The following is a 461,373-nucleotide window of genomic DNA, read 5'->3' on the forward strand; positions in this document are numbered from 1 at the left end:
ACCCGGCGTTGAATCAGAATGACGGTTATAAACAATAAATGAAGATATAGAATGAGACTGAGACTGAAACAATTACTGTTATGTGGTATGATGTGGATGTGCTGTGTTCCGCTTGGGGCGCAGACATCCAAAGAAGAGATGTTTTCCACTATTGAGAAAACGGGTGGAGTCTATTGGGCCTATCCGCTTGATTTCGCCCCGCAGACCCGGGCTCCCAAAGGATATAAACCATTCTATGTGAGCCACTATGGACGGCATGGTTCCCGTTATCTGATTGGCGACCGTGATTATAAATGGCTGGTGGACCTTTTTGAAGAAGCGCATCGTGAGGGTGCACTTTCCGACTTGGGAGAAGATGCCCGGCAGCGTTTGCTGAAGGTGTGGGAAGAAGCGGAAGGCCATGGAGGTGATCTGACCCCATTAGGTGTCCGTCAGCACCGTGGAATTGCGGAAAGAATGTATGCTGCATTTCCTGAAGCCTTTAAGGGCAGCCCTTCTATTTCTGCCCGTTCTACCGTTGTGTTGCGTTGTGCGATGAGTATGGTGGCTTTTGGTGATCGTTTGAAGGAGCTGAATCCCAATCTGCGCATTTCTTATGAGGCCAGCCATAAGTATATGGACTACTTGAATTACCACACGGACGAATCCAACCGCTTTACTTCTTCCACTGACGGTCCGTGGGCTGAAGAATACAGAAAGTTTGAAGATGTCCACACCAATCCCGACCGGTTGATTGCTTCTTTATTTAAGGACAAGCGTTTCATACTGAAGAAAGTGAATCCGAAGGAAGTGATGTGGGGTATGTACTGGGTGGCGAGTGATATGCAGAATGCAGAGACAAAGGTTTCTTTCTATGATTTGTTTCAGCCCCAGGAACTGTTTGATTTGTGGCAGTGCATCAACTATCGTTTCTATGTGGGCAATGCAAATCATGCCGACGGGAAAGGGATTGTTGTAGCCAATGCGAAATCATTGTTGCAGAATATTCTGGATAGCGCTGATGAGGCTATTCAAAAGGGAGGCATAGCCGCTACCCTTCGCTTCGGGCATGATGGCAATGTGATTCCTTTGGTGGCATTGATGCAGATAGAGAATTGTAATGTTGCCGTAGATGATCCTTACGAGGTGTATAAAGTGTGGAGTGACTTTAAGGTAGTCCCTATGGCCGCTAATGTGCAGATTGCCTTCTTCCGGAATGAAAAAGGAAGTGCGGACGATATTCTGGTTAAGATACTGCATAATGAACATGAAGTACACATTCCGGTACAGACCGACCAGTTTCCTTTCTATAAATGGAGCGATGTGGAGAGCTACTACCGGAACTTATTGAAATAAAGCACAGTTTTAAAGTTAACAATATTGAGACTACTAATTGGGAAGTGTGCCGATGGGATATCGGTACACTTCTTTTGCTAATATAATGTTAATGCTTTCCTGTTTATATGCTATTTCATAAGAAAACCTTTATCTTTGCACCCGAAAATGAAATGTGGAAAGATTTGAGTAGCTTGCAACCACAGAAAAAAATGCTAAAACACATCCTTTTCTGACGATGCTCCGAGCATCGGGATATGCATGTCTACTCACCTGGTCCCCGCTTTTCATTCTTTAATTATTCATTCTTTAATTTAGAAGTATGGGATATTTATTCACATCCGAATCGGTGTCAGAAGGACACCCCGACAAAGTGGCCGATCAAATATCGGACGCTGTGCTTGACAAACTGTTGGCTTACGACCCCAGTTCGAAAGTAGCTTGCGAAACTCTGGTAACTACCGGACAGGTGGTACTGGCTGGAGAAGTGAAAACCAAAGCGTACGTTGATCTGCAACTCATTGCGCGCGAAGTAATTCAGAAAATCGGCTATACCAAAGGCGAGTACATGTTCGAAAGTAACTCGTGTGGTGTATTGTCCGCCATTCATGAGCAAAGCCCCGACATTAACCGTGGTGTAGAACGTCAGGACCCTATGGAGCAGGGTGCAGGCGACCAAGGCATGATGTTTGGCTATGCTACTAACGAAACAGAAAACTATATGCCTCTTTCGCTCGACCTGGCACATCGCATCTTGCAAGTGTTGGCCGACATCCGTCGCGAAGGTAAAGAGATGACTTATCTCCGTCCGGATGCCAAGAGTCAGGTAACTATTGAATACGATGATAACGGTACGCCTGTCCGCATCGATACGATTGTAGTTTCTACCCAGCATGATGACTTCATCCAGCCTGCCGACGACAGCGAAGCCGCCCAGCTGAAAGCGGATGAAGAAATGCTTGCCACTATCCGTCAGGATGTCATCAATATCCTGATGCCACGTGTCATTGCTTCTATTCATGCAGAGAAAGTACTTGCATTGTTCAATGACCATATCACCTATCACGTTAATCCTACCGGAAAGTTCGTTATCGGCGGACCTCACGGAGATACCGGTCTGACGGGACGTAAGATTATCGTAGATACCTACGGTGGTAAAGGTGCTCACGGTGGTGGCGCTTTCTCCGGTAAGGACCCCAGTAAGGTAGACCGTAGTGCCGCTTATGCAGCCCGTCATATTGCCAAGAACCTGGTGGCAGCCGGTGTAGCTGACGAAATGCTGGTACAGGTGTCTTATGCTATTGGTGTGGCTCGTCCCATTAATATCTATGTCAATACTTATGGTCGCGGTCATGTAAACATGAGCGATGGTGAGATTGCGAAGAAGATAGATGAACTTTTTGATCTTCGCCCGAAGGCTATTGAAGATCGCCTGAAGCTTCGTAATCCGATTTATCAGGAGACTGCCGCTTATGGCCATCTGGGACGTGAGCCGCAGATTGTTACCAAGCACTTCAAGTCTCGTTACGAAGGTAATAAGGATGTAGAGGTGGAGCTCTTCACTTGGGAGAAACTGGATTACGTGGACAAGGTGAAAGCCGCTTTCGGTCTGTAATCTTTCTCTGGTTTTGTAATCAGCGTAGCTTTACAAGCTATTTATATAGAAGCCGCCCTGCTTCCTTTCGTATTGCGAAAGGAGGGGGCGGCTTCTTATTGATTCTATGATAGTAAAAATTGATTGGCGGGCATCAGCCGGATATGTTTTCCGTCTTCTTCAAAAGAATCGGTCTGATTAGTTGTTACAATAATACCTTCCGACAGATTGAATGCTTTCATCGCTTCGAGCAGCCCGTTATATTCGCGTGCGAAGTTCTGGTCGGTTATCTGGTGACAGACCTGGATGGCATGCAATACCTTGCCTTTTTCAGCGACAACAAAGTCACATTCTCCTTTTCCTTTGTAATAGCAAATGTTTCCCGGTTTCCTGCGCAGATGCAGGAAGATGAGGTTTTCCAGTTTATGTCCGGTGTTATCCGAGAAGTTGGCAGAGGCTTCGTTCGCCAGCCCTAAATCCATGCTGTAAACCTTCTTGGGGTTTCGGGACTGCACTTTTAGCGAATAACTGAATATAGGTATAAATTCCAACAAATAAGATCGTTGATAGAAAGAGAAATAATCCAGAAAAGTAGATGCCGCTTTTATATCGAACATCCCCACCAGTTTACCGGCTGATACCAGGTTCCCTATGTTGGATAGCAGATATACAGCCAGTGCCCGCAGTGAATTTACGTCTTTTATGGAATTACGGATAGCAATATCTCGTATCAGAATGTCATCAATCAGTGTATTCAGTATTATTTCAGATTCATTTTTCACGTACTCGGGAATGCCACCGTCGCGCAGATAATTTAAGAGTGAATCTTCGTCTGCGGGGCGGCTTTTGAAAGAGAGATATTCTGAATAAGAAAAAGGAAATAGCTCCATGGGGATATGTCTACCGGTGAGGTGAGTGCCCAGTTCGCTGCTTAATAAGGAAGCGTTGGAACCGGTGATGAACAGGGTATATTCTTCATTGAGCATTTGGTGAATGAAGATTTCCCATTTAGGGATGATTTGTATTTCATCGAAGAAGAGCACGCGGACGTTACGCCGTTCAATTTCCCGTTGCAGGCGGGTGAAGTCATCAGTATCAAAGTTGGCGAGGCGTATGTCTTCGAAGTTCAGATAGAGCGCTGAGTCATATTTCCGGGACATCAGTTGGCGCAAAAGAGTGCTTTTGCCACAACGGCGTATACCGGTAATGATAGTGGCAAACGATGGGATGGCAGGCACTGAAATCAGTGCTTCTCGTGGTAAACCCTGCTCTTTCTTGCGAAACATATCGGCTTGTGCGTCCAGTACAGCTGATATCTCTTCTTGTCTAATCATCTTATTTAGAGTTGTTTTTTCGCAAATATACTGTTTTGTTTGTTACTAGCAAATGATTTCATAGTTTATTGGCAAATGATTTCATTTGTTGCCGGCAAACGAATCTTTTCCTTTGGTTGTTTTTAGGGGGGCAAAATGCTTGTGGAGTGAAATGATAAATTGATTTTTATTTATTGATATCTTAATCAAATTGATGCTATTTCTTTGTTTTATGTGATTATGCCCATTTGTCAATCTTGCATTATAGGATATCCTGTGAATAAATAAGGAATGTAAATTCGTTATTTCTGCATATTCTTGCGTGTTTTAGGGCTTCTTATGCAGAAAAGGGTTACTACTTACGGGTGAAAGGGTTACTACTTATAGGTGATATCATTACTACTTACGGTCAAAAGGGTTACTACTTACTAGTAATACACTTATTTGTATTGGCTATTTCTCTTATATTTGTGTTTTTAGGGTGGTGTTTTACTCTAAAAGAAGTGTAAGTATTTCGATATATTATTAATAATCTGTGGCTTGCTGAATTTCGTTTGTTTCTTTTTACCTCCATGGTCAGTTATTCGGGAATAATGCATTCTCAGGCAATTGGAAATACAAAGTGTCAAAATGATAGTGTGATACTAATTATGTTTCAACTGCTTACTTTCTAACTGGCTTTTTCCATGATTTGTTGCTATCTTTGCAGTATTGAAACGAGAAGTCTAATATAGCATGAAAAAACTGTTACCCGCTTTCCTATTCTTTATATCATTTACTATGCTGCTAGGGGCATGCGGAAGAGATTCTCATGCTGTCAGCTCTATTCTGTTATTGGCTGATTCGTTGATGCAATCGCGTCCTGACAGTTCGCTGCAATTATTGGAGGAGGTTTCTGCACCGCAGAAGATGGGGACAACAGACAGGGCATGGTATGCCTTGCTGCTTACGCAGGCGAAGTATAAGAATTATGTGTCGCTGGAGAATGATTCTTTGATACAGGTAGCTGTGGATTATTTTGAAAAGAACAGTGATAGAGAACGATTGGCAAAATCTTATTTTTATAGCGGGTGTGTGCATCGGGAGCAAGAAGACATATCTACTGCCATAAATTTATATTTGAAGTCATTGAGGACTATGCCGCAAGGAGGTGACTCGGTATTTTTGTCGATGGTATATAACGATTTGGGAGATTGCTATACAGACCAAAATATGGAAGAGACAGCAAGAAACATGTATAAGCAGGCTTATGCTATAAATGTGAGTAATCATGATACTTTACGTGCATTTCACAATCTGAATGGTATTGCTGGTACTTTTTTGCTTGAACTTCAACTTGACAGTGCATTAAATTATTATCAACAGGCACTGGAAATGGCACTTTCACTGGATTATCCGGTGTTGTTGGGCGCCATATATAAGAATTTATCCGGAGTTTATAATGAGCAGGGAGAGTATGGACAGGCCAATGATTGTATTTCAAGAGCCATGCCTTATTTGTTAGATATAGAAAGCTTAACCTCTGCCTATTCTTTGAAAGGTGATATTTTGTATAATCTGGGTAAGAAAGACTCAGCCTTTTATTATTGGAATTTAGGAAAGGAATCTTCTGATATATATACAAAGACCTCAAATTATTATAGTATATATCAAGCCAATAAAGAGCTTTCTAATTGGAAAGATGCGATTTTAAATGTTGATTCTTTCATCGTTTATTATGATTCGATTCAGAGAATGAATGACCGTGCGGAGATTAACGAGTTAATGGATAAACATTTATTGGAATTGCATAAGTATAAACTCTCTGTTGAACATAGAAGAACAATGAATCTCCTGATTATATTATCCTTATTTATTGTTTTAGTATTAAGCCTTATATTGATGTGGAGGGATAGATGCAGGAAGAACAGATATATCGTTTTACAGAAACAACTGATGGAGAATCGTGCAGAAATATTGTTACATGGAAAAGATATCTGTGAAGAAGGAAATAGCAAGTTGCATGAATTGAAAGAGTTAAGGATTGATATTTGCATTTCTTTATTTAGATCAACTGAGGGGGGTAGGAAATTGACAGAATTAATGAAAGCAAAACCAAAAGAGCGTATTAGTATTATTCATAACCACAGGGTGTTGATTCTTGATGATATTAGAAGCGCATTTGCAGATATCATGAAGGATTTGAATGCTTGTTGTTCTTCTTTGACTATGAATGATTTGTTATATTGCGTATTAATCATACTTCATTGTCCAAAAGAAATTGTTATGGACGTAATGAATACTACTGCCGACGCAATAAAAACACGGAAAAATAGAATTAAGAATAAAATGGATAAGGGACTTTTTGAGAAAGTATTTATGTCTGATAATGTGTGATTTATATATTGTCTGTTACATACTTGGATTTCTCTGTTACCATTGTTACCACGTAATATTTTGTTGTTAGATGAAAGTTGTGTTTATTCGAGGCATCAAATAATTAAATCTTATACTACATGAAAACAACATTTTTACTTTCGCTCTTATTCGCTTTGTTCTCTCTAAATATTTATGCAGAACAAATGGTATCTATCAAACAGATTAATTTAAAAAAATCTCTTAAGGGAAAGGGAGCGCAACAGCCCGGAACACGTTCTTTAGAACCATTGAATGTCTTTGCCTATTTTAATCCTGATAATACTGCTTTGACTATTAATTTAGATTGCGTATATACTGAAGTAACGGTTTCGGTAAAAAGTATTTTGACAGGTGAAACTATTCAGTCTGAATTGTACTTTACTCCGACCAATATATTTGTGAATATGTCCGAAGTGGAGAATGGAAAATACTTATTAGAAATTTCTTTCGGAGAAACCTTGTTATCAGGAGAATTCAGTATCGAATAAACATTACGCATTATGAAAAAGGATAAACGGATATCTAAACGGGTAGCGCTTATATTTCTGCTATCTGTAGTTTTATCTATGTGGGCAGGTCTGGATATTTGTGCGCAGCGTATCAAATATACCTACGACAATGCCGGAAACCGGTTGACTCGGCAAAAGGAGATTGTCGTACAGACAAGGGGGGCTTTGAGTGATGAAGAGGAGCCATCGGTATACGAAGAAGAGCTTTCGGAAACTAAAGTTACTATTTATCCCAACCCTACCCGTGGTATGCTCAAAGTTGATATCTCAGGAGTTGAGAAGTTTGAGAATGCTCGAATATCCCTCTATGATCTTACCGGAAAGTTGTTGCAGCAGTGGGCGGGTATATCCCAATCCAATGAAATTGATTTATCCGAACGGACTCCGGGAATGTATATCATGCAGGTTGCCTACAATGGCAAGATTAGCAGTTGGAAGATAATTAAAGAATAAGATAACCTTAAAACACACTTCTCCATGAAAACACATTTATTATTCATATTTTCCTTTTTATTATTTCCACTTATTGCCCATGCGCAACAGGGAAATACTAGATCATATCCAATTGAAGTTGGCACTTATAATTCTGAGTTTGATTATTCAGATTCACAAAACACGGAAGATTTTACAAACAATTATACGGGGCGACCTTCCAATGATGTTTTTTATAAATTTACTATAAGTACTAGGATGAAGGTCATCATGAAGCATTGCGAATCAGAGCTTTCTGATACCTATTTGAGCCTTTTGGATGCTTCCGGAAAATTAATTGACTATAACGATGATGCTGACTTTTCCATAGGCTGTGGCGGTGGTGCTGGAGAGGCTTATTTATCAAAGATACTGGATGCCGGCACATACTACGTCGTGGCAGAAGGATATGAAGAGAACGGAGTTATTACTACTCAAATAACTGGGATGTTTTTATCTTCAGAAGGGGATAGTCAGCAGAATGCTATTGACGCCGGTACTTACAACAAGAGTTTTGACTATTCTGATATACAGAATATGAATCTTTTTTCTAATCAGTATGCAGCCGGAGAACAAGAGGATGTTTTTTATAAGTTCACATTAACCCGTAAAATGATTGTAACAATAACTCATTGCGGATCAATGGTTTATGAAACTTGCGCCTATCTGTTGAATGCCGCGGGAGGTGTCATTGCTTCCAATGATTATTATTCAGATGATGGTCACTGTTCTTCATCCTCTCATGCTTTTATACAGAGAACCTTAGAACCGGGCACCTATTATATAGTATCGGAAGGATATGATACAGCGGAACTTATTACTACCAATATTACCGGATATGCCTCGGAAGATTTTGATTATCCGGACATTCCCATCACATATAGTGCGGAACAGGAAGCCGTTGGCTCTCTTGGTGGAACTTTTGATGTATCGGCTACCGGAGCAGCTACGTATTCAATTCCTATTAAAATTCCGCAAGGTGTAGGAGGCATGCAACCTACGCTTGCTATCGTTTATAATAGTCAGGCGGGAAATGGAATGTTGGGTTGGGGATGTAATTTGTCGGGAATGTCAGTTATAACTCGCGGTCCGAAGGATATGTATCATGACGGTACAGCCAAGGCATTGACTTTTTCCGCCGATGAGGCTTATTATCTGGACGGTAAACGCTTGATTTATTCTTCTGGCACTATAGGGCAAGAGGGAGCCATATATTATTTGGAATCCGATCCTTTTACAAAAGTGATTGTTCATGGCACATATACTGCTTCTACAGCTAATACATGGTTTGAAGTGCAGTCTTCTACCGGGCAGATATGCTATTATGGAAATACAACCGGTGCTCGACAAAGCTACACAGCCGGTAATTCCCCCAGAATCTATGCATGGTATCTGGATTACGTGGAAGATCCGTTGGGTAATTACATGAATTATACTTATAATAAGTGGAGTTACTGCATGTACCCCAACACTATAATGTATGGAAATAATAAGAATGGGAGTACTGGTTTACAGAATACGGTTACTTTCAGTTATGAAACTCGCTCCAATGATCCGCAACTATTTGTTATTGAAGGCGTAAAAGGAACCATGGATCGTAGGCTGAAAACCATTACAAGCAAAACGGGAAATTCGGTTTACCGTGTTTATGACTTGCAATACAATACCACCGGTGATGCTTCCGGTACTAAATATTCACGTCTGACAAGTGTTACGGAGAGGAATGGTGCCGGCGATGTTATGCAACCAGTTAAGCTAAATTGGTCTTATTTGCCTTCCCTATATAGTATTCCTGTTTCTCCTCAAGTGAATGCTGCTTCTGTTTATCCAGCAGTCGCATTTTCTGAACAGCAATTTATTGCTGGTGATTTCAATGGAGATGGTTTGACGGATATGATGGGAATCTCTCCTGTAAAGATACCGACAGGTACGAATTCTTGGACCTATGATACTTACGCTTATATATATTGGGCCTCATTGGATTCTTCCGGAAATGTCCGATTTGTTGACGGAACGAATTATCGTCTTGGAGCAAGTTTTCAATTGTCTGACATGCAAGAATACAAAGCGGGATCGTCCGTCATCGATTTTGATGGAGACGGTCTGAATGAATTTGTAGTACCACATGTAAGCATCAATGATCATTGGAAGCAAATAGCTTTTTATGTTTATGGAAACACGGTTCAGGGGGCTTTCGGATACAACTTGCAGCACAGTAGTGAAATGCCCGCCTATGCTACCGGTGATTTTAATAATGACGGAAAAGGAGATATCGTTTTCATAGAAAAGGGACACAGTGGCAACAAGTATCCGGGCGAGATTATTGGACATAATTCCGGAACATCTTTATACCGCACGGCATTTAGCCTTACCTTGCCTTCTAATCCCGATAAGGTATTCGTATCTGACCTTAACGGTAACGGGCTGGAAGATATGATGATAATTTATAATGGAGGCTATACCATTTTTTGGAATCAGGGTAATGGAATTACGGGAACTACTTTTTCGGATGCCAAGAAGACTACAGGAACCAATGTCTCTAAGGTGTGGATGATTCGTTCCGGTGATTTTAATGGTGATGGCTTAATGGATATACTAATGAACAGTACCGGTGAAAGTAGTTGGTATTTTGCCTTGAATAATGGCAATGGAACTTTTACTAAGTCGCAGGCATGCACATTAGGGCTTTACGATCAGAGCTTCACTTCAAAAGATGATTCAAGGTTTGATTGCCTTATATATGATTTCGATCTTGACGGGAAATCGGATGTGGTGATAACCAAGGCCATGTATGATAAGAAGAGCGCTATATTTCAAGGTTCTTGGGGTGAGTTCAATAAAACTTATACCTATTGGATGCATTCTACAGGAAGTGCGCTTACCATAGTGCGTTCGGCGACTTCTAACAGAGATGAAGATGCTCTTTCATCCCGCTATCTGGTGGGTGACTTCAACGGTGACGGTCAGATGGAACTGATGAATTATGGTTACAATTGTTATAATAGTAGTAATTCAAACAGAGACCCTGTATGGCGATTATACCCTAATAGTAGTTACAATACAGACAAAGGTAAGGTAACTTCTGTTACCGGTGGCTATGGTAGTGTGACGAATATTACTTATGCCTCCCTTGTCAATGGCGGTATCTATACCAAAGGTACGGGTAGCAGTTATCCTGTTGCCGATTATACTTTGCCTTTGCATGTAGTAAAGAAAGTAAATTCGGATAATGGTGCGGCAGGCAGAACAATGATAACTAACTATCGGTACAGTGGCCTTAAAATGCATTTGCAAGGAAAAGGGCTGTTGGGAATGTCTTCCATGATAGCTGAGAATATGACGTTGGGGACAGTTTCTGAATCTGGTGTAAAAGCATGGAATACTTCCTTCTACATACCATCTGTTACCTATACTAAAAATACCATAGACGGCAGTACGGCTGAAACTAACTCTACGCTGGTTATCGTGGATAAAGGCTCCAGGAAATACTTTGCTTACCCTTCATCTACTACAGAGAAGGATTTGGATGGCAATATGGTTACTACCACTCGTCAGTTCAATACTACCTACGGTTACATGACCCAGGAAAAGGCAGACTATGGCAATAATATGTATCGTACTGTTCAATATGGCAACTATATCCTTGCCGGAAAAATCTATCAGCCCCAGTTGATCACAAAGGTACAGAAGCATACGGATGACTCGTCGACTTTCACGCAGAAGACGGAAATCACGTATGATACCTCTAAAGGATATAAAACGAAGACTGTTGAAAATTATGGTTCCTCTTTGCCTTTAACTACTGAATTCACCTACGATACTTGGGGAAACGTGAAGACGGAGAAAATCAGTGGCTCTGGAGTTTCCGCCCTTACCAGTAACTATGATTATGATACAACGAAACGTTTTATCGCTAAAACTTCTACTAATCCGTCGTCATCCATTATTGCTTATACATATGATACTTGGGGAAATGTCTTGACGGAAACTGACGAAAGTGATACTTCCAATAAGTTAACAACTAGGCATACGTTTGATGGATGGGGGAACAGACTGTCTACTCTTTTTCCCGACGGTACTAAGAGAAGTTATCTGAGTGGTTGGAATGTCAATTCAAGTAAACGATTCTTTACGCTTGCCCAAGCTACGGGAGAGCCCTGGGTAAAAACTTGGTACGACAATCAGGGGCGTGAGGTATTGGTAGAAACAATCGGTCCCAAAAGTATGTCCATTAAAGAGGCTACGACTTATAACAACAAAGGGCTGATCACTCAGAAAAAGACAGAAACTGGCAATCTTACCACGACGGAGAACTATACGTATGATGCTCGTGGGCGAGTGCTGACCCAAACAAGCAGTGCAGGGAGATCCGTTTCTTACGCTTATGGGAACCATACAGTATCGAGTACCACAAACGGGAAAACTTATACCCGAGTTTATGATCCCTGGGGTGGAGTGAAATCCGTGACCGATCCGGTTTCCAGCATTGCCTATACTTATAAGTCACTGGGAAAACCTCAAAAGATAGTCACAGGTGGAGCTACTTTCACTATGACCTATTATGACACGGGTAAGCAAAAGACGCTGACCGATCCCAATGCAGGTACCATAACCTATACGTATGACGCTGCCGGACGATTGAAAACTCAGGTTGACGGGAAAAGTAAAACCACGACAAATACCTATGATGTGCTGGGGCGTATGACCTCTTCCGCAACGGATGGTGTAACTACTACCTATACCTATGGAACGTCCGGCAACAACTTGCTGCGTCTGACAAAGGAACAGACGGGTAATAATTACACGACTTACACGTATGACAATTACGGTCGTACGAGGACTGAGACGCGTCAAATAGAAGGAACAGGTGCTTTGGCATTTACTTACTCTTATAACTCACAGGGGCAGCTGAGTAATATTGCCTATCCTGGATCTTTGACCGTCAGTCGCAACTATGACGCTTATGGTAATCTGCGACAGGTGCTGGCAGGTACGCAAAATATCTGGGAACTCACGGGAACTACCGGAACTGTCACTACTACCAAACTTGGCGGTACATTGATTTCTACCGAAACCCGTAATTCGCAAGGCTTACTTAGTAACCTGAAGACGATGAAAGGTACTACGTCGCTGCATAATATGAACTATGTGTTTGATGGTGCTACAGGCAATCTTACTTCGCGTACGGGTATGATTGGGCAAACGGAAACCTTCACTTATGACAGCGCAGATCGTTTGACTGTTGTGAAGCAAGGTAGTTCTACAGTCATGAACATGGGTTATCATGCCAATGGCAATATTGTTTCTAAAACAGGCTTGGGTTCATACAGTTATGACAAACCTCATGCGGTAAGTACCGTTGACAATACCGGCGGCCTGATTTCCGAGAATAACCAGACCATTGCGTATACTGCATTTGATAAAGTTTCCTCCATCAGTGAAACGGTCGGTTCGAACAATTACCTGTTGAACATCACGTATGGTCCTGATCGACAACGTTGGAAATCTACGTTGAAGACGAACAATGCGGTTGCACGTACGACTGTATATGCGGGCGATTATGAGATGGTCACCGAAGGCAGTGTAACGAAACAATTATATTATCTTGGTGGCAATAACGGTTTGGTAGCGGTATATGTGAAACAATCCGGCCAGTCTGATAAGATTTATTATGCCCACAAAGACCATTTGGGCAGTGTTGTGAAGTTGACTGATAATGCAGGTACTGAGGTTTTCAAGGCTTCATACGATGTTTGGGGCAGACGTACGGTAGCTAATAACACCTTCAAGTTCCACCGTGGCTATACGGGACATGAACATCTGGATGAGTTCAAGCTGATAGACATGAATGGCCGTATGTATGATCCGTTGCTGGCTCGGTTCTTGAGTCCTGATCCGTTTGTTCAGATGCCTGATTTCTCACAAAATTTCAATCGATATACTTATTGCTTGAATAATCCGTTAATATATACGGATCCGGATGGAGAGTTCTGGCATCTATTTATTGGTGCAGTTATTGGAGGAGCAATAAACTGGGTTGCCAATGGTGCGGATTTAAGCTGGGAAGGATTATCTTATTTTGCTACCGGTGCAGTTTCCGGTGCATTGACTGCCGCTTTCCCCGGTGCCGCTATTGGTATTGCTGCTGGTACCGGTGCTGCAAACTCTGCGATTGGTCAAGGTTTTAACAATGGGTGGAAGAATATCAACCTGCAACAAGTTGCGTTTGATGGCATAATGGCTGGTACGATGGCTTATGTTGGCGGTGAGATTGCCGGTCGGTTTGTCGGTCCTATCGAGAAACTTACCCAAAACATAAAATCTCCAATGCTTCAGAATCTAATTACTCATGAAGTTTCCGGTTTGCCTTTCGGTACTTTGATGGGTGGTGTGATGGCTGAAGTTGATGATGATCCCAATACTTCCTTTCTTGATGGGATGTGGAGTGGTGCCAAGATGAGCTTTATGACAAGCGGATTATCAGCGGTTGGAGCTGCAGCAAACTATTCGCTGGACCATAAAGTGGATATTTGGACAGGTATTTCTGATCAAAGTAAGCAAATACAGCAAACAGCAGCGCAATTAGGTTTGCGTAGTGCACAACAAAGTGTAAAGCAGGATATAGTAGATATGTACTATGAACAGATGAAAAATGGTACTTTTAGTGATAAATCTGGTGCTGCGGGATTTTATCATGAAGGAGTGCGAACCATTACAGATGGTAACCATCGGATGAATGCTGCTATCAGATATTATTTATCAACTGGCAATGACAAATTTGTTAATTCATTACTGAATAACGGAAATTTCACTATTAATAATCCTAAGAATTATGGTTATAGATCATACAGCTTCCCAATCGCCAGATAATTATTATTTTAAAATATATAATCTGGGAAATATAAGTTCATTTACAGCGTTTGCAGGTAGATTTTATGTATGTTTCTCTGCAATACCGAATTTTGGGAAAATTATATCTTCCCAAAACAAGAAGTGCACTTTTCCTCTAAATATCTTTTGCAAGAAGTATACTGATCCTTTTATGGACGAAACAAGGATAGAAGAAAAAGTAGAGATCTATTTTGAGAATTTTAGAATATTCAGGCATATAAGACTTTCTAATTTATTGAAGAAGTATGGCTTTTCTACTAATGAAATCAATCTTTTATTTGAAGAACTTAATTTGGATGATAAAATATATGCAGATAATATCATACATATAAGAATAAAAGCCGCGATATTGATAGATATATTATTTAAGAAAAATGATCTAATCCTCTTTCATACTGCAGGACTTTCATATCCTTCGAGTAAGGTTATTTACCAGAGGATTTATAAGCGTCTACAGGAGCATCCGGAGAAATCTGCTATTGTGTTCGAGTATGGAGAGAAAATTAAACAAATAGTTTTTAAAGAAGTGTCCGTGGATAATATAAGTAATTATGAAGGATGGATGGCAGAGGTTGTAAAGAAATTATTAGATTAAAAAATAGTTCATGGAGACTTTAGCATTGGTGTCAGTGTTGGAGTGTGGAGTGGGTGATAATCATTGGGGATGGAATGCTTCTGCAACCTATAATGGCGTTGGAGTCGGATATGGTTTGACTTATTATGGGAAGACTCAAGGTCCGGACGGAAAATCGAACGCACAAAGAGTTGCTAATATAACGGCATATTGGAAAGGTGGTTCTTTTGCGTTGCAAAATGACATGATATCTTTAGGAGGAGATGGTGACAGATGGAGAACAAATGCGTTTGAATTGAGTATTGGAAATTTTTCATTTGGGTCTTATATCTATACTAATGATGGAAAGGCGGATAGTCAGAAACAACAAGATGAAAATGCACGTAGTCCAATATGGGGTGAAAATAGAAATAAAGGCTATAGTACTTGGAAAAATGGACAGGTTTTCTCTGCTCCTGTATGGATTGGGTATAGAAGAGGAAATCAAATTACGCGCGTTGGTTATAGCCATGAAGCGTTCCAAGACTTGCAGCAGAACGGAATTCACGGGCGAACTGGTTTTGGAAATCAGAATTTTTACCTGAATTATGATAACTTTAAAGCGGGCGGATATTTCTATTCGGGCTATTATAATCCTTTGAGTTTATGGGGAAAATAAAAATGTATTCAATATGAAAAAAGTAATATTTATTTTATGTGCACTGTATGTTCTGTCATCCTGCAGAGGGATTCCTAATGATGTTAAAAAAGCATTTACTTACTGTTATGCAGATGCGTATACAGGGATTGATACCCTTATTAATACCGACGGTTATTATAATCGGCGTACATTCTTCTATAAGAATGGACTGGTTGTTGAAGGGTATTATCCTGAACGTGATCATCTTGAATTGCAAAAGCTGAAAGAGTTTTCAGAAGAACGTTTTACTTCCATGTATTTCATAGGAATTTATAGAATCTATGGAGATACCTTAAAGATACAGTATATACGAGAAACTCAATCTCTAAATGATGCTGGAAGCGGAATAGAAAAGTGGTATAAAATTATCGATAAAAATACGATGCTGTGTATAAACGATTTCAATAATACAACTATTAAAAGAGAGAGAGAACTTTCCAAAAGTTACCCTTCTGATATCGGCGATACTCTTCGGTTTGTTCCTGTTAGTGTGAAAATTCCTCAACCGGACGATAACTTGCTTAAAAGAAAATGGTTCTGGTGTAATGAGCAAGACTGGGAAAATTATATGAAACATCTTAAACAAGCGAAGTAGCTGTTTAAGAAGAAATAGAGTCTTAGGATTTATTTTATTATTTGTATGTTCAATACTTTTATGGTATATTTCCTCTCTGTTTCCTTAATTATATTTCAAATAATCCAATAATTCTAACATGAATATGAAAAAGCACGTTTTATTAGTTCTACTTTTGGGTCTAACAACCTCTTTCTGTTATTCACAAGTAAAAGTCAGTGTACAAGGTGGTGCCGGTTTTAATGGCATCACAAAGGATAAAAATTATAAAGCTGACTTCGGATACCGTTTCGGTATCTGTTTTAGCTTGCAAAGAGCTTGTGAAACAAAGAACAACTAAATAAAAATAATATTATGTTACGGAAAAGATTGTCCTTGGCTATGTTACTGCCGCTGTTTGCAGTCATCGCTTTTGCGCAAAGCAAATATGCCTTGTCGTTCTCCGATTACATGGACGGTAAATTTGTCGGTCTGGAGAATCTTGCTATTAAATCCAGGTCCCAGAGCAAGAGATTCTGGAATGGAGGCGCCGATTTTAAACCGAAGACGGGTGATAAAAAGACAGATAAGCTATTGAAGAAAGAGGTAAAGTATATCATACATCAGGATACCTTGTATGTAAACTGTCGGCAATTAAGATATGAGGGATGCAGGTTTGGCAGTTGGTATGCACCCGGTTTCCGCTTTGGTACAAACAAGATTTGTTTTATCGGTACTAAGATTGGCAAAAAGCAGATAAGTGAGGCTGTTGCGGGGGGTATGCTCTTCGGTGCCATAGGAGGGGCTATCGTAGCGTCTAAGCAACTGAAAAACAAAGTTTGTTATTTGATAGAGTCTGATAGCAAGAAAGTGAAACTCATCACTAAAAACAATATGAGAACTATTTTGCTGAATTATCCTGAGTATTCGCAGGAATATAACGCTTTGCCCGAAGAAAAGAAAGAGTCGGCAATTATAGTTATAGAGTATCTTATCAAAGCGGGATTATTAATGAGATATTAGAAAAATCTATAAAATGAAAGTCATGAAGTATGTGTTATTGATGTTTGGCTTATGCTGCCTGAATGTCAGTGTTTGGGGGCAAGAAAAGAGTGTAGTTCTCATGATGGAAGATGCGGTTGGGATGCAGGAAGCACAAAAAGAGCAGGAGAAGAGGATAAGAGTACCGAGAAACACGTTTATTGTGAATTTCGGCTATGGATGGATAACGAGTGAGGTGGTGATGCGCTCGGGATCTTACAAGTGGAAAGGAGGGGGAGAGTATAAAGTAGCGTATAACTGGGTCGGTGACGGCGGATATGGATTTGGAGTGGAATGTGAGGCTATTACTACTGATTTCCCGGAGGAACTTGTGACGTTGGGTTATGTGGCTCCTGTCTTTGTCTATTGCCAGAAGCTGGGTGAGAGGTGGATGGTCAGGGGAACTGCGAGTATCGGATATACCTGGAACGGTGCGGGCAATGACCGGTTCTCGGGGGTGGCGGCAGAGCTCAATTGGGGAGTGGAATATATGTTGAATAAAGTAATAGGACTGGGGCTGGGTGCGCGATGGTGGCGGGCATCTATCTCCCGTCCTGATGGCATTTACTCAGGTATGATTGTGATTAATGACCGTCATGGAGTAAATCGTTTGGGAATTCAAGGCGGACTGAGATGTTACTTTTAAATCGTTTTCTATAATCGGTGGTTATGTCTTTTTAACCAATCATATCTTACAGTTCTTTCAGCCTCCGTCAACTGCCCTATTCATCGGCTTTCCGGCTGAAAGTATCTCCTGAAGGAAAGATTCTTTGCTTTCAGCTTTCAGCCGATATTGTAATCATGAGATTCTTCATGCTTAATAAATGCTATTTCATTAGAAACTTTAGTATTGGAAAATTCACGTATTTCACTGTATTGGATATATAGATGGAAGGTGTTGGATGTATAGATGGAAGGTGTTGGATGTATAGATGGGAGACGTTGGATATATAGATGCGTCATTGAATTTTATTAGATAGTATTTCTCAGTAAATATCATTGCTTGTTTTGTGGTAAAAGAAGCAATGATAACCATTAAAACATAGCTTCTTTTTCTGCGCATTTTTATGCAAGGTGACTATTCTCCTTGTCAACTAAACCTTTGTTTCACTAAAGAAGTATTGGCTGAAAGCTGAAAGCAAAGAATCTTTCCTTTCAGGAGATCCTTTCAGCCGGAAAGCCGATGAATAGGGCAGTTGACGGAGGCTGAAAGAACTGTAAGATGCAAAACAACTTTTCTTGCTGAAGTAGGTTTGTTACCACTGTTACCATATAATATTTTGTTTTTATGTGAAAGTTGTGGTTATTTGAAGCGTCAATAAAATCTTATATCACATGAAAACAACATTTTTACTTTTAAGAATTCAAACATCTAAACGGATAGTTGCCATATTTCTGCTATTCGCGGTTTTATCTATGTGGGCTGCTGCTGATGCATACGCCCAAAACAAAATCAAATATACCTATGACAGTGCCGGTAATCGGTTGACTCGCCAAAAGGAGATTGTGATTCAGACAAGGGGAGCCTTGAGCGATGATGAAGGAGAGCCTTCCACATATGAAGAAAAACTTTCGGAAACTAAAGTGACAATTTATCCCAATCCTACCCGTGGTATACTCAAAATTGATATTTCAGGAGTTGAGAAGTTTGAGAATGCCCGGATATCTCTCTATGATCTTACCGGGACATTGCTGCAACAATGGGGCAGTATATCTCAATCCAATATGGTAGATATATCTGATCGAACTCCGGGGATGTATATCATGCAGATAGTCTATAATGGCAATACCAGCAGTTGGAAAATAGTTAAAGAATAGAAATGACCTAAAGCTAATACTCTGTTATGAAAAGAAATATATTTTTTATTTTAGTACTGCTATACTCCTTGTCAGGATATACCCAGATTTCAGTAGATCGGGACTCTCTTGTTATAGATTTATCAAAAGATAAATTTATGGAAGAGGCCGATGCGGACGGGTTGTATCAAGTAGTGACAGAAGTCAATGAGTTGTCGTCGGAAGATGGTGATGTCCGAAATAAAGTTCTTCCGTTAGACGCCCCTCTCTTGAAACCCCCGTTGAAACCATTAGATCCGTTAGATCCATTAGAACCGTTAGATCCTCTTTTGCCAGCGCCTCCATCCCTGCCCGAATTGCCAAGCACGGTAGAAATAGACCGGGCAAAAGCAGTAGGTGAAATTCCTATTCAATCGAGAATAGAAAATGGCTCACTCACATACAGTGTACCTATTGAAATATATGGAGGGAAAAACGGACACCAACCCGCTCTTGCCTTATCTTATAATAGTCTGATGGGGAATAGTATTGCCGGATACGGGTGGTGTATAGGAGGATTATCCTATATATCTATTTGTAATTCAAATTATTATTATGATGGAAGTAATGCAAAACCGGCTAGTTTAGATAAGAATTCTGCCTATTCATTAGATGGCAGTAGGCTTATTAAGATATCAGAAACAACTTCTCAAATCAATTATCAGACAGAGCACGGCAATGTGAAAGTTACATTTTATGCACCATCAGGAAAATACTATTTTGATGTTTGGTATCCGGATGGAAAGAAAGTAACTCTTGGATATCCCACCAATACATCGGCACAAATTACTTACCCGATTACTAAAAGTGTAGATGCATTCGGAGGGTATATTGATTTTACTTATCTGTTGGATAATAACGTCTATTATGTCACCGAGATCAAATATGGCAGTAATTCTACTCAATATGGTGCTATAAAGTTTACCTATCAGGCAAGAAGCGATGTTCAATCTTCCTATATAGCAGGGCGGCTGATGAAGGATAGTAAATTATTGTCGAAGATAGATACATATTATCAATCATCAATGCTTCTTAGTACTTATACGCTGAGTTATGACACAAGTATATATAGTTTCTTGTCTAAAATCAGTCTTAAATCGAATGGCAAAGAAGTTAATCCGCTGATGTTCTATTATGGAGGTGAGTCTGATGAAAGTCGTTTCCAGACAAGTACGGCTTTTCTTGAAACTTATTTTGCTAACAGTAAGGCTCCCGATCTTATCCTGCATAAGGGTAAGTTTAATTCTCTTGCCCGGAGTGAGGGGCTTGTCGCCTATCCTAATTTTGAATCTTATGGCATCACCGCTCGTGATAGCAAAGGGAATTACTTATATGGAAGTAGATATGATCCTGCGCAGAATCTGTTGGTTTATAAGAATCTTGGCGACTATTTCTGCTCACCAGTAAAGATTCAGGCAGGTAATGGATTCCAGAAATTATATCCTGTTGATATAGATGGTGATGGAAATGATGAACTGGTTAGAATTAATTATTGGTTGCATGATCAGAACAGTGCCAAAGTAGATATTACTACTTATGATAAGAATATGACAGCCCGGAATGCATCCTTCCTATTAGAAGGAACTTTTGCAGAAGGCAGCAGACAAAGTGCTGTCCCCAGATTATTCATTACCGGAGATTTCAATGGGGACGGAAAGATGGAACTCGTTGCCGTTTCGGGCAATAAGCTACCGAAAGGAGAAACCAGGACATGGTCAAGAACCACTATGTTTAATCTGGAATTAAGGTCTAAGATATATGATCAAACTCCATTCTTATTTGATTATTTTAAAGATGCGCTTTTTGCTGTCGACTATAACGGGGACGGGAGAACGGATATTTGCCTCATAAATGGAAGTGGAACTTATATTTACTCCTATCAGGGAGGTACTTTTGTGCAGATTGCATATACAAGCGGCATCAGGAACACGGATATATCAAGTAGTTCAAAAAGAGAATTACTGGTTGAGGATATTAATGGTGACGGACTCACGGATTTTCTTTTAGGTCCTAAAAGGAATGATTACTGGATTGAAATGAAAAAACGTCCTTGTGGTGAATGTAGTGGCTGTAGAGGTGAGATTATTGATGATCCGATAATAAGGGATCCTTTTCTTCCTGATAATAGTGGCAAGGTTGATATCAATAAGCCTCTTGAACTGACCACTCCGTGTATTAGACCCATTTCTTATCCGGTAACTCATTATAATAGTACATATAAAACCTGGACTGCTTTGTTGGCAACCGGCAGTGGATTTGTAAGCAGCACATTTGAGTTTTTATCTAATTCCGATACCAATTATCAGTTTCTGTTTCATGATCTGAATGGTGATAAACTTCCCGATTTAGCTGTAAAATCCGGAACTCAAATCAGTGTACATCTGAACCAGAACGGTAAACTGAATACTATGGCCGAATCTGCAAAGGTGACTGTAGATTCTGAATCTCATTTTATAACAGGAACTATAGGAGACGGATATAGCTGTAGGACCAGCCAATTGCTAAGTATTAAAGATGCCACTGTCACTCCAATTTCCTTTACACGTAATGATGTCCGGGGAAGAATGCTGACCGGCATGATTAACAGTTATGGAGTGATTGAGAAATTTGATTATGAAAATCTTACTAATGGCAGTATGTATTGGACGACATCTGACTATAGTGTGGGTTTCCCATATAATAAGCTGTATATAGACGTTAATATGGTGAGTAATGCATACTCTATTTATAATGGTAAATATATATCTTCTGTATCGTATTATTATAATGATGCTGTTGCGCATCGTCAAGGCTTAGGCTTCTGTGGGTTCAGGAAAATTAGGATATATGACAATAACAGGGGAATTCAGACTGAACAGACTTTTGATCCCATGAAGTTCGGGTTCATTACTCAAGTGGTCACTCCAACGGCGGAATCGTCTTATAACTTTCATATGGTTACCTTATCAAATAAGGTAGTCAGGATGATTTCGAGCAGCAAGGTAGAAAAAGATAAGTTGAAAAACGTGACAGTAAATTCCAGTTGCGTCTATGATGTTTATAGTAATGTAACGAAAGAAACATCTGTTTACAGCGATGGTCTCACGATAACAACTGATAAGTCTTATCATAACATAGACAATAGCACGACTTATAGAATAGGGCTGTTATATGATCAGGTAACCACTAAAACAAAAGATGGTTTAACATGGGTCGGCAGAAATTACATACCTGTATTTGATAATAATCAGCTTCCGATTGTTACTGTGAACTATGTAAACGGGAAATCAGCCTCTCAAGTCAATCGTTCATATAAAGATGGGCTGGTTACTCAGGAACTTCTGACAGAGTATGGAGCTGCTACTACCTTAAAAACTCTGTATGAATACGATTCTTATGGGAGGGTCATAAAGAAAACGACTCCTTTGAATCTTGTGAGTACGTATGCGTACAATCCGAAGGGATTACTTTACTCTGTAAAAAATCATAAAGAACAGGAAACCACGTTCGAATATGATGATTGGGGTAGAAAAGTAAAAACTGTCTCTCCGGATGGTTCTGTAGAAACTACTTCATATTCTTGGGCTACGGCTCCGGCTTCAGCTTTAAGGCTTACTACCGTTTCTGCTACAGGCGCTCCGACTTCCCGGACTTATTATGATGCTTTAGGGAGGGAAGTAAGAAGTGGAAAACAACGCTTTGACGGGAATTATATTTATACCGATAATGTGTATGACGAGAGAGGGAGGTTGGCTAAAGTTTCCGTGCCGTTCAAGGGAGCCACTCCTGCGCAATGGAATACATATACTTATGATTCTAATGATAGGATCATATCATTAAAATATGCATCCGGTAAGGAGGACACTTTTTCATACTCTAATACAAACGTGACTTCGGTGGTAGATGGTGTTTCAAAAACAGAAAAACAGGATGCTTCCGGAAATATAATATCAGTTACCGACCCCGCAGGTACCACTGCTTATAATTATAGACCAGACGGTCAGATGAATAGCGTAATTGCTCCGGGACAGATTACAACTACATTCGGGTATGATGATTTTGGCAGACGAATTACGATGAATGACCCAAGTTTCGGACTAATCGAATACGGTTATGACGCTATGGGGAATGGAGTTCTGGAAACTGATGCCAATGGAAATACTACGAAGAAAACTTATGATAATTTTCATCGTTTGACAAAAAAGGAGGTTGCCGGACAGACAATAAACTACAGCTATAATACTGACAATCTCATAGAATCTGAGGTAAGTTCAAACGGGACGTCTAAAACCTATACTTATGATGCTTTGATGAGGCTGAGGACTATGAAAGAAACGAATGTGGATGGAAAATGGCTCGAAAAAACATTTACTTACACCAGTGGGCGTATATCAGGCTTGGCGTATGCTTCTAATGTTGGCAGTATTGTGACTGAAAACTATACATATTCCTATGGTAATCTTTCGGAAGTGAAACTTAATAACTCGACATCCATCTGGAAGTTAACTGCTGAAAACTCATTAGGATTAACGACCGGTATAAGCACAGGTATTCTGACCCGTACATATTCTTATGATGCAAACGGGATTCCAACGGGTAGGGTAGTTAAAAACGGTTCTACTGTTATTCAGAATTCCGGATATAATTTTAATGCTAAGACGGGCAATCTGAATTGGAGAAAAGACAATGTGAGGAACATTCAGGAGAGCTTTGGTTATGATAATCTGAACAGATTAACAAGCTTTGCCGGAAAAACGGCTGCTTATAGTAACAATGGAAATATAACCAATATATCTAATGTAGGAGCTTTTGTGTATAATGATGAGAAACCTTATGCAATAGCTTCGATTACTCCTTATGGTACGGAAGTTCCACTTCGGGAACAACAGATTACCTATAATGCTTTAAGAAGACCGGAGACTATTACTGAAAATGGTTATGTAGCAACATTTACATATAATGGGGAAGGTAATAGGGTCAAAATGAATCTGAAGAAGAACAATCAAGTCCAACTCAATAAATATTATTGGGGAAACCAATATGAATTCGAGACAGGAGTTGCGGGTTCAAAAGAAATTCTGTACCTTGGCGGCGACGCATATTCAGCGGCAGCAGTGTATGTGAAAGAAGGTTCAGGGGCTTGGGCTGTTTACTATCTATGCAAGGATTATCTGGGCAGTATAACTCATATCGTTAATTCTTCGGGTGGGCTGAAGCAGGAGTTAAGTTATGATGCATGGGGGAGGTTGAGGAATCCTGCTAACCAAGCTTTATATGCGGTTGGCACAGAACCTACGTTATTCTTGGGCAGAGGTTATACTGGGCATGAGCATCTGACTGCTTTTGGTTTGATTAATATGAACGCAAGGCTTTATGATCCGGTTATAGGCAGATTCCTGTCTCCTGATCCGCAGTTGCAAGATCCATATTTGAGCCAGAATTATAATAGGTATTCTTATTGCTTGAATAATCCATTAAGGTATATTGATGAAGATGGAGAGTTCTTCTTAGGGTTTGTAACAGGCTTTTTCAGAGGATTATTTAAGAAGGGGAATATCTTGGAAAGGATTTCTTCAGCTTGGAAAGAGGGGATTAAGGGAGCGAAAAATGAACTTAAAATTAATTTTGGATTATTTCAGGGTTTGAAAGACTTTAAAATTCTTGATGTTTGGTCGCGCTTTACTTGGGAACTTCCTCAAACAGTAGCTGGTGTAGTATGGTCTCAATATAGAAATGCTATAGGAAATGTAGATAGAGTAGAGTATTTTGATGGGGCAACTTATGTAATAAATGAATGTTCACCAACAAAAAACAATGGTGTTACATTAGGTAGCTTTATTAATATAAATGATGGGAAAAGTGATTATTGGGGTGATGGTAAAATGCCTGTTGACAATGATGGAAACTTTGATCCTACAAAAGATCAACTTTATATGCATGAATATGGTCATTATTTGCAGAGTAAAAGCTATGGGTGGAGCTATTTGGTAAAAGTCGGAATACCTAGTATTATTAGTGTACAAGATAAAAGTTATGTAACAATTGGCAATAAAACTTATCCTTCCCATGACTTAGAAGATTACGAAATGGATGCAAGTAAAAGGGCGAAGAAATACTTTGAGAAACATTATGGAATAATGTGGGACGAACCCAAAAATCCGACTTTTTATCCGCAAGCTATAAATTATAACTTTAAATATTAGAAATATGAAATTGATAAATAAATTACTAATAATATTATTAGGATGTTCTTCCTGCGACCCAAATACACATGAATTTGGCTTCGAGGTGTATAATCAATCGGATAGAGAAATAGATGTGTGTTTAAACATGTGGTATCTGGGTATCCATGATACTTTAGTACCTGCTTATCAAGACTATGATGCTACATCTCAATATAATTATGGATTTACAACCGTGGAAAAAAAATCAGCAAATTTGTTTATAGTACCTGGCTCAATTAGTACAGAAGAGATCTTTAGAATGGCTAATGATACGATACGCATCTTTATTTTTGATACTGATACACTTGCTAAATATTCTTGGGAGGAAATAAGTCGTAGCTATAATATCTTACAACGATATGATTTGACGCTAAAAGATATGAAACTTTTAAAACATGATATCTATTATCCTCCCACTCCCGCTATGCGTAATATAAAAATGTGGCCTCCTTATAATGAAAAAGTATCCATAACGAATGAAGCATTAAATTAATACATAAAATATGAAAAAACAAGTCATTCTATTAGCAATCAGCATCTTGGGAGTATTCTCTCTTCATGCTCAGGAGATAAACAAAAGTCTGACACAATCCAAAAAGGAAGTAAACTCACAGCCACGTAAGGGCACGGACTGGAATAAACAACCTATCGGTTACGTTTTTGCAGGTGCAGGCATAGGATATATTCCATCGGTAGAAAAGGTTGAGGGACTGGCTGCTTCTAATTACGTTACGGGACTTGACTGGAGAGTGGGAATGTCTCGTTACTACAATCGTTGGGGATGGGGAGTACTTGTACAGCAATTTCGTTCCAAGCAATCAGTTGCTTTCTATGATGGTGTACGTGCTATGGCTATGGATGATATAGGGCGGTTATTGTATATTGCCCCTCAATTTACCGGTCGATGGATTTTAGGAGAGAAACTAACCATCTATGGCGCAATCGGTTGGGGGTGGTTACGCTATAAAGAGACAGTGAAAGGAAGCGGATTGGGGGAACTCAGTGGTACAGCCAATGCTTTAGGTGGAAATTTCACAGTGGGTCTTGAATATCGTTTGAGTTCGGTAGTAGGTATGAGCGTAGATCTCGGTTTAATAGGAGGCGAAATAGGGAAACTAAAAGTGGACAATACTGGGCTGCAGGCAGCAATTGATGAGACGTACACCGGTAAAATGGATGTCACCCGCCTATATGCAACGGTAGGGGCACATATTTATATCTGGAAGAAAAAGAGATAACGTCTCCTATCTGGATATGTCCGGGTTGCTTTGAAAAGATGAAAAAAGTGTAGTGCTTGGAAATTATTGAGGGAATCATTTAATGTTTAATTATGCATGCAAAACATTTTCCTCAACTAAAAGGTTATTTATGTAGTATGGTAACAAAGATACTATTTATTTATAATTTGTCATTATCTTTGTAGTCATATCATATCAATGATGTCATTGAGTAAGGAAGCTACACTTTTGAATTGATTAAGAATGAGTAATATCTTTAAAAGACTATTCTCCATATTGGGGAACGATGAAAGTAAACCGGACTTTCGGACCTGCTGTACCCCTATGGAGGTATTTGATAAACAGAAAGTAAAAGCCATTGTAAAACAGTGGCTTTTGTTCATTGCTGAATACGAAACCCTGCCTAATGACATCATTGCATTGAACTTCAACTTGTGGGAAGCTGTCGAAGAAAATGGGCAGAGCTGCTATACACTCGAACTGACAGGCTCTAAACAATATGACGCGGAAAATGATGACTGGGCCTGTGAAGAAGATTTCGATCCGAGAGAAAGGAACTGTGATGCTTTGCAACTTTCCAGCGAAATTCCGTGGGAGGAAGTACTGAACGGCCTGGTGGAAGTTCTGAAAGAGTTAAAGAAAGATCTGAAAGAAATAAGTCTTTTTCAGGTGAAACATATAACAGTTGGGTTTGCGGAAGGCGATCTGATAGTTATAAAATAGAAACCTTCCGCAATGTGTGTAAGCAGATCTGATCCTAAGGTCGTGCTACTTGAAGAATGAACTGGGCGTTTGCTTATATTGTTTCACAAAGCAACGGGTGAAGTACTTGGGATCATTAAATCCCACCCGGTAGGCTATTTCTGATACAATGACGTTATTGGTGCTACTCTCTAATATTTTCTTGGCAATCTGTAGCCTGTATAATTGGATGAAACGTACCGGCGGAAGTCCGGTGAGTGATACGAATTTCTTATAAATCACTGTATAACTGATGTTCAGTCTTTCTGTCAGATCCTTTACACCGAATTGAGGATCAGTATAGTTCTTTTCCAGAATATTCATAACTTCGTTCATGAACTGCTGGTCGGATTGTCCCACTTCCAGCAGAATAGGATTCAAGTCTTGTTCTACGAATTTCTTCTGACGCAAATCCCTGTTCTTCAAGATGGAGTCTATGTGGGCTAATAATACGGATTGTTCGAAAGGCTTGGTGATATATCCGTCTACTCCGTTTTCATAGCTTTCTATCCGGGCAGTCTCACTTGAATTTGCCGTGAGAAGCAGGAAAGGAATGTGACTTAAAAGTTTGTCCTCGCGCAGTCTTTTGCAGAAATCGGAACCATCGCATACGGGCATCATTAGATCGGATACAATGAAATCGGGCACGATATTCTGGGCTGTCTTATAGCCTTGCTCACCGTTGTTTGCTTCAGCGATATTGTATTTTTCTTTTAGCATATTCTTGATATAATGACGCATATCGGGATTGTCTTCTACCAATAACAAAGTCGGCTTGCTCCTGTCTATAGGAATGAACGGCTCGATTTTGTCTTCAACGGGTACGGGCTCTTTATATTCCTCATGAATTTCATTCTCCGCTGCGTCCGCCAGCGTAATGGGGAAATATAATCTGAAAGATACACCTTCTTTTTCCGAACTCTTGACTTTAATCGTTCCGCCTAATAGGTTGATAAGCTCTTTTACGATGTGAAGTCCGATGCCCGTACTGCTCTGTCCGTAGTTTGTATATTTGTTCTGTTCGGGTATCCGGTAGAAACGGTTGAATATTTTGTCTATTTCGTCAGGAGCTATTATGCTGCCACTGTTGGTGACGGAGATAAACTGCATGAGTTTGTTCGACTTGTCGATGAATTGGTTGGCATGCAATGTGATTTTTCCTTTATCGGGAGTATGCTTGATGGCGTTGGATAATAGATTGAACAGTATCTTATGCAGGTTTTCCTTATCAGAATAGATATGGTCACTCTTCAGGCGGTATATCTTTTCAAAGCTGATGTTTCGTTCTTTCATCAGGTTGGAAAAGTCGGTTATTGTTGTGTTCAGGAACTTGCTGAAGTTGAATTGAGAGTAATTGAGCGTTAAGTTTTGGGTATCGATCTTGCGCAAGTCAATCAGTTGGTTGACCAGTGAAAGCAGGTATTGAGCATTCCGGTTGATAATCTGTAAGTCTTCTTTTTCCTTGGGATCGGTAGTTTGCCTGATAAGCTGGCTTGCCGGTCCTTGTATCAGGGTCAGGGGTGTTTTAAATTCGTGTGCGAGGTTGGTGAAATAGGATAGCTTCTCTTTGTTGATAGCCTCCATCTGTTCGGACATGATCTCTATCTTTTCTTTCAGAAGTTTCTGGATATGCTGTTGCCTTGCATTATACCAATAGATGATATAAAGCAGAATGGACATTATCAATATAGCGATAAGTGAGTAGAACCATCCTGTTTTATAGAATGGGGGATGTACAATAATGCTGAGACAGGTGGCCTCGGTAGACCAGGTGTTGTCATGGTTGGTGCATCGTATTTCCAGCGTATATTTTCCCGGCGGCAGGTTGGTGTACTTGGCGTTTCTCTTTACCAATCCTGTGTTCCAGTGCTCCTCCAGTTCATGAATGCGATGGAAGTAGAATACCTTTTCCTGTTCGATATAGTCCAGGCAGCTGAATGTGATTTCAAAGGAATTCTGTGGTGGATATAAATGCAGTTCCTTGGTTGTTGAGATACTTACAGGCAGATTGTCGCTGTTCAGATAAGGTATCAGCTGGTTGCCGTTACAGACAACGCTGGTGAGGGTTATCGTCCGCTGCTTTTGCTTGGGCAGGTTTACCAGCGGGCTGAATGTTACGAAACCATCGATAGTTCCCAGTAACATATTGTGATTGATGGTCTTACAGCCGGATCTTTTATAGAATTGGGGTACCAGCAACCCGTCTCCTTCATCGAACTTGAAGGCCCGTTTTGTATTGATATCGAAGAAGTAAATGCCTTTTAGGGTGCTGATCCATAAGTTCCCGTTCTCATCGTCCAGAATGTTCGAGATGCTGGTGTCCGAAAGACCGCAGCGCACGGCATAGTTTTTGAAGGTATATTTTTCGTTGTTACCGTTGTCTTCCAACAGATAGATGCCATTTCCGAGGCTACCCAGATAAATCTCCCCTTTTTTAGTTTCGAATATACAAGTGATCTTTTCATTGATCTTGCTTTCGGGATCATCCAGTTTGTGCTGATAGTATATACATTCGTAGGTATTCCTGGAATCTTCCAGGTCGATGACGTACACGCCGTTTCCACCAATCCATAATCTTGACTGTGAGTCGATGAAGATTGTATTCATGTTATGAGCGGGTTCTTTGGACTGTGTGTAGAACTTTAGCCGGTTGATGGCTCCCGTAGAAAAATCGAGTGTATTGATATGGTTGCCGTTGCATATCCACAATGCATTCCGGGCAGAGTCCAGGGCTATGTCATGGATGTCATCGGAAGTCAGGGAGGAGTTCAAACTGTTGTAATGTTCGAATACGGGATGTGACAGATTGTTTTTATCCAGTTTATCCAGTCCTCCGCCTATTGTTGATATCCAGTAATTGCCATGCAGATCCTGAATGATACCCGAGATGTTGTTGTGAGCCAGTGAGCGAGGATCTCCCGGATTGTGTTTGAAGAACGAAAAGGAGTCGGCACCTTTCCTCTTAATGGCAAGTCCGCCATCTACAATTCCTGCCAGGATGTTTCCTTCTTTGTCTTCGAGCACCGTGCTGATGATGTTGGGCACTCCTTTCTCATACCCTTGCAGTGAATAATTGAAAGTTATGCGTTGCGGAGCCATGATATTAATTCCGCCGAAGTCGGTCCCTGCCCAGATATTATCATTCTTATCAACAAATATCCGGTTGACGATATTATCATTCAGGGACCGGGCTTGTATACCTCTGCTGAAAGTAACGAATTGGTCATTCCGCTGGTATATGTTCACTCCGTTTCTGGTTCCGATAATGATGTCGCCTGATGAGTTTTTATCAATATCTGTGATGAAGTTGGAGGAAATGCTGTGAGGATCATTGGGGGTATGCTGATAGAGTATGCAGAACTGATTCTGGGTGTTATAGCAGTATAAGCCACTTTGGGTACCGATCCACAGATAGTCACCATACGAAAACAGGCGGTTGAAGATTAACTGTGAAGTATCTAAGTTTGCAACTACGGGTATATTGCTGTAATCCTGTTTACCCGAAGGAGTGAAATGCAATAAACACTTATCGCCTCCCGCCCAGATATCACTTCCATGTTTTACAATGGTTCTGATATCCACGTCTTTTTTCAATATCCGGATATCTTTTATCTGCCTTTCTTCGTCCAGAATGATGTAGGCGAGTCCGTCACTTTTACCTACCCAGAGATTATTGAAATCATCGACAAGCAGGGCCTGAACGGGAGAGTAAAGCACATTATTGTTCTTGCCGGAGTATTCCTTATAGAAGTTGAGATTTTCGTGAAGGAGATCAATGCTCATGATGCCGGCTTCGGAAGCTACCCACAAATAATTGTTGTCGTCTTCGTCAATGTCATTGATGTAATTACTCTCAATAAACAGATACGGTTGCCTGGGAGCTGTGGAGTAGTGTTTCAGTTCGTAACCATCGTAACGGTCGAGCCCGTTGGAGGTTCCGAACCACATGAATGAGTTGTGATCTTTGTGTATGGCTCGGATAGAGTTGTCGCATAATCCGTTCCGGATAGTAAGATAAAGGTAATTGTATTGGTTTGGATTATCCTGAGCAAGCGCTAAACCCTGCCCTTGCAGGAAGCAGAGCAGGGTTATGATTAGCGCTATTGTCTTCGTATACTTCATATCCGGCATGGAGATTTAGTTATTGAAAACTGATCCAGTCGATATCAACTTTACCGTTTCCTTTCAGGGACACATATAAATCGTGAATGCCGGTCGGAGCGGAACGAACCGAGGATTCAATATTTGTCCATTTATCGGTTTTGGGAACTTTTATTTCCGAGATAACCGGACCGTTTGTTCCGTTTATACGTATTTGCAGTGTTCCTCCATTGTCCGAGGTTACTCTTGCTTTCACTTTCCGGGGGGTACTATCTCCGAAGTTCACCCGGTTGTACTGCACCCATGCACCGTTTTTGCTCAATAAAGTTTTCCAGCCTTCGAATTTGTTTGCTTGGTTCAGGTAATCGATGGCTGCTCCCTGATTGCTTAACCGGCTGTAGCGATCCAGTTGAATTTCTTTCCGGGCGTCTGTTATGCCCACTCCGCGCAGGGTGGGGATTACTTTTTGGATAGTGCCGTCCGGGTTGAAGAATAAGGAGTCAATCCGTGCCGATCTGTTTTTATCGAATTCGGGGGAGTAATCGTTGTGGTGATAGAACAGATACCACTGGTCTTTGTATTCCACCAATGAGTGGTGATTGGTCCAGCAGCCGGTTGGTGATTCGTCCATAATGATACCCTTGAACTCAAAGGGTCCCATGGGGTTGTCTCCCATCGCATAAGCCAGAACTTCCGTTTTCTCCTTTACCCAGGGGAATGTAAAGTAATATTTTCCGTTGCGTTCAAAGGCGAAAGGTCCTTCTTTGAAGCCTTCGGGTAACCCTTGAATTTGCATGGGCTCTGAGGCAAGTTCAAGCATATTGTCTTTCAGTTTTGCTACTGACATTCCGCGGCCTGACCAGTATATGTAGGCTTGCCCGTCTTTATCAATGAGCACGCAAGGGTCGATGCCGTTGACCCCTTCAATGGGAGTGGCTTGCGGGGTGAAAGGGCCGTAAGGCTTGTCGGCTATGGCAACTCCGATGCTGAAACCGCGTTTGCCTTCACCTTTAGGGGTGGATGGGAAGTAGAAATAATATTTCCCATTCTTGTATACACATTCGGGGGCCCACATGGAATAGGAGTCAGGAGCTACCCAAGGTACATTTTCCTGGCTTAGGATCACTCCGTGGTCTGTCCAGTCTACCAGATTGTCTGACGAGAAAACATGGTAATCTGCCATACAGAACCATTCTTTCAAACGCTCGATGGGGCTTGGAATGTCATGTGAAGGATAGACATACATCTTGCCTTCAAAAACTTTGGCGGTAGGATCGGCAGTGAACAGATCCGTAATAATGGGGTTCTGAGCTTTTAATGTACCTATTATTACCAGAAATGCGGATAATAAAAATAGTCTTTTGTTTTTCATAAGTTAATTGTTTTTTATGTGCACGGGTTTTCTATTTCTTCATCCGGACACAAAGATAATGCAAATCGAATGTAGAACTTTCATGCTTGCATGAAAAAAATATTTTTATAGTAAAGTGACTTTGACGGATTGCAGGTCCCGGGCTGCGGAACTTGTTCCATAGAATAACTCGTACTCGCCCGGTGCCACACGCATGGTGTTTGTAGAAGGATCAAAACATTCGAATGATTCGGATGGCAACTCTATCTTGACATCCTGTTTGGCTCCTGCTGCGAGTTCTACACGTGCATAGGCTTTCAGGGACTTTAATGGTCCGTCAGCATCATCTGTTTTGCGTATGTAAACCTGTACGACTTCAGTTCCGGACCGTTTGCCTGTGTTGGAGACTGGTACAGTCAAGGTCAGCGACTCATCTGTACGGAGTTGGGTTTTGTTGCAACTGGCTGTACCTACGGCGAAATCCGTGTAACTTAATCCGAATCCAAATGGGAACAGAGGGTCGGACATATACCGGTATGTACGTCCTTTCATGGAGTAATCCTCATAGTCGGGAAGTTGTTTCGTACTTTTGTAGAAAGTGACGGGCAGCTTGCCGGAGGGGTTATAATCACCGAACAGCACGTCGGCTACAGCATATCCACCCAGTTCTCCTCCATACCATGCCTGGAGAATGGCGTCGCAACTTTCCGTTTCGGGCAGTAATGCCATAGACGATCCGGAACAATTGACAAATACTACTTGTTTTCCGGCATCTTTCAGGGCTTTCAGGAAGTTCCGCTGTACAGCAGGTAATTCTATATCCGTACGGTCGCCTCCTTTGAAGCCGGGAATATTCACAGGCATCTCTTCCCCTTCCAGTTGTGGCGAAATGCCGCCTACGAAGACCACTACATCTACGCCTTTAAGTTTCGAAATGCTTTCACTGTAATTGATCGGGAATTCTTTGCCGAGGTTGAACTTCAGGTTTGCAGCCCAGTTTTCTACTTGTGCATAGAGTATTTCTATCTTATATTCTTTCCCTTTCTCCACTTGTAGCATGGTGCGGGTATCGGTGGTTCTCCAGGTGCGCCGTTTAGTCATTGACTTGCCGTTTACCAATAATTCAAAGTAACTGCAACCTTCGAGATTGAGGAGAATTTCGCCTGATTCCTTCGGAGTTAATACGGTTTCGTATTTGGCTGAGAACTTTTCAAGGTTCACTCCCGGGCCGAAAGTATGTAATCCGTATGTAGTCACGTTGATAGGCTGGGTGGTACGGAGCGAAGAGACAGGCTCTCCCTGGCGTTTCGGATTGTTCCAGAATGTAGCTTTTATGCCGGGTTTTCCATCTATGCTGCATTGGTCAAGATAGGACTCCAATGTTTGGTCATTCACCAGATCACAGCCTTTCATGTAGACGATCTGATTCTTTTTCAGCTTACTTTTGAAGCCGTCCAGGATGGTAATGGTCTGATTCGGAGTTCCGTTGTAGTTGCCCCACAGCATAGGTTTGTCATCGGCATTAGGACCGATAACCGCAATCTTGCGGATGGATTTACTTAAAGGCAATACATTGTTCTTGTTCTGTAAGAGTGTCATTGTCTGGCGTGACATATTCAGTGACAAATCTTTGTGAGCCTTACAGTTGACTACCGACATCGGTATTTTTGTCCAGTTCACTAATGACGGGTCATCCATTTCTCCGAGTTCAAAGCGTCCTTCCATCAGGCGGAGCACATGTTTGTCCACTTCTTCTTCCGTTATCAATCCTCTGGATACGGCTTCCGGCAGTTTCTGATAGGCATATCCGTATCCACATTCCACATCTGTACCTGCCATGGTTCCTTTAACGGCTGCATGCACGGCATCGGAGGAACTTTTGTGGGAAGTCCAGAAGTCGGCGATGGCTCCACAATCGGAGACTACGAGATATTTGAATCCCCATTCATCACGGAGTATTTGTTGAAGCAGACGGGTGTTTCCACAACAAGGATCATCGTCCAGACGCTGGTAGGCACACATCACTTCGCGTACATCGGCTTTCTGTACCAATGCCTTGAACGCAGGCAGGTAGGTTTCCCACAGGTCGCGGGGACTGACGTTGTTCAGATTGGCTGTATGACGGCTCCATTCCGGACCACTGTGTACGGCGTAATGCTTGGCGCATGCAAGTAGTTTGCGGTACTTCTCATTTTCAGGTCCCTGCAATCCTTTTACTACTGCAATGCCCATTTGAGAAGTCAGGTAAGGATCTTCCCCGTAGGTTTCCTGACCACGTCCCCAGCGGGGATCACGGAAGATGTTTACATTGGGAGTCCAGACGGAGAGACTGTGGAAACGGACGTCTTCCAATCCATTGCGTACGCGCTCGTTGTGTTTGGCACGCATTTCATCGGAGACTGCATTGAAGATTTCGAATACCAGTTTGTCATTGAATGAAGCGGCCATTCCTACAGGTTCGGGGAAGACGGTTACATTTCCTTGATTGGCTACCCCGTGAAGGGCTTCACTCCACCAATTGAATTTCTTTATTCCCAGGCGTGGAATGGCTTCCGAATCATCACACATCAAGAGAGCTTTCTCTTCTAAAGTCAAGCGTTTCACTAAATCCTTCGCTCTTTCTGCCGGACTTAGTTCAGGATTCTGATACGGCAATGTTTGTCCCCACCCCGATAGGGAGAATAACAAACCACAGGTTACTAATACCTTTTTCATAATGATGTTATTTTCATGGTATAAAATTATGTTTTTATCTAAGGATGATATTTCTCCAGTATTTTAATTTCGTCTCCCGAAATATCGACCTCGAACAATGTTGGTTTTCGTGGCCCCGGGTTCTCGGAGTCGAGGCTTTGGTGATGCAGACACATCAGCAACTTTCCGTCGAATGTACGGAACAACATACCGTGCCCTGAGTTATTGGATATCAGAGGAGTATTGCACTGAACCCAGGGACCGGCAAGTTTATCCGACTTGGAGTAAGCTACTCCCTGCGCACAACGGTTGTTGTTCCAACTGGACCATAGCATACCTAAACGTCCCGTACCCGTCCGGAATAGGAATGGGCCGTCTGCCACGTAGCCTTCTAGCGCCATACCGAAAGTGAGCTCACCTATCGATTTCATTTCTCTTGGCCATGGAGCATCGGATGCTCTGAAAAGGGTGGTAGAGGTTCCCATTGATTCTGATAGATCCGGAGCAAGTTGGATGTAGTTGATTATACCGTTTACGGTTTGCATCCATTCGTGACAAAATACCATATAGGGCACTCCGTCTTCTTCCCAGAAACTACCGTCGAGTGTAGACCAGCCTTCCGGCAGGTAGTTCTTGTCGCTGATGGGGTGGTAGGGGCCTGCTACTTTGTCGGAAGTAAGGATATGGGTAGCACGGCGTTGTACATTGTATCTGTTAGGTACAGTGTCTACTATGATCTTGGGATTGGTGAAGGTGACAAAACAATAGTATTTGTCTTTATATTTATGGAGCTCCGGGGCCCATATTCTTGGAGCGGTCCCAATCCAGGAGGTTGTATCTACAGTAATGTATTGATAGGGGCCTGTCCACATCTTTAGATTCGTGCTTTTCCATAAACTACCGCCACTTCCAACCAGATAATACATTTGTGTTTCTTCATCGGCCAGGATAAAAGGATCGCTTAGCTGCAAAGAGTCAAAGCAAGTGGTGTCTATCTTATCTCCTTCCTTGCCGCCGATAAATGCATATTGCTTTACCGGTTCCGGGCTCTTAATCTGGTTACAGGCAACCAGACTAAGAACGAACAGAGTTATTGTGAAATGAAACAGTATCTTCATAGTTGCAAGTATTATTAAAACTACATCTGTATTATTTGAAGCATCATTTGAATATCAAGCCTGGGCCGGCTATGATACTTTCCAAAATAACTATTCGAATGTTAATGTTAAGTGCAAAAATAACAGGTAATCCCCTTAATAAAGGGTATAAAACTGTTTTTGAGGAGGATTTTTCTTGCTGCCAGGGCGTATATGTGGCACAAGTGTTATATTTGCAGGACACAAATCCATGGCAGCCTGCTTCCTGAAAAACTCAGTCATCTTTTTAAAAGTCTGCTCATTGAAAGTTATAGGACCGTGCTGTCCCTGGGGTACGGTAATAAACTCTTCCAATCGTCCTTTTGCACTTAAAGCATCTTTAAAGAAGACACTCTGGCAATGAGGAACAACGGTATCGGCATCCCCATGAATCACCAAAAACTTCGGGTCCTTTTCGTCGATATAAGTCATCGGATTCAAAAGGGTCAGCACATCCATGTGTTCAGCCGGTGTCCCTCCTATCAAGGCCGCCTCAGGTGAATCTACCCCTTTGGTCGTAGCACAGTTTTCCATGCGCGTCATGTCTATCGGTCCGAACCAATCCACCACTGCATCCACCCGGCTGCTAAAGGAAGTGCAATCTCCCACATTTCCTTCGATGTCCATCTCCGTATCACCCACCTTATATACTTTGACTCCATTGGTAGTGCCGGCCAGTGAAGACAAATGGCCGCCCGATGAAAATCCGGTGATACCGATAAAGGATGTATCGAGCCGGTATTCATCAGCATGGGCACGGATAAAGCGCACAGCTGCCTTCACATCATTGATCTGCGCCGGAAACTTCGCATCGCCACTGGAACGATGGTTGATGGAAACCACCGCAAATCCCCCGTCGAGCAACGGTTTCCCCATCGCCTGGAAAGCCATCTGCTTCATATTATTGGCAAACCAGGCGCTACCGTAGATCAAGACCACCACTTTATATTCAGTCTGTCCTCCATCGGGCAGATAAATATCGAGTTTATGTCCCTCCAGACTGTCATTAGCATAGTTGATATCAGTCCATTGCGTAATCTGTCCGAAAGACATGAATGAATAGAACAACGCACACACAAATCCAAAAACAAGTTTCATATTTTTCAGTTTATTAAAAAGTTGACAATTATTTAAAAAGAAGCGGAGCAAACTCATTCAATGCTCTGCGCCACGTGAGCCATTCATGGGCCGTATCGGGAGATTCATAATACACATATTTAATTCCCTGTTTGTCCATCATCTGCCGGAAAGCCTTCACTACTCCGGGGAAAGGATGCGGTTCGGCCGTACCAAGTCCCAGAAAGAAAACCTTAAACTGAGCGTTTACAGCCTTAGCATCTTTAAACTTCCCATTAAGGAAAGTAGTTGCATCCAGCGGTTCGGTACTCGGATAATTGGACGTACCACTGAAACCACCATAATAGGCAAAATGCCCGGGATTATTCATGGCAATATGCATAGTTTGGTTAGCCCCCATCGACAATCCTGCAATGGCGCGGTCTTCACGACCGGACAAGGTACGAAACTTAGCATCAATCATCGGAATGACTTCGTTCATCAGCACTTCTTCAAAAATAGAAGCAGCAAAAGGCGACTTTTCACCGGGCTTCGTAGCGTATCCATTGTCCATTACCACCAACATAGGAACTGCCTTTCCGGCGGCAATCAGATTGTCCAGAATCAAATTGGTCTTACCTTGTCTTCCCCATCCCGTTTCGTCCTCAAAACTACCATGTTGCAGATAAAGCACCGGGTAACGTTTATCTTTATTATCCCCATATCCCGCCGGAGTATAAACAAAACAACGCCTCCATGCTTTTGTCAGATTGGAATAATAATTCATCTCACTCAGCAAGCCGTGAGGAACATCTTTCAAGGCATAGAAATCGGCATCATGAGCCGGAACCTCTATACCACTGCCCCAACGACCCGCTCCATAGAAATAAATGGTACCCGGATCAGGAACAGCTGCTCCGTCCACATTCAGCTGGTAATAATGGAATCCCTCCTGTTGCGGAGCGGACTCGCCTGTCCACACACCCTTTTCATCTTTGGTAAGGTCATACTTCACGCCACCCAAATCGAGCTGTACTACCTTTGCTTCGGGTGCCGAAATTTGTACACGAACCTTACGCTCCGAATTGACCTGAGGATAAAGCTTCCCCGGTTGATTCACTTCCGATGGTTTGAAATCCTCCACTGTCTGCGCAAAAGATGGTAAGCCTACGCTTACCATCCATGACATCATACTCCAAAATAAAATTTGTTTCTTCATAAATTAGATATTACTTCTTAAATAAATTCGGTAAAAATTCATTCAGACATCTGCGCCAGGTAAGCCATTCGTGGGCTGTTCCCTGCGATTTATATGAAGCTACACGGATATTCATGCCTTGCAGAGCCTCAATAAGTTGTGCGGTTCCCATATTTTCTTCCGTTCCGCAGCCCAGGAACAAGTAATGTACTTTCTTGTTGAAAATATCGGCATCAGCAAACACTCCATTGAAGGCATTCTTTACATCCAGTCCGAAGATAGCTCCACTGAAACTGCCAATATACGAAAATTTATCAAGATTGGTCAAAGTAATGTCGAAAGTTTGCTTGCCACCCCATGACAGCCCCGCCATAGCACGGTGTTCGCGGTCAGTATAAGTACGGAATGTTTTGTCCACCATCGGGATAAGGTCATTTATCATCAGAGTGGCAAAAGAAGAACCATACAGGTTACGTTCATCATTCACATTCTTTCCGGGACGCGGGCGGAATCCCACTTCTACATCGCCACTTTCCATCACCACAATCATGGGCACACATTTACCTTCGGCAATCTGGTTATCGAGAATGTTGTACATGTAGCCCTGTGTGCTCCATCCGGTTTCATCCTCGCCCATGCCGTGTTGCAGATAAAGCACCGGATAGCGTTTCTTTGTATTTTTTTCATATTCGGCGGGAGTATAGACCACGCAACGACGGAAACGCTGCTGGCTTTCAGCATAGTAAGTACAGGTGCGCACCTGTCCGTGGGGCACATTCTGTGGGCGGTAATAATCGCCTTCTTTACCCTCAGGCACTTCTATCCCACTTGCCATACGGCTACAGCCAAAGTATGTGCAACTCATAGGGTCAATAACCGAGAAGCCGTCCACCAACAAGAAATAATAATGGAAACCAACTACCAACGGATCAGTCTTTACTGTCCACCAACCATGTTCATCCTTGTCCATATCATATTTCTTACCACAAATATCCACCTGCAAACGTTTTACATCGGGCGAGAAAATACGGAAATAGGCGCGGCTTTCCTTGTCCAGACGCGGAAAATCACAGCCATGCATGTTTGACGAAGCTTCCACCGTATTCTTCATTATTTCCTCTGTAGTGGGAAGTTCTTTACCCATCATCTTCAACATGGCGGCGGCATAGCGGCGGCCCAAAACGCGATAACCGGCAGCATCAAAGTGCAGATGGTCGGCAGCACAGCTCAAGCCTTTTGACGAAACAACGGCACAGTTCTTTATCACCTGCGGCAAGGTTGCTATGATCGGATTCATGGCGGCACAAGTACCCCCGTGGTCGGCATTCACTACCTCACCGGCCAGTAAAGGAACTTCTTCAGCTTTCAAATTTAAATCAGCCAGCAAGTTGTCATATACATCCTTTACTTTTGCAGGCCATTCCTCTTCTCCCGTGTTCGATTCACCCTGGTGCAATAAGATACCTTTTATCACGCCATCTTTCTGTGCTATTTTAGCCATCTCCACCAAGCGGGCATAAGGATCGTTGTCATACTCCTTGAGCATACCCAACATCCATTGCGGAGCTGTCTTGATATATTCCCCGCGCTTGTCTTTCTGGAAAAGTTCTATCTTGCAGCCGCCCACTGCTACATGCACCACACCCACACGTACATTTTCCGGAAGGTTCTCTATCATTGTCCGCCCAAAGTAGTCTACGGGAGTCAACCCCGTACGCTGACGACACAGCGGAGCACGTGCCGGATACCATTTACCCTTTACCCTGCCCAATTCTTTATTGTCTACAGCTGACAACACTTGGAAACGCGGACTTACCAATGTGTCCTGAGCCTCATAGCGGGCATTCCCTTCCATGTTCGATTGTCCCAGACACAGATAGATATAAAAGTTTGCATCTTGTGCAGATACAGTCAGGCTTGTAAGAAGCAGACCTGCCAACAAAGCCATAATAAGTTTTATACTTTTCATTTTTATTTTATATTGATAATAAATATAATAATTTGCTCTAAGTTTTTCGGCATTGCCGGTGAGTGCGTAAAACAAGCATGCGATAAATAATAACAGCTTTTTCATTCTATTCAATTATAAGGTTTCTACTCGTTTGCTTTCAAATGCAGTAAGTGCATTGCAAAGAAAGACTTTTTTTGCGGTTTAAATCACTTCCCATGTAACATAAACCTTTCTCTATAGCTCATTTCCATAAAAAAGTAGAACTTATCGGGCAATTGGATAAAAGATAAGGTGAAGGATGTGAGGGCTGAAAAGCGGATATATTGATGGTCTACTCATAACGACAAAAAGGCCATACTAATATTTCTTTCAGTATGGCCCTCATGAACTTTACCTATAATATCTATCGTCCTATTGAAATAATGAATATCATTTTTATTAATTTGCCCAACCGCGTACCTGATGTATTTGGTCGTTGATTTCGATTATATTTTGTGGAAGTGGCCAGTATTCGTTCTTGCCCTCAACGAATTTAAGTGTAATGTTAGCTTCGGCATATGGGTGACGTATGTCATACACAAGCTTGTGAGGTCTACTGCCACCGGAAGTCCAATATTCGTCAGTTTGATAAGGAACGTTATCAAGCACCTTGTCGTAGCACTGCTTGGCAATACCCCAACGAACGATGTCGAACCAACGGCAGCCTTCGAACCAAAGTTCATATTGCTTTTCGTTTTGAAGCACTTCGAGGTCAACAGTGGCAGATACGGTTGCTGAACCTGCGCGTTGCTGAATCTTGTTGATATACTTCTTAGCTTCATCCGGCTGACTTGATAAACAAGCTTCTGCATAAATCAGATAAGCTTCACCCAAACGGGCAATGCAGAGGTTTGTATTGTTACAGTTGTCACCTACAGAGAGGTCAGCGTCGTTAGGATGCATCATCATCTTCACTTCCATCACGTCACTACGAGAGAATGAACCATAAGTATTGGTGATACCACGGTTTTCGTCAAATTCTTTATCTGCGCGAGTAGTGCAAGTAGCATCGCTTTTCCAACCGCAGAGTTTTTCATCGTAAAAGAATTCGTCAGAAGTCAAGAAAGTAGCTTTACGACGATAGCTGTCACCATCGTTTGCCAGCATTTTGTGAGCAAACTCATGATTGATAGAGCCACCACCCCAACCACCGGCTGAGCAAATAAGTGGACTCGTACCACCACCTTTAATATCATCACCACGCCAGTTGAGTACGTTGGCCACCATCCAACGGCCACGATTATTACCACCTCTCCATGAGTCTGTACCACCTGCGGCCGCTGTATTAGTAACATAGTTGAATTCGAAAATCTTTTCTTCACAACCATCACCTTCTACGTGGAACAAGTCACGGAAACGTTCACCCGGAACGAGGTCGTAGTTTTGAGACTCTACAAGGGGTTTCATTACGCTAATCACCTTGGCATTGTCACCTGCAAAAAGAGCAGACTTACCGGCTACGAATCGAGCGAAACCTTGAGTTACAACCCAAGCACCTTCTTGATCATTCTTACCTTTACGTTCGGGCAAGTCAGAAAGAGCCTCTTCACATTCTTTCACGCACCAATCAAAGATAGCCTTCTGTGACTCTGCATTCACCGGTTTTTCATCGGTGATGAGGTGATCAATCAAAGGGGGCTGATAATACACCTGTGCAGCCAGCATGTGTGCCCATGCACGCATCACCTTAGCTTCGGCAACAGCTTGTTTCTTAACAGGAGTATCAGCTGTTTCACCAAAATAGTGAATTATCAAGTTGGCAGAATAGATTGCCTTATAGATGTGATTATAAAGCGTACTGATAGGGGCATAGCTGGGATCATAACGGAACTCATTAAGTCTACGGAAATCTGCATGGTCGTCAATGTTACCACCGGCTGCAAACACGTCGTCGGCAGAGTAGTTAAGACCCATGATATATGCATTCCAGATACCTTCAGTAGCACCGATTTCTCCGATATAAGTAGCATACATGGCTGTCAACGCGGATTCGGCATCCGCATCAGTCTTGTAGAAGTTAGCTGTACTGCTGGTTGCTTTCTGTTCCACATCAAGCATGTCTTCACACGCAGTAAACATCATACTTGAAAGCAAAGCGATTGATAAAAATATTTTTTTCATATCTCTTTCGATTAATTATAATTAGAATGTAACACTTACGCCAAATACCATCTTTTTCATGATAGGATATGCACCCTTGTCGAGACCCGGACAGTTGTATTCATTTGTACAGGTTTCAGGGTCGAGACCCGGATACTTGGTGAATGTGAAGAAGTCGTCCAATGATACGTAAAAACGTGCGTTGTCGATGAATACTTTATTGGTGATCCTCTTAGGCAATGTGTAACCAAGTTGAATTTGCTTAATCTTGAAGAACGAGCCATCGTAAACCATGGCAGATGAACGCCAGAATGTACCGCTACCTGTTACAGAAGCTGCGTCAGGAAGTTTGCCAGACTTGAAGTCTTTATAAATACCTTCTGATAAGTTGTTGTAGCCTGAACGATAGAGACCGTAGTAGACATCGTTACCGGCAGCACCGGTACCGAACAAAGTGAAGTCGAACCCCTTGTATTCAGCATTCAAGGTAATACCGTAAGTCAAAGTAGGAAGACCGGAACCGATGTTGGTCATGTCCTCAGCTTGTGGGTCGTTGGTCAATTCGCCATCTTTGGTGTAGTATTGTGCAGTACCGTCAGCAGCACGGCCCGCATACTTAAAACCGCGCATGTACCATATGGGTTCGCCTTGCTCGAAGTAGCAACGAACAACTTCGGGAGATGCACCTTCAACAGTTGCGCCGGAAATACGTTCGATAGATGGATCGAGGTAAGTCACTTCATTGTGAAGTGTGGCCATGTTAGCAGATATGCCATATTTGAAGTCACCGATATGGTCTTTCCAGCTAAGTTCTACTTCGAAACCGCTGTTTTCAACTTTACCGGCGTTCATTGTCATAGAAGAAACACCTGATTCAGGCATAGTGGGAGCACTTACAAGCAAGTCCTTGGTATTCTTCTTGTAATAGTCGAGACCAACGCTCAATCTGTCGTTTAAGAAACGGAAGTCAGCACCCAAGTCGATTTGTTCTGAAGTTTCCCAAGTCAGGTTAGGGTTGGCAATACCGTTAGGCATTGAACCAAAAGTAACGGCACTTGTTGAACCATAGTTATAGAATTGTGAATTCGTATTAATACCGGCTGTATATGCATAGTTACTCAATACGTTTACGTTACCATTCTGTCCCCAAGATGCACGGAGCTTACCGTATGACATGATGCTTGGATTGACGTTATCTTTGAAGAAGCTTTCGTTTGAGAATGTCCAGCCTGCAGATGCAGAGAAGAACTTACCCCAACGGTTGTCTTTCGAAAGTTTAGAAGAGTCGAATGCATCGGCACGGAAGTTAGCCTGAACGCTATAGCGGTTGTCGTAGCTATAAGTTACACGGCCGAAGTAAGAGAGTGCTCGAGTAGTGCCCTTTATGCCGCCGATGTTCTTCGTTGTTCCTTCATTAGCATTTACACAATCGAGGTAGATGAAGTTAGAAGAATAAGCTTTAAGGATGTCCGAACCGGAAGCATTGGCGCTGACAAAATTTGAATCGCTTTGGCGATATGACATACCGGCCATGGCACCTACAGCGTGTTTGCCGGCGAAGATATCGTTATAGTTGGCGAAGTTTTCCCATTGATACCAAGTAGAGTTTCTACTAGCGCCAGAGATAATGTAGTTGTCACCTTTGGTTTGACCATTGAGGTAGTAGGGGTATTGATAGTCAGATTCGTTGTTGAAGGAGATACGATAACCCAAACGAGAAGTGAAAGTCACTTGCTTGACAGGAGTAACGTTCATGTAAGCGGTACCATTAACGTTTACGCCACTGTTGCGTGATTCTGAACGGTCGCGTTGCGAGAAGGGGTTGCCACCGGCAAGACGTTGGTTGAAGTAGGAAGTAGCATAATAGCCGTTTTCATCACCAAAGAGAGTGTAGTTAGAATCACCTGCTTGAATTTTATTGTAGTAGTCACGATATTCACCCAACATTTGTTCCGGTTTTGTCCAGTAGAGCGGAGTCAGCGGGTCAATCAAAAGAAGCATCTCGAAGGAAGAACCATAACCTTGTTCGGATATACCACGAGTACTCCATTTCTCAATAGAGGTGTTGGTACCTACTTTCAACCAATCCTTAATCATATAATCGGCATTGATTTGAGCAGTAAGACGTTCGTACTTATCTTTGCTACCCTTAACGATACCGTCTTGGTTCACATGGTTCACACTTAAGAAATATGAACCGCGGTCGTTGCCACCTTCTAAAGTAAGGGTGTGTTGTTGAGCCCAAGTATCTTCGAAATAAGCCTTCAACCAGTCTGTATTGGTATTAGGATCCCATCCGTATTGAGTTTGAGCATCAGCCAAAGCGGCATTCACAGATTCAGCGCCAAGCTGCATAGTCATCCAGTCCTTGAATTGAGTAGCGTTAAGAAGACTGGGTACGTCACCGAGTGATTGGTTAGTCCACTTGCCGCTATAAGTAATAGAACTTCGTCCTTTTTTACCCGATTTAGTAGTGATAAGAACAACACCGTTACCGGCTTCAGCGCCATAGATAGCAGCCGAAGCAGCATCCTTCAATACTTCCATTGATTCAATCATAGAAGGATCGAGGTATTGGATAGAGCTGACTTGCAAACCATCAACAATCAACAAAGGACCGATGTTGTTTGAGTTTGAAGAATAACCACGAACGCGGATTGATGCGCCTTGACCCGGTTTACCGGAACCATTCAGAATTTGTACACCCGATGCCTTACCTTGCAAAGCAGCGGCAGCATCGGTAGTAGACAAACCTTTCAGCTCATCGGCCTTTACTGAAGCTACCGAACCGGTAAGGTCACTCTTGCGTTGCACGCCATAACCTACAACCACTACTTCGTCAAGTACTTCGGTGTCTTCTTCCAGACGGAAGTTGATTACGTTACGACCACTCACTTTTACAGTCTGTGACTTGTACCCTATAAAAGATGCTTCAAGGGTAGCATTACTACTTTCAACTGATATAGAATAATTACCATTGAGGTCGGTAATACAACCGTTGTGGGTTCCATTCTCCAGAATAGTCACCCCAATCATCGGCTCAGAATCATTGGCCGAGACAACAGTACCCTTGACTTGAAATTGCGCCGATGCTGACATACATGCCAAAAGCATAAGCATAAACAGAAAAGGAATCTTCTGATTTTTTTTGACTACATTTTTCATCATAATTAGTTTAAGAATTAATAATTGCGTTTTTCATTCATCATTAGCTACCGCTACAATAGTTCTCTAGCTATCATCATACATACATTTCATAGTTTTCAATTATTTAAGATTAATATAAGAGAAAGGCAATTCATTTTTTAACTCTGAATCGGCAAGACAACTGCTGAGTCGCATTATTAATTTAAACTGGTTGCCTGAGCCGATTCATTATTTTTGAGTGGGGTTACCCGTTCATAGCACTTTAAGGTAATAGGGTTTGTTGTTAATGATCACGGAAATTCCATTTGGAATTATCACTGTTCATATCGAATTCGCCGAGAGAAGGAGTGCTGTCTCCTACGGATACCAGAACCAGTTCCTTGTCAGTTCCCGGCACTTCTTTGGGCATGATCCGGTAGGTGCCGTCTGTCAACTGGTCGATTCGCCACAGTTGTTCGGGGGCTCCCGTGAACTCAGGAACTGTCACGACTTCCGCATCTGTCGTGGCGGCCAGTGCGCGATTGGTTCCTTCAATCACAATCTTGTAATAAGGGCCGCCCAGATATCCGCCTCCATCGGGCACGGCAGTAATGGTCCACTTCTGATGAGGACGGAACATATAATCGCCGATTCTTACGTTGATTTTTCCTTGTGGCCAAGTCCCGATCACATCTTCCAACGTCTGCGATTTCAAAGGTACGACGGGCGTGTCATCTTTTTCCCAAAAGCGGTGTCTGGTATATTCCATACGTACAAAATCGACGGCAAGTTCAAGGGCATACCCTCTACGCTCGGATTCAATCTCATACGTTCCCTCTTTGAAGACCTCGCCGGCAACGGGCCAGCCGTTCTTCCATAAAAGCGGGCGTATGCCCAGCACACTGCGGCCACCCTGGTCGAAATCGGCCTCAAAGTGGCATGACATCTTCTCCACTCCATCGGCCACTTTGAAAAGCCCGAAGTGTCCCGGACCGGTTTGGCGGTTACCTGCGGCAATCACCATCTTGCCACCGCCTTCCAGCATTTTTCTTCCCATATTATCGACATACGGTCCCGTCACTTTGCGCGAGCGGCCGACAACAATATTGTAGGTGGAGTTCGGGCCATCGCAGCAAGTGCCGTGTGTTCCCAGAAGGTAATACCAGCCATCACGATAGATCAGATCGGTTGCTTCACAGTCAATGGCGATGTCGATTTCTTTGTTGCCCTCCATCCGTTTGCCGGTTGCGGGGTCGAGTTCTACAAGCCTGATAAAGCCGAAATACGTGCCGTAAGACAACCACAAGCGTCCGTCTGTCGGGTCGAGCAGAAGTCCGGCATCAATGGCATCGCAATCTTCATCATTCACTGAGGAGGCCACTTCTATAGGCTCCGTATATTTAAAATCCGGGGAATTGGGGTCTAGAGTTTTATTCCACATGGTTAATACTTTACCGCTGTGTCCTCCGCCGAGCCCTCCTCCTGTGGCACTGTAAGCAATCAGATAGCGGTCGCCAATTTTCACGGCATCGGGTGCGGCGCCTCCGCCGGGCCTTACTCCACCACCATTCCATGTCCAGCCGTCTTCAGATATCAATCCGCCTCCACCTGTGCCGAAAGTGTAATATTTACCATCGCACTCCATGATAGTGGACGGGTCGTGGATGTATGGAGTGCCGATTTGTGCAATTGCTTTTTCAGATGTCAATACAAACATCAGGGCTGCCGTGCCCAGAAGTATAGCTTTTGTTTTCATGATCATTTATAGCTGATAGTAATGTTTTTAACGGGTGTTCCATTCTCATTGAGGAAGCGAACACAGAAATCACTCATTCCGGGACCGTTGATGATGGCTCCGCGAATGATGTTCTTGCCCTTCTTTAAAGTCAGCCGGCGCGAAAGGCAGTCATCCTTGACCATACGCCGGTCGCCCGAAAGAATAACGGCTTCCTCACCGTTCAGCCACCACATGGATGCGGAGTTGGAACCTACTGACATCCGGATGTTCTCCATGTCTTCGGGACATTCTATGACTGTGACTGCCCAGAACAGCACGCCGTACACTTGTTTCTTCAGGCCGGAGGCAAAACGGAAGAGCTTCACGTTGAACAGCTTGCTGTCGAGCGCGTGCCAGGTTAGCTTTTGTTTGCCTACTTTCACTTTATCCCCGTCTTTGGGCAGAACGGTGAATTGATTGGGAAAATACTCGGTTGCAAATGCTTCGCGAATGTAACTGTCGGTAAAGACCGTGTTGGAACGGTTGGGCTTGTCGATGGGTTCCAGCAACAGCCAGCGCTGGATAAAGCCCTCACTGTCAGGTGAAATCATATTCGTGGTTGCCGGAGAAAAGTAGTCTGACAACCGGGGGGACGCTTCATTCTTTTGAGCATAGCCATGTAACCCCATCATAGCCGCGATACAAGCCGCCAACAATGATTTTCGATGGAAGATATTCATCGTTATAGTCTGTTTTATTGATTATACATTATTTCGTTTTAAATAATAGGGGAGCAAACTCTTTCAGACATCTGCGCCAGGTCAGGAACTCGTGGGCAGTGCCCGGAGACTCATAATAGATTGTATTGATTCCTGCGGCCTGCAAGCCGTCACTGAGGTTCTTGGTTCTTTCGGGATGTTCTTCCGAACCGATACCCAGGAAGAAGACGTGTACCTTGTCGTTGAATGCTTTACGATTTTTGAATGCCCCGCCGTACACGGTATCGAGTTGCTTCAGATCGATGCTGCCTGCTCCGCTGAATCCGCCGATATAGGCAAACTTATCCAGATTGTTCAGGGTAGTGTTGAAAGTAAGAAGTCCGCCCCAGGAAAGTCCGGCCATGGCACGGTTGTCCCTATCGGTCAGTGTTCGGAAATTGGAGTCGATATGAGGAATGATTTCATTCACTAAGATAGCAGGAAATTCTGCACCGAATCTTTTTCTTGCACCGTCAGGAGTTTCACCCGGATTGGTCTTGAACACCTCGATATTGCCATTGTCCATGACTACGATCATTGGTTTGGCTTTACCTTCGGCAATCAGGTTATCCATAATGAAATTCATCTTGCCCTGGTTTGCCCAACTCGTTTCGTTTTCTCCCATACCATGTTGCAGGTAGAGCACCGGATACTTCTTGGTAGGGTTCTTGTCATATTCCGCTGGAGTATAGACGATACATCTGCGCCATTCTTTGCGGATATCAGAGTAGTACCAGCTTTGGCTGATCAGTCCGTGAGGCACGTTCTTGATGGAATAGTAGTCCACACCTTTCTCCGGGATTTCAATACCGCTTACCCATTTGCCCATACCGAAGAATGGTTTGCCATTGGGATCGGCGGCACTTACTCCGTCTATTATAACCTGATAGTAGTGGAAGCCTATTACTTCAGGTTCTTTTGATACGAGCGACCAATATCCGTCTGCCTCTTTGGTCATTTCACCTCGGAAACTGATTTCTACTTTCTGGGCGTTGGGAGCGTGTATCCTGAAGTGTACACGTCTGTCCTCACCTATACGGGGATAATCAGCCCCATTGATGTTATGCTCATTGGGAGTGGTTCCTGCCGGAAAATCTTGTTGCTGGGCATTCATTGTGAATGGGAGTACTAACAAAGAAGAAAAAATAAGTTTCAATACATTTTTCATAAGCATTAGAATAAATTAGATATAAAATTAATGATTCAGTGAATTTGTCTATTCAGTGGATGTTGAGCGTAAAATTACTCTGCTAATGCTTTGTGCTGGATTACTATTTTACTTTCGGGGAGGATTTTTTTAGGAGGGTAAGATTAATCCACCGGATAGAAAGAAAAATCCCCTTCCTGATATTGAATAGGAAGGGGATTATAACCCGTCTTTTGCCTTATATGGAAGGGATTTAGTACAACAAAGTCACCTTAACTTTATGCCTTACGCTTGCGATGTCTCCAGCATATTAATCAGTTGTACCCGCTGGATAGAAAAACTATTGCTCTTCTTCTGTACATACTTCAATAATTCAAGCCCATCCTGATGAAGCTTGGATTTCCGCAGCAAGTCGTCTGCTTCCATATCATCAGATATCTTCAGCATAGTCATGGCGGCAAGTTCTATTTTCCCCATTTCATTGGGATCGCCTTTATACCGGTCTACCAGTTCTTGCGTATCCATACTTAACAGCTCATCGGTAGGGAAGCCTAATATCTGCCGGGTCAGACCGTCATATTCAGTCCATTCATTCCAGCGATACTTCTTTTTCTTGAGCAGGGCGTTCACAATCAAAGAAATGATCTCTTGAATCATTCGTATCAGGTAATCTTGTTTAATCATAATTATCTATGTTTTTATAGGTGATGGTAAATCCGGTTAATTGTTTCTCGGAGCTTTGACAATTCCGGCTTTTTATAAAGCAGTACTTTGTGCTCACAAAATTAGTGATATTTTTAAGATATCGCTGAAAATCCATACCTTTGTGCACATTAATAATATAAGGTATAGCAATTTCCATGAATAAGATAACTTCCGTATGCGTATATTGTGCTTCGAGCACCAAGATTGATTCCGCTTATTTTGAAGCCGCCCGCGAATTGGGTACTTTGTTGGGACAGCGCCACATCCGTCTGATAAATGGCGCGGGAGGCATCGGATTGATGAGTGCTACCGCTGATGCAGTGCTGGCGGCAGGCGGAGAGGTGACCGGTGTTATTCCTCATTTTATGGTGGAGCAAGGCTGGCAACACAAGGGGCTTACGGAGATGATAGAAGTGGAAAACATGCACCAGCGCAAGCAAAAAATGGCGGATCTGAGCGATGCTGTCATCGCATTGCCCGGTGGATGCGGCACTTTGGAAGAATTACTGGAAATTATCACTTGGAAACAACTGGGTCTCTACCTGAATCCTGTTGTCATCTTAAACACTAACGGCTTTTTCGATCCCCTCCTGGCTATGTTGCAGCGTGCTATGGACGAAAACTTTATGAGGCAGCAGCACGGTGCCATCTGGCACGTAGCAAGCACTCCGCAGGAAGCTGTCGAACTGATTCATACCATACCTGTCTGGGATAGTTCCATACGTAAGTTTGCGGCAATATGATCGGGCTCTTGTTGACATGGATAGCGGGTTTTGAGGGGATGCCCATTCCTTATTCTCCTAAGTTGGACGATGGGATCACAGTGCTCCTGTTGTGCTGCTTTTTCATGTCAGCCTATGTATTGTCCCGCAGTCGCAAGTTCCTGGTGCAGTTGGTGAAGGACTTCCTTCTCAATCGTGAACGAACCAGCATCTTTGCCGCTACCACCGCTACGGATATGCGCTATATGTTGTTGCTGATTCTACAGACTTGTGTGTTGGCTTCCGTCTGTACTTTCAACTATTTTGTTGATGTCAGGCCGGAGTTGGGCGAACACGTCTCTCCTTACGTTTTGCTCGGGGGATATCTCGTACTGGCTTTGCTTTATCTTTTCTGGAAGTGGGTGACTTACTCTTTTCTGGGCTGGATTTTTTTTGACGCGAGTCGTACCGGTCTTTGGATGGAGTCCTATTCTACTCTACTTTACTACCTTGGATTTACCCTTTTCCCGTTTGCTTTGTTCCTTGTTTACTTCGATTTAAGTCTTCAGGCAACTGTGATAATCGGTTTATTTTTGGTCTTTTTTACTAAAATATTGATGTTATATAAGTGGATAAAGCTTTTTTGTGGCAATTTATATGGCATTTTGCTTTTAATTTTGTACTTTTGTGCCCTTGAAATCATACCTTGTTTTATCATGTATCGAGGTGTGTTACAACTAAATGATTATTTGATAATAAATTTTTAGGACGTTGAAAATTAAGAAAGTACTTGTGTCGCAGCCGAAACCGGCATCAGAGAAATCTCCTTACTACGACATCGCCCAGAAGTACGGTGTGAAAATCGATTTTCGCCCGTTTATTAAGGTGGAAAGTGTATCTGCTAAAGAATTCAGACAGCAGAAAGTGTCTATTCTGGATTACACAGCAGTTATCTTCACATCGCGTCATGCTATTGACCATTTCTTCCACCTGTGTACAGAATTGCGTGTAACCATACCGGAAACTATGAAGTATTTCTGTGTGACAGAAGCTGTTGCATTGTACATCCAAAAGTATGTGCAATACCGCAAACGTAAGATCTTCTTTGGAAATACCGGAAAGTTTGAAGACTTGTTGCCTTCTATTGTTAAGCACAAGACCGAAAAGTATCTGGTTCCGATGTCGGATGTACATACGGATGAGATTAAGAATCTCTTGGATAAAAACAAGATACAGAACGCAGAAGCTGTTATGTATCGCACAGTAAGTAATGATTTTACTTCAGAAGAAGAGTTTGATTATGATATGTTGGTGTTCTTTAGCCCTGCAGGAGTGACTTCTTTGAAGAAGAACTTCCCGGACTTCCAACAGAAAGAAATCAAAATCGGTACGTTTGGCTCCACTACTGCCCAGGCTGTACGTGATGCCGGACTCCGCCTCGACTTGGAAGCTCCCAGTGTACAGGCGCCTTCTATGACGGCTGCGCTGGATATGTTCATCAAGGAGAATAACAAAGGAAAATAATTTTAGAGTTACGAGCTACAAGCTACGGGCTACAAGTGCCATGCGGAAGCAGCATGTCATTTACAGCTTAAACTTGTAGCTCGTAACTTATTTACTGCGAACTACTTGTAGCTCGTAGCTTGTAACTCGTAGCTAAGAATGCTTAATACCCTGCACAAGTCCGAAAGGCTGGATAAGAAGAAAGTCATCGACAAGATGTTTTCAGGCGGCGCACGTTCGTTTTCCGTCTTTCCTCTGCGTGTGGTGTATCTGCCGGTAGAGGAGTTGGAAGCGCCTGTTTCCATACTTGTCAGTGTGTCAAAGCGTCGTTTTAAACGGGCGGTAAAGCGTAACCGTGTGAAACGTCAGATACGTGAGGCGTACCGGAAAAATAAGCATGGATTATTGCAGACGCTTCAGGATGAAGGACGGCAACTTGCTGTGGCTTTCATTTATCTTTCCGACCGGTTAGTCGATTCGGTGGAGATAGAGGAAAGGATGAAGGTTGCATTGGCACGTATCACGGAGAAAGTATTGGCAGATGTTGCTGTGCAGAAAGCCGGAGAAAATGCTGCGTCTGCTGAGGAAACCGGTAGCGCAGGGCAGTCATGAAAAAGCTGCTTTCATACCTGCTGTTGCTTCCCATCTATTTCTATCAGAAGTGTATTTCGCCCCTGACTTCCCCTTCATGCCGTTTCACCCCTACCTGTTCGCAATATGCCGTTGAGGCGATAAAGAAACATGGACCGTTCAAAGGGCTGTATCTGGCAATCCGGCGTATTTTGCGCTGCCACCCCTGGGGAGGTTCCGGATATGATCCCGTTCCATAAAAAACTATTTCCTGTACTATTCGCATGATAATTCCTGTTGATATACATACACATCGGCGGCCACAAGTGCCCGGAACGGCTATTGTGAACTGTTTCCCCGAATCGTTTGTTCCGCAAACGGAAGGCTGGTATTCTGTGGGAATACATCCGTGGTATATCGCTTCTTTCGCAGCTTCCCTGAATGACAGTAAGGCCCGTTTTGAAGAATTACTGGATCATCCCCAGGTGTTGGCTGTGGGTGAGGCCGGATTGGATAAATTGGCTGAAGCACCTTTGACTTTGCAGATAGAAGTGTTTGAATATCAGGCACGTCTGGCCGAAGAGGCGGATAAGCCGTTAATCATTCATCTGGTGAAAGCGGTAGATGAACTTCTGAAACTGAAACAGAAGATACGACCGGTGAAACCGTGGATTATTCACGGGTTTCGTGGAAAAGCGGCTCTTGCAGAAGAATATCTCCGACATGGTTTCTATCTTTCTTTCGGAGAGAAATATCAGGAGGAAGCGTTGCGTATAATGCCGTCTGAACGGTTGTTTATTGAGACGGATGAAAGTACGGCATCTGTCGATACGCTTTATGAACGGGCTGCCATCCTCCGTAAAACTCCCCTTGAGGAACTCAGGAGAACGATTCGTAAGAATGTGAGCGAAATCTTTTTTAGGCAATAAGAGTTGTTAGTTCAGATAAAGAGTCGTACTTTTGCAATTACAAAGTATATCAAATATTTAAATAGTTAATCATTCGATGAATTTTGTAGAAGAATTGAGATGGCGTGGCATGCTCCACGATATGATGCCTGGTACGGAAGAACTTCTGGCTAAGGAACAAGTGACCGCATACATAGGTTTTGACCCTACGGCGGATTCATTGCACATTGGACATCTTTGCAGTGTAATGATACTGCGTCATTTCCAACGTTGCGGACACAAGCCGATGGCACTGATCGGTGGTGCTACGGGTATGATTGGTGATCCTTCCGGTAAGTCGGCAGAGCGTAATCTGCTCACAGAAGAAATCCTGCAACGCAATCTGGATGGTATGAAGAAGCAGTTGAGCAAGTTTCTGGATTTCGAATCCGATGCTCCTAACCGTGCAGAATTGGTGAATAACTATGACTGGATGAAGAACTTCACTTTCCTTGACTTTGCCCGTGAAGTAGGTAAGCATATCACTGTGAACTACATGATGGCGAAAGATTCTGTAAAGAAGCGTCTGAACGGTGAGGCTCGTGACGGTTTGTCTTTCACGGAATTCACTTATCAGTTATTGCAAGGCTACGACTTCCTACATCTGTATGAAACCAAAGGTTGCAAACTGCAAATGGGTGGTTCCGACCAATGGGGTAACATCACGACAGGTGCCGAACTGATTCGTCGTACCAATGGTGGCGAAGTATTTGCACTGACCAGTCCGCTGATAACGAAGGCTGACGGTGGTAAGTTTGGCAAGACTGAATCCGGCAATATCTGGCTTGATCCCCGTTATACTTCTCCGTATAAATTCTATCAGTTCTGGTTGAATGTGAGTGATGCTGATGCAGCACGCTATATCAAGATATTCACTTCCCTGTCAAGAGAGGAGATTGAAGCCTTGACGGCTGAGCATGAAGCTGCACCGCACTTGCGTGTTCTTCAGAAACGTTTGGCAAAAGAGGTGACTATTATGGTTCATTCCGAAGAAGACTATAATGCAGCGGTGGATGCGTCTAATATATTGTTCGGCAATGCAACTTCCGATGCATTGAAGAAGTTGGATGAAGATACCCTGCTGGCTGTGTTCGAAGGTGTTCCCCAGTTTGAGGTTTCCAAGGATGCTGTGTCTGCCGGTGTGAAAGCTGTCGATCTGTTCACGGATAATGCAGCCGTTTTTGCCTCCAAAGGTGAGATGCGTAAATTGGTGCAAGGTGGCGGCGTTTCTCTCAATAAAGAGAAGCTGGAAGCCTTCGACCAAGTGATTACTTCTGCTGACCTTTTGGATGAAAAATATCTGCTTGTGCAGCGCGGAAAGAAGAATTACTACCTGATTATAGCCAAATAAAAGGCAAATTAGTAGCAAATAAGAAAAAATGCCTCGAAATATTTGGATATTTCGGGGCATACTTTTATCTTTGCACCGCTTTTTAACAGAAAGCACCCCGTGTTTGTCCCATGGTGTAATGGTAGCACAACAGTTTTTGGTTCTGTTTGTCTAAGTTCGAATCTTGGTGGGACAACTAAAATGAAAGAGCTCTATAGAGGATTATCTCTGTGGAGCTCTTTTTTTGTATTATTTTCTGTTAAAGAACTTCTATTTTCTTCCATTTGAACAATATTACTATATAATTGGTACAAAAACACAATGTTTCTTCGTTTACTTTTCCTACATTTGCATCGTGTACGTAAACGAAGTATGCCAATAACCGATTATTATCAACTTTAAAACGTAATAGAATTATGAAAACGAACTATGAAATTCGCTATGCAGCGCATCCCGAAGACGCAAAAAGTTATGATACCAAGCGTATCCGTCGTGATTTTCTTATCGAAAAGGTCTTCTCTGCTAACGAAGTAAATATGGTATATTCCATGTACGACCGTATGGTTGTGGGTGGTGCAATGCCCGTGGGCGAAGTGTTGAAACTGGAAGCTATCGATCCGTTGAAGGCTCCTTTCTTCCTGACCCGTCGTGAAATGGGTATTTATAATGTAGGCGGCCCCGGTGTAGTGAAAGCCGGTGACGCTGTATTCGAATTGGATTTTAAAGAAGCTCTCTACCTGGGTTCGGGCGACCGTGAAGTAACTTTCGAAAGCAAGGACGAAAAGAATCCCGCCAAGTTCTACTTCAACTCACTGACTGCTCATCGCAACTATCCTGATAAGAAAGTGACCAAAGCTGATGCTGTAGTTGCTGAAATGGGTAGCCTGGAAGGTTCTAACCATCGTAATATAAATAAGATGCTGGTGAATCAGGTATTGCCTACTTGCCAGTTGCAGATGGGTATGACGGAACTTGCTCCGGGCAGCGTATGGAATACGATGCCGGCACATGTGCATAGCCGTCGTATGGAAGCTTACTTCTATTTTGAAGTACCCGAAGAACATGCAGTTTGCCACTTCATGGGCGAAGTTGACGAAACCCGCCACGTATGGATGAAGGGCGACCAGGCTGTATTGTCTCCCGAATGGTCTATCCACTCTGCTGCCGCTACTCACAACTATACCTTTATCTGGGGTATGGGTGGTGAAAACCTGGACTATGGAGATCAGGACTTCTCTTTGATTACCGACCTGAAGTAATAAATTGAGTAAACCGAGACTTTGAATCGTAATTAGAAACAAGTTATTAATAAACCTAAGTAAATAAATTATGGTAAACTTTTCATTAGAAGGCAAAGTAGCACTTATAACCGGTGCTTCTTACGGAATTGGCTTCGCTCTGGCAACTGCCTATGCGCAAGCCGGTGCAAAAATCGTGTTCAACGACATCAAACAAGAATTAGTGGACAAAGGTCTGGCTGCTTACAAGGCTGAAGGCATTGATGCTAAAGGTTATGTATGCGACGTGACGAACGAAGACCAAGTAAACGCTATGGTTGCCCAGATTGAGAAAGAAGTGGGCGTGATTGATATCCTGGTGAACAATGCAGGTATCATCAAACGTATCCCGATGCACGAAATGAAGGCTTCTGAGTTCCGTCAGGTGATTGATGTGGATTTGAATGCTCCGTTCATTGTATCAAAAGCTGTCATTCCTTCTATGATAAAGAAAGGCCACGGCAAGATTATCAACATCTGCTCTATGATGAGTGAGTTGGGTCGTGAGACTGTATCTGCTTATGCTGCTGCCAAGGGTGGACTGAAGATGCTGACTCGTAACATCGCTTCCGAGTACGGTGAATACAACATCCAGTGTAATGGTATCGGCCCGGGTTATATCGCTACTCCGCAGACTGCACCGCTTCGCGAACCGCAAGCTGACGGTTCACGCCATCCGTTCGATGCATTTATCGTTGCCAAGACTCCGGCTGCACGTTGGGGTACTCCTGAAGATTTGATGGGCCCTGCCGTATTCCTGGCTTCCGACGCTTCTGATTTCGTAAACGGTCACGTACTCTACGTTGACGGCGGTATCCTGGCTTACATCGGTAAACAACCTTAATAATAATTAGTTGACAAGGTTTCAGGGAACAAGTTGTTGAGGAGGGAATACCCTTCCGGCTGACTTGGGGCTGAAACCTTGTTTGCTTTACACTAATATCCTTTCCTTGTCAACTTGTTCCCTGAAGCCTTGTCAACTGAAAGGTGTTTCTCTGAGGTCTTGTTGACTAAAAAAGCAAATTGATTAAGCAATATGAAAAAGTTATTCCTTTTAGTGGCAACAGTTTTATTCTGTTTTGCCTGCACCAACACTAAGGATGTAGTTACCGTAACGGTAAGCAATCCTTTGGCAATGGAGCGTTCCAATGAAATGGTTGAGGTGGCTATGAGCGACATCGCCAACCAACTGAAACTGGCTGACACAGCACAGATTGTGGTTCTGAATGCTGACGGACAACAAGTCCCCTATCAGATTACTTATGATGAAAAAGTGATTTTCCCTGCAAGCGTAGCTGCTAACGGTACGGCTGTTTATACCATTCAGACAGGTACACCTGAAGCTTTTGCAGTAAAGGCTTGCGGTAGATATTATCCTGAACGTGTGGACGATGTAGCCTGGGAAAATGACCTGGTTGCTTTCCGTGCGTATGGTCCGGCTTTGCAAAAGACTGGCGAACGTGCTTTCGGTTATGATGTTTGGACGAAGTACAATACCACCGAACCGGTTGTAGAAGCCCGTTATGCAGGTGAACTGAATCCGGAGACTAAAGCAAAGATCGCTGAATTGAAGAAGACAGACCCGAAAGCTGCACAGGAATTGTATCAATCGGTATCTTATCACGTGGACCACGGAAATGGTCTGGACTGCTATAAAGTAGGTCCTACGCTGGGTGGCGGTACTGCTGCTTTGATGCCCGACGGTGAAATCGTTTATCCGTATTGCTACGCTACACAGGATATCCTGGACAACGGTCCGTTGCGTTTCACTGTGAAGCTGGTTTACAATCCGCTGACTATTAAGGGTGACTCAACAGTGGTTGAAACACGTGTTATCACGCTGGATGCAGGCTCTCACCTGAACAAGACTGCGGTTTCTTTTGATAATCTGAAAGAGACTACTCCCGTGGCTACAGGTATCGTATTGCACGAACCGGATGGTGCTGTTGTAGCTGATGCTGCTGCCGGCTATATCACTTATGTGGATCCTACGGACAATGTGAATAATAATAACGGTAAGATATTCGTAGGTGCTGCTTTCCCGACTACGGTAAAAGAAGCTAAGTCGTTGCTTTTCCCTGAAAAGGAAAAGAACGAACTGCGTGGTGGTGCCGATGGTCATGTATTGGCTATTAGCGATTACGAACCGGGTTCAGAGTATGTTTACTACTGGGGTGCTGCCTGGGACAAGGCTGACATCAAGACACCGGAAGCATGGAATGCATATATGGCAAACTATGCTCAGAAGGTACGCAACCCGCTGACGGTAACGGTAAAGTAATCACTTTACCTCATATCTGTACAGTTATGAATCTTCTCACCACAGAGTAACACTGAGTCTCACAGAGTTTAATCAATTTGAAATCAAAAGAATAGAACTCCGTGAGACTCAGTGTTACTCTGTGGTGAAACTTATTCAACCAGCACGAAGTACGCCCACTTCTCCGGTTCCTTCGGATATCTTTTCACCATTTCCCACTGTGCTGTAATGAAAGCTTTTCGTTTGGATGTCTTAAACTTCCAATTCTGATAAAACAGCGACATGAATTCGGCTGTTTCCTTATCCGGTACTTCCGCCAAAGTCATAATCATGTTTCTTGCTCCGGCTGAACGGAAGGCTCGTTGGAGTCCGTAAACACCTTCTCCGTCACGTATTTCACCCAGTCCGGTGTTGCAGGCAGATAGTACTACCAACTCTGTATTTAGCAGACTCATGCCGAATATCTCGTAAGCAGTGAGCAGACCGTCATCCGGCAAATTCAGTGAGGCGGAGTCTTTCCATGCTGTGCTTGCACCCGATAGAGCCAGTCCGGTGCGTAGGAGCGGATTGTAATAGCCGCTTTTTCCTTCCTGATTCAACCCTTTGTTATTAATGTCCGGGTCGTAGGGCAGATAGAAACCATGTGTGGAAATGTGGAGTATGAATGGTGACTCTTTCCGGGCGGATAAATCTCTAAATGCGGTTTCCGTCGCTTGTCTTCCGGAAAACACTTCCACCTGGCATCCTTTCTCCTTCAGTAGGGCGGAGACGGATGTTATTTCCCTTTTGGAGGATGGCAGGTAGTGAAACCCCTGTCCCCGTACCGGATTCTCCAGTTTGGAGGGCGGAAGTCCGTAGTCTGCCGCACCAAACAGGACGGCCGGTTGCTTCTCCGGATACAGATGATATTTCTTCATCAGCCTGTCGGTGGCGCAGAGATAGAACGATAATACATAGGCATTGCACAGGTATGTATTATTGTCGTCCACTATTCCGGCAAGAGGGATGGTGCTCAGTAACCCAGTGGGGTAGAGGGAGATTGCAGCTCGCTCGCCGAAATGAGCCTGTATGGGCTTCCAGATATTTTTCAGAATGAAGTCGTTCCGCCGGTCATGGTCGGGGGCATTGAGGGCTGCTCTTAACGGTTCTTCATCGCATAGCGGGACAAAGTGCGGAGCTTTATCCGCCTCCGTAAAGACGAGTGCAGCGTATTGCCGCGCACCGTTGTCGGGGCGGTGAAGCAGGACGAACTCCACCATCACTTCTGCGTCGGCTGCTATAATCTTACGCACTGATTCCCACTCGGTGATGCAGTGGTAAGGTTCGTCCACGGTCTCCAGCGCATATGTCACGGCTTCCCTGCTCAGTGCCATGGAGCGCATATTGCTCAATATATGGGGCAGGTAATCCCCCTTGAGGTGCACGTTCATGGCGTCTTCCGTCAGCATAAGTTTGGATTGCCTTTGGCTGAGTTCCCGCAGGTATTCGTCGCCTTGCATGGTAATCATCTTCGGGCTGTATAGGGTAGGAGACACCAGGAAGAATTGTTTCATCAGCTGGGCGTTGCCGTACATGAATTCCGCCATACCTTCGTAGTTGATATGCCGGTAGGCGAAAGTTTGCATTTCGTCGTACCAGGGTTGGAAGAGGTAGAGCATGTTGGTGCGGTCCAGATCTGTATAATAAGGTATATAGCGTCCCAAGGTATTGATGAGGCATTCTTTCATCTCCCGATATGTCTGCAGGCTTTTGCCGATTTCGTTCTGCCGTTCGTAACAGCGGGCTACGAGCGTGAAACTGTCGAAGAAATTGCGCAGGACGTTCAGCCGGTAGAAGTTCATTGAATTCATCGATGCATGATACCTCCTGTCCGCTTCCTTGCGCAGAGTTTCGGCAGTGGTGTAGTCTTTCTTCATGATGGCTATGCAGGCGCGGTTGCATAGGGCGTCCTTGAGGCCGGTTATGGTCCGGGTGGGCGTATCTGTTTCTCTTATTTCACTAAGCACTTTCTCCGCATCTTTATATTTCCCGTGTTGGATGAGCGCCATGATCCATCTGTTCTTTAGTTCTTCCAATTCGAACTCAAGGAATGCCTTTTCGCCCAGTTCGGCAGCTTTCCTGAAGGATTTGATTGCGTCGGCATATCGTTTCTCCTGATAGTAATAATCCCCCTGCAAGGTGTAAGCCTTAGCCTTATTATACTTGGCGTCCGCAAATTTGTATAGGTTTAGGGCGGATTTGAGCATTTGCTCGACATGACTGCGGAGATGGGCATTGTGCATCATGCTTTCTGCCACCAGTGTGTATGCGTTTGCCAGCCGGGCGTATGCGTTGTAGTTGTCTTCGCTCAGGGAATTGCTGTAGTTCATGTCTTCTTCCTTGAAGGAAAAAGACTGTATCAGGGCGGGCAGCAGCAATTTACCGATGGAGTCTTTGATTTGCACGTTGAAGGGGACGGTGAGCGAAGCGAGCAATGCGGCTTCATCGTACATACCCCTGTTGAAACAGTAGAGTGCCGTTCGGTGAAGTTCTCTTGCAAAGGTGATGTTGTCGGGGGCTTTGCGAAGCTTTTCTATCTGGCGTTCGCAGGCTTTTACTTCAGGCTCTTTGCGCTGCGCCTGTAGGGGCATGATGTTTGCCAGCAGTAGGATGAATATTCCCGTGATGTATCGTGCCATAGTAGTTGGTGATTGTTTTAGAACAGGTATTTCTCATTTAATTGTTTCAGAATGGCAGCAGCTTCCGTTGCATACAGTCCGTCTTTCCGGCTGATGGCTTCCGCTATTACTTTGGCCTTTTCCCGGTTGTTGTCGTACAGATAGGCGCAGAGCAATAACCATTCGGCTTCTTCACCATACTCCGAACTGAGCACTTCGGGTGTCAGCAAGGCAATGGCATCTTGTGCACGTTCCTGCTTCAGATAGCCGGATGCGGTGTGGAGTATGGCGGCGGTCTCGTTTCCACCTCTTGACGGTTCGATGACCGGTTCCGTATAATAAGTCAGGAAGATTTCTGCCGGGGCGTAGCGGTGACTGTTGCCGACAAAGAACAGTATACCCAGCACAATGGCGGCTGCCGCACTGCTCCAGAGCCTTCTCAGATGTTTCCTGCGTGAATTTCCGGTCAGTGTGCGGAATGCTTCTTTTTCCGCTTCCCTGATTTCGGCTTCTGCCAGAAGACCGCGTAGCTTGACCTGCTTTTGCAGTTCCCCGTCCGTTTCCAGTTCCCGGATGAAAATTGCGCGTTCTTCCGGCGCCATCTCGTTGTTGATGAAGCGGTCTATCTGTTTGTCTCTGTACGTATCTATCATTTCTTCTCCTTTTTTTTCCAGTGTATATCAATGGTTTCCAGTCTCTTTTGCAGCTCGAAGGTCAGGCGGCGGAGGCAGGAACTTTTCTTGTTTTTGGCTACATCGGCATCTTTGTAATTCATCCGCAGGGCTATTTCTGCCATCGGCAGTCGTTCCCAGTAGAAAAGGGTAAGCACGCGGCGACAGATTTCTTCGGTTTCCTGCACTAATTGTGCCGCTATCTCTTGGGCTTCCCTCCATTCCCGGGGCGTTTCGTTGGCAGCAATCCATTCGGAGAAGAGGCTTTGTTTCTCTTCCGGTTCCATGCTGTTGCTGCGCATCCAGTTGCAGGCTTTCCGCTTGCCTATCTCGAAGAGGTAAGTTTTCAGCGAGGCCTGGCCTTCTGTGTATTTGCCGTCACGCACATTCTGGCATAAGGCTGTGAAACTTTCCTGATATAAGTCGCATGCCGTCTCCTTGTCTATGCCGTAGTATTTGCGGAGGAATGATAGGAATGGCGGTTTATAAAGCTCGTATAAACGGGTTACTTCTTCCTGGCGACCGGTTTTCCCTTTACCGAGTAGTTGTGCGATGATTCCCATAGGCGTGTCAGGGTTTAAGTCCGAGGCGGAAACTATCCTGCGGGTTTGTACACTCCATGTAGGGAGTCTGTTTTCTTTTCTTCTTGTTGGCGGTCAATGCTTGCATCTTTTGCTTCAGCAGCAGGGCGAAACGGTCGACGTTGAGGAGTGTGTGTGCTGTTTCCCGTGCTGCTTCGCAGAAAGCATACGTAAGCAGTCCGTAGTAGCGCGACTGCCGGGTGTCGAAGTATTCGAAGTTGATTTCATCTGCCAGACAGGCGCTGAAAACCACTGTTGGGGCAAGTCCCGCTTCTTGTTTCAGGTGCAGACTCAGTTCCTGGTGTTTGCCTGCGGTGGGCACGTAGTCGTCCGGGGCAAAGATGTAGCCTGTACCGCGAACATAATCATCGGCTTCCGGCAGGCGGTTGCCCGTGCCGCTGTGGCAGGCATCCAGCACTACGGTGACGTGTCCCTGCTCTCCGGCCTTGCGTCGCAGGCGGCGTATCCATTCTCCAAGTTCGTCGTCGCGCAGGTGGTTTTCGCCTTCATATTCTCCCGGCTCGTACCAGAAGAGGGCATCATAAGGTATCAGGGCTTCGTCCAGTCCGTCTTCTTCGTCTCCGTTATCGTCCATCATCTGCTGGCCGTGGCAGGAGAAGTGCAGGTGCACATGGTCGCCTGCTTGCGTGGAGTTGCAGATGTTTTGCAGGGCATGGATGATGCCTCGTTTGGTAGCTTGAGCATCGGTAAGGGTGGCGATACCCGTTTCTTGGTATCCACAGGCTGCGAGCAGGGAGTGCATCAGACGGGCATCATTGTCGGCATGGATATTTTCCCATCCGTTTCCGTCCGGATAATGCGATATGTTGACGAGCAGCGCCCGGTGGGTTTGGGCGGAGAGGGTGAAGATGCTCAGCCATAGGCAGACGAAAAGGCTGCATCGTAATAGTAGTCTGTATTTTGTCATTCTTTCATTGAAATGATTGCTCTGCACAAAAATAGTCTTTTATCAGGTATTTGTGGTAGTCGGGGACGAATATTTTCAAGATAAGTCACTCGTAGCTCGTCACTTGTAGCTCGTCACTTTATGAGCGGCTGCTTAGGATGTGAATTGTGTTTCTTTATGAGTCTGTAATTCTTATCGTTATGAGATAAATATTATTGTCATTTCCTGTTTGTGGAAGAAAAACAGAAACAGTTGTCTGGGTTAAGAAAATCGGAACGGTTCGACTGATGACCAGTAGGAACGCAGGGAAATGAGATTAGCCGGATGCAGATGGAAAGAGGATAATGTCTAAATCGTGCATTTACTCTTTATATTTTGATTATTACTGGCAAATGTACCTGTATTATCTGAATAGTGGAACAGATAGATAGGTCGGGTTTGAAAAAGAATACTTGCGAAATAGCGGAAGTAGCCGTTTCCAATGGAGTTTTTCCCTTTGCATTTTATATAAAAACACCTTTTCTTAAGCAGGGCTACACCCTTTTGGGCGGATGACTACACCCTTTCGGGCAGATAGCTACACCCTTTTGGACGGATGGTGTAGCCCTTCGGACAAGATGAAAAAGGTTATGCAGCTCCGTTTCTCATTATAGGAACTACAATCTCTCTTAATGGGAACGCTCGTTTCTCCTAATGGGAACTGTCGTTTCTCTTAATGGGAATGCTCGTTTCTCTTAATGGGAACGCTCGTTTCACTTGGCGGAAACGCTCGTTTCTGCTATGAAGAAACACTTTAATATGCTATATATTAGAGTGTTATAGGTGATGTGGGAAACGGTAAAGACAAGTATCTGTCCGTCATCTGTATCGTATATCGTGTGGCGACTACAGCAGAGGCGGCAAAGAGAGTCCGGAATGGGCAGTAGAAAAGGAAAACTAAGAAGAAAGACAACAACGAAGAAATTATTTTTCATGAGAGGAGTAAGTTCTGCATTACTTTTTTTCATTTTTCCCTGTTACCTTTTCCTTATTTCGGGTATAGAAGGTAGAAAATGTCCTTTTACCTTGTTTTTGTCCTTTATTATAAAAAGGTGCTTTTAGTGGGTGTACAAGCTATATAAGCCGTTTGCGGAGTAAAACAAGGTAATATTTTTTTTGCAAACAATCTTGTTGCAAATGAAGCTGTAAAGGTAATTAACTTAATTTTGAAACTGTAATAATAGATGGAAATAATGAACGATAAAGCACATATACCCTATCACACGGCAAGGCGTTTCTTGATAGATCTTATTAAGAATAATGATTTCTCGGGTGATGATGAGATCATAAAATTGTTGCATTCTATTTTACAGGGAAAGTCTTGTTTAAATTACTTTACCGATGGGGTTGTAAGCCGCATTCGTATTGATAAAGAAACGCGCATTTTTCTTCTTGATTATTCGGATCAAGAAGTGAAGATGCCTTGCCTGCCCAAGACCGTGTTTCTGCTTTTCCTGATTCATCCCGAAGGAGTGAATTTTAAGGGGATGCGTGCCTACTTGCAGGAGTTATATAATATCTATCAGATTGTGATGAAGAAGAATATTGAAGCGGACAAGATCAAACAGATACTCAGCAATCTGGTAGACCCGATGAGTAACAGCATTTACGAGGCTTGTTCCATTATCCGCAACAGGCTGCTCAAGGTGGCGGGACCTTCGCGGATGAAGTTTTATGATATCACAGGCAAGCGGGGCGGATGCCATCACATCACGCTGGACCGGGAATTGGTGATCATGGAACATGAGAAGCTGGAGAAGATGATGAATAAATGAATTGTATTAATTTATTAGATATTATTATGAAGAACTTAATTAGCGGATTATTATTTATTGGGGCTTTGATATGCTCGGAGATGCATATACAAGCTCAGAACATGAACTTGGCGGGTGTATACGAAGCTAACACGAAAGCCAATGGTGGAGTCAGACAACTTTATGCCGTGCTCGATTTTAATACGAGTCAGGTCAAGGACTTCACCCAGTTGTTTACCGGAAAGACGGCACAATTCAAACTGTTGCCTGAAGACTTTATGAACGTCAAGAAACTGAAGAAGAGATTTGCCGGAAACACCGCAGCAGGCTTTGTGAGGTATCGTGAGAAGTTCTTATTATCTTTCACAGAAGAGTTGAAACTGACCAACCCGCGACTGGAAGCAGGTATGATTGTGGTTGACTGGGAAAATCACTCTGGTGTGAAAGGCAAATGTGGCATCATCGTAAAGGAAGATAACTCCATTGAATTCGTAGGACTGACCAGTCTGGATCGCACCTTGAACCCGGACGGATTGACCGTCACTTGTGTGGAAGACCGTTGTCTGGCTGATGTGCCCCGGGCTAAGAGTACGGCAGAAGGTATAGAAAACTATTTGGCAGAGTATAATAAGAAGCCGGAACCGGCATCGCAGCCGAATGCAAACGTAGCACAGTCATCAGCCGAACCGGCTGCTGCACCTGCTGCCGGCGCACCTGCGAAACCTCATCGGACAGCCAACACCAAACTTATCACTATTGACAGTGACTCACAAGGCGCATACGGCACTCGCTTTTGTGGAGGACTAGCCTATGTGAGGACTAATAAGAATGGTAATTATTATATGGATAAGTCCGGTAATAGAATTTTTGATTATTATCCCCGACAATCTGGTCATATCCCTTCTTTCTCGGATAGCGTAGCTATTGATTGTGAGCAATTCAAAACAGCTATCCTTGTCAATCGTAAGGGAGAAATTATTCGCAAAGTAGCTAACATTCGGAGAGTGACCAACTTTGTGGATGGCATTGCTGCTGTAACAGTTATTGTTCCGGGACGCCCGCTTCCTGACTATCGGAATATGTATATGAATACAAAAGGAGAACTTGTTTTTAAACACCTTTCTGAACCAATGACAATGGAAAATTTGAAAGAGGTACGTCCGATGTGTGATAGTCTGATTGCTTATTATAGTTACGGCAAAAGTCTGTGGGGATTCCGCGACGTAAATGGAAAAGTTATTGTGGAACCACAGTTCATTGAAGCCCATAATTTCAGTGAAGGAATGGCTGCTGTGAAAATAAAGACTAATGGCGGAGCAGATAAATGGGGCTACATAAATAAAGCGGGAATATTTGTTATACAACCGGCTTATTCTAATGAACCGGGTGATTTTCACAACCAAAGAGCCTATGTTCAGAATAAAGAAGGACGTTACTTTTATATTGATTCCACAAGTAAGATTTTAAGTAATCCTTTCATTAGGGTTTCTGATTTTCATAATTCTAAAGCTTTTGTGCAGGGTGATGGGCCTTGTATGTTAGTGGATACGATGTTTAAATCCGTTGCTACTTTAAGAGTTAAAATGGATTATCTGACCCGAGTAATCTATGTGGGAAATGATATTTATTTGGATGATTGTCTTCTTTCTCCTCGTGGCGAAGTGCTGTTGAAAGGAGTGAAAGAACCTTTCTATGAGGATTTGTCAGCGGGTTCTACTACTTCTTATAATTCGGCTGATGAGATTTATCATAATGGGTATATCAACCGAAAAGGAGAATATGTCATCGAGTTTGTAGAATCATCTTTCTGATATGGTTATGGAAAATAAAGCATTTACGAGAAAAGTTTTGATGGTGTGCATATTGCTTGTTTGCTCAACGCATGCCATGTATGCTCAATCATTCCTCAAGAAATTAGGGAAAGCCGTTGAGCGTGAACTCTTTTCTCCTGCCGGCAGTAGTGACGGTAGAAGAGATGTGTCTGCAACCAAAGTCACTTCTCCCGATCCGGAAGTGAAAGTAGAACTTCGGGATTGTGAACAGTCGGGAGATTTTGTAAAAATCAGTTTGCTGATAATAAACCAAAGCCAGTTGGAGTTTGCTTTGCAACTGGAAGCCGATGATGGAGAAAGCATTGCTTTCGACCCCGAAGGGAATGTCTATAAACGCGGCATAACCTTTAAATTTGGTGGTCAGCAGGGAGATGTGGCGCAATGTTTCCTACCCAGGGATACTCCCGTGAAGTGCCTGGTGTCTATTCCTGTGGAAGAACCGATAGATTTGCTCACGAAGGTGATTATCTTCTGCCGGGGGATAAACGCCACTTTGGAGAAAGATCAACTTCAGTTGACGAATGTACCTGTGATGCATAATGAACTTACTTATTAAATTAATGATATGAACGAGAAAGAAAAGAAACAGAAGTTTCTGCAACTGCAATTCTGTATGTTGCTGTTGGCACTTACATTACTGCCCGAATTTAGTTTGACGAGTCTTTTGGGCTTGCCGAGTTTTGACATTCCTGTGTTCTGTTGCCAGTTGGCGGGACTTATTGGCGGTGGCTTGGCACTGTTCCGATTTTATCAGTCTGTCCAAGCGGCTTCTATGCCTCTGCCCATGCCATTTCTGGCTTCTGCTGCCGGTGGTATGCTGGTTGCCTTAGTCACAATGTTTCCCGGAATACCTTCCTGGCTGGAATACATCGGATTGATAGCATTGCTGATTGCTTTGTATTTGGCAAAGGATAGTGTAGGTATCCAGTGGAAATGCTGGGGAAGCCAGGGGGCTTACCTCATTCTACTGGCAGTTTTGCTGCATGTGTACGATGGCATTGGCGATACGTTGCTGACAGGATTAGCCGCTCTTGTCGGACTTATCTTCTATTTTGTCGGATTGGGTAAGCTGAAATCTATACTTGATGATAACGGAATTCAGGGAGTTTCTAAACTGAAAATAGCTGTGATTCTGGGTATCGTTGCTGTAATTATCGGAATGTTGCCGTTGATAGGCGGTATCATTGGGGGAATTATTGCCATTGTTGCTTTTGTTTTCGAATTCATCGGTTACGGAGCTTTGCAGAAGTCAGTCACGGTGGGTCACGAAGGACAGGCCGGGGCAGGGAAGCTGCGTATCAGCATGATTATTGTGCTGGTAGGGGTTATCTTAGGTTTCTTTCCGGGTATAGGCGGCACGCTTCAGGCTTTCCTGTCGTTGGTAGCTTTGTGGCTTGTCTTCCTGGGTTGGAATAAGATACTCTTCGGTTTGGAGGGAGAAGTGGAGAAAACAGTATTAACTTAATAAGAAAAGGAAAATATGAAAGTAATGAAAGTGTGGCTTGTTGCCCTTTGTGGTGTGACTGTGTTGTCGGCATGTGGCGGTGGAACCGTGAAAAAAGAGAAGAAATCGGATCTTGCCGAAATGTTCATGAATGGTAAGGTAAAGGAGTTGACGGAACATACTGAAGGGGCAACCTCCAGCCAGACATATAAGTTTAATGAAAGCGGGTATATTACTGAAGTTTCTCAGACCGATGTGCGCTCCAATAAGAATACTGTATTGGTAAAGAACGAATATGATGAAAAAGGAAAACTGGTTGCAACTTGTTTCTACAACAGTATGGACGGTGGTCTGCAACGGAAGCAGGCGTTCAATGCAGATGGCAATATAACGGAGGAACTGGACTTCAGCCGTAATTATAGTGGCGAAGGCGGCGAATTTATCGTAAGTGGCCGCAGACTCTATAAATATGATGAAAAAGGGCTTTTGATTAGCTCCTGGTCAGAGAATAACGAACAGAACCGTTCCGAATATGAATGTGATGCAGCGGGAAATACCTTAAAACGTACGGATTACTATCAGGATGAACCGAGCCTGATTCTTAGCAATAGCTATAAATATGATGGCGATGGCAATATCACGGAAGAAGTGAAATATTTCCAGGAACTCCCCAAACGGAAAGATAAGGATCTGAAAGCGGGGGAGATAGAGCAGAAGACTGTACGTAAGTTTAACGGCAAGGGACAACAAACAGAGGAAACCATATATTATTATGAGTTCGACACAAAACAGAAGAAGTCCGTTCCATTACGCCGCCAGACGCTGACCTGTGATTATACGGATTTCGATGCCATTCTGAAAAGCGTTTATACCACTTATAAATATAAGGACGGTGAAGAGGAGAAAGTTTCAGAGAAGATTATTGATTGTGTTTATCTGTTGGATGACCATAATAACTGGACGTCAATGGATAATCAGATGGATAATGAAACCGTAAATACGGTGAACCGGACGATTACTTATTACGAATAAGGAAAAGACAAAGGCTGCTTCAAGTCAGATTCAGCAGAAGAGTAATATAAATCTGGTTTGAGGCGGCCTTTGTTATATCTAAGAATGAAATATTTATAGTAACTTAAACTCGTATCCTTCCTCTTCCAGGAAATCCAATGCCCGCGGCAGTGCATATTGCAGGTTGCCGTTATTCCAGGACTTCAGCGAGTCATGAAAAGTGATAATGGACCCGTTCCGTGCATACCGCATCACATTGGCAAGCACCTGCGGACCACGCAGTTTCTTACTGTAGTCACGCGTCACCAAATCCCACATCACTATCTTATAATGCCGCTTCAAGGTGAAATACTGTCCCCAGCGCATGTGACCGTGCGGTGGACGGAAGAGGTCTGTTTTCATCAGCTCATTCGCCTTGTCCGTATTGGCAAGATAGTTGTCGGACAGATATTCGAACCCGCGGATATGGTTGAATGTATGGTTGCCGATGCGGTGGCCGCCATTTACTACCATTTGGAATACGTCGGGATGCTTGCGTATATTGTCTCCCACCATGAAGAAGGTGGCTTTGATGTCATGTTTATCCAATAGTTCAAGTACCCATGGGGTTACTTCGGGGATGGGGCCATCGTCAAAAGTCAGGTAAACGGATTTCTCGTTCGGATCCATTCGCCAGATGGCACCGGGATATAGCTTTCGGACAAACTCGGGAGGCTGTTCTATAAACACGGTTATTTAGTAGTTAGCGGTTAGTGATAAGTGATTAGCGGTTAGTGTGCGATGTTACGGCACAGCCGTTAATCACTTATCACTAACCGCTAATCGCTATTTCTTATTTCATACGGTCAACACACATCTGATACAATTCGTTCAGCTTGCTGTCGTATATCTGAGCCAGTTCGGAATTATACTTCTGCATGAGCTTCACTTCTGAACTGAGGATAGGCAGATGATAGTCGACAATTTCACGGCTGGACATAGCAAAACGTTGGTCGTCCAGGCTCAGATACCAGGTGAGGTATTCCACAGCCTTGTCGGCAAGTACCTTCATGATGCTGTCGGCTTTCTCCGTTTCGCCCAGTTGATAGTATGCTTCTGCCATTTGTACGGCACCGTTCTGCCAGTCGTACGGCACATTGTAGGCAGGAATCATCTTCTCTGCATAGTCCAATGCTTTCTTGGCCTTGTCATTCTTTCCTTCACGTATCAACTGACCTACGAGTTGTGAGAAGATACGCCGGTGAGAATAGCACATACGCATGGCGTTTTCATCAATATAGATGCCTTCCTTGTCGATGCCACCGAACTTGAACTTGTTCATCAGGTTGTCATACATCTTCTCGCTATCCAGTTTGACGCCTGTCTTGTCGGTATCGAACGGAGTGAAGCGATAGGTGAGACCTTCCTGTATGAAGTGATTGCCCATGCCGAGGTGGTTCTCCGTACCTACGCTGACTGCCATGTAGATAGGACGTTCCCAATTGGCTTCTGCCAGCATTTCAAGCATCATCAGCTCGCTCTTATAGAGGGCGCGTTTGCCTTTCAGTGAGATGTGCATGTAATCGGGGATGCTGTCGCCCGGTATCATCATACCGCTGCGGCGTACAGCTTCCTTATCTACCTTCATTACAATGCTGTCCGTAGGAATTACTTTGAGATCTTCGTTTTTGCTGCGTACCCAATATTTCAGGATGTTCTGCAATTCGTATGGGTTTTCACCGAACTCTTTTTTCACATTCACCAGAGCTTCCGGATTGCCGTTCAGTGCCTGCTTCTCAGCTTCGGCATAGAGGGCGTCGATGCTCTTCTTATAATCGGGCTGCACAGGGATGTATTCATTCGTTCCTTCCACGTAATCCATACGGTCCCAAGTGATGGGTAATGATGGGGAATCGTAGGCAGGACGCTTCATCTGGTCGATGTACCAATCCGTCTGCAAGTAACTGAGGTTACAAGTACGTGCATCCGTACGGAATCCCTCTGTTTCCTGGTTGTACCACAAGGGGAATGTATCATTATCACCGTTGGTGAAGATAATCGGATTGCCGGTTTCTTGCAGGGACATCAGATAGTTCTGACCGAAGTCGCGTGCCAGGTAGCGGTCGCTACGGTCGTGGTCGTCCCATGTCTGGCTTGCCATCTGTATGGGAACGAACAGGCAGACAACCGATGCCAGTGTTGCGGCCGGAAGTTCCTTCATCTTGGCGTAGTGTTGCAACAGGCGGATAATGCCTGCCACACCCATGCCTATCCAAATGGCAAAGGCGTAGAATGATCCGGCGTATGCATAGTCGCGTTCACGCGGCTGGCTCGGTGTCTGGTTCAGGTAGAGCACAATGGCGATACCCGTCATGAAGAACAGGAAGAACACTACCCAGAACTGCTGAATACCTTTCTGGCCGCGGTATGCCTGCCATAAAAGACCGATGATGCCGAGCAATAAAGGCAGACAGTAGAAGACGTTGTGTCCCTTGTTGTTTTGCAGTTCCTGCGGCAACAGACTCTGGTCGCCCACCAGGAAGTTGTCAATGAACGGGATACCTGTAATCCAGTTACCATGTTCTATTTCTCCGCTGCCTTGCAGGTCGTTCTGGCGTCCGGCGAAGTTCCACATGAAGTAGCGCCAATACATCCAGTTGAGCTGGTAGGTGAAGAAGAACTTGATGTTTTCCCATTGTGTAGGCATGTTCACCATAACCATTGTCCCGCACTGATCGTAGGGGATGTCTTCGCCCTTAATATCTACCCAGGCTTGATATTCCCTGGCGTGCTGACTGCTGTACATGCGTGGGAAAAGCATATTCTGTGCGTATTCGTATTCGATACGTCCGGGGATTTCGATGTAGCTGTCCTTTTCATCGGGAGTGGCTTTCTCCTTACGGATAAATTTGGTTCCGTTGTACGAGATACGTGGTTCGCAATAGCCATTTTTTACATCAAGGGCTACTTTGGAAGAAAATGCCTGTCCGTAGAACAGCGGGCGGGTTCCGTATTGTTCACGACCCAGATATTCACCCAGCGTGAAGATGTCTTCGGGTGAGTTCTGATCCATGGGTGTGTTGGCCGTAGAGCGGATCACGATAATGGCATAAGAAGAATATCCGATGACAATCATCATGGTACACAACAGCGATGTGTTGAGCGTACGTGCGGAAACACGGTATTTCTCTTTCATGCTTGCCTGCATCTTCGGGCTGAGGTAGAAGAACAGGAAAGCGATAACAATAATACCTATAATTACAGCGCTCGTTCCGTGTCCGTAGAAGGGAATGCCCAGCAAGGCAATCGTCAGTACGAAGGAGATGGACATCCGCATTTTGTTCTTTTCCGTGTAGCTTTCGTATACCCCCCAGATGATGGAGGCTGCCAATACAATGATGTATACCATTACACCGCTGTTGAAAGACATTCCCAGTGTATTCACGAAGAACAGTTCGAACCAGCCGCCTACTTTTACAATACCCGGTACCATGCCATAAAGTACGGCGGCAACCAGAATACCCGAAGCGAGCAATGCCAGTAATGAGCCCTTAGCATTTGCGTTGGGCACTTTCTTGTAATAGTAGACCAGTACGATAGCGGGCAAACAGAGCAAGTTCAGCAAGTGTACACCGATACTAAGTCCCGTCAGGTAAGCGATGAGGATAAGCCAGCGGTCACTGTGAGGTTCGTTCGCCACATCCTCCCATTTCAGTATCAGCCAGAATACAACGGCTGTGAAGAGAGAAGAGAATGCGTAAACTTCACCTTCAACGGCACTGAACCAGAAGGTGTCACTGAATGTATATGCCAGCGCACCCACCAGACCGCTACCCATGATGGTAATCAGTTGTCCGCGGGTAATATTATTTTCATCTGTAACAACAAGTTTGCGCACAAGGTGCGTGATGCTCCAGAACAGGAACAGGATACAAGCGCCACTCATCAGTGCACTCATATAGTTTACCATTTTGGCAACGGTGCTCGGGTCGGAGGCAAATTGTGAGAACAGGTTGGCTACCAGCATGAAGAAAGGTGCTCCGGGCGGGTGTCCTACTTCCAGTTTGTAGCCGGTAGTGATGAACTCCGGGCAGTCCCAAAAGCTTGCAGTCGGCTCAATAGTCATGCAATAGACCGTAGCTGCAATGATGAAAGTAATCCAACCCACAAGGTTGTTTACGGTTCTGTACTGTTTCATTCGGAAAGAATTCGTTATGTTTTTAAGTTATAGCTCTGTATTTTGGTATATACGGCCGCAAATATAGTGATTTAACTGCTAAATGCGTGGAGGTAAGGCATATTTATTAGGATAGGTTAAAAGATATACATTGATTTTTTGTAGAGAAAAGTTTCAAATATTATAGCTCTGATGTTTATTGTTCGCAATTGCAGCATCCACATTCGTCTCCATGTTTATGCTCTGCCAGTATACGATGGGGTAGTGCTCCGTGTCCCAATAACTCTATCGGGCAATTGAAATTCCGTTCCAGCCACTCTTCGCTTACGCCCGTGTCGGGATGATAATCCAGTGTTTCATTCACGCAGGCAATGGACTTCACTTGTTGCAGTACTGTGCCGATGTCATGGCTGACAAGAATGATGGCGCAGTCGTGGTTAATCTCTGCCAATAGTTCGTAAAGGCGGGCTTCGAAACGTTTGTCAATATATGTACTGGGTTCGTCGAGAACAACGAGTTGAGGATCGGAGATGATGGCACGTCCCAGCAAAGCACGTTGCAATTGCCCACCGCTTAGTGCACCGATGGCACGTTCTTCCAATCCTTCCAATCCCATGCGGGCAATCACTTGGCGGGCTTTCTTCCGATGTGATGCGGTGAAGCGTGAAATAAGTGACTTCTGTGAGCTGAGACCAGAAAGGATTACTTCTTCCACTGTGATGGGGAATTTGCGATCTATGCTGTTGTACTGTGGCAGATATCCCATCTTTAGTGATAAGCGGTTAGTGGTTAGTGATAAGTACTGTGCTGTGCTTTCTTGTTTGTCACTAACCGCTAGCCGTTTATCACTATATAATATTTCTCCTCCCGTAGGTTTCAACAGACCGAGTATACATTTGATGAGAGTTGTTTTTCCGCCGCCATTAGGGCCGATGATGCCCAGAAAGTCCCGGTCGTAAACGGTGAGGTTTACGTTGCGTAATACCGTGCGGCTGTCATAGCCGGCACTGAGATTCTTTATTTCAATAAGAGGCGTACCCATTTGTTTACTGCTTGACGATGTCTTTAGTTCTTAACGACCAATTCCTTGGCAATGTTCAACATTTCTTCTTCCCAATCGTAAGAAAGCGGGTTGATAGGGATTACCTTCGTTCCCGTCTGTTTGGCAATAATCTCTGCATTGCGGCGGTCAAATTCAGGTTGCACGAAGATAACACGGACTTTCTCCTTTTTACAAGTGTCTATCAGATTCTTGAGGTGGGAGGGAGAAGGCTCTTTACCATTTTCTTCGATGGAAATCTGATGCAAGCCGTAGTCGCGGGCAAAGTAAGATAATGCCGGATGATAAATCATGAAAGCACGGTCCGCATTGGGGGTCGACAGCATGTGACAAATAAGGCTATCGGTATGTTCAATCTGGTTGCAGAGACTTTTGTAACGCTCCATATAGACTTCTTCATTGCCTTTGTCGATGGCGCACAGTGCATTTACGATATTTCCGGCAATAATCTGTGCATTATAGGCAGAACTCCAAACGTGCGGTTCCACACCAAAAAGATGCTGATGCTCATCGTCTTGGATGGAATCGTGGGCGTGAGGTTCACCGGCATCGTGATGATGATGGGCGTGTGAGGAATCATAAATCAGGTCGATGCCGCGGGAAGTATCGAAGAATTGCAGGTGCGGAGCGTTATCCGTCAGCTTGTCCATCCAGGTTTGTTCAAAACCGATGTAGCCGATCCGGAAGTAGGCTTTGCTTTTGGCAAGATCTACGAGTTGCTGGGGGGTAGGATCGTAGGTTTCCGGACTACTCCCTTTGGGAACCATGCTGATAACGTTGAAGTTATCGCCTGCAATGGCTTCGGTGAAATAGCGTAATGGCTCAATAGTGACGGTGATGACGGGTTTATCGCCTTCACTCTTATTATTCTGGACGCTGCTGTTCTTGCAGGATGCGGCGAGCAAAGCAGCGAGGATGTACAGGAATGTTCGTTTCATTATTATATTTATGGTTTTTATAATTGATTACTCTTTATGGTTTCTCTTTCGTTGCCCTCAGTATCTCCCGCTTTCCCCCCGGAGGTCCCGGAAGGCGCTCCACACGGAAGCCCACAGCTTGCAACATACGGCGGATGACACCTTTGGCGCAATACGTCGTCAATATTCCCCCTGTATTCATATAAACGTAAAGAGAGCGAAATAATTGCTCGTTCCACATTTCTGGTTGCTTTTCAGGGGCGAAAGCATCGAAGTAAACGAGATCAGGAAAAGTATTAGGTATTAAGTGTGAAGTATTAGGTATTAGGTGTGAGGTATTGGTATTTTGTTCACTTCGAATACTTAATACTTCATACTTCATACTTATATTCGCATCTGTCTTTATCTTCCGCAGAGTGAAGTGCGGGGATATTTTTACGTCTTCTTCCCACGGGGCGGTGTGCAGCTGCTTGAACAGCGGGTTATTACTATATCCTAGTGCATCGACTTCTTCCCAGGCGAGGGGATAGAGCTCGATACCGGTATAATGTACGGGACGCGCGTCCTGTTCGGCAGCTTCCAGTGTGAGCAAGGCATTCAGTCCGGTGCCGAAGCCTATCTCAAGAACGTGCGGTTGCGGTGCGGCAGAGGCTTTCAGGCCCATGTCGATAAAGATATGCTGCGACTCTGTACGCGCCCCTTTCACCGAATGATAATGTTCATCCAGTTCGGGCACAAACAGTGTTGCGCTTCCATCTTCCGTACGTTCTATAATTCGTTTCATAACTTAAAACATAGATATTACTCCCTGCAATGCCAGCAGCATCACGGCATACCGTATCAGCTTTCCGGCAAACATGGACGAAGTAGTCAGCCATACATTGCTGCGCATGAAACCCAGTGCAATGGCAATTACTTCGCCCACAAAGGGCAGGAATGCGAAAAAGCCCATCAATGCTCCTTTACCTTGAAGGAAAGTCTGCATCTTGTCTACTTTTTCTTTTTTTACTTTGAAATATTTCTCTATCCAGACTACGTTACCCAGACGCCCCATGTAGTAGCACGTCATACCGCCAATCGTATTACCCAACGTGGCGAAGAATACACACATCACCGGACTGAGCCCTACCTTTACCAGTGCTATCATCACCAGTTCCGAACTGAACGGAACGATGCTTCCTGCCAGTAAGGCGGAGATAAATAAACCGAGATAGCCCCAGTCTATCAAGAGTTGAACCAGTGAGTCTACAAAAGCATCCATACGTTAAATCCGAATAAGAGTATAAGCCCGGCAAGGGCACAAATGAAAAACACATTAGAAGCCCGACTGTTCGTCAGTACCACGAAATGTCCTGTCAGGATGCTGACGCCTATCAGTAGCAAGGGCAGGAGGTGAAACGTTTGTGCCGGTTGCAACAGGATATAAACGAAGATGCAGAACGTCAGGAAAATAAGGAAATGCAGGTAGCTGCGGGTACGTATCTTATCTTCGTAACCTGCCACCAGGCAGTGAACGGAGCTTACTATGAACAACAGGAACAAATAGCCCAATGTAGCGATTTCCCATAATGGGAAGTTCCATAAAGTAATGGGATGGAACGTCACCAGTTCGATGAACGGCTGATAGAATAATTCTATTTCACCATAGAAGTAGGCATGTCCAAACAAGAACCAATAAGGTAGCGTCCAACCGATCAGACCTCCGAAAAAGCTCTTAGGAGTGAGTGCCTGGAAACTGTATGCACCGATCCAGAAAAGGGGAATGAACAATGTCAGTTGCGGGAAGAACAGACTGCCCGCCCCGATAAACAGGAACGAGTAGAACATGGTGCCCGCCGGACGTGGATGTTGATAGCCTTTGAACAGGAAGAACAAGGATATCAGAAACGCTGTCGAGGCAACGTCTCCGGCATATAACTGGTGCATGGCAGGACAGACAGATATCAACAGGAAGTAAATGGCTGTCTGCACGGATGCCCGCATACGGATAATGGCGAAGGTGTTGTTCAGTTCTATCAGGAAGTAACCGATTATACCGTAAAGCAGAAAGCTTAGGGGCGCACTTGCCCATGTCGGAATCCAATCGTTGTAGATAGTTTCCCACAATGGGTAATTGCTTTTCATCACTGGAATCTCGGGTAATAAGATGGAAGTCAGTACCCAGCAGAACAGTGATAGAAAGATAGCAGCGGGGAGGGTGAAGCGTCCCGCTGTAATCCGGTTCTGTAATCGTTTACTTCGTATCATATAAATGAAGAATTGAGAATGAAGAATGAAGAATTAGGCTGCGCGATATGCCGCAGGGAGATTCTTCATTCATCATTCTTCATTAAATTTAGAGATCGAACCCGATGTCGCGGCGGAAATACTTCTTGTCGAAGTGGATCATATCCGCTACTTTATAACTTTTGGCAAGGGCTTCCTCCTTGGTTTCACCATATGAACATACGGCAATCACGCGTCCGCCGTTCGTTACCACTTGTCCGTCTTTCATTGCGGTTCCGGCATGGAAGAGGATGCTGTCCGTAGCTGCGGCAGCTTCAAATCCGGTCATCACTTTGCCTTTTTCGTAAGCTTCGGGATAACCGCCGCTGACGAGCATGACGCAGGCGGCTGTGCGCGGGTCCATCACCAGAGTCTTGGTGTCGAGGTTCACATCGCGTACACCTTCCAGAAGTTCTACAAAGTCGCTTTGTACACGCAACATGACGCTTTCTGTCTCCGGATCGCCCATACGGACGTTATATTCTATCACCATTGGTTCGCCTTTCACACGGATCAGGCCGAGGAAGATGAAGCCTTTGTAAAGGATGTTTTCTTCCTGCAGTCCGTTGATGGTGGGCTCGATGATGCGGGTGCGTACTTTTTCCATGAACTCTTCGTCAGCAAAAGGAACGGGGGTAACGCTTCCCATGCCACCGGTGTTCAGGCCTTTGTCGCCTTCGCCGATGCGCTTGTAGTCCTTGGCTACGGGCAGCACTTTGTAGTGCTTGCTGTCCGTCAGCACAAACACGGAGCACTCGATACCGCTGAGGAATTCTTCGATAACAACTGTGGCGCTGGCCTGACCAAACATACCGCCGAGCATTTCTTCCAGTTCCCGCTTGGCTTCTTCCAGTGTAGGGAGAATGAGCACACCCTTTCCGGCACAGAGGCCGTCGGCTTTCAGCACGTAGGGGGCTTCGAGGCTTTCGAGGAAGGCGAGGCCTTCTTCGAGGTTATCGGCAGTGATGCTCTTGTAGCGGGCGGTGGGGATGTTGTGGCGTTCCATGAAGCCTTTGGCAAACTCCTTGCTGCCTTCCAGTTGGGCACCTTTGGCGGTGGGGCCGATGATGGCGATATGTTGTGTGGTGGCGTCTTCGGTGAAGCTGTCGTAGATGCCTTCTACCAACGGGTCTTCGGGGCCTACCACAATCATGTCTATGTTCTGTTCCAGGGCGAAGGCTTTCAGGGTGGGGAAGTCGGTTGCCTTGATGGCTACGTTCTCGCCTACCGCACTGGTGCCGGCGTTACCGGGGGCGATAAAAAGTTTCTCTACTTTCGGGCTTTGGGCAATCTTCCATGCCAGGGCGTGCTCGCGACCGCCGCTTCCTAATAATAATACTTTCATCTTTATATCTATATGTTTTAGTTATTCTTTCTATTATAAGTTATCTTCAAAGTACCGGGTTATCTTCTCATGCAGATGCACGCGGTCACGTCCTATGACGTTGTGCTTATGGCCGGGATAGATGAACAGGTCGGGATACGTGCGGGCATCCACGCAGGCCTTTATGAACGAGAGCGTGTGTTGCGGCACGCAGGTGTCGTCATGATCATCATGGATCAATAGCAGGTGTCCTTTCAGGTTGCCGGCAAGGTTCTTCAGGTTACCATTCTTGTAACCTTCGGGATTGCTCTGCGGCGTGTCCATATATCGTTCTCCGTACATGATTTCATAATAGCTCCAGTCGATGACCGGGCCGCCTGCAACGCCTACCTTGAATATCTCCGGGTAGCGGAGCATCAGTGCCGTAGTCATGTGTCCGCCGAAGCTCCAGCCGTGTACGCCGATGCGGTTGGCATCCACGTAAGGCAAGGCTTTTAGGAATTCGGCGCCTTTCACCTGGTCCTTTCCCTCTTCGATACCGAGGTTGCGGAAGGTGACGTTCTCAAATTCCAGTCCGCGGTTTTCACTGCCGCGATTGTCGAGGGTGAACATGATGTAGCCTTTGCCTGCCATGTAGATATCCCATCCGCGGGCTTTGTTCTGCCATCCGCCGGTAACCATCTGTGCGTGCGGGCCTCCGTAGACGTAGATGATGGCGGGGTATTTCTTTGCCGGGTCGAAGTCGGCGGGTTTCACGAGGCGGTAATAAAGGTCGGTCACGCCATCGGCTGCCTTGATGGTGCCTACTTCGATGCTGGGCATGGTGAAGCCTTCGAACGGGTCTTTGGCTGCCAGCAGGTTGATGCTTTTGCCGTTTTGGGTGGACATGAGGTTAATGCTGCGCGGCACTTCGGGGCTGGACCAGTTGTCGATGAGGTAGCTGCCGGTTGCACTCAGTATTCCGCGGTGTATACCCTTGCCGTTGTCCAGCGGGGTAATCTTTCCGTTGTTCACGTTCACTTTATATAGGTTGCTTTGCAGGGGCGACTCTTTGGTGGCGGTGAAGATGATTTCTTTCTTCTTCTCATCGAAGCCGAGCACGTCTTGTACAAGCCAGTTGCCGGAAGTGAGTTGTTTCATCCAGGTACGTTCTGTACAGGTGCTTCCTGCCGTAGTGTTTTTTTTGTAAACGTCTGATTTGACATCTATATCGAACAAGTACAGGTGATTGTACCCGTCCCGCTGGCTTTGGTAAATGAACTTGCCGTTATCCCAGGGCAAGAAGATAATGGGATGCTGAGGCTCCACATACTTGGGATGTTCTTCTTCGTAACAGCAACATATCCGTTCGCCTGTCTCAGCATTGTACTGCCAAAGTTCGGCATGGTTCTGGTCGCGGTTCAGCTCAATGAGGTAGAGGCTTTTGGCGTCCGGTGCCCAACTGATATTGGTGAAGTAACGATCCGTGGGGTCGCCCGCGTTCAGATAGATGGTCTTCTGCGTTTCGGGGTTGTAGATGCCTATGGTTACCTTGTGGCTCGTCATGCCTGCCATCGGGTAGCGGACGTTGTTCAGTTCGCCTACCCGTGCGGTGATGTCTACCAATGGATATTGCGTCACCATACTTTCGTCCATGCGGTAGAAAGCGAGCAGGTCACCTTTTGGGCTCCAGTAAGTTCCTTTGCTGATGCCGAACTCGTTGCGGTGTACGCTTTGTCCGCATACGATGCCGTCGGGTTCGCTGGTTACGGCAGTGCCGTTCACGAAAAGATTATTCTGGATGGTGTAGGCCACATTGCCACTTGCGATATGGTAATCCTTGTTGGCGCTCTCTTTTGGGAAGTCCCGTTGGCTGATAATCTTGTCCGCTTCCCAGTCGTAGACAGCGTAGCTTCCGGGCAGGCTGATGAGTATCTGCGTTTTGTTTGCCCAAGGCAGGTTCACTTGATTCAGATGTCTCAGTTTGTCCAGCTTTTCCTGTTCCAGAGCCCGGTTGATTTTCTCGCGCGTCACGAGCAGAGTTTCTTTTCCGGTTTTGGGGTTTATTGCCAGTAAGGAGTCTATTCCGGGCTTGATGCACGTGTCTCCCCACCATTGCACTCCATAGAGGTTTTCAGCAAAGCGATAGGTTTCTCCGCTGGGAAGCAAATCTTCCAGCGTCGGTTTCTTTGAATCTTGTGCCATAATGTTTGTTGCAAAGAGAGTGGGTAATGCCAGTAGCACTATTCCCATCCATTTACCGATTATTTTCATGTGTATAGTCATTTATTATTCATTCTCTTTTCTGAATCCTTTTACTTCTACCCTGCCCCAAGGAGAGCTTTTCACTTGTACCGCAGCACTCAATTTTGCGAAAGCAGAGAAAAGATCATCGAATTGTTTCTCGTAACTGTCTCTGTCGGAAGTGATGTCTTCTTCCAGGTATTCAATACGTTTTCTTAGTTCTTCAAGCTCTTGCTTCGGAGCATGAGAGAGAAGATATTGCCGCATGTGGACGAAGGCACGCATGATGTTGATGTTGACTTCGATGGCTTTGGGACTCCGGAGGATGCCGGAAAACATGGCGACGCCTCGTTTCTATCTCATACATCTCCGCTAAATCAAAATCCAGCATCACCTTCTGTCCTCTGATTTCGTATATCTTATTCTCTATGATGACTAAATCGTTCATTTAAGTATATGTTTTTAAGGTGCCAATTTGGAACCTTATATTGTCTTTAAACAGGCTATCTTCTACTTCCTGACCTGAACCCCTGATTTGGAGTTTCAAGTTGATACTCGTAACTTATCTCTTTTATGTCTTGTCAACTTGAGGTGACAAATTGCAACCTCAAACTGTTTTTCAGTAAGTTACCTTCTGTCTCTTGATGTAGAAGTCAATATTTAGAACCATATTTCCTATTAACCTGTCGCAAATTGCGATAAGTTCCATACTTCTTTTATTCCTCTTCCCTTTTTCTCGGCTTGAACTCTCTCTTCGGCTTAAACTCACCGCTTCCTCCCGGACGGCGTTCCCTGTCAAACGGTTTCCGTTCTCTGTCTCCATCCTTGCGGAATTCTCTCGGCTTGAACTCACCTCTGGGCTTATCTTCTCTCGAACCGAACTCACGGGGTTTGCTGTCTCTTGGTCTGAACTCCCTCGGTCTGTCATCTCTCGATTTGAACTCACCCGGTTTGCGCGGTTCTCTCGGTTTGAAATCCCGTCCTTCTCTCGGTTTAAATTCTCTCGATTCTCTTGACTTGAAGCCGGATTCTTTTCTGTCTTCTCCTTCTTCGTCCTCACCTTCCTGTTTCTTGAATTCCTTATATTTACCGTCGAAAATCTCGTATTTACGGAATTCACATTCCAGTGCACCGTTGAACAGAGGTATTTTGGCAGTCGGTTTCAGTCCTATCTGGTCGAAGCACTCTTCACGATAAGAGAGCACCCATGCCGTGTTTCCGGTGAAAGCGTGTTTCAGACGCTCGCCTATCATCTGGTATAGTCCTAGCAGATTATTGGTAGAAATACGTTCCCCATAAGGCGGGTTGGTGATAATCATGGACTTTTCCGCCGGCTGTTCAAACTGCTGGAAGGGCTGCAACTTCAAGACAATGTCTTTCGATACACCTGCTGCCTTGATGTTGTGCGTTGCTATTTCGTTGGCCTGCGGATTATTGTCGTATCCGTATATCTTATGTGTAAACTCACATTCCTGACTGTCGTCGTTGTAAATCGTATCGAATAAATCCTGGTCGAAATCATTCCACTTCTCAAAAGCAAATTCCTTACGGAATACTCCCGGAGCAATGTTACGTGCAATCAGTGCCGCCTCAATGGGGATGGTACCCGAACCACACATCGGATCAATCAAATCACATTCTCCTTTCCAGCCCGTCATGAGGATCATTCCGGCAGCCAGAACTTCGTTCAACGGAGCCTCTACCGCTTCCTGGCGATAACCGCGGCGGTGTAGTGACTCACCCGATGAGTCGAGCGAAAGCGTACACGTGGTTTGTGCAATGTGTATATTCAGCAGTACATCCGGGCGGTTGATTCGTACGGACGGACGTTTGTTGAATTTCTCGCGGAAATAATCTACAATGGCATCTTTTACTTTATAAGATACAAACTTAGAGTGACGGAATTCTTCGCTGAACACAACGGCATCTACAGCAAATGTTTTCTCCACATTCAGGATGTTTTCCCAGCTGATAGCTTTGATTTGTTCATAGACTTCATCAGCATCTTTGGCAGTGAAGTTCTTGATCGGTTTCAGGATACGGATTGCTGTGCGCAAGCAGAAGTTTGCCTTGTACATCATTTCCTTGTCTCCACTGAAAGACACCATGCGTCGGCCTATTTCTATGTCGTTTGCCCCTAATGCAGTCAGTTCTTGTGCTAATACTTCTTCCAGACCTTGAAAGGTCTTGGCAATCATTTGAAAGGATTCCATCTGTTTATTATTGATTTTACGATTTACAATTTTACGGTTGAAGCTGCTGTAACTTCTTCTGTATCTATTGTTTCTATTGATGATTACTATTCTCTTAATATCCCTTTTACGGAACACTTGTACTTCTCGGATGTAACGCTTGTGTCTCTCTTCCGAAACACTTGTGTTGCTCAGCCGGAACGCTTGTGTCCCTCAACTGGGGCGCTTGCTTGCTGACTGCCGGTTACTTTTTGGCTTTAGTCTGTACAATTCTTGCTCCAGCCGGAACGTCTTCCGTCACCCAGATATTACCGCCTACCGTGGCGCCCTGTCCGATAGTGATACGTCCTAAAATGGTGGCATTGGAATAGACGATGACATTGTCTTCCAGTATCGGGTGGCGTGGGATGCCCTTGATCGGTTTACCGTCCGCATCCAATGGAAAGCTCTTGGCACCCAGAGTTACACCTTGATACAACTTCACGTTATTTCCGATGACGCACGTCTCCCCAATTACAACACCCGTTCCGTGGTCTATGGTGAAGTGGCTGCCGATGGCGGCACCCGGGTGAATATCGATTCCTGTTTCGCTGTGGGCCATTTCAGTGATGATACGCGGAATAAGGGGCACATCGAGTTTCAGTAACTCATGCGCAATGCGGTAATTGCTGATGGCACGTATGGCGGGATAACAACTGATTACTTCTCCGAAACTGTGTGCTGCCGGATCTCCATTGTAGGCGGCTGCCACATCAGTGGCTAACACGCGGCGCATTCCCGGCAAATTGCTGATGAATTTAGCGGCAATCAGTGCCGCTTCTTCACGCTGAAGTTCAGTGCAGCAGGTACATTCTCCGTTTCCGGTGAAGCAAAGACCTGCAAGTACCTGACCGGTCAGCAAGTCGAACAAGCGTTCGATGTTTACGCCGATGTGGTATTTGATGGTGCGGCTGTTGACTGTGGAATTACCAAAATAACCGGGGAAGAGGATGGCACGCGATAGCTCTACAATATCTTGCAGTGCCCTAGCCGAAGGCAATGGAGTGCCGTCCGTGTGCTGATGAAACAGTCCTTTGTAAGATGAGCTTTCCGATAGTTCATCGACTGCCTGTGTCAAAATGTGAGTAAAGTTCAATGGACTCATTGGGATATCCTTTTTATAATAAGGTGGGTACAAAGGTAACTATTCTCAGCGAAAATCCCTCATTTATAGTATGAAAATCCCACAAATATGGTATTTCCTATGAACCGTTAACTCTCTATCTTTGTCATTTAGAAAGAAGAGTATAATTTAAAACCCAATATGTTATGAAAAAGATAGCAAAACAGCTCACGGATCTGGTGGGCAACACTCCCCTGATGGAGCTGAGTAATTACAATAAATCAAAGGGGCTGAAAGCCCGTCTGATCGTGAAACTGGAGTCATTTAATCCTGCCGGAAGCGTGAAAGATCGCGTGGCACTGGCAATGATTGAAGATGCCGAGACTTCCGGTTTGCTGAAACCCGGAGCGACTATCATAGAACCTACCAGTGGAAACACCGGAATAGGACTTGCATTTGTAGCCGCTTCAAAAGGTTATAAGTTGATTCTCACCATGCCCGATACCATGAGCGTTGAGCGTCGCAACTTACTGAAAGCCTTGGGTGCCGAATTGGTACTTACGCCCGGTGCCAATGGTATGAAAGGAGCTATTGCCCGTGCTGAAGAACTGAAAGCAGCTACACCCGGTGCGGTGATTCTTCAGCAGTTTGACAACCCCGCAAATCCTGCCATGCACGAACGTACTACAGGACAGGAGATCTGGCGGGATACGGAAGGTCATGTTGATATTTTTGTTGCCGGTGTAGGGACTGGCGGAACGGTAAGTGGAGTAGGCGCTGCCCTGAAAAAGCATAATCCGGCTGTAAAGGTGGTAGCGGTAGAGCCGACCGATTCTCCTGTACTTTCGGGAGGTGCTCCGGGAACACATAAGATACAAGGTATCGGTGCCGGTTTTGTTCCCAAGAACTACAATCCGGCAGTAGTGGATGAAATATTGCAGGTAACAAATGACGATGCTATCCGTACAGGACGCGAGTTGGCGCAGAAAGAAGGCTTGCTGGTAGGTATATCTTCCGGGGCGGCAGTCAGTGCAGCCACTCGTCTGGCACTTCTTCCGGAGAATGAGGGGAAAACAATTGTTGCATTATTGCCGGATACAGGCGAACGGTATCTCTCAACGTTGCTATATGCATTTGATGAATACCCGCTGTAGAATATAACTTAATTTAAGGTTCGCAGGCAGAAATATGTTCATTCCTGTGCAGTTGAGCTATATTCCCATTAGGACTGAACTGGTGTCCCACTACGGCTAATCTTAGTGGGACACCAAGTACACTATCACACAGGAAGTTATGTTCTTCAGTTTACTCCTATATAATGCATATCGGTATAGAAATGAGGTAAATGATTTTAGCCTATGTATTCAATCTCTTAGACGCAGATGACACGGATTTAAAGGCTGCGCTGTCACATCAATAAATAAAAAATCTGCGTCATCCGTGTCATCCGCGTCTAAAAAATAAATCATCACTTCATTCAAAACCGTATAGAAATAAACATATCATTCCTTGTGATTGTACCAGTCTTCATATCCGGTTTCTCCTTTTACCCATTTGGTGAATCCCGGATATTCTCCTTCCGAACCGATTGTTTTTGTTTCTGTTACCGGAACGAAGTTGTGTATCGGGATATCCATAGCAAACGGATATTTCCCGTCACGATGGATGTAGTAGGCGTCGTCATGTGTGTAGTTCAGACTCTTGTCGGCATAGTCTGTGGGCATTTGCTTAGGCAGATGCACTTCCTGACGGTTGTTTGCTCCCGGCTTGTAGTGTACTATGATATACGGATTATAGGCTTTGAGGTCCTGTTTGTTCAGGCTGCCGCTAAAAGTGCGGGTTACTATGAATTTTTGCTTTTGTACCTCTTTGGCATTCGGGAACACTACAATGGACTGTATTTCTGGTTCATATACAGCGCCCTCAGGTAATGCTAATTGTCCAACCTGGGCGGCATTAATTTGATATGCAAAGGCATTCAGGAATTGGGCGCCATCCCATACAGGAGTAAATGTATCTTTTATTTCTGTCACGACGTTGTTTTTGTCGAAGGTCACAGTACGGGAATATTCAATAATTACATCATTCATGTCATAATCTCCGCCGCTGGGCCAGATGTCTTCAAAAAGTAAGGTTCCTGCGTGAAGTTCGGTAACTGGCTTATCGTCAACAGGCGGAATCACAGGGCGTTCGGGATCGTAGATAGATCCTTTGGGATCTGCTTCAATGTAGAATAGCATATCTTCGTAACTCTTATCTGTTCCGTCCTCTATACCGTATATTACGCGCTCGGTTTCGGAGTCCGTAATGGCGACAAAACTGGATTTTCCATTGCTGTTCCATGCCTGATTAGAGTAAATATACCCCAGATTGCCCATGTATCCCGGTGTCAGGTTCACATCGTTCGGGGTATGATCTTTGCCATAACCGTTGCCATAGCCATTGGATATCAGGAAATATCCGATTGTATAACCGGCTGGAAACTTATCCGTAATTGTTCCGTCTTCTTTTTCAAACAGTAACTTTACTTTGTTTCCTAATGCCAGAGGTGCGTCCAGTCTTCTGTAGAGCCACTGTGGGCTGGTGTTTGCGGCTGGCGAAGCATATTTTTCATTCTCATTGTTCAGCATGACGAAAGGTACATTTCCTGCAGTTGATGCGTTCGGAAAAATGATGAACTTCTTGACAGCGTCCGGGGATATGGGTACTTCTCCCTGTGGGTAATAATAATATCCGATGGTATTCTGATTCCAGGCATTTTCTTCCATGAAAGTGAAATAGATAGCTGCTTCTGTAATGGTAGAAGTCGTTCCATTTTCATTCTTGGCATATTGTGCAATGGTAGTATTTATGTGTGTCACATCTGTAATGAATTTACTATTATCCATTGTGGTGTTATTGGGACGTTCATCTTGTCCGTTCCAGAAGGTGCGTTGTATTTTCTTAATCCAGCTTGCATCCAGCCCGGCGTTCAGTAAATAATCCGTTGGAGCTGTAATGCAACTATGTTCACCCCATTGGCAAAGCGAATACATCTTTTGTCCTTGATCTACCACGTAGACAGGACCCTTACCTGAACTTACCGAACGGGTTCCAAGTGCTGTGATTCCTCGGGTTTCCGTGTAAGTATAGTTGACGCTTCCATTCTCCACTTTTAGGGTTTCACAGATGGGGAGCCCCCAGTTGTTGGGGCAGAGATACAAGGTTGTGGCATCTTTAGGTAAAGTCATTTTGCAGCTTTGACGTCCGGATTTATCTGCATAAATTTTGAATTTAGCTTCAATATCACGCTTCGTATAAGAGCCGTTCTCCGATACTTCATACGGAAACTCAGTGTAGATTTCAATCAATGCATAGGCTCCCAGCGAGCCGAGGTCTACATTCAGGTCTACATCCGCACGTGTAGTGAAATCAAAGTACTCTTCTGCTGTTTTTGTACTGTTCTTCCCGCTGTTAGGGTTGTACACATCATCTACGCAACTTGTCATCCACAGGGTTGCACTAAAAAGGACAAAGGTTTTAAAAGTGGTTTTTCTCATAATACATAATGTATAGTTGTTATTAGACGCCCCAAATCTAAGTACAATATAGATTAGCATTATTAGTAAATGAGTAGAATCTGCAAGTTTTTCTCCGCAACCGTTTGCGATAATCCTCTCATTTACATAGATATAGTGAGAGGGACATAATTAGAGTTGCATTTGATGATATATTACTGAGGGGAGGTGTGGTTTCTTTGTTTTTTTAGGGCTACACCCTTTTAGCGAAAGGGTGTAGCTATTTGTAGTAAAGGGTGTAGCTATCCGGGGGAAAGGGTGTAGCCATCCTGAAATGGCTTTATAACTACTCTGAGGTGACCTCGCTGGGTCGTAGTCCGAAGGATCTGCAAGTCATTTTGTCTATTTTTACTTCCCAAACCTTTACGTTGCGCACGGCAGGTTCGCTGTATTTGAATTCATCGCTTGTATATTGCCGCATGATTATATCAAGCACTTCTCTTTTTTCGTCCATATCTTCGATGAAACGGACGTTTCCGTGGCACATCACGCTGCGCGACTTCATGCTGTAGCTGCATGCCACCTGCCGGTGCATATACACCAGTTCGTGTCCTTCGCAGAAAGTGATACAGACTTGCGGATGCCGTTTCACCATTGCCACTTTGCCGCCTTCGGGGCCGGAGTGCAGGTAGATTACTCCATCCCGGTAAGCGAAGTTCATGGGAATTACGTAGGGATTCCCCTTTAGGTCGGTGATGCCAACCATGCAGTAGGGGCATTTGCGAATGATTGCTTCAATTTCCGTCAGTTCGGTGATTGCAATTGTCTTCATAGGGCTGAATGGGTGTTTTATTCGGTGCAAAGGTAATCATTTTATTGACAAACCCCAGCCGTCTGTTGAAGAAGCGTGCGAAAAGTCCTACGATCAATGCGGCAATGATTGTACCTTCGCGTACACCTTCTATGGTGCCTGCTAATAGGAGCGATGCGGCACAAGCCAGGAGTGCCAACGTTGTATCAAAGCCGATTTTTGTGATTCCGAACTCTTTCCCTGTGCGCAGAGTGATGGCTTTCACAAAGGCTTCTCCGGATAGCATTACTACATTGGCAATTACCTCCATACTTACTCCCAGGCCAAGTATCGCACAGCCAGCTATCAGTGATAGAATCTGCGAGGCATAGCCCGCAGGAGTGAATCCTTCCAGCAAAGCCATCGAGCAATCTATGAAGAAACTGAAGAGTATTGCTACGGGAATTTGTAGAAACTGCTCTTTTCTGAAGTTCCTTTTCAGAAGCCATATTTGTCCGGCTATCAGCACGGCATTCAGCAGAAGCGTGAATTGTCCCAGTGTGACGGGAAATTTTAAACTCAGTGTGTAAGGAAGGCTCGATATAGGCGAGGAACCCAGATTTGCTTTAATAATTAAACTAATACCGAACGCATTTACAAATAAGCCCGCGATGAAAAACAGATACCGGGTTGTTAATTCTCTTTTTGCCATATTACAATCTTTTTTCTTAAGTTCACAACAGACGGGTTATAAATCAGCTACAGACTACGAGCTACAAGTGCCTTTCGGAATATAGCGCAGCTACTTGTAGCTTGTAGCCGGTAGCTCGTAACTAATACTTATATATCCAATCTTTGATGAGCAAATAATCGAAATTATTAACCACTGCAAAGTTACGGCTTCTATTGCCTGTCTCACGGTTCAAAAATCGAAGCGAATTGTTCAAAAAGTGGGATTGTTTTGTTCATAAGCTCCTTTAAGAGTATATTTGTGCTTCAAAAATAGAACTTTATGAGTGAGGAATACCTGTTTCATACCCGCCGGAAATCCGATTTGTTTTCTTATCCTTATCGGATGGAGAGAGGGGAATTGCTGTTTTGCCTGCAAGGAGGAGTACAGCTTTACATTAACCAGCAGAAGTATGCTTTAGCTACCGGAAGTGTAATACTTGTTTTCCCCGAACAGATTACGTTTTATAAAGATGCTACAGATGATCTTGAACTGGCTGTTTTTGCTTTTTCCGCCCAGTTCCGGCATGAGATTTTCTATTCGTTGCCTTCGGATAAGGTATCCTTCATGCGTGAGCACAATTATAGTTCATTCCGGGGTGAAGAGTGGGATGGGATATGCAATCATTATCTTAAACTGCTGCAACAGAAGTCTGTGGACAGCGATAATATATATCAGCGTGAGTTGGTGATTTACTGTTGCCGGATGCTGTTTTATGAGATCTGTAATCAGTCGGAGCGTCTTTACCGGCAAACGAAGCCGAATCATTTGCGTTGGCGGTTGAAGGACCGCTTTATTGCGTTGGTGATAGAGTCGTTCAGGGAGCAGCGTTCGGTAGATTATTATGCGGATAAACTTTGTGTCACTACGCGGCATCTGAGTAAGACGATTCAACAAACGGTGGGATGCACAGCGAAAGAATGGATAGACGATTACGTGATACTTGAGCTTAAAGTGACACTTCACTCTACAGCACTTTCCATACAGGAGATAGCTAATCAGTTTAATTTCCCTGATCAGTCCTATCTGGGGAGATACTTCAAGCATCACACAGGAATGTCGCCCACGGCTTACAGGGAGAATTATGGTGTATAGGAGAACGAAAATTTAGGCGCGGATTACGCGGAATTACACGGATTTCTTTCATTAATCAACAACCCTTGATCCGTGTATTCAGCGTAATCCGCGCCTTTTATTCTACCAGCGCAAAGTCCAACTGTTTCTTTTCCAGATTGGCCCGTGCCACCTTAATCGTAATTGCATCGCCCAAACTGTAGGTACGGTGCTTACGGCGTCCGCGTAGGCAGTAGTTCTTCTCATCGAACTCGTAATAGTCATCGCCAAGATCGCGGATAGGTATCATGCCTTCGCATTTGTTTTCGTTCAGTTCAACGTACAGTCCCCATTCCGTAACACCGGAAATTACACCATCGAACACTTGTCCCAGACGCTCCGTCATAAATTCTACTTGCTTGTATTTGATGGAAGCACGTTCAGCGTTGGCTGCAATTTGTTCCATATTGCTGGAGTGGTCGCAGAGGTCTTCATATTTAGTCTCGGAAACACTGCGTCCGCCATTCAGATATTTCGTCAGCAAGCGGTGTACCATCATGTCCGGGAAACGGCGGATGGGTGAGGTGAAATGCGTATAGTATTCGAATGCCAATCCATAATGTCCAATGTTGTGCGTGGAATAACGCGCTTTTTGCATGGCACGGATGGATACGGTTTCAATAAGGTTTTCCTCCTTCTTGCCCTGAATGTCATCCAACAAGTGGTTGATGGATTTGGAAACATCTGTCTTGGTCCCACCGGTACGTATCTTGTAGCCGAAGCGGGCGATGAATTGTGCCAGGTTATCCAGTTTCTCCGGGTCCGGGAGGTCGTGGATACGGTAAGGGAATACCTTGGCCTTCTTGTTTTTCGGCACGCGGCCGATTTTTTCTGCTACGGTGCGGTTGGCGAGCAACATGAATTCTTCCACCAACTTGTTGGCGTCTTTGGAAACTTTGAAGTAGACGCTGATAGGTTTCCCTTTTTCGTCTATCTCAAACTTCACTTCGTAACGGTCGAAGTTGATGGCTCCGGCTACGAAACGCTTTTGACGCAGCGCCTTGGCAATGGTGTCCAGCATGAGGATTTCTTCTTTGAAGTCTCCTTCTTTCGTCTCGATTACTTGCTGTGCTTCTTCGTAAGTAAAGCGGCGGTCGGACTTGATTACCGTATGTACTACGCGCGAGTCTTTCACATCTCCCTTTTCGTTGATGTCGAAGATAACGGAGTATGCCAGCTTTTCTTCGTCGGGACGCAGGGAGCAGATGAAGTTGCAAAGACGTTCGGGAAGCATCGGGATGGTACGGTCTACAAGATACACGGATGTAGCGCGTTTTTCGGCTTCCTTGTCGATGATGCTGCCTTCGGTTACGTAGTGGGTGACGTCTGCAATGTGTACGCCCACTTCCCACAAGCCGTCTTTCAGTTTGCGGATGGAGAGAGCATCATCAAAGTCTTTGGCATCCTTTGGGTCGATGGTGAAGGTGGTTACATTTCGGAAGTCCTCGCGTTTGGCAATTTCTTCATCGGATATTTCGGCGGGGATTTTATCCGCAGCTTTTTCTACAGAAGAGGGGTAGACGTAGGGCAGGCCGAACTCAGCAAGGATGGCGTGCATCTCTGTGGTGTTGTCGCCCGCTTTGCCCAGGATGTCGATGACTTGTCCGATGGGGTTTTTCGCCTTGTCGGGCCATTCCACTACTTTCACGATAGCTTTGTCTCCCGTCTTTCCGCCTTTCAGCTTTTCTTTGGGGATGAAGATGTCATTGGCAAGTGTACGGTTTTCCGTCACCAGGAAGGCATATGAACTGCCTACTTCCAGTGTACCTACGAAGGTGTCGTTGGCACGCTCCAGCACTTCTATCACTTCTCCTTCGGCTTCGCACCCACGGCGTTTGGCGTAGAAGGAGATACGGACTTTATCATTGTTCATGGCGTGTGCCGAATTACGTTCGGCCACGAATATCGGGTCGCCTCCACCTTCGGGAATGAAAGAATTTTTTCCATTGCTTTTACGCTGGAAAGTACCTGTCATTTCCACACCATGATTGTTCAGCTTATATTTGCTTTTCTCTATTTCGGTGATGTAATCATCCAGTAGCATGTCGCTTAGGATGTCTCTACACAGCATCTTCAGGGGATGTGTGGTGAGATGAAGTTGTTCGAATATGTATTTCAGGGACAATACCTCATCGGGTTTCGAATGGAAAAAATCCATAAGGGCAGAAATGAGTTCTTTCTTCTTCATTCGCTTGCCGGCTTTTTTTTCTTTGTTTTTGGCCATAATATATTGGTTATTGAATGGATTGCATTATGATAGATACAAAGAAAACAATTTTTTTGCGAATTTGCTTTGTTTCTGTCTTGAAAAGAATGGGGATATATGCAAAAAAGATGTATATACCCCAGCGTGGAGATAAAGTGGGGCTTAGAAAATAAACAAATAATAAATGAGAAATGCAAAATGGCTTTTATTTTATATCTTTGCGCCATTATTGTTTTAATAATCAGTATAGAATGAACGTAGAAGTTGCTTCTCTGTCTCGGGAGAAGGAAATATACAAAGTAACGATTATCGGTAGTATTGCTAATTTTGCGCTACTTGCCTTTAAGTTTGTGGCAGGTATTCTAGGCCATAGTGCTGCTATGTTGGCAGATGCGGTTCATTCTTTATCTGATTTTGTGACGGATGTCATTGTTCTCGTGTTTGTCCGTATTTCCAATAAACCTCAGGATAAAGATCATGATTATGGACATGGGAAGTATGAAACGTTAGCTACTGCTATTATTGGAATTTTATTATTATTGGTGGGGTTCGGAATTTTGTGGAGCGGTGCTTCTTCTATTTGGGCTTTTATGAAAGGAGAACAGCTGGAAGCACCTGGAATGGTGGCCCTGATAGCAGCTCTTGTTTCTATCTTGCTGAAGGAGATACTATATCAATATACAGTTATTAAGGGAAAGAGTCTGAATTCACAGGCAGTAGTAGCCAATGCCTGGCACCATCGGAGCGACGCTTTTTCGTCTATAGGAACGGCTGTAGGCATTGGAGGCGCAATCTTGTTGGGCGAACATTGGCGGGTACTCGATCCGATAGCTGCTGTGATTGTCAGTTTCTTTATAATGAAGGTAGCTATTCAACTGTTGATTCCTTGTGTTGACGAGTTGCTTGAAAAGTCTTTGCCGGATGAAGTGGAGAAAGATATTGAGCAAGCATTGCTCTCTTTTCCCGGAGTTAGTGAGCCGCATCATCTCCGCACGAGGCGTATCGGTAGTTATTGTGCGATTGAGGTACATGTGCGCATGGACGGAGGGATTACGTTGGAAGAAGCTCATACTACGGCTACGGCTATTGAACATAAATTAAAAACGATGCTTGGCGAAGGTACGCTGATTAATATTCATGTAGAACCCAAGAAGTAATGGAAAGTATATTAATAACAGGAGCCAGTGGATTTATCGGAAGTTTCATCGTGGAAGAAGCGTTGAAGCGGAAGTTCGGTGTGTGGGCGGGTATCCGTTCGAGCAGCAGCCGGGAATATCTGCGAAACCGTAAGATACACATTCTGGAACTGGATTTTGCACACCCCAATGAATTGCGTGCGCAGCTTTCCGGCCATAAGGGAACATATAATAAGTTCGATTATATCATCCATTGTGCCGGTGTCACCAAATGTGCCGACAAACGGGAGTTTGACCGGGTGAATTATTTGCAGACGAAATACTTTGTCGATACTCTTCGTGAACTGAATATGATACCAAAGCAATTTATCTATATCAGTACGCTGAGTGTGTTTGGCCCTGTTCATGAGAGAACTTATCAGCCGATTACGGAAGAAGACTCCCCTATGCCCAATACTGCTTACGGGTTGAGTAAACTTAAAGCGGAGCTTTACTTGCAAAGCATACCCGCTTTCCCTTATGTCATCTATCGCCCCACGGGAGTGTACGGTCCGCGTGAAAAAGATTACTACCTGATGGCTAAGTCCATCAAGCAGCACACGGACTTTGCTGTTGGCTTTCGCCGGCAGGATCTGACGTTTGTTTATGTGAAAGATATTGTGCAGGCTGTATTCCTCGGTATTGAAAAACAGGCATGCCGACGTGCCTATTTCCTGGCAGACGGACAGGTGTACCGTAGCCGCGCTTTTTCCGACCTGATCCGAAAAGAATTGGGTAATCCGTTTGTAATTCGGATAGTATGCCCATTAATTATATTGAAAGTTGTATCTTTGCTCGCTGAATTCTGGGCGGTGCGTAGCAAGAAGCCCAGCACTCTCAATTCTGATAAGTATAACATAATGAAACAACGCAATTGGCAATGTGACATCAGCCCGGCTGTAAGAGAGTTGGGATTTGCACCTCAGTACAATCTGGAACAAGGTGTAAGGGAGACTATTGCCTGGTATAAGAACGAGGGATGGCTTTAGATTTATTTAAAAAGGTAGAAACCCGGAAGGGGTTATTTGCAGTTGAGAAGATAACACTTATATATAATTTGTTGACTTCGATTTTGATCTTGTTTCTTTTTCAGGAAATGGATCATCCGGTGCAGATGTTGATTGACCGTGCAATGATTGCGGGCATGACGTTTTTATTGATGTATCTTTACCGGCTGGCACCCTGTAAGTTTTCCGCCTTTGTGCGTATTGCTATCCAGATGTCCTTGCTTTCCTATTGGTATCCCGATACGTTTGAGTTCAACCGGATATTTCCGAATCTGGACCATGTGTTTGCTTCGGTGGAGCAGTGGATGTTCGGTGGTCAGCCGGCGGTATGGTTCTGCCTCCGTTTCCCGCATATGTGGGTGAGTGAGCCGTTCAATATGGGATACTTCTTCTACTATCCGATGATTTTGATTGTGGTAGTGTGGTACTTTATTTATCGTTTTGAACTTTTCGAGAAGTTATCGTTCGTGCTGGTCACTTCTTTCTTTATCTATTATCTGATTTATATCTTTGTTCCGGTGGCAGGTCCACAGTTCTATTTCCCGGCTATTGGTGATGATAATGTGGCGCAGGGTGTGTTTCCTTCTATCGGAGATTACTTCAATCATAACCAGGAACTACTGCCTGGGCCGGGATACGATCATGGATTCTTTTACAATCTGGTAGAGGGTTCACAGCAGATCGGTGAACGCCCTACAGCTGCTTTCCCCAGTTCGCATGTGGGAATTTCCACTATCCTAATGATTATGGCGTGGCGTGGTAGCCGCAGGTTGTTTGCTTGTCTGTTTCCCTTCTATGTACTGCTTTGCTGTGCCACGGTGTACATTCAGGCGCACTATTTGATTGATTCGATTGTAGGCTTTGTTTCAGCTTTTGGTCTGTATGTGGTGGTGACGTGGATGTTTAAGCGGTGGTTTGCACAGCCGATGTTCAAGTAAAGTAGTATCTATATATTTCCCACGCGTCCCATCTATACATTCAATAATCAGTTGCTTAATTCGCGTTATATTCAACCTGCATTCTGCGTTTGAAAATCAACGCTAAATGACTCATGAAAAAGTAATATTGAAAAATAAAGAGTTTAGCACCGGGAAGTGGTTTGTTTCACTTGATGAACAAGAGAAATGTTGAGGATAAATCAATCCACCTATACTTTTCAACTAAATTGTGAAAGAATTACTTTTTCTAGTATAAGTCAAGTAACATTCACAGTTAGAAAGTGCTGAATAATAAAAAAGAGGTTTTCTCAAAATGGCTTGAGAAAACCTCTTCTTATTAAAGAGAATTAGTCTTTTACTTTGTTACGAGCACTTTCTTTCCTTCGAGGAAATAGACTCCTTCAACAAGACCATTTACTTGATTTTCTCCTTCAATTGCATCTACAGTACGAACGAGCATTCCAGTTGTGTTGTAGATGTTGATTGTCCGGTCTTTATCTGTGTGGATATAGATAATTCCATGTTTACTATATACCTTCAGCGATTCTGCATCTTTCTGTATCATGTCGCCTAAACCAGTTATGTCACCGTTTCCGCCGATGCTGTACATGCGTGGAGCAGATGCGCCACTGAATTCCAGCTTATTTACTACATAGGCTTCAAAAGGACGTATACTACGGCTATCGCGCTCAAACATGCTTCCTAATGTTTCATTGGTGTATTGCCAGTCTGAGTTCAGTGCATATACCTCTATATCCTGGGGTACGGTAGTGAACGTAGGTACCAAGTCAAATGATGGTCCTTCTGATTTCTCAAGCGTGGTAGGGGTTGCAGGAATATCTACCCCAGCAGTAGAGGCAGCAATAAACTCTACTTCTCCGGATACGTTGTAGTCCTCGTCATATGTACTGTTATTAGGAACAGCTATGATATAAGGTTTGTGAGCTACGATACCTGTGGCACTACTGAAACCTTTATCAAGATTTAGCTCGCGGAGCCAGAACGGAGTTGCGTTGGTCATGTCTGTGCCGAATGGAGCCAGCTTACGTGAGCCGAACATTACAGAAGTAACATCGAAGGGTAATGCAATGCTTTCCCAGCCTTTTGATTCTCCACGTCCAGTCTGAAGACTGAATGTTTTACGGAAGACAATCTTCTTGGCTTTGAATGCGGTTTCACAATTGTAGGTATATTTGTCTGCAATATCAATGCTATCGGCTACTCCATCACGAATAATGTTATACCACTTGGTAGGTACTTCCGTTTTAGCAGTTACATACATCAGGCAGTTTTTAGCTGGAGAGAGACAGTCTTCTGTTATTTTCGTATCGCTATTCCAGTGGATAGCCAGTAGTTCGGATGTACCGCTGAAAGCGCCGGGTTGAACGGTTTTGATACTTCTTCCCACAGTAATGGAACGTACATTGGTACAATTGCCGAAAGCTTGTTTTCCTATAAATTCTACGTTATCTTTCAGTTCAATACGAGTCAGTTTAGGACTGTCGTAGAAAGCACGTTCGCCTACTTCCTTGAGCCCGGTTCCAAAGGTAATGCTTTCGATCTTGTTGGAAGAGCTCCAGTTATAATCATCGTAACTGAATGCTGCGTTTCCGATATAAGCCAAGCTATTGGGGAATATTAATGACTTAATCGTGTTGGCACCGTTGAAGGCGTAGCTACAAATAGAATCCAGTCCTTCTGCAAATGAAACTTTAGAAAGTGTAGTACAGCTTTGGAAAGCGTATTTGCCAATTTTACGGGTTGGAATATGAATTTCCGCCAATTTGTTACAAGAAGCGAAAGCGTATTGACCGATAGAGTCACTTGTAGCCAATGTGACTTTTTGCAAGTTGTTACAAGAATTGAAGGCATAAGGAGCAATAACCTTGGTACCACCTTCTTGCATGATCACTGTTGACAAAGCATTGTTTTGTGCAAAGGCACTTTCTCCAATCCGGGTAGAACCAGCACCGATAGTTACAGTAGTGAGCTCGTTGCAATAACCGAAAGCATTTTCTCCGATAGTAGTAACACTGGCTGGAATAGTCACGGCTTTTAGTTTGGTACCATAGAAAGCTCTTTCTTTAATGGTAGTCAACGTTGCCGGGAATGTGATTTCACTGATATTTGTATTGTTGAAAGCTTGAATACCAATGCTCTTCACCTTTGTACCCAATACAAACTTAGTTACGTCAGAACGATTATTGAAAGCATAGTCGGGAATATTTTCCATGTTTAGTGTAAACTGTCCGATAGAGGTTTGGTAGAAAGCATCCGGATGGATTACTGTAACCTTTTCAGGAATGGTTAAATCTTTCAGAGCTGTACAATATGCAAAACTGTAAGCATCCAGATTCGTTACATTTTCTCCGATAGTCACATTTGTCAGATTAGAACATCCCCAGAAAGTATTCTGTGGCACTTTGGTAAGACCTGATCCAAGTTTAGCACTCTTCAGTTGGCTAAATCCGGAGAACATTGCTTCGGGAAGCTGGGTCATTCCATTTCCGATGGTAACTGAAGTTAGCTTCTCATTTAATCCTCGAAATGTTTCGTTCAAAGACACAACTTTGTCAGGAATAACTAGACTGGAGATGCCTGTTCCTTCGAACAAATTACTTCCTAATATACGTGTATTGGCAGGTAGTGTTATCGTTTTCAGATTGCGGCAATTCTGGAAAGCGTACCCGGCAATACTATCGATGGCAGCTCCCAAAACAATAGTACTTAATGTGTCACAACCAGCAAAGGCATATTCTCCTATACTCTTTACATTGGCTGGTATAGTGATGCTCTCCAGTTTCTTTTTACCTGCATTATAGAAAGCGTAAGCACTGATTTCTGTTAGTTCAGCATTCAACAGGACTTTACGGAGCGAGTCACAACCATTGAATGCACGGGCACCTATCTTGCGAATGCTGTTAGGCAGACCGATGGAGTCAAGAGCTGTACAGTTATTGAAAGTATTGGACGGAATCTCTGTCAAGACAGTGTTGAATTTGACTTTCTTCAGTTGGGTGCAAGTATTGAAGACCTCTTCTCCGATAGTAGTGACCTTTGCAGGAAATGTAAATGAGCGTAAAGCGGTTGAGCTGAAAGCTGATCTTCCAATCTTAGTAACGTTTTCGCCTAATACGATTTCTTGCAGTTTACTCTTATTACTCAATAAGTTGTCGGGAATTTCTGTAACAGATACGCCGAAGCTAATCTTTCGCATGTTTGCAAAACTGGAAGCGATATTGATAATTTCGGGAATGGTATTGTCTACCGTCACTTCACGTATACTGTCGCATTCTCCAAATGCATTATTTGCTATTTGGGTAATTTGCTTACCGAGAATAATGGAGCGCAAGCTATCGCAATTATAGAATGCCATTTCAGGAATCTGGGTTAGCTTGCTGGGAAGCGTAAGTGTACGCAGACCGGCACCGTTAAAAGCAGAAGTTCCCAGGTTAGTTATAGTTTCTGGGAAGCTGAATGATGCCAGAGAGGTACATCCGCTAAAAGCGTTGTTACCGATTGTTTTTACCTTCTTTCCTAAGATTACTTTCGTGAGTTTTGCCTGCCCGCTGAATGCACTGTTGATTTCTTCGATTCCATCACCGAAAGTTACTGAGGTAATGTTAGGTGTGTCGCGGAAAGCTCCGGAGTAATCGGACACAATAGTCTTGAGGCTATCGCCAAGCACTACGGTTGTTAGATTAGGACAGGAGGCAAATGTACGTTCACGCAGTTCTTTTACTTTATTAGGTATTGTGATATTAGTCAATCCTGCTCCACTAAAAGCATACCCTCCCAATGTTTGCAGACTATCTGGCAGCGTGATATTTGTCAACGCTGCACATCCGGCAAAAGCATAATCTCCGATAGTTCTTGCTGTATTGGGGATGTTGATACTTTTTAATGCGGTGCATCCGTTGAATGCACTATTTCCAATGACTGTTATACTATCTCCTAAAACTACTGTGGTAAGATTAGCCTGTCCTCCAAACGCATTGTTGATCTCTTTCATTCCTTTTCCAAACTTGACCGTAGTAATGTTGGGGGTTTCATAGAATGTTGCGGAATAATCAGCAACAATGCTTTCAAGACTATCGCCAAGCACAACTGTTTTTAGGTTAGGACAGGAAGCGAAGGTACGTTCCCTTAAGGTCTTTAGTTTGTTTGGTATCGTAATGCTTTCCAATCCAGCTCCAATGAATGAGTATGCACCCAATGCCCGTAGGCTGTCAGGTAATTTAATATCTTTCAGCCCCGCACATCCGTTGAAAGCATAATCTTCTATGGTAGTTGCGGTATTAGGAATATTAATGCTGCTTAATTGAGCGCATCCGGCAAATGCACTACCTCCAATGGTTTTCACACTATCACCCAATATCACTGTAGTAAGATTAGTTTTTCCATTGAACAGGGCAGGAATTGTGGTAAGTTTCGGACTGAAATATACCTTTTCTATATTAGGACAGTTCTCAAAAACATTGTTATATGAATGTATGCTATTCACGCCTTTTCCCATGTTGACAATTCGGAGTTTCTCGCAATTGGCAAAAATTCTGTTGTCTAGGTATGCCAATGAATCGGGGAAAGCGATGCTATCCAGACTATTACAACCTATGAAAGCTTCTGGGTTAATTGCCTTTAAATTTTTAGGAAAGATAATCTCCTTTAAATTCGCACATCCGGCAAATGTACTATTGCCAATTGTTTTTAAAGAATCCGGCAAAGTGATATGCTCTAATGCTGCACATCCGTTGAAAGTGCCATTCAATTCTCTAAATCCTTTTCCTAAAGTGATATTTGCCAATTTGGCCTTTCCGCTGAATTGAGCATTAAGAGTGGTTAATCCATCACCAATAATCAGCGTTGTAATGTTGTTACATCCTTCGAATGCCGCTTCCTGATAGTAACCGCCGATATTGGTCACTCCATTTCCTATCTTTACCGTTTCCAGTGCCATACATCCATTGAAGGTATATCGCTGAATGCTTTCCACTTTATCGGGGATTGCGATTTCTGTCAGGCTGCTGCAGTTCGTAAAAGCTTGTTCTCCGATGTTTTTCAAGCTGTCATTCAGAATTATGCCGTTCAGTTTACTACAATTATAGAATGCTGCCGCACCGATGGTACGGGTACTGTCGGGGAAGTTTATTGTAGTAAGGCTGGTACATCCATTGAAGGTGTTATCGCCGATCGTTCTTAATTCGTCCGGTAATGTAATCGTTTCCAATGCTGTACATTCGTTGAAGGTTCCGTGCAGTTCTTTGAAACCTTTTCCTAAAGTGATATTTGCCAGTTTGGTCTTTCCGCTGAATTGAGTGTTAAGAGTGGTCAACCCATCACCGATAATCAGCGTTGTAATGTTGTTACATCCTTCGAATGCCGCTTCCTGATAGTAACCGCCGATATTGGTCACTCCATTTCCTATCTTTACCGTTTCCAGTGCCGTACATCCATTGAAGGTATATCGCTGAATGCTTTCCACTTTATCGGGGATTGCGATTTCTGTCAGGCTGCTGCAGTTCGTAAAAGCTTGTTCTCCGATGTTTTTCAAGCTGTCATTCAGAATTATGCCGTTCAGTTTACTACAATTATAGAATGCCGTCGTACCGATGGTACGGGTACTGTCGGGGAAGTTTATTGTAGTAAGGCCGGTACATCCATTGAAAGTGTTATCGCCGATCGTTCTTAATTCGTCCGGTAATGTAATCGTTTCTAATGCCGTACATCCGTTGAAGGTTCCGTGCAGTTCCTGAAGATTCTTGCCCAAAGTGACGGAAGTAAGTTTCGTTTTTCCTGTGAATTGGTTGTTTAGTTTTGTTATCCCGTCACCAATGACTAAAGTTGTAAGATTATCACATCCCTCGAAGACCGGAGTTTGATAATATCCACCAAGCGATGTTACTCCATTTCCTATTTTCACGGTTTCCAGTCCTGAACATCCTGTGAAGGCATATCCATCTATATTCTGCAGAAGTTCCGGAATTACAACTTCTTTCAGGTTTGTACATCCTTGGAATGAACTACCTTCAAGAGTACGGAGTGCGGAAGGCAATGCGATGCTTTCTAATGCGGGACAGTTTAGGAAAGCCTGGCTTCCGATGAAATTCACGCTTTCCGGTATGACGACTTGTTTCAAAGAAGGACTTTCCGCAAATGCAGAACTTTCTATTCGGGTGATACCGGTCGGCAGGATAATTGTCTCCAGAGTAGTGCTACTGTGAAAGAAAGAGTTTCCTACTGTATTGTTTTCTAAAGTAGCTTCGCTTAAGTCCAGTGTCTTTAGTGCCGTTGCCTTGATTTTCAGAAAGTCTATATCCGTTTTATTGATTGAACCGGAAAGTTTTACGGAAATGATATTTGGGAGCTCTGCTTCCGGAATAAGCGTATTAATCGTACCGGGAGTTGTTACGTTGTATTGGTGGCTGAATGCTCCGCTATAGGCTCTCAATGTTATTTCTTTGGTTCCATAATTTGTAGAAACAATAGCCTTTCCTTCAATATTGCCTTCAGTTGTGGAGGTCAAAGTCACAGGTATGGTGATTTTTTGCAAAGAGCTGATTGTTTGAGTGTAATCGCCTATGCTGAAAGGAGCTTCCGTTGTGATGCTGTTGATGGTGACAGCTTCTGTTCCAATGTTTGTCAGATGTACTTCTTTTGTTATAGGGGTGTTTACAGTCACATTGCCGAAGTATATCTGGGAGTCGCATATAGGGCGTCCCACTCCTGCCACGACAAAGGCATCCGGAGTGATGAAAATGTTCCTGACTTGAGCTTCATCAAATCCGGCAGTGGTACCTCCATTTTTTTGGTATGACCATTTAATGGTGTGTACACCAGGGGCTAATTGATGAGTTACTTCTGAAAAATTGGCCATATCGGTTCCACCGATAGATTGAATTTCTCGACCATCTACATAGAAGTAAAGCCTGTCGGAATATTCACTGTTTACATACCATTCAAAAGATATTGTGGCATCAAATGTCAATTCAAACGTGGTACTAAACCATCCTTCCGAGTTATCATCCTTATTTGTACTTTGTACTTTTCCCCCACCTGCGCTCCATGCATTCGTTGTCGAATGTTGGAATGTTAATGGAAAAGAGCCTTCTTTCAGTGCATTTTCTGCAAATGTATCCGTCTCCTGTATTGCGGACATGCCTGCGTAGGCACTTACGCCTACGAGACACATTATTAATATATAACTTGCTATTTTTTTCATGATCGTTATCTATTTTAATTAATTACCGGGGTTTTCCATATCATCATCGCCCGGTACCGGGTTGATAGGAGTGGTGAACGTATAGGTACTGGTAACTACTGTACCCTTACTATTCGTGGCAAATGCCCGGATATAATAAGTCGTATTCTCTTGCAATTCGGTCATTTCGAATGTCAACAGATTATTGGTTGGGTCCTTCCATTCCTTAACATTGTCTGCTGCACCCGGGGTATTGTTTGTTTTACTCCAATAGAAGCCGGCTTTGGTTATGGTGAGATTACCGTTGCTATTGATGCGCGCGGTAGCTTTAGCGCTGTTCAGCGTGATTTCGTTTACAGACAAATCACCTATACTTGGTTCGTAGGTCGCTGTAGTGGTAAAAGAAGTCATACTGTTGTAGGCCAATCCGGCTTCGTTCTTAGAATATGCTCTTACATAATAGGTTACGCCCGGTTGCAATCCTGTCAGAGAGTGTGAGAAAGTGTTGCCATCGGTTGTTATGTCTTTATGAGAGTCGGCGATCGTTGGTTCTGGATTTGTACTGCTCCAACAGAAACCTTTTTGACTGATCTTACCATTATTTGTGTTATAAATCGTTGTAGACAATGTGGCACTTGTAGTGGTGATAGCAGAGACATCTGTAGAATACATTTCCGGTGTGGTTATATTGGTAGTAGTGAATGTTTGCGAATCACTGAATCCTGTTCCTACACCGTTCGTGGCGTATGCCCATACATAATAAGTTTTTCCGAACGTCAAACCGGTGATAGTTAGATTGAATTGATCGCCTGTCACCTTTTGTGATGCGTCTGCCTTTAGATCAGGTGCCTTGCCGGTTGTGTTCCAGCAGAAACCTTTCTCCGTAATGGCAGAATTACCATTGTCATTAATGGAACTGAAAACGTATGCAGAGTTAATGGTCGTTGAATTTACGATAGGCATGGATAATGTGGGAACATTCAATGCAGTCGTCGTGAATTCGGAAGATGATGTATAACTGATACCAGCTTCATTTTCTGCAAATGCACGTACATAATAGCGTGTCCCATTGGTCAACCCGGTCAATTTATAAGTAAATGTCATACCTTTGTCTTCTATCAACTGTTTGGAATCGGTAATGGTAGGATTACTGTTGGTAGTACTCCAGCAGAAACCTTTCTTTGAGATTGTTCCGTTATTGGCACTGCTAATGGTAGAAGTAAAGGTGGCTTCGCTGATACCTACATTGCTTATATTCACGTAATATTCCATCGACGGTTCTTGTATGCTTACGGTTGTAAATGTGTTAGCTTGGCTATATCCTGTTCCCACACTATTCTTCGCATAAGCCCATACATAATAGGTTTTACCAAACTCCAGTTCGTTAAGAACGAATGTGAACTGATCTCCTTCAACTTTCTTAGAAGTCTTCAGATCAGGTGTACCGGTAGTATTCCAGCAGAATCCTTTTTCGGATACAGTTGCATTACCGTTACTTTCTATAGAACTGACAACTTTAGCCGAGGTCGTTGTGATATCACTGACGTTAGGCATGGATAAATTGGGGACACTTAATGCTGTAGTCACAAACTCTTGAGTTCCTGTATAGCTGATACCAGCTTCATTTTTCGCAAATGCGCGTACATAATAGCGTGTACCATTGGTCAGTCCGGATAATTTATAAGCAAACGTGGTGTTTTTATCATCTATCAATTGCTTGGAATCTTCATACGTAGGATTACTGTTGGTGGTGCTCCAACAGAAGCCTTTTTCTTTGATTGTTCCGTTATTAGTACTGGTGATTGTAGCTGTGAAAGTAGCTCCATCAGTGGTTATATTGCTTATTGCCACATGATTCAGTGCCGGGATTAGGATATTAGTAGTTGTGAAGCTGACACTTGTACTATATCCTGTCCCTACGCCATTGGTGGCGTAAGCTCTTACATAATAGGTTGTTCCATACTTCAGTTCGTTTACCTGAAGTGAGAATGTATTTCCTTCTATAGGCTGTGGATTATCTTCAATAGTCGGTTTGTTGTTAGTACTGCTGTAACAGAAACCTTTGGCTTTTATATCAGAATTGTTATTGCTGACGATAGAACTATTGAATAATGCGCTTGATATGGTGATATTGGCTTCGGGTATTGTCGGCGTTGCTAATTCAGGAACATCAAGAACTTGTGTCTCGAAAGATTTGACTTCCGAGTATGCGATACCTTTTTCATTTTTCACATAAGCCACTACCCAGTAAGGAGTCTGATTCGATTTTAGATTACTTAAAACTAAGGTGAAGTTTTCTCCTTCAATAGCGTGCGACTCACAACCTGCGGCGCCTATTTCCGGTTTCTGACTCGAACTGCTCCAACAGAAACCACGTTCATTGATGGTACCGTTACCGTTGCTTCCTACCGATGCGGCAAGCTGAGCGGTGGTAGTTGTGATGTTGTAAACATCTGCAAGGGTTACTGTAGCTTCGGTTACGCTGGTGGTGGTAATGGTTATTTTGTTTCCGTATCCGGTACCTTTTTCATTGATGGCATAACTGCGTACATAGTAAGTAGTTCCTTCTTTCAGTTTGGTGATTTCCGAGGCAAATATTTTACTGTCGTTAAGGGCTACTTCAACGTTACCTTCACATGCTCCTAACATAGGTGATGCATTAGTACTGCTCCAGCAGAATCCACGGGTGGTAACTTTGGCTGTTCCTTCATCGGTAATTTCAGCACTTACTACAGCGTAGTCACCTCGAACATCAGCATCTTCATAGGTGCGTACAGTAGGTTTCTCTGCATTGGCTGTTTTAAGTACGGTTTTGGGGCCGTAGCCTACACTACCGGCATCATTCATAGCATAAGCACGGACACTATACTCTGTAGAAGCTTCCAGACCATCGATTGTAGTACTGAATTTTTTCTCAGCCTGGTTTATATCCGGCATTTCATCCTCGGGGATATTGGCCATCAGGTCTGCCAGTGTGGGGTCTTTATCGGCTCCTTTGGCATAGCAGAAACCACAAAGAGTGATAGATTCCGCGCCAATGGATACTATAGAACTTTGTATTGACAGACTTTGATTGTCAGCTTCGGTAAGCATACTTACTTCAGATAGTTCAGGGGCATTGTTTGCTGTGGTGGAGAATTGTAGTATGTCTGCACTGATCACAGTGGTATTACCACAAGTGATGTAGATGCAGTAGAAGTAGTTGGTACCCGGTTCCAGACCTTCCAACTCCACCCGGCAGGTACCTGATGTGTTTTCAACGGGTACTTTTTTTACGTTACTGTCAGTAAATACTTTCTTTTCAAGCAACGCTTTAGTTTTGGAGTAGGCAAATCCGCATTCGGTTATGTCCAACTCATTTTTTCCGATATTTCCCTGTAAGGTGGCTTCTTTACGCGTGATGGTGCTTTGCGCTACGACTTCCAGAGTCATTTCCGGAGCTACCCACGTAGGTTCTGTGTCTTTCTCGCAACTGCCAATGGTGAATAGCAGACAGCCGAGAAAAGCTGTGAGTTTTATAATTTGTTTCATGATGGTTGAATGTTTGATTCGTTAGAAAATGAGGCCCAAACCGGCAGTAATCTGGTGATACTTAAAATTAATAGTGTTGAAACCAACGGAAAGGGCAATGCCCTTCAGACGGAGAATAGCACCCAGTTCTGCTGCTACCCCTGTCGGGCTATGGTCGGTATTCTTATACCAGCTCTCACTGTCGTCCGTGTCGGCAAGCCAAGCTAACGTGCGGCTACCATAACCGGCACCTACATATCCGTAGAGGGGTTTGCTTAGTTGGCGCAAGTATCCTGCTGTTATGGTCATCACTGACTTCTCTACTCTGCCCGGTTTGTAGATGATGGGATCTCCGGTAGAAGTACGTTGGCTGTCGTCACATTCTCCTACTGTCTTTACAGAGTTGAAATCGCTGCGGAAAGCTGCATAAAAGCCATTTTTGCGAGTAAAGCCCAGCATACCTCCGAAGGAAGTCTGGCCACCACCGCCGAATCCGGCTTGTGCCATTAGGATCATCTTACGCGGCTCTTTGGGTTTGATGGTCGATTCCATGTGGAAAGTAGGGCGTACGGTTTCTCCTGCTGTAACATTCAATACAGAGTCTATAGGAAAATAATTTTGCTTCTCAATGCGTATTTTGTAGTTCTTGATGGCCATACGGTCACTACGATAAGGAGTTTTACCCACTAGTACACTGTCCAGGTATACATCGGCATCTTGTTCCGGCAAAGAGAATATCTCCATGTAACCAAATTTAGGTTTCAATGCTACACTCTTGCTCACCGGTTCATTACCCAACTGGATAATACCTGCATCGGGTTGATACATGGGGGCCTCTACCCGGTAGGTATGTTCGCCCTTGGGCATGGTTGCATTGAAAAGTCCGTTTTCTACGGGCACTAGTTCATCATCGATGTAGATGTTGGCTGTTGCGGGTTCCGGACGGAATACAAGGAATTGCATGTTATTTTCTACCACAGGTTTGTCCTCTCTGTCTCCGGTATTGAGTACCATTTCATAAACAGTGGCTTTTTCAATAATTTCCGGGTAGAAGTAGTTCCTCATAATGCCCAACTGATCGTGCAGGATAGAAATACGCCGTGCGCCGCGAGGGACATAAAGCCATATCTCTCCGGTTTTGTTTTCACGTGCGGTAATACCCAGGGCATCGGGCTCGAACATGAAGTCCTTTACGTTGGTTACAATGCGTATAAGAGCGCATATCTCTCCATTCTGGTCACGCTTGGGAGCGGTGACGCGAGCTGTTAGGTCGCTTTCCATGCGTTGGAAAGAGGCCACACTGATTTTGCTTTGTTGTGCATGTAATTCTGCATCCATGATATTGGGCAGAATGAGTAGCAGCAGCATTAGATACTTGAATTGTTTGTGTACCATGACTGTGAATGTTATTATGAGTTATTTGTTGTTTCGCTAAAAGGTAAATAGTAGATAGTACTAACAACATATACTCATGACCGTGCATGTGTACATACATAATGTGTAATGTTGACCCATAAATTAAGTGTGTAAAATGTTGTTTAATATTCTTCGACACAAATATATATATAATTTTTGTCTGATTATTCTTTTTGAGTCCCAATAATTAAAAGATGTTAGTAAAATGTTTTTTTTGTAACGGAAAACCGTGACAAGTTTCTCAATGTCTTACTATTTTATTGCTTTTTGGTGGGGAGATGAATCTGTAGAAAGGATCTGTACACTATCGATCTTATGTACGAGAAACACAAGTGTTACGTGGAAGAAATGCATGTGTTGTGCGTGCAAGACACAAACGTCCTGCATGCGCAACACAAGTGTTGTATATCAAAGGGATATGATATTGAAGAATCAGAAGTGACTCAAATCTATCAGCCCGAAGTCAGGGTCCTTTTCCGGCTGCCAGGTACGCACATGAATCACCGGTTCCTTTGGATTGTTCAAGTCTACCATCAGGAACAGATATCCCGTGTCACCGTAGCTGGACGAGAAGTAATCCTGCTTGATCTGAATGCCGTAGATTTCACCTCCTACGCCCGACTTACGAACCTGGTTATCAGCAAATCGCAGATTGATAAATTCCGAGCTGCGGAAGATGTGCTGCAACTTCTTCATATATTCCGACTTTGTCTGGCGGGTGTACTTCACAGCTTGTTTGCTCATGGCCTGTCCCTCGTTGCTGACGGTGTGTTTCAGCACCGAACCGGTAATGATCAGGGCATCGTCGGAGAAAATGCTGTTGATGTAATCGTAGCGTTTCAGAGCATAAGCTGTCTTGTAGCTTTCGAGGAAGTTGATAAGTACGTTGCGCACAGTATCGTTCCAAGACGTTTGATTCATGATATCGTCTACGGCAGGTTTGTTGAGGCCGAAGGAGAGACAGTCTATCTTGCCTTCCTTGTTCAGAGTGAACACGACGTCTTCTACAAACGTGCGCTGGTTGCTCTTGAATTTGAAACTCAGAGGCAGGCTGCGACAGGTTACTTCACCATTGCATTCCAGGAATTTGAATTGCGGTTCGCTGACGATTTTGGCCTGGCCGTATTTGATAAGGCTGTTGAACATATCGTACCCGTTTTTGGTACACAGGTCCTGAATGCCATCGTAGTTGCGGGTACGGATGGAACTTTCCACCTTCTTCATGGTGTCTTCGTAAGCTGCCGATTGCATGGTTGAAAGGAACCGTATGCCATTGTTCGTGGTGGTGGCGCTGTCGGTACCGGCCAGTTGCACGTCTTCGGCTTTCTCAACGCCGGGTTTCGGCTCGTCCCCTTCCAGTTTCAAGGCGCAGTTGCGCATGGCTATGGGGTTGACGGTTCCCATCACTTCGGACAGTTCGTTGTCGATATTTGCTTCACCTTCAAACATATACTCGGTGCGGAGTTGCAGATTACGGGCGTTGGCAAGTACGGGAAGTTCCACGATGCCTGTGCCGTCTTTGGCTGAGAAGATATTGGACCAGTCGCGACCGTCGAAATACGTGTAATCGTAGTTGCGGGCGGGCTGTCCTTTGTAGAGTACTTTGAGGTTGATTGTTTTCAGATCGCCGTCCAGATGGGTGCTTTCCATGCTTACTTTCAGATTGGAGAAGATGTCGTTCATCTGTTTGGGAATCCAGGTGGTGAGTAAGAGATCTTTGCCTTCCTCATCTTTCATGGTGAGGAAGTTGCCGTCGGGATAGCTTTGGAGCAGGACGAGTGCCCAGTAATAGTAGCGCAGGGCGTCGGCTACTTGCGCTTTTTTCTCGGCGCGGATGGCTTCCTGGGCGAAGTCGAGTATCTTTGTCTTGCGCCCGTCGAAGATGCGTTGTATTTCGGCTACTTTGATATAGCGCATGACAACGGCTTCCGGTTCGTTTTGTATCACGATGCGGCGGGTGTTGTTCAGCGTGGCACGCGAGTAGGTGTTGATGACAGATTTGAACGTTTCGTCCACAGTTGCCTTGTCACCATCCGTTCCGCCTTCGGTCAGTTGCTCGAACTTGGAAGATACGTTGGTGGAGATCTGGCTGATGAGTGCTGCAAGTGCTTCATTATCGGCTTTCTTCAGGCTAGCGGCGTTTCCCGTACCCCAGATGTAGTCTTTGCTGGTTTGTATTTCTTCAATTGATTGTCCTTTAGCGGCAAGGGCAATAAATAAGAATGTAACGATGATAAATGCGCTCCTTTTCATGTTGTTGCTTTTCATGTTGTTTCAATTCTTTGCAAAAGTAGAAACTTTTTCTATAATATAACTCAGTTAGTCAGTTATTTTTTGTATTGATTGCGGGACATTTCTTTCGTAGAAAGTATTATCTTTGCACTCCATGACAAACAAACATTGAATGATGATGACAATTTTACGTTTTCTTTATCCTAACCCTGCTTCTGTGTCTGACAGCTTGCTCAAGCCCCGCCGATAAGATGTCGCTGAATTATGAACAATCTCTTTGCCATGCCGGTTCATTGGTATATGCCGGTGCGGTGTATAGTGCCCATGTCGCCGGTGTGGTGGGTGTGCTTATCTGAAAGTTTTAAAAAATGAAGACAAAAGTGAAGGCGCTCAGGATTCTGCAAATAGTCTTGTAGAGTGAGTCTGATTCAGTCGTTACTTCATTATGGCTCGGTCGTTACCTCATTGCCATTCAGTCGTTACTTCATCCCTATTCAGTCGTTACCTTTTTATACCCCCTCTCAGAAGATGTTATGAGGCCGTTTTTCTTGTCCTTTGATTCATTTCCCGGAGAAAAGATTTTGCGTAAAAAAAAGTTATATTTGAACGCTGTGGGTGAATGTTGGATGTTTTTATATTTTATATTTGATAGTTGGATAGCGCTGAAATGATATTTCTCCGCCATTGTAGAGACCTTGAAAAACTAATATCCTTGTTTCTAGTGATTTACCTTTTTCTATTGTAGAGATGGAGCCACTTGCTATAATCTTGTTGAAATTTCCTTTTCTGTTCTTTGTAGAGAAAGCGTTTTTGTAATATATTGTTTTCTAGTTGATTAGGTAAATACGCGGTAGAGGGCCTTTTCTTGTATTCATTGCTTTTCCACCCTAACTTTGCAACATCGAATTTAAGACAAACAAAAGGCATAACTGTTGAGGCCTCACAGTAATAACCTTTAGTTTTTCTGACTGAGATGAAATAACATGAATCTATTTACAATTTAAAATTATTATTATTATGGCATTTTTTAAGAAGAATCAACAGAAAATCAACAATTTGTGGTATCCACATGCTATTACCGTAGGTAAACCGGTTGATACCGATCAGGTTGCTGCTCGTTTATCACAACTTTCCACTGTAACTCCGGGTGATTCCTATGCAGTGATGAAAAATCTGGGAGGTGTATTGGGCGACTATATGGCTCAAGGACGTACCGTAAAAATAGATGGCGTAGGTACATTCTATTATACGGCTGCTACTAATAAAAATGGGGTTGAGTCGGCCGACAAGGTGAGCGCCTCTCAGATTACCGGTGTTCGTGTTCGTTTTATTCCTGAAGTACGCCGCAATAGCAGCAAGAAGGTGACTACCCGTTCCATGGTAGATACCAATATCTTTTGGGAAGAGTGGGGTGGCAACTCTACTAACGGCTCAGCCGGCGGTTCGGGAAATCAAGGCGGTTCCGGTGGTGGCAATCTAGATGAGAATCCGCTGGGCTAAGCGTTTCTGAGGCTTGCATTTGAAGCCTTTATTATTTTTCTTTCAGGCATGGACAACATGGGTCTTCGCTGACAATAAAAAGAAGTCAGTGTATTTATCCATACAGTCCGTGCCTGAAATGTATCATTACACAGGGAATAGAGTCCCCTCTATACTATCGAATATGCGGAACAATTCCTCTTTCGTCTCCGCCCGCAGCATAGCAATACGCGTTTCCCGGAAGTTAGGTATTCCTTTAAATAGCGGGCTTGCTGCCAAATGGCGACGTACATGCAGGATTCCTCTTCTTTCATCCAGCAGATTGACGCTGTCTTCCACTTCCTGGCGCAGCACACCCAGTTTCCACCCGGCACTTAGTGGTGGCAACTCCTCACCTGTTTCCAGATAATGCCTCACCTCCTTGAATATCCACGGGCGGCCAAAGCTGGCACGGCCTATCATGATGGCATCCACTCCATAAAGATCGAAACACTCCTTTGCCCTTTGGGGAGTGGTGACGTCGCCGTTACCAATGATGGGGATATGCATACGCGGATTTTTCTTTACTTCACCGATAAGTGTCCAGTCAGCCTCACCGGTGTACATTTGTGCACGGGTACGACCATGTATGGTGAGTGCGGCAATGCCGCAATCCTGTAATTGCTCTGCCAGTTCCACGATAATCTTGTTGTTCGCATCCCAGCCCAGGCGGGTTTTTACGGTAACCGGTATCTTTACGGCATCTACCACGGCACGGGTAATTTCCAGCATCTTGGGAATATTCTGCAACATACCTGCACCGGCTCCCTTTCCCGCTACACGCTTCACGGGGCAGCCGAAGTTAATATCGAGAATATCCGGACGCGCCTCTTCTACGATGCGGGCGGCTTCCACCATGGTTTCGGTATCTTTGCCGTATATCTGTATGGCTACCGGCCGTTCCTCATCACTGATGTTCAGCTTCTGTTCGGTCTTGCTGACGGAGCGTATCAGGGCATCGGCAGATACGAATTCCGTGTACACCATGTCGGCACCGAACTTCTTGCACATCAACCGGAATGCAGGGTCGGTGACATCCTCCATCGGAGCTAAAAATATGGGGCGTTCGCCCAGGTCTATGTGGCCTATCTTCATGAATCGATTGAACTAAATGATTATTTCGCTGCAAAAATACGGAAAAAAGCCTACCTTTGTATCATTCATTTATTTAACTAATATGGAATTATGAAAAAAGGTTTGGTTTTAGTTGTGATGTGTGTAGCAATGTTGTTTGCTGCCGCACCTTCGGCTTCGGCACAAGCACCGAGTGATGAGTACAAGGCTACATTGGAAAAAATGCTGGAACTATCCGGCTCTATGGCGTCGGCAAAAGCTATGGTGCCACAGATGATTTCTATGTTGAAACAACAGTCATCGGCATCGGCTTCTTTCTGGGACGGTTTTCAGAAGAAATGGGAAGGAAAGTTTGGCAGTAAGCTGGCAGAACTTTACGCTCCCGTTTATCAGAAATATCTGACACTGGATGATTTGAAGAAAATTGTTGCTTTCTATGAATCGCCTGTCGGAAAGAAACTGGGTGCTTCTACTCCTGCCATGATGGCTGAGGGCATGCAAATAGGACAAAAGCTGGGAATGGAGATTGCCACCGAACTTCAACAGGAATTGCAGGCACAGGGAAAGTAAGTTAAAAGCTACGAGCTACGAGTTACAGGCTACAAGTGGCTGCGCTATGTTCCGAAAGGCACTCGTGGCTTGTAACTCGTAGCTCACAAATATATGATTTTATGGATTTAAAGGACTTTGAAATCATGGCCCCTGTCGGCTCGCGCGAATCACTTGCGGCAGCCATCCAGGCAGGTGCCGATTCCATCTATTTCGGTATTGAAAACCTGAATATGCGGGCCCGTTCGGCTAATACCTTCACTATTGAAGACCTTCGGGAAATAGCGCAGACGTGCGATGAGCACGGCATGAAGAGTTATCTTACCGTTAACACTATTATTTACGATCAGGACTTGGCATTGATGCGCACTATCGTAGATGCGGCCAAGTCGGCGGGTATCTCTGCGGTGATTGCGGCGGACGTAGCTGTGATGAGCTATGCGCGGCAGATCGGTCAGGAGGTACACCTCAGTACACAACTGAATATCTCGAATGTGGAGGCCCTGCGCTTCTACGCACAATTTGCCGATGTTGTGGTGCTGGCACGCGAGTTGAATCTGGAACAGGTAGCGGAGATTTACCGTCATATCTGTGAGGAGAATATCTGTGGTCCCGGCGGAAAGCCTATTCGTATCGAAATGTTCTGTCACGGTGCTCTCTGCATGGCAGTGTCGGGAAAATGCTATCTTTCTCTGCACGAGATGAACCACTCTGCCAACCGGGGTGCCTGCATGCAGGTGTGCCGTCGCTCTTACACGGTGCGTGATAAGGAGACGGATGTGGAACTGGATGTGGACAACCAATATATCATGTCTCCCAAAGACCTGAAGACCATCCACTTTATGAATAAGATGCTGGATGCAGGCGTGCGCGTGTTCAAGATAGAAGGACGTGCCCGTGGTCCGGAGTATGTCCGAACGGTAGTGGAATGTTACAAAGAAGCCATCCGTTCTTACCTGGACGACACATTTACAGATGAAAAGATAGCTGCATGGGATGAACGTCTGAAGACTGTATTCAATCGTGGTTTCTGGGATGGGTATTACCTTGGACAACGTCTGGGAGAATGGACGAAGAACTACGGATCGGCCGCTACGGAACGGAAGATATATGTAGGTAAGGGCATCAGATACTTCTCTAATATCGGTGTTGCCGAGTTCCTGGTAGAAGCTGCCGAACTGAATGTGGGAGACAAGTTGCTGATTACAGGTCCCACTACAGGAGCAGTATTCACTACGCTTGATGAAGCCCGTGTAGACCTGAAACCGGTGCAAACCGTGAAGAAAGGACAGCATTTCTCGATGAAAGCGGACAAAATACGTCCTAGTGACAAACTTTATAAGCTGGTTTCTACAGAAGAACTGAAGAAGTTCAAGGGACTGGATATTGAGAAAACACGTGGATGATACACTTTTGATACAGTTATATTGAATATGGAAAAGTATATCTATGAGTTAGAGATGAAGGTGCGCGATTACGAGTGTGATCTGCAAGGCATTGTGAATAATGCAAATTACCAGCACTATCTGGAGCATACCCGTCATGAGTTTCTGCTATCTACCGGTGTCAGTTTTGCGGGATTGCACGAACAGGGAGTCGACCCCGTAGTGGCACGTATCAACATGGCGTTTAAAACTCCTCTGAAGAGCGGTGATGAGTTTATTTCCAAACTCTACATGAAAAAAGAAGGCATCAAGTATGTTTTTTATCAGGATATTTTTCGGAAGAGTGATGATAAAGTAGTCATAAAAGCAACAGTCGAAACGGTGTGTCTGGTGAATGGACGACTGAGTGACAGTAAGCTTTTTGATGAGATATTTGAGGCATACCTCTAAAATATCACCACAGAGTAACACTGAGTCTCACAGAGGTAATTATTCACATTAAAAAAATAAAACTCTGTGAGACTCAGTGTTACTCTGTGGTGAGTTTAAAATATAACCATGAACAACGACGAACGAATTTGCAGTATAGCCCTCACGCTTTGCCCCGGTATAGGACATATCGGGGCAAAACGTTTAATAGACGGTATTGGAAGTGCCGCCGGAGTCTTTTCTCAGCGTAAAGAACTGCCAGAATTGCTCCCTGGTGTGAACCCTACTATAGTCACTGCCCTTGATAATCCTGCCGCTTTCCTGCGTGCCGAACACGAAATGGAGTTCGTGGAGAAGAATCGCCTCACTTGTCTGACTCTCAAAGATGAAGCTTATCCGTCCCGTTTGCGCGAGTGTGAAGACGCTCCGGTCGTCCTCTTCTTCAAAGGACATACCGATTTCAATCGTCTTCGCGTCATCAATATGGTCGGTACTCGTAATGCCACAGAGTATGGCAAGCAATTCTGTGTAGATTTCCTGCGTGATCTTTCCTCTCATTATCCTGATGTGCTGGTAGTCAGCGGTCTGGCTTATGGCATCGATATCCATGCCCATCGCGCTGCTTTGGCAAACAACCTTTCCACCGTGGCTGTCCTTGCTCACGGACTGGACCGTATCTATCCTTATGTTCACCGTAAAACTGCCATTGATATGTTGGATAACGGTGGACTCCTTACCGAATACCTCACCGAAACTAATCCCGACCGGCATAACTTTGTCAGTCGTAACCGTATTGTGGCAGGTATGACTGACGCAACCATCGTTGTAGAGTCTGCCTCCAAAGGTGGTTCGCTGATTACGGCAGACCTTGCTGTAGACTATCATCGCGATTGTTTCGCTGTTCCCGGTCGTGCCACCGATCCCTTGTCTATGGGCTGTAACCAACTGATACGTGATAATAAAGCAGCTCTCATCCAGTCTGCCGATGATTTTATGCGAGCGATGGGTTGGACTGCCGAAGAGGAAACAGCCAAACATGAGGGCATCCAACGCAGTCTCTTTCTTGAACTGACAGAGGAAGAAGAACTTGTGGTCGGCATCCTTACACGTCTGGGCGACCTGCATATCAACGTATTGGTAGTGGAATCCAATATTCCGGTGAATCGTATGACAGCTCTGCTTTTTGAACTGGAAATGAAGGGCGTGGTGCGGGCATTGGTGGGTGGGGTCTATCATTTATTAACATAAGCCACCCCTTAGAATGATATTTTTTCATATCTTTGTTCCCACAACCAGTCATAACGCTATGAAGTACCTGTCCTTTTTTATACTTCTGTTTATTGGAGAACTGTCCGTAAGCGCACAGCACATGTTCTCCAGACAATTTCCATTCTTCAACCAACTCTCTTCCAATGAGATTTTCAGTATTCATCAGGATAGGGAAGGATACTTCTGGATAGGTACCACGAATGGCCTGGCACGTTATGACGGCTATCAGTTAAATACATTCCGTACAGACTATAAAAATCAGAATCTGCTGACTGACAATGGAATTACTGCTATTAATGACAATGATCTGTATGTATGGATCGGTACGTGGAAAGGGCTGAACCTGTATAATAAGCAGACCTGTCGGATTACTCCTTTCTCAGATGCACGGCTTCTGGATAAGGTGGTGGATGCCATAACAGTGGACAAGGATGGGAATGTTTGGGTAAGCGCCGGTGGAGTGATATACCGATGCGATTCTACCGCGCATATTATAAAGGAGTATGAAGTTGGAAATATTCAGGAGGGATATGCTATCAGCAATATCTACGCAGACCAGCAAAAGCAACTTTGGGCAGTGGGATCACGGGGTATATTCAGATATGAGCCCGAAACCGATTCTTTTTTCCGTTATCCGCCACTGGGTAACGGACATACCGCATATATTATGCATCAGGATAGTTCCGGTAACTACTGGATCGGCACATGGGGGGAAGGTTTGTGGCAATTCTTTCCCAATGCACAGAAAGGAGGACACTATAAGAAACATAATATAGCTGCTTCGAACAATAAAGAAACCGGCGTTGAATCCATTCTTTTCAGTATAGAGCAGGATGATACGTTTGGCTATCTCTGGTTGCTTTCGTACGCTGGGCTCCATGCGTTTAAATACACAGATGCGGGAATACTGGAAAAGGTGGATATAAATCATCTGGTTGATACGCACATGATGTATACCCGGATATGCAAGGACAGGGAGGGCAATCTGTGGTTGCCTTCGTATGATATGGCGTACACTATCTTTTTTGATAATTCGAACATTGACAATTATCTTCTTCCGCAATTGAAGGAAGAGATGGGATGGGATGCCAATGTCTTGAACCTTTGCCAGGGAAGTGACAGCACCATGTGGTTCAGGCAGGATAGGTACGAATTGTGTATGTACGATTTCTCACGGGATATGTTTGCCGGTACAGGCATAGGTGAGGTTAATGCCATTATCAGATCTCTTCATAAACCCGGTGTCTGGGTCAACCTGAGTCAGACTCCGCACGTGATGAGGCTGACGCAACGGAACATGAAGGTGAGGGTAGAAGAAGACATTAATATAGGCGGAGTTACAGGATTGGTTGAGGATAAGGATGGTAATCTGTGGATATCCAAGTGGACGGATATAAATGTGAAACGTCCTGATAAAGATGACTTGGTAGTCTCGGGTAGTGACGTTCCGGTAATGACTTCCCTGTTCAATGATGTAAAGGGAGAAATTTTAGGGTTGTCTCACGAGAGCAAAATCTATCGGCTGAGTTGTGCCGACGGGCGGATTACCTGTGAACTGAAAGACAGTATTTCTTCTCTTTTGGAAAAGGAAGAAGTGAACAGTGTCTGCATTGACCGGAAAGGACGGCTGTGGCTGAACACTACTTTGGGAAGAATACTGCGGTCTGACGAAACGATGCATAAGTTTGAAAATGTATCACTGGATAATGAGATAGATGACTGTACTGTATTAGGATTACTTTCCGATAAGAACAGTGTGTGGATTATCACCAATAAGAAAGTACTTCAATATAATATTGATTCGCAGACTTTTCAGCACTATTCTACTGTTGATGATAACATTATGGTAGATGTTTTCAGGTATAAGGCTATCAGCCTGGACGGTTGGGGCGGACTCTATGTAGGCGGACATCGCGGATTCATACATATTCGTCCCGGTAATGCATCGGCGGTGAACAGGGTTCCTACGAGCTTGCATATCACAGATGTCAAAGTTGAAGACAAAAGTATCTTCTTCGGCAATGCGGAAGCCTCGGGAGAGAATACGATACATAAGATTTTCCTTGGTCCGGATGACCGGAATATTGAGATTTTCTTTTCTTCGCTTTTGTATTCGCTGAATGCGGGATGTCGCATAGCGTATCAGTTGGAGGGGGTGGATCATTATTGGATCTATTCGGATACCAACAGAAATTCCGCCTTCTATAACCACCTGCCGAAGGGAACGTATAAACTCCGTTTGAAGTTGGAATATGAGCGGGGCAAGTGGACTGAAGGCGAAGTATTGCTGACCATTGTGAAAGAGCCTGCCTTCTATGAAACCTGGTTTGCATATCTTGTTTATGTCATTCTCATCGGATTGTGCTTCTATGTGGTAATCCGGCTTTATATGCGTCGCATTAAACTGAAGAGTGAAGTGAGATTGCAGGAAGAACTGACGCGTACCAAGCTGACTTACTTCACCAATGTTTCCCATGAGTTGCTGACACCGCTTACCGTCATATCCTGCATATCGGATTATCTGGATCAGAAGGTTCCTGCCGTGCGACAGCAGTCCGTCATGCTCAAGGCTAATGCGGAGAAGTTGAAGCGACTGATACAGCAAGTGCTTGATTTCCGCAAGATGGATGTGGGGAAACTGAAACTGAACGTTTCGGAAGGAGATATCCGTGAGTTTGTCCTGAACATCTGCCAGGTAAACTTCCAACCGCTTGCATTGAAGAAGAACATCACGCTGGATACTCGTTTTGAAGCGGAGGAAGCACATGGTTATGTGGATTTTGATAAGCTGGATAAGATATTGCATAATTTGCTGTCCAATGCCATGAAGTATACTCCTGAGAACAGGCGTATCACTGTTGATGTACGAGTAGTGAATGAAGCGGAACATCGGATATTGGTGTTGAAAGTGGAAGATGAGGGCATTGGTATTTCTGAGAAAGAACTGGAACAGATATTCATCCGTTTCTATAACAGTAAGAAGAACCGGGGAATCGAGTCGAACGGAATCGGTCTCTCGCTAACGAAAGATTTGATAACCTTGCATCATGGCCTTATCACCGTGGAAAGCGTTTTAGGACAAGGCTCTTGTTTCACTGTAAAGCTGCCTGTTGACAAAGAAAGTTACTCTCCGGATGAATTGCTTGATGAGACAATGGTGTTGCAGACCGGTACGGATGATGTGCCCATGGAAGATTATGCCTCGTCTGATGAGGTGGATAAACCGGCTATATTGTTGATTGACGACAATACGGAATTGCTGTTCGTTATGAAAGAGATGTTCAGGGAACGATATACTGTACTGACAGCCGCAGACGGGCAACAAGCCTGGGATAAGTTGAAGAATAATGAGGTGGATGTCGTCATTTGTGATGTCATGTTGCCCGATGCCAATGGTTGGGAACTTTGTGCACGTATGAAGGGTGATTTGCGTTTCAACCATATACCTGTCATCATACTTACGGCTAAGAATGGTATTGAGGACCGTGTTGCCAGCTATGAAGCGGGCGCCGACGGATATATAGCCAAGCCTTTTGAGTTGAAGATACTTTTTGCCCGGGTGGATAACCTTATCCGATCTTCGAAGATGCGTCAGGCGGCTTTCCGTAAGGAAGAGAACCTGAATCTGGAAAGTCTGGCCTATCCCTCGGCGGATAAGCAGTTCCTGCAATCCATCATCAGTAGCATCGAACAACACCTGGAAGAGTCTGAATTCGATCTGGAACAGTTGGCTGCGGAGAAGAATATGTCTAAGTCTACCCTTTACCGTAAGATAAAATCGATGACGGGAATGACTCCTTTGGACTTTATACGGAATATTAAGATGAAGCGTGCCTGCATGATGTTGTTCAGCCGCTCGCATACTATATCCGAGGTGGCGTATGCTGTAGGATTCAACAGCCCCAAATACTTCACCCGGTGCTTCAAGGATGAATTCGGTGTGACGCCGAGTGAATATCTTCAGAAAAACACCCCTTAATTTTTAGTATATAAATGCTACATACAGGGGTAAAATCCTGTTATCAAGGGGTAAATTCGGGTCATGACAGAATCTCTCCCCTTCTATAAATGATTTCTGTACCTTCTTTTTCATAAGATATGAGTTGATTTGTTGTCAGATACCCAAACTTAAATCAAACATAGTTATGAAGAACCTCAGTATCCGTCATGGAAAATCATCCGGAAACAAATCAGTACTATTACTTACTGTATTAGCATTAGGCGCCGGATTCTCTTCTTTGTCTGCCCAGACAAATGCCGCAAGTGATCAGATAACGGCACAACCTGCTGCTGACCGCATTGTACCTTTCCGCCTCAGTGAACAAGGAGTAGTCCGCCCTGTGGAATGGGGATTGGATACGGCTTGGGAAGATGAGGGAAATATCCGCCGTGGCCAGGGATTTATGGAAACAGTAGATATAGTGCGCGTTTCTTTTCGCCCCACTGATCCCATTGTGGATGGAGATTTGGGAGCTGATCAGAAAGAACATATACAAACACGACTTGGTTTACTGGACTTTGTCTCTCCTAAACCCAAGTTAGCTATAAATAGCGATCACCCTAAGATTGACGATTCTTATAAAGGTAACGCCCAGGCTTGGGCTCAGATGATGGATTTGCATACTCGTTATTTTCAGGATGCAGGATACGAGGTGATTTCAGTGGCTCCATTTAATGAACCGGATTATACCTATACAGGACAAGGCACTAAAGCGGATTTCTATAAGATTGCTGTGGAGTTGAGAGCGAATCCCCGTTTCGAGAATATTCGGATTTGTGGGGGAAATACTCTGAATTGTGATGAAGCACTGCCGTGGTATAACTACCTCAAAGAGCAACTTGATGAGGGAAATACCCATCAGCTTGCCGGTGAATTCAATGGTTACGCTGATTTCTACGAGACGGTTCGCAAGGATGGAAAAATGGCCATGAATGATGAGATGCACAACGTGATGGAGGCGATGGTGGGTCTGGAGTATGGGTTGCAGACCGGTATCTGGTGGGGAAGTGCGGAGTATGCCCGTGGTGAATTCTGCAAGATTAGCCGGGGTGGAGAACGGCTGGCATATGCTGAACATCGTCCTAATTGGACGGCAGCTTCTGTCTATCGGTCTAAGGATGGCAGTAAGGTTCAGGCTTTTGGAGGCGTTTCGGAACGTCAGGCTAAAACGACAACCTATCGTTTTGTATCCAAAGAGAAGGATGTATTCTATGACGGATATGGTCCGCAGCGTGAGTTCTATTTGGAAATGCCCGGAGGAATTTCTTATCAGGACAAAGAACAGCAGAATGCCGAACGGGTGGTCAATATTACTTGGGGAGAAGATATTCAGCCGGTGATAGACGGACAGTATGTACTGATAAACCGGAGTACTCAGCGGGCAGTTGAAATAACCCAGGGCAACACGGCGGAGGGCACCAACGTGAAGACCGGAAAGTTTGACGCTTCCAAGGCTTATCAGCGTTGGTATGTCCGTCCGGTTTCCAGCCGTATCGGTGGAGATTTCAGCTATTTCTGTATTACGTCTCCCATAAATGGGATGTCATTCGACATCTGGAATTGGTCGTTGGAGGACGGTGGGAATATCGCCATCTATGGTGCCAGTAATGGCAGCAATCAGCAGTGGGCATTGGAGTATGCCGGAGATGGATGGTTTTATATCCGTAGTCGCCACAGTGCTTTGTATTTGGAAGAAGGAGAGGACGCTTTCAATGTGCAGCAAGGTACGAAAAAAGGAAGTAATGATGAACGGCTGCAATGGCGTCTGGTACCTGCCCCGGCTTCTAAAATTGAAATCAAATCTTTAGCTACTCCAACCGGACTGACGACGGAAAGGCAATCTGCATCTGTTTTGTTGAAGTGGAACAAACAATCCGATGCTACAGAATACACTGTGCTACGTTCCGAAACATCCGGTGGAGCTTACGAGATCATTGCGCGTAATGTAAAAGAAACCAGTTTTGTAGATCATAAGGCCTTAGCGGGGAAGAGCTATTATTACACGGTGAAAGCCAATGATAATTGTCTGAACAGTTCGCCGAAGTCACAGGAAGTAACTGCCACTATTACTGATGTGCATGCCTTAGTAGCACATTATGCTTTTGATGGAGATTTACTGGACGAGACGGAAAATTTGAATCATGGTGCATCCCTGAAAAAAGCAACGTTTACTGATGGAAAAATAAACAAAGCTGTACAACTTAACGGCTCAACGGAATTTCTGCAATTACCCACGGATATTGCCAATCATCAGAATCTGACAGTTTCTACTTGGGTGAAGTGGGATGGTGGTGCAGACTGGCAACGTGTCTTCGACTTTGGTAGTGGTGAAGATCAATATATGTTCCTTACTTATAGTTCCAATATACAGTCTCTTCGTTTTGCAATGAAAAACGGTGCGGAAGAACAGGCTCTGGAAACCGTTTTACCTTCCCCCATACGCATTGACAATTGGGTACATTTGGCATTAACTATCGGAGAAGCGGAGGTACGGATTTATGTGAATGGAGAACTGGCTGTTTCATCCGGGGATATTACTATCCGTCCGATGGATATCCGTCCCTGTCTGAACTATATCGGTCGTAGTCAGTTTGTATCCGATCCGATGTTTAAAGGAAGTATCGATGATTTCAGAGTTTATAATTATGAGTTATCAGCAGAGGATATAAAGAAAGTAGCCCAGGGGGAATCGGTAGGTATCATTACTTTGCAGATTTCCGATGATGAATTGTTTATCGGCCCTTTGCCTGCCGATCAGAAACTACAGGTTACTTATACACCTGCCCAGCCATCGGGTAGAGTATCTCTCAGTATTTATAATATGCAGGGAGTTCCGGTACTTTCTCATGAGGCGGCTGGTTCCGGTGTTACTACGTTGGATGTATCCGGACTCCCTACCGGTCTATATCTGTTGAGGCTTGTTGATAACAACCGGTCAGTTACACGTAAGTTTGCAGTGAGGCATTAAATAAGTAGGGTATAAAATCCTTTCATCAGGGTATAAAAACGTTTCATGAAAGGATTTTGCCCCTTCGATAACCTGTTTTTGTGCCTATCTTCTAATTAAATATCACTTGCTTTGCCCTTGGATAATTAAACTTAGATCATATTAGTATTATGAGAACAGTAAGCAAATTACTTCTTTCTTGTGTGATGTTATTCACATTATTGCCGGACGCTGCGCTTCATGCATCCGACCGGAAGACTCTTTTTGACAGTAACTGGAAATTTCATTTAGGCATCGTAGCCAATGCCGAACAACCGGAATATAATGATAGTCGTTGGAGAGTTCTTGATCTTCCCCATGACTGGAGCGTTGAACCATTGTCTTTTCAAAAACAAGGCATTACTACCGGCCCTTTCTCTCGCATGAGCGAAGGTGACATCGATACGGGACAGACCGTTGGCGGTGAAGGCTGGTACAGAAAAGAACTCACTCTTGCAGGAAGCGATGCTGATAAACGTATTGTCCTCTATTTTGAAGGAGTATACAATCAGTCCGAGCTATGGATCAATGGTAAGAAAGCCAACTACAATGTTTATGGATATACCTCTTATCGTGTAGACATCACTCCTTATCTGAATGCTCCCGGTACTCCGAACGTGATTGCCATGAAAGTGGTGAACGCCGGACGCAATAGTCGCTGGTATGCCGGTTCGGGCATCTTCCGCCATGTATGGTTGATAAAAACAAATAAACTCTATCTGGATAAATGGGATACTTTCGTCAATGCTTCCGAACTGCAGAAAAAGGAAGCTGTGATTAAATTATCTACTATTGTACATAACGAGGGCCTGCAAAATCAATCAGGTAAAATAGGTATTAAAATATATTCGCCTGCCGGAAACGAAGTGTTTTCTACTTCACAGGACGTGATGCTCTCTGAAGGAACTCCGGTGGCCACATCTTTCTCTCTTAAAAAGCCCGAGTTATGGTCAATAGATACCCCTGTGCTCTATACAGCGGAAGTATCCCTCTCTTCAGACGGAAAGGAATATGATAAGATATCTGTTCCTTTTGGTATCCGCACCCTTTCTTTCTCTGCTGAGAAAGGTTTCCTGCTGAATGGTAAGCCGATGAAGCTGAAAGGCGGTTGTATACATCATGATAACGGACTTTTGGGAGCCGCTGCTATTGATCGTGCTGAAGAGCGGAAAGTGGAACTGATGAAAGCTAACGGTTACAATGCCGTCAGATGTGCCCACAATCAAGTATCTGAGCATTTTCTGGATGCTTGCGACAGATTAGGTATGCTGGTGATTCATGAGACCTTTGACCAATGGCAGAAAGCTAAACGCGAGCAGGACTATCATCAGTTCTTCGATGAGTGGAGCGACTGGGATTTGGCTGCATCTGTCCGTCGTGACCGGAATCATCCCTCTATCATTATGTGGAGTATCGGTAACGAGGTAGAGCAACGTGCTGATGAACCTGAGGGAGACTTGATTTCCAAAAGACTGGTGAATACCGTCCGCAAGTACGATACATCCCGTTTCACAACCATCGGTTCCAATGACTTCTGGGACAGACGCCAGTTTAGTTGGGACAAAGATTCCTACCGGATATTCAGGAATTTGGATGTGGCAGGCTACAATTATATCTGGTGGAAATATGAGAGCGATCATGCTGCCTATCCCGATCGTGTGATCTATGGTAGTGAGTCTTATCCGAAAGAAGCTGCCCAGAACTGGAATTTGGTAGAAAAGCATCCTTATGTAATAGGTGATTTCGTGTGGACCGCTATTGACTATCTGGGTGAAGCCGGATTGGCTCATGCCTTGTATCTGAAAGAGGGCGAGCATGATACGCAGTTTATGGGTTGGCCTTGGTATAATGGTTGGTGCGGTGATATTGACCTTTGTGGCGACAAGAAGCCTCAATCTTATTATCGTGATGTGTTGTGGCGCGAGCGTCCCATTACTATGGCAGTCCATGCCCCTGTTCCCGAAGGCAAGAAAGAAGTGGTGAACGGTTGGGGCTGGCCCAATGAGTTGGTGAGTTGGAATTGGACGGGCTGCGAAGGAAAAGTGATGAAAGTAAACGTATACAGCCGTTCTCCGAAAGTGAAACTCTATCTGAACGACAAGCTTATCGGAGAAAAAGAAACGGGTAAAGAGAACTACACAGCTACCTTCGATGTACCCTATGAACCGGGAACTTTGAAAGCAGTGAACTCAAAAGGTAAGGAGGAATTCGTATTAAAGACTACCGGAGACCCTGCGGCTATCCGTTTGATTGCCGACCGCAGTAAAATAAAGGCTTGCAAGAATGATCTTTCCTACGTCAAGATTGAGCTGGTGGACAAGAATGGAAACGTAGTTCCCGAAGCTTCTCTGCCTGTCAAAATCGAATGTACGGGTAAAGGAACCGTCATAGCAGGTGGAAATGCTGCCTATGCCGATATGGAAAGTTTCCGTTCACTTACTCCAAATACATTCAGGGGAAGGGCCATTGCCATCGTTCAGCCTGATGGAGAAAAGGGAGACATACAGGTAAAGGTCTCTGCAAAAGGGTTGGAAGATGCTTCCATAGTAATAACAACCTACTAAAAAGCGATAGTAAGATAAGTTTTGCGAAGAAACTGGCATAAACCTGTATAAGTACTTAGGTATACATTTTCTTGTATATTATCTTTGCAGGGTTTATGCGATTTTTTTCTGTCGCAGATATTATTATATATAAGCGCTGTGAAACAAGATAAATATCGGAAAAGATAATAAAAGAAGCTAACTTAATTTTTAAACTTTAATCTAGTAAGATGATGAAATCAGTATTAGTAAGAAACAATCGGAGAGTCCTTGCCGGCCTGCTCGTTTGCACTGGTTTTATTTGCAATTATCCCTCTTCTGCCTTTGCGGAATCGGATAATTCTTCAGTGCAAATAACGACTCAAAGTACAACACCGCAGAAACGTACTTTGGTAGGAACTGTAGTTGACTCCTCTACCGGAGAGACTTTGATTGGTGTAAATGTGAAAGTGCAAGGTGAAGATGGAGGTACCATTACCGACATTGATGGTAAGTTTCAGATTTCCGTAACGAGTAAGACGGAACTGGTATTTTCTTATATCGGTTACAAAACGCAGACACTGATGGTAGGTGACTTGGGTGTAATGACCGTGAAGCTTGCATCGGACAATGAAATGTTGGATGAAGTAGTGATTGTAGGTCAGGGTACACAGAAAAAAGTATCTGTAACAGGTGCTATTGCTACCGTGAAAGGATCTACATTAAAGGCACCTTCTTCTTCATTGACCAGTTCACTTGCCGGAAAACTTGCCGGTGTGGTATCCATGGTGAACAGTGGTGAACCGGGTTCTACTTCAGAATTTTATATCCGTGGTATCAATACGTTCGGTGGTGTGGCTACTCCGTTGATTTTGTTGGATGGCATCGAAATTTCATCTGCCGATCTGAACCGTATCCCGGCAGAATCCATCGAAAGCTTTTCTTTATTGAAAGACGCTTCGGCAACTGCTATCTACGGTAACCGCGGTGCAAACGGTGTAATGCTGGTAACTACGAAGAAGGGGCAGGAGAATACGAAAGCTACTATCAATGTTTCATTGGAAGCTTCTTACTTCCGTCCGACAAATGTGCCGAAATTTGCTGATGGCGCTACCTATATGCGGGCTTACAATGAAGCGGAACAGGCCAGAAGTTTGACCCCGATCACCTCTCCCAAGTATAGTGAAGACCAGATTCTGAATACGGAATTGGGCACTAACCCTTATGCATATCCCGATGTAGACTGGTTCGATCAGATATTCCGTTCGGGTAATTATAACCAACGTGCTAATGTGAATGTATCGGGTGGTGGTTCGCGTGTAACTTACTATATGAGCCTCCAGGCTAACCATGATACAGGTCTCCTCGATGCACCGGATTACTTCTATAATCCCAATATCAACCAGTGGCAATATAATTTTCAGAACAACATTTCCTATAAACTGACCAATACCACTACCATTGATTTGCGCATGATGGCACAGATCGGTAATATGCAAGGTCCTAACTATAATATAGGCAATGACTTGTACAAGAGGGTTATGCGTACCAATCCGGTGGAATTTCCCGCTTATTTTCCACAGCAGGATGGGGATGACGGTTTCATTCGCTTTGGTGGTGCAGAGATTAAACCGGGCGTATTGGGAATAAATCCGTATGAATATATGATGAGTTCTTTCAAGGAAGTAAACTTCAATACCCTGAATACTTCATTGGCTTTGAATCAGGACTTGAGTGTTATTACCAAAGGATTGAGCCTGAAAGCACTGGTGAATTTTAAAAACTGGTCGGAAACTTCATATACCCGTAGTATCAAGTCTAATATATATAAGGTGAAAGATGGTTCCTATAATCCTGAAACCGGCGAATATGATTATCAGTTGTTGCAGACCGGAGATCAGTTCCTGAGCCAATCCGGCATTGGTCGTAATTCGGACCAGACTTTCTACTTCGATGCCCGTCTGGACTGGAAACGTAGTTTCGGTGATCACAACCTGACAGCAATGGCAATGTATATGATGCGTGAATATCGTAGCGATGTATTGCCGAACCGTAATCAAGGTTATTCCGGTCGTGTGACTTACGATTATGCCAGTAAATATCTGGTTGAGTTCAACTTTGGCTATAATGGTTCCGAACGCTTGGCTGCCGGTCATCGTTTTGAGTTCTTCCCGGCTGTGTCAGCAGGTTGGGTAGCAAGTTCTGAAAACTTCTGGGAGCCGATAAGCAAGTATATCAATCACTTCAAGATCAGAGGTTCTTACGGTTTGGTAGGTAGTGATGCCTTTGCCAGTGGAGCTCCACACTTCCTCTATCAGAATAATATTGGTATTGGCTCAGCACACAACTTCTGGACCGGACTTCCTACGAGTGAAATCAGCAAGAAAGGTCCCGGATTCTATGTATTAGCGGTGCAGGACGCAGGTTGGGAACATGTGAAGAAGTTCGATATCGGTTTCGACATGATGTTGTTTAACCAGCTGAACATTACATTCGACTATTTCCATGACAAACGTGAACGCATCCTGATGTCACGTGCTTCCTGGCCTTCTATGTTGGGATATTGGGGATCAAAACCCTGGAGTAATATTGGTGAAGTAGAAAACCAAGGTTTCGAGTTAAGCCTGAACTGGACGAAACAGTTTGGAAAAGACCTGACGTTAGATCTTCGCGGTAACTTTACCTACAATCAGAATGAATATAAATATGTGGATGAACCCAGTTATCCGTATGTTTGGCAAACCAATACCGGCAAACCGTTGAACACTGTTAAAGGTTATATTGCCGAGGGATTGTTCACAAGCGAAGAAGAAATTGCCAACTCACCGGACCAATCACAACTGGGTGCCAACATCATGCCGGGTGATATCAAATACCGTGATATAAACGGTGACGGACAAATTACTACTGAAGACCAGGTGATGATTTCATCTTATGACTGGCATCCCCGTATCCAGTATGGTTTCGGTTTGAATATTGTCTACAAGAACTTTGACTTAGGTGTGTTCTTCAATGGTTCGGCTAAACGTAAGATAATGATCAACAGTGGAATCGCTCCCTTCCTTTCTGGCGGTGGAGATGGTGAAGAAGGTGAAACACTGGCCCGAAATCTGATGCAGTGGATTGCAGACGACCATTGGTCAGTAGACAATCCGAATCCGAATGCAGCATATCCCCGTTTGGGTTTGACCAAAGCCGATGTTACCAATAACATTCAGCCCAGTACATTCTGGCTGCGCAACGGAAACTTCCTCCGCTTCAAGACGTTGGAAATTGGCTATCGACTGCCTTATTGCCGTATCTATCTCAGTGGCGATAACCTGGCGGTATTCAGCCCATTCAAATTATGGGATCCTGAATTGGCATGGAATGCTTATCCGTTGTCACGCACGTTCAATCTGGGCGTTCAATTTACATTCTAAGAAACAATCTAATACATTATTGAAGTATGAAACTAACATATAAAATATCCCGAATGGCGCAGGTATTGATAGCTTCCTGCTGCCTGGTATCATGCAATTATCTAGATGTCATTCCGCCTGCACAGGCTGATTTTAAAGACACCATGAAAGATGAAGAAGCTACATTGTCTTTCTTGTATACTTGCTATGGCGGTACTCCGCGTTCTACTCCTTATCATTATCATGCTTTTGAGCAGTCTGCTGATGAGATTATTCAGCCTTATGCTTACTCCAACTGGCAGCAACAAGTGGCGTGGGGAACTATTTCTCCGGCATATTCCAACGGTTGGGGAGGGGATGATATGAATATCTGGATTCCCAGTTATAACTGGTTAGGGTATGTACACCATTTCCTGAGCCTGATTGATGACTTGCAACCAGTGGGAGTTACGGCAGAAGATAAAGAAGAGTACAAAGGTGAATGTTATTTCCTGGAGGCTTATTATCATTTCCGTGTGCTTCAAGCTTTCGGTCCCTGTCCTATTATTCCTGAGAAAGTAGACCCGAATGTTACCAGTTCAGACCTTCCAGGACGTTCACACTTCGATTACTGTGTGAATTTTATCGTGGGCAAGCTGGATGATGCAGCCCGTGCACTTCCTGCAACACGTCCTAACAATGAATTGGGTCGTGCCACTTCTACTATGGCTAAGGCCTTGAAAGCCCGTATATTATTGTATGCCGCTTCTCCGTTGTGGAACGGTTCGTTCCCCAATCCGGAATGGAAGAATAAGAATTATGAGACAGACGGTTATGGTAACGAACTGGTAAGTTCCAGTTACGACCGCGAGAAATGGACACGTGCCCTTACTGCTTGTCAGGAAGCCTTGACTGCTGCTAAGGAAGCCGGTTATCAACTCTTTGACATTGAAACGGCAAACAAGAAAGCTGACCGTGACGGAATAGCTCTTCCTTTCATCCCGGGACGTGAAGAAGACACTGAGGAAAACCGTGAGTTCAAAGAACGTGTACGCATGTTCCAATATATGGTTACTGCCAATGAAGGCGATAATAACAAGGAACTGATTTGGGCACAACGTATTGAACTGGACGCTCAGAATGGCGGAGAAGGTACGGATTGTCGTTTGCCGAACAAAGTAGTGAAGAGAAGTAATGGAGTTTATGTAGGAGGTTGGGCAGCTATGGCACCGACGTTGTATTCTGTACAGCACTTCTATACTGAGAACGGTAAGTTGCCGGCACAGGACCCCAATTTCTATCCTGAGGAAGAATGGTATACCCGTTTCTATGAAGGCGCTCAAAGCCCTGCTCTGGCAACCAATAATCTGGACGGTGAAGATGTGAAGAATGACATTATCAAGATGCACGCTAAGCGTGAAGCCCGTTTCTATGCGTGGATTGTATTTGACGGTACTCAATACAGCTCGAAGATTAATAATGGCAATCCGTTGTGGATTAACCTGAAAAATACCAATACAAACGGATATAACACAAGTAATACCCGTAACTGTGCGGGAACCGGTTATCTGTCGAAGAAGTTCATTGATCCTAATATTTACTTTGGTGCCGATGGTACCCGTCAGCACACAGCTCCCCGGCGTCCGTTGATTCGTATGGCCGAACTTTACCTGAATCTGGCAGAATGCTATGCAGCGTTGGATAATGAGGGTGAAGCCCTTGCTAATCTGAATGAGATTCGTCGCCGTGCCGGTATTTCCGAACTGACTGGAAGTGATGTAACAGGCAGCATGACTCTGACTGACTGGGTGCGCAATGAACGGTTCGTTGAACTCTTCGAAGAGGGACATCGCTACTATGATCTGCGTCGTTGGGCAATTGCTCCTCAGATGTTGAAAGCCGGTATGCGCTACGGTCTGGATGGTCTTCGTGTGAATCCGAGTTTTGAGGACTTCAACAAACCGACCCTGGTTAACCAACCGTTCAAGTGGGATGACAAATTGTATTTGATGCCCGTTTGGTCAAGAAGTGACATGGATGAGCTTTACAGTAACCCTCAGTTAGTACAGGCACCCGGATATTAATCAATCTCTAATAACAAAGCTTTATGAAAATAAGAACAATATTGTTGATGGGTGGCCTGGTGCTACTGGGTGCCTGCAGCGAATCAAAATATGATTTGGACCAACTGGTACCGGAAGAGTACCATAAAATACTGTATGTGAATAATAGCGGTAAGCAGGATCTTACGTTGTATGATACGGATGAAGATAATAAGTATACTCTTTCCGTAGTTAAGTCCGGAAGTGATCCCAGTCTGACTGCCAGTGTCAAAGTCAGTGTGCTGACGCAAGCGGAACTTGACAAGGAATATAGCGAACCGGAAGGAACGAACTATAAGCTGATAGGTGAGAACTGTTATTCACTGGATGCAACCACGTTGGACTTTTCGTCTGCCGACCGGTATAAGCTGGTAAATATCTTCCTGAAACCTCAGAGTGTAAAAGCAGCTATGGAGACTGATCCGGAAGCCGTATGGGTATTACCTTTACAAGTAACCAGTGAAACAGACTCTATCAATGCCGAGAAGAATGAATTGTTCCTGAAACTGACAGGGGTGATTACACCTGCCATTGGTTTTGCCAATTCGGATGTAGAAGTGAAACAATTGGAGTATGGTTCTGTCTCTACATTTACGGAGAAAGTAAAATTCGGTCTTGATACAGATAATAAATGGGATTTGGAATGTCGATTTGTAGTTGATGAGGAATATATTGCAGAGTACAATGCAGATAATGGAACGAACTTCAAGGCTCTGCCTGAAGGAACTTATACTGTTCCGGAGATGATAACCCTTCCCAATGGCACTACGAATATGGAACTGGAAGTTACCATTAAAGGCGACCAGTTGGCAACGGGAGACTATATGCTGCCCGTTAAGATTGTGGAAGTTTCTCAGTTTGAGATATCTGAAGCAAAGGCTGTAGCTCCGCTGGCATTCCGCATCATGGGCCATAAGCTGAGTCGCACCGGATGGACGGCAGAAGCCGACACGGAAGAGTTGACGGGTGAAGGTGCCGGAAATGGTGTGGCCGGATGTGTGCTGGATGATAATCTTTCCACTTTCTGGCATTCTACCTGGCAGACCGGTAACAGAATTCCTCTCCCGTATGAGCTGATTATCGATACTAAGAAGGAATATACTTTCACTCAGCTTGCCTTGATGCAAAGACAGCATGATAGTAACAGAGATACGAAGGCCGGTGAATTCTATATTAGTTCTGATAAGGAGAACTGGACAAAGGTAGGAGCATTCAATATGCAACAGATACTCGAAGCTCAGACTTTTGCTGTGACTCCGACAAAGGGACGCTACATTAAGATAAAGATGACGGATAGCTTTAGAGACGGATATTGCTCTTTGTCAGAAGTCTATGCGTATGGCTTGGAATAAGCAGATTGCAATAACTGATTTATAACAATAGTGAAAGAGAGATAGGGACTCTTTTCCCTCGAAAGAGAGAAAGACGAACTATCTCTTTTTTATTCAGTAAAATAGAAAAGGATGAGATACAAAGTGTTATTACTGGTCTTTACAGTAGTATGTGCTTCGTGTGCACAGCGTGCGGACATAAATTACAGAATTGTTACCGAACAACCCTTGCAGGTGATGGAACATTTCGGTGCTTCGGATGCCTGGAGTATGCATGTTTTGGGAAAATGGCCCGAAGAGAAACAAAAACAGATAGCCGACTGGTTGTTCAGTACTGAAAACGACGCGAACGGGAAGCCCAAAGGTATCGGTCTTTCCCTGTGGCGGTTCAATCTGGGTGCAGGGAGCACGGAGCAGGGCGACGCCAGCCAGATTGGTTCTCCCTGGATGCGTACCGAATGTTTCTTGCAGCCGGACGGGAGTTATAACTGGGATAAACAGGAAGGTCAACGCAACTTCCTTCGGTTGGCGAAGGAACGCGGAGTCAGTAAATTCCTCGCTTTTCTGAATTCCCCTCCCGTTTATTTCACTCAAAACGGACTTGCCACTAATACCGGACGCGATGGTACACTCAATCTGAAGAATGAACACTATGAAGACTTTGCCCGTTTCCTGGCAAACGTGATAAAGGGAGTTGAAAAGAAAGATGGCATCAAGTTCGATTATCTTTCTCCCTTCAATGAACCGGATGGACACTGGAACTGGATCGGTCCCAAGCAGGAAGGCACTCCGGCTACAAAGAAAGAGATAGCCCGGGCCGTACGCCTTATCAGTAAAGAGTTTGTAAAGGAAGGTATTCATACGGGAATCACCATTTGTGAAGCATCAGATTACCGCTGCATGTTCGCTACCCATATGACCGACCATGAACGCGGATATGAGATACAATCTTTCTTCTGCCCTGATAGCGTGGATACTTATCTGGGCAATACCCCGAATGTGCTCCCTCTTATTTCAGGACATAGCTACTGGACTACTACCCCACTGAACATGCTGCGTGATTATCGCCTCCGGTTGCGGAATACGTTGGATACATACGGTGTGGACTTCTGGCAGTCCGAAACCTGTATCATGGGTAATGACGAGGAAATCGGTGGCGGACATGGATTTGACCGAACCATGAAGACCGCACTTTATGTGGCGCGTATCATTCACCACGACATCGTTTATGCAGGTGCTCGTAGTTGGCAATGGTGGCGTGCCATTGGCGGTGATTACAAAGACGGACTGATCCGTGAGTATACAGACTCCGATTTACAAGACGGCAGGGTGGAAGACTCCAAGCTGATGTGGATATTGGGGAACTACAGCCGCTTCATACGTCCGGGCGCTGTACGTATGTCTGTTGAAACTACTGATAAAGAAGGAAAAGCTATCCGGGATGGCGATACCGATCAGCAGGGATTAATGTGTTCTGCCTATCGGAATGCCAACGGGCAATGGGCAATGGTGGTCATCAACTATGCCGACCGGGAACAGGAATTCACTGTCGATGTAAACGATCCGAAGGTGCAGTCATGGCAAGGTTATCGTACGTCGGATGTAGCCGGAGAAGACCTTTTGCCTGTTGGAAAGCTGAAGAATAAAAAGGTAGCGGTGATCCCCGCCCGTTCGGTAACAACATTTGTTTCCGGAAACTGATGCATAATAAAACTTTAGTTATCAGTTCCGAAATTAGCTGAGAATTGCGATTATGAATTGAAATGTCCACCTATTTGATGTTTTTATATACCCTGTTCTTGGAAGATATAGTTTATTTTTGCATGTGGAACATTATATATCTAATACCGATAAATAAACAGGCTTATGAAAAAGATTTTTTTACCCTTCGCCGCGGTTGCTCTTTTGTTGAGTTCCTGCAAGGACGCTACGCCGAAGGAAGAACTTGTAATCAACCTACAAGAGAAAGGTGCTGAAGTTGCGCCATCCATGTATGGTATCTTCTTCGAAGAGATTAACCATGCGGGCGACGGTGGCTTGTATGCCGAACTGGTGAAGAACCGTAGTTTCGAGGAACTGGAAATGCCCGAAGGTTACTATGCCGAGGGTGATGTGCTGCATCCGAAGAAAGTGTGTAACCACATTTCGGGTGAAGTGAGAGAAGGAAGTTTCCGCTGGACTACCGAACCGGTGCCAGGCTGGACTCTGAACACAAAGGATGCTGCGGAAATGAAACTGACCAAGGAACAACCCAAGTTCTCCACGGCTCCGAACAATCTGAAGGTAACCATTAAAAATGCTTCAACTCCTGTTCGCCTGGTAAACGAAGGATACTGGGGGATGAATCTGGTGAAAGACAACTCTTATCAGTTGCGTACCATTATCCGCCCTGCTTCCGATTACAAGGGAAAAGTGACTGCCCTGTTACTGTCCGAGCAAGGTGAAGTGCTGGCTTCCGCTCCTGTTGATATAACTGCTGCCGGACAATGGAACGACCTGAACCTGGCAATGCAACCTACGGCAACTTCTGCCAAAGGAAAGCTTGCTTTGGAATTTGACGCTCCGGGTACAGTCTATGTAGATTATGTTTCCCTCTTCCCCGAAAAAACTTTCCGCGACCGTCCGAATGGACTGCGGAAAGATGTAGCTGAAATCTTGGAAGGATTGCACCCCGCCTTTGTACGCTGGCCCGGTGGCTGTGTGGTAGAAGGTATCTCGTTGGAGAACCGTTTTGAATGGAAGAAGTCTCTGGGCGATCCTGCCGCACGGTCGGGAGAATACAGTACCTGGGGCTATCGTTGTTCGTACGGTTTCGGCTATCACGAAATGTTGCAGTTCTGTGAAGATATCGATGCAAAGGCAATGTTCGTCTGCAACGTCGGTCTGGGTTGCCAGTATCGCATGGGAGACGCTTCACCGGAGAGTAAGATAGATTACTATCTGGACGATTGCATGGATGCCATCGAGTATGCTATCGGTGACGTGACTACCGAATGGGGTGCCAAGCGTGCCGAACAGGGCCATCCCGAACCTTTCCCGTTGCAATACGTGGAGATTGGTAATGAGAACTGGGGCGATGAGTATGACAAACGTTTCGATATCTTCTATACAGCTATCAAAGCGAAATATCCCGAGTTGATCCTGATTTCCAATCACGGTTTGGGTGGAACGGGTAAGATTGCCAAAACGGATATGATCGACCCGCACTGGTACGTGAATCCGGAATTCTTCTTCCAGAACACGACTGTCTTTGATAACCATCCGCGTGGAAAATACGATGTCTATGTAGGTGAATATGCTTGTAACGCCAATGTAGGCGGTGGAAATATGCGTGCCGCCCTCTCGGAAGCCGCCTTTATCTCCGGTATGGAGCGCAACGGCGATCTGGTGAAGATGACTTCGTATGCCCCGCTTCTGGAGAACCGGAACGACCGTTCATGGGCTGTCAACCTCATTTGGCTGGATACGGACCAGGTATTGGGGCGCAGTTCTTACTATGTACAACAGATGGCGGCTGAAAACCGTCCGACCTACAATGTAAAGAGCAATATGACTATGAGTACTCCACGGATAGCCGATTATAATGAAGGACGTTTCGGCTTCGGCTCCTGGCATACACAAGTTGAATTCAAGGACGTGAAACTGACCGGAGCAGATGGAGCGCCCATTGATATTGATCTTAACAAGGCGGTGAAGAAAGAAGGCGAATGGAGTCTGGATAACGGTCTGCTGAAGCAAACATCTCTGAGAGAACCTGCGAAATACATTGTCGATGGCTTCAATGGCAACCAGTTTACACTGGAGTTCAAGGTTCGCAAAGAAGGCGGTAACGAAGGTTTCTTCCTCTATTTCGGCTTGTCGGAAGACAGTAACAAAGGCTTTGTGTATAACGTTGCCGGATGGAACAATGGAACGACGGCTGTAGAAGAAGTCACGGGCGGACGCACTTCCGGTGTGGCAGGCGACCGGGTACCTCAGAGCCTCGAAACCGATAAATGGTACGACGCGAAACTGGTGGTTACTCCTCAGAAGAGCGAACTCTTTATGGATGGCAAACTGATATTGGCCCATGCCCCGGAGACGACTCCGCTTCAGTTCTTCTCTTCCGGTTATGATGAAGCAACTGGTGAGGTGATCGTGAAAGTAGTGAACTCAGAGGCTCAGCCCTATCCGTTACGGATCAAACTGGATGGAGTGGACGACGTGGAAAAGACCGGTAAAGTGATTTCTCTGTCCGCAGCCAGTGACATGGATGAGAACTCGTTTGAAGAACCAATGAAGATCTCTCCGAAGGAAAGCGAATACAAAGGCTTTGGAAAGAGCTTCGATTATACCTTCCCGCCATTCTCATATACTATATTGAGAGTGAAGGCGAAATGATAAGTATAGAGGCGCTTTTGATGCAATACGTCATCAAAAGCGCCTTTTTTTTGACTTATGCCGTTTGCTGAAAGCCTGAAATAGAATTGTACCGCAGAATGGAATGCATATACATGCGGCAGATTTGCATGATTTCTTATCCTTATGCAAGCTTTATGCAATGAGTATAGTTTTTGGACAGATCATACAGGTATTCCGGATGAACGGAACAAGTATTCTTGTTGAGCATAACAAGCATTCCGGACGAGCGGAGCATGCATTCTTGTTGAATGGAACGTCTATTCTTCTGAAACGGAGCATCTATTCCGGACAAAACGGACCGGCTTTCAACATAACAGGATTGTCCGTATTTTTGTATCATTCTATTAGTTAAGCAGATGCGATTTTTCTTTTGTATATTTCCGATGTACTTGTACTTCGGGGCTAAAGAAATGATTCTCGATGGCTTAGGAATGCAAAATGTCACAATGTAACTTCGTATTCCGGACGGTTCATCTGCCGGATAGGTTTTGTTTTTTAAGCCCGGTTTTGTCCGGTTATGAATGAAAAGGCTTATATTTGCATTGCCGTACCTTTTTTAATTTAATACACTTGACGGTCAATGACAATAGATCTGAATTTTTTTAATAAGTTCTTTATTGACTATCAGCAGCGCTTCGTTCACTTTGCCTGTACCTATGTGCACGATGAAGCCGTTGCCGAAGACTTTGTCATTGAGTCCATGATGTATTACTGGGAAAATAAAGACCGCTTGCCTGCCGATACCAATATTCCGGCTTATGTACTGACCACTATCAAACATAAATGCATTGACCATCTGCGTCACCAGCAAATCCGACAGGACGTTTCGGATGAAATCTCCCAAATCTATGCCTGGGAGCTGTCCGGCAGAATCGTTACATTGGAAGACTTTGAACCTTATGAGGTCTTTACGGCAGAGATACAGGAGATTGTTGATAGGACTCTGGATAGCCTGCCCGAACAAACCAGACGTATTTTTAGGATGAGCCGTTATGAGAATAAGTCTCATAAAGAAATTGCTGCTTTACTGGAAATGACAACCAAAGGCGTAGAGTTTCATATCTCTAAGTCTACCAGGGAGTTACGCTTGGCCCTGAAAGATTACCTGCCCGTCTCTTTACTCTTTTTCTACCTCAACTGAAAAAAGTTTGTTTTTCTACTAGGGAATATTTCCCGTGGTTCGCTATTACTATAGATACACAAATAAAAGTATGTATGGATAAAGACTTATTATATCGTTTTTTTGAAGGTCGTGCTTCCGTAGAAGAAATGAGATTAGTGAAAGAATGGTCGGAAGCCTCCGAGGAGAACAGCAAGCTGTTACGCCGGGAGCGCAAGCTGTTCAATGCCATCATTCTTTCGGGGCGCCTCGAACCATCTGACGGCCAAACTACACTCAGGAAGAAAAGAAACCATTTCGTCAGAGAGCTTCTGAAGATAGCTTCTGTTGTCGCGATAACGGTAGGCATAACGGCTGCATTGTTTTCAATAGGAGAAGATAAGGAGGATATGAATGTAGCCATGCAAACTATTACCGTGCCGGCCGGCCAGCGTGTGAACCTCGATTTACCCGATGGTTCAAACGTCTGGCTGAATGCCGGGACGACGATGAAGTATCCTGTTTCGTTCATGAAAGGCAAACGCGAAGTGATACTGAACGGAGAGGCTTATTTTGAGGTGGCACACAATGAGAAATCCCCGTTCGTGGTGCGGACACATGCTATGGATATAGAAGTGCTGGGCACAAAGTTCAATGTGGAGGCTTATTCGAAGAAAGCGGTATTTGAAGCATCGTTGATGCAAGGAAAAATCAGGGTGAAGTCGCCTCATAATGAAAAGACGGCTGTGGTACTCCTTCCCAATTATAAAACAACTCTGAAAGATGGCAGGTTGGTAGTGAGCAAGATTGATGATTACAATGTGTATCGTTGGAAGGAAGGTCTGTACTGCTTTAAGAGCAAGCGGTTCACCCAGATCATGGAAGATTTGGAAAGATATTATGACCTGAAAATCCAGGTGGATAAGAAGAGCATAGAAAGTGTGGCACTGACCGGAAAGTTCCGTATATCCGACGGATTGGACTATGCATTGCGTGTTTTGCAGAAGGATGTAGCCTTTACTTACCGGAGAGATAAAGATAATGACGTCATTTATATAAAGTAAATCGTAATATTAACCGGATTAAAACAAGAGATTAGCCTATGGAACAATACTGATGGAAAACAAGAAAGCCGATAGATGTTTGCCCCATCCACCGGCCCTGATTAACACAATTCAATTTATAAATCGTATTAATAACTCATTTACAAAGATATGAAAAACATTCCTTTGTCGGATATTTATTGCCCTAAAAATCCGCAATTAACATTATTATTTAGAATTATGAGAATATCAATATTCTTTTTGTTCTTCTGTGCTTTTAGCCTGATGGCGAAGAATAGTCACTCACAAAATGCACGGGTGACAATCAATCGAACCAATGTACAACTTGAATCTATACTGAATGAAATAGAGTCTCAGACGGATTATCTGTTCATTTATAAAGAAGATGTAAACGTAGAGGCGCGCAAAAGTATCCGGGCGGATAATGCAAAGGTATCGGAAGTACTGAATACATTGCTGGCAAACTCTCCTATCCGCTATAAGATGGAGGGAAATCATATCATCCTGACCAGACAGGCAGTGGCTGATGCACGTCAGGCCGGCGTAACGGGTGTGGTTACCGATGAATCGGGAGAACCTCTGATTGGGGTTACCGTTCTGGTGAAAGGTGGCAGCCAAGGCAGTGTGACAGACCTTGAAGGTAAGTTTACGCTGGTTGCCAATGTGGGCGATGTACTTCAGTTTAGCTATATAGGATATGTTTCACAGGAAGTGAAGCTGAAGGATCTGAAACTGTTGCGTGTGGTTCTGCGTGAAGATGCCAATTTACTGGACGAAGTCGTTGTAATCGGCTATGGCAGTATGAAAAAGAAAGACCTGACAGGGGCCATTACCCATGTGCAGGCTGAAAAGATGGCGAAAGAGAAACCGGCTACCATGCAGGATTTATTGCGTAGCGCGGCACCGGGACTGAACGTGGATCTGTCCAACGATGCCAAAGGCGGTGGTAATATGTTAGTGCGTGGACGTCGCTCTCTGAAGGGTGGAACCGGACCGTTGATTGTTCTGAACGGTATGATCTTTCAAGGTGATCTTTCTGAGATAAATCCGGTGGATATAGAGTCTGTAGACGTCTTGAAAGACGCATCATCGGCAGCCGTTTACGGAGCAAAGTCGGCTAACGGTGTGGTACTTGTTACTACCAAGAAAGGAACGGAGGAGAAACCGACTATCCGGTTCGATGCAAGCGTGGGTTTTGTGACCATGGGGGCTAACCGGGAGGTGTATAGTGCAGATGAGTATTTGCAATATCGTGCAGATTATGCGGCAAGCAGCAACGGGTTTGGAAATCAAGGCTATTACGTTAAGCCTACGGCCGAAAACCTGAATAAGTATAATCTTACCGAAGCGCAATGGCGTAGCTATGATGCCATAGGACAGGGTTCCACGAATATGGAAGACATCTGGTTGCAACGCATCGGTCTGGGAGAGATAGAGCGCGAAAACTATTATGCGGGTAGAACATACGACTGGTATGATGCCTCTTTTCAAACCGGATTGAGACAGGACTACAATGTAAGTCTGTCCGGTAAGACGTCCAACCTGAATTATTACTGGTCTTTAGGTTATCTGGACAGCGAAGGATTGGTGGTAGGAGACCGGTTTAAGAACTATCGTACCAATTTACGACTGGATGGAAAGATAGGTAACTTCATGGAGGCAGGTGTCAATCTGAATTTGCAGAGCCGGGAAGAAGGCTTCCAGGCGGTGAGTTGGGAAGGACAGATCGCTAATTCTCCTTACTCTACTCCATATTATAGCGACGGCATGCTGAACCCCTGGCCTATGGGAGAAAAAAATCAGGTAACGGGTGTGAACAGCCTTTACAATAACTCCATGTCATCCAAAGACGCAGGTACCCAGAATGTGACGGCGAATTTCTATGCTAAATTAAAACTGCCTTTCAACATTTCATATCAGTTCAACTTTGCACCCCGGTATAGTTGGAACCATTCAAGATACTGGAACAGTTCGCAAAGCGTCTTTGATAAAGACAACGGAGTTGCAGGCAGATCGACGGCCCGTTCCGTAGATTGGACACTGGACAATATGGTGAAGTGGAACTATACTTTCGCCAAGAAACATAATATAGACTTGACCTTGCTTCAGAGTGCCGAGAAATATGAAGTATGGGAAGAGTCAATGGTAGCTTCCGACTTTACCCCTTCGGATGTACTGGAATGGCATAACATGAAGACTGCGGGTAACAAAGAAATCAGTGCCAATGATACGAAACATACGGGTGCCGCATTGATGGCCCGTTTATTCTACTCTTATGACAACCGCTATATGCTGACCGCATCTGTTCGTCGCGACGGTTTCTCAGCTTTCGGTGCTTCCAATCCCTGGGCTACATTCCCCGCCATAGCCGTGGCATGGAGTTTCACGAATGAAAAGTTCTTCAAGTGGGAGCCAATGAGTAGCGGTAAGCTGCGTTTGTCCTGGGGTAAGAATGGAAACCGGGATATCGGTATTTACCAAGCTTTGTCCCAATTGTATGGAGGTACGGCCGGCAAATATACTTATGTTACCCCACAAGGGAGTTTGTATGAAGTGTCTTCATTGCAGATTGCAAGAATGTCCAATACGGATTTGAAATGGGAAACTACCACATCCTGGAATGTCGGTCTGGATTTCGGTTTCTTAAATGACCGTATCAATGGTAGCATTGAATGGTATCATATGCCTACAACGGACTTGCTGGTAGACAGAAGCTTGCCGAATTTCACTGGTTATACAAATATCGTAACCAATCTGGGACAGGTTAATAATGAAGGGTTTGAATTCTCATTGAATACGGTTAATATCCGCAATAAGAACTTTACCTGGTCTTCTACATTCGGGCTTTCACACAACAAGAATACGATTAAGCATTTGTATTACCGTTACGAAGATGTATTGAACGAGGCCGGAGAAGTGGTAGGAAGTAAAGAAGTGGACGATGTGAACAGGGGCTGGTTTGTAGGGAAAGATATTTCGGCCATCTGGGACCATGAATTCATCGGCATCTGGCAGGAAGATGAAGCGGAAGAAGCTGCAAAGTACGGGCAGCAACCGGGTGATGCAAAAGTCAGGGATGTGAATGGAGATTATAAGATTACCCAGGAGGATAAGGTCTTCTTAGGTCAGGAAACACCTAAGTTCAGATGGTCGTTCAGAAATGAATTTACTTTGTTCCGGAATTGGGATATTTCTCTTAATCTTTATTCTCAGATGGGACATAAGCAAAGTACAACGGAATATCTGAACTTCTTTGATAATCTGGGTGATTATTCGAATACCTATAAGCGCGAATACTGGACTCCTGAGAACAAATCAAATTCGTATGCCCGTCTGAAGTCGACACGTCCTTCGAATATCAACCCCAAGAAGGTGATAAACAAAGGCTTTATCCGTCTGGAGAATATTTCTGTTTCCTACAGGGTACCCCAACAGTTTGCACGGAAACTGATGGCTAAAGAGATCAGCATATACGGAACTGTCAGGAACGTGGCTGTCTGGGCCTTTGACAAAGAGTGGGATTATTGGGACCCGGAAACAAAGGGACTTCTCCCCAGAACATTTACTTTCGGTGCAAGTATAACATTTTAATTAAATAACTATCATGAAAACAAATCTAATAAAAGCCATATATCTGACCTTCGGGTTATCTTCATTAGCATTAACGGGATGTTCGGACAGTTGGCTGAAACCGGAACCATTATCATTTTATGAACCCAGTGTGACGTTATCCACCAAAGAAGGGTTGGAAGCTGCACTCACTACCTGCCACAGACAGATGCGTTATTATTATATGGAGGATAACGGACCTGCATTGGCTACGGAAATGATATTCTCGGATGTGGCTGTAACGGCTGTATCCGACTTTAGCGGGTGCCAGGACATCCTTTCGAATGTGACTCCTATTTCTGAGAACAATTGGTTCGGTACGAATATGATTAATTGGTTCTGGAATATGGGTACGCAAGGTATCAGCTTTGCCAATGTGGTGATTTCGCGCATTTCCGAGTTGGATTTGGACCAGACCACTAAAGAACAGATGTTATCCAGTGCTTATTTCCAGCGTGCCTGGCGTTACTATCATCTGATTTTCCAGTTTGGTGATATCCCCTTCCTGTCGAAAGAAGTCACGACTCCGAAGCTCGACTTTCGTTCCACAAAGATGGAAGTGGTTATCGAGCAAATGATTAAAGACCTGGAATATGCCGTAGGGCATATCCCTGATCAGGTTGATTATGGTAAAGAAAACAAGGGAGCCTGCCGGATGCTGCTTATTAAGTATTACATGGCAGCCGGAGATTTTGACAAGGCGCTTGAACAGGCCAATGCCCTTATTGATGCTTCCGGATATGAACTGATGGAAAACACATTTGGCAAGTGGGAGAATCCCTATCCGGAACATCATCCGGTGACGCGCAATGTGATCTGGGATTTGCATAGACCGGTAAATAAGGCAGATGCGTCCAATAAGGAGACCATCATGCTCATGGTGAACAGATATGATAATTCAGAAAGCCGGCTCAATACGAATTACCTGTATAATATGACTCCGTTCTGGTCGCAAACAGATGTGAACAGAGGTATCCTGGTGCCCAGTAAGTCGCAGTCCGGTATGACGAGACAGTCTGCTACGGCGGGTATGCTGGCACAATATCCTGACTTTTTAGATTGCAGGGCGATCTATGGACGTGGTGAAGCGTTTTCAAGACCTACTTATCATGCGGAAAAATCCATGTGGGGGGATAAGAATGATCTCCGACACAGCCGGGAAGCCGGTAACTGGTTCGTGATGGAGGATCTGAAATATAATGATCCTAAATTATTGGGTACGGACGATGCTGTCTATTATCTGAAACCTATACAGAAGTATGCGGATGACGGCACGCTATTGTGCAAGGATACCATTCGTTGCTGGTTCGATTATCCGTATTATAAATTATGGGTAGAAGATACGGCGAGGGAAGTAGCCAATGGATATTCGGGTACGGACTACGTTGGAGGTTCGGGCGATTGGTATGTATATCGTCTTGCGGAAGCTTATCTGCTGAGGGCGGAGGCTTACTACTGGAAGAAGGAATATGCGAAAGCTGCCGCTGATGTAAATAAGATCAGAGAACGTGCCGGATGTACGGATTTGTTCGATGCCGGCAAACTTAATGGATTGGACGGGCTGGACGTGATTATGGATGAAAGGGCCCGTGAACTGATGTATGAAGAGTTCAGGCATGTGGAACTTGTACGTGTTTCGTTTATAAAAGAGAATCAGGAAGGGAATTACACCTCTCCGAAAGACCTTGCAGACGAAAGTAGTAACAGTTATTGGTGGCACAGAATCACGGAATATAATAACTATTACAATAAGGGTGTGAAAACGCTTCATAATGATGAATACAAAATAGGGAAGTACAATATATTCTGGCCTATACCGCAGACCGCCATTGATGCGAACTTGTATGGCCGGGTAAATCAGAACTATGGGTATTCCGGTTATGAGCTGAATGAAACCCCTATTGCTTCACAAGAAGAGCAAATAGCATCCGGTCAGTAATAAAATGAGTGTCTCATAATGAAGAGATTGGGCAAGTTTATTATCTTTGCTTGCCTAATCTCCTTTATAACCCCAAAAACATCACGTATGAAAAGATGTAGAATTCACATTTTATCTGTTTTGCTTATCTGTCTTTCCTGCCCTGCTCTGTTGTATGCGGCTACGGAACATTCTGTATCTATTGAAAAGCTTAAAGTGGAATATGCCGAAATGCCATTGGGTATAGATGTGGAAAAGCCCCGCTTCAGTTGGCAGATGGTAATGCAGAATACCGAAAGGGGGTATTCGCAGAAAGCCTATCAGATAACGGTGACTGACGAAGCGGGACAAACGGTATGGGACAGCGGAAGAGTGTCGAGTGACCTGTCGCTGAACATTGAATATGCCGGTGCTCCCCTGCAACCCACTACCTGCTATTTCTGGACGGTAAACGTATGGAACCAGAAGGGTGAGCAATCTTCCTCGACCTCTTGGTTTGAAACGGGACTAATGAGTAAAGCCAATCCGTATGAGGGATGGAGTGATGCGAAGTGGATAGGTGGCGGAGATGAAGACATGGTGCTCTATTCCCACTATCTTCCGGTGTTCAGGCTGAACGTTGCACTCCGGTTGGATAAAGAGACAAAGAGTACTCGTGCAGGCTTTGTCTACGGAGCGAATGATAAGCGCCTGATGAATAAGAATCTGTATCAGTTACAGAACGGGAAAGATGAGTCTTACATAAAAATAGAACTGGACTTGGATTCGCTTGCTTCGGGTAAAGAGGCGATGTTGAATGTATATCGTGTAGGATACCATCCGAACGACCGGAAAGATGTTCCTTTCAAGAGCTTTCCCATCCCCCTGGCATTGATTAATGAAAGTAATAAGTATGACCTGCATACGGTGAACCTTACTTCTGATCTGGGTTTTACAAGATTCTACGTGGATAATGCTGAAGAGCTTGGTTGGATAAATCTGAATCCGTTGGGGCAGGGAGGTGATTTCATCGCTTTCCCGGTAGTGGGCGACATTGGCTTTGATGTTCCCGCCGGGCAATCCGTTACTTTCCCGAAGATGGAGATTGCCAACTTCAGAAGTCCTTCGAACGTGATTGCTACTTGCCGGGAAGGAAATAGCCGGATAGTCGGCGGAGCTTCCGGCGTTCTTGCTATATTTACTCCCGAAGGAAACTCCGCACCGATGCTTCGTACGGTCTTCTCTTCTCCCGATGCGGAGATTGTAAAAGCCCGCCTGTATGTTACTTCACGTGGCATTTATGAGGTCTATCTCAATGGTGAGCGTGTAGGGGATGATTATTTTAATCCCGGAGTTACCCAGTATAACAAAACTCATCTGTACCAGACGTTTGATGTGACAAAGTACGTCCATTCCGGCAGAAATGCCCTGGGTGCTTTGCTGGCAGAAGGCTGGTGGAGCGGTGGCGCTACTTTTACGGGAGATAACTGGAACTTCTTCGGTGACCGCCAGTCTTTATTGGCAAAATTGGTTATCACGTATGCGGACGGTAGGACCAATGTTGTGGTGACCGATCCTTTGTCCTGGCAGTATTTCGGCAAAGGCCCCGTTGCTTACGGCAGTTTCTTTCAGGGCGAAGTGTATGATGCTTTAAGGGAACCGGCAGTGGAAGGCTGGAGCACGGCATCTTATGATGCATCTGCCTGGAAACCGGTTCATGAGGTTGCTTTGAAAGGACATATCAGTACGGCGGGAAATCCGAATATGCCGTGGGTGAACGATTATTCCGGTTTTGAACTTATCGGGCAATTCGGCCAGACGGTGAAACAAATCAATGAACTGACGGCTCTTTCAGTAGAAGAAGTCCGCCCCGGTGTGTTTGTGTACGACATGGGGCAGAATATGGTAGGAGTCCCCCGTATCAGTTTGTCGGGCATGCAGCCCGGAACGGAAATCACTCTGCGCTTTGCGGAAGTGAAATATCCCGATTTGCCGGAATACGAGGGAAACATCGGCATGATTATGCTGGAGAATATCCGTGCCGCTATGGCTCAGGATATTTATATCGCCAAAGGCGGGCAGGAAACCATCTCTCCCCGTTTCACCTATCATGGCTACCGCTTTATAGAGATAACGGGTATTGACAAACCCTTGCCTGTGGAATCCGTGAAAGGGATAGTGCTAAGCTCTATACACGAACTGGCTTCTCACTACGAAACTTCCAATGCACGGGTGAACCAGCTGTGGAAGAATATCACCTGGTCTTCTTACGGCAACTTCCTTTCCATTCCTACGGACTGTCCGCAACGCAATGAGCGCTTGGGGTGGAGTGGGGATATCTCCGTCTTCTCCCGTACCGCCACTTATTTGGCGGATGTACCGCAGTTCCTGCGCCGTCATATGCGTGCCATGCGCGATGTGCAGCGGACGGACGGACGCTTCCCGGATATCGCCCCATTAGGTGGTGGTTTCGGTGGTATACTGTGGGGCAGTGCCGGAATTACGGTTCCCTGGGAGTGCTACCAGCAATACGGAGATACCGCACTGCTGAGCGAGCACTACACTGCCATGAAGCGCTATATTCAATATATCATTGACCAAACGATTGAGACGGAAACCAATCTGATCGTGCAGACCCGTTCATGGGGTGACCTGTGTGACTGGTTAGGATTGGAGGATGAGAAGAATGATAAGTCCCTGGTATGGGAAGCCTATTTCATCCACGACCTGGAATTGATGACAAAGATAGCGGCGGCTTTGGGTAAGACGTCCGATGCCGCATGGTTCCGCAACTTGCATGCCGCCCGGAGGGATTTCTTCAATAAGACTTATATAGAGCCGGAAAGCGGAAAAACGATATTCTCCGCTTTCATCCCTGACAAGAAGGGGCAACCTGTCGATATACAGACTTCGTATGTGCTTCCATTGGCTTTCGGCATTATCGATGAAGAGAACCGTAATAAGGTGATTGCTAATCTTGCGGAGACAGTCAGACGGGAGAATACCACTGATAGAGGCCGCCTGTGTCCTTCTTACTCTCTTATGACCGGTTTCATCGGTACGGCATGGATCAGTAAGGCTTTATCCGATTACGGGCTGAACGATCTGGCTTACAGGCTGCTTCAACAGACTGATTATCCTTCGTGGCTTTATTCCGTGGAACAGGGAGCGACTACCATTTGGGAACGTCTGAACTCTTACACTCACACGGATGGTTTCGGTGGTAACAATCGCATGAACTCTTTCAATCATTATTCTTTTGGTGCCGTAGGTGCCTGGATGTACAATTATTCTTTAGGAATACAGCGTGATGAGGCTTATCCCGGTTTCAAACAGTTCATTCTGAAGCCGATGCCCGATCCGACCGGAAAGATGAAGTATGCCCGGGGATATTATGATTCGATGTACGGACGTATTGAGAGTGGTTGGAGAGAGGAAAGAGGCATGATTCGTTATACTTTCACGGTGCCCGGAAATACTACGGCTACGCTGTATCTGCCGGCTGCATCGTTGAGAGATGTCCGCGAAGGGGAAAAACTGATCCGGAAATGCAAAGGAATAGAATATATTGGTGAAGGAAGCGGGCAGGTAGTCTTGAAGCTTCTTCCCGGTAGCTATTCGTTCGAGGTAAAGAAGGAACACCTGATGGCGGGGAAGAAGGGAAAGAAGAGGAAATAGGTATGGAAATGGAGTCTCACCACAGAGTAACAAAGAGTTTCACGGAGTTAAAATTAGAGAAATAAAACTCCGTGAAACTCTTTGTTACTCTGTGGTGAAAGGCTCTACATCTTCTCTATCCTTATCGCCGCTCCACCGCCTCGCGCGAGAGGTAATTTCAACACCGTATCCGCATTCACTTCTTGTTGTATGATGTTTACCGGATAAGGGTTTGTCTTATAGTCCGCCTTATCACCATCCAGATAAAGAGTTGCTTTATAAGTGGTGTGGTCATCCAGAAAGTCCAGAGGCAGTTCCATGTTCCGTGTCTTCCGGTTGGTGATACAGCCTACAAACCAATCTTCGCTATTCCGGTCCTTACGGGCGATGGTCACGTACTCACCTATTTTTGCATCAGGTATCACCGTCTTTGCCCACGTGGTGGGGCAGGATGTAATGAATGAGAACTCCGGTCTTCCTTCATAGTTCTCTATCATATCCGATGCCATTTGAAGCGGGCTGAACAGAATTACACTCAGTGCCAGTTGCTTGGCAATCGTGGTCTGTACCTGTGTGCCGGGAAAGACGGGGTTGCTGAAGTTGAACGTTCCCGGCGTGAAGTCCATCGGCCCGGCAAGTCCGCGAGTGAAGGGGATGATGCAGGTATGTTCGGGCGGATTACCTCCGTCGGCTGACCAGGCATCATATTCCTGTCCGCGTACTCCTTCCTGGGTCATCAGGTTGGGGTAGGTACGTTGCAGACCGCTGGGCATGGCCGGTTCGTGGTTGTCCACCATGATACCGTAGCGGGCAGCCGTCTCTATAACTTTGCGGTAGTGGCGTACACCATATTGGCTGTGTTGCAGTTCCTTGCCGTCAAGCTGTGGGTTGACATATCCCGTCTTTACGGCATTGATACCGAGTGAACGATACAGGGCGTAAGCACTGTCTAGTTGCTGCTCGTAGTTGGTGGCCGCGCCGCCGGTTTCGTTATGAGCTATCAGGCGCACACCTTTCTCACGGGCATACTCGGCCAGTTTCTTCAGGTCATAGTCCGGATAGGGGCGGGTGAAGCTGAATTTATCTCCTTCAACCGTCCAGTCACCGTCCCAGCCGTAGTTCCAGCCTTCCACCAGTACACCGCTGAATCCGTTCCGGGCGGCAAAGTCTATGTGACGCATGGTGTTCCGGGTAGTAGCACCATGTTTGGGACCTTGTGCCCAAGTGTATTTCTCCATGTGCATACCCCACCAGATGCCGATGTAACGGCCCGGTTCTATCCACGACGTATCTTCCAGCTTGCAGGGTTCGTTCAGGTTCAGCATCAGGCGGGAGAGGATAAGGTCGCCCGGTTTTTTACCTACGATAATCGTCCGCCAGGGGCTGGCGAAAGGCACGGTGGCAAATACCTTCTCACCCGTAGACCACGGAGTGAGTGCTGCACGCAGCGTGGTAGGGATTTCCGAGTCCGGCGTCAGGTTCAGACTGGCATAGTCGGCCAGGTTCGCTTCGTGCAGAACGATGTAAAGGCTGTCATTGGCTTCTATCGTCACCGGTGTGGAAACCGTGTCCTTGCTGCTGACGGGAGAAGATTCATACAGTGCCTCGTAGTATTTGGTTCCGTTTGTCGGGATACTCCAGGTGGGGGCGTCCCATGGCAGGTTGAATTCTGTTTGCTCGTCCAGGATGACGAATTGTTTCAGACTTTTCTGTTCGGGAAATACGTAGCGGAAGCCCACTCCGTCGTCGAACGCTCTGAAGACGATGGAAAGCCGGCGGTGAAGGTTGCTCTTCTCTTCCAGTTCCAGTGTCAGTTCGTTGTAGTGATTCCGCACTTCCACTTCTTCACCCCAAGGTTGTTTCCAGGTTTCATCCAGTGAGTCATGCCTAACGTTGAGGATGCGGAAATTCCCGTCGAAGTTCCCTCCCTCCAGTTTAAAGCCGAGGAAAGATTGGTTGATGACGGGTTCTGTTCCCCGCTTCACGGTGTAGTAAGGCCTTCCGTTCTCCAGTCCGGCAGTCAGGCGGATTTGCCCGTCGGGTGATTGGAGGAGGGACGGTTTATCCGTAGTGCATGCGCCGAAGGCGAGGCATAGCCATGTGGCTAATAATGTATATAACAGGTCTGTTCTCATATTCATCAGTTATTTCTTCAGTTCATTCATCAGTTGTTGGGCTTTGTCCGCTTGCAGGGATACGAAGTAGTAGAAGGCTTGCGACAGAATCTTCTGTGCCGCCGCATCCTTGGCATACTCTTTTTCCAGCACGTACCAGCGGTACACGTCTTTCAGTACACTCTCGCTATAAGTGACGCCGGCAAACTGTTGCAGGGCGGTCAGATAGCGGTATTCCCATTCTTGCGTAGGTTCGATGTTAGTACCTTCGCCAAAGTCGTTCCAGGTGATTAGTTGCAGATGGTCCAGTCCGGCGGTTCGGGCGGCTTCCAATTGGCGGGTGAAGAGGGCGCCGTTTTCGGAGTCTACCTTCACGTGGGGATTGTCTCCCCATCCGCCTTCTTTATAGTAGGCATCAAAGCCGGGCATGGCACCTCCCATAAACACGTTGAACTTGTCTTTTTGCTCATAGGCCTTTTCTGGTTGCGCGTCTACCCACAGATATTCTCCGGCGGCATTCGTGTACTGGCTGTTGTTGGCCGTACTGGCTGAGAATGTGTAGAGCGTAAGGAAAGTGGGGCGGGTTTTCAGGCTTCCCAGCACGTCGTTCCATTCTTCAGGGGTTTGTATGGTTTGCGGGCCGAAGGTCATCAGCAGCGGTTTGCTGTTTATCCGGATGTAGCAGTCCTTGCTGAAGAAGCTGTTTTCCAGATATTTCAGGTCTTGCTTGGCTTGAGTCAGTTGTCCCTGTTTGCTCAGGTCCTTCAAGGTCTGGTCTTCGTAGACGATGGCTAACTCCAGTCCGGCACGTTCCACGGCTTTGACGAGCGCTTCCGTATTCCGCTTGTTGGCGGGGTAGTCCCATTTGTCCTGGATGCCGTACCAATCAACCAGTATTCCGTCTATGCCGGAATACTTCATCAGCAGGAGGTGGTAGTTCAGCACGTCGGTATCACTGGAGGCATACGGGCCGATGAGCGGGTAGTAACGGGAAGCTATTTCCCGTTTTCCGTTGCTGTTCACTTTGTCCGGGTTGCAGTTGCTCATGGTCCAGTGTTGTCCCCATGTGCCGTTGTTGCTGGCGGGGTCTTCAAACCACGGCATATAGTGCACGTATAGCTTCATGGGGTTCGTCTTGGTCACGGCCACGGGATCCAGCGCTCCGGGCAGGACGGGTTCTCCGCCACCGTTACCGGGAGAATCGTTTCCGCTGCTGCAAGCACCTGCTCCGAGCAGGAGCAGGAGGCAACAAATAATGGCTTTTATCAGCTTCATGACAGTTCGTTTTATTAGGTCCTTATAGATAATCCGGATTCTGTTTCAGATTCGGATTCTTGTCGAGCACTGATTGAGGAATGGGGAATACTCCCTTGTAAGTAGGAGTCGCATCCTTGTTCCACCAAGGCTGGAAATAGGTACCGAAGCGAATGTTCACCGTCCGGCGCAAACCTTCGAATACGAACTCATGCAACCACTCTTTATCCAGATCTTCTTCCGTTACCGCTGCCAATGGTGCCACTAGGGCACGGCCGCGAAGCTGGTTCACCAATAGCAATGCGTTGCCGTCGAATCCCAGGCGGAAGTTGGCTTCGGCCCTCATCAGCAAGATTTCGGCATAGCGCATCAGCACCCAGTCATTATCGCGTTCCCAGATGTCATCCGTCTTCCAAGCGTACTTGTTGAGGCGGGCACCGGCAGCTTGCGGGGCTTTTTCGTAAGGCTCTATCTCTTCGGTATAATTCAGTGGAGTACCGTCTTTCTGGCAACTTAGCGGTGCACCGGTAGCCATATTGTACTGTTGTCCTACCATGAGAGACTTACGGCGGATGTCCGTTTCATCGAATGAGGAATATACGCCCGGCTGTGCGGAGATACCGTTTCCGCACCAGGGATAACTGCCGTCGATGGAGAAAGCCCAAGTCTGGTTGTATTCGAAAGTCATGGATGCCAGATAGTTTCCTACTGTACCTTCTTTATGGTCGTAAGGAATGGCAAAGATGATTTCCTTTGATTTTTCATTGTCCTGTGCAAAGTTTGCGAAGTAATCGGTTTCCAGAGAGTAGCCGCTCACCTTATCGCAGGCATCAAGACATTCCTGCCAACGCGGTGTACCTGTGTATACTTCCGCATTTAGATAGAGGCGTGCCAACAGTGTGTAGCCTACGTTTTGGTTGAAGGTGGCATAGACGGCTCCGCTGGGTAGCAACGGGAGGATTTCCTTCAACTCCTTTTCTACAAAATTGAATACTTCCTGGCGTGTGGACAGTTTTGGGAGTTCCTTCTGCGTATAGTCCGTTACGATGGGCACACTGCCGAACTGGTCGAGCATCTGATAGTAATAATAGGCCCGCAATCCGCGGAGTTCGGCCTTTACGGTGGCTTTTGCCTCGTCTGTCAGTGCCGAACTATCTACTTGGTAGATGATGGCATTCACATTGCCGATACCCTGGAAGGCATAGTTCCATAATGACAGCACCAGTGTGCTGTTGGCGGTCCATTGGTGATATTGTATTTCGCGATATTGCCCGGCATCGTCCCAGTCACCGGTATCGCGGGTGGGAACGCAGGCTTCATCAGAGGCGCATTCCAGCATGAAGAACACGTACTCGCTGCACGGATAGCAATTGACACCTCCGTTGCTCGAATCGAATCCGCGCAACGTGGAGTAAGCGCCAGATACAATGGTTTTTACCTCCGCAGGAGTTTGTCCGTATTCGTCCATGGATACCTTGTCATAAAGAGTTTCGCTCAGATCGGTGCAGGCACCCAGGGCAAGCGATGAAATCAGAAAGGCTGATATGATTCTATTTTTCATAATCGTCATTTATTTAGTCAGATTAAAAGGAAATATTGAGTCCCAGTGAGAAAGTGCGGGGACGTGGATAACTATCGAAACGGTCGATACCCGGAGCATCCAGACCGCTCATGTTCACTTCAGGGTCGATGCCGCTGTAGCCGGTTATGACAAAGAGATTTTCACCGGTTACGTAGACGCGTATCTTTTCCAGACCGATTTTCTTGATTCCCGGGAGGGTATACCCCAGTGTCACGGATTGCAAGCGGAAGAATGAACCGCTCTCAATCCAGTAGTCAGAGTATACGGGAGTGCTCTGGATTCCGCTTTTCAAGAAGTCGTCCGTAACGTTCTGGGCGGGAAGGCGGGTAGGACTGCTCATGCTGATGGCAGTAGCGTTCAGTACCTTTTGTCCGAACATGCCATAGCCGGAGAAAGCGAAGTCGAAATCTTTGTAAGCCATGTTCATGCCGAAACCGAGGTTGAACTTGGGCTGGGCGCTGCCCAGGTATTGTTCAATGGGTTTTCCGGTTTCGTCCGTCTCCAGGATATATTCACCGTTTTCGTTCAGTCCGTTGCATTTGGGGCCGTAGAAGGCACCGGCGGGATATCCTTCTTTGATAATCTGCGAGTACATGCCCGACATACCGGGCAGGCCATGCAGTGAACCCGATTTCAAGCCTACAGCCTGATAGTCACTGTTGGACAGTTTGGTGATTTCCTGTTCGTTATAGGCAAAGGTCAGGTTCGCATCCAGCGTCAGGTCCTTTTGCCGCAGGATACTGGCACTCAGGCTGACTTCGATTCCTTTGTTCACCAGGTCGCCCACGTTGGCAAGCATGGTACCTACCAGATAAGGCGGTTGCGGTACGGGGTAAGTCCACAGCAAGTCACTCGTTTTCTTGTGATACGCTTCGATGGTACCGTTGATGCGGTTGAAGATGCCGAAGTCGATACCAACGTTGAACTGTGCGGTCGATTCCCATTTCAGGTCGGGGTTGACGTTCTGCGTCGGGGTATATGATTTCTTCCATACACCTGTAGCCGCATCATAATAAGAAGCACCGTTCGCCGAGAGGATAGCCAGAGATTTGTATTCGCCGATGCCATCCTGATTACCGGTTACTCCGTAGCCTGCACGTAGTTTCAGGTTGTTCAGCCAGGAAGAAGTGCCTTGCATGAATGCTTCGTCGGAGATACGCCATGCCAAGGATACGGAGGGGAACATACCCCATTTGTGGTTTTCGCCGAAGCGCGAGGAACCGTCGCGGCGCAGGGTGGCGGTGAGCATGTACTTGCCCATCAGGTTGTAGTTGACGCGTCCGAAGAAGGAAACCAGTTTCGAGTTGCCTTTGTAAGAGTAGACGTCTCCTGCACGGTAGTCGGAACCGGCGGCCAGGTTGTTGTACAGGAATGCATCCGTGTCGAAACCGCTGCGGGTGGAGCCGAATCCTTCGTATGTATTGTCGAGGTAAGAGTAACCGGTCATTGCGTTCAACCTGTGAATTCCGGCGAACTCCAGGTCGTAGTTCAGATAGGCTTCAATCTGTTTGTTGGTATATTCGGCTAAGGTGCGCTGTCCCCATCCTTTCTCTGTTTTGCCTTCCATCATGGCATACGTGGGTTTGTAGAGTCGCCCTTGCAGGGAGTTGTACTCATACGAACCGTTGGCAACAGCTTTCAATCCTTTCACCAGGTCCAACTCTATCTTTCCGTAGCCCAGGAAGCGGTGGCGTGAGCTGTCGTCTTCGCGGTTGGTCAATATTTCTACGGGGTTCTCGTTCAGCGTACCGCCGATGTTGGTGAAGCTGCCGTTCTTGTCTCTTACGGGCAGGGTAGGGTTCAGGTTCAGTGAACGCTCGAAGATGCGGTTATCGATAGGATTCCATTTGTCGAAGTTGCCACTGACGCCGGCTTCAAGGCGCAAACGTCCGTTCCAGCCGTTCTGGAAGGCGGAAAGGCTGCCGGTAAGGCGGTCCAGGTCATTGCGCTTGATGATACCCTGATTGTGCTGGTAGGTTACCGAAGCACGGTATCCGCTATTCTTGCGGGTGCTACTGAAAAATACATTGTGGGAGTGTGAGATAGCTGTGCGCTGTATTTCTTTCTGCCAGTTGGTGTCACCTCCGTAATCGGTGGCGGAGGCTATGTTGTTGTCGCGAACATAAGCCCTCCACTGGTTGGCGGAAAGCAGGTCCAGATTGTTGGCTGCGGAGCTGATGGCAACATAGCCGTTGTATTCGATGCTTTTACGCTCTACATCTGAAGAAGCGCGATTGGTGGTAACGATGATAACACCGTTGGCTCCGCGCGAACCGTAGATAGCTGCGGCGGAAGCATCCTTCAATACGTCGATAGAAACAATCTCAGAAGGTTGTACGGTATTGAAATCCACACCGGGAATGCCGTCCACTACTACGAGTGGAGAGTTGGAAGCGGAAAGGGAAGTACCGCCACGCAAACGGATGGATGCGCCTACCGTAGGGTCACCGGAACTTTGCACTACCGATAAACCGGCAATTTTACCTTGCAGCAGTTGCTCTGCACTGGTGATGATGCCCTGTTTCATATCTTTCTGGCTGACGGAAGCAATGGCTCCGGTAAGGTCCGATTTACGCATGGTGCCGTAACCTATGCCAACGATGACCGTCTCCTGCAAGGTGATGGCATCTTCTTCCAGCACGATGGTCAGGTTCTGTCCGGCAGCCACCTTTTGTGACACGTAGCCGATGAACGAAACTTCCAGTATGCTGCCTTTGGGACATTCCAGTGTGAAGTGACCGTCCGGATTGGTGATAGTGCCCGTGGCTGTGTCCAGTACCTTTACATTGGCTCCGATCAGAGGCTCCTGGTTTCTGTCCAATACCTTACCGCTGGCAGTGATGGTCTGTGCCCATGCACTTTGTCCGAATCCTGCGAGAGTGAAGAATACGAGCAGGAAACAAATATGATTTATATATTTATTTTTCATGGTTCTTGTATGATTAATTATTTATTCGACTTCCGACAGGGATACCAATGGGATGGTGGTGTTCACTATTTCTACACCGTTCTTATGGCTTACTTTCACGGTGATCTTGTCTACACCGTTTTCCCCCGCCAGTTCTTTCAGCAGGTTGACGTGGGCAAGGCGTTCGGCCAGTGTTCCTTCAAACTCACCGGTGATGGTCTTGCTGCCCGCTGTAATCGTATATTCCAGTCCCCGGCTGCTCTTTTCGTTGTTGATGCGTATCAGCGTGAGGATGTCATGCTGCGTGAATTGTTGCGGGAAGAAGAAGAATTCCGGCGTCAGGGCTGTGGCGTCCACCTTGTATTCATCATCGGGACTCTTCAAGCCCCAGTCGGGGTTGTGCGAGATGAAGAAATATTGTATCGTTTCCATTTCGTAGAACTCATCTATGCCCCAATAATTCGTGGGGATCAGTGAAATCTTGTACAGTCCGTCGCCCAAAGAGGAGAGTCTGGTTTTTTCCACGATTTCAGGCTTGTACATTTCGCCGTCCACTTTATGATCCCAACCATTCAGTCCCGACACCAGGTGTATGGATTCGAATTCCTGACCGGCGAAGGGCAGATCGTTTGCCGTCAGTACGGAGGCGTTCACCAGGATGGTTACTTCATCGTTGTTGCCGAACTGCTGCGGATAGAACATATTGGCCTTTCCCGATTCTTTGAACTCTTTCAGTGTCTGGCGTGGATCGGACATGGCGAATTCTTTGGTGCAGAGTCCGTCGTGCTTCTCTTTCAGTTGCATCCAGAAGCCCGGGAAATCGTTGAATTTAGCAAGGTCGCAGTTGAAGTACACGGTAGGTATGAGTGTCTTTTTGTAGATACCTTTTCCCACGTACTCCAGTTTGGCGAAGTCGGAAGAATTATCGCGGTTGCCCGCATCGGGTTCGCTGGGTTCCCATGCCCATAGATAGAGGTCCAGCCCTTCTTCGAATCCGAGTCCGGACACATCGAAGTACCAGGTTACTTCTTCATCAAAAGCATATATGGCAGGTACTGTCCAAAACTGGGGGAGCGTATTACTTACATATTCGGCAGAGGCGGTGCCCGGGAGCATCATCCATACTAAAGCTATTAAAGCCATTAATTTACTTTTCATAATGTGTTTCTCCTTCCTTATTTGGCAGCAGGCGCCAGTTCATAATTATATGATATGAATACTTTTCCTTTGGCTGAGCGTGTCAGCTTCAGTCCCAGAATGGCGGTGGAACCGGGCACTGACGAAACAGTCAGTTGACCTGTTTTCTGACTTTTTGAGGCGTCAGAATACAGATACATTACGGTTGGAGATCCGTCGGTATTGTAGAAATCGTTGCTCAGTTCCCAGTATCCGTTGGTGGGGAACAGGGCGGGGGCATCTCCACTTACCTGGAAAGTTGTAGGGCGTCGGCTCTCATCGAGTTGCAGATTGAGCTTGAAGGTGGTGAAATCAAAGCTTTGGGTAAGCTCCATGGTGGTGTACTTGGCACCGCTTGCTTTTCCGGCTTCGTCCACTTGTTGCAGAGTGCGCAGGCTCCATGTTCCCTGCAGTTTTTCGTAAAGAGTGATAGGCTCTACGTAGGAACCATCCTCAGTATCGTTGCAGGCGGTAAATAGGGCACCGGTCATCAACGACAGTAGTAGTAAAGCATACAAAGGTTTCAATGCTTTCATAGGTTGTAGTTTTTTTAAGTGAATAAATAAATAGGTTAACTCTCTAAAGCAATGCATTGGTCGAGGGAAGGGTTTCTTCCGGTTGACATTGCAAAGCTACAGGGTTTGGAGGGGAAAGTGAAAATAAATAGGAATTGTATAATGCTTTTTGGGCTTTGTATTTTAGCAAATCGCTTGTTATCAGTATGTAACGGTTTTTTTAAAGGTGGGTTTGTATAAGGGAAATATTCTTCTTTTTCCTTCTTTTTTCTATTTCCCTTAGTGCTTGGTGTCTCAATCTATTGCGGCGTCACGGAGGCAATCTCCATAATCTTGGGTTCAAACAACTCGTTTGGAACAAGCGATTTGTTTTTCACGCGAGTCTTATAAGTATTGATGGTGTGAACTGAGTAGTTCAGGAATTTGGCAATGCGTTCCGGTTCGCAGATACCCAAGCGTATCAGTGCGAAGATGCGCATTTCGGAAGAGAGAGATTTCTCATGATCTCCGCGTGTACGCTCTTCGACAGGGAAGAGGTTGTTGTAGGAAGTGATGAAACCGGGGAATAACTTCAGGAATGTCTCATCGAAAGACGCATACATATTATCACGCTCTTTGTTCAGGTCGGACTCTTTGAACGAGGTGCGCAGGTCCTCGAACTGACGGGCGGCGATCTTCCGGTTAATCATCTTGTAGAGGCTTTCCATTTTGTCTATATACTCAGAATTGAGATAGAAGGAATAGCCGATGTACTCATCTTTGATGTTGTTGGCTTCGGACAGGAGGTCGTTCGTCTGCTGCAACTGTGTGTTACGTTCTTCGATGGTATGACGGGCAGAGCGCAACTTTTTCATCTGTTTATAGATGATGAGCGTAGCGGTCAGCAGCAGAATGAAAAGCAGGGATACAAGGGAGACAAATCCTATCAGCACGTTCCGTTGCTTCTTTACAATGTCGAAACGATCCTGCTCGATAATGGGCAGAATGGAGCCTACCTCTATCTTCCGGTGGCGGGCATTGTAGAAGTTGGCGTCTTCCAGTGCCAGCCGCACATAGTTGTTGGCACGGTTGATGTCACCCCGTTCGTAAAGCAAACCGGCGAGCACGCGCAAAGCGGTGGTTTCTTTGGTGGCGGAACGAATATCTCCGATGGCGGCACGTATCAGGTAAATCATAGCACGTTCCTTATCGTTGAGCTCGTAGTACATCCAGCCCAGACTGGACGAAATAATAGCTTCTGTATGTGGGTCTATATCTTTTCTTTCCAGTAGTGTCATGAATGAATGTATGGAAGCATCGTACTGTCGTTCTTTCATTTGCTTTTGTCCTACGGCGTACCACCATTTCAGCGATTTTTCGGGAAGAAGCCTTAGCAATGAATCGGTATAGAGACTTCCCTTTTCAATATATTCGTTTTGGAAAGGAGCTTCGTGGTTATAGTCAGCAATGTCGTAGTATAACCGGCTGTACAGGGAGTAACAGGCTATCCGGCTGGAGAGGGACACGTCTGTAATATCAATTCTGCTTATCACATCGAAAGCTTCTTTGAACAGTCCCGAGGACAACAGGCAGAATACGATTCCTCCGTTTGCTTCTGCTACGTATCCCCGGTTGTGCAGTTTCTCTGCCAGGTGCAGGGATCTGTTGGCGTAGATATAGGCTGAGTCGTACTTATAGGATTTATATTCGTCGAACAGGTGGATGGAGGCTTCGTAACGTTTCTCGTCGGATACGGCTTCCCCAAGTTTCCGTCGCCATTCGGCTATCTGCTTCTCTTTCCGGTCGATATATTGCTTGCTGTTTGCCAGGTGGGTGTCCAGTTGCACGAGCATAGTATCCAAAGGCAGGGAGGCAGAATACCCTCTGAGGCAACCGGTAACGGATAACAGGAAAAGGAGGAAGAGGCTTTTTTTCATTGTATTACGTATAGGTTCATGTCTTTTTTTCCTAACGGGGTTCTGCAAATGTAGGAGAATAAATTGAAAAATCAATATCATTCTGACACTTTGTACTGCCTCATATCTCTTTCTTCTTTTCTTTATATTGCGTTGGAGTCTTCCCTGTATACTGCTTGAACGCTGTACTGAAATAGCTGGGAGTGGTGAATCCGGTTTCCTCCGCAATCTCAGCAAATGTCATATCTGTATTGGCTATTAACTTGATTGCTTTTTCTATCCGGAATTTATTGATATACTCATTTGCCCCCATGCCGGTAAGCGCTTTCAGCTTATTGTAAAGCGATGAACGACCTACTCCCATCTCCTTGCACATCAATTTGATGCCCAGTTCCGTATTGCTTAAGTTTTCCTGGACAATCTTATTCATTTTTAGTAAGAAAGTCTCGTCAGCCTGGCTGAACGTACTCTCTTCCGGGGCGGGAATTACTCCCATATCCATGTATCTCTGCTTGATACATTCCCGGTTCTTCAGTCGGTTACGAATCATTCCCATGAGCATTTCCACTTCGAAAGGCTTTGTTAGGTAAGCATCTGCTCCATTCTTGTAGCCGCTCAGTTGGCTTTGTTTGTCGTCTTTCGCCGTCAGCAGAATAATGGGAATATGGCTGATGGTAATGTCCTCTTTGATGTTTCTGCATAGTTCATATCCATTCATACGGGGCATCATCACATCGCTGACAATAATGTCCGGAATATGATTCTTGGCAAGTTGGATAGCCTCTACGCCATCTTTGGCAGTAATCACCCGCTTGAAACATTCTCCTAATACTTTCTTCAGGAAATCTGTCATATCTGGGTTATCGTCCACTGCCAGGACTGTGTAAGGGGTGGTATCGAATGTTTCCTTCTCAGCAGAGGCGGGTTCACTGTTGTCGTCCAGCATCAGTTCATTCAGATATGCTTTCGGCTGGCAGATAACCTCTTCCGGTTCTTGTTTCAGCGGCAATTCGAAGAAGAAAGTAGCTCCTGCTTCCTGGTTGTCCCGTGCACCAATGGTGCCACCGTGAAGCTCTACCAGAATTTTGGAATAGGACAGGCCGATTCCCGTTCCACTCTGTTCTCCGGTTCCTTGGTAGAAGCGGGTAAAGAGTTTGTCCGTGTCCACTTGCTGCAATCCGCATCCCTGGTCGATGATGGAGATGCGCACTGTTCCTGCTTCGGGGCATAATTCTGAATCAATGGTTATTTCCGTGTCTTGCGGACTATGTTTCAGCGCATTGATAAGCAGGTTGCTCAGGATGATTTCGCACTTGTCCTTGTCGAAGCTGACTATGCCTATCTGTGGGTCGAGTTGGTAGCGGATATGGATATTCTTCGCATCCCCCTCGCTGATGAAATCTTGCGATATATGCTCAATCCATTGGTTGAGCGGATGAGGCTGTATGAACAGTTTGCTTTCCCCTACTTCCATTTTTCGAACATCGAGCACCATGTTAATCAGGTTCTTCATGCGTTGTGACTGGCGGTAGATACCTTTTAGCGGCAGGTATTGAGTGTCTCCGGGCGAGAGGGATTTCAATATCCGGCAGAGTGGCGCGTGGATTAATGTCAGTGGAGTGCGCAGTTCGTGGCTGATGTTGATAAGAAAGCGTACTTTCTCCTCGTACGTCTGTTTTTCATGTTCTTTCATGGCCCACTTCAGCTTTTCTGCGTTGCGTTTCAACGTCCTGCGCACAGCCTCGATAATGATGGCTGTAACCAGAAGGGCGCAACCAAGTGTGAACCACCATGTCCGGTACCAGGGAGGAAGTACTATCAATTCCAATATCTCCTGATTGGGAATCCAGCTGCCGTCTTTAGTGGTGCATGAAGCCATGATTTTGTAATTGCCCGGTGGTAGCGACCGGATAGCCAGTTCCGGACTGTACTGTTCGATGTATTGGTCATTCAGCCCTTCAATCTGATACCGGTATGCTTTTTGCCGAAATATATCTTCTTCTCTGGACATGATGCGAATGTTGATATTGCTGTTCCACGAAACGGAAACTTTCACCGGGCTTTTGTATATCTTTTCATTGGCCGACTCGCCGTTGATAATAACATCCAGTAGTTGGAGTTCCGGTGACTCGGATGTATTGAGAAAGAGCTGTCCGTCGATGCGTAGCAATCCCCTCACCCCGCCTATATAGGCATCTCCCTGTTTGTTTACCAGCCGTGAATTGGGCAGGTACTCGTTCTGTATGGCACCGTTCGACTCGCCGAAAAGTACAAACTTCTGTTCTTTGATGAGCCAGGCAAAAAGCATATTATCAGCGCCTACCCAAACTTTTCCTTTCCGGTCGCACAGCACCATGTTGACTTCAGTGAACAGATTGGTAGGAATATGTACTTGCGCTTTCGTAACCGGGTCATAGTGAATCAGTCCGAAATTACTTCCTATCCAAAAGCGTCCGTATTTATCCTGAGAGGCGGAACTGATGACTGTGTCCCTGTAGCACTCGAAGACCGTTTTCAGTTGTGAAGTGCGGTTGTCCAGTCCATAGATGTGTTTGAAGTCATTTATATAAGTCAGATTCCCGTCGTGCCTGAAGGGGACAAGCGTGCCTACGATATCCTTTCCTTCTTCTTCGGTGATGATGCTGAATGTTTTGTCTTTCAGATGATATTGGTAGATATGATCACCCAGAAGCAATACGGTGCTGGGAGTGTTCCGATACAAATTGACGGATTTCCCCCGGTTGCAGAGCCGTGTAGTGGTTTCTTTGTCGATGATGGTGAAGGGCTGTTTCTCCCCTGTTGCGGGGTTAAATTCAAATACTCCCTGTGAGAAAAGAGATATGAGCAATTTCCCGGGAGTAAAGTTGGTGATATAGGCTACTTTATCTCCCCAAGTGGAAGGATAGTATGTAAATTTCTCCGAATTCGGATTGAAGAGGTTGATACCTCCTCCGTCCGTACCTATCCATATACTGTCGGGCGATTGTTGGTAAAGGCTCCGTACGGTGCTGTTGCTTAGTCCGCGGTCGTTGCCGGGAACCACATCCGTGTAGGTTTTCATGGACACTTCCCGGATGCTGATTAAACCGTTGCAAGTGCTTCCTGCCCACATGTTATTGCTATAGTCATTGTGCAGGTAGAGAATGGAGTTGGCGGGAAGCGAATAGTTTTCCCGTCCCGGGATGTGCTCCAGTTGTGAGATTTTCCCGGTTTCCGGGTCAAGGATGTTGATGCCTCCTCCATCTGTGCCTATCCATAGTTGTCCTTCCCTTTCGGCAAGGCTTACTACGATGTTATTACTGAGGGAAGAATTGGTTGTGGTATACGTGGATAATGGTTTGCCGTCTGGCGAGAAACAATGCAGTCCGCCGTTGTAGGGCGCCACCCATATTCTTTTCTGCGTATCGGCAATCATACTCATGATTTCCAGTCCGCAGTCGAAAGGGGGACGCCTGTACTTTCCGGTTTGCAGGTCTACCAGCAACAATCCCATCCAGCGGCTGCAACAGAGCAGTGTTTGGGAGTCCCAGGGACAAAGTGCCGTGATTTTAAAAGATTTGGCATTGAAATATTGCAAGAGTTTGAAAGAGTCATCTTCATATCTATACATATAGATTCTGTCTTTACCTCCGAACAGGATGCCCTCCGGGACGGAACAGAAAGAATAGGCAGTGATGTAATTCCCGTCTTCGTCCGTAGGAAATGTGAAATTATTCCTTTCCCGTTGATAGCGGGCAATTCCTTTTTCGGTCAGTACCCAGATGTTATGCTGTTTGTCTTCGGCAATTTGATGAATCAGGTTGTGAGGCAGAGAGTTCGGGTCGTTTGCCTTGTGTGTGTATCTCTTAAGTTCGTGTCCGTCAAACTTTCCCAACCCTGCTCTGGTGCCTACCCATACAAATCCCTGCCCGTCTCTCAGGATACAGCGAACGTTGGATGGTAGTCCTTCTTTCACGGAAATTTGCTTGAAGTAGTAATGCTTTGCCTGAAGAGGATAGACAAGTATCAATTGCATGATAAATGTGAGACCCAGTGTCGTGAGAAATCCTTTTTTCATCTTAGTTGCAGATTAACTCTAACAAAGGTAAGCTTTTTTTTTCTTTAGACTATCTTCTGGCTTAGAGTTTTTTCAGACGGTCTTTCTTTAGGACCACCTCATATATCTTGCCTTTTGTGGTTTTGAACATGAGTTCATCGTCTCCGTACTTCACTTTACAGGGAGCTCCTGATTTTGAAAGGAATGTAGCTTTCTCCAACTTGCCCTCTTTCCATGAGATGGAGACCTCAAAATTACCTTTGGCGCAGATTCCGGTTATCGAACCGTTTCTCCAGGCGTCCGGAAGGGCGGGAAGCAGTTGGATGAATCCCATGTGACTTTGCAACAGCATCTCGGTTACTCCGGCCGTGCCTCCGAAGTTTCCATCAATCTGGAAAGGAGCGTGCGTGTCCCACAGATTGTCCAGGGTTCCGTTCTTCAGCAGATTACCGTATAATTTATAAGCATGGTTTCCATCTTGAAGCCGTGCCCATTGATTGAGTTTCCATCCCATACTCCATCCGGTGGCGCCATCTCCGCGGTGTTCAAGCACTACCCTGGCGGCTTGGGCCAGTTCGGGGGTGGTTACGGGAGAAATGGTGTGTCCCGGATGTAGTCCGAATAGATGGTTGACGTGGCGGTGTTCATCTTTCGGGTCGTCTATATCCGAAGACCATTCCAATAGTTGGCCGTAACGTCCTATACGATAGGGAACTAACTTTTCCAGTACATTCTCCCATTCTTTACGTTCGTTGGCGTCTACTCCAAGCACGCGGCTTGCTTGGATGGCATCCAGCAGTATTTCGCGTACTACGGCATGTGCAAAGGTGACTCCTTCGTCTACCGGCCCGTGCTCGGGTGAGGTGGAAGGGGCGGCAGTGTAAGTTCCGTCCGGCTTATGCCACAGATGGTCTACCGTGAATTGGGCGCTGCTTTTGATAAGCTCGTATCCTGTTTCTTGCAGGAACTTCTTGTCACGGGTGTAGTCGTAATACTCCCAGATATGTGTGGCTAACCAAGGTCCTGCAGTAGGGTTCAGGTTCCACGACATGGCTTCATTGGACAGAGGCGCTGTAAATCCAAAGATGTTGGCGGATATGGAGGCAGTCCATCCGCGGGCGTTGAAATAGGCTTGGGCTGTCTTCTCACCCGGTTTCACCAAGCTACGAATGAAGTCTATCAAAGGCCAGGTGCATTCTGAAAGATTAGTGGAACAAGCGGGCCAATAGTTCATCTGTATGTTGATGTTATTGTGATAATCCACTCTCCAGGGACCGTCCAGATTGTTGTGCCATATTCCTTGCAGATTTGCGGGCATATTGCCGGGGCGGGAGCTGGCAATGAGCAGATAGCGGCCGAACTGATAGTACAATTGTTCCAGTTGATAGTCCGGCATGCCTTTCTTATAATTAGCCAGACGTTGGTAAGTCGGCAGATTCGGGCTATTTTCCTCCGGATTGAGTTGCAGGCGAACCCGGTTGAAAAGGGAGGTGTAGTCGTTTTCATGGTTCCGGTACAATTCATCATATCCTTTCTGTAGGGCTTGGTTCATCATGGCTTGTGTGGTTTGTTCGGGGTCGTTGCCTACATAAGCTTTTGAATCTTTGAAGTCCGGGTTGAAGTTCATTTTATAGTCCGTATCTGCTGTGAGCAGGAATACCACTTCATCGGCATCCTTCACGATGAGGCGGTCATCTTCGGCTTTCAGTGTTCCCCCCTTGTGAATGGCTTTGATGCGGAAGGCAAATTTCATGCCGTTATTGTTGAGGATTCCGGTGTAGACCAGTCCATTATTCCCGTCTGCCTTGAGATGACTTTTTGCTTCGCTGTTGGGGCAATAGCTGAGTATGAGGTTCTGTTTCCCGGCCTTGCTGGCTGTGAACTTCATCACCATGACACTGTCCGGATATGATATGAAGTATTTGCGCTGATACTGCGTCCCGTCCTTGTCAAACTGCACCACTGCCATAGCGGAATCCAGTGACAGGATGCGGCGGTAATTGTCCATTCTGATTTCACTAAGTCCGGTTTCTATGTAAAGTTCTCCCATAGTAGTAAACGAGCCGAATCGGAACGGTGTTTCGTCCTTTTCTTCATAGGCGGCTAATCCGTTGAAGTTCTTTTGAGTGAGTAAGGCTGCCTTCTCTTGGTTACCGTCCAGAAAAGCCTGTCGGATTTCTTTCAGGACTTCTGCCGATTGTTTGTTGACGTTCCAATAGTAATCGGCTCCTTTGGCCGTATTAGGTCCTCCTTTCCAGAGGGTTTTTTCGTTGAGGGTGATTCGCTCGGCGGATATGGAACCTAAGATGTTGGCTCCCAGACTACCGTTTCCGATGGGTAGTGAGCGGCTTTCCCATGCCCGGTCGGGGTTGGCTCTTAATCCGGAAGCACGCAGCCAGATGGCTTGTCCGTCCAGGTTGTTGGGGGTGTCGAACCAAATGGAGAGTCCTTGAGTGTAATCGGTCGTTCCTATTGCCGAGGCGGATAAGGAGAAGAACATGTAGATAAAGAAGGATTGGAGCTTTTTCATACTATTATTTTTGTTGTTTAAAGGATTTTCTGTCAGCGAAACAGGTACATAAAAGTAATATGCCGCCAGTCACAATATTGAGTACAAAAATACGGGTTCTCTTTTATCTGCGTCACAAAAACAGCGTGTTATTTCTTTCAATTTTATCCAATATGCTTTCAAAAATCACTAAAAGAGTGTGAGATGTCCGGCGTTGAGGGAACGGCTTGTCCTGGCTGGGGGGGTGGAGAGATTTACCTTGCGGTATATCCACTGAATAAATCCTTTGTTATTGCTTGGAATTCAACATTTTCCCCTTACCTTTGTTATCATGAAAACAAAACAAGAGAAAGGAGACGAAATTATGGCAAGTAATTATATTCGTTTCGATTGGGCTATGAAGCGTTTATTGCGCAATAAAGCCAATTTCGGGGTACTCGAAGGACTTCTGACTACCCTGTTGAAAGAGACTATCACGATTCAAAAACTATTGGAAAGCGAAAGTAATCAGGAGGATGAATTTGATAAGTATAATCGCGTGGATATGCTTGCTGAGAACTCCAAAGGCGAGCTTATTCTGATTGAAGTCCAAAACAATAACGAATATGCTTATTTCCAGCGGATGTTGTTCGGCACTTCAAAGTTGGTAACCGAATACATTAATCGCGGAGAAGGCTACGATAAGGTGCGCAAAGTGTATAGTATCAATATTGTATACTTCTCTTTAGGCAGCGGAAAGGATATTGTATATCATGGGAAAACGGAATTTCGGGGGATACATGAAGGTGATGTACTGGAACTGACTCCTTTCCAGAAACAAACTTTTAAAGTGGACCACGTAAGCCAGCTTTATCCTGAGTATTATATCCTAAAAGTGAATGACTTTAATCAAGTGGCCAAAAGTCCTCTTGAAGAGTGGATCTATTATCTGAATACAGGGAATATCCCTGATACCGCTACGGCACCAGGTTTGCATGAAGCTCGCGAACGATTGACTCTGGATAGAATGAAGAAAGATGAACTGGGTGCTTATTATCGGCATCTGGATAACATCGTTATTCTTCGTGATAATATATTCACAGAGCGTGCTGAAGGTAGAGCTGAAGGTAGAGCTGAAGGTCGTGAAGAAGGCCGTGAAGAAGGTCGTGAAGAAGGTCGTGAAGAAGAACGTGTAGCCAATGCCCGTAAAATGAAGCTTAGAGGATTGGATAACATTATGATTTCCGATATTACCGGTCTGCCTATTGAAGATATTGATAAACTATAAAGAGTAATAGAATATATTTCTATAGGGGAAATCCTGCAAACTGATAATAATCATAGTTTGCAGGATTTCTTATATATGGGTAAGGCAACTGCTAAGCCTTTTTTATTTCATTGCTTGCCTATCAGGATCTATTTTGTTAGGCATTATTTTTTCATTCAACCATAGTTATTCTTGCGTTATACTATAGTTATCCGCAAGGAATACTATAGTTACCCTTGCGTTATACTATAGTAGAACGAATAAAGAATAGGCAATGAAGAAAGTCTTATTGGGCAATGAAGGAAGTTAGAATAGCATCCTTACGGAGAATCTGTTGTGGCGTCTTGTGTTCATACGTTTGGTTTAAAACGGTGAAATACCCTATTCTTAGTGATGAAACGGTCGTTTTTGGCGATTTCGAATATTAATGTGGTGATTCTTGAATGCCGGTCTGATAATGGCTTCATAACTTTGTCGCGTTAACATTGAATTGAATACGCTATGAAGACAAAATTTCTATTGGTTTCTATTAGTTTCTTTTTCTTTTTGATTTCATGCCGTCCTTATCCTGATAAAGTAGAGCAAGCGTTAATACTTTCGGGTAATCATAAAGAAGAACTGATTAAAGTTTTAGAATATTATAGGGATAAAGACGACTTAAAGTTTGATGCAGCTTGTTTTCTGATTGGCAATATGCCCTATCACAAAAGTAAAATTCAGCAGGAACTTCCTGCTGCCTACTACTGCTATTTTAGAAAGATAGACTCCATCTGTCGTACAGATTCGGATGCTGTTAAAGACGAATCTTTGAAACGTTGTTTAGGGAAAATTTTTGATTCTATTCCTATTCCGCTTGAAACTCAAAGTAAACCGGATATTCAATTCCTTTCGGCAGACTATCTGATAGATAATATTGAACTTGCTTTTGATGAATGGCAGAGTTCTGCTTTGTTAAGACAACTTTCTTTTGATGATTTTAAAGAGTGGATACTTCCTTATCGGACTGTAGATGAATCGCTGGTGGATGATAAACGAACTTTGAGGTCTATCATTTTTGAGAGGCTGACAGAAGAGGGTATGACTGATATACGTAAGCCTATTGATTGCTATCGGAAATATGTAAGGTTGCAAAAAGAAATGAATGATTATATAACCTCTTCGCATCATGTTGGCCCATTTGATCCATTTATTCCTGCTTTTAAAATGGATTGTCATAATTTAGCGGCGAGGACATGCAACTATTTTCGTGCATGTGGCATTCCCGTAGTATATGAGTTTACCCCTCAATGGCCGGATAAAGATAGTAAGCACTATTGGTGTGCTTCGCCTGATTCTAATCATGTATTGCAACCTTATACTCCACCTTATAATAACTTAAGGGAAGATTGGGATTCTAATCTGAAATATGTGGGAAAGGTATTTCAAAGAACATTTGGTGCTATTGAAAATTCCCCCTATTTCCTTAAAAATAAAGGTGAGATTGTTCCATCTTATTTTGATGTTGCTACTATAAAGGATGTCACTGAGCGATATCATTTGTGCAAAGCCCTGACTATTCCTATAAAATGTAATTCGCCCAATAATCTGGCATATTTATCTTTTTTCAATACAAAGGAAAACCTAATGCCTGTGGCATGGGGCGAAGTAAATAAGTGCAAACGTTCGGTGACATTTCTTCAGGTACCTGTCAATATGCTTTTCTTTCCCACTTATATGTCGGAAGATGGAGGGCTCTCCTGTTTCGGCAACCCTTTTATTTTTAGATATGATAGCGTTACGAAACAAGTTGTCTGTAAAGAGGCGGGGAAGGAGACCGGAGTAAAGATTCCGATGCACTTGTTGCGTAAATATCCCTCCAAGAAACATTTGGATGAATCCAGAAAAACTTTGCAGGGGGCACACTTACTGGGTGCTGATGATTGGGATGGACCTTATGACACTCTTTTTGTTATTAAAAATGTCCCGGGACCCTATTGGCAAGAGTATTGCTTTAGTAATCTGCATAAATACCGTTATTATCGCTTTGCTCCTAAAGATGGATTACCCATGGACATTGCCGAGTTTGAATTTCTTGGCAAGAAAGATACTAAACACTCATATAGTATTCCGACTAAACTTCCTGTTTTCTCAAAGGCGATGGAGAATGTCGAATCAGATGAATATATGAAGGTAGAGGGTACTCCTATGAAAACCGGCCCGCTTTATTCTAATTTCTTTGATGGGGATCCGGAGACTTACACTCGGTGGGGGTATCTTGGAATGGACTTTAAATCGCCTGTTTGTGTTTCTCGAATAAGGTTACTTCCACGAACGGCACTGAATATGATTGAACCTAGTCAACGTTATCAATTATTGTATTTTAAAGATGGGAGCTGGATCGAACATGCAATACTCGTTTCCAGATATAATTATCTGGATATTGATTCAGTTCCTGCCGGAACAGTGTATTGGTTGCGGAATCTTGATAAAGGAAACGAGGAATTGCCTTTCTTTTATGAAAATGGGAAGCAAATATTTATAAACCGATATACGCAATAAGAAAGTCTGATGGGTATGTTGCTACTAAATGAAAATATGATAACCTTTCTGAGTGAAGCATTCCGTTCTTCGATATTTGTAGTTACTTTGCTAGGAATTGGAGCGGGACTATACGTCTTTTTGAGCAAGATAAAATCACTTGTTTTCTTCAATTGGGTAGATGTGTTTGTTTCAGTTGTGGCGTTGGGCTATTATTTCTTCCACTTTTCTGTTTCCAATTTGTGGACGATGGGCACTTTCTCCCTCCTCCTTATTTATTGGGCGATCCGGCTTATTCCCCGGTTGCCTTATGGCTTTTTGTATTTCGGGCTACTGGCGAGTACTTTTATATTGGCACTTACCGGCTATTTGCAATATGCCGGAATTGTTTCGGCGAATCATCCTTATTTTGCGGTAACCGGTCCTTATGACAGTCCGGCTATCTATGGAGGCGTGATGTGTTTGTTGTTAAGTATCCTTTTTACTTGGTGTCTGCATACAGGCTATCGGAAGCACTACAAGTTTCTTTATATAATCACGGTTTTAATGGGAATTATTTGTTTGCCGGTATTTATCATTATCGGTTGCCGGGCGGCATGGGTCGCTCTTTTGATGGTTGTTGCCCGTTCTGTATACCTGTCTCGTTTTCGTTGTGGCAATGATTTTTTTGCCTGGTTTCGTTCTCATGCCGTTTTTCGGGTTTTGATACCTCTTCTCATTATCCTTTCCGTTTATGGACTTTACCGGTTTAAACCGGATTCTGCTGACGGAAGAATACTGATATGGAAAGTTACGCTAGGTATGGTAAAAGAGAAACCGTTAACCGGATTCGGCCCGGGAGGATTCACTGCCCATTATATGCATTACCAAGCCTCTTATTTGGAGGAAGGGGGGACGCCTCGCGAAAGATTTCTGGCTGATAGTAACCATTTGGTATATAATGAGCCTTTACGTTTGATGGTAGACTACGGGGTGGCAGGTTTCTTATTATACGCCTGTTTCTTATACATTGCGCTAATCATTCCCCGCAAAAAAGATGTGGTAACTTTATCAGCCCAATCGCTTTTAACGGGCTATTTAATTTGGGGTTTATTTGCTTATCCCGATCAGACGTTCCCTATGCAGGTAATTGCTCTGATAGCCTTGGCATGTTTATCTCATCGTTGCAGGAAGCCTCTTTGGGTTTTCCGGTTAGCTGCTCGCACCTGTAAAGTTTTGCAGATGGTTCTGCTGATAGCTGCAATAGGACTTGCCTTTACATTTACGGAGAAATATAGGTGTCATCGGAAATTCTATCAGATCATGAACGCTTACTCTTCAAACCGATTGGATGAGTCCGTTAAGGAATTAGCAACGATGGAGAGTATAATGCAGGATGAATCGGCTTATTGGATATATTATTGTATGCTTCTGAATAAGATAAAGTCCGATTCGGTCCTATTGGATAAGATAGTCAGATGGGAAGAATTATATCCTACTCCCGACACTTATATTATGAAGGGGGACCTTTGGCAGCGCATGGGGCAGTATGACAAGGCAGAAACCGCATACTTGCTTGCCAATTGGATGGTACCCTCGCGACAGCGTGCCCGTAGTAGGTTAGCGTTACTTTATCGGAGATTAGGACGGAATGAAGAAGCGATGTGCATAGCTCATGAAATTCTGACTGAAAAGGTCAAAGTCTACGGATTTCAGACTCATAAGATACATGAGGAATTAAAACGGATTTTCGAAAATCAAATTAAATAAATTATTAACTTAAAAAACAAAGACTTATGAAAAACAAGAAACTGCAAAGAAGATTGTATTTTCTGGGAGGATTATTCCTCTTGAGCTTTTTGATTTATTCGTGTCTATCGGATGAAACATTCTCCGGTAGCGATGATAAATCGGAAGATGAATCCGTATTAGGAGAAAATACGGAACTAACTGTTTCAAAGGCGGAACTGTGGTATAATGCCAATAATCCGCAAGTTACGAAACTTCGTTTCTCTAATTTTCAAGAAGAAATTCTAATCAGACCTCAATGGTCGAAAGCAAAGGAGCGCCGAAAGGGTGATTGTGAAATAGTGGAAACGCCTTTATTGGTGGATGGAAGTGCTATTTTTATGGATTCGGAAACCTTAAAAAATGATTTAAAAATCAGTCAGAAGAAAATCCGGAACATTGTGCGGTTAATAGTCAGAAAGGATTTGAAGACCGGGCAGACACGCGACTTCATTATGATAATAAGAGGATCGTATGATTATTTGGCGAAAACGAATCGTTTAGGATATAATAATTATTTCCATCGTGAACCGGATTTTGATGGAGATATTTATTTCTATGAGGTAGGGCAAGGTCTGAGGAATGGATTTGAATTTCAATCTGGGAAATTGGTAGCGACCATTGCGCTTGGAATGGAAGAAAATTGTAATACTCGGACTAATGTACATTATTTAGAGGATTGTTACTTAAGGTATATAGACGTTGTAACAGGAGAATATTGTGACGATAATGTTAGTGGAGATGCTGAATTTGGAGGTTCTTTTTCTGTATGTGAAACTAATTATCGTACAGAGATTGTGCAGATTTGCCCTGGTGACCCTGTGCCGATAGAACCTTGGGAACCTGGACCTTGGGGGCCACATGATGATTCAGACTCTCACCCGCCAGTGTCTCCTGCTTGCGCTAAATCGGATGAGATGACTGATGATAATGTGTTCTTGGTTAAGATGTTTAATATATTTTCTGCTCCTTTAAATTGGAAAGATGAAGCACAGTTAAAGAATATCTTGAGTAGCGGTAGTGGAGACTATACGGAATGGATGGGGATAACAGATAATTATCATCATGAGATTCGTCCGAGTGTATATAAAGGTGGAGTAAGACTCTTATTCAAGGAAGAACAACTAGAAGGTAAGGTTTTTGATGAATGGTACCATATTCAAGCTCTTCCGGGGATAGGTATCCCTTTACTATATGACTTGAAAGAATTAGGAGTACAATTCCAAAAAGGTAGAATAAAAACAGACAACTTTGTTTATGGAATAATATCCCAATATGGATGTCTATGTATGATGATTACTAGTGCTGGTGAATTTGATAGGTTTACATATGCATTGAAAAGGGGAGAATTAGATGCGGAATATAATAAATGTATTCAGGAAGGGAATGGTAAGCCCGAGAAACAGAGAATAGGGTTGTTTATAAAATTCCTTGAAGATAACTATGCTGGTCTAACCTTTATATATGGTTATCCTGATCCTAATAATTTTAAAGGATTCTATGCGCAGACTATTGATTCTGATAATATTATGATAAATGATTCCTGTGAATAGCAATATTGGAGTTACTACGTATTAGTCAGTGGAAAAGGATGCGGAGAAAATACATATAATATGTTGTGTTTTCTCCGCTCTTATTATTAAATGGAAAATAGAATTTGGATAGAATTAAGTATTTTTATTCTATTTGCTTTTTTGGTTACTTGTTTCGAAATCTTCAATTTTGATTGTTCTCTCTGCGAATATCGTCACTTTTTCGATGAAACGGGCGCTTCTGGTGATTTTTGAATATTAATCGGTGATTTTTGAATGCCCTTCTCGTTATTCCTGCTTTACATTTGCACATAAATTTTCGTTTATGAGTTTGTCAGGCATCGCCCTTCAATTCTCAGCATACTCAAGGATTTATTTTGTTAGCTAATATAATAGAATCTTTTATTGTTAATTAAATTTAGTATTATGAAAAGAAAGAAGCTTATGAAAAAACAAAGCTGCTTTGTTGTTCTTCTGATGCTCCTCCTGTTATTATCTCCGAGAGCGTTCGCACAGCAACAAATGATTAAAGGACAAGTGCTGGACAACACTGGTGAAACCGTTATCGGCGCTACAGTCATGGTAAAAGGGACGGAGAATGGTACGCTGACCGACATTGACGGTAACTTCTCCATTCAAGGTAAGGTCGGCAGCACGCTGGTCATCTCTTTTATCGGTTATACCCCTCTTGAAGTCAAGGTGACGAAACTTGACGGTAATCGCTTCACATTGAAAGAAGATGTGCATCTGCTGGATGAAGTTGTTGTGGTAGGTATGGGGCAACAAAAACGTAGCACCATTACGGCTGCTGTGTCTACGGTAAGTTCCGATGCTATTGTCAACCGTCCGATAACTGACCTTACCAGTGCCCTTCAAGGTAACGTGGCTGGTTTGAACTTTGCCACGGATGCCGTTTCCGATGGTGTGGGTGGTGAAACAGGTGCCGAAATCAAATTCAATATCCGTGGTATAGGTTCCATCAATGGAGGCGAACCTTACGTACTGGTAGATGGAATTGAACAAAGCATGCAGAATGTAAATCCTAATGATATTGAAAGTATCAGTGTGTTGAAGGATGCTTCGGCTGCTGCCGTCTACGGAGCTCGTGCCGCCTATGGTGTGGTATTGGTCACCACCAAGAGTGGGCGGAAGGAGAAAATGCAGGTCTCTTATCGTGGAACATTCGGCTTCAGTGCGCCTATCAATATGCCGAATATGATGAACTCAGTTGAATTTGCTAATTATGTGAACGAACGTTGCGACAATATGGGCGTGAAACATAAAATCTCTGACGCGCTTATTGAAAAGATGGAAGGATTTATGAAGAGTCCTTATTCTGCTGAGTTCCCGGGGATCGACCCCAATCAAAATAAAACGGACTGGGCTTCTTCAATGGATGCGGTATATGCCAATACAGACTGGTTTGATCATTATTTTAAAAGCACCACTATGCGTCATTCACATAACCTGAGTGTGATGGGAGGTTCGGATAAAATCAATTACTATGTGGGGCTGGGATATATTTATCAGGAAGGTCTGTTAGACAAAGTGGATGATAACCTCAGTAAATATAATGTGAATACGAAATTTGAAATTAAGGCTAAAGAATGGTTAAAGTTCAACTTCAATAATAACATCACATTGAATATTTTGAAACGCCCGATGCCTAATCAAACTATTTTCTATGCTACTCTTGGGAAAAGTCTTCCGAATGCCCCTACTCACTATCCGGTGGCCTCGCAGTATAACGATGCCTCAGAATTTAGGTATATGAAAGAATCACGCTACGTGCAGAACCGTATATCTGATGCAATGTCTTTCTCCGCTACTGTTACCCCATTGCTGGGTTGGGATATTATGGGGGAAATGAAAGTTCGTTTCGATGTGGAAGATAACAGCTTTAAGCGTGGATACCCTGCTTATGAGAAGCCTGATGGAGAATTGCAAGTGTATAAAGATACTCAACAAGGATATACCTATCCGGGGATGAATTGGCGAAGTTCTAAATGGGGTTCTTATACTCATGGCAATGCATTCAATTATTATCTGTCTCCGAATGTAATGTCCTCTTATGCCCATAGCTGGGGTGAACATTCTTTCAAGGCGATGGCAGGTTTCCAGATGGAGATGCAGGAAAACTCTAATGGATACTATTATGTAGATGGGCTTTTGTCCAGTGATATATTTTCAATTGCCAATGGCAATGGTAGCACTGCTATAGGAGAAGATCGTACCCACTGGGCTACGATGGGTATGTATGCCCGAATGAACTGGAACTATCAGGATACGTATTTTTTGGAATTCAGTGGACGTTATGACGGTTCTTCCCGTTTTGCTCCGGGGCACCGTTGGGGATTCTTTCCTTCTTTCTCTGCTGGTTATGATATTGCCCGTACAAATTATTTCAAGGAGTTGGATCTTCCGTTTTCTCAATTAAAGGTACGTGTTTCTTACGGACGTTTAGGTAATCAGAATGGTGCCGGACTTTATGATTATCTTGGAATCATGGATTTAGTTCCCGGTTCAAGCGATGCATGGATATTACCAGGGCTAAATCCTGTTCCTGCTCAAGGGGTACTTGCTAAAACGCCTAAGATGATCAGTCCTTATATCACATGGGAAAAGGTAGATAATGCTAATTTAGGTATCGACCTGATGCTTCTGGATAGTCGGCTTTCTGTTACTGCCGATTTCTATCAGCGTACGACGCGTGATATGATTGGCCCGGCTGAAGCAACTCCGGCCATTGGAGGTATTAGTAAGGATAATCGTGCCAAAGTGAATAATGCAACGTTGCGTAACCGTGGTTGGGAGTTATCCGTTAATTGGAATGATGAGCTGAAGTGTGGCTTTAGCTATGGTGTCGGATTCAATGTGTCCAATTATAAAGCTGTGATTACGAAGTACAATAATCCGGATGGAGTGCTTTATAATAATCATACAGGTCTGGCACGTAACAGAGGATATTATGAAGGAATGGATATAGGCGAAATCTGGGGATACGAGGCCGACGATCTTTTTATGACCAACCGTGAAGTGGATGAATACCTCAAAACGGTAGATCTCAGTTTCTTTAAAGCCGATAACCTATGGCAACGTGGTGACTTGAAGTATATTGATTCCAATGGCGATGGAAAGGTAGACCCGGGTAAAGGTACTCTGTCCGACCATGGAGATCTGAAGGTTATCGGTAATGCGACTCCTAAATACTCTTTCGGTATCAATCTGAATGCAGGATATAAAGGATTTGAAGTATCTGCCCTCTTCCAGGGAGTTGCCAAAAGACAGTTCCCGATGGCAGGTGGTAATTATTTATATGGTGGCGACTGCTACTTCAAAGAACATCTTGACCATTTCAGTGCTCAACAGCCTGACGCATACTTACCGCGCTTGGTTGACACGAATACCCAGGACTTTGAAGCGAATACTGGTTATAACACAACCCGCTATTTGCTGAATGCAGCCTATATACGTTTGAAGAATTTGATGGTATCTTATACTTTTAAACCTCAAATGCTGAAAAGTATCGGACTGAGTAATTTGAAAGTATATCTCACTTGCGATAATCTGTTCACAATTTCTAAATTACCGCAACAGTTTGACCCGGAAACTATTAATCAGGTGAATAGTTGGGTCGGAGGTAGTAATGATGCCGCCCCTGCATTGACCTCACCTTTGAAAGCTAATGGTAACGGCAGGGTTTATCCAATGAACAGGAACTTCGTATTTGGAATTGATGTCACATTTTAATTAGAGAGGAAATATCATGAAAAAGAAAATAATCATCCTAACAGCTTTTATGGGGCTGATGTTGTCCGCTTGCTCCGATTTTCTGGACCGGAAGCCGTTGACGCAGCCTGATAACACGAATTTCCTGTCAGGTCGTGAACAGGTAGAGAACTATATTAACGCTTTATATACAGCATTGGCGGTTCCCACGCAATTTGGAATGGGAGTCAGAGGCGAAGAAGTGAATAGCGATAACATTTTGGCGGAGAAGTATGACAGACGTTTGAATGGTGAAAATACTCTGTTCAGTGGTTCGGATAGTTGGTCGAAAGGCTATCAGAATTTGCGTAATGTCAACTATTTCTTTGAGTATTACAAAGTTCCTGAAACTTTGGAAACAGCCGAAGTTCGTTCGCTCAAAGGAGAAGCTTACTTCTTCCGTGCTTATTGGCATTTCTATTTACTCACCCGTTTTGGCGATATACCCGTTATGGATGGATTCTGGGACGCGAATGCAACGGTCGAGGGATTACAAATACCCGCTACCAAACGTTCGGATGTTGTCCGGTTTATATTGAATGACCTGAAGGCAGCCATCGGACAAATTCCGGAGGCACGGGCAGAACTGCTTCCTCGTGGTAAATATCAAGGATTGCGGGTCAGTAAAGAGGCTGCCACTATTCTGGCTATGCGGGTTGCGCTCTATGAAGGTTCGTGGGAGAAGTATCATAAAGGGACTGAATTTGCTAAGGAAGATAACTCCGCAGAGTTTTTTCAGGAAGTGTTGGACTGGGGTGACCAGCAATTATTCTCTTCAGGCTTGGCTCTGAATACGAAAGCGACGGATAAAGAGGCTATTAATACGGAGGATGCTTTTGCACATTTATTTAATAAGGATAATCTTTCCGAAATTTCTGAGGCTGTCTTATGGAAGAAGTATGATATTAATTCTGGTATTTTCCACAAACTGAGCTCTTTGCTTGCTGCAGGTGTAGTAGACGGTCAAGGCCCTTCAGGCTTGTCAAAATCGTTGGTAGATAACTTTTTGAATGCAGATGGCACTTTTATTGACCCCAACGACGAGAAATTCAAGGATTTCAATAAGACGTTTGAAGGACGGGATGCGAGATTGCTGGTGACTGTGATGCATAGTGGATGCAAATACCGTTCATCATTAGCTTCCAGTTCGTCGAAACCGATGAATGTGCGAGCCTATGATGAAACGGGCAGCGAAGAAGAAGTTAAGGAAAAGAATGCCGATATCGTATCTCCTAACCTGAATGGTGATGGCAATAGCAAGAGTGTGACCGGATTCCATATTCGTTTAGGCATTGATACGACTTATGTGGCTGATAACTCTCAGACGGGTATCATTTTATTTCGTTATGCAGAAGGTTTGCTTTGCTATGCGGAGGCTGCAGAAGAACTAAATAAATGTGATGATAGTGTGTTAGAGAAAACATTGAAGCCACTACGCGAAAGAGCGGGAGTGACGTATGTGAAACCGACTTTGGTTGACCCGAACTTCCCCTTTACCGGACTTACTCCCGTGTTGCAGGAGATCCGTCGTGAAAGGCGTTCGGAGCTCTCTCTTCAGGGATTCCGCCTGGACGACTTGATGCGTTGGGCGGGTGCCGATGTACTAAAAGGAGCAAAGGGGCGTGGCAGAGGTGCCTATCTGGGCGAAGATGGCATTCTGTATAAGAGTTTCTCACCTGATGGACGCAAATCATTAAAACTGGTATTGAAAGATAATGATGGCTGGATGGATCCATTGAAAGAATATCTGCCCGAAGGATATCTTTTCAATCTGAATCGGGATTACTTGATGCCGATACCGGCTGATGAATTACTGATGAACCACAAGATGATACAAAATCCGGGTTGGTAAAAATACGGATGAATAAATATTTAATTTCTAAATAAACCATATTGTTATGATAAAAAGAATTCTATATACGTTTTTATCTGCTTGCTTACTATCCACAGGTTTTGCAAGTTGCGATGACGATGCGATGGCTCCGTTGCCGGAAAGCGTCCCGTTGATAGTGGAGGCAAATGGAAAAAGTTTTGTGATGGGAGATAAGTTAGTTCTTACCATCAAAGTGAACGACGCGGACAATCCGGAGTCGGTATCCAATGAAGATTTTGATGTTTATCTGACCGCTAAAGATGGAGAAACGGATGTATCGAAAGCTGTATTCAAGGATTTTCCTTCGATGGTTACTTTTCCGAAGGGGGTAAGTGAATTGAAGATTGAATTGCCGGTGGTAGAAAGCGGCCTTAAACCCCAAGAAAAAGTGTATGTAAACGTACTGGCTTTTGTACGAGGGTATAAAGTGACTGATCCTTCTCTGTCTATCGTTGTCTCTGATCACAATTATACCGTGGTATCGTTGAAAAACAATGCGGACAATGAGATTAACGAAGGTGACAAGTTCACTATTCAGGCACAGGTTTCTGTTCCGGTGACGGATGATGTGGATGTCAACATATCCATCCCCGATGCACAGAAAGTTTTCTATGAAACGCTGCCTCCTGCCAAACTGACTATCAAAGCCGGCGAGCAATTGGCGGAAGCGGTAGTCAAGACCAAACATAATCCCGATCCTTCGCAGCACGAAACATTGGTACTTGATTTCACGACTCTTTCCGGTGTTCATCCATTGGATAAGACAAGAATCGAGATTTTGATGAAAGACCTCGAAGTAGGTAGAGGAGACAGGCTGCTTGACGAACGCTGGGTATATGACAGACCTGCAGTTCCGTTTGCTTCGAGTGGTAGGCAGGCGGCTGTGGCCGACCAGTACGGGGAAATTATTCCGATGAAGGAAATGAACTCGCATCCCAATGCGGATTTGGCTGCTGAAGGTTGGAAGTTCTATAACGCATGGGAATTCCATAGTGTAGGCAACTCCGGTGATATGTGGAATGATGGTAACGCATTCAAGAATAAAGTGCCTCTCTTCCTGGCAGCCCGTAACACGGCGGTTGCCCAGAATCATGCAGCTGTCTTTAATGAACAATTCTCTAATATTACGGAAGAAGGAATTCTGAAGATGATTCAGATGAAAGTGCCGTCAACGGCTACAGGTGGTGGAAAGGGAGAGAGAGACTATGGTACGGCAGCGTTCTATGCATGTGGTACAGGTTCTCCTTGGAAGTCCAACAGCCAGCTGATACTGGAAGGTTGCAGAATGGAAGTCCGTGCCCGTCTTCGTGGTGAAAAAAATGGATTCAATATGGGTATATGGCTGATGTCGGATGATTCAGGGTCAAGTCCTACTTATTCGGAAGTGGATATTCTTGAAAATCCGGTTGGTCCTATCACCGGTAATAAAGCATTCCAGACTTTCCACTATGGGCTTTCTGCAAATGAGAACAAGGGTAGCAAATCTGCTCAGAATTCGATAAATATGAATGATTGGAATGTTTATTGGATGGAATGGCGCTCCGGCGAAGAAATTGCATTAGGTATCAATGGTGTAGAAACCGTATGCCTGAAGAAGAGTGAATGCAGTGAGGAGGATTGGACCTTCACCAATGCCAAGAACCAGAAGGGACTTAAATTCATACTTACCATGGGCGCACCCAACAAGTGGGCACTTGGCGGTGGTACGGAAACCGGTGGCGTATGGGCTCCCGACGCAGGTTGGGATTCCGGCTTTGCAAGCTTCAACAACTATGAACGGGATCGTGATAACGATGCTATTCCTCGTCTGGAAATTGACTGGGTTCGTACCTACATCAACAAAGCTTCGGTTGCGGACTATGAACAGGGGCAGACCAAGAATGGAACCAAATTCTATTAATAGGTAGTTTTATTATAAATCATCCGGGAGGAGGGCTCATCGGAGTTCTCTCCCGGATGATTCTTTTTAACCCGATTGCCATGAAGAAAAACATCTTAATCATACTTATGGCGTTGCTGCCTTTGGCGGGTATGTGCGCTGACGACTTGACACCAACCCCCATCTCAATAGTTCCCAGCCCGGTGCGCATCGTGCCGGGCAACGGGAACTTTACTATTTCGGCCGGAACTGTGTTCTCCGTAGAGAATCAGGAACAGGCCGCCATCGCTCGCAATTTTATCGGTTTGTTTACGAAAAGTTCAGGGATAACCCCTCAGTTGACAATGGGTAAGAGTGAGAAGAGTCAGCTCCGTTTTACGACTGACTCTTCTTTTAAAAGCGAAGCGTACTTACTGGAAGTTACTCCGGAAGACATTCAGGTCAAAGCTTCGGATACGAAAGGATTCTTTTATGCGTTGCAAACCCTCCGTTTGTTGCTGCCTGCGGCTATTGAAGGCAATCAGCCGGTGAAGGATATGGTCTGGAGCATACCCGCAGTGACGATTCAGGATGAGCCGCGCTTCCCTTACCGGGCATTGATGCTGGACGCCGCCCGTTTCTTCATTCCCAAAGAAAATGTAATGCGCATTATGGACTGCATGGCGATGCTTAAAATCAATACGCTCCATTTCCATCTGACGGATGACAATGGCTGGAGAATTGAAATCAAGAAATACCCCCGGCTGACGGAAGTGGGAGCCTGGAGGGTCAATCACATGGATGTTCCCTTTTATTTCCGGCGCAACCCGCAACCGGGGGAGCCTACGCCTATCGGAGGATTCTATACCCAGGAAGACATTAAAGAAATGGTGGCTTATGCTGCTGAACGGCAGATAGAGGTGATTCCCGAAATTGATATGCCGGCTCATAGCAATGCCGCGCTGGCGGCTTATCCGGAATTTACCTGTCCGGCTGTGAAGGGTTATATCGGAGTGATACCGGGACTGGGTGGAGGCAACTCAGGAGTGATTTACTGTGCCGGAAAAGATAGTGTCTTTACTTTCCTGCAGGATGTGCTGGACGAAGTGATGGCATTGTTCCCTTCGCGATATATTCATCTGGGAGGCGATGAGGCTCAGAAAGTCTATTGGAAAAAGTGTCCGCTCTGCCAGGAGCGGATGAAAAAAGAGCACCTTGCCAATGAAGAAGATCTGCAAGGTTACTTTATGAAACGGATGAGTGAATATGTACGGGGCAAAGGTCGGGAAGTGATTGGCTGGGACGAACTGACAAACAGTAGTTTCTTACCCGAAGGAGTGGTTATTCAGGGGTGGAGAGGACTGGGAGCGGCAGCATTGAAAGCCGCTGAGAAAGGACACCGATTCATTATGACGCCTGCACGAATTATGTACTTGATCCGATATCAGGGCCCCCAATGGTTCGAGCCCCAGACTTATTTCGGAAACAATACGCTGAAAGATATCTACGATTACGAACCAGTACAGGCGGATTGGAAGCCGGAATATGAGTCGTTGCTGATGGGAGTGCAGGCATCCATGTGGACGGAATTCTGCAATAAGCCGGAGGATGTGGATTATCTGGTGTTTCCCCGTTTGGCAGCGCTGGCGGAAGTGGCATGGACACAGCCCGGGGCGAAGGATTGGGCGTCGTTCCTGCGGGCATTGGATGTGTATGACGAGCGTCTGACGGCCAAGGGAATCGTCTATTCCCGTTCCATGTATAACATTCAGCATACGGTGACACCGGAAGATGGAGTGTTGAAGGTGAAACTGGAATGTATCCGCCCGGATGTGGATATTCACTATACGGTGGATGGCCGTGAACCGACAGCGGCTTCACCGCTCTATGAAAAAGAATTGACTGTCGAAGAAGAACGGACACTTAAATGCGCTACTTTTGCACAAGGCAGGCAGATGGGAAAGACACTGACACTTCCCATCCAGTGGAATCTGGCTACTGCCAAACCTGCATTGGGAAGCAATCCGAGTGAGAAACTCCTGACCAACGGAATACGTGGGAGCCTGAAATATTCGGACTTTGAGTGGTGCTCGTGGACCAAGAACGATTCTGTTTCCTTTACGGTGGACTTGCTAAAGAAAGAAGTTCTGAATACATTCACACTGGGATGTATCACAAGTTCCGGAATGGCTATACATAAGCCGGTAACCGTCAACGTGGAGATATCGGACGATAATTGTAACTTCAGGAAAGTCGGTACGCTGAATTTCACATCTCAGGAGGTGTTCCAGGAGGGAAACTTTATAGAAGACCTGGCACTGGAGATGGGAGGCGTGCAGGCACGGTATGTGCGTGTGACCGCCAAAGGGCCCGGAGTTTGTCCGGAAGGTCATGTACGTCCGGGGCAGGAGGCGAGAATACTTTTTGATGAGATGATAATCGAATAAAAGCCGGAAATATAAAACAGATTTTTTACAATGAATAAACTTTCAGAGAATAACACACGGTTGGCCTCGTTGGATATCCTCCGGGGTTTTGACCTGTTTCTTCTTGTCTTTTTCCAGCCGGTGCTTTGGGTGCTGGCACGGCAGTTGGATGTGCCGTTCCTTAATGGCATCCTCTATCAGTTCGACCACGAGGTTTGGGAAGGGTTCCGTTTCTGGGATCTTGTGATGCCGCTTTTCCTGTTTATGACGGGAGCTTCGATGCCTTTTTCGCTGTCGAAGTACAAAGGTGTTTCCGGTAGTTATTGGCCTGTTTACAGGAGGATTCTTAAACGGGTGGCTTTGCTGTTCATTTTCGGGATGATAGTTCAGGGAAATTTGCTTGGGCTGGACAGTCGGCATCTGGTTATTTATTCGAATACATTACAATCCATTGCCGTCGGTTATTTTATGGCGGCGGTAATACAGTTGCATTTTTCATCCAAGTGGCAGGTGGGAGTAACCTTGTTGTTACTCCTCCTGTATTGGACTCCCATGACCTTCCTGGGCGATTTTACACCGGAGGGAAACTTTGCCGCTCAGGTGGACAAATGTGTGTTGGGGCGCTTCCGCGATGGGGTTTATTGGAATGAAGACGGGAGTTGGAGTTTCTCGCCCCATTACACGTATACGTGGATATGGAGTAGTCTGACCTTCGGAGTTACCGTGATGCTGGGCGCTTTTGCCGGGAAGATAATGAAGGAAGGGAAAACGGATCGGAAGAGAGTGGTGCGGATATTGTCGGTGGCCGGACTGGTACTGGTGGGACTGGGACTGTTGTGGAGCTTGCAGATGCCTGTCATTAAGCGCTTATGGACAGGGAGTATGACGTTACTCTCCGGTGGTTATTGTTTTCTGCTAATGGCGTTGTTTTATTATTGGATAGATTATAAAGGACATACCCGTGGACTGGCTTGGCTGAAGGTGTATGGCATGAATTCCATTACGGCCTATCTGCTGGGCGAGGTGGTGAACTTCCGTTGTGTCGCCGCTTCGGTGAGCTATGGGTTGGAGCAATATCTGGGGACGTGGTATCCCGTATGGCTTACTTTTGCTAACTATCTGATTCTCTTCTTACTGCTGAGGGCTATGTACAAGTGCGGATTATTTTTAAAGGTTTAATGAAATGATAATTATTCAAGTAAGATAGTATGATGAAACACTTTTATATTCTTTCAATGCTGCTTTGGGGCTGGTGCCTTTCTATGACGGCGGCTGATACTAAAGAAGTCTATATCACCCGTACCGGAGATGTGGTGACGATTGGAAATGAGTTTCTGGCCCGTGAGTTTTCATTGGCAAACGGACGGGTTAGTACGCGAATGGTTGTGAATAAACGCACGGGAAAGAATCCGGTCCGGATTATTCCCGAGGCAGCTTCCGAAGAGTTTCTTATCCGTACACTGGTGGGACCCGACTCTGTGGCGGCGGATATCTGTTCGTCAAAACTTTCACTGGATGATGTGCAACTGGCAGATATGGAGAAAAATGGCAGGAAGCTAACTTTCCATTATAAGACTTTCCGGTTTGAAGGAGTGGACTGGCAGATAAATATGGTGTTCACTCTGGAAAAGGGGAAACATTATATGAAGAAGTATCTGGAGATTGCGGTCCCTGACTCCCAACGTAGCCAGGCACGTATCGACTATATTGATTTCGAGCCGATGAAACTGCCGGAAGGAATTGCCACCTGGACACATCCGGAGATGGAAAAAGGCGTAGGGGGAGTGAGTGGCTATTATATCTCCCTGGGGCAACCGGTATACGTGCAGGCTATGTTCTTCGGGCTTGAATTTCCGGCAGCGGAAACAGAAATCACTAAAGATAACACGGTGCGCATCCGTTACTATTCGGGCAAGAATTTTGAAATGCTTGCGGAAGAAGGTCGTTTGGAGGAAGGGACTTTCTCTACCTGGAAAGAGGTGATTGGCGCTACCCGTAGCACAGATATGGATGTCATCCAAACAGATTTCTTCAGTTATATCCAAGACATTTCCGTCCCGATTGACCTCCGCATACAATACAATTCATGGTACGATTTCATGTTGGACATCAATGAGAATAATATCCTCGATTCTTTCCGTGAGGTGGAACGTGGGTTGACGCAGAACGGCGTTCGTCCTCTCGACTCATACGTGGTGGACGACGGGTGGAATGCTTACGGACCTTGGCAGGAAGAGAATAAAACCGGGTTCTGGTCGTTCAACAGTAAGTTCCCGAATGAACTGGTCACTCCTTCGGACTTGTCGCATCGGCTTGCTTCCGACTTCGGATTGTGGCTGGGACCTCGTGGAGGCTATAATTATTATATCAAATTCGCCCGCTTCCTTGAAGAAAATGGAAACGGTAAACTGAACCGGTACACAAACGACATCTGCACCAATCACAAGGTGTACTTGCAAAAGATGAAGACCTTCTTCTTATATTGCCAACAGAAGTTCGGCGTAAACTACTGGAAATTGGATGGATTCCTGGTACGTGCCCCACAGCCCGACCCGCAAGGGAATTATATCTCCGGAGGATATCAGGGAATGTACTACGTCACGGAGCACTGGGAACGCTGGATTGACATTCTCCGGGCAATACGTGACCAGCGTGGCGAGAAACGGGATGACTTATGGATTAATCTTACTTGCTACGTGAATCCCAGTCCGTGGTTCCTGCAATGGGCCAACTCGGTCTGGATGCAGAACTCGCAGGATATTGGGAGGTTGAATGTGAAGCGTCCCTCTCAACTCGACCAGCTTTTATCGTACAGGGACGACCGTTATTTTGATTTTGTGAAGACCCGCGCTTTTCAGTTTCCTTTGGCGCATATCTATAATCACGATCCTATTTATGGTAGTACTGCCAAACTTGCCGGGAAGATGGATGATGACGAATTCCGTACCTATCTGATGATGATGGCCACTCGTGGCACTGCTTTCTGGGAACTTTATTATAGCTATAATATGATGAACGAGGGGCAGAAATGGGTGATAAATGCGGATGTGCTGCATTGGATTCAGGATAATTATCCGATATTGAAGCATGCCAAGTTGATAGGGCAGACGCCTGCGAAGGGCACTCCTTATGGCTTTTCTGCATGGTCCGATGGAGAAGGAATTATTTCAGTCCGCAATCCGTCGGATCAGGTAAAGAAATTCTCTTTTATACTGGATCGTACCATTGGAATGCCGGAGGGATTGAAAGGATTGTATCGTACGACTGTGTGGGCATATCGTACCGATGGACAGGGTGATTCTGGCAGGAATCATTTGTTCGGTTATGGTGAAGAGGTCTCATTAAGCCTGCAACCGGGAGAGGTGCGAATCTGGAAGTTCAGTACTACAGCTGATAAGAAAGTCCCTGTATTGCGAATGGTCAAGACTACTTCTCCAACGACTTTGACAGTAGAGTTCAATGAACCGGTGGTCTTGGATGAAGGGACGTTTATTGTTCCGGGGAATGAGGTGAAGAGCGTTTCGCTTTCTGCGGACAGGCGTATGGTAACTTTGACGTTGGCTCAAGAAATGGAGCAGGAGGGTAAGTATCGCTTGGATGTCTCAGGTGTGAAAGATGATGCTGGGAATGGCAAAGCGCTGCGGATGGTTTTCAACTATTTTGAGAACCAGGAAATACCGGCTTCGATAGGAGTTGTCGGCGGCAGTGATTTTAATCTTTCTTTCTGTTTGAAAACAGATAAATCAGGTGTTTCTTTACTGCATCAGGGGAAGGATTTATCGGTGGATTTAGATATTGACGGACATCTGGTGTTCATGGTTGGAGGACTGAAGGTGATATCCGGACAAGCAGTAAATAACAATAGTGAGTTTTTTGTATCGCTGTGCCGTGAGCGGAATGGGATGTTGAAAATTTATCTGAATGGTGAATTGGAGCAATCGGCTTATGATGTTGCTATCGTGAATCCGGACATTAAACCAGGGAAGGTCATCGTAAACTCTTCGTTGGGTAATGCTATCAGTCGGTTGAAGATAAAGAATAGGGCGCTTGATTATAAAGAGAACAAAAAGATGGCTTTGCCATTCTGACATTTTGTATATTTCATGGCTTTAGAATACGTTCTTTCGTCCTTCTTTATGGAATATATGAAAAGATTGGAACGAAAATCTGTAAGTGTTGGAAAATCACCGGAATATCAGATTATTTACAATTCTAATAAATCGGAGTACCCTCTTCAATTCGTTTCTTTATAAGGAAAGTGGTGTTTTTCTACGGTAAAAAGTGTGTTCCTCTACGACTCCTTACTGTGATCTTACATTAAACGGAGGTGTTTTTCTACGGTAAAAAGTGTGTTCCTCTACGATGAAGTTAACTCTTTGTTCGCAAGAAGTTAACTTCTTGTCGGCAGGAAGTTAAGAGTTTGTCGGCAAGATATTAGCTTTTTCTGCCGGATTAGTGCATAAAGGAGGTATATTATACGAAAATCCTGTATATGGATGCCATACTATATGCAGGATTTCTTCTGTTTCATCTCTTTTGTATAAAAGGGATTTAGCCTAAAAGGCTAAATCGTTGTCTTTATGATATCAAAACTGCGTAATGGATGTTTATTTGTATGGTAGCTTACATGTCTTCCATAGATAATCCCATATATTCTACCTGATAATCTTTTAGTCCGGAACTTTCAATGAAGAAACCGCCTATACGAATGCTGCTTTTTCTGAATATGGCAGATCACTTCTTGCGAAAAAGTTTGCAAGATGGGAAATCCTTATAAATTATGGATCTAAATGGAAATTGCGGAAATTATAAATGCCATTTATTGCTTTATCATTTTCTTGTTTCCCATCATAGATAACAGCTGTCCGTGTAATACGGTCTTTTAATAACTCTTGCAAATATTTCAGGTGTTTGAAGTAGTCGCTATTATAAGTCATACCTGCTTTGATTTCATACGCTTCTATATTATTTGCTTTCATTCGTATGACGTCCACTTCCCGTTGCGTCTTGTCCCGATAGAAATAGAGGTATTCTTCCTTTCCTTTATTAGTACCCTCTTTCATTGTTTCTGACAAGTCTCTATGTATTAGTCTATTATTATACATTTGGACAAATTTTAAGTTCAACTGAAAATTTGTCCAAATGTGCAATAAATATTTGATATTCAAAAGAAAGAGTTATTCTGTTTCAGATGCTTTTGCATTCCATACCAGCAACGCCAGCACTACTGACAACAGTGCCGCGCCAATCCAGAACCAATTGATATAGGTGAAATCATACACATCTGTTCCGTTCACTACGTTTTTTTGCCCTTCTATCAATATACCACTCATTACATCCTGTAATCCCGCACCGATGTAACTGGCGATGCCTACCACTCCGAGAGCGGCTCCCGAAGCATTGCGCGGGGCAATATCGACGGCCATCAGTCCGCCGAGGAAGCAAATCAATACTCCGATGCCAATACCGAAAAGTACCATTGCCAGAGCATCCAGCCAGAAGTGAACACCGGGAACCAATAAAAACAAGCAAAGCGCCAATACATTCGTTAATCCGAATATAAGTGCCGGTGCATTGCGGTGCCCCTTAAACAGTTTGTCTGAGATTACCCCGGAAAGCATGGTACCTATGATGCCACATACCGAACTGATAGAAATAATGAAACTGGCATCCAATGTTGAGTAGCCTTTCTGTGCCTCCAGATAAAATATTCCCCAACTATTCACCGCATAACGGCTGATGTACATGAATGCACTGCTGAGGGCAAGTATCCAGATTGCCGGATTCCTTAGGACAGCTTTCTGTGCACGGTTAAATTCTTTCGTTTCCAGTGCACTCATCACTTTCTTTTCTTTCGGTGCGTTGACCGGAGGAAGCCCCTTGCTTTCGGGTGTATCGTGAAAGAAGCGCCAGATAAGTAATGTACCTAATAGACCTACCATGCCTGCACCCAGAAATCCATAACGCCATCCGAGCACACTCACGACGGAGGCCACAATGATGAACGTCATTGCTTCACCTATGTTGTGACTGGCACTCCAGAAGCCATAGAATGAACCGCGTTCTTTGTCTGTGAACCAGCGTGATAACCCTACAACGCAGGATGCCGCTCCCATAGACTGAAACCAACCGCTGATACCCCATAATATGGCGAACAAGATGAACGAGTTTACAAAGCCCAGGCACAAGTTTACCAGTGCCGTCACCAGCAATCCCGTTGACATGAAGCGGTTGATGTTGCTTCTGTCCGCTAAGAAACCGTTGGAGAACTTACCTATGGCATAGGTGAAGAATAATACAGAACCAATAATACCTAATTCAGTTTCGGAGAAGATGCCTTCATCTACAATCGGCTTCTTAACGATGTTCAGGCTCAGACGGCATACATAGTACATACTATATCCGAGAGTTGCCGCAAGGAAAGTGGACCATTGCAGACGCTTCAACCGACGCTTTTGTTCGGGCAAAGATTCCCCGTTACAAGGTGCCGGAGCCGACACCTTGTAAAAATCAATGATATGTTTCAACATGCTTTCTTTTCTTTACTTGTGCAGTTTCTTATCCTTTAAGTATTGCAGCAATATAGCGGGACGGTCTGTCTGAATCAGTTTTGCTCCCTGGTTGATGATCCATCCCCAGCTCTCGTCCGGCTGATGCAGTTCTACGGCACGGTCATCATCATGTCCGCCACAAAGCTCGGGCCAGAGGGAGTTGATGAATATCTTTGCTCCACTGTCGTGGACCTTCTTGATGAGGCGCTGCACTTCGGGGCTGTCGTTATTGAAGACTAATTCAAAAGCCTGTGGCTTCATGTGTTTCAGATACCCGTCTATGATTGCTTCTGCTCCCTCTTTGTGTAACTGGATAACAGGCATGAAAATCATCTTATCCAGCACTTCGCCATTTTCGGCTTTCACTTGTTCATAGGGCAGGCTGGCTTTCATCACACATTGGTCTGCGGTGCCGGTTTTCTTTAGTACTTCATACGCATCTTTGAAGTAGTCATAGCCTTTGTCTACATTTACCATGATCTTGCCTTTACATAGATTCATGACTTCCTCAAAGGTAGGAATCTGATGCCGGGTTTTGATTCCGGCACCATTTTTCAGTCTCATGGCTTTCAACTCTGCCAGAGTATAATCCTCCGGACTTCCTTTACCGTTCATTGTGCGGTCTATCATTTTATCGTGCATCAGTACCAGGTGACCATCTTTTGTTTTTTTCAGGTCGATTTCCACCATATCTACACCCATATCGATGCAGTTCTGGATAGCCTGCAAGGAATTTTCCGGTGCATTGCGCCAATCGGCACGATGGGAAACAACAAGAACCGATTTAGTCTCCGGTTCCTTGAAGCTCTTTTCTATCTCTTTAAAATGTCCTTGGGCAAATGTTGCCAAATAAGCGATCAGTAATACTGATATTGATAATATCCTTTTCATATTCTATTTTTCTTTTGAGTTTTTTATTCGTTAAAGTTATTTTTTACGGGCGTTTCTCTTGTAGTCTCCACTCCGCATGGACCAACCTTGTTGTGCTCCTGTTGCATGGGTTCTGAGTGCGAATACCTTGCCTGGCTCTGATGATTTGGTAACATCGGTGCAAACGTAGATAAGTCCATTCTTATCAATAACAGGAGATGACCAGATGTTTGCTCCCAACTGAATTTCCTTATAACTCAGTTTTCCTTTTGAATTTAGTACATAGAAGTAGCCTTTTCCGTCACCGAAGTAAATATTCCCGGCATTGTCTATTGCAGGTACCGAACGAATTTGTCCTTGTGCCTTGAACTTCCAGACAGAGGTACCGTCTTCCTGAGTATAGCAAAGCATATCTCCGTCAGAATTGCCTACATACAAATATCCGTCGATACTCAGCGAGATACCGGAATTAGCGAAGGCTGAGGCTGAATATTGTTGCCATTTTACAGTCCCATCCGGATTTACAGCCATTACTATTCCACCATCCGCCGTTTCACCACATAGATAAATGGTGCCGTCTTCTCCTATGGCGGGAACTGAAGTACAAGTCTTTCCATATTCCACAGTCCATCTCTTCTTTCCGTCATTTTTGGCAAAAGCATAAAGTTTGCCACTATTGGAACAGATGTATACAGCATCATCGCCTATTACTGGAGTAGATTGCGTAGTCCCTTCACAATCGGCATTCCACTTTTCGGTCATACCCGGTGCCGCATTGATGGCAAATAACTTTTTATTGGCAGAGAAAAATACTGTACCATCTTTATCTATAGCCGGGCTACTGAACTTGGCTGTGGCACCCAGATCAAATGTTCCCAATGGTGCGGATGAACTGGCGGAGAAGGCGTATAGTTTCTTGTCATAGCTGCCCACATAGATAGTACCATCATCTGCTATTGCAGCCGAAGAACGGATTACGTCGCCCGAAGAATAATGCCAGACTTCTGTTCCATTGTTTATTACCCATATATTTTGCCCGCCGCGTGCATTGTTTGCATCGCAGCCTACAACGACATTTCCATGATCGTCGATGGCAGGAGATACATCCTGAAAGCCGCATGGTGTCTGGAATTCCCATGCTATTTCGGGTTCTACGTCAGCAGTAGACTTTTCTTTTACAGTGATAGTCTTACTGAATGTATTTGCATTCTGTGTCCCTTGGTTATCCCAGACGGATAAAGTCACTGTATATTCTCCGGCCGCAGAGTATTCCGTTATTGGAGATTGTTCTTCGGAAGAACTGCCATTGCCAAAATCCCATGCCCATTGGGCTATTTGTCCGTCCTGGTCGAATGACAAGTCTGTGAAAGCCACAGACTGTCCTTCCTGGACGATGACTTCACTTGCCTTGAAAGCCGCCACCGGTTTTATATTCACTTTATCTTCATCACTGCATGCCATCCATAGAAGTGCAGCCAGTATTATTAATATTGTATTTTTCATTGATGTATCTTTTTAATTGTTTTTTAAATACTCTTTCAGTTCAACGGGATAATCTGTCTGTATGATACTTCCTTCTTTTATCAGAAATGCTTTCACTTGTTTGTAGTTATCCGAAGTCGGAGTAATAGTGGTGTTTATATAAATGTTTTTGAATAGGAAAACACCGTTTTCGGATGCTTTGGCCAGAATGTCGTCTGTGAAAGCAGCGCTATTGAACTGGGCAACGGGAAGAGGTTTGCGAATTGCCAGATAATTTTCCAGATCCTGCATTTCGTAGATGACTGGTAAGAGGATGGCGTTTTCATCCAGATTCACTACCTTCTTGGCTGCCGCCACATCATAGACTGTAAACAGTACCTGGGAAAGCATACCATATTGCTTTACCAAGTCGTATACTGCCTTATAATCGGAAATCTTCACATCTATATCAATGTAGATCTTCCCTCTGGCTGTTGACAGGATATCTTTGAAGAGCGGTACTCTTTCCTCCGTCAATTCTCCCTCATGATACAGATTGTACGAACTTAATTCCTTGTAACTCAATTCCGATACTTTTCCGGTGCCATTTGTCGTACGTTCGATAGTGGCATCGTGCATCAATACCAGCTTTCCATCCTTTGACATTCTTACATCCAGCTCTATCATATCAATTTTATTTTCGATAGCCAGGGTTACTGCTTTGATGGAATTCTCCGGTGCATCTTTCCAGTATCCTCGATGGGCGCATATCTGCACATGCTCTCTCTTCTGTAATGAAACGGGAATAGAAACCCGCTCACTTTCGGTAACTTCCGGATAGTATACTTCCGAAGGGTCGGGCTCTTCCGGAATAGATGGTTCGTTATCGCTCCCGCAGGCAACAAAAAGAAACAGGGAAAGGAAAAATCCGGTTATGTATATTTTATCTATTTTCATGATTCACTCTGTTTTTATTATTTCCAGTTCGGATTTTGTTCCAGTTTCTTGTTCAGCATAATATCGCCTGAAGGTATTGGGTACAGGTAATCGCGTGTTTCATCAAACTTCTTCGTTATATTCAGGAAACCAACCAGATAGCCTCGTTTCCCTTCTGTCAGTTGAAGGACACCTCCCACTTTGATTTTTTGTTTCGCTTTACTTTCGGGTGCTTTATCGTCGTAAAGCAGAAGATCGGCTGTGCCATCTCCGTCCAAATCAAATTCACCCAGTGAGGGGAAATACATACCTGTGAAATGAGGTTCAAGTAGTTTACCCATTTTCCAGCGCATCAAGTCATCATAGCGGAATCCTTCGAGAGCTAACTCTATGCGGCGTTCGCGTCTGATTTCCAGAATGACGCCTTTATTACTTCCGGTTACGTTGGTGTATTCGCTTGCAAGTATCCCGTCCGGGTTGGAATTGGATGTAGCAAGATTCAGATTTGGCATTCCGGCTCTTACGCGAATCAGCCTTATAGACTTATCAATGTCATCCTGTGTGATTACTCCCAGTTCAGCCTTGGCTTCGGCATAATTCAGAAGAACTTCCGCATAGCGAATGATAGCTACATCCTGATAGGATGCACCATCTCCATCCTGTGCCTCTTTGGATATGAATTTAGCAATCTGGTATCCCGTCATGGAGGCTTCTAAGTCGGGAAGTAATGGTTTGTCGCTGTCAATCCGGGTGTATCCCACTGAACGGATTGTCTGTGCCAGACGTTTGTCCCGGTTCTTCATTTCATCCTTGAACTGCATGGTAGCATAATCTGTTTGAGCGGTGAACGGTGTTCCGTTGGCCAACAGATAGGTATTCACAAAGTCTTTGGTCAGCCCTACGTCTTGTTGGGTTTTTGATAGAAAATAATAGTTTGTATTATGCATCTTGTTCAATACCAACGAGTAACGTCTTCCCAAAATAACTTCTGCCTCTTTCAGCTCATCGGAAGCAAACAAGTCCCTGTAATCGACATCGGAATTTCCTGTGGTATATAAACTATAGCCCGATTCATTCATTACTCTTTCCGCTGCTTTATATGCTTTCTCCAGTAGTTTGTCGGCATCGGGAAGATTTAGTTCTGTGTGATATTTACGATAAGTACCTTCGTAGAGACATACGCGGGACAAGAAAGCTAATGCAGTCCATTTGGATATTTGGTCCGGTTTTCTGGTAGTACCCAGACGTTCCACTGCTGTTTCCAGATCTTCAATTGTTTTGTTCATAATGAATTCACGTGAATCTCTGGGCTTATATAGCAAGTCTTCATCGTCTGTTTTGATTTCTGTTTCATACCAGGGCACACCACCAAAGCGTTTCACCTTGTCGAAGTAGAACCAGGCTCTGAAGAAACGGGCAACACCTTCATACTTCAGTGCGGCAACTTTGTCTTCACAACGTGTGTAGTTATCAAAGAAAATATTGATTTTCCGGAGAGCTCCCCAACTCCAGCCACTACTGCCGGCTTCGGATGGGATATCTCTTTCCGCACTTCGCTGCTCCATAGGTACATTGCTGTAAAGTATATTATCTGATGTATTATCTCCTCGGACAATATCATTGATTTTCGGAAGATTCTCATAAAACCCATTGGTATACAATTCGAGGTCTTGTGCAGACTTGAATGAGTTCTCCGGTGATATTTCCGCGATTGGGAATCTGTCCATGAATGAGTCGTTGCATGAGGCCATGCCTATGCCTATCATACAAACAGTACAAACTTTTATTATATTGAATTTATTCATAGCTATACTTCTTCTTTAAAATTTAAAATCAAAACCAAAAGCAAATGTCTTGCTGAACGGGTAAGAATTACCGTCTCCCAATTGTTCCGGGTCTACGGTGCGGTCCTCGTTATGTTTGTACAAAGGAGAGAATGTCAGGAGGTTGGTTCCTGAAACATAAACCCGGATGCTGGAGAATCCAATCTTACTACAGAGTGCCTTAGGCAGAGTATAGCCTAAAGTGATATCTTTCAGGCGGACATAAGCAGCATTTTGCAAGTATTTATCAGAATAGACTCTCAACTGGGCGCCTTCATAATTTCCACCTTCGTTGGCTGCATATACAGCCAGACGTGGGAAGTATGCATTCGGGTTTTCCGGGGTCCATGAGTTTTGCTCAATACTTTTAGGGTAGAAATTCTCGTACTGGCGTGTAAACGGTCCCCAGAAGAAACTGTTATCCTTGCCCGGCCACCAGTTACGTTTCAGGACTCCCTGAAAGAATGTTGAAAAGTCGAAGCCGTAATAATTGAATCCTAGGTTCAGGGAGCAAGTGTATCTGGGCGATGTATTACCGATAATGCGCAGGTCACCCGGATTTGCCAAAGTCTGGTCACCCGGAGATATTTCTCCATTGCCATCCAAGTCTTTGAATTTGATGTCTCCTGCTATCGGATGGTTAATGAGGTAGTTACGTTGGATTCTTCGGTTTACTTTCGTTTGGTCTGCATGTTTCAGATATTCCATGTCATCCTGGAAGAACCCTTCAACCGTATATCCCCATATTTCACCCAAGCGTTTACCTACATAAAACTGGTCTATCTGTCCGTCGGGGTTGTCGAATTTGGTAATTTCTGTTACGTTATCGGCTAATGTGAATCCTACTTTATATTCGAACGGCTGGTGTGCCAGCAAGAATTTATCCTGCCATTTCACTGACAGCTCGAAACCTCTTGTGCGCAGATTAGCGGCATTCTCTTGTGGTTCGGAAGTTCCGAAAACAGATGGAAGTTTCTTACCTTGGGTCAACATATCTTTTGTGTCGCGTTGATACCAGTCGAAAGAAGTGGAGAACCGTCCGTTAAACAAAGAGAAATCGACTCCAAAGTCAATGGTCTGAGATTTTTCCCAAGTGAAGTTTGAGGAGATGGCATCAGGAGTAGTCAGGTAACTCATGTATGAACTGTCCATCAGGTAATCCCCTTGCGTGACTTTCATTTTGGCTATGTAGTCGTATGGACCTACGTTTTGATTGCCCAGTGTCCCATAGGAAACGCGGAATTTCAAGTTATCCATAACGGATTTCAATGATTGGAAGAATGGTTCTTCACTTATGCGCCAGGCAAAAGAACCGGAGGGGAAAATACCCAGGCGTTTGTTATGGGGGAACTTGGAGGAAAGGTCGAAGCGTCCGTTGAACTCTAATAGATAGCGTCCCAGGTAGTCGTAGTTCAGGCGGTAGAAAGCGGCACGGATAGCCCATTCATCAGCATTTCCCTGAACCTGTACATTTTCTCCCGTGGCGAGGTTGAAAGAACCCAGTTCTTCGGATGCGGGTGAACTGCGTCTTGCAACACTGCGCTCCCAATGTCTCCATTCTTGGTTGAATCCGATCATTGCCTTTACATCGTGTTTCTTTGCAAAGAGGTGGCTGTATGTACCGAAGGCATTGACTGCCTGATACATAGTTTGCCAATGCATCTCCTTATAGAGTGATTTGTTAGGCATATAGCGGCTTGTTCCCTCACCGTTGGGTTGGTTGGTGTGCGGAGTTGAAACCAGTAACAGTTTGGAAACGGGACTTCCTTTACGGAAACTATAGTCGGCATTTAATACTACGTCCTTGATGGGAGTAAACTGCAAAGCAATGGTGTTTGAAATGTCATGCTCCTGGTCAAGTCCCTTGCTTTTCCCATAGGTCAGGTCGGCAAATGTGCCGTCCGCTATGTCACGGCCGGGAGTGTAGGCGCCGTTGATAAGAATAGTACCATCCGGATTTCGGGGTAAGAATACCGGGGAAGCGTGGAAGGTATATTTTCTCCAATCCTCACTGTTATCGCTTCCACCTACATTACGGTTGTTGGTTGCCGGATAATCATAATCGCTGAAATAGATATTGGTGGAGTTGGTTATCTTGATAGAGGAGGTCAGCTGGAAATCGATCTTGCTGCGTAAGGTATAACTTTTCAGTTTATCGGGGTTGATTCGGTAAATACCTTCTCTTGAATAGAATCTTCCGGAAAGATAGAAACGAACTTTCTCGCTACCACCGGAAATATTCAGGTTATGTTCCATGGAGGGTTGGTTATTCTGGAAGATATAATCCCACCAATCCGTATTTCCGTAATGTACATAGCGCTCCACGCCGTCTACTGTTTTTATCAGTGCGGAAGGGAGTGAAGGGTCTTTCTTGCGGGCTTCCATGTAGGCATAGTCTTCTTCGGTGTATCCTAAGTAGGTACTTGTATTTTCCAAAAGACTTAACTTGTCGCTCAGGCGAGCCCATTCCAGGCCGTCCGTGATAAAATTGTCTGTATTGATAGTGGGGTTGCTCCAACCGAAGTGATTGGAATAATTCACCTGTATTTTTCCGGCATTCGGATTCTTGGTCGTGATAAGTACTACACCAAAAGCGGCACGGGCACCATATATGGCGGCAGAAGAAGCGTCTTTCAGTACAGATATGGATTCTATATCTTTGGGATTGATATAATTCATATCACCTTCTACACCGTCGATAAGTACCAAAGGCTTTCCGCCGTTTATGGAACCTACGCCACGTACATCAAAGGTTGCCTTTGAGTTTATGGAACCATCGCTGAAGGAAACATTCAGATTGGGAATCATTCCTTGGAGTACTTGCCCGGCATTGCCACTGACGCGGTGCTCTATTTCTTTCGAGGATATTTGGTCTACGGCACCGGATAGATTTGCTTTCTTGGTGGTACCGTATCCTACCACCACCACCTCATCCAGCATTTCACTATCCTCTTTCAGCGTAACTTTGGTGAGTTCTTTACTGGATGCGGGATAGGTCAAGGGCTGATAGCCTATATAGGAAATGTTGATTGTGGAGTTTTCAGGTACATTTGCCAAGGTGTAATTACCGTCTATATCGGTGATGGTACCATTGCTGGTTCCTTTTACTACAATGCTGGCACCAATTACCGGTTCGCCCGACTGGTCTACAATCGTTCCGGTAATCGTCTTAGTCTTCTGATTCACAGCCTCCTTCTGCAACAGCACTACTACATTGTCTTTCTCCATTCTGTAAGTAAGTTCCTTACCGGCCAGCATTTTCTGCAAAGTCTGCTCAATGGTGGCATTGCTTACGTTGAAGGAGACGGGCTGATCGAGGCCTGCCAGTTTCTCATTGTAGAAGAACTTGTAGTTGCTTACCTGCTCAATCTTTTTCAGTGCGGCACGCAACGGCGTGTTTTCCACAGTGACGGTGATCTGCGAGAAAAGGCTGAGTGATACACTCAAGAACATGGTGAGGCAAAGCGCCCGCATAGTTCTTAGATTCTTTGGTTTCCTGTTTTTCATATCAAATAAATTAAGTTGGTTTGATAGGTATACAGGTTTCCTTATGTCGCCGTCCAAGCGGCTTTTTCCTTTTAACTCACATTAACAAACCAGCGGCTATTTCTCCTTTAATATAATGACTGAATCTTCCATTTCATAACGGAATGGAGAGGTCAGCATGATGATGTTTAAAGCGTTCTGTATACCTCCACCGGGGATAGTACCGGTGAAACGTTCTTCGGATATCTTGGGTGAGTCGATACGTATTGTGACATCATACACTCGTGAAAGGGCTTTCATGATGTTTTCCAAAGATTCGTTTTGGAAGTAGAGACTGCCTTTCGTCCAGCTTACGTAGTCGTCGGGATAGACTTTCTCGGTACTCAGTTTGCGGGTGGACTTGTTGTAGTTTATCTTCTCTCCGGGGCTTAGGGTGGTAGAAGTGGATGGCGTGTGGATACCGACTTTTCCTTCCAGCAGGACGACAGTCACATCCTGGTCGTTACTGTAGGCGCAGACGTTGAACACCGTACCCATTACTTTAACTTCCAGTTCGCCCACCTGCACGATGAAGGTGCGGCGGGTATCATGTGCCACTTTGAAGTAACCTTCTCCTTCCAGTTGCACCCGGCGTTCGTTTCTTCCGAAGTCGCTCAGATAGCTGAGTTGGGAGGCGGAATTCAGGATGACGTCTGTACCGTCGGGCAAAACTACAGTGGCTTTATCGCCCTTGTCGGCTTTCACAATGAAGGGTGAACGGGGTTGATCGGCATTGGAGATACTCAGAATATTGTAAGTGAAGAAGGCGATGCAGATGGGAATGCAAATCATGGCTGCCCACCTTGCCCAGGCGGGAACCAGTGCTTTGCCCGGTGTACGCTTCACGGCAGGTTGTTGCGGTGTGTAGGGGGCAACTGTGTCTTTACCGGAAAGCCCGGAGGCCTCGGAAGTTCCGGATGCCTCTTTAAGAACTTCCGTCTTAATTCTGGCAAACATCTTATCGCGCAAGGCGGGACTGATGTCGGCGGCGGACTTCTCAAACTCCTTCTCCCACCATCCTGCCAGTTGGGCATTGTTGCGTATCCATCCTGCCAGTTCGCTGATTTCCGCTTCTGTGATGTCTCCTGCGAAGTATTTTTCGGCTAAGTTCTTATAATATTCTTTTTCCATCTTCTCTTACTTATTTCTATATGTGTATACAGTTACTTCCATTCTCTTGTCCAACTGTGCCGTTATTATTGCATTTCGTTAACAAAAAAGGCCCATAGGATGAGAATCAGTTTATCGTAATGCTTAATGAATTGTTCGCGCATGAACTTTACGGCAAGTGACAGTTGCGTGGCGACTGTACTTTCTGAAATACCCATCTTCTCAGCTATTTCTTTATTGGTATAGCCTTGACGTTTGCTGAGCAGAAAGATTTTCTTGCGCGAGGGGGGTAGTTCTTCAGCCAGTGAGTCGATGTAGTCGTTCAGAAAGCGCAGGTCTGTGCTTTCTTCTGTCTGATGATCCCGGTCGGGATTGCTTTTCAGCAGGTATTCGGTATAAATGTATTCCACTGTCTGATGCTGGTACATATTCATTGACAGGTTACGGGCTATGGTGCAGAGGTAGGAGATGAAATTTTCAGTCGGGTCTATCTTCTCCCGCACCTCCCATATGCGGATAAATGTTTGCTGCACCACCTCTTCTGCCATATACTGATTGCCGGAAGAGAGACGCATCATAAAGTTGTAGAGCTTGCCGCTATACAGGTTATATAACTTCTCGAATGCAGAAAAAGAACCCTCCTTCAGTGATTGTAGCAATTCATTTCTATTTTCGTTTGCAATCATATATTATTGATTTAGGCTTCAAAGGTATGCCTTGTGCTTACGTAACAGGTTGCAATATTATTAATAATTTCCAGAATAACCGAATAGCGGGATTCTTTTTTGATTTGTTAGTGGCTTGTAACTGTATGGCTTGGTATCTAAATGCTATTTTATACAGCTTTATTTTTGTACACTTTTCCTTTGTAAGATGCTGATTAATAGAGTTAGTTTGTAGCAAAAGTGTACAAAAAATGAAATAATCTATTTGTTTGGTTTTGCTGTTTTTACCTATCAGAAATACACCAATAAGACTCTTATATAGTTTTCAAATGACTACGGTTAAGGTATGGGCATAAAAAAAGGAGTACCGCTGTACTCCAACCTTTGTTAACCTTAAATCTAATACTATGAAAAAAATCACATGACAAATATAGGGGTTCATCTTATTTCCTCCAAATATATGTCAGTGTTTGGCATTCCTTTTATAATTCTTTCACGGATATTCACTGTTTTCGCACACGAACTGTCTTTTTGAGATAATATAGGGGTGGATAGTGGCTAAATGATTATCGGGCGAAAAGGGGAATAACCATAGTGCATAGGTGGCATATATATAAGATACGTTTATTTTGCTATATGGATAATCGTATGTTGATTACTGTCGGTAAGTCGTTTGACTATTGTCAGCAAGCATGCTGATTACTGTCAGTAAACTTACTGACAGTAATCAAACGCTATGGATGTCCTATGCAAAATAATATAATGTATTATAGATTAGTTGAATAGCTAATAACCCGTTATTGAAAAATATCCGTTGACAATGTTATAGAAAGTATGTGGATATACCCTTCCACCCGCTAAGGTTGATGGATAAGGAAATACGGGGGTGTGGAAGGGTATGAAGGAAAGAAAAAAAGAAGTAGGAATTATCCCGGTTTATTTCTTAGAAAGATGAAATTGTTTACTGATTGAAGTGAAATCTGCTTCACTTTTATGTTGCAAAGTTGCAAATCTGTTTCATTCGTTTCACAGAACCTTTCACCCCACGAAAAGAGTTATAAAACGTATAATTTCTTCAATTATAATAATATATATTTGCCTCCATACAAAGCAAAGTTATGAAGGTTCGCGTCGGTTTATATATACTTTTGATACTCTTTCTTTTGATATCAGGCAAAGAAGAGGCGCGGGCTGGAAGATATGCAGCGAAAGGAGATACTTGTAGAGTATCGGACCGAATGAATCAGCCGGAAACCTGGAGCAAAATTTACCAATGGGTGATGGACGACCCGCAAGTGCCGGATAAAGAAGATGTGTTGACGTTGATCCGGTATCACTTCGGGAACTTTGAAAAGCTGAGAAAGCTGTTGCGCTATTTGGATGGTGGCAGACCTTACGCTTATTTATCGGAACATCAGTTTCGGAAGATAGAACGGACAGGGAAGATGAAGGACAGTTTGCCGGTAGCTGCATTAACATTGCCTGCGAATACTTTGCCGGAGGAGCAATTGGAAACTATGGCTTTCGCTCCTTGGGTTGAAGTGGAAAGTAAGCGGGAAACCCCGCACAGAACAGTGCTTGCATTGAAGAACAATATACTTTATGATTTAGCTTTGGCTCCGAATGTGGAGGTGGAATTGCCCGTAGGGCAGCGGTGGTCTTTGAATATGGAATATAAATGTCCCTGGTGGTCGAACAGCAAGCATGGCTTTTGTTACCAGCTTCTTTCGGGAGGTGTTGAGGCACGTTGCTGGCTTGGAAAACGTAAGAACCGTGAACGACTGACAGGACATTTTCTGGGAATATATGCCGAAGGGGGAGTGTACGATTTTCAATTTGACAAAGACAAAGGATATCGGGGAAACTACTATGCAGCTTCCGGTCTGACGTATGGGTATAGCCATCAACTGGCACGGCACCTGGCTCTTGAGTTTAGTTTGGGTATTGGTTATCTGGCGACAGAATACCGTAAGTACACCACCTACGAAGGCGATTTGATATGGACGAGTAGCGGACGCTATCATTTTATGGGGCCTACAAAAGCCAAAATCTCTTTGGTATGGCTCATTAAGGGAAGGAGGCGATAGCTATGAGGTGTACGAAATATATGTTTCTTTTACTTCTGTTCGGGCTGCCGATACTGTTAGCCGGATGTGATTTCAGAGACATACTGGATGAGTATCCCGTCAGCGGAGTAAAGATAAAGTTTAACTGGAAAGGAGTGGATAAGTTGCCCGAAGGGATGAGGGTGATTTTCTACCCGAAGAGTGAAGAAGGCAGAAAGGTGGATAGCTATCTTTCGGTAGAAGGGGGAGAGGTGAAAGTGCCGCCCGGGCGTTATGACATGGTGATTTACAATTATAATACGGAATGTGTACTGATTCGTGGTGAAAAGTCATACGAAACGATTGAAGCTTATACAGGACCTTGCACAGGCCTTGACGCTAGTGAAAAAATGGTATGGGCACCTGATCCTTTGTATGTAGTAAGTATAAAAGATATGAGGATAGAAAAGAGTGAAGATGTGCTTTTGATGGAGTTTCAGCCGAAGCTGGTAGTCAAGCACTATTCTTTTGAAATAAAGGTGAAAGGATTGAAGAACGTGGCAAGCATTGTTTGCAATGTGGATGGAATGGATGGGGGATATTGCATAAGTAATGGCTCATGTACGGCAAGCATTGCTCCTATCTATGTGGAGGCTCATAAAGGAGAGGATGTAATACGTGGCAGTTTCTCTGCTTTTTCCTCATCAGAGTCTGCGAATACACGTTTGACCGGAGGGGTGATGATGAAGCTATTACTAGTTAAGGTGGATAATACGGTTCAAGAGACCAAGGTTGACATCACGGCGGCTGTAGCTCCTCCCCCGCCCGGGGAAGAAGAAGATCCGGTAACGGATATCGAGATACCGATTGAAGAGGAGATTGAAGTGGATGATGTGGAAGTTCCTCCCGGTGGAGGCGGAGGCATTGGCGGTGATGTAGGAAACTGGGACGACGAGACGAATGTTGAGTTACCTGTAAATTGAAAAGTAAAACGAACAAAATATTAACTTATAAAACAAACGGTTATGAAGAAGATTTTATTGGCAGCAGTTGCTGCGTTGGCAATCGTAGGTTGCTCACAGAATGAAGAGATTGAAAATATTGGTCAAAAGGCGAAGGTTAACTTTGGAACAATAGTAAGTAAGACAACAAGAGCGGTTATTACAGATAATGCAGCCTTGCAAGGAACGGGATTTACTGTATATGCATATAATACAGGTACAGAAACTGTTGGAGAACAGGGCAGCACAGGAGTACTTTCTTCTGTATTTATGCCGGGAGTAGATGTGAAATATTCTAGTGATGTATGGGGAGTGACAGGTGGAACTGATTATTATTGGCCATTAGATGATAATATACAGTTTTTTGCTTATGCTACGGATATTTTAGCAACTAATTATGCCGCTCAAACTACAGATGCTTATCCTAAAATAGATTATACAGTAGCAGATTTAGCTGCTGATCAAAAAGACTTCGTAGTGGCTCAAGCACTTAATAAAACACAAGCAGATTCTAAAGTAACTTTTGCATTCATCCATGTGCTTACTCAAGTTAATTTCTCAGCGAAAACAGATAATGCAGATTTGACATATAATGTGACTTCTGTAAAGTTGACAGGTATTTCAAATTCAGGAACGTATAATTTTGCTGATACTACTTGGGTTGCGAAATCAGGTGTAGGAAAAGATTATGTATATTTAAACAATTCCAATGGAGTGAGTGTCGCAAAAGCAGAAGAATCTACTAATTTGCAACAGAATGGTGCTTTGATGTTAATTCCACAGTCATTGACTAATGCTAGTATAGTAATTAGTTATAATGTATTACAAGATGGTAAAGTTGTTAAGAAAGTTTCTGATGAATCGATTCCTTTGGGGGAAACAGCAGCTTGGGAAGCTGGGAAAAAAATACGCTATACTTTAGCCTTGACTGCGACTGGTACTACTGTTAGCTTTGATACTACTGTTAAAGATTGGGGAGCAGAGACTGAGAATCCTGTAACTCCTCCCGCTGAATAACCTTTCCTAATCCCATAATTTCTTTCCCCGAAGACCTTCTTTCCCACAAAGTCTTCGGGGATTTTTTTGTTTCTTCCCGGAATATTCTTACTTTTGCCGCACAAAACAAACAAAAAACATTCAATCTGCAATGCAAACTTACTCTGCATGTGGTGCGGCCATGTCGTGTCAGCAGTGCCCTAAGGCTGTGGGTAATGCGATTATTTATGCCTCTCATTCAAGAGGCTTCCACCTTCCTGCTCAAAAATGCGAAGAAAACATTATGATTTTTTTGTTGAAAGGAGAAGTGCTTGTCAACAGTCAGGAATATGCCGGAACTACTTTACGTGCGGGGGAGTTCATTCTTCAAGCCATTGGTTCAAAATATGAGATTCTAGCTCTGACGGACGTGGAATGTGTTTGTTATCGTTTTAATCAGCCGGAGTTTTTCTGTGAGGAACGTTATAAACACATTATGAAAGAAATAACTCCGCCTCTGATATTCACTCCATTAAAAATTATTCCGGAGTTGCGTTTCTTTCTGGACGCCTCCAAATCCTATTTGGCGAAAGAAAAGATTTGTCGGGAATTGCTTTCGTTCAAACGAAAAGAACTTGCCTTTCTTTTGGGAGAATACTACTCCGATTATGACCTTTCGATGCTGGTGCATACACTTTCCCGCTATACGTCCAGCTTTGAGTATTTTGTCCTGCAAAACCATCTGAAAGTGAAGACGGTAGAAGAACTTGCCCAGTTAGGCGGATACACCACTGTTACCTTCCGGCGTATCTTCAATTCTGTATTCCATAAACCTGTTTATGAATGGATGTTGGAGAAACGTAAAGAGAGCATTGTTTACGAACTTCGTTACACAAATGCCACTATTTCTGAGATCTGCTATAAATATGGTTTCGAGTCTTTGCCTCACTTCTCTAACTTCTGCAAGAAGAACTTTGGAACCTCACCTCGTGGCCTGCGTTCGGTACAGCCTGTTCCTCCACAAGAAACGCCAACTATTTGTGAAGAGGCTGGTTGAAGCGATACTTCACTGAGACAATGAAGTAACTGCCTATCTGTTGCGTATGGTTTTCATAAAGGCCGTCAGCCATTGTGCCTCGAAAGTAATTCTTTTGCTGGCTGAGTATATCCACCCAGTTGGCTGATACCTCCGCCTGTTTCTTTTTCAGGAAACGCCATGTGATGCTTGCGTTCCAAACAATCTGGTCGTCTTCCCCTTTTTTTATGTTTGTACCGTTCCGGAAGGAATAATTTGCATCTGTTCTCAGCTGTATACCTCCCGGTAAATCGGCAAAACCGTTCAATCCGAAGGTGTAATTGCGTGTGTATGTATCCGTCTCTAAAAGTGAGTTGGAAGAATGTTGGAAGTTCCACCTCCCGTTTAGGTCCAGATTACCCCATTTAGGTTGGTAGGATAGGCGCAGGTCACTGTTGAGCCCGGTGTTATGCGTGGCACTGCGTTCGGGTTGTTCACTCTGGTTTTCGTTGATGAGGTTGACATCCTGTGCAAAGGAGCCTCCGGCATTTGCATTCAGATTAAAGTTTTTGATGCGCTTCTGATACCGGAACACACCGTTTATGTTCCAGTTGCCGTTAATATTCACCGGATAAGTTTCACGTCCACCGGTTTGCTGGTTGTAGATCACTGCACGGGTCTGACTATTGATTCTGTTGTTCCAGTTCAGTGTGGCAAAGAGTCCTTCCTTCATATTTTGTGCTTCCAATCGGACAGACTGATTATAAGTAGGCTTCAAGTTAGGATTGCTTCGCGTAATGTTGAGCGGGTCACTGTTGTTGGTTGGTGAAATCAGATCATATAATGATGGTTGCCAGGTATTTCCATAATAATTCAAGGTTATCCTGTTTTTCTTTTTCTGCCATGAGATGAAAAGCATAGGCTGGAAGCCGACTGAATGGAGGGTGGTATCAGCTCTATGCAGGCCTGTTTTCTGGTTCAGGCTGCGTCGCTCAGGTTGCACGGATACTCCGGCATTGATGTTCCAAATGGTGTCGGAATAATTAAAGTGCAGGTTGATTCCGTGTTGCAGGGTACTGCTATGGCTCCGGTTGCTCAGGCTGTCGATGTAGCTCGTTTCATATCCTTCGGGCAGATATCCGGGTTGTACTGCCGTTTCTTCCATAAAGCCGGATAAGTCGTAGGTATTGCGGTCGTTTTTCTGCTTACTGTAGTTGAGGTTATATGAGATTTGTGCGTGCAGCTTCTTGGAAAAAGGGTGGCTGAACATCAGCCCGATGCCTTGTTGACGGTTGGGGGACAGGCTCGATGAGTATTGGTTACGGTAGAGTATGGAGTCGTTTCCTGCACTGTTCTTCAACTGATAATACGTGGTTGATGAGATAGAGAAGTTATTGTTGTCATTCTTGCTATCATTGTATTGCGCAGTCAGGCCGATAGAACTTCCTTTTTTATTGATCCGGCGCATGATATTTGCATGGAAGGAATACCGGTGTTGTTCTCCTTGCATTAGCGACCCCATGACGATGTCATTGATTTTCAGCTCATCGGATACATCGTTGATATGACTGAAAGGATCGAGGATATCCAGATGAGGATTTTCATTGAACGTGGCCTGGCGGTTATTATTGGCATTATTATTCCGGACAAGGCTGAAATTACCGAAGAAATTGACAAAAGTCAGGGTATCGATCTGCCAGTTTAAGCCCAATAATGAATTCATATTGCGGCTACGGTTCGTATTGTTGCCGGCAGAATACTGGTACTTATTGCCACTTGTCAGATATTGTTCGTTGTAGGATGTCGAAATATTGCCCTGCTCGTTGTGGTGATAGGATACATTTCCGTTGAGTGTTAGTTTCTTATTGTACTTTTGGGTGAAATTTACGGCAACGTTCTCCTGTATGTTGTCTTTGTAGCTGGTCCGCATATGGAGGTTACCGGAATTGGCGATAACTGAGAAATTATTTCCGTTATTTTTGAAGTAGTTGCCTTGCAGGTTGAAATCTTTTTTGTTGTTATTGCCGTATCCGGCTTTTCCCGATGCAAGGAGGGTACCGTTGAATTCTTCTTTGGTTTGCAGGTCGAGCACATAGTTCTCTTTCCCGGTGCTGACACCCGTCAACTTTTCCAGCTTGCTTTTCTTATCGTACACTTTTATCTTGCTGATTAACTCTACGGGAAGGTTTTCCAGTGCCATCTTGTTGTCACCTGAGAAGAAGGCTTCACCGTTTACATTGATTTCATTAATGGGTAGCCCGTTGTATTTCAGTGTTTTGGTTTCGCTGTCGTATTCCATTCCGGGAATACGTTTGATAAGTGTCTCCAGATACGAGCCTTCCGGTGTTTTGTAAGCTGCCGCATTGATGACGGTGGTATCTCCCACCTGATCTACATCGCGCATCCGGGCGTTTACTGTCACTTCGCCCAATTCGATACCTTCTTCCAGTAAGATGCTACCCAGATTGATTGTTGAAGTGTTGCTGTCCAGTTTGCGGAAGACAGATTGCATTCCTGTATAAGAGGCTTTCAGTAAATATTGTGTTCCTTTCTGAGGGGTGAACTGGAGATTGAAACGACCGTCTGCACCGCTTGCAACTCCTTTTACAAAGGTGGAATCCTTGCCTTCCAGGATAACAAGACTTGCATAGGGCAGAGGCTCTTCTCCTTTCTTGGTCTCTGATGCAGTGCATACCTGCCCCTTGACTGTCCTTGTTTTTTGGGCGGATAGAATAGTCGGAATCAGCAAGAATAGCAATAGTAACCAGATTTTGTACACCTTCATGTCAGTCTTTTTATGGCAGTCACAAAATTAGAGAGTTTTCGTCATAAAATCTTCTTTTTTTATAGATATTATGCTACTTTTGCTCAATATAAGTGATACAATGAAAACCGACAAACTAAAATATGTTTTAGCCTTCATCTTTTTACTGTGTGCTTTTTGGTGCGGAGTCAATTTTAAACGGTGGTACACTATTAACCACCGGATAGAAAAAATGATTTCTCTTGTTTATTCTTCCTCTCCTCAGTATGATTGTTACGGAAACTTTGAAGAACTCTTGAAACAGGAATTCAGGAAGCAGGGAATAGAACCGATATTTGATAAATTTTATCTGGATTTCAATACTGTCACGCCGGAAGATGGGATAAAAAATATGGAGGCTTATCTTAGTATCATCAAAGATAAACCGATGGCGCTGATCCTCACAGTGGGCGACCAAGCCGCATCTGCCCTGCTTTCTACCCGCCATCGACTACTTTCCTCCATTCCTGTAGTGGCTTGCAATGTACGTTTTCCCGATGAGAAACTTATAAAAGAATATGAGCGCAGAAAGGTATATGTGCTGCGTGATGCGCCGGATTTTAAGCATAACATTGATTTTATAAAATCTTTGCAGCCACATGTAGGGATAGATATTATTTATAATATTGATCTGACTCCGCTTGGATATAAATCGTTTGATTTATTAACCCGGTTTGCGGATAGAAAAGAAATTCGGCTTTTAGGCTGTGAGTCTACTTTTTCAGTGGAGCATGAATACAGGAAATTGCAGGAAATGGTTGAGCATTATAATCTGATGCCTGCAAGGGCAAACAACCATATTGATAAAGATGATTTTACCATAAGCCTTTGCCCTTTTCGTTATATAAAAGGGACCTCTTTGTTTACCGAGATAGAAAAAACAAAAGCTGGGAGGGAAAAACAAGTTTTCCTGTTAGATAAGTTCGACCAGATGTCGCTTCCGATAACTAAAGCCTTAAACATCCCTTCTTTCAGCTGTCTCCGCCAGGGATTTGGGGAGGATGCCAAGATTGTGGGCGGCTACATGGCTACTGATGAGATTTCTGCGCGTACTGCGGCTGATTTTTCTGTTCGTCTGATGAATAAGGAGAAAATTGGTATGCCGAAAATCAGGGATATGGAAAAGGAATATGTACTGGATTGGACTTATTTCTCAGCCTATACGGACTTTGATGTGAAAAATGTACCTGAAGATGTCCGTATTATCAATTACTCCTTCTATGACCGGTATCGGAAGGAACTTTATTTCCTGAGCGGATTGTTTATCCTTACTTTTATTTTGGTATTGATCAGTCTGCTGCGTATGCGCCGGCGTTCGCGTGTGGAACGTAAGAATATGGAGATGCTTGAGGAGACTCATAAGCGGCTGACACTTTCTATGGATGGAGGACGTATTTCGCTTTGGAATATACAGGGGGATAATATTGAATTTGATGAGAACTATACGCGTTTGGTAGGAATGAAGCAGAGGATATTTGTGCGGACTGATTTCCTGAAATATGCGTATCCCGGTGATGTTTTTCTATTGAATTCATTGTACGAAACACTGCATCAATCTACAGATATGCAGGTTAGGCGTGTACGTTTCTCTTTCGGTGAAGAAGATTATCGTTGGTATGAACTTCGGTGCCGCAGTTTGAAAGATGCGGAAGGAAGGATAATGCTGGCGGGCATTATGCAGGATATTCAGATACAGGTAGAACGTGAAGAACAACTCATTCAGGCTAAGCAGATGGCCGAAAATGCTGAGTTGAAACAATCTTTCCTGAATAATATGAGCCATGAAATCCGTACTCCGCTGAATGCCATTGTAGGTTTCACCAATTTGCTGGTTGGCGAGGGGGGTGATGAGATTGAACCGGATGAGAGGAAGGCTATGCTTGAGAGCATTAACCGTAACAACGAATTACTCTTGAAACTGGTCAATGATGTGGTGGAAATATCACGTCTGGATTCCGGCAGCATGGATCTCGAAATAAAAGAATGGGACATGAGGACGATTGTGAAAGAGATTTATATGGCTTACCAGGCATTAATCAAGCCCTCGTTACAGTTTCATCTGGCTTTGGATGAAAATCCCTCTTTACCTGTTAATATAGATCGTATGCGTTTTATCCAGGTTATTTCCAATTTTCTGGGCAATGCGGATAAGTTTACCCGGAGTGGTTCTATTACATTAGGATGCAAAGTGGATAAAAAAGGTCGGAAGGTCAGTGTGTATGTACAGGATACAGGGAAGGGAATTGATGAGAAAGAACTCATGATGATCTTTGACCGTTTTTATAAGACTGACGAGTTTGAACAAGGAAGTGGGCTTGGGCTTTCTATCTGTAAAGTCATTATTGAGAAGCTTTGCGGACATATAGAGGTGCAGTCTGAAGTAGGAAAAGGAAGCTGTTTTACGGTTGTTCTATCTTTGGCGGATGAGGTATAAGACTTCTGACTCATAAGAAGAACTCCCCTACCGGTTTCCCGGTAGAGGAGTTCTTGTGATATTAATCAAATGTAGAAAGGGCTGATTAGTCTTTCAGTTTTGCGATGATGAAATCGCGGTTCAGACGGGCGATGTTGCTGATAGAGATGTTCTTCGGACATTCGGCTTCGCAAGCACGAGTATTGGTACAGTTACCAAATCCGAGTTCATCCATCTTGCTCAACATAGCTTTTGCGCGACGCAATGCTTCCGGTTTACCCTGCGGCAGCAAGTTCAGCTGGCTAACTTTTGCGGAAACGAACAACATGGCAGAACCATTCTTACAAGCAGCTACACAAGCACCGCAACCGATACAAGCAGCTGCATCCATAGCTTCGTCAGCGATTTGCTTCGGAATCAGGATAGCATTGGCATCCTGAGGAGAGCCCGTGCGCACACTAACGTAACCACCGGCTTGCATAATCTTGTCGTAAGCTGTACGGTCTACCATCAAGTCCTTGATGACCGGGAAACCGGCAGAACGCCAAGGTTCAACAGTGATAGTGTCACCATCGTTGAAACGACGCATATAGATCTGACAGGTAGTAGCACCTGTTGCAGGACCGTGAGGATGTCCGTTGATGTAGAGCGAACACATACCGCAGATACCTTCGCGGCAGTCATGATCGAATACAACCGGTTCTTTACCTTCAGAAATCAGTTGTTCATTCAAGATATCCAGCATTTCGAGGAATGAAGTGTCACCGGGGATATCTTTCATTTGGTATGTTTCAAAAGCGCCTTTTGCCTTTGGGCCTTTCTGGCGCCATACTTTCAGTGTGAAACTTATATTTTTATCCATTTTCTTTAATTCTTTAAATGTTCAACTTCCCGATTAGCTCTTATAGTTACGAGTCTGTACCTTGATTGCTTCGTAAACCAGCGGTTCTTTCAGCAACTCAGGAGCTTTTTCGTCGGAACCTTGATATTCCCAGCAAGCAACGTAGAAGAAGTTTTCATCGTCACGTTTTGCTTCGCCTTCTTCAGTCTGGTATTCTTCACGGAAGTGACCACCGCAGCTTTCGTTACGGTTCAGAGCGTCGTAAGCAACCAATTCGCCCATGATAATGAAGTCGTACAGGCGGATAGCTTTATCCAGCTCTACGTTCATACCTTCCTTATCTCCCGGGATGAACAAGTCTTTTTCGAATGTCTTACGGATTTCTTTCAGTTTGGCAATACCGGTCTTCAGACCTTCTGCTGTACGGCCCATACCTACATATTCCCACATCACGTGGCCCAGTTCCTTGTGGATAGAGTCTACTGACTTCTTACCCTTGATGTTCATCATCCAGTTGATTTTTTCCTGGATAGCTTTCTCTGCTGCTGCGAATTCAGGCAGGTCGGTAGAGAAACGGGGAACTGTAATCTGGTCAGCCAGATAGTTCTGAATAGTGTAAGGCAATACGAAGTAACCGTCAGCCAAACCTTGCATCAATGCTGAAGCACCGAGGCGGTTGGCACCGTGGTCGGAGAAGTTACACTCACCGATAGCGAACAGACCCTTGATAGAAGTCATCAGTTCGTAGTCAACCCAGATACCACCCATTGTGTAGTGGATAGCCGGATAAATCATCATCGGATTATAATATTTCACACCGGCAATTTCTTTTGCCAGTTCACCCGGATTAACGTCAGTGATTTCCTCATACATATCAAAGAGGTTGCCATAACGTTGAAGAACAATATCAATGCCTAAGCGACTGATAGCCTCAGAGAAATCGAGGAATACTGCCAAGCCTGTATTGTTCACACCGAAACCAGCATCGCAACGTTCTTTAGCGGCACGGCTGGCAACGTCACGCGGAACCAAGTTTCCGAATGCCGGATAGCGGCGTTCCAAGTAGTAGTCGCGGTCTTCTTCAGGAATATCGCTTCCCTTGATTTCACCCTTCTGGAGTTTTATGGCATCTTCTTTCTTCTTCGGAACCCAGATACGACCGTCATTACGCAGAGACTCTGACATCAAAGTCAACTTAGACTGCTTGTCACCGTGAACGGGAATACAAGTGGGGTGAATCTGTACCATAGCCGGGTTGGCCATCCAGGCACCCTTGCGATAGCAAGAAACGGCAGCTGTACAGTTACAAGTCATTGCATTGGTAGACAGGAAGTATGCGTTTCCATAGCCACCGGTAGCGATTACTACTGCGTGTGCAGCAAAACGTTCCAGTTTACCGGTTACGAGGTTTTTAGCGATGATACCGCGGGCACGTCCGTCAACGAGGACAACGTCCTGCATTTCGTAACGAGTGTATAATTTTACGGTACCTACGTTTACCTGGCGGCTCAGTGCAGAGTAAGCACCCAGCAACAACTGCTGTCCGGTTTGGCCGCGGGCATAGAACGTACGTGATACCTGAGCACCACCGAAAGAACGGTTATCCAGCAAACCGCCGTATTCGCGGGCGAAGGGAACACCTTGTGCCACACATTGGTCGATAATGCTGTTGGAAACCTCAGCCAAACGGTAAACGTTAGCTTCGCGGGCACGGTAGTCACCGCCCTTTACTGTATCGTAGAACAAACGGTAAACAGAGTCACCGTCGTTTTGGTAATTCTTTGCAGCGTTGATACCGCCCTGTGCTGCGATGGAGTGTGCACGGCGCGGAGAGTCTTGAATACAGAAGTTGAATACTCTGAAACCCATTTCACCGAGTGAAGCGGCAGCAGAAGCACCTGCCAAGCCCGTACCTACCACGATGATATCCAAGCGACGCTTGTTAGCAGGGTTTACTAATTTCTGGTGAGCTTTATAGTTGGTCCATTTCTCAGCCACCGGTCCTTCCGGAATTTTTGAATCTATCTTAGTCATAATGCTATTACATTTTAATCGTTTACAATTTACAAATTAGCAAGCACCGCCGCACAATGATTTTGCGAAGAATACGACAACTACCAAGGCGAAACATACAACGACGATAGTAGAGTAAATGTTGGAGATGCATTTCCAACGGTTAATCCATACCTTGTTGTTCCAACCCAGGGATTGCATAGAACTCCAGAAACCGTGAGTCAGGTGGAACCACAGTGCGCCGAGCCAAATGAGGTAAAGCACTACGTATACCGGATTGCTGAATGTGTTCTGAATGTGATAAACACCGTTAGCGGCATAAGCCAGTGTAAGCGTGTCAGCATGCATACCCATGTTGTGCATCAACTCAGGAAGCTGCATTTTTGCCCAGAAGTTTACCAGGTGCAGACCCAGACCTACGATTACGATAAGACCCAATACGAGCATGTTCTGAGAAGCCCATTCTACAGTTTTGGGTTTATCAACTACGGCATAACGTTCGGTACCGCGTGCTTTGCGGTTCTGCATTGTCAGCCAGAAAGCGTAGATGATGTGAATAATGAAAAGTGCGGCCAAACCTACCGTAGCCACCAAGGCATACCAGTTTGCCCCCAGGAACTCACAAACCATGTTGTATCCCTCTGCCGAGATTAATGCAACCAGGTTCATCGCCATGTGAAACGTTAGAAACAGGACAAGGGCGATACCGGTAATGCTCATCACCACTTTCCTTCCTACAGATGAATTACTTAACCACATAAATGATTGAATTTAAATTATTTAATAGTTAGAAAATTTGCTTTTACTTAGGGTCTTACACTAATTTCCCGCAAAAATAGAAGAAATACATTGATTAAACAAGGAATTAAAGAAATAATTCCGTAATTCAGGGAATAGATAGAAGTTGACAAGTGAGTCAGGGAACAGGTTGACAAGGGAAGATTACTCTTACTCGTCACCCTGTTCCCTAGCTGAGTCGTCATTTTTTTCTTTTATAATGGTGATTTTCTCCCCGCTGGCAGCACGTTTTCGCAAGGAACGAGGGGTGTCTCCAAAGGAGTCCTTACAGAAATGAGCGAAGTGCGACAGGGAATCGAAGCCATAACGTGAACTAATCACGGAGATACGTTGCTTGGTGAATTGCAGATCGTTCAGAATACCTTCACGCTTCTTGTCCAGTATCCATTCGTACACCGGAACATTATACATATTTTTAAACAAACGGCGGAATGTAGTGGTTGTATATCCACCTAAATGGGCGAATTCTTCCACATTCTTTACCTTGTCGTAGTTCTGCATAATGAAATAATGGAAACTTTCCGTATAAGTGCTGATGGGATAGAAGAACGTACTTATCTGGCGCAGGGGATAATAGCAGGTTAATATGTAAACCAGTTCCTGGCGCTTGATGTCGAGATATTTCCCGCATGCGGAAGGCTGTTCTTTAAAATAGTCGGCGATATCATGCAGCAACCGCTCCAATTTTGCATTCGCTATCAACGGTGTGTAGGTCAGCGGGGCCTCAGAGCGTTCGAGGATATCCTTGTAACGGTCTTCGCATATAAGTGGAAGTTCCGTAAACCAATAGGCGATATATTCCACCTCAGTCAGTGCTAACAATTCCATTTTTGAACCGATGGCTTGCAGCACACATTGTCTGCTCTGGAGCGTAGTGCCTGGGTATTCGTTACTATTTATCAACAATTCTCCCTTTAACATAAAGATCATGCAGTTCTGGGTACACTTCTCCGCCGAGAAATGCTGCCCCTGGGGATATTGGCGGTATACCAATGTCCCGTCTGAGATTTTTGGGCATAGAGTACAATCTACTTGCCGTGTGCAAAGAGTGTCTTTTGTCATGAAATATAAGACGAATTACTAAAATTATGGCAACAAAGATAGAATTTTTTTATGAATACTCTAACAAAATCGTCTATCTTTGCAGCAAACTATAAGAAAGACTACATGAAACGGACTATTTTTTTTGTATTTTTTGCATCATTACTTGTATTCAATATTTCTGCCCAGAACTGGGACATTAATACTTTGCATAGAATAAATAGTTGGGATGGTAAGTTCATTCGTAATTATAATAAAATAATTTCTCGTACTGAACCCTATATTGCCGTGGGGGTTCCTGTGGCGATGGCATTGGCTGCCTGGGTGAAAAAAGACCGCGAATTATTGAAGGATGCTGTGTATGTAGGTACCAGTGTTGCCGGCGCTTTTGTTGTGACTTATGGCATGAAATATCTTATAGATCGTGAACGTCCGTTCGATCGCTATCCCGACCGGGTTCATGCTTATAGTCATGAAACCAGTCCTTCTTTCCCTTCCGGACATACGGCAACTGCTTTTGCATTGGCAACTTCACTTTGTGTGAAATATCCGAAATGGTATGTAATCGCTCCATCCGCCTTATGGGCATGTTCTGTCGGAGTATCCCGTATGAATGAAGGTGTGCACTATCCCTCCGATGTGCTGGCGGGTGCAGTTATCGGAGCCGGATGTGCTGTAGTAAATATCTATGTGAACCGTTGGCTGAATAAGTGGTTGTTCGGTAATTAAAGTGGTAGTTTCTTCTCGTAAATCTTTTCGTTCAATAACTCAAGGGCTTGTTGCACGCTGTTGTTCGTGGTGTTTATCACCTGAAAGTATTCGTTCATATCCCACAGGTCACGGGCTATCAAGGCTTTCAACTGCGTCTTTATCAGAGGCAATGATTTGTTGTATTGCTCTTCGTTGAACTCAATCTTTTCTTTATCGGCGGCAGCGCGTATGTCCGCAAGCATCTGTTCGTCTATCTCGAATTTATTGTTGAAGGTATCAAACTTCTTATATTTCTCTTGGAGTTCTTTCCGGTTTTTCTCGATATACTTGGTTGTTGCTTTGATGACAACGCCTTTGGCGACCAGATTACGGTGATAATCGGTATATTGAGTTGTATCAATAGGCACGAAATAGTCGGGCATGATGCCACCGCCACCGTATACGGTACGTTTCAACTTCTTAGTGGAGTTCTTCAGTGAATCAGGGAAATGGATACTGTCGGCATGCATCATTTCTCCACGGTTGAAACGCTCTACCAGTTCCATATTGTATTTCTCCTGGCCGTCATCTTTACTAAGGCCTCGGCCGTCCAGATTGGCTGTATGGTCGTACGGTTTCTGGATGCAACGTCCGGATGGGGTGTAATAACGGGCGATAGTCAAGCGAATCATAGAGCCATCGGGCAATTCGATGGGGCGTTGTACCAGCCCTTTACCGAAAGTACGGCGGCCTACAACTACGCCTCTGTCCCAGTCCTGTATGGCACCGGTTACGATTTCACTTGCTGAAGCAGAGTATTCGTCTACCAGCACGATGAGGCGTCCGTTCTTGAAGTTACCTGTGCCTTTGGCGTAGAAATTACTGCGCTGAGAGGTTCTTCCTTCAGTATATACAATCAGTTCTTTTTGTTGCAGGAACTCGTTGGCAAGATCAATTGCTGCATTCAAATAGCCGCCACCGTTGCCTTGCAGGTCGAGTATCAGGTCTTTCATTCCTTGCTTCTGTAGCTCTTTGAGGGCCGCGGTAAATTCTTCGGCGGTAGTGGCGCCAAAACGGTTGATACGGATATAGCCGGTTTTGGGCTGTATCATATACGAAGCGTCCAAACTTAGAATGGGTATTTTATCCCGTTTTACAGTGAAGTATAAGGGATCGTCCACTCCGCGGCGGACAATAGTTAGTTTTACTTCTGAGTCTTTCGGGCCGCGCAGGCGTGCCATTATATCTTCTGTGGACATTTTTACGCCGGCAATAGCGCTGTCGTTCACTGCCACGATACGGTCACCTGCCAGGATACCAACCTTTTCAGATGGTCCGTTGCTGACGGGCTGTATAATAAGTAATGTATCTTCTATCATCTGGAACTGCACACCGATACCTTCGAAGTTACCTTGCAAAGGCTCGTTCATTTTCTTCACCTCCTCAGCATCATTGTATGTGGAGTGCGGATCGAGTTGGGCAAGCATACGGATAATAGCTTCTTCCACCAGTTTATTTTCGTCTACCGAGTCTACATACAGGTTGGTGATGGCAAACTCTGCCATCTGTAACTTGCGGGCAGCCAAGTTGCCCATATTCTGCGCCTGCATGGAAGCCATGGCACCGCATATACATATTATAAAGATAAGAAGTTTCTTCATCATTCTTTTTCGCTTATCACTAATCACTAATTTACTAATTATTAAATATCCATCCCTTCGGGGATAAACTGGCTGATATCTTTGCCGAACTGTAGAAGTTCGCGGACAGTAGTCGAACTGATACATGTCAGTTCGGGTTCGGTAAAGAGCAAGATAGTTTCGATACCTGCCAGTTTGCGGTTGATATCGGCAATGGTCTCTTCATACTCGAAATCTTTCACGGTACGGATACCGCGAACAATAAACTGCGCGTCTACCTGCCGGGCAAAATCAATCGTCAGGCAATCATAGGAGTAGACCTTGATTCGTGGCTCGTTCCGGTAGAATTTCTGTATTATCTCCACGCGCTTCTCAATAGGGAAGTAGGTGTTTTTATTTTCGTTGATACCAATTCCAATAATGACTTCATCCATAAAAGTCAGTGCGCGGGTCACTACCGATGAATGTCCGATAGTGAAAGGATCGAATGTTCCCGGAAAGATTGCTCTTCTCATGATGCCAGATCTTCTTCTATAACCAGATTGTTAATAATAAAGTTTTGCCGTTCCATGGTATTTTTACCCATGTAGAATTCCAATAACTCCTTTACGAGGTCCGTTTTGCGTAAAGTAACTTGTTCCAGACGCATATCTTTACCGATGAAATGCCGGAATTCATCAGGCGAGATCTCTCCCAGACCTTTAAAACGCGTAATCTCAGGATTGGGGCCCAGTTCAACAATGGCTTTTTGCCGTTCCTCTTCCGTGTAGCAGTAAATTGTCTTTTTCTTGTTGCGCACGCGGAACAACGGAGTTTGCAGGATATAGACGTGCCCTTTCTTTATCAGATCGGGGAAGAATTGCAGGAAGAATGTGATGAGCAACAACCGGATGTGCATACCGTCCACATCGGCATCGGTAGCGGCAATCACCTTGTTGTAACGCAATCCTTCAATGCCGTCTTCTATGTTCAGGGCAGCTTGTAGCAGATTGAATTCTTCGTTTTCGTATACTACTTTCTTAGTCAGCCCGAATGAGTTCAACGGTTTACCACGAAGACTGAATACAGCCTGCGTATTTACGTCACGGCTCTTTGTGATAGAACCGCTGGCAGAATCACCCTCAGTGATAAAGATGCAAGATTCGGATTCCTGTTCCTTTCCTTTGCCGTCATTGAGGTGGTAACGGCAATCGCGCAGCTTACGATTATGCAGGTTGGCCTTCTTTGCGCGCTCACGTGCCAATTTGGTTACACCGGCAATGGCTTTACGTTCTTTTTCGGAGTCTTGTATCTTTTGCAGCATGACTTCCGCAACCAACGGATTCTTATGTAGATAGTTATCCACCTCCGTTTTGATGAAGTCGCCTACATACTTATTCACGCTTACACCACCGGGAGACATGGAAGGGGAACCGAGTTTGGTCTTGGTCTGTCCTTCAAACTGGGGTTCTTCCACATTGATGGCAATGGCGGCAACAATACCGTTGCGGATGTCGGCATATTCCTGGTTCTTGTTGTAGAACTCCTTGATGGTGCGGGCAATATGTTCTTTAAGCGCACTTTGGTGCGTTCCACCCTGTGTGGTATGCTGGCCGTTGACAAAGGAATAGTATTCCTCGCCGTATTGATTCGTATGCGTAAAGGCTATTTCAATATCTTCTCCTTTTAGATGGATGATATTGTAAAGGCCCTGTGCGGTCATATTGTCGTTCAGCAAATCTTCCAGTCCATGGCGTGAGATAATGCGCTGACCGTTGTATATAATGGAAAGTCCTGTATTCAGGTACGTGTAGTTACGCAACAGCGTTTCCACGAAATTAGCCTGGAAAGAATAGTTCAGGAATAACGTGCTGTCCGGTTCGAAGAAGATGTAAGTTCCGCTTTCCTCGTTACAGTTTTCCGTTACATCACTCTGGAGATTACCTTTTTCAAAAATGGCAATACGAACTTTACCTTCGCGATAACTACGTACTTCAAAGCGGCTGCTAAGTGCATTCACAGCTTTGATACCTACGCCGTTCAGTCCGACACTTTTCTTGAAAGCTTTACTGTCGTACTTACCGCCGGTATTGAGTTTGCTCACAGCTTCAATCAGCTTTCCTTGCGGAATACCACGACCATAGTCGCGCACACTGACACGGAGATTATCCTCAATGTTAATCTCGATCCGTCTACCAGCACCCATTTTGAACTCATCGATGCTGTTGTCCATTACCTCTTTTAGCAATACATAGATACCGTCGTCGTTCTGCGTACCGTCGCCCAAACGACCGATATACATACCCGAACGGACACGGATGTGCTCCATGTCGTCCAAATGACGAATGTTGTCTTCCGTATATTCTACATTGCCTTCGGGCATCAGTCCGTTGATTTCTTCCATAACTATTTAATGAAGAATGAGGAATGAGGAATGAAGAATTTGGCTGCGCTGTGATGCCGCATGGCAATTCTTCATTCTTCATTCTTAATTATTAATTTCTTTCACAAACGCCCTGCGCCGTTTATGTTGTTTGGTTTCAAAGTATTCCCATTGGGCTTGTACTTTGCCATTCATTTCAAGTTCAGGGTTGCTTTCTGCAAATATAAAACCTAATTTCTGATAAACCGGAATTAAATCGGAAAATAACAATGCGTTAACACCTTTGTTCTGGTACTCCGGCTTCACGGCAACAAGCAATAAATCTAACATTTTGGCACGTCGTTTCATGAACAGTGCTTTCAGCAGATAGTACCATCCGAAGGGCAATAACCGGCCGTGCGCTTTCTGTAGAGCTTCGGACAGGGAGGGCATGGATATGCCTACGCAAATAAGCTGGTCGTCGGCATCTGTGATAAGTGTCACCATGCGGAGGTCTACGATGGGGAGATACATTTTCACGTACTGGTCAATCTGCCGTTGGGACAGAGCGGAATAACCGAACAGGGGCTTATAAGCTTCGTTCATCAACTCAAAGATGGCCTGTCCATAGTCGCGGGCAATCTTCTTTGCAGATGTATATTTTTTAATCTTGAGATTATATTTACGCTGGATAAGATCGGAGATACGTTTGTGCTTGTCCGGTATGGCATCCGGAATGTAGATCTGGTATTCCACCCAGTCAGCTTCCTTTTCAAATCCCATACGCTCCATGTGTTGCGGATAGTAAGGATAGTTGTAAATGGTTGCCATGGTGCTGAGTTGATCGAAGCCTTCGACCAGCATGCCTTCCGCATCGAAGTCTGTGAAGCCCAACGGACCTTGTATGTGAGTCATTCCACGTTCTTTTCCCCATTCTTCTACCGTGTGGATCAAGGCATCGGATACTTCCGGGTTGTCAATGAAATCAATCCAGCCGAAACGGACATTCTTTTTATTCCAGGCTTCATTGGCCTTATGGTTGATTATGGCAGCTACGCGGCCCACTATTTTATTGTCTTGGTAAGCCAGGAAATACTCTGCTTCACAGAATTCAAACGCTGCATTCTTCTTTTTATTGAAAGTGTTGAGCATGTCGTCGTAGAGATCGGGAACGGAGTAGGGATTGCCTTTGTATAGCCGGTAATTGAAGCGGATGAACCGTTTCAATTCTTTCATTGTGGAAACTTTTTTGATTGTTATTGCCATAATTTTATGTCTAATGAAGTGGCAAAGATACATGATAATCTTTAAAATACCACGCGGCGGAGATAAAAACTAATCTATTTCTGTATGCTTTTCCGATACTGTAAAGGTGTCATACCTGTATTTTTGAGGAAAGCACGCCGGAAGGTGGAAGTGGAGTTAAATCCGGAACGTTCGGCTATCTCATCTATATTCATGGTATAGGGGTAGGTGGTTAGTAGTTGCTTGCCGGCTTTCTCGATGCGCAGGTTGTTGATATAGTCGTAGAAAGTGATATTCAGCTTATTGTTGAAATAGGAGGATAAATAGGTGCGGTTGGTTCCGATGGCATTAGCTACATCGCTGATAGTCAGTTTAGGATTCAGGTAGAGTTGTTGCTCTTCCATCACTTTCAGTAACTCTTCCCGGAAAGCGTAATAAGAACCGTTATCCTGTTCCGTTCCGCTGGTTCCGTTCTCTTCTACAGGCTCTTTAGCAAGGAGGTTGCCTTTCAGGTTGTTAGGCATAGGGATACTGATCTGATAGGCTGAATAATGGATAATAACAAACCACAATACGACGGAAGAAATATAATAAATAGTATCTCCCCAGCCTGTAATATTCATGCTGGTATATACCCATGTTACCAGGCAGATGGCGAGAATAAGTGTGGCTTTCTTCAACCATGCCACATCGATATGTTCCGAATAAGAGTAGTTGTTGCGTATGTATCGTTGGTAGCGTCGGGCAGCGAATGTAACTATGAGTACAATAACGGCACTATAAAGCAGAATGAATCCGAAATAGAAAGGGAAAATGGGGGCATAGAAAGTACACAAATAAACAATTGTAAATACCATATAGGGGCTGAAAAGCAAAAATACTTTCTTCCAGTTAAGCCATCCGGGTGCCGTTAATTCCAGAAGATAGAAAGAACAGGCGGCAACTGCCCATCCGTCAATGAATAGCAGGGAGTTGACCAGTTGTTCGGTTTTCAGTGAAGGAAAATAGAGTAATATATCTTTGAACTCCAATAATGCCCAAAAAGCAAGGGTCAGTCCCAGTATGCTCTGTATTCGTGAGCGTGGCTTATGTGTGAGCAAACGGAAACTGACATATCCGAAGAACATGAATGCAGCTCCGTTCATGAAGTATGATATATTGAATCCTTCCATTAAACGTTATAAATAAGTACGGTGGTGTATGCTATGTAACAAAGTATCAGTATACTGCCTTCAATGCGGGTAATGGTACGCTTGGCAAAGAACAATCCGAATAGCCACAGCAAGACGCTCGAACCTACCAGTACTAGCAGATCCATATTCGTGATACCCGTCAGGTGCAACGGTGTGATGGAAGCGCTGCATCCCAGTACGAAGAAGATGTTGAACAGGTTACTGCCAATCACGTTTCCAATGGCAATTTCCGGATTCTTCTTTAAGGCGGCGACAATGGAGGTTGCAAGTTCGGGCAGGGATGTGCCGCCTGCTACCAAAGTCAATCCGATGACGGATTCGCTTACTCCCAGGCTGCGTGCAATGCCACTGGCACCATCTACGAAGAAACTGCCGCCGGCAATCAGTGCCACCAGCCCACCTATTATATATAGTATGGATCGCCACATAGGAAGTTGTTTGATTTCCTCTTCCGTCTCTCCCTCTTTTTTCCCTTGAAAAGCGATGGCAAAGGTATATCCGAGGAAGATCATGAAAAAACAGAGCAGCAACAGTCCGTCTGTAGTGCTGATTATATTTTCAGAACTATGATCCAGCAAAACATCATTCGCGCAAATCAGCAATACTATGGAGGATAGGATACAGAGTGGGATTTCCTTACGCAGCGTATTTCCGGAAATAACAATAGGAGCGAAGAGTGCCGTGCAGCCTACAATCATCAGTGTATTGAAGATGTTGCTGCCTACAACGTTTCCGATGGCGATGTCCGCACTGCCTTTCAGGGCCGAAGAGACGCTGACCGTCAGTTCGGGAGCGGAAGTCCCGAAAGCTACGATGGTGAGCCCGATAACAATGGAGGGGATGCGGAAACGCTTGGCGACGGATGCGGCTCCGTCTGTCAGTCCGTTGGCCCCTAAAAGGATGAGGAGAAGTCCTCCGATAAGACAAAGAATATCCATGAGAATTCTGTTTTTTGTGCAAATATAATTAATTCCTTTTATGAAAAGTGAAAAACATTCCGTATGTTTGGCACGTTAATCAATTTGTTGTTTTTAAGTAACCTGATTAAGGGCTATTATATGAAGGGAATACGTGCGTTATGTCTTTGGCTCTTGCTGTTGCCTGCGGGCGTTGCATCTGCCCAGTTGGTAGAGAAGGTTTTAGATATCTTTAATGAAGATACTTTGGGGAATGTTGTTGCCCAAAGGGCGGATACAGACTCGGTTTATCTGCTGAAGATGAAAGAGGATTTGGAGGTTGCAAGGCTGAATGAGGCTAATCTCAGGATGGAGATAGAGCAAATGAGGCTGAGATATGATGCGGCGGACTCCCTGAAACTGGCAAAGCAGCGATTGCGTATTGATTCGCTCAGGCGGGTGACGCCGGGTGTGCCGGTAGTGGTGGAAGGCGATACGCTGTATTACCTGTTTGCCAAGCGTGGTGGACATACTCCGCAGCAACGTGCCGAAATGAATGCAGCGGCAATAACGGAGCTGGGTAAACGGTTTAATTTGCAACCCGACTCGGTTTATACCGAAAATAGTGATATTGTCACCGATCTGATGTATGGGAATAAAGTTCTGGCCTCGTTCATAGATCAGGATGGTTTGTGGGAAGGTTGCTCGCGCGACCAGTTGGCGGCTGCCAAGCGTAAAGTGATCGTAGACAAGCTGAAGGTGATGAAGGACGAACATAGCCTGTGGCAGCTTGGCAAACGTATTCTCTATTTCATTCTTGTAATCATAGGCCAGTACCTGCTGTTTAAACTCACCACCTGGTTGTTCAATAAGCTGAAAGTGCGTATTCAACGATTGAAGGATACCAAACTAAAACCTATCTCCATTCAGGAATATGAATTGCTGGATACGCAGAAGCAGGTGAATCTGCTTGTCTTCCTGGCAAATCTGTTGCGATATGCCGTAATGCTGCTCCAGCTGATATTAACAGTACCGCTACTTTTCTCCATATTTCCCCAGACAAAAGATCTTGCTTATAAGTTATTCTCGTATATATGGGACCCTATAAAGAGCATCTTCCTGGGTATAGTAGAATATGTTCCTAATCTGTTTACCATCTTTGTGATATGGCTTGCCGTGAAATATCTGGTGAGGTTGGTGCATTATCTTGCCAGTGAAATTCAATCGGAACGGTTGAAAATAGGTGGTTTCTATGCCGATTGGGCTATGCCAACGTTTCACATTGTGCGTTTCCTGCTTTATGCATTTATGATTGCTATGATTTATCCCTATCTGCCGGGTTCCAAGTCGGGTGTTTTCCAGGGAATATCGGTCTTTGTCGGCTTGATTGTTTCGTTGGGTTCGAGTACGGTGATCGGGAATATTATTGCGGGATTGGTAATCACCTATATGCGTCCCTTCAAGTTGGGCGACCGCATCAAGCTGAATGATACTACGGGAAATGTAATAGAGAAGACTCCGTTGGTGACGCGCATCCGTACACCGAAGAATGAGGTGGTGACGATTCCGAACTCTTTCATCATGTCTTCGCATACGGTAAACTTTAGTCAGTCGGCACGTGACTACGGACTGATTATTCATTCGGAAGTGAGTGTGGGGTATGATATTCCCTGGCGGAAGACACATCAACTTCTGGTTGAGGCCGCTCTGAATACCCCCGGAGTGGTAGATGATCCGCGTCCGTTTGTATTGGAAACGTCTCTTCAGGATTATTATCCGGTCTATCAGGTGAATGCTTATATAAAGGATGCCAACCAGTTGGCGCAGGTGTATTCCGATTTGCATCAGAATATCCAGGATCGATTTAACGAAGAGGGTATCGAGATTATGTCGCCGCACTACATCGCTACGCGTGACGGTAGTGAGACGACGATACCTAAAGATGATTTGCGGGAGAAGAAGTAATTTTCTTATCGAACTCAGTTTACGAGACTCTATTTTTAATTGTACCGAATTCGGTACAATAAGTACTTTTTCAATGACAGGCAGCCTGAGTAGTTGCAATGTATTTAAATGAAATCATTGTCCTATAAGTATGTACTTAAGTCCGTTAATCTTATTGCTTTATTATGAATATTATTGTCATTGCTCGTTTCATGTGGAAAGACGGGGGCGAACGGTCTGAATTGAAAATCTGCCGACCGTCCCGATGATAATAGGAAAGAATGCAAGGAAATGATATGGTGAATGTTTAGAAAGAAAGCTATTGGCTTGGTTATAGACTTATTTATATGCGTTGTGCTGATAAAACCACTCAAATTGTTTCGTAAAAAGGGTAACTCGTATCAAATAGTTCCTGCGAAAAAATAGAGAAAAACCTTGTGAATAGCGGATAAAACGACTCTCAGAGGAAGATTCTCCCCTTCGTTTTACCTGAAAACGCCCTTTCATATCACAAGACTACACCCTTTATAGCAGATAGCTACACCTTTTTGGGCGGATAACTACACCCTTTTGAGCAAATAGCGTAGCCATCCGGGCAAGATAAATCACCATGCGGCTTCCCGTTTCCTACTGTGGGAACGGGCGTTCCCCTTAATGGGAACAATGGTTTCTCTTAATGGGAACGAGCGTTCCTCTTAATGGGGAGAAGAGTTTCTCTTCATGGGAACGCTCGTTTCTTAGAGCGGGAACGGCAGTTTCCTGCCTGTGGGAAACTGCAAACTCTTATATATGAATGGCTTGGAAATACGATCAAAAAGCACTAATCGTAAGCATCAATAAGATGCCATACTTCAGTTGTCCGGCAAAGATTGCAAATGGCAAACCGAAAGGCATATCAAGAAGAAAGCCGACAATAGAGACATCATTTTTCAGTAAAGAAGGGATGTCTCTTCTTGCTTTACCGTGCCATCACAATTTCCGAATAGGGATATCCGATGCCGGGAACCGATTGCCAGTCTTTACTTACTAAATCGTATGCATAAATCAGCCTGCCACCCCGGTAAGTGTCGAACAATACATAGAGTTTCAGTGTCTCTGTATCTTCAGCGAGCATGGTTATGGAACGTGCCGGGTTGGGGAATGTGGCAAAAGGCTCTTTCAGGGTCATTGTAGCCTGGTCCCACAGGCGCAGTTCGGTCTGCCCGTCGGTTTTCACTACGGCGTATCCTCCGGTGTGCACATACTTGGTGGTTCCGTTATCTTTTTTATCGGTTATTGTCCAGAAGGGAATAAGTGCGGTAGCTTGTATCTGCTCGCCGACATGTACTTTGCTACTTTGTAAATCCAGTACGACGGGCGCAAAGCTGTTGTTGCCGTTATCGGCTGAGAGCAATAGCTGGCCGGAGCCGCTCTGTACGCCGGGGTAACGTGTCAGAGCTTCGGGTTTTATGTTTGCAGGTAGTTCGTAGCGGTGAGCCATGGGAGGCATCTGGCTCCGGGTGTAACCCGAGGTTGTGACGGAGACCAATGCCACTTCATTGGAAGATATCTGTCTCACGGCTGTTATGGAGCCATTGATATTGTTGCAAAGGGTTAATATGTTTTCAAGTCCCGTATCCTGCCAGTAGCGCATGGAGAGGTCGTAACAGTATACCTTGCGGATTCCGTCCTTCGTTTGTATTCCACAGAGACGTTGGCTTTCGGGGGCGTTCACTATGCAGGAGAAGTCTTTTTGGTCTTCTGCCAGTTCCACGATGTCCGTTGGGTTTGCTTGGGCGAGGTCTACGTGTTGGATGCAGTTTTTATAGCCCGTGTCGGAATGGGAGTTGGTGATGCCGTAGAGTTGGAACTCTTCGGGTGCCTGGCCGTTGGAGACTGCGATTTCGCCAAGCGTCATTATGTCGCCGGCGCGGCGCAGAAGTATTTTGGTAGTTGAAGCGGGATAGTGTCCGGGTGCCAGGAAGGTGATGCTTGTGGCGGTCTGTTCCAACATGACGGGCAATACGCCACGGGCATATCCCTGATAGTTGAGTGCGGGCTCGTCGGGAAGCGGCCAATAGATTTCGAACATGACATCGTCATCGGGCTGGAAGCCTTGTGCGGAGATGGTGACTTTATCTCCGGGATTAAAGCTCGTTTGGGTGGGCATCACGATGTCGGTTACTAAGATGGGCTCTTTGTCGTCATCTTTTGCACAGGCCGCAAGCAGCAGGCCAAATAACAGGAAGAGGTATATCTTCTTCATAGCGTTTCTTTATGTTTGAACGATGCAAAGGTATTATTTTTAGCGATATACTCTCTTCTCTTCACTGTGTATTTTGCGTCGGAAAGTGAAAAAAGAATTACCGTGAGGTGCGTGTCACGGTATGCAGCACATTCCCTTTCTTGTCAATCATCCGCAACGTCAGTTCCTTCTTGTCTGCCGAAATGATGGAGAAACCCGGTTCTGGACTGCAAAACACTGTTCCTTCCGTGGGTTTCACTTTGCGGGAGAGGGAGCCGGCGGAGTTGACGATGTAATCAATATTGCTTCCCACCTTGCGGATGTGCTGGAAGTTGTGGATATGTCCGCAGACGTACATATCTACTTTATGCTTGCGGAGTATCGGGTCGAGGCGGGCTTGCATATCCAGGCGTTCGCTGTTGTCCTTCGGAGTTTCGGCGTAGATGGGGTGGTGTCCGGCAACGATGACCCAGTCTTCTTTTGCGGCGGTCAGTACGGAGTCTATCCAGGCAAGTTGTTGCTGTAAGTCCTGCTTGCAGGCATCGGGATAGGTGGTGGAGTCGTTGCGGTATTTGTCCATCATGGGGGCGGTGTCCACCCAGACGATGCGGAGGGTGATGCCGTCGTCTTCGAATGATTTGGTATAGTAGCGGGCGGGCATGGTCCAGCGGCGGCTGACGTTGGTGTAGTCCATTACGGCTTGCGTGTTGCCACGGTATTCGTGGTTGCCAAGTACGGGAAACCAGTCTATCATCAGTTCCGGGTGGGAGTAGATGAGCTCGTAGTTGGTCATCCACAGAGGGTCGTTCACGCTGCGCACGCCTTCAAAATGATGGATGTCTCCGGTGGCGACTACGAATTCGGGACCGACTTCTTCGGCCATGGTTCCCATCAGTTCGGCTATGGGCTTTTGGTCGTAATAACCGTTACGGCCCAGGTCGTTGGCGACGTAGAAGTTGAATTTCTTGTCGAAGATGGAATAATCCGTTATCTGTGCGGTTGCCCAGTTGCTGAGGAGGACAACTAAAAGGAGAAAGAATACTTTTTTCATTATTATATTGATTTGATTGTTAGAAGTTGATTTTCACACCTGCATTCACTTTCACTCCGTAGTGTTCGCTCTGCATCGTCCGGTCCTTCGTTCCCTGATAGTAGCGCAAGGGCTGGTTCAGCAAATTGGTGGCTTCGGCATAGAACGTTGTTTTCAGTTTCTTTCCGAAAGTATAGCTGGCGTTGGCATCCATATAATTCACTGCGTCGTAATAGCGGTCGTAGAACTTCTCCGCTCCCATCTCGTCGATAAATGCCGATGCATAGTTGTAAGAAAGGCGGAGGCTCACGCCGGATTTCTCGAAAAAGAGCGAAGCATTGGCCGTGTGCTCCGGAGAACCCGGCAGGCGCAGGCCGCTTTCATTCTCACGTCCCTCGAAGTTGAAGTTATCCACGCGGGAGTAAGAGTAAGTGTATGTTCCGTAGAAACCGATGCACTTCAAGGCCGGGGCTATGAAGCTGAAATCGCGCTGATAGGCCACTTCCACACCCAGCAGGTCGGCGTTGCCCGAGTTGCGCGGCTGGCTGAACTTGGTATATGTGGTTCCGTTGTAATTGTAGTTGCGCATAGTCTGGTCTACGATGAAATCATTGATTTTCTTGTAGAAGATACCGGCACTGACAAGACCGATGCTCTTGAAGTAATACTCACCGCTCAGGTCGAAGTTATAAGAAATGGTGGGTTTCAGGCCCGGATTACCCAAAGAGATGGAGTTGTCGCTACGCTTAATCGTAATATTCGGTGCCAGGGCGGCATACTTGGGCCGGGCAATGGTATTGGTGAACGAGGCGCGCACCTTGAAGTCATCGTTTACATCATACTTCACAAGAACGGAAGGAAGCACATTCAGGTAACTGTCCGACTCGTAGGCTGTGCGGGTGGTCTTGTCTTCGTCCGCATCATACTGGCTACCCGAATATTTCACATGTGTATTCTCCAGACGCAGGCCCAGCATCAAGTCCCACTTCTCACCCAGTTTCTGGTCGAAACGCAGATAACCTGCCGCAACGGTTTCTTTGGCGTTGAAGTTGGTGGCAAGTTCTTCCTGCACCTGGTTCTTTTCAAACAGACTTGCATTGTTCAAGTCAAGTTCTCCCAGATACTCCTTGCTTATGAAGCTACCGGCTTTATATTGCTTGCCCGGCATGTATCCGTCCCGGTTCTGGTCTACGGCAGCCGCCAGACTGGCTTTGTCGAAACCGTCTTCATCCAGCGGAGTGTATTCGTAGAAGTCAATCTCTTTATCTTTAGTCTTATGCACCACCTTGGTTCCGAAGCGCAGATGATTGCCGAACTTTCCTTTTGTGAGCGGCAAACTGAAATCGAGTTTGAACTTGAAGTCCTTCTCTTGAATATCTTCCTGTTGCTCCGTCACTTCTTTCAGACTGAAATCGTCGTTCAGATACATAGCCGAACCTTCCTGCGGAGTAAGCAACGGCTTGCGCTCATCGCTCAAATCCATAGTGAACTTCTGTTTCTTCAGTTGATAGTCGATGTAGCGTTCATTGGGACGTTCTTCGCTGGCTTTGGCATAGTTGACGCTCCACTTCGTGTCCAGTTTGCCGAAGAGGTGCTCGCCGCCGAGGGTGAAGTCCATTGTGCGCTGACGTTCCAGACGGGCGTTGCGGTTGTCGGGCGTGCCGCCTTTGGTCTGCACGCGCACGGCGCCTTTGTTGTTGATGGAGCAATATTCGTTGCCATTGTCGTCTTCTTCCAGGTTGATACCTTTCACGTTGAGGCGGTAACGGTTTTCCCAGTCGTTGCGGTTGTTGAAGATGCCTTTGAAAGTCAGCTTGTGGTTCTCGTTGATGTCCCAGTCCAGTGCGGCGGAGTAGCTTTGGCGTTCGCGGGTGACGTAGTATTGGCGCACCTGATAGTCGGTGATGCAGAGTTCTCCGGTTTCTACATCCTTGTCCCATACAAATTCGATGTCATCCGAGCCGGAGGGGGAGTTCTGATAGGAAGCGGAAAGAATGAGTCCCAGTTTGTCGTTGAAGAAGCGGTCGCCATAAGTGAAACCCAGGTTTAGTTGCGCCTTGTCGCTAATCCAGTTGTAACCCGTTCCGGCGGTAGCACTGATGAAGCGTTTATAAGGAGAGTTCTTTGTAATCAGATTGATGGAACCGCCGATGGCGTCGGCATCCATATCCGGGGTGACTACCTTGTTCACTTCGATGGTCTGTATCATATCTGCCGGGATGAGGTCCAGTTGCACGTTGCGTGTATCGCCTTCGGCAGAAGGAACGCGGTTGCCGTTGATAGTGACGGAACTCATGTCGGCAGAGGTGCCGCGTACTTGTCCGAAGCGGGCTTCACCCTGGTCGTACTGTACGTTGATACCCGAAATGCGTTTCAGTGCATCGCCTATGTTGGAGTCGGGGAACTTGCCTACCTGATCGGCGGACACTACATTCTTGATGCCGAGGCTGTTCTTCTGCGAATTGACGGCGCGGCGTTGTCCCTGAAAGGCGCCGCCTACCACTACTTCCTGTAGTTCCACTCCTTCGTTCATCACTACGTCTTTCTCCAAGGTGCGTCCTTCGGGAATGGTTATTTTCAGTTCTACGGGTGAATAGCCCACATAACTTACTTTTACGGTATACGTCCCCGGTTCCAGATTGGGGAAAGTGTAGAAGCCGTTGACGTCGCTCGTCACTCCGGCATGCAGTTTCTCGATGTAGATGGAGGCACCCGGAAGGGTTTGTTTCGTGGCATCTATGATGCGGCCGCGTACGGTGCCCTGTTTCACTACGTTTACTTTCTCGTCGGCTTTTGCCGTGCTGCCGACTGTTAGAAATAAGAATAAGAGCGTGAATACTTTAACAATGTGTTTCATACCTGTTGTCATTCGTTGATTAATTTGCCGCAAAAGTAGAGACGTGGCGTTTCATACGTTTTGCGGCAAATTTAAGAATCGGTAACAAATATGATACATTCCGGTTACGAGGCTGGCGAAATCGCTTTTCGTATAGGCATCTGTTTATAGGGCAAGTGGATTTTACTTCTCAGGCTCCGTGCTTCATAACTTCGTTGACAGCTTCTGATTTAAGGTGTTCTCCGACTTTTTTATCGAAAGAAATTTTAAATGAATAGGCATATTCACATGGTTTCTTTTCAGGGAAGAATATTTTTAAACCTTCATCAGTTTGCTTCCAATTAATTTTCTCATCAGAACCTAAAAGACTGATGTCTAATATCCGGGCATCGGCTATTGCTTCCTTATCTAAGGATTTTATTAAAATACCATTGTCACTCCAATTCAGGATAACTGCATAAAAGTCATTGCCTTTGGTTGTAAAGCGCATATCCTGAGCGGTGTAAGCGGTTGCTGTATTGTCAGTGAAAGAACCTTTTGTCGGTTCGGTATTTCCTTCACCGAATTTCTTCCAGCAACGTGTACCATATATTGCTTCTCCGTTTATTTTCAGCCATTTTCCGATGGAGAGTAATACTTCTTTTTGCTCGTCGGTAATTGTTCCATCAGCACGGGGGCCGATATTCAACAGTAGATTTCCGTTTTTACTGACTATGTCAATCAAGTCATGTACAATCTGTTCCGGACTTTTATTTTCTTCGCCGTCGATGTACGACCATGATTTTTTACCTACAGAAGTATCCGTTTGCCAAGGGAACTGCATCATTTTACCGGACTTTCCTCTTTCTACGTCCCATACTTGTACATCGGTCGGATATCCCTGTTTGGTATTTACTACTACATTTTCTCCCCAGTCTAAGGAATTGTTATAATAGTAAGCCATAAACTTATTAAAGTATGGCATCAATATCGGATTATTTACTGTCCAGTCGAACCAAATGAGTTTGGGCTCGTATTTGTCAATCAGTTCATAAGTGTGAGTGAGCCACTCACGGGCAAAGTCTTCGGTGTATTTTTCATTATCGTACCTTCTTCCATACAATGAAATAGTTGTATCTTGCACATCGGATGGGAATCTCATTCCACCATTATAAAACCAGGCGTTTTCAGCTCTGTGTGTTGATAATCCGAAAATGAGACCTTCTTTTTCTGTAGCTTTTTTCAATAGACCGATGATGTCTTTCTTTGGTCCCATATTTACGGCATTCCATTCATTCAGGTTGCTGTCGTACATGGAAAAACCATCGTGATGTTCTGCAACAGGCACTACATATTTAGCTCCGGCTTCTTTGAATAACTTTACCCATTCTTCCGCGTTGAACTTTTCGGCTTTAAATAGAGGGATAAAGTCTTTGTAGCCGAACTTATCATGGGCCCCCCATGTTGCAATATGATGTTTATATGCATGATGTCCCTCTTGATACATATTACGTGAGTACCATTCGTTGTCGTAGGCCGGAACGGAATAGACTCCCCAATGAATGAAAATACCAAATTTAGCATCGGCAAACCATTCAGGAAATCGGTAGTTCTCGGCTATATTCTTCCAATCAGGTTGAAAGACTTCTGTTCCTTGAGGCGAAGCGACTGAGTCGATGTTGTAGGACCTCTTGTCTATGGACTGGCATGAGGCACACAGAATCAAAGTGAAAATCAAATAAATGTACTTTTTCATTGTTCTCTTTTTTTGTTGTAAATATAGAGTTTATTGTATTACAGGTAATGGAAATAATCCACATCTACGAAACCGGTCTCTCCCTTATCATTAAAACAATAAATGCCTACGCGGTCACCCCGGTAGTTTCCCCATACCAATTGATAGGGTTCGCCAAACGGCAGGAAGTTATCCCCGTCCAGGCTATAATAATAGTGGGATTTACCATCTAACCCCCACTGTGTCCTAAGCCATACATATTGCGACCGGATGGGGATTCCTCTCGTTATGTTATCGTTCTTTCTATATTCCAGATAGCAGGTACCCTCTTCTTTTACTATGCCAATGGCCGAATGTTGTGAAGAGAAGTGGCAAAGCCCGTTCTTTTGTCCGTCTTTCATATTGGAAATATCCATCTTTATCACGACATCATTATCCTGCTTTCTGAAAGTCCTCTGCGTAAGTGTATTGCCGGCTTTCAGAAGTTTATCGGCCTCTAAGGGGCGGTAAGCTTTCAGGCGTAACCAGCCCGGACGTTCGGTGAGTGAAAAGTATTCCTTTCTTGGCTGATAGTTCCACTGCCACTGCGGGGCAAGCCGTTCATCGTCGAAATCATCACTACGCTTGATAGATAGTTTCTCAGTATATTTGAAAGGCATCTTTCCACTCCATTTCATTGCACCGATGTTCTGGGGAAGCACTTCACCCGGTATGGGCCAGCCATCTACCCACGTAACGGGTAGGAGACTGACAATTCGCCCGCTCCAGTCCCCTGTTCCATGATGGGTAAGAAAATACCAGTTATTGTCTTTTCCCAGAATAATACCTCCTTGATTCGGTTCCATAGCTTCACAACTGGGTAATGCCAACTGTTTTTCTTCTTTATAGGGTCCTGTTAACTTCCTGGAACGCTTTGCCATGACGTAACGGCCCACTCCCGGCTTATGCTCACTGAAAATCAGATAATACCAGCCGTTCACCTTAATCAATTTACTGGCTTCCCTGCCACTGCCCGAATTGATGAGTACCGCAGATTTCCGGTCGATGCTTTTCCCATCTTCAGCCATCTTAAAGAGATAGGTCTTATATCCGTCTGCAAAATGGGTGCCGACAAAGTAGGCTTTCCCGTTGTCGTCCCACATTGCAGTACAATCGTCCCAGCCTGCTTCGGCAAGAAGCGGTGTCAGTGGTTCCCACGGACCTTCGGGGTGAGCGGCAGAGGTCATGAAGTACCCTTCGTCGGGTGTACCGAAGAATAAGTAGAAACGCCCGTTATGATGGCGGAGGGTTCCGGCCCACACGCCACGGCCATAGCGGTCCATGCGGGTCCAGTTCAGGGATTCACTTATTTGGGTCAGGTCATCTATAATATTGCTGCATATTTCCCAGTTCACCAGGTCTTTGGAGTGTAGCAGCGTCATTCCCGGAGAGAACTGGAAGGTGGAGGATATCGCGTAATAGTCTTCACCAACCCGGATACAATCAATATCGCTATAATCTGACGGAATGATGGGGTTCAGGTAGGTACCGTCTTCCTGGTCGCCCCAGTTTTTCCAGTTCCCCCATTCGGCTTGTTGCTGCCCCATCAGGCAGCCGCTAAAATATACGCAAAAGATTAGTGCTAATAGGTGTTTCATAATAACTTCTTATTAGTAAATATTCCATTCCCAAATTCCTTTTACGCCCTCTGATATCTTTATCCTGAGATGCCGGTATTTCTTGCCTGGTGCATCCGTATGCGGCGACTGTATTCTTATATCTTCATGTCCTCCACAAGCCTCCCATACCTTTCCATCGTTCGAACCTTCAAGCAGATAGGCATGTCCGGCTGTGGGACGCACAAAGTAGACTTCACTGCGGCGCACCTTCCTGGTTGTTCCCAAATCTGCAACAATCCAGCTTTCATTATCCCTGTCAGCCGCCATCCACCGCGAGCCATTGGCCCCGTCTGCTGCAAAAGCGGGAACGAAATATTCTGTTCGGCGGCACAAAGTATCCTTCATCGGTTTGATGTGCAAAGCCTCTGCTATACTGGACGCATAAATGGTGTCTACCTTTATTTTCTTCTCCCGTTTTACCTTCCGCAAAGCGCCCACTCCTTCCAGACTAAGTTCGACAGGCCGGATGGTGCCGTCTTCATTAAACTCCAATCGGTTTACATAAGTTTGCCGGTTTGTACTACGCCGCCCAAACTCCAGATAAGCGAAATAATAATCATCCGTTCCTTCCGGACTGAATACACAACCATGTCCCGGGCCGAAGACCCCCTTCTTATAATCAGTCGTGGAAATGATATCCTGCTTGGGAAATTCAAACGGTCCCATTGGAGAAATCTTGCTCATCACATAGGCGTACTGATACTTTTCGTCTCCTCCAATGGTGTATAAATAATAGTATATTCCTTTTCTTTTAAAGAAAATGGGTCCTTCGGAATATTCTTTGTGGGGAGTGGAGATCATTTGAATGTCCGAATCCACCGTTATCATGTCTTTATTAAGTTTAGCCACATGCCTGCGTCCCCAGAACACATAAGCCTGACCGTCGTCATCAATAAACACCTCAGCATCAATGCCTCCGGGATCTTCTGTTTGTAATAAGGTGGAAGTCGTGAAAGGTTTATGAAACTCATCCTTTCCACGGGCCAGCATGAAAGGACCATCCGGACTATCCGCTACTGCGGGATACATATATCCGTTTATTGTCGGATAAATATAGTACTTGCCATTAGCAGGAACAACTTTACTGGGTGCCCAGTACTTTTCTTTCGCGGCAGAAGGGAAATAAGTACCGTCAAAGCTCCAATGAACAAAGTCCTTTGATTTCCATACCACAGGCGGTCCCGAAGTTTCCAATCCCCGGCCATATCCGTCAGTGGTAGCGTAACAATAGAACGTTCCGTCTATTTCCTGAATGCTTGCATCTGCAATCATATCAGGTATCAAGGCATTGCCGAAAGGATTGCTTGCTTCTGTCTGCGCTGTTATTGGCTCTGAAATCAGAACCCCTAACATTAAACTGGTAAAAAGACTTTTCTTCATAATATTATAATCGTTTTAGGGTTACACCTACTTTAAGAAAAAGCAAAGTAAAGCTTTTCTATCAGAATTCTTACTATTCATATAGATGAAACATTCGCTCCATCAATTTCCATTTCTCTGCCGAAGTGCTTGTAGGTACACACTCTTGAAATTTGGATACATACTCTTCCCATTCTGCTTGTCTGGGTAAATGAGAAAGCCTGTCCATTGCTGTTTCCCAATCGAAGTCAAGCGGTGTTTCTATAATCATGAATAACCGGGAACCTAATATATAGATTTCCATCTCTAAAATACCTACTGAACGAATGCCGGCTCTTATTTCCGGCCAGGCTTCTTCCCGGCTGTGAATCTTACGGTATTCAGCAATGAGTTCCGGATTATTTTTTAGATTTAATGTCTGGCAATACCTTTTTACAGGTACAGCGTGTTGTTTTACTGTGTATCCCTGATTATGTGTCATAACTAATTTTACTTTAATTGTTATCCTGAAATCAATCTTTTTATCTCTTGTTGTTACCTTAAGGGATCGTTGTTTCCGTGAATTCTGAATAGAAATAGTCAATAGCTGTCTCCTCGGGTAGATAGACTGTCCGCCAACGTAATACCTTTGTCAAGTCACAATCTTCTATACGAGTTTCTGTTTCTGTTATTGGGATTTCAATCATCTTTTCTTCACCGGTGACACCTGTATAATGCATTTCACATTTCAAAGCATTGTTTGCAGGCCTCCACGATATAACAACATCATTCTCATCAATGTATAACCTGTCCATTTTCCTGTTGGTAAGGTTACTCTCATAAAGGTCTCCGTATACATAGCCTTCAATCATGGATTCAATGGAAGAATTGCCTTTGGCATCATACGTAGTAACCGAAAATTCGTATTGTCCTTCGTCCAAATCATTAATGATGACTTCGAATGGATCGATGGTGTTATCCCGTATGACGTTCAGTTCCAATGATTTATCTTCTTCATCTTGTGACTGCCATCGTATGACACATTTCTTTTGAGTCACTCCATACATATAGAATCCTTTCAGCAATATCCGGTTTCTGCCGGAAGAAGCGGTTAGTGAATCAACTTTCCCTACATAGATGGTCTCTCCGGCATCCAGATAAGGCTGAATATTGTCTAACATATCATCGCAGGATGAACAGATCCCGGCAATTACACAAAGTGTGATAATTATATGTTTCATAAAGCTTTTCTTATTTGTTTTCAACTGGTTTTCCATAGAACGTAACTTCCATTAAATGAATAAATTTAACTCCTGTGAATGTACTTAATGCTTTGAAACGGATATAGCGTACAGCAGGAGCATCTGTCGGGAATATGAATTCTTCACCGGCACTGGCGTATTCCTTATCCTCGTTGGAGAACTGTCCTGCAGGTAATCCTGAAGGTTTGTAACTTTCACATGTGGTCAGCAAGGTCCAGCCATCCCAACTTCCGCTTTGGTCTGGTTTGTCGGCGCGTCCCCAGACTTCCCATTCTTTCATATTCCCGTGCTGGTATATGAAGGAGTCTTCAAGACGTTGCCAATACAAGTAGCGGCTCAGATGAGTGGTAACTCCCAAATCGAATGTAAACCAGATAGGCATTGTCTGATTGTCTTGTGGAGAGTGAGCCATATCCCATGAATCACCGTAGTTATGACTACCGTTCCAGATTTTGGCCATCCAATGTCCCCATGCATTCATTGGGATATCGTTGTCCAATATTACTTCGTTGAATTTACCTTTATCCAGTTCATACTCTTCCCAGGGTGTTACAGTGGCAAATACCGTATCGGTTGCATTGTCCCATCTGTCTCTGACGATTACTCCGAACATTCTTTCTTCCGGTTTATATCCGCGTGCGGTGATATTGATCTTCTTGGCTGCGGTATAGTTAGTCTGAGCCGTAGACCACTGATTGAGTGAATCCGGAGTGATTACCTCTATGGCAAGATCGCTTGCAGAAGGGTTCTGCATGGATATTGCAATACCTCCGAAAGTTTCATTCATTTCCAGGGTATTGTATGCTTCAATATAAGAAGGGGTGAGAGGGACTATATTATAGTTGACCGGTTCTCCGATGTTTTCTTTACGGTCTACAGCATAGAATGTGATTTGCTTTTCTTCCGTGTCGCCAAAACCCTCAACCTTTAAACTGCTGGAGTATGCAGATACACGGCTTTCCATCTCCTTTCCGGATGCCAGTTTGTATCTAGCAACGATATACATAAGATCCTCATTGTCCGGACTCCTGAAGTTGATAATGGCACCACCGGCAGTCGGGGTATATGACAGCACTTCTACTTTTCCCGGAACTATACCGTCATCCGGTCCATAAGGTTTATGCAGATTATCCTCTTCGCATCCCATTAACAGGAATGTGAATAAACTGATTAGTATATAAAATTTCTTCATAATAATGTTCTCCTTTCTTATTACCATCCCGGATTCTGTTTTAGATTCGGATTCTTAATAATATCATCATATTTTACAGGCCACAAATAGTCTTTCTGGCTATATTTCTTTTGAGCGATATTGCGAATTACGTAGTAATCTTCCGTATTCTCCTGATCGATGCTCCAACCTCTTACAGAAGTATTATTATAGGTACTTCTGGCAAGTTTCCAGCGGCGTAGGTCATGATATCGTATACCTTCGAGAGCCAATTCGATCTGGCGTTCTTTACGTATGATTTCCCGCATACCTTCTTTGGTGGATGGCTTATTGGGGTTGGTGGAATATTTCTTCCAGGAATCGACTACACCTTCTAAGCCGGAACGCTCTCTTACAATGTCAATATTGGTATAAACCTCTGCCGGTACAAATTCTCCGTTTTCAGTTGCTTCATTCAGTGCTTCCGCATACATCAGATACAGATCGGCCAGACGGACGATGGGGAATGGATACTCTTCAATGACCTCTGACGTTTCAGAAATGATATTTTTGTAGTAAATCAGCTTTTTTGCATAATATCCGGTGATGGAATACAGTGCAAGGGAAGATTGACCGCTGACCTGGCCTTTCTTTGCTTCCAGATAATACATATCATCCGGATTATTCCTGCCATGTCCATACCAACTTGACCCGTCAAATCCTAAGGTTCCGTAAAAACGGGGTTCACGGTTAAGATTAAGTTTGGCTGTCTGATATCCTTCTCTGACAAAATATTTATTGTCTTCAGTAGCTGTTGCCACTTGATAACGTTCACTATAGTCATTGCTGCTGATCCATTCTTTATCTTCCTCAATAGGCACACCATTACTGGAATAGAACATTTCTGCAATGTCGAGAGTAGGAGCGTACATTCCTCTGCATGTATATTCTTTCTCAATCTGATAAGCGGCTAATCTTGGCTGACAGTGGCATTGTAAATCACGAGTATGCGATTTACCGCATCCCCATACAAGTTCTCTGTTAAAGCGTTCTGTCACAGCTTGTCGCACGTTCATAGATTGCATCAATCCATCAGGCAGTTTGGTCAGTGATTCTTCCTTGAAATTATAAAGTCCATGACCGGCTTCTATTGCTGTTTTGAGTGCTTCTTCACAGGCATCGGCCGCCAGTTTCCATTTATTGGTACTATATTCCTGTGGGAAATAAGGCTCTCCGTCCCAATCTTTAAAGTTGGCATAGTCTGTATTTCCATTGAAGAGTGGGCTGGCTGCTAATAATAATGTTTTGGCTTTGATGGCTAAAGCGGCAGGTTGGGTGAGACGTCCCATCTCAGTAGCCTCATTCTGAATTTTCAAAGGTAAATCTCCAGCGGCTTCATTTATCAGATTTACTATGTAGTCGACAACGGTTTCTACCTTGTCTCGTTTTACACGCACCTCCTCTTCGGTGGCAGAAATGGGGAGATTGACATCTACAATAGGTATAGGACCATATAACTGAAATAAATAGAAATGATAGTAAGCTTTTAGTGTTTTTGCCTCAGCAATCCATCTTCTCCTGTCCGTTTCATTCAGGTCAGTAACCCGGCTTCTGTCCGAAACATTTTCAATAAAGATGTTACAGTCACGTATGGCTTGGTATAAAGGTTTTCCGCCTTTAATACCATCCCAGTAATTATTAATCGGGTCGCTGACATTTTGTAATCCGTTGGCTATACCAAATGCCCACGTGTTACTGAAATAATGATCTTCCATGGTATAATACCAAATATCATTACCTGCGGTCAATCCCGGGTTTTCATGTTGATTGCCATACAATGGAATGCGTGAGTAACAAGTGACCAGATATTTTTCCGCGTTGGCCCTATTATTGAATGCCATTTCAATGGTTGCTATATTATCCGGCACAACATCCAGAAAATCTGTACATCCACATAGTGTGCTTACTGCCAGAATAGCAAGTATTTCTCGTATTTTCATATTCATATTCTTTAAAAGTTAACACTCAAACCAATATTATATACTCTTTGGATAGGGTATCCAAGGCCATTACCACCCATTTCCGGATCCCACAGTTTAAATTTGCTGAATGTGAGAAGGTTGGTTCCGTTCAGGTAAATGCGGACATTGCTGATATGGGCTTTTCGGGTCCACTTTTCGGGTAAGGTATATCCTAATTCCAGAGATTTCAGGCGCATGAATGAACCATCCTGCATCCACCAGGTACTGGATTGTGTATTGTTAGCTATGCTTTCGTTGGCTAAACGTGGCCAAAAAGCATAGATGTCTCTGTTCGCTTCCGACCAGTGGCTATCCGCAATGACTTTTAATAAGGCATTTTGTGAATGCGTGTTGTTATCATCATCTGTGTCGATGAATGGTGATATACGGTTGGGATCAATCCAGAAAGATGAGCGTGCGTTGCCTTGGAAGAAGGCGGAGAGGTCCCACCCCTTATATCCTGCAGATAATCCGAATCCATAGGTGATTTCGGGAGTGGTTGGATAGCCTATGGGCACTTTATCAGCTTCTGTTATTTCGCCGTCTTTATCTATATCTTTATATTTGATGTCACCTGCCATAAGCTTACCGCCAAAGTTTTGTTCCGGTGAGTTGGCGATATCCGCTTCATCGATAAACAGACGTTCTGCAATGAATCCCCATCGCTGGCTTAATTTCTGTCCTGCCTGGCTTCTCCAGGGAGTACCTGCGCCCAGATAGTCCGGTTCTTCTATTTTTTCATATTTGCTTGTTGCATAAGTGAAGTTAGCACGTCCGGTAACCCACAAGTCTTTGTTGATGGAATGTGAATAATCAACAGACATGTCGATACCTTTACCTGAGGCTGCTCCTACATTGGCACGTACATCTGCTGTCAGCCCCATAGTGGAGGGAATAAATGAACGGGTCATCAGGATACTATTTCGTTTTTCATAGAATACATCTGCCTGGATTTCCAGTTTGTTGAATAAGCCTAACTCAATACCGATATTCATTTTTTTAGCTTTTTCCCAGGTAATTAATTCGTTGGCATAACGGTTGACAGTGATACCGTTAATATGATTTCCCCAGTTGGTTCCAAAATCCTGTCCTTTGCCTTCATCATTCATATTGACATTGGACAGATAGAAGAAACGGTCATTAGAGTCGCCAATGGCATCATTTCCGACAAGCCCGTATGTGAACTTCCATTTTAGTTTACTGATTGTTTTTTCAAGTGGTTTCCAGAACTTTTCGTTTGACATCAAATAACCTATACCGAAAGAAGGGAAGAAGCCGTAACGTTCATTCTGGGCGAAACGTTCGGAGCCATTGTATCCGAAGTTAAATTCTGCGAAGTAACGTTTGTCGTATGAGTAGGTGAATCTTCCTGATAATCCTTGGTTTTTGTATGGTAATGATTTTTGCAGGTCGCCCGCATTGCTGTTCTGTTGGGTACGTCGCGTAAATACCAACATGCCACTGACACCATGTTCATCAAAATCACGGTTGTAGCTCATGGCAACTTCCATGTAGTTGGTGGTAGTAACATCTTTAGCTCCCTCATTATAATTCAGATATTCAGTACCACCATTAGGGTTTAGTAAAGTCAGGCTGTAGGCATCCTTCGACTGATCATAAGCTCCCATAGAGTAATAATAAGGATTGTAATAGCGGGAAACGTCGGAGTACACATAACGGGTAGTACTGATGAGGCCTCGTATATTCAACCCTTTTGTTATGAAATCAAGGTTCTGTTTCAGTTCTCCTTGTGCTACGATTGAAGTACGACTGTAATCTTTATATCCTTTCACCATGTCGGCATATGGATTTATATAAGTACCGTCTCCATAGTTACCGAACATAAGATGCGTATTATTTGCATACTCACCTACGTTAGGGAATGTTTTGGGGAATAGGACGGGACTTGTTTTCATAACTTTGTTATACAGCGCATCCCCACCGTCAATCGGGCCGCGGTAATCGTCGAATGAACCGTTCACCCGGATGATAGCTTCTGTTGTTTTAGTCAGGTTAATATTGATATTGGAACGGACTGAATATTTCTTTAAGCTGATGTTGCTATTGAAATTGTTTTGTTTGTCCACATTCAGTACACCATTATCATTAAAGAAAGAAGCAGCGATGTAATATCTTGCTACATTACCACCTCCACTGATGTTTGCTGTTACACGCTGGTTCATGGTGTATTTCTTGAACATCTCATCATACCAGTCTACAGCTGGAAATGCATAAGAGTTTAGATTTTTGATAGTGTTATCTATTTTCGACTGGGAATATGGCAATACTCCCAAAGGATTACGGGTTCTGACAGCTTCGTTATGAAGTTGCATATATGTGATCGGATCAGCTGTTTCAATGGTACGGACCGGAGTAGAGATGGAGTTTTCCACTCTGATGTTGACCGTTGCTTTTCCTTCTTTACCTTCTTTGGTCGTTACAAGAATCACGCCATTGGCACCTCTTGCTCCATATAACGCGGTGGCTGTTGCATCCTTCATGATAGAGAAACTGGCAATGTCATCTACATTCAGGCGTGCTAAATCGGCACTTGTGAGTTCTACATTATCAATCAGGATGAGTGGGCTTGCCGCATAGCCAAAAGTTGTGACTCCGCGAATGAAAAAACTGGCATCATCTTTTCCCGGTTCACCGCTCGTCTGATAGGCTATCACTCCTGACATTCTACCTGCAAGTGCTGTTGTCAGGTTACTACTTGGTACTTTCAGTTCGGACGGTTTAACAGTGGTAACGGAGCTGATAACGCTTTCTTTCTTTTGTTTTGCAAAGGCTACAACTGTCACCTCATCCAGTTCGTCAACTTTAGGTTTTAAATGTACAGTGTAATTGTTTTCTCCTGACACTTTGATTGTGGCAGTTTGATACCCGAGGAAGCTGACCAGCAACTCATCTCCAGCTGAGACGGAGATAGTGAATTTTCCGTCAATGTCAGTAATGCATCCTCTTGTAGAGTTTTTAACGATGATTGTTGCACCGGCTACGGGTGAGTTGGTTTCATCGTAAATAGTTCCTTTTACTTCTTTTTGCTGGTTTACTATGCTTATGCCGGCAGTAGCAGCATTTACATAATTGACCATAGGGAAAGAGAAAAAGCTTGTGATACACAAGAGCAGGAAAGGCTTCCTCAAAACTTGTGTTGATAGCCGATAATGTTGGCTGGCTAATCGATGTTTCATAATTCTTGATTTAAAAATTAGGTCAATAAAAGGTATAGTGACGGCATACTGGCTTAAAAAATAAACCAGTATACCAGAACTTTAATATGTTAGAGTGATTATTTCTTTATCTTGAATACAGGAGCTATATTATTGAGCTTTTTCTCCGGCAGATTAATGGAAAGCCCTTCTGCTGTGCGGTTGAACCGTACCGGTCCATATCCGAGCAGTTCTACCTTCCTTATCTTTTGCGGAAATAGTTTGCTGTCGGCAGCTAATGATTTGATGATTACATTTCCATTTTCCGGCCAGGCCAGAACCGTGGCATATAAATCCTTCTTGGTTTGGGTGAAACGGATCTCTTGTGCCGTAGCTTTGCTATATGCTCCTTCGTTGAATCCTTGTGCATTGATTTTAATATCAGCTTCCGCTATCGGACCTTCGCCGAATACTTCCCAAGGTCGGGTGCTGTAGATAGCTTCTTTATTAATATTCATCCACTCACCGAATTCATTCAGTATCTTTTCTTCTTTTTCATCAAACGTACCATCGGCCCGTAATGGAACACTGAGAAGCAGATTACCATTCTTACTTACGATGTCAATCAACAGTTTTGCGACATCCGAGGCTGATTTATACCAGTTATTTTCATAGACAGATGTAGTGTAATGCCATCCGCCAATGCATGAACAGGACTGCCAGGGTCGCTCCATTATTTCATTGGGTGCACCGCGTTCTACATCCCAAACGATGGCTTTGCGTTGGTTTTCATCCAATATCTTACTCAACATGACGGCTTCTAACTTGCCTTTGTGGGTTGCCATATTATGGTTATAGAAGTGGGCCGCAATCTTTAATCCGGCATCACTGATTGGATAGAATGGGGCTACGGTGACATCAAAATAAATCAGATCGGGATTATAACGGTTGATGGCATCTACGGTACGGTCATAGAAGTTTGTGCAGTATTCCTGAGTAGGCAAGCATGCCCCGTTTCCCCAGGCCCATTGGCTATGAATCATGCCATCCGCCCAGCTACCTTTACTCATCGGATGGTTTTGTGCATATAGGTCCTGAGGGTCGTATCCTTCCCACCATTTACCTTTGCCGTCAGCTTTTGTTAAAGTGCCATCGTAAGGAACACCGGCTTTAGGTCCGTGTCTGTCATAACGTTGGGAGGGTTCGTACCAAGTCCAGGCATGGTCAGCATGGAAACTGATACCAAATGGAAGTTCGTACTTGCGTGCAGCTTTTTCCCATTCCGCCAAAACGTCACGTTTCGGTCCCATATTTTTTGAATTCCATGGTTGGTATTTACTGTCCCAAAGGTCAAAATTATCATGATGGTTACCTAAAGCGAAAAAATACTGCGCCCCTATTTTCTTATAGAATGCAACCAGTTCATCCGGATTCCATTTTTCTGCTTTAAATAAAGGGATGATGTCTTTGAATCCCACTTCAGAGGGGTGTCCGTAGTGCTCTACATGATGCTTATATTCTGATGTTCCTTCCATATACATGGAGCGTGCCATCCAGTCGCCTGAACCTTCTACACACTGAGGTCCCCAATGTGCCCATATTCCGAATTTTGCGTTCCTAAACCATTCAGGGACCTGGTAATTCTCCAAAGACTCCCATGTAGGTTGGAATTTACCTTTCATCATAGGTTCGTTCTTTTCTGAAACCGGAACCTGATAGTTCTGGGCAGATAAGGTTCCTATTGAAAGAACTAAAGAGGCTAATAAAATTTTCGTTTTCATAGGTATCAATTTTGTTTCTATTGTACATTGCAAAGATATGTATTAATTAGTAGTTGCAATAGGATTAAAAAGTGTTTGTATTGGAAAATATCGATGATATAATTGGGAAATATCTGATACTATAGGATAAAAACGATTTTTATATTGAGAATATCGATAATCGTTTTGAATGATGAAGAAATTCACCTACCTTTATCGAGTTACTAAATATGATATACTATGGCACTATTAGTTGATAAACTACACCCTTTGGTATTAAATGTAGGTTTGGCTGTACACAATGCAGATTGGAATTGGAAGAATGTAAATAGTCCGTTTACACGTTTATATTACATAACGGAAGGAACTGCCCAGATACAGTTATCAGGAGGTATACAGATATTAAAGCCTAATTATTTGTATTTCATTCCGGCATTCACTGTGCATAGCTATATCTGTAACTCTTATTTCTGTCATTACTACCTGCACATTTATGAAGAACATCAGTCAGATTCTAATTTATTAGATGAGTGGGAGTTTCCGGTTGAGATACCTGCCGGAGATTTAGATTTGGCTTTGTTTCAGCGTCTATGTGCAATAAACCCTCACATGAGTTTGCCTAAGTCGGACCCTGCAAGTTATGATAATAACTCGATGCTCATGCAGAACCTTCTGAAAAATAAGCAACGGGCATTATGCGACAAGGTTGAGTCGCGTGGCATAGTGTACCAGTTGCTGGCACATTTCCTGAAACGTGCGCAAGCTAAGGTAGAAACTAAAGATGACCGGATAGAGAAAGCTATTCTTTATATACGTAAACACATATACGAGACTATAGACCTGGCAACATTGGCCGAAAACTCATGTTTGTCGAAAGACCATTTTATCCGTCTGTTCAAGAAAGAAACTGGCGTTACTCCTTCAAAGTATATCAATCAGAAGAAAATAGAGAAAGCACAGCTTATTTTAGTGACTGATGAGATGTCCGTTAAGAATGTGGCTTTTGCCCTCTCCTTCGATGACTATTCTTATTTTAACCGGCTCTTTAAAAAGACAACAGGGCTGACTCCACAGGAATATCGTAACTCTTATCATTAATAATCGGAGATTTAGAACAGTTTTCTTGTCTGAACTGTATCCGGTCCGTGTCTGGGCCGTACCTGGTCCGTATCAAGTCCATGCGTATAGATACGGAGATGACACGGACCTGGTACGGTTCAGGTAATGAGATGGAAGAAATACAGAACATTCTTATTGTTAATCTATTGTCCTCACGGAAATCGTGCTCCGATTATTTGCGTACCGAGAATTTATAGATGCACTGGCTCTGATATTTCTCTCCCGGCCGTAACACAGCCGACGGCCACTCCGGTTTGTTAGGAGTGTCGGGATAGTGTTGCGTTTCCAGGCAAACAGCCGTACGGAAATTATAGACAATCCCCTTCTTGCCGGTCAATGTGCCGTCCAGGAAGTTACCACAATAAACCTGTATACCGGGCTCGTTGGTGTAAACATCCAGAACGATGCCTGTAGCGGGCGATTCGAGTGTGGCACATACTTTATTTATGTCTCCTTGAGTATTCAGCACCCAGTTGTGGTCGATGCCATTTCCATTCTTCAACTGTGCGAAGTCCTGGTTTATGTTGGCACCTATGGCAGTAGGTTGTCTGAAATCCATGGGAGTACCTTCAACGCTTGCTATTTCGCCGGTCGTCATGAAAGTGCTGTCCACCGGAGTATAATGGTCGGCGTTCAGGGTCAACAGATAACTTGAATTATCTTTTGAAGGATTGCCATCCAGATTGAAGTAAGAGTGGTTGGTCATATTGACGATGGTCGGTTTGTCTGTTTCCGCCTCATACTGTATGTCGATGGCGTTGTCATCCGTCAGTTTCATGGTGACGGTGCATTGCAGATTGCCGGGGAATCCTTCTTCTCCATCCTTTGCCAGATAAGTCAGTTGCAATTCCCGGTCACTCTTTTGTACCCCTTTGTACACACGATATTGGAAACCTTTCGGACCGCCATGCAAGCAATGGCCGTAGTTATTCTGCGGCAATTGATATTCCATACCATCCAGTGTGAAGCGTCCCTGGTTAATACGATTGGCATATCGTCCGATACTTGCTCCGAAATCAGATGGATATTTGATGTAGTCCTGTATGGAATCAAATCCCAGTACCACATCCTTCATATTTCCATCCTTATCCGGAACCATGACCGACACGATACGGCCTCCGAAATTAGTGACACACACTTCCATCTTGTTCTTGTTCTTCAGAACGAATAAGTCAGTTTTCTCACCATTGACTTCTGTCTGGAAATCGCTTCGCTTCAATCCGGATTCGGTCAGTTCTTCTTTTGTTGTTGCGGTACATCCAGCTATCAGAACTGTACATACCAAAAGAAACAGTTTATTCATATAGTTTTAATTAAAGTGACTGTAGCATTGTGATAAGTAGTTATATTATGCATAACTTTTACTTATCACAAACGTAGTGAAGATTGTTTTGAAATCGTAGTAGTATAGCACCAAAAAATAAAACTATTTGTTCATTCTTGATGTCTATGATAGTGATGAAGGGTGTTTTCAGCAGCTTTTAGTGTTTTTTGTTGTAATGGTGTGTTTATATTATGCTTGTAGGGGCAATATTACCCCTACAAGTCTGTTGCAACTGTCCGTTACTTATTCTTTACTTTTCCGGGAAGATAATCCGGTAATTCCCGCTCAGGTGCATGAAAGCGAAAAGGCGGAGCAGCCCGTCATAGTATGCATCGAAGTAACCATCCTCATACGGTTCATGCTTTGCGTTCCACAACTTATCTACAAACTCACGGCTTTTCTCGTGGGTACACATCAGTGAAGCCGCGGCGGAAGTGGCTACAAGACCTAATGAGTGTCTCAGTGCCTTATATCCTCCGGCTCCAAGGGTATCTTTTACTTGCGTGCCGTCTACGTTATACTGATCTACAAAGGTATCAATACCCTGGCTGTAAAGGAAATCCTGAATTTTATTTCCGTATTCCTGCTGCCATTCTTTATCGGCACAGGTCCAGGAATAATCTAAAGCCATGTTCATGGGTACGCGCCAGGAGTCAAAGCGGAAAGCGTCGCCGATGATGCGGTTATTGCCCAACAGACTGCCGTCGTAGTTGTTGTAATCGGGGTTTAGTCCGGTTACGGGGTGGATACTTTTATGCAGATATTCACGGCTGTGTTCGGCACATTCGCGCCAGAAATCAGCTCTGCCGTCATTGGCCCAGCGTGCCCATACTTCGTAGAAAGCGGGTACATGGTAAGACGGGTCGGTAAATCGTCCGCCATGTATGTCCGGAACGAAGGTGATGAGCTTATGCTCCACATTGATGAAAGGCATTACACGGTCTGTACCATCTTTCTCCATGGAACAGTTCAGGATATTCTGGGCTTCGGCAAGGTAGTTGATGCCGGTGTCGTTTCCCCAACGGTTGGAGGCGAAGATGAGGGCGGTTACATAGTAAAGCTCTCCGTCGGAGGCGGGGCCTTGGGAGTTACGGGTACCGTCCGTCTTGCAGCTCCAGGCGAAATAGCCTTTCAATGGGCCTTCCTGATGCTGCATGTACTTTGTGCCCCATCGCCAGAGGCGGTCGAAGATATCCTTACGATCGAACTGGACTGCAATCATTAATCCGTAGGACATACCCTCGGTACGGACATCATGGTTTTTGATGTCGCTGATATATGCCATAGAATCGCCTACTTCAAAATATACTTTGTCGGGGCCATAGAATACATCGTCAAAAACGGATTGGAGTTTGGCGTCGATGTCTGCTTGTTTATAACCTATCTCGGCGAAGAGATTCCGGTACTTCTGTGTTTCGAAAGCGCCTTTATTCCAGGGCTTTGTCGAATCTGCCTGGCTGCACGATGTTCCGGCGATGAGGCAGAGGAGGAGGTAAAATAAGTTCTTCATAAAGGAACGTTTTATATTATATGATTTTCAAGATTACGTAGTTAATTTATCATTTAACAGTGACTGGTATCGCCTTCAACAGTTTCAGCTCCGACGTACCACCATAAAGTATTTCATAATCACCTTCTATCGGGCGCATTGTGTTGGTTTCCGTATCAAACCATTCGAAATCTTCTTTGCTTAATGATACGGTCACATTGCTGGTTACCCCTTTGGCGATGTTCACACGCTTAAAGGCGCGGAGTGCGTGCGACGGGCCTTCTTTATCGCCCGGACGACGCAGATACACCTGTACCACTTCTTCTCCGTCGCGTTCACCTGCATTGCTCACGGGGACGGTCAGGATGGTTTGTTCTCCATCTTTCACTTCCTGTGTACTCAATGAAGCGTCTCCGTAACGGAATGTGGTATAGCTCAAACCATGCCCGAAGGGGAAGAGCGGAGCTTCCGTCATGTACCGGTACGTGCGTCCCTTCATGGAATAATCTTCAAAGCCGGGCAGCTGGCTCGTACTCTTATAGAAAGTGACCGGAAGACGTCCTGCCGGATTGTAATCTCCGAAGAGGACATTGGCGATAGCCGTACCACCGGCCTGACCGGGATACCATGCCTGCAGGATAGCATCGCATGTTTTCGATTCGGGAGTCAGGGCGATAGCGGAACCGGAGAAGTTGACGAATACAATCTTCTTTCCTGCTTTCTTCAATTCGGCAAGCAGACGGCTTTGGATGGACGGAAGTTCGATGGTTTCGCGGTCACCTCCCTTGAAGCCGGGAATGTTGACATGCATTTCCTCACCTTCCACTGCCGGGGATATACCTCCGGCAAAGATGATGACATCTGCCTCTTTTACCTTGTTTACAGTTTGTTTCAGGTCAACGGGGACTTCACGCCCCATGTCAAAATCGAGTGCGGCATCACGGTTGCGGAAAGCAAAATCAATCTTGATACGATATTCTTTTCCGGCTTCTGCCTGGAGGGTGTAGACTTTTGCATTGTTTTTGAAGTTCATGCCTGCGGCAACTTCCTTGCCGTCAATGGAGAGTTTTGTTATCCCTTGGGTCTGAAAACGGAAAGCGATATCTTCACTCTTGGCGGGGCGGAATACGGATTCGTAGCTGGCAGAGAAATCTTGCAGATTGATGCCGGCTGCAAAGGTCGTGGCACCGGTGGTGATGAAGTGGAAGGGGGTACTGATGTGATTGGTTACATCCGGTGTTCCTTCCTGTTTCGTATTGTTCCAGTATTTGGCACTGAAACCTTGCTTGCCATCCATGCTGCATTGCTGGAATACACTTTGCAAGGTGACGTCGGAGGTCAGGTCGCATCCGGGTTCGTAGATGATCTGTGATTCGGGCAGATATTCGCGGATACCCTCCAATAGAGTGATGGTATGTGAGGGGAAACCATTGTAGTTGCCCCATTGCATTACGGAGTCATTGGCATTAGGTCCTACCACGGCCACTTTCAGGTTTTTATTTAAAGGCAGTAAACTCTGATTGTTTTGCAACAACACAAGGCTCTCGCGTGCCATGCGGAGTGCCAGTTCACGATGTTCTTTACTATCTACCACGCTGTAAGGAATCTGTGCCCAGGACACTTGCGAAGGTTCGTCCATCTCGCCCAACTCAAAGCGGGCTTTCATCAGGCGCTTCAGAGAGATGTCTATTTGTTTTTCGTCAATCAACCCTTCCTTCACAGCTTCGGGCAGCGAGGCATAGCTGTCGCCACATTCCACATCTGTTCCGGAAAGTACGGCTTTGGCGGAAGCGTGTTGTTTGTCGGGGTCGGTTTCATGGGCGCCTTTGTTGTAGAAGTCGCTGATTGCCCAGCAGTCCGATACTACGATTTCTTTATATCCCCATTCGTCACGCAGAATTTGCATTAGCAGGCGGTTGCTTCCGCAACAGGGTTCACCTTCAAAGCGGTTGTAGGCACACATCACTTCTTTCACGTGCGCTTTTTGAACCAGGTCTTTAAAAGCGGGCAGATAGGTTTCCCATAAATCACGCGGGTCGATGTTCTCGGCATTGAAGCTGTGGCGGTTCCATTCCGGACCGGAATGTACGGCATAGTGCTTGGCACAGGCATGTAGCTTATCATACTTCTCTCCTTCAGGCCCTTGCAAGCCGCGTACCACTGCCACACCCATCTGACCGGTGAGATAAGGATCTTCTCCGTAAGTTTCCTGTCCCCGTCCCCAGCGCGGATCACGGAAGATGTTGATGTTGGGTGTCCACATGGTGAGCCCCTGATAACGTTTCAATCCGCCTTCTTTGCTGAATTCGGTGTTCTTGGCACGTGCTTCATCCGAAACTGCGGTGAATACATCGTAAAGCAGTTCATTGTTGAAAGAGGCTCCCATACCGATGGCTTGCGGGAATACGGTGGCCAGTCCGGCACGTCCTACGCCGTGCAACGCTTCGTTCCACCAGTCATAGGCTTTTATGCCCAGTCGGGGGATGGCCGGAGATGTGTTTTGCATCAATGCGGCTTTTTCTTCCAATGTAAGTCGGCCTACCAGATCATTGGCACGTTCTTCCGGACTTAGTGCCGGGTTTTTGTAGGGAGGTTGTGAACAGGAAAGGAAGCACAGACATAGGCATCCGATTCCGGTGAGCAACTGAAGTTTTCTTTTCATGGTATTAGTGCGTTTTTATTGTTATTAATAGACTTCTGTTTTGTCATTGTGGATGACGATTACAAAAATAGGCAGAAAAGAGGATTTGGAAGAAGAATCGTATTTCAGATAGTTGAGTCTATGTTACAGATTTCTTCCGGATGTTACATCTTGTTTTGCTGAGGTTACATTAAAAAGGAAAATGCCTGTTACAAGGCATTTTTCAGAGGGGGATATTGTAATTTGCAATATGAGTTCCTTCTTTATATTTTCTCGCAACGGATCAGAACCTTCTGTTCATTATTCAAGGTTGTAGCGAATAGATAAACTTCTCCGCCTTCGCTCAATTTGATACGTTTACGGAGTTCGGCTACTGAACTAGGAAAGTTACGAACCGTGATATTGGCTTTCTTTAGATCTCCTAATACGCCTTTTAGCTCTTTCTTATTCAATGTACATATACCCGTTATCCGGAAGCTTCTTCCGGGGAAGTTCTTTATCGGTTCACCGGAAGTATAGAGGTGACTGTTAGGATGCAGCTTCTTTACCTTATATATGCAGGTTACATTGCGGAAAGCCCCTGCTTTGAGGATGGACGCGTTGGGTTCGTACAGATATTTATCTAAAGTACCGGTATATTCACTCGGGCTTGATTGTTCCTGTTCGCGGGTGAAAGTGAAGAACTGTCCGGTTGTCTCTGTATTCCTCCCGTCCTTCGTTTGCAGATTGATGCAATGGATAGGAATATTCTTTGCGGCAACAATGTTGTGTCCTAAGATAAGCAAAAGTTCCTTGCATTCATTGTTTACAGAAACAATGTGTGCTTCCTGTACGTGCTTTAAATCCTGAATAGCCAAAGACAGGTCGAGCATAGGGGAGAGTTTCACCATTACGTGCTGCGCCTTTTCGAGCAGCAGGGATTCCAACTCTGCTACATTCGGTTCACAGTCGGCAATGGCAACAGTCTTACCGCCATGCCCGTCACGACGGGCAGGATCAATGAATATCCAGTCGACGGAAGACATCTCTTGCAGATGCCGGATGCCGTCTTTGTTTTCTATCCGGATATGATTCAGGCCCAGTAACGGGAAGTTATGCGATGCAATCTCGCAAAGAACTTCCTGCCGTTCCACATAGGTGACATGATGGAATTTCGGAGAAAGAAAAGCACAGTCTATGCCGAAGCCTCCGGTTAAGTCGGTCAGTGTGCCGGAGGAAGACTCCGGAATGATAGATGCTTTGTATCGTGCCGTAGCTTCCGAGGAACATTGCTCTAGCGATAGGTGACGGGGATATAGAATGCCTTCTTCCTCATGCCAGGACGGTATTTTCTCTGCCGCCGCCTGTCTGCCCGCTATCTGCGTCAGTGCAACAGGCATATCCACACCGGGATATTTCGGCGCTTGCAGAGCCAGGTTGCGTACATCATCCTTGCAATGTTCGCGTATAAAACGAAGGGTTTCGTCATTCAATTCCATAAACCTTGTCGTTTAATAGTTTCTTTGAAGCCATAATCCGAAGAAACGGTCGTAAATCTGATAAGTTCCCGCCTCTTGTGTGACAAAATCCTTCTCCAACAGTCCTTTTAATGCCGATTGTACAGAGCTGGAAGATGGCAATCTATATTTCTTGATGAATGCACCGGAGGTGATGGCACTTGCTTTCCCTTCTTTGGTAATGGCAATGAGCAGTTCTTTTTGTTTCTCGGGCATCCGGAAAAGGGTTTCGGAGTAGGTATATTGGAATGAGCCTATGATTTGACAGATGGCTTCTTCAACCATCGAAACATCTGCAACCTCATGAACAGGTGTCATGTCATACAGGGTATGCAATACTTTCTGCATATACCAGGTAATGCCTTCAAAATATTGGTATATCTGTTCGATAGCTTCTTTGGATATAGTCTTCTCTGCTTCTTTGAAATGTTTCTGAGCAAATTTGATGTATTCTTCTAAAGGAATACTTTCCAGATGCATCATCGATACACTCTGATAGAAAGGGCGTGAGGCTGTCAGAAATATATTGCCCATAATGTGCCTCTGGCTTCCGGCAAAGATGAAATGGGCATTGTTGCAATGTTGCACGTAAGTGCGCAGGATAGCTTCCACATTGTCTTCCGCATAATTTGTGATTTGCTGGAATTCGTCAATGGCTACGATGCAGGGCTTGTTTGCCTGTTCCAGATAATGGAATATTTCATCCAGCGTAGCGTCCGGAGACTGGATGTCTCCCAAGCCTAAGTTGAATGAAGGGTTACCATTGAAGTCGAATGTCAGACTGGCTTGCAGTGACTTCATCGTTTCCCAGAAAGTCTGTATCGTTTTCTTGCCCGAGGACTTCAATGACTCGATAATTTCTTTGCTGAGAGCAAACACAAATTCACGCAGAGATTTGGTCGCATATATATCAATAAAGAATGTGTAATATGTCTTTTGAATTTCTTTACTCTGGAAACAATGACGTATCAATCCTGTCTTACCCATTCTTCGCGTTGAGATTAACGCGGTATTATTACCATTGGTAATTTGCCGGATAAGCATCTCGCTCTCTGCTTTCCTGTCACAGAAATAGGCGGGGGATATGTATCCGTTTATAATGAAAGGGTTTCGGACGATTAGCATGGCTTCTTTACTTTATGGTGATTATGCAAAGATAATTATTATAAAGTAATAATGCAAAGAAAATAATGGTGGCTTCACTTATAACTGTACTTGTGCTTCCCGGAGCATCGTCTCCATAATATCCAGATCAGAGTTAACCTCGCCTTGCAGCAAATACTTATCCCGCTTGCGCGCTACTTTTTCATAAATCTCTTTCGCCCGTTCCGGCTGATTCTCCCAATACAAGGCAAGAGCACACAGCAAGCGTTGTTTGGAAGACATCATAATCTTATACCGCTGGATGTATCTCTTTATCTTATCTGTATAAAGCCGCTCTACTTCTTCTTTTCTCCGTTCACCTATCAGTTCGAGGAACAGGAGCTCGCACTCGATTTCTTTTACGTATAGTCCGACAATTTCCTCTTTATGCCGCTCTATTTCGCTAAACAGGGCGTGTGCAGTTTCAAATTCTTTCCGGTCTACATAGCGCGAAATATAGAGCAGTTTCACGGCAACCTGCATGATATTCCTGTAATCTGTCACTTCATCGTTCGGGAACCATTCGTCCGGCATGTCTTTCAGTCTTACGCCTTTCTGAACTTCAGCGTTGACGGCTAACTGTAATGCCAGATACTTCCGGGTATTCAGATCCCGGTGCATCAATATCAGGTTGTAGGCATCATTCGTGATGCCCGACATCTTCAATGGAATACCGTTCATCAGTGCCAGGAAGAAGCCGCAGATAAAGGAGAATAGAAGGAATAAATGTAAAGGCAGCGGTATCTCGGGATAGGCAACCCAAAGAACAAGTGCAAGGATTGCCGTCAGCAGATTCATCAATACTCCGCCTGCATTATACCAGAAATAAGGCAACTGTTCGTAAGGCTTATCCGGTGGAGAGAGCAGGCATTGTCCGCCCGTGCCGGAGATGGAGAAACGCTTGAAACGGAACTTTCCTTTCTCTTTTATCAGTGTAAGGCTACCTACCCGAAAAGAAACGAACCGGTAACCGGTGGCAAGTCCGAAGATCAGATGCCCGCCTTCGTGCAGAATAATCTGTACGAAAACGGCAAGGATGAGACAGGCCAATGATAAGATACAGGAAAGCAAGAGTCGGCTCAACTGTATGTTTCCCATATTCCCGAAGAATTCACTTAATGTGGTCTCCGTAAAGAATGTGATGCAAAGCACCATTGCACCGAAGCCGATGCATGCACCGAACAGGGTGGAAAGTATAAGTTTGAGAGCTTGTTTCATTGTTGTATGGTATGAAGTTCTTACCCGGTTTGTCTGCACAAATATAAGGAATATAAGGAACTTTATGGTATAACCTTGTATTTTTGTTTAGCTTCCTGCCGGCTGCACCAGTTAAAATGCCACCACTCGCTGGGCAATGCGCGAAAACCTGCGGCACGCATGACGCTCCGCAGCAGTTGCCGGTTCGCCTGTTCCTGCTTTGTCATTTTCCCGCTTTGCACCAGTGCGGCTTCATTCGTAATGTGAGCTTCGGGGCCGAGGTGGTCTACTTCCGTACCCATCGGCAGGGGATTTCCCGCTTCATCCAGTATGCTGATGTCTACCGCCAGACCGTAGTTGTGCAGTCCGCCGCCACGTGCGGGATTGGAAACATAGATATACTTGGAGGTGCCTTTCACCACATTCCACATTTTCTGCTGTACACTCATCGGGCGGGCGGCATCATACACGATGAGGCGACGGCCGGGGTATCGCTTTTTCAGTTCCTGTTGCGCCAGTAGCAGTCCTTTCATGGCATCGGGATGCAGATACGCCTCATGCAGATCTTCGTATAGCACCTTTCCCGTGAAATTATCCGCCCGGGTATACATCAGGTCTACGACGATGGAGCTGTCCGCTTCGGCAATGTTCACCAGTCCGATGCTTTCCAGATATCTTGCCGTTTCACTCTTTTGTGCGGATGCGGGGATAAACCAGAGAGCAAGTAGAAAATAATATATATACTTCATGCCTTTTTTTCTTTGCCTGCAAAGGTACGAATTCCCACCGGATTAGCCGTTCCGTGCGAATACATAGATTTTGTCTATTTCCTCATAGAATTTATCTGTTTGTAATGAACTTACGAATCCTTACATTTGTTCCATATATTAGTTCTCTAAACAAAAATACCATGGAAAAGAAAAAACTCACCTCTGCCAACGGGCGCCTGATCGCCGACAATCAAAACACTCAGACCGCAGGACAACGTGGTCCTATCATGATGCAAGACCCCTGGTTTCTGGAAAAACTTGCACACTTCGACCGTGAAGTGATTCCTGAAAGACGTATGCATGCCAAAGGTTCCGGCGCATACGGTACGTTTACCGTAACACATGACATCACAAAGTACACCCGTGCCGCTATCTTCAGCGAAGTAGGTAAGAAGACGGAGTGCTTCGTACGTTTCTCCACCGTAGCCGGTGAAAGGGGAGCTGCCGATGCCGAACGTGATATCCGTGGTTTTGCCATGAAGTTCTATACGGAAGAAGGTAACTGGGATTTAGTGGGAAATAATACTCCTGTATTCTTCCTGCGCGATCCGTTGAAATTTCCCGATTTGAACCATGCCGTAAAACGTGACCCGCGCACCAATATGCGCAGTCCGAACAATAACTGGGATTTCTGGACCTTGCTGCCCGAAGCTTTGCATCAGGTGACCATCACGATGAGTCCCCGTGGTATTCCTTATTCCTATCGCCACATGCATGGTTTCGGTAGCCATACTTATAGTTTTTTCAATGCCGCCAACGAACGTATCTGGGTGAAGTTCCATCTGCGCACCCTGCAAGGCATCAAGAATCTGACCGACCAGGAGGCCGAAGCTATCATTGCCAAGGATCGTGAATCGCACCAACGCGACTTGTACGAGAGCATCGAAAAGGGTGACTTCCCGAAGTGGCAATTCCAGATACAGCTGATGACGGAAGAGCAGGCGGACGAATACCGCATCAATCCGTTCGACCTTACAAAGGTGTGGCCGCACAAAGATTTCCCGCTTCAGGATGTAGGTATCCTGGAACTGAACCGTAATCCGGAAAACTACTTTGCCGAAGTAGAGCAAGCGGCTTTCAATCCGCAGAATATAGTGGAAGGCATCGGTTTCTCTCCCGACAAAATGTTGCAGGGACGCCTTTTCTCTTATGGTGATGCACAGCGTTACCGCTTGGGAGTGAATGCGGAACAGATTCCGGTAAACAAACCCCGTTGCCCGTTCCATGCTTACCATCGTGACGGTGCCATGCGTGTAGACGGTAATTACGGCAGTGCCAAGAGCTACGAGCCCAACAGTTACGGTGAATGGCAAGACTCTCCCGAGAAGAAAGAACCGCCTTTGAAAGTTCATGGCGACGTTTATAACTACAACGAACGTGAGTATGATGATGATTACTACAGCCAGCCGGGTGATCTTTTCCGCCTGATGTCCGTCGAAGATCAGCAACTGACGTGCGAAAATACAGCCCGTGCCATGGGTGATGCCGAACTCTTCATTAAGCAACGCCATGTGCGCAACTGTTATAAAGCTGATCCGGCCTATGGTACAGGCGTAGCCAAAGCTTTAGGTCTTGACCTGGATGAAGCATTGAAAGCAACCCGATAGTTAAGGGATGTCCTGAACAACACTAAGGCCCTATATGCAAAAGATGGCATCTATTACATCAAAAGATGCCATCTTTTACAGTGGAAGATGCCACCTTTTGCAACGAAAGATGGCATCTTTTGCATATCCGGGATAAGGGATGGATGTGGTATGGCTTAACCTTGAGGTTAATACTTAATAAGCATCTGTTGCAAGAACATACGGTATTCTTGCGGTGTACTCCCTTTCTTCTTCTTGAATATCCTTATAAAATTAGATAAGTTATTGAAGCCGCAAGTATAGCAGATCTCGGCTACCGTGTGGGTTGTTTCTGCCAATAGCTGGCAAGCGCGGGCTATCCGCAGGTTCGTGATATAATCGATGAATGTGCAATTCGTCTTTTTTTTGAAGAAATGACTGAATGCAGATTCGGACATATTCACCAGTTGCGCCACGTCGCCCAGCTTAATCGGTTCTTCAAAGTTCTTCTCGATATAGTCGCAGACTTTGGCTATCCGTCGGCTTTTGGAAGTGCGTACGGTGTCTTTGGTATCATATTGGTTGCTGACTAAGATGTGACGGTCGGCAATAGAAAGCTCATGCAGGATAGAGAAAAACTCCAATACCGTATGGAACCCCTGCATCCGGGTCAGCTTGATAATCTTATCTTTCATCACCAGTTGGGTTTGTCTGGAAAAGCCAATGCCCCGTTGTGATTCAAGCAGCAGTTGTTTGATGGGGTTGAATAAGCGTTTTTCCAATATCGGAAAGTTCAGTAGCTTGTCCGAGAACTGGATGGTAATCACATGGTTTCCTTCTACTACTTCTCCTTTCCAGGCGTGCGGAAGGTTGGGACCTATCATGATGAGGTCCAGGGCTTCGAAAGCCTCTACCGAATCCCCAACGATGCGGCTTCCGTAGGTGTCCATAACCAGGTTGATTTCATAGTCCGGATGATAATGTACCGGATAGTCGAACTTGGCGTTCGGATGATTGAGTACAATGAACAGGTCATCCGCGGCAATGGGAGTGATTTCTTTTTGTATGTCTTTCATGGTCGTAGTTGTTTCTCTCTTGCAAAGCTACGAATTCTAATGAAAATACAGTCAGGTATTCAAAAAAGTACAATCAATAGACAGAATATCATAAGCGAATTATCAGAATCCCCTCTATTTTTGCAACATGAATTCAAAACAATTAATTTCTATGCTATGGAGACATTTTCAATAAGCAATTTAGATCTTGTAATAGTCCTTGTTTATTTGGCCTTTATCATCTGGTGGGGGCTGAAGAATGGTAAGAGCTCAGACTCCCAATCCTATTTTCTGGCGGGACGCTCAATGCCTTGGTGGGTAGTGGGGTTGTCGCTGTTTGCTGCCAGTATTTCAAGTACCACTTTGATAGGTCAGTCCGGTGATGCTTATCACACGGGTATCGCTGTGTTTAATTATAACCTGACGGGTATTGTGGTAATGGTGTTCTTTGCAGTTTTCCTGCTACCTCTTTATATTAAGTCGGGTATATTCACGATACCGGAATTTCTGGAGAAGCGTTTTGACCGCCGTTCGCGCTATTACTTCTCTGCCATTTGCATCATAGGAAACATTTTCCTGGACGCTGCCGGGGCTTTGTATGCTGCTGCGCTGATTATTAAGCTGATACTTCCCGATGCTGATTTGCAACTGATCATTATTGTGTTTGCGATTATTGCTGCATCTTATACTATCCCGGGTGGTTTGTCTTCTGCCATTAATGCGGAATTGATACAGGCTGTCATTCTTATATTAGGATCTATCTTGCTGACTTTCTACTGTTTCCAGCAAGGCGGGGATTATTTCTATCAGTTGTTCGCCAGTGGTGATATATCGGTGAAGCTGATTCGTCCGTTGACGGATACGGCCACTCCCTGGCTGGGGCTGATAGTCGGTATGCCGGTTCTGGGCATCTATTTCTGGGCAAATAACCAGACGTTGGTGCAGCGTGTATTGAGTTCGAAGTCAGTGGATGAGGGGCGTAAGGGGGTATTGTTTACGGGTTTCCTTACCATGCTGACTCTTTTTATCATTGCCATACCGGGTGTGATTGCCCGCCATTTGTTTCCGGGGCTTGAAAAGCCGGATATGGTATATCCCAATATGGTGCTTCAGCTGATACCGGTGGGATTGTTGGGCATCATGCTGGCAGCGCTTTTGTCTGCTTTGACTTCTACTTTGAGCGCTATTCTTAACTCTACGTCTACACTGTTCACAATGGACTTCTATGCGCAATATAATAAGAATGCCAGTTCCCAGAAACTCGTGATTATCGGAAAGATAACCTCTTGCGTCATTATTGTTGCGGCTGCCTTATGGGCACCTCAGATCGGGAAGTTCGGTTCGTTGCTGAAGTATTATCAGGAGATGCTTTCTTACATTGCTCCGCCTGTTGTTGCGGCATTTTTGCTGGGTGTGTTTAATAAGCGTGTGAATGGAAATGGTGCTTTTGCCGGTCTGCTCAGTGGCTTGGCTATAGCGGTTGTGATGCTTTTCTATAAGAATGAAATATTTGGCGATATGCACTTCCTGTTGATTGTTCCTTTCTTGTTGGCGGTGAGCGGGATCGTTATTTATCTGGTCAGTATGTGCTATTCGAAACCGGTTGCCGAAAGGCTTGTGGATACCACCTTCTCCATGCGTGAACTGAAAGCGGAGTTCCGGGCGAACCGTGCTCTGGTATGGTACAAGAATTATCATTCATGGGCGATTGTCCTGTTGGTGTTGAGTGTATTGATATGGATTATATTCAGTTGATTATTATATAATTATAAAGAAATAAGAAGATGAAATTAAAGAAGTTTGAGGGAAATCCGATACTTTCCCCGTTGGATTCGAATGATTGGGAATCGTTGGTAACCTGCAATCCCGGAGTGGTTTATGACAATGGTACGTTCTATATGCTGTACAGAGCTGCGGGAAATGATGCCGAACATGTGATCCGTTTAGGATTGGCCACCAGTAAAGACGGATTCCACTTTGAGCGTGTATCCGATGTTCCGGTGTTCGGCCCCAGTGAGGACGGTCCTGATTCGGGTTGTGTGGAAGATCCCCGCATTGTGAAGTACGATACGGAGTATTACATCACTTATGCCTATCGTCCGTATGCACCGGGGCAATATTGGAACTTCAGCCATGATGAAGTGTTGTTGCCGGATTGCGGTAGTGATGCTCCTATGGCTCTCCGTAAAAATCTGGGTAATACGGGATTGGCTGTTACTACTGATTTCCGTGAGTTTAAGAGACTGGGACGTCTGACCTCTCCGGTATTGGACGACAGGGATGTTATTCTTTTCCCGGAGAAAGTTCAGGGAAAGTATGTGATGCTGCATCGTCCTAAAGAATACATAGGCGGTGAGTATGGCGTGGATTATCCATCCATCTGGATGAAGTTCTCGGATGATCTGTTGAATTGGGAGGATAAGGAAAGCCATTTGCTGATTACCGGAACCGAGAACTCATGGGAGGAAAAGTTGGGCGGAAGTACTCCTCCGCTTAAAACGGAAAAGGGTTGGCTGGTGCTGTATCATGGTGTGGAGCATGGCGGACGGGGATACTATCGTGTTGGCGCTTTGCTGCTTGACCTGGAAAATCCGCTGCACATTCTGGCTAAAACTCCTCAACCTATACTTGAACCGGAACTGGATTTTGAAACGTCCGGTCTGTATAATGGTTGTGTATTTCCTACAGGAAATGTAATTGTGGACGGCGAACTCTTCGTATACTATGGCAGTGCCGATAAATATGTCTGTGTAGCTACTTGCGCCGTTGATGAATTACTTGATTATCTACTTTCCGATAGCTGTAGATTGCACTAAATCCCCTTTTGTTATTGATCTCTTATAGTTATCCCATGTAAATGCGATAATTGATACCTCTTGCAAATAAAACGGTAGCAGGGTGTGGATTATAGCCGGAAAAACGTTCAAAAAAGTACAATCATTGAACAAGTAATATAAATGCTGTCATTCATAATCCTCTTACTTTTGTCCTATCATGATATAGCTAATGAAAAATAGAATTCTATGAATGTAAAATGTGTGTTTTCTTTAATTCTTGATAAGTATGAAAAATGAATCAAAAAGTTGGTGGCATGTATTTTTGTCCTGGCAGATAGTGGCATTATGCATATTCTTTAGTAACATTCCCGTTTCTTATGCACAGTCACCGGATAAAATAACAGTTGCCGGCTGTGTAAAGGATGCAGCAGGAGACTTCCTGATTGGCGCTACTGTGCAAGTCAAAGGAATATCCGGCGGAACGATTACCGATATCGATGGTAATTATATATTGAAAGATGTGCCGCGTACGGCAACATTGGTGTTTTCTTATGTAGGTATGCAAAATAAGGAAGTGCCCGTCAATGGGAAGAGTACGATCAATGTAACTCTGCTTGACGATGCACTTCAACTGGAGCAGGTAGTGGTGATAGGCTACGGTAGTGTGAAGAAGAGTGACGTTACAGGTTCGGTTACGTCCGTCAAGACGGAGGCCCTGAAAGAAATCCCCGCCAATTCGGTGGAAGGATTGTTACAGGGACGTGCAGCCGGTCTGCAAGTCATCAATTCTTCACAGGACCCGGGAGCCGGCGCTACGGTGCGTATCCGTGGTGGTAGTTCGTTGCGTGGTTCCAATGCTCCACTGGTGGTAGTGGATGGCTTTCCGTTGGGAGATGCCGGAGATCTGAAGCAGATCAATCCGTCGGATATCGTGAATATGGAAATCCTGAAAGATGCTTCAGCCTCTGCTATTTATGGCTCCCGTGGTGCGAACGGTGTTATTATGATTACAACAAAGCGTGCGAAGACAGGGACTACCAACATAACGGTTCGCCAGCAGATTACCCTTTCGCAGTTTGATACGAAACTTGATTTGTGGCGCGACCCCGTATTGATGGCTTCCTTAAACAACGAGTCGCGCATCAATGGAGGGCTTGATCCGCTTTATGTGGGAAAAGTAAGTTCCACCGGTGTTTACTATCCATCGGTAGAAGAACTGCAAACTACCTGGACTACCAATACCCGTTGGGATGATCTGGTATTCCGTGACACTCCGGTTTCCAATAATACCACTGCTACGATTTCCAGTTCCAATGACCGGACTGTTTTCAATCTTAGCGCTAATTTCTATACGGATAATGGTATGTATATAAAAGATGACTACACAAAAGGTGGATACAATTTGAGTGTAGACCATAATATATATGATAACTTCAAAGTACGCTTTTCCAATATCCTTTCCCGCGGTGTGCGCAATGCCAACGGTGGCTTGGCTTACTGGAGAAACCCTATTTATCCGGTTTATGACGAAAACGGGGACTATTATCTGACCAATGCAAGTGACTTCAGCCATCCGATGGCGATTACAGACTTGCAGAAGAATGAAACCAAGTCTTTGGATGTCATCTCTTCCGTAGCGCTGGAATGGCAACTCTTCCCTTTCCTGAAACTGACTTCCCAATTGAACTATAAGTTTGGTAAGTCCGTATCCGACAGGTACTATCCGAAGAAATATACCGAAGCCGGAGAATTCAGCAACGGCCAGGCAGAGATAGAGAACTGGGAAGGGCACAATCTGGTTTCTGAAACTTTCGCCAACTTCCAGAAGAAATTCGACAAGCATGACATCGGTGTCATGGTAGGTTATTCTTATGAATACTATATGTCCAGAAGTTCCGGTCTGACGGGTAAGGATTTTGTGAACGAAGCATTGGGCAATGAGAATATGGGTGCCGGAAATCCGGAGAAGAATGAAATATGGAATGGATATTCGGATAATAAACTCGTTTCGGGAATGTTCCGCCTGAACTATGTATACGATAATAAGTATCTGCTGACCTTGACGGCTCGTGCCGATGGTTCCTCTAAATTCGGTAAGAATAACAAGTGGGCTATGTTCCCTTCAGGAGCTGTCAGCTGGAAAGCGCATGAAGAATCGTTCATTAAGAATCTGAATGTATTTGATGAGTTGAAGTTCCGTTTCAGCTATGGTATTTCCGGTAATCAGGGAATCAGTCCTTATCAGACTTTAAGCCGTTACGGTACGGATAAGTATTATAATGATGGCAGCTGGGCTACTACCATCGGTCCGGGATATGTTTCCGGCTGGACAGGTCCGGGATGGATTTACCGGGTATGGAGTGGTATCCCGAACCCTGATTTGAAGTGGGAAACAACTGCGCAAGCTGACTTTGGTATCGACATGGCATTTCTCAACCGCCGTCTGAGAGTTTCTTTTGACTATTATGATAAACAGACCAGCGACTTGCTTCGTGAACGTAATCTGGCTCTGTCTTCGGGATATGACAAGATGTGGGTGAATGACGGTAAAATCCAGAACCGTGGTTTTGAATTAACGGTAGATGCCGATATCCTGCAAACGAAAGACTGGCAATTGAGCGGAACCCTGATTTACTCGCGCAACCGCAATAAAGTGAAAGACCTGGGTAACACTTTGGAATCCGGTTTGGTTACCGATCCGATGACGGGGATGCTTTTTGAATATTCGGGCAATAGTCTTGAACAATATCGCGACTATACCAATATACTGGCTATCGGCCAACCGGTAAATGTGTTCTATGGATATAAAGTGGATGGTATTGTCCAGACCCTGAATGAAGGAATCGATGCAGGTTTGTCCGGTGATTACGCTAACCCCGGAGAGTTCAAATACATGAATCTGAATGGAGACAGCGAAATATCGGAAGCAGATAAGACCATTATTGGTGATCCTAATCCGGATTTTACAGCCAGTTTGGCGTTGAACCTGTCCTGGAAGAAGTTTGATGTGAGCGTATTCCTTAACGGGGTATTTGGTCAGGACGTGTTGAATACGAAAGCATTCGGTGAGCCCAGTAACTCTCCATTGCGCTGGACACCCGATAATCCGACAAATAAGTATCCGAGCCTGCGCGACGGTCGTCAGGTGAAGATTTCTGATTGGTGGATAGAGGACGGATCGTTCCTGCGTGTTCAGAATCTGAATATAGGCTATACGTTTGACTTACCGAAAAAGTCATTCCTTTCTAAAGCGCGTATCTATATGAATGCTTCTAATTTATACACTTTCACCAAGTTCAAGGGATACGACCCCGAAGTAGGGTTGAATGGAGTTTATAGCGGTGGATATCCCCGTTTGCGTAAATGGACTTTCGGACTTGACTTAACCTTCTAAATAACTGATACAATATGAAAAATAGAATTGTAATATCACTGCTTGCCGGAACCCTGGCATTGGGAGCATGCAATCTGGATGAGACTCCTTACGGGTTCTATTCTGAAGATAATTTCTTCAAGACGGCAGCCGATGCAGAGGCCGCAGTTATGTATGCGTATGGCACGCTGAACTACTTGGAATATTCCAGAACCATTTTCTTTTTGGGTGATATGGCAAGTGAAACCATGACGACCAAGTCGGATGCAAGTGCTGACAATCAGGACCTGAATAACTGGAAAGTGGGTAACTTTAAAACAAACGGTTCGTTGGAGAATTTCTTCAAGTATGCCTTCATCGGGGTGAACCGTGCCAATGCCGTCATTAAAAAAGTTCCGGATGCAGGCTTCAACCAAGAGCAAAAAGACCTTTTTCTGGGTGAGGCTTATTTCCTCCGCGCCTGGAATTACTTTAACCTGGTGCGTAACTTCGGCCTTGTTCCTTTGCATAAATCAGTAGTGGAAACGGTGGATCAGACTTCAACCGCTCTTGCGCCTGATATGGATGCCATGTACGACCTGATTCTTTCGGATTGCCGCCGGGCTGCAGAGTTACTGCCTGTTTATGAAACTCCTAAGATAGGGCGTGCCGACCGGGTGGCTGCGCAGGCCCTGGCTGCAAAGGCATACTTGTATGTGGCGTCGGCTAAAGAACATGGGGTGAAACTCTATCGTGATATGCACCGCGATGCAACAGTCATGTACGACAGTGCAGCATATTTTGCAGGTGAAGTGATTGAAAAGCAGTCGGTATATGGCTTCGAGAGCTCGCTGCTTGATATTTATGACGTTGAGAAAGCACGCGGCAAAGAACATATCTTTATCATGGCGATGGACCGGAGCGGTTCTTCCGAAGGGCAATACTCTAAAATATCCAAGATGTTTATTCCTTATATAGACGGAGCCACTCTGTATCTGAAACAGGGGGACAAGGATGAGTATATCCCCACTCATGACGGTTGGGGCGAATATCAGACCACGGTTGCTTTTTATAATACTTTTGATGCAAATGATAAGCGTAAAACAGAGCTTATTGTTGATAAAGTCTACAAGGCAGATGGTACGCTGCTGGGAGAATATCCCGGAAAGATTCCTTATCCGTTCTGTCGCAAATATATAGACCCGAAGTTTGAAGGTGACAAGACCAGTACCCGGCCTTTCCTGCTCCGTTTCTCTGATGTGGCGCTTATTTATGCAGAGGCGGCAGGTCCTACGGCTAAGGCTTATGAACTGGTAAACTTCATTCGTAGCCGTGCCGGTTTGGGAGATATGAAACCGAATCTGGGGAAAGATGAATTCCGCAGGGAAATACTGAAAGAGAGAACTTTTGAACTTGCCTTTGAAGGCGATCATGTATATGATTTGCGCCGATGGAACCGGATTACGACGGATGTTCCCGAGGCGGCCGGGCTTTCGGAAGATCAGGTGACTTTCTATCCGATACCGCAGGCTGAAATAAATTTGAATGGAAGTCTCAGACCTTAAAAAGAAGTAAGATTATGGTAAAACTAACGAAATACATTTTGCTTGCCTGCATTGTGTTGACCCAGCAGGCATGTGTGAAAGATTTGCAGGACGACATCAATGATGGTGGCTGGAATCATGAGCGCACCATATTGGATATACAATTTGAAAATCAGATGGGAACCGCCCTTATTGAGACTGTGGATGCTGCTACGGGAGATATAAACCTGGCTATCAATGTTGATGCCGTACCCGATTTGTCGAACATCAGACTGAAAAAGCTACAACTCTCTTATCAGGCGGAAGCTTCCTTACAGGTGGGAGATGCCTTGAATTTTGAGAATGATTCGAGGAGTGCGTCAATCACTGTTACTTCCACTACCGGAGAGACACGTAATTATACGATTACCGTATCCGAATTTACGGAAACTCTTGTAGGCACTTGGGATGTAAAGAAGCTGACTGTCTACGGTGGTACCGGGCCGGAGTTTGGTGGAGGCGCTGTGATGCAATTAACAGATAAGCCTTGGTGCTGGTCGGAAACGTATGGTCCGCAGGCTGAGTGCGACAATGTGCTTACCTTTACAATGACCGGAGTGACGGATGAGGGTAATACAAGCGGTATCTGTATCAATGATGCGGGAGCCGATGGAAAATATGCTGATTTCATCTTCCTGGGCGACGGTAACAAAGAGAATCCCGGTGTAGATATCGACCTGAAGAAGTTCTATCGCCAGATTCCTGAAGGTGAAAGTACATGGGTACGCGATTATGCAGCGAATACGATTACCTTTACAGATAAAGAGGGCCGGAAGACTACTGGTTCTTTAGTGGCTGCCGGAACAGAAGACTTGGGTAACGGATTGAGCATGACTATCGATCGGAATGCCTTTGCCTTCAACCTGAGTGGTACGGATGACTGGACGAATATTTACAGTGACTATGACAAGTTTGTCAAGAAGGTGCGCCGTTACTGGATCTCTGTCTCCAAACGTTGATATATCTTATGAAACGGTTTGCTATACTCTCTGTTTTCTTTCTGTGGGGCGGCTATGCCGCTTCACAGACTGTTGTTTCTGTAGATACGAAACAGATTATCAATGAAGGTTACATCGGTAACGGTGCTCAGTGGGACCCTTATCAATTGGATTACGGAAAAGGACGTTTGGACATTTCCGAGGCCGACTGGAAGAAGATGTATGACCGTCTGGACTTTATGCGCCCTCAGTTTATACGTGTCATGACCAACACTACATCGGTAATGCAGGATGGAGTTCTTTATCCCGAACGTGGCTTGGAGCATTTGTCTCATATATTGGATTACTGCCAATCGCGTGATGTGACAGTAATGTTCGGTGATTGGGGTGGGGGAATGGTAGATGCCCGGAAAGAGATGATCCGTGAAAAGAATCTTTCCGCTGCTGCCGAATATGTTCGTTTTCTGATAGAGGAAAAAGGATATTCCTGTATCAAATACTACAATCTGGTGAATGAGCCGAATGGCTACTGGTCTTCAACGGACGGAAAATATTCCCTTTGGGCACGTGCCATCCGCTTCTTCTACGGAGAATTGCAAAAGAACAAACTTGCAGGTAAACTTTCGGTTGTGGGGCCTGATGCTGCAATCTGGACGGCTGATGAGGCCTGGTGGGTGGATAGTTGTGCTACGCATCTGAAAGATGAGATTGGTCTTTATGATATCCATACCTATCCTTCCAAAATAACGGTGAATAGCGGGGAGTATACTGACATTATCCGTGCTTATAAACAAGCTGTTCCGGCAGGTCGGAAAATCGTGATGGGTGAGATTGGATTTAAGTTTGTGGAACCCGCCGATTCTGTTTATCAGCGTGAAAACCTCCGTAGGGCAGCGGCAAAGCCTTATGCTTCGATGGATGATTCTCAAATGTTTGTTTATGATTTCATGTACGGTACTGACATGGCAGATGCTCTTTTCCAAACAGTAAATGCAGGATATTCCGGTTCGGTGGTGTGGATGCTCGATGATGCCATGCATGCGAAAGAAGCACCTGATAAACTGAAGGTATGGGGATTTTGGAATATCTTTGGCGAAGAGTATTTCGGTACGGAAGAAGAGGAAGTGCGTCCCTGGTTTTATGCCTGGTCGTTGCTGACGCGCTATATGCCTGCCGGTTCGCGTGCTTATAAGGTTGAGGTGGAAGGAGACAAGTCTCTTAAGGCGATTGCTGTGGAAAAAGACGGTAAATATATGATTGCCGTGGTCAATGTTTCCAGGGAAGAGAAATCTGTATTACTTAAAAGTACTTCTCTCCCCGTATTGAAAGGTGTGAAACAGTACTTGTATGCCGAGGGCCGATTACAGAAAGAAGGTGATTGCCGATTATTACCCCATCGCCAAGGGATGACATTGCGCCCGGCCGAAGGCGAAGCATTCCAAATGCCCGGAGAGTCTCTGGTGGTATATACGAATTTCGATTATTAATTGATAACCGTTCATAATAAGATTATGATGAAGATAAATATGATTTTAAGTTGCATGCTGTTATGGCTCGTATCAGCTTGCACCTCGCAAGAAGTGGTGGAGATTACGGTCTCACCGGAAGTGACGAATGCCGGATATATCGGCAATGGTGCCGAGTGGGATCCCTATGATGAGGCTGAAACTTGGGGTGCTTCTGTCTCTGATAAAGACTGGGAAACACTCTGCAAACGACTCGACTTTATGAAGCCGCAGTATATACGTTGCATGATAAACAGCCCCTATCGCTATTATGATTCCGCAACAGGCACGTATGATAAAACGCGGAATATAGCTTCCATTTCCCGACTCCTGAAGTATTGCACCGAGCGGGGGATAACCGTCATGTACGGTGAATACAATCCGCCTGCCTGGGATATGAAGCAGGATCAGAAATGGGTGGATATGTCCGTTGACTATCTTAATTACCTGGTGAATGACCTTGGTTTCTCTTGCATCAAGTATTTTGTAATCTTCAACGAGCCTGATGGAAACTGGGCATCTACCAATGGTGATTATGAAATGTGGAAACAAATGCTTTTCCGTTTTCACCGGAAGATGAAAGAGTATCCCGGACTGACGGAAAAGGTGATGCTTGCAGGGCCGGATGTAGTAGCCGATTACAAGAATGAGGCTTCTGCCTATGATGCCGAAGGGTGGGTGAAACAAACGGCACTGGATGCTGATTCCATTATCGGATTGTACGATGTCCATGCTTATCCGGGTCAGAATGAAGTGCGTACCGGACAATATCCTGAAATCCTTTCCCGCTATAAACGCCATGTTCCCGAGGGGAAAAAGATTGTTTTGGGTGAGGCCGGTTATAAGTATTGGCGTGATGCTGATTCTTTGTTGATGGCAGAATATAACCGCCGGGTCGAAGGGCATCCTTTCACTAAAGGGAGTGACTGCAATATGCTCTGTTACGACTATTTCTATGGTCTCGATATGCCGTTGCTTGCCATGGAAGTGATGAATGGAGGATATTCGGGTATGGCTGTGTGGATGCTGGATGATGCGATGCATAGCAGCGGAGATTCCGGAAAGACGGAAGATGTTAAGATATGGGGTATGTGGAATATTCTGGGAGAGGAAGTATTTAATAAACCCGATGAAGAACAGATACGGCCCTGGTTCTATACCTGGTCGCTGATGTGCCGTTATTTTCCTGCCGGAACGGATATATTGCATACTGCTGTAGCTTCGGAAAATAAAGATGTCTATGTGGTGGCAGGTACTTACCAGGGCAAATTGACGGTGGCCATGGTGAATGTGGGAGAGAAAGATAAATCTGTGCAGCTCACTTTACCCCGTCCGATGGAGAATGCCTCCCTTTATAAGTATGAGGAAAATCTTCAATCCAAGGATGCCGATGGATTTCCTGTTCCCCAGGAAACGGGACTTCATTTGAAAGGAACGTATAAAACGACCTTGAAGGCACAGACGTTCCAGTTATTAACTGATATTCAATAATAAGATAGTTATGAAAAAAGTATATATGGCAATCTTTATTGCCTTGTTGGGCTGTTCGTCCTGTTCTAAAGATAATGATGAGCCTGCACCCGAACCGCCGTGTACCGAAACTGTAGAACTGAGCATGGCAGATAAAAGTGCAACAGCCGAAACTAAGGCCTTGTATGCCCGTCTATGGGATATACAGCAAACCGGATTCATGTTCGGACACCATGATGATTTGTTCTATGGCCGTAAATGGTATGATGTTTCGGGCAATTCTGATACGAAGGAGGTATGCGGAGATTATCCGGCTGTATTCAGTGTAGATTTTGCGGAGATTATGGATGATCGCTGCGAGGGGAATGAGGCTAACGCTATTCGCAAACGCTGTATTCTTGAGGCACGTCGTCGTGGGGAGGTAATTATTGCATGCTGCCACCTGAATAATCCCTTGACCGGAGGTGATTCGTGGGATAATTCGAGTGCCGAAGTCGTACGTGGGATTCTTGAAGACGGGAGTGCCGTACAGGCTAAGTTTAAGACCTGGCTTGATCGCCTGGCTACATTTGCCGGTGAATTGAAAGATGATCAGGGGAAGCCGATCCCTGTTATTTTCCGTCCTTTCCATGAGCATACGCAGACTTGGTCGTGGTGGGGGAAAAGTTGCACTACGGAGGCGGAGTTTATCGGTCTCTGGAAGTTTACAGTCAATTATCTTCGTGATACAAAAGGTATACACCAGTTTATCTATGCCATTTCCCCGCAGATGGATTCCGTGAAGCGTGAAGAGGACTTCCTTTTCCGTTGGCCGGGTGATGAGTATGTAGATTTTATAGGTATGGATTGTTACCACGGTCTGAATCCTGCCACTTTCTCTTCCAATCTAAAGACTATTTCCGAATTATCGAAGAAAAAGAAGAAGCCTTGCGGGGTGACGGAAACCGGTGTCGAAGGATTTACTGATAAGGATTATTGGAGTAAGCAGATACTTACTCCTGCAACTGGGCGCAAAGTCAGCATGATTGTGATGTGGCGCAATAAGTTTGTCGGAGGCAACGAATCGGATATGCATTATTTCTCTGTATTCAAGGGGCATGCTTCTGAGGCGGATTTCATTAAGTTCCATGCTAATGAGCTTACTTTCTTCAGTAGCGATCTGCCGGACATGTATCAGATGCCTGAGAATGTGGAGGTGAAATAAGTTTCCCAATCATCATCACCTGAATACGGGTGATGATGATTGGGAAGCCAGGAAAAACTGAGCGATGCAGAATATGCGAATGGAAAATATGAGTGGATTAGTATTCGTCGCTCAGGGAAATAACTTTTAATTGTTTTTCAAATGCAGGCTGCGGTAAATCGGTATAGACATTCACTTTCACAGAACCGTCGGGCAATATATCGAAGTAATTGTCGCTGAATGAACTGTTCACATCGCCGATGGTTATGAATACGGCACGGGCAAAGTTGTCGCTGTTGAGAGTCAGTTCGAAACCGCCTTCAATGGACTCTATGCTCGAAGTGATAGCGGTTTTGGGATAGTTCACTTCTTTCTGTTTCACGAGGAAGTAGTTATTGGCATAACTGTTTGTCCCTTTGTCGGTCAGCAGGACGGCATGAACGAATACATCTTCTTTAGGTGTATTTTTTAAGGCTTCACCCAAAGGAACCGAGAATACCGTCTGGCTACTGTTGGCGTCTATTTTTATATTTCGTTTGAAACTGCTCACTTTCTCTCCTGTCAGTTTCATTACTTCTACCTGGAGCGTGCCGTTACAGGATTTGAGGCGGTCAGAAACCACCTGGATGTTCAATACTTCGTCTTCGTCGGTTATGGGAGAAACAAGAATATCACGGTAAGCCTTGCGGGCAAAGTAATGCTGCGCTTTCCAGCGACCGTAGTAGTCGCGGCTTGCCCAGGAAGCCACGGGCCAGCAGTCGTTGTGTTGCCAGAAGAGAGTTCCCATACAGTAGGGCATATCCCGGCGGTGTGCCTCGATGGCTGTTTTGATGGCATCTCCTTGCAGCACGTGGTTCATGTAGAGGAAGGCTTCGAAGTTTTTGGGTGTGCGATATTCGTTCAGCAGATAAGTCTCAATCAGTTGGTTGGCGTGCATGCCTCCGCGCTGATGGGACATCATGACTTCCGAATAGATATCCCAGTCCTCTTCACAGGGAGCGTAGCGCTTCACGGATTCAAATTCGGGGAAGGATTGGAAGCCATATTCGCTGAAAAAACGGCTTCGTTCTTTGTTGTACGTCTCGATGGGCTTTTTACCATGCCACACATCCCAGTAGTGGCGGTCGCCGTTGTGGTCATCGCTGCCACCGTCTTCACGGGCGAAAGGAGAAGAAGGCCAATAGAAACTTTCGGGTGCGTATTCCTTCACAACTTCGGGAAGGGTGACATAATACTGATCGGTGAACTGTTTCCAGATCTTCTTTTCATACTCCGGATTCTGCGCCTTGTATCGTTTCTGCCAGCCCCAGTTGAACCAGGCGTCATTACATTCGTTGTTTCCACACCAGAGGGCGATACAGGCATGGTTTCGCAGTCGTTTCACATTGTCGATGGCTTCCTGGCGGATATTCTCCAGCAATTCCCCTTCAGCGGGGTAGAGGCTGCATGCAAACATGAAATCTTGCCAGACAAGGATGCCGTAGCGGTCGCAGAGTTCATAGAACAGGTCATTCTCATAAATGCCGCCGCCCCAGATGCGAAGCATGTTCATGTTGACATTGGCGGCGTCAAGGATTGTCTTTTCGTACAGTTCCGGTGTGACGCGTGGCAGGAAGTTGTCTTGCGGAATGTAGTTGGCTCCTTTGGCAAAGACGGGGACTCCGTTCAGTTCCACATAGAACGTCTTTCCATCCTTGTCCGGGCGGTTGATGATCTTCAGCGAGCGGATACCCACTTTTGTGCTCTGAATGTCGGATGTTTCGTTATTGATGGTAAGTGCGGTACGGAAGTCATATAAATGCTGTTCACCCAGTCCGTTGCTCCACCACAATCGGGGATTCCGGATGATAAACGGAAGGGAAATCTTATTGTTTCCTTTGTGGAGGGAAACGGTTTTGCCTGCCATTACTCTGCCGGAAGTGGCATCAGTCACCGTGAGGGTGGCCTGGTCTATTTCCTTGTCCGATTGAACTTCTATTTCTCCCACGATGGATGCACGGCTTTTACTGACTTCCTGTTGGCGGATGAAGACATCGCTGAGCCGGGCATTATCCCATGCTTCAATGTATACAGGCCGCCAGATGCCGGAGGTCACTAAGCGAGGTCCCCAGTCCCAACCGTAATGATAACCGGCTTTACGGGCAAACACGCTGACTTTCTTGTCGAATAATCCACCGTTTTCGGACTGGTCGTTGCTGGCTTCGTAATGGTAGGGCAGGGCATCCCATTTGGGGACGTCCACCTTGATGGGAGAATGGAAATAGATTTTCAGGATATTTTCTCCGGGTTTCAGTTCCGCCTTTATGTCTGTTTTCCATTCACGGAACATGTTGTTGGTTTCCAGTATTTTCTTTTCGTTCAGATATACGTCTGCATAAGTGTCGAGTCCTTTGAATACGAGGTCGATGTTCTGCCTCTCCATCATTTCGGGAGTCAGTTGAAAGGAGGTCTGGTAGATCCAGTCTTCCTTGTCTATCCACTGCATGCCGCGTTCGTTGAGGCGGAAGAAGGGATCTTCGATGATTTTGTTGTTAATTAAGTCGGTGTGCACCACTCCGGGAACGGTGGCGGGATACCAGTTACTGAGCCGGGCCTGTTTGAATTGCCAGCCTTCGTTCAGCTCTTTCCGGAGAGGAACGGCTATCAGCAGGGCGCTGCACAAGAGTGATGAGGTCAGTAGTGACGCTCGCTTCATGTTCAAATTCGGTTTTTTCATGACTGTTAGTTATTGAGTTATGTTGAATGTCGCTTTTAATCCTTTGTACCGTCCGTCTTGCCGGTATTAGTTAGGTCAAAGGTAATGATAATTACTTCATTCTGCTTATATTGGGCGAAGGATAATTGCAGATTACTGTGTGCAAATGTACAGAACATGCCTTTTCCGATATGATTAGATTTTGCTGTTTAATGATACTATCTTGAACTTTCGGATATTATCGGACAAATGTTTATAATGAAACGTGGAACCGGAAACAGTCGTTACTTCATCCTGATTCAGTCGTTACTTCATCCTATTTCAGTCGTTACCTTAAATCATTTCAGTCGTTACCTTTATATATCCAATCTTATTCCGTTGATTATCAGATATTAATGACACCCTCTTTGGGGATATTCTTTTATTGATAAATATGTACAAACAATCTTCACCGGCATTGCTGGAACACATTGCCGGTGAAGGAAGGTTTGTGATTGTAAGCTTAGAGATATGGGATAATCGTAATATAAATACCCGTAATAATAGCCGAAGTGATAACCCCGGAAATATTCGCTCCCAAGGCATCTCCCAGAATAAACGAGTCCGGATTATCTTTGCTCACCAGCTTCTGAGCCACTTTAGCGGTAGTGGGTACACAACTGACGGCGGCAATTCCGATCACCGGATTATAATTTCCCTTCTTGATAAAGTACATGATGTATCCACCCATGATGCCGCCGATACCGGAAAGCAATAATGCCACTATACCCAATACCAGCAGTTTCAGAATTTTCGGATCGAGTAACAAGTGCGCGTCACAAAGCACACCCAGCAATACGCCCAGCATAAATGTAGAACCGTAAAGCAGCGGACCACTGACGAAATCATAGATATGCTTCATACCCGATTCACGTACAGCCACTCCCAGGAAGAGGGAGAAGAACAGCGGTGAAGCTACCGGGAACAGGAAACATAGCACCGCACACAGTACAGCCGAGAATGCCAGTTTCACTTTGGCATCATAATTCTTGGGAGCTTTCTTTGAAGTCATCTTGATGGCACGCAGACGTTTCGGAACCAGGAGTTTCACCAGATACGGGTAGCCACCATAGGTCAGTCCGAGATACAGGTAAGCCACTACGGTGATAGGCACAAACAAATGTTTGGCAAGAGCCAGTGACGTGAACAGAACCATAGGACCGTCTGCACCGCCTACCATGGCTACGGAAGCACTTTCCTGCAAGGTCAGTCCCAGAGCCGAAGCTACGGGGATAGTCAGGAAAGTACCCAGTTCGGCGCATAGAGCCAGGAAAAGACTGACGAAAGGTTTCTGCAACAGAAAGCCTACATCCAGCAATGTGCCTATACCCATAAACACAAAGCAAGCTATCAATCCGTTGCTGAAGGTGAGCGTATAGACAGGTTGCAGAAAGTCTATCTGCATCGTATTCATCAGGTCGTCCGTGTCCGAAAGCATCGGGTCGAGAAAGAGGTTGCCCAATGTGCCGTCCGGCATGAAAAGTGTTCCGCAATTGATGGCGACCATACCCAGTCCCATCGGAATCATTACCATAGGTTCGAGCACTCCTTTCCAGCCCAGATATATAAGCAGCAAACCTAAAAGGATTAAAAATACACGGGCTGACGCGAGCAGGCAGCCACTTTCCATCATCGTTCCAAAACCTTGGAACAGGGTCGCGAAATCTATATTTTCCATACTATTTCTTATTTGGTCTTATCGGCTGATTTGCCGGAGTGTTTCTTATTTTTTTGATATAGCATCTCTTCTTGTTGATTCAGGTACATCATGTGTGTATCTTCGGGGTAGTAATAATCTACCAGGTTCGTTTTGGAGACTCCGGTGCTTACCCCGTGGTAATATCCGTGATAGTCGGTAAGTTCCCGGTTTACTCCCCGGCTGAACTCTTCGCGTTTGTCATCGAGAAGTCCGTTATCTTCCATGGGGATGTCCCGTATCATGAGTTCTACCTTCTGGCGCAGTTTGCGCAGACGTCGCAGGCGAAGCAGTTCTTTCTGGTGTGAGCTGTAGAAGTCGAATGAGTCGGCGGCAACGGCAATCATTTTGATGATGAAGGCCACGAAGAAGCCGATCACGAATGTAAGCCCCATCATTTCGAGGGTGGCTATTAATAAATCGAGCATAGTTATCGCATTAATTTAGAAGTGAATAAACAATAGACTGACCAAAGACACGCCAATGGCATACCTCCGGAAAATGGTTGGTAATAAGTAAGGTGGCGGTTTAAATCAGAATATGTTTCAGCTCGTAGACGTAGTACCCGTAAGAATAACGGATAGCGCTGGGAGTGAAAGAAAGACTGGCATTCTGTTCCACCCGTAAATGGGTGGAAAATATACGTTGCATCTGTTCTGCAGATGGATGGATCTTTAGTTTCAGCAGTTTCGAGGGAGCACTGGCCTGATTGTAGAAATTCTCCTGGAAAAGGATACCATTGATTTTACGCTCATTATTTTCATCGTTGAAGAAGGGGCGGTGGGCAATGGTCGAGAAGTAATCGGTTGACATTGAAATGAAACACCCTGTTTGGACAGGAGTGACGGAATCATCCGCCGAGGCTTCGGTAAGCATCCGAAGTGCCGGCTGTTCCTCTTGCAGAATGACGGACATTCCTAATGCGAGGCACATGAATAAGAATATATAGTGCAGATGTTTCATCGTAGCGTCCGCAAACATAACAAATATCTTTGTGTAATGTTGTGTTCCCCTTCAAGAAAATTTTGTTAAATAGAGAACGGTTTCTTTGCGCATGTTCTGCAAATGTGTATATTTGGAATAATATATCTAAATATATCGTAAACCACAATAACTCAAATTCCTATGAGTAGTAACATATTTCTGATTATCGCCGTAGTCACAACTGGTATTTTTGTGATACAGTTTATCCTTTCCATCTTCTTCGGAGACATTGATGCGGATGTAGACGTGGATGCCGACATCAGCAGCATGGTGTCTTTTAAGGGACTGACGCATTTCGGTATCGGTTTCGGCTGGTACATGTATCTGATTGGAAATACTGACATTCAGAGTTATGCCGTTGCCATTCTGATTGGTCTGTTTTTCGTATTTGCCGTGTGGTTTCTCTATAAGAAAGCCTATCAGTTGCAGCAGGTGAATAAGACGGAAAAGACGGAACAGCTTGTAGGGCGCGAATGTACCATCTACTTTAAACAGGGGGATGGCAGATATACCGTACAGGTGAGCCGCGATGGAGCCATGCGCGAGATAGATGTAATATCAGAAGCAAGTAAGTCTTATCAGACAGGCGATAAAACCATAATCATGACTTACAAGGAAGGAACACTGTATATTCAATGAAAACGAAACTCAAAAACATAGATTTATGACACAAGAAATGATGATTATGGCCGCCATACTCGTGGCGGTTATTTTGCTTACCTTCATTGGTATCCTTTCCCGTTACCGGAAATGTAAAAGTGACGAAGTACTGGTAGTATATGGTAAAACGGGCGGTGATAAGAAGTCTGCCAAGTTGTATCATGGTGGTGCCGCGTTTGTATGGCCGATTATTCAGGGGTACGAATTCCTGTCCATGAAGCCGATGCAGATAGACTGTAAACTAACCGGAGCTTTGTCAGCTCAAAATATCCGTGTGGATGTACCGACTACTATTACTGTAGCCATCAGTACCGATGCGGAGGTAATGCAAAATGCCGCTGAACGTATGTTGGGACTGACAATAGATGATAAACAGAATCTGATTACGGATGTTGTGTACGGTCAGATGCGTTTGGTTATTGCCGATATGACGATTGAAGAACTGAACTCCGACCGTGATAAGTTCCTTTCCAAAGTAAAGGATAACATCGATACGGAGCTCCGCAAGTTCGGTTTGTATCTGATGAATATTAATATCAGTGATATCCGTGATGCTGCCAATTATATTGTCAACTTGGGTAAGGAAGCTGAAAGTAAGGCGTTGAATGAGGCTCAGGCAAATATAGAAGAACAGGAGAAACTGGGTGCCATCAAGATTGCCAACCAAATAAAGGAGCGTGAAACGAAAGTTGCCGAAACACGCAAAGACCAGGATATCGCCATTGCCGAGACTAAGAAGTTGCAGGAGATCTCTGTGGCTAATGCGGATAAGGATAGAATCTCACAGGTAGCCATTGCCAATGCTGAAAAAGAATCACAGGTGGCAAAGGCGGAAGCCGAAAAGAATATCAAGATTGAACAGGCCAACACCGAGAAGGAAAGCCGCATCGCCGAACTGAACTCCGACATGGAAATCAAACAGGCAGAAGCCGGAAAGAAAGCTGCTATCGGACGAAATGAAGCTCAGAAAGCTGTGGCACAGTCTGATGCTGAACTGGCTGTGACCCGTGCCAATGCTGACAAACAGGCCGGTGAAGCTGAAGCACGTTCGGAAGCTGCCGTGCAGACTGCCCGTGAAATAGCACAGAAGGAAGTGGAAGAAGCTAAAGCACGCAAGGTGGAGTCTTCTTTGAAGGCAGAAAAGATTGTGCCTGCTGAGGTTGCAAAACAGGAAGCCATTCTTCAGGCTGATGCTGTTGCCGAAAAGATTACCCGTGAGGCGGAAGCTCGTGCAAAGGCTACTTTGGCGCAGGCTGAAGCTGAAGCAAGAGCTATCCAGATGAAACTGGAGGCCGAAGCTGAAGGTAAGAAGAAGTCATTGCTTGCCGAGGCTGAAGGCTTTGAGGCCATGGTACGTGCAGCGGAATCCAACCCGGCTATCGCCATCCAGTACAAGATGGTAGATCAGTGGAAGGAAATTGCCGGAGAACAGGTGAAGGCATTCGAACATATGAACTTAGGAAACATCACTGTATTCGACGGTGGAAACGGAGGTACGAGTAACTTTTTGAGTTCATTGGTGAAGACGGTTGCTCCAAGTCTGGGTGTACTGGATAAGTTGCCTATTGGTGAGACTGTGAAGGGTATCATCCATCCGGAAGGGAAGGAAGACAAGCAGGAAACCAAGAATGAAGAACCGAAGAAAGACGAAAAGAAGAAATAATCAGATCACTTTCTCTGTCATTTAAAAAAGAAGCGAAGGATTCATTTCCCCTTGAAACAGGGGAGGAATTCTTCGCTTTTGCTTAATAAAATAGTTCAGGTCTTTATATTCCCAGTCGTTCTTTCAATAAACGGTAGCCCGTCAGACTGACCCGCAGTTTGGTCCCGTTCTTCAATAACACTTGATAAGTCTCTTTCCCGAATAATTCAACCCGGGATATTTGTGTCACGTTTACAATAGTGGAACGGTGGATACGTACAAAATTGTTTGTCGGCAGATGCCCTTCGAAATACTTCATGGTTTGTTCCTTGATGTATTCGCCTGTTGGGGTAACCAGGGTTGCGTAATCTCCGCATGCCTGGATATAGAGTAGTTCGTCCACTTTGATTATGTGTATACGTGAACCGTCCTTTACCGTAATGCGGTCGATGATTTCCTCTTGTGCTTCCGGCTTTTCTTCTTCTGCTTGCGGTGCTATGAATTCTTCTTCCTGTGCTTCGGGATCTTTCACTACTATCAGGTGATACCACAAAATGATAGCGATCCAGGTTGGTACGCCAAACAACAGGCGGAAAGGTATGGTAGAAGCAAAAGATATATAAGGTATTCCCGCTATTCTTACCATAATGTCACAAATCATGAAGCTGCCCGCAATCCAGAGTAATATTCCTGCTGCGACCGTGATGACCTTTGTCTGGAGTATGGATACGTAACCCACCACAAACCAGGTCAGGTATGCCAGTACTGCAAGCCATCCGATGGTCGTGATTCCGTCTATGATGGCCGGCAGCCAGTCAGCTCCAGCATATCTCCACGACAAAGTCGCCTGGATGATTGCCAGCACCAATGCCAGCACAAGCATCGGAAACCAACGGTAAGGGTAATCTATGATTGGATGTGCTCTCATAGGATTAGTCTTTAATTTCTAATCCGCCGAAGGAAATGTTTCCGCGGATTATTAATGTACTTTCTTTATTAATATTCGCTCCCTGCCAACGCTTATCCTCGCATCCGCCGGCAAAAGCATTGCATTGGGGTAGAACGTTCCAGTCCGAAGGAATGTACAGTTCTATTCCACTACAGGTACAGTCGATATCGATGTAGGTTTCTCCCGGTGCAAGATGCGTGTGGCGCAGGTCAATGACTGTTCCTCCGAATGAAGCCCGGATACTGGCACCTTTAAACAATTCGTCCAGAACGACGTGGCGTACAGAGCCAAAAGCATTGTCGGAACGCAGATAACCGTTTTCCGATTCGCATTGTTGCTCATTGTTTTCCATATTCATGTGCATGTGTCCGCCTCCTCTTTTGGCCCAATCCCGGTAATGCCCGTTCATGTGGCTTTTCATCCAGCGTTCTCTGCGGCGAGCCTTTACAAAAAACAGGATACCCGCTACAATCAGTGCAACAGGCCAGACGATGGTCTGTGAATTCTCCGGTAGCCATGATAATCCTCCGATCAGGAAGTAGGCTCCTATCAGTGTAAGGATGAGTCCGCTTATATAATGGCGGCGCGTCATTGTATAGATACCTAATACAATAAGAAGACTATTCCAGGATACCACTATGCTGAATAAGTCATACGTAATCCACCCTACGTTACGGGCAAACAGTAATATTCCGGAGATGATGAAGAGCGAAGCTATCAGTGCCTTGCCTGATAAACCTGCATGAGACGGGAAGTTTTGTTTCTTTTCCATTGTTTCTATTGTTATTGATTCATATTCCATTGTTATGGGTTGATGGCTCAAAGGTAAGCGAATTATTCCTCTCCATATAGCCTTTCCGGCTGATTTCCGGTAGAAAAGCCGATGAGTTCCGGGTATAAATCGGTGAATTCGGACAGTGAAATAGAACTATTTGATAAAAAAACAGCAATATTCTGCAACCAAACTTCATCTTCTTGCGTCTAATAAGTAAATGAATAAATAATAAGAAGAACTATGAAAGTAAATTTATCCATGGATGATATCCGTACGAAAGTAGAAGAGTATATTAAGAAGGCAGGTCGCGCTACCGGTCGCCCCGTACTTACCGCTTATTATGTAATGACTGCCGATACGACTCCCGATAGTGAGCGGACCAATATAATGCTTGCTTTGGTGGCCATTGTGTTCCCTACCAGTATAGAGGATGTTCTGGGACAGCTCTTTATGGTGGGTAAAGGATTTGCTGCTGTTTATGCTTATAAAAAGGTGAAGAAATATATCACACCGCAGATAAAGGATAAGGTAGAGGCAAAGCTCGACGAGTGGTTCCATGATAATGTGACGGAGGTGGAGCCGCTTTATCTGGAATAACAGTTTCTTATTTTCAATAGGTATAAAAGGGCATCTGATTGAATCGGATGCCCTTTTTATATCATTAGAATTGGAATATATTCCTGCTAATCCACCAAGCAATGACAATAACGAAGTAGCTCCATATAAATGTAGTGTTATGTAGCCTTATATACAGATGGGGGGATTTTTCCCTTTTTAATTCTGCATACATTAAAATTATGATAAGTGGTAGTGATACCACTAATAGCGCATTATGTCTGAATGCTTCTGCATAGTTCAGATGTAATAAGCTGTGTATTGCCCTTTGTGAACCGCAACCAGGACATTTCAATCCGGTCAGAACGAAAAATGGGCATTTGGGGAATATGGCATTTTTTGAAGGATTGAATGAAAAGTATATCAACCCGATCAGGACAATGCCTACTATCCAAATGCCTTTTCTTCTCATTGAACATTCAAAAGCGTAAAGGCTGCAAAGCCGTAAACAACTAAATAAGTGATAATACCTACAAATCCTACGCAAAGTCCAATGATAGTCCACTTTTTAGCGTCAGCACTAGCTCTTTGGGCTTCGTCGTAATTTCCCTGTGCGTAGAGGGAACTGACTTTAGATGCGTTTATGATTCCTACTATGCCAAAAGGCAAACAACAAAAAATAGTAACCAGAATGGACTCGGCCATCCATGTTTTCGGACAGATGTTTGTATTCATTTTAATGATAAAATAAAAGGTTAATATTTAGTGAAAATAATAATAGTAGTGATGTTCCTTTGTTCACAAGTTTTAGGATGAGATAGAGGAATGGGATATAAAAAAGAAAGATGATGCCTGGCGTGTTGGGTAAACGCAATATCTATGTCTCTTAAATTCATCTTGAATCGTGTTTATGCTTTCCTGTTCCCTTTTGGAAAGCCGATATAAATTGGAAAGGAGGGAACAATATTTGTTTTATCTTGAAGTCAGATTCTGATTATCATTATTATAATGGTAGTTCTGTGTGAATATGGCTTTATAAGATTACTTCAATAATTCCTTTCATTGATAATGTGTTCTTTTGCACCTGCCTCTTATGGGGTGGTGGTTAAAATTCATTCAAAGATAATGAAAGATATTAATAAACGAATAAGAGATAAGAACAAATAATTAATTATCTGCTTTCAAACATAAAGTTGAAAATGCTTTATTACCCAAGCAACAGACCCTTAATCGGAGGTCTCTACAAACTAAGAGGCTCTATTCCTTTAGGAATGAGCCTCTTAGTTTGTGGACCAGCCTGGGCTTGAACCAGGGACCTCCAGATTATGAGTCTGTTGCTCTAACCAACTGAGCTACAAGTCCGGTGTTATCCTCATCGGATAGCGGGCACAAAAATAGTATATTCAGTTGAAATATGCAAACCTTTCGGGAAAAATATACTGTTTATTGTTTTGTTTTTAGAACTTATACGTACGTTTGGGGTTCTTGGGGAACCAACCTTTCTTTACGCGGTCTTCTTGTTCAAAGACCTCCTTGATGGTCCAGAACGAAGAGAAAGCAAATACGCCTAAGAGGGACGCAATCAGGATATTCTCCACGCAAAGCGAGGCCACAACGCCACCGATGCCCAATACAAGAAAAATCCACCAGCACTTGGTACCCCAATAATACTCGGCTTTCACTACCACAGGATGAAACAGTCCGATGATAAGAAATGTACAAATGCCGATGAACAGTCCCGAAAGATGATATTCGTTTAAGAATTCCATAAATTATCTGTTATTTCTCCGGGCAAATAGGAATTTCCTTCTTGATACTTTGCTCCAGTGAAATCAACGTTTCGGTAGCGGTTACACCCGGAATTTCTTGCATTTTGTTATTCAGCAAGTCCATCAGATGCTCGTTATCGCGTGCATATACTTTCGTCAGCATCGTGTAAGGGCCCGTAGTGAAGTGGCATTCCACGATTTCCGGTATTTTTTCCATTTCGGCAACCACTGATTTGTACATGGAACCTTTCTCTAGCTTGATACCTACATACGTGCAGGTTCTGTAGCCCAAGGATTTGGGGTTCACATGATAACCGGAGCCGACAATGACGCCTAAATCTATCAAACGTTGCACACGTTGATGAATGGCAGCACGTGATACGCCACACTCAGCAGCTACATCTTTGAAAGGAATGCGGGCGTTCTGAGAGATGATTTCCAGAATCTGCCGGTCAAGATTGTCTATTTTTTCCATAATATCAATTTGTGTAAGTTCTTGTTTTTATCAAATAGTAAGCAAATATAGGACTTTATTTTAATTTCTCTATAAAAAAGGAGGAAAAAATAGGGAAAGAGTAAAAAAGAAGCGGACGAAGCAGATGTTTTTGTTTACATCCGTTTCGCCCGCTAAGTCTGTACCGTTGAAGAAAAAATCTTCGGCTGATACTTATTTTTCGATGCTAACGAGCTCTACCTCGAAGATCAGGGTAGAGAACGGTTTGATCTGACCGCCGGTTTCTCTGCCACCGTAACCCAGTTCCTGCGGAATATAAAGTTCCCACTTAGAACCTACAGGCATCATTGTGAGGGCTTCTGTCCAGCCTTTGATAACTTGGTTGGCACGGAAAGTAGCAGGTTCGTTGCGCTTGTAAGAGCTGTCGAATTCAGTACCGTCAATCAAAGTACCCTTGTAGTTTACTTTCACTTTGCTGGTGTCAGCAGGAATCTCACCTGTACCTTTGGTGATGATTTTGTATTGCAGACCGCTCGGAGTAGTTACAACACCTTCTTTACCTTTGTTTTCAGCAAGGAATTTTTCACCGGCAGCTTTGTTGTCAGCGTATTTGGCAGCTGAAGCTTTTTCCTTGATGGCTTCCATACCGTCGCGCATGTAAGCTGTAGCAGCTTCTTTGGTCATAACGTTGCTCTTGTCTGTGATACCTGCGATGAAACCTGCCAACAGGTTTTCACGGCTGATAGTCTGAGTAGAGTCGCCACCGAAGATTTGTTGGTTGAAGCCTTCTACCCATTGTTTGCCTACCATCTGGCCGATTTGCATACCGGTCATGTAAGCAACGTCTTTCTTGCTGGTTTTAGCAGCGCCTTCGTTGAAACCTTTGATGAATTCAGCCATCTGAGTAGTGTCAACGCCTTGTTGCATCAGGTACTGAGTCAGACCTTCCGTACGAGCCATACCGATGGCGTAAGACAATGAGTCAACATCTGTTTTCAGATTTGCTTTCGGGCTTTGTGCAGTACAGGAAGCTAAACCTGCGCCTACTGCAAGAGCCATGATAAATGTTACTTTTTTCATTTTGCTTTTACTGTTTATTTTTATTTTTGGGATAATATTTCAAGTAGTTCCACTTCAAAAATCAATGTGCTGTGAGGCGGTATCATTTCGCCTGCACCTTGTGCGCCATAGGCTAGATCGGAGGGAATATAAAGTTTCCACTTGGCACCTTCGGGCATCAACTGAAGCGCTTCCACCCAGCCGGGGATAACCTGGTTCACACCGAATACGGCGGGTTGTCCGCGTTTGATAGAGCTGTCGAACAGGGTTCCGTCAATCAGTGTACCTTCGTAATGGCATTTCACCTGGTCGGTAGCTTTTGCATAAGTGCCCACCTTGCCTTCGTTGATGACTTCGTATTGCAGACCGCTTGGCAAAGTAACCACATTCGGGCGTTTCTTGTTTTCTTCCAGGAACTGTACGCCTTGCTCTATGCTGGCTGCATTCATTTTCTCTTCCAGTTCAGCGAAGTATTTGTTTACTATATCGCGTGCCTCTGCGTGTGAAATGGCGGTTTTGTTTCCTTCCAGTATGTCTTTGATAGCTTGTGCAAAGTCATCTACTTCGATGCCTTTTGCACCCATACTCAATAAATTTTGACCTATTCCGAGGCCGATAGCGTAACTGAATTTATCCATATATCTTTGGGGTTGAGACTGAAAGTATTATCTCTTTCAATCAGTTGTAAAATTACAAGTCGCAAAAGTAAGTGTTTTATTTGAATGATTTATGCTTTTAGGTTTTAAATTTTCTTATATCTGTGGCAACTTCGGCAATCTTCTGTATTTTTGTAGAAAAGAAACTGCTATAAATAGAAAGGAGATTTTGGTATGAAGAAGAATTTAGTGATTTTATCCGGTGCAGGTATGAGTGCCGAGAGTGGTATCAGTACGTTTCGGGATGCAGGCGGATTGTGGGACAAATATCCGGTGATGCAGGTAGCCAGTGCCGAAGGATATGTGCGCGATCCGGAGCTGGTGATAAACTTTTATAACGAGCGCCGTAAGCAGTTGCTTGATGTGGAGCCCAATGCAGGGCACATCGGACTTGCCGAGCTGGAGAAGGACTTCAATGTGACGGTGGTTACGCAGAATGTGGATAATCTGCACGAGCGTGCCGGGAGCACGCACATCATTCATCTGCATGGTGAACTGACGAAGGTGTGTTCCAGTCGCGATCCCTATAATCCCCGTTACGTCAGGGAGCTGAAGCCGGAGGAGTATGAGGTGAAGATGGGCGACAAGGCAGGTGACGGCAGTCAGTTGCGCCCGTTCATTGTCTGGTTTGGTGAGGCTGTGCCGGAGATAGAGACGGCCGTCAACTATGTGGAGAAGGCGGATATCTTTGTGATTATAGGCACTTCGCTGAATGTGTATCCGGCAGCGGGACTGCTGAACTATGTTCCGCGAACAGCAGAGGTTTATCTGATTGATCCTAAACCGGTGGATACGCACTCCATGAGGCAGATACATATCATTCAGAAAGGCGCTTCGGAAGGGGTGAAGGAACTGAAGAAAGAGATTCTTCGTTAACTGCCATTACTATAGCGAACTACAAGCGATACTTTTGCCGTGTTGTGCCATCGCATTGGCACGCTTTTGCCATCGAATTGGCACAACTGTGCCATAGGCATGGCAAGACTTTGCCAAACCTATGGCAAAAGCATGCCAAACCTATGGCAAGGAATCGTCTGTTATTGGGTGGAAAGTATGGGCTGTGCTTGCAAAGTTTTACTTCTTCAATACCGCCCGCACCACGAACCACGCATGGTGTGCCACAGTACTTATCAGTCCGTAGTGCTGTGCCATAATCCGGAAGCGTTCCCGCAGGGAAGCCTTTTGGTTCTGCGTCGTCATACCTTCTTCCAGATAGTCGATAAGCGTGAGATGCGTGTTATGCAGCGTCCGCGCTTTTTTCATGATGCGGATGCACCAGTCGAAGTCGGCGGAGAAGCGGTATCGCATGTCGTATGGTACCGCCAGGCTCCGTTTGGCGAAGAATGCCTGATGGCAAACGAGCATACCTTGCCTGAAACTCTTCCATGTCAGCACTTCGGGGGCGGAGAGGCGGCGCATACGGAGGAAATGCCTTTCTTTATCAACTAAAGCAGTTTCGCCATATAGTACGTCCGGCAATTCGCCGATTCCTAAAGTGTGCACCATTTGTTGCAGGGTGTCGTCTTCATGGAAACTGTCTCCGGCATTCAGGAAACAGAGGTAGTCGCCCGTTGCCAGGTGGATGCCTTTGTTCATGGCATCATACAGTCCTTTGTCCGGTTCGCTGACAAGCAAGGTGATACGGTCGCGATACCTTTCGGCAATGGCGAGGGTGCGGTCTTTGGATGCACCGTCTATGATGATGTACTCTACGTGGTGGTAGGTTTGTGAGATAACGCTCTGTATCGTGTCTTCCAACACGGCCTCGGCATTGTAGGTCACGGTGATGATGCTGAACTTGGGTGTGGGACGGTTATGCATGTCTTCCGGTTATTTTGTTATAAACGTCGATGTATCTCTTGGCAATGGCACTTTCCGAATAATGGGAAACGGCTTTCCGGCAGGCTTGTTCGGAGAGTGTGGCGTATTCGGGTTCGGTCAGTATCCAGTAGATGCCGTTGGCAAAATCCTCGGCCGATTTGTATTGTGCCACGTAGCCGTTGTGCAGATGGTCTATCATCTCCGGTATGCCGCCTACGTTGAATCCTACACAAGGGATGCCGCAGGACATGGCTTCCATAATGGTATTTGGCAGGTTCTCTTCCAGCGATGAGGTGACGAAGAGGTCGACGGCGTTGTAGATATCTACTAACTGATGCTCATTGCTGACGAAGTCGAGCGGATAAACCTTGAAAGGCAACATATTCTGTAACTGTTGCGACTGGTTGCCAAAGGCCACTACACCCAGTTGGTCCTTCAGTTCCGGATGCTTCTCTGCCAAGAGTTTGCAGGCTTTAATCATATATTCCACTCCCTTCCGGGTATCCATTATCTTCACCGAACCAAACAGAATCAGTTTGCTGTCTTGCGGAAGCCTGCATTTCTCCCGTGCAGCTTTTTTGCTATGCGGCTTGAAGAGATTGGTGTTGATAGGATTGGGGATATTGGTAATGGCATGTCCGCTGAAGAGGGCACTCTTCCGGGCGCGTTCTTCCAGCCAGTGGCTACAGGCTACAAAGTTGATATGACGGCCTTCGTATAGCTTCTGCTTTTTGAGGAAGATGCGGTGGGAGAGGTCTTTCTTCCGGCTTCCGTTGTGGATGAAGGGGCAATGATGACACTCCTCTTCGTAATGCGTACATCCGCCGGAGTAGTGGCAGATGCCGGTGCAGGGCCACATATCGTGCATGGTCCAGACTACGGGTTTGCCTGAGGACAGAATTTTCTCGATGTTCTTTAAAGAAAGCATCCCCTGATTGATCCAATGGAGATGTATAACGTCCGCTTGCTGAAACTCCGGCAAGTTGGTGATGTCCGTGCCGGTGTTGGCAATGTCTATGGCGAAGAGGTGGTTTCTGTTGAAATGGTTGGCTTTCCAGATAACGATTCGCTCCCATACGAACTTCCATACCATGCGCAGGTTGTGGGGCAACTCCACTACGGTGATCTGTTCGGTCTGTTTGTCGCGCACCAATAGCTTGGCTTTGATGCCGTTATTCTTGAGGGCTTCCATGAGGCGGCTTGCGGCTACGGCGGGGCCGCCTATCTTTTCTGTTGTATTGATAAGTAGTATTCTCATTGTGTTACCTTTCTTCTGATTAAGTTTTGGTAGAGATTGAGATATTGCTTTGCAACGACTTCACCGGAGTATTTCCTGAATACTTCGCTTCGCATCTTTTCTTTGGAGATGGCTGTCCGGGCTTCGGATATTCCCCATCGGATGCCTTCTGCCAGGCTGTCGGCAGAAAGGTAGTCGGCCAGAAAGCCGTTCTCTTTGTGGCGGATAATGTCGGCCTGTCCGCTGTTGCCGAAAGAAACCGGAATGCAACCACAGGCTTGGGCCTCAATCAGAGTCTGGCCGAATGTCTCGTAGAAAGAGGCGGATACGGTGACGTCTGCGGCGGAATATAGTTGCGAGAGTTTGTTTGTATCACCTATTCGTCCCAGATAGGTGTAGCTGACGGGGATGGAGTTGAGAAGTTTCTCCGGATATTTGATCTTGCCGAATAGTGCCAGGTGAAGTTTTTCCTGCGGGAATTGCTTCTTTTCAATCAATAACCGGATGGCCTGGAGTAGATATTCCACTCCTTTGATCGGATCGTCGATGCGGGCGGCTCCGAACAGAATGATATGTTTATCGGGCAGGGACAGTTCCTTTCGGGACAGTTCTTTGTCCATCATCCGGAAGTCGGTGGGGGAGAGCGTATTAGGGATCACGGAAACTGGTTTCTCTTTAAGTAGGGTGCTTTGCTGTATTTGTGAGGAAAGCCATGTGCTGACTGCGACGATATTCAGGGGACTGGCATGACTGAATAGTTTTTGTTTCTTCTTGAATACCCGGTGCGCCAGATCGTTGTTGCCAGGGAAGCGCAGGAAGCGGCAGTTTCTGCATTCGCTTTTGAAGAGGGTGCAAGTGTGGGCATGGTGGCAGATGGCGGTACATTCCCACATATCGTGCAGGGTCCAGACAACGGGCTTGCCCGATTTGAAGATTTCCTGTATATTGTTCAGTGAAAGCATTCCCTGGTTTATCCAGTGGAGGTGTATGATGTCGGCTTCCCGGAACGCAGGCAGTTTGGTGACGTTGAAGCCCGTATTGGCAATGGAGACGGTAAAGAGATTCTTCCGGCTGAAGAGGTTATTTGTCCAGATAACCAGTCTTTCCCAGAGGAAAGTGCACTTCTTTTGCCAGTCTTTGCCTACAGGGATCACCTGTTCCGATTGGCTTTCCTTATGCAGGACGAGCATCTTCACGTCTGTTCCCGCTGTATGGAGCGATTCCATCAGGCGCCTGGCAGCGATGGCGGCTCCGCCTGTTTTCTCGGACGTATTGATTATAAGTACTCTCATGTTGCGGAATGTTTTGGCAAAAGTACAGCTTTTACCGCTTTCTATCCACAAATTCGTGGTTTTTTTAGCCAGTAAACGCTAAAGTGTCTATCTTTGCAGAGGAACAAATTAGCTATAAGTTACAGGCTACGAGCTACGAGTGGCTGCGCTGCCATACCGAATAGTACTCGTCGCTTGTAGCCTGTAGCTCGTAACTTTATGATGATATGGGAGAAAAAGGTTTGAAATGGTTGGAACAGCTTTGGCAGTGCTTCCTTAGTATAGTGAAAATCCTGTTGCAGTCCAAGTGGTGCACGCGCTTGCCGTCTTCTTTCAGTAATCCGGATGAATTGCTGATATTGGCTAACGGCCCTTCGCTGAACCGCACGGTAGAAGATTCGGCGGATTTCATCAAGGGAAAAACCTTGTTGGCAGTGAACTTCTGTGTAAGCTCTCCTATGTTCGAGCGTCTCCGCCCCGAACTTTATCTGATTGCAGACCCACTGTTCTGGATCGTTCCCGAGAAGCGTATACAGCTTTTCAAGACAATGGCCGAGAAGACTACCTGGGACATGAACTTCTTTGTCCCCGCCCGTGCCCTGAAGAATAAAGAATGGCGACCCTTACTGGCGGGTAACCCCCACATCAAGCTCTATATTTATAATACAACGCCTATCGAAGGCTTCCAGGGGTTCTGCAACTGGATATTCCGCAAAGGCTGGGGCGTTCCCCGTCCGCATAACGTGCTGATACCTTCTATCGCTATGGGATTGCGTCTGCCTTTCAAGAAGATTTATCTCGCAGGTGCCGACCATTCCTGGCTGCCGGAAATCACCGTAACGGACGACAACGTAGTACTGATGCACCAAAAGCACTTCTACGACCAGAATAAATCGCAGGCCGATACCGTGAAACAGGAAAACTTGAACAGTGCCCGGCTCCACACCATTCTCTATCACATGCACGTAGCCTTCAAGTCCTACTTTATACTCGAAGCCTACGCACGCCGGCTGGGTAAGGAAATTATCAATGTCACTCCCGGCTCTTATATCGACGCTTTTAAACGGATGAAATTATGAAAGATGGAATAATCATTCAGGCACGCACCGGTTCTACCCGGCTGCACAACAAGATTCTGCTCCCCTTCTATGGCGAACAGCGCATCATCGACATTCTGATAGCCAACATCAAACAGGCTTGTCCGGACAAATGTATTGTACTTGCCACTACCAATCGCCCGCAGGACGACGTGCTTGCCGAAGTAGCCCGCCAGGCGGGTATCCTCAGTTTTCGTGGCGACGAGGACAATGTACTCGACCGCTTTATCCGTGCTGCCGAAGTTTTCGGTATCAACCGCTTTATCCGTGTTTGTTCGGACAATCCGTTCCTTCGTCCCGAAACTTTCAACACCTTCTTTGCCGAACACAATTTCTGTCCGGCAGATTATATTGCTTATGGCTTTGCCGATGGATGTCCTACCATCAAATCCCATTTGGGTTTATATTCCGAGTTGACAACGATTGATGCCCTGCGTCGTGCCGCCGTTTCTACGCAAGAGAAACTCTACATCGAGCATGTCACTATCTATCTCTATACGCATCCCGAAAAATTCAAGGTGCGTCTGCTTCCGTTGCCTGCTGAGTTGGAAGGCCGTTTCGATCTTCGTTTCACTCTCGATACGATGGAAGACTTCACCTTGCTACAGGAACTTTATGCCACCTTCCATGAGAAGACCGACCGTAGTGTGCATGCCCTGTTGCAACTGGTGCAATCGCATCCTGAATATCGTGCCAGAATGTTGGAGAATATTGCAAGAAATGAAAAATAGCCCATGTATACCTTCTACCGCTGTGCAGCCAAGTGTAATTCGTAATTTATAATTCGTAAATGAATAGTACTTATATAATAGGAGAAATCGGACAGAACCATAACGGTTCCGTCGATATAGCCAAACTGATCGTAGACCTGGTGTCCCGCCCTGTTCGTGAAGAAGTGTTCAATATAGAACTTCGTCCGATGGATGCGGTGAAATTGACTAAACGAGATTTGAATGAAGAACTGACGGACTCACAGATGAACCGTCCGTATGATTCTCCCCATTCTTTCGGATGTACCTACGGCGAACATCGTGCTTTTCTAGAGCTGACGGACGAGGAACACTTCGAGGTGTATAAGCACGCCAAGTCTTTAGGGCTTGATTTCGTGGAAACACTTTGCTCCAAAGGCTGCCTCTCTTTGCTGAAGCTCTTCACGCCCGACCGTCTGAAAGTGGCAAGCCGGGATCTTACTAACCTGCCGTTGCTGGAAGTGATGGCTGAAACCAAGATACCCATTATTCTGTCTACCGGCATGGCAGGCAGAAAAGAACTGGATGATGCTTTGGAGGTGATTACCCGTTATCATAACAACATTTCTATCTTGCATTGTGTATCCCAGTATCCTACCCAGCCTGATAATCTGAACCTGAAGACTATCACCTATCTGAAACAGCACTACGGGCAGTATTGCATCGGCTTCTCCGACCATACCATCGGTATTGCCGCTCCTATCGTTGCCGTGGGTATGGGTGCGGAAATCATAGAGAAGCATGTCACCATCGACCGCCGCATGAAGGGAACCGATCAGCAAGGCTCTCTTGGCCCCGACGGTGTGAACCGCATGATACGTGATATCCGTATTGCCGAACGTTGGCTGGGAAAAGAAGAACTGTATATCGACTCTTCCGTTGCCTCGGCAAAGGTGAAACTGGAGCGTTCCATTGCAACGAATAAGACGCTGCATCCCGGAGATGTTATTACTGAACAGGATATCCATCTGTTGAGCCCCGGCGACGGCTTTAAGTGGGCGGACCGTGCGAAAGTGGTAGGGCATAAAGTACTGAAAGAAATTCCCCGGAATGAGATTATCTATCCGGATGTCATCCAATAATTTATGAAACTCTTAGGCATAGTCATCTTATATTATCCGGATGATGCGGTAGTAAAGAATATCGCTACCTATCTTGCTCAGCTGGATGAATTGATGTTGTGGGATAATACTCCGGCAGCCGATCGCAGGGATCTGGATTTGGATTCTTTGGGAGATGGGAGAGGGAAAATCATTCAGGATGGTTGTGGTGAAAATCTGGGCATCGGTTCTGCGCTGAATAAGGCGGTGGCGTATGCCCGTGCAAATGGATTTACGCATCTGCTGACCTTGGATCAGGATAGCTGTTTCGGTGGGCGGAACTTCGAAAGCTACCTTCAGGCGATCCGTAACTATGGTGAGGACAAGGCTGCCATTTTCTCTACCAATTATTTCATTAAATCCCAGCAAACCACCATGTATCCGCCAACGGACTCTGTGGATGAAGTGTATTCGGCAATGACTTCGGGAAGTATATATCCGGTTAGCCTGTTCGATACTTTGGGTGACTTTATGGAATCCCTCTTTGTCTGGGGAGTGGATTGTGAGTTTTGTTGGAGGGCTAAAAGGAAAGATATTCCCGTTTTATGCTTCAAGAATATTCTGCTGACACACGATTTGGGTTGTCAGAAGAAGAAAAGGCGTTTGCTGGGAAAAGAAGTATTTCCTAATGAATATGGTCCGGCCCGTTCCTACTATAATGTGCGCAATGGTATTCTCCTGCATCGTCTGTATCCTGAAGCGTTGAATTTGAAGTCGCATTTGCGCTATCATTTTTATAAGCGTGTGGTTTTTATCATACTGTATGAGCGGCAGAAGTTCAGTAAATTGTGGGCATTGCTGTGTGGCTATCGCGATGGGCTGAGGGGAAAGAGCGGGAAGTGGAAATAAATGATTGTATCATCTGAATAAAAAGAAAAAACTATGTTACCAAAGTTAGTGATTACCGATATTGATGGTGTGTGGACTGATGGTGGAATGTACTATACCGAACAGGGCGATGTGATGAAACGCTTCTCCGTGAAAGACGGCTGGGGAGTTATTTTCCTTCGCAAGCTGAATATACCTGTAGCCATTATGACGGGTGAGAATACGCAGATTGTTCAGAAACGTGCTGATAAGCTGAAGATAGATTACTGCTACCTGGGGGTGAAAGATAAAGTGGCACAGGCGGAAGAACTGTGTCGTGAGTTGGGTATCACATTGCAGGATGTTGCCTTCATCGGTGATGACGTGAACGACTTGGCTCTGCTCCGTAAGGTGGGATTCAGCGCTTCTCCCAGTAATACACCGGATTATGTGAAACGTGAGGTCGATTACGTCACTGCACAACATGGGGGCTTTGGGGCCTTTCGTGAGTTTGTGGAGAAACTGCTTTCTGATAATGGGATGCTTGAAGGAGTGCTTCAGCAGTTTCTATCCTGAGGTTTTTCCCCTACTTTGTAGACCTTGATTTCCCAGAAAGAGGTAGGTGTCGTATAAGTACCTATGTATTGTAAGCCGAGTTCCTGATAATTGCGAATATTCACAGCCGAAAATAGATAGGTACATCCCAGTTCTTTCAGGGTAGTCGTATCTATTTCCAGGTTCCGGACCTCTCCTTGTTTATCTTTTCCCCATAAATCTCCCTGTAGCTCAGAGGAGTATAAATAACAACGGCTTCCCCAACGATCATAATACGCTTTACGTTCGGCTGATTTTTCCAGTTCTCCGGCAATTACCTTTCTGAATGTATGTTTGTATGTCAGCGGGTAATTTTGGAAGTATCCGTTTAATGTATAAAACCCGTTATATTGCGCAACAGAAGGAAAGAACCCCAGGCAAGCGACTTTGTTACTATCCGAATCATCTCCTATTACACCATGTATGTCGTCAAACAGGCGAGTATCGTAAAACTGTCTGTAAGTTGGTTCGGAAATATTGATTCCGCATAATTGTTTTAAGTTGTTCTTATATTCAGGATTGATCCAGAAAGCTACTCCCACCAATAATGTAAATGCGGTAAGTAACAGGTAGCGCCCGTATTTGTAACTTATGATTTTATCGAACAGGAGGGCTGTCACACACAACCATAAAAAGGGGAGAAGGAAGTAGAAGCGATCAGACTGAAACATAGTCAGTATATGCGCTTTGGGAAATGCATATTTGAGGAGGTTGAAGATTAGATACCACAGAAGAATGGTAGCTATTACTTTCAGCAGAAACCTCACTTTACTGTCGATTTGTTTATCGTGAATGTAAATAAGGAATATATAGAAGAGGATGAATATAACCGGTAGGCTGCCTGTGTGAATCTGGGTGACTTTCAGCATTTCCAGACTTCTCGTTATGGTTTCCCGGAGTGATGAGGAGTAGATAATTTCCGTACGGTGGGAAATGACGGGTGACAGGAAGTCGACAAATAGACTGTAATTACTGATGATGTAGGTCAGCACCAATATACAGAACCCTGTTACATAGGGCCTATATGTTTTTTTGTTTTTTATTTTAAGGTATAGATAGTATGCAAACAGGGTAATCCCAATGAATACTCCGGCCAGTACCAATGAAGAATAGAGTGCTACAAAGATTATTATCAGATAGCTGGATATTTTTTGTTTTTCTTCTTTCAGGTTCAGAAATGCGTAGGCCAGCAAAGGCTGTCCCATCACGCTCAAACCGTAGTCTGCGTAATACGCCATCAGTGAAAAACAGAGTGAGGTGAGGAAAGACACAATAGTTCTGTGTTTACTCTCTTTCAGTAGATAGCGAGTCAGAAAGAGCCACATTCCGGTAAAACCGATAAGTCGTCCGATGAGTTCATTCAGTATGTAAGAAGTAAATGGGTTGAAGGTATCGACCAGTAGCAGGCGTGGCAGAAAGCAGTATGCTATGTTGGATACTTTCAGTCCTTCCATGGCTGGAAACGGAACTTCTGTATTGAATAAAGTGCCATTTTCTTTCAGTACATTCAAATAGGCTATTGTGCTGTCCAGATTGTCTAATATCTGAATGTAGGAATTCTCCCCATTGATAAAATAAGGGATGTAATATCCTAATGTGATCAGTATACCTGTCAGAAAGAATGTCTTGGAACGGTTGTGAACTGCTGAAATCATTGTTGCATCTTTTTCTTTTTAACCAGATATTGCAGGCTTTCACGGAATACTTGCGACTTCAATCTCCACATGCAAAAGAGATAAATGGCAGCTGCCAGAACTATTTTCAGCATAAGAGAAAGGAATATATTCTCTATGCGGCTGGCAACTATATAGGCTGTTCCGACTGCTACAACGGATAATACCAGGTAAGGAGCAATATCTTTCAATACATCGAATAGTAGAATACCTGCATACCTATGAGCAAAATGTTGCCACACCAGTAGCCAGAGAATGTTCGCTGTGGTATAAATAATCAGCATGATCTGTAGTCCGTGGGAATAACTGAACCACAGGCAAATCAACTGGAATACTCCTAAACCAATGGTATTCCACATATAAATATTGGGTCGTCCCAAGCTATTCATGAGATTGGAATACAAGGTGGAAATAGGCATAAATGCTCCCCACACACATAGAATCTGCATAATTGGCACGCAGGGGAGCCATTTGTCCGTGATACTTAATACAATAAGTTCCTGTGCGACGATTGCCAGTCCGAACATGGCGGGAAAGCAGACAAAAGCGGTGAAACGCAGAAGCTTATGGAAAATGTTCTGCAAGCGTTGCCGGTCTTCCGATGCTTCGCGGAAAACGGGCTGTCCCACATTATTTATCATTCCTAAGATAGTGGAGTAGCCCATGGTGGTCCATTTACTTCCTTGGGTGTAGAAGCCCACTTGCGGTATGGTGTAGAAGCGTCCCAGTAATACAGAGAAGATATTATTGTTGACTTGCGTGAACATGGAAGTGAACAATAACTTGCTACTGAAAGGCAACATCTGTCGTAGTGGTTGCAGATGGAATGAAAAGGTAGGTCGCCAAGGTGAGAAGTACCAATTTAGCAAAGTATTGATACTGGAGTACAGCACGGTTTGCAGGGCGATGCCCCATGCTCCCCAGCCATGATAAGCACAGGTGAGACCTGCTGCCCCCGAGATGATGATGGCAATAATCTGTATCTGGCTACGCTCTTTCACCATCAGATTGCGAAAGAAATAGGCGACAGGTGCTACACTGATGCTTCCTATGAAGAAACTCAGGAACAGGAAACGTGCCAGATTAGTAAGCTCAGGAGTGTGATAGAAATCAGCAATGAATGGAGCGCAGGCAAACAGTATGAGATAGAGAAGTGCTCCCATGCAGATATTGAACCAAAAAACAGCATTATAATCTTCGTGCTCTGCTTCCTTCTTGTTGACAATAGCCAGTATAAATCCGCTTTCGGCAAAAGAGCCTGCCATTGCGGCGAATACAGTCAGCGCACCTATCATACCATAATCTGATGGCGATAATAGACGTGAAAGGAATATCCCAAAGATAAGATTAAGCAGTTGTAGTGAACCACTGCCTATTCCTCCCCAAAATATTCCTTTGGCTGTTTTTTCTTTTAGTGACGATTCTGCCATTACTTGTTTGGTTTATGATTAGGATACTATTTAATTCTCGGATAAATTGCTCGTAAATTGCTCGTAAATTGCTCGTAAATTGCTCGTAAGCCTTAAAATGTATATTGTTTATTATTAGCGTTTTACATTTTTATCTCGTTTAAATCTCGGATAAGTTGCTCGTAAATCTCGTTTAAATTGTTCGTAAATTATTCCTTTTTGGGAAACCAGTCAGAGTGGATACCTCTGGATATATTTCCTATTTTATCTTGTTTCTTGAGTTTTGCAAGCAAATTTCCTATCTTGTAGTACTTTTGCTCATCGCTCAGCACATCTGGCAACTTATTCCAAAGTAATTCTGTTATTTCCTTTTTTGTAAGCGTACCGTGTTCGGTGAGTGCTTTGAGGATTAAATCACAATAATAACTATCTTCAAATCCTTTGTTGTTGGAATAGGCTGTTTTCTGATCTAATTGCTGAGCAACCGGTTTTGCTATAAATAGATTCGGTTTTCTTCCTTCAATAAGCTTTTTCTTTCTGAGATGAGATGTCTCTTCGTCTGATATTGGACGGTTTAGTTGTATGCGATTGAGGGCTTCAATTTCCACCAAAGATAAATCTTGCTTTTTTGCTAATATATTGGCATATTCCATATTCAGAATCTTTCCGATAATGGTTACCTGCACTCTGTCTCTCTCAATGGTATAGTCAGGCAAAGGGAAAAGCCGTTGCCTCTGGAAGTTAAACATCTTCCTGATACCGCTTCCTATCGTGTCCACTATCTGTAGTCCTACCATTGCACGAGCCAGGAAAGGATTTCTGTAAACTTCCTCCGGTGCATTGTCTTTCAATACATTGCTGATTGTACGGGGAATAAAACTTCCTTTATTGGTAAATACAAGCCTGTCTTCGTATTCTACTACATTGATTTGTCCTCCTAATGTGTAATCTTGGTGTGCTACGGCATTGTTTATGGCTTCGCGAATGACGTACGGCTCATAAGTGTCTACTTCTTCGGGGAACAGCGTACGGAATTCCGGGTTGATATACCGATATTTCAAGTTACGTATCTTCTGGTAGATTTCTTCAATGGAAATGATAAACGGACAACTTTTAATTTCGTAATCCCGCTCTATTCCCTGTGAGTCTTTAAGTATCCAACGTATCTTGGCTACTGCCGGTGAAATTAGTACTTCACTTTCTTCTTTTCCCAATAAGACAATGGCAGCATTGGTTATTTTGCCTTTTATAGTCAGTTTTGCCTTGTTGAGAAAGGTTATGTCATCCCATTCTGCTATTTCAGCAGCATTCTTTTTGTTTTTAGCAATGTATAATGAGCGTGCAATGGAAATGGCCTTGGAATCTAAATCCTCAAAAGTCGCGTCTTTTACAATTTGGGCACTCCAATCGGACTGTTGGCTTTGATTGCGGATAGATTCTAACTCATGCAGGCTTAAGGCAACTAATGATTCACCGTCGCGACCATAAAAATGTCCTTTATAAGAAGTAGGAATACCTTTGGGAGCTGCAGGGATTTGAAACATAATCACTCTTTTCCCTTGATACATGATTTCATGTATTTCCGTAAAAGTAATACCGCAGTTGGTTCCTTCGGCTATTTCTCTTTTTAGGGCGTCAAGTGAAGGGCGTGTCGGTTTATATGAACTGCCTAAAATGGTGTGAGTTTTATCATGAATGCCGAATAACAACCAGGCAAATTCTTCCTGACCAAGATTAGCTTCGTTACTAAGTGCGGAGAAGTATTCTCCTAACTTTTGTGTATCGAATCCATTCTGAGCTTTTTTGAATTCTACGACTTCATTTTCTCCCGGCAAGTGGATGAAATCCTCCAAAAGCTTTATGAGTTCTTGAGTTGTCATTCGGCATTAAGATTATTCTTTACTTCACTTCGCTACCCGGCTTCACTTCCTTCATGGTTGTAACCACGGAGAGCGAACCGTCAAAGTTCTCGGCAGAGAGGATCATACCTTCGCTGACGATGCCTTTCAGCTTACGCGGAGCAAGATTGGCAATGAAGCATACTTGCTTGCCTACCAGTTCTTCCGGATTGTAGTGTTGTGCGATACCACTGACGATAGTACGGTTTTCCAGTCCGTCGGCAATCTTGAATTGCAGCAATTTATCGGCTTTGGGGACTTTCTGGCATTCCAATACGGTGCCCACGCGAATATCCAGCTTCATGAAGTCATCGAATTCGATATTCGGGCGGATGGGATTAGCTTTGTAGTTGGCTTCCTCATTAGCCTTTTTCGTATCGAGCAACTTCTGTACCTGTGCTTCAATGACACTGTCTTCTATCTTTTCGAAGAGCAATTCAGGGGTGGCTAACTGATGTCCGGCCGGCAATAGATTGGTGCTGCCCAGAGTTGCCCAGTCGAAGCTGTCCATGTTCAGCATACTACGTAGTTTTTCGCTGCTGAACGGTAGGAATGGTTCGAATGCAATGGCAAGGTTGGCAACCAGTTGCAGGGAGATGTTCAGGATAGTGGCTACACGATCCATATCCATTTTGGCGATCTTCCACGGTTCGGTATCTGCCAGATATTTGTTTCCGATGCGGGCCAGGTTCATGGCCTCCTTCTGTGCATCGCGGAACTTGAATACATCCAGTAACTTTTCTACTTCTGCTTTTACATCCGAGAATTCTTTCAGTGTTTCGCGGTCGTAGTCCGTAAGTTCACCGGCAGCAGGCACTACACCATCGAAATACTTCTTGGTGAGTTGCAGGGCACGGTTCACGAAGTTACCGTAAACGGCTACCAGTTCATTGTTATTGCGTGCCTGGAAATCTTTCCAGGTGAAATCATTGTCTTTAGTTTCAGGCGCATTGGCTGTCAGCACATAGCGAAGCACATCCTGCTTGCCGGGGAAGTCTACCAGGTATTCGTGCAACCATACGGCCCAATTGCGTGAAGTCGAAATCTTGTCGCCTTCCAGGTTCAGGAATTCATTACTCGGTACGTTATCAGGCAGAATAAAACTGCCTTCCGCTTTCAGCATGGCAGGAAATACGATGCAGTGGAATACGATATTATCTTTACCGATGAAGTGAATCAGACGGGTTTCGGGATCTTTCCACCAGGTTTCCCAAGTGTCGGGCAGCAACTCTTTTGTGTTGCTGATATAGCCGATAGGGGCATCAAACCATACATATAGCACCTTTCCTTCCGCACCTTCTACGGGCACAGGAATACCCCAATCAAGGTCACGACTTACTGCACGGGGTTGCAGGCCCATGTCAAGCCAGCTTTTGCACTGACCATATACATTGGGGCGCCATTCTTTATGATCTTCCAGAATCCATTGGCGCAACCAGCTTTCGTGTTGGTCAAGCGGCAGATACCAATGCTTCGTTTCGCGCATTACGGGCTTACTTCCGCTGATGGCGCTTTTCGGATTAATCAGGTCTGTGGGGCTGAGGCTCGTACCGCACTTCTCGCATTGATCGCCGTAGGCACCTTCTGCATGGCAGTGGGGACATTCGCCTGTGATATAGCGGTCGGCAAGGAAAGTCTTGGCTTCCTCGTCGTAATACTGCATACTGGTTTTTTCGATAAAATCGCCTTTATCGTACAGCTTACGGAAGAATTCCGAAGCGGTGTCGTGGTGAGTTTTTGAACTTGTGCGGCTGTATACATCAAATGAGATGCCGAACTCTTTAAAAGACTCTTTGATGAGCGTATGATAACGGTCTACTATATCTTGCGGTGTTACACCTTCTTTCTTGGCGCGTATTGTGATGGGTACTCCGTGTTCGTCCGAACCTCCGATAAAGATTACATCTTCCTTTTTCAGTCTCAGATAGCGGACGTAGATATCGGCAGGTACGTAAACTCCTGCCAAGTGCCCGATATGAACGGGTCCGTTAGCGTAGGGCAGTGCCGACGTAACGGTAGTGCGTTTGAATTTCTTTTCCATTGTGATATATGTATCTCTTTTGTTATGAGCGCATTTTAGTGTGCAAAGATAACGGTTTTCCACTCAAAGAAAAAAGAGAAGAGAATGAAATGTCCAAGATGTATTCAAAAAGATTCAGAAATAATGTATCGGTTATGGATTGCAATACCGTAGAATCGCTTTTTCTATTTCGGTTTTCTTCTTTTCATCTTTCACAAAATCACTGATCAAAAATACATGAGTAGTAGAATGTCCGATCCCGATTAAAGTTCCCACTTGGTTGTTGATCCCTCTGATCCACTTGTCAAAGCCTACGATTTTATCACCTTCGGCAACAATCTGTGACGGGTCCCCTCCATTGGATTTAAAATGAATATTTACTTTACTGCATTCCTCAAAGATTTGGGTTACCTCCACAGGATAACGGGAAATGGAAAGATAGTTGGTATAAACTTGAACTCGTTTTTTATAGTCTGCGTCAGATAGCATATAGGTGTATTGAGCAACATAAGAGATAGATGAATATCCTCCCAAGAGTACATCGGTAAGAACATGGGTACCGTATTTTTCCACTATCGCGTCCCCGCTGCTCTTCTCCAAGTCGCTCTGGAATTCTTCAGACAGAAAAAAATATAAAAACTCCGGACAAACCTGGGGGAGGGTATATCTGCTGGTAGGCTTTAGTAATTCTGCTTTGTAAAAGTAATTACCTTGCAAGTTTTCCTCGATATCTCCTATATCCTCAGTAAATAGTTCAAGAGTATCATCTCCTATCTTCGTTTCCACATGGCTATTCAAATAGATATTATCTATATATCTATTCAGGTCCCGATTCTCATTTATAGTCCAAATTCCCCCTTGGTACAACAAAGATACTTCTAGAGAACCAGGATATAATTTTATTGGTTCCTGTTTTACATAATCATATCCGTCACCCTTCAATAAACGTTCTATATCAATGACTTTTCCTTTTACATTGGCATATCCCTTTATGGTACTCTTTTTACAGTCAAATCCTCTGCCCAATAAGTCTATGTAATCATAGGTTTTATCGCTCGTTACAGTTTCTATAAATACTTTTATATCAACAGGATCTTTCTCTACTACAATCGGCGGTTCGATTTCTGGTTCTGGTTCCGGTTCCGAAAAATCACATCCACTCCAAAGCAGTAACAGTACCCAAAATAAAGAGTAGTTCAGTCTCATCGAGCTCCCCCTTCTATGTCATATCCTTCATCAGTAGAAGCTATGCTATTGATGTTGTATTCGTTGTCAATACCTTTCATCCTCAGCCAGTAAGCCTTAGGAGGAGGGGCTGATCTTGTTGTTTTGAATAAATCTAAGTTTAAAACAGTGTCCAGCGCATACAACGCTGAATAGTCGCTTTCTCCGATATCGTAAACTTCCGTAACTTCGTTGCCGCCATCGTCCTTATAGGCAAGTGAGAGGCGGTATTTCTTCTCGGATTTGTATATCGAATATAAGCCTTCTCCAATGTTCACATCTTGAATGGTTACGCGAAATGAGCGCTTTTCATCCTCTTTGAACCATAAAAAGCCGCCTTCTTTCAACAAAGGGTGATTGCTTTCCCGTATGATTGTCCCGATTTCATTGTCTACAACTTCTGCTTTTATAATAATACTGGTGTGGCAAACGTTGTCTGTTACTTCAATTGTTGCTTTACCTTTCTGAATCGGTTTTATGACTATGCTACCATACTCCCCGTCTCCATAGGCTATATATGTTTCAGCAATATCAGGGTTCAGGTTGTTTATGCTATAATCCTTATTACCGCTTAATATTCCTATTCTTACTCCAAATGATCTTGCTATTTTTATATCTTGTTTTTCAACAGTGAAATCAAGATCGTGTTCATCGGATGAGCAAGAATACAAAACCGATATTAATGTCAGAAAAAGGAAATGCAATATTTTCATAATATTTAGTGTGTGTAAAGTTTGTATAGGTTGACGTTTGCTCTACATAATAAAGTATTCGCAAATGTATAAAATTAATTCGTATTAAGTTTGAATTTAGGGTTTATTTCTAAGTTCAGATTTTTTTAATTCTGAGTTTGTCTAAGGATTTCTCTCCCTGTTCTTTTAAGGAACATATGGGTTGTGCAACAAAAAAGAACAAGGGGAGAATCCTTCGGATACAGTTTTTAGAAAAAAATGAAATAGTTCATAAGCTATTTTTTTGTGATATTAGCCAAAACTAAAAAGTTAGAGTTGAATGTTCCATTACTCGTTTCGAAATCTATAGTTGTATCTGGATTGAATTTGTAATAACCATCGTTATTGCCGTTCCATCCCATATTAGCATGAAAATATAGATCATATTGTTTCAGGATTTCTCTATTAGTTTTTATACACATAGCATACCCATCAATAATCCAGGTATGACCAGTTGATGGATTTCCATCTTGATATCCTCCTACTATTGAAATATGATTGTTCATGACACCATTCAATATTGCATCAGGCTCCCAATTATTATATGTTGTAAAATTGCTTATTGTTTGCATAAATGTAATGAGATCACTGTTCTTTGTACTGCTTGCGATGACAATAGGATAGTTGGGGCCTGGTTGAATCGTAGTATCTACTTCTGCTAATATTGGCATTGTGTTAGTTCTTTCATATATATGCTTAATCAATGTGGCTGCCATGTTTGCTTGTGGATATGTTGATGCGTTTGGATCTTCCGGCGAATAGTTTATTAGTTCATCCTTGGTCAACAGTTCCCAATTCATAGTAGTGCCATTAATTGTTAGATCTGGCTTTAAATAGGTTAACGCTTCTGCTATGGAAACAACTCCGCATCCTACAGGTCGATATATATCAATATATCGTTTTATAGTGTTATTTGGAAAATACCAGATTTCCATTTGTGATGCTCTTGGCAATAACATGTTATATGGTACTTCTTGTCCCCATTTAACTTTTACAAATGGTGATTTCCATGAAACTATAGGGGTTGGAAGAGGGTCATAAGGCTCGGAGCGTGTGATTGTTTGGTCCGTTATACATATATTATTTTTTATCTTTTCAAAAGACACTTGTTCTTTGGGAATCCCTAATTCTTGAGATAACTTATTAATGGTTTTAACTCTTAAAGAATCTTGATACTGAATAACCTTCTCTATTTCATGTATAGTACTTGTCTGTGCTACATCAAGCATACATTTTTTACCAATATCAGAATGTGATTTGGTGTCTGTTTTTTCTATATAAGCAATAACTCCTGGAGATCTTTTGTCTCCAGAAACAACTGCGCATCCCTCTGTTCCATTTTTCTGAAATTTGACTTTATAGAATGGGATAGATAATGTTTCGCTAGCTCTTGTTTTGGTATTATTGCCAGTGTAATATTTATCTGTTATTTCTATATTTGTTATAGTTGATAAACTTCTTGTCTGAGAGGCTACTTTGAATTCTCTGACATAATTAAGAACTTCATTTTCGGATAAATCATTATTTGTGTCGCCATAAGCAATACTAAGAACTTCTGCTGTCGTCATTGGAATTTTGAGATTTGTAATCTCATCGTTTTCAACTTCGTGAAAAATTGGGTTTTCACTACATGACAAAAGGAATACTATACTTAACATAATAGTCAAGTTGCTGATAATGTCTCTTCTTTTCATATTTTACTATTTTTATCAATATATTATTTTATACTTTGTTGATATCATAAATGTTCATTCTTTTTTTAAGTGTATTCATTTTATGAGAAGTAAGTTTTTTAGTCGCTATCTTATGGAACTATTGTTATTCGAGTAATTTCTTATACTTATATTAAAATGTAGAAACATGATGTAGTGAAGAAATTCCTCAGATATGGAATACCGGCGATTATTGCAGACAGCTTTCGGGGCGTCAGTCCGAATTTTATTTCATAATGAGGATTTATAAAAAACAATTGTCTATCTGCTATTGTGATAAAATTCTTGTGTACCAGTTTTTCAAATAACTCTATGGGGGTCCTGGTTTTCTTTATGGACAAAAGTTCTTTAATGCAATCTTCGTTTTCTCCACTCATTTTCAGAATGCTTTTATACATAAAGGCGGGTAGCAGATGAATAAAGGGAACGTGAGAGATTATCTTACTTTTGCATATCTGCTGATGTCCTCCAAAGGGCATCTGCCATGCAGGAAATGATATGAAAATAATACCTCCGGGTTTGATATATTTAGGTAGGTTAGAAATAAATGTCACTTTATCTTCTATATGCTCAATGACGTCATGGCAGATAATTAAATCGAAATTATGTTCCAGTTCTTTCAACTTAAAGATGTCTGAGGCAATGAAATCTCCCTTTATCTGTCTTTCTTTAAAGAACAGAACGGCATCTTTTATTCTTCCCTCTGATATGTCAACTCCTGTAGTGTTGCATCCCAGTTCGGCAAAAGGTAATAGATTACCTCCATCTCCACATCCTATTTCTAAAATATTCATTCCTTCTTCAATCTTTTTGAATTTAGAAATATAAGGGATGAAATATTTCTTACTTGTTATGGAAAGCTCCTTAAAATATAACTCTCTATTTGTCTGTCGTTTTTGCATGATATCTATGTGATTTTGTGAGTTTTACTATATTGTTATAATTATTGTTTTTGCCGATATCCTGTGAATAGGTTTTTATGTTGCATGTTACTTTTATAGTAAAGAGAGAGGGGAAAACCCCTCTTTCTTTACTCCCTAAACTGAATTAATGAGTAATTTCCAGTTGACAGCCTTTTTCTATAGTGTAAGGTTTGTTTATGGTTATACTTTGACTTGCTTTTAGGGTAAGTTTTGCGCCATTACTTACTGTTACATTTTCAGATAATATGTCCGTCCCTGTAACTGTCTTGTCGGATGTTACGGTTTGATTACTGAATATGGTTTGAGATATAGCACGGGTTAATACATCATTTTCTTCTGCCGGAATAATCTCGTCATTTGTACATCCTGCAATAAAGATAAATACAAAGACGGTAAGTAGAGTGAAAGTCTTCTTCATATTTTATTATATTAGAGTTATTGTTTAGCTTCCAGTGCACTAACTTTTGTACTAAGATCTTTGACTGCATTAATGAGCACTGCAATAAGATTTGTATAATTGATTAGTTTATTTCCGTCTGGATCTGTTAGGACGGCATTGGGTAAGATTTTCTCAACTTCTTGTGCTAATAATCCTATTTCCTTTCCGTCTCCACCTTTCCTAAATTGGGTATTATCAGAATTATCCGTGAAATTGTATGAAACTGGTCGAAGTTGGTTAATGATAGACAAACTTTGGGATAAGGTCTGAATATTGGTCTTGGCTCTGGCATCCGAATAATTATATACATTCTTCACTTGGATGCTGTTGAATGTACTTGTCTGTGTATTGAAGAATACCACTTGATCATAATGGCTTGCCAAACGAGTTGCTGCTGGTGTCACATCAACTTGAAAGAAATTACTTCCTGGTCCTTTTATGTATATGCCATTAGAAAGGATTGTTGGGTTATAAGTACCAAAACGAGTAGTGTTGCCAATTGTTAACCAGCCATTACTGTCATATTTTATTTGAGCATTAACCGCTGTGCAAACGATTAATAGAGCTAAAGCTAAAATCGCTTTGGAAATTGTAGTCATTTTTGTTTTCATAATAAATGATTTTGTTGTTAATACTAAGACAATTTATAGAACAACGTTGTTTCTTATTTTAGGCATTGCCAAATATTTTAATACTATTGGTGAATGGTGAAATAACCATAAAGATATTTCTTTTCATGTTTTAATTCTATGATGAAATCCCCTTCTTTTATATTATCTATTGTAAAAGAATAGCATTGAGTATTTGGTATAGTAGTTGTACTGGAATAAAGAGTCGTCCCCCTTGTATCTTTTATTATAATCTGAAGATTGTCTAAAACAATATCCGAATATATATAGAGGGTATTACTATCATGTGTGATAGTTGGAACATAAGATACGGAACGCGTATCTTTATGCCACAGTGCTTTGTTCGTTTCTATCTTTTTTTCCTCAGCAAAAGATATGGAAGTTGACATTGTCAAAGCGAAAAATATAACTATAAGATGTTTCATGTGTTTTTTTGTTAAGATTCGGTTGTAAAGAAACTGACAATTTTTTAAAAGGCGTCTTTCTGTTGTACGAACTTTGTACGAGATATTGTACGATTTTTGTACGATCCTTTAGAAATTTCGAATAAATTCATCCCATAATTCGGGGCTACCCTGTTGGTTATGAGTTCTTTCGTACATCTTTTTGCGAATGGATGTTAATGTCTGTTTGGCACATGGGATAAGAGGGGCTATTTGACTTGGCTTTAGGTCAATCTTGATAAGTAAACAGATGCGTATTTCTTTTTCATTAAATGGATGGAGGGTATAAAGTCGTGCTGTAAAGCGAGAGTATATCTTGTCTATCATTTCAGACAAGGTGTTCCAATCTTCTTCTTTTAATTTTGAATCTCCGTTAGCTAAGTGGAATTTCTTATAAATATCAGATTCTTTTAATGCTGTTTCAGAAATTTGCAATGTTTTTTGTTTGGCCTCAACTTGTTTATTGGTAAGTTTTAATAGTTCTTTTTGGGCATTAATCAGATTTAGTTTTAATTCATTCTTTTCGTTTTCTGCTTGTTTTAGGTTTTCTTCCAGTTGGCAGAGTTGTTTTTTATTGTACTCTATATATTGAAGGCTTTCATGATATTGTTTTTCTTTATATTCATCCAATAGTCTCTGTTGTTCTTGTCTTTTTTGCTTTTTGCGTTTATTGTGTTGTTGATAGACGATGATGAGTGTTATTGATAACATGATGGTTGAAACCAAAATTATAAGCCAAAATTCTTGTCTCTTATTCGCTTGTTGTAGTTTACGATTCTTCTCCTCTTTTAGCTGGTAATTGTACAGAGACTGCATTTTACGAATCGTTTCTGTATTGATAATTTCTTTAATAGAGTCGGTGTATATGAGATACTTATCAAAATACCCCATGGCTTCTTTATATTGGCCTTTTTTACGGGCAATGTTTCCTAACCCTTTGTAGCTACCTTGTTTTTGGTAGAAGTCGTTGAAACTTGCAGCTTTTGTATAATAAAAAATAGCGGAGTCTGCTTGGTTGGTGCGATGGTAATAATCAGCTAATATAGCATAATGAGGAGCTAATCCTAAATCTTTTATATATTGATTGGAACGTTGAATGGCATCATTGGCCTCTGGATACATATCTAACTGGATATAAAGGCTGGATAATTCACTTAGGACTATACCCATTAAATGTTCGCTATGCACTTGCTCCGCCTTTATGAAAGCTTCTTTATAATAATAGAGTGAGCTGTCTGCGCAATTGAGTGTAGTGAATGTTCGCCCTATATCTCTTAAATTGTAAATTACACCTGTACTATCATCGGCTAAAATATTGTATTGATAAGCTTTCTTGAGGACTTCTAAAGCCTCGTCATAGGTATCCTGATATAAATATAACATTCCTATTTGACTATATATCCGGCTGATTAGTCTATAATTAGTGCAATCTTTTGCAGATTTGATAGCTTTGAAGAAATAATCCAATGCCTGCGGCGCATCTCCCAAATCCCTGTACACTCGTCCTGCATAATAATATGCTTCCGGCAGATATTTTTTATCTTTCTTCTTTTCATAATAGTGCAGTACTTCCAGCATCAAGCTATCCGAAGTATGTGCAATATATGCTTTATCTTTGGCTTTTATAGTCAGTAGCTGATAATACATTTGTGTTTCTTTAGATTCTTGAGACGCACTGTCTTTGAATTGTTTCAACAATACGATAGCACTGTCCGGACAAATATTTGTAAGGGAGTCAGCAAGCTGTAATACATGAGGATAAGGTTTACTGTCACAGGAGAGAAAGTAAAGTGGTAAGAGAATGATTATTAGTAGTGGTTTAGGCCATTTCATATACGTGTTGCTTTAGTTGTTAGTGTTATTAAATCATACAAAGGTAATAAACTTTTTTGAAGTCGAGGAGTGAAATTCATTTTCTTTTTGATCTTCAGAGCCTCTGACAATAATTTTGGCGTTACAGCATTGATATTCACTGATTAATAATGCGAGTCAGTAGTTTAATTATGATTCATAACCACTCGGAAAGGAAACATCTTTTTTGCCTCGCTTGCCGAAGATTAATACTTGTTTTAAGTGCCTGTCCGCATTTTAGGCGTGGTTTGTGTGAATAATCATGCCGTTTTGCACTTTCATCTCTTTCATCGGCTTTCAGACTGTTGTATGTAAGGTGTTTACGCTGAAATATCCGGTCGTGGACTACTTTCTGTACTTTCAGCCTGTTACCGTATCAATATCCCTTGCTTCGTCTTCCGGCGTATTTTTGGTCTGTGTACGTTCGCACTCCAGCGTTTTGTGGGCGTAGTGTTTCGTGCCCCAACATGCGATCCGGATGGTATCTATGCTTCTCAATGTCAGTAGCATAGGGACATGACACTTGGAACTTATTACCTTGAGAACTGGAACTCCCTTTGCTTTGCCGCTCAAGATGCCATCTTGTGTAGTGCAACATACCATCTTGAGCAACACAAGATGGCATCTTGAACAGTAGAGGTAGTCATGCTTCAGTAGATATGCAAGCTTTTTACGGGGGAAAGGTAATAGTGATGTACGTGCATTGTTATTAGATCGTATCGAAACAGTATTGTCTCTGTGTCCTCTGTGGTGAAAAGGTTCATAACCGTTTTTGAAGGGAAGCAAATAAAAAGTTCCGCTCACCACTGCTCTATATAAGCGGTGACAAACGGAACAAAAATACTAAAGACGAAAACGGATGACAGTTCCGGGCTATTCTGCTATTTTACAGTTCTTCAATCTCTTTTTCTGATAGGTTGGTACTCTGCATGATAATAGCAGTGGGTATTCCAGCCTTTTTTAAATTACGGGCTACTTCTTTGTGGCCTTCAGCTCTGCCTTCAGCTCTGCCTTCAGCTAATCCTTTAGCCATGCCCCTCCGTTCCGCACCGTTAAAAAGCGTCTTCTCCACGCTTATAATATCCCAGAATTTCTCATATCCCGCTAATTGCGCATCCGTAAAGGCTGATTCTTCGAGGGCGTTCACGGCTTTCTTCAGTTCCGGGTTGGCAAGCAGTTCTTCGGGGATTTCCCGGGTTTGTTCGTTGATTTCGGTTAGGTATCGCAGCCACAACACTTGCATTTTCTTTTCGCTGTAGTTATGGGGGGTGAATTTGGGTAGCTCCACAAATACCAGGTGCAGGCCTTCTATCACTTTGTCTGTATGTTCCACGTGCACCAGGCGATAGTAGTGATAGTACTCTCCATTCAGATCCGCTTCGAAGATGTCGTTCACCAGATTCAGGGAATATACGGGTTGTAGCAGTTCATACTGCTCACCGGAATTCAGTTGGCGCACGTAGGCTTTCGAAGCGTTGAACAGCACACGCTGTTTGAATTCGGGTGTCCAGATCATCTGCATCTCAACCAGGAAGACGCGTCCCCGATTATCGCGGCAACGCACATCCACGATGCTGTTTTTGCGTAACGGATTGTCCGGCACCAGTTCTACCGGCAGGTATTCTATTTCAGTTACTACTTGATCGGGGTCAAGTGGCAGCAGGGCGTTCAGTAAACTCATCACCAAATCGGGATGTTCGCCGAAGACGCGTTTGAACGTCAGATCGGCTTTAGGGTCTAAATATCTCATAATGAATCTATATATCTTTCATGCGTGAATGATGCAAATATAGTGATAATAATGTAGCAACGGATGATTACAAGCGGATAACTATGAATAATTTAACCTTTCCGTTCTTTCAGATTTCTTTGAATTTCCTGTTCATCGGTATTCAGCCTGAAACTTCCAGTCTTATAGTTGTTTCAGGTATGTTTCAGCCAAAATGTCGATGAACAGGGAGTTTGGAGAAAACTGAAAGACTGTAAGAAGAAAAAGAATATTGATGTATTGAATTACACTTGGAAACAAGTAATGTTATGATCCGGAACAAGTAATGCTGCGGATGATTACATTGCTTGTTCTCATCAACAACAAGCAATGTAATTTTAGGTAAGTTTGATTTTGAATCGTATCTGAGCCGTACTTGCTCCGTACATTCTTCGGTCAGAAGTACCTTTATATGGAGAAACTACGGAGTTGGTACGGAGCAAGTACGGCCCAGGTTATACTGCATGTTTTTTTGATCGGTTCTTATTTCGGAGTATAAAGACGTTAAAAGTCCGTACTCTTTTGCTTTATCTATAATTTCTTATGTACTTTGCATTGTATATAATGATGTAATGTAAAATATGTAATGAACCGGATGGAGACTCAGAAAAAGAAACATGCTATTAAAGTCATTGCTTTCGATGCGGACGATACGCTTTGGAGCAATGAACCTTTTTTTCAAGAGGTAGAACGAAAGTATACGGATCTGTTAAGTGAATATGATAACGCAGAGGAGATTTCGGCAGAACTGTTTCAAACAGAAATGGATAATTTGGAATGTTTGGGCTATGGCGCCAAGGCGTTCACCATCTCGATGGTTGAAACTGCTTTGCGGGTGAGTGAACGGAAGATTTCAGCAGATAAGATACAACAGATTATTCTTTTAGGTAAATCTCTGCTTCAGATGCCGATTGAGTTGCTGCCCGGTGTGGAAGAGACTTTGAAAGCTCTGAAGGAACAAGGCCGTTATCGTCTGGTAGTGGCTACGAAAGGTGATTTGTTGGATCAGGAACGTAAACTGCAACGCTCCGGGCTGACATCTTATTTTGATCATATTGAAATAATGTCTGATAAGACGGAGAAAGAATATACCCGCCTGCTACAAACTCTTCAGGTTGCTCCGGAAGAATTCCTGATGATTGGTAATTCCTTGAAGTCCGATATTCAACCGGTACTGGCTATCGGAGGATACGGGGTACACATTCCTTTCGAGGTGATGTGGCAGCATGAGGTGGTGGGTACATTCGCCCATCCCAGACTGAAACAGATGAAAAGTCCGGCGGAACTGTTGGAATGGCTTTCGGAAATTACGCCTCTAATCACTCAATCTAATGAGGCTGGTAAGAAGTCTCTTTTGATCTGGCATGAATGTGAGTATCTCAAATTAGAGTCGGATGAAATCTTATGGATTGAAGCAAGTAGAAGTAATAGCGTACTTCACTTAACTAATAATAGAGAAATGGTGGTGCCTTCTGTTTTGGGTATTGTAGAAAAAGATCTTTCAAACCTTGGTTTTATCCGTACTCACCGCTCTTATATAGTGAATTTGAAATATACCAATTCTCTTATTGGAAACTCCATAGAAATTGGAGGGAAATTGCTCCCTATAGGGACGCAATACCGTGAGACTGTTTGTGACCATTTCATCTTTTTAGGGACAAGAAAGAAGTTCTAGTATTATTAGCCATTAATATCAGGCTATCTGAGGATGCGCTTTGCCTTTTTGCTTTATTGCAGTCCTCGATATGTAGCTTGGTGGTGTTGATACTTCTGGTTAAATATTCGCATCTATTTGTTTAATCCGATATTTATTCCGTATTTTGTGTTACACAAAAAGTGTAACGTAAAATATGTAATATCGCTTATGAAAGCTCAGAAGATGCAACCCCGGAATCCTTTTTTAGTTTATGGTTATGCGAATCCCCGTTATTTTTGTGACCGTGAAGCTGAAACACAACAGATGTTGTCGGCTTTGGAGAATGAACGGAATCTGACATTGATAGCGCCTCGGCGTATGGGTAAGACGGGATTGATAAAAAATGTTTTCTATACCCTGCAAGAGGAGAAACCGGAAGTTGCCAGTTTCTATATGGATATTTTTGCAACGCGCGATTTAGCTTCTTTCGTTCGCCTGCTGGCAAAAACCGTACTAGGGCAGCTTGATACGCTCAGCGAAAGTGCTTTGCATAAGCTGACTTCCTTTTTTCGCTCTTGCCGACCGGTGATTAGTGCAGATGAGCTGACGGGAGTTCCTACAGTTTCCTTGGACTTTGTTGCCGACAAGTCTGAACAGACATTGAAGGAAATCTTTGACTATATGGCTGCTTCCGGCAAAAATTGCTATCTGGCTATTGATGAGTTTCAGCAGATCACTTCTTATCCTGAAGAAGGTACAGAGGCTTTGCTTCGCTCTTATATCCAGTTTATCCCGAATGTCCGTTTCATCTTTGCAGGTAGCAGTCAGCATTTGATGCAGGAAATGTTTGTTTCCGCCAAGCGTCCTTTCTATCAAAGCACGCAATTGATGGTGCTTCGTGAGATTGATGAAGAATCCTATTATCGGTTTGCAAGGAACTTTTTCGAATTGCGGGGGCAAGAGTTGGACAAATCAGTTTTTCATTGGATATATACCCGATTTGAGGGACATACCTGGTATATGCAGGCAATGCTGAATCGGTTGTATGAGCGAAATGAATCGGTTGTAGATATCACTCAGGCAGAGCAAGTGCTGATGGGGCTTCTTGAAGAAAATACACCTGTCTATCAGAACTTGATTATAATGCTGACGGACAATCAGTTGGCACTGATAAAAGCCATTGCGCATGAAGGGAAAGTGACGGCACCTAACAGTGGAGAGTTCATTTTGGGGCATGGGCTGAAAACTCCGAGCAGTGTCAATGCCGCTTTGAAATCGTTGGTAGAGAAAGAGCTTGTCTATAAATCGGCCGGCGGATATATGGTCTATGACCGTTTTATGGGAATGTGGCTATTGCGGAACTGATGGACGGGCTTTAATATTTGCGGTCTACATGATACTCTATCCTGTAGATGTGATCGAAATGCTCTGTCCATTCATTCGGAGCAATACCAATCTGTAGACCATAAAAGAGAGTGCCTTTTTCCCGGTGTACGCTCATTTGCTTTAACAGCTCCGGTTTGCATTTGGGGATGCGGTAATCGCTGACAAGTAAGACATCCGCATTCATATAGCGGTTCTCGTTGAGCATCCTGAAAGTATCTTTCAGCATTTGGGTGGCATCCGTATCACCGGTGAAGGGGTGGCTGAAGAATTCCATCAGTTTCAGCCGGTCGCGGCGTATGTCAATGGTTTTGGTGGATACGGAGAATGTGATGAGGAAACATTCCCTGTTTTGAAGTTCAGCTATTTCAATCAGTTTTATCAGCAAGGAATTGGCCATTCGCTCCGGTTTCCCTGTCATGCTGCCCGAAGTGTCGAGGCATACGATCATAGGCCCTTTCAGAACTGCCGGTTTTGCTTCCAGACGCCTGGAGGGTTGCATGATTTCCGATTTATAACGGAAGGTTTGTAGCTTCTGTGTGAAGTATTTCAGCATGAAGACATCTTGCAGTTCGCTGTCTGCATAATATAGCAATTCCGAAGGAAGCAGGGCGTTCAGGTCGTTACCGATGGTGACACCCAGAATATCGCTCTTTTGGGAATGAGCCAGTTTGTAGGCACTGCCTTCCGTTACATATACTTGTTTGCTGCCTTCGTCGTCGGCTATTCTTCCCATGCGGTTGGCTACTTTCAGCAGTTCGGGGTATTCCTTTTGCAGTTTTACAATCTTCCGGATATTCTCGAAATCGATGGTATTCCACAATCCGTTCATCATGCTCCATGCCTGATAGAATTCCTCCTTATCCACTTGGTGCTCTTCCAGGTATTCCGGTATCTTGTTCAGGCTGGTTTTCAGTTTCTTTTCCAGAAAGTCTTTCTTGGCATCCAGATTCTTCTCTTTCTGTTCTTGCTGCTTCTGCTGAAAAGAATCTTCCCAGTCTTTCAGCATCTTCTCCCAAACGGTGGAATCGTGTTGTTTGTCTTTGTCCCCGAACATGTGTTCGTAGAATGGTTCATCGAAGGCATTCTCTTTATAGTCATCTTTGATTTTTCTCAGTAGGGCCTGCCATCCATCCCGTTTCTCTTTAATCCAGTTCAGGGCACTTTCCATTTCTCCAAGTTCGGATTGGGCTCTTTGCATCTGAAATTTCTCTTGTTCCAGAAACTGCCAGACAAACTGCGTGGTGATATCGTAGAATATGCGTGCACGAACTTCATCGCCCAACACCAGAACTCTGATGGACGGATCGTTCATGATGGCCAGCAGATAGAGAAGCAGGGGATCTTCCGTTTCACCGTATAGCGTCTTGGCGCATTCTCCCGTTTGTACGAACTTCTCGACTACCTTTACATAGAACTGGATATCATACTTCCTTTTGCTCAGCCCTGCCATATTGCTGCAAGTTGAATTGTAACTTTTCCTCTTCGATTTCTACGTTCCGCAGTTTTTTCAGCACTTCGTCCGAGTAACGGGTGATTAACTCTTGGTCAGCGGGGCTGACGAACAGATTGTCCGTGCATAAGGAGTTGGTAAGGGTGAGAAGCTGCTGAAAGAGCCGGTTCAGTTCATCCCGGTAATTGCGGGAGGTGATCTGGGGCAGTTTGTCGAACAGGTTTTGGGAAGTTTGTTCGGACTGGTGAGATGCTTTAGTCATTTTTTCTCCTTTATTCCTTTGCGTCATCGGATATCGCACACCATCTATTAACAGGGATTCTGTCCCCTCTCTGTACAGGTTCACCCGTTGCTGAACTGCTCCTGAGGGTGCTCCACCCGGATAACAACGGATAATTGAGCGTCCCGGATTCAACGGATCGGGATAGATAACGGCTTGTCTCGGAGCATTTTCTCTCTTCTGCTCTTTCAGTGTCAGATAGTCTACGGCGAAGATATAGGTATGACCTGTGCCATGTTCGGCTACATGATAGTAGAAGTAATCCGTAATTTCAAGGTCATTCTTGGGAGAGCAATTGTTTTTAAAATCTTCCAGCGCCTGGCGCACCCGGCTGATTCGTATATCACTCTTAATCGCTTCGGTGATTTCTTCCATTTTTTCAAGGCAGGAAGTGAACAGTTCACGGAGAACCAATTGATGAATGGGCTCACACTCGTCTATCTCGTTCCATAGGCAATGGTATAAAGGCGGCAAATCTGCCGAATTCACCGCTGTACGTCCGTTGATGAAGGCTGAGGCTTTCAATAGTTGCACGATGTTCTTCCAGCGTCGGTCACTTATGTATACGTTTCGAACTGTGTCTTCATCATCCAGCGGAAGACGTTTCAATTGATGGCGGATATTCGTAATATAATGTAGTATTTCGGTGGATAGTGAAACCTGGTTTATCTGTCTGCGCCAGTCTGTATATTCTTCTTCACTGATTTGCAGATCTGCGGGTATGTTTATTTCTTTATCATTATCATCGAGCAGCATGTTGTAGAAGGTCGCTTCATCTTTCACACAGGTGCAGATGATGCGTAGCAGAAATCGGTCCCACAATGCTTCGAGTCCTTCGCCGTGCGCGGGCAACTCGTTACTGGCGGCAATCAGAAGTTTAAGCGGTAGTTTGATTTCTCTGTCTCCGTTCCGGTAGATTTTCTCATTGATGGCGGTGAGTAATGAATTCTGTATGGCAGGCCCTGCTTTCCATATCTCATCCAGGAATACTACACTTGCCGTAGGGAGATATCCTTCAATGGCACGTTCGTATTTATCGAATTCCTTGAGCCGGTTGATACTGATAGGTCCGAATATCTCGTCGGGAGTAGAAAAGCGTGACATCAGATATTCGAAAGCCTTTGCTCCCTTGAAGGCAGCCTTCAGTCTGCGTGCCACCATGGATTTGGCAACCCCCGGAGGACCCAGCAAAAGAACACTTTCGCCTGCCAGTGCAGCCAATAATGACAAGCCTAATTCCGTATCCTTCTCATAAACCCCTTGGTTGATGGCGGTTAATAGTTGTTGTATTCTGTTTCTGATGTCCATAATTCTGTTTCGTTATGCCCCCATTTTTAGAATGAGGCTTCAAATATATGAAATCTTTATACGGAATACTGACAATTATTTTGAATTATTGCAGATAAAAGGTTATCTTTGGTGCAGTATTTTCAAAATAACAGCATTTTATAAAAGGATATCTAAGTAAGAATGGACATGAGAAATGCTATGAAAAAAGAGAAAAAACACTGGTTACATTTCTACAACCGGATGTTGTCCGGCGGATTGGTTCTACTGGGATTTAGTGCATGTGACAGTATGGGAGACGCTCCTTGTGAGTATGGACAACCTCATTGCGACTTTGGCATTAAAGGCAAAGTGCAGGATGAATAACCTTTCTATACGCAGGCGTCTTGCTCTGGAGATAGCCCGGAAAATGAGAAATAACCTGAAGGAACTGCACCCTTTAAAGCAGCTCTTTTGGGAGTGTACTTTGCGCTGTAACCTGCATTGTAAGCATTGCGGTAGCGACTGCAAGCGAATGGCGACAGTGAAAGATATGCCTGCTGAGGATTTCCTGCGTACCATTGATGCAATTACCCCTTATGTAAATCCCAATAAAGTAAGTATTATTATTACCGGTGGCGAGCCTTTGATGCGGGAAGATCTGGAAGATGTCGGACTGGCTCTTTACCGCCGTGGTTATCCGTGGGGCATGGTCTCCAATGGGCTTAGTTTGACGAAAGCGCGTTTGCAACGTCTTATGGCTGCCGGACTCCACTCTATTACCATCAGTCTGGATGGTTTTTCCGAAGATCATAATTGGTTACGTGGGCATCCCGAGAGTTATCACAATGCTTGGGAAGCTATAAAAATGCTGGTACACGAACCTGAACTGACTTGGGATGTGGCGACTTGCGTAAACCGCCGTAATTATCCTTATCTGAACGAATTAAAAACTTCTCTTTATAAAATTGGCGTCCGCCATTGGCGCATGTTCACTATCTTCCCTGTGGGGCGTGCTGTCATGTATCCTGAGTTCCAGCTGACGGATGAAGAATTTACAGGACTCATGGATTTCATAAAGGATACTCGCAAGGAAGGCAAGATGCGCCTGAGCTATGGATGTGAAGGTTTTCTGGGTAAGTATGAGGGAGAAGTGCGCGATAACTTTTTTGCCTGTAATGCCGGTGTAACCGTTGGCTCAATTCTGATAGACGGTTCCATATCCGCCTGCCCCAGCATACGGAGCGATTTCCATCAAGGAAATATCTATCAGGACGAATTCATGCAGGTATGGGAAGAGCGTTTCCAACCTTTCCGCAACCGCGACTGGATGAAAAAAGATGCATGTGGGGATTGTTCTTTCTTCCGTTATTGCGAGGGCAACGGGATGCATCTCCGTGATGAAAACGGTAATCTCCTGTTTTGTCATTCAAAGAGGCTGCTTACTTGAACCCCCCTCTCCCGATTACACTTCCATTTTTCTTTTCTTTTCCGATTGCAGGATTGCATAAAAGACGTATATTTGTCACATTGTATCCTGAACTTAAAGTGAACAGACTATGATAACAAACCAATTGCTTCGTCCTGCCAGTATTGTAGTGGTGGGAGCATCCAATAATGTGCACAAGCCGGGAGGCGCTATCCTGCGTAACCTTATTAATGGTGGTTATACCGGTGAACTTCGTGCCGTGAATCCGAAAGAGACAGAAGTACAAGGTGTAACAGCTTATGCCGATGTGAAGGACATCCCCGATACGGAACTTGCGATACTCGCTATTCCCGCACAGATGTGTCCTGATGCCGTAGAAGTGCTTGCTGCTGAGAAGCAGGTACGGGCGTTTATCATTCTTTCCGCCGGATTCGGTGAAGAGACACATGAGGGCGCTCTGCTGGAAGACCGTATTCTGGAAACGGTAAATAAGTACGGTGCCTCCCTGATAGGGCCGAACTGCATCGGACTGATGAATACCTGGCATCATAGTGTGTTCAGTCAACCCATTCCGCAATTGCATCCTCAAGGAGTCGATTTGATATCCAGCTCCGGTGCGACTGCCGTTTTCATTCTGGAAAGTGCCGTAACAAAAGGTTTGCAGTTCAATTCTGTCTGGTCAGTGGGGAATGCCAAGCAGATAGGTGTGGAAGATGTGCTGCAATATATGGACGAGAATTTCCAGGCAGATAAAGATTCTAAAATAAAACTGCTCTATATTGAAAGTATCGGTGACCCGGACCGTCTGTTGTTCCATGCATCCTCTCTGATAAAGAAAGGCTGTAAGATCGCTGCCATCAAGGCAGGTAGCAGTGAAAGTGGTAGCCGTGCAGCATCTTCGCATACAGGTGCCATTGCCAGTTCGGACTCGGCAGTGGAAGCTTTGTTCCGTAAGGCAGGTATTGTACGTTGCTATTCGCGCGAGGAACTGACGACGGTAGGTTGTATTTTCACCCTGCCGGAACTGAAAGGAAAGAATTTTGCCATCATTACCCATGCCGGAGGTCCGGGCGTTATGCTGACTGATGCGCTGAGTAAAGGCGGACTGAATGTGCCCAAGCTGGAAGGCCCGGTTGTGGACGAATTGAAAAGTAAGCTCTTCCCCGGTGCAGCTGTAGGAAATCCGATTGATATCCTGGCTACGGGAACTCCCGACCATCTGCGTCTTTGCCTGGAATATTGTGAAGAGAAATTCGATAATATTGATGCTGTTCTGGCTATCTTCGGGACACCGGGACTGGTTACCATGTTCGAGATGTATGACGTGTTGCATGAGAAGATGCAGACATGCAGTAAACCGATTTTCCCCATCCTTCCCTCCATCAATACTGCCGGAGCGGAAGTTGCCGCTTTCCTTGCTAAAGGCCATGTGAACTTTGCTGACGAAGTGACATTGGGTACCGCATTGTCGCGCATCATGAATGCTTCCCGGCCTGCCGCCAATGAGATCGAACTCTTTGGTGTGGATGTGCCGCGTATTCGTCGTATTATAGACTCTATTCCCGAAGATGGATATATTCAGCCCCATTATGTGCAGGCATTGCTGCATGCTGCCGGCATCCCCATAGTTGAGGAATTTGTGTCGGCCAATAAAGACGAGGTGCTGGCTTTTGTCCGTCGCACGGGTTTCCCTGTAGTGGCAAAGGTGGTGGGACCTGTTCATAAATCCGACGTAGGCGGGGTGGTGCTTAATATCAAGGGAGAAGAGCACCTGGCGTTCGAATTTGAGCGTATGATGCAGATTCCCGAAGTGACAGGTATCCTGATACAACCGATGCTGACGGGTACGGAACTTTTCGTAGGCGCCAAGTATGAAGAGAAATTCGGGCATGTAGTGCTGTGTGGTTTGGGTGGTATTTTTGTGGAAGTGCTTAAGGACGTTTCTTCCGGTCTGGCACCGCTTTCGTATGAAGAGGCTTATTCCATGATCCATTCCCTTCGTGCTTACAAAATTATCAAGGGAACACGTGGACAAAAGGGGGTGAATGAAGATAAATTCGCCGAGATTATCGTGCGACTATCCACTTTGTTGCGTTTTGCAACGGAGATCAAGGAAATGGATATCAACCCGCTACTGGCAACGGAAAAATATGTGATTGCAGTAGATGCGCGTATCCGAATCGAAAAGAAATGAAACAACGTATTTTCCTTTTTCTCATCTGTCTGATACATGCTTTGGTGCTTTTTCCGAAAAGTGCGGATCGTTTTTTCAGCCAGTACAACTTTAAGTTTATCACTGAAAATGCAGGGCTGCCTTATAGCTTTGTAAGTGATATCTTTAAAGATTCCGGAGGGTATGTCTGGGTTTCCACACATTATGGTATAGGCAGATATGATGGTTACCAGTTCCTGAACTATGGTACACAAACGGAACCGATACGCTTAAAGAATGACTTTGTCCATAAGATTTGTGAAGATAACTTCCGGCGATTATGGATTGCATCCGAAGGTGGAATAGATATCCTCGACCTGAATACTTATGCTTTGGTAAAACTCCCTGTTCCACCAGATAGTCCGCTGCAAAAGTTGCTGAATGAAAACGTCAGTACCATCTATAAAGACAGACAGGGAGATTTATGGATTTCCGGCAATAAAGAACTGTGGTGTATTGATTTGGACGATCAGGGAGATATAAAGACCTGGTATCGTCTGAAGAGTGAATACGAATCTCCCGTACATGCCATTCTTGATATAGGCTGGGCAGTTTGTGCAGGCATTGACAATCAGGTATATCGTGTCGAGAAGCAACCGGACCATCTCTTAAAGGCAGATATCTTGTCCGATAGTTTGGTTTCTTTCAGTGAAGATTGGCGGATTTCCTGTATGCAGGCGGATGGGGATGCTTTGTGGATTGGCTCTAACCGTGGTTTATTCAGATATAATCATGCCGAACGAAGTCTGAAGAGGTATCGCTACTCCACTCATCGTCCCGGAATGTTGAGCCAGGCCTATATAACGGATATCAAACTGACGGAGCGGGGACACCTGATCGTATCTACCCTGAATGGACTGAATGTGTATAACAAAGATACGGATACTTTTTCATTCATCCGTCAGACCAGTGACCGGGGTGGAGTAACCATTAACTGTAATGCCATCAACTGCCTGTTCACCGATGGAGAGACCATCTGGCTGGGTACTGAAACCGGAGGCATCAACCTGCTTTCCCCGAAGCGCTTGCAAACAGAATTATGGACATGCGGCACTTCTGTCACAGAAACAGATACTCCTACACCTGTTAATGCCGTAGGTGAAGATAAAGACGGCAATCTTTGGATTGGATTAGTAGAACGTGGACTGATGAAATGGAATCAGGAGGAAAAGACTTGTGCCCATCATCTTTTTTCTCCTAACGATATAACTTCCATCAGTAATAACACTATTAACGGACTGCTGATTGACTCCGATAACCGTCTGTGGGCATATACCTGGGGTGTGGGCATCAACGAACTGAACCTGAATATTCCCAATAACCGTACCTTTAAGCGCTATACCCGTGAGAATATTCCCGAATTGGAAGGTGACTTTATCAATAGTGCCTGTGAAGATGTGATCAATCACGGAATATGGTTCGGCTCTACACGTGGAGTGCATTTCTACGATAAGCGGAAAGATACTTTCATCCGTGTATTATTCGATCAGTCGGATAATGAGTTCGAAGCGGTTCACGCCCTGCTGATTGATAAGGATAAGCGTTTGTGGGTGGGTACCACACAAGGTGTCTTCATTGTAGATCTTGCTTCTTTTGCCAAGTCGAACAAGCGCTTTGATTATAAATATCTTCGGTATAAACTGGATAATCCACAGTCAACACAACTGGAAAAGATTAATTGTATCTTGGAAGACAAGAATGGTACTATCTGGCTGGGTGGCAATGGAAGCGGACTGTATCAGTTGACGAGTGACAAGAATAATCACTTTGTCTTTAAAAACTATACCACACGTCACGGGTTGCCTAATAATACAATTATCGGTATGGCTGAAGACGGGAAGGGAAACTTGTGGCTGACTACGAATGATGGAGTGTCCCGTCTGAATATCCAGTCGATGACATTCAGTAACTACACGCAGGCTGATGGCCTGCCGGCTACTCAGTTCTACTGGAACGGCATCCATTATTCGCCAAAGCACGACTTTATCTATATGGCTACCATAGACGGACTGGTCATTATTCATTCTGATAATGAAACTTCGCCGTCTGCGGATTCGCATGTGAAACTCTCTTCACTGGCGATTGGAGGAAATATTATCTATCCTTCCAGTGGTGATTATCTGCAAAAGGATATCACCCTTGCCTCCGGTATTTTCCTGCATGAAAGGGAGAATCGTTTCTCCGTAGGATTTACCACACAGAATTATGGAAACAGCAGCCGTATTCGCTTTGCCTATCGTCTGGAGGGATACGAGGAAGAGTGGAATGAAACTCAACCGGGTGATTATATGGCAAGATATGCGGCTGTCCCGTCGGGGAACTACACCCTGCAAGTGCGTGCGACGGATGAGTTGGGGCGTTGGTCGGATGAAATAACCGACATAGAAGTGGGGATCACTCCTTATTTCTATAAATCCATTGGATTCTATCTGCTTCTTGTCGTAGTTATTTGCCTTGCTATTTATTTATTCTATAAGCGGAAGATGCGGAGTTATCGTGAACAGAAAGCGCGATTGGAAAAAGAAGTGGAACTGCGCACGCAGGAACTGGCTGTCCAGAACAAACAATTGGAAAACATGGCTCAACACGTAAAAGAGATTACGGAAGAGAAGATTGCTTTCTTTACGAACATCACTCATGAATTCCGTACTCCGGTTACACTGATTCATGGCCCCATTGAACATGCTTTAAAGGAGACGCAGGATGAGGCTGTAAAGGCACAGTTGCAGATAGCCGAGCGAAATTCACGGTATTTGCTTTCTCTGGTCAATGAACTGATGGACTTCCGGAAACTGGACATAGACAAGGTGGTGCTGGATAAGCGTTCCTCGAATTTTATCGAGTTTTTGTCTGAGTTGCTGATACCTTTCAGAGTCTTTGCCAAGGAAAGGCATATCGACATATGTACTTATTTCCGTTTGGAGAATCCCTTTCTGATGATCGATACGGGATATATGCGCAAGGTGTTGGTGAATCTGGTTTCGAATGCTATTAAGTTTACACCGGATAACGGTCGTATTGACATATTTGTGGCGTCTGTCAGAGGAAAGAACGGGGAGAAACTACTCTATATGAATGTATGCGATACGGGACATGGCCTTGTGACAGAAGATCTGGAAAAGATTTTCGACCGCTTTTACCAGTCTAAGAAGAGTACCAAATATCCGGTTTACGGGCAGAGCGGCACAGGTATCGGTCTTTTCCTGTGTAAGCGGATTGTGTACTTGCATGGCGGAGAAATCTTTGCCCGCAATAATCACAGGCAGGGGGCTTCATTCCGTATGTTTATGCCATTGATTCCCGGAGTGCGGGTAGAAACGAACGGAGAAGTTGTGGTACAGCCCAACAATGTATATCTGCCCGATACCTTACAACCGGAGGACACTCAGAAGAAAGAGACTATCCTGATTGTGGAAGATAATAAAGATATGCGTTCGTACATCCGCACGCTGCTTGTGGGTAATTATCGTTTGTTTGAGGCAGGTGACGGGCAGGAGGCTCTTGAAATCGTTCAGAAACATACCGTCGACTTAATAGTCAGTGATTTGATGATGCCTGTGATGGATGGTATGGAGTTGTCCCGCCGTATCAAGGAGAATCTGGCGACTTCGCACATTCCTTTCCTGATGCTTACGGCGCTTCGCTCGGACGTACAAGAGAAAAGAAGTTTTGAAATAGGCGTGGACGAGTATCTTTGCAAACCTTTTGATGAAGAAGTGCTCCGGCTTCGTATCCGTAATATATTGAGTCTGCGAAGGAAATATAAGAAGATGTTCTCATCCAGCAGTAATGTGGAAGAGCTGCATGTAAAGGAAGAATCGCGAGACAAGACATTCATTACGAATGCAGTCAACCTGATGAAGGAACACTATGCCGATGCGGAATATAACCTGGAACGCTTTGTACGCGACATGGGCTACAGCAAGACATTGGTCAACAAGAAAATGCAGGATCTGACGGGACAGCCCATCGGGCAGTTTATGAAGAACTACCGTCTGAACGTGGCGCAACGGATGATACAGGAGGGCTCGGGAGATGTGAATGTCTCCGAAATAGCCTATGCTGTAGGATTCAACGATCCTAAATATTTTACGAAGTGTTTCAAAGAGTTCTTCGGATATTTGCCGAGCTCGAAGCTGGGGAAGAAGTGAGTTTACTATATTCGCCCCAAACTTTTCTATTTTCTCCTTACATAAAAAAATAAACGCCTACTTTTGCACATCACCCAGAAGAATGAATACCATGAAAATCAAACTCAGTTTACTCATCTTGTTAGTAGTAGGTTTATCCGTTCAGTTATCTGCCAACCCTATAAATGGTTTGCTCGAAAGAATTGATAAGGGAGCATCGAAGAAATTTGTTATCGAATTCAAGAAAGGTGCGGATGATTTTTTCGAACTGGACCAGAAAGGGACTAAAGTCGTAGTCCGGGGTAATAACTATGTGAATATAGCGACAGGTATCAACTGGTATCTGAAATATTATGCCGGTATCCAACTGTCATGGAATGGTATGCAGGCGAAACTGCCGCAGGCACTTCCTCCCGTCCCCCGGAAAGAGCGTCACGAAACATCCCTCTCACTCCGTTACGATTTTAACTACTGTACCTATTCCTACACCATGGCCTTTTGGGATTGGGAACGCTGGGAGAAAGAAATAGACTGGATGGCTCTGCATGGTATCAATCTCCCTTTAGCAGCCGTAGGCCAGGAATGTATCTGGTTCAATATGCTTCAAAAACTGGGATATTCTAAAGATGAAATTAACCGGTTCATTGCCGGTCCTGCTTTTCTTGCCTGGTGGGCAATGAATAATCTGGAAGGATGGGGCGGACCTAATCCGGATTCCTGGTATGTACAGCAGGAAGCTTTGCAGAAGAAAATTCTGAAGCGTATGCGCGAATATGGCATTAAACCTGTGTTTCCGGGATATTCAGGTATGGTTCCCCATGATGCTGATGAGAAGTTGGGACTGAACCTGACCAAGTCTGATTTATGGAACGGTTTTACCCGTCCTGCTTTCCTGCAACCTACCGATGGTCGCTTTGCCGAGATTGCCGATTTATATTATCAGGAACAGGAGAAGCTTTTCGGCAAGGCTGATTATTATTCTATGGACCCTTTTCATGAAGCCGAGAATGCTGCTTCAGTAGATTTCGATGCGGCCGGGAAAGCTATTATGGCGGCTATGAAAAAAGTGAATCCGAAAGCCACCTGGGTAGTGCAGGGCTGGACAGAGAACCCTCGTCCCGAGATGATAAAGAATATGCAGAATGGAGATCTGCTGATACTGGACCTGTTCAGTGAATGTCGTCCTATGTGGGGAATCCCTTCCATCTGGAAGCGTGACAAGGGTTATGAACAACACAACTGGCTGTTCTGTATGCTGCTCAATTTCGGTGGAAATGTGGGATTGCACGGTCGCATGGACCAGCTACTCGATAACTTCTACCTGACTAAGAACAATCCGTTAGCAGTTCATCTGAAAGGAATCGGTCTGACCATGGAAGGTGCAGAGAATAACCCCATGATGTTTGAACTGATGTGCGAACTTCCTTGGCGATCGGAGAAATTCACGAAAGAGGAATGGCTGAAAGATTATCTCTTTGCCCGTTACGGTGTAAGAGACGAGAAGATAGAAAAAGCATGGACTTTGCTTGCCAATACCATTTATAACTGCCCTTTCGGAAACAACCAACAAGGCCCTCATGAGTCTATTTTCTGCGGACGTCCTTCGCTGAATAACTTCCAGGCTTCGAGCTGGTCGAAGATGAAGAACTATTATGATCCTACCGTTACGGAAGAAGCTGCACGGCTGATGGTGGAAGTAGCCGATAAATATCGTGGTAATAATAACTTTGAATATGACCTGGTAGACATCGTACGACAGTCTCTTTCCGATAAAGGACGTATTGTTTATAACCGGACCATTGCTGACTTCAAGAGCTTTGATAAACGCAGTTTTGCCCGTGACTCCCGGAAATTCCTGGATATATTGCTGTTGCAGGATAAATTGCTGGGTACTCGTAGTGAATTCCGTGTAGGCCGTTGGATAGAGCAGGCACGCAATTTGGGGACTACTCCCGAAGAAAAAGACCTGTACGAGTGGAATGCCCGCGTGCAGATAACCACTTGGGGCAATCGTGTTTGCGCTGATGACGGTGGTCTGCGCGACTATGCCCATAAGGAATGGAACGGTATTCTGCGCGATTTCTATTATAAACGTTGGGCAGCCTACTGGCAAACTCTTCAGGATCAACTGGATGGTAAACCCGAAGTTAAGCTGGATTATTATGCGATGGAAGAACCCTGGACACTGGCAAAGAATCCGTATGGTTCGGCTCCCGAAGGAAGTTGTGTGGATGTGGCGAAAGAAGTCTTTTTTCAATTGACAAATGACAATTAGGCTGTGCAATGATAGCTTATAAATTGAATCTATGATATATGCAAATAGAATCCCCCAAACACCCTACAGATAATTGTCAATTGTCAACTGTCAATTGTCAATTGAGAAAGCGTCTGCTTTCTCTCGATGTGCTGCGCGGAATTACTGTCGTCGGTATGATTCTCGTCAATAATTCCGGTGGGAAGTTATCTTATGATTCTTTGCAACATTCTGCATGGAATGGGCTGACTCTTTGTGATCTGGTATTTCCGTTCTTTTTGTTCATCATGGGAATTTCCACTTATATCGCTTTGAGCAAGTTCCATTTTCAAGCATCTGGTTCAGTGGTCCGTAAGATACTGAAACGTACTCTTGTCATTCTATGCATCGGCTGGGCTATTCACTGGTTTCACTTTATTTGTGATGGAGATTTCTTTCCTTTTGCCCATCTTCGGCTTACGGGAGTTCTGCCGCGTATAGCCTTGTGCTATTGTGTAGTTTCCTTTGTAGCCTTGTATGTCAATCATAAATATATCGGCTGGATCATTGGTTTCCTTATCGCCGGGTATGCCGTTTTGCTTTATATAGGCAACGGATATGCACCGGATGATACAAACCTTCTGGCTATCATAGACCGGAATGTATTAGGTGCAGACCACCTTTATCATAAAAGCCCGATAGATCCGGAAGGACTTACCAGTACCCTTTCTGCCATCGCTCATACATTGATCGGCTTCTGTTGTGGGAAAATCATCCTGGCTAAGGAAGCTTTGGAACAGAAAACACTGAAATTGTTTGTTGCAGGCTTTATTCTGATGGCGTGCGGTTTTTTGCTGACAGAGGCTTTGCCGTTGAATAAGCGTATCTGGTCGCCTACATTTGTGTTAGTCACTTGTGGATTGGCAGCCATGCTTCAGTCTGTGCTGATTTATTTCATTGATATGAAGGAAAAGAAGAACTGGTGTCGTTTCTTTGAAATATTCGGTGTTAACCCTTTGTTTCTCTACGTACTCAGCGAGGTAGCGGCTATTGTCATTGGCGCCACCGGAAGTAAGCCGGTTATTTACGAAGGGGTACATTTTCTGATAATCGATCCTTATCTGGCATCTGCCGTTTACGCCCTTGCCTTTACCCTGCTGATGGGAGCGTGCGGCTATCCATTGTATAAAAAGAAAATCTATATAAAAATATAATAATGATTAGACGAACAATCTATACATGCTATTCCCTGTTACTGGCAACTGTGTTGTTGCCGGGTACTACTTCGTGTACCAGTCGTTGTGGGACTATTGACGAGTCGCGATTATCCTATATCGATACTCGTGTAGGTACTGCCCCCAGTGCGACCCATACAGCGGGGTTGTTTGGCAGGGATACGGAAGAATACGGGCAAACCCTTCCGGCGGTACTCGAACCCAACGGAATGAACTTCTGGACTGCACAGACGCGGGACACGGAGGAGAAATGCATAGCACCCTATTATTACGCGGATACTCTGCTACAAGGCTTTCGTAATTCCCACTGGATTGTGGGCGGATGTACGCAGGACTACGGTTCTATGACGCTGATGCCGCTCTTCGGTAAATTGCGTTGCCAGCCGGAAGCACGTTCCACCCGTTTCTCCCATGAGAAAGAAACGGCAACACCGGCTTATTATACGGTTTCTCTGCCGGATGAGAATATCTATGCCGAAATGACGGGGCGTTCGCGTTCCGCAATTTTCCGTTTCACTTATAACAAAGCGGGAAAAGGTTATCTGGTGGTAAACCCTAACAGTGATGAAGGTCAGGGGTATATCTGCATCGATACCCTTAACAATCAGATTTACGGATATAATCCTGTTCACCGCATTTATCAGGGTTGGGGAAAATCGGCAGGATATAGCGGATATTTCATCGTTCAGTTCCAAAAGAAGCTGACGGATTACGGTGTGTTCAGGGGAGATTCTTTGTCTCCCGGTGTCATTCAGATAGGAGATGCGGCGCAGATAGGTGCCTATGTGGAGTTTGATGTGACCGAGGGTGAAGAGGTATTGGTGAAAGCTGCTTCCTCCTTTACCGACCGGGATGGTGCTTTGAAGAACCTGAAAGCTGAAATCCCTCATTGGGACTTTGGACAGACTTGCACAGAGCTAAGACAGATGTGGGAGAAACACCTCTCCGCCATTGATGTAGAGACCGAACGACTTGCAGACAAGGAAATGTTTTACGGTGCTTTCTATCGTGCCTCTTTTCTGCCGCATACATTCAATGATATAGATGGCCGTTATCCCTCTTTTGCGAATGGCACTCCGATATGCCAACTTCCTGAAGGAGAAACGTATTATGAGGATTATAGTATGTGGGATACCTACCGTGCCCTGCATCCGATGATCAATCTGCTTTTTCCGACAAAGGGGGGAGATATGATGCAATCTCTGGTGCATAAATATGAACAAGGTGGTTGGTTGCCCATCTTTCCTTGTTGGAATAGCTATACTGCCGCTATGATAGGCGATCATTGTATCTCCGCCATCAGCGATGCATACTGTAAGGGGATTCGCAATTTCGATGTGGACAAGGCTTATGAAGGAATGCGTAAGAATGCCTTTGAAACTCCTTCCAACCTTGATGAATATAAAAACGGTATGGGGCGTCGCGCTCTGACCTCTTATCTGGAGTACGGATATATTCCTCTTGAAGACGGTGTACCCGACGCTTTTCATACACAAGAACAGGTATCACGTACCTTGGAATATGCTTATGATGACTTTGCCCTTGCACAGATGGCAAAAGCTTTGGCTAAGACGGATGATTACCAGGCATTGATACGGCGTGCTGCCAATTATCGCAATGTGATAGATCCCTGTACGGGATATGCCCAGGGGCGCCATGCCGATGGTACTTTCCTGAATGATGCGAATGCTTTTAATTTTGCCCGTTTTATTACTGAAGGTGCTCCTTGTCACTATACCTGGTACGTGCCGCAAGATCCATACGGACTGATGGAAAGTATGGGAGGGAAAGATAAGTATGTAGCCAAGTTGGATTCCATGTTCAGTGAACAACGTTACTGGCATGGAAACGAGCCTTGTCATCAGGTTGCTTATATGTTCAATTATGCAGGTGAACCCTGGAAGACTCAGCGTGCCGTCCGCCACGTTATGGAAACGGAATATCTGAATGAACCGGGCGGACTTTCCGGTAATGACGATGCCGGACAGATGTCGGCCTGGTATATGTTTGCCGCTATGGGATTCTATCCGGTGTGTCCCGGTACTCCGTATTATATACTTGCCAGCCCCTCATTCCCCAGCTTCACGCTGAATCTTGAGAGTGGAAAGAAGTTCACAGTGAAAGCCCGTAACGCATCGCAGAAGAATATATATATTCAGTCGGCAACGCTGAACGGGGAACCTTATATGCATAATTACATTACCCATCAGGATATAGTGAATGGTGGTGTGATGGAGTTTGTGATGGGGGATGAACCGAATAAGGAGTGGGGAACGGCAGCGGAAGACTGTCCGCCAAGAGTAATGTAGTTTAATTTAAGAAAGATATACTTATATGGGAGCAAAAGCATTTTTGTTTGTCCTGTGCAGCATCTTGCTGTTAGGGGCATGCGGCACTCCGAAGACCGGAGGGACTATTTATAATATTATGGACTACGGAGCCAAAGGTGATGGTGTCACCGATGACGCCGCGGCCATACAAGCGGCTATCGATCAGTGTTCCAAGTCGGGTGGCGGAACGGTACTGGTTCCGGCAGGGCGTACTTTCATGTGCAGCCCTTTCCATCTGGCCTCATTTGTAGAACTGCATCTGGAACCCAATTCCTGTCTGCTTGCCAATCCTGATGAGGCTGTCTATACACTGAGCGCTTTCCGTGATAATCGTGGTGAAGGCATGATGTGGATTTATGGTCAAGATCTGAAGGAGGTATCCATCACCGGAACAGGAGCCATAGATGGAAACGGTGTCTCCTTTATGGGTAAGGAACTGGAAGACTCTTATGAACTGAAACCGGTGACCGACTTTGATCCCCGTCCGCATGTACTGACGCTTATTAATATAGAGAAAACAGTAATCCGTGATGTGACAATCCGCAACAGTGCCTATTGGACGGTTCATCTCATCGGTTGCAACGATGTTTCCATCGATGGCATCTCTATCCTGAATAACCTGAAGATACGCAACGGTGACGGCATCGATGTAGACCATTCCAAGAATGTGCGTATAGCCAATTGCCATATCGAATCGGGTGATGACTGCATCTGTCTGAAGAATCGTCGTGAGTTTGAAGAATACGGTTCGTGCGAAGACATAGTTGTGACCAACTGTACTATGGTTTCCCGTTCCTGTGCCATCAAGATCGGTTCGGAAAATATGGATAAGATTAATAATGTACTGTTCAATAACTGTATCATCAAGAATAGTAACCGTGGCATCGGTATTCAGAACCGGGATGAAGGAACGATTACCAATGTGATTTTCTCCAATATGATTGTGGATTGCATGTTCTTCTCTGATGTCTGGTGGGGAAAGGCGGAACCTATTTACGTGACTTCCTATCCGCGTGCCGTAGGCAATCATAAGGATGCCGGCTGGCGTTTCCCGAAGGGAGCTATCGAAGGACGTTGCGGAGAGGTGAGCCGTATTTACTTCACAAATATCAAATGCACCAGCGAGAACGGCATCTTTGTAGGTGGGGATACACAAGACAAAGTGAATCATATCTACTTTGAAGACGTAGACCTGCTATTGCAAAAACGTACGGCTTATGAGGGTGGTATCTATGATAAACGTCCGTGTGTGGGCGAAGGATTTATCTATGATAAGACGTATGGTTTTTATATCGATACGGCATCTGATATTCTGATAGATGATTGCATTGTTACTTGGGGAGATATCCGTCCCGATCAGGCAGCAGAAGGCATTGGGCAGAGGGATGTTCGTAATCTGAAAATAAAGGAATAAAAGTTACAAGCTACAAGTTACAAGCTACGAGCTACAAGCTACAAGTAGCTGCGCTATAGTCCGAAAAGCACTTGTAGCTTGTAGCCTGTAGCTCGTCACTGATTCATATTTATAACTTAAATTCGTCACGAAGATGAGACAAAGCATAATTTTTATCTTGTATTTGCTGTGTACTTTCACTACTCGTTCCCAGTCTGTATTAACTCCGGAGCAGGCAGGAAGCATTTATTATGCTTATCCTGCTCCTCCATCCACCTATACCCCTGCCCCTACTGGTTATGAGCCTTTCTACATCAGTCACTACGGTCGTCACGGTTCCCGCTGGATGACGGCGGATGAGCGTTATACGGAAGTTGTCTGCGTCTTTGATTCTCTTTATCAATGTTCCGAACTGACTCCCCTTGGCGTGGATGTCCGCGAACGTCTGCATAAGGTTTGGGAAGATGCCTGCGGATGTAGTGGAAGTATCACCCCACTTGGCGAGCGCCAGCACCGTGAGATAGCCGAACGGATGTATCGCAATTTTCCGCAAGTATTTCGGGGTGGTGCTTTCATTGACGCCCGCTCATCCACTTCCCTGCGTTGTGCCATGAGTATGAGTTATTTCACCGAACGCCTGAAAGAATTGAATCCTGGCCTGCAAGTAAACCGTAGAGCTTACCATCGGTATATGGATTATATCGCCTATACGTCCCCCGAAGGTGAGAAATTTGCTTCTGAGAAGGCTCCATGGAGGCGTGGCTTCAGAGAGTTTGAAAAAAAGAACGTCCGTCCCGAACGCCTGATGGCCTCCCTGTTTGTGAAGCCTGAAGCGATAACCGACCAAGACGCCATGATGCGCAGCCTTTATTGGATTGCCGCTGATATGCAGAATGTTGAGTTGGATTTGTCTTTCTATGATATCTTTGAATATGAGGAATTAGTAGGAGTCTGGAAGACAGTGAATGCCCGCATGTATGTTTGCAATGCTGCTGCTCCGCTCAATGGCGGCCTGATGCCTCGTTGTGCCGTACCTTTGCTGCGTAATATCCTGGAAAGTGCGGATGCCGCCATAGAGAAAGGAACCCCTGCGGCCGATCTCCGTTTCGGACATGATACCCATCTCATTCGTCTGCTTGCTTTGATGCAGATAGAAGGATGTAGTAATCAGGAGGTGGATATGGAGAAGTTTCATCTTGCCTGGCAAGATTACCGGGTTTCTCCTATGGGAGCTAATCTTCAATTGATTTTCTATCGCGATAAGAAGAATGATATACTGGTGAAATTTCTGTTGAACGAGTGTGAAGTGGCACTGCCGTTGAAGAGCAAAATGGTTCCTTATTATTCATGGAAAGAGGTTGAAACTTTCCTGGCGGAGGTAATAGGAAAAGAATAGCCGTAAAGTGAGAATATATAACGGATTTCCACCCGATCATCAGCGTTTATAGAGCAATCAACTCCTGTTTTGACTAAAAGTTGTATTTTTTATCCTAATATAAATACAACTTGTGCAAAAAATACATATCTTTGTATTAGAGAATATGCTTTTACTTCAAAGTAACGGGCAATAAGAGAGTCGTTTAACATAAAAACAGGAAGCGTATGAATAGAATTCTTAAGTTGGGACTTTTAAGTGTCATTGTAGGCGCCTTGTATTCTTGTAGTTCCGATAGTCTATACGATCCGGACAAAGCAGGAGATGTGAAGCTTGCTCAGTATGAAGCAGCTTTTGTAGGAAAGTATGGAGCAATTGCTCCTAATCAGAATTGGGGATTTGGAGGGGCGACAACACGTAGTTCCAATCCTAATAGCAATCAATGGAAAGATTTCGTGGAAGTTCCCTCAAGTGATGATCTTACTTCCGAGAAAATAAACAAAATTGTAGAGCTTTTCAAAGATCCTTCAAAGGCCACTGTTATAGAGAATGTGAATTGGTCGGATTTCTTTGTTCAGCATGTCTACTATGGAAATAAGGACAACATGAATCAATTTGCTGTACATAAGGAGAAGAATGGGACTCCGGATGAAGTTTACAATTTCAATAAATCAGCCGGAAGTATCATGTTCATGTATGACAGCGGTACAAGTTCATTCAGCTATGTAGGTGAAGGAGGGCGCAGATACGATGAGCATAAAATAATATTTTATGAGGGAGATTATTATGTTGGACTTGATTTTGAGTGCTATATGAATCAAAACACTCCACCGGATGGAGATTATAGCGATTGGATCGTACGAATTGTTCCGGCTAAATATATAAAAGCCCAAAGAATCATGGCGGAAGACCTTACAGTATCTGGTGGAGATTTCGATTTCAATGATGTTGTATTTGATGCCGTAACCGTGAATGGTGCGACTGTGGTGACCTTACAGGCAGCTGGTGGTACAATGCCTTTGTATATTGAAGACAATGAAGTACACGAACTGTTTGGTGTTTCTCAATCTACAATGGTGAATACTTATGACAAACAGGCAAAAGCTCCGGTAATATTCCGACTGAAGAACAGATATAGCGATATAAAAGATATACCCGTTCGCGTGAATGATGTGATGTTGCCGGCAGAAGTGGGGAAAGCTCCAGGAAAACTGTGCTGTCCGACTACCTGTGAGTGGACTGATGAACGGCAGAACATTGAAACCAAGTATCTGAACTTCCAGGCGGCAGTGGAAAACGGTAACATCAATTGGTGGGAGTAATCAGTTATTCTGCTACTTCTTGTGATAGAATAGAAAGCTAATATATTTCCCATTCAACCCGGATTCTGATCCGGTTGAATGGGAAATTTCTTTTGATGATAGCCTGCTTTATACTGAAAGATATCGCCTTTTCTATGAGTGGGCTATGTGATAAATAAAGTTTTTATAGGGAAGGCGGTTCAGGAGTACTTATTTCCCAGTTAACCCCTAACGGGTTGTTGCGCATTCTCCATACTAACGAAAGTTTTGGATTATCCAGTATCCACATTTCGCATCCTTCCACAGCATCTTTCACATGAATGAGTGGATAACCCACAGCTCTCTCATTACTATCCAGAACGGAGTATGTTGTCTGATTGTATACAAGTGTATTCTGTTCCTTCAGCTGTTTATAGGCGGAGCGGGAAATGAAGTAAGCCGTTTCCTCCGGAGAGAGCTGTACGTGCTTACCGTCTTCCGGTTGCAGGAAACTGAGCTGCACGGCCTGCTCTATGGACTTAGGTCCCATGGTATAACTTCCCGATTGCCATTTCAGGTTGCGTTCTATTCCCCAATACAGACAGATTGAATCCTGCTTTTCGCGGAAAGACATTTCGTACTTCCGTGTTTGTCCGTGCAGTTTGAATACAAAAAGCAGTGTATCGGGTACAATGCTCTGTGCCAACAGGCTTCCGGTGAAGCCCAGGCACAATAAGGCGGATAGAATTATATGTTTCTTCATCATTTCTTGTTTTCTTCGTTCGACAATAATTGCTGCCCCCATTCACTTGGTTTCTTTCCCATCTTCAGGATTAGTTCACCACCGGCAATGATGTCTTTATGCCGTATAGCTGAGTAAGGGTAAGCCGCTCCGTTCAGGGTGACGGATTGTATGTATCTGTTCTTGTCCGAAAGCCCCTGGGTGGAAATCCGGAAAGTCTTTCCGTTATCCAACCGGAAGATTGTTTCTTCTAATAAAGGAGTATTGATAAGATAATAATCTTGTCCGGCATTGGGATATAATCCCATCATGTGGAAAACGAGCCAGGACGACATGGCACCCGAGTCGTCATTTCCCGGTAGTCCGACAGGACCATCGTTGTAGTTCCTGGAAAGGATTTCGCGGATACGGTCGCTGCTCCGGTAGGGCTTTCCCAACCAATGATAAAGACAGGGGGAGAGGAAAGACGGTTCATTGTTTACATTGAAGAAGCCCTTGTCGAAGAAAATGTCCAGACGTGTTTCAAACTTCTCTGCACCGCCGCATTTTTCAATCAGTCCGGGAACATCGTGCGGAATACTCAGAGAATACTCCCACGAAGAAGCTTCATAGAAGAACATGTTCCACCAGGGAGTGTACCAGGGGCCTTCAAAGGTGACGGGGGTATAGGTAAAGGTCGGTTTTTGTATCTTGGATTTTCCGAAAGTGATTTCATCCAGCCAATTACCTTTTTCGTCACGGGGCATGATAAAACCTTTGGCACCGGCATGTTCATAATCGTCACGCCAGAGATTCTTCCAATTTCCGGATTGTTTCAGGTAGTGTTGGTAAAGGTCCTCTTTTCCCAGACCTTTGGCAACCAGGGAGATGGCATAGTCACAATAAGAATATTCTACGGTGCGGTTTCCGGCGCGGGGGATGCCGTAGGGGATATAGCCGAGTTCCAGGTAGGGGATCAGTCCACCACGTCCTTCCGCTTCATGGCGGTCTCCGGGGCAGACGGTTGCATCTTTCAGCATGGCTTGCAGACCGAGTTCGTAGTCTATTCCTTCTAGACCTTTTACGAAAGCATCGGCTATTACGATTTCAGCATTCGAACCGCCTTGGGTACGTCCATTGCTGTTACCGCTACGAGCGTCGGGCATGTAGCCGTCTCGTTTGTAGATGTTGATAAGTGAACGGACGATGTCTGTTTCACGTTTCGGGTCTATCAGGGTGATGAGTGGAGTAGAAGTGCGGTAAGTGTCCCAGATGGCGTAGAAGTCATCGTAATAAGGTTCGTCATCTGCCCAAAGAGGATTCTCTCCACTGCGGTCTACAGGCATAATCATGGTATGATAGAGGCCGGTGTAGAACATACGTTTCTGTGCTTCGGGGGTGCGGGGAGAGATTTCAATTCTTTGGAGTAAATCTTCCCATTGAGCCAGTAACTGTTTGTGTACAGTTTCGAATGACCAGTGAGGAATGTCAGTATGGGCATTCTGACGTGCTTTCAGTGAGCTGAGGAAGGAGATACCTACTTTCAGTTGTATAACGTCTTCAGAAGAGTTGAAGCGCAACAGGGCTCCGGTCTTTTGATGTGAGTCGTATTGGAATTTCTCATCTGTGATCTTATCGCTTTTCCAGGTAGCTGTATTTATGAAAGGCTTGTCGGTTTCTGCGTAAAAGTAGACTGTATAGGCACGTCCATTGTTCCATCCGCCGCGAATACGGGTGTAGCCGATGACTTCATGGTCGGAGATGATTTGTATTTCGGAACCTACGAATTGCTGAGCTTCGCGGGCATCGGGTACGGGGCTTTCACCTAAGAAGAATCCGGCATCGATGGCCAGTGATTTCAAGGAGTCTTTGGGGTAGGTGAACCGATAGAACGATGCTTTGGGGGCAGTGGTAATTTCTGTTTGTATACCGGAAGACTGGAATTGGGTGGAGTAATATCCTAATTTTATTGTTTCGTCCTTGCGATGGTCGATGTGATTGATGCGGTCCATTCCGTTGCAGAAAGGCATTACAAGGATGTTGCCGTATTTGGGTCCGCCACCTGTTCCGCTAACGTGTACTTGGGAGAAGCCGTCCACCTGTTCGGGCATGGGCAACCAGCCGCTGTTGGGACGTGGGGTGCAGTCCGGTGAGGGTTTCACCATTCCGTAGGGGCAGGAAGGACCGATGAAGACGCGGCCCAGTCCCTCGGAACCGATACGCGGATCGACGTAATTGGTAAGTCCGGTGTCTTGTGCAGAGGCTTTTGCTGAGAATAACAATAGGAAGGATAGTGTGATTAGTTTGGTTTTCATTGGTAGAAGTTTTTGTTTGAATGAAAAAGCCAGGCACTGCAACTGACTAATTTGGGTGTATCAGTTGCAATGCGGGGCTTTAGGTTTTAGAAACTCTAAAAGAAAACAATAGCTTGTTTTTATGTATTGATTGTTGAAATCATTTTGCTTCTGAATTAATATCCCTCGTTCTGATTCCAGTTTGTATTCGTATTCAATATGTCTTGCGGTAATGGAAAGATACGGTTGGTTAGTTTGGTCTTGGCACTCGGGTTGACGATGTTTTTGAAGCCCCAGTCGCGTTCGTACTCTCCAAAGCGAATTAAGTCATTGCGACGCCAGTTTTCGTCGAAGAACTCGCGGCCACGTTCATCCAGCAGTTCGTCTAAGGTGGGATTGGCACTAATCAAAGGAGCGTGTACGTAGGTGCGAATTTGATTGAACAGGCTTTGTGGGGTGTCGCCATTGGTAGCAGAACCACCGCGTAGGATAGCTTCGCATTTGGTCAACAGGATATCGGCATAGCGGAAGATAGGCACATCATTGCTTTGGCTGCGGCCGTACTGGTTGTATTCCGTTACGTAAGCTGCGAATTTGATGGAACGCCAGCCTTGTGTCCAACCGGTGATGTTAGCGCCTGTATTTAGGTTGTCGTAAGCGGGACCCGGAGGAACCGGATCGCCATTATCGTCGTAAATAATTTTTAGTGTAATGCTCTTTGATAAGCTGACTGCCTGGCCTTGGTACATGTTGCGATTTCCTGTCTTTTCGGCTGTTGTGGCATCTATCTGATAGAGATCACCTCCTACCACACAGTCGTTACGACGGTCACCTTCCAAACAGAACAAGTTGGCAAATTCCTCAGTCATGGCAATATTGCCACCCACGGAGTTACTCATAGCTACGGTGTAGAAACCTGCACCGCCACTACCGTCGTTCTGTCCGCGTCGCCAAGTGCGGAAGCGGGCATAGTTCATACCTGTACGGGTCACGCAGTCATAATCCATAGCATAAATGAAGTCTTTTATGTGCGGACCGTTATTATAGAGGAACTTGGCTTTATAGTCGTCACTTAAGTTGAACAAGTCGCTACGGATGATGTCGTCGCAGGCAGCAATACAGTCGTTCAGCTTTTCGTTGGCGGCCGTAGCTGACCAATCGGCACTTGTTACATCCTTTGTGTATACGTTCCAGTTGATGTAAAGTTTGGCCAACAAGGCGTCTACCATCCAGCGGGTAGGTTTGCCGTAAGTGGCGGTATTTACTTCCGTGGTCATATCATCGCGTATGGCTAATAACTCCGATTCAATCCAGCGGGCTACATCGGCACGGGGGGCACGCTCCACTGCTTCATTTTCTTCGGGAGTACGTTCCAGAATAGGTATGTCACCAAAGCAATCCATCAGAATGAAGTGATAGAAAGCGCGTGCAGCACGCACAGGGGCAATGGCTGTAGGGGAAGCCTCGTCGCCACCTAGTTCGATGATAGCTTGATTGCACTTGGTGATGCCGCTTGGTAAATCTCCATACCAGCCGATGCAGGCGTCGTCAGCCAATGAGTTGTGTAATGAAGGGTGAGAGTTGTTGCCGGAGTCGTAGTAGTCGCCGTCAAAACTTACACCCATAGCTTCGTCGGACGAGAATGTTACCAACTCGTTGTAGCGACGGTTCAAAGGACCGGCGAAAGCATAGTATACGTCGGAGGTCTTGGCCTCAATAGCTATTTCCGAATCCGGATATTCGGTGTGGAATGATTTAACATCCACATCCAAGTCTGTGCAGCCGCTTATTGCTAAAGTCAGCAGTGCTATCGGGAGAATATATTTTTTCTTCATATTTTCTTCGTTTTATGTGATTAGAAATTTACGTTTAAACCGAACATGAATGTTCGTGTGCGCGGATAACGGGAATGACGTGCATCAATACCCGGAGCTGTACCTCCTAAAGAGATTTCAGGGTCGGTACCTTTATAACCGGTCAGTGTGAATACGTTGTTGCAAGTGGCATATACGCGCAGGCTGTTTACCCAATCTCCCAATTTACCGAAGTTATAACTCAGGGTAAGAGTTGAAAGGCGCAGGTAACTTCCGTTTTCAATATATCGATCTGATGGAGCTTGTGAACGGCTGTCTGTGGCTTTTTGTTCGGTAGCTACATCAGCCAGAACATTTTTACCGGCTGAAACTAATGATACGTTGCTATATTGTGCGCGAGTGGCATTGTATATTTTGTTACCCAAAACTCCTTGAATGAATGCTGTCAATGACCAGTTCTTGTAACTGAACGTATTATTCCAGCCATAAGTCAGTTTGGGCTGTGCGTTGCCACATTTCACTTTATCCTTGTTCTGTGGATCTCCGGTAGTGGCTTGCTTACCGTCTTCGCCTATCACGGGTGTGCCGTCTTCGTTGAATTGATAGAATACGGAGGCACCGGAATCGTCATATCCTGCCCATTTCCAAGTGTAGAATGTGCCGATAGGTTCGCCTTCCATGATGCGTTGTACGTTGGCTGTATTATATCCGCCTAAGTTCAAATATGCCTTGTTCAGATATTCTACAGAATAAGTACTGTTGGAGAGGCTTACCACTTCATTCTTGTTGTGCGACAGATTCAGGCTGGTTTCCCAAGTGAAATTGCGACCCTTTACCGGTGTAGCGTTGATAGTGAGTTCGATACCTTTGTTGCTAATCTCACCTACGTTGGCATCCATCCAACCATAAGGAAAACGGTTGGTTGATACGGCATATCCGTTGATCAGGTCTTTAGTACGTTTGTCGTAGTACTCAATTGTACCGGTAAGTCGGTTGCCTAGGAAACCAAAATCGATACCTACGTTGAACATGCCTGTCCGCTCCCATTTTAGATTGGGGTTGGCATTACGAGTGGCGGCCAATGTACGATAGGCTTGTGTAATACCTTCGGCATTGGTGTAATTAAACCAGCCGGATGCACTGTAAGTTTGAAGAGCAGTATAGGCATTAAACCCCAGTGAATTACCGCTTACCCCATAACCGATGCGTAGTTTTAAGTCATCAAATAGACTTTGATCTTTCATGAAATTTTCTTCGGTAATACGCCACGCTAATGATACAGAGGGGAATGTAGCCCAACGGTTATTTCGTCCGAAAGCCGAAGAACCGTCACGACGCACAGTGGCTTGGAACAGGTACTTGCTGTTGTAACTATAGTTTATACGACCATAGAATGAAATCATGCGCAGGGTAGAAAGTCTTTTGTTATCATCACTCCAGATTCCGTCTATGTCCATATTATTGGCCATTCCCAGATTATAGTACAGCAAATCATCATTATAGAAGTTGTAGGCTGTTAGTCCGAATCCGTCATTGTCATCGCTTTGTTCCCATGAATAACCGGCCATCAGACCCAGTTTGTGTTTTTCGGCAAAAGTCTTGTCATAGTTGAAGTATGCTTCCAACTGCTTCTTCTGATTTTCAAGCGTCTGGCGAGTGGCTTGTCCGTGGCGTGAAGAAGTAGCAGTCAGCTGCGAATTGGTAGAATTGTAATTGCTGTAAATCCACTGCTGGTTTTGCATAGATATATTGAGGTTGAATTTCAGGCCATCTATGATGTCAAGGGTAGCCTTAGCAATGCCTTGCAGATATTTATTCTTCTGTCTGTACAGGTCTTCGTGAATCATAGACATTGGATTCATATTCTGTGATATGTCCTGGCGACGATACCAGCTTCCGTCTGCATTCTTTACAGGAGCTAACGGTGAGTAGTAGTACATAGCGTCATACACACTTTCGCCATTATATTCGCCGGTAGGTACACTATTTGCATCGGTGATACTGGCGTTGACACTGAATGCCAATTCCAGACGGTCTTTGAGTGTTTTGGTTTGAACGAATGAACGGGCTGTGATACGCTCCATATCGCTACCTCGGATAACACCTTGTTTGTTCATATAGTTGATACTAGCACTGTAAGTGGTCTTATCGTTACCACCGTTGATACTGACATTGTGATTGTGCGTCAGTGCCGTACGTGATACTTCATCCTGCCAGTTAGTGTTAGCGCCTTCGTCATTCAATAGTGTTATATTGTTTGCCTTAGCATAAGCGCGTAGTTCGTTAGCTGTCATTACATCTAGACGCTTCATTATATTGTCAGCAGCCACATAAGCGCTATAGCTTACGGTAGTCCGTTCTTTGCTGCCCTTTTTGGTGGTAACGATGATAACACCATTGGCAGCTTTCGAACCATAAATTGCGGTAGCGGTAGCATCACGCAACACGTCAATGCTCTCTATATCTTCAGGGGAGACAAGTGCGAGGTCTACACCTGGCACACCGTCTACCACATAATAAGGTTCCATGGCAGCGCCATCACGCAGAGATGATGAACCACGCAGGGTGATAGAGCCTGTACCCGAAGGGTCTGATGTATTAGTAACAGTCAGTCCGGGAACTTTACCTTGCAGCAGTTCCGAAGGTGAAGAAAATGCACCTTTATTTAATTGGTCTGCTTTCACTGTCGTGATAGAGCTGGTAACATCCTTACGCGTCATGCTACCATACCCCACTACTACTACTTCATCTAGTGTTTGGGAATCTTCTTCCATTACTACATTAATAGCGCTTTGGTTCACTTGAACCTCTTTTTTAGTAAAGCCAATGAAAGTAAATATGAGGGCTTGCCCTCTTTTCACTTCTATAGAGTATTTACCGTCAAGATCGGTGATACAACCATTGGTGGTGCCTTTTTCTAATACATTGACGCCTGCCAATGGTTCACCAGATTTGTCTGTAACAGTACCGGTAACCTTGTTCTGGGCAAATGCTAAGGTACTACTTAGCAAGAACACTACAAAGAGCACGCTTTGCGCAAATGTCCTTTTTCTTTTTAATTGTACATTCAGCATAAAATAAAGTTTTAGTTATAAATTATGTTCTCTTCTTCTATATATTTATAAATATTATTCTGGCTGCAAAAGTAGGTTGTACTTATTACAGATATATTTCAAGTATATTACAATATTACTGTAATATTTTGATATACAATTGATTGAACTGGGTGAGAGACAAAAGGATATTTGCTTTATATTACTATCTTTGGATAGATGTAATGTAAAGAATAAAGGCGGTCGTTCCATGTTGTCCTTTATTATAAGTGACAACTTTGGGAAAAAACGGGATAATGTCTTTGCCTCCATAGTATTTTAGATTTTGATTACCGCAAATCTAAGCCAATGAAGTTACAGTTAGGGAGAAAATGATGCAAATTAGGGGGAAAATAGTGAACTATCGTTTTTTTTCTGGATTATCCCGCCCAGTCTTCTCTATCCAGGTTCCTGTATCCGATGGCTTCTGCCAAATGTGAGGGCTGTATCAGGTCACTGTTTTCAAGATCGGCAATGGTACGTGCAACTTTTAGTATACGGTCGTAGGCACGGGCGGAAAGATTAAGCCTGTTCATTGCATTTTTCAGTAAGGCAAGACCTTTGTCATCCGGACGAGCATATAGGGAAAGTAGTTTGCTGCTCATTTGTGCATTACAGTAAACGCCCGGAATATCTGCATATCTGTTTTCCTGAATTTGTCGGGCGGAGATTACACGCTCCCGTATGCTGGAACTTGCTTCTCCCGGATGTGCATCGGACATTTTCTCAAAAGGTACAGGAACTACTTCAATTTGTAGGTCGATGCGGTCAAGTAGAGGGCCGGAGATACGATTCAGGTATTTTTGTACTTGTCCTGGGCTACATACACAAGCTTTTGTCGGATGATTGTAATATCCGCAAGGGCATGGGTTCATAGAGGCTACCAGCATAAAACTGGCAGGGTATTCCACATTGCTTTTCACACGGGAAATGGTGATCTTCCGGTCTTCCAGCGGTTGGCGGAGGACTTCCAGTACGCTGCGATTGAATTCCGGCAACTCGTCCAGAAATAAAATACCATTATGGGCAAGGCTGATTTCTCCTGGTTGTGGATAACTGCCTCCACCCGTCATGGCTACTGTGGAGATAGTGTGATGCGGATCGCGGAACGGGCGTTTTGAAATAAGCCCCGTATTGTTTTGCAGTCTTCCTGCCACAGAATGTATTTTTGTAGTTTCAAGGCTCTCTCCCAGGGACAGTGGGGGAAGAATGGATGGTAATCTTTTGGCAAGCATGGATTTTCCGCTTCCCGGGGCACCAATCAGAATAATATTATGTCCCCCTGCCGCGGCCACTTCCAGTGCACGTTTTACGTTTTCCTGTCCTTTTACATCCGCGAAGTCCAGATCAAAGCTACTTTGTTGTGCATAAAACTCTTCGCGGGTATTGACGATGGTAGGAGTGAGTTCCTGCTTCCCATTGAAGAATTCTATTACCTCTTTGATGTTTTCAACTCCATATACTTGAATCTGATTGACTACTGCCGCTTCAAGAGCGTTCTGTCTGGGTACTATGATTCCTTCGAATCCTAATTCACGTGCTTTGATGGCAATGGGCAGAGCCCCCTTGATGGGTTGCAGGCTACCGTCAAGGCTCAGTTCGCCCATCATCAAGTAGCGGTTCAGCTTATCCGGTTGGATTACTTCTCCGGCGGCAAGCATACCAATGGCAAGTGGGAGGTCATAGGCGGAACCTTCTTTGCGGATATCAGCAGGTGCCATATTGATGATGATATTGCTGGTAGGTATCCGGTATCCATTCACTTGTAGTGCGGAAATGATACGTTGGTGGCTTTCTTTGACGGCCGAATCCGGTAGTCCGACAAGATAGAACATACAACCTCTTGAACTATTTACTTCGATGGTGATGAGAGTTGCGTCGATACCTTGCACAGCTGCTCCGAAAACTTTGATTAGCACGTGTTTATTAGTGATTAGTGGTGAGTAGTTTTTTTCTTCTCCTTTTCTTTTTCAGCAATTTCTTTTAGCTTGTTCTCAATTGCTTTTTCATCCAGATTTTTACCTTCTATTCTTCCCGTAGGACTGAGAAGTATGTTGGTAGGAAGCGTCTGTATGGCAAATTGTTTGATAATCTCTCCGCTCCAGCCGGAGAAATCACAGGCTTGTTCCCATTTCAGCGTATCCGCTTTGATGGTTTCCTGCCATTTCTTTTTATCAAGATCGAGAGAAACGCCCAGCAATGCGAAGTTCTTATTCTTCTGCTCTTTCTTATAAATACGGCGGAACATGGCATTGTTTGCACGGCTGACCGTATCCCACGAAGCCCAGAACTGTATGAGCAGGTACTGGTCTTTAAAGTTGGAGCGACTTATATCTTTATCTTCCGCATTGCGCAGTCGGAAGTAGGGTGCCGATTTTCCTACAGCTACTTTTTCTTCTTCTTCAATCCGGTTCAGTAATGCATCCATGAAGGGGCGGTCCTTCAGTTCTCCGGTCATACGGTCTGCCAGTTTCTGGATTTGTGTCAGATCGGGTTGAGGGTTTTGCACAAAGTATTTATCCAGCAGATAGATACTGACTAATGAAGCAGGATGTTCAGTAATGAATTTCTCTGCTTTCTCTTCCAAAGCTTTTCCGGACGGGGTACCCAATCCTTTCAGGTCCTGGTTGAAGTCTGTTAATTCTTTATTGGGGGCATTGCCGCTGATTTGTAAAGAGGATAGTTCGGCCATGGAGCCTTTTATTTGTATCTTATTTCCTTTATTCAGGAAAAGCGGGTACTCCGTTCCATCACTGAATAATAAGATTGTGGTGACTAACGTATCAGCAGAAAGTGTCGCGGAGAATTTATCTTTTTCGGCAATCAGCGTATCCATGCGGTCATGCATTCTGTCCGCACCATATAAATAGATGGTATCATTCCCCAATCCTTTGATTTCTCCGCTGAGGCTGATACTATCGGTTTTCTTTCCACCACAGGCAGAGAGGCCGATTAATAGAAGATATAATAGACAGACGTTCTTCATCTCTAAATACTTTTCTGCGAAAGTACGGCTTTTGCAGATAATAAAAAAGAAATGCCCGACATTTCTCAATGCCGGGCATTCTATAGATATTTATTTATTTACTACATGAAATCACTAATCGTAATTAGTGAAGGGCTTCTTACTGAATGATGCTCATGAAATCTGCATTCGTGAAGTACTTAGCAAATTCCAGGTCAGAAGCAGCTTTCTTAGCTAATGAAGAATCTTTAGCTACAGCGCTCTTCAAGCTGCTGGTAACCATAGAAGAATTGTTAGTTCTTGCACCTAATACAGCCATCAGGTATTCAGTATAAGCGTCTGGCTTTTCTACACTTGCCAAAGTATTTTTAGCTTTGTTGTAGTCCTTAGCCAGAATCTGAGCCAAAGCGGCACTGTTAGATTTCGTGTTGCCGAATGCGCTTACGGCTCTGTCATATTGACCTTGAGCGACGTACAGGTTACCCAGAGCTTCGTTCAGTTCTTTTGCACCGGAAGCTTTGCTCAGGTAAGTTTCAGCAGCAGCTTTATCACCCTTTGTCAAAGCGATCAAACCAAGGTTCATGTTTACTTCAGGAGCATCCTTGATAGAAGCAGCTTTCTTGAAGTAGCTTTCAGCCTTGTCAAGATTACCTGCCTGGTAAGCCAGTTTACCTAAGTTATTGTAAGCGCGATAGTCGTTCGGATAAATCTGAGTAGCTTTAGTGAAGATTACTTCTTGTTTAGCCGGATCGTTGGTCAGAGTAGCTGCGTACAGCAATTCTTCCAGGCTCAGTTGCTTAGCATCTGTGTTAGCCAGGTTAGTGATTTCGTCATCAGACTTACCAATGATTTCATAATTCAAAGTCAGACGAGAACGACGCAATTGCGGCAAGATTTCGTCAGCTAAGTTCTTGTAAACAGAAGAAATGTTCTTGATTTCCTGCTCTCTTTGTTCAGGATCAGAATACATAGACAGAACGCGAAGGATCAGTTCTTTATCCTGGATATTAGATTTAGATACCAATTCCTGGAAACCTTCCCAGTCCTGAGCAGTATATTTTGTATCGATAGCAGCGTCAACTTTTGCTTTCTTCAAGTTTTGGTTGATAACCTTTGCTGTGTTGTCCTGGCGGTTTTCAGCCAACTTGGTGTTCAGGCTTACACCACCATCGGGAGATGCATAAGCGGAAACTTCGATGTTGCTGATCTTCTTGTTTACAGCACCGTCTACGTTCTTCACTTCTTCGTTGAATTCCTTAGCAGTTTTCAATTCGCTGGCGCGAACGTTAGCTTGCTGAATCAAGAACATGATGTTAGCATCGTGTTTTTCCTTGATGATACGTTGGAAAGCGTCGTCACCGTTAGCAGGAGTAGCGCTGCTCAGTGTCTGCTCAACCATTTCAGAAGTAGAAATCACACCGTCAGCTACTTTCACGGCAGGAATAGTAACTGTTTTGCTACCGATTGTGGCTTTGAATTCCAGATATAACTCTGATTTAGCCATTTCGGGAACATAGTCGAAAGAAGTTTTCATAGTGTAGTTACCACCCATCTTGTACGAGATGGTCTGGTCGTTACCTTCTACTTTTTCTCCCTGGAATACGGCCGACTGTCCTTTAGCTTCTCCACCGTTCCATTTCAGAACCGGAGTTACTTCTACTACAGCTTTCTTGTTAAAATACTTTTCAGGGAATTTTCCGTTGATAGTGGCGGGAACTTTGCCACCTACAGCTTCAAGAACCTGAGGGGTCACGGTGAAATAATCAGAAGATAATTCACCCATTTTGCTGCTACAAGATGAAAGTGCAACAACCAGTGCCATTAACAAAGGCAGATACAATCTCTTAGTCATTTTAGGTATAAATTAATTGTTTGTAATTGAAATTAGTCTATTGGTTTCTCTTAGTGCCTATTACCACATAATAATAGCCTCGCAAAGATATTAAATCTCCCGGCACAATCTGAAAGGAATAGCCAATTTTATTATAATTTAATGAAATCCTGTCTCTTTTCTGTACTTGATGTTCCTTGGATGGTGTTCAATGATCTCACTCCGCAACATATTCCGGTCGATATGGGTATAAATTTCGGTAGTTGCGATGGACTCGTGTCCCAGCATACATTGTATGGCACGCAGGTTTGCACCTCCTTCCAGCAAGTGGGTAGCGAAGGAATGGCGGAAGGTGTGCGGGCTGATATTTTTGGTGATACCGGCTTTCTCCGCCAACTCTTTTATCAGGTGAAAAACCATGATGCGCGAGATGCTGTTTCCCCAGCGGGCAAGGAATACATAATCTTCAAATCCTTTCTTTATTTTACCAACATTACGGTCGAGCAACCAGTATTTTATTTCTTTGATGGCACGGGGGGAAATAGGGACTAATCGTTGTTTGCTGCCTTTCCCTTCTACCTTGATAAAACCTTCGTCGAAATAGAGTTCGGACAGCTTCAGATTGCAAAGTTCCGAGACGCGCAGTCCGCAACTGTATAGGGTTTCCAGAATGGCCCGGTTGCGCTGGCCTTCCTTTTTGCTCATGTCTACAGTAGCTATGATGGTGTCTATTTCTTCTACGGTCAATACCTCCGGTAGTTTAAAACCTATTTTAGGACCTTCGAGCAACTCACTGGGATCATCCTCCCGATAGTCTGCCATAATCAGGAAGTGGAAGAATGATTTTATTCCGGACATGATGCGTGCCTGGGAGCGGGGATGGATGCCGATGTCATGCAAGCCGGCGGCGAAACGTTGCAAGTCGTCCAGAGTGACTGACAACATATCGATATTCTCTGCTTCCAGAAAACGCAGCAATTTGTCAAGATCGGTCAGATAGGCATCAAGCGTATTGGCAGAAAGTGCTTTTTCTAACTTTAGATATCGTTGGTACTTTCTGATTATCAACGCTTGTTTCTCCTTATTTACTGTTTTTTCGTCTAATTTCATTTCTTTTTTCTACCTTTGCACCGTGAAAATAGGCGGTAACCCGGCGGAATAATGCGAATTTGTTTCCGCTTTCAGTCTGCACTATCTTTACAGCTTGATTTTAACGTTTCTCAGACGTATCTGAGCCGTACTTCCTCCGTACCAGCTCCGTATCTGCTCCGTATCTATAGGCTTGGACTTGCTACGGAGCAGCTACGGACCTGACACGGAGTTCGTATGGACTTTATACGGAGTTGGTACGGACCTCGTACGGAGTTGATACTTTCGGGAGACAAAGGTATAAAAAATTGTGTTATGAGGATACAAATAATTAACGGCCCGAATATCAATCTATTGGGTAAGCGTGAACCTTCCATTTACGGCAGTGTTACTTTTGAGGATTACCTTGCTGAACTTCGTAAGAAGTACGCTGACGTGCAAATAGACTATTTCCAGTCAAACATTGAGGGAGAGCTGATAGACAAAATCCAGCAAACCGGTTTTGAGGTGGATGGAATCATCCTGAACGCAGGTGCTTACACCCACACCTCCATTGCTTTGCAAGATGCCATCCGTTCAGTGACTTCTCCGGTCATCGAGGTGCATATTTCCAACGTGCATGCCCGTGAGGCTTTCCGGCACGTGTCTATGATTGCCTGCGCCTGTAAAGGTGTGATTTGCGGTTTCGGCTTAAACTCCTACCGTTTGGCGCTCGAAGCGTTGATAAGTGATAAATGATTAAATAAATAGGTATAAGATTATGTTATTGAAACAGACTAAAATCGTTGCAACCATTTCAGATAAGCGTTGTGACGTTGATTTTATAAAAGGCTTGTTTGAAGCCGGTATGAACGTGGTGCGTATGAACACGGCGCATCTTGGGTATGACGGCCTTGAGAAGTTGATAAATAATGTTCGTACGGTGTCCAACCGCATTGCTATCCTGATGGATACAAAAGGTCCGGAAGTCCGCACCACTATTAGTGAAGAACCTATACCTTATAAAACGGGAGACAGGGTGAAAGTGGTAGGCAATCCTGATATTCCCACTACCCGTGAGTGCATCTCTGTTTCTTATCCCAATTTTGTGCACGATGTGTCGGTAGGCGTCCACATTCTTATCGACGATGGCGATCTGGAAATGATAGTTGTAGATAAGACTCCCGAATATTTAGTGTGCGAGGTGCAGAATGAAGCTACGCTGGGAAGCCGCAAGAGCGTCAATGTACCGGGTGTACGCATAAACCTTCCTTCTCTGACAGAGAAGGACCGCAATAACATCCTTTATGCCATCGAGAAAGATATTGACTTCATAGCACACTCTTTTGTGCGCAACAAACAGGATGTTCTTGATATACAGGAAATCCTGGACGCTCATAACAGTGATATCCGCATCATTGCCAAGATTGAAAACCAGGAAGGTGTGGATAACATCGACGAGATTCTGGAAGTAGCCGATGGTGTGATGGTAGCTCGTGGTGACCTTGGCATCGAAGTTCCGCAGGAACGTATCCCCGGCATCCAGCGTTTGCTTATCCGTAAGTGTATTCTGGCTAAGAAACCGGTAATAGTAGCTACCCAGATGCTCCATACGATGATTACGAATCCGCGTCCTACCCGTGCAGAGGTGACGGATATTGCCAACGCCATCTATTATCGTACGGATGCTTTGATGTTGAGTGGTGAAACAGCTTATGGTAAATATCCGCTGGACGCTGTGAAGACCATGACGAAAGTTGCCGCACAGGCAGAAAAAGATAAACTGGCAGATAATGATATCCGTATTCCATTGGATGAAAACAGTAATGACGTGACTGCCTTCCTGGCAAAGCAAGCTGTAAAAGCTACTTCTAAGTTGAAGATACGTGCCATTATTACCGATAGCTATAGCGGACGCACTGCCCGTAACCTTGCTGCATTCCGTGGTAAATATCCAGTGCTGGCTATTTGCTATAAAGAAAAGACAATGCGCCATCTGGCACTTTCTTACGGTGTGGAAGCTATTTACATGCCGGAACTTGCTAACGGACAGGAGTACTATTTCGCAGCTCTGCGCCGTCTGCTGAAAGAAGGTCGTCTGTCTGAAACAGATATGGTGGGCTATCTGAGTAGCGGTAAAGCCGGAACACATACTTCTTTCCTCGAAATAAATGTTGTAGGAGATGCCCTGAAGTATTCTGAAGAAAGTGTGTTGCCGAATAAAAACAGATACCTTTAACTAAATTAAAAATGAGGAATGAAGAATGAAGAATTAGATTGCGCTACTTGCTGCATAGTAATTCTTCATTCTTCATTCTTCATTCTTCATTTCTATGACCATAGACGAATATATCTTGCAGCATATTGATGATGAAGGCGAATATCTGAAGGCTCTTTATCGGGATACACATATTAAGTTATTGTATCCGCGTATGGCATCGGGCCATTTGCAGGGGCGGATGCTAAAGATGTTTGTCAAAATGATACGTCCTCGTCGTATTTTGGAAATAGGTACTTATAGCGGTTATTCGGCTCTTTGCATGGCCGAGGGTTTGCCGGAAGATGGAATGTTGTATACATTCGAGATCAATGATGAGCAGGAAGACTTTACCCGGCCTTGGTTGGAGAACTCTGCTTATGCAGACAAAATCAAATTCTATATAGGTGATGCACTGGAGATGATTCCACAGTTTGATATTACTTTTGACCTTGCCTTTATAGATGGTGATAAGCGCAGATATATAGACTATTATGAAATGGTGTTGCCCCGTCTCTCCGCTGGTGGTTATATCATTGCTGATAACACTTTGTGGGACGGGCATGTGCTTGAAGAACAACCACATCGCACTGATCTGCAAACTATAGGTATTAAAGCCTTTAATGACCTTGTTGCACAAGATTCACGGGTAGAGAAGGTGATTCTTCCTTTGCGTGACGGCCTGACAATTATCCGCAAGAAATAATCTCTAACCTACATTGTTCATAGCAGGGTAGTTAAAGGGAGTTATCCCTTTTACTCCGGAGTGTGAATTATTCAGGCTAAGACAGGGGATAAGTAATTGTAACCACTTTCTGTTCTCCCTCTGAAATCTGATAGCTTCCTTTAAATGCTTCCAAATAAAGCCGGTTGATGTCGTGCAGGATACGTTGTTCCTGTTCGTCTTCCCATATTTGGTAGAGAGGGCTTCCTTTTACCGTGATTTTGAGATATTGGTCTTCCTGGGTCAGTGCATATTCTACCTGGCAAACTTCTCCGGTATATAACCTTGGCACGGACAATAGTGATGAGAGCAGTTTGAGGAACCATCTGCTGTCTGCCTGTATGGATAGTGCTTCAAGCTCCGTATGGAAGTGTGGGTTCACCATTGTGGTCTGCATATTTACCATCATTTTCACTTCCTGGCAAAGTTGTACTGCATCGCATTCCTGTACGTTAAAGCGCATCATTCCTGCCTCAAGGCGTGATAAATCAAGGATGTTATTTATCAGAGCCAATAGCTTTTCTGAATTGTTTTTTATGGCAGCCGAATATTCCTGTACTTCTTCTTCGGAGAGATCTTGCTCGGCAGACAGCAGTTCGGAAAAGCCTACGACTGTATTTAATGGTATGCGAATTTCGTAAGTGATGTTTTGCAGAAAATATTCTTTCATCTTATCTGCTGCCTCTATCGTTTCCAATGCTTGCCGGGTTTCTTCTTCCGAACGGCGTAGTTGTAGGTGAATGCGGAAGGCATGCATGATGGCAAGAAGCATCAGAATAAGTATGATGGAGGATGCTCCGACGTATATCCACCGGTATTGCTTGGTCATCAGTTCTTTGTCTAATAAGGCTTTTTGGATTTTATAGTTAGCCTGATATACCTCTTCATGGCGCTGCAGCATATCCTGGTTGAGGGAGTCGCCTTTCTGTGCGGCTGTCTTATAAATGTTGGCAGCTTCTTCATGTCGGCCGGCTTCCATCATAGCTTCCCCTTTCATTTTGAGGATGCCATTCTCATGAAAAGGTTCTGCTCCGCGGCAAGCAGATATGGCCAGATTAAATTCGTAGAAACATTTGTCCCAATCTTTCTCCAGCTTATAGTATATGCCCCATAGAGCATGATAATCAATATAGTAGCTGAAAAAGCTTTCTTTATCATAATACTTCCCGGCCCTTATCAGATGTTGTTTCAGGTTTTCTTTGTCTCTGTTTTTTGCATAAATCATGCCGAAGGATATTTCAGTTTCTAAGAAAGTGCTTTTCAGTGTATTTATAACTTGTGGACCTTTTTCCTGCATCTTTTTTAGCACTTTTTCCTGTTGTTCCAATTCACTAAGACCCTCCGTATACTTCTCCTGCTCCATATATATTTTCGCTAAATTTCCGTGTATTAACAGGAGTGAATATTCGTTGGCATTCGGATTTTCTTCCAGAGTTTGTTTATAGGTTTGAATTGCTTCGTCATACTGCTCTGCGAAATTCAACGCTTGTGCTAAAGCTATGAGCGAAACGAATGCTCCACTTTCATACTTGATTCGGATGGCCTCCTTTCGCATCTCTTTGGCCTGCATGATAGCGTATTCCGTATCTCCCTGGGCACATCTCATTTGGAGCATGCCTAACCAGACCGTATAATAGAGTGAGTAATCCTTATATCGGTAGGCGGCTTCTTTTAATTTTAGGAGATACTGTTCCATTTCAGAAGCCTCACCCCGGTATTCATAGTGACGGCAGTAGTCAAAGAGGGTGTACAGCTCTTCTTCGTGCATCCCTTTTCGTTTGGAGAGTACAAGGGCTGAATCCAGATATTCTAAAGCTGCCTCCTGACCTATATATTGCTGGAATGCTCCTCTCAATATCTTTGAGCGGAGAGTATCGTTTGTCTCAGAGTTAATGACTTGAAAGATGCTGTCACGGAATTGTTCTTCCGTTGAAGTCGGTGAGTTTGCCTTTGTCTGAAGCAATATCCCCATCATAAACAGGGTGATTAATATTGTTTTCTTCATGCTTTTCCCTCCTGTTTTAACGGGTGGGTGAAAATGAAACGCGAACCATCGGTATACTGCGGATCTATCCATATCTTTCCACCGAGACGGGTGATTATAAGTTGGCAGATAGCTAATCCGAGGCCTGTTCCCTGAGATTTCTCGTTTACTCTTTCGAAACGTTCGAATATGCTGCCTTGCTTTTCTAACGGAATACCGCAACCGGTATCTGTGATTGAGAATTGTGCCATGCCTTTTTCGTTTTGTTCCAGTAGCAGGGTGATACTTCCTTCTTTTGTGAATTTGGTAGCATTGACTAAAATATTGATTAGCACCTGGTGCAACCGAAGTGTATCAGTCTCAATCTCTAAAAGAGGAAGTTCTGTTTTGAAAAAGATTTCAGCCTGCGTTTGCTTGATGCCTTCCAGGGTCTGGATGATGCCTTCACATAAATCTACTGCGTTGCATTGTTTGAGATTGAATTTCATGTTTGTTACGTCAAGACAGGAAATGTCTACCACGTCGTTCACCAGATTCAATAACAGGCGTGAGTTCAGTTGGATAATGTCATTGCATTGTTTTCGCGTTTCCTCATCAATACCCGGAGTGGTCAGTACATCGGAGAAACCGGACAAGGCATTTAGCGGAGTCCGGATTTCGTGGCTCATATTTGATATGAACAGACTCTTGTTGCGTATTGAATTTTCTACGGCTTTCTCTGCTTTCTGCAATTTCCGCTTTGAGAGCATTAATTTCTTTGCTTGTCTTTTCAAGTAGAGAAAACAAATGCCGGCAACAATGATAAGGCAGGGTAATATGATAAGGGCTAATAATAACAAATGATTTTGTTGCTGGTTGTTAGCCAGTTGCAATTCATCAATGGAGTATGTCTTCCGTAAATCCTTTACCTTGTGAGAATTGATTTCCTTGTAATCGGTATCAATCTTATCTCCTAATTCTTTGTATAGATTGGCAGCTTTTTCATATTGTTGTTCTTTCATATGCTGATTCGCAACTTTCCATAGGCTGTCTTGTTTTCTGTCTTGGTTAGCGTAACTGCTAAGAAGCAAAGAAAATAGAAATAGTAGTGTGAAGACAGGTTTTTTCATGTTTGTTTGATTAGTGTCGCTGCAAAGATAATTTTATTCTGGATTAATTGTCTTGATAATCGTGCTAAAAAAAGTATAATTTATCAGCTAACTGAGATATTTCAGTAACTTTGTCTCTAAATTAAAGAAATATATAGTATGGAAACTACCAGACAGAACAAAATATCCCGTTTGCTTCAAAAAGAATTGAGTGAAATTTTCTTGTTGCAAACCAAGTCGATGCCGGGCATATTGGTGTCGGTCAGTGCAGTGCGCATCAGCCCCGACCTGAGCGTGGCACGTGCTTATCTCAGTATCTTCCCTTCGGAAAAGGCGGAAGAAATGATTAAGAATATCAATGATAATATGAAGTCTATCCGTTATGAGTTGGGAACGCGTGTACGCCATCAGCTTCGCATCATTCCCGAATTGAAGTTCTTTGTGGATGACTCGCTGGATTATCTTGAGAAAATAGATGAATTGTTGAAGTGAACCTTCCCTTCTACATAGCCCGGCGCTATCTCTTCTCCAAGAAGAAGCACAACGCTATCAATATCATTTCCGGCATTTCGGTGTGCGGAGTGGCATTGGCTACGTTGGCGTTGGTCTGTACACTCTCCGTGTTTAATGGTTTTCAGGACATGGTGGCGGGGTTCTTTACAGCTTTTGATCCGGAATTGAAAATTACGGTTCGTGAAGGAAAAGTATTTGAACCACAGGGGGCAGCCTTTCAGGAAGTGCGCTCTTTGCCGGAGATTGATGTCTGGACAGAGACGCTGGAGGAGAATGCCATGGTGCAATATAAGGACCGTCAGGCTATGGCTATTATTAAAGGGGTGGAAGATAATTTCGAGGAGCTTACGTCTATTGATAGTTTGCTGTACGGCGCAGGTGAATTTATCCTGCATGACTCTATCGTAGATTATGGCGTATTGGGTGTGGAGCTGATATCTGAGTTGGGAACAGGACTTCAGTTTGTTGATCCTCTTCAAGTGTATGCTCCCAAACGGAATGTACGCGTGAATATGGCTAATCCTTCCGCTTCTTTCAATCGTGATTACCTTTTTTCTCCCGGTGTAGTGTTTGTGGTCAATCAGCAGAAGTATGATGCGCGCTACATTCTTACTTCTCTTAGCTTTGCTCGTAATCTTTTTAATTATGACACGGAGGTGTCGGCTGTGGAATTGAAGTTGAAGCCGGGGGCGGATGTCACGGCTGTGCAGAGAAAGATTGCCCGTATCCTGGGTGATGAATTTGTGGTACTGGACCGTTATGAGCAGCAGGCAGATGTGTTCCGTATTATGGAGATAGAGAAATTCATATCTTATCTTTTTCTCACATTTATTCTTGCGATAGCCTGTTTCAATGTGATTGGGTCTCTTTCCATGTTGATCCTGGATAAACGCGAAGACGTGGAGACTCTGCGTAATCTTGGAGCTGATGACCGCTTGATAGCCCGTATATTTTTGTTTGAAGGTCGGCTTATTTCCCTGTTCGGTGCACTTTCCGGTATTGTTTTGGGGCTGTTGCTTTGCTATATCCAGCAGCGTTTTGGCATCATCTCCTTAGGTGGCGGTAGTGGCAGCTTTATTGTGGATGCTTATCCAGTCAGTGTGCATGCAACGGATGTAATACTGATATTTATTACGGTGATTACTGTCGGATTCCTTTCGGTGTGGTATCCGGTGCACTATTTGACGCGGCGGTTACTGAAGAAATAATGTCAGTTTTCGGTTACGGCAGATTCCTATAAATTGAGTGACGGATGATGAAATACCTGTTAGTAGAAGACGAACGTTTCGCTTACGAAGAAATGAAGCGGATGATGGAGAAGTTACGCCCCGATTATCAATTGGAGGCATGGACAGCCACTGTGGAGCAGACCGTACAATTTCTGAAACATCATCCGGTAGATCTGATGTTGCTGGATATCCGGTTGACGGATGGATACAGTTTCGACATTTTTGAGCAGATGCAGGTTACGACGCCTGTTATCTTTACTACTGCTTATGATGAGCATGCCATACAGGCATTCAAGGTGAATAGTGTGGATTATCTGCTGAAGCCTGTGGAGGAAGATGATTTACTGGCGGCATTGAGGAAATTTGAACAGTTCAGGGTTGTGCAACCTCCCGCTACCGATTACAGGAAACTGGAAGAAGCATTGATGAGTAATTGTAAAAAGAACCGTTTCCTTATCCAGAAAGGTGATGCATATCATTATGTGGAGACTTCGGATATCGCTTTCTTCTACAGTGAAGAAAAAGTAGTCTTTCTGCATACCTTTTCAGATAAACGCTATATTGTGGACTATACTTTGGAACAGATAGAGCAGTTGCTGGATGAGAGGACTTTCTTTCGTGTTTCCCGCAATTGCATTGCCAATATCAATTCTATCCATAAGATATCCAAGTACTTCAACAGTCGGTTGAAGTTGAGCTTCCAGCCTGAATGTCCGCACGAGGTTTTAATCAGTCGTGTGCGGGTTCCTGATTTCCTGAAGTGGGTGGATGGTGTACTTTAAAATGCGTTTGGGGGATGAAGAATAAATGGTATATCCTGCTTTTCATAGTGATCATTGCAATTTCTCTGTTTGCATTCCAGTATGTGGCGGAGCTTCTTTCTGACGCTCCCCGGAGCCTGAGTTTGGAGACACAGTATCTGCTCAATTTACCTGCATGCATCTTTGTGGGGATTGTTGACTTTCTCATCATTGTTATTGTTCATAAGAAGCTGGACAACATTAACAATACCATGAGAATATTTATCGATTTGCTGTTGGCATCCGTGTGGGTGAGTGGCTTCGGCATAGCGGCAAATTATATCCTGTCCATTATTCTGGAGGAACCTTGGCCGGAAGATTATGCTCTGCTGAAAATGTCTCTGCCGGTAGTACTTTGGAATAGCATGATTGTTCTTCTGATTGAGATATTCTTTTATCAGCAAAGCCAAATGGAAGCAGAGAAGAAACTGGCAATTATAGAGAAAGAGAAGATTCAGTATCAGTATGAAACCTTGAAAGCCCAGATAAATCCACATTTCCTGTTCAATAGCCTGAATGTGCTATCCTCACTGGCCTATAGTGATGCGGAAAAGACCAATCTGTTTGCTAAAAAGCTGTCAGGTGTCTACCGTTATCTGTTGTTCACAAACAATCGTCCGATGGTTACTTTGAAGGAAGAACTGGCTTTTCTGGAAAGCTATGTATTTCTGGAGAAGATTCGCTTTGAAGATACATTGTTCATCGAGATAGACGAATATGATTTGTACGGAACCAGATTGATCATTCCCGTCAGCTTGCAACTGCTGGTAGAAAATGCGATTAAGCATAATATAGCTACTTTAAAGAATCCACTTATTGTTCGGATAGGTTTTACCGATGAAGGGATCATGGTTTCCAATAATCTGCAACTGCGGAGTTCGGTAGATAGGGGAGGTGTAGGATTAGGGAATCTGGAAAAGCAATACGCCTTGTATGATAAAGCAATTGATATAGTGAAAAATGCTACAGAATTTGTGGTGAGAGTCCCTTTCCTCGAATAATCTTCTTTTTTCCTTTTGTTCCATCTTTGGGATAATGAAATTCAACAGGTCTTTCATGCAGTTCGTCGGAAAAGACTTATACCGGACAAGCTAATCTCTTTTCTTTGCAATAAAATAATCTAATTTATTAGCAATGAGACGATTCTCTTATCTTTTATTTCTGTTGCTCTTAGTGGCAGCAATCGACGGTTTTGCACAAGGAGTTCTTAAAACGGAGTATATGCCTGCCTCTTCTTTCAGAGATGAAGCGGGGAATAAATTGGGTTCGGGCGATTTATTAAAATTCACCGGAGCATATACGCTGCCCTTTTCGCTGAAGCAGAATGCATCGGGACAACCTGTCATGTGGTCGGCATCGGTCAGAGGGACTTATGCGATGCTTAATAATCGACAGATGGCTCTGGATATACATCCGGATGAGGTGTTGAGTGGCAGCCTTAACCTGACACATGTACGGCCCTTGTCGAAGAAGTGGTACATGATAGCCAGTTTGGGAGCAGGCATTTATTCGGCACCGGATGCAATTACCTGGCAGAGTGTATTGGTGAATGGGGGAGTGATTTTTGTGTATAAATGCAGGAAAAATCTGGATATAGGTGTTGGGGCTGGATTGACGAACTCATTTGGAGTACCTATTGCCATGCCGATGTTCTTTCTTAACTGGCAGCTTTCCGGTAATTATGAGGTCAATGTGAATCTCTCTTCCGGTGTTGAAGTGTCCGGGGCGGTACGTTTGGGAGATCGGTTTAAGCTGAGGCTGGTGGCAATGGAAATGGATGGAATATCTTCTGTGATGGATGTAGAGGGGAAGTCTATGATATATGCTTCGGTTATGATGCGATCTTATCTCTGTCCGGAATACAAAATAGGTAAGAAGTCGTGCCTGTATTTGGGGATAGGGGGCAATTGGCTCAGGTCTGGCGATCTGACTAAACGTACGCTTAAAGGGTTTGTAGACAATATGTTCAGTGATAAGGATGATCCGTATTTCAATCCGACGGTTTACTTTTCCGCCGGAGTGAAGTGTGGGTTTTAGACAGAATGCGTTCAACAAAAAGTTGGATCAAGTTGCTCTCACTGCTCTCACTTTGTATATAAAGCAGTAATAATAAGAATCTTAAGTGTTAGTGAGAGCAACTTTTAAGAGTGAGAGCAAAAAGGGAGCTCTCACTCTTGCAATCAATCCGGATCAGGATGATGCATATATTTACTTTATATCAGGGGTTATTGTGTTGAGAACCAGTGATCTATCCCTTTTCCCTTAGGGGTAGCCGGGTGTTGACCTAGGTTAACAGGCCTATCAACCTTGGTTGACGAGCCGGTTAACCAAGGTTGGCAGGCTTGTCAGCCAAGGTTAACACCCGGTAATGCTTACTGTAGAGATACAGAAACAACCGGGCAAAAAGAAATAATCAATGGCTTAGTGCTGATTCTCTGCATGAGTAGAATGCCAATACTCGCTCTTTTAGCAGATACGCATACTTTGCTTGTGATTGTTTCGATAATGCCTCTGCCAGTTTCATTTTTATTTCGTTGTATTCATATACGGCTGACTTCCCCGAAGCATACTTCTCCAAAGCATAGCGATGTGCCTCTTCATTGGCAACGACGGCTTTGGAGGTCGATTCGTATTTTTCCAATGCGTTCACTGCATCCGTATAAGCTTTTTCAATCTCCTTATATAGGTTCTTTTTCTCATTTTCCAGAGACAGACGGGCATTACTCTCTTCTATTCGTGCGGTGCGGACTTCATTCCGGGTTGAAAATCGGTCGAAAAGAGGGATACTCAGTGATAAATAGACACTTTTCTGCATATTATTTTGGAGTTGCTGCCTGAAGGATGGATTTATGCTGTTCCCCGAATGGTAATAGCCGGTGCTGATACCTGCACCCAATGAAAGCGTGGGGTAGTATCCTGCTTTGGCCACTTTGATGGCTTTTGAACTGCTTTGCAGTGAATAATAGGCCTGTTTTATTTGAGGCATACAGTTCAGTGCGGCTGCATAGATGGTTTGGGGCATGATGGTATCTGTCCGGGATATGTTCTCATCAAGAGAATCGATGTCGAACTCCTCATGCCCTTGCAGTTCCATGAGCTGTATGAGGTCGAGGAGGGAGAGACGGAGTGAGTTTTTGGCTTCCGTTGCCGTCAGTTCATCGTCAGCCAATTGAGCTTTGACATCATATAGCTGGGATTGCGGTGCTTTGCCGTTTTCTATCAGAAGCAATGTCCGGTCTTCTTGTTCCCGGGTCAAACGGATTTGCTCCCGGGCAATCTTATGGATTTCCTTGTTCAGCAGAATCTGGAAATAGCAGCTTGTGACATTCAGTGATAAATCGTTTTCTATAAGTTCCTTATCAGCTTCGGCTGCCATCAGGTCGAACTTGTTGCGTGATACGGATGCACTCCGCCGGAAACCTGTGAAAAGAGGCATTTCTGTGCTTACGGAGAAGGAGGAGCTTTGTGTATTGCTGTCTTCGTATGCATTGCTGCGATTGAGCGAGCGTCCGAAGTCGAACTTTTGAGAAGTTCCGGCACTGAGGTCGGGCAGGAAACTGTTTTTTAAAGTGCTTTTTTCTACTTTTAGTTTTTCAATGCGGTTCCGGCTTTGTTTTACTTCAATATTGTGCCGGATGGCGTGATCGATACACTCTTGGAGAGACCATCTTCTATTTTGTGCCTGTACATTGCCGATAAAGGCGAAAGTCGTGATTGCCACGCTTATCATTATTAATTTCTTCATAAAAATAACATCGTTTGATTACTGTATGATTCTATTGCTTTGTTGTTGCAAAAATAGAACACTGACAGCTCAAACGATGTTATAGAAATGTTATCGCTATGTTAAGGTTATTCGAACATGGCAAACTGCTCGTTCCAAAGCCTGAAGTATGGTCCGCCTGCCTCGTAGAGCTGGCTGTGTGTGCCGGTTTCTGCCACTTTACCCTTGTCAATCACTACAATGTTGTCGGCACATCTCACTGTAGTCAGTCGGTGGGCAATGATGATTACCGTTTTCCCCTTTCCGGCCAATGCATCCAGTGTTTCTTTTACATAACGTTCGGCTATGGAATCCAGTGACGAAGTGGCTTCATCGAAAATCAGGATTTCCGGTTCTTTATACAGGGCGCGGGCTATGGCAAGTCTCTGACGCTCGCCTCCGGAAAGGGTGGCGCCGTGTTCGCCTACTTGAGTCATGTAGCCATTAGGCAGCCTGTCTATAAAATCTGTCAGACCAAGCTGTTTCACCAGACTGCTAATACGTTTCATGTCCGGTTGCGTATCACCGAGTGCTATGTTTTCGGTGACGGTTCCGGCAAACAGCTCGATTTGCTGGGGGACGGTGCCTACCCGACGCCGGAGGCTGCGATTGTCAATCTGTGCAATGTCATAGTCTCCAATGCGGATACGTCCGGACTGAATGGGGTAGATGTGCTGCAAAAGGGAAATCAGTGTTGTTTTACCCGAACCGCTTTCTCCGATGACGGCGGTAGTCTTGCCCTTTTCTATGGTTAGATTCAGGGAGTTGAATACTTCTTTGCGTGAACCGTATCTGAAAGAAACATTCTCAAAAATGATGTCGCCCATCATGTCCGGTTCCAGAATGATCTTTTGTTCATTGTCCTGCTCCCTTTCCAAATCCATAATCTGAAACAGACGGTCGGCGGCTATCAATGCATCCTGAATAGTCTGGTTGGATGATATCAGCGAACCGATGGGCGAGATGACGTAACCGACCAGAGAATAGAATACCATGAGCGTGCCGGGTGTCATCTCCTGATCGATAACCAGAATGCTGCCCAGCCACAAGATGGCGATTGTGATTCCTGTAGATACGAATTGGATGCCTCCTTGTGCCAGGATGGAACCGTAAATACTTCGGTAAGTATTCTTCAATAAATGTACAAAACGACTTTCTGTCTTCAGGTTGGCATACTCTTCGATGCCGAAACGCTTAATGGTTGAAATGGAATTGATGGACTCTACCAATTGGGATTCCAGATCGGCACTGCTTTCCATGATGCTGCGTTGGTATTTCCGGTTCAGCTTGTTGAAGCCCCAGAAGATGAGCAGGAATAGCGGTGCGGATATCAGGGTCATGACTGCCAGTTTCCAGGAATAAATGAACATCAGGCACAGGGAGAACACCAGTATCATAATATTCACTACCAGATCGAGAGACACGTTGTTGATGAAGTTACGTATTTTCACGGCATCGTTCACGCGTGAAATGATTTCACCTACGCGCATGGTGTCGAAGAACTGTTGAGGCAGGGTCAGCAGATGTTTGTAATATCCCAGGATCAGGGCTGCATCGATTCTTTGTCCGGTTTTCAGTGCCAGAATGCTTTTCATTGCACCGATGAAGGTGCGCAGCAACAGGATAATGAGCATAATCACTCCCATCAGATTCAGCAAATTGGTGTTTTTGTCGACCAGTACATAGTCTGTGATTTTGCCTACATAGATAGAAGTGGATAATCCCAAAATACTGAAAACAAGTGCACCGAAGACGGCTTGCAGCATTACGGACTTATGGGGTGCCAGCAATGAAAGGAATTTCTTGCTCATGCTGGTTTGCTGATTTCCCTTTTTGAAGGTCTCTTCCGGTTCCATCAATACCAGTATGCCTGTCCAGTCGTGCCGGAAGTCTTCGTGTAAAACCTTATGCATCCGTCCGTCTCCGGGATCCATATATGTGATGTGTGTCTTCGTCACTTTGTAGATTACGACAAAGTGTTGAAGTTGTTTGTGATTTACCAGCACATGTGCAATGGTTGGCTTGGGAATCGTGTACAGTGCATCGAACTGTGCGCGGACGCCTTTGGCGGACAATCCCAGTTTGTTGGCGGCTTCTATCAGTCCTAATACATTCGTACCTTTCTGGTCGGTGAATGCATATTGGCGGATGCGCGATACCGGGAAGCGCAGTCCGTAGTGGGCGCATACGGAAGCCAGACAGGCTGCTCCGCAATCGGTGATGTCATGTTGTTTGATCTTGGTACCTTTTTTCATTTTATCTCTGTTTTTATTATTTGCTACTTAATGTTTACTTACTGTTTTTGGGCTATCATCTCATTAGCCGTGTATTGTTTTAAGGAGTATTTTTTCTGTGAAGCAAAAGTACGGGGTTAGTGGAAGAAGTTGTGTTATTGCTATGTTATCGCTATGTTAAATTGATGCTGCGTAGAATAATACAAGAATATTCCTGCAATGTTGTCTGATTAGAGGGAAAGAATAAACATTATTCTTCTTTAATGATTAGCGTTTTTAGTATTTTTGCATCTGAGAAAGTACGAGTATATGAATGAAAATCAAATAATCTGTTGCCACCAGTCGTACAAATATTAAGTGGTTTGTTTCAATAATGAGGCAAAATTACACTGATAAAAAAATACGGTATGTTATAGGAATGGTATTGCTATGTTAAAAGTGGATGGTAGATAATCTCACTTGGTGCGTTCTCTCACTAAATGTGGAATATATCTATTCTTTTCATGAATATCTCCTAATCCTAATTTAGGATACACCATGCCTCCGATTCCTGGTATGACCTGTCCATGCTCATCCCTTTCGGTATCAATTGCGAAAGTTAAGAAGTTGAATTTGTTACTTATATCTTCCGGAAATTCCATTTTAAGGTTTGATTCTGCGTCTTTATACATAACGGGAGATACAACGAATATATACTTGGGCGTTATTTCGTTTACGAGTCGGGTTAATTGAGTTTTTACAACACAAGAAGTGCTGATAATGGATTTTACAAGAATTAATGTCTCACAATTATGGATAGGCTCTATATATGATTTTACGATAGGGCTATATTCAATCTTTTTTTCCGCATCGAAAGAAAGTCTTTCGTTCCAGAACACTGCCAATGAAACTTTTTTCTGAGTAAGAGAATTCAGTACCCCATGCACTAACCAGTCTGCGTCTTCAGAAGCGCATGCCAACATTGTGTTTCCTAATTTATCATGCATCTGATGACTCAGCAGGAGTCCCAATGCTTTCCCCAATTGATAAAATGCATCACGATAACTTTCAACGCTGGTGTGTGAGTCAATCAAGGCCAGCATTGAGTTAATAATGCTATGCTTATTGTCATTTGGGATATTTACATACGTTCTCATACTCAATTTTAGCCTAATAATTCGATTAAAGCCCATTTATCTGTGGGATTGATATTCAGTATTATACTTTCTAATTCTTCAGTCCAGGGAGTACTTCCGGTCATATATCCACACGACCAATATAAAGTAGTTCCATTTATGTTATAGGTGAATCCTTCTATTTTATTGAATATATCTTGGCATTCTTGTGAAATGGTTCTGGTCGGATAGGTAACCATGTTTACATATCCTTTTCCCATTTTCTGTATATCGTCGACAATCTGCTGTAGAGAGATGCTCTCTTGTGCGCAGGAATACCATACTCCTAAAATAGCGGATGCGATTCCGGATAATACTTCATCTGTAGCCTCGGGCTGTGCCGTTATTTGTTTTATAGCATCTTTAAATGGAGGATAAGATAGTATTAGCTGATTTAGGGTCGAATAAAAAGGAAAATGAACAACCGATGTATATTGGGATATTCCAATAGGTATTTCGGTTATATTACTGTTTTGATCGGAATAAATGAGTTTTAACTCAAAATTTTCTTTGTTTTCGGAAGATATCTCCATTTGCCTTTTAAAGTCGCCGCTTAGAGTGTGTGACGTTCCTGTATGCCACGTCAGAGATGCTACATTCTTTAGTTGGTGATATGTTTTGTGTGAATCAGGAGTGCTTATTAGCAAATCATCTACGAATGCATTTTCTAATTGTGAACTGAAATGAACATTTTCCAATTTTTCCAGATAGCGAAACATGCAGTTAGCAATCTGGTAGGTAGCATAATAGTTTTCATACGTATTACCTTTACTATTGTTTAGGCCACCCTTATGTTTATTTTTTAGATATTCTCTTTCCTCTGAAGTAATAGGCATGACATTTCGCTTTTTGATATTTCTTTAAAACGATTTACTTTAATATTATTATAGATAACCATGTCGAAGAACATAGATTTAGGGCGAACCCAAATGCTATGCTCTCCGTATAAAGCTTGGTAGACGACCATTTCTTCCAGCGTTTCGCTGTGTTTGGCTGTGCCTAACATTTTATATAATCCACCTTTAAAATGTAAGAAATATCGTTCCTCGTTCATACTGTTATGTATTATTTGAATATAAAAGTAGTAATTTCTCGAAGAATAATATCTATCTTACTTGATTATTTGTTTTTTTAACGTTGTATAACTGGCGCTTTTACGCTTGCTATCATCTCATTAGCCGCATATTGTCTTGGATTTGCCCAGTCGTCAATCTTCTGATAAAGCAGATCGAACAGGGAGCGGCGTGTCACCATGAAGTGTGCACTGGCGGTCATACCTTTTTTCAGCTTTCCTATCTGTCCGTTTTTCAGTGTCAGGTAATCTTGTTCCATTTCACATTTCACTTTATAGAAAGAGTTGCCTTGATTGTCCGTCAGGAAGTCGGAGGAGATTTCTTTTACCTTTCCGGGTAGTGTGCCCCATTCGTTATAATTGAAAGATTCCACTTGTATATTGACCGGCATACCTATGTTCATAAAACCGATATTCCGGGGAGTGACGTATACTTCGAGGCAGAGTGTGGAGTCGGGACTGATTACTGCCAGTGATTGTCCGGCTTGAATGCTACTTCCCCGATATATGCCGGAGAACTGGTCGAGCGTGCCGTCTACCGGACTGCGGACGATATACATATCTTGGTCTTTTACCTCTTGCTTGAGGCTGGTACTCATCTCATTGCGTGAATTGCGGTAGCTGTTCAAGTCAGCTTGCCAGGTGCTAAGTTGACTCTGTGTCAATGAAGCCAGTTCGTTTTGCTGGGTTTGATATTGATAGTAGTATTTGTCATATTCTTCTTCTGAAATTACTTTCTTTTCAAACAATGTTTTGTTGCGTTTATACTCTTTTTCCGCTTGTGCCAGGGAGGTCTCAAGTTCTTTCTTCTTTTTGGTGAAGTAAGTGTACTCCTGCCGGCGAACCGGAGAGCGGAATGTGACAGGGTGCTCGCCTTTTGCCAGATATGCCAAGTCGGCAAGATGTGCCTCGTAATCATTCAGACGGTTAGTCTGGTAGTTGATTTTGTAGTCGGAACTGTTTGTGCGGAAACGCAGAAGGATATCGCCCTTGCTGACTTGTTCGCCTTCGCGAACATAAATAGAGTCTACCAGTTCCGTGATAGCTGATTTAATTTCAGTCTTTTCCGTTACGGGGCGGACTACTCCGCTGCCTTGTACGGAAATGTCTACATAAATAAAGGGAAGTGCGATCATAGTAGCCGTGATGGCTAATAGAACGACCCAATAAATAATCTGGGACTTTGTGGTGTGTTGATAGATGTAAGTTTCTAAACTGTTTTCTATCCATTCGTTTGGTAATAGCATATCTTTTTGTCTTTTAGTGATTTATACTTTTCTTTTTTTTCTGTGAAGCAAAAGTACGGGGTTGACGGCGGAAGATAGGTTATAGGTATGTTATCGCTATGTTAAATAGTTCGTGAGTTGAATTATCCGGAAATAATGATTAGCTTTGAACCACTGAAAAGGAAAAACTATGGTGATGAATGATATGCTTCGTAAACTCCCTATCGGGATACAGACTTTTGAAGATATACGGACAGGCAATTATCTGTATGTGGATAAGACCGCCCTTGTATGGAAGATAGCCAATAGTGGTAAGCCTTACTTCCTTAGTCGCCCCCGCCGCTTCGGCAAGAGCCTGTTGCTTTCTACTTTTGAGGCTTACTTCAGAGGAAGAAAGGAACTCTTTGAAGGGCTTGCCGTCGAAGAAATGGAGACGGAATGGAAAAAGCATCCTGTGCTGCATTTGGATTTAAATGCGGAAAAGTATGATTCATCGGAGCGGTTGTATGATATTCTCAGTCGTCAACTAAGCCAATGGGAACTTCAATATGGTAAAGGAATTGATGAAAATACTCTTTCCGGCCGCTTCTCCGGCATCATTCGCCGTGCCAGCGAGCAAACCGGATGCAATGTGGTTGTTCTGGTTGACGAATATGACAAACCATTGCTACAGGCCCTCGGCAATGACGGCCTGCTGGAGGACTATCGTAAAACCCTGAAAGCCTTTTACGGTGTTCTGAAAAGTGCCGACCGGTACTTGCGTTTCGCTTTCCTCACGGGAGTCACGAAATTCTCGCAAGTCAGTGTATTCGGTGATTTGGACCAGTTGCAGGATATCAGCATGAATTATTACTATTCTACCGTGTGCGGTATTACGAAAGAGGAGTTGTGCAAGATATTCGTCCCGGAAATAGAGCATTTTGGAGAGATCAACAATCTCACATTTGACGAAATGGTGGATGCATTGACTAAAAACTATGACGGCTATCATTTCCACCCGAGAGGAGAAGGTATGTTCAATCCGTTCAGTGTTCTGAATGCATTCAGCAATATGGAGCTGGGAAGTTATTGGTTTCAGACCGGTACCCCGACTTTTCTTGTTGAAATGTTGCAGAAAACGGAATATGACTTGCGCACCTTGCTTGATGGCATTGAAGCACCTGCTTCCGTATTCTCCGAGTATCGGGTAGATTCCAACAATCCTATTCCGCTGATTTATCAGAGCGGTTATCTGACAATAAAGGGTTTTGATGAGCGTTTCCGCAACTACTTGTTGGAGTTTCCTAATGATGAAGTACGCTATGGCTTTGTAGATTTTCTTGTGCCTTGAAACAGATTGACGAAAAAGGCTACCTGATACTTTATCAGGCGGATGGACGCGAAGTGATAAAGCTCGGTGTGGAGTTCAGCGCCGAAGAACGCAACATCAGCCGTTGGCTCAACGAGATTCCTTGAATCTTATTTGAAAATTGTTTTGTTGAAGGTGTGTGTCTTTTCAACTATTAATCAACGTGCCATTTTTAATATTGGTCATTTAATCGTTTAATTATCTCTTCACACTTTGGCATTCCATATCCTATTTCTCTATTCGGACTGTTAGAGTTGGAGCCGGACTCATGTAAAATAGAAATCAAAGATGCTCTATTTATTCTTTTATGCTCCAATATAGTAGCGCATAAACCTGTTATTGTCGGCGTAGAAAAGGAAGTTCCTATGGGATGTGCATCCATTACAATATCTGGTTTTACATAGTTGCAATTCTCTACCCCAACTCCACTTGAATGATATCTTTTTTCTCCCGTATCATTGCAAGAGCCCACAGTAATTACGTCCCTCACATCTCCCGGAAAAGAAATATAGTTCCATTCTTTGCCGCCTTCATTCCCTGCACACTGAATAAACACAAGGTTTGGCTTTTCGCTCAATATACTATCTACAAAGTGAGATATCTTTGAGCTTTTTCCGTCCAACATTGTTGGTGTATATCCTTTAAAATCGTCAAATGTGGTGAAAGCTACAGAAGCTGTAATTACATCAACATCTTGTTCTAACAGCCATTTTATGCCGTCCATCATTCGCTGTTCATCTGCTCTTGGCTCTTCCTCCGTAATATCAACTTTTACCAAATAATACTGAGCGTTATAGGCCAGTCCCTTGATTGTATCAGCACCCATTCTTCCACCAATATTGATACATACTTTTGTGCCATGATCTTCCTTGTCCTTAAAGAATGCAATGGTATCCTGCTCTACGAAGTTTTTATAGTCGGCTACCTCCATATTTTGAAGCCATTTATTTGTCTTGAATCCGCCAAACCCCGCATCAAGTACGCCTATCTTTATTCCTTTGCCACTTAATTTTAATGCATCAAAGTCGCGATGCATTACTAAGTTCAATGGCTTTGAATAGACTCTACTGCCTATCCTGACATAGTAAGGATCTGTTATGATTTGATAAAAGACTATACCGATAATCGATAACACAATGATAATAGTATAAATAAACCTTTTCATTGATATATAATATTGAATTTAAAACAGTTTGTCATCGCTATAAAACATTATAGCGATGACAAAAATATAAATATTATTCTAATTAATTACAAGTTTAGAATAAATCAGCGACCCATTTTACCCCTGTTGTAACATACCATGCAATATCATAGGCTAAAGAAGTTTCTGAAGAAGGTTTGCCACCGTACAATTCAATCATTTCATTAACAGATAATTCTGTTACTAGCATCTTATTTTCCATGTAATTTATTTTTTAATCATTATACAATTAAATTCCATTCCAAGCATCACTTACTCCTTTTTTTATATCTGTCCAATGTTCATCTATGTACTCAAGTACAGCACCCCAACCAACAGCTTTTCCACCATTTACTTCTTGCATTTCTTGTAAACTCATTTCTTGCATCATTGCATTCTCATTTAAATTTTTCATGTCTTTTGTTTTTTAATGTTTATAATATGATAATTTTAAAATTGTTATACTAAAAGATATAATCGAGTGTTTTCTAAAAAAAATTACTCCTTTCACTTTTTCTGCATTTTTTGTAACCTTATAGCTGAGGAGAAAAATCACCTTTGATGAAAGCTAAAATAGTGCTTAAAATTTTTACTTCTATAGCTCCTCCCTTGACTTCTAATAGTTCTTTTGAATTTAGTTCTTTGATCAATATATTTGTTTTCATAAAATATTGTTTTATTGTTTAATAATAGCATCAAAAATGTTCTGTAATATCTCTATTGCTAAAGTGATAAATACATTGCTACAGTTATGTCAGATAGATTCATTTCTTGCACCGATGCATTCTCATTTGGATTTTCTATAATTCTTTGTTTTTATTGCTATTAATATAATCTTTTTTATGGAATTGCCTGATCAATACCATTTGGTAAAATCTTTCAGACTATCCAACTCTTTAGAAACATCGGGGAGACCTGTGCTCGGATTAATGATGGGGCGATTTCCGTTTTGAGCGAATCCTCCTGATACGTTTCTCTGTTCTTTTTCATTCAATGGTTTTACCATGTACTTTTCATTCTTTTTCATAACTGTGTTTGATTTTTTATGTTAATACTTATAATACTTTTGGTAAGTATGGGGCGTTACAAATACACTGATTATACTCGTTTCTTCGCTGTAGTTGTAACAGCCACCATACGTATTGATGCATTCTTCTAATGTTAATGCTTTCATGGTTTACTATGTGTCTTGTGTTGTTATGTCATCTATATCCTCCTTTAGAAACAGGATACGAAGTCTTTATTTATAAATATTTGCTCGAAGATTCCTGGCTTTCCCGGACAATGACCATGTGGAGGGATGCCATTCGTCTCATCATATACGGTCATTCCGCAGATGCATATGCCACCGTTCACATTTTCTTGTTCTTTTTCATTCAATGGTTTTACCATGTACTTTTCATGCTTTTTCATAACTGTGTTTGTTTTCATAATTCTACTTATTAATTAATTGTTTGTAATATGTTTTTGCATTTGTATGATATTGCAAAGTTAAGTGCTTTATAACTGTGGTTGTGTTATTGTTTTGTTATCATTAGGTTAATAATTAAATGTGGTTGGAGAAATTTTTGCCCATATCCGTATGACAGGTATCGTCGGTAGGAAAGAAAGGATTGTTTTCTCCATATATTCCTTTAAAAAGTTTGTTCATTTGACAGTTGCTGCATCCGCCATTTACATTTCTCAGTTCATTTGCGCTGAGCGCTTTAATTGTGTTTGTCTTCATAATAATTTTTTTTTTTAGTTGTTAAATTGTTTATAAATATTTCTTTTGTTTCTTGTTGATGTTGCAAAGTTAAGCGGTTTCTTTCAGTGCTTATGTTATTGCTTTGTTATCGTTATGTTAATTAATTCTTGTTGTTTTGTTGAGGGTTGCTTAGTGCATTTAATGATTCGGGCAATCTCTCGAACGGGTATTAAAGTTTAAAAATCTCTTGCTCTCCATAACTCTCTTCTTTTTTTAGTTTATTACTTTGTTTCTTAATTGATGTTGCAAAGATAAGTGGTTTGTTTCTCTACTTATGTTATTACTTTGTTATCGCTATGTTAATGTTACCTTGCTCTGTTCTGAAGAATTCACTCGATACATTATATAATGTACAAACCTTGGAGTCTCCTAAGATTTGTTTGGTTTCCCAAACATCCAGGTCGTTTAGATGCTTCTTGTTTTCCATACTTGCTTTTTTAAAATTGTTTCTTTTGTTTATTGATTGATGTTGCAAAGTTAAACGGTTTGTTCTGGGGAATATGTTATAGCTTTGTTATTTTTATGTTAATCCTCTTTCTGATTAGTCTGCCTAATTAAACAGTAGCATAAACTTTAACCCACTCTCCATTTTCTAACTGTTTAAAACCGACGAGTCTTTGCTCACCGCCATAAATTTGTTTTTGTTCTTCAATGCTTAATTCATAAAATGTAGTTTCCATAATGTTTCGTTTATTTTTTATTGTTTTATTAATCTGGTGCAAAGTTATTGCATTAATCGGAATAAAAATGTTATCTGTATGTTATCTAATATTGTGAATTTGTTATTATATTTGCACTCAAAATAGTAGAATGAAAGTTGTACATATTAAAATAGTAACAGTTGTTGGACTAATAGCTATATTGTTATTACAATTAGTGTGGCTTAATAACACCTATTCTATTTTGAAGAAGAATATAGTAGATGAAGGAAATCGTCTTTTTGAAGAAGCGGTTTATAATGCTGCGTCTTTAAATTTTGCTAATCTGCCAAAGGGGACTAAAGTATTTGGAGCTCCTGTTAATAGCGATTCTCGCAGTTTGCCTGAGTGTACTTATATGATAGAAAGCTTTCTGGAGTTTAATCTTGATGTGAAAATATCTGATATTGATTCTATATATCGTAGCTTATTATATAAAAAAGGCATCAATACAGATTTATATATTAATCGCATGCGAACAAATGCTAATCCCATAATTGTAGAGACTACGGGATCTTCCTCTATTCCTATAATGGGAGTTATAAAAACTCAAATAATACCTATCAGGTTAAACGAATCGCAAAGCGTTCAAGCTATCATAATAAATCCTTATTGGACTATCTTCAAACGTATGGGTCTCTTAATGATAGCAACCGCCATCATGATGATAATGGTAATCACCTGTATCATCTACCAGATCAAGATTATCATCCGTCAGGACAAGATTGCCAAAGTTCGTGAAGACTTCTCTTATGCCATGATACATGATATGAAAACTCCTCTTAGCTCCATTTTGGCTTGTACAAGTCTTTTGCATAGTGGCAAGACGGAGAGCACTCCTCAACTAAGGGAGCGATATTTTTGTATTATAGAGGATGAGACAGGACATTTGCTAAATTTGGCAAATAAGGTTCTGACCATTTCTAAGTTGGAGAGCCATAAACTGGAAATGGCTAAAATTACATTTCAGTTGAAGCCTATGGTAGAAGACTTAATAGAGAAGTTCTCCGCTAAGTGTGCCAAACCGCTACATTTCACTTTAAATTTGCAGGCAGAAGAGGTGCATGGTGATGAAGAGTACCTGAAAGAGGCTATCAGTAATCTGATAGATAACGCTATTAAATATTCATACCAGACGGTTGATATAAGTATAAGTTCGCTTAATAATGCTACCCATACTCTTATTAAAGTACGTGATAACGGTATTGGTATCTCAGAAAAAGATGTAAAACATATCTTTGAGAAGTTTGAACGTGCTTCGGCTTTTAAACGTTCCAGACTTGGCAAAGTAGCAGGTTTCGGATTGGGGCTAAATTACGTTTATCAGGTGATGGAGGCTCATGAGGGAAGCGTGACAGTGAATAGCATAGAAAAGGAATTCAGTGAATTCACCTTATATATACCATTAAAGACGAATGACTTATGATTAGATTATTGGTTGTAGAAGACGATCCTACTTTGCTTTATATTGTGCAAAGCGGATTGCAGGAAATTATTGGGGGATATGAAGTTTTTACGGCAACCAATGGCGCCGAAGGGCTGAAGGCATGGAAAGAACATCATCCGGATATCATTATGTCCGATGTGGATATGCCGGTAATGGATGGTTATGAAATGGTGGCACGTATCCGTGAAACGGATGGCAATACACCTATTCTGTTCGCTTCGGCCATGAGCTCGCCGAAGGATGTGACGAAAGGTTACGATATAGGAGTGGACAACTACGTAAAGAAACCTTTTGTTCCTGATGAACTGGATGCTCATATTCGTTCATTGCTTAGAATGAAGGAAGGGGCAAAGTCGCGTAATGAAACCGACCATTGCAGGATGGGTAAATATTTGCTGGACACCAAGCATGCTAACTTGCGGAATGATAAAACCGGTTCTATCAAAGTATTGACCATCAGGGAAGCGAAGATTATACATCTGCTTTATGAAAATAGAGGCGAAACGGTGAATAGAAGTGCTATACTCAGCCGTTTCTGGGAAACGGAGGATGATTACTTTGCGTCACGCAGTCTGGATGTATTTATGAGTAAAATACGAAAGTATCTGGAAGATGAACCCTGTGTCGAAATAAAGACAGTGAGAGGGGTAGGATTTATGATGCTGTTGGATTGCATATAGCGTTTCCTTATTTGGCTATTCCGTCGACAAAACCTCCCCTTTCGTAGATTTTATTTTCAGCTCTTCTTTCTCTCCCTTACATTTGCATCGTAATAAAAAAAATGACGCAAAATGAAAAGTACCGGAAGATTATGGTTATTAGCTGTATGTCTGTTGTGTGGACTGGTCTGCATGCAAGCGCAGGAACAGGAAAAGAAGCAATTGCCTCGTGAAGTTCCCTCACCGGAAAAGGCCGCCCGTAAAATGACGGACCGGATGAAAGAAGAACTGCAACTGACAGACAAGCAATATGACAAGCTGTACAAACTGAATCTGAAGGAACAACAAGAACATTTTGCAACCATGGCTGAAAGAGGAAGCGGCCAGCGTCCTTCAATGGGAGGGCGTCCCGGAATGGGCGGTGGTCGTCCGCCGATGAGAGTTCCGGGTGAACGTCCTGCAATGGGAAAGGACAATGTGGAGAAGATGCAGAAAGCTGCTGCCAAGAAGGAAAAGAAGATCAAGAAAATCCTGACGACGGAGCAATACGCTAAGTGGCAGGAAATGTGCCAACCACAAGAACCACCCCAGCCACAGGATCATCCTCACAAACCAAATCTGTAGAGACTCTCTCTAAATAGCGTTTTTTCATGTATTATTGACTGTGCCGTTCCACCCCCGTGAGGGGAGGGGACGGTTTTCTTTTTGCATAATTCGCCCCTACCAATTTGTGATTGTGCAAATTAGTAGGGGCGAAAGCCTTTCTCTTATTAAGAAGAGAAATATATTTTTATAGGGTCGAATGATTACTGCTTCTTGCTCAGCTTCTTTCTATATACAATCACCATTATCATAATACCTATCACCATCAGAGCCAGTGCTGCATAAGCGATGCCTTCCGTTACATGCAGGCTCTTCGGATCGAAGCGCATTTCAATGGTGTGCTTTCCGGCAGGGACGTACATAGAGCGTAAGATATAGTCTGCACGGGCAATGTCGGCAGGCTCTCCGTCAATGGTGGCTATCCAGCCGTCCGGGTAATAGATTTCGGAGAATACGATGACGCCGTCTTTAGAATTATTCGTTTCATAAACCAGACGGTTCGGTTCGTAACTTGTCAGACGCACGCTGGAAAGACTGTCTTTATGGGCAGTGGTAATACCTTTCAGAATATCTTTGAAACGAGCATCTACTACGGCAGTCTCTGTTGGCAATATGGTGTTCAGGGCATCAATTTCCTGGTTGGCATTGTCCACGTACTCCACATTGTTGACGAACCATGCATTGCCGTAAGCGTACGGATTCTTGATAGGAACTGTCTGCCCTTGTCCGGCAGGGAGGATGAAATACTTCGTGTTCAGCATATTCAGAACGCGGAACTTGGAAGCATCCACACTGTCCATCTCACCACCTGCGGTAGCAATATTCCGATAGGCTGCCTGCATTTCGGGTAAAATATGATGGTCAATCATTTCCTGATAACGTCTCAGTTTGGCTGCGTGATATCCACCTACGCTCTTGTGCCAGTAAGAAGTTTTATTCTCGCTGAATGCATCTCCGGAAAAACTCAATACGCGGTAATTCGGGTCAGTGTCTTGGAGGATGATTTCATCAGCTTGCGTTTTCTTAAAGGTGTCAACCTGGGCAGAACGGGGGACGAATTGGTCATCGTGCAGATAACGCTTGTTGACACTCCACATGTCTGCTACACAGAGAATAGCGATACCGGCAATTACGAACGACTTTCTTAGTTTTCCGCTGTAGTAAAGCCACAGCAACACGCAGCCAATTACAATGATAATGAAGCTACGCAGTGCGTCGGCGCTTACCATTGCAGCACGCATTTCTGCCAGGTTGGAAAGGATGCCGGATAGCTCATTTGCAGGAATCATCTGCTGATTGACTGCATTCTGCAACATCTGCGCTTCCTGTGCGGGGACGAAAGTTGAACTGAAAGCTCCTGGAATCACGGCTAATATCAAAGCTACACCGGCAGTCAGTGCCAGACTGATACCAACGAACTTTATCTTCTTTTTCAATACCTCCGGTTCGTCCAGAATCTTTTTCAGAGCAAAGATAGCTAGTAGTGGAATGGTAAATTCAGCAATAACGAGGATGGATGATACTGCACGGAATTTACTATACATGGGTATATAATCAATGAAGAAATCTGTCAGTGGCATGAAGTTCTTACCCCATGAAAGAACAATGGAGAAGAATGTGGCGCCGATCAATGCCCACTTCAATGGACCTTTGACGATGAAGCAGCCCAGGATGAAAAGGAATAGTACAAAAGCACCTACATATACAGGACCTGACGTCATAGGCTGGTTACCAAAGTATTGGGACAGTTGCTGGTAGAGGCCGGCATAGGTCGGATTGGCTTTTTCCATGGCTGTCTCATTCAGAGCGAGAGGAACGGAAGCACCACCTTTAAAGTTGGGCACTAATAAGGTCCAGGTTTCGCCGATACCATAACTCCATTGGGTGATATAGTCACGGTCCAGTCCGCTACTGGTCTGTTTGGCGGCGTCACCGGTTTCTACGAGCTCGCTTTTGCCGCGCATGGTTTCTTTGCTGTATTCATAAGTGTGATACAGGTTCGACAGATTGACGGATATGCCAATCAGTGCAGCTACCACAAGCACGCCGCTTGCCTTGAAGAATTGCGGTAAGGTCTTGTTGCGCCATGCATCTTCAAAGTAGGCTCCTGCAATGAAGAGGATGACAAACAGGAAGTAATAACTCATCTGTACGTGGTTCGACAGAATTTGCAGGGCAATGAACAGTGCTGTAACAATGCCTCCTGCCAGGTATTTACCCCGGTAAGCCAGTACGATACCTGCTATTGTAGGTGGTATATAAGCCAGCGTGATAAACTTCCAGATGTGTCCGGCAGATATCAGAATGAAGAAGTAGGATGAGAATGCCCACATTAATCCACCTAATCCTGCCAACCATGTAGGTATACCGAATGCACGCAACAGGATGAAAAAGCCGAGCATCAGGATAAATGTCAGGTTGACATACGTAGGCAAAAATAGTTGGTAGACCTTCTGTACCCAGGTTAACGGTTGGGTTGACTCGTAGCTGGGGGCTATCTGATAAGTCGGCATACCACCGAACAGAGAGTTAGTCCAGCGTGTATACTCACCGGTTTCTTCGCGATACTGAGTTGCTTCTTGTCCGGCACCTGCACCGGCAGCCGTGTCATGTTGAAAAAGAATGCGGTTTTCTATATCCGCCGGGAAGAAATAGGCGAATGAAAGTACTGCAAACATAAAGATGACCAGAAGGTCAGGGAGGAGCTTCTTCATAAAAACGGAGCTTTTATGAAATGAAGAATGAGGAATGAAGAATGAAGAATTGGCTGCGCTGTAATGCCGCATGGTAATTCTTCATTCTTCATTCTTCATTCTTCATTTCGTTATTAATAACGATAGTGTTCGGCCTTATACGGCCCGTCTACATTCACGCCTATATAGGCAGCTTGTTCGGGAGTAAGCTTCGTCAGCTTTACACCGATTTTCTCAAGGTGCAGGCGTGCTACTTCCTCATCGAGGTGTTTAGGCAGACGGTAAACACCGGTTTCGTATTTCTTGTTGAACAACTCGATCTGAGCCAATGTCTGGTTGGTGAATGAGTTGCTCATAACGAATGACGGGTGTCCGGTAGCACAACCCAAGTTCACCAGACGACCATCAGCTAACAGAATAATGCTGTGTCCGTCAGAGAAATAATAGCGGTCTACCTGTGGCTTGATGTTAACGCATTTGATACCGGGATAATGTTTAAGAGCATCCACCTGGATTTCATTGTCGAAGTGACCGATGTTGCAGACAATAGCCTGATCCTTCATCTGCGTCATGTGGTCGATACGGATAATGTCGATATTGCCTGTGGTGGTAACAAAAATATTGCCTTGTGTGCAGGCTTCTTCCATGGTTACTACTTCAAAGCCCTCCATAGCGGCTTGCAGAGCGCAAATCGGGTCTACTTCCGTAACCAGTACGCGGGCACCGTATGAACGCATGGAATGTGAACACCCCTTACCTACATCACCATATCCGCAGACTACCACTACCTTACCGGCAATCATTACATCCGTAGCGCGCTTGATGCCATCGGCTAAAGATTCGCGGCAGCCGTAGAGGTTATCGAATTTGGATTTCGTTACAGAGTCGTTTACATTGAATGCCGGGAACAGTAATTTACCTTCTTCCTGCATCTGATACAGACGATGTACACCTGTCGTCGTTTCTTCGGAAACACCACGTACTTCGGCTGCTACACGTTGCCAGCGAGTAGGATCTGCGGCCAGTACGCACTTCAGAATTGCATTCAGTTCTATTTCATCTTCTGCATGGACTTCTTTGTCCAGGATAGAAGCAGTGCTTTCGGCTTCATATCCCACATGTATCATCATGGTAGCGTCACCGCCATCGTCAACGATTACCGTAGGGCCTTTACCACCGGGGAAGTTCAGTGCCTGAAGCGTACACCACCAGTAGTCGGCCAACGTTTCGCCTTTCCAGGCAAATACAGGTACTCCACTTGCGGCAATAGCAGCTGCGGCATGGTCTTGAGTCGAATATATGTTGCATGAGCACCAGCGTACTTCGGCACCCAGTGCCACGAGGGTTTCAATCAGTACCGCCGTCTGGATGGTCATGTGCAGGGAACCCATGATACGAGCACCTTTCAACGGTTTTGTTTCTCCATACTTTTCGCGAAGAGCCATAAGGCCGGGCATTTCTTGTTCTGCCAGATCGATTTCCTTGCGACCGAAGTCGGCAAGCGTAATGTCTGCCACCTTGTAGGGCAGAGTAGAGAATAATTCTTTAGACATATCTATCAATGATTTAAAATAAAAAGTGATGCAAAGATAGAACATTCTGATTAGTAGGACAAAAGCTATTGGTTTTTTTTAAATAAAAGCCTGCAATATATGTTGATATAATTGAAAAGATATGTTATATTTGCTCCCCTAAAATAACACTCTACAACATATCTACCTTGAAATGAGGGATTATAAAGATAAAACGAAAGAAGAACTGCTGGAGATAATCCGGGAACTGGAAGAACAGCTGGCAAGCCGCTCCCTGCTGACCGATCCTTGTCCGGATGAAGAGCCAGAACGCTTCCGTGAGAAATATGGTAAGGAAATACTGGAGGCTATCCCTGATATGTTGACGGTTTTTGATCGTAATCTGGACTACATAGAACTACTTTCTTCTCCTGATACCAATCACGTGGAAGGTCTGTCCGGTAAAGATAAGTCGCATCCTAACTTGAAGGATATAGTGCCGGAATCAGAATATCGTAAGATTCGTGCTAATATGGAAAGAGTGGTGCGTACCGGTTTCCCCAGTATAGGGGAGCATTCGTTACAGTTTGAAGGTGAGACACATCATTACGAGAATCTGGTATGTCCACTGGGAGATAAATACTTGTTGTGTATGTGCCGGGACGTGACGAGCCGGGAAAATGCACAGCGTGAGTTAGCCGCTGCCCGTGTAAAAGCTGAAGAATCCGACCGCTTGAAATCGGCATTCCTTGCAAATATGAGTCATGAGATTCGTACGCCTCTGAATGCGATTGTAGGATTCTCAAGATTGGTTATTGATCCGGGGCATGATGGAGACAAGGATGATTACTGCAATATTATCGAGCAGAATTCAGAATTGCTGTTGTGTCTGTTTAATGATATTCTGGATTTGTCCGCTATGGAGGCGGGTTCTTTGGGGTTTGTTAAGGAGAAAGTAAATGTGTATGCAGCCTGTCTTGAAGAATATGAAAGGCATCGGATGAAAGTTAATAAGGGTGTGAAACTGGTACTGGATGATGTCGACAAGAATCTATATGTTATCGGAGATAGGATGCGAATCATGCAGGTGTTGATGAACCTGTTAAGTAATGCCGCTAAATTTACTCCGTCCGGAGAGATTCACTTCGGTTATCAGCTTCGGGGAAATGTCGTACAATTCTATGTCAAAGATACGGGTATCGGTATTCCGGCCAATCGGGTAGCTAAGATATTCGAACGTTTCGGTAAGATTAATAACTTTGCGCAGGGGACCGGACTGGGACTGACAGTTTCTCGTATGCTGGTGGAACGGATGGGTGGACGTATTTGGGTACGTTCAGGAGAAGGAATAGGGACGACGTTTTACTTTACGCTGCCGATGACTTAAAGATATTATAAACCAAAGAACCTGCTCTCTTTCATACTTTAGAGAGCAGGTTCTTTGTTCTTTGAAGGGCTGCCAGAGATTAAAATCAGATGATCTCTATCCCCTGTTCCTTACAAAGCTGTAGCCCTACATCTTTCAGTTTGAATTTTTGTATCTTACCGCTGCCCGTCATAGGGAATTCGTCAATAAAGAAAACATATTTCGGTATCTTGTAACGTGAAATCTTACCGGTACAGAAGTCACGTACATCCGATTCGTGTATATCCGCTCCTTCCTTCAATATAATGAAAGCACCTACTTCTTCGCCATATTTCTTCGATGGAATGCCTGCCACTTGCACATCCTTCACGCCTTCCAGTTTATAGAGGAACTCTTCAATCTCTCGCGGATAGATGTTTTCGCCACCACGGATAATCATATCTTTGATGCGCCCGGTGATGCGGTAATTGCCGTCTTCATCTTTCACGCCAAGGTCACCGGAGTGAAGGAAACCGTTCTTGTCGATTACTTCGGCTGTGGCTTGCGGATTCTTATAGTAACCTTTCATGTTGTTATAGCCCCGGTTGCACATTTCGCCTTGCACACCCACCGGACATTCTTCTCCGGTTTCGGGATCAATCACCATGACTTCTGTGTGTTCGAAATCGTGTCCTACGGTATTGCAACGAACATCGAATGGGTCGTCAATGCGTGAGGCTGTCATGCCCGGTGATGTTTCTGTCAGACCATACACACTCGTAACTTTCATATACATCTTTTCTTCCACCTGCTTCATCAATTCCACCGGACAGAGTGAGCCGGCCATGATGCCGGTGCGCAGGCTGGACATGTCGAACATATCGAACATTGGATGGTGCAACTCGGCAATGAACATCGTGGGTACACCGTACAGAGCCGTGCAGCGTTCCTTATGTATAGAGGCGAGGACTACCAGTGGGTTGAAGCGTTCCACCATTACTTCCGTACAGCCATGTGTCAGACAGTTCATGGTGGCAAGTACTACACCGAAGCAGTGGAAGAGGGGGACACAAACGCATAACTTATCGTCGCTGGTGAACTTCATGTGTTCTCCTGTCAGATAGCCATTGTTAGCTATGTTATAGTGGGTGAGCATAACGCCTTTCGGGAATCCGGTGGTGCCGGATGTGTATTGCATATTCACTACATCATGGCAGGTTACCTGACTTTTCAGATTATTCAGACATTCGTCTTCCACATTGTTACCCAATAAGAGGATTTCGGCTGTATTGTACATACCGCGATGTTTCTCCTGGCCTACATAAACAACGTTGCGCATGTGCGGGAAGCGTTGGCTCTTCAGATGTCCGCGTTCGCAGGTTTTCAGTTCCGGCAGCATGGTGTAAGTCATTTGCACGAAGTCGCTGTCTTTTTCACCATTCACAATGCAAAGGGTGTGCATATCTGAGTTTTCGCACAAGTATTCCAGTTCTGCTTGTTTGTAGTTGGTGTTTACGGTGACATAGACGGCACCTATTTTGGCGCAGGCATACAGAAGAGTAAGCCAGTCGGGTACATTAGCGGCCCATATACCTACATGGGTACCGCGTTCCACTCCGATAGAAATTAGTCCTTTTGCCATGTCGTCTACCCGGCGGTTGAACTGGCTCCAGGTGAAGCGCAGGTTACGGTCGGAATAAACGATATATTCTTTGTCGGGCGTAGTTTCTGCCCAATGCTCCAGCCATTGGCCGAGCGTTCTTTCGTATAACATAGAAATAAGAATTAAGAATGAAGAATGAAGAATTGAGCTGCGCTATAAGGATGCCGCATGGCTAATTCTTCATTCTTTATTCTTTATTATTAATTTAAATCGGTGTATAGATTACTGCAAGAATCTTGGCAGCCTGTCCTTCATAAGCATGCACGTGGTGGGGAACGATGGAGTCGTAATAGATGCTATCTCCTTCTTCAAGCAGATATGTATTTTTGCCGTAACTTATTTCCATGATACCTTCCATAACCATTATAAACTCTTCACCTTCGTGAGAGGAGAGTACGAAATCACTATCTTCCGTAGCAGCTACATCGATGATAAACGGCTCCATGTGCCGGTCCGCTTTCGACTTGGACAGGGAATGATATTCCATGTGCTTACGGCTCTGGATAGCATTATTGGAGAAGCTGATACTGTCTTTGGCTTCCGTCTTGCGGCAGATGGCCGGACCCGTTTCATCCTGATCGTCAAGGAAAGTCCCCAGGCGTACACCCAGAACACGTGCTATTTTGATAAGTGGAGCCAGTGATGGCAAGTCAATGTTATTTTCAATGCGTTCAATCTGTTCTACGGCTAAACCGGAACGTTCGGCCAATTGCTCAATGCTGATTGACTGGCTTTCACGGAGTGACTTTATCTTTTCTCCGACAATCTTGCTTGTATCCATAATTAATAATGTTTTTCGCCTATTAGGTTATAAATTGTATTGTTAAGGCACAAAAATAAAACAAACTTTTACTTGGTGCAACAATCCGTGCGGAAAAGTTTCGCGTCCGGATAAAAAGAGACTGTATCTTCTTCATGTCTCTCTTGTTTCTATAAGAAGGAAGAAGAGAGCGAAGAAGGCGCGATTTATCATTTTGACAATTTGTATTTTCTGTTGGCTGAGAGTGCGTTATATCCGTCCAGCAACCTCTACGCACCAAAGCAAGCAAACGAAAAGCCACAAATGACAGGCTGATAGTGTAATATCGAAATGTTTACATCTTTTTTAGGTTGAAATATCTACGCCAAAGCACACTTATAAGTCTTCGTCATGAAGCAAACAAGTGTTTTGTCTGTAAGTAGTAAGTCTTTTACCCGTAAGTAGTAAGTGTTTTACTTATAAGTAGTAACCCTTTCACCCATAAGTAGTAACCCTTTTTTGCATAAGTTGCCCGGAAATGCGGATGAATATGCGGAAATAGGGTATTCTTATTCTTTATTTATTCGCCGAATACTTTGGAATGCAACTTTATCAAAAGACATGCGTTAGATTAATCGGGCATATAGCGTTAATTTGATACGGAAAGCTATAAATTGCTAACTAATCTGCCAACCACTTCCATACAGGAATCACTTTTATGCTTATTCCATCCTGCTCAATAGTCTCTTCCTGATCTTTGCTGATAATTAAAGCGGTGCTTATGTTCATGAAACGGGAAAGGCTGACAAGGGCATTGACTTCCCTGTTTCGCGTCTGCTCGTCGCGGAGAGAATAGGAAACTTGGATAGCCAGCCCGGCGTCGGGAACTACGAAATCTACTTCTACATTCTTATTGTAATAAAAGAGTGCTTCTCCATATTGTTTATAGAGATGGATAGCTACAATATTTTCAAGTAGTTTGGTTTCCGGCTGAAAGAGGAACAGGTTGAGGATGCCGTTGTCGTAGAAATAATGTTTCTTCGTTCCTTCTCTCTGTGGGATGGAATCATTGAAATTGCAGAGAGAGAAGATGAGATAAGCGTCGTGCAGATAACCTAAATAGCTGGAGATTGTTTCGCGGGTCACTTTGCTTCCATCTCCTTGCAAGATGTTCTGCAATCTTTTGATGGCTATTGGCTGAAGTACACTATCGGCCAGCTTGCGTACTAACAGACGCAGGCTTTGTTCATTTCTTACGTTGTTTCTAATGACAATGTCCGAATAGAGTATTTTTTGATATAAGGAGGTGAGCCAGGCGCGCTTGTCTGTGTAACTGAAGCTTTCGGGTAAGCCTCCATTGTAGAAGTAACGCTACCCGTGATGAAAACTTGCCGTTTCTCATCTGCCAGCCGGCGTGCGAAGTGCTCCCATCCTTCTATATTCTGTATTTCGTCCAGAAAGATGATAGGCTCGAAGGCGAACATTTCTTTGTAACATTCTACAATCAGATGAAGTTCTTCCTTTTTAATATCCGTAATGCGTTCGTCCTCAAAGTTAATGAAGAGAATTTCTTGTTTACTATGTCCATCTTTTAGCAGTTGCTGTATATGCTGGTAGAGCATATAAGTTTTGCCGGCACGGAGGATACCCACAAATACATAATTACCATTTTCTTCAATGGATACTTTACGGGGCAATAGCTTCACCTGGCTAATGAACTCTTGCTGGTTCAGAATGATTTGTTTGATGATGTCTTTTTCCATACTTCAGCTTGCTTGACATGCAAAATATAGGAAATAATTCTATAAAGTGCATATTTTACTTGAAATGTGTCTTCTATAGAAGTCATAATAGGAGGAAGATCTGTCTTGTATAGCTTTTGTGCTTATTTATTGTATAAGGATCGGAGACATTTGGAAACAAAAAAGGGAAGCTTTTTAACGGCTTCCCTTTTTAATGCTTTTGCTGCAAGTAACGGATTACTTACGCAGACCGAGCTCTTTAATGATGGCACGATATCTGGTGATGTCGCGATCCTTCAGGTAGTTCAGCAACGCACGGCGTTTTCCTACCAACATTGTCAAGGCTCTTTCAGTACTATAATCTTTTCTGTTGAGCTTAAGGTGCTCAGTCAGGTGGGAAATACGGTATGAAAACAATGCTACTTGGGCCTCAGCTGAGCCTGTATCAGTGTTAGACTTTCCGTACTTGCCAAAGATTTCTTGCTTTTTAGCAGCGTCTAAATACATAACTTTTAATTAAATTGATATATAAATTTTCTCTTACGAGGCTGCAAAGATAGAGATAATCTTTTATACTGCAATGATATTCAATGAAATTTTTCTCTTGCTGCAACTATATCTAATGCAAAATTCGTACCTTTGCATCCAAATATATAGGTATTGTATGCAAAATATTAGAAACATTGCAATCATTGCCCATGTTGACCATGGGAAAACGACGCTTGTCGACAAGATGCTCTTGGCGGGAAATCTGTTCCGCAGCAACCAGAGCACAGGTGAATTAATGCTGGATAACAACGACTTGGAACGTGAACGAGGGATAACGATCCTTTCTAAAAACGTTTCTATCAATTACAAAGGAACTAAAATCAATATCATTGATACTCCGGGACACAGTGACTTCGGAGGTGAAGTGGAGCGTGTATTGAACATGGCAGACGGATGTATCCTGTTGGTGGATGCTTTCGAGGGTCCGATGCCCCAGACACGTTTCGTGTTGCAGAAAGCTCTGCAGATTGGTCTGAAACCCATCGTTGTGGTGAACAAGGTAGATAAACCGAACTGCCGTCCGGAGGAAGTATATGAAATGGTGTTCGACCTGATGTTCAGCCTTGAAGCTACGGAAGATCAGTTGGACTTCCCCGTTATTTATGGTTCTGCGAAGAACAACTGGATGAGTACGGACTGGAAGACTCCTACTGATAATATCTTCGCGTTATTGGACTGTATTGTAGAGAATATACCGGCTCCCACGCAGTTGGAAGGTACTCCGCAGATGTTGGTGACTTCTTTGGATTATTCTTCTTATACCGGACGTATTGCCGTAGGCCGTGTACATCGTGGTACGCTTAGAGAGGGGATGAATGTATCTCTGGCTAAGCGTGACGGAAGTTTTGTGAAATCAAAAATCAAGGAACTGCATACATTTGAAGGTATGGGACGTGCGAAGGTATCGGAAGTTTCTTCCGGTGACATCTGTGCGTTGGTAGGTATCGAAGGCTTTGAGATCGGTGATACGATCTGTGACTTTGAAAATCCGGAAGCATTGCCGCCTATCGCTATTGACGAACCGACTATGAGTATGTTGTTCGCCATTAATGATTCTCCTTTCTTCGGTCGTGATGGTAAGTTTGTGACTTCTCGTCATATCCATGACCGTTTGATGAAGGAATTGGATAAGAACCTTGCCTTACGCGTACGTAAAAGTGAAGAAGATGGTAAATGGGTAGTTTCCGGTCGTGGTGTACTTCATCTTTCTGTATTGATTGAAACCATGCGTCGTGAAGGTTATGAGCTTCAGGTTGGTCAGCCGCAGGTTATCTTCAAGGAGATTGACGGTGTGAAGTGTGAGCCGATTGAAGAACTGACAGTAAATGTCCCCGAAGAATATTCCAGTAAGATTATCGATATGGTAACCCGTCGTAAGGGTGAGATGGTGAAGATGGAGAGTGCAGGCGAACGTGTAAACCTGGAATTCAATATGCCTTCGCGTGGTATCATCGGTTTGCGTACAAATGTACTGACTGCTTCTGCCGGTGAAGCTATTATGGCACACCGTTTCAAGGAATACCAACCGCACAAAGGTGAAATCGAACGTCGTACCAACGGCTCTATGATTGCCATGGAAACGGGAACAGCTTTTGCTTATGCCATTGATAAATTGCAGGATCGTGGTAAGTTCTTTATCTTCCCACAGGAGGACGTGTATGCCGGACAGGTGGTAGGTGAGCACTCTCATGATAACGACCTCGTGATTAATGTTACGAAATCCAAGAAGTTGACGAATATGCGTGCTTCCGGTTCGGATGATAAAGTTCGTCTGATTCCGCCTGTACAGTTCTCTTTGGAAGAGGCTTTGGAATATATCAAGGAAGATGAGTACGTAGAGGTTACACCGAAGGCAATGCGTATGCGTAAAGTGATTCTGGACGAGATAGAACGTAAACGTGCGAATAAGAATTAAAGAATAGTGGAGATGGGTTAATAAACTTATCAAACCTAACGGAAAAGTAAAGGTGGACTTTCAAATCGAATGCCCACCTTTTCTTTTTTATTTTAGTTTCCTCCTTGCCAGGGTAAATCTTCCTGGGCACTGTTTTCCAGTTCGGTTTCTTCTACATGGATGCTTACATTGCTTCCTGTACCAAAATGATCGATATCGGAAATGACAATCGTATGCATATAATTTCTCTTGAAATTGATAGCATAGTTTAATATATCCTCGGCTTCTTTTCCTGTCCGGTGCACGGTGACTTTAACACGGGCGTTATCAGTCAGAATCTTTCCTGTTTCAACAAGAGTCGTCAAGGTTCTCATAGAAACCATAAGCTCGGGTGATTCTTTCTTATCAGGAGTCAACCATACAGTCGGTGCACCATCTATTTGGATTTCCAGTTTACAATCAGCTTGTAATCCGTTCTGTTTGAATTGTACACCGAAATACCGGCGATAAACTTCCAGTGTATTTGTCTGGTCGGCCGTTACGGTCAGCTTGTCGATGAGACCATGGTATCTTTGAATAAAAGGACGGGTATAATTGCTCTGTCCGCTGGTTCCTATTTTGGAGTTTTCAAGATCGAAAAGATATTCTTGTGTGCCATCCGGTCGTTCGGCTGTAATGAACTTATTGGTGATTGTACCTAACTTTGGATCGTTTCCTTTGCTGAGTGTCAGTGGATAAAGTGTCCCATCTTTAGTCAATAATGAGTCCTTTCCTTCTTTTATCATAGTACACGAGATGCGGTATTGATATCCGTCGAGGACATTCAACTTCAGATTCCCTGCTTTGATATTGTCAAAGATGCCATAAGCATAAGGCTTTTGAGTGACTGACCCGTTGGGATTCTGTATGAGCATGGCTACATTTATACCAAAAATCTCTTTCGAAGCATCGGCACGGCTCATTGGTTTTTCTGTGAGGGAACACTCGCCACCTATATTAAGGTCCAGCTCAGTGTAAGTAGGCTCTTTCTCTTTATAAACATCTTCTCCTTTAAGGCAAGATTGCAGAATCTGACTTAGGACGACTAATCCCGCTAAAATTAAATGTTTTGTTTTCATATATCTGTTTGTTTGATTATCCAATGTTTTGATGTTCTTCTTCTGTGGGATCCAAATCGGTGTTGTCTCCTTCAAATGAGATAGAAGTATTTTCATCGTAATGCTTATCTATATTTATAATCTTTATCAGATTCTTTTTATTTCGTTGAATAGTAATGGATTGGTTTGAGATAATGCTAGTCCATTCTTCAGCGTTCTTTGGGCGGTAATAGACGTTGATAGGCAGATTTTCTGTGGCGTTGATATTGCCGTTTCCGATGTTGGCGACATTTTGTAGAGAAAACAGCCTCTCTTCCGACATGGAAAGGGAAGTGGTGGCATCGGTACATTCTATGAGAAATGCTTTGGCATTGCTGGTTTCTACTTTGATGGAATCTCCTATAGATAAGTTCTCAGCTGCAAATCGCAGGGTATAATATGCTCTTTTCAGTTCAATAGAAACGAACTTTACCGGACGATTGCCTTCAACTACGGGATCGGCATTGATCAAGTCAAGTGTTGCGCTGCCATAAAAGCGATGTGTGTCCGTAGGACGTTCACTGATGTCATTGGCTTCCAGGTGCATCGCTCCTTTATAAATGTGTTGATGGAAATTCTGGTTTTCATTTAGAGGATTGATGGAAATAACCAGCTTATTGGTGACAGCAGCATCTACCCGTTTATCTGTTGTGATAGAAAATGGGAGTCCGAAATATCCATTGTTGTTATAAGGAAGTTCATTCTTTTTCAGGAAGGTGCAGTCGAACCGATAAATGTATCCTTCAATCAGTCCGATGCTTATATCTGAAATATCTTCAAAAAGCCCAGTTGCATAAGGCTGAAAGGCAGAACCCTTTTTCCAGAAAACATTAACTGCATAAATACCGGCTTCCTGAACTGTAGCTCTGCTTAAAGGTTGTGAATCATATTCCAGAGAAGGTCCGATTTGTAGGCCTATCCAGATTTCTTTTCCATTGATATCAGGAGTATTATTCTCATCAGAGCACGATGAGAATAATATCATCCAGATAAGAGCTATAAATAAGCTATGTGTATCTGCTATTTTCATACATTTCAAGTGTTATCCTACAAATGTAGTAAATAATCTTATGCAAATGGAGATGACAATGCAGAATCTTTAAAAAAATCTTTAATCTATAAATTTAATCTTCTCCGCATTTCTCGGCTTAGCTGCCGGAGTTTCATCCGGATAACCGAATGCGATGCAATAGAGCAACTCATATCCTTCCGGAATATCGAGTCTCTTCAAATATTCTGCTGCATCCGGTGTGGAGTTTATAAATCGTGTCGGTCCTCCTAAACAACAAGAACCTATACCCATAGACCAAGCTGAGAGAATCATGTTCTCACCCAGTAAACCACAGTCTATCTGTGACAGATCATAAGACTTGTCATTGGCGATAAATACTATTGTAGGAGCATTGCGGAACATATTTTTGAAGTTAGGATCTTCAGCGGCTTTCGGATTCTGTTTCTTGTAAACTTCGGTGATACCATTGATAAAATCCGGATTATCCACTACCCGGATTGCCCAGGACTGCTTGTTCTGACCGTTGGGGGCATTGATACCGCAGTTCAGTATAATCTGCATAGTATCGCGGTTCACTGCTTGCGGCTTGTATTTACGAATACTGCGGCGTGACATCATATTCTCAATTACTGCATTTTCATTGCTTGCTTTCTCAGTCACAGTTGTACTCTCTTTTACTTGCATGCCGCATCCGCAGCACAGCAACAGGCTGGCACCTGCTAACATCAATTTGATACTTTTCATATTGCTTTGTTTAATATTGGTTTTCGCAAAGCTAACAAAAAAGATTTAGTAATGAAGTGATTCCAATTCTTTTCTTACCAACCAGTATCCAACCTGTGCTTCGGATATGCCTTCAACCAGTTGATAAGGACATATAAATTGATCGTTCTGAATTCTTGAATCCATATAGTAGAAAGAACATGCACTGTCTTTCTCAAAATGTTTGGCATATTCCAGAATGTGGGTCGATATAAGGAATGAGCAATGCAAATACTTTCTGAGTAATTCGTTTACTGCGACAGAAGCTTCAAAGGCATCCTGTGCGTTTGTTCCGCGAAACATTTCATCCAGTATTATCAGACATCGCTTACCGGATTTCGCTTTTTGAAGAACTTCTTTGATCCGTAGAATTTCCGCCATAAAATGACTTCTGCCATCGCGCAGGGAGTCCGGGAGGTTGATTGAAGTATAGATTCCATCAAAAACAGGACAGGTCATTGAACGGGCTGGAACCGGTAATCCGCAGTGCGCCAGCCATACAGCGATTGTGATGGCTTTGAGGGTTGTTGATTTACCGGCCATATTGGAGCCTGTAAGAATGCATATATTGCCGTTTGACATCTTCCAGTCGTTACTTCGTCCCTCTTTGGTGAACGGGTGTACGAAGCCCGTAATAGATAAATCCATCGTTTCTGTCATTTCCGGACAGCAGCAGAAACCTCTGTTGATTGCTACATGCTGTGCTGTGCGGCATACGTCCAGTATATAAATTTGAGAAAGTAACCCTCTGATCAGTTCAAAATGGATACAACGAAACAGGTAATCGTATTTGTCGATGGTATAGTTGGAGGGAGATTTCTCTTTATAGAGGCCGATAACTTCTTTCAGTTCGCTGCCATGTATAGTGTCCTGAATGCTTTGTGCTAATTCTTTCAATAGTAAAGGGGCATTTTCCAGAGTGTTTTTTCGCAATGTATCCAATCGGTTCAATAACAGGATAATTAAGGTTACACCCCGTCTGATGATATAGCGTTGAGCGTCGTGTCTTAATAAACGGTCGAATGCTGAAGTCAGCGACACTAAAATATTAGGTCTTCTGATCTGATCACGGTACTCCAGATAATATTCGATAAAGTCGAGCTCTTCTTCATCCAAAGGAAGTTCGGGTAACTCTTTCCAGGCTATCGCTTCTTGTCTTTTTCGTATGGCAGATATATCGTTCAGGGGAGAGGTAATCCAATCGAGCATCATGCGTTTTCCGTTTTTAGTCTCCGTTCCGGAGAATAAGGAGTAGAGGGGATATTCGTCATATATTCCTTCTGTAATGCTCAAATCTGCCTGCGTTTGCTTGTCCGTATCCAGATAAGTCATATTCTTAGGTATTACGTATAGCGCAAAAGTAGGAAAATAATTAGGAAGAACAAACGAAACAGATAAAAACAAGAAAAGCGGCTCTTGATATCAAGAGCCGCTTTCGCATATATATCTAAACTGGGTTTATTCAGATTAGAGCTTCGGACCAGCAGCAACCAGTGCTTTACCGGCTTCGTTACCTTCGAACTTAGAGAAGTTCTTGATGAAACGAGCAGCCAGGTCTTTAGCTTTTTCTTCCCACTTGCAAGCACATTCGTAAGTGTCGCGAGGATCAAGGATCTTCGGATCAACATTCGGCAATGCAGTCGGAACAACGAAATCGAAGAAAGGAATAACCTTAGTAGGAGCCTTGTCGATAGAACCGTCAAGGATAGCGTCGATGATACCACGAGTATCTTTGATAGAGATACGCTTGCCGCTACCGTTCCAACCAGTGTTTACCAAGTATGCCTTAGCACCTGATTTTTCCATCTTCTTAACCAACTCTTCTGCATATTTAGTCGGGTGCAAGCTCAAGAAAGCAGCGCCGAAGCAAGCAGAGAATGTCGGAGTCGGTTCAGTGATACCACGTTCTGTACCAGCCAACTTAGCAGTGAAACCAGACAGGAAGTAATATTTAGTTTGTTCAGCGTTCAGGATAGATACCGGAGGCAATACACCGAATGCGTCAGCAGACAAGAAGATAACTTGTTTTGCAGCCGGGCCTTTAGATACCGGTTTAACGATGTTTTCGATGTGGTAGATAGGATAAGAAACACGAGTGTTTTCAGTTACGCTCTTATCTGCGAAGTCAATCTTACCATCAGCAGCAACAGTTACGTTCTCCAACAGAGCGTCACGTTTGATTGCGTTGTAGATATCGGGTTCGCTATCTTTGTCAAGGTTGATAACCTTAGCGTAGCAACCACCTTCGAAGTTGAATACACCTTCGTCATCCCATCCGTGTTCGTCATCACCGATCAACAGACGTTTCGGGTCAGTAGACAAAGTAGTCTTACCTGTACCAGACAGACCGAAGAAGATAGCTGTGTTTTCGTTCTTCATGTCAGTGTTTGCAGAACAGTGCATAGAAGCCATGCCGTTCAACGGAAGCAGATAGTTCATGTAAGAGAACATACCTTTCTTCATTTCACCACCGTACCAAGTGTTCAGGATAACCTGGATCTTCTCAGTCAAGTTGAATACAACAGCAGTTTCTGAGTTCAGACCCAGTTCCTTGTAGTTTTCAACCTTAGCCTTAGAAGCATTCATGATAACGAAATCAGGTTCACCGAAGTTAGCCAATTCCTCAGCAGTCGGACGGATGAACATGTTTGTTACGAAATGAGCCTGCCATGCTACTTCCATGATGAAGCGCAATTTCAGACGAGAGTTTTCGTTAGCACCGCAGAATGCGTCAACTACGAACAGTCTCTTGTTAGAAAGTTCTTTAGTAGCCAATTCTTTGCAAGCTTTCCAGCATTTTTCGTCAACAGGTTTGTTGTCGTTCTTGTATTCTTCCGAAGTCCACCATACGGTATTCTTGCTGGTTTCGTCCATAACGAAGAATTTATCTTTAGGAGAACGGCCGGTGTAAACACCAGTCATAACGTTTACAGCACCCAGTTCAGTTACCTGACCTTTTTCAAAACCTTCCAAACCCGGTTTGGTTTCTTCTGCGAAGAGTACATCGTATGAAGGGTTGTGAATGATTTCAGTCACACCCATGATACCGTACTTGCTTAAATCTAAATTTGCCATTTCTTTTAATGATTTAAAATTTGGTATTTGGTTTATTAATCTCTTGCTAATTCTTTTTACCTTTATCTATCTCAAGGGGGGAAGGAAACCGGTATGAATTAAGCCATATCCGAACAGCCCCTTGTTTTTCGCGTACAAAAGTAGTATTTTCTTTCGAAACAAACACCCGATTAGAGAAATTTTTCTTTAATGAGAAGTCTTTTATAACTCCATAACAATATCTGCAAACTGAATGTTGCAAATTGCGCAAGAAATCGTTTACTTTGCGCATATAAATTCAATAAACTATCATGAAGATAATCAATTTTGCCGAAACAAACTCCATCCTGAACCAGTATGTTGCCGAGATCCGGGATGTACAAGTACAGAGCGACCGCCTTCGCTTCCGCCGAAACATTGAACGCATCGGGGAAATTATGGCCTATGAAATGAGTAAGGACTTTGCTTATTCTCAGAAGAATATACAGACTCCGCTGGGGATAGCACCCGTGCAAACTCCGGATAATCAATTGGTATTAAGCACCATTCTGCGTGCCGGACTACCTTTCCATCAGGGCTTTCTGAGCTACTTTGACGGTGCGGAGAATGCTTTTGTTTCTGCCTACCGAAAGTATAAGGATACGTTGAAGTTTGATATTCATATTGAATACATCGCTTCACCGCGCATTGACGGAAAGACACTGATTATTACCGACCCGATGCTGGCAACCGGCAGCAGTATGGAACTGAGCTATCAGGCTATGTTGACGAAAGGGCATCCGGCGGAGATTCATGTTGCTTCTATCATTGCCAGCCGTCAGGCTGTGGAACACATTGCTAACACACTTCCCGCAGACAAAACTACCATTTGGTGTGCAGCCATCGATCCGGAAATTAATGACCATTCGTATATTGTTCCGGGACTGGGAGATGCAGGAGATTTGGCATTCGGCGAAAAAGAATAGATACCAATAAAAAGTTTTCCAAATCTACCCTCACTGCCCTCACTTCTGGAATAAATCAATAATAATTAGAATGTTAAGTGTGAGTGAGAGCAGAAAAAAGAGTGAGGGCAGTTTTTTTACCCTCACTTTGTATCGTCCGGCAAACAAGGTTTTCTGTTGTTTTATATAAGGGGATATTCTGTTTATAATCAGTGAAATATCCCTTTTATCTAAGGGATAATCAGGTGTTGACCTTGGTTAACAGGCTTGTCAACCAAGGTTGATGGATCCGTTAACCAAGGTTGACAGACTTGTTAATCTTGGTTGACATCCAATAAGGCTTAGTGCTGGATGTAAAAAGGTCTTGAGCATCTTTAATCATTCTTCCCGTAATTGCGTTTTATAATAGTGGCCTGAAAAGCCTTTTTACCGGCCAAGAGTAGGTCTTCGTCATCAAAGGCACGAAGGCTGTACCAGAAAAGGAAATCTCCCGTACCACCCAGAATACCGAATAATCCTAAAAAGAATATATTGGCTTCTCCTGTACAGAATCCATGGATTGCAGGCATCACTCCCAATAAGATGCCCGGTAATAATAAGGATACCCGATAGAACTTCAATGGAATAGGACGAGTCAGAGAAAATCCTACTCCAGTCCAGTCAAAATGCCAGTGTAGGAGCTTTTTATCCTTTCCGCTAAACCAGTAAAGAATCCCTGCCTGGATTAGTATATAAAACACGAGGAGTAAAAATATGCAAAGCATAACTTGGGGACTACTGATTCCTTTTACAGCGGTACCCAATAAACGACCGGCACCATAGGATGAAGAGTCATCCCATACATAAGCAAACAGATAGCTGCCTGTCAGGAACAGAATGAAAAAAAACAGAAATCCTCTTATGTTGATAGACTTTGCCGTGAGTTTCACTTCCACTCCATCCGGGCGGTTGAATGGCTCCTTATTTGCTTCTTTCTTTTCCATAATTCCTTTTTACTGATTTCTACGCTGCAAAGATAGCAAGAGTATGAAATTAATTTAGGTTATCAGAATGTTATCTTTATGTTAAGATGGAAAGAAAAGTTTATCTATATTTGCCTGAAATATAGAATGCTTGATGAAAAAGTCGTATTATATACTTCTTACAATAACTGCAACAGCTGCTGTCCTGTACTTACTTGGAAATTGGGTAGGACGAAGTTTCGGACTGAACCGGCAGCAAGTGATACGTAATATCCACGAAGCTTACGGCCGTGCGACGGATGCATTTGAAGCCGGACAAACTAAGGATCTGGCTGCCTTTTTCCGTAATGAACTGGATGAAGTGAATTTGAAGCGGATCAAGTTTCGCCTGGATACGGTATCTTTACACGGTGATTCCATCGTATTGAAACAGGATTTACGATATTTTTCTGATTATCGGAAACTGTTGGAGCAGCACTATACCTTTGTATGTCCTGTGAATGACGCTCAGGGAGTACATGCTTATATCCAGAATCTTCGTGCCGGGTTCATCGGCAAACTGCTTTATATGTTCTTCGGAACGATAGCGGCTTTGGGACTTCTATTATTTGCCATACGTAAGCAGGTGGATATTATCCGCCGGCAGGATGAGTTGGCACGAATGCGTGAAGATTTCTCTTCTGCTATGGTTCACGACATGAAGAATCCGATCAGTTCCATCCTGATTGGGCTTAAAGTGCTTCGTAGTGGAAAGGTAGATAGTAAGCCTGAGAAGAAAGAAAAGCACTTCGATATACTGGAGGCGGAAGCTCAACATTTGCTTGCACTGGTCAATAAAGTACTGACTATCTCTAAACTGGAACATGGACAATTATTGCTGGATAAGAATTGGATTCAACTCCGTCCTATGGTGGATGAGCTAGTACACACGTTCACTGCTAAGGCAGAAAAGCCTATCACATTTCAGGTTGATTTGCAGGAAGAGGGAGCTTATGCTGATGAAGAGTATCTGAAAGAGGCTTTAAGTAACCTGATAGATAATGCTGTGAAATATTCTAAGGATACAATAGATATACAGATTACTTCCTGCCTTTCCGGACAGTATATTCAGATCAGGGTGCGGGATAATGGAATCGGTATTCCGCTTGCGGCTCAACGGATTGTATTTGATAAGTTTGAACGCGTCATTACCCGGAATGAGGATGAGAAGAAGAAAGTATCCGGTTTCGGTTTGGGACTGAACTATGTGATGAATGTAGCCCGGGAGCATGGAGGGTACGTCAGTGTGGAGAGTATAGAAGGGAAATATAGCGAATTTACTGTTTCTTTGCCGTTGCCGACGGAGAACGAAGAGGCTAATCCGGAGGATTGATATTCTCTTGTCGTATATGAGCGTGACCGGACCTGTCTGTTTTTTTAACAGACAAGCCGGATCACGTTCTTTTAAATTGTTATTCTACAGGTGGCACATCCAGAATACTGCCATATCGATGGTATTCAAATGAGATGCTTTGCTCTTTAATATAATGTATCAACTCTACACGTCCGTTTTTCACAGGTTTTGCCGTGGCAATGTATTTGTTTCTGCGAGCTGCCTCTTCATACATTTCCATCGGAATATCAGCGCCACAAGTGCGGATGCGTTCATAAGTCCTCATTGTTTTGAGGAATTCATCGAACGTTTCTTTCTTTAGTGTACAACCGGTAGATGATAATGCAGTCGTGCGATCATCATTCGGGGCAAAGCTGATAGTCAGTGGTGTATGGCAGAGTTTTGCGGCAAGTGCGATCATTTCCGCTTCTTCGTTACTATCTCCCGGGAAAAGACGGAGCACCATATTCTTTAATGGCAGATAGCGGAATGCATTTTGTTCGCCATATAACTTATTGATATCCCGTGCATGCGCAAATTCTTCCTCATATACATGGGGATAACTTTGCTTGTAATCCGTATTGCTTTCCGGCTTGTCGGTAATCTTCACAAGGCAGGCGCAATAGTTTGGTCCGCCTGCTTTTACACCACCACCGAAAGCAGACAGTTTCATTCCGCCGAAAGGTTGGCGGTTGACAATAGCGCCTGTGATGCCACGATTGATATAAAGGTTACCTGCCAGAATGGAGTTCTTCCAGAGTTTCTGTTCGTTCTCATCCAGACTTTGCAGACCGGAAGTCAAACCGTAGTCCAGGCTGTTTACCAACTCTATTCCCTGTTGAAGATTGTCAATGCAAGCCACACTTAACATGGGACCGAACAATTCGGTGCGGAATGAATAACTGCCCGGTTTTACTCCCCATTTCACGGTAGGGGCGAGGATGTATTGCTTCTCGTCGATAAACTTAGGTGGAACCAGCCAGGACTCGCCGGGTTCCAGTGTGAGGGCTTGCAGTAACTTGTCGTTCCGGTTGGTAATCATGGGGCCTACTACATTACCGGCTTCCCATACACTGCCTACTTTCATACTGGTGGCGGCATCCTTCAGCTTATCCTGGAAGTTCTTGTCTTCGTATACAGAGCGTTCTACAAGCAGCAGGGAACATGCTGAGCACTTTTGTCCGGCATTTCCGAAAGCGGAAGCAACGATATTCATAATGGCATGATCACGGTCGCCTGAGGCGGTAAGGATAATAGCATTTTTTCCACCGGTTTCGGCGGAAAGTGGGGTAGACGGGTTGGTACGTGCAATGCTTTGGGCCGTATCCGTACCACCTGTCAGGATGATATGCTTGATAGCCGAAGCAGTGGTCAACTCTTTCAGTGCTTCACGGTCGGTAATAATGACTTGCAATGCTTCTTTGGGTACTCCTGCATCCCAGAAAGCCTTGGCAAATAGCCACGCTACGGGAGCGGCTACTGTTGCGGGTTTCAGTATCACGGTATTGCCACCGGCCAATCCGGCTACAATGCCGCCGATAGGAATGGCACATGGAAAGTTCCACGGTGAAATGACGAGGATTGTTCCTTTGGAGGTGATGTCCACATCATGCAGTGCGGCGAATTTTTTCATTGTTGTGGTATAGAAGCGGGCGTAGTCAATACCTTCGGATACCTCCACATCGCCTTCTACCACTGTTTTACCTGTTACAGCACACATGCTGCCTATCAGGTCTCCGCGCATATCACCCAGGCGATTGGCTGCTTCGAACATGATTCTATGACGTTCCTCTAAAGTGGTGTTCCGCCAGCCTGCGGGATCTTTTTCTGCAATGCCGATGATTTGCTTTACTTGTTCCGTATTGGCTTGCGACATTTCGCAAATACATACTTCATCATTCTGGCAGCGGTCCATGTACTTATGGCGTTTTTCACAAACGATGGTTTCGGCTCCTATTTGCAGAGGAATGATTTCCGGAGTATCGCCGGAAGACTTTTTCCATTTGGCAAAGATATTTCGCACCCATTCCTGATTTTGAGGCAGGTCGAAATCCGTATCCGGTTCGTTTTTCATCACGTCGGATGGAGGAACGGAAGAATATGGTAAAAGCCTGTTCTGCGTGCGCGTAGGAATATGAGAAACGCTGTCTTTCTTGTGATATGCTTCTTCAAACTGCTTTTGCAGGAAATTCCAGGTGTCGGTTCCCGGTTTCAGATTGAATGAGTGAGTGAGGAAGTTATCCGGAGCTGTATTCTCATCCATACGGCGTACCAGATAAGAGACTGCATTCAGGAAATGTTCATTTTTCACTACCGGTGCATATAGTATGATGTGATTACCCAGTTGCGACTGCGCGCGCCATACATGGTCGGCCATACCTTCCAACATCTCAAATGTCATATACTCTGAACTGTTGTTTTTCTGGCTTAACAGATAAGCGTAGGCTATTGTGAACAGGTTATGCGAAGCCACTCCGATGTGCAATACTTTTGCATTTTCGGGCAGCAGGGCGCGTTCCAGTATATGCAGGTAGTTTGCATCTACTTCCGTTTTTGTGGAAAGTATGGGGTTGGGCCAGCCGCGCAAGGAAGAAATCACCGTTTCCATTTCCAGATTACAACCTTTTACAAGGCGCATTTTGAGTGGTGCACCTCCCTCTGCCACGCGTGCCTTTGCAAATTCCAGCAATTCCGTCTGGAAATCATAAGCATCGGGCAGATAAGCCTGTACAACGATACCAGCTGAATAGTCTTTGAATTCCGGTTTGCTTAGTACAGTTTTAAACAGGCGTAAAGTAAAGTGTGAATCTTTATATTCTTCCATATCCAGATTGACAAACTTCGCACGTTTCACTCCGTTTTCATCTGTATGCGGGAAGTCTATTGCTTTTTGGTAGAGAGCGGACATGCGTTTCACCAGTTCCGGGAAACTCTCTTCATAATTCAAGGCATGCGTCTGGGCATAGATGCCGGATATCTTGACGGAGATATAGTTAATATCCGGAGCTTCCAATGCTTCCAGGTAATGATGGTAACGGTGATCTGCTTCCCCATTGCCTAAAACAACTTCACCCAGTAGGTTAACGTTCTGTCCAACCTTTTGCTGTGCACGTTCGGACAGGTGTCGGGTTAACTTGGGACGTGCTTCATCAAGGATAACTTTGGACGTATCCATGCGTAAGCGTTTCTTTATAATAGGTATGGCAATGAAGTCGAAATGATGTCCGAAGGCCTGGTACATTTTAAAGAGGAAAGTATCCCGCTTATTCAGAAATTCGGGTACTCCATAGCGGTCTATCAGAGTCTTAATGCGGGTGGCAAGTTTCTTGCGATCACGTATCTGCGAAGATTCATCCAGCATTTTCACCAGGAACTTCTTGTCCTGCGGACGTTGCACCATGACGGCATATTTATGCTGTTCTTTGCGCTCTTCGTTTGTGATGGTTTGCTCACACGTGTTGTGTAGCTTCAGTACCCATTCTTGTACCTCGGCTATGGTAGGTCTATTATCCATAATCTATTCATGTTTAGTAAATGACTGAAAATAAATATCACTCGCGAACTAAAAACATGAATAAAGGGTGGGACTGAACATTACGGCACGATACCGGTGCAAGGTCTGGAGAGCTTGCTGTGAAAACCGGTCAAAGATTAATCTTCTGCCCATAGTACAGTGATGTTAAAGGTTAATGTATGCCTGATGCAAATATACACTAATTCTTTTATTATCAAAGGGAGAGGGGAATATATTTGTTCTGTGGATTATAAAAAACACCTCATTGCCGTCACTATTTTATAGTTTGGCAATGAGGTGTTGTAAGAGGGAAGCGGATTTATACTTGCGTATAGTTTACTTCACTTCCCAAATATCATTTGTCATCAACAGTTCCTTGAAGTTGTGATACTTCTTCTTTGCTGATACTTCTTCAATCTGTTCCATTACAGCATCGTCATAAGTCGGAGCTTCTACATCGCGGATCACACCGAGAGCAACCGGAAAGTCAGGACCTTCCATCAGAGCCAATTTCAGTTGCAATGTATTATCCATGCAGTGTGCATCATGAACGAGGATATCCTTTTCCGTGATACCGTTCTCGCCCAACTTCACAACTTTCAGTCCGAAGCCTTCCTGCATCAATCCAAACTCTTTGTTCTCACCGAAAAGCATCGGCTTACCGTGTTCCAGATAGATAGCATTCTTGGCACGTCCGTCTTTGTTGTATACAGAGTCGTAGGTTCCGTCATTGAAGATAACGCAGTGTTGCAGAATCTCACACACAGCGGCTCCTTTATGGTTAGCAGCAGCCTTCAGAACTTCTCCTGTACCGGGACCATCTGTAGCTACACAGCGTGCAAAGAAACGTCCACGGGCACCGAAGCAGAGTTCAGCTGGGTGGAACGGATCTTCTACCGTACCATAAGGAGAGGATTTGCTGACGAAGCCACGGGGAGACGTCGGAGAATATTGTCCTTTTGTCAAACCGTAGATGCGGTTGTTCAGCAACAGAATGTTGATATCTATATTGCGACGGATAGCATGGATAAAGTGGTTACCACCGATAGCCAGACCGTCACCGTCACCTGAAACCTGCCAAACGCTCAGGTTAGGATTGGTTACTTTACATCCGGTAGAGATGGCGGCAGCACGTCCGTGGATAGTCTGCATCGCATACGTATTCATATAATAAGGTAGACGGCTAGAGCAACCGATACCCGAAATAACGGCAGTTTCCCAAGGTTTAACACCGATTTCTGCCAACGCTTTGTGCAGTGAATTCAAGAAGAAGTGGTCACCGCAACCCGGACACCAACGAGGTTGTCCTTTTTTGAAATCTTTAGCTGTATATTCGCTCATGATGTTCTTAAGTTTTAAGTTGATAAGTTTTTTAGTAGCTACGAGTTACGAGCTACAAGCTACAAGTCTGTTCAGAGCAGTACTTGTTACTTGTAGCCTGTAGCTTGTCACTTCTTCAGTATCTCGGTGAAGGCAGCCACCAATTCGCTTACTACGAACGGCTGTCCCTTGACTTCATTGAATTGATACGGAGTGAAATTATCTACCTTCATGCGGAGATAACCGGCAAATTGTCCCAGATTCTGTTCGGCAACTACCACTTTCTTATATTTCTTCAATACTTCAGCCGTATTTTTAGGCAGTGGGTTGATATAAGAGAAGTGAGCTAAGGCTACTTTTTGTCCGGCTTTGTTCATCTCTTCCATAGCAGAATACAAGTGTCCGTAAGTACCGCCAAAGCCTACAATCAGCAGGTCTGCATCATCTGCACAGCCTTGTACTTCTACATCGGGCACAGCAATCTTTGCAACTTTTTCTGCACGCAGGTGGCACATCAGATTGTGGTTTTCAGGATCGGTAGAGATCGCACCAGTGTTGCTGTCTTTTTCCAGACCACCGAGGATATGAGTATAGCCTTCTTGTCCCGGAATGGCCCAGTAACGTACCTGGTTCTCAGGGTTGCGTTTATAAGGAGTATAGTTATCCTTCATTTCAGGAGTAACATACTGAGGTTTGATTTCAGGATATGTATCCAGATTCGGCAGCTTCCATGCACCGGAACCGTTGGCTACGAAACCGTCTGTCAACAGAACTACCGGAGTCATGTGCTCCAAAGCCATTTTACAAGCTGCATAGGCTGCATCGAAGCAGTTTGTCGGTGAGGTTGCAGCAATAACCGGCATCGGGCTTTCACCGTTACGGCCAAACAAAGCCTGCAATAAGTCAGTTTGTTCCGATTTAGTCGGCAAACCTGTGGAAGGGCCACCGCGCTGTACGTTCAGAACAACCAGAGGAAGTTCTGTAATCACTGCCAGGTTCATAGCCTCTGATTTCAGGCAGACACCCGGACCGGAAGTGGTAGTTACAGCCAATGCACCTGCAAAAGATGCACCGATAGCTGTAGCACAGCCGGAAATCTCATCTTCGCATTGAACGGTAATGACACCTAAAGATTTATGTTTGGAGAGTTCATGTAATACGTCCGTAGCCGGAGTGATAGGATAAGAACCCAGGAATAACTTCAGACCAGCCTTTTCAGCAGCAGCAATGAAGCCGTAGGCTGTAGCTTTGTTACCCATGATATCCATATATATTCCGGGTGTTTTTATCTTACTTTCTATCTTATAAGTATGCGCTACAGAAGCATGTGTATTGTGACCATAGTCGTAGCCGGCGTGAATCACCTTGATGTTGGCTTCTGCTATTTCCGGCTTTTTTGCGAATTTCTCTCTAAGGAAATCTTCTGCAATCTTCAGATCACGATTGAATAACCAGCAAACCAGGCCGAGAGCGAACATGTTGCGGCATTTCAGCATTGCTTTATTGTCCATACCTGTTTCTGCCAGGCAATCTTTCACCATTTGAGAGATAGGAGCAGCAATCACGTCTTGCTTGATACCCATTTCTTCGATAGGATTGTCAGTCTTGAAAGCAGCTTTCTGTAAATCGGAAGCCTGGAAACAGTCTGTGTCGATGATGATACAAGCAGTAGACTTAGCAAACTTATACTGTGTTTTCAATGCGGCAGCGTTCATAGCTACCAATACGTCGCATTTATCACCCGGGGTGAATACTTTGCTGGCGCCGATGTGTACCTGGAAACCTGATACGCCGGTCAGAGAACCTTGCGGGGCGCGGATATCTGCGGGATAGTCGGGGAAAGTACTGATGTCATTTCCCACCGTAGCCGATACTGTTGAAAAGATGTTGCCGGCGAGCTGCATACCATCGCCGGAGTCTCCGGAAAAGCGGACTACCACTTGATCCAGTTCTTTTACCATCATGTCGTTTGCCATAATTTCGTATTACTATGATTAATTTATAGGATCACTTAAAATCTGTTCTTATGTTGGTTGGGGTACTTACAAAAAGTACTACGCTTTTAAAGATGCGTTTGCAAATGTCGGAAAGTTATGCGACTTGGCAAAATCTTTTCGAATTAATCTGTGATTGTGTACTAAAAGAATTGATAAATGAGTGTTTTTTGATATTTGGAGTGAACAAAACTCTGACTATGTGTCTGACTTGAACGAATAAAAGTTGCATATTATCATTTATTTTTGGTTGCATAACTGTTGACTAAATGTAAGATTGGGTCACCAATATACTACTGTTTGTAGCTAATTTAGGTTGACACTTTGATAAAATCTTGTGTAGACTGTATTTCTTTAACTTCTCGATAAAAGATTCATTCGCCCTTGTTAAATCGGGAGAATGCTTTATCTTTGCAACCGCAAATGTTTTTGGTCCTGTAGTTCAACGGATAGAATAGAAGTTTCCTAAACTTTAGATAGGGGTTCGATTCCCCTCGGGACTACAAAACAAAAAAGGGAAGCCATTTATTCGGCTTCCCTTTTTTGTTTTGTTACTATATAGTTCTTATTTTGCTACTTCAACAGCAGGCTCAACAATCTTTTTGTTCTTCATCATCATATATGCGATAGGAGATGCAACGAACAGAGAAGATAATGTACCGATTACAACACCGAGAATCATTGCAAATGCGAAACTGCGGATAGAGTCACCACCAAGGATGAAGATACACAGCAGCACGATTAATGTACTCAATGAAGTATTTATGGTACGTGCCAGAGTCGTATTCAACGAATCATTGAACAATTGCTTTCTGTCACGTTTCGGGTACAGGCCGAAGAATTCACGTACACGGTCGAAGATTACCACTTTATCATTGATAGAGTAACCGATAGCCGTAAGGATAGCACCGATAAATGTCTGGTCAATTTCAAGAGAGAACGGCATCCAACCCCAGCACAATGAATAAGCGCCAAGAATCATTAATGTATCACTGGTCAGTGCAACTACGGAACCCACACTATATGCAATGTTGCGGAAACGGATCAAGATGTAGAGACCGATGGCGATAAGAGCGAGAACTACAGACCACATGGCCGAAGTCTTGATATCATCTGCGATACTCGGACCTACTTTCTGTGAGCTGACGATACTGCCACCTGTGTGATTTTCGCGGTCGATGAATGTCTCCAGCGTGATGTTCTGCGTCAATACCGGTTTCAGCGTTTCATACAGATATGCTTCGATTTCTGAATCGACATTATTACCTTCTTCTTCGATACGGTAGTTTGTACTGATACGTACAGTCTTCTTATCGGTACCGATAGCAATTACACTTACATTAGAATCACCGAACTTGCTGGCGATTAACTCACGTACTTGTTCCGGTTCTACGGCGTTTTCAAACTGTACCTTGAAGTTGCGTCCACCGGTGAAGTCGATACTCTGGCTCAAGCCACGTACGAACAGTGAACCGATACAGATAACAAGGATAATGCCTGTAATTGTAAACCATTGCTTATTTCTACCCATGAAGTCGAAATGTACATTCGTCATCAGGTTCTTAGAGATCTTAGAAGAGAAAGTCAGGTTCAGCCATTTATCTTTATTCATGAAGTATTCATATACCAGACGTGTCATGAACACAGCGGTAAAGAATGAAATCAAGATACCGATAATCAAGGTCGTGGCAAAACCACGGATAGGACCTGTACCGAAATTAAACAGGATAACACCCGTGATGATAGACGTTAAATTTGAGTCGAAGATAGCGGAGAATGCATTAGAATAACCGTCTGCGAGGGCTTTTTTCACACCCTTACCTGCGCGTAACTCTTCTTTTGTACGTTCATAGATCAACACGTTCGCATCCACAGCCATACCCAGGGCTAACACCATACCGGCAATACCGGACATTGTCAGAGCCGCCTGGAAGGATGAAAGGATACCCATTGTAAAGAACATGTTCAGTACCAATGCGCCGTTGGCAACCATACCCGGAATGAAACCGTACATGGAGCACATATAAACCATCAATAGTATTAATGCTACGATGAATGAGAATACACCGGCGTTAATAGAAGCCTGTCCCAAAGACGGACCTACGATATCTTCCTGAACGATACGTGCGGGAGCCGGCATCTTACCGGATTTCAGTACGTTTGCTAAGTCCTTTGCCTGTTCGGGAGTAAAGTGACCCGTGATTTGTGAGTTACCACCTGTAATTTCAGTATTTACATTCGGTGCAGAATATACATAGCCGTCCAATACGATAGCGATGCTCTTACCGATGTTTTGTTTAGTCAACTGTGCCCAGCGGCGTGAACCGTCTGTATTCATTGACATACTTACGGCAGGTTTACCAAACTGATCGTATTCGTCTTTAGCGCTTACAACAACATCACCTTCCAGCGGAGCGCGTCCGTTACGTTCGGTTGAGCGGATAGCGTAAAGTTCGAAAGTTTGTCCTTTCGGATCATATTCGTAAGCGGAAACACCCCATTTCAGACGAAGGTCTTTCGGGAGTTCGGCTTGAATTTCTTTCATGGAAAGATATTTGTTGATGTCAGCAGTATCCTTGTAATTAGCATAAGCTACAACAGGACCTTGCCCGCTGGAGTTAACCTGCAGTACAGCCAGCAACGGATGTTCTTTCTTGATTTGTGCAAGATCGACGGATTGTGCTTTGTTTTCACCTTTCAATGCAGCGGCAAGACTGTCGGCGGTGCTGGTAGCTTGCGCTACAACCGGAGCAGCGGTGCTGTCAACAGCTGCACTGTCAGCAGGTGCTTCATTGGCTAAAATGCTACGCAGTTTGTTATCAGCAGCTTGCAGATAAGGTGCAACATCCTTTGCGTTGTATGTTTCCCAAAACTCCAGATTAGCGGAACCTTGAAGTAATTTTCTTACACGTTCCGGTTCCTTGATACCCGGAAGTTCCACCATGATACGTCCCATCTTGTCTTCCAGACTTTGGATGTTGGGCTGAACCACACCAAAACGGTCGATACGAGTACGGAGTACGTTGTATGAGTTGTCAACAGCGGCTTTTACTTCCGTGCGCAGTACCTTTTCTACTTCCGCGTCGGAGGTCTTTTGGTTAACTTTGTCTTTTAACTGTTGAGTGGCGAAAAGCTCGGAAAGACGTGCGTCCGGAGCAATTTTGTGATACTCTCTCACAAACAACGTAATGACGTCGTCCTGGCTGCTAATAGCCTGTTTTGCAGCATTTGCCAATGCTTGATTGAATGCTTCGTCGGGTTTGTTGTCCGCCAATGCTTTGATTACATCGGGAACGGAAACTTCGAGGATGACGTTCATACCACCCTTTAAGTCCAAACCTAAACTGATCTCCATCTCTCGGCACTGTTTCAGTGTCCAATTGCCGAAGAATACTTTCTCATTAGCCAGAGAATCCAGGTAGTCCTGCTCTACTTTCACATCGCCTTTTGCAAACTCTTTAGCCTTATTGGTATAATGGCGAGTCACAAAAGAAAAGGAGAGATAGAACACACACACCAGTGTGAGCAATACCGCAAAAACCTTTACAAATCCTTTGTTTTGCATGTTACTTTTAGTTTATTATGATTACTTTTTTAATTAATTTCTGTTGCGTACAAGGCTGCAAATATAGTTTTTTTTTCACATTCGGAAGTAAAAGGAACTCAAATATTTGCACATGATAAAGAATTAACTCCCTCCGTATAGCAATGTTTTTATTTCATTCCGCGATTTTTTAACATCGGTTCCAGTTGTGGCTCCGTTCCGCGGAAGTTCTTGTAAAGAGTCATCGGATCTTCGCTGTTACCCTTTTCCAAAACGTTATTCCGGAAGAGGTCGGCTGTCTTTTTGTTAAAGATGCCGTGTTCCTTGAAAGCTTCGAAAGCATCGTTGTCCAATACATTTGCCCACAAATAGCTGTAATAGCCGGCAGCATAACCGCCAATGATATGGTTGAAGTAGGTGGTACGATAGCGTGGAGCTATTTCCGGAATAAGCTCCAGTTTGTCCATGGCCTCTTTCTCATATGCCAATATGTCCAGGTTCTGGGTATCTGTCAGATTGTGCAGATTCATATCCAGAATGGCAGCAGCCAGTAATTCGGTGGTCATGAAGCCTTGGTTGAAGGTTTTCTGATTCAGAATCTTTTCAATAAGGCTGTCGGGGATAGTTTCGCCGGTTTGATAATGTTTGGCATACATTTTCAATACTTCAGGTTCGGTAGCCCAATGCTCATTGATTTGTGAAGGCAACTCAACGAAGTCGCGTACTACGTTTGTGCCGGAAATACCTTTATAGTTGCATTTTGTCAGCAATCCATGCAGGGCATGACCAAATTCATGGAACAGTGTTTCCACTTCGTCAATAGTCAGCAATGAAGGCATATCGCCTACGGGCTGTGTGAAACTGCATACATTGCATACCAACGGGCGGATAGCGCCTTGTTGTTCGCGATAGTTGCTCATCCATGCACCACCGCTCTTACCCGGACGGGGGAAATAATCTACGTAGAAAACACCCAAGTGTGAGCCATCTGCATCTTTCACTTCGAATACTTCTACATCGGGGTGGTATACGGGGATACCTTCCAATTTCGTTAAAGTGATGCCATAAAGTTTATTAGCTACAGCGAAAGCGCCTTCGCGTACATTTTCTAACTTAAAGTAAGGTTTGATTTCGTCTTCTTCCAGATTGTATTTCTCTTTGCGGAGTTTTTCTGTATAGAACCACCAGTCCCACGCTTCCAGTTTTTCACCTTTGCCTTCTTTATCCATTATGTTCTGCAATTCAACAGCTTCGGCTTTTGCTTTTGGCAATGAATAGCTCCACAGGTTGTTTAAGAAGTCCATAACGGTTGTGGAATTTTTAGCCATCGTATTGTCCAAAACAAAATTAGAATAACAGTCGAAGCCCAGTAATTGCGCTTTTTCAAGACGCAGTTTTATGATGTCTGTAATAATCTTCTTGTTGTCATTCTTGTCATTGTTGTTGCCGCGGTTGATGTAGGCCTTGTACATTTGTTCGCGTAACGGACGATTTTCTGAGTATTGCAGGAATGGAAGACGACTGGCATTACCCAATGTAAACAGCCACTTGCCTTCTTGTCCGTCTTCTTTGGCTTTTTCAGCAGCGCTTTGACGGAACCAGTCGGGCAGTCCGGCAAGGTCTTCTTCCTTGTCTATATAAAGTTTGAAGGCGTTGTTTTCATTCAGGACATTATCACTGAATTTGATACCTAATGTAGAAAGTTCTTTGTTGACTTCGCGCAAGCGTGCCTGTTTATCAGGGGATAAGTTTGCACCGGAACGGACAAAGCCTTTGTAGGTCTCTTCCAGCAGGCGTTGTTGTTCGGTAGTCAGTCCCAATGCATCTTTCTGTTGGTATACAGCATCAACCTTCTTGAAAAGATCCTGATTCAGTGAGATATTATCACTGTGTTCGGACAATGTCGGGGCGAGTTTAATAGATAATTCTTTCAGATCATCTGTTGTTTCTGCTTCCGTCATATTATAGAAGATGGCACTAACCCGGTCCAGTGTCGGGGAACTATTATCAAGAGCAACGATTACATTTTCAAAGGTTGGCGCTTCGGAGTTGTCCACTATTGCATCTATATTTGCATTTTGCTCTTCAATGCCTTTCAGAAAGGCAGGTTCATAGTGTTCCAATCTGATTTTATCGAAAGGCGGTACGCCATGTTCGGTTTGGAACTCAGTCAGGAACGGATTGGTTTCCGTTTGCGTGGTACAGGAGTACATCATACAACTTGTAGCTAAAATAAAAATACACTTCTTAAACATAAGTTTTAAGTATTAGGTATAAAGTATTAATTATTAATTCGTTTTTCAGTCTTTTCTCTTCAGATAACACCAGATTGGATAATGGTCGGATTCTTTTATAGAACGGTCCACCGTACAGTTATAAGGTTTAAGGTTTTTGCTTGCCAGGATATTGTCTATCCGGAAATAGAATTTATTCTGATTATAAGAAATACCCAGCCCGCGGCCGGACTTGGTAAAAGCATCATTTAATCCTTTTTCAATGACCCGGTGTGCATAGGAAATGGGAGTATCGTTAAAGTCGCCGCAGACAATGATATAAGGGTATCGTGACGCTGCGATTTCCTGGGCGATACTGTCTGCTTGTGGGGCGCGAATGGCGGATGCTTCTGCCAGTTTGCGGATGAGCAGGCGTGCACCGCTTTTAACTTTTTCCGTTTCAGGAGATTTGAGCATACTTTCGTAGACTACTTTGTCTTCTTTAGTCAGCTTGTTAGATTCCAGATGATTATTGATGAGCATTACGGTATCTTCTCCCATTTTCAGTTCATAAACCACTGAGCCATTGTATTCACTGGCATAATCCAGTTTACGGGATGAAAGAATAGGGAATTTAGAGTAGCAGGCTATCCGGTTGGTGTGGCCTTTTCCACTTCCTCTTCCCACTATCTGGATGTTATGATAGGGATAATCTTTTAAAGCCTTTTCCACATCTTTCTGGCTGAGATAACGGGGAGATTCTATCGTTTGGTATTCTTGCAGGCATAAGATATCTGCTCCGCTATTCTTCAGATAATTCAGAATGAGATTCTCACCATCCTTTTTGACCGCTCCGTCGAAGCCCATGATGTTATATGACAAAACCTTGAAACTGTCTTCGGGTAATTTGCTTGTGTGGAAATTGAGCGGGAAATAAGTCCGTATTTGTGAATAGCATAAAAGAAATGCTACCAGTGGAAAAAGTGCAAACTTATACTTTTGGATAATAAGCCAAAAGATGAAAAAGCAGATGTTTATCACCAGGAAAATAGGAAATGTCAGCCCGAAGCAGGACTCTACGGGGTGAGCAACCGGCTTGATGTGCGGGCTGTAAGCGGTGAGAAGCAGCAAGCTTATAAAGAAAATATTAACCGCTAAAATCAGATAGGCTACGAATTTACCAATATGCTTTATTCCCATTTTCTGTACTATCGTTTGCTCGCATCGAAAAGACTTTTCTTTTCTTCTGTGGTCAGGCTTTCATATCCTGATTTTTTCAATTTATCGAGGATACGGTCTATTTCTTCGGATTGAGATTTCTTGCGGGCGTTGTAGTCATAGTCTTTCTGACGGCTGTTACCATAGTGAACTTTCATCTTCGGTTTGCGGGGCTTGAAACTGAACAGTGAAACGATAGCATCTAGAATTTTGTTAATCCAGGCAGTGATATCTTTTCCTTTACTGAGTCCGGCAGCAAACCAGAGTCCCGCCAATGCACCGCCCAGATGGGCAATATGTCCGCCTGCATTGCTGGATGTAATGAACAGTAAATCCGTACCGATGACAATCAGTGCCAGATATTTCAACCGTATCGTACCAAAGAGGAACAGCCGGATGGGGTAGTTAGGTTCGCGGTACGCTGTAGCAGCTACGATGGCAAGCACGGAAGCGGATGCCCCCAACATGAATGAATAATCGACCATCGGGCGGAAATACGGGAAGATATTATAGGCTGCCATGTACAATAATCCACCGCAAATACCTCCTAGGATATACGCTCCGCGCAGATGTTTGGCCGAGAAGAACATCAGGAATAGTGCTCCGAACCAGTATAGCCACAACATGTTGAACAAGATATGTAAAAATCCTGCATGCATAAACATATATGTGAACAGTGACCATGGCTGTATGATGAACTGTGTGAGTGAAGCGGGCAATTCCAGCCATTCAAACGCACCGCCGAGGCTGCGATTGAATAATTGCAGAATTACTTCCGTCAGCGTAGTGACTACAAAAACAGCTACGTTGATATAAATCAGCTGGATATAAATATTCCCTCTGCGAAAAGCTTCTTTAAGGTCAGTTATAATAGTACCCATTTCCTCTGTCTTTTTTTCTCCAGTACATTATCAGTATAAAACCGAATATCATACCACCCAAGTGTGCGAAGTGCGCTACATTGTCGTTAGGATTGTTGGCAAAACCAGCGTACAGTTCAATCAGTGCATATCCGATAACAAAGTATTTGGCTTTTATCGGAAACGGCAACGGAAATATGAATAGCGGCTGGTTGGGGAACAACATTCCGAAACCCAGCAAAATGGCATACACGGCTCCTGAAGCTCCTACGGTAACTCCGTTTAAGAGAGCATTCAGATTTGCCATGGGCGGATAGGTGTAATTCATATTATCCCGTATGATTTGAGCGCCTTCCTGATATACGGTATTAATCATCTCCGGACTCATTCCGGTCTTTGCAGCCTGAATGCGTATGTAAGTTACCAGCATGCTGATTAAGCCTGCGCCTATACCACATATCATGTAGTAAGATAAAAAGCGTTTGGGTCCCCATACTTGTTCGAGTATGCGACCAAACATCCATACGGCAAACATGTTAAAGAAAAGGTGCGTAAAACCTCCATGCATGAACATGTATGTGATAAGTTGCGCTATGTTAAAGTCATCGGCAAGAAAGAAATGAAGTCCCAGATAACGGGCTAAATCAAGATGATAACTTTGGGCAACAATGGTCGCAAGAAAGACCAGTACATTAATGATTAATAGGTTCTTAGTAACTGTTGGTATAGCATTCATAATTTATTATTTCGTTCAATAAGTCGCAAAAATACGAATAAATTCTGTTCTATAACAGAAAAACGCCTTTCTATTCTTTATTTTTCGCCAAAATCCAATCTTTTTTTAATGTTTTTATTTGATATTCAGAAATATTGCTCTATTTTTGTAGAGGTTTGTGAACGACTAATGCGGATATCTTTTGTGTAACATATTAATTCTTTAATTTTAGTATTATGAATAAGTCAGAACTTATCAACGCTATGGCAGCAGAGTCCGGTTTGACAAAAACGGATTCTAAGAAAGCATTAGATGCTTTCATGGCAGCAATCACGAAAGCCCTAAAGGCTGGTGACAAAGTATCATTGGTTGGCTTCGGTACGTTCTCTGTATCAGAGAGAGCAGCACGTCAGGGCATTAATCCTTCTACCAAACAGAGTATTACGATTCCTGCAAAGAAAGTTGCTAAGTTTAAACCTGGTATGGAGTTGACTTTGGTCGTCGAATAAAGGAAGGCTATGAATGAAAAATAGAAAAGGAGGCGCTACGAGGTGTCTCCTTTTTTATTATCCGTACAGATGGAGCGCGTAATTCACCAAAATATAGTATCTTTGCGCCCGGAAAATACTTTTAAATCATGAATATAGAAGATAAACTGGTAGCGTCCGTCATCAACGGACTGAAAGCGCTGTATGGACAGGACGTGCCTGCCGCACAGGTGCAACTGCAAAAAACCAAGAAAGAATTTGAGGGACACCTCACGCTGGTAGTTTTTCCTTTCCTGCGCATGTCGAAGAAAGGACCGGAGCAGACAGCACAGGAGATTGGCGAATACCTGAAAGCTAACGAGCCTTCGATAGCCGCATTCAATGTGATCAAAGGTTTCCTGAACCTGACTATCGCTTCTTCCGCCTGGATTGAATTGTTGAATGACATTCATGTTGATAAGCAATACGGTATTGTTGCTGCCACGGATAATTCTCCGTTGGTGATGATCGAATATTCTTCACCCAATACCAACAAGCCACTTCACCTGGGACATGTACGCAATAATCTTCTGGGTAATGCTTTAGCCAACATTGTGATGGCAAATGGCAATAAAGTGGTAAAAACAAATATTGTCAACGATCGTGGTATTCATATTTGTAAGTCCATGCTGGCCTGGTCCAAATATGGTAACGGTGAAACACCCGAATCATCCGGAAAGAAGGGGGACCATTTGGTAGGCGATTATTACGTAGCTTTTGATAAGCACTATAAAGCTGAAGTGAAGGAATTGACGGCTAAATTTCAGTCTGAAGGTGCGACGGAAGAAGAAGCTAAAGCAAAGGCTGAAGCCGCTTCTCCTCTAATGAATGAAGCCCGCGAAATGCTGGTGAAGTGGGAAGCTAATGATCCGGAAGTGCGTGCACTTTGGACTAAAATGAATAACTGGGTGTATGAAGGATTTGATGAAACTTACCGTAAAATGGGTGTAAGTTTTGACAAAATATATTACGAGTCAAATACCTATCTTGAAGGGAAAGAGAAGGTGATAGAGGGCCTTGAAAAGGGGTTCTTCTATAAAAAAGAAGATGGTTCCGTATGGGCTGACCTTACTGCTGAAGGTTTGGATCATAAGTTGCTACTACGTGCTGATGGGACTTCTGTTTATATGACTCAGGATATAGGTACAGCTAAATTACGTTTTGCTGATTATCCTATTGACAAGATGATTTATGTAGTAGGCAACGAACAGAACTATCATTTCCAGGTACTTTCCATCCTGCTTGACAAGCTTGGATTTGAGTGGGGAAAGAGTCTCGTACATTTCTCTTATGGTATGGTGGAATTGCCCGAAGGTAAGATGAAAAGCCGCGAAGGCACAGTGGTAGATGCTGATGATTTGATGGAAGAAATGATTAGTACTGCCAAAGAAACTTCTAATGAATTGGGCAAGCTGGATGGTCTGTCTCAGGAAGAAGCTGACAATATCGCTCGTATTGTTGGTTTGGGCGCCTTGAAATATTTCATCCTCAAGGTAGATGCCCGTAAGAATATGACGTTCAATCCGAAAGAGTCAATTGACTTTAATGGAAATACAGGTCCGTTCATTCAATATACGTATGCGCGTATTCAATCTGTAATGCGTAAGGCTGCTGAAGCCGGTATTGTAATTCCGGCTGAAATTCCTGTTGGTATTGAGTTGAGTGAGAAAGAAGAAGGCCTTATTCAGATGGTAGCCGACTTTGCTGCTGTAGTGAAGCAGGCAGGTGCGGATTACAGTCCCTCTATTATTGCCAACTATACTTATGACCTGGTGAAAGAATACAATCAGTTCTATCATGATTTTAGCATTCTGCGTGAAGAGAATGAGGCTGTGAAAGTTTTCCGTCTCGCTTTGTCGGAAAATATAGCGAAGGTAGTTCGCATCAGCATGGGCTTGCTGGGTATTGAAGTGCCGGATAGAATGTAAAAACAGCTATCTATAAAAATAATCAGCCCCGGAATGTATTGGTCATTCCGGGGCTGATTGCTTTATAATCCTTTTATGCTTTCTTCTTGGTATATTTCCCTCGTTTCGGCTTAGCTGGAGCTGATGCAGCTTTCTCGCTCTGCAATTTGATGATTTCCATGCAGGCGTCCAAGTTTAAATCTTCCGGAACGATATCCTTTGGGATTTTGTAATTACTGCCTTTATAAGCAATGTAAGGGCCATATCTTCCGTTCATGATTTCCAGCTCAGGTTCTTCGTCGAACTTCTTGAGGTGCTTCTTTGCTTCTGCTTCCGCTTTTTCTTTTATTAGTTCCAAAGCCTCTCCCAATTCTATTTCCATCGGATCTACGCCTTTGGGAAGTGAAGTATAAGTCCCGCCGTAGTAGATGTACGGTCCGAAACGTCCGGCATTGACAGTAACCGTTTTACCTTCATGCTCACCAAGGATACGAGGTAACTTAAACAGATCCATTGCTTCCTCTAAAGTGATTGTTTCGATGGATTGACCTTTCTTTAAAGGAGAGAAGCGGGGTTTTTCTTCATCTTCAGCACTTCCAATTTGTACTACAGGGCCAAAACGTCCGATTTTGACGCTTACAGGCTTGCCGCTAACAGGATCATCTCCCAATACGCGTTCTCCTGTTTTGTGTGCATTCTTGGCGGCGAGAGTACTTTCTACAGACGGATGGAAGGTTTTATAGAACGTCTTCATGATAGTCGTCCATTTTGTATCTCCCTCGGCAATCTCGTCAAATTGTTTTTCTACGTTGGCTGTGAAGTTATAATCCATAATGCTGGGGAAATACTGCGTCAGGAAGTCAGTCACTACTGTACCTGTATCTGTAGGTAGCAGTTTTGCTTTTTCTGCTCCGGTGATCTCAGTACGGGTGGCGTCTGTAATCTTATTTTTATTCAGGGTAATTACATTGTACGAACGTTCCTCACCAGTTTTATCTCCTTTTTCTACATACTCACGTTGTTGAACGGTAGAGATCGTAGGCGCATAAGTAGAAGGACGGCCAATGCCTAATTCCTCCAGTTTGCGCACCAAGCTTGCTTCTGTATAGCGGGGTGGATGTTGTGTAAAGCGTTCGGTGGCAGTAATGTTTTGGTACTCTAACTTCTGGCCTTTCTTTAGCGGTGGCAGCAGATGAGTTTCATCTTCCTGTTCCACATCGTCATCATAAGATTCTCTGTATACACGCAGGAAACCGTCGAATTTCACAACTTCTCCCGTGGCACTGAAAGCCTCGGATGTATTGCTTATACTGATGGTTGCTGTTGTCTTTTCCAGTTCGGCATCTGCCATTTGAGAAGCAATGGTACGTTTCCAGATCAGATCGTAGAGTTTCTTTTCTTGTGCACTGCCTTCTATCTGTGCATTCTCCATATATGTGGGACGGATAGCCTCATGCGCTTCTTGTGCTCCTTTGGTCTTGGTGCTGAAGTGGCGTGGATGTACGTATTTGTCTCCCATCATATTGGCAATGGCTTCTTTGCTGCCGTTGATGGCGAGTTCCGATAAGTTTACGGAGTCGGTACGCATATAAGTAATACGTCCTGATTCATACAGCCGTTGGGCTACCATCATCGTTTGTGCTACAGTGAAGCCAAGTTTGCGTGCGGCTTCCTGTTGCAAAGTAGAAGTAGTGAACGGTGCAGCCGGGCTCTTCTTTACCGGACGTGTCGTAATATCTTCAATGGTAAATATTGCCGATTGGCAGCTTTCCAAGAGCTTCTGCGCCTCAGCTTTGGTCTTAAGGCGGCGTGCAAGTTCCGCCTTCATCTCAACGAGTTTTCCGTCAGTGTCGGGAACAAGGAAAACAGCAGTGACTTTATAAGATGCTTCACTTTGGAAAGCATGTATTTCACGTTCGCGCTCTACAATGAGTCGTACGGCTACGGATTGTACACGTCCGGCAGAGAGTGCAGGTTTCACTTTTTTCCATAATACGGGAGAAAGTTCAAAACCTACAATACGGTCAAGAATGCGGCGTGCCTGCTGGGCATTGACAAGATTGATATCAATATTGCGTGGTTGCTCGATAGCTTTCAGTATAGCGGTTTTGGTGATTTCATGGAATACGATACGTTTGGTATGTTCCGGTTCCAGTTTTAATACTTCATACAAGTGCCAGGCGATGGCTTCTCCCTCGCGGTCCTCATCGGAAGCCAACCATACGGTATCAGCGTCTTTTGCTTCAGCTTTCAGTGTCTTAACCAGTGCTTTCTTATCTTCCGGAATTTCATAGTCCGGTTCAAAGTTTTTTTCAACGTCAATGCTGAATTCTTTCTTCTTCAAGTCGCGTATATGACCATAGCTGGAAAGAACCTTAAAATCTTTTCCCAGGAACTTTTCAATTGTTTTTGCTTTTGCCGGTGATTCGACAATGACAAGGTTTTTTGGCATAAATTTCTGTTTTATAGTGGCTCCTGCCACTGAATTTGCCCGCAAAAGTAGAAAAAAACAATTGTTTCCACCTTATAATATGTGGAGAATATATTCTTTTTTAGCAAAAATGACTTTTTTTGCCACGTTGTTTGTTAAAAACGAAAACTCACTCCACCCATGAAATTGATACCTTCTGTGGGATATCCCCAATAATATTGGTAGTCTTTGTTCAATAAATTGTTTGCACGCACATAGATTGATATGCCTTCAAAGACTTCGTAGCTACCGCCAAGGTATAGATTTCCAACCGGATCTACACGCTCGTTGCCTATCTTCTCACGAGTGATGTGCTGATAACCGAGGTTGATCAGGACAGAAGAAACCGGACGAATGTCTACCTTGAAATTTGCTTCGAAAGAAGGCATGTAATAGAGTAGCTGGTCTCCGCTGTTATTTTCTGTTTTAGCAGTTTTCCAGTCACGGTAAACGCCCGAAGCGGTGAAGGAAATAATATCCTTATAGCTGTAGCTGGCTTCGGCGCCTGCATATATGTTATGCATATTTCCTTGGAGCAATTGAAGGTATGAACCGCTATAGTTCGCAATTGCGGCAGAAGCAAGATTATTCTTTAAATCCTGATATCCACCATAAATATTAAACCATAAACCTGTTACTGGACTGGTCTTGAAGCCGAGGGCAGCATTCAGCTGTTCGTAGGTGGCATCCAGTTGTATATTACTCTGACCATAAGGTGAAACCATTTCCAGCCTGCGGAAATCATTAGCCTGTCGTCCGCCTGTAGCCTGGGCGTAGAGAATATAACTGTCAGAGAAGATATATTGGGCTGTCACGTCCGGTGCTACCCGGAATTTCTTGCCAAATCCGAATGCGAAATCCACGTGAGCGCCGAGACGGATTTTCCAGTCTTCGCTTTGATACAGATAATAGGGATTTAATTCCACAGAGGTATAATCTTCAAAAAGATTGTTCTTGTAGAATGTATTGTCCATGGAGAGATCTACTCCAACAAACTGCTCTTCAGAGATCGTTCCCATTGCACCGGCTTTTGTCCGTACCATAACTTCCTGTGCGTCCTGATATTGTATATCGTGTTGGCGTTCGTAGAACATCAGGTTGGTTTCGGCATGAAATTGAAGCGGTAATTCTTCGCTGGTTGATTTTATTCCGAAATGTACATCACCCGACAGGAATTTCTGCTTATTATTTGTGCTGCCGGGCATGAAGTTGAAGTTGCTTAGCCCGAAGTTTCCGGCTACATTTAAGTCCATTTTCCGGAAAGCATGTACATAATCCATGCCCGCATGTGTACGGTAATAACGTGCATCCCATTTATCCTTGGGATCAGGCAGATCTAACTTGCCATCCATGCCGTTCATGTGGAAATTCAGGTTCAGTTTGTCACTGTTAGGCAGGATGAACAGATAATTGGCACGAGCGTCCAGGTTGCCGTAATTGCCATATCCCAGACGGGCGTAGCCGCGTTTGGCTTTATCCTGGCTTTCAGCTCCTGTATACGCCTCCATGGTAGTTGCAGGGATATTTCCCGCAGGTGCGAGTGTGGCATCATATTCCACAGTCTTTTTGCTGGCTGTTGGCGGCATTACCTTGGGCAGTACGTTTACTTTGGAAGCATCTATGATGTCCGGATTATATTCTTGTTCTACCACGACCGTGCGGCTCAGGGTAGTATCTTTAGCTTGCGTTTGGGCTTGCACCCAGTTCGGTATGGTTATAAGTGCCAATGCCCCGAATATATATTGTACCTTTTTCATATTTATAATTGACGAGGTTTTTACTTCAGTTTTTCTAATCTTTCATTAATCATCTGTTCGATGTCATCGTCGGCATGGTAATTCTGTTGCAGGCTCAGCAAGTATTGGCGTGCATCCAGTTTTTTATCCATTGCTACATATACATCCGACAGCAGAACGAAACTTCTTGCCAGCCAGTAAGCGTGTGGTGTGCTCTGATCAATGAAGTTGAGTATTTCCTTTTCAGCAGCAGCGTATTCACCTGCCTTATACAGTTGTTGAGCAACCAGATATTTGGCTTCGGCCCCATAAAGTGTGCGTGTATCCTTAGCCAGTGTCTGAAGGTCGTTCATGGCTTTCTTGTCGGCGCGTTGGTTCAGATAAGCCTTGGCACGGAAATACAGGGCTTCGTTGCGTAGCTCCGGTGTCAATTTGGTTTCGGCAAGCAGGTCGGTGGCAGCAGCGATTGTTTCCACGTCATCCTGCATCAGGGCGGCACTGCGCAGCATTCCTGTTTCTGCAAGCTGTCGGCGTTCGGGAGTGGTAGCTTTTGCTTTCAACTGTCTGTAGTCATTCAATGCCTGGTCAAACTGCTTACGGTTGAACAGGATTTCCGCACGTGCAATGAGTGCTTCCTGTGAATAAGGATTATCTGGATATTCCAGCAGTTTGCCGGCATGTTCCAATACGGCGGCTTCATCCTTCTGTTCTTTGCCAATCACACAAAGATAGTAATGGGCGTTCAGACTGAATGCACCGTTGGGGAAGCTTTGCAGGTAACGGGTAAAGCTTGATTTGGCAGGAGCGATCTCTCTCTTCATATATACCTTTTCTGCGGCGATATAAGTCAGAGAATCCTGCTCACTGGCATCAAAGCGGATTTCTCCCGGCATCTTGGCTGCCAGGGCGGCAAATTCATCTACGCGGTTAGCGTCTACATAGATCGATTTCAGGTCACGCATGGCGAGACGTGCTTCTTCACTACCCGGATACTGGGTTACTACATGCTTGTAAGCATCTATCGCGCGATCATATTCATCGTTTTGGTAATAAAGCAGGCCGATTTCAGCAGCGGCTTTACGGCTGACCGGGCTTTCGGGATATTTATCCAGCAATTCTTTAAATGCTGCGATAGCCTGGCGACTGTTGCTTGTCTGTACATACGAACGGCCTTTTTCGTAAAGAGCATTTACGGTATAGGGTGAAGACGGATATTTGTTTGCCATGCGGTTGAGCAATGCAACCTTACCATCATAATCTTTTTGCAAGCCGGCAACCAAAGCCAGCTGATAGAAAGAATAATCACCTGCAGGAGTTCCCATGTTTTCTGCTTTGGTATAATACTGCTTGGCTTCATCGAAACGGCGTACGTGCAGATAACAGTCACCTATGCGATTGTAAGCATCTGCGAGTGCAGTGGGATTTTCTCCTTTTTCCAGTTGCGTGAATTTCAGGAAACGGTTCTGGGCAAGTGTGTAATCTTTCTCATGAAAAGCTATGTAGGCCAGATTATAGTATGCCAGTGCATAAGTTTCTGTATTTCTGTCCGGAGTAAGATTCAGATATTCACTGAAGTTACTTGCTGCTTCCTGCATCCGGTTCAGACGATAATAAGCTTCTCCTCTCCAATAAATAGCATCCGCCTTGTTTTGCAGATTATATTGTCCCAAGGCTACAGATTGGTTAAAGTAACCGATAGCTTCCTGGAATTGTGCATTGGCAAAAGACTGTGTACCGAGATGGAACAAGATTTTCTGTTTCGCCTCCAGAATTGCAGTGCTCGGGTGAGTGATTCGTTCGATGGATTTCAAGGCGGCTTCGTAACTGCGGGTATTCATGTATACCTCTACCAGATAACTGCTGACTTTGTCTACATATTGGGAGTTCGGGAATTCATTAAGGAATTTCTCGAAAACAGTAACAGATTCACCGAAAGCGGAATAGGAGGTTTCGTGAATACAAAGGGCGTAATTGTAAGCAGCCTGCTCTTTGACTTGCATATCTGCATTGGAGGCAGCAGCTTGCTCAAATGCCATGCGTGCCTTGTTCTTATCTGACATTTGCAGATAAGCCAACCCCATGTGCAGATAGGCATTTTGTGCCAATGCGTCATTTTCAGCGGTTACTTCACCGAGGGTATTGGCCGCTTTGGAGTATACACCGCAGTTGTAGTACGAAAGTCCCAGCATATAGAGTGCATCCCGACGGGGGGCAGCCTCTTTATTGTTTTCCAGATACTTTTCAAATGCCTCCATGGCTTCGTGATACTTTCCGAAGTGATAGTCGGCATCACCGAGAACGCGGTACATTTCAGCTGTATATTCATTATTCGGGTAGGCGGACAGATAATTCTGCGCTACTATTTCCGCTTTATCATAATTCTTTTTAATCAGGTAAATCTCTGCAATATAATAAGGTGCAAGCGCTTTGTATTTGGCGTTATCCTGTAAAGACAGGAAACCGGTCATTGCTTCGTCATAACGTTGCTGGGTGTAGCGGATATAAGAAATGTAGTATGTGCAATCGGCTGCATACTTTTTACTGGTGCTACGGAGAGTTTCGAACCATATGGCAGCTTCTTTCACATTACCTGTTTTCAAATAACAGGTTGCCAGACGGTACGTCATATCGTCGCGTTCTTCATTTCCCAACAGATCGAGACGGGCAGAATTGAACATAGCCATGGCTTCATCATATTTTCCTTCGAAGAAATATACGGATGCCATAAGTGCATAAATGCGATTGGCATAGGGGGTATCGGGATATTCATCCAGATAGGCCTGCAATTTGTCTAAACTTTTAAGGTCTTTTAGTTCGTAGGCAGCACATACCAGCATATACTCGGCTTCCATCCGTTCGCCTGTGACAGGCAGGGGCTTGCCTTCTGCATCTATCTGGCGTACGAATGCTTGCAACGGTGGGATGGCAGCTGCATACGCTTTTTGTTGGAACAGTGACTGTCCTTCCTGGTAAAGTCGTTGAGGGGAAGTGATATTCTCGCTGGTCTGTGCCGTAGCGAGCAAAGGTGCACAGCAGAGTGCCGTGCATAGTATTCGGGAGAGTTTATTCTTCATAATGCAACGCGTTTTTACAAAAGTACGGGTTTTAAGTCGAATTTGTTACACTTGTTTGGCTTTTTTAGGAATGGTGAGAAATAAATAGCATCTTTTCATTCTCCTATTGGGGAAATATTTTTTGCCAATAGGAGAAAAAAAACTTCTTATTTGAGTCATTTTTCCTTTTCTTTCAGGAATATTTCTAATCCTTTCCGGATTGAACCTAGTCCGAAATCTTCTGTATGTATATCTTTTAGCGGCAGGAAAAAAACATCTGCCGCGTCATCCATGGCTTTGTAATGCAATGTATCGGTGACTGAGCACCGGAAAAACTGATCCAGTGTGTGGACAGTAAAATCGGAATACACATATATATTAGGCAAGGAAAAGAGATATTCCGCCTTTTCCACTTTCATTCCTGTCTCTTCTTTTACTTCACGCGTAACTCCTTCTTCTCCGGTTTCCGCCATGTCGATGAAACCACCAGGCAAATCCAGTGTTCCTTTGGCGGGGTCTTTGGCACGGCGGCATACCAACAGTTCGTTCCGTTCATTCATTATCAGTGCCACGGTGGCAGCGGATGGGTTGAAATAATAGACGAATCCACAGTCGGCACAGCGTTTGGACTTTTCATTGTTGATATCAAAATGTGCGGAGCCACACTTGGGGCAGTATTTGAATTGGGATAGGGGATGTTCCATAAATGGTTAAATATTAGGTTTAGAATGATGTATTACTGAACTACTGATTTTTAATTGATACCTTTATCGAGTATACTTGATACGCCACTCAATCAGATTTACAATCCGTTGGGACGGGGCTCTATCTTAAGGTTCTGGAAATTAATTTGATCTTCCATCTAATAATAAGAGAATTCGCTCACCTGGCCCAGATATTTTATACGTTTGTTTAGGACTTGTTCTTCTATTTGGGAATTCCATTTCTACCCAGCCCAGTGCAAGTAGCGGATCTAAGTATCTGGCTCTATTATCAGAATGGTTTTTTAATCCCATTTTTTCGAAAAGCTCGGTTCGGGGAATTTTTTGCTGCAGGAGCACTAACATTTCTTTAACTCTACCATGAATTTCTTTATTTAGTATGTCGCTAACTTGGTCGCTAACTTGGTCGCTAACTTGGTCGCTAACTTGGTCGCTAACTTGGTCGCTAACTTGATTTGCAAAGTCAATAAGGTCATTTATATTGCTAAAGGTTAGCTTAATATCTATATCGGCACTTGGTTTTGTAAATATCTTGTCCGCTAAAGAATGAGCAGGGATGATTGCCAGAAAATAGCTACTGATATCATCTGTTTCAAAAATAGGCTTAGGTGAGCCATTGGCTTCTAATGCGCCGTATATTGCAGGAAAACCAGTCCCTCTCCCTTCAGTTAGTTGTAATTCTTTCAGAAAATCACCGATACGTCTATTCCTATATTCACGAGCCACAATGCGACGTTTGGTTTTCAATACTTTAAAGTCTACTGGGGGAACAGGACCTGGAAAACTTAGTATTTCTATTTTATCTGGCCATATTTGTATTTCTATTGGAGATTGTCGTTCATAACTTTTGTGATATATTGCATTTGATAAGGCCTCTTCTATAGCTACATAGGGAAAATTATAGAATCTTAATGCCTCTGCCTTGTTTTTTTGCTTGATAACTTTTTCAGCGATGATATTAGTGCGAATAAAGTCCAGAACATTTCTTAATTGCTTTTGTATGCATCCTTTGAAGTAATATTCTTCAAATAGTTGTCCAGATCCATCTTTATGCCATACCAATTCAATCCATGAACGGGGAAAGAATTTCTCGGGATTTTTTGAGAAGAATAGTAACCCAACGTTTACCGGACGTAAATCTTCTTCCGGACCTTTTGCTATATACATTGCTTTTGCCAAATCTACTAGTGGCATTCTGGTACTTTCGGCATATAAGTCACTTTTGATTTCTTGTAAATGGGCTTGAATAAGACTTAAATCAAAATCATCGATTTTAGCTTGGTGATTAATGCGGTCGTCGAATGGAATATGTGCAGTTTGTTCTAGCAGTTGACGCAGGTTTTCATCTTTGGCTATAATACTCTCACTACCTACACGTATATAAGGTTGCCGTTGCGCTTTTGAACCAAGCGTTACTGGGGCAGTATACATACGGTTATCTCCCGCAGGGCACCAAAGCACTAAAATGTGTTTACCCTGCAGAATATAGGGTTGGATGATTGGAAAGTAGTTAGGTTGTATTTGGTAACCTATGTTAATGATCTCCTTTTGCAATTTATCTAAACAGTTTTCATTTAATCCAATGGGAGGTAATTCCGGCTTACCATTATTTTCATTGATTCCGATGGTTATATATCCCCCTCCCCAGTTATGGAGATCATTGGCAAAAGCACACAAAGTATGGATGATCGTTTCCGGATTCCAACCGGATTTGAATTCAATTCGTTCCCATTCAACGGTGTTGCCTTTTATTAAGTCTTCTATATTTATTGGTAAAGCCATATTAAGTCACCTGTATTTCTGCAAATGTACTGAATGTTATTGGTATGGCAATAAATGGTAGAAGATAAAATCAATCACTAAGCCTAATGTAAGCTTAAATACTACTGATTATAGTTCTTTGAGATATATTTCTATTCTGATAATATCCATGTACGAGGACGTGCCGCATATATATGACTGCTTCCCATTACACTTTTGCAATAATCGTCCTTTATCTTTAGGCTTTTCTCTCATAGATTAATATTTTATCTCGTTCTGCACTATCCTTGGCAAAATCTTTTAATTGCCCTTCTTCTACTAAGTCTATATCTTTATGTAATACTTTTCTTTCAATATCACTTTCATGTGTTTCTTCGCCGCGAGAGTAAGAGCCGAATACCCATGCTTTCTCGATAGGTTGTAGCTTAAAAAAATCTTTTAACTTATTGACGATAACTTGTTTCATAGAAAAACGGCTTTTTGTAAATGTACTAAATGTTATTGATATGTCAATCATTGGCAGAGATAAATACTGTTATAGTGATTTAGAAGAAAGGCCCTATCACTCATTTATCATGGTGTAGGACCTTTCTCTAAATTAACAAACAATTAACTTATTGAACCAGAATCTTTTTTCTTGCCAGCAGATAGATGCCTTTTTCCAGTCCGGTGACAGCAGTGGTACCTTCCTGTACTTCAACCTGACGTACCATGTGTCCGGCTGTATCGTAAATGGAAAGCGTACGCTCGCGGTCACTCTTGATGTAAAGAACACCATATCGGACATAGATTTCTATTCCATTCCATGCGTCGGAAGGTAGTGCTTCTATGCCGGTGATTTCTCCTCCTATTCCTCCGATACTGTAAAGTTTCGGTGCGTTGACTATTGCCTCTTTGCTAATCAGATAAGCTTCGAAGGGTTGCACATCGCGCAAGTTACGGACGAACGCGCCACCCGGGGCGATATTCTCATACGTAGCTGTGTTGATGGCGTACACTGTGTCATGCTTGAATACCGTTTCATAAACTGGGACCATAATTCGGTTGCTTCCTTCTATGCGTACAAGTTCCTTGTTGGAGGTTGCTTTTATCTCTACTCCTTCTGTATCTTCGGCATGGAAGAGTACTTCTCCGCTGATGTTGAACTCATCTTCATACGAATCGCTGTTGGGCATGGAGATGATATAAGGGGTATTTGATTTCATAGCAGTGGTGTGCTGGAAACCGTCAGTGGTCATTTCTGCCAGCCAGAAAGGTTTAACCCCTTCCTTGCCACTGTTGAAAGGTGCCAGTTCTCCTTTCTTTTCGTTGCTGAAAGTTTGCACATCAAATGGTAGTGCGATTGCTTCCCAACCGGCTGCATCTGTTTTGTTGCCGGAATACATACTGAAGTTGCGTTTATAGGTAATGTCTTTTGCCTTAAACGGTTGCGGGGCACGGAAGCCTTTGCCATGAGTTAAAGTAATCTTTTCGGCTATACCGCCGATAACTACATTTCCTTCATACGTGCATTCTGCTCCTTCCGGTGCAAATATAAGCAGATTGCCCATCTTGGCAGGTGTGTCGAAACTTTCGGCTGTGATAGTTGCTTGCGCATTCCAGTCTATTAGCAGCAATTGGTTGCAGCCATTGAATACGGCTTTCCCTACAGACTTTACACTAGCAGGAATTTCCATTTCAGTCAGTCCGGTACAACTGTTTAAAGCTGCTGGGGCAATCTCTGTCGTATGGTTGGAGAGTACGAGGCGTGTCAGATTGGGCAGGTTATAAAACATGTAGTCTCCTGTGACATCATCCGCGGTGAGATAATTCTCGTAGTATTTATCCCCGCCTTCTACTATACGTGCTCCGCTGATGTCAAGCCGTTGCAGGTTCGTCAGGCTTCGGATGAACTTGATGTCGGTTCCGTTGAGATAGCCGGTAAGTGTCAGATTGACGATAGCTTCCTTATCGCCTACCAGTTCGGGCAGAGTGCCGGCTGGTTCCACATGAATGGTGTCGGAAGTGTTTTGCCCGATGCAGACGATGGTGATTGCATCCTTGTTGTAGGTCTCGTCATGGGTTGCATCGTGCAACAGGGCATAGTACGTGCCTTTTTCTTCGGTCTTCACTTTTTTACCTGTTAATATATCGCTACCACTGAGAGTATATACCAATTCGTTTTTGGGGTTGAAGATAGAAAGAATACAGGGTTGATCCGCTTTCCAATAGACGGAATCTTCTTTGTTGATATCAATGCTAATGGCTTCTAATGTCCGGCTTACAGGCTTTTGAAAGTTATTTCCTTTATTCAAGGTCAACAGTTTTGCTTCTATCGTTTGCTTGCTGGTATGTGCAAAGGTGTCGATGGAAGCAACACTCCAACGTTCCGCTTCATCCTTAAACTGAAGGTTCAATTGTACATCGCTTGCCCAGGCGAATGTTGCTGTTCCGCTCTCTTTGCTCGTACTTGTCAGTTGAATGCTTTCCGGCATCGTTTTCGGGATGATGGCTTCCGGTATGTCAAGGAGGAAGCCATCCCATTGGAGGATTTCTGTTGGTGTGAAGTTTCCGGTCTGTAACGTGTTTAAGTCATCGTTTAGCCAATAAGCATAGTTGCTGATCTTGCCTTTTGTTATGTTCTCTGATGGGCATACAAAGTATTGCGTCAACAGGATACTCCAGTTCCCGAGTTTGTCTTTTGCTCTGAAATTCAGGTAGTGTACACCTCGCTCCAAAGTAGCGACATCTAAATCGAGCATGATTGTACCGTTGGTACTTTCTGTTGTTTTCTTATTTTCAATATCTTTATCAATCCAATATTCATAACTGTTCAAGGCGTTGTCTGCTCCGTTGTCCGTACTGGTGCGATAGAAGTATTGTGTCAATAGATTGCTCCAGTTTCCGAGTTTGTCTTTCGCTCTGAAATTCAGGTAATGTACACCTTGTGATAAATCGGACACATCTAAATCGAGCGCAATCATTCCGTTGCCGCTTTCTACGGATTTCTTATTCGTCACGTCTTTATCAATCCAGTACTCATAACTGCTCAGGGCATTATCTGCTCCGTTGTCTGTGCTGGTGCGATAGAAGTATTGCGTCAACGGATTGCTCCAGTTCCCGAGCTTATCTTTCGCTCTGAAGTTCAGATAGTGTACCCCCTGTGTTAGAGTAGTGACATCTAAATCGAGTATGATTGTACTGTTGATACTTTCTGTTGTTTTCTTATTTGTAATGTCTTTATCAATCCAGTACTCATAACTGCTCAGGGCATTATCCGCTCCGTTATCCGTGCTGGTGCGATAAAAGTATTGCGTCAACAGATTGCTCCGGTTCCCGAGTTTATCTTTTGCTCTGAAGTTCAGATAGTGTACCCCCTGTGTTAGAGTAGTGACATCTAAATCAAGTATGATTGTACCGTTGGTACTTTCTGTTGTTTTCTTATTCGTTACGTCTTTATCAATCCAGTACTCATAACTGCTTAGGGCATTATCCGCTCCGTTATCCGTGCTGGTACGATAGAAATACTGGGTTAAGGGGGGACTCCACTTCCCTTCGCTGTCTTTTGCACGGAAGGTGATATAGTGCAGACCTTGACTGAATGTGGATACATCTGCTTCGAAAGAGATCTGTTCCTGAGTATGGGCAGTATACACTTTCGATGGATAGTCCGTATCGAACCAGTACTCATATCCTACCAGACTTTGTCCTTTTGTCAGTGTAGACAAAAGGAGCAAGGATAGTATATAAGTTATTCTTTTCATACTTTTTATAGTGTATTATCTCCTACTTTTACAGTAATACTGACTTTCAGCTTCCCATTTTCTGTTTTAGGGGCGATGTTCTTTGATACAATGGTGGGGATGGTGAGGATGGTATTGAAAGGGCTGCTACCGCCATGTATTCCGACTTGAGTGCCGTCTGTGCCGATGTATTGGGTTTCCCAGCCATCAAGGAGAGGATATCTATGCCCTTCATGATAGTTACCAAAAGGTGTATTGCCAAAATCTATATGGTAATTAGAACTTTGTACAATAACACCGTTGAGGGCATTTTCATAACAATATAGATTGTTGTATGCATTACATTCTGATTTGAGTGATGCTCCGCCACTATAATATTGTTCAAAGCCGTCATACGTATATACATCAAATATAACATTATTCCTAAATGTTCCAATCAAGTTATTCGTAGGATTAATAATAACATTATTCTGCAACAATATTGAAGATGTAGTTATATTGCTCCCTAAATATTTAACGATACTGTTACTAACCACCATATTCTGTGAATCTCCCGGTTCCAACCAAGAGGCAACCCGGCAATGAATAATAGACACCCCATCAGACGTTGTCATATTCTTATTTTCCGCATCCCAAAAAGTTAGATTCTGAAATCTGCATTTCACGAATGATGCCGCAGACAAATGCTTGGTTATTCTGACACGGTCTGCAGAATAAATACCTTCTATATATAACCCTTTAGTCGGTGCATCATTTACAGTTTCCAGTGCTATTGCAAAATCTCCCGCTATTCGGGTTGGAAATGCCATATTTCCTTCTTTTTGTGATGTAGTATCTGCTCTCATCTCATATCCATTGCCATAGATAGACACTGCTTTTGTGATGTCTATAGCATTATATGTACCCGCTCCTAATGTAATGGTGTTCCCGTTCTCTGCTGCTTCCATTGCTTCTTTAAACGCATCCGAACCATAGAAATACTGTGTAGTTTCTCCTTTTTGCAATGTTGCCAAAAGGACATCCTGCGCTTTTGCACTGCCTATCGCAACACAAACCATAACTAACGAAAATAATACCTTTTTCATAATCTTGAATTTTAGTAGTTAATATTTTATTTCTTTTTTATCGTTCTTGTTCCCGGGAATGCCGGATCATCAATGCTCGGGTCTGTCTTTTTAGTTTTTGCCGTTGTGGTACCGCTGTAAGCATATCCGTTTTTGTTATGAGCATACGCCCGAATATAATAGGTTGTATATCCGATAAGTCCTGTCATTGTCGCTGACATTTCTCCTGTGGTACCGTCTATCTTGATTATTCCTTCATTTTCTTCTATAGTCGGCGTTCCTGTATGGCTATAGACGAATCCCCGTTCATCAATCTTCGCTCCTCCGTCACTCGAAATCGTTGCGGATGCGTCGAGGGTAGATGGGGTAGGATTGCTTGCGGAGATATTTTCTATTGTAGCAATGGTGGAACTCCCCGTCTTTATTTTAATGAATGCACTACTGTATCCCACTCCTTTCGGGTTGATGGCATAAGCCCGTACATAATATTCCGTATTATACTTCAGTCCGGTCAATACAGCTTTAAAATCATTTCCGGTAGAGGACGAGGCGACAAAGTCATTATCCAGGGTCGGTTCGGAATTGCTTGTACTCCAGCAGAACCCTTTTTCGGTGATGGTAAGTCCACCGTTGTCTGTGACGGATGCTTTTATGATTGCATTATCATCGTTTACCTGTACTTCCTGAAGATTGCCGAGTGTCGGCTTAAAAGTTTGTTGCGTCTTCACCGTAATACTGGTGCTATAGAACACACCGTCGCGGGTACGTGCGTAAGCACTAATATAATAAGTTGCCCCTTCTTCAAGTCCTGTTATTGTGAAGTCTACGGCGTTTCCTTCTGACTCATCTTTTGCTGATGTGTCATTAATTGTCGGTGAAGTTACCGTTTTGCTAAAGCAAGCCCCTTTTTCGATTATACTGAAATCGGCAGCTGCTGTAATGATAGATTTAATATGTACGGATGACACATCCAGGTCACTATAATCCGGTACTGATAGGGAAACTGTTTGTTTGACGGGAGTAGTACACTCTATGGTATTGCTGTAGCCGATTCCCTTTTCATTGAGAGCATACGCCCGGATGTAATATCTTTGTTCCGGTTTTAATCCTTCGATGAGAGCGCTGAAAGTATCTGTCGTCTCTTTAACTTCTATTTTGTTCCCATTCACGGAAGGTTCGGCGGTTTCCGCACTCCAACAGAATCCCCGTCCGAGGATGTCGAATCCCCGTTTGTCCGTGATGGTTGCCGATACTTTCATACTGCTGGCGGTCAGGTCTTTGTCCGCAATGCTGCCCATATTCAGGCGCGGGGTCTTTTCGGTGATACTGAATGATACGATTTCTCCCCGCTTTATGCTGTATCCGCTGGAAGCGTAAATACAGAAATAGTAGGTTCCCGGTGACATCTCTTTTAAGTCGCAGAGGTATTTGTTGCCTGTATTTGAGGAAGCGGTTTCCTTTATGGCCTTTTCGCTTCCGGAAGTGATGATTTCCTCCGAAGTGGCGATTAGAAATCCGATTTCATTTTGAATCGTGCTTTGAGGATTGGTTGCCACTTCTCCTGAAAGAGTTATGTCTATGCCCGGTTTATCGAGGTCTTCTGCACTTCCGGTCGTCACGGTGGGTGCAAAACTTGTAGGTTCGGTATCCTTTTCACATCCTGTCACCCATAGCAACAGGCTGCACCAAATGATATATTGTAGTCTTTTCATTGTTCAAATAAGGATTAAGATTAAGAATCAGAAAAAGAAGCCTATTCCTGCACTGAGTTCATGATATTTGAAGTTGACGGTTTGGAAGCCAACAGAAATGGCAAACTGTCCCAGTCGTCCGATGGCACCCACTTCGGCTGCTACACCAGTGGCAGAGTGGTCAGTGTTTTTCACCAGTTCGCCGTCTATCGTTTCCCATGCCAGCACCCGGTTGCCGTATCCGGCACCAATGTAGGCATACAATGGCTTGACAATTCTTCGTAAATATCCTGCTGTGATGGACATGCGTGCTTTGGTTGTGGCACCTTCCTTATAATAAGGAGTACCTGAGCCATTGCTCAATGCTCCTGTGTCATCGCATTCCAGATCGGTGGAAGCTGAGCCAAAGTCGCTGCGGAAACGAATGTATGCCCCGTTGTTGCTGACTATGCCGACCATCGCCCCGTAAGAAGTTTGTGAAGGGTGATAGCCGACTTCCGCCATTACCAGTGTGCGGCGCGGTTCTTTGGGCTTGATGGTCGATTTCATCTTGAAAGTGAGGCTGCTTGTCTGCCCGGCTTTAATCGTTACGGTACTATCCATTGGGAAGAAGAACTCTTTTTCTATACGTACCCGATAGTCTTTCAGGGGTAAGCGGTCACTTTTATAAGGAGTTTGCCCCGCCAATTCGTTGTCTATATAAACTTTGGCATCCTGTTCGGGCAGGGAGAAGATTTCCAGATATCCGAATCTTGGTTTCAGCGTTACGCTTATGATTTTCTGTTCGCTGCCCAGGTCGATGATCCCGGCTTCGGGGGCATACATGGGAGCTTCTACGCGATAGGTATGGGTACCTTTTTTCATGGTGGCGGTGAACAGTCCGTTTTCGGTAGGCACTTTGTCATCATCCATGTAGATGTCGGCTGTTGCCGGGTCGGGGCGCATGACGATGAGTTGAGTATTGGCATCCACGGGTGTTTGTTGTGTGCCGTCTCCTACTTGTATTTCCATTTCGTAGACAGTAGCTTTCTCAATAATGTCAGGATAGAAGTAATTGCGGAGTACACCGAACTTATCGTGCATGATTGAGATGCGCCGTGCTCCACGGGGGATGTACAGCCAGATTTCTCCGGGTTTGTTTTCGCGGGTAACGATGCCGAGCGCGTCCGGTTCGAACATCAAGTCTTTTTCAGTTGTGACGATGCGGATGAGGGCACATACTTCTCCGTTCTGATCCCGTTGCGGAGCGGTGATCCGGGCGGTGACATCGGTTTCCATCCGGTTGAATGCAGTTACCTGGATTTTGTTTTGCGCTTCTGTAGTAATGGCTGCGAAGAACAAACACATCGTTAAAAGAAGTTTTGCCGACAACCATTTTGTGATTTTCCTGTTTGTCATAGCGTGTTTTTCTGTTTCTTCCGTCTATCCTCTCCGGCGGAGGTTACTATATAAAAAAGCGTGAGGACTGTTTCTGTTCATCTATCCTCTAAGGTTCTGGAATACCTTGCCCCAGGATGAACAACAGCCCTCACGCCTATGTTATGTATATAACGTAGACGTGAAGAAACTGTTGCTATTGTCCCAGGGTTGAATTTTCCAGATTCTAGAGTTGGAACAACAACTTTCGCTTCTTGCGTTCTTAAACTCACATTTTATAGTCTTATGCGTCACTTATCTCTATAAGCGGCAAGACCGATACAAATGTAGGATAATATTTCTTAATAAAGAATTTCCTTTAGATAATTTTTTATTATAAATAGTGGAATACTGGTTAATGTCTGCGTTGCTTTTTCTGCATAATCTGTTATATCGACCACTTAGTATGGATATAATGCTGTTTATCTAAAAAAACGTATCCTGACATTTCTCGGATGCTGCTTGCTCTGTAGCAATTTATGTTTGGATATGACAACTATCCCTTGAATCTGAACTTTGATTTGTCCTTTCTATAAATCTACTTTTCTTCTTACAGTTCTTTCAGCTTTTTCCGGATCGCCCCATTTAACGGCTTTACGGCTGAAACTTCCGGTGTATGAGCTGAATCATCCAAAAATTACTCAGTGATGCCATACTTTATCAATCTGACAGATTGACAAAGTGATAATCCTAATGCGCGAGAATGTTTTCTTTCAAGCCCTACCGGAGGGAAAGAAGAAAAAATGCAAGGATAACGTTTGGCGGAAGTGCACGATGAGAACTGTTTGTGGAAAAAGAAGGCACAGTGTTCTTCTTGTGTTCTATTTCATTCCAAATAATCTTCATCTTTAATGTAATTACAGCAAAAAGTAATATGCCGGATGATCCGACTTCGTATTCAAATAGAACCGAATAAACCGGTTTTGGAGGAAGGCTACACCCTTTTTCCCGGATGGTATCACCCTTTTAGCAGGATGGCTACACCTTTTTCCAAAAAGGGTGTAGCCATCTTACAAATTACACCGTTAGTTTTACCCTGTTACACCGTTAGTTTTGCTTAATTACATCGTTAGTTTGAGGTAAACCGATGATTTATTTCAAGGAAAATGAGGATTCATTGTTCCAGAAGAGCATTTTTAATCCAAGCGTGTGTTAGCGGAATTCGTGTATTGGCATCTTTATGGTTGTAAAGCAGGAATATTAGCGTTATTATTCTTATTCGTCAACCATAGTCGTGTTGCGTCTATATATCGTGCGTGTTGCATCTATATATCGTGCAGATTGCATCTATATATCAGACGCGTTGTATCTATATATCCAATGGCGCCCATATATAGTGTCTTTTTCTGTCTTTAGCCTAAGAGCTGATAAACAGAGCATTCTAATAATGACTGAAAGAACTGAAACAAGATGTCTTACAATATTTTTGAATAAATAATAGTTGATAAATAAGAAAATCATTAAATTTGTAATTTGTTAAACGTATCTCTTATATGAATCTTTTTCAAAAAGCGAAAGCTGCTATAATGCATTTTATGAAAAACAGGCATGGCTGCAAACTTGAAATGTATGACGAAAGCGTTGTTGAAGAACAACCTTTGTCAACAGAAAATATAACATTTTCATTTTGCAATATAAATTATCTACAGGATGAAGCTTTTATCTCATTGGTTTCTGATGAATTAAAAGTTCCTGATGATAAGGTTGACATAGGTATAAGAAGGATGATTAAAGATATGCGGCAAGATATTATTTGCTGCATTGAATATCCGTACATTGATGTTTACTATAGAGATACTTATTACTCTTTTTATTCTAAAAAGCACTGTGCTTATAGTCGCTATTGTTTCAGAATATCATTCTTTTCGGGTGATGTAAACGAACACAACTTTTACGATCTGGATCTTTCCGATAAATTCTATGGATATATGGTTTTGAGGCCGACTGTACGTCGCGTTGTAGGCTATACGTTTTTATCTCCTGCTCTTTTTGAGGAGCGTGAATTTGTTTGTTGCTTATGCAAGAAAGATGTTTCTGTTTATGGGCGAAAGTTGTCTGTTACCGGGTTCCCGTTTTGTGGTCAGGACGGTGAAGCTGTGTCATGTGCGGAAATTTCTTTAATGATGATGATGGATTATTTTTCTCATAAGTACAATAAATACAGTCAACTCCTTCCATCTCAAATAATTAAAATTTTGTCAAGATACAGTAATGAGAGGCAGCTTCCATCACGAGGACTACCATCTGACATGATTTCATTTGTTCTGAGAAAAATAGGTTTTGGCATACGCACTTATACACGTCAAAAAGAAGATGCAGACTATGAGGTTTACAGTAACGATGAATTTAAAAGGTTATTGTATATATACATAGAATCAGGTTTCCCTATTATAACTTGTACCAGTGATCATACTTATCTTGTTATCGGGAAAGAAAATAAGATTGGTGAAGATAATGTTAAGTTGGTAACAATAAACGATAATGAAAGACCCTATAAACTTATTGATTATAATGAAGAAATAACTTCTTTCATTGTGCCATTATACGAAAAAATATATTTGGATGCTGAAATGATTCAAATAGGCGAAGTCATAAAAAGTCTGGAAGAGGGAATCTCTGGTTTGAAAATAAAAAAGAAAGATACAAAATATATTTATCGATGTTTCCTAACCAGTTCCCGTTCCTATAAGGAATATATCACGCAAGCCAACAAGAAAGATTCACGGGAGCATTTCGTCTGCATGGCAATGCCTCGTTTTGTATGGGTATGTGAAATGATAGACACTAAGGATGTGGTGATAAAAGATCCCAAGAAAACTCCTGTGAGTAACATTATGCTTTTTGATGCGACAGAAGGAAATGCATCATTGAATTACTTCATTATGGCTAAACTTTCAGACAGAATAATTGTTAGAACAGTAGATAATAGTCAGTATCACAGAAAAATATACAAGCAATTTATGGGAAACAAAGATATTTTTTATACCTTTGACCGCAATTTGAAAGGAGAACATACTAAATGGCAAGATTAAAAAGTACTTATTCAACTTATGTTGCGGCGCAGGAAAAGAAGGGTGCTGTAACATCTTTGTCGCATGAGGCAACTGTCCGCATTGATACGAGAATATCTAAGGCTTTTTCTTCTGCTCAAAAAAGTGCGACCGTAAAACAATTGAACTCTGTGAAACTTATGAGACAGAGAGAATTGAAAGGCTTGACAGGCAATGCGATTATTTAACAAGAAAAAGAAAAAAAGTAGATTCATTTCTGAAGGCCAGTCACCTGAAGTAAATACATTAGGAATAAAAAACGAATACAACAATAACTTATTAACTAAGATTATATTGCTCGTATTTGCTCTCTTGGGTTTTATCCTTTGTGTTTTGGATATTCGTGATGACGGGATGTTGTTGAAATTCTCTTTTGGAGAAACGGAATTTAATTATGCAGGTTCTTTGATAGGAGTTGCAGTTATTATTATATCTATTATTATAATGCTATTTCATAAACCCCAAGTTCATCTGAAAAAGTAAAAAACTTATTTTTATTTTATCTTAATCTCATGATAGCAGGTTACTATAAACCTTTTGTATCCCTCCTGGCTTTGTTAATCAGCTTGAGGATTTTCTTATAATGTTTTGTATTACCGCTTTTTATTGATTAGCTTTGTAACCTCCGTAACGGTTACGGGGGTTACAAAATTGATATGACTATGAGATTCTATGATCGTACGAGTGAATTAGCTGAGTTACAGCGTATAAAAAATCTGTCGTTTAATGACCACTCCCGCTTGACGGTAGTGACCGGTAGGCGACGTATAGGTAAGACAAGCCTTATCATGCGATCTATAGAAGACTCACCTACTGTGTATTTATTTGTAGGTCGTAAGAATGAGGCGACTCTTTGCGCTGAGTTTATTCCTGTCATCGCTCAGTCCCTGGAGACTTTTGTCCCTAATGAAATTCGCACTTTCCGGTCATTGTTTCAGTATTTGATGGAATTGTCTGTGAGCAGGGCATTTAATCTTGTTATTGATGAATTTCAGGAATTCTACAATATTAATGAATCTGTTTATAGTGATATGCAGAATCTTTGGGATCAATATCGTAGGAAGTCCCGTATGAATCTGATTGTGTCCGGTTCCATTAACTCTTTGATGCAAAAGATATTTCAGAATTCAAAAGAGCCGTTATTTGGCAGGGCTGATAACATCATCAAATTATCAGCTTTTAGCTTGACGACTTTGAAGGAAATCATTCACGATCACAGACCTGATTATTCTAATGATGATTTGCTTGCCCTTTACGCTTTTACAGGTGGGGTGCCAAAATATGTAGAGTTGTTCTGTGATAACGGAGCGTTGAGCGTAGACGAAATGATAAATTTCATGATTCGGGAAAACTCTCCTTTTACCGATGAAGGAAAAAACCTGCTGGTAGAAGAATTTGGTAAGAACTACGCTACCTATTTTTCTATATTAAGTGCTATTTCGGGAGGCATTAATACACAACCTGAAATAGAGGCTGCATTGGGAAATAAAAGTATAGGAGGACAGATTAAACGACTGATTGAAGATTATAATATAATCGTACGGAAGCGTCCCATATTGGCAAAAGAAGGAAGTCAGACTGTCCGTTATGAAATACAGGATAATTTTATTCGTTTCTGGTTTAATTATTTTGACCGTCATCGCTCTTTGATAGAAATTAAAAACTTTGTGGGACTACAGGCTATCATTAAAGCGGATTATCCTACCTATTCCGGTAAGATGTTAGAAGAATATTTCAAACAGAAATTTGCGGAAAGCTTTCAGTACAGAGCTATCGGTTCATGGTGGGATACCCGAAACGGGCAGGATGAAATTGATATTGTAGCTTTGAAATTAGAGAAAAAGCAGGCGGTAGTTGCAGAAGTGAAAAGGCAAAAGAAGAACTTCAAACCGGAATTGTTAGCGGCGAAGGTTGAACATCTTAAGCGTAAACTATTGCCCAAATATCAGATAGAAATGGTTTGTCTATCATTAGATTCTATGTAGTATATGCTTGCCGGTTTATGACTTTTGAAGGTTGGGACAAAAAAGTCTCCCTTCGGATTAGGTGTCGGAGGGAGACTTTTAAGATAAGCGTCATAAAGAGAGACAGGCTTAGTCTATCTTCATAAATTTCTGTTGTATAACCTCATTATCGGTTTTTATCATAATGAAGTAAATCCCTTTACTCAGAGAGGAAACATTGATTCCTTCGCCAGGAATTACTTGTTTGTCCACTATCAGTGTTTGCCCCGCAGTATCAGAGATGCGTACTTCTTCAATGTTACCAATATCTCCCCGAATATACAAGTGGTGGCGTACGGGACTTGGATAAACCAGTAGGCCTTCCGAAATAGGAATAATTCCGGTTGCTTCGCCTATATGCAGGCTGACAGGGGTGGTTAAACTGCCCGTCAGTGTACCGCTCCACTCTATTTCTTCCTTGACGTTATATTCCAGCTGGTCGGCAGTGTCGAAGGCGCGTAGTGTCAGTTTGCCATCGGTTTGTTCTCCGTGGGCAGTGATAAACAGATAACCGTCTTTTTCAACAGCTATACCTCTGCATTCACCGTCCACAAATACACCGACAAGGAATTTTCCCGTTTCAGCCTTTTGTTCTCCGCTGTAAAGCTCGGCTATGGCAATCATGTTGTCTTCGGACTGATGAACGTCATAATCCCATTGTGGTGATGGGGTGGACGGTTCTGATTCTGTGCCGTTTGCGGCATAGTTGAAAGACTTCACTGATTGAGAATAGTACATGTAGCCTTCACCGGGAAGTAGGTGGGTCAGGCTGCCTGTCCATGCACTTCCATCGTATATGGCAAAACTGTCTAAGCCTTTGATGAGGTCGTTCTCTTCAGCTTGCAGATTTTGCAAGGCTTGCCCTAATGGTAACGTGACGGTAGGAACATAACCTATCCAGTTCCAGCCCTGGTTTAGGGTAATGGTGTTGCTTGTCGGATCTGCCCCCTTTCCGGTCAGTTCAAGAGTTGCCTCTTTCTTCATTTTTATCTTGTAAGCTTGAGTGGTGCTCAGACTGTTCAATGAACCTTCCCAATCACTTTCATTTTTGTTCGTCAATTCTCCGTTTTGTCCTTTCAGGATGAGGACGGATTCTTTGATGGGAGCGAGTAGAGCTGGTATATCGTTCAGATTCTGATCCTGCACGTTGATAGAGAACCAGTTCCAGCCCATAGCGAGCGTGTAGTTCTGAGTGATGTTCTTTTCTCCGGCTTCCACGACGTTCACTTTCACTTCCGGTTTCATATCCATACCTTCGACGGCAAACTGTATCATGGTCTGTCCCGGAAGTTCGCCCGATATAGTGAAGATAGCTTTGCCTTCTTCATCTAATGTGGCTTCTGCTGGTTCTATGGCAGCAATGGTGGAGGAAACGGAAGTTGCGGTCACTTTCTTGCCTGTTGAGGCTTCTGCGGGATCTACGGTTACTGTAATTTCAGCCGTTTCATTGTACACCACTTCAATCTCGGAAGCGACCACTGCCTTGGGCTCTTTTTCAATGGCTATCTCTTGGCTATAATCACTTTCCATTTGTATGCCGGCATAGCTCTTCACACGTTTGCTGACGGTCAGTATCACTTTATCGGTGGTAGCCAGAGCCTCGGAAGGGACAAAGCGCACTTTCGAAACGAACTGCTCATTTTTGTTTTGCGGGTTTGCTTCGGCATTCTTGAAAGTTACTTCTCCAGTTACGGCTTCTCCGTTGCGAGTGATGGTGATGAACTCGGCAGTCATGGTTTCGGGCAGCATGAACTTGCTGAAATCAATTTCTATGCCTGTCTCATAACCGCGCACGGCTGTCACGGTAGGCTGGGCGGTTTGTACCATGCCAATATTCACTTCCAGCTGTGGAGGAGGAACGGGGAGCCATTCGCTGTAAGTTGTCTGGTAGCCTTCTTTCTCAAACTTCACTTGCCAGAGACCTTGGGGGACGTCCCAGCGATACATACCGTTCTCATCGGTAAACAGAGGGTTTTCCTGAGCATACTCGGCTGCATCCCAAAGCACGATGTTTTCATGCAGGTCGCCGTACATGTCTTCTACCATCTCTTTATAGTAACAGGTGGCGGTCACGCCTTGCAGGCGGTTGGCTTCAACGGCTTCGTAGACGTAGCCGGAAGGGTCTATTTCCGGATCTGAGTCACCACATCCGGAAGGCTGTCCGGAAGGAGTATCTGTGGGATGATTGTCGTCATCGTCATTATCTTTTTTGCATTTCAAAGAGTTGATTTTTTTCTCAATTTTTGCCTTTGATTTTTTGAATTGATTTTCATAGATCTTTCCTGCAATGTAGTTTGCGGCAGCTACTCCAATAGACACTCCCACTGCTGCTAATGAGGTTCCTCCAGAAGGTATGGCTGCTGCTATTCCCCCTGATACACCGTATAGCTCAGCGACGTCAAGCGCGATTTGTGCTATGTAGAAAGCACAAGCGCCTTTACTCCAATTGGATATTTCGTTTAATATAGCATCGGCTTTTGCTTGGTCTTCGGGGCATGGATCAGGCACTTTATTAGCAAGGGTACATGTATCATGCAAATCTTTAATCATGTCTTTTATATTAAAGATGATGTCGAAAATAGCAAACCCTTTTCCAGCTCCTTCACTTATTTTACAGAGTTTCTCTAATTTGTTGTCAATAAAGCTTAGCATCTTGTCGTTTGCACAAGCTCTTTTGCATAGTTTGTCGTAACGATCATTTAATTCAGCAAGGAGGATTTTGTTTTTTGTATATTTACGACAGTTGGCAACATCTATTAATTCATCGCTGATGTTGCTATTCATTTTAATCAGCCTTTTTTGTAGGCTCATCACTGCGTCAGATATTATGCCGGTTAGTTGGCGCAGTTCATTACTGAACTTTTCTAGGCTTTCACAAGTTTCTATGACTAAATCACAAACAGCTTTAGACGGATTGAATGTGCGGGTTAAACTTGGTGATGCTTTATCTAAGTCTATAATGAAATAAATGTCGTTATCAAAATCTACAAAAGAGTAAGAATTGTCTGTTTGTAGTTGATAGAAAACAGTTCCATCGGTTTTTTCGGTTACAGTATATCCTGCTGAAATGAGTTGCTGTGGTTCAAGTCCGGTGCAATGCTTGACTGTAGTTCCTTGTAAATATTCTGAATACTTACTTCCATCATAGATGTCTGCTGATAAGAAACCATCAGGTAGTGAATTTATTTCATCGCTTAATAATTCATCGCAGCGAGTTATGAGTTGTTTTATCGTTTCATCAGAAATATCTATTGGCTCTTTCTTTATCAATGGAATACCTGTCAAAAGACTTATCTCATATTCCAGAGAATCTATCACTTGCAGGTCGGGACTGTCCTTTCCTATTTCGGCATTCAACAACGTAAGTAACTTTTCTATGTCTGTAATAGACGTTGTAATTTTATTCTGAGCATCAGGAAGGATGTTTAAGGCAGATGATAACTCTTGGCTATCTATTTGTACAGTCGTTTCTGCTTTAAAATCAACACTTACATTTATAGGTATATTTCCATCATACATATTGCCAAATTCTCCACTGGCAACCCATATATCTTTCTTTTCATCATAAATGGCAGTTAACGGTCTCCATAGGCCGTCACCTGTTTTCACATAGAGTATAACGTCGGAGATAATGTTAGGGTCATTATTAGTGAAATCAATTGTAAAGGTGAAAATCTTGTTATAAATGTAATAGGTGTATTTAGAGGATTCACTGCTAGGATTCTGAAAGTCAAATATGACTTCATAGGTTTTATGTTGTTCTGGGTTATCATGATACATGATAACTTTTGAAATTTGTATCGCGTTTTTGTCATATAGGCATTCTTTCGTTTCCGATAGTAGATTGACTCCTTGTTTTGTTATTACGCGGGCATAGATGTTGTGAGTGGAAAGATTGTAAGGTTCGTTCAGTGTACAAGTTGTGGACCAAAGACCATTTGCCAATGCTTTAGTCTGTCCTACCAGAATACCATTGTCATATATCTCCACCGTTGAACCTCCTTGTGCCGTTCCACTGATTGGTATCGTGGTTTTAGCAACGGTGCTTGGTACACTGATACTCAAATCTTTCACTTCATAGAATGCCGAACCTATGGGTTGACTTACTTCTTTGCCATTCAGTGTAAATTCTACAAAAGCGTTTGGCTGATAGCTGCCGCCTGCGGTGGGTATCACGCAGAAGCGCACTAAATCAGTGTAGTTGGCTAATGGAATGATCAAGCGATTGTTATCCAGTGTATAACTGGCGATACTGTTGCCTGCCATGACAGAATTTTCTACATACGAACAACTTTCAGGTAAATCAACTACTAACTGTACATTACTTACTGAACCGGCATATTCTTCCTTAAAATCAATCTTTCCTTTCAGCGTCAGATAATTACCTGCCACGATGGAGGCTTTGTTGACAGTAAATGACGTATTGTCGCCTGTGTAGTAAAGTTTGCTTTCGTCTAATGCCGGGATATGGCTGTTGGCAATCGAAGAGAGAATACCACTTTTTACAGTCACGGTGCTTTGCACATAATCTGTTCCTTCCACCAGTCCGGATGCCGCCAGTTGAGACAGCTTCAAGATGGAGTTGAAGAATGTACTGTTTGCCATGCTGACCAAAGTATAGTCCCCGTCGGGCAGCTCATTGATGGAAAGAGATTGATTGGAATAAGTGTATTTCTTTACTAATTCTCCCTTGCTGTCATAGAGGATACCCACCACACTGGCGTTGTCAGTAGTAGTATAAGAGGCTTTAATACCTCCCCATGCTATGATTTTGAGCAATGCACTTGCTTTCTCAGCGTTTTCATCTATCATTGCAGTAGCAGTAACAGGTTGGAAAGCACTATTTTTACTACTTGCCGTGATACGAAGTTGATCGCCAGCCGCTACTTCTTCTAGAAGTACAATAGAGGGATATTGTACGGAAAAATCAGTGATTTCTTTCTGTTGCGATTCATTGTAGATGGTGTAGGCTATGTTAGCGTAATCGGAATACCAATCCTCCGTGGTTGCTTCTGTGCCCGCCACTACACTGGGAGTGTATGTAAGACTTAAGCTGATGGTTGCTCCTGCTATCGTTTTCAACTCAATTGTTCCCAGATCTGTTCCTTCGCTGAAATCAGCCTTCGTCAAAGTCTGGCTGATATAATCAGTGGCAGATACGGAAATTGTGCTTTCATCATTATAAACTTGTAGCTCAAACTTGCCTTTGGCATCCGTCTGCGTGATGAATGATTTTGAATATTTGCCGTTCAGCTTTTGGGAAACGGAAACTGTGGCTCCTGATAGTACACTACCGCCCGCCTCTTTGACAATTCCTGAAACCGTCACTGTCTCAATAGGAGTCAACGTATAAACCAGCCGGTTTTCTTTTTCCTTCACACTGTAGACCTGATTTTCCGGAGCTACATACTGCATCCCTAAATCCTGATTCAGAACCATCCGATACCCGATTTCGGTTCCTGCTGTCTGTGCCTTCAGCAGGTTGCCTTGCGACAGGTATGCCTGCTTGGAATCCAGCCACGTAATCTGTACCTGGCTGGTGACATCTGTTCCGTCCGGAGTCAGCACTTGCAGGTTTACGTCAAGCAAAGTTAGCAGTGAAGTGAAAGTTACAGAGCGGTTCTCATCTTTGATCTCAATGTTTTCTATCTGCCCCAACACTACACCAGTCGGAGTTTTCAGAGAGACATTGTAGGTGCAATTCTTTAGTAATCCGTTGAAAGTGTACGACGTGCGGTCGGACACCACATAGCGTTGTTTCTGCCCGTTCTGCAAGTTTTGTAATTCCAGAGTCATATTCTTGTAAACTCCTTCACTGTCGGCAGGCAGGTTCACTTCCAGAGTTCTGACGTCTTCGGTCAGTGGCAGGATGGTGAGGTCCTTCCATACCGGTGCCTCTGTATAGAGAGGAATGGCAGAGGCAAGCACGTGGACGACAGCGCCATCGGCGATTCCTTCAAAAGTATAGTTGCTTACTGTTGGCGGTGTGATGGCATGGCAGATGATATCCGTCAGATTTTTGCAATTACGGAAAGCGTAGTTGCCTATTCTTTCTATGCCGGCCGGCAGGATAATCGTTGACAGGTTGGTGCCGTCGAATGCATAGCTGGGAATTTCCGTATATCCGCCTGTCCGGCTAAGGTCGAGCAGAGTACAGTTACTTAGGTTTTGGGCGATGCCGAAGTCGTAGCTGTTCATCTGACCGCTGACAATGACCATCGAAACTTTGCTATAATTGCTTGAACCACCGACTACATTGCTTACGGCATTCATGATGCTGCCCGGAGTGAAATCATCGATAATCAGTTCACCTGTTTCCGCATTCCAGTGATTGGCTCCCGGATTTCCCGGGCTGTCCGGATTGAAGCGGAATAAGCCGGTGATGGAAACATCTTCTTTCCCTATCACGAATGAATAAGGGCTTTCAGTGGACAACAATGTCTCTCCCTGTTTCCAACCCTCAAACTGATAGTTGCTGTTCGGGTAGGCATAGACAGAAATCGAAGTTCCTTCACTGAAACGTTCTCCCGAAGTGATGTTGAAACGTCCTCCTTCGATTGGCGAAGCTGTCAAATTTAGTTTATACTTAATGACTTCCTGCGACGGATCGTCGGGATCGTCGGGGTTGAAGCTGTCTGTAGCCTTGAACACGGCGGTTATGGTAGTATTCTTTGCCGGCATGGTATAATTGAAAGAGCGGCTGCGGGAAATCGTATCTCCGTCCTGCGCCCAACCTACAAACTGGTAATAGTTGTTGGCATTAGCGCTGAGGTAAACAGATTCTCCCAGAGCATATTGCTGCTTCCCCGAAGGTGAGGTGCTGCCTGCTCCGTCGGGGGTGACGTTGACCGTCAAATTATATCTCTGGCCCGGTTCGCCGGGGTTGGAGGGGTTAAACCCATCCCCTCCTTCTTGTCCCCATGCCGCGATGCTCCAGAGAGCAATGAATAGGCTGAATATATATTTCATGAATGTTCTGTTTTATTTGATTACCATAATTTTGAATGTTTCCTTACCGATAGTTACGATGTAGAAACCCGGTGCGACGGGGAGCGAGGTTGATGACTGTGTCAATATCCTACGCTCAACGACTTGCCCGGTGACATTGCAGACTCTTACCTCATCTCCCGGTTGGGCAGATATTAAGATTTGTCCGGCTCCTGCCGTCACTTGGGCAGCATTCGTATCATGGGATTCTTCTATTCCGGTAATGGTACGGGTAGTCAGGCGCAGTTCGAAGCGGTCGGTGCAGAAGCCGGCTTCTGCCGTAAAGGTGTAGCTGTCGAGGTCGAGGCGTGTTTCGCTTCCTGTCTGCTTATCTGTTAAGATCACTTCGTCGGCTGTAACTGTGGCGTCTGCCAGGCTCAGGGTATATGTGCCGGCTTTTCCTGCGTAAATGCCTACGGAGACAATTCCATTGCTCAACGGTCGTTCGTTGATGGCGTAATATCTGCCTGTAGCGTCTAGTGTAAAGAGTTGTGGCACGTCTTTGTCGTCGCTCATGAATTTGGCGGCATCGCGGGACATTTCATAATCCATACTTGCTTCGGGATTGATAACTACGCGGGTACGGTCGGTATAAGTGCCATCCTCCAAAGTAAAATTGAAGACGGTACGATCCGGCGAAACGGCGGAACGGGTCGTGGTGCGTTGGCGTACGGCGGTATCCAGTTGGCGGCCTTCAGCGGAGAAACTGATTTCTTTCGTTTCCACCGGCTTCTGAATGAAGAACGCTTGCATCGGGCTGAGTATGTAGTTATCGTCTTCGGTTGAGACGGCGGTGTAAGTCCGGTTACGGGTGTCCCATATTGTAATGGGAGAGGTGTAGTCCATGTAATAAATGTCATAGAAGCATGGATAGGGGTTGCCTATGAAATTCCAGCTGGCATTGTGGGCGAACTCGGAGGCGTACTCATCCAGTGTCCGTTTTAAGGCATTACCGGAGAAAAGCCGGTTCTTATTGTCATTGTTGATGGCTTTCAGGGTAAGTTGGGTTTGTTTGTTGGGCTGGATGATATAGCCGGTTCCGGCTTGCAACGTTCCACCGGCGGGTACGTCTTTCCAGTTGCCGGTTTCGCCGTCGGCCCGTGCTTTACTGTCGTAGTAACGGATGACAAAGAGGGCGTCGTTGCTGACTTCTATGTCTGCTCTGTTCACATCAAAAGGCAGTGTGATGAACTGCCAATAGCCTTTTTTCAGATTCAGTTTGTAGATGACACTATCGGCACGCATGGCTCCGGACTCGCTGAGTAAGTTTGTATAAACGGCTTCTCGGTAGGACCAATTGTTATCATCGTTTCCATTGAATGCATGGCTTTGTGTGTACTTCTTCATAGAGAGTGCATCGGTTCCTCTGACTGTTAGTCGGCCGTTATCAAATACGGATACGGTCGGATTGTTCTTGAAACGGATATCTGCCGCTATGACCAGTTCGCCGGGCACGTTGATGAGGTCTGTTTCATAATCCAGAGGATTGATTGTAGGAAATGCATCCCAACCCGGAGCCAGCTTATAGCTGTTTACGGACCAGAAAGGAACGATAAGTTCTGTGCCGGATTTGTCGACATTATACATAATGTCTCTGTTGCCCTCTAATGTAGGAGGAACGGAAGCAAGGCAGGTGATCTTCTTGATATTGTAGCATTCATAAAATGGATAGTAGCAATAAGTCAGTGAGGCGGGCAGAGTGATTTCTGTCAAACTTGTGCAACGACGAAAGGCTTGATCTTTCAATGTTGCCAGAGTGGAGGGAAAAGATACTTCTTTCAATGCAGTACATTGGTAAAATGCATTGTAATCTATATTTGTGAGTCCTTCGGGAAAGTCCGCTTTCTTCAATGCTGAACATCCATAGAATGCATTGTCTGAGATATTTTTTAGGTTAGCCGGAAACTTCACTTCCGTTAATGCCGTACAATTATAGAAGGTGGAGCTATTTATGGTGATTATATTATCTGGTATTTCTACAGTTGCTAAACTATAGCAGTACTGAAATACAGAACTTTTAATTTCAGTCAGACTGGTTGGAAGTTTTATTTCTTTTAATGAGTAGCAGTTGTAGAAAGCATAATCTTCGATGCTTGTCACTCCTTCGGGAATTGAAATTTGAGTCAACCCGTAACAGTGGTAAAAAGCATAGTCTCCGATCTTTTTTAACACTGAAGGCAACTTTACTTCAAGCAATGCTGCTCTTGCACGGAAAAGTTCGTTAGGTATTGTTTCTATTATGGCTCCCGTCATGTCGATAGAAATCAAGTTGGTGGTTCTTTGTTTTATCTGATAAAAGTCGTCGTCATTTAGAGGACCGTTTATCACCAACTCGTTTATATCTGTTACATAATCCACTTGCTTTAGGATTTCTTCTCCCAAAGTTCCCGCAGTAGTAAGGGTTACTGTTATTTTCTTTGGAGTATCTCCGTCTATAATTACCAAATTGGACCAGTAAGAAGCATCTTTGTAGGCCTTTGCTGTACCCTTAGGTACATAAAATACTTTGGTGAAGTTGAAAGTGTTGTCGGATATTGTCGGTGCAGTTTTGCTTTTGAGGGTGGCTGCGAGGAGGCGGAAGCACTCACTGAAAGCGTAATTGTCTATTACTTCCAGTTTTTCCGGAAATGTAACTTTCTGTAGTTGCTGACATTTATAGAAAGCGTAACTTCCGATTGTTTTTAAACTGTCAGGGAATGCAACCTCGGATAAATTGCATTGACGAAATGCACTATTGCCTATGTTGGCTAATTTTTCAGGGAAGTTCACTTTTTTTAGGTTGTAGCATTCGTAGAAAGCACCATCTCCTATGTCTTTTAGTTTATCAGGAAGTGTGACTTCGGATAAATCGCACTGATAGAATGTATGATATTCTATCGTGACTAATGTTTTAGGAAAAGTAACATCTTTCAGGTCGGAACAGTAGGCGAAAGCATTATTTCCTATTGTTTCCAAATTGTCAGGAAGTATGATTTTCTGTAGTGTTTTTTTTGAGTATAGCCCAGACTCGGGAAGTCTGTTACCTGGCACTGTAACCTTGCTTGTGTTCAAATAAACCAGGTTTGGCATTTGCTCTCTGATAAACCAAAAATCATTTCCATCCAGATTTCCCGAAATGGTGATGCTGTCACAGTTTACATCTTGTACTAAAGAACTCAGTTGCCCGGCAGTAGGGACTTCTACTGTGACATGGGTTGCTGATACTTGGTTCATGAGTGCCATTCCGATAATGGCCGTTAATAGAGTAGTAATTTTTTTCATAAGCCATTTAATTTATGATGTTGAAGTAAAATGTTGTATATGCTTATTAATTAATCATTCAGGTCTGCTGGTTTTGCTTCCATTCTGACTGATTTTGCTACAAATATTATAAAATATATTTAAAGAAACAAATTCTTTGAGTGAGTATTTGAGAGGCTAAAGGAATGAATTGCTACACTAAAATATCTTATATTTCCATTTAGTTTCTACTTTTCTATGTTTATCCTCTATTTGGGCAACTTATCTTTTTTTTATGTTTTCGGAAAATATTTCTGTTTGCTTACAAGGCAACCACATTCCAATGAAATTCTTTTTAATTTCTCACTTATAGTGTTGTATCTGTGTTGCAACGTTGCTGTACATACCTTGCAATACTGCTGCACATGCCTTGCAATGAAACTGTATATGCTTTGCAGTGACACTGTCTTTGTATTGCAGCGATACTGCACATGCTTTGCAGTGGTACTGTCACGGCTTTGCAGTAACTCTATGCCATGGATATAGGGAAACATGCATATAAAGGGAGACTATCCTATATATGCAAAACATGAAGTACTCTCTTGATATACAATCTTGTATGTTCGAAAACAGCCTGAAAATCAGTGCTGACAAACTGTTTGTCGTCACTTATAAACACCTTGTCAGCACTGCCGTCAAACTACGACTGACAAAGGGGTTGGGCGTTGTCAGTGCTGGAGTGCTGACAACTTATTGAAAAACTTTATTGAAGCCGAACTTCTTTTCCCGTGCATGAAATAAATGTGATAACTTTCCCTGCTTCATATTTATTCGTACTTTTGGGGTGCAAAATATAAATAGATGATTCTTATGAAAACCGGAAATGTTTGTTTTTTACTATTAATGTGTATAAGTCTCCTGTTTACAGGTTGTGGAAACTCTCAGAGCAAAAAGAGTGAAGGTAATAAGGTGGGTGATGATAAGGATGCTCACGGTTGCATAGCTTCCGCAGGATATACCTGGAGTGAAGTTTTGAAAGACTGTATCCGTCTTTGGGAGAAAGGAGTACGTGTAGAAGATGTGGCAGATAAAGAGAAGGCCGCCTATATTGTTTTCTCGCCCGATTCGCTACAAGTGGAACTCTTCTTTTCCGATGACCGCCCAAACGAAATACTGGACCGCCGCTCTTTACCTGCGGGTGGATACGCATGGAATGTAGAGGATGATGATACAAAGAATGTTCGTCTGGAGAATGATAAATGGACTATCAGTCAACGGGGGAAGCTGATTTATCAGCAGGTGGAGGAAGCGCAATAGACTTTTGAAATCTCTGAATTATGGAAAACTTTGCTGCCATAGACTTTGAAACAGCCAACGAACAGCGTACCAGTGTGTGCAGTGTCGGTGTGGTGATTGTGCGGGAAGGAGAATTTGTAGATAGTTATTATAGCCTGATTCGCCCCGAACCGGAATATTATACCTATTGGAACACCCGGGTACATGGGCTGACAATGGCGGATACGGCAAAAGCTCCGATATTTCCCACCGTATGGCAGGAGATAGCGCCGCTCATTGAAGGATTACCGCTCATTGCCCATAATAAAGGTTTTGATGAGAGTTGTCTGAAAGCCGTTTTCAGAACTTATAGCCTGGATTATCCCGATTATGAATTTCATTGTACCTTGAGCACGGCACGAAGGCGGATCAAAGGTTTGCCCAACTATCAGCTGCATACGGTAGCTGCCTACTTTGGTTATGAGTTGGAGCAGCATCACCATGCATTAGCCGACGCTGAGGCCTGTGCCTGGATTGCCCGGGAAATAATAGAATAACAAAGAAAAAGAATACGAATATGGATTTAGCGTTACTTACCGCGAAAGTTTGTCGCATTGCTATGGATGCGGGGAGTTTCTTGAAAGAAGAGAGAAAAACTTTCCGCACTGAAAGCGTGGAGAAGAAGCATGCGCATGACTACGTGTCTTATGTAGATAAAGAGTCGGAAAGACAGATTGTTGCTGAACTCTCTGCCTTGTTGCCGGAAGCCGGTTTTATTACGGAAGAAGGTTCGGCAGTGTATCAGGATGAACCCTATTGTTGGGTAGTGGATCCGTTGGACGGGACTACAAATTATATCCATGACAATGCGCCTTATTGTGTATGTATAGCTCTTCGGTCTAAAGAGGAACTCTTGATTGGAGTTGTGTATGATCCCTGCAGGGATGAGTGTTTCTATGGTTGGAAAGGTGGAGGTGCGTATGTGGATGGCCAGCGAATACAGGTTTCCAATGTGCAGCAGATGGAAGATGCTTTTCTGGTAGTTGAATTGCCTTATAACTCATGCCAATATGCCCGTACGGGAGAACATCTGATACATAATTTGTATGGTAAGGTTGGTGGTATCCGTATGACCGGTTCTGCAGCTTTGGCAATATGCTATGTAGCCGCCGGACGTTTTGATGCCTGGGCGGAAGCTTTCATCGGCAAATGGGATTATTCGGCTGCCGCACTGCTGGTGCTGGAAGCCGGCGGCCGGGTGACTGACTTTTATGGGAATGAGAATTTTATAGAAGGGCATCATATTATTGCCACGAATGGATATCTGCATCCTATATTGCAACAACTGATACAAGAAGTTCCTCCGTTGGGGATGTGACATAAAGAAATAGCCTGATGAAAAATACTGTGAAATATTGGTTCGGTCCTTTGTTCCATCTTTTTTTTCCACGCTGCTGTGCAGTTTGCGGAGCATCACTTATAGAGGGTGAGGATACTATTTGTACTCATTGCAATATAGATATGCCGCGTACGAATTACCATAAAATGAAGGATAATCCTGTAGAGCGTATGTTCTGGGGAAAGTTTCCTCTGGAACGTGCCACCTCTTATTTCTTTTATCGGAAAGGAAGTGATTTCCGCAGGATCCTGCATCAATTGAAGTATGGTGGAAGAAAAGAACTGGGAGCGGTGATGGGACGTTGCATGGCGGCGGAATTACTGCCGACCGGCTTTTTTGAAGATGTAGATGTTGTCATTCCCGTGCCTTTGCATCCCCGCAAGCAGAGAGCTCGTGGATATAATCAAAGTGAGTGGATTGCCCGTGGCGTGTTTCAAGTGACAGGGATACCTGTAGATACTTCTTCCGTGATCCGCGAGAAACATACCAATACACAGACCCGTAAATCGATTTATGAGAGATGGGAGAATGTGGAAGGTATTTTTAAACTCCGCCATCCGGAACGATTAGTAGGGAAGCATATTTTGATTGTGGATGATGTTTTGACTACAGGAGCTACAACTACTGCCTGTGCTGATGTATTTTGTGAGATAGGAGGGATACGCATCAGTGTGTTGACATTGGCGGTTGCGGAAGTGTGATGAAAGTGATTTAATAAAGAGATAGAAACAAAAAAGGTTCGCCATAATGACGAACCTTTTTGCTCTTCCTCTTGGACTTGAACCAAGGACCCTCTGATTAACAGTCAGATGCTCTAACCGACTGAGCTAAGGAAGAATTTGCATTTAAGTTTTTCGCTCTTCCTCTTGGACTTGAACCAAGGACCCTCTGATTAACAGTCAGATGCTCTAACCGACTGAGCTAAGGAAGAATGTTGTTTTTTCTCAAATGCGCTGCAAAAGTAATAGGATATTTTGAAATATGCAATATCTTTGCAAAAAAAATATCGAAATGGACAAAATAATTGGAATGGGCAATGCCCTTGTTGACGTTCTTGCTACTCTCAACGACGACCATATTCTTACAGAAATGGAATTGCCCAAGGGAAGCATGACCCTGATTGATGAAACGAAACTGCTGATAATCAATGAATGTTTCAGTGAAATGGAAACTGAATTGGCTACTGGAGGCTCTGCCGGAAATGCAATTCGTGGTATGGCATGCCTTGGTGCGGGAACAGGATTCATTGGTAAGGTTGGTAATGATGCTTATGGAAAATTTTATCGGCAAAGTTTGTTGGAACGGGGAACGGAAGCAAATTTATTAGTTTCTTCCGAGTTGCCTTCGGGGGTAGCTTCCACTTTTATATCACCTGACGGGGAACGTACTTTTGGTACTTATTTGGGTGCCGCCGCTACATTAAAGGCTGAAGACCTTTCACGGGAGATGTTTAAGGGGTATACTTATTTGTTCATAGAAGGTTATCTGGTGCAGGATCATGATATGATACTTCGTGCCATTGAACTGGCAAAAGAGGCCGGATTGCAAATCTGCCTAGATATGGCAAGCTATAATATTGTGGAGCAAGACCACGATTTCTTCTCTTTATTGATAAACAAGTATGTGGATATTGTGTTTGCCAATGAGGAGGAAGCAAAAGCATTTACGGGTAAAGAACCGGAAGAAGCATTGGATGTGATTGCTAAAATGTGCAGCATCGCCATTGTGAAGTTGGGTGCCAGAGGATCGCTCATTCGTAAAGGGACAGAGGAAGTGCATGTGCATGCTGTCACTGTGGATAGAGTGATAGATACGACCGGTGCGGGTGATTATTTTGCAGCCGGTTTTTTATATGGACTGACTTGTGGATATTCGTTGGAGAAATGTGGCAAGATAGGTTCTATCCTTTCAGGAAGCATCATCCGGGTGATTGGTGCAGAAATGCCTGCCGAGTGGTGGGAAGATATCAAAACGAGAATCAGTGAACTATAATAAACAGGATATGAAGAAAATACTGAAAGTACGCTGGATAACTACCTTACTGTTAGTAGTAGGCGCAGTTGCCTTTTTTAGTTTCAAGAGTGGTGATAACCGCACTTTCCAGATTGCAAAGAACCTGGATATATTCAATTCCATCGTGAAGGAACTGGATATGTTCTATGTAGATACATTGGACCCGAATAAAACAATACGTGAGGGCATCGATGCGATGCTGTATTCTCTGGACCCTTATACGGAATTTTATCCGGAAGAGGATCGGAGTGAGTTGGAACAAATGCTTAAGGCTTCTTATGGAGGTATAGGTTCCATCATCCGATATGAGCCTAAATTGAAGCGTACAGTAATTGTGGAGCCTTACGAAAGTATGCCTGCTGCCGAAGTGGGATTGAAAGCAGGTGATATCTTGCTTGAAATAGATGGAAAGGATTTGACCGGAAATACGGATGTGAGCAAAATACTTCGTGGACAGGTAGGGACAAGTTTCCAACTGAAGGTTGAGCGTCCCGGTGAGGCAAAGCCATTGGATTTTACAATTGTCCGTAAAAACATCCAGTTACCGTTTATTCCTTATTACAGTAAGTTGGATAACAATATCGGTTACATCAACCTGAGTACTTTCTCAGGAAATCCTTCCAAAGAGTTTAAGAAGGCTTTTCTTGATTTGAAGAAACAGGGTATCACTTCACTGGTAATTGATTTGCGCAACAATGGCGGTGGGTTGCTGGAAGAGGCTGTAGAGATAGCCAACTACTTTCTGCCCCGTGGTAAGACGATTGTAACAACGAAAGGTAAGATAAAACAAGCAAGTAATACGTATAAGACCTTGCGCGAACCGTTGGATACGGATATTCCTATTGCTGTATTGGTAAATAGCGGTACTGCTTCTGCTTCGGAAATTCTGGCGGGTGCATTGCAGGATTATGACCGTGCAGTGATTGTAGGCAATCGCACGTTTGGAAAAGGTTTGGTGCAGGTGCCGCGTACATTGCCTTATGGCGGTACGATGAAGGTGACTACTTCCAAATATTATATTCCCAGTGGCCGTTGCGTACAGGCGATAGATTACAAACATCGTAATCCGGATGGTAGTGTAGGGCGTATTCCTGATAGTTTGACTACAGTATTCCATACGGCTGTCGGACGTGAAGTGCGTGATGGCGGTGGTGTGACGCCGGACGTTGCAGTGGAACAAGAAAAGTTACCTAATATTTTGTTTTATCTGGTAAATGATAATCTGATCTTTAATTATGCTACTCAATATTGCCTGAAGCACCCGACAATTGCTTCTCCCGAGAATTTCGAAGTGACGGATGCTGATTATGCAGAGTTTAAGGAAATGGTAAAGAAGGCAGATTTTAAATATGACCAGCAGAGCGAGAAGATTCTGAAGAATCTGAAAGAAATGGCAGAATTTGAAGGTTATATGAAAGATGCCTCCGAAGAATTCAAGGCTCTTGAGCAGAAACTTAGCCATAATCTGGACCGTGACTTGGATTACTTTGCAAAAGATATCAAGAATATGATTGCTCAAGATATCATTAAGCGTTATTATTTCCAGCGTGGCGGTATCATACAACAGCTGAAGGATGATGATGATTTGAATGAAGCTGTGAAGGTGCTGGGCGATCCTGCGAAATACAAGGAGATGCTGAGCGTTCCGGTTGCAAAGAACTGATTATAAAACTATAAACGGGTAAATCTACCGGTTGTCTTTAAGGAAAAGAGAAAAGATAATCGGCGGATTTACCCGTTTTTTAGATAGAAACTCCTACCTTTGCTTAAAGATTACCGTAAAGTTACGTCTATGAGAACAACTCTGCTATTATTTTGTGTCTTTTCTCTATTTAGTAGTTTATCACGAGGTTCTTCTATTCCGTTCTCTCCCATCGTGAGAAGTTATTCCGTATCCAATTATAATGCAGGTATTCAGAACTGGTCTGTAGCCCAGGATGAGAGGGGAATCATGTATATTGGTAACAACAAGGGGTTGTTGGAATTTGACGGGAACAGGTGGAAACTGCATGAGCTGCCTACTAAGAATATTGTGCGCACTGTATACATTGGTGAAGACGGAAAAATATTTGTAGGCTCTTTTGAAGAGTTCGGCTATTTTGAACGTGACTCGTTGGACAGTCTTGTATACCATTCATTGAAAGATGAAGTGAAAGATTTCCGGTTTCAGAATGATGAAATCTGGAGTATTGTGCCGGTGCAGGATGAGATTGTATTCCAGTCTTTTGGTTCTTTATTCATTTATGATGGACATACTGTGAGAGGTATCCGCACGAAATCGCTCCCGCTGAATCTGTTTCAGGTAGGTGATACCTTTTATTCCCAACTGATAAATGAAGGGCTTTCTATCTTTATAAATGATGGGTTTGAGCACCTGATTGATCGAAAATTGCTTGGAGACAGTGATGTCATGGCAGGACTCTCGTATGATGACGGCGCTTTGCTGCTGACCAGGAATAGTGGCGGCTTCATTTATCAACATGGAAAGGTAGTGAAATGGCATACGGAATGTGATGCTGAACTGGAGAAGTACACCGTTAACCGGGCAGTGATGACGAAAGATAGCTGTTATATCATCGGTACTATATCCAACGGAGTTTATGCGATAGATAAAAAGGGGCGGTTACTCTGGAAGGAAAACACGGATAGTCGCTTGCAGAACAACACGGTTCTGGGACTTTACTGTGATGCCGATAATAATGTCTGGGTGGCTTTGGACGAAGGAATAGCTTATATACTGAATAACTCCCTGGTATATTATTATGAACCTCCTTACCGGAAGATTGGTATGATTTATGATGTACTGGTAAAAGAAGATGAGGCTTATGTGGCTTCCAATCAGGGCGTTTACCGGATGAAGAGTGGAAAGTTGGAACTTGTTCCGGGATTGGAGGAACAAGCATGGTACGTCAAAGAGTGGGGAAACCAGATTCTCTGCGGGCATAATAAAGGTACTTTTCAGATAGCAGGTTTGCAGGCATCATTGATTTCGGACGTAAGGGGGGCGATGTGTATGAGGGAAATCTACCATGAAGGACGTCCGTTGCTATTGCAGGGAACTTATACGTTTCTGAATCTGTATAAGGAGAATGCTTCCGGTGTCTGGAGCTTTTTGAATTCATTAGGCGGGTTTACCCATATGGTGCGGGGCATAGAAATGGACCACCGGGGGAATATCTGGGTAAAGCATTTGCGGAAAGGACTGTTTCGTTTACGAATCAGCCCGGACTTGAAGAGGGTGGAAGATCTCAAAATGTATATGGAGCTGGGAGATGTGAAGGACGGGAATTTCTCTCTCTTTAAGATTAACGGCCGGGTGGTCTTTTCAAATGGAAAGGCATTCTATACTTATGAAGATATGACGGATTCAATCATCCCTTATGAGGTGATGAACGAACAATTGCCGGAACTGAAAGGAATAAACGATGTGAGCCATGCGGGTGGTCATATGTATTGGTTTGTCAGTGGGCGCATGGCCTATCTGGTGAAGTGTGAGATGAATGTCTTTCAGATTGAACATCGGATTCCATTCTCTTTGTTCGAGGGCCTGTCGATAGAAGAAAGGGCGGCGATGGTTTATGACAAGGGTAGCAAAAGCTCTTATCTCTGCCTGAATAATGCCATTGCCCGCATTGATGCAGATAGTTCCCTGTTATATAAATCTTCCGTTAAGCGTTCTTTATGGGTTTTGGGCATCACGGTGGAGGCTGAATGGACGGGAAAGAAAAAACAACTGTCTGTGCAGGAAGAAAACAAGATAGAGGCGGAGTTCAGTACGGTGTGTTTCTCTTTGTGTTATCCGGTTTATAATAACTATACCTATAAGGTTAGGTACAAGCTGGAGGGGCTTAACGACCAGTGGGTAGACAATGAACGTAGTCTGGAGAAGAAATATACCCGTTTGCCTTTTGGCTCTTATGTCTTCAAAGCGGAAGTATATGATGGAAACCAGATTTTGGCATCGACAACACTTCCTTTCGTCATATTGAGGCCTTGGTACCTGTCCTACTGGGCTATCAGTGGCTATGTGCTTGCCGGACTGATTCTGTTACTGTTGTTGCAATACATCGTCTACCAGTCCGTGAAGAAGAAGAAAGACCGCGTGATTGAACAGCAGCGCATAGCCCATCAGGCCGAGATTGAACAGCAAGAGAAGAAGATTATCGAACTCGAGAAAGAACAACTTGAAGCGGACCTGCGTTTCAAGAGCAAGGAGCTGTCGGGAGTGGTAATGACTAATATCGCCCATCAGGAATTCCTGAACTCCTTGAAGGAAGAGATACAGCAGCAAAAGCTGTCCGGGCAGTACACACGGAAGAACCTGGATAAACTGCTCGCTTTGGTGAATAACAACATCGTTTCGGACGAAGAGAGCTGGAATATGTTTCAGGCTAACTTCGACCGGATACATGAGAACTTTTTCCGAAACCTGAAACAGCAGTATCCTGACCTGACATCGGGCGACTTGCGCTTCTGCGCTTTGCTTCGTCTGAACCTACCGACGAAGGAGATTGCGAAGCTGCTGAACATCTCGATACGTGGAGTGGATGCGGCAAGATATCGCCTGCGCAAGAAGTTCAACCTGCCTCAGGAAGATAGTCTGACGGATTTTATGATAAACTTTAAGTAGCTGACCCTTAGTTTGATAAAGTGAAAGGAAGTATTAAAATAGTACTTCCTTTTTTTATAATCTGCCCTAAAGGTACTTTTGTTGTAGCATCGGATTATAAGAGTTTGAAGGGCTTTCTCTTTATTTGCAGGGAAATCATTTTTCTCCAATAATAATAAAGAATGAAAAGCATGAAACATTTATCCCTTAAGTTACAATTGTTTTTAATGTTATTGATGTTTGTATCTGTTGGTGTACAAGCACAGAAATCTCCTTTAGACATGGACCGCTTCATCGACGACCTGATGAAGAAGATGACCCTCGAAGAGAAAATAGGCCAGTTGAACCTTCCGGTGACGGGCGAGATTACTACCGGCCAGGCCAAGAGCAGTAATGTGGCCAAACGTATCCGTGCCGGTGAAGTGGGCGGCCTTTTCAATCTGAAAGGGGTGGAACGCATCCGCGACGTACAGAAACAGGCGATTGAAGAGAGCCGCCTCGGTATTCCCCTTCTGTTTGGTATGGATGTCATTCATGGATATGAAACAGTATTCCCTATACCTTTGGGCCTGTCATGCACGTGGGATATGAAAGCCATTGAAGAATCTGCGCGCATCGCTGCCATTGAAGCCAGTGCCGACGGTATTTGCTGGACATTCAGTCCGATGGTGGATGTTTCCCGTGATGCCCGTTGGGGACGTGTCAGCGAAGGTAACGGCGAAGACCCTTTCCTGGGAGCGGCAATCGCACGTGCCATGGTACGCGGTTATCAGGGAAAAGATATGAGCCGCAATAATGAAATCATGGCTTGTGTGAAGCATTTTGCCTTGTATGGTGCACCGGAAGCCGGACGTGATTATAACACGGTGGATATGAGCCATCAGCGTATGTTCAATGAATATATGTTGCCTTATCAGGCGGCCGTAGAAGAAGGTGTGGGTAGCGTTATGGCTTCGTTCAACGAAGTGGACGGAGTGCCGGCCACCGGAAATAAATGGTTGATGACGGATGTACTCCGCAAGCAATGGGGCTTTGGCGGATTCGTAGTGACGGATTACACCGGCATCACCGAAATGACGGACCACGGTATGGGTGATACACAGGCAGTTGCCGCCCTGGCGCTGAATGCAGGTGTCGATATGGATATGGTGAGCGATGCTTTTACGAGTACCCTTAAGAAGTCTCTGGAAGAAGGCAAGGTTTCCGTAAAGGCTGTCGATGCCGCTTGCCGCCGCATTCTGGAAGCTAAGTACAAACTTGGTCTTTTTGATAATCCTTATAAGTATTGCGATGTAACTCGTCCGAAGAAAGAAGTCTTCACCAAAGAGCACCGTGCCATTGCCCGCAAAACGGCTTCGGAAAGTTTTGTGCTGTTGAAGAATGAGGGCAATGTGCTTCCGTTGGCAAAGAAAGGAACGATTGCCGTAGTAGGACCTTTGGCGGATAGCCGTAGCAACATGCCGGGCACGTGGAGCGTGGCTGCCGTGATGAACAAATACCCTTCGCTGATTGAAGGACTGAAAGATGTGGTAGGCGGTAAAGCCAGGATTCTTACGGCAAAAGGCAGCAACCTGATGAGCGATGCCGAATATGAAGAACGTGCCACCATGTTTGGACGTACTTTGCACCGTGACAATCGTACGGATAAAGAGTTACTGGATGAGGCTCTCGCTGTGGCAGCCAAGTCGGATGTGATTGTTGCCGCCCTGGGCGAATCTTCTGAAATGAGTGGCGAAAGCAGTTGCCGCACAGACCTTGAAATGCCGGATACGCAACGTGTGCTTTTACAGGAATTACTGAAAACCGGTAAACCGGTAGTACTGGTATTGTTCACTGGCCGTCCTTTGGTGTTGAACTGGGAACAGGAAAATGTGCCCTCCATCCTGAATGTATGGTTTGGTGGTAGTGAAGCTGCCCTTGCCATTGGCGATGTATTGTTCGGCAATGTAAATCCGAGCGGCAAACTGACGATGACTTTCCCGAAAAATGTGGGGCAGATTCCTTTGTTCTATAACCATAAGAATACCGGCCGTCCTCTGGCGGAGGGCAAATGGTTCCAGAAGTTCCGCAGCAACTATCTGGATGTTGATAATGAGCCGCTCTATCCGTTCGGATATGGTTTGAGCTACACTACTTTTTCTTACAGTGACATTACATTGGATCAATCGTCCATGAACATTAACGGCGAAATCACAGCCACCGTAACGGTGACCAATACCGGAAAGCGTGATGGTGCCGAAGTGGTGCAGCTTTACATCCGCGACCTTGTGGGCAGTGTAACCCGTCCGGTGAAAGAACTGAAAGGCTTTGAGAAAATCTTCCTGAAAGCCGGTGAAGCGAGACAAGTATCTTTTAAGATAACGTCCGATATGCTGAAGTTCTACAACTACAACCTGGATTTTGTGTGCGAACCGGGTGACTTTGAAGTGATGATAGGTACTGACAGCCGCAACGTGAATAAGGCTTTGTTCACCCTTCATTAACCCCTTTTAATAATCCTAAAACCCGTTGGCGGAATTAGCCGTTGGCCTGGCTTTAGTCAGGAACATATCAAATAGGTATCTGATCCGTACCTGCTCCGTAGCAAATTCGGTTAAAGGTACCTCTAACCGAATTTGCTACGGAGCAGGTACGGACCAGGTGTGAACAGACCCAGTCTTGAGTCCTTGCAGACGCGAGGAAGAAAACATTAATTCCGCCAACAGGTTCCTAAAGTAAAGTTATACTGAAAGAGTTCTTCCAATAAAGCTCCGGAATCGGAAGCGGGTAAGGACGATATGGGAACATGGAAACTTTATTGAAAATAAACATCTGATAACTAGTTTGTTCTGCTAGAGTGTAGTAGTTATAAAGTAGTACTTTGATAAAGCGTGGTACTCTTGTGGTAGCCCGTTTTTTGACTTAAATCAATTTATGCTTTACGTTTGCAGCGTAATTTTAAATCAATACAAAATGAAGAAGAATCTATTAATTACATGTGTGATGTTGCTGTTCGCTATCGTTTCGATGGCACAGAACAAGATTACAGTTTCGGGTATCGTTACAGAAAAGAAAACGGGAGAACCGGCTATCGGGGCTACCGTCTTAGTAAAAGGCAAGCCTGGACAAGGCACCATTACAAGTGTGGACGGTGGATATACCTTATTGGAAGTTCCATCTGACGGAGTGCTGGTGTTTAGTTTTATGGGAATGGAATCAATAGAGATTCCTGTGAATGGAAAAAATAAGATTAATGCTGTGTTGGCTGAGAATAGTACTCAGTTGGACGAAGTGGTTGTTGTGGGCTATGGTACGGCACGTAAGCGTGACTTGACAGGTTCCATTGTTTCAATTAGTGGTGAAGACATCAAGAATGCCCCCGCTGCCAATCCGATCAGAGCGCTTCAAGGCAAGGTACCGGGTCTGGATATAATGAACAGTGGAGCTGCCGGTGGAGGTGCCACGATTCGTTTAAGAGGTGTGGCGACTATTAATGCGAGTACAAGTCCCTTGTATGTCGTTGACGGAATGTTTGTGGATAACATTGATTTTGTGAATCCTGCGGATATTGCCCAGATGGAAGTTCTGAAGGATCCTTCCTCATTGGCTATTTTCGGTGTACAGGGAGCTAATGGCGTTATCATTATTACTACACGTAAAGCGGAAGATGGAAAGTTGAGTGTTTCTTATAATGGTTATGGAGGTGTGCAGATTTTGCATGACCGTGACCGCTTGAAGTTGACGGATGCTTCTGAATTTACGATGCTTTATAATGAGAAACTGAAAAATGAGAATCCTGATGCTGAAGAATGGGTGCCGGATTTATTGGGTAAAGGTACAGACTGGCAAAGTGAGATCATGCGTCCGGCAGCTATCACCAGCCATTCGGTTTCTTTTTCAAAGTCATCGGATAAAGGAAGCAGTTTGCTTACATTAGGTTATTTCCTTCAGGAAGGCATTGTGAAGTATAATAAGCATCAACGTATCAATGCCCGTTTTTCCGGAGATTACAAAGTGAATAAACACTTCACTGTAGGGGCCAATGCAACTCTGAGCCGTTGGGATTCTGACGGTGCTACTGCAAGCGTGCAAGGGGCTGCACGGGCTATTCCCACTTATACTCCTTATGCTCCGAAAGAAGATTGGAATGATGAGAACGTCGGCAGTCATTATACTCCTTCCCCTTCCATTCAGAAAGATGTGTCCAATCCGGTTGCCAAGATGGAAATAGAAAAGGGAACAGATGATAGTTACGGATACCGTGTTGTTAGTAATTTGTTTGGCGAGATTAAATTCCTGAAGGATTTTACATTCCGTGCTACCGGATATGTAGATATCGGTGTGAGCTATGGCAGTAACTTTACTCCCCGTTTTGATGTGAACAACGAAACGAGCAGCTCTTCCCATAAGAGCAATAAAACTTCGTTCAAACGTTCGACGAGCGAATATAATAAGTATCAGGCGGATTTCGTATTGAATTACAATAAGAATATTGACAAGCATAGAATCGGTGCTACGGCTGGTTATACGGCTCGTTATCAAGGTTCAAAAGGTTTTGATGCAGCCATCGATACTTTGGTGAATAGGGATATGTGGATAGTGCCTGAAGACTTCTGGATGTTGAATATGGGAGATGACAGAACAGCAAGAGTAGGGGATTCGTTTGCAGAGGAAACATTTATTTCTTATCTGGCGCGTATAAACTATTCGTATGCAAGTAAATATTTGCT

At 44.1% G+C, this 461,373-nt stretch carries 312 protein-coding genes, 5 tRNA genes and 3 pseudogenes (2 of these 320 running past the window's edge); 140 read left to right on the top strand and 180 right to left on the bottom strand.

Annotated features, from left to right (window positions below):
* The 3 genes from K6V21_RS06165 to metK all read left to right on the top strand — a co-directional run.
* A protein-coding gene (locus tag K6V21_RS06165) for a RagB/SusD family nutrient uptake outer membrane protein (RefSeq protein ID WP_044262885.1) crosses the window boundary here: on the top strand, window positions 1-38 show its 3' portion. Its footprint begins 1,654 nt before the window's first position; only the last 38 of its 1,692 coding nucleotides appear in the window; its start codon lies beyond the left edge, outside the window; its stop codon occupies window positions 36-38.
* A 13-nt stretch (window positions 39-51) separates the two neighbouring features.
* Window positions 52-1,335, top strand: a complete 1,284-nt coding sequence (locus K6V21_RS06170) for a histidine-type phosphatase (RefSeq protein ID WP_224321242.1) — start codon at window positions 52-54, stop codon at window positions 1,333-1,335.
* Between the two features lie 301 nt (window positions 1,336-1,636).
* The gene (metK, locus tag K6V21_RS06175) at window positions 1,637-2,929 is read left to right on the top strand and encodes a methionine adenosyltransferase (protein WP_007211495.1); all 1,293 of its coding nucleotides are present in this window, start codon (window positions 1,637-1,639) and stop codon (window positions 2,927-2,929) included.
* 104 nt (window positions 2,930-3,033) lie between these two features.
* Here metK and K6V21_RS06180 read toward each other — a convergent pair whose 3' ends face one another.
* Complete coding sequence (locus K6V21_RS06180; RefSeq protein WP_224321243.1) at window positions 3,034-4,242, bottom strand: ATP-binding protein; 1,209 nt, start codon at window positions 4,240-4,242, stop codon at window positions 3,034-3,036.
* 714 nt (window positions 4,243-4,956) lie between these two features.
* Here K6V21_RS06180 and K6V21_RS06185 point away from each other — a divergent pair.
* The 15 genes from K6V21_RS06185 (at window position 4,957) to K6V21_RS06255 (ending at window position 27,336) form a co-directional block, all read left to right on the top strand.
* Window positions 4,957-6,597 (top strand): tetratricopeptide repeat protein, encoded by a 1,641-nt coding sequence (locus K6V21_RS06185; protein ID WP_224321244.1) that lies wholly within the window; start codon window positions 4,957-4,959, stop codon window positions 6,595-6,597.
* 119 nt (window positions 6,598-6,716) lie between these two features.
* Window positions 6,717-7,106 (top strand): DUF3244 domain-containing protein, encoded by a 390-nt coding sequence (locus tag K6V21_RS06190; protein ID WP_195423212.1) that lies wholly within the window; start codon window positions 6,717-6,719, stop codon window positions 7,104-7,106.
* A 12-nt stretch (window positions 7,107-7,118) separates the two neighbouring features.
* On the top strand, window positions 7,119-7,580 hold the full coding sequence (locus tag K6V21_RS06195; protein ID WP_224321245.1) for a T9SS type A sorting domain-containing protein: 462 nt from the start codon (window positions 7,119-7,121) through the stop codon (window positions 7,578-7,580).
* 249 nt (window positions 7,581-7,829) lie between these two features.
* Entirely contained in the window at window positions 7,830-14,468 is a 6,639-nt protein-coding gene (locus tag K6V21_RS06200) for an FG-GAP-like repeat-containing protein (protein WP_224321246.1), read from the top strand.
* The gene (locus K6V21_RS06205) at window positions 14,431-15,084 is read left to right on the top strand and encodes a hypothetical protein (RefSeq protein ID WP_224321247.1); all 654 of its coding nucleotides are present in this window, start codon (window positions 14,431-14,433) and stop codon (window positions 15,082-15,084) included. Before K6V21_RS06200 ends, K6V21_RS06205 begins: the two co-directional genes overlap by 38 nt.
* 10 nt (window positions 15,085-15,094) lie before the next feature.
* On the top strand, window positions 15,095-15,721 hold the full coding sequence (locus K6V21_RS06210) for a polymorphic toxin type 23 domain-containing protein (protein WP_224321248.1): 627 nt from the start codon (window positions 15,095-15,097) through the stop codon (window positions 15,719-15,721).
* Window positions 15,722-15,734: 13 nt separating this feature from the next.
* On the top strand, window positions 15,735-16,337 hold the full coding sequence (locus K6V21_RS06215) for a hypothetical protein (RefSeq protein WP_224321249.1): 603 nt from the start codon (window positions 15,735-15,737) through the stop codon (window positions 16,335-16,337).
* Between the two features lie 124 nt (window positions 16,338-16,461).
* Complete coding sequence (locus K6V21_RS06220; protein ID WP_224321250.1) at window positions 16,462-16,656, top strand: hypothetical protein; 195 nt, start codon at window positions 16,462-16,464, stop codon at window positions 16,654-16,656.
* 14 nt (window positions 16,657-16,670) lie between these two features.
* Window positions 16,671-17,318 carry a DUF6563 family protein gene (locus K6V21_RS06225; RefSeq protein WP_224321251.1) on the top strand — a complete coding sequence of 216 codons (648 nt, stop codon included), beginning with the start codon at window positions 16,671-16,673 and terminating at the stop codon, window positions 17,316-17,318.
* Window positions 17,319-17,331: 13 nt separating this feature from the next.
* Window positions 17,332-17,982 carry a hypothetical protein gene (locus K6V21_RS06230; RefSeq protein ID WP_224321252.1) on the top strand — a complete coding sequence of 217 codons (651 nt, stop codon included), beginning with the start codon at window positions 17,332-17,334 and terminating at the stop codon, window positions 17,980-17,982.
* 689 nt (window positions 17,983-18,671) lie between these two features.
* The gene (locus tag K6V21_RS06235) at window positions 18,672-19,154 is read left to right on the top strand and encodes a T9SS type A sorting domain-containing protein (RefSeq protein WP_217714918.1); all 483 of its coding nucleotides are present in this window, start codon (window positions 18,672-18,674) and stop codon (window positions 19,152-19,154) included.
* Between the two features lie 26 nt (window positions 19,155-19,180).
* Complete coding sequence (locus tag K6V21_RS06240) at window positions 19,181-25,354, top strand: FG-GAP-like repeat-containing protein (protein WP_224321253.1); 6,174 nt, start codon at window positions 19,181-19,183, stop codon at window positions 25,352-25,354.
* Window positions 25,355-25,358: 4 nt separating this feature from the next.
* Window positions 25,359-25,868, top strand: coding sequence for a hypothetical protein (locus K6V21_RS06245; RefSeq protein ID WP_224321254.1), 510 nt, complete (start codon window positions 25,359-25,361; stop codon window positions 25,866-25,868).
* 10 nt (window positions 25,869-25,878) lie between these two features.
* Window positions 25,879-26,613 carry a hypothetical protein gene (locus tag K6V21_RS06250; RefSeq protein WP_224321255.1) on the top strand — a complete coding sequence of 245 codons (735 nt, stop codon included), beginning with the start codon at window positions 25,879-25,881 and terminating at the stop codon, window positions 26,611-26,613.
* A gap of 243 nt (window positions 26,614-26,856) precedes the next feature.
* Complete coding sequence (locus K6V21_RS06255; RefSeq protein ID WP_224321256.1) at window positions 26,857-27,336, top strand: hypothetical protein; 480 nt, start codon at window positions 26,857-26,859, stop codon at window positions 27,334-27,336.
* Between the two features lie 45 nt (window positions 27,337-27,381).
* Here the strand turns inward: K6V21_RS06255 and K6V21_RS06260 are convergent, their stop codons facing one another.
* From K6V21_RS06260 to K6V21_RS06320, 13 genes are all read right to left on the bottom strand, one after another.
* The gene (locus K6V21_RS06260; protein ID WP_224321257.1) at window positions 27,382-31,476 is read right to left on the bottom strand and encodes a two-component regulator propeller domain-containing protein; all 4,095 of its coding nucleotides are present in this window, start codon (window positions 31,474-31,476) and stop codon (window positions 27,382-27,384) included.
* 19 nt (window positions 31,477-31,495) lie between these two features.
* Entirely contained in the window at window positions 31,496-32,827 is a 1,332-nt protein-coding gene (locus K6V21_RS06265) for a family 43 glycosylhydrolase (RefSeq protein ID WP_224321258.1), read from the bottom strand.
* Between the two features lie 105 nt (window positions 32,828-32,932).
* Window positions 32,933-35,521: a xylan 1,4-beta-xylosidase gene (gene xyl3A / locus K6V21_RS06270; protein WP_224321259.1), complete on the bottom strand. Its 2,589-nt coding sequence runs from the start codon at window positions 35,519-35,521 to the stop codon at window positions 32,933-32,935.
* A 38-nt stretch (window positions 35,522-35,559) separates the two neighbouring features.
* Complete coding sequence (locus tag K6V21_RS06275; RefSeq protein ID WP_007216416.1) at window positions 35,560-36,618, bottom strand: glycoside hydrolase family 43 protein; 1,059 nt, start codon at window positions 36,616-36,618, stop codon at window positions 35,560-35,562.
* A 135-nt stretch (window positions 36,619-36,753) separates the two neighbouring features.
* Window positions 36,754-37,734, bottom strand: coding sequence for an alpha/beta hydrolase (locus K6V21_RS06280; RefSeq protein WP_007216415.1), 981 nt, complete (start codon window positions 37,732-37,734; stop codon window positions 36,754-36,756).
* A gap of 28 nt (window positions 37,735-37,762) precedes the next feature.
* Entirely contained in the window at window positions 37,763-38,911 is a 1,149-nt protein-coding gene (locus K6V21_RS06285) for an alpha/beta hydrolase (RefSeq protein ID WP_115503661.1), read from the bottom strand.
* A gap of 10 nt (window positions 38,912-38,921) precedes the next feature.
* Window positions 38,922-40,859 (bottom strand): sialate O-acetylesterase, encoded by a 1,938-nt coding sequence (locus tag K6V21_RS06290; protein WP_034753274.1) that lies wholly within the window; start codon window positions 40,857-40,859, stop codon window positions 38,922-38,924.
* A gap of 420 nt (window positions 40,860-41,279) precedes the next feature.
* A complete protein-coding gene (locus K6V21_RS06295) occupies window positions 41,280-43,001 on the bottom strand; it encodes a RagB/SusD family nutrient uptake outer membrane protein (protein ID WP_007661000.1) in 1,722 nt (573 codons plus the stop codon).
* 21 nt (window positions 43,002-43,022) lie between these two features.
* Window positions 43,023-46,148, bottom strand: a complete 3,126-nt coding sequence (locus tag K6V21_RS06300) for a SusC/RagA family TonB-linked outer membrane protein (protein ID WP_224321260.1) — start codon at window positions 46,146-46,148, stop codon at window positions 43,023-43,025.
* Window positions 46,149-46,410: 262 nt separating this feature from the next.
* Window positions 46,411-47,862 carry a family 43 glycosylhydrolase gene (locus K6V21_RS06305; RefSeq protein WP_224321261.1) on the bottom strand — a complete coding sequence of 484 codons (1,452 nt, stop codon included), beginning with the start codon at window positions 47,860-47,862 and terminating at the stop codon, window positions 46,411-46,413.
* A gap of 2 nt (window positions 47,863-47,864) precedes the next feature.
* Window positions 47,865-48,563: an acetylxylan esterase gene (locus tag K6V21_RS06310; protein WP_224321262.1), complete on the bottom strand. Its 699-nt coding sequence runs from the start codon at window positions 48,561-48,563 to the stop codon at window positions 47,865-47,867.
* A 28-nt stretch (window positions 48,564-48,591) separates the two neighbouring features.
* Window positions 48,592-49,749 (bottom strand): alpha/beta hydrolase-fold protein, encoded by a 1,158-nt coding sequence (locus K6V21_RS06315; RefSeq protein ID WP_217714895.1) that lies wholly within the window; start codon window positions 49,747-49,749, stop codon window positions 48,592-48,594.
* 264 nt (window positions 49,750-50,013) lie between these two features.
* On the bottom strand, window positions 50,014-50,412 hold the full coding sequence (locus tag K6V21_RS06320; RefSeq protein ID WP_224321263.1) for a hypothetical protein: 399 nt from the start codon (window positions 50,410-50,412) through the stop codon (window positions 50,014-50,016).
* Between the two features lie 176 nt (window positions 50,413-50,588).
* Here K6V21_RS06320 and K6V21_RS06325 point away from each other — a divergent pair, with 176 nt between their 5' ends.
* From K6V21_RS06325 to K6V21_RS06375, 11 genes are all read left to right on the top strand, one after another.
* Entirely contained in the window at window positions 50,589-51,176 is a 588-nt protein-coding gene (locus tag K6V21_RS06325; RefSeq protein ID WP_007219095.1) for a TIGR00730 family Rossman fold protein, read from the top strand.
* The gene (locus tag K6V21_RS06330; protein ID WP_007219096.1) at window positions 51,173-51,901 is read left to right on the top strand and encodes a DUF4271 domain-containing protein; all 729 of its coding nucleotides are present in this window, start codon (window positions 51,173-51,175) and stop codon (window positions 51,899-51,901) included. The genes K6V21_RS06325 and K6V21_RS06330 overlap by 4 nt, the downstream gene beginning before the upstream one ends.
* A 4-nt stretch (window positions 51,902-51,905) precedes the next feature.
* Window positions 51,906-52,658, top strand: a complete 753-nt coding sequence (locus K6V21_RS06335) for a uroporphyrinogen-III synthase (RefSeq protein ID WP_195423167.1) — start codon at window positions 51,906-51,908, stop codon at window positions 52,656-52,658.
* 138 nt (window positions 52,659-52,796) lie between these two features.
* Entirely contained in the window at window positions 52,797-53,249 is a 453-nt protein-coding gene (rnpA, locus tag K6V21_RS06340; protein ID WP_224321264.1) for a ribonuclease P protein component, read from the top strand.
* Window positions 53,246-53,467, top strand: coding sequence for a membrane protein insertion efficiency factor YidD (gene yidD / locus K6V21_RS06345; RefSeq protein WP_007219099.1), 222 nt, complete (start codon window positions 53,246-53,248; stop codon window positions 53,465-53,467). Before rnpA ends, yidD begins: the two co-directional genes overlap by 4 nt.
* A gap of 24 nt (window positions 53,468-53,491) precedes the next feature.
* The gene (locus K6V21_RS06350) at window positions 53,492-54,136 is read left to right on the top strand and encodes a TatD family hydrolase (RefSeq protein WP_224321265.1); all 645 of its coding nucleotides are present in this window, start codon (window positions 53,492-53,494) and stop codon (window positions 54,134-54,136) included.
* Between the two features lie 76 nt (window positions 54,137-54,212).
* Window positions 54,213-55,505: a tyrosine--tRNA ligase gene (tyrS, locus tag K6V21_RS06355; RefSeq protein WP_007219101.1), complete on the top strand. Its 1,293-nt coding sequence runs from the start codon at window positions 54,213-54,215 to the stop codon at window positions 55,503-55,505.
* 104 nt (window positions 55,506-55,609) lie between these two features.
* Window positions 55,610-55,680: transfer RNA gene (locus K6V21_RS06360), tRNA-Gln, on the top strand.
* Between the two features lie 220 nt (window positions 55,681-55,900).
* Window positions 55,901-56,743 (top strand): 5-dehydro-4-deoxy-D-glucuronate isomerase, encoded by an 843-nt coding sequence (gene kduI, locus K6V21_RS06365; protein ID WP_195352641.1) that lies wholly within the window; start codon window positions 55,901-55,903, stop codon window positions 56,741-56,743.
* A 70-nt stretch (window positions 56,744-56,813) separates the two neighbouring features.
* Window positions 56,814-57,605 carry a gluconate 5-dehydrogenase gene (locus K6V21_RS06370; protein WP_224321266.1) on the top strand — a complete coding sequence of 264 codons (792 nt, stop codon included), beginning with the start codon at window positions 56,814-56,816 and terminating at the stop codon, window positions 57,603-57,605.
* Window positions 57,606-57,797: 192 nt separating this feature from the next.
* Complete coding sequence (locus K6V21_RS06375; RefSeq protein ID WP_217714890.1) at window positions 57,798-59,042, top strand: DUF4861 domain-containing protein; 1,245 nt, start codon at window positions 57,798-57,800, stop codon at window positions 59,040-59,042.
* A gap of 131 nt (window positions 59,043-59,173) precedes the next feature.
* Here the strand turns inward: K6V21_RS06375 and K6V21_RS06380 are convergent, their stop codons facing one another.
* Genes K6V21_RS06380 through K6V21_RS06395 form a run of 4 tightly spaced genes read right to left on the bottom strand, consistent with a single transcriptional unit; the run spans window position 59,174 to window position 63,858 of the window.
* Window positions 59,174-61,699, bottom strand: coding sequence for a CHAT domain-containing protein (locus tag K6V21_RS06380; RefSeq protein ID WP_224321267.1), 2,526 nt, complete (start codon window positions 61,697-61,699; stop codon window positions 59,174-59,176).
* Between the two features lie 17 nt (window positions 61,700-61,716).
* Window positions 61,717-62,331 (bottom strand): hypothetical protein, encoded by a 615-nt coding sequence (locus tag K6V21_RS06385; RefSeq protein ID WP_217714887.1) that lies wholly within the window; start codon window positions 62,329-62,331, stop codon window positions 61,717-61,719.
* Window positions 62,328-62,912: an RNA polymerase sigma factor gene (locus K6V21_RS06390; RefSeq protein ID WP_217714885.1), complete on the bottom strand. Its 585-nt coding sequence runs from the start codon at window positions 62,910-62,912 to the stop codon at window positions 62,328-62,330. The genes K6V21_RS06385 and K6V21_RS06390 overlap by 4 nt, the downstream gene beginning before the upstream one ends.
* Before the next feature lie 7 nt (window positions 62,913-62,919).
* The gene (locus K6V21_RS06395) at window positions 62,920-63,858 is read right to left on the bottom strand and encodes a caspase domain-containing protein (protein ID WP_217714883.1); all 939 of its coding nucleotides are present in this window, start codon (window positions 63,856-63,858) and stop codon (window positions 62,920-62,922) included.
* Between the two features lie 1,211 nt (window positions 63,859-65,069).
* Between K6V21_RS06395 and K6V21_RS06400 the strand changes: the two genes are divergently transcribed.
* The 5 genes from K6V21_RS06400 to K6V21_RS06420 are packed head-to-tail and all read left to right on the top strand — an operon-like array spanning window position 65,070 to window position 69,938.
* Window positions 65,070-65,651, top strand: coding sequence for a hypothetical protein (locus K6V21_RS06400; protein ID WP_217714964.1), 582 nt, complete (start codon window positions 65,070-65,072; stop codon window positions 65,649-65,651).
* Window positions 65,652-65,677: 26 nt separating this feature from the next.
* Entirely contained in the window at window positions 65,678-67,441 is a 1,764-nt protein-coding gene (locus K6V21_RS06405; RefSeq protein ID WP_224321268.1) for a WG repeat-containing protein, read from the top strand.
* Window positions 67,442-67,448: 7 nt separating this feature from the next.
* On the top strand, window positions 67,449-68,018 hold the full coding sequence (locus K6V21_RS06410; RefSeq protein WP_224321269.1) for a hypothetical protein: 570 nt from the start codon (window positions 67,449-67,451) through the stop codon (window positions 68,016-68,018).
* Window positions 68,019-68,027: 9 nt separating this feature from the next.
* Entirely contained in the window at window positions 68,028-68,927 is a 900-nt protein-coding gene (locus tag K6V21_RS06415) for a hypothetical protein (protein ID WP_224321270.1), read from the top strand.
* Window positions 68,928-68,942: 15 nt separating this feature from the next.
* Complete coding sequence (locus tag K6V21_RS06420) at window positions 68,943-69,938, top strand: hypothetical protein (RefSeq protein WP_224321271.1); 996 nt, start codon at window positions 68,943-68,945, stop codon at window positions 69,936-69,938.
* A gap of 93 nt (window positions 69,939-70,031) precedes the next feature.
* Here K6V21_RS06420 and K6V21_RS06425 read toward each other — a convergent pair whose 3' ends face one another.
* The 12 genes and pseudogenes from K6V21_RS06425 to epsC form a co-directional block, all read right to left on the bottom strand.
* Window positions 70,032-70,646, bottom strand: coding sequence for a polysaccharide deacetylase family protein (locus tag K6V21_RS06425; protein ID WP_217714876.1), 615 nt, complete (start codon window positions 70,644-70,646; stop codon window positions 70,032-70,034).
* Window positions 70,647-70,749: 103 nt separating this feature from the next.
* Window positions 70,750-74,094, bottom strand: coding sequence for a DUF2723 domain-containing protein (locus tag K6V21_RS06430; RefSeq protein ID WP_224321272.1), 3,345 nt, complete (start codon window positions 74,092-74,094; stop codon window positions 70,750-70,752).
* Between the two features lie 175 nt (window positions 74,095-74,269).
* Window positions 74,270-75,115, bottom strand: coding sequence for a metal ABC transporter ATP-binding protein (locus tag K6V21_RS06435; RefSeq protein WP_224321273.1), 846 nt, complete (start codon window positions 75,113-75,115; stop codon window positions 74,270-74,272).
* A gap of 23 nt (window positions 75,116-75,138) precedes the next feature.
* Window positions 75,139-76,071 carry a metal ABC transporter solute-binding protein, Zn/Mn family gene (locus tag K6V21_RS06440; protein ID WP_224321274.1) on the bottom strand — a complete coding sequence of 311 codons (933 nt, stop codon included), beginning with the start codon at window positions 76,069-76,071 and terminating at the stop codon, window positions 75,139-75,141.
* A 34-nt stretch (window positions 76,072-76,105) separates the two neighbouring features.
* On the bottom strand, window positions 76,106-76,834 hold the full coding sequence (gene mnmD / locus K6V21_RS06445) for a tRNA (5-methylaminomethyl-2-thiouridine)(34)-methyltransferase MnmD (RefSeq protein ID WP_217714870.1): 729 nt from the start codon (window positions 76,832-76,834) through the stop codon (window positions 76,106-76,108).
* A gap of 3 nt (window positions 76,835-76,837) precedes the next feature.
* The gene (locus K6V21_RS06450) at window positions 76,838-77,311 is read right to left on the bottom strand and encodes a YqaA family protein (protein WP_044262986.1); all 474 of its coding nucleotides are present in this window, start codon (window positions 77,309-77,311) and stop codon (window positions 76,838-76,840) included.
* Window positions 77,296-78,297, bottom strand: coding sequence for a hypothetical protein (locus K6V21_RS06455; protein WP_217714868.1), 1,002 nt, complete (start codon window positions 78,295-78,297; stop codon window positions 77,296-77,298). Before K6V21_RS06455 ends, K6V21_RS06450 begins: the two co-directional genes overlap by 16 nt.
* An 88-nt stretch (window positions 78,298-78,385) precedes the next feature.
* Window positions 78,386-79,660 carry a phosphoribosylamine--glycine ligase gene (gene purD, locus K6V21_RS06460; RefSeq protein ID WP_224321275.1) on the bottom strand — a complete coding sequence of 425 codons (1,275 nt, stop codon included), beginning with the start codon at window positions 79,658-79,660 and terminating at the stop codon, window positions 78,386-78,388.
* 33 nt (window positions 79,661-79,693) lie between these two features.
* Window positions 79,694-81,892 carry a S9 family peptidase gene (locus K6V21_RS06465; protein ID WP_224321276.1) on the bottom strand — a complete coding sequence of 733 codons (2,199 nt, stop codon included), beginning with the start codon at window positions 81,890-81,892 and terminating at the stop codon, window positions 79,694-79,696.
* A 15-nt stretch (window positions 81,893-81,907) separates the two neighbouring features.
* Window positions 81,908-82,310: pseudogene (locus K6V21_RS06470) on the bottom strand (ORF6N domain-containing protein).
* Window positions 82,311-82,578: 268 nt separating this feature from the next.
* On the bottom strand, window positions 82,579-84,075 hold the full coding sequence (locus tag K6V21_RS06475; RefSeq protein ID WP_224321277.1) for a class I SAM-dependent RNA methyltransferase: 1,497 nt from the start codon (window positions 84,073-84,075) through the stop codon (window positions 82,579-82,581).
* 223 nt (window positions 84,076-84,298) lie between these two features.
* Window positions 84,299-85,198: a serine O-acetyltransferase EpsC gene (gene epsC / locus K6V21_RS06480; protein WP_224321278.1), complete on the bottom strand. Its 900-nt coding sequence runs from the start codon at window positions 85,196-85,198 to the stop codon at window positions 84,299-84,301.
* Between the two features lie 164 nt (window positions 85,199-85,362).
* Between epsC and cysK the strand changes: the two genes are divergently transcribed.
* On the top strand, window positions 85,363-86,310 hold the full coding sequence (cysK, locus tag K6V21_RS06485) for a cysteine synthase A (RefSeq protein ID WP_224321279.1): 948 nt from the start codon (window positions 85,363-85,365) through the stop codon (window positions 86,308-86,310).
* Window positions 86,311-86,658: 348 nt separating this feature from the next.
* Here cysK and K6V21_RS06490 read toward each other — a convergent pair whose 3' ends face one another.
* The 3 genes from K6V21_RS06490 to K6V21_RS06500 all read right to left on the bottom strand — a co-directional run bounded on the left by K6V21_RS06490 (window position 86,659) and on the right by K6V21_RS06500 (window position 90,155).
* Window positions 86,659-88,695 carry an LruC domain-containing protein gene (locus K6V21_RS06490; protein WP_217714859.1) on the bottom strand — a complete coding sequence of 679 codons (2,037 nt, stop codon included), beginning with the start codon at window positions 88,693-88,695 and terminating at the stop codon, window positions 86,659-86,661.
* A gap of 304 nt (window positions 88,696-88,999) precedes the next feature.
* A complete protein-coding gene (locus K6V21_RS06495; protein WP_044532945.1) occupies window positions 89,000-89,485 on the bottom strand; it encodes a pyridoxamine 5'-phosphate oxidase family protein in 486 nt (161 codons plus the stop codon).
* Window positions 89,448-90,155: a YczE/YyaS/YitT family protein gene (locus tag K6V21_RS06500; protein WP_044532944.1), complete on the bottom strand. Its 708-nt coding sequence runs from the start codon at window positions 90,153-90,155 to the stop codon at window positions 89,448-89,450. Before K6V21_RS06500 ends, K6V21_RS06495 begins: the two co-directional genes overlap by 38 nt.
* Window positions 90,156-90,455: 300 nt before the next feature.
* On the opposite strand from K6V21_RS06500, the gene K6V21_RS06505 reads away from it, so the two are divergent.
* Window positions 90,456-91,268 (top strand): AraC family transcriptional regulator, encoded by an 813-nt coding sequence (locus K6V21_RS06505; RefSeq protein WP_224321280.1) that lies wholly within the window; start codon window positions 90,456-90,458, stop codon window positions 91,266-91,268.
* A 97-nt stretch (window positions 91,269-91,365) separates the two neighbouring features.
* Here K6V21_RS06505 and rnr read toward each other — a convergent pair whose 3' ends face one another.
* The gene (gene rnr, locus K6V21_RS06510; RefSeq protein ID WP_217714856.1) at window positions 91,366-93,510 is read right to left on the bottom strand and encodes a ribonuclease R; all 2,145 of its coding nucleotides are present in this window, start codon (window positions 93,508-93,510) and stop codon (window positions 91,366-91,368) included.
* 233 nt (window positions 93,511-93,743) lie between these two features.
* Here rnr and K6V21_RS06515 point away from each other — a divergent pair, with 233 nt between their 5' ends.
* From K6V21_RS06515 to K6V21_RS06525, 3 genes are read left to right on the top strand one after another with little or no spacing between them, the layout of a single operon-like run.
* Window positions 93,744-94,649 carry a cation diffusion facilitator family transporter gene (locus K6V21_RS06515; RefSeq protein WP_224321281.1) on the top strand — a complete coding sequence of 302 codons (906 nt, stop codon included), beginning with the start codon at window positions 93,744-93,746 and terminating at the stop codon, window positions 94,647-94,649.
* Window positions 94,649-95,656, top strand: a complete 1,008-nt coding sequence (locus K6V21_RS06520) for an NAD-dependent epimerase/dehydratase family protein (protein WP_044263043.1) — start codon at window positions 94,649-94,651, stop codon at window positions 95,654-95,656. The genes K6V21_RS06515 and K6V21_RS06520 overlap by 1 nt, the downstream gene beginning before the upstream one ends.
* Entirely contained in the window at window positions 95,647-96,612 is a 966-nt protein-coding gene (locus K6V21_RS06525) for a phosphatase PAP2 family protein (RefSeq protein WP_044263045.1), read from the top strand. The genes K6V21_RS06520 and K6V21_RS06525 overlap by 10 nt, the downstream gene beginning before the upstream one ends.
* Before the next feature lie 355 nt (window positions 96,613-96,967).
* Here the strand turns inward: K6V21_RS06525 and K6V21_RS06530 are convergent, their stop codons facing one another.
* From K6V21_RS06530 to K6V21_RS06545, 4 genes are all read right to left on the bottom strand, one after another.
* Window positions 96,968-103,831 carry a leucine-rich repeat protein gene (locus tag K6V21_RS06530; RefSeq protein WP_224321282.1) on the bottom strand — a complete coding sequence of 2,288 codons (6,864 nt, stop codon included), beginning with the start codon at window positions 103,829-103,831 and terminating at the stop codon, window positions 96,968-96,970.
* A gap of 18 nt (window positions 103,832-103,849) precedes the next feature.
* Entirely contained in the window at window positions 103,850-107,341 is a 3,492-nt protein-coding gene (locus K6V21_RS06535) for a fibronectin type III domain-containing protein (protein WP_224321283.1), read from the bottom strand.
* A 21-nt stretch (window positions 107,342-107,362) separates the two neighbouring features.
* Entirely contained in the window at window positions 107,363-108,715 is a 1,353-nt protein-coding gene (locus K6V21_RS06540) for a PEGA domain-containing protein (protein ID WP_410490264.1), read from the bottom strand.
* Window positions 108,716-109,168: 453 nt separating this feature from the next.
* The gene (locus K6V21_RS06545; protein ID WP_408912865.1) at window positions 109,169-110,989 is read right to left on the bottom strand and encodes an LPP20 family lipoprotein; all 1,821 of its coding nucleotides are present in this window, start codon (window positions 110,987-110,989) and stop codon (window positions 109,169-109,171) included.
* Between the two features lie 996 nt (window positions 110,990-111,985).
* Between K6V21_RS06545 and K6V21_RS06550 the strand changes: the two genes are divergently transcribed.
* On the top strand, window positions 111,986-112,468 hold the full coding sequence (locus K6V21_RS06550) for an HU family DNA-binding protein (protein WP_217713064.1): 483 nt from the start codon (window positions 111,986-111,988) through the stop codon (window positions 112,466-112,468).
* Between the two features lie 126 nt (window positions 112,469-112,594).
* Here K6V21_RS06550 and dusB read toward each other — a convergent pair whose 3' ends face one another.
* Window positions 112,595-113,581, bottom strand: coding sequence for a tRNA dihydrouridine synthase DusB (dusB, locus tag K6V21_RS06555; RefSeq protein ID WP_224321285.1), 987 nt, complete (start codon window positions 113,579-113,581; stop codon window positions 112,595-112,597).
* A 90-nt stretch (window positions 113,582-113,671) separates the two neighbouring features.
* On the opposite strand from dusB, the gene K6V21_RS06560 reads away from it, so the two are divergent.
* The 18 genes from K6V21_RS06560 to K6V21_RS06645 all read left to right on the top strand — a co-directional run bounded on the left by K6V21_RS06560 (window position 113,672) and on the right by K6V21_RS06645 (window position 149,261).
* Complete coding sequence (locus K6V21_RS06560) at window positions 113,672-114,130, top strand: DUF2059 domain-containing protein (protein WP_149926140.1); 459 nt, start codon at window positions 113,672-113,674, stop codon at window positions 114,128-114,130.
* 101 nt (window positions 114,131-114,231) lie between these two features.
* Complete coding sequence (locus K6V21_RS06565) at window positions 114,232-115,515, top strand: peptidase U32 family protein (RefSeq protein ID WP_044263059.1); 1,284 nt, start codon at window positions 114,232-114,234, stop codon at window positions 115,513-115,515.
* A 27-nt stretch (window positions 115,516-115,542) separates the two neighbouring features.
* On the top strand, window positions 115,543-115,944 hold the full coding sequence (locus tag K6V21_RS06570; RefSeq protein WP_007211574.1) for an acyl-CoA thioesterase: 402 nt from the start codon (window positions 115,543-115,545) through the stop codon (window positions 115,942-115,944).
* Between the two features lie 108 nt (window positions 115,945-116,052).
* Window positions 116,053-117,171: a DNA-processing protein DprA gene (dprA, locus tag K6V21_RS06575; RefSeq protein WP_224321286.1), complete on the top strand. Its 1,119-nt coding sequence runs from the start codon at window positions 116,053-116,055 to the stop codon at window positions 117,169-117,171.
* 58 nt (window positions 117,172-117,229) lie between these two features.
* The gene (locus K6V21_RS06580) at window positions 117,230-121,171 is read left to right on the top strand and encodes a hybrid sensor histidine kinase/response regulator transcription factor (RefSeq protein WP_224321287.1); all 3,942 of its coding nucleotides are present in this window, start codon (window positions 117,230-117,232) and stop codon (window positions 121,169-121,171) included.
* A gap of 166 nt (window positions 121,172-121,337) precedes the next feature.
* Window positions 121,338-124,160 (top strand): LamG-like jellyroll fold domain-containing protein, encoded by a 2,823-nt coding sequence (locus K6V21_RS06585; protein WP_224321288.1) that lies wholly within the window; start codon window positions 121,338-121,340, stop codon window positions 124,158-124,160.
* A 149-nt stretch (window positions 124,161-124,309) separates the two neighbouring features.
* Window positions 124,310-126,742 carry a glycoside hydrolase family 2 TIM barrel-domain containing protein gene (locus tag K6V21_RS06590; protein WP_224321289.1) on the top strand — a complete coding sequence of 811 codons (2,433 nt, stop codon included), beginning with the start codon at window positions 124,310-124,312 and terminating at the stop codon, window positions 126,740-126,742.
* Between the two features lie 212 nt (window positions 126,743-126,954).
* Window positions 126,955-130,122 carry a SusC/RagA family TonB-linked outer membrane protein gene (locus K6V21_RS06595; protein WP_224322006.1) on the top strand — a complete coding sequence of 1,056 codons (3,168 nt, stop codon included), beginning with the start codon at window positions 126,955-126,957 and terminating at the stop codon, window positions 130,120-130,122.
* Window positions 130,123-130,148: 26 nt separating this feature from the next.
* Window positions 130,149-132,164 (top strand): RagB/SusD family nutrient uptake outer membrane protein, encoded by a 2,016-nt coding sequence (locus K6V21_RS06600; protein WP_224321290.1) that lies wholly within the window; start codon window positions 130,149-130,151, stop codon window positions 132,162-132,164.
* A 23-nt stretch (window positions 132,165-132,187) separates the two neighbouring features.
* The gene (locus K6V21_RS06605; protein ID WP_217713057.1) at window positions 132,188-133,534 is read left to right on the top strand and encodes a BT_3987 domain-containing protein; all 1,347 of its coding nucleotides are present in this window, start codon (window positions 132,188-132,190) and stop codon (window positions 133,532-133,534) included.
* Window positions 133,535-133,645: 111 nt separating this feature from the next.
* On the top strand, window positions 133,646-135,214 hold the full coding sequence (locus K6V21_RS06610; protein ID WP_217713056.1) for a glycoside hydrolase: 1,569 nt from the start codon (window positions 133,646-133,648) through the stop codon (window positions 135,212-135,214).
* A gap of 165 nt (window positions 135,215-135,379) precedes the next feature.
* Window positions 135,380-137,893, top strand: a complete 2,514-nt coding sequence (locus K6V21_RS06615) for an alpha-L-arabinofuranosidase C-terminal domain-containing protein (RefSeq protein WP_224321291.1) — start codon at window positions 135,380-135,382, stop codon at window positions 137,891-137,893.
* A gap of 160 nt (window positions 137,894-138,053) precedes the next feature.
* Window positions 138,054-138,266 carry a hypothetical protein gene (locus K6V21_RS06620; RefSeq protein WP_217713054.1) on the top strand — a complete coding sequence of 71 codons (213 nt, stop codon included), beginning with the start codon at window positions 138,054-138,056 and terminating at the stop codon, window positions 138,264-138,266.
* Between the two features lie 228 nt (window positions 138,267-138,494).
* Entirely contained in the window at window positions 138,495-139,055 is a 561-nt protein-coding gene (locus K6V21_RS06625) for an RNA polymerase sigma-70 factor (protein WP_224321292.1), read from the top strand.
* A 74-nt stretch (window positions 139,056-139,129) separates the two neighbouring features.
* On the top strand, window positions 139,130-140,077 hold the full coding sequence (locus tag K6V21_RS06630) for a FecR family protein (protein WP_217713050.1): 948 nt from the start codon (window positions 139,130-139,132) through the stop codon (window positions 140,075-140,077).
* A 219-nt stretch (window positions 140,078-140,296) separates the two neighbouring features.
* On the top strand, window positions 140,297-143,668 hold the full coding sequence (locus K6V21_RS06635) for a TonB-dependent receptor (protein ID WP_224321293.1): 3,372 nt from the start codon (window positions 140,297-140,299) through the stop codon (window positions 143,666-143,668).
* Between the two features lie 13 nt (window positions 143,669-143,681).
* The gene (locus K6V21_RS06640) at window positions 143,682-145,625 is read left to right on the top strand and encodes a RagB/SusD family nutrient uptake outer membrane protein (RefSeq protein ID WP_044263097.1); all 1,944 of its coding nucleotides are present in this window, start codon (window positions 143,682-143,684) and stop codon (window positions 145,623-145,625) included.
* A gap of 87 nt (window positions 145,626-145,712) precedes the next feature.
* Window positions 145,713-149,261, top strand: coding sequence for an alpha-L-rhamnosidase (locus tag K6V21_RS06645; protein ID WP_224321294.1), 3,549 nt, complete (start codon window positions 145,713-145,715; stop codon window positions 149,259-149,261).
* 104 nt (window positions 149,262-149,365) lie between these two features.
* Here K6V21_RS06645 and K6V21_RS06650 read toward each other — a convergent pair whose 3' ends face one another.
* From K6V21_RS06650 to K6V21_RS06690, 9 genes are all read right to left on the bottom strand, one after another.
* Complete coding sequence (locus K6V21_RS06650) at window positions 149,366-151,375, bottom strand: glycoside hydrolase family 97 protein (protein ID WP_224321295.1); 2,010 nt, start codon at window positions 151,373-151,375, stop codon at window positions 149,366-149,368.
* Window positions 151,376-151,384: 9 nt separating this feature from the next.
* Entirely contained in the window at window positions 151,385-152,629 is a 1,245-nt protein-coding gene (locus K6V21_RS06655) for a glycoside hydrolase family 71/99-like protein (RefSeq protein WP_224321296.1), read from the bottom strand.
* A gap of 22 nt (window positions 152,630-152,651) precedes the next feature.
* Complete coding sequence (locus K6V21_RS06660) at window positions 152,652-154,169, bottom strand: RagB/SusD family nutrient uptake outer membrane protein (RefSeq protein ID WP_224321297.1); 1,518 nt, start codon at window positions 154,167-154,169, stop codon at window positions 152,652-152,654.
* Between the two features lie 22 nt (window positions 154,170-154,191).
* Window positions 154,192-157,119: a SusC/RagA family TonB-linked outer membrane protein gene (locus K6V21_RS06665; RefSeq protein ID WP_224321298.1), complete on the bottom strand. Its 2,928-nt coding sequence runs from the start codon at window positions 157,117-157,119 to the stop codon at window positions 154,192-154,194.
* 21 nt (window positions 157,120-157,140) lie between these two features.
* Window positions 157,141-158,256: a hypothetical protein gene (locus K6V21_RS06670; protein ID WP_224321299.1), complete on the bottom strand. Its 1,116-nt coding sequence runs from the start codon at window positions 158,254-158,256 to the stop codon at window positions 157,141-157,143.
* A 17-nt stretch (window positions 158,257-158,273) separates the two neighbouring features.
* On the bottom strand, window positions 158,274-158,810 hold the full coding sequence (locus tag K6V21_RS06675; protein WP_224321300.1) for a DUF5004 domain-containing protein: 537 nt from the start codon (window positions 158,808-158,810) through the stop codon (window positions 158,274-158,276).
* Window positions 158,811-159,088: 278 nt separating this feature from the next.
* The gene (locus K6V21_RS06680; protein ID WP_224321301.1) at window positions 159,089-160,705 is read right to left on the bottom strand and encodes a DUF6377 domain-containing protein; all 1,617 of its coding nucleotides are present in this window, start codon (window positions 160,703-160,705) and stop codon (window positions 159,089-159,091) included.
* 100 nt (window positions 160,706-160,805) lie between these two features.
* Window positions 160,806-164,741: a hybrid sensor histidine kinase/response regulator transcription factor gene (locus K6V21_RS06685; RefSeq protein WP_408912653.1), complete on the bottom strand. Its 3,936-nt coding sequence runs from the start codon at window positions 164,739-164,741 to the stop codon at window positions 160,806-160,808.
* Window positions 164,742-164,802: 61 nt separating this feature from the next.
* Entirely contained in the window at window positions 164,803-167,250 is a 2,448-nt protein-coding gene (locus K6V21_RS06690; RefSeq protein ID WP_224321302.1) for a glycosyl hydrolase family 95 catalytic domain-containing protein, read from the bottom strand.
* A gap of 310 nt (window positions 167,251-167,560) precedes the next feature.
* Between K6V21_RS06690 and K6V21_RS06695 the strand changes: the two genes are divergently transcribed.
* The 10 genes from K6V21_RS06695 to K6V21_RS06740 all read left to right on the top strand — a co-directional run bounded on the left by K6V21_RS06695 (window position 167,561) and on the right by K6V21_RS06740 (window position 188,304).
* Window positions 167,561-168,496, top strand: coding sequence for an Rpn family recombination-promoting nuclease/putative transposase (locus K6V21_RS06695; RefSeq protein ID WP_217713033.1), 936 nt, complete (start codon window positions 167,561-167,563; stop codon window positions 168,494-168,496).
* Between the two features lie 480 nt (window positions 168,497-168,976).
* Window positions 168,977-171,013 (top strand): hypothetical protein, encoded by a 2,037-nt coding sequence (locus K6V21_RS06700; protein WP_217713032.1) that lies wholly within the window; start codon window positions 168,977-168,979, stop codon window positions 171,011-171,013.
* A gap of 36 nt (window positions 171,014-171,049) precedes the next feature.
* Entirely contained in the window at window positions 171,050-172,741 is a 1,692-nt protein-coding gene (locus K6V21_RS06705; RefSeq protein ID WP_217713031.1) for an O-antigen ligase family protein, read from the top strand.
* 26 nt (window positions 172,742-172,767) lie between these two features.
* Window positions 172,768-174,312: a hypothetical protein gene (locus K6V21_RS06710; RefSeq protein WP_217713030.1), complete on the top strand. Its 1,545-nt coding sequence runs from the start codon at window positions 172,768-172,770 to the stop codon at window positions 174,310-174,312.
* Window positions 174,313-174,717: 405 nt separating this feature from the next.
* Window positions 174,718-178,041: a SusC/RagA family TonB-linked outer membrane protein gene (locus tag K6V21_RS06715; RefSeq protein WP_217713029.1), complete on the top strand. Its 3,324-nt coding sequence runs from the start codon at window positions 174,718-174,720 to the stop codon at window positions 178,039-178,041.
* 16 nt (window positions 178,042-178,057) lie between these two features.
* Window positions 178,058-179,911, top strand: coding sequence for a RagB/SusD family nutrient uptake outer membrane protein (locus tag K6V21_RS06720; protein WP_224321303.1), 1,854 nt, complete (start codon window positions 178,058-178,060; stop codon window positions 179,909-179,911).
* 46 nt (window positions 179,912-179,957) lie between these two features.
* Window positions 179,958-181,832 (top strand): DUF5006 domain-containing protein, encoded by a 1,875-nt coding sequence (locus tag K6V21_RS06725; RefSeq protein WP_224321304.1) that lies wholly within the window; start codon window positions 179,958-179,960, stop codon window positions 181,830-181,832.
* A gap of 80 nt (window positions 181,833-181,912) precedes the next feature.
* Window positions 181,913-184,237 (top strand): family 20 glycosylhydrolase, encoded by a 2,325-nt coding sequence (locus tag K6V21_RS06730; RefSeq protein WP_224321305.1) that lies wholly within the window; start codon window positions 181,913-181,915, stop codon window positions 184,235-184,237.
* 30 nt (window positions 184,238-184,267) lie between these two features.
* Window positions 184,268-185,395, top strand: a complete 1,128-nt coding sequence (locus K6V21_RS06735; protein WP_224321306.1) for an acyltransferase family protein — start codon at window positions 184,268-184,270, stop codon at window positions 185,393-185,395.
* A 29-nt stretch (window positions 185,396-185,424) separates the two neighbouring features.
* Window positions 185,425-188,304: an Ig-like domain-containing protein gene (locus tag K6V21_RS06740; RefSeq protein ID WP_224321307.1), complete on the top strand. Its 2,880-nt coding sequence runs from the start codon at window positions 185,425-185,427 to the stop codon at window positions 188,302-188,304.
* Between the two features lie 690 nt (window positions 188,305-188,994).
* Here K6V21_RS06740 and K6V21_RS06745 read toward each other — a convergent pair.
* The 9 genes from K6V21_RS06745 to K6V21_RS06785 all read right to left on the bottom strand — a co-directional run bounded on the left by K6V21_RS06745 (window position 188,995) and on the right by K6V21_RS06785 (window position 201,178).
* Window positions 188,995-189,321 (bottom strand): DUF4143 domain-containing protein, encoded by a 327-nt coding sequence (locus K6V21_RS06745; RefSeq protein WP_224321308.1) that lies wholly within the window; start codon window positions 189,319-189,321, stop codon window positions 188,995-188,997.
* 72 nt (window positions 189,322-189,393) lie between these two features.
* A complete protein-coding gene (locus K6V21_RS06750; RefSeq protein WP_224321309.1) occupies window positions 189,394-190,746 on the bottom strand; it encodes an MFS transporter in 1,353 nt (450 codons plus the stop codon).
* 12 nt (window positions 190,747-190,758) lie between these two features.
* Window positions 190,759-191,658 (bottom strand): glycerophosphodiester phosphodiesterase family protein, encoded by a 900-nt coding sequence (locus K6V21_RS06755; protein WP_224321310.1) that lies wholly within the window; start codon window positions 191,656-191,658, stop codon window positions 190,759-190,761.
* A 36-nt stretch (window positions 191,659-191,694) separates the two neighbouring features.
* Window positions 191,695-193,140: a PQQ-binding-like beta-propeller repeat protein gene (locus K6V21_RS06760; RefSeq protein ID WP_224321311.1), complete on the bottom strand. Its 1,446-nt coding sequence runs from the start codon at window positions 193,138-193,140 to the stop codon at window positions 191,695-191,697.
* A gap of 12 nt (window positions 193,141-193,152) precedes the next feature.
* Complete coding sequence (locus K6V21_RS06765; RefSeq protein ID WP_224321312.1) at window positions 193,153-194,055, bottom strand: glycerophosphodiester phosphodiesterase family protein; 903 nt, start codon at window positions 194,053-194,055, stop codon at window positions 193,153-193,155.
* 17 nt (window positions 194,056-194,072) lie between these two features.
* A complete protein-coding gene (locus K6V21_RS06770; protein WP_224321313.1) occupies window positions 194,073-195,839 on the bottom strand; it encodes a RagB/SusD family nutrient uptake outer membrane protein in 1,767 nt (588 codons plus the stop codon).
* Between the two features lie 15 nt (window positions 195,840-195,854).
* Entirely contained in the window at window positions 195,855-199,364 is a 3,510-nt protein-coding gene (locus tag K6V21_RS06775; RefSeq protein WP_217713017.1) for a TonB-dependent receptor, read from the bottom strand.
* Between the two features lie 96 nt (window positions 199,365-199,460).
* Window positions 199,461-200,513, bottom strand: coding sequence for a FecR family protein (locus K6V21_RS06780; RefSeq protein WP_217713016.1), 1,053 nt, complete (start codon window positions 200,511-200,513; stop codon window positions 199,461-199,463).
* Between the two features lie 65 nt (window positions 200,514-200,578).
* On the bottom strand, window positions 200,579-201,178 hold the full coding sequence (locus K6V21_RS06785) for an RNA polymerase sigma-70 factor (protein ID WP_224321314.1): 600 nt from the start codon (window positions 201,176-201,178) through the stop codon (window positions 200,579-200,581).
* Between the two features lie 1,097 nt (window positions 201,179-202,275).
* On the opposite strand from K6V21_RS06785, the gene K6V21_RS06790 reads away from it, so the two are divergent.
* The 4 genes from K6V21_RS06790 to K6V21_RS06805 all read left to right on the top strand — a co-directional run bounded on the left by K6V21_RS06790 (window position 202,276) and on the right by K6V21_RS06805 (window position 206,235).
* Window positions 202,276-203,244 (top strand): DUF3575 domain-containing protein, encoded by a 969-nt coding sequence (locus tag K6V21_RS06790; protein ID WP_217713014.1) that lies wholly within the window; start codon window positions 202,276-202,278, stop codon window positions 203,242-203,244.
* A gap of 2 nt (window positions 203,245-203,246) precedes the next feature.
* Window positions 203,247-204,185 (top strand): DUF5119 domain-containing protein, encoded by a 939-nt coding sequence (locus tag K6V21_RS06795; protein WP_224321315.1) that lies wholly within the window; start codon window positions 203,247-203,249, stop codon window positions 204,183-204,185.
* 42 nt (window positions 204,186-204,227) lie between these two features.
* Entirely contained in the window at window positions 204,228-205,220 is a 993-nt protein-coding gene (locus tag K6V21_RS06800; RefSeq protein WP_224321316.1) for a fimbrillin family protein, read from the top strand.
* Window positions 205,221-205,350: 130 nt separating this feature from the next.
* Window positions 205,351-206,235 carry a helix-turn-helix domain-containing protein gene (locus K6V21_RS06805; protein WP_224321317.1) on the top strand — a complete coding sequence of 295 codons (885 nt, stop codon included), beginning with the start codon at window positions 205,351-205,353 and terminating at the stop codon, window positions 206,233-206,235.
* Here K6V21_RS06805 and K6V21_RS06810 read toward each other — a convergent pair.
* Window positions 206,213-208,978 carry an outer membrane beta-barrel protein gene (locus K6V21_RS06810; protein ID WP_224321318.1) on the bottom strand — a complete coding sequence of 922 codons (2,766 nt, stop codon included), beginning with the start codon at window positions 208,976-208,978 and terminating at the stop codon, window positions 206,213-206,215. The two genes, K6V21_RS06805 and K6V21_RS06810, sit on opposite strands and share 23 nt — an antisense overlap.
* A 100-nt stretch (window positions 208,979-209,078) precedes the next feature.
* Here K6V21_RS06810 and K6V21_RS06815 point away from each other — a divergent pair, with 100 nt between their 5' ends.
* Window positions 209,079-211,430, top strand: coding sequence for a sensor histidine kinase (locus K6V21_RS06815; protein ID WP_224321319.1), 2,352 nt, complete (start codon window positions 209,079-209,081; stop codon window positions 211,428-211,430).
* A gap of 85 nt (window positions 211,431-211,515) precedes the next feature.
* Here K6V21_RS06815 and K6V21_RS06820 read toward each other — a convergent pair whose 3' ends face one another.
* The 4 genes from K6V21_RS06820 to K6V21_RS06835 form a co-directional block, all read right to left on the bottom strand.
* Window positions 211,516-212,271, bottom strand: coding sequence for a succinate dehydrogenase/fumarate reductase iron-sulfur subunit (locus K6V21_RS06820; RefSeq protein ID WP_007211613.1), 756 nt, complete (start codon window positions 212,269-212,271; stop codon window positions 211,516-211,518).
* Between the two features lie 33 nt (window positions 212,272-212,304).
* A complete protein-coding gene (locus K6V21_RS06825; protein ID WP_044263153.1) occupies window positions 212,305-214,284 on the bottom strand; it encodes a fumarate reductase/succinate dehydrogenase flavoprotein subunit in 1,980 nt (659 codons plus the stop codon).
* A gap of 36 nt (window positions 214,285-214,320) precedes the next feature.
* Entirely contained in the window at window positions 214,321-215,022 is a 702-nt protein-coding gene (locus K6V21_RS06830; RefSeq protein WP_022208625.1) for a b558 family succinate dehydrogenase (Or fumarate reductase) cytochrome B subunit, read from the bottom strand.
* Window positions 215,023-215,211: 189 nt separating this feature from the next.
* Window positions 215,212-216,123 (bottom strand): helix-turn-helix domain-containing protein, encoded by a 912-nt coding sequence (locus K6V21_RS06835; protein ID WP_217713008.1) that lies wholly within the window; start codon window positions 216,121-216,123, stop codon window positions 215,212-215,214.
* A 105-nt stretch (window positions 216,124-216,228) separates the two neighbouring features.
* Between K6V21_RS06835 and K6V21_RS06840 the strand changes: the two genes are divergently transcribed.
* On the top strand, window positions 216,229-216,831 hold the full coding sequence (locus K6V21_RS06840; RefSeq protein WP_060407657.1) for a phosphatase PAP2 family protein: 603 nt from the start codon (window positions 216,229-216,231) through the stop codon (window positions 216,829-216,831).
* Here the strand turns inward: K6V21_RS06840 and K6V21_RS06845 are convergent.
* The 6 genes from K6V21_RS06845 to K6V21_RS06870 form a co-directional block, all read right to left on the bottom strand.
* Window positions 216,828-218,453 (bottom strand): S41 family peptidase, encoded by a 1,626-nt coding sequence (locus tag K6V21_RS06845; protein WP_217713072.1) that lies wholly within the window; start codon window positions 218,451-218,453, stop codon window positions 216,828-216,830. The genes K6V21_RS06840 and K6V21_RS06845 overlap by 4 nt on opposite strands.
* A 41-nt stretch (window positions 218,454-218,494) precedes the next feature.
* Window positions 218,495-218,947: a pantetheine-phosphate adenylyltransferase gene (coaD, locus tag K6V21_RS06850; protein WP_007211619.1), complete on the bottom strand. Its 453-nt coding sequence runs from the start codon at window positions 218,945-218,947 to the stop codon at window positions 218,495-218,497.
* Window positions 218,944-220,815: a DNA topoisomerase IV subunit B gene (locus K6V21_RS06855; RefSeq protein ID WP_217713007.1), complete on the bottom strand. Its 1,872-nt coding sequence runs from the start codon at window positions 220,813-220,815 to the stop codon at window positions 218,944-218,946. Before K6V21_RS06855 ends, coaD begins: the two co-directional genes overlap by 4 nt.
* 84 nt (window positions 220,816-220,899) lie before the next feature.
* Window positions 220,900-222,039 carry an N-acetyltransferase gene (locus tag K6V21_RS06860; RefSeq protein WP_217713006.1) on the bottom strand — a complete coding sequence of 380 codons (1,140 nt, stop codon included), beginning with the start codon at window positions 222,037-222,039 and terminating at the stop codon, window positions 220,900-220,902.
* A gap of 74 nt (window positions 222,040-222,113) precedes the next feature.
* Entirely contained in the window at window positions 222,114-223,190 is a 1,077-nt protein-coding gene (locus K6V21_RS06865; RefSeq protein ID WP_224321320.1) for a helix-turn-helix domain-containing protein, read from the bottom strand.
* Window positions 223,190-224,149: a calcium/sodium antiporter gene (locus tag K6V21_RS06870; RefSeq protein ID WP_224321321.1), complete on the bottom strand. Its 960-nt coding sequence runs from the start codon at window positions 224,147-224,149 to the stop codon at window positions 223,190-223,192. Before K6V21_RS06870 ends, K6V21_RS06865 begins: the two co-directional genes overlap by 1 nt.
* A 120-nt stretch (window positions 224,150-224,269) precedes the next feature.
* On the opposite strand from K6V21_RS06870, the gene K6V21_RS06875 reads away from it, so the two are divergent.
* On the top strand, window positions 224,270-226,072 hold the full coding sequence (locus K6V21_RS06875) for a mechanosensitive ion channel family protein (RefSeq protein WP_224321322.1): 1,803 nt from the start codon (window positions 224,270-224,272) through the stop codon (window positions 226,070-226,072).
* 937 nt (window positions 226,073-227,009) lie between these two features.
* On the opposite strand, the gene K6V21_RS06880 is transcribed toward K6V21_RS06875, so the two are convergent.
* From K6V21_RS06880 to K6V21_RS06935, 12 genes are all read right to left on the bottom strand, one after another.
* Window positions 227,010-228,296 carry a WD40-like domain containing protein gene (locus K6V21_RS06880; RefSeq protein ID WP_224321323.1) on the bottom strand — a complete coding sequence of 429 codons (1,287 nt, stop codon included), beginning with the start codon at window positions 228,294-228,296 and terminating at the stop codon, window positions 227,010-227,012.
* A gap of 97 nt (window positions 228,297-228,393) precedes the next feature.
* Window positions 228,394-229,326, bottom strand: coding sequence for a metallophosphoesterase (locus K6V21_RS06885; RefSeq protein WP_224321324.1), 933 nt, complete (start codon window positions 229,324-229,326; stop codon window positions 228,394-228,396).
* A gap of 19 nt (window positions 229,327-229,345) precedes the next feature.
* The gene (locus K6V21_RS06890) at window positions 229,346-232,162 is read right to left on the bottom strand and encodes a TonB-dependent receptor (protein ID WP_224321325.1); all 2,817 of its coding nucleotides are present in this window, start codon (window positions 232,160-232,162) and stop codon (window positions 229,346-229,348) included.
* 169 nt (window positions 232,163-232,331) lie between these two features.
* Entirely contained in the window at window positions 232,332-233,876 is a 1,545-nt protein-coding gene (locus K6V21_RS06895; RefSeq protein WP_224321326.1) for an alpha-L-fucosidase, read from the bottom strand.
* Window positions 233,877-233,914: 38 nt separating this feature from the next.
* The gene (locus K6V21_RS06900) at window positions 233,915-235,492 is read right to left on the bottom strand and encodes a glycoside hydrolase 43 family protein (RefSeq protein WP_224321327.1); all 1,578 of its coding nucleotides are present in this window, start codon (window positions 235,490-235,492) and stop codon (window positions 233,915-233,917) included.
* A 12-nt stretch (window positions 235,493-235,504) separates the two neighbouring features.
* Entirely contained in the window at window positions 235,505-236,893 is a 1,389-nt protein-coding gene (locus K6V21_RS06905; RefSeq protein WP_224321328.1) for a family 43 glycosylhydrolase, read from the bottom strand.
* A 73-nt stretch (window positions 236,894-236,966) separates the two neighbouring features.
* The gene (locus tag K6V21_RS06910; RefSeq protein ID WP_224321329.1) at window positions 236,967-237,353 is read right to left on the bottom strand and encodes an L-rhamnose mutarotase; all 387 of its coding nucleotides are present in this window, start codon (window positions 237,351-237,353) and stop codon (window positions 236,967-236,969) included.
* 58 nt (window positions 237,354-237,411) lie between these two features.
* On the bottom strand, window positions 237,412-238,092 hold the full coding sequence (locus tag K6V21_RS06915; protein ID WP_224321330.1) for a DUF4998 domain-containing protein: 681 nt from the start codon (window positions 238,090-238,092) through the stop codon (window positions 237,412-237,414).
* Window positions 238,093-238,102: 10 nt separating this feature from the next.
* Window positions 238,103-239,305, bottom strand: a complete 1,203-nt coding sequence (locus tag K6V21_RS06920) for a DUF5000 domain-containing lipoprotein (protein WP_224321331.1) — start codon at window positions 239,303-239,305, stop codon at window positions 238,103-238,105.
* A 20-nt stretch (window positions 239,306-239,325) separates the two neighbouring features.
* Window positions 239,326-241,263 carry a RagB/SusD family nutrient uptake outer membrane protein gene (locus K6V21_RS06925; RefSeq protein WP_224321332.1) on the bottom strand — a complete coding sequence of 646 codons (1,938 nt, stop codon included), beginning with the start codon at window positions 241,261-241,263 and terminating at the stop codon, window positions 239,326-239,328.
* A gap of 11 nt (window positions 241,264-241,274) precedes the next feature.
* Entirely contained in the window at window positions 241,275-244,481 is a 3,207-nt protein-coding gene (locus K6V21_RS06930; RefSeq protein ID WP_224321333.1) for a SusC/RagA family TonB-linked outer membrane protein, read from the bottom strand.
* Window positions 244,482-244,579: 98 nt separating this feature from the next.
* The gene (locus K6V21_RS06935) at window positions 244,580-246,220 is read right to left on the bottom strand and encodes an alpha-L-fucosidase (protein WP_224321334.1); all 1,641 of its coding nucleotides are present in this window, start codon (window positions 246,218-246,220) and stop codon (window positions 244,580-244,582) included.
* 219 nt (window positions 246,221-246,439) lie between these two features.
* On the opposite strand from K6V21_RS06935, the gene K6V21_RS06940 reads away from it, so the two are divergent.
* Window positions 246,440-247,297: a helix-turn-helix domain-containing protein gene (locus tag K6V21_RS06940; RefSeq protein ID WP_117986260.1), complete on the top strand. Its 858-nt coding sequence runs from the start codon at window positions 246,440-246,442 to the stop codon at window positions 247,295-247,297.
* A 193-nt stretch (window positions 247,298-247,490) separates the two neighbouring features.
* On the opposite strand, the gene K6V21_RS06945 is transcribed toward K6V21_RS06940, so the two are convergent.
* The 7 genes from K6V21_RS06945 to K6V21_RS06975 form a co-directional block, all read right to left on the bottom strand.
* Window positions 247,491-248,621: an aldose epimerase family protein gene (locus tag K6V21_RS06945; RefSeq protein WP_224321335.1), complete on the bottom strand. Its 1,131-nt coding sequence runs from the start codon at window positions 248,619-248,621 to the stop codon at window positions 247,491-247,493.
* A gap of 271 nt (window positions 248,622-248,892) precedes the next feature.
* Window positions 248,893-250,152 carry a glycosyl hydrolase family 8 gene (locus K6V21_RS06950; RefSeq protein ID WP_224321336.1) on the bottom strand — a complete coding sequence of 420 codons (1,260 nt, stop codon included), beginning with the start codon at window positions 250,150-250,152 and terminating at the stop codon, window positions 248,893-248,895.
* 49 nt (window positions 250,153-250,201) lie between these two features.
* Window positions 250,202-252,793 carry a xylan 1,4-beta-xylosidase gene (xyl3A, locus tag K6V21_RS06955; RefSeq protein ID WP_224321337.1) on the bottom strand — a complete coding sequence of 864 codons (2,592 nt, stop codon included), beginning with the start codon at window positions 252,791-252,793 and terminating at the stop codon, window positions 250,202-250,204.
* Between the two features lie 242 nt (window positions 252,794-253,035).
* Window positions 253,036-254,250, bottom strand: coding sequence for a THUMP-like domain-containing protein (locus K6V21_RS06960; protein ID WP_224321338.1), 1,215 nt, complete (start codon window positions 254,248-254,250; stop codon window positions 253,036-253,038).
* A 12-nt stretch (window positions 254,251-254,262) separates the two neighbouring features.
* Window positions 254,263-255,393, bottom strand: a complete 1,131-nt coding sequence (locus tag K6V21_RS06965; RefSeq protein ID WP_224321339.1) for an AAA family ATPase — start codon at window positions 255,391-255,393, stop codon at window positions 254,263-254,265.
* Window positions 255,394-255,471: 78 nt separating this feature from the next.
* Window positions 255,472-256,629, bottom strand: coding sequence for a M50 family metallopeptidase (locus tag K6V21_RS06970; protein WP_224321340.1), 1,158 nt, complete (start codon window positions 256,627-256,629; stop codon window positions 255,472-255,474).
* Window positions 256,630-256,691: 62 nt separating this feature from the next.
* The gene (locus K6V21_RS06975; protein WP_044268546.1) at window positions 256,692-257,357 is read right to left on the bottom strand and encodes a M15 family metallopeptidase; all 666 of its coding nucleotides are present in this window, start codon (window positions 257,355-257,357) and stop codon (window positions 256,692-256,694) included.
* Between the two features lie 161 nt (window positions 257,358-257,518).
* On the opposite strand from K6V21_RS06975, the gene K6V21_RS06980 reads away from it, so the two are divergent.
* Window positions 257,519-258,985: a catalase gene (locus tag K6V21_RS06980; RefSeq protein ID WP_224321341.1), complete on the top strand. Its 1,467-nt coding sequence runs from the start codon at window positions 257,519-257,521 to the stop codon at window positions 258,983-258,985.
* Between the two features lie 167 nt (window positions 258,986-259,152).
* Here the strand turns inward: K6V21_RS06980 and K6V21_RS06985 are convergent, their stop codons facing one another.
* The gene (locus tag K6V21_RS06985) at window positions 259,153-260,019 is read right to left on the bottom strand and encodes an AraC family transcriptional regulator (protein ID WP_007219165.1); all 867 of its coding nucleotides are present in this window, start codon (window positions 260,017-260,019) and stop codon (window positions 259,153-259,155) included.
* Window positions 260,020-260,175: 156 nt separating this feature from the next.
* Here K6V21_RS06985 and K6V21_RS06990 point away from each other — a divergent pair, with 156 nt between their 5' ends.
* The 8 genes from K6V21_RS06990 to K6V21_RS07025 all read left to right on the top strand — a co-directional run bounded on the left by K6V21_RS06990 (window position 260,176) and on the right by K6V21_RS07025 (window position 272,827).
* Complete coding sequence (locus K6V21_RS06990) at window positions 260,176-261,753, top strand: sodium:solute symporter (protein ID WP_217712967.1); 1,578 nt, start codon at window positions 260,176-260,178, stop codon at window positions 261,751-261,753.
* Between the two features lie 29 nt (window positions 261,754-261,782).
* A complete protein-coding gene (locus tag K6V21_RS06995; RefSeq protein ID WP_007219167.1) occupies window positions 261,783-262,814 on the top strand; it encodes a glycosidase in 1,032 nt (343 codons plus the stop codon).
* 247 nt (window positions 262,815-263,061) lie between these two features.
* Window positions 263,062-266,169, top strand: coding sequence for a SusC/RagA family TonB-linked outer membrane protein (locus K6V21_RS07000; protein WP_224321342.1), 3,108 nt, complete (start codon window positions 263,062-263,064; stop codon window positions 266,167-266,169).
* Between the two features lie 14 nt (window positions 266,170-266,183).
* Window positions 266,184-267,692 (top strand): RagB/SusD family nutrient uptake outer membrane protein, encoded by a 1,509-nt coding sequence (locus K6V21_RS07005; protein WP_224321343.1) that lies wholly within the window; start codon window positions 266,184-266,186, stop codon window positions 267,690-267,692.
* Between the two features lie 14 nt (window positions 267,693-267,706).
* Window positions 267,707-268,669 carry a hypothetical protein gene (locus K6V21_RS07010; RefSeq protein WP_224321344.1) on the top strand — a complete coding sequence of 321 codons (963 nt, stop codon included), beginning with the start codon at window positions 267,707-267,709 and terminating at the stop codon, window positions 268,667-268,669.
* Window positions 268,670-268,677: 8 nt separating this feature from the next.
* Window positions 268,678-270,135: a hypothetical protein gene (locus tag K6V21_RS07015; RefSeq protein WP_224321345.1), complete on the top strand. Its 1,458-nt coding sequence runs from the start codon at window positions 268,678-268,680 to the stop codon at window positions 270,133-270,135.
* A 24-nt stretch (window positions 270,136-270,159) separates the two neighbouring features.
* Window positions 270,160-271,644 (top strand): hypothetical protein, encoded by a 1,485-nt coding sequence (locus tag K6V21_RS07020; RefSeq protein WP_408912654.1) that lies wholly within the window; start codon window positions 270,160-270,162, stop codon window positions 271,642-271,644.
* Between the two features lie 10 nt (window positions 271,645-271,654).
* Entirely contained in the window at window positions 271,655-272,827 is a 1,173-nt protein-coding gene (locus K6V21_RS07025) for a glycoside hydrolase family 26 protein (protein ID WP_224321346.1), read from the top strand.
* 97 nt (window positions 272,828-272,924) lie between these two features.
* Here the strand turns inward: K6V21_RS07025 and K6V21_RS07030 are convergent, their stop codons facing one another.
* Entirely contained in the window at window positions 272,925-275,522 is a 2,598-nt protein-coding gene (locus K6V21_RS07030) for a beta-mannosidase (RefSeq protein ID WP_224321347.1), read from the bottom strand.
* A gap of 228 nt (window positions 275,523-275,750) precedes the next feature.
* Between K6V21_RS07030 and K6V21_RS07035 the strand changes: the two genes are divergently transcribed.
* Window positions 275,751-275,897 (top strand): hypothetical protein, encoded by a 147-nt coding sequence (locus tag K6V21_RS07035; protein WP_224321348.1) that lies wholly within the window; start codon window positions 275,751-275,753, stop codon window positions 275,895-275,897.
* 106 nt (window positions 275,898-276,003) lie between these two features.
* Here K6V21_RS07035 and K6V21_RS07040 read toward each other — a convergent pair whose 3' ends face one another.
* From K6V21_RS07040 to K6V21_RS07050, 3 genes are all read right to left on the bottom strand, one after another.
* Window positions 276,004-277,218: a sodium ion-translocating decarboxylase subunit beta gene (locus K6V21_RS07040; protein ID WP_224321349.1), complete on the bottom strand. Its 1,215-nt coding sequence runs from the start codon at window positions 277,216-277,218 to the stop codon at window positions 276,004-276,006.
* Between the two features lie 8 nt (window positions 277,219-277,226).
* Window positions 277,227-277,664, bottom strand: a complete 438-nt coding sequence (locus K6V21_RS07045) for a hypothetical protein (protein ID WP_044268524.1) — start codon at window positions 277,662-277,664, stop codon at window positions 277,227-277,229.
* A 100-nt stretch (window positions 277,665-277,764) separates the two neighbouring features.
* Window positions 277,765-278,217: a hypothetical protein gene (locus tag K6V21_RS07050; RefSeq protein ID WP_044268521.1), complete on the bottom strand. Its 453-nt coding sequence runs from the start codon at window positions 278,215-278,217 to the stop codon at window positions 277,765-277,767.
* Window positions 278,218-278,361: 144 nt separating this feature from the next.
* Here K6V21_RS07050 and K6V21_RS07055 point away from each other — a divergent pair, with 144 nt between their 5' ends.
* On the top strand, window positions 278,362-278,859 hold the full coding sequence (locus K6V21_RS07055) for a hypothetical protein (protein ID WP_217712958.1): 498 nt from the start codon (window positions 278,362-278,364) through the stop codon (window positions 278,857-278,859).
* Between the two features lie 25 nt (window positions 278,860-278,884).
* Entirely contained in the window at window positions 278,885-280,543 is a 1,659-nt protein-coding gene (locus K6V21_RS07060) for a flotillin family protein (protein ID WP_044268515.1), read from the top strand.
* A gap of 103 nt (window positions 280,544-280,646) precedes the next feature.
* Here K6V21_RS07060 and K6V21_RS07065 read toward each other — a convergent pair whose 3' ends face one another.
* Both K6V21_RS07065 and K6V21_RS07070 read right to left on the bottom strand, forming a co-directional pair.
* On the bottom strand, window positions 280,647-281,450 hold the full coding sequence (locus tag K6V21_RS07065) for a LytTR family DNA-binding domain-containing protein (RefSeq protein WP_224321350.1): 804 nt from the start codon (window positions 281,448-281,450) through the stop codon (window positions 280,647-280,649).
* Window positions 281,451-281,454: 4 nt separating this feature from the next.
* On the bottom strand, window positions 281,455-282,243 hold the full coding sequence (locus K6V21_RS07070; protein ID WP_217712956.1) for a LiaF transmembrane domain-containing protein: 789 nt from the start codon (window positions 282,241-282,243) through the stop codon (window positions 281,455-281,457).
* A 243-nt stretch (window positions 282,244-282,486) separates the two neighbouring features.
* Between K6V21_RS07070 and K6V21_RS07075 the strand changes: the two genes are divergently transcribed.
* Window positions 282,487-282,843: a hypothetical protein gene (locus tag K6V21_RS07075; protein ID WP_022392981.1), complete on the top strand. Its 357-nt coding sequence runs from the start codon at window positions 282,487-282,489 to the stop codon at window positions 282,841-282,843.
* A 64-nt stretch (window positions 282,844-282,907) separates the two neighbouring features.
* On the opposite strand, the gene K6V21_RS26805 is transcribed toward K6V21_RS07075, so the two are convergent.
* From K6V21_RS26805 to K6V21_RS07110, 7 genes are all read right to left on the bottom strand, one after another.
* Window positions 282,908-283,273 (bottom strand): DUF2752 domain-containing protein, encoded by a 366-nt coding sequence (locus K6V21_RS26805; RefSeq protein ID WP_217712955.1) that lies wholly within the window; start codon window positions 283,271-283,273, stop codon window positions 282,908-282,910.
* Window positions 283,270-283,536: a CD225/dispanin family protein gene (locus K6V21_RS07085; protein WP_217712954.1), complete on the bottom strand. Its 267-nt coding sequence runs from the start codon at window positions 283,534-283,536 to the stop codon at window positions 283,270-283,272. Before K6V21_RS07085 ends, K6V21_RS26805 begins: the two co-directional genes overlap by 4 nt.
* 553 nt (window positions 283,537-284,089) lie before the next feature.
* Window positions 284,090-284,163, bottom strand: a tRNA-Ile gene (locus tag K6V21_RS07090).
* Between the two features lie 95 nt (window positions 284,164-284,258).
* A complete protein-coding gene (locus tag K6V21_RS07095; RefSeq protein WP_007211684.1) occupies window positions 284,259-284,570 on the bottom strand; it encodes a DUF4491 family protein in 312 nt (103 codons plus the stop codon).
* 10 nt (window positions 284,571-284,580) lie between these two features.
* On the bottom strand, window positions 284,581-285,045 hold the full coding sequence (locus K6V21_RS07100; protein WP_007211685.1) for an Lrp/AsnC family transcriptional regulator: 465 nt from the start codon (window positions 285,043-285,045) through the stop codon (window positions 284,581-284,583).
* 192 nt (window positions 285,046-285,237) lie between these two features.
* Window positions 285,238-286,104: an FKBP-type peptidyl-prolyl cis-trans isomerase gene (locus K6V21_RS07105; protein ID WP_217716510.1), complete on the bottom strand. Its 867-nt coding sequence runs from the start codon at window positions 286,102-286,104 to the stop codon at window positions 285,238-285,240.
* Window positions 286,105-286,124: 20 nt separating this feature from the next.
* A complete protein-coding gene (locus tag K6V21_RS07110; protein WP_007211687.1) occupies window positions 286,125-286,721 on the bottom strand; it encodes an FKBP-type peptidyl-prolyl cis-trans isomerase in 597 nt (198 codons plus the stop codon).
* Window positions 286,722-286,913: 192 nt separating this feature from the next.
* On the opposite strand from K6V21_RS07110, the gene K6V21_RS07115 reads away from it, so the two are divergent.
* Entirely contained in the window at window positions 286,914-287,615 is a 702-nt protein-coding gene (locus K6V21_RS07115; protein ID WP_217716507.1) for an NAD-dependent deacylase, read from the top strand.
* 198 nt (window positions 287,616-287,813) lie between these two features.
* Here K6V21_RS07115 and K6V21_RS07120 read toward each other — a convergent pair whose 3' ends face one another.
* Genes K6V21_RS07120 through K6V21_RS07130 form a run of 3 tightly spaced genes read right to left on the bottom strand, consistent with a single transcriptional unit; the run spans window position 287,814 to window position 291,089 of the window.
* Window positions 287,814-288,560 (bottom strand): glycosyltransferase family 2 protein, encoded by a 747-nt coding sequence (locus K6V21_RS07120; protein ID WP_217716505.1) that lies wholly within the window; start codon window positions 288,558-288,560, stop codon window positions 287,814-287,816.
* On the bottom strand, window positions 288,553-289,818 hold the full coding sequence (locus tag K6V21_RS07125; RefSeq protein WP_217716503.1) for a glycosyltransferase family 4 protein: 1,266 nt from the start codon (window positions 289,816-289,818) through the stop codon (window positions 288,553-288,555). The genes K6V21_RS07120 and K6V21_RS07125 overlap by 8 nt, the downstream gene beginning before the upstream one ends.
* The gene (locus K6V21_RS07130) at window positions 289,815-291,089 is read right to left on the bottom strand and encodes a glycosyltransferase (RefSeq protein WP_224321351.1); all 1,275 of its coding nucleotides are present in this window, start codon (window positions 291,087-291,089) and stop codon (window positions 289,815-289,817) included. Before K6V21_RS07130 ends, K6V21_RS07125 begins: the two co-directional genes overlap by 4 nt.
* A 206-nt stretch (window positions 291,090-291,295) precedes the next feature.
* On the opposite strand from K6V21_RS07130, the gene K6V21_RS07135 reads away from it, so the two are divergent.
* From K6V21_RS07135 to K6V21_RS07155, 5 genes are read left to right on the top strand one after another with little or no spacing between them, the layout of a single operon-like run.
* The gene (locus tag K6V21_RS07135) at window positions 291,296-292,147 is read left to right on the top strand and encodes a hypothetical protein (protein ID WP_224321352.1); all 852 of its coding nucleotides are present in this window, start codon (window positions 291,296-291,298) and stop codon (window positions 292,145-292,147) included.
* A complete protein-coding gene (locus K6V21_RS07140) occupies window positions 292,144-292,896 on the top strand; it encodes a cytidylyltransferase domain-containing protein (protein ID WP_224321353.1) in 753 nt (250 codons plus the stop codon). Before K6V21_RS07135 ends, K6V21_RS07140 begins: the two co-directional genes overlap by 4 nt.
* A gap of 59 nt (window positions 292,897-292,955) precedes the next feature.
* Window positions 292,956-293,996: an N-acetylneuraminate synthase family protein gene (locus tag K6V21_RS07145; protein WP_224321354.1), complete on the top strand. Its 1,041-nt coding sequence runs from the start codon at window positions 292,956-292,958 to the stop codon at window positions 293,994-293,996.
* A gap of 3 nt (window positions 293,997-293,999) precedes the next feature.
* A complete protein-coding gene (locus K6V21_RS07150; RefSeq protein WP_224321355.1) occupies window positions 294,000-294,863 on the top strand; it encodes a glycosyl transferase family 2 in 864 nt (287 codons plus the stop codon).
* A gap of 33 nt (window positions 294,864-294,896) precedes the next feature.
* Complete coding sequence (locus K6V21_RS07155; protein WP_026367081.1) at window positions 294,897-295,397, top strand: KdsC family phosphatase; 501 nt, start codon at window positions 294,897-294,899, stop codon at window positions 295,395-295,397.
* Here the strand turns inward: K6V21_RS07155 and K6V21_RS07160 are convergent.
* The 14 genes from K6V21_RS07160 to K6V21_RS07225 form a co-directional block, all read right to left on the bottom strand.
* Complete coding sequence (locus tag K6V21_RS07160; RefSeq protein WP_224321356.1) at window positions 295,379-297,070, bottom strand: DUF6044 family protein; 1,692 nt, start codon at window positions 297,068-297,070, stop codon at window positions 295,379-295,381. The two genes, K6V21_RS07155 and K6V21_RS07160, sit on opposite strands and share 19 nt — an antisense overlap.
* Window positions 297,067-298,518: a lipopolysaccharide biosynthesis protein gene (locus tag K6V21_RS07165; RefSeq protein WP_224321357.1), complete on the bottom strand. Its 1,452-nt coding sequence runs from the start codon at window positions 298,516-298,518 to the stop codon at window positions 297,067-297,069. Before K6V21_RS07165 ends, K6V21_RS07160 begins: the two co-directional genes overlap by 4 nt.
* 188 nt (window positions 298,519-298,706) lie before the next feature.
* On the bottom strand, window positions 298,707-300,377 hold the full coding sequence (locus tag K6V21_RS07170) for an ATP-binding protein (protein ID WP_224321358.1): 1,671 nt from the start codon (window positions 300,375-300,377) through the stop codon (window positions 298,707-298,709).
* A 19-nt stretch (window positions 300,378-300,396) separates the two neighbouring features.
* Window positions 300,397-302,436 (bottom strand): methionine--tRNA ligase, encoded by a 2,040-nt coding sequence (gene metG, locus K6V21_RS07175; protein ID WP_224321359.1) that lies wholly within the window; start codon window positions 302,434-302,436, stop codon window positions 300,397-300,399.
* 132 nt (window positions 302,437-302,568) lie between these two features.
* Window positions 302,569-303,621 (bottom strand): MAC/perforin domain-containing protein, encoded by a 1,053-nt coding sequence (locus tag K6V21_RS07180; protein WP_224321360.1) that lies wholly within the window; start codon window positions 303,619-303,621, stop codon window positions 302,569-302,571.
* The gene (locus tag K6V21_RS07185; RefSeq protein ID WP_224321361.1) at window positions 303,618-304,352 is read right to left on the bottom strand and encodes a hypothetical protein; all 735 of its coding nucleotides are present in this window, start codon (window positions 304,350-304,352) and stop codon (window positions 303,618-303,620) included. The genes K6V21_RS07180 and K6V21_RS07185 overlap by 4 nt, the downstream gene beginning before the upstream one ends.
* A gap of 254 nt (window positions 304,353-304,606) precedes the next feature.
* Window positions 304,607-306,064, bottom strand: coding sequence for a C10 family peptidase (locus K6V21_RS07190; RefSeq protein ID WP_224321362.1), 1,458 nt, complete (start codon window positions 306,062-306,064; stop codon window positions 304,607-304,609).
* A 146-nt stretch (window positions 306,065-306,210) separates the two neighbouring features.
* Window positions 306,211-306,984 (bottom strand): class I SAM-dependent methyltransferase, encoded by a 774-nt coding sequence (locus K6V21_RS07195; protein ID WP_224321363.1) that lies wholly within the window; start codon window positions 306,982-306,984, stop codon window positions 306,211-306,213.
* Window positions 306,985-307,129: 145 nt separating this feature from the next.
* On the bottom strand, window positions 307,130-307,423 hold the full coding sequence (locus tag K6V21_RS07200; protein ID WP_224321364.1) for a hypothetical protein: 294 nt from the start codon (window positions 307,421-307,423) through the stop codon (window positions 307,130-307,132).
* A gap of 17 nt (window positions 307,424-307,440) precedes the next feature.
* Window positions 307,441-308,055, bottom strand: a complete 615-nt coding sequence (locus tag K6V21_RS07205; RefSeq protein WP_224321365.1) for a tail fiber domain-containing protein — start codon at window positions 308,053-308,055, stop codon at window positions 307,441-307,443.
* Between the two features lie 83 nt (window positions 308,056-308,138).
* On the bottom strand, window positions 308,139-308,498 hold the full coding sequence (locus K6V21_RS07210) for a DUF3244 domain-containing protein (RefSeq protein ID WP_224321366.1): 360 nt from the start codon (window positions 308,496-308,498) through the stop codon (window positions 308,139-308,141).
* Window positions 308,499-308,606: 108 nt separating this feature from the next.
* The gene (locus tag K6V21_RS07215) at window positions 308,607-310,349 is read right to left on the bottom strand and encodes a tetratricopeptide repeat protein (protein WP_224321367.1); all 1,743 of its coding nucleotides are present in this window, start codon (window positions 310,347-310,349) and stop codon (window positions 308,607-308,609) included.
* 378 nt (window positions 310,350-310,727) lie between these two features.
* Window positions 310,728-310,877 carry a hypothetical protein gene (locus K6V21_RS07220; RefSeq protein WP_224321368.1) on the bottom strand — a complete coding sequence of 50 codons (150 nt, stop codon included), beginning with the start codon at window positions 310,875-310,877 and terminating at the stop codon, window positions 310,728-310,730.
* 376 nt (window positions 310,878-311,253) lie between these two features.
* Window positions 311,254-312,117 (bottom strand): Rpn family recombination-promoting nuclease/putative transposase, encoded by an 864-nt coding sequence (locus tag K6V21_RS07225; RefSeq protein ID WP_224321369.1) that lies wholly within the window; start codon window positions 312,115-312,117, stop codon window positions 311,254-311,256.
* Between the two features lie 613 nt (window positions 312,118-312,730).
* Between K6V21_RS07225 and K6V21_RS07230 the strand changes: the two are divergent.
* The 3 genes and pseudogenes from K6V21_RS07230 to K6V21_RS07240 all read left to right on the top strand — a co-directional run.
* A pseudogene (locus tag K6V21_RS07230) lies at window positions 312,731-313,426 on the top strand (HAD family hydrolase); the annotation flags it as partial.
* Window positions 313,403-313,810 carry a LytR/AlgR family response regulator transcription factor gene (locus K6V21_RS07235; protein ID WP_224322009.1) on the top strand — a complete coding sequence of 136 codons (408 nt, stop codon included), beginning with the start codon at window positions 313,403-313,405 and terminating at the stop codon, window positions 313,808-313,810. The pseudogene K6V21_RS07230 and the gene K6V21_RS07235, both read left to right, overlap by 24 nt.
* 189 nt (window positions 313,811-313,999) lie before the next feature.
* Window positions 314,000-315,136 (top strand): AAA family ATPase, encoded by a 1,137-nt coding sequence (locus tag K6V21_RS07240; protein ID WP_224321370.1) that lies wholly within the window; start codon window positions 314,000-314,002, stop codon window positions 315,134-315,136.
* A 10-nt stretch (window positions 315,137-315,146) separates the two neighbouring features.
* On the opposite strand, the gene K6V21_RS07245 is transcribed toward K6V21_RS07240, so the two are convergent.
* Both K6V21_RS07245 and K6V21_RS07250 read right to left on the bottom strand, forming a co-directional pair.
* Window positions 315,147-316,607 carry a hypothetical protein gene (locus tag K6V21_RS07245; RefSeq protein ID WP_224321371.1) on the bottom strand — a complete coding sequence of 487 codons (1,461 nt, stop codon included), beginning with the start codon at window positions 316,605-316,607 and terminating at the stop codon, window positions 315,147-315,149.
* Window positions 316,579-318,195: an AAA family ATPase gene (locus K6V21_RS07250; RefSeq protein WP_224321372.1), complete on the bottom strand. Its 1,617-nt coding sequence runs from the start codon at window positions 318,193-318,195 to the stop codon at window positions 316,579-316,581. The genes K6V21_RS07245 and K6V21_RS07250 overlap by 29 nt, the downstream gene beginning before the upstream one ends.
* Window positions 318,196-318,375: 180 nt before the next feature.
* Between K6V21_RS07250 and K6V21_RS07255 the strand changes: the two genes are divergently transcribed.
* The 10 genes from K6V21_RS07255 (at window position 318,376) to K6V21_RS07300 (ending at window position 335,812) form a co-directional block, all read left to right on the top strand.
* Window positions 318,376-318,540, top strand: coding sequence for a radical SAM-associated putative lipoprotein (locus K6V21_RS07255; RefSeq protein WP_224321373.1), 165 nt, complete (start codon window positions 318,376-318,378; stop codon window positions 318,538-318,540).
* Window positions 318,533-319,603, top strand: coding sequence for a TIGR04133 family radical SAM/SPASM protein (locus K6V21_RS07260; RefSeq protein ID WP_224321374.1), 1,071 nt, complete (start codon window positions 318,533-318,535; stop codon window positions 319,601-319,603). Before K6V21_RS07255 ends, K6V21_RS07260 begins: the two co-directional genes overlap by 8 nt.
* A 109-nt stretch (window positions 319,604-319,712) precedes the next feature.
* On the top strand, window positions 319,713-321,776 hold the full coding sequence (locus K6V21_RS07265) for an acetate--CoA ligase family protein (protein WP_007219240.1): 2,064 nt from the start codon (window positions 319,713-319,715) through the stop codon (window positions 321,774-321,776).
* Window positions 321,773-325,945, top strand: a complete 4,173-nt coding sequence (locus K6V21_RS07270) for a two-component regulator propeller domain-containing protein (RefSeq protein ID WP_224321375.1) — start codon at window positions 321,773-321,775, stop codon at window positions 325,943-325,945. Before K6V21_RS07265 ends, K6V21_RS07270 begins: the two co-directional genes overlap by 4 nt.
* A 91-nt stretch (window positions 325,946-326,036) precedes the next feature.
* A complete protein-coding gene (locus K6V21_RS07275) occupies window positions 326,037-328,199 on the top strand; it encodes an alpha-N-acetylglucosaminidase (protein ID WP_224321376.1) in 2,163 nt (720 codons plus the stop codon).
* Window positions 328,200-328,237: 38 nt separating this feature from the next.
* Complete coding sequence (locus K6V21_RS07280) at window positions 328,238-329,371, top strand: acyltransferase family protein (protein WP_224321377.1); 1,134 nt, start codon at window positions 328,238-328,240, stop codon at window positions 329,369-329,371.
* A gap of 2 nt (window positions 329,372-329,373) precedes the next feature.
* Window positions 329,374-331,701: a GH92 family glycosyl hydrolase gene (locus K6V21_RS07285; RefSeq protein ID WP_224321378.1), complete on the top strand. Its 2,328-nt coding sequence runs from the start codon at window positions 329,374-329,376 to the stop codon at window positions 331,699-331,701.
* A gap of 25 nt (window positions 331,702-331,726) precedes the next feature.
* Window positions 331,727-333,136 (top strand): glycoside hydrolase family 28 protein, encoded by a 1,410-nt coding sequence (locus K6V21_RS07290; protein ID WP_224321379.1) that lies wholly within the window; start codon window positions 331,727-331,729, stop codon window positions 333,134-333,136.
* A 133-nt stretch (window positions 333,137-333,269) separates the two neighbouring features.
* Window positions 333,270-334,511, top strand: coding sequence for a histidine phosphatase family protein (locus K6V21_RS07295; protein WP_224321380.1), 1,242 nt, complete (start codon window positions 333,270-333,272; stop codon window positions 334,509-334,511).
* Window positions 334,512-334,717: 206 nt separating this feature from the next.
* Window positions 334,718-335,812 (top strand): hypothetical protein, encoded by a 1,095-nt coding sequence (locus tag K6V21_RS07300; protein WP_217715473.1) that lies wholly within the window; start codon window positions 334,718-334,720, stop codon window positions 335,810-335,812.
* A gap of 163 nt (window positions 335,813-335,975) precedes the next feature.
* On the opposite strand, the gene K6V21_RS07305 is transcribed toward K6V21_RS07300, so the two are convergent.
* From K6V21_RS07305 to xerD, 8 genes are all read right to left on the bottom strand, one after another.
* Window positions 335,976-336,536, bottom strand: coding sequence for a hypothetical protein (locus K6V21_RS07305; protein ID WP_224321381.1), 561 nt, complete (start codon window positions 336,534-336,536; stop codon window positions 335,976-335,978).
* A complete protein-coding gene (locus K6V21_RS07310) occupies window positions 336,533-338,806 on the bottom strand; it encodes a GH92 family glycosyl hydrolase (protein WP_224321382.1) in 2,274 nt (757 codons plus the stop codon). The genes K6V21_RS07305 and K6V21_RS07310 overlap by 4 nt, the downstream gene beginning before the upstream one ends.
* A gap of 155 nt (window positions 338,807-338,961) precedes the next feature.
* Window positions 338,962-340,620: a RagB/SusD family nutrient uptake outer membrane protein gene (locus tag K6V21_RS07315; RefSeq protein WP_224321383.1), complete on the bottom strand. Its 1,659-nt coding sequence runs from the start codon at window positions 340,618-340,620 to the stop codon at window positions 338,962-338,964.
* A gap of 20 nt (window positions 340,621-340,640) precedes the next feature.
* A complete protein-coding gene (locus tag K6V21_RS07320; RefSeq protein ID WP_224321384.1) occupies window positions 340,641-343,673 on the bottom strand; it encodes a SusC/RagA family TonB-linked outer membrane protein in 3,033 nt (1,010 codons plus the stop codon).
* A gap of 398 nt (window positions 343,674-344,071) precedes the next feature.
* Window positions 344,072-345,610 carry a YifB family Mg chelatase-like AAA ATPase gene (locus K6V21_RS07325; RefSeq protein ID WP_217715478.1) on the bottom strand — a complete coding sequence of 513 codons (1,539 nt, stop codon included), beginning with the start codon at window positions 345,608-345,610 and terminating at the stop codon, window positions 344,072-344,074.
* 14 nt (window positions 345,611-345,624) lie between these two features.
* Window positions 345,625-346,677 carry a TlpA disulfide reductase family protein gene (locus K6V21_RS07330; protein ID WP_224321385.1) on the bottom strand — a complete coding sequence of 351 codons (1,053 nt, stop codon included), beginning with the start codon at window positions 346,675-346,677 and terminating at the stop codon, window positions 345,625-345,627.
* Window positions 346,678-346,816: 139 nt separating this feature from the next.
* On the bottom strand, window positions 346,817-348,508 hold the full coding sequence (locus K6V21_RS07335; protein WP_217715480.1) for a tetratricopeptide repeat protein: 1,692 nt from the start codon (window positions 348,506-348,508) through the stop codon (window positions 346,817-346,819).
* Between the two features lie 138 nt (window positions 348,509-348,646).
* Window positions 348,647-349,597, bottom strand: coding sequence for a site-specific tyrosine recombinase XerD (gene xerD / locus K6V21_RS07340; RefSeq protein WP_217715481.1), 951 nt, complete (start codon window positions 349,595-349,597; stop codon window positions 348,647-348,649).
* Between the two features lie 294 nt (window positions 349,598-349,891).
* Here xerD and aroQ point away from each other — a divergent pair, with 294 nt between their 5' ends.
* The 3 genes from aroQ to K6V21_RS07355 all read left to right on the top strand — a co-directional run bounded on the left by aroQ (window position 349,892) and on the right by K6V21_RS07355 (window position 352,518).
* Window positions 349,892-350,314, top strand: coding sequence for a type II 3-dehydroquinate dehydratase (gene aroQ, locus K6V21_RS07345; RefSeq protein WP_217715482.1), 423 nt, complete (start codon window positions 349,892-349,894; stop codon window positions 350,312-350,314).
* A gap of 22 nt (window positions 350,315-350,336) precedes the next feature.
* Window positions 350,337-351,794 carry a pyruvate kinase gene (gene pyk / locus K6V21_RS07350; RefSeq protein WP_217715483.1) on the top strand — a complete coding sequence of 486 codons (1,458 nt, stop codon included), beginning with the start codon at window positions 350,337-350,339 and terminating at the stop codon, window positions 351,792-351,794.
* A gap of 94 nt (window positions 351,795-351,888) precedes the next feature.
* Window positions 351,889-352,518 carry an O-methyltransferase gene (locus tag K6V21_RS07355; RefSeq protein ID WP_217715484.1) on the top strand — a complete coding sequence of 210 codons (630 nt, stop codon included), beginning with the start codon at window positions 351,889-351,891 and terminating at the stop codon, window positions 352,516-352,518.
* Window positions 352,519-352,594: 76 nt separating this feature from the next.
* Here the strand turns inward: K6V21_RS07355 and K6V21_RS07360 are convergent, their stop codons facing one another.
* Entirely contained in the window at window positions 352,595-354,541 is a 1,947-nt protein-coding gene (locus K6V21_RS07360) for a sensor histidine kinase (RefSeq protein ID WP_217715485.1), read from the bottom strand.
* Window positions 354,538-355,629, bottom strand: coding sequence for a sensor histidine kinase (locus K6V21_RS07365; protein WP_217715486.1), 1,092 nt, complete (start codon window positions 355,627-355,629; stop codon window positions 354,538-354,540). Before K6V21_RS07365 ends, K6V21_RS07360 begins: the two co-directional genes overlap by 4 nt.
* 138 nt (window positions 355,630-355,767) lie before the next feature.
* Between K6V21_RS07365 and rbfA the strand changes: the two genes are divergently transcribed.
* The 5 genes from rbfA to K6V21_RS07390 all read left to right on the top strand — a co-directional run bounded on the left by rbfA (window position 355,768) and on the right by K6V21_RS07390 (window position 360,187).
* Window positions 355,768-356,100 (top strand): 30S ribosome-binding factor RbfA, encoded by a 333-nt coding sequence (rbfA, locus tag K6V21_RS07370; RefSeq protein ID WP_217715487.1) that lies wholly within the window; start codon window positions 355,768-355,770, stop codon window positions 356,098-356,100.
* Complete coding sequence (locus tag K6V21_RS07375) at window positions 356,097-357,329, top strand: FtsX-like permease family protein (protein ID WP_224321387.1); 1,233 nt, start codon at window positions 356,097-356,099, stop codon at window positions 357,327-357,329. Before rbfA ends, K6V21_RS07375 begins: the two co-directional genes overlap by 4 nt.
* Before the next feature lie 44 nt (window positions 357,330-357,373).
* Window positions 357,374-358,132, top strand: coding sequence for a LytR/AlgR family response regulator transcription factor (locus tag K6V21_RS07380; RefSeq protein ID WP_224321388.1), 759 nt, complete (start codon window positions 357,374-357,376; stop codon window positions 358,130-358,132).
* A 14-nt stretch (window positions 358,133-358,146) separates the two neighbouring features.
* Window positions 358,147-359,151 (top strand): sensor histidine kinase, encoded by a 1,005-nt coding sequence (locus K6V21_RS07385; RefSeq protein WP_217715490.1) that lies wholly within the window; start codon window positions 358,147-358,149, stop codon window positions 359,149-359,151.
* Between the two features lie 133 nt (window positions 359,152-359,284).
* On the top strand, window positions 359,285-360,187 hold the full coding sequence (locus K6V21_RS07390) for a DUF6268 family outer membrane beta-barrel protein (protein WP_217715491.1): 903 nt from the start codon (window positions 359,285-359,287) through the stop codon (window positions 360,185-360,187).
* Between the two features lie 376 nt (window positions 360,188-360,563).
* Here K6V21_RS07390 and K6V21_RS07395 read toward each other — a convergent pair whose 3' ends face one another.
* From K6V21_RS07395 to K6V21_RS07420, 6 genes are all read right to left on the bottom strand, one after another.
* Complete coding sequence (locus tag K6V21_RS07395; protein ID WP_224321389.1) at window positions 360,564-361,895, bottom strand: TolC family protein; 1,332 nt, start codon at window positions 361,893-361,895, stop codon at window positions 360,564-360,566.
* 107 nt (window positions 361,896-362,002) lie between these two features.
* Window positions 362,003-364,168, bottom strand: coding sequence for a peptidase domain-containing ABC transporter (locus K6V21_RS07400; RefSeq protein WP_217715493.1), 2,166 nt, complete (start codon window positions 364,166-364,168; stop codon window positions 362,003-362,005).
* Between the two features lie 434 nt (window positions 364,169-364,602).
* Entirely contained in the window at window positions 364,603-365,283 is a 681-nt protein-coding gene (locus K6V21_RS07405) for a hypothetical protein (RefSeq protein ID WP_224321390.1), read from the bottom strand.
* Between the two features lie 8 nt (window positions 365,284-365,291).
* Complete coding sequence (locus tag K6V21_RS07410; RefSeq protein ID WP_217715495.1) at window positions 365,292-366,137, bottom strand: hypothetical protein; 846 nt, start codon at window positions 366,135-366,137, stop codon at window positions 365,292-365,294.
* The gene (locus K6V21_RS07415) at window positions 366,104-366,355 is read right to left on the bottom strand and encodes a DUF1653 domain-containing protein (protein WP_217715496.1); all 252 of its coding nucleotides are present in this window, start codon (window positions 366,353-366,355) and stop codon (window positions 366,104-366,106) included. Before K6V21_RS07415 ends, K6V21_RS07410 begins: the two co-directional genes overlap by 34 nt.
* Before the next feature lie 77 nt (window positions 366,356-366,432).
* Window positions 366,433-367,620, bottom strand: coding sequence for an HlyD family efflux transporter periplasmic adaptor subunit (locus K6V21_RS07420; RefSeq protein ID WP_224321391.1), 1,188 nt, complete (start codon window positions 367,618-367,620; stop codon window positions 366,433-366,435).
* A 175-nt stretch (window positions 367,621-367,795) separates the two neighbouring features.
* Between K6V21_RS07420 and K6V21_RS07425 the strand changes: the two are divergent.
* Window positions 367,796-369,054 (top strand): annotated as a pseudogene (locus K6V21_RS07425) (AAA family ATPase).
* Window positions 369,055-369,119: 65 nt separating this feature from the next.
* Here K6V21_RS07425 and K6V21_RS07430 read toward each other — a convergent pair.
* The 9 genes from K6V21_RS07430 to K6V21_RS26670 form a co-directional block, all read right to left on the bottom strand.
* Window positions 369,120-370,112, bottom strand: coding sequence for a S8 family serine peptidase (locus K6V21_RS07430; protein WP_224321392.1), 993 nt, complete (start codon window positions 370,110-370,112; stop codon window positions 369,120-369,122).
* A 94-nt stretch (window positions 370,113-370,206) separates the two neighbouring features.
* Window positions 370,207-370,353, bottom strand: coding sequence for a hypothetical protein (locus K6V21_RS07435; RefSeq protein ID WP_224321393.1), 147 nt, complete (start codon window positions 370,351-370,353; stop codon window positions 370,207-370,209).
* A 27-nt stretch (window positions 370,354-370,380) separates the two neighbouring features.
* The gene (locus K6V21_RS07440; protein WP_224321394.1) at window positions 370,381-370,545 is read right to left on the bottom strand and encodes a lactobin A/cerein 7B family class IIb bacteriocin; all 165 of its coding nucleotides are present in this window, start codon (window positions 370,543-370,545) and stop codon (window positions 370,381-370,383) included.
* Between the two features lie 118 nt (window positions 370,546-370,663).
* Window positions 370,664-370,795 carry a hypothetical protein gene (locus tag K6V21_RS26665; protein WP_258771313.1) on the bottom strand — a complete coding sequence of 44 codons (132 nt, stop codon included), beginning with the start codon at window positions 370,793-370,795 and terminating at the stop codon, window positions 370,664-370,666.
* A gap of 191 nt (window positions 370,796-370,986) precedes the next feature.
* Window positions 370,987-371,157, bottom strand: coding sequence for a hypothetical protein (locus K6V21_RS07445; RefSeq protein ID WP_224321395.1), 171 nt, complete (start codon window positions 371,155-371,157; stop codon window positions 370,987-370,989).
* 191 nt (window positions 371,158-371,348) lie between these two features.
* On the bottom strand, window positions 371,349-371,543 hold the full coding sequence (locus tag K6V21_RS07450) for a hypothetical protein (protein WP_224321396.1): 195 nt from the start codon (window positions 371,541-371,543) through the stop codon (window positions 371,349-371,351).
* 133 nt (window positions 371,544-371,676) lie between these two features.
* Complete coding sequence (locus K6V21_RS07455) at window positions 371,677-371,856, bottom strand: hypothetical protein (protein ID WP_217715503.1); 180 nt, start codon at window positions 371,854-371,856, stop codon at window positions 371,677-371,679.
* A 301-nt stretch (window positions 371,857-372,157) separates the two neighbouring features.
* Window positions 372,158-372,304 (bottom strand): hypothetical protein, encoded by a 147-nt coding sequence (locus tag K6V21_RS07460; RefSeq protein WP_224321397.1) that lies wholly within the window; start codon window positions 372,302-372,304, stop codon window positions 372,158-372,160.
* Window positions 372,305-372,431: 127 nt separating this feature from the next.
* On the bottom strand, window positions 372,432-372,557 hold the full coding sequence (locus tag K6V21_RS26670) for a hypothetical protein (protein ID WP_258771314.1): 126 nt from the start codon (window positions 372,555-372,557) through the stop codon (window positions 372,432-372,434).
* Between the two features lie 130 nt (window positions 372,558-372,687).
* On the opposite strand from K6V21_RS26670, the gene K6V21_RS07465 reads away from it, so the two are divergent.
* From K6V21_RS07465 to K6V21_RS07475, 3 genes are all read left to right on the top strand, one after another.
* Window positions 372,688-374,001, top strand: coding sequence for a sensor histidine kinase (locus tag K6V21_RS07465; RefSeq protein WP_224321398.1), 1,314 nt, complete (start codon window positions 372,688-372,690; stop codon window positions 373,999-374,001).
* Window positions 373,998-374,702 carry a response regulator transcription factor gene (locus K6V21_RS07470; protein ID WP_224321399.1) on the top strand — a complete coding sequence of 235 codons (705 nt, stop codon included), beginning with the start codon at window positions 373,998-374,000 and terminating at the stop codon, window positions 374,700-374,702. The genes K6V21_RS07465 and K6V21_RS07470 overlap by 4 nt, the downstream gene beginning before the upstream one ends.
* Before the next feature lie 111 nt (window positions 374,703-374,813).
* A complete protein-coding gene (locus tag K6V21_RS07475) occupies window positions 374,814-375,305 on the top strand; it encodes a DUF4890 domain-containing protein (RefSeq protein ID WP_224321400.1) in 492 nt (163 codons plus the stop codon).
* 182 nt (window positions 375,306-375,487) lie between these two features.
* Here the strand turns inward: K6V21_RS07475 and K6V21_RS07480 are convergent, their stop codons facing one another.
* Window positions 375,488-377,998, bottom strand: coding sequence for a YfhO family protein (locus K6V21_RS07480; RefSeq protein ID WP_224321401.1), 2,511 nt, complete (start codon window positions 377,996-377,998; stop codon window positions 375,488-375,490).
* 113 nt (window positions 377,999-378,111) lie between these two features.
* On the bottom strand, window positions 378,112-379,530 hold the full coding sequence (ahcY, locus tag K6V21_RS07485; protein WP_224321402.1) for an adenosylhomocysteinase: 1,419 nt from the start codon (window positions 379,528-379,530) through the stop codon (window positions 378,112-378,114).
* 172 nt (window positions 379,531-379,702) lie between these two features.
* On the opposite strand from ahcY, the gene K6V21_RS07490 reads away from it, so the two are divergent.
* Complete coding sequence (locus K6V21_RS07490; protein ID WP_224321403.1) at window positions 379,703-380,875, top strand: PAS domain-containing sensor histidine kinase; 1,173 nt, start codon at window positions 379,703-379,705, stop codon at window positions 380,873-380,875.
* A gap of 85 nt (window positions 380,876-380,960) precedes the next feature.
* Here the strand turns inward: K6V21_RS07490 and K6V21_RS07495 are convergent, their stop codons facing one another.
* From K6V21_RS07495 to rpsO, 5 genes are all read right to left on the bottom strand, one after another.
* Window positions 380,961-382,607 carry an AMP-binding protein gene (locus tag K6V21_RS07495; RefSeq protein ID WP_007219290.1) on the bottom strand — a complete coding sequence of 549 codons (1,647 nt, stop codon included), beginning with the start codon at window positions 382,605-382,607 and terminating at the stop codon, window positions 380,961-380,963.
* A 94-nt stretch (window positions 382,608-382,701) separates the two neighbouring features.
* A complete protein-coding gene (locus K6V21_RS07500) occupies window positions 382,702-383,277 on the bottom strand; it encodes a helix-turn-helix domain-containing protein (protein ID WP_007211819.1) in 576 nt (191 codons plus the stop codon).
* 639 nt (window positions 383,278-383,916) lie between these two features.
* On the bottom strand, window positions 383,917-384,525 hold the full coding sequence (locus tag K6V21_RS26720) for an ATP-binding protein (RefSeq protein WP_309493901.1): 609 nt from the start codon (window positions 384,523-384,525) through the stop codon (window positions 383,917-383,919).
* Window positions 384,489-384,998, bottom strand: a complete 510-nt coding sequence (locus K6V21_RS26725) for an ATP-binding protein (protein ID WP_309493891.1) — start codon at window positions 384,996-384,998, stop codon at window positions 384,489-384,491. Before K6V21_RS26725 ends, K6V21_RS26720 begins: the two co-directional genes overlap by 37 nt.
* A gap of 216 nt (window positions 384,999-385,214) precedes the next feature.
* The gene (gene rpsO, locus K6V21_RS07510) at window positions 385,215-385,484 is read right to left on the bottom strand and encodes a 30S ribosomal protein S15 (protein ID WP_217715509.1); all 270 of its coding nucleotides are present in this window, start codon (window positions 385,482-385,484) and stop codon (window positions 385,215-385,217) included.
* 157 nt (window positions 385,485-385,641) lie between these two features.
* On the opposite strand from rpsO, the gene typA reads away from it, so the two are divergent.
* The gene (typA, locus tag K6V21_RS07515) at window positions 385,642-387,441 is read left to right on the top strand and encodes a translational GTPase TypA (RefSeq protein ID WP_007211823.1); all 1,800 of its coding nucleotides are present in this window, start codon (window positions 385,642-385,644) and stop codon (window positions 387,439-387,441) included.
* 92 nt (window positions 387,442-387,533) lie between these two features.
* On the opposite strand, the gene K6V21_RS07520 is transcribed toward typA, so the two are convergent.
* The 5 genes from K6V21_RS07520 to pckA all read right to left on the bottom strand — a co-directional run bounded on the left by K6V21_RS07520 (window position 387,534) and on the right by pckA (window position 393,405).
* Window positions 387,534-388,538 carry a hypothetical protein gene (locus tag K6V21_RS07520; RefSeq protein WP_224321404.1) on the bottom strand — a complete coding sequence of 335 codons (1,005 nt, stop codon included), beginning with the start codon at window positions 388,536-388,538 and terminating at the stop codon, window positions 387,534-387,536.
* Window positions 388,539-388,554: 16 nt separating this feature from the next.
* The gene (locus K6V21_RS07525) at window positions 388,555-389,586 is read right to left on the bottom strand and encodes a hypothetical protein (RefSeq protein WP_224321405.1); all 1,032 of its coding nucleotides are present in this window, start codon (window positions 389,584-389,586) and stop codon (window positions 388,555-388,557) included.
* A gap of 81 nt (window positions 389,587-389,667) precedes the next feature.
* Window positions 389,668-390,312 (bottom strand): nitroreductase family protein, encoded by a 645-nt coding sequence (locus K6V21_RS07530; protein ID WP_007211826.1) that lies wholly within the window; start codon window positions 390,310-390,312, stop codon window positions 389,668-389,670.
* A gap of 45 nt (window positions 390,313-390,357) precedes the next feature.
* Window positions 390,358-391,662 (bottom strand): MutS-related protein, encoded by a 1,305-nt coding sequence (locus K6V21_RS07535; protein WP_224321406.1) that lies wholly within the window; start codon window positions 391,660-391,662, stop codon window positions 390,358-390,360.
* Between the two features lie 135 nt (window positions 391,663-391,797).
* Window positions 391,798-393,405 (bottom strand): phosphoenolpyruvate carboxykinase (ATP), encoded by a 1,608-nt coding sequence (gene pckA / locus K6V21_RS07540; protein WP_217715512.1) that lies wholly within the window; start codon window positions 393,403-393,405, stop codon window positions 391,798-391,800.
* A gap of 290 nt (window positions 393,406-393,695) precedes the next feature.
* On the opposite strand from pckA, the gene upp reads away from it, so the two are divergent.
* Window positions 393,696-394,349: a uracil phosphoribosyltransferase gene (gene upp / locus K6V21_RS07545; RefSeq protein ID WP_217715513.1), complete on the top strand. Its 654-nt coding sequence runs from the start codon at window positions 393,696-393,698 to the stop codon at window positions 394,347-394,349.
* Between the two features lie 353 nt (window positions 394,350-394,702).
* Here the strand turns inward: upp and K6V21_RS07550 are convergent, their stop codons facing one another.
* Window positions 394,703-395,311 carry a hypothetical protein gene (locus K6V21_RS07550; protein ID WP_217715514.1) on the bottom strand — a complete coding sequence of 203 codons (609 nt, stop codon included), beginning with the start codon at window positions 395,309-395,311 and terminating at the stop codon, window positions 394,703-394,705.
* 133 nt (window positions 395,312-395,444) lie between these two features.
* On the opposite strand from K6V21_RS07550, the gene K6V21_RS07555 reads away from it, so the two are divergent.
* The gene (locus tag K6V21_RS07555) at window positions 395,445-396,662 is read left to right on the top strand and encodes a sensor histidine kinase (RefSeq protein ID WP_217715515.1); all 1,218 of its coding nucleotides are present in this window, start codon (window positions 395,445-395,447) and stop codon (window positions 396,660-396,662) included.
* Window positions 396,663-396,741: 79 nt separating this feature from the next.
* Here the strand turns inward: K6V21_RS07555 and K6V21_RS07560 are convergent, their stop codons facing one another.
* The 3 genes from K6V21_RS07560 to K6V21_RS07570 form a co-directional block, all read right to left on the bottom strand.
* Window positions 396,742-400,176, bottom strand: coding sequence for a bifunctional proline dehydrogenase/L-glutamate gamma-semialdehyde dehydrogenase (locus K6V21_RS07560; protein ID WP_217715516.1), 3,435 nt, complete (start codon window positions 400,174-400,176; stop codon window positions 396,742-396,744).
* Window positions 400,177-400,512: 336 nt separating this feature from the next.
* Window positions 400,513-401,517: a 2-oxoacid:ferredoxin oxidoreductase subunit beta gene (locus K6V21_RS07565; protein WP_007211835.1), complete on the bottom strand. Its 1,005-nt coding sequence runs from the start codon at window positions 401,515-401,517 to the stop codon at window positions 400,513-400,515.
* A 107-nt stretch (window positions 401,518-401,624) separates the two neighbouring features.
* Complete coding sequence (locus K6V21_RS07570; protein ID WP_224321407.1) at window positions 401,625-403,472, bottom strand: 2-oxoacid:acceptor oxidoreductase subunit alpha; 1,848 nt, start codon at window positions 403,470-403,472, stop codon at window positions 401,625-401,627.
* A 449-nt stretch (window positions 403,473-403,921) separates the two neighbouring features.
* Here K6V21_RS07570 and K6V21_RS07575 point away from each other — a divergent pair.
* A tRNA-Arg gene (locus K6V21_RS07575) sits at window positions 403,922-403,993 on the top strand.
* 62 nt (window positions 403,994-404,055) lie between these two features.
* Here K6V21_RS07575 and secDF read toward each other — a convergent pair.
* The 5 genes from secDF to K6V21_RS07600 all read right to left on the bottom strand — a co-directional run bounded on the left by secDF (window position 404,056) and on the right by K6V21_RS07600 (window position 412,061).
* Window positions 404,056-407,055 (bottom strand): protein translocase subunit SecDF, encoded by a 3,000-nt coding sequence (gene secDF, locus K6V21_RS07580; RefSeq protein WP_217715518.1) that lies wholly within the window; start codon window positions 407,053-407,055, stop codon window positions 404,056-404,058.
* A gap of 149 nt (window positions 407,056-407,204) precedes the next feature.
* Window positions 407,205-409,289 (bottom strand): M3 family metallopeptidase, encoded by a 2,085-nt coding sequence (locus K6V21_RS07585; RefSeq protein WP_224321408.1) that lies wholly within the window; start codon window positions 409,287-409,289, stop codon window positions 407,205-407,207.
* Window positions 409,290-409,334: 45 nt separating this feature from the next.
* Window positions 409,335-410,441 (bottom strand): endonuclease/exonuclease/phosphatase family protein, encoded by a 1,107-nt coding sequence (locus tag K6V21_RS07590; RefSeq protein WP_217715526.1) that lies wholly within the window; start codon window positions 410,439-410,441, stop codon window positions 409,335-409,337.
* Window positions 410,442-410,455: 14 nt separating this feature from the next.
* Window positions 410,456-411,346, bottom strand: coding sequence for a rhomboid family protein (locus K6V21_RS07595; RefSeq protein ID WP_217715520.1), 891 nt, complete (start codon window positions 411,344-411,346; stop codon window positions 410,456-410,458).
* Window positions 411,327-412,061: a rhomboid family intramembrane serine protease gene (locus K6V21_RS07600; RefSeq protein ID WP_217715521.1), complete on the bottom strand. Its 735-nt coding sequence runs from the start codon at window positions 412,059-412,061 to the stop codon at window positions 411,327-411,329. The genes K6V21_RS07595 and K6V21_RS07600 overlap by 20 nt, the downstream gene beginning before the upstream one ends.
* Before the next feature lie 215 nt (window positions 412,062-412,276).
* Here K6V21_RS07600 and K6V21_RS07605 point away from each other — a divergent pair, with 215 nt between their 5' ends.
* Together K6V21_RS07605 and argS are read left to right on the top strand one after the other, a co-directional pair.
* Window positions 412,277-412,549 carry an HU family DNA-binding protein gene (locus tag K6V21_RS07605; protein ID WP_217715522.1) on the top strand — a complete coding sequence of 91 codons (273 nt, stop codon included), beginning with the start codon at window positions 412,277-412,279 and terminating at the stop codon, window positions 412,547-412,549.
* Window positions 412,550-412,677: 128 nt separating this feature from the next.
* Complete coding sequence (gene argS, locus K6V21_RS07610) at window positions 412,678-414,495, top strand: arginine--tRNA ligase (RefSeq protein ID WP_224321409.1); 1,818 nt, start codon at window positions 412,678-412,680, stop codon at window positions 414,493-414,495.
* 73 nt (window positions 414,496-414,568) lie between these two features.
* Here the strand turns inward: argS and topA are convergent, their stop codons facing one another.
* The 10 genes from topA to K6V21_RS07660 form a co-directional block, all read right to left on the bottom strand.
* Window positions 414,569-416,926 carry a type I DNA topoisomerase gene (topA, locus tag K6V21_RS07615; RefSeq protein WP_224321410.1) on the bottom strand — a complete coding sequence of 786 codons (2,358 nt, stop codon included), beginning with the start codon at window positions 416,924-416,926 and terminating at the stop codon, window positions 414,569-414,571.
* A 134-nt stretch (window positions 416,927-417,060) separates the two neighbouring features.
* On the bottom strand, window positions 417,061-418,701 hold the full coding sequence (locus tag K6V21_RS07620) for a TonB-dependent receptor (RefSeq protein ID WP_224321411.1): 1,641 nt from the start codon (window positions 418,699-418,701) through the stop codon (window positions 417,061-417,063).
* A gap of 20 nt (window positions 418,702-418,721) precedes the next feature.
* Complete coding sequence (locus K6V21_RS07625; RefSeq protein WP_217716026.1) at window positions 418,722-421,754, bottom strand: tetratricopeptide repeat protein; 3,033 nt, start codon at window positions 421,752-421,754, stop codon at window positions 418,722-418,724.
* 155 nt (window positions 421,755-421,909) lie between these two features.
* Window positions 421,910-422,437: an NUDIX domain-containing protein gene (locus K6V21_RS07630; RefSeq protein ID WP_224321412.1), complete on the bottom strand. Its 528-nt coding sequence runs from the start codon at window positions 422,435-422,437 to the stop codon at window positions 421,910-421,912.
* 141 nt (window positions 422,438-422,578) lie between these two features.
* A complete protein-coding gene (locus K6V21_RS07635) occupies window positions 422,579-424,237 on the bottom strand; it encodes an RNA-binding domain-containing protein (RefSeq protein ID WP_224321413.1) in 1,659 nt (552 codons plus the stop codon).
* A 217-nt stretch (window positions 424,238-424,454) separates the two neighbouring features.
* Window positions 424,455-424,682, bottom strand: coding sequence for a nucleotidyltransferase domain-containing protein (locus K6V21_RS07640; RefSeq protein ID WP_217716028.1), 228 nt, complete (start codon window positions 424,680-424,682; stop codon window positions 424,455-424,457).
* Between the two features lie 148 nt (window positions 424,683-424,830).
* The gene (locus K6V21_RS07645) at window positions 424,831-427,959 is read right to left on the bottom strand and encodes a leucine-rich repeat protein (protein WP_224321414.1); all 3,129 of its coding nucleotides are present in this window, start codon (window positions 427,957-427,959) and stop codon (window positions 424,831-424,833) included.
* A gap of 5 nt (window positions 427,960-427,964) precedes the next feature.
* Complete coding sequence (locus K6V21_RS07650; RefSeq protein ID WP_224321415.1) at window positions 427,965-429,023, bottom strand: hypothetical protein; 1,059 nt, start codon at window positions 429,021-429,023, stop codon at window positions 427,965-427,967.
* 26 nt (window positions 429,024-429,049) lie between these two features.
* Complete coding sequence (locus tag K6V21_RS07655) at window positions 429,050-430,714, bottom strand: fibronectin type III domain-containing protein (protein ID WP_224321416.1); 1,665 nt, start codon at window positions 430,712-430,714, stop codon at window positions 429,050-429,052.
* A 27-nt stretch (window positions 430,715-430,741) separates the two neighbouring features.
* On the bottom strand, window positions 430,742-432,091 hold the full coding sequence (locus tag K6V21_RS07660; protein WP_217716032.1) for a PEGA domain-containing protein: 1,350 nt from the start codon (window positions 432,089-432,091) through the stop codon (window positions 430,742-430,744).
* Window positions 432,092-433,602: 1,511 nt separating this feature from the next.
* Between K6V21_RS07660 and K6V21_RS07665 the strand changes: the two genes are divergently transcribed.
* From K6V21_RS07665 to K6V21_RS07675, 3 genes are all read left to right on the top strand, one after another.
* Window positions 433,603-435,141 (top strand): hypothetical protein, encoded by a 1,539-nt coding sequence (locus K6V21_RS07665; protein ID WP_217716033.1) that lies wholly within the window; start codon window positions 433,603-433,605, stop codon window positions 435,139-435,141.
* Complete coding sequence (locus K6V21_RS07670; RefSeq protein WP_217716034.1) at window positions 435,129-435,347, top strand: hypothetical protein; 219 nt, start codon at window positions 435,129-435,131, stop codon at window positions 435,345-435,347. The genes K6V21_RS07665 and K6V21_RS07670 overlap by 13 nt, the downstream gene beginning before the upstream one ends.
* A 474-nt stretch (window positions 435,348-435,821) precedes the next feature.
* The gene (locus tag K6V21_RS07675; protein ID WP_224322010.1) at window positions 435,822-437,144 is read left to right on the top strand and encodes an ATP-binding protein; all 1,323 of its coding nucleotides are present in this window, start codon (window positions 435,822-435,824) and stop codon (window positions 437,142-437,144) included.
* Between the two features lie 108 nt (window positions 437,145-437,252).
* Here K6V21_RS07675 and K6V21_RS07680 read toward each other — a convergent pair whose 3' ends face one another.
* Both K6V21_RS07680 and K6V21_RS07685 read right to left on the bottom strand, forming a co-directional pair.
* Window positions 437,253-444,131: an InlB B-repeat-containing protein gene (locus K6V21_RS07680; protein ID WP_224321417.1), complete on the bottom strand. Its 6,879-nt coding sequence runs from the start codon at window positions 444,129-444,131 to the stop codon at window positions 437,253-437,255.
* A gap of 12 nt (window positions 444,132-444,143) precedes the next feature.
* On the bottom strand, window positions 444,144-447,410 hold the full coding sequence (locus K6V21_RS07685) for a leucine-rich repeat protein (RefSeq protein ID WP_224321418.1): 3,267 nt from the start codon (window positions 447,408-447,410) through the stop codon (window positions 444,144-444,146).
* A 547-nt stretch (window positions 447,411-447,957) separates the two neighbouring features.
* On the opposite strand from K6V21_RS07685, the gene K6V21_RS07690 reads away from it, so the two are divergent.
* From K6V21_RS07690 to K6V21_RS07710, 5 genes are all read left to right on the top strand, one after another.
* Window positions 447,958-448,125: a hypothetical protein gene (locus K6V21_RS07690; RefSeq protein WP_217716036.1), complete on the top strand. Its 168-nt coding sequence runs from the start codon at window positions 447,958-447,960 to the stop codon at window positions 448,123-448,125.
* A 113-nt stretch (window positions 448,126-448,238) separates the two neighbouring features.
* A complete protein-coding gene (locus K6V21_RS07695; RefSeq protein ID WP_217716037.1) occupies window positions 448,239-448,685 on the top strand; it encodes a hypothetical protein in 447 nt (148 codons plus the stop codon).
* Window positions 448,686-448,705: 20 nt separating this feature from the next.
* Entirely contained in the window at window positions 448,706-449,200 is a 495-nt protein-coding gene (locus K6V21_RS07700) for a 3'-5' exonuclease (RefSeq protein WP_217716038.1), read from the top strand.
* 20 nt (window positions 449,201-449,220) lie between these two features.
* Window positions 449,221-450,021 carry an inositol monophosphatase family protein gene (locus K6V21_RS07705; protein ID WP_217716039.1) on the top strand — a complete coding sequence of 267 codons (801 nt, stop codon included), beginning with the start codon at window positions 449,221-449,223 and terminating at the stop codon, window positions 450,019-450,021.
* 17 nt (window positions 450,022-450,038) lie between these two features.
* Window positions 450,039-450,743, top strand: coding sequence for a ComF family protein (locus tag K6V21_RS07710; RefSeq protein ID WP_217716040.1), 705 nt, complete (start codon window positions 450,039-450,041; stop codon window positions 450,741-450,743).
* A gap of 62 nt (window positions 450,744-450,805) precedes the next feature.
* On the opposite strand, the gene K6V21_RS07715 is transcribed toward K6V21_RS07710, so the two are convergent.
* A tRNA-Asn gene (locus tag K6V21_RS07715) sits at window positions 450,806-450,879 on the bottom strand.
* Window positions 450,880-450,899: 20 nt separating this feature from the next.
* Window positions 450,900-450,973 (bottom strand) — tRNA-Asn (locus tag K6V21_RS07720).
* 80 nt (window positions 450,974-451,053) lie between these two features.
* Here K6V21_RS07720 and K6V21_RS07725 point away from each other — a divergent pair.
* The 5 genes from K6V21_RS07725 to K6V21_RS07745 form a co-directional block, all read left to right on the top strand.
* Complete coding sequence (locus K6V21_RS07725; RefSeq protein ID WP_022210637.1) at window positions 451,054-452,034, top strand: adenosine kinase; 981 nt, start codon at window positions 451,054-451,056, stop codon at window positions 452,032-452,034.
* A gap of 10 nt (window positions 452,035-452,044) precedes the next feature.
* The gene (locus K6V21_RS07730) at window positions 452,045-453,718 is read left to right on the top strand and encodes a S41 family peptidase (protein WP_224321419.1); all 1,674 of its coding nucleotides are present in this window, start codon (window positions 452,045-452,047) and stop codon (window positions 453,716-453,718) included.
* 129 nt (window positions 453,719-453,847) lie between these two features.
* Window positions 453,848-456,685 (top strand): triple tyrosine motif-containing protein, encoded by a 2,838-nt coding sequence (locus K6V21_RS07735; RefSeq protein ID WP_224321420.1) that lies wholly within the window; start codon window positions 453,848-453,850, stop codon window positions 456,683-456,685.
* A 170-nt stretch (window positions 456,686-456,855) separates the two neighbouring features.
* On the top strand, window positions 456,856-459,147 hold the full coding sequence (gene bglX, locus K6V21_RS07740) for a beta-glucosidase BglX (protein WP_224321421.1): 2,292 nt from the start codon (window positions 456,856-456,858) through the stop codon (window positions 459,145-459,147).
* 469 nt (window positions 459,148-459,616) lie between these two features.
* Window positions 459,617-461,373, top strand: the 5' portion of a protein-coding gene (locus K6V21_RS07745; protein WP_224321422.1) for a SusC/RagA family TonB-linked outer membrane protein. The gene runs 1,279 nt beyond the window's last position; 1,757 of the gene's 3,036 nt are visible here — the first part of the coding sequence; its start codon is at window positions 459,617-459,619; its stop codon lies off the right edge, out of view.

Origin of the sequence: Bacteroides cellulosilyticus (genome assembly GCF_020091405.1) — a bacterium.
Classification (GTDB): domain Bacteria; phylum Bacteroidota; class Bacteroidia; order Bacteroidales; family Bacteroidaceae; genus Bacteroides.

Excerpts from the sequence above, each read along its gene's own strand:
- K6V21_RS06925 (WP_224321332.1), bottom strand. The coding sequence starts at position 241,263 with ATGAAAATACGAGAAATACTTGCTATTCTGGCAGTAAGCACACTATGT.
- K6V21_RS06750 (WP_224321309.1), bottom strand. The coding sequence starts at position 190,746 with ATGTTGAAACATATCATTGATTTTTACAAGGTGTCGGCTCCGGCACCT.
- K6V21_RS06720 (WP_224321303.1), top strand. The coding sequence starts at position 178,058 with ATGAAAAAGAAAATAATCATCCTAACAGCTTTTATGGGGCTGATGTTG.
- K6V21_RS06300 (WP_224321260.1), bottom strand. The coding sequence starts at position 46,148 with ATGATGAAAAATGTAGTCAAAAAAAATCAGAAGATTCCTTTTCTGTTT.
- K6V21_RS07240 (WP_224321370.1), top strand. The coding sequence starts at position 314,000 with ATGAAAGCTCAGAAGATGCAACCCCGGAATCCTTTTTTAGTTTATGGT.
- K6V21_RS07130 (WP_224321351.1), bottom strand. The coding sequence starts at position 291,089 with ATGAGAGTACTTATAATCAATACGTCCGAGAAAACAGGCGGAGCCGCC.
- K6V21_RS06735 (WP_224321306.1), top strand. The coding sequence starts at position 184,268 with ATGAATAAACTTTCAGAGAATAACACACGGTTGGCCTCGTTGGATATC.
- K6V21_RS06950 (WP_224321336.1), bottom strand. The coding sequence starts at position 250,152 with ATGAAGAACTTATTTTACCTCCTCCTCTGCCTCATCGCCGGAACATCG.
- K6V21_RS06645 (WP_224321294.1), top strand. The coding sequence starts at position 145,713 with ATGAAAAGATGTAGAATTCACATTTTATCTGTTTTGCTTATCTGTCTT.
- K6V21_RS06395 (WP_217714883.1), bottom strand. The coding sequence starts at position 63,858 with ATGACAAAATACAGACTACTATTACGATGCAGCCTTTTCGTCTGCCTA.
- K6V21_RS06370 (WP_224321266.1), top strand. The coding sequence starts at position 56,814 with ATGGTAAACTTTTCATTAGAAGGCAAAGTAGCACTTATAACCGGTGCT.
- K6V21_RS06535 (WP_224321283.1), bottom strand. The coding sequence starts at position 107,341 with ATGAAACAAATTATAAAACTCACAGCTTTTCTCGGCTGTCTGCTATTC.
- K6V21_RS06400 (WP_217714964.1), top strand. The coding sequence starts at position 65,070 with ATGAACGATAAAGCACATATACCCTATCACACGGCAAGGCGTTTCTTG.
- K6V21_RS07285 (WP_224321378.1), top strand. The coding sequence starts at position 329,374 with ATGATTAGACGAACAATCTATACATGCTATTCCCTGTTACTGGCAACT.
- K6V21_RS07420 (WP_224321391.1), bottom strand. The coding sequence starts at position 367,620 with ATGCTATTACCAAACGAATGGATAGAAAACAGTTTAGAAACTTACATC.
- K6V21_RS06295 (WP_007661000.1), bottom strand. The coding sequence starts at position 43,001 with ATGAAAAAAATATTTTTATCAATCGCTTTGCTTTCAAGTATGATGTTT.
- K6V21_RS07365 (WP_217715486.1), bottom strand. The coding sequence starts at position 355,629 with ATGAAAAAACCTGTCTTCACACTACTATTTCTATTTTCTTTGCTTCTT.
- K6V21_RS06710 (WP_217713030.1), top strand. The coding sequence starts at position 172,768 with ATGAAAAACAAGAAACTGCAAAGAAGATTGTATTTTCTGGGAGGATTA.
- K6V21_RS06880 (WP_224321323.1), bottom strand. The coding sequence starts at position 228,296 with ATGAAGAAGATATACCTCTTCCTGTTATTTGGCCTGCTGCTTGCGGCC.
- K6V21_RS07120 (WP_217716505.1), bottom strand. The coding sequence starts at position 288,560 with ATGCATAACCGTCCCACACCCAAGTTCAGCATCATCACCGTGACCTAC.
- K6V21_RS06310 (WP_224321262.1), bottom strand. The coding sequence starts at position 48,563 with ATGAATATCTTCCATCGAAAATCATTGTTGGCGGCTTGTATCGCGGCT.
- K6V21_RS06385 (WP_217714887.1), bottom strand. The coding sequence starts at position 62,331 with ATGATAGATACGTACAGAGACAAACAGATAGACCGCTTCATCAACAAC.
- K6V21_RS06560 (WP_149926140.1), top strand. The coding sequence starts at position 113,672 with ATGAAAAAAGGTTTGGTTTTAGTTGTGATGTGTGTAGCAATGTTGTTT.
- K6V21_RS26670 (WP_258771314.1), bottom strand. The coding sequence starts at position 372,557 with ATGGAAACTACATTTTATGAATTAAGCATTGAAGAACAAAAACAAATT.
- K6V21_RS06740 (WP_224321307.1), top strand. The coding sequence starts at position 185,425 with ATGATGAAACACTTTTATATTCTTTCAATGCTGCTTTGGGGCTGGTGC.
- K6V21_RS07470 (WP_224321399.1), top strand. The coding sequence starts at position 373,998 with ATGATTAGATTATTGGTTGTAGAAGACGATCCTACTTTGCTTTATATT.
- K6V21_RS06660 (WP_224321297.1), bottom strand. The coding sequence starts at position 154,169 with ATGAAAAATAGAATCATATCAGCCTTTCTGATTTCATCGCTTGCCCTG.
- K6V21_RS06490 (WP_217714859.1), bottom strand. The coding sequence starts at position 88,695 with ATGAGAAAAACCACTTTTAAAACCTTTGTCCTTTTTAGTGCAACCCTG.
- K6V21_RS06865 (WP_224321320.1), bottom strand. The coding sequence starts at position 223,190 with ATGGAAGGATTCAATATATCATACTTCATGAACGGAGCTGCATTCATG.
- K6V21_RS07160 (WP_224321356.1), bottom strand. The coding sequence starts at position 297,070 with ATGATTTCAGCAGTTCACAACCGTTCCAAGACATTCTTTCTGACAGGT.
- K6V21_RS06590 (WP_224321289.1), top strand. The coding sequence starts at position 124,310 with ATGAGAACAGTAAGCAAATTACTTCTTTCTTGTGTGATGTTATTCACA.
- K6V21_RS07040 (WP_224321349.1), bottom strand. The coding sequence starts at position 277,218 with ATGGAAAATATAGATTTCGCGACCCTGTTCCAAGGTTTTGGAACGATG.
- K6V21_RS06705 (WP_217713031.1), top strand. The coding sequence starts at position 171,050 with ATGATAACCTTTCTGAGTGAAGCATTCCGTTCTTCGATATTTGTAGTT.
- K6V21_RS07060 (WP_044268515.1), top strand. The coding sequence starts at position 278,885 with ATGACACAAGAAATGATGATTATGGCCGCCATACTCGTGGCGGTTATT.
- K6V21_RS06195 (WP_224321245.1), top strand. The coding sequence starts at position 7,119 with ATGAAAAAGGATAAACGGATATCTAAACGGGTAGCGCTTATATTTCTG.
- K6V21_RS07475 (WP_224321400.1), top strand. The coding sequence starts at position 374,814 with ATGAAAAGTACCGGAAGATTATGGTTATTAGCTGTATGTCTGTTGTGT.
- K6V21_RS06980 (WP_224321341.1), top strand. The coding sequence starts at position 257,519 with ATGGAAAAGAAAAAACTCACCTCTGCCAACGGGCGCCTGATCGCCGAC.
- pckA (WP_217715512.1), bottom strand. The coding sequence starts at position 393,405 with ATGGCAAATTTAGATTTAAGCAAGTACGGTATCATGGGTGTGACTGAA.
- K6V21_RS07465 (WP_224321398.1), top strand. The coding sequence starts at position 372,688 with ATGAAAGTTGTACATATTAAAATAGTAACAGTTGTTGGACTAATAGCT.
- K6V21_RS07235 (WP_224322009.1), top strand. The coding sequence starts at position 313,403 with ATGAAAAGTCCGGCGGAACTGTTGGAATGGCTTTCGGAAATTACGCCT.
- K6V21_RS06695 (WP_217713033.1), top strand. The coding sequence starts at position 167,561 with ATGAAAACAAAACAAGAGAAAGGAGACGAAATTATGGCAAGTAATTAT.
- K6V21_RS07555 (WP_217715515.1), top strand. The coding sequence starts at position 395,445 with ATGAAAAAGTCGTATTATATACTTCTTACAATAACTGCAACAGCTGCT.
- K6V21_RS06550 (WP_217713064.1), top strand. The coding sequence starts at position 111,986 with ATGGCATTTTTTAAGAAGAATCAACAGAAAATCAACAATTTGTGGTAT.
- K6V21_RS07270 (WP_224321375.1), top strand. The coding sequence starts at position 321,773 with ATGAAACAACGTATTTTCCTTTTTCTCATCTGTCTGATACATGCTTTG.
- dusB (WP_224321285.1), bottom strand. The coding sequence starts at position 113,581 with ATGAAGATAGGCCACATAGACCTGGGCGAACGCCCCATATTTTTAGCT.
- K6V21_RS07640 (WP_217716028.1), bottom strand. The coding sequence starts at position 424,682 with ATGAAACAAGTTATCGTCAATAAGTTAAAAGATTTTTTTAAGCTACAA.
- K6V21_RS06885 (WP_224321324.1), bottom strand. The coding sequence starts at position 229,326 with ATGAAAAAAGTATTCTTTCTCCTTTTAGTTGTCCTCCTCAGCAACTGG.
- K6V21_RS06810 (WP_224321318.1), bottom strand. The coding sequence starts at position 208,978 with ATGAAGGTGTACAAAATCTGGTTACTATTGCTATTCTTGCTGATTCCG.
- K6V21_RS06935 (WP_224321334.1), bottom strand. The coding sequence starts at position 246,220 with ATGAAAACGAAAATTTTATTAGCCTCTTTAGTTCTTTCAATAGGAACC.
- K6V21_RS07045 (WP_044268524.1), bottom strand. The coding sequence starts at position 277,664 with ATGCTCGATTTATTAATAGCCACCCTCGAAATGATGGGGCTTACATTC.
- K6V21_RS06775 (WP_217713017.1), bottom strand. The coding sequence starts at position 199,364 with ATGAAAAACAGGAAACCAAAGAATCTAAGAACTATGCGGGCGCTTTGC.
- K6V21_RS06525 (WP_044263045.1), top strand. The coding sequence starts at position 95,647 with ATGGCTTTAGATTTATTTAAAAAGGTAGAAACCCGGAAGGGGTTATTT.
- K6V21_RS06520 (WP_044263043.1), top strand. The coding sequence starts at position 94,649 with ATGGAAAGTATATTAATAACAGGAGCCAGTGGATTTATCGGAAGTTTC.
- aroQ (WP_217715482.1), top strand. The coding sequence starts at position 349,892 with ATGAGGATACAAATAATTAACGGCCCGAATATCAATCTATTGGGTAAG.
- K6V21_RS07030 (WP_224321347.1), bottom strand. The coding sequence starts at position 275,522 with ATGAAAAAACCGAATTTGAACATGAAGCGAGCGTCACTACTGACCTCA.
- K6V21_RS07635 (WP_224321413.1), bottom strand. The coding sequence starts at position 424,237 with ATGGCTTTACCAATAAATATAGAAGACTTAATAAAAGGCAACACCGTT.
- K6V21_RS06380 (WP_224321267.1), bottom strand. The coding sequence starts at position 61,699 with ATGGCACGATACATCACGGGAATATTCATCCTACTGCTGGCAAACATC.
- K6V21_RS07700 (WP_217716038.1), top strand. The coding sequence starts at position 448,706 with ATGGAAAACTTTGCTGCCATAGACTTTGAAACAGCCAACGAACAGCGT.
- K6V21_RS26805 (WP_217712955.1), bottom strand. The coding sequence starts at position 283,273 with ATGAGAAGAAAAGGCATTTGGATAGTAGGCATTGTCCTGATCGGGTTG.
- K6V21_RS07525 (WP_224321405.1), bottom strand. The coding sequence starts at position 389,586 with ATGAAAATAGCAGATACACATAGCTTATTTATAGCTCTTATCTGGATG.
- xyl3A (WP_224321259.1), bottom strand. The coding sequence starts at position 35,521 with ATGAAAAAGGTATTAGTAACCTGTGGTTTGTTATTCTCCCTATCGGGG.
- K6V21_RS07155 (WP_026367081.1), top strand. The coding sequence starts at position 294,897 with ATGTTACCAAAGTTAGTGATTACCGATATTGATGGTGTGTGGACTGAT.
- xyl3A (WP_224321337.1), bottom strand. The coding sequence starts at position 252,793 with ATGAAAAGAAAACTTCAGTTGCTCACCGGAATCGGATGCCTATGTCTG.
- K6V21_RS07620 (WP_224321411.1), bottom strand. The coding sequence starts at position 418,701 with ATGAAAAAGGTACAATATATATTCGGGGCATTGGCACTTATAACCATA.
- upp (WP_217715513.1), top strand. The coding sequence starts at position 393,696 with ATGAAGATAATCAATTTTGCCGAAACAAACTCCATCCTGAACCAGTAT.
- K6V21_RS07135 (WP_224321352.1), top strand. The coding sequence starts at position 291,296 with ATGGGAGAAAAAGGTTTGAAATGGTTGGAACAGCTTTGGCAGTGCTTC.
- K6V21_RS06920 (WP_224321331.1), bottom strand. The coding sequence starts at position 239,305 with ATGAAGAAATTTTATATACTAATCAGTTTATTCACATTCCTGTTAATG.
- K6V21_RS07685 (WP_224321418.1), bottom strand. The coding sequence starts at position 447,410 with ATGAAAAAAATTACTACTCTATTAACGGCCATTATCGGAATGGCACTC.
- topA (WP_224321410.1), bottom strand. The coding sequence starts at position 416,926 with ATGCCAAAAAACCTTGTCATTGTCGAATCACCGGCAAAAGCAAAAACA.
- K6V21_RS07455 (WP_217715503.1), bottom strand. The coding sequence starts at position 371,856 with ATGAAGACAAACACAATTAAAGCGCTCAGCGCAAATGAACTGAGAAAT.
- K6V21_RS07665 (WP_217716033.1), top strand. The coding sequence starts at position 433,603 with ATGAATCTTTTTCAAAAAGCGAAAGCTGCTATAATGCATTTTATGAAA.
- K6V21_RS06760 (WP_224321311.1), bottom strand. The coding sequence starts at position 193,140 with ATGAAAAATACAATATTAATAATACTGGCTGCACTTCTATGGATGGCA.
- K6V21_RS07190 (WP_224321362.1), bottom strand. The coding sequence starts at position 306,064 with ATGAAAAGAAGAGACATTATCAGCAACTTGACTATTATGTTAAGTATA.
- K6V21_RS06930 (WP_224321333.1), bottom strand. The coding sequence starts at position 244,481 with ATGAAACATCGATTAGCCAGCCAACATTATCGGCTATCAACACAAGTT.
- K6V21_RS06495 (WP_044532945.1), bottom strand. The coding sequence starts at position 89,485 with ATGAAGACAATTGCAATCACCGAACTGACGGAAATTGAAGCAATCATT.
- K6V21_RS06465 (WP_224321276.1), bottom strand. The coding sequence starts at position 81,892 with ATGAAAATAATCGGTAAATGGATGGGAATAGTGCTACTGGCATTACCC.
- K6V21_RS06785 (WP_224321314.1), bottom strand. The coding sequence starts at position 201,178 with ATGATTGCAAACGAAAATAGAAATGAATTGCTACAATCACTGAAGGAG.
- K6V21_RS07055 (WP_217712958.1), top strand. The coding sequence starts at position 278,362 with ATGAGTAGTAACATATTTCTGATTATCGCCGTAGTCACAACTGGTATT.
- K6V21_RS06190 (WP_195423212.1), top strand. The coding sequence starts at position 6,717 with ATGAAAACAACATTTTTACTTTCGCTCTTATTCGCTTTGTTCTCTCTA.
- K6V21_RS06275 (WP_007216416.1), bottom strand. The coding sequence starts at position 36,618 with ATGAAGATACTGTTTCATTTCACAATAACTCTGTTCGTTCTTAGTCTG.
- rnr (WP_217714856.1), bottom strand. The coding sequence starts at position 93,510 with ATGGCCAAAAACAAAGAAAAAAAAGCCGGCAAGCGAATGAAGAAGAAA.
- K6V21_RS07585 (WP_224321408.1), bottom strand. The coding sequence starts at position 409,289 with ATGTTTAAGAAGTGTATTTTTATTTTAGCTACAAGTTGTATGATGTAC.
- K6V21_RS07630 (WP_224321412.1), bottom strand. The coding sequence starts at position 422,437 with ATGGAACATCCCCTATCCCAATTCAAATACTGCCCCAAGTGTGGCTCC.
- K6V21_RS07215 (WP_224321367.1), bottom strand. The coding sequence starts at position 310,349 with ATGAAATGGCCTAAACCACTACTAATAATCATTCTCTTACCACTTTAC.
- K6V21_RS07520 (WP_224321404.1), bottom strand. The coding sequence starts at position 388,538 with ATGAAAACAAAACATTTAATTTTAGCGGGATTAGTCGTCCTAAGTCAG.
- K6V21_RS07245 (WP_224321371.1), bottom strand. The coding sequence starts at position 316,607 with ATGGCAGGGCTGAGCAAAAGGAAGTATGATATCCAGTTCTATGTAAAG.
- K6V21_RS07410 (WP_217715495.1), bottom strand. The coding sequence starts at position 366,137 with ATGCCTATTACTTCAGAGGAAAGAGAATATCTAAAAAATAAACATAAG.
- K6V21_RS06245 (WP_224321254.1), top strand. The coding sequence starts at position 25,359 with ATGAAATTGATAAATAAATTACTAATAATATTATTAGGATGTTCTTCC.
- K6V21_RS06780 (WP_217713016.1), bottom strand. The coding sequence starts at position 200,513 with ATGGAAAAAGAATATTATAAGAACTTAGCCGAAAAATACTTCGCAGGA.
- K6V21_RS07395 (WP_224321389.1), bottom strand. The coding sequence starts at position 361,895 with ATGAAGAAATTAATAATGATAAGCGTGGCAATCACGACTTTCGCCTTT.
- K6V21_RS06530 (WP_224321282.1), bottom strand. The coding sequence starts at position 103,831 with ATGAAAAAAATAGCAAGTTATATATTAATAATGTGTCTCGTAGGCGTA.
- K6V21_RS06215 (WP_224321249.1), top strand. The coding sequence starts at position 15,735 with ATGAAAAAAGTAATATTTATTTTATGTGCACTGTATGTTCTGTCATCC.
- K6V21_RS06350 (WP_224321265.1), top strand. The coding sequence starts at position 53,492 with ATGATAATTCCTGTTGATATACATACACATCGGCGGCCACAAGTGCCC.
- K6V21_RS06725 (WP_224321304.1), top strand. The coding sequence starts at position 179,958 with ATGATAAAAAGAATTCTATATACGTTTTTATCTGCTTGCTTACTATCC.
- rbfA (WP_217715487.1), top strand. The coding sequence starts at position 355,768 with ATGGAAACTACCAGACAGAACAAAATATCCCGTTTGCTTCAAAAAGAA.
- K6V21_RS07115 (WP_217716507.1), top strand. The coding sequence starts at position 286,914 with ATGAAGAAGAATTTAGTGATTTTATCCGGTGCAGGTATGAGTGCCGAG.
- K6V21_RS06185 (WP_224321244.1), top strand. The coding sequence starts at position 4,957 with ATGAAAAAACTGTTACCCGCTTTCCTATTCTTTATATCATTTACTATG.
- K6V21_RS07125 (WP_217716503.1), bottom strand. The coding sequence starts at position 289,818 with ATGAGAATACTACTTATCAATACAACAGAAAAGATAGGCGGCCCCGCC.
- K6V21_RS06745 (WP_224321308.1), bottom strand. The coding sequence starts at position 189,321 with ATGTATAATAATAGACTAATACATAGAGACTTGTCAGAAACAATGAAA.
- rpsO (WP_217715509.1), bottom strand. The coding sequence starts at position 385,484 with ATGTATTTAGACGCTGCTAAAAAGCAAGAAATCTTTGGCAAGTACGGA.
- K6V21_RS06990 (WP_217712967.1), top strand. The coding sequence starts at position 260,176 with ATGGAGACATTTTCAATAAGCAATTTAGATCTTGTAATAGTCCTTGTT.
- K6V21_RS06650 (WP_224321295.1), bottom strand. The coding sequence starts at position 151,375 with ATGAGAACAGACCTGTTATATACATTATTAGCCACATGGCTATGCCTC.
- K6V21_RS06410 (WP_224321269.1), top strand. The coding sequence starts at position 67,449 with ATGGAAAATAAAGCATTTACGAGAAAAGTTTTGATGGTGTGCATATTG.
- K6V21_RS06945 (WP_224321335.1), bottom strand. The coding sequence starts at position 248,621 with ATGAATAAACTGTTTCTTTTGGTATGTACAGTTCTGATAGCTGGATGT.
- K6V21_RS06900 (WP_224321327.1), bottom strand. The coding sequence starts at position 235,492 with ATGAAACACCTATTAGCACTAATCTTTTGCGTATATTTTAGCGGCTGC.
- K6V21_RS07005 (WP_224321343.1), top strand. The coding sequence starts at position 266,184 with ATGAAAAATAGAATTGTAATATCACTGCTTGCCGGAACCCTGGCATTG.
- rnpA (WP_224321264.1), top strand. The coding sequence starts at position 52,797 with ATGCTTAATACCCTGCACAAGTCCGAAAGGCTGGATAAGAAGAAAGTC.
- K6V21_RS07140 (WP_224321353.1), top strand. The coding sequence starts at position 292,144 with ATGAAAGATGGAATAATCATTCAGGCACGCACCGGTTCTACCCGGCTG.
- K6V21_RS06290 (WP_034753274.1), bottom strand. The coding sequence starts at position 40,859 with ATGAAAAGTATAAAACTTATTATGGCTTTGTTGGCAGGTCTGCTTCTT.
- K6V21_RS06455 (WP_217714868.1), bottom strand. The coding sequence starts at position 78,297 with ATGATACGAAGTAAACGATTACAGAACCGGATTACAGCGGGACGCTTC.
- K6V21_RS07480 (WP_224321401.1), bottom strand. The coding sequence starts at position 377,998 with ATGAAGAAGCTCCTCCCTGACCTTCTGGTCATCTTTATGTTTGCAGTA.
- K6V21_RS06875 (WP_224321322.1), top strand. The coding sequence starts at position 224,270 with ATGAAGGGAATACGTGCGTTATGTCTTTGGCTCTTGCTGTTGCCTGCG.
- K6V21_RS06635 (WP_224321293.1), top strand. The coding sequence starts at position 140,297 with ATGAGAATATCAATATTCTTTTTGTTCTTCTGTGCTTTTAGCCTGATG.
- K6V21_RS06180 (WP_224321243.1), bottom strand. The coding sequence starts at position 4,242 with ATGATTAGACAAGAAGAGATATCAGCTGTACTGGACGCACAAGCCGAT.
- K6V21_RS06375 (WP_217714890.1), top strand. The coding sequence starts at position 57,798 with ATGAAAAAGTTATTCCTTTTAGTGGCAACAGTTTTATTCTGTTTTGCC.
- K6V21_RS06605 (WP_217713057.1), top strand. The coding sequence starts at position 132,188 with ATGAAAATAAGAACAATATTGTTGATGGGTGGCCTGGTGCTACTGGGT.
- K6V21_RS06450 (WP_044262986.1), bottom strand. The coding sequence starts at position 77,311 with ATGGATGCTTTTGTAGACTCACTGGTTCAACTCTTGATAGACTGGGGC.
- K6V21_RS07660 (WP_217716032.1), bottom strand. The coding sequence starts at position 432,091 with ATGACAAACAGGAAAATCACAAAATGGTTGTCGGCAAAACTTCTTTTA.
- K6V21_RS07065 (WP_224321350.1), bottom strand. The coding sequence starts at position 281,450 with ATGAGAGCACATCCAATCATAGATTACCCTTACCGTTGGTTTCCGATG.
- bglX (WP_224321421.1), top strand. The coding sequence starts at position 456,856 with ATGAAACATTTATCCCTTAAGTTACAATTGTTTTTAATGTTATTGATG.
- K6V21_RS06835 (WP_217713008.1), bottom strand. The coding sequence starts at position 216,123 with ATGACAAAAGACACTCTTTGCACACGGCAAGTAGATTGTACTCTATGC.
- K6V21_RS06830 (WP_022208625.1), bottom strand. The coding sequence starts at position 215,022 with ATGTGGTTAAGTAATTCATCTGTAGGAAGGAAAGTGGTGATGAGCATT.
- K6V21_RS06420 (WP_224321271.1), top strand. The coding sequence starts at position 68,943 with ATGAAAGTAATGAAAGTGTGGCTTGTTGCCCTTTGTGGTGTGACTGTG.
- mnmD (WP_217714870.1), bottom strand. The coding sequence starts at position 76,834 with ATGAAACGAATTATAGAACGTACGGAAGATGGAAGCGCAACACTGTTT.
- K6V21_RS07305 (WP_224321381.1), bottom strand. The coding sequence starts at position 336,536 with ATGATGAAGAAACATATAATTCTATCCGCCTTATTGTGCCTGGGCTTC.
- K6V21_RS06655 (WP_224321296.1), bottom strand. The coding sequence starts at position 152,629 with ATGAAGCTGATAAAAGCCATTATTTGTTGCCTCCTGCTCCTGCTCGGA.
- K6V21_RS06545 (WP_408912865.1), bottom strand. The coding sequence starts at position 110,989 with ATGAAAAGGAGCGCATTTATCATCGTTACATTCTTATTTATTGCCCTT.
- K6V21_RS07150 (WP_224321355.1), top strand. The coding sequence starts at position 294,000 with ATGAAACTCTTAGGCATAGTCATCTTATATTATCCGGATGATGCGGTA.
- K6V21_RS07565 (WP_007211835.1), bottom strand. The coding sequence starts at position 401,517 with ATGAGCGAATATACAGCTAAAGATTTCAAAAAAGGACAACCTCGTTGG.
- K6V21_RS07330 (WP_224321385.1), bottom strand. The coding sequence starts at position 346,677 with ATGAAGAACGTCTGTCTATTATATCTTCTATTAATCGGCCTCTCTGCC.
- K6V21_RS07025 (WP_224321346.1), top strand. The coding sequence starts at position 271,655 with ATGAAAAAAGTATATATGGCAATCTTTATTGCCTTGTTGGGCTGTTCG.
- K6V21_RS06940 (WP_117986260.1), top strand. The coding sequence starts at position 246,440 with ATGGCACTATTAGTTGATAAACTACACCCTTTGGTATTAAATGTAGGT.
- K6V21_RS06265 (WP_224321258.1), bottom strand. The coding sequence starts at position 32,827 with ATGAAAAACAAAAGACTATTTTTATTATCCGCATTTCTGGTAATAATA.
- K6V21_RS06580 (WP_224321287.1), top strand. The coding sequence starts at position 117,230 with ATGAAGTACCTGTCCTTTTTTATACTTCTGTTTATTGGAGAACTGTCC.
- K6V21_RS06320 (WP_224321263.1), bottom strand. The coding sequence starts at position 50,412 with ATGATTAAACAAGATTACCTGATACGAATGATTCAAGAGATCATTTCT.
- K6V21_RS07710 (WP_217716040.1), top strand. The coding sequence starts at position 450,039 with ATGAAAAATACTGTGAAATATTGGTTCGGTCCTTTGTTCCATCTTTTT.
- K6V21_RS07680 (WP_224321417.1), bottom strand. The coding sequence starts at position 444,131 with ATGAAATATATATTCAGCCTATTCATTGCTCTCTGGAGCATCGCGGCA.
- K6V21_RS06600 (WP_224321290.1), top strand. The coding sequence starts at position 130,149 with ATGAAACTAACATATAAAATATCCCGAATGGCGCAGGTATTGATAGCT.
- K6V21_RS06805 (WP_224321317.1), top strand. The coding sequence starts at position 205,351 with ATGCAAACTTACTCTGCATGTGGTGCGGCCATGTCGTGTCAGCAGTGC.
- K6V21_RS07260 (WP_224321374.1), top strand. The coding sequence starts at position 318,533 with ATGAATAACCTTTCTATACGCAGGCGTCTTGCTCTGGAGATAGCCCGG.
- K6V21_RS07355 (WP_217715484.1), top strand. The coding sequence starts at position 351,889 with ATGACCATAGACGAATATATCTTGCAGCATATTGATGATGAAGGCGAA.
- K6V21_RS07705 (WP_217716039.1), top strand. The coding sequence starts at position 449,221 with ATGGATTTAGCGTTACTTACCGCGAAAGTTTGTCGCATTGCTATGGAT.
- K6V21_RS06570 (WP_007211574.1), top strand. The coding sequence starts at position 115,543 with ATGGAAAAGTATATCTATGAGTTAGAGATGAAGGTGCGCGATTACGAG.
- typA (WP_007211823.1), top strand. The coding sequence starts at position 385,642 with ATGCAAAATATTAGAAACATTGCAATCATTGCCCATGTTGACCATGGG.
- K6V21_RS07405 (WP_224321390.1), bottom strand. The coding sequence starts at position 365,283 with ATGAGAACGTATGTAAATATCCCAAATGACAATAAGCATAGCATTATT.
- metG (WP_224321359.1), bottom strand. The coding sequence starts at position 302,436 with ATGGAAAAGAAATTCAAACGCACTACCGTTACGTCGGCACTGCCCTAC.
- K6V21_RS07250 (WP_224321372.1), bottom strand. The coding sequence starts at position 318,195 with ATGGACATCAGAAACAGAATACAACAACTATTAACCGCCATCAACCAA.
- K6V21_RS07595 (WP_217715520.1), bottom strand. The coding sequence starts at position 411,346 with ATGGGTACTATTATAACTGACCTTAAAGAAGCTTTTCGCAGAGGGAAT.
- K6V21_RS07535 (WP_224321406.1), bottom strand. The coding sequence starts at position 391,662 with ATGACTTATCTGGATACGGACAAGCAAACGCAGGCAGATTTGAGCATT.
- cysK (WP_224321279.1), top strand. The coding sequence starts at position 85,363 with ATGAAAAAGATAGCAAAACAGCTCACGGATCTGGTGGGCAACACTCCC.
- K6V21_RS06890 (WP_224321325.1), bottom strand. The coding sequence starts at position 232,162 with ATGAAACACATTGTTAAAGTATTCACGCTCTTATTCTTATTTCTAACA.
- K6V21_RS07495 (WP_007219290.1), bottom strand. The coding sequence starts at position 382,607 with ATGTTATACGAAAGAACGCTCGGCCAATGGCTGGAGCATTGGGCAGAA.
- K6V21_RS06285 (WP_115503661.1), bottom strand. The coding sequence starts at position 38,911 with ATGAAGAAACAAATTTTATTTTGGAGTATGATGTCATGGATGGTAAGC.
- K6V21_RS06315 (WP_217714895.1), bottom strand. The coding sequence starts at position 49,749 with ATGAAAAATGTATTGAAACTTATTTTTTCTTCTTTGTTAGTACTCCCA.
- dprA (WP_224321286.1), top strand. The coding sequence starts at position 116,053 with ATGAACAACGACGAACGAATTTGCAGTATAGCCCTCACGCTTTGCCCC.
- K6V21_RS06585 (WP_224321288.1), top strand. The coding sequence starts at position 121,338 with ATGAAGAACCTCAGTATCCGTCATGGAAAATCATCCGGAAACAAATCA.
- metK (WP_007211495.1), top strand. The coding sequence starts at position 1,637 with ATGGGATATTTATTCACATCCGAATCGGTGTCAGAAGGACACCCCGAC.
- K6V21_RS06770 (WP_224321313.1), bottom strand. The coding sequence starts at position 195,839 with ATGAATAAATTCAATATAATAAAAGTTTGTACTGTTTGTATGATAGGC.
- purD (WP_224321275.1), bottom strand. The coding sequence starts at position 79,660 with ATGAAAGTATTATTATTAGGAAGCGGCGGTCGCGAGCACGCCCTGGCA.
- K6V21_RS06755 (WP_224321310.1), bottom strand. The coding sequence starts at position 191,658 with ATGAAAAGGATATTATCAATATCAGTATTACTGATCGCTTATTTGGCA.
- K6V21_RS07645 (WP_224321414.1), bottom strand. The coding sequence starts at position 427,959 with ATGAAAAGAATAACTTATATACTATCCTTGCTCCTTTTGTCTACACTG.
- K6V21_RS06675 (WP_224321300.1), bottom strand. The coding sequence starts at position 158,810 with ATGAAAGCATTGAAACCTTTGTATGCTTTACTACTACTGTCGTTGATG.
- K6V21_RS07435 (WP_224321393.1), bottom strand. The coding sequence starts at position 370,353 with ATGGAAAATAAGATGCTAGTAACAGAATTATCTGTTAATGAAATGATT.
- K6V21_RS06910 (WP_224321329.1), bottom strand. The coding sequence starts at position 237,353 with ATGACACATAATCAGGGATACACAGTAAAACAACACGCTGTACCTGTA.
- K6V21_RS07625 (WP_217716026.1), bottom strand. The coding sequence starts at position 421,754 with ATGAAGAATAAACTCTCCCGAATACTATGCACGGCACTCTGCTGTGCA.
- K6V21_RS07385 (WP_217715490.1), top strand. The coding sequence starts at position 358,147 with ATGAAGAATAAATGGTATATCCTGCTTTTCATAGTGATCATTGCAATT.
- K6V21_RS07605 (WP_217715522.1), top strand. The coding sequence starts at position 412,277 with ATGAATAAGTCAGAACTTATCAACGCTATGGCAGCAGAGTCCGGTTTG.
- K6V21_RS06730 (WP_224321305.1), top strand. The coding sequence starts at position 181,913 with ATGAAGAAAAACATCTTAATCATACTTATGGCGTTGCTGCCTTTGGCG.
- K6V21_RS06440 (WP_224321274.1), bottom strand. The coding sequence starts at position 76,071 with ATGAAACGAACATTCCTGTACATCCTCGCTGCTTTGCTCGCCGCATCC.
- K6V21_RS07015 (WP_224321345.1), top strand. The coding sequence starts at position 268,678 with ATGAAACGGTTTGCTATACTCTCTGTTTTCTTTCTGTGGGGCGGCTAT.
- K6V21_RS07290 (WP_224321379.1), top strand. The coding sequence starts at position 331,727 with ATGGGAGCAAAAGCATTTTTGTTTGTCCTGTGCAGCATCTTGCTGTTA.
- K6V21_RS07390 (WP_217715491.1), top strand. The coding sequence starts at position 359,285 with ATGAGACGATTCTCTTATCTTTTATTTCTGTTGCTCTTAGTGGCAGCA.
- K6V21_RS07670 (WP_217716034.1), top strand. The coding sequence starts at position 435,129 with ATGGCAAGATTAAAAAGTACTTATTCAACTTATGTTGCGGCGCAGGAA.
- K6V21_RS07050 (WP_044268521.1), bottom strand. The coding sequence starts at position 278,217 with ATGTTTGCGGACGCTACGATGAAACATCTGCACTATATATTCTTATTC.
- K6V21_RS06970 (WP_224321340.1), bottom strand. The coding sequence starts at position 256,629 with ATGAAACAAGCTCTCAAACTTATACTTTCCACCCTGTTCGGTGCATGC.
- K6V21_RS06500 (WP_044532944.1), bottom strand. The coding sequence starts at position 90,155 with ATGGCAAAAAGAGAATTAACAACCCGGTATCTGTTTTTCATCGCGGGC.
- K6V21_RS06625 (WP_224321292.1), top strand. The coding sequence starts at position 138,495 with ATGACAATAGATCTGAATTTTTTTAATAAGTTCTTTATTGACTATCAG.
- K6V21_RS06565 (WP_044263059.1), top strand. The coding sequence starts at position 114,232 with ATGGATTTAAAGGACTTTGAAATCATGGCCCCTGTCGGCTCGCGCGAA.
- tyrS (WP_007219101.1), top strand. The coding sequence starts at position 54,213 with ATGAATTTTGTAGAAGAATTGAGATGGCGTGGCATGCTCCACGATATG.
- K6V21_RS07450 (WP_224321396.1), bottom strand. The coding sequence starts at position 371,543 with ATGAAAAAGCATGAAAAGTACATGGTAAAACCATTGAATGAAAAAGAA.
- K6V21_RS06855 (WP_217713007.1), bottom strand. The coding sequence starts at position 220,815 with ATGGAAGAAATCAACGGACTGATGCCCGAAGGCAATGTAGAATATACG.
- K6V21_RS07300 (WP_217715473.1), top strand. The coding sequence starts at position 334,718 with ATGAATAGAATTCTTAAGTTGGGACTTTTAAGTGTCATTGTAGGCGCC.
- K6V21_RS07430 (WP_224321392.1), bottom strand. The coding sequence starts at position 370,112 with ATGAAAAGGTTTATTTATACTATTATCATTGTGTTATCGATTATCGGT.
- K6V21_RS07275 (WP_224321376.1), top strand. The coding sequence starts at position 326,037 with ATGAAAATCAAACTCAGTTTACTCATCTTGTTAGTAGTAGGTTTATCC.
- K6V21_RS06230 (WP_224321252.1), top strand. The coding sequence starts at position 17,332 with ATGAAAGTCATGAAGTATGTGTTATTGATGTTTGGCTTATGCTGCCTG.
- K6V21_RS06200 (WP_224321246.1), top strand. The coding sequence starts at position 7,830 with ATGAAGCATTGCGAATCAGAGCTTTCTGATACCTATTTGAGCCTTTTG.
- K6V21_RS06250 (WP_224321255.1), top strand. The coding sequence starts at position 25,879 with ATGAAAAAACAAGTCATTCTATTAGCAATCAGCATCTTGGGAGTATTC.
- K6V21_RS07440 (WP_224321394.1), bottom strand. The coding sequence starts at position 370,545 with ATGAAAAATTTAAATGAGAATGCAATGATGCAAGAAATGAGTTTACAA.
- K6V21_RS06815 (WP_224321319.1), top strand. The coding sequence starts at position 209,079 with ATGAAAACCGACAAACTAAAATATGTTTTAGCCTTCATCTTTTTACTG.
- K6V21_RS07085 (WP_217712954.1), bottom strand. The coding sequence starts at position 283,536 with ATGAATACAAACATCTGTCCGAAAACATGGATGGCCGAGTCCATTCTG.
- K6V21_RS07310 (WP_224321382.1), bottom strand. The coding sequence starts at position 338,806 with ATGAAAACCAAACTAATCACACTATCCTTCCTATTGTTATTCTCAGCA.
- K6V21_RS06515 (WP_224321281.1), top strand. The coding sequence starts at position 93,744 with ATGAACGTAGAAGTTGCTTCTCTGTCTCGGGAGAAGGAAATATACAAA.
- K6V21_RS06975 (WP_044268546.1), bottom strand. The coding sequence starts at position 257,357 with ATGAAGTATATATATTATTTTCTACTTGCTCTCTGGTTTATCCCCGCA.
- K6V21_RS07725 (WP_022210637.1), top strand. The coding sequence starts at position 451,054 with ATGGACAAAATAATTGGAATGGGCAATGCCCTTGTTGACGTTCTTGCT.
- K6V21_RS06905 (WP_224321328.1), bottom strand. The coding sequence starts at position 236,893 with ATGAAGAAAAGTCTTTTTACCAGTTTAATGTTAGGGGTTCTGATTTCA.
- K6V21_RS06415 (WP_224321270.1), top strand. The coding sequence starts at position 68,028 with ATGAACGAGAAAGAAAAGAAACAGAAGTTTCTGCAACTGCAATTCTGT.
- K6V21_RS07730 (WP_224321419.1), top strand. The coding sequence starts at position 452,045 with ATGAAGAAAATACTGAAAGTACGCTGGATAACTACCTTACTGTTAGTA.
- K6V21_RS06210 (WP_224321248.1), top strand. The coding sequence starts at position 15,095 with ATGGAGACTTTAGCATTGGTGTCAGTGTTGGAGTGTGGAGTGGGTGAT.
- coaD (WP_007211619.1), bottom strand. The coding sequence starts at position 218,947 with ATGAGAAGAGCAATCTTTCCGGGAACATTCGATCCTTTCACTATCGGA.
- K6V21_RS07655 (WP_224321416.1), bottom strand. The coding sequence starts at position 430,714 with ATGAAAAGACTACAATATATCATTTGGTGCAGCCTGTTGCTATGGGTG.
- K6V21_RS07460 (WP_224321397.1), bottom strand. The coding sequence starts at position 372,304 with ATGGAAAACAAGAAGCATCTAAACGACCTGGATGTTTGGGAAACCAAA.
- K6V21_RS07695 (WP_217716037.1), top strand. The coding sequence starts at position 448,239 with ATGAAAACCGGAAATGTTTGTTTTTTACTATTAATGTGTATAAGTCTC.
- ahcY (WP_224321402.1), bottom strand. The coding sequence starts at position 379,530 with ATGTCTAAAGAATTATTCTCTACTCTGCCCTACAAGGTGGCAGACATT.
- K6V21_RS07415 (WP_217715496.1), bottom strand. The coding sequence starts at position 366,355 with ATGAACGAGGAACGATATTTCTTACATTTTAAAGGTGGATTATATAAA.
- K6V21_RS07095 (WP_007211684.1), bottom strand. The coding sequence starts at position 284,570 with ATGGAATTCTTAAACGAATATCATCTTTCGGGACTGTTCATCGGCATT.
- K6V21_RS07000 (WP_224321342.1), top strand. The coding sequence starts at position 263,062 with ATGAAAAATGAATCAAAAAGTTGGTGGCATGTATTTTTGTCCTGGCAG.
- K6V21_RS07690 (WP_217716036.1), top strand. The coding sequence starts at position 447,958 with ATGAAGTACTCTCTTGATATACAATCTTGTATGTTCGAAAACAGCCTG.
- K6V21_RS06765 (WP_224321312.1), bottom strand. The coding sequence starts at position 194,055 with ATGAAAATAGATAAAATATACATAACCGGATTTTTCCTTTCCCTGTTT.
- K6V21_RS06225 (WP_224321251.1), top strand. The coding sequence starts at position 16,671 with ATGTTACGGAAAAGATTGTCCTTGGCTATGTTACTGCCGCTGTTTGCA.
- K6V21_RS07075 (WP_022392981.1), top strand. The coding sequence starts at position 282,487 with ATGAAAGTAAATTTATCCATGGATGATATCCGTACGAAAGTAGAAGAG.
- K6V21_RS07210 (WP_224321366.1), bottom strand. The coding sequence starts at position 308,498 with ATGAAACATCTTATAGTTATATTTTTCGCTTTGACAATGTCAACTTCC.
- K6V21_RS06685 (WP_408912653.1), bottom strand. The coding sequence starts at position 164,741 with ATGAAAAAAGGATTTCTCACGACACTGGGTCTCACATTTATCATGCAA.
- K6V21_RS07170 (WP_224321358.1), bottom strand. The coding sequence starts at position 300,377 with ATGACAACTCAAGAACTCATAAAGCTTTTGGAGGATTTCATCCACTTG.
- K6V21_RS07195 (WP_224321363.1), bottom strand. The coding sequence starts at position 306,984 with ATGCAAAAACGACAGACAAATAGAGAGTTATATTTTAAGGAGCTTTCC.
- K6V21_RS26665 (WP_258771313.1), bottom strand. The coding sequence starts at position 370,795 with ATGAAAACAAATATATTGATCAAAGAACTAAATTCAAAAGAACTATTA.
- xerD (WP_217715481.1), bottom strand. The coding sequence starts at position 349,597 with ATGAAATTAGACGAAAAAACAGTAAATAAGGAGAAACAAGCGTTGATA.
- yidD (WP_007219099.1), top strand. The coding sequence starts at position 53,246 with ATGAAAAAGCTGCTTTCATACCTGCTGTTGCTTCCCATCTATTTCTAT.
- K6V21_RS07280 (WP_224321377.1), top strand. The coding sequence starts at position 328,238 with ATGCAAATAGAATCCCCCAAACACCCTACAGATAATTGTCAATTGTCA.
- K6V21_RS06895 (WP_224321326.1), bottom strand. The coding sequence starts at position 233,876 with ATGAAAAAGTACATTTATTTGATTTTCACTTTGATTCTGTGTGCCTCA.
- K6V21_RS07180 (WP_224321360.1), bottom strand. The coding sequence starts at position 303,621 with ATGAGACTGAACTACTCTTTATTTTGGGTACTGTTACTGCTTTGGAGT.
- K6V21_RS07335 (WP_217715480.1), bottom strand. The coding sequence starts at position 348,508 with ATGACTAAGAGATTGTATCTGCCTTTGTTAATGGCACTGGTTGTTGCA.
- K6V21_RS06640 (WP_044263097.1), top strand. The coding sequence starts at position 143,682 with ATGAAAACAAATCTAATAAAAGCCATATATCTGACCTTCGGGTTATCT.
- K6V21_RS06280 (WP_007216415.1), bottom strand. The coding sequence starts at position 37,734 with ATGAAACTTGTTTTTGGATTTGTGTGTGCGTTGTTCTATTCATTCATG.
- K6V21_RS07185 (WP_224321361.1), bottom strand. The coding sequence starts at position 304,352 with ATGAAAATATTGCATTTCCTTTTTCTGACATTAATATCGGTTTTGTAT.
- K6V21_RS06505 (WP_224321280.1), top strand. The coding sequence starts at position 90,456 with ATGAGTGAGGAATACCTGTTTCATACCCGCCGGAAATCCGATTTGTTT.
- K6V21_RS06330 (WP_007219096.1), top strand. The coding sequence starts at position 51,173 with ATGATCGGGCTCTTGTTGACATGGATAGCGGGTTTTGAGGGGATGCCC.
- pyk (WP_217715483.1), top strand. The coding sequence starts at position 350,337 with ATGTTATTGAAACAGACTAAAATCGTTGCAACCATTTCAGATAAGCGT.
- K6V21_RS07530 (WP_007211826.1), bottom strand. The coding sequence starts at position 390,312 with ATGAAAAGTATCAAATTGATGTTAGCAGGTGCCAGCCTGTTGCTGTGC.
- K6V21_RS06795 (WP_224321315.1), top strand. The coding sequence starts at position 203,247 with ATGAGGTGTACGAAATATATGTTTCTTTTACTTCTGTTCGGGCTGCCG.
- K6V21_RS06820 (WP_007211613.1), bottom strand. The coding sequence starts at position 212,271 with ATGGATAAAAATATAAGTTTCACACTGAAAGTATGGCGCCAGAAAGGC.
- K6V21_RS07220 (WP_224321368.1), bottom strand. The coding sequence starts at position 310,877 with ATGCTACTGACATTGAGAAGCATAGATACCATCCGGATCGCATGTTGG.
- K6V21_RS07020 (WP_408912654.1), top strand. The coding sequence starts at position 270,160 with ATGATGAAGATAAATATGATTTTAAGTTGCATGCTGTTATGGCTCGTA.
- K6V21_RS07320 (WP_224321384.1), bottom strand. The coding sequence starts at position 343,673 with ATGCTGAATGTACAATTAAAAAGAAAAAGGACATTTGCGCAAAGCGTG.
- K6V21_RS06965 (WP_224321339.1), bottom strand. The coding sequence starts at position 255,393 with ATGCTAATCGTCCGAAACCCTTTCATTATAAACGGATACATATCCCCC.
- K6V21_RS06840 (WP_060407657.1), top strand. The coding sequence starts at position 216,229 with ATGAAACGGACTATTTTTTTTGTATTTTTTGCATCATTACTTGTATTC.
- K6V21_RS07105 (WP_217716510.1), bottom strand. The coding sequence starts at position 286,104 with ATGAAAAAAGTAACATTTATCATGGCTCTTGCAGTAGGCGCAGGTTTA.
- epsC (WP_224321278.1), bottom strand. The coding sequence starts at position 85,198 with ATGAGTCCATTGAACTTTACTCACATTTTGACACAGGCAGTCGATGAA.
- K6V21_RS06665 (WP_224321298.1), bottom strand. The coding sequence starts at position 157,119 with ATGAAAAATAAATATATAAATCATATTTGTTTCCTGCTCGTATTCTTC.
- K6V21_RS06235 (WP_217714918.1), top strand. The coding sequence starts at position 18,672 with ATGAAAACAACATTTTTACTTTTAAGAATTCAAACATCTAAACGGATA.
- K6V21_RS07010 (WP_224321344.1), top strand. The coding sequence starts at position 267,707 with ATGGTAAAACTAACGAAATACATTTTGCTTGCCTGCATTGTGTTGACC.
- K6V21_RS06870 (WP_224321321.1), bottom strand. The coding sequence starts at position 224,149 with ATGGATATTCTTTGTCTTATCGGAGGACTTCTCCTCATCCTTTTAGGG.
- K6V21_RS06260 (WP_224321257.1), bottom strand. The coding sequence starts at position 31,476 with ATGAAGTATACGAAGACAATAGCGCTAATCATAACCCTGCTCTGCTTC.
- K6V21_RS06610 (WP_217713056.1), top strand. The coding sequence starts at position 133,646 with ATGAGATACAAAGTGTTATTACTGGTCTTTACAGTAGTATGTGCTTCG.
- K6V21_RS06405 (WP_224321268.1), top strand. The coding sequence starts at position 65,678 with ATGAAGAACTTAATTAGCGGATTATTATTTATTGGGGCTTTGATATGC.
- K6V21_RS07600 (WP_217715521.1), bottom strand. The coding sequence starts at position 412,061 with ATGAATGCTATACCAACAGTTACTAAGAACCTATTAATCATTAATGTA.
- K6V21_RS06540 (WP_410490264.1), bottom strand. The coding sequence starts at position 108,715 with ATGGTACACAAACAATTCAAGTATCTAATGCTGCTGCTACTCATTCTG.
- K6V21_RS07265 (WP_007219240.1), top strand. The coding sequence starts at position 319,713 with ATGATAACAAACCAATTGCTTCGTCCTGCCAGTATTGTAGTGGTGGGA.
- K6V21_RS07035 (WP_224321348.1), top strand. The coding sequence starts at position 275,751 with ATGTTTATAATGAAACGTGGAACCGGAAACAGTCGTTACTTCATCCTG.
- K6V21_RS06595 (WP_224322006.1), top strand. The coding sequence starts at position 126,955 with ATGAAATCAGTATTAGTAAGAAACAATCGGAGAGTCCTTGCCGGCCTG.
- kduI (WP_195352641.1), top strand. The coding sequence starts at position 55,901 with ATGAAAACGAACTATGAAATTCGCTATGCAGCGCATCCCGAAGACGCA.
- K6V21_RS06670 (WP_224321299.1), bottom strand. The coding sequence starts at position 158,256 with ATGAAAAGTAAATTAATGGCTTTAATAGCTTTAGTATGGATGATGCTC.
- K6V21_RS06325 (WP_007219095.1), top strand. The coding sequence starts at position 50,589 with ATGAATAAGATAACTTCCGTATGCGTATATTGTGCTTCGAGCACCAAG.
- K6V21_RS06700 (WP_217713032.1), top strand. The coding sequence starts at position 168,977 with ATGAAGACAAAATTTCTATTGGTTTCTATTAGTTTCTTTTTCTTTTTG.
- K6V21_RS06995 (WP_007219167.1), top strand. The coding sequence starts at position 261,783 with ATGAAATTAAAGAAGTTTGAGGGAAATCCGATACTTTCCCCGTTGGAT.
- K6V21_RS07200 (WP_224321364.1), bottom strand. The coding sequence starts at position 307,423 with ATGAAGAAGACTTTCACTCTACTTACCGTCTTTGTATTTATCTTTATT.
- K6V21_RS06915 (WP_224321330.1), bottom strand. The coding sequence starts at position 238,092 with ATGAAACATATAATTATCACACTTTGTGTAATTGCCGGGATCTGTTCA.
- K6V21_RS07650 (WP_224321415.1), bottom strand. The coding sequence starts at position 429,023 with ATGAAAAAGGTATTATTTTCGTTAGTTATGGTTTGTGTTGCGATAGGC.
- K6V21_RS06390 (WP_217714885.1), bottom strand. The coding sequence starts at position 62,912 with ATGGGAATCATCGCACAACTACTCGGTAAAGGGAAAACCGGTCGCCAG.
- K6V21_RS07445 (WP_224321395.1), bottom strand. The coding sequence starts at position 371,157 with ATGAAAAAGAATGAAAAGTACATGGTAAAACCATTGAATGAAAAAGAA.
- K6V21_RS06960 (WP_224321338.1), bottom strand. The coding sequence starts at position 254,250 with ATGGAATTGAATGACGAAACCCTTCGTTTTATACGCGAACATTGCAAG.
- K6V21_RS06255 (WP_224321256.1), top strand. The coding sequence starts at position 26,857 with ATGAGTAATATCTTTAAAAGACTATTCTCCATATTGGGGAACGATGAA.
- K6V21_RS06845 (WP_217713072.1), bottom strand. The coding sequence starts at position 218,453 with ATGAAGAAACTTCTTATCTTTATAATATGTATATGCGGTGCCATGGCT.
- K6V21_RS06435 (WP_224321273.1), bottom strand. The coding sequence starts at position 75,115 with ATGGGTACGCCTCTTATTGAAATAAAGAATCTCAGTGCCGGCTATGAC.
- K6V21_RS07110 (WP_007211687.1), bottom strand. The coding sequence starts at position 286,721 with ATGGATAAATTCAGTTACGCTATCGGCCTCGGAATAGGTCAAAATTTA.
- K6V21_RS07295 (WP_224321380.1), top strand. The coding sequence starts at position 333,270 with ATGAGACAAAGCATAATTTTTATCTTGTATTTGCTGTGTACTTTCACT.
- K6V21_RS07070 (WP_217712956.1), bottom strand. The coding sequence starts at position 282,243 with ATGGAAAAGAAACAAAACTTCCCGTCTCATGCAGGTTTATCAGGCAAG.
- K6V21_RS07225 (WP_224321369.1), bottom strand. The coding sequence starts at position 312,117 with ATGAGATATTTAGACCCTAAAGCCGATCTGACGTTCAAACGCGTCTTC.
- K6V21_RS07490 (WP_224321403.1), top strand. The coding sequence starts at position 379,703 with ATGAGGGATTATAAAGATAAAACGAAAGAAGAACTGCTGGAGATAATC.
- K6V21_RS06475 (WP_224321277.1), bottom strand. The coding sequence starts at position 84,075 with ATGGAATCCTTTCAAATGATTGCCAAGACCTTTCAAGGTCTGGAAGAA.
- K6V21_RS06205 (WP_224321247.1), top strand. The coding sequence starts at position 14,431 with ATGGTTATAGATCATACAGCTTCCCAATCGCCAGATAATTATTATTTT.
- K6V21_RS06690 (WP_224321302.1), bottom strand. The coding sequence starts at position 167,250 with ATGAAAAAGCTCCAATCCTTCTTTATCTACATGTTCTTCTCCTTATCC.
- K6V21_RS07550 (WP_217715514.1), bottom strand. The coding sequence starts at position 395,311 with ATGGAAAAGAAAGAAGCAAATAAGGAGCCATTCAACCGCCCGGATGGA.
- K6V21_RS07735 (WP_224321420.1), top strand. The coding sequence starts at position 453,848 with ATGAGAACAACTCTGCTATTATTTTGTGTCTTTTCTCTATTTAGTAGT.
- K6V21_RS06305 (WP_224321261.1), bottom strand. The coding sequence starts at position 47,862 with ATGAAAACAAAAGCTATACTTCTGGGCACGGCAGCCCTGATGTTTGTA.
- secDF (WP_217715518.1), bottom strand. The coding sequence starts at position 407,055 with ATGCAAAACAAAGGATTTGTAAAGGTTTTTGCGGTATTGCTCACACTG.
- K6V21_RS07165 (WP_224321357.1), bottom strand. The coding sequence starts at position 298,518 with ATGGCAGAATCGTCACTAAAAGAAAAAACAGCCAAAGGAATATTTTGG.
- K6V21_RS06800 (WP_224321316.1), top strand. The coding sequence starts at position 204,228 with ATGAAGAAGATTTTATTGGCAGCAGTTGCTGCGTTGGCAATCGTAGGT.
- K6V21_RS07560 (WP_217715516.1), bottom strand. The coding sequence starts at position 400,176 with ATGGATAATAGACCTACCATAGCCGAGGTACAAGAATGGGTACTGAAG.
- K6V21_RS06240 (WP_224321253.1), top strand. The coding sequence starts at position 19,181 with ATGAAAAGAAATATATTTTTTATTTTAGTACTGCTATACTCCTTGTCA.
- K6V21_RS07500 (WP_007211819.1), bottom strand. The coding sequence starts at position 383,277 with ATGGATACAAGCAAGATTGTCGGAGAAAAGATAAAGTCACTCCGTGAA.
- K6V21_RS06985 (WP_007219165.1), bottom strand. The coding sequence starts at position 260,019 with ATGAAAGACATACAAAAAGAAATCACTCCCATTGCCGCGGATGACCTG.
- K6V21_RS06680 (WP_224321301.1), bottom strand. The coding sequence starts at position 160,705 with ATGAAAAAAAGCCTCTTCCTCCTTTTCCTGTTATCCGTTACCGGTTGC.
- K6V21_RS06430 (WP_224321272.1), bottom strand. The coding sequence starts at position 74,094 with ATGAAACAGTACAGAACCGTAAACAACCTTGTGGGTTGGATTACTTTC.
- K6V21_RS06630 (WP_217713050.1), top strand. The coding sequence starts at position 139,130 with ATGGATAAAGACTTATTATATCGTTTTTTTGAAGGTCGTGCTTCCGTA.
- K6V21_RS06220 (WP_224321250.1), top strand. The coding sequence starts at position 16,462 with ATGAAAAAGCACGTTTTATTAGTTCTACTTTTGGGTCTAACAACCTCT.
- K6V21_RS26725 (WP_309493891.1), bottom strand. The coding sequence starts at position 384,998 with ATGGAAAAAGACATCATCAAACAAATCATTCTGAACCAGCAAGAGTTC.
- K6V21_RS06825 (WP_044263153.1), bottom strand. The coding sequence starts at position 214,284 with ATGACTAAGATAGATTCAAAAATTCCGGAAGGACCGGTGGCTGAGAAA.
- K6V21_RS07145 (WP_224321354.1), top strand. The coding sequence starts at position 292,956 with ATGAATAGTACTTATATAATAGGAGAAATCGGACAGAACCATAACGGT.
- K6V21_RS07675 (WP_224322010.1), top strand. The coding sequence starts at position 435,822 with ATGAGATTCTATGATCGTACGAGTGAATTAGCTGAGTTACAGCGTATA.
- K6V21_RS06615 (WP_224321291.1), top strand. The coding sequence starts at position 135,380 with ATGAAAAAGATTTTTTTACCCTTCGCCGCGGTTGCTCTTTTGTTGAGT.
- K6V21_RS07255 (WP_224321373.1), top strand. The coding sequence starts at position 318,376 with ATGAAAAAAGAGAAAAAACACTGGTTACATTTCTACAACCGGATGTTG.
- K6V21_RS06790 (WP_217713014.1), top strand. The coding sequence starts at position 202,276 with ATGAAGGTTCGCGTCGGTTTATATATACTTTTGATACTCTTTCTTTTG.
- K6V21_RS06860 (WP_217713006.1), bottom strand. The coding sequence starts at position 222,039 with ATGGCAATAACAATCAAAAAAGTTTCCACAATGAAAGAATTGAAACGG.
- K6V21_RS06170 (WP_224321242.1), top strand. The coding sequence starts at position 52 with ATGAGACTGAGACTGAAACAATTACTGTTATGTGGTATGATGTGGATG.
- K6V21_RS06620 (WP_217713054.1), top strand. The coding sequence starts at position 138,054 with ATGAGTATAGTTTTTGGACAGATCATACAGGTATTCCGGATGAACGGA.
- K6V21_RS07380 (WP_224321388.1), top strand. The coding sequence starts at position 357,374 with ATGATGAAATACCTGTTAGTAGAAGACGAACGTTTCGCTTACGAAGAA.
- K6V21_RS07205 (WP_224321365.1), bottom strand. The coding sequence starts at position 308,055 with ATGAAAACAAAAATGACTACAATTTCCAAAGCGATTTTAGCTTTAGCT.
- K6V21_RS07100 (WP_007211685.1), bottom strand. The coding sequence starts at position 285,045 with ATGGAAAAAATAGACAATCTTGACCGGCAGATTCTGGAAATCATCTCT.
- K6V21_RS07400 (WP_217715493.1), bottom strand. The coding sequence starts at position 364,168 with ATGAAAAAAGGTACCAAGATCAAACAACATGACATCACCGATTGCGGA.
- K6V21_RS07360 (WP_217715485.1), bottom strand. The coding sequence starts at position 354,541 with ATGAAGAAAACAATATTAATCACCCTGTTTATGATGGGGATATTGCTT.
- K6V21_RS07570 (WP_224321407.1), bottom strand. The coding sequence starts at position 403,472 with ATGGCAAACGACATGATGGTAAAAGAACTGGATCAAGTGGTAGTCCGC.
- K6V21_RS07315 (WP_224321383.1), bottom strand. The coding sequence starts at position 340,620 with ATGAAGAAAAAATATATTCTCCCGATAGCACTGCTGACTTTAGCAATA.
- argS (WP_224321409.1), top strand. The coding sequence starts at position 412,678 with ATGAATATAGAAGATAAACTGGTAGCGTCCGTCATCAACGGACTGAAA.
- K6V21_RS06715 (WP_217713029.1), top strand. The coding sequence starts at position 174,718 with ATGAAAAGAAAGAAGCTTATGAAAAAACAAAGCTGCTTTGTTGTTCTT.